This is a genomic window from Tahibacter amnicola (assembly GCF_025398735.1).
Taxonomy (GTDB): domain Bacteria; phylum Pseudomonadota; class Gammaproteobacteria; order Xanthomonadales; family Rhodanobacteraceae; genus Tahibacter; species Tahibacter amnicola.
Window position 1 is genome coordinate 3,797,743 of record NZ_CP104694.1, and the last position, 461,373, is coordinate 4,259,115.

Below are 461,373 nucleotides of genomic sequence, written 5' to 3' on the forward strand. Positions count from 1 at the left end.
CCCCGGCAGATTGTGCGACACGGGGATCTGTGCAGCACGGCTGGCGTTCGCATCGATGACCGTGCACGAGCGCCCAAACCGCGCTAAATACAGCGCCGCTGTGAGACCTGCCGGGCCGCCGCCTACGATCAGGCAATCGAGCATCGCACCCTCCCTGCGTGCCTCATGGGGCGGCCGGATCGGTGTCGACCCGCCAGATCACGTTGCCGACGTCGTCAGCCACCAGCAGGGCACCATCGCGGGCTAGGTGTACGCCGGCCGGACGCCCCCGCGCGTTGCCTTGGGCATCGAGAAATCCGTCCAGGACAACCGTGGGCGAGCCGCTCGGGCGGCCGTTGGCAAAAGGCACGAAAATGACGCGATAGCCGACCGGCGGTCTACGGTTCCAGGAGCCGTGCTGTCCGATGAAGGCGCCGGCGTGGTAGCGCGCTGGCAATGTGTGCGCCGTGGCGAACGCAAGTCCCAGCGAGGCGGTATGGGCGCCCAACGCGTAATCGGGGACGCGGGCGCTGGCGACGAGATCCGGGCGTTGCGGTTCGACGCGTGCATCGACGTGGTCGCCAAAATAGCTGTACGGCCAGCCGTAGAAGGCGTTTTCCACCACGTGCGTCAAATAGTCAGGAACCAGATCGTTGCCCAGTTCATCGCGCTCGTTGACCACAGTCCACAAGTCCCCGGTGACCGGCTCAAAGTCCAGTCCTACGGGATTGCGCAACCCGCTGGCAAATATCCGCACGTTGCGCTGCTCAGGATCGATCTGCAGCACCGCCGCGCGATTCACCTCCTTGTCCATTCCGCCTTCGGCGACGTTACTATTGGAACCGACACCCACGTAAAGACGCTTTCCGTCGGCGCTGGCCACCAAACTCTTGGTCCAATGGTGGTTGAGCGGGCCAGGCCCGTGGGGCAGCGGCACAACCATTTCCGCGGCGCTGACGGCGGTAACGTCGCCGTCGTGGTAGGGCACACGGACCAGTGCATCCGCGTTGGCGATGTACAACGTCTGGTCAATGAGCGCCATCCCGAACGGCGAGTTCAGGCCACGGGCGAAGGCGTGACGCTGCTCGGCCACGCCGTCGCCGTCGGCATCGCGCAGCAGCGTGATGCGATTGGGGCTGGGCACGCCCGCGCCCGCGCGCCTCATTACGGCTTTCATAACGGCACCTTTGATGCCTTTGGTGGCGCGCGAATCGGGCGGCGCATTGCTTTCCGCGACGAGCACATCGCCGTTGGGAAGCACGAGCAGCCAACGCGGATGATCGAGATCTCGCGCGTACGCGCGCACCCTCAGCCCGGTCGCTGCGATGGGGGTCTGGTCTGCTGCCCAGCCGGTGGCGGGCGCAATGTCGATGACCGGGATGACGGAGTGGGACGGCGGCGGCAGCTTCGGATGCGCCCCCGTGGACTCCGAGAGCGGTTGCGCCACGCGGCCACACGCCGCCAAGCTTGCCGCGGCGAGGATCACGGCAGACGCCAAACGTAGTGGGGCCGGCAGCGAATCCCCGCCGCACACGCCGCTTTTTTTACCAGCGAATGTCGGCCTCATTGCCGTTGCCGCTCAGCGGCGAGCAGCGCTTGCATCTGCTGAATTTCGGCGCGCTGGGAGCGTTGGATGTCACCGCACAGGCTGCGAATCTCCGTCGACGTAAGGGTTGCTTCTTCGCACATCAGGATCGCACCGGCATGGTGCGGAATCATCGAGCGCAGGAACTGCGAATCGCCGATGCCCCACTGGTAGCGAACACCAAACCAACTGACACCCACGACGATCCCGGCAATGGCGAGAAAGAGGCCGTTGAGCTTGGCGTTCGGGTACATCTTCCACATGAAGGCCAATTCGATGAGCACCATCGCACCGGCCATGAGCGCGGCCATGTAGACCTGATTGAGATTGCTCAAGACGTGCGCAAAGCGATCGACCATGACGTACATCAGCGCGAACATGGCGACGAACGACACGGCGATCATCGCGGCAAAACGGGGGTAGTGACTCATCGTATTTTGCGTGCTGTGTTCGGCGTGAGCGGTTGCTTTCGGCGGCGCTGCATGCGCGGTGTGCGAGGTTTTCATAAAACGCTCCTTGCGTGAGAATCGGGATGGCAGTGTCGGCGGTCAGTTATCGATGGTCGATTGCAGGGCGTATACCAAGCCCGCACTGGTGCGACACGCCAACGTTCATTGACGAACGTCGCGAGCGCTCATCGGGCGCAAGCGACTCACGCGCAAGGTTATTCACACGTCAGAAAACCCGCTCAAATTCCGGATGTTAGATTCAACTCCAGGGTTCGAACCGGCGCACGGGTCAAGCACGCTGCACGGTCGGGCACGCGAACGAGGCAAATTGCGACAGTGCGTCACGCGCCGCGCTAGTCGATTTTCATTGCCGGGCGCTGACGGTGTCGCGCCCCTGAGATGGTAGGTATGCCATACGGCTGCACCCTGGCTACACTTTCTCCTCCGCTTAAAGACTCCTGACGATGATTGCGACGCAGATACCCGCCGATGCCACGGACACGGATGCCTTGCGGACGTTGATCGCACGCTGGCGCGAAGACGCGGGCGGGACGTACCGCACGTGGTTTCTGTGGGAGGAGCGGCTCAAGAATTTCCGCGCGATTCGACGCGGCCTGCAGGCCGTGGTAGCCGAGATCGCCAGCGGCACGTTTGGATGCGCGTACCGCGGCTCGTCGCTAGAAACCGTCGTCGGCTCGATAGCCGAGCAGCGTCAAATTTTCAAGGGGGCCGATCACGCATTTTTATGGAAGCCCAAGCTGCGCATTCCTGATATTTACGAAGACGCTGAGCATCAGCGCGCGTTTGGGCAGTTCCTCGACACGTGCCTGTGCTGCAGCGGCGATAGCGCGATCCTCGAAGCGATCCATGCGTTGGACCGCCGGCGCATCAAGGGGCTAGGCCCCGCGGCCGCGAACCTGTTGTACTTCCTGCACCCCACTCACGTGCCGCCGTTCAACACGGCCATCGCCAATGGGTACAACGCCGTTGCGGGCGCGCGGGTGAAGCTCGGTCGCTGGGACGAGTACCTGGCAATGCGTCGCGGCATGCTCGCTCTCATGGCGCGGTACCGGGGGCAGTTTTCGAACGACTTCGGCGCTGTCGCGGGCTTCTTGTTCGACATCGGCAGTGGCCGCTATCCGGCACCGCCCCGCGCGGGCGACACGGCCGCTGTCGCGCGCTGGGCGGAGGACTTGGCGGGAGTGCGCGAGGAGAGTGCGGCCAGTCGCAAGGCGCTCGCGCTCGCCCACGAAGGCGATCACACGCACACGCAGATCCAGGCCTGGCTGCGCGATCTGGGCAAGGCCCTCGGATACGCTGTATGGATCGCGAGCAACGATCGCGGTCGTGTGTATGCCGACGCGCCATTGGGCACTGGCTGCATGACGCAGCTGCCGCCCGCCCTCGCCGCGCACGCCGCCGCTGACACGTTTGGCCTGATCGACGTGCTGTGGCTGGAGGCCGACAGCGGCCGCGTCGCGGCGGCATTCGAGGTCGAGCATTCCACCAGCATTTACTCGGGCATCGTGCGCATGCTCGATCTCGCGCTCGGGGTGCCCGAGCACGCTGACGGCGCGTATTTTCTGGTGGCGCCCGATGCGCGCGAGGCGGATGTGCGCGCGCAGTTCGCCCGCCCCGCCTTCAGCCGGGCGACGGACCTGAATTTGCATTTCTTGCCCTACAGCGAGCTCACGACGCATCGCGAAGCCGTCGGCCGCTTTGGGTCGGGCTTGAAGGGCGTACTCGCAATTGCGCGTGCGCTGCGCTAAAGCGGTCATCTGAATGAGGAGCGCGACATGAACGCCTGGACGACTTCAAAGCGCGCGCCATCAAAGCCCTGCCTCAGCTGTGTCGGGAATTTGGCATGGCGCAGTTCTATACCGACGCGATTGCCACGATGCCGCGGCCGACCAGTTGCCCTTAGTTGCCGTCGTCGTGACCGTGATCGTCCTGGCCTTGCCCCAGCTGCCAGTCCGCGCGGTTGTCGTGGTGATCGAGCTCAAACACCTGCTGCAGCAGCGGTTGACCATGGTGATCGCGCGCGTCGCAGCGCACACGCAGGGACTCGCCGCCATGCACATTGATGGACCGCACCTCGCCGGGCCGCAACATTACCGGCGTCTTGCCACTGCAGCTCACCGCGACGGTTTCGTTCAATCCGTTTTGTACGTCCACGTAGTATTCGTAATGACGGTGATTTTGCGCGCTGGCCGCATTCATCGACAGCAACAACACCGCCCACCCAGCACCTGCATACCTAATCCCCATGATCTGTCCCCTTGTGAACAATCGCGTGGCGCAGGCAGCCTAGCGCGGAAAGTACGGGTTGTCACACGATAGGGTTGTGTACGATGGAAGTTGGAGTTGAGATCCAAATTCAGTATCGAGCGACACGCAGACGGCGCGCACGATCGGATGTGTTCGGCAGTCTGATTCATGCCACGGAGCCATTCACGCCTGTGACGCGCCGCGCGTCGCGGGGGAGCCGACGAGCTCCACTGCGAGCTCAGTCTGCGCACTGCGCGCGGACGATGCGCCCGTCTTCGACCTCTGACAGGCAAGTACCGACGGTCAGGAATGAAGCGTAACAGTGGCCCTCGACAGCCGCCGCCGTATCGGCGTCGGCGCTCGCGACGCACAGGCTTTCGCACTGCGCACTGCGTTGACACGATTTACCGCCGTCGCGCGTGGGGACATCGCAGGCCTCGAGCTGTTGCACGCCGACCTTGCGCCAGGTGCCCTTGAGCGCTATGCATTGTTCGCGCGAGGTCACAACCGGTCCACTTTTACCCGCCCCCGCCGAAGTTGCGGAAGTCGCTGGCGGCGCCGTTTGCGCAACCGCGCACCCGGCCAAGCCGAGCCATATCATGCCCAACAGCGATCGCATCCGCGTTCCTCCGTGCTTGGCGAAAAGACCGCGGCGCCTTCCTGGCATGGCGCCGCGGTCGAGCTGCGCTTATTCCTCGATCAGATCCAGGTTTTCTGCTTCCGGTGCGAGGGTGATGTGGTGGATCCACAAGCCGCCTTTACCGTCGGGCGCCACATACGTTTCCGCGAAGCGCTCGCGCTTGACCAGATGCCCCAGCGGCACGCCGCCGACCATTTCCAAGCGGCCCATCGGCCCGTCCGTCAGGGCGATCTCCTGTGCACTGAGTGCCATGCTCGAACTGGCGCTGCTGTAACTGTCCAGGTGACCGTACAGACTGGTCAGCTCCGCATAATCATGCGCATTGGGCGCAGTGCTGCTGGCCGATTGCGAATAGTCCATGCACGTATTCTGCGACGTGCCGTTCGTGCTGGTGTGATCCAAACCCAGTACGTGGCCGATCTCCTGGCACATGACGTGGTAGCGCGCGTTGTTCGTGAAGCTGTAGCTGTCATTCATCTTCGCGGTGCCCTGCGAGATGTGGCCCCGCGAATCCAGGTTGATGGAAGCAAGCCCCGACCAGCCATTCTGGCCGTAGGTGTAGTTGCACACGCGCAGCTTCCCGGCGATCGGCGTGCAGGCGCTGCGTGCGCTCGCCGTCTCCGTGCCCTGCGAGGCTACGAGATTCAGCTTGGTCGACGAGGACCATTGCGACACCGAGGTGTTGAACATCGGCTGCCAGGTCGACGTGACGCTGTCGACGGTGGCGAGATTGAACGAGGACGTGGTGCGAGCCCAATGATAGTTGTTCCAATCGTGGCTGGCTGACGCGGTGCTGGCGATGATCGAGAAACCCATGCCCAAGGAAAGTGCAAGTAAGGAACGACGCATACGATCTACCCCTCCGAAGAATGACGATAAGCGCACGATCGCCGCGGCGCGGCGAACGGGATGTCCAGAGCTGAGTGCCCTGCACCACGCCCCTGTCGTGGGCCTGTCGATCCCCTCCCGGAGCGACAGGCGCAGGGACGCTACGCAGCCGCGCAAAAAAGCATTCTGCGCTGCAATACACGGTGTCACTTCGGCTGCAAATAGTGGGGGTATCGCTGCCGTGCGGATGCGGTGGTGTCACGGCCGCGCAATGCCCGGACCGGCAGTGCGAGCAGCATCCGATAATCGACACAGCGATGGCATTGGGTGCGAAATCAACGGGCTAGCGCGACCGCACCGCCCCCCGCATCGATCGCTATTCATGCGGCAAGGACGCACTGCTCCTTTGTACACAGGTGAAGTCTGGAGCAAACTCTAAACCTGTCGCCACACTGAACGCGGCAAACTGCCCGATCTCTTCTGTGCGTAAAACCCTCGACGGTGCACGGGGGCTGCGCGAGGTCAACCGGTACCCCCATGGTAGTGTCGTGCAGATTGCGGGTCTCGCGCGGCAAGGATGCGGCACGCTGCACGACGAGCCCCCAGCGACAAGCTTGGAGTTGACTCCTAAGTCCAATGAATTCAAGCGCCTAGCGCACTCGGGCAAACCACTGAAACGCGGCCAAATTGTTACGCGGACTGCGCGCCTGCCGCCGCCGGTGAACGATAGCCACTCGCCAACGCGCTTCATGGCACAGCGCGTGCTGCCTTGGAATCTCCCCTGGCACGGACGCTTTCGCCATGCTGCACCCTACTCCGCCTCACCGGCTCCGCTCGCGCGCGGCCCCCATAGTTCTGACCGGCCTGCTCGCGCTCAACGCGGGAACGCTCCAAGCGCAGCACGCGCCTTCGCATGCGCCCGAACCGACGCCGGCGATGCCGGATATGGCCGAGCACGACGATGCTAAGCCGATGCGTGGACTGTTAGGGCCTTACGCCATGAGCCGCGAGGCCTCTGGCACGAGTTGGCAGCCGCAAACAACCCCGATGGGCGGCAGCGCACCGTGGATGACGGGCGAGTGGATGTGGATGGCGCACGGTTCGGCCAATCTCGTGGCGACCGACAATTCCGGTCCACGCGGCGAACGCGACACGGTGATCCAGACCATGGGCATGCTGATGGGCATGCGCCCGCTCGGTCCCGGCACCCTGGGCGTCCGTGCCATGGTGTCGCTCGACCCCTGGGGCGTGGGCAAGACCGGCTATCCGCTTCTTTTCCAAACCGGCGAAACCGCCGACGGTCGCACGCCTCTGATCGATCGGCAGCATCCGCATGATCTTTTCATGGAATTGGCGGCCAGCTATTCCCAACCGGTGGGCGAGTCCAGTTCGGCCTTTTTGTACCTGGGGTTGCCCGGTGAGCCGGCCTTGGGCCCGCCGACTTATATGCACCGGTTCTCCGGCATGGACAACCCCGAAGCGCCCCTCGGCCACCACTGGCTCGATGCCACCCACATCACCTTCGGCGTCGCCACGCTCGGCTGGGTGTGGAAAGATTTCAAAGTGGAAGGTTCCGCATTCAATGCCCGCGAACCCGACCAGGTCCGGACCAACATTGAGTTGCGCGCGCTCGACTCCTGGTCCGGTCGCCTTTCCTACAATCCGAGCGACCGCTGGGCGCTGCAGGTCAGCCGCGGGCTCCTAAAGAGTCCTGAGCAATTGGAGCCTGACGTGGACATGCGCCGCACGACCGCGTCGGTCATCTACAACCGTCCGTTCGAGCGTGCGCGGTGGCAGACGACGCTCGCCTGGGGTCGCAACCAGAAGCTGCCCGGCCACGCCACCGAATCCTTCCTGCTCGAGAGCGCGCTCGTGGTCGATGAGATGCACACCCTGTACGGCCGCGTGGAGCGCGTGGACAAGGACGAGCTCTTTGGTGAGGACGAGCCGCTCGCGGGCGAGGTTTTCACTGTCGACAAGGCGACGCTCGGCGCCATTCACGATTTCCAGCCCACGCGCCTGGGGCGTTTTGGTCTGGGCCTGCAGTACAGCCGCTACGCGATTCCCGCGGCTCTGAAGCCCGTCTACGGCGGTCAGCCAGACGCATGGCTCGCGTTTGCCCGGTGGCGCCTCTGACGATTGCCGTTGTCCCTTCCCCTTGAGGAGAAACCCATGCCGCATCAAACCCACATGTCCAGTGCGATGAACGAGTGCATCCAGCAGTGCCTGGCCTGCTTCACCACGTGCCAGCAAACGGCGCTGACGCATTGCCTGGAGCTCGGCGGCGAACACGTCGAGCCGACGCATTTTCGGCTCATGATGGATTGCGCCGAGGTATGCCGCAGCGCGGCCGCATTAATGGCCAACGGCTCGGCTTTCCACGCAGCGCAATGCGTCGTGTGCGCCGACATCTGCCGCGCCTGCGCCGAGAGCTGCAAACGCCTGGGCGATATGGACGAGTGCGTTCAGGCGTGTGAGCGCTGCGCGGACGCCTGTGAAACGATGGCCAGCGGCAGCGGCCGCAGCGGGAGCGATCAGCGCACCGGCACGGCCGCCCACGCCTCATGAGCACGCCCATGACACCCCGTGCGAGACTGTTCGCCAATCTCGGTCGCGGCGCCCTCGCGCTCGGCTTTCTGGCCATGCTGGCCGCCTGGATCAGCGCGATGACCACCACCGGCGCGTGGCTGGGCTTCACGACGGCTCACTGGTTTGCCGATGCGACGGTGATGGCACTGCTGGGCATCGGTGGCTTGGTCGACGCCCTGGCGCACGCACGCGCCGGCGAGTAACGCCGCTGATCTGGTTGGCGCACGCCTTATCAGGTGTCCAGGAGCACGCTGCCGCTCGTCTCGTGGGCACAGGCATAAGCGTGCAAGGTGGCCAGAATCGGGCACGCCGCCAACGTTGGCGGCGGGCCTCGTCGGCACGTGTCCACGGCGACGGCGAGCGATTGCAGTGCGGCGCACCGGTCGGCGAGTTCCTGCTGTAGCGCCTTGGCGCAGGCGCGCACCGGTGCGGGCCGGGCACTCGGGAGCGCCATCACCAGTAAGGTGCGGATCGCCTCCAGGGTCAAGCCGAGCGCTTTGGCGCCCCGAATCGCCTGCAGGCGGTAAACGTCATCGGGTTCGTATTTTCGGTAGCCGCCGCCGCGTCGCGCCGGTGTGGGCAGCAGGCCGATGCGTTCGTAGTAGCGCACCGTGTCGACCGGCACCCCGCTGGCGCTGGCCAGCTCGCCGATGCGCATCGGGCCTTTGGTGGAGGGCGCGGCCGCAGCGCCCGAGGCGTCGAGCGACGCCGGTGTCTTGTCATCCATGGAAATGCTCCGCTGAGCGTGCGCGAAAACGCACCGACGGTCCGCCGCGGCAAGCGCCGGGCGGATCGCTCAAACTCTTCTCAGATCCCGCTGGGATTCGGCGGACGAAGGAGCGCGGTGGGACGCAGGTCCAGCCGCCACGGCGGTGCCTCCGTCGAGCGTGACAGTTCGGATTCGGGCGCATGGGTACACAGCGCCAGCACTGGCGCGGCGACGGGCAGGCAGCCGCAGTGACAGACGTGATCCGTGCAGCACGGGGCAGATGGCGCGGGCGACTTCGGTACTGCGTGCTCACCGCCACCGTGACAGGCGTGGGCAGACCGCGGCGCAGGGATTCCCTGGGCCGCAATCCGGCCACTGGCTCCCGTCGTACCGGTCAACACCAGCACCAAACCAAGCAGGCTCCGCCATAAAAGGCCTCGCCACGCTAAGGAAGTTCGTGCACGCCTCATGGCCCTAGCGTGCGGCAGGTCCGTGGCTGCTGCAAGCGTTCTGAGCGCCTTGCCGTCCGCCCAGGCTTCACTGCACACCGCCATATCAAGAATACGATCGAACGCGCCTGTGCCAAGCATGGCGCCGAACTCGACGCTACCTTGCGTGCCAGAGCCGCCAAGCACAGGAATCCCGCCCTACGGCAGCCTCGATCTTCTCCGATCAGCCGAGGACTGGAGGAGTTCCGGTCGTGAAGAGATCACCGGCGGCACGCCGCGCAAGATCAAAAGCCGAACGTCTTCTGCGTGGCCGGTAGTAGCTGATCCTTGTCGGTGATCGTCGAGGCCTTCAGGCGCCGGGCGCCATCCTGTCCGACAATATCGATCTCTTTATGCTGGACCAGGCGCTCCAGCGCCTCCTTGTAACGCACGCTGTCCGCTGGCGAGAGGTTGCAGGTCGTTGCGAACAATTCGCCGAACGACAGGCCGTCGTCGTGGGCGTAGATGAGCGGCGGCAACTGCTCCATCAGCGTCGTGACGCTCGATTCGCCGGCGAGGTCATCGAAGCAGAAACCGAACGCGCCCTGGCCGGTAAATGCCCGGTCACGATCGGCGCTGTAGCCCAGACCGCGAAACATATCGATGCCGGCACCGCCATAGTGGATGAAATAGTTGTTCTTGCTCCAATGCACGCGCGCCATGACATCCCGGGCACGCGGGTGCTGTGACAGGTGCACCAGCCAGTAGTCGCCGTGACCCTCGGTGCGAATGAAAAAAGCGTGTAATAGCGCGCACCGCAGGCCTCGACGAGTTCGCGGTACAGGCAGCTTTGGATGTAGAGCCGCCAGTCCTTTTCGCTGCGCTTGATGTCCTCGATCGTGCGGCCGCGCAATGCGTCGGGAATGCCGATATCGGCCAGCGTCTTCTTCGTCGTCTCCGAGTCGCTGGCGTAGGTCAGGAACGAATCGACGTTGAAGGTGAGAATGACCTCGGCCGCGGGCAACGTCTGGAAGATGCCGCGGATCTGGGCGGTGGGTACATCTGAATACCCGTACTGATCCAGCAGGAAGATCGAGCGGCCCGCCTTCGGGCTCTTCTTAGCGATGAACTGCAGAATCGGGTCGACCTGGCTCTCAAACGCACTGTTGAACAAACGGATGTCCTGGCCGATGCGCGGGCCGTATCCCTGCGCCACCAACGTGCGCTGCAGCGATGCGTAGGCGTTCGCATCGAGCTCGACGAAAAAATAGTCGATGTTCATCTGCAGCAGCTTCTGGCGGCCGCGGTTCAAGAGCTCAGCCGCCGCTTCAGCCGACTGAAGGAACGCAAACGGTGACCCGTAAACAGTCTGACGCGTGGTGTCGTGGACGTAGATGCCGCCGCCGGCGAAGCCGTCGACGACCGTCAGGCGAAGTTGGTCCTGCTGTGGAGAAACGACTAGTGTCTGGATGTAGTCGATTAGGTAGGCGCGTAGCACATCATGCTTGGCCACGCTGTGCTGCTGGATGACTGCGGGCTTGCCGTCAGCAGGCCATTGATACGGCTTTCGGGCCACCGTGCGCTCTCCCCCTAGAAGGCGTGAGCGGGCATTTCATCCCAAGTGCGGCCGTTGAGCAATCGTCCATTTTTTGACTTGGCGCGGCGCTTGCCATCAGCGCCCCAGCCACCCCACTGCTTGAAGAAGAATGCGACCTCTTGCTTGGCGCACTGGCGGCGGACCGATTCGGCCCATTCGGGTTTCATGGGCCGAGCCTTGGGGCCAGACTCTCCACCGACGATGACCCAGTGAATGTCGCGCAGATCCAAGTCGCCGACATCATCGAGCAGCGGCTCGACAGATAGGAACCGGATCCGCGCCGGCACAGTCCGCAGGTAGTCGATGCGAGGCACGCCGTGCTTGCGGTTTTCGACGGAAACGCCGAGCCAGACGTTGGGTGGGACCACGCGATCGCGGAAGTAGCGCGCCAGGCGTGCCGCGCGCTTGGTCAGGATTTGGTAGCTGTGCTGCGGCGTGGCCGCGATCACATCGAACACCTGCTGGATGTAGCTCTCGGGCACCTTCTCGTGGAAGAGGTCCGACATCGAGTTCACGAAGTACACGGTCGGCTTCTGGCGCTTGGCCGGGTCTGCAAGGCGCTCGGGCAGCAACCGCAGCGCGAACCCGTTCTCGTAGCCGGGCGTACCCATCGCCTGCAGGCGCTTGGCCATGGTCTCGGCGTAGCAGTGTTTGCACCCAGCAGAGATCTTGGTGCACCCGACGATCGGGTTCCAGGTCTGCTCGGTCCATTCGATTTTCGAGGTGGTCGTCATGACGGCCGCTCCAGGATACGCCCAACTACGCCGGCCGCGTCTCACCGGGTGCGACGGCGGGTGGCGCTCGGTTAGAAACTATGCGCATACTTATACCACTTTATGCGCATAAAAACCTCGCAGCTCAACGCTCCTGTAACGACCACCCAGGCACAGCTTCTGGGGCGGGCGATCGACCGCTGGCGGCGCGCAAACGGCCTTACCCAGACGCAGTTGTTGCGTACGGCGCAAGTTTCCCAGGGACAGCTCAGCCGCATCCTTTCGGGTCGCTTCAGCCGCGCCTCGGAGGCCGTCCTCCGGTTGTGCCGCGCCGCTGGCGTCGACGTCGTACAACACGTGGCGGACCCATCGCAGCGCGGCGATTGGGGGACGGTGCTGGAGCGTGCCGTGCATCGCAGTTGGGACGGCACCCCCGGCCATGCCCGCGAGCTGCTTCGCCTCCTGCGCGTGGCCAAAGCGCTGCGCACCCCCTGACGCGATCGGGTGTGCCTTTTCTCTCGGTGTGTAGGGCCGGCGCGGCGAAGCGGCGTGTCTGGGCGCTCGTTACTGCGGCGAGCGCACCGCTGCAGGCGCTGCAAGGACGGACGCCATGCGCCGATCGAAGAACCGGAAAGCCGGCTCGAATCCGTAGGTCACCAGACCGCGCTCGCCGGATTTGAGGTGGACAATGTCGAGGTCGTACGGCCCGTGGTAGGTGTCGCGGATCACCAGGCCGCTATCCCGCACGACGGGCTCGGGATCGCCGTCGATGTCGAGCCCGAGCAGTAGCGATTCGCGCGCATCGTCGTAGAACCCGCTCACCAACGCCAAGTACGCGCCCCGTACATGCGCGAGCTGGCTGTAGAGCAGCGTCAACGCGTCCAACAGGGGAACTGGCGGATTGACGACGCCGCGGAACGACACCTGCCGGTCCGATGCCAGGGTGAAGCTCTCGGGCACGACCAACGATCCGTCCCTCAGCATAGCGTCGACGTCGGACGGCATCACCTGCAGGTTGAATTCGCTGTACGGATTCAAATGGAGGATCGCGCCACGCGTCAGCTCAAGGAGCTGTCGCGTATCGAGCACCAGACACTTCGCTCCGTTCGGTACCGCTTCGAAGAACGTTCGCGCGGACGAGAAGAACGGGATGGCGGCCGTGCCGTCAACCCGCTTCCATTGCACGAAGTGGACGCGATCCGGCCGCGCGACGTTTTTGGCAGCCAACGCATCCGCAACGATCACAAGAACGCGGCTATCCAACAGCTGCCTATATAGCGCGGGACGCCACGCCGCGGCTTGGCACGCCTGTCTGAGCAGTCCCTCCAGCGTTGCGCCGTCGGGTACGTTGGGAGGAAGTGCAATCACAGACCGGTACACCCTTGGTGATCACGAAATACACCGCTGCGATGGCGGCACGTCGATCCCTACAGTGGAAAGCAGGCGCGAATCCGCGCCTTGTCGTTGCTTCCCAGTGCGCCGAGCAGCCCTTCGTAGCGGAACGCTTCACGGTCGAAGTATTCGTGAGGACCGCTCAACGTTGGCACGGAACGCAGCGCGCCGAGCAATCCGTGCAAGGTGGTCTTGAGGTAATACTCCAGGTTGGAACAAAGCAGCAGATGATTGGCGCCACGGCCGGCGCTGTGCACGATGTCGCAGCGGGTGCGCCAGATGCGCTGGAGGTGCCAACGCACGCGCTTGTCGCGCTTTTTCAGCCGATCCAGCAGCGCCGCGGGACTACCAAGATCAGCCAGTATCTGCTGGACTTGGACCTGCAGAAACGGCTCCGCCGAGAGGCCATTGAGTACCGCGGCTTGCTGCAGCGGATCTTCAATGGCTTCCCATAGGACCGTCATCGCACACCCGCGCAAGTCGACTGCTGCCCCCTGAGTGTCGCTTACGCCAATGCCCTGATCGCTCAGCACGGTGCGCAAGGACTGCAGCAGTTTCGGCACATAGCTCAAGCCGATCACCGGCGCGACACTGGTTTCGATCGACTTGCCGATGCCAGCGCTGGCTTGGCTGCCGCGCACCAGGTATTCCAGCGCAGTCCACCAGTGCACCAGTTTCGTTTCGATCGTGTCCTGATCGCGCCCTTGGCGATAAAGTCGGAACGCCGACGTGATGCGATCGCGTCCCTCTTCGGTGAAATGTGCCCCGGCCAACAGCTCATTGACGCTGGCGACGAACTGCGCCACGTCGACACCGTTGAGCGAGGTCGCCGGATTGGGAACGACACGCGGCAACGGATAGACGTGTCCGCCGGCGGGCTTGGCGACATCCAGTACCGCAAAATGGTCGGGAATCTGCAGGCGCGCCTGCTCGTATTCGAAGCGCAGCAGGTTGATGACATTGGCCACACGTTCGTAGGCGTATAGCCCAGCGGCCCGCCGGTCGGCGGCCATGATGCCGCGCACCGTCGCAAAACGCCGCTTGGGTTGGGCCATCAAATAGCTCGTTCTCGCATGCCCCGCGTGCAGGCCGAAGGGCGGTGCCTCGGCAATCTCCAGGTTGCCCAGCGCGGCGGGAAGTTCTTCCGGGCGCGTGATGAGGTCCAGCGCGAACGTCACGTCGTACTGCTGCGGTGGGCCTGTCAAAATCTGGCGGGTCAATCCGATTTTCCGATCGAAGTGATAGGCCGGCGTTGCCCGTCTCGGGACGAGGATTTCGGCATAGATCCGGAACAGCGATTCCAGGGAGAAATCGCGATCGAGCAGCGTGCTCAGAAGTGCGGCGGTGATCGCGTGAACGTGTGCAAAATCCGGCGCCGGCGCCGGCGGTTCGGCGGGCGCCACCAGCAGACGCTCGAGGGCATCAAAAGCCCGCACGACGTAATGCTTTTCTAGCTGTGGCGCCAGTTCCTGGAGCGTATAGCGCAACATCCGCTCTTCGGTTGTTCCTCTGGTCGCCGCCTTCGTTTTGTCCTTGAAGAGCCCCAGCAGGCGCGGCCGCAGCGGCGCGAACTCGTCACCCATGAGAATCGGGTCGGCCGTCAGCAATCCCTCGGCCTCTTCCAGGATCACGGCCTTGTCCTCCGGCTTGGCTTCACTGAAGGCCAGCGCCTGTTGGATCTCCCGCACCATGGTCGCGGGATTCATCACCCGGACACGGAAGGCGTCCAACGAGTAAGCGTGGACGAGGTTGAACCAACATCCCAGGAAGTAACGTTGCGCGGGTGTCGGGCCGACCAATGCCGTCAGGTGCTTGTCAGTCCGCATGGGTTCAGCCGGGTGGTGGTGGGCGGGACGGGGGCGAGGTATACTGGCTTCCTGGCCCCAGCGCCACTCACAAACTAAAGGGGAAAGGAGCGTAGGCCTGGGCGCAGCCCGCTACGAATTCCGCCCCGCCTCTTCCAAGGCCCGCGAAAGCGGGCCTTTTTTCCATCCCTGGCGTTGTCGCGCCACAGCGCCCAGGGAACCTTCGCGGCGAATCGGAGTCTCGTGGGTTGCCACCGTCGACACAGGGCGTACGCTGTCCCTGCCACCGCCGGTCTACTCGTCGTTCGCTCTGGACATCCGTCGTCGCCATGCCGTTTCGCTACCGCCGCCATCGTCGCTGGATCGCGCTGTTTGCGCTGATCGGGCTGCTGTTCCAGCAGTTCGCGATGGCTGCGTACCTGTGTCCGCAGGAAATGGCCGTCGCGACCGCACAGGCGACCGCCGACACACCGCCCTGCCACACGCCCGATACGGCCGATCAGGCACGTTGCCACGAGCACTGCCATCCCACCACGCCATCGTCGGATCATGCGCCAGCGCTGACCGTGCCGCCCGCGCTCCTGCCAGCGACCACCTGGTCGCGTGACTCCGTGCGTCCGGTGCTGCCGGACGAGACTACGCGGGACTACGCCCATCGCGCGCGCGGGCAACCGCCGCCGCTGAGCATCCAGCACTGCACCTTCCAGATTTGAGCACTCTTCGCGATTGATCGTGGCGCCGCGCCGTGCGCGGCCGTTTCGTCATTGCCGTGGAGTTTTCATGCGTTCCCTACATCGCTTTTCCCCGCGCGGCGCCCGCCAGCCGCGCGCGTTACTGCGTTTTCTTTTGGCCGTGCTGACCGCCCTTGGATCGGGTATGGCCGCGGCTGCGGATGTCACGCCCTTGTCGCTGATGGACGCCGTGCAGTTGGCCGAACGCCAAGCGCCTGAACTGCGTGCGCGAGCCGCCGGGGTCACGGCCGCCCAAGCGGCGGTCGGCCCCGCCGGTCAGCTGCCTGATCCTGAGCTCGTCGTGGGCCTGCAGAACCTGCCGGTGACCGGCGACGATGCCTTCAGCACGACGCGCGACTTCATGACCATGCGCACGGTCGGCATCGCGCAGCAATTTCCGCGGCGCGAGAAACGCCGCCTGCGCAGCGAACGCGCCGTGACCGACGTGGACCGCGAACGGGCGCTGTTGACCAACGAGCAACTCGTCGTCCACGAAGCGGTCGCGCGGGCCTGGATTGCCGCGGCATCCGCGGAGCGCCGTCTGGCGCTGCTGACGGCGCTGCAGCCGCGGGCGGAGGCGCAGCTGGCCGCAGCCACCGCTGCGCTGACCGCCGGCCGCGCAACGGCCGCCGAGGGCATTGCCGCCCGGTCGGCGATTGCGACGTTGCAGGACCGCCTCGATGCGGCCAGAGCCGAACGCGACACGGCCCGCGCCGATCTGGCGCGCTGGCTGCCAGACCTGGGCGATCGCCCGCTCGGCGAGCCGCCGGACTGGCGCGATCTGGGCGGCGATCCCGAAGCGTTAGTGACGAATATCGCGCACCATCGCGAACTGCTCTCCTACGACGCGGCCGAGCGCGCGGCGACCGCCGACGTGGCGCTCGCCCGGGCCGAGAAGCGGCCCGACTGGTCGCTCGAGCTGGCGTACGCCCAACGCGGACCGCAGTTCTCCAACATGGTGTCGGTGCAGTTCCGCGTGCCGCTGGCGGTGTTCGCAGCACGCCGGCAAGACCCGCTCATCGCATCGAAGCAGGCGCTGGTCGAACGCATCGACGCCGAGCGCGAAGCAGCGCAGCGCATGCACGGCGCCGAGCTGCGCAAGACGCTGACGACCTGGCGCAGCGCGGTCGATCGTCTGGTGCGCTACGAGCGGGAATTGCTGCCGCTGAGCGAGGACCGTGCCGATGCGGCGCTGGCGGCCTATCGCGGCGGTCGCGGCGAACTCACGGCATCGCTGCGCGCGCTGGACGAAGCCATCGAACAGCGACTGGCCTTCACCGACCTGCAGAACACCCTGGGCCAAGCCTGGGCGACGCTGTATTTCGCGTTTCCGACGGAGCGCACGCCATGAACCGTCTATCGTTGCTTCTCGCTCTGATCGTGGGCGTCCTCGTCGGCGTTGGCTCGACCTGGTGGCTCATCGATCGTGGACACCGCGACATGCCGGCAACGGCAGCGGCGCCGACCGAGAAAAAGGTGCTGTACTGGTACGACCCGATGGTGCCGGCCCAGCACTTCGACCAGCCCGGCAAATCGCCGTTCATGGACATGCAGCTCGTCCCGAAGTACGCGGGCGATGCGCCGGAGGACGCGGGGACCGTGCGCATCGAGCCGCGGCTCGTGCAGAACCTCGGCGTGCGTACCGCACTCGCGACGCGCGGCGCGCCGACGGCCTCGGTTCGCGCGACGGGGACGGTGACGTTCGACGAACGCGGTGCGGTGGTCGTGCAGGCCCGCGTCGCCGGCATCGTGGAGCACCTCGCCGTGCGTGCCCCGTTGACGACGGTCACGGCCGACCAGCCCTTGCTGACGCTGATCGCGCCAGAGTGGACCGCGGCGCAGGCCGAGTACCTGTCGCTGCGCGCGGCCCGTAGCGAAGGACTGGATACCGTGCGTGCGGCCGCACGCCAGCGGTTGCTGCTGCTCGGCATGAGCGAAGGCCAGATCCGCGCCGTCGAGCGCCTCGGACGCGCCGAGGATCGGATCACGATCGTCGCGCCGCGCGCCGGCGTCGTCAGCGAACTGCTCGTGCGCGACGGCGCGAGTGTGGCGGCCGGTACGCCGCTGCTGCGCATCAACGGTCTCGACACCGTGTGGGTCAATGCCGCGATTCCCGAAGCGCAGATCGGCCGCGTCGCACCGGGCAACGCCGTGACGCTGGATCTGCCGGCGTTCCCTGGCGACTCGCTCGCCGGCACCGTCGAAACGCTGCTGCCAGATCTCGACGTCACGACGCGCACGCAGACCGCCCGCATCGTCGTACCCAACCCGGCACGCCGCTTGGTGCCCGGCATGTTTGCGCGTGTCGCCATCACCGGCCGTGCCGGAGACGCAGAGGTCGTGCGAATACCAACCGAGGCCGTGATCGCTACCGGCGCCCGCCAGGTCGTTATCGTCGACGCCGGCGACGGCCGCTTTCGTGCGCAGGAGGTGCGCGTCGGTGACGAAAGCGACGGCCACACGAGCGTGCTCGAAGGTCTCGACGACGGCGATCGTGTGGTGCTGTCGGGGCAATTCCTGATCGATTCCGAAGCGAGTCTGGCCGGCACACTGGCCCGGCTCGATGTGCCGGATACGGGCGCATCGCCGGCGACGACCGCGCCGCCGCGGTACTCGGCCGAAGGCACCGTCAAGCGCATCGACGGCAACGCCTGGTTCGTCGCGACCGACGCCATCCCCGCGCTGGAGATGGGCGCGATGACCATGACGTTCGTGCGTCCCGACACGGTGCCGGTCGACGGCCTTGGGGTCGGACAACGCGTGCGTTTCACATTCGTGCGCAACGCCAACGGCGACTTTGAAATCGCGACGATCGCCGCGCTGCCGGCCGGAGGCACGCCATGATCGCGCGAATCATCCGTGGCTCGATCGCCAACCGGTTTCTCGTGTTGCTCGCGGCGGTGTTCCTGGCTGCCTGGGGCGTGTACGCCGTGCGGCAAACACCGGTCGATGCCTTGCCGGACCTGTCGGACGTGCAAGTGATCATCCGCACGACCTGGCCCGGGCAATCGCCGCAACTCATCGAGGACCAGATCACCTATCCGTTGACGACCACGATGCTCTCGGTGCCGGGCGCGAAGACGGTGCGCGGCTTCTCGTTCTTCGGCGACTCGTATGTCTACGTGCTGTTCGAGGACGGCACGGACCTCTACTGGGCGCGGTCGCGCGTGCTGGAGTACCTCAATCAGGTGCAGTCGCGGTTGCCACGCGGTGCGAGCGCGGCGCTCGGGCCGGACGCCACCGGCGTCGGCTGGATCTACGAATACGCGCTGGTCGATCGCAGCGGCGCTCACGATCTGTCGGAACTGCGCGCCCTGCAGGACTGGTTCCTGCGCTACGAACTGAAAAGCGTGCCGGGCGTCGCCGAGGTGGCCACCGTCGGCGGCATGGTGAAGCAGTACCAGATCGTGCTCGATCCCGACCGCTTGCGCGCCTACGGCATCACGCAGGCCACGGTGACCGAGGCTGTGCAGCGGGCCAACGGCGAAGCCGGCGGCTCGGTGCTGGAATTGGCCGAAGCCGAGTACATGGTGCGTGCGAGCGGCTATCTGAAAACGCTCGACGACTTCCGCGCGATCCCGCTCTCCGTCGGCGCCGGCGGCGTACCGGTGCGGCTGACCGACGTCGCGCGCATACAGCTCGGACCCGAGATGCGCCGCGGCGTGGCGGAACTCAATGGCGACGGCGAAGTCGTTGGCGGCGTGATCGTGATGCGGTCGGGCAAGAACGCGCAGGCGACCATCGCGGCGGTGAAAGCCAAGCTCGCGAGCGTGCGCGCGAGCCTGCCCGCCGGCGTGGAAATCGTCGAAACCTACGACCGCTCGCAACTCATCGGGCGTGCGATCGACAACCTGAGCGGCAAACTGCTCGAGGAGTTTCTCGTCGTCGCGCTGGTCTGCGCCGTGTTCCTGTTTCACCTGCGATCGGCGCTGGTCGCGATCGTTGCGTTGCCGCTGGGCGTGCTCGCCGCGTTCATCGTGATGCACTGGCAAGGCCTCAACGCGAACATCCTGTCGCTCGGCGGCATCGCGATCGCGATCGGTGCAATGGTCGATGCCGCAATCGTGATGATCGAGAACGCGCACAAGCACCTGGAGGCCTGGCAGCACGCGCACCCGGACGAGACGTTGACCGCTGACGCGCGCTGGCGACTGATCGGCGATGCGTCGGCCGAAGTGGGGCCGGCGCTGTTCTTCAGCCTCGTCATCATTACGCTGTCGTTCGTGCCGGTGTTTACGCTCGAAGCGCAGGAGGGCCGCTTGTTCGCGCCGCTCGCGTTTACCAAGACCTACGCGATGGCGGCGGCCGCCGGCTTGTCGATCACGCTGATTCCGGTGCTGATGGGCTACTGGATCCGCGGACGCATCCCGGAGGAACGCGCCAATCCGTTGTCGCGCGGCCTGATCGCGCTCTATCGTCCGATCCTCGAGGCCGTGCTGCGGTTTCCCAAAGTGACCTTGTTTACGGCGGCGCTGCTGCTCGCGGCAACGGCTTGGCCGATCAGCCGGCTCGGTGGCGAATTCCTGCCGCCGCTCGACGAAGGCGACGTGCTGTACATGCCGAGCGCGTTGCCCGGGTTGTCCGCCGGCAAGGCCGCGCAGGTGTTGCAGCAGACCGACAAGATGATCCGCTCGGTACCGGAAGTCGCGAGCGTGTTCGGCAAGATCGGCCGCGCCGAGACAGCGACCGATCCGGCGCCGATGGAGATGGTCGAAACAACCGTGCGCTTCAAGCCGCGCGACCAATGGCGCGCCGGCATGACGCCCGAAAAGCTCATCGCCGAACTCGATGCCGCGGTGCGGCTGCCCGGGCTGACAAACCTGTGGGTGCCGCCCATTCGCAATCGCCTGGACATGCTGGCGACCGGCATCAAGAGTCCGATCGGCATCAAGGTCAACGGCAGTGATCTCGCCGTCATCGACCAGGTGGCTACCGCGATCGAACAGGCGATCAAGACGGTGCCGGGCGTCACCTCGGCGCTGGCCGAGCGCCTGACCGGCGGCCGATACGTCGACGTCGATATCGACCGCGAAGCCGCGGCGCGCTACGGCCTCAATATTGCCGACGTGCAGAACGTGGTGAGTGCGGCGATCGGCGGTGAGACGATTGGCGAAACGGTCGAAGGGCGTCGGCGGTTTCCGATCAGCGTCCGTTATCCGCGCGAGTTGCGTGACAGTATGCAGAAGCTGCGCGACCTGCCGCTGCTCACGGCGGCGGGCGCTCAGATCACGCTCGGCAGCGTCTCACGCATCGCGATCAGCGACGGCCCACCGATGATCAAAAGTGAGAATGGGCGCTTGTCCGGCTGGATCTATGTGGACGCGCGCGGGCGTGACCTGGCCTCCGTTATGCACGACCTGCGCGAGCGCGTCGCGCGAGACGTCCTTTTGCCGGCCGGCACCTCGATCACGTGGTCGGGCCAGTTCGAATACTTCGAGCACGCGATGGCCAAGCTGCGCGTCGTGATCCCGGCGACGTTGCTGATCATCTTCGTGCTGCTGTACGTGACGTTCGGCCGCATCGACGAGGCAGTGCTGATCCTGGCCAGCGTGCCGTTCGCGCTGATCGGTGGATTCTGGCTGATGTATACCTTGGGGCACGCGTTCTCGATCGCGACGGCCGTCGGTTTCATCGCGCTCGCGGGCGTGTCGGCTGAGTTCGGCGTGATCATGTTGCTGTACCTGAAGCATGCGTGGGAACGGCGTCTAGCCGCCGGCGAGCCGGCGACGCCGGATACCTTGCTCGAGGCGATCCGCGAAGGCGCCGTGCAGCGCGTGCGCCCGAAAGCGATGACCGTGGCGGTGATCCTCGCCGGCCTGCTGCCGATCCTCATCGGTACGGGCACCGGCTCGGAAATCATGCAGCGCATCGCCGCGCCGATGGTGGGCGGGATGATCACCGCGCCGCTGCTGTCGATGCTCGTGATCCCCGTCGTCTTCCGGTTGTTGCGCGAGCGCTCGCTGCACGGGACTCGCCATCTTGATGGATCCGCTTCTTCCCAAGTGCCGGCGATGCCGGCGTGATCCTGCTCGCGCGCTGGACGCGCGGGTACTTCGCTTCCAAGACAGGAGAATTTCTCATGAAACGTTCAACGCTCTCATTCGTTGTCGGCCTGGTGTTTGCTACGCTGGTCGCGGCGTCGTCTGCGCAGGCGCAATCCTCGGCTCACTCCGGTGGCGGTTCGATCACGGCGATCGACGGTGACACGCTGACGCTGTGCTTTCGGCATGCGCCGGTGCCGGCGGTCGGCGACACGCTTTCGCTCGAGCGCGAGTGGATCCCGTTCTCGAAAGGCACACCGGCGAGCCCGCGCTATATCGTCGTGGGGCATGCGCGCGTGGTCGCGGTCGGCGCGCCGCCCTGCGTGCAGGCCGAGCGACTCGACGGCAAGCCGCGTCGCTACGACCACGCTCGGCCAGACGATGCCATCAGTGTGGCGCCGACACCTCAGTCTGCAGGAGACCATCGCGGCGGGTTGACTCCGTAGCGGCTCCAGCCCCTAGGCTGGTGGTTGGCGAACGACGGAGCGCCCGATGAGTCATGGCAAAGCCGCGCCCCGCATGCGGTGGATGAGGATGGCAGCCGGCCGTGTGCGGTGGCTGCTCGCGCTGAGTGTCGTCGTGCTCGCGGGGTGCGTTCACGCCGTGACACCGCCCAGAACGGAACGGCTGGGTTGGGTCAAAGCGGTCATCGACGGCACGGCCATCGGCGACCCGTCCGAGCATCGCTGTGCCGCCTTGCTGTCGCCGCAGGAGCGCGCCACCCGGCGCTGGGTCGTCGTGGGCGTTCCGCACGGGCGCTACCGGCGATTGCATACCATCGTGCTGCCGGATGGCCTGACCGTGCAGCGCGGTGACCGCGTGTAGATCGATCCGGCCGACTGCCAGGTGGCGCTCCGGCGAGACGAGTAAGAAGGCGCCTCGTCGCGCCCGAGCAATCCACGGTCGCCTAGCGGCGATCCGCGGTCGCCGGTTTGCCACTGCGCCGGTTCACCACGAATCCAAGGACCGCAACGATCAGGACTGCCAATTGCGCGAGCACCGGCTGGAGCGAGGGGTAGATGCCCAATAGCGCGAAACGGGGACCATCGATCGGCTGCACCGCGACCCATCCGGCCTCCTGCAACGCGGCGACTCCCTTGCCGGCGAGCACCACGGCGAGGACGGCGATCAACAACGAACTCCAGCTAAAGAACTGCGCGATGGGCAGGCGCTTGCTGTAGCGAAGCAGAACGACGGCAATGACGCCCAGCAGAACGATACCGGTCACGAGACCGGCCAGCAGCGCGAGGCCGTTGTTCTCGTTCCACAACGCGATGTAGAACAGGATCGTCTCGAACACCTCGCGATACACCGAAATGAACGCGAGGGCGAACAGGAACCAGGCGGAGCGCCGTGTCAGGGCGGCCGACAGTTTCTCGCGCACGTACTGCTGCCAGCGACCGGCAAGGCTCTTCTGGTGCATCCAGATCCCAACGCCCAACAAGACGGCCGCGGCGAACAACGAGGAAATGCCCTCCGTTACTTCGCGCCCGGCACCGCTGACGCTCACCACATAGGTGGCGATACCCCAGGTGAGCAGACCGGCCAGCAACGCGCCCATCCAACCGGCATGGACATACCGCAGGACGTCGGTCCGTTCGGCTTTGCGCAGGAACGCGATCATCGCAATCACGATCAGCAACGCCTCCAGTCCCTCACGCAGCAGAATGGTCAGGCTGCCGAGAAAGGCGGTGGTAGCATCGGCACTCGAGGTGCTGAGCGCGGTATCCGCACTGTCGATCAGCGTGCGCAGCACGTCGGCTTGCGCCGCAATGTCAGCGACGGGAGCGCCGCGCGCGATGCGGGCACGGTATTCGCCCATGGCGTGTTCGACGCGATCCAACAGCGCGCGATCGTGCAGGGCCAGCGACGGTTCCACCGGCTCGAAACCGTCCAGGTAGGCGGATAAGGCCAGCGCGGTGGCGCGCGCCGGATCGCCGGCGGTGTATGCGGTTTGGCTTTCCTCCAACCGCTGCCGCGCGAGCACGAGGCTTGCAGTCGTACGGCCTGCGGTGACAGCCTCCGGGTGCGCGCGCAGATAGGCTAGCGCCGCACGAGCCGGTTGCTCGCCCAGATTCGCGCTGAGTTCGGCCTCGGTGATGCGCGTGATCGCATCCAGGTTCGGGAAGCGCTCGCGCAGCGCCGGGGTTGCCTGCCACAACTGCTCGCCGTCGCGTTGCAGTATGGGCGGATACGCCAGCGTCCCCACGCGAAATGCCAGCGCCCAGCGATCTTCCTCAGAGAGCGTCGTAAAGGCCGGCATGGCCGTTCCGGCCACGCCCTGGCTGATGACCTGGTACAGGGCGAATGTGCTGCGCTCACGCGCGCGGGCCGCATCGGCAAAGGCCACGGGCGGTGGCGAGAGCACCGCGGCGGCGGGTCCGTCCGCGTGGCCGGTCAGCCCGTGACAACTGCTGCATTGGCTGACGTACAGCGCCTGAGCGCGCGACAGATCCGGCACGGTGCGAGGCGCCACGGCAATGCCGTAGGTGGCCAGCAATGCGTCGGCCAATCCGTGTGCCAGGCGCGCGACCTCGGCGGCATCGACCTTCGCCGCCACCGCACCGACCAGCTGGTCGGCTTGTGCCAGGTGCGTGTCGCGGTCGTTGCTCGCCGGGAGCGACGCCAAGCGCGTTCGGGCCGTCGCCACGAACTCCTGCATCTCCTGGTACTCGGCTGCACTCACGACGGCGTGGTTGGCCACCGCACCACCGTAGTCGACGCCCACATAGTCCAGCAGTTGCCAGACCTGACGCACGTCCGCCTCCACGGCCGGCGTCGTTGCGGCGTGCAAAGGCAGTACGGCTAGCAGCGCGCACAACGCACCCATCATCCCACGCGATAACCAAGACACAGGCAGTTTCCAGTGATAGAGAGAATTCATCGAGCGTGCGCGACGCCGGCTAACTCGGCCCGCCGCAATGTTGCGTGCCTCACGTCGCCATCGCCGCGGCGGTGGTGCGGCGGTTGCGTGTCGCATGGACGAGGCGATACAGCGCGGGTAGCACCAGCAGCGTCAGCAGGGTCGACGACACGATGCCACCGATGACGACCGTGGCCAACGGACGCTGCACCTCGGCGCCGGCGCCGACATTGAACGCCATCGGCACGAAACCTAGGGACGCGACAAGTGCGGTCATCAGGACGGGGCGCAAGCGCCCGAGCGCGCCGTCGAAGATCGCGTCCTCCAGCCGATCCCCTTCATCACGCAGTTTCCGGATGAACGCGATCATGACCAGGCCGTTCAAGACGGCAACGCCCGACAACGCGATGAAGCCAACGCCGGCGGAAATCGAGAACGGGATCCCGCGCAGCAACAGCGCGAACACGCCGCCGGTCAACGCCAGCGGCACGCCGCTGAAGACTACGAATGCATCGCGTGCCGAGCCGAACACCATGAACAGCAAACCGAAGATCACGAGCAACGTGACGGGGACGACGATCGACAAGCGCTGGCTCGCCGACTGCAGTTGCTCGAACGTGCCGCCGTAGCCGATCCAGTATCCCGCCGGCACCTTCACCTCCGCGTCGATGCGCTGCTGCAGGTCGGCGATGAAGCCACCGAGGTCGCGGCCGCGCACGTTGGCGGTGACGACAACGCGGCGCTTGCCGTTCTCACGGTTGATTTGGTTCGGGCCGATCTGGTCCTCGATCCGCGCGACCTCGCGCAGCGGGATGTACGCGGGTGCGCCGGCCTGCCAATCGGCGAGCCGGCTGGATTCATCGGCGTTGCCGTGCACCGGCATGGGCACCGGCAAGTCGCCCAGTGCCGCTGCATCCTGCCGCAAGGCCTCGGGCAGGCGCACGACCAGGTCGAAGCGGCGGTCGCCCTCGAACAGCTGGCCGGCCACGGTGCCGCCGATCGCGGTACCGACCACCGCCTGGACGTCGCTGGCATTGAGACCGAAGCGCGCGAGCGCGCTGCGATCGGGCACGATGGTCAGCATCGGCAAGCCCGTGATCGGCTCGCGCTTCACGTCCGCCGCGCCGGGTATTTTCTTCGCCACCGCCTCGATCTTGCCGGCGACGGCGGCGAGCGTGTCCAGGTCGTCGCCGTACACCTTGATCGCGACGTCCGCGCGCACGCCGGAAATCAGTTCGTTCGTGCGCATCTGGATCGGCTGGGTGAGCTCGTAGTTGCTGCCGGGCAACTCCTGCGCCGCGTGCTCGATCTCCTCGACCAGGTCAGCCTTCGGTTTGCGCGGGTTCGGCCACTGCTCGCGTGGTTTCAGCATGACGTAGGTGTCGGCGATCGACGGTGGCATGGGATCGCTTGCGATTTCGGCCGTGCCGATCTTGCTGAACACGCCGGCGACTTCGGGTACCTGCTGGAGGCGCTTCTCGAGTTGGATCTGCATCGCCAAGGATTGCGTGAGGCTGGTTCCAGGCGTGCGCAGCGGCTGGACCAGCACGTCGCCTTCGTCGAGGCTCGGGATGAACTCTGTCCCCAGGCGTTGCGCAGCAAGTCCAGTGACGACGACGAGGAGCGCGGCCGCGACGACGGTCAGCACCGGTGCGCGCAACACCGTGCGCAGCACCGGTTCGTAGAACCGGCGTGCGCCGCGCAGGATGGCATTCTCGTGGTCGGCCACGCGCCCGCCGAGCAAGAGTGCCACGACCGCTGGAATGAACGTCAGCGACAGCGCCATCGCGCTGCCCAGCGCGAGCACGACGGTGATCGCCATCGGGTGGAACATCTTTCCTTCGACACCCGAGAGCGCAAAGATCGGTACGTACACCGCGGTGATAATGCCGACGCCAAAGAGGCTCGGCCGGATGACTTCGGTCGTCGCCTGTGCGGTGACCTCGAAGCGTTCTTCGCGCGTGAGCACGCGGCCCAGGCGCTGCTGGGCTTCACCAAAGCGGCGCAGGCAGTTCTCGATGATGATGACGGCGCCGTCGACGATGAGGCCGAAGTCGAGCGCGCCCAAACTCATGAGGTTGCCCGACACGCCGCCGCGCACCATGCCGGTCAAAGTCATCAGCATCGCCAGCGGAATGACGGCGGCCGTGATGAGCGCCGCGCGCACGTTGCCGAGCAGCAGGAACAGCACGACGATGACGAGAAGCGCGCCTTCGATCAGATTCTTCGCCACGGTGGCGATCGTGCGATCCACCAGCGCGGTCCGGTCGTAGACGGTCTTGGCGGTGATGCCGTCCGGCAGGCTCTTTTGCACCTGCGCCAAGGCCTGCGCCGTGCGCTGTGACACCGCGCGGCTGTTCTCTCCGATCAGCATGAACGTCGTGCCGAGCACAACCTCACGGCCGTTCTCGGTGGCCGCACCGGTGCGCAGTTCCTGGCCTTCGCCGACGTTGGCCACGTCACGGATGCGGATCGGCACGCCATCGCGCCGGTCCAACACGATGTCGCGCAGCGCGTCGAGATCGGCGATCTGCCCGGGCACGCGCACCAGGTACTGACCGCCGTGGCGTTCGATGTAGCCGGCGCCGAGGTTTTCGTTGTTCTTGGCGATCGCCTCGACGACGTCGCGCAGTGCGATGCCGTAGGTGGTGAGCTTGGTCGGGTCTGGCGTGATGTGGATTTGTCGCTCGTAGCCACCGATCGTGTTCACGTCGGTAACACCGCGCACCGTGCGCAGCTGCGGACGCACGACCCAATCCTGAAGCGTGCGCAGGTCCATCGCGCTCCACGGCGTGCCGTCGGGCTTGCGCGCGTCGGGGGCGGCCTCGACCGAGTACATGAAGATCTCACCCAGGCCCGTCGCGACCGGTCCCAAATCCGGATCCAAACCCGCCGGTAGCCGCGAGCGCACCTGCTGGATCCGCTCACCGACCTGTTGCCGCGCGAAGTAGATGTCGGTGCCGTCCTCGAACACGGCCGTCACCTGCGACAGGCCGTATTTCGACAACGAACGCGTCGTCTCCAGGTGCGCGAGGCCCGCGAGCGCGGTCTCGATGGGAAACGTCACGCGCTGTTCGGCCTCGAGCGCCGAGTAGCCCGGCGCCGGCGTATTGATCTGCACCTGGACGTTGGTGATGTCCGGCGTCGCATCGATCGGCAAACGCGTGAAGCTCCATACCCCGAGCGCGCCAATGCCCAGGGTGAGCAACAGCATCAGCCAGCGATGGGTGATCGCGAACCGGACGATGCGTTCGAGCAACGACGTCGGGCTAGTCGTCATGTTCGACGCTCGACTTTTCGATGTCGGCCTTGATCAGGAAACTCTGCTCGATCACCACGGCGTCACCGGTCTCGATGCCGTCCAGCACTTCGACGTGCTGGGCATCACGCCGGCCGAGCTTGACCGGGCGGGCCTCGTAGTCCTCACCCTCCTGGACGAAGACGACGTCGCGGCCGCCGAGCGGTTGGATCGCACTCAAGGGCACGAGGAGTTCCACCGGCGACTCGCCGACGCTGACGCGGGCACGCACGGCCGCGCCGGGCCGCCAGTCGCCATCGGTGTTGCGCAAGGTGGCACGCGCGATCGTGCTCTGGCTCGCCGTTGCCGTACTGGGAAGAATCCGGTCGAGCGTGGTCGTCACGGTCGCGCCGTCGGCGAGTCGCGCCACGGTCACGGTATGACCCGGGCGGATGTGCTGGGCGTCGGCACCGAAGAGGTGTACGTCGACCCAGAGTGCGGAGAGATCGGCGATCTCGAAGAGCGGCTTGTCGCCGGCGAGATCCCCCACTGTGACGTTGCGCGCCAGCACCGTGCCGGCAATCGGCGCCGTCACGGCATACTCGGAAAGGCTGACGTTGCTCTCGACGACCGCCAGCGTCTGGCCCGCCTTCACCGTTTCGCCGATGCCGGCGCGCACGGCGCGCACTGGCCCCGGAAAGCGGGCCACGACGCGGGCGTAGCGCCCTTCGATCGGCACGAGCAGACCTTGTACGGCATGCTCGTCATGAATCACGCCGGCGCCGGCCGGCGCGGTGCGGATACCGGAGGACTGTGCCATCGCTGCGGCGATGCGCGTGCGTGTGGCTTCCCCGTGTTCTTCGTGCTCCTCGTGCTCGCCGTGAGCCTCGGCGGTTGCGGCCGCCGCCGCCGCGCTAGGCGCCTCGCGCTGACAACCGGCCAAGCCGATGACCAAGGCGGCGGCCGCGAGGCAGAATCGATGACGGACCATCATGGTGTCGCTTCCTTGTCGGGGTCGGCGGTCAGGGGTTCGCCGGTCAGGCGTTGGATTTCGATCAGGGCACGCTGCGCGTCGATCGCGGCGCTGAGCTGCTGCTGGCGGGCCGCGGTGGTCTCGCTTTGCACCTGCGCCCATTCCAGGTAGCTCAAGGCGCCGGCGCGGTAGGCGCGCTCGGCCGCCGCTTCCGCTCGCTGCAGGCGCGGCAGCAGATCGTCGCGGCTGCGCTCGACCTCGGCCTTGCCGGCGGCGAACTGGCCGTAGGCCTGGGCGAGCGTGGCGTACAGCGTCAGCTCGCTCGACTCGCGCTCGAGGGCGAGCGCTTCGCGTTCGGCGGTGGCCGCGCGGATATCCGGTTCGGCGCGCCGTGCGCTACCGAGCGGCATCGACACACTGCCGACCAGCCCCCAGTCAGCGCCGTCCTGCAGGCGCCGGACACCGACCTGCCATTCCAGATCCGGCGTGCGTGCGCTGCGCGCCAATTGCAGGCGCGCCTCGCGAATGCGGGTCTCGTCCGCGAAGCGCTGCAGTTCCGGCGTGCGCTCCAGTTGCGCGGCGATCGTGGCGAACGCGGGCAACGCCGGCAGCGCGCGCGGATCGCCACCGACCTCGATCGGGCTGTCCTCGCGTTCCCCCCAGAGCAGCACCAGGCGCCGGCGCGCCGCGGTGACATTCGCGCGGGCGCGATCGCGTTCCAGCTCGGCGCGCGCCTGCAGAGCCTCAGCGGTGAGTCGCGCCGACTCGGGTGAGGCACCGGCCTTCAGGCGCTGCGCCGCGGCCGTGACGGTGCGCGCACGCTGGGCGACGTCAGCATCGCCGATGGCGACCTGCGCCTGCGCCGCGACCACATCGAGGTAGCGCCGCGCCACCTCGGCCAAGAGGTCCAGGCGCTTGGCTTCCCGCGTCAGCGCCAACGCATCGATGCGGCTGGTGGCCAGCGCCTGGCGTGCCGCACGCTTGCCGCCGCGTTCGAGCACGGACGCGAGCGTCAGCGTGAATTCGGCACCGTGAACGCCCGAGGCGGCGCCGGTTCCAAACGCGTTCTCCAGCGTTGCGCCGACGGTCAACGCGGGGCGCTGCGCCGCGGTGTCGGCCGCCGCACGAAGACCGGTTTCGGTGTAGCGGAAGATCGCGAGATCCGGGTGCACGGCGACGACACGGCCGATCGCCTGATCGAGCGTCAATACCGTCTTTTCGGACACGGCGGAAGCTGGCGCCGAGCCCACGTCGGCCACGGCCGATGCCGTCGCCAGCAGGAGCCAGGCGCCCGCAACAACACGCCGCCAACGCCGGCGGTGGAGCAATGACGCATCCATCAGGAACGCTCCTCGGGCACCGCGTGCGTCCTGCCGGCGTCTCGCGCCTCGGACAAAATTTCCAGCGCTTCCTTGCACACGTACAGGCCGATCAGCGCGCCGACCACGAGGTCCGGGTAACGCCACCCGGTCGCGAGGATCAGCACGCCGGAAACGACTACACCGATATTCGCCACGACGTCGGCGCGGGTAAAAATCCAGGTTGCGCGCAAATGCACTTCGCCGGTGCGGAACGGCCGCAGCAGGCGTAGCACGGTGAGATTGACGGCCAGCGACACGAGCGCCGTGGCGACGATGGGCCAGCCGATCGGCTCGCTGCCGAACCACGCCCGGCGGCCGACCTCGACTAAAACGCCGATACCCAGCAGCAGCAACAGGCTGCCGCTGACACCCGCGGCGCGTTGTTTGAACCGCGCGCTGCGGCCGATCGCGGCGAGACCAATCGCATAGGCCGTGGCGTCCGAGAGCATGTCAAGTGCGTCGGCCAGCAGGCCCGTCGATTGCGCCCACCAACCGGCCAGCGAGCCGATGACGGCCATCGCGGCGTTGAGCGCCAGCGCAATCCATAGCACGCGGCGCTCGGCGGCCGTGTTCGCCTCGGCATGGCAGCCGCAATCACTCATCGGGAATTTCCTTCGGTCAATTTCGTGAGGTCGGTGGGAATCGGCATGCGCCGGAACGCGCTGACGCGAGCGCCGCCGGTATTGCCGCGCGGCATCCATAGCCAGGTAAAGAGTGCGGCCGCCGCGATGCGCAGCAGCTGGCCGACAATTTCCCGCGCATCCCGTTGCCGGATGGCCCACCGCAGGAACGCCACATGGCTGCGGACATGCGTTCGTGTGCGCGGTTGTCCCAGCACGTGAGCGCGCTCGAACGCGGCATAGGCTGTCGCGGCATCGCCGGCGTCGAGCGCCGCGTCGCCCTGCGCCAACGCGGCCTGGAATGCAGCATCCCGCGGAAGGATCGGTGTGGGTGCCGCTCGGAAGGGCCAGCGCAGCTGCGCGCCATAGGCCGCCGGAACGGCGTCCTCACGCAATCCCACGTCGCCGGCACCGACGTGGCCGGGACGATCGAGAAACGTGCCGAAAAGACGGTCCCAGACCAGCCAGAACTCGCCAAAATTGACCTGCGCGTCCTCGTACTCGCGCTTGTGGTGCCAGCGATGCAGTTCGGCCGTTCCGAGCCAGCGCCGCAGCGGCCCGACCGAGTAGTCGACGTTGGCGTGCTGGAACGCCAGGTGCACGCTCAACAGCGCTAGCCACGCGCTCACGACCAGCGCCGGTGCGCCCAGCGTTACGACTACGAGCAGGCCGGGGCCGGCCATCAGCAGCGCGCTCAGCGGATGCCGGCGTTCGCCGTTGAGCCAGTACAAGCGCTCGGCGCTGTGATGGATCGCGTGTAGGCGCCAGGCCCACGCGAAGCGGTGGCTCACGCGGTGCATCGCGTACAGGCCCAGATCGACGATCGCGCCGGCCAGAAGGCACTGTATCCACGCCGGCCAAGTGGTAGGCCATGCCACGCCTGCCGGGATGACCGTACGCAACGCGTGCAGCGCGTAGGCGGCGCCGGCCAGGAGTGCGAAGTTGACCAGGCCATGCAGCCGATCCGCGCGCGTGTCGCCGTGGTCGCGCTGCCAGGCGCGCTCGAACGGCTGCAGGCGCTCCAGCAGCGCCACCGCGCCAATGCCCGCGGCCGCGGCGACGAGCAGCGTCGGCCACGCCGGCACGACGCCGAGGAACACGAGCGTGGCGGCCATCGCCATCGCGCCTATGACGAGGGGATAGGCGCCGTAGCGCATGGCAATGACGAGCATGGATCGACCCCCGGACACCCCTGGTCAGGGGCTTCGAAGGGCGCTAGCCTAAAGTCCGTAGTCGCTCCGGAGTCAAGTCGATGAAGATCAGCGAAGCGGCCGCCGCCAGCGGCTGCCACCTCGAAACGATCCGCTACTACGAGCGCATCGGCCTCTTGTCCAAGGCCGCCCGCCGTGACAATGGCTACCGCGACTACACCCACGCCGAGGTCGAGCGGCTGCGTTTCATCACGCGCGGTCGCGAACTCGGTTTCAGTCTCGAGGAAATCCAGAGCCTGCTGGCCCTGGCCGAGCAGACCGATATGTCGTGCGCCGATGTCGACCGGCTGGCACGCGAGCACCTGGCCGACATCCAGGGACGCATCCAGGCCCTGCAACGCATGGCCCAGGAACTCGCGCGCACCATCGAAGGCTGCGCCGGCGGCGCCCGGGCGCGCTGCGCGATCCTGAGCGACCTGCAGGCGCCGGCGGACCGCACCGTGCCGAACGCCACGCCGGCATCGAAAGGGAGCCGCCGCCCCGCGGTGCACCGACCGGGTATCGATGCATGAATCGCGTCGAGCAGTACCTGGAAGCCGCCACGCGCGCGAATACGCGCCGCAGCTACGAGGCCGCGACACGCCATTTTGAAGTCGACTGGGGTGGCCATCTGCCGGCCACCGCCGATAGCGTCGCACGCTATCTCGCCGACTACGCCGGGACGCTCGCCATCAACACGCTCAAGCACCGTCTCGCGGCGCTTGCGCAATGGCACACCACGCACGGCTTCGCCGACCCCACGCGCACGCCGCACGTGCGCCAGGTCATGAAGGGCATCCAGGCGCTGCACCCAGCCCTGGAGAAGCGCGCCACGCCGCTACAGCTCGAGCAGCTCGCCGGCATCACCGATGGGCTCGACCACGCGGCTGCGCTGGCCGATCGGACCGCACGGCCGGCCGACGCGCTGCGCCATCGGCGCGACCGCGCCCTGATCCTGCTCGGGTTCTGGCGCGGCTTCCGGGGCGACGAACTGCTGCGTCTTCGCGTGGAGCATCTGCAGGTCGTTCCCGGCCAGGGCATGACGTGCTTTTTGGCACGCACCAAGGGCGATCGCCAGAACGCCGGCACGACCTACAAAGTGCCGGCGCTCACGCGTTGGTGTCCTGTCGCGGCCGTTACAACGTGGCTCGAGGTGTCCTCGCTCACGGCGGGGCCGGTGTTCCGGCGCATCGACCGCTGGGGACACCTGGCCGACGACGCGCTGCACCCCAACAGCCTGATTCGTGTGTTGCGCAGCGTGTTCGCGGCCGCCGGTGTCGCCGACACCGCGACCTACAGCAGCCATTCGCTGCGCCGCGGCTTCGCCGGCTGGGCCAACGACAACGGCTGGGACGTCAAGACGCTGATGGAATACGTCGGCTGGCGCGACATCCACTCGGCCATGCGCTACATCGACGGCGGTGCTGGCTTCGCGCAGCGGCGCATCGAAACCGCTTTGCCGGCCATCGGACAGGACCGGTAGGCCACGAAAACGGCGCGAGCCGTGCCTATGATCGAATTTTGCCCGGATGTTGGCTCGCCGCAATGGCGACCCGCCGCATTGACTACGCCGAGCGGCGCGATGTTGAGCGCGCTTGGATCAGCATCTCGCGATACCGGTCGATGCCGAAGCGAAACAGCCCGCGAAAGTTGATGTGGCTCGAGTGGGCCGGCCCCATCCGCGCAAGCCAGGTGTCCTCGACCGTCTGTCCGGCTTTGCGCCACCGATCGACGACGGCTTGCATGCGATGGGTGTTCCACGCCACGACCACATTCGTCAACAGCGTATGCGCGCCGGAGATCGCCACCAGCTCGTCGCGCCGCCGTCCGCGTTCGGGCGCGATCTTGCCGGTGTAAACCGTCCGCTGCAGCTGGTGGACCGACTCGCCGCGGTTAAGAACCGTGTGGATTTCGCGGCGAAAGGCAGGATTGGAAAAGTAGTCGCACAAATAGGCCGTGCGTAGCAAGCGACCCAACTGCTCGGCCGCACGGCGCACCGGATCGTCGTCGGCCGCGCTGCCCAGACGTTGCAGCATCACCGTGGCACTCACTCGGCCACTCAGGATGGACGCGGCTACACGCATCATCTCGTCCCAGCCCGTCCGAATCGCTTTGAGCGACACGTCGCGGATCACCACGCGCTCCAACCCTTCCGGCGTATCCATCCGACGCGGCAGGAACAGCTTGCGCTCGGCGAGGTTCTTCAGGCGCGGACACAGGTCAAAGCCGAGCAGCTTCGCGAAGGTCATGCCCGGGTACGTATAGCCGTGCGTATCGACCGCGAGTCGCTGCAACCGAGTTCCTTCGTTCGTCGCGTTGTGCTGCACCACGCCTTCGATTGCGGGCCCCGCCTGGCGTTCGTTCAACACCACGGGCTGGTTGTACACAATGCCGTGGTGGTCGAGCAGGTGTGTGTAGACACCAACCGCGTACGTGCGCCGGCGCGGATCCACGCGCGCGTTCCACAGGTTGCGCGACGCATCGATGCTCATCATGTCGCTTGAGCCCAGGCTCCCGGTGCCCCACAGCGCCGCGATCGCGTGCTGGCGCTGGAACTCCACCACCTGTCGGTTCGCCCGCTGCAGGCGGCCCGGCGACTCCAGGGCCCGCATCGCCCCGGCGACATGGCCCGGGTTCAGTTGCGGAATCATCGCGGCCACGCTCTTGGCATCGATTTCGGTGCCGTGCGCGAAGAGCGCCGCATAGACCGCCACAAGCTCGTGTTCGTCGACGGCGCGCCGGCCGAGCAGCACCTCGCTGAAATTCACCAACGCGTCGATGTCCAGGATCAGGTCCGGAAACTGGACGCTGCCGATCTGCCGGTACATCAGGTCGCGCAGTCGTTGCGGTTCGACTTCATCCGGCAGCGGATCCATCGCCGGTAGCCGGAGCATGCCCTGCGCATCGATCGATACGGCGCCATCGTTCTTGGCCTCGACGACCGCTGCCAGTCCCGCTTCGACCAGCTTCAAAATCGGGTTGACATAGGCGTCGGGATCGGCCGGCAGTGACAGCGCGCTCAGATACTGCGACTTCTCGCGTTCCCATTGGTCGCGAGGAATCAGCATCTGCTCGCGCTCGCGGAAGGTAAGGCTGTGGTCGATCCAGATCGAGCCGCGGCGCAGACCCTTGCGCAGCTCCAACGCGGTGCAGGCTTCCAGCGCCCGAAACGCGCGGCGGCGATCGCTAGCATTGACGAGCGGATCCCAAACCTTGGAGACGGCCATCTTCTGGTCCGCCGGTATCGCGTTCACACCGGCCGCGCCCCATTGCCGAAGTTGCTGCAAATGGTTCAACGACCGGTCGTTGGGTCGTCCTCGAAATTCCAGGTTCGAGACCGCCGACAGCAAGGAGTGCACGCGCACCGGATCATCCGACAGCGCCTCGCGGACGACTGCCGCATGGCTGTTGGGGGACAGATCGCCGAGTGCGTCCAGCACCTCGGTGATCGCGGCCAGTCGCTGCTCCGGGGTCCGGGTCGCATCACTCACCAGGTCTTTGATGCTGGCCAAGCCGGCGCGGTAGTCCCCGGAGCGCTGGGCTTGCCGCGACTGCGTCTTTCCGGAGGCCTGGCGCGAGAAATCGCCAATCCGCCGGCCGGTTTGGAACAATGCGCTGTCGGTGAGATCCAGCAGGGTCATTCGCAGGAAGCAGATCACTTCCAGCAACTGGGTATTGTCCTTGCGACGACGGGACTCGGACGGTGGCCGGCCGGCAATCGCTTGCGCGTAGGCGCGCTGCCGCGCGAGGGGGATAGCCAGCAAGTCCCACTCGTGGACGTGCAACGTCTTCAGAAAGTCGATCTTGGCCAACGTCTCGTTGAGCGTCGAAGGACTATGCCGGCGCGGCGGCGTCTTCAACCACTCGAGTACCGTCATGCCCGCATCGCCGCGGGTGGCGAAGAGGGCTTTTCGACAGGCTTGACGCTGATCGGCCGGGATGACCGTCGTGATGGTGCGGACCGCAGCACGTTCGATCCCTGCGAACGCGTCGCGCGCCAGATCCCGCAGCGCACGGTCGGCAGGGATGAGCACCTTCTGGTCATACAGCCAGTGCGCGCCCGCCGTCACCAATTCATCGATCGACGCGACATCGCCGGCATGCGTCGACAGGACGCTCGACAACTGCGCGAGCATGTCCTTGGAGACGTCAGCGATACCCAGGTGCCGACGTGCCCAACGTTGATGCTCGGAGGCGGTCTCGCGGCGCTTGTAGATCGAGCGCAGGGAGGCGATCGATGGCGGCTGCACCTGCAACGCGGCACCGAGTGCTCGAAGCAATGCGGGTGGGAGTAGCGGGGCGTTGTCGAGCGCACGCCCGGTGGTGCGCAGGAAGACAATCTGCGCCGCCATCGCCACCATTCGATTCTCGACGCCGGGCAAGCGGTCGGCGTGAAATCGGTCCCGAATAGCCTGGATGGTGTCTGCCGGCAGGCGGAAGTACACATCGATGTCAAACGCCGGCAGGTTGCGCGGCAAGCGATCCGCGCCGATGAATCGACTCAGGTAGCTCGACATCTGTGTCTCCGACCAGATCCGAGCAGCCAGAATACGAGCGCAGCGGGTTGGCAGGCAACGCGGGGGCTGGTGATAGCGACCGCTCCCAGGTCGCCACAAACTGCACGAAAAACAACGGGCCTCGGATCGCGCTCAAATCTAGTGAGCTGATTCGGCTAGCTTTTTTGGCTAGGTCGCCACAAATTGCACGGAAAACAAGATCACCCCTGATTCAGCACTTGGTTCGGCTATTCCGCACCGCGATTCGCCGGATCGGAGTGGATTCCCACACTATTTGCCACCGCCGTCGACATCTGTGGCGGTGGCCCCTTAGGGAAAGTCTGAACAAGCCTCGAAAACTGCTTGTCTGAAGACTCGGTCGCATGCCGGTGGTGATGAAAATCGGTTCAGAGCGAACGAGATTGCTTTGCAAAGGCTGCAAATAGCAGCCTTTTTAACGCGCTATGCCACCTTCGGACGCAACTCGCCCGTCATCGCCAGCAATCGCTTTCGCGCCATCCACAGATTCGATAGCGCGAACAGCGTCAGGATCTGCGCCGTGTTCTTCGCCAGTCCCTTGAAGCGCACCTTCACGTAGCCGAACTGACGCTTCACGACACGGAACGGGTGCTCCACGCGCGCGCGAATACTCGCCTTGCGCTTCTCCGCTTTCTCGATCGCACGCTTCTGGCGTCCTTCCGGCATTGCCTTCACGCTGCTGCGTCGACGAGCAATCTGCCAGTCCAATCCTCGGCGCGACGAATGCTTGTCCGCGCCCGTGTAACCGGCATCGGCATAGACCACGCTTTCCTTGCCGTGCAGCAGATACTCCGCTTCATTCACATCCGCTTCGTTCGCTGCGGTTGTCGTCACCGTGTGCACCAGTCCGGAGTCGACATCCACGCCAATGTGCGCCTTCATGCCGAAGAACCACTCATTCCCCTTCTTCGTCTGATGCATCTCCGGATCTCGTTCACCTCCGGCGTTCTTCGTCGAGCTCGGTGCTGCGATGATCGTGGCGTCCACCATCGTTCCGCGCTTGAGCATCAGCCCTTTGCGCGACAGATAGCCGTTCACTCGAGCCAGAATCTCGGCACCCAGCTCGTAGGTTTCCAGCAACCTCCGGAAATTGAGAATCGTCGTCTCGTCCGGGATCGGCTTCGTCAACGATAGGCTCGCGAACTGGCGCATCGACGCGATCTCGTACAGCGCTTCTTCCATCGCCGGGTCGCTCAGCCCGAACCAGTTCTGCATCAGATGAATCTTCAGCATCACCTTCAGCGGATACGGTCGCCGCCCATTGCCAGCCTTCGGATACACCGGCTCGATCAAGTTCAGCAGGATCGTCCAGGGAATAACCTGCTCCATCTCTGCCAGAAACACCTCGCGGCGGGTCCGTTTGCGCTTGCTCGCATACTCGGAGTCGCCGAAGCTCATCTGGTCCATGCGCGTGCCTTTGTGTGGGAGGGTACTATCTCAACACAATCGGGTCGGACTTGTTCAGACCTTCCTTAGTGCGCGGTGCCGTATAAGGAGCGGCGTCCACTGTCTTCCCGGCACGATGACGCTGATCTCGCTGGCCAGGCACATTCATCGCCCTGGCGGCGGAGGGGTTGCCCCGACACGCTCCCGACCTCCAGGTAACCGGCAGCAGCGCTGGCGACGGCTAGAGGCGTCCAGGCTGCCTTTCCAGGGCGGCGGCTCACGGCATGTGGTTGGCACCCTCGACGGTTCAGCAGGCCTACTGGGTCGTCGCGTGCCGTCGCCGCGTGGAATACACAGTCGCCTGCCAACGGGCGACATCGCGAGCACGCGCAAACGACCCGCGGCGCCCCGAAATATCGAACACTTCCACCTCGACGCGATTCTGCGACAGGGCTTTTCGGAACGACGCCGGAGTCGCGAAACCGAGCTCCTTCCAGAGCGAGGACGGCGGAACAAACTCCCCATAGCGGTCCGTCAAGCGCGACTCGAATTCGATTACAAGGTCACTCATCGCGAAATGCTCGGCTCTTCACAGATCGTGTCTACGTCGTCGCATCAACGGTAGACGCAATCGGCTCAGCCAGACAAGGCAATGCGCGGAAACTGCCGCTCACACGCCGGAATCACAAGCGTGAACTGACTTTCAGGATTTCCCGGTGATGGCCGTGAATTCGCGGCGGATCTTGGCGAGAAGATTGTCGAGTTCGCTAGCACTTTCGCCAGCATACGAAAGGGCCAGAAGCGTCATCGGATGAATCGACAGAACCTGGCTTATGGCCGTGAGTTTGCTGAGCGTCGGGCTCTTCATGCCGCGCTCCAACGTGCTCATGTACGTGCGGCTGGACACGTCCGCAAACGCCTCCTGGCTCAAGCCCCGTGCTTTGCGGGCAAGTTTGAGCGCAGCAGGAAGGGAGCGTTTGGTCGGCATCCGTGAACTCTCGGGAATTCGCGGATGACAACCGATTGAACCCTATAGGACTACAATCTATAGTGTTCATTTGAAAGGGATTTCCAATCTACAGAGGCTGTTGGGGGCCTAAGCCATGCCATTCCACCGAGCTGTGAAGTAACGCTGTGGGAGCGACGAATCTCACTGCCGATTTGTATTTCGCCTCTGCCATGCGGGCAGGTGCAGACCGGTCACGCACACGGCTATTGCCGCTGGCTGATTTGAAGGAGCCACTGGCGCCGCATGACCGTTTCGCACAACGGATGCTTCTGGCGTTGCAGAGCTTGGGTTACATCGAACCGGAGCTGTCCCTGTCCTGGGCGGAGGATTGGTTGTACTCCCGGGACTGGCTCTCGCAGGGGTTCGAAAATGTCAGCTGGCGGATTCTCCGATCGCCAGCCTCGACCGTCGCAGCTCTTCAGATTGGGGACGACGAAGTCGACGCGTGCTCTGGCACGTTAGAAACGTGGACTGCCGTTTGGGAAGGCTTGGCGCTAGCGGAAGTCGCCGAATATGCCCGCTGCGCGCTGGCGGACACGGGGTTCAATCCGAATTGGGCGAACGATGCGACGGACGCGCTGCAGGCCGGACTGGCAAAGTTCAGCGTCCAACAGATTATGTATCTTGTGCACATTGCGCTTCGATCGCTCGCCTTTGAACAACGGCGAGCGCTCCCAAGAGTCTGCAAGCCTGGGCACGCTTTCTCGGCCGCGATCCACAACTACGTACGACGCGCATCGACTGAAGGTTGGATGATCCGCGGGATGCCACGGCCTTGGGAATTGCCGCGAAGTGCGATTGCCGTGATCTTTTCCGAGACGGTAACGGGCCTCGGGGAGCAGTACTACACCGAACGCCCATCGCTTGAAGCGTTGACGCGCTCCGTCGCGGCGCGCTAGAGCAACACTGGCTTCATGCGCGCCCGTTGACAGGTGGAATTTCTGCCCAATGAAGATTGAGATGACGCAAGACTGCCCTGACAACTCGGCATTGGAAGCCTTGATGATGAAGGCTTGCGCGGAACCGGCCTGGCGGCCGGCATTTTATCGGCAGCTGTTGGAGAGCCGTGTGTTGGTCTTGGTGCCGGACAAACCGATCGTTCCCAACGCTCAGGGTAATGACGTTATTCGGTTCGTTCAGTGGCGGCGTGTCGACGGACAATCTGCGATCCCTTTCTTCACGTCTGCCAAGACACTATTCGATGCCATCCCGCAGGGTGCCAAGTGCCTAGTACTCGAAGTTCCGACCTTTCTCGCCCTCACACGGGGTGCGCTGCTACACCTGAATCCCCACAGTGAGTTCAACCTTGAACTGACGCCGGATGACGTGGGTGGCCTACTTACTACCGGAACGATCGGGAAGACAGAAGCGTTTCGGTTGGAAACCAAACGAGAAGTGGTGGTGAGCGCCGTCACCGAAACGCCGACCGCGATGCTGGAAGCATTGGGAAAGCTCTTCAGTCAGTTTCCCACTGTGGAGAAAGCGTACCTTACTCAGCTTAAAGGACTATACGAAGGCGGAGAGCCCTCGCTGCTTCTGGGGATTGAAATGGCGGGTGACGCTGAGCCGGTGGCTCAGGCAACTGGCATGGTCGTACGCGACACCTACTGTGGATCGCTGAAAATCGATGTCACCGTAATCCGAGAGGATCCGACAGCCATGCCCGCATCGACATTCAACGGTATAGCGCCGTTTTACGATTGCTGTACGGCCCCTCTGTGGGTGGTGTCGCCGCCAACACGAACGCCGCAATAACGTCACGTCTCTGGACCGCCTTGGATTTGCGGCGCGCAGTGCCACTACCGCGATAGGGAACTCGCCTTGCTGCTGTAGGGCCGGTTTCCGACGATGCCCGATCGGATGAATCAGTAGACGTATGGCATAGTGCGGCGGGTATCGCCAAGGGTGTTGGCCATGCGAATCCGGGTCAGCTCGCGGAACAATGCCGTCTATCCCGCTGACGTGCCGCGCTATGTTCGATTGCTTAAGGGGTTCTTAGGGCATCAGGCGTTGGCGAACTCGCAGCGACGGCTCGATGATGAGCTCTCTCACCATGGGCTTTGCTACCGGCACCTAGCGATGGAGCGTCGCCCTTGGCTTTTTGCAGTCAGGGAATACGACGCCGCCACACTGGGCGGGCTGCGCACGCTGCGCCAATACCCAATCGACTTTCAGTTGTTGGCGGGCGACGGCCTGCTGTTGTCGAGTCTCCATGGCCTGATGTCGCCCGCGGTTCGGGCCAAATACGCGCGAGATCTGCTGCTCGATACGCACTTGGATTACATGCACGAGTTGCGTACGGCCTGGCAGTACTACCTCCGCGGTTTCCACCTGATCTGGCCAGAGCCTGGGCAGATCCGAGGTCCGGAGTTTCGAGTAAGCGGCGGCGGCCAGGACTTTGACGTCGAATGTCGCCATTTCGGCACCGACTTTTCGCAAGTGGCCAAGTCGCCGGCGGTCACTTCTTTGTGCGACGTGGTGTACGAAGTACTCGCAGCCCAAAATCGGTGGGGAGAGGTCAATCTCGAAATCCGAGACGGGTACGTGTTCGATAGTTCGCAGGTCAAAGGATGGCGTCGGACGCTCCGCGAGGCCATTGAAGCGGGCACCGCCGATTTCGAATTGGGTCCAACGGTCGGCGTCCGCTGGCAGATCCAACCCTCGCCAAGTCCGGAGCTCACTGCCAAGGATGTGGCGGCGCTTCGTCGCGGGACCGAGCCGGGTCAGTTCACCTGCGTTTGCACCAAACAACGTAACGGAAGCGGGGTCGAGGCAGTCGCGATGCGTTGCAGTACTCCGCGACGGACCGGCTTTGACCTGCGGGATCACCTCTATTCAACGCTCAAGGCCAAAGTGAAGCTGCAGCTGGGTAGTGATCGCGCTGGCGTCTTGGTGGTCAAGTTTTCAGGAATTTCTGACCGCACCGTGTTTGAGGAATCGGAGGGCATGCGAAGCGTGCTGGGGCGTCTTTTCCAGCAACCACAACTATCCACGGTGATCTTCCGTTGCGCGGACGTCATCGAGAGTTCCGACCACCTAACGGTAAGCAGTGGGCCGGCAGTCGTGTACCACAATCCGCATGCCAGCTATCCGGCCGTCCAGCAGTTCCGGCACCTGAGTTGATTGCTGATTCGTAACGCATTTGGCGGTTCAGGGGCCAGTTGGATGGCCTAACACCGGATAACGTCCAATTATCCGATGTGAGAAATTCAGAGTTTTCGGGTGATTTGCCGACAGAAAAATACGTAATGTAGTGCAATGTAATGGCTTACGATAAACACCGAGCGAGGTGATCATGGCACGAGGCGGGGTGTACCGAACGGACGTCGAGAATGCTCGTAACCAACTGTTAGCAAAGGGAAAACAGCCGACGGTGGAGGCCATTCGGGGGGTAATCGGAAGCGGATCCAATACAACGATATTGAAGCACCTGCAGGCCATCCAAGCCGAGGCAACACCGCGGACGAAAGTAGCCATCAGCGACTCGTTGGCTGAAACAGTTCAGCGACTCGCTCAGCAGCTGGAGGACGAGGCGGCCGAGCGCGTCAAACAGGCTCAAGCCGCCTGCGATGCCGCATTGGCGGAAGCGCGAGATCAGGTCAACCAAGCGCTCGGAGAGCGGCAAACCTTCGCCGCCCAGCTGGAGCGGACCGACGTCACCCTTAAGGCGGAACAAGCAGCCCACGCGGCTGCGCAAAAGGCCTTGAGCGAATCAAGCACGCAGAACCGCCAGCTTGAGGAGCGTGTCGCCGGCTTGTCCGCACGATTAGCGGAGCGCGATAGTCACGTGGCGTCCCTTGAAGACAAGCATCGGAATGCGCGGGACGCCCTGGAACACTTCAGGACCGCCACGAAGGAACAGCGAGACCAGGAGCACCGGCGCCATGAACATCAGGTGCAAGAGCTGCAGCTGGCGTTGCGTCAGGCGTCGGACGCGGGGGTGGCCAAAAACCACGAAATTCTCAAACTCAATCGCGACAATGCCCGGCTGGCCGAATTGTCCGCGCAGAATGATCGTGAACTTCGCCAGCTGCGAGCCGACCTCCGGCAGCGGGACCGTGACCTGGCGGACGCGAAGACGGTCTCGGTGGAGCTGCAAACCGTAAAGAAGGCCTGGGAAACCGCAACAGAAGCAATCGAGGTGCTAAAGGCCGACCTCGCGGCGCGGGAGACTGTTTTGGCGGTCGAACGACGAGCGCGACAGGAGGCCGAGCAGTTGGCGGCGCGAGAAGCTGGCCGCGCCTTGGCCATTGGGGAAGTGGTGGCGTCGTTTCGGAAGGGTTCGGGCATAACCGCCGGGCCTTACGACGAAAGTTGTGACTAACCGCACTACCGTAATCTGCATATCTGCGGATATGCTAACCCGCCTAGTCGAGATCGTTATGGCCACGACCGAAACCTTTGGATCCGTGATTTCCGCCGCCCGGCGCGCCAAGGGGTACAGCCAGAAAGAGCTGGCTGAGCGAGTGAAGCTCGTGGAGGACTCCGGCATGCTGAAATCGATTTCGCCGCAGTATCTGAACGACATTGAGCACGACCGTCGCAGTCCGTCGTCGGAACAACTTGTTCAGCAATTCTCCAAGGTTTTGGAGCTAAACGCCGACTATTTGGCCTTCCTGGCCGATCGGTGGCCGGAAAGTCTGCGGCGACAAATTAAGTCGGAACAAGACTTCGCCACCTTGGTCACGGCGTTCCGAAAACAGGCAGGGAAGACCCGCTAGATCGTGAAGCTGATTCCTGATCCCACCGGCCGATTTGCACAGCGCCCGTTCTACGAGGGCAACGAACTCGACATCGAGTGCGAACGGACGATGGGCGGATTTCTTCGGTCCCTTTACGGGAAAGTGTCCTTTCCAGTTTCCACCGACGACCTTACGAAGCTGATCGAACAGCACGTTTCGGATTTCGATTCCTACGCCGACCTTACTGCCGCCTACGGCGATGGCGTGGAAGGCGTTACCGAATTTCTGCCCCGTCAACGCCCCACGGTTCGCATCCACCAGGACCTCACCAACGACGCCGCACGGGAAAATCGGCTTCGCACGACGCTGACGCATGAACTTGGACATGTCCTGTTTCATACTTGGCTGTTTGATCAGCGCGCCGGTGGCGGGTTGTTCCCAAGTGCTCCACGCAACGACGACAAACAAGTCTGCAAGCGGGAAAATATCCTCGATGCGCCCCAGGTGGATTGGATGGAATGGCAGGCGGGGCATGCGTGCGGTGCGTTGCTGATGCCGGCATCGCACGTTCGCCGTCTTGCCAAGGAGGTTGCCATCCAGACTCCGCCGCCGTCCTTCGGCGACCTCGTTGTTGATTCAACGTATGGTCGAGCGCTAGTGCAGGCGATGTGCGCTCGGTTCCAGGTGTCCTCCGATGCCGCACAGGTGCGTGCGCACCGCCTGAAGTTGCTGGCACGTATCGACTTCGCGCTGAGGATCTAAAACCTCCGCCCCCTTTTGCTTGCAATCGAGCCGAAACTGGCGTACCGTGCTCGGCAGATCCGCTAATCTGCGGATTTGCGGTAAACGAATTGAACGCGAGGATCAGGCAATGTCGAACCAAGAGCATGAACGACCGCCACACGACGTGCGGATTCACATCGACCATAACCAATACCAGTCGCCTACGCCGACCACTGGTAACGCGCTCTATGCGCTCGGCAACGTCGCTGCGAATCGCCAGCTGTTCCGGCAAGCGCACGGCAATCAGGATGACGTGCTGATCGAACGGTCGGACGATCCGGTGGACCTGAAACAGGGCGACCATTTCTACAGCCACAAGGAGTTTCGTATTGTGGTGAATGCGCAGGAGAAGCTGTGGAACGAAACGACGATTTCGTTCGAGCAAGTCACGCTCCTGGCCTTCCCGAATCCACCGCCCGGAATTGTTATCACCTACACCGTCGAGTACGAAGCGGGCCCGCGTCCCAATCCGGAAGGTTCCATGACTGCTGGGCAATCAGTGCGCATCAAGAACGGGATGATTTTCAGTGTCACAGAAACTGGTCGATCGTAGTCCGGACCTGAAGCGTCTGCGCGACGAAGGGTATGACGTACGGGTCGTTGGTACACATTTGGTCGTTGCCAACATCCCGTACGTCACGTCCGCGCGAACAATTCAGCGGGGGGCATTGGTTTGCGTGTTGGATCTTCAACAAGATCGAACGACAACGCCCGCCACGCATACAGTCTATTTCGTCGGTGAAGTACCCTGCGACAAGGACGGCAAGCCGCTGGACAAAATCATCCATGACAGCACGCGGCAGCTCCTGGCGGAAGGCTTGGAAATCCAGCACATGTTTTCCAGCAAGCCAAATGGCTCTTACCCGGATTTCTATCTCAAGATGGCAACCTACGCGAAGATGCTGGTGCACCAGGCGCAGGCGATCGATCCAAGCGTCACCGCGCGGATATTTCCACCTATTCCCACAGACGGCGAGGATGACACGCCGTTCCACTATTTTGATACTGCATCGAGCCGTGCAGGCATCGAAGCACTATCATCAAAACTCCGATTGGACAGGATCGCTATCGTCGGTCTCGGCGGTACAGGCGGATACGTTCTCGATCTCGTCGCCAAAACGCACGTACGGGAAATCTATCTCTTTGACGACGACGACTTCTGTCAGCACAACGCCTTCCGCTGCCCCGGCGCGTTGGGCATCGACGATCTCAAGCCGATGAAGAAGGTCGAGTACTACAGCGCGCTGTACGGAAAACTACGCAAAGGGATTCGTCCGCGCACATACCGCATTGACGAGCAGAATGTCAGCGAATTGTCGAGCATGAACTTCGTTTTTCTCTGCCTGGACAGCGGAGAGGTGAAAGAAGTGATCATGGCCGAACTCGAACGAGCCGGCGTGCCATTCATTGACGTTGGGATGGGAATCGAGCGTAGCGACGATGCATTGACCGGCATTCTCCGCGTCACCACGAGTACGCCAGAAAAACGCGACCATGTGAGAGACAACGGACGCGTCTCATTTGCCCCGGCCGTTGGCGAGAATTTTTACTCGCGCAACATACAGGTCGCCGACCTCAACGCGCTTAATGCGACGCTTGCGGTTATTAAGTGGAAGAAGTTGTTTGGGTTCTACCACGATTTGAAGCGCGAACATCACTCAACCTACGTCCTCGAAACCAACAAACTATCGAGCGAAGACCGCTCATGACCAAACTCCATTCGCTGACGCATGAGTTCGTCGACTTTGTGCCAGAGCAGCTGGAGCCAGGTACGTTGTACGTTTCTATCCGCTACAAGAGCGCGTCGCACCTGTGTTGCTGCGGTTGCGGCGAGAAGGTCGTAACGCCGCTATCGCCAACCGGATGGCGTCTCACCTATGACGGGAAAACCGTTTCGCTGAGTCCATCAATTGGAAACTGGAATCTGGCGTGCCGCTCGCACTATTGGATCGAACGCAATCGGGTGGAATGGGCGGAGACGTGGTCACGGCAGCGAGCTGCTTCGGGATTTGCCCGAGACATCGCGGACAAACAGGCCTACTTCGCGCCAACTCCAATCGAACCGAGCCTGCCTGAGGCGGGCAACGTCAAGAGGACGCCATTGCTGACGTTTGTTCGGCGGTTTCTCAAGCGAAGCGCGAAATAGCCGGCGGCCCGCGAGCGTACGCGGCTTTCGCATGGAAATTCACGTAATTGTTCAATCGCTTATGCGCCAAGTGAGCGTTTTGGGGCAAATGTCGGCCGTCCCTCATGTGCGCTACCGCACCGACAGGGACTGCACGCGCGCGCAGGCTCTTGTCATGCATATGCCTATGCCACTGACCGAGCAGCGCGTCTACGACGCTGCCGACAATGCCTATCTTTCGGAAGGCGGCTATCTGGCGCCGATCGGAGATGGCGCCGCGGTAGTCGCTCGCGATACCGCCGCAGTCAGCCAGTACCGCGGCAGCGAACGATTGCCGCCTGCAGGTCCCACCCCGGACGAGCGCGGCCTACTGGCGCGTTTCGGTATCACCCATTCCGGTCGTCTCTATTGCTACGCACAGCGCAGCTACGAGCACCTTTACGACGCCCTCGTTCGCGCCTGGGCCGCGGCCAGACGCCCGCACTGACGCCGTTTCCGACACGGCATGCCATTTCGGCATCGCGTACCCCCGCTACGGCGCGGGGCAGTCGGCAACGGACAGCAGCAATGGCGTCGCTACTTGCCATCGCCGTGACCGGATTCAGACACCAGCGTGCATCGGTTGATGATCTGGGCGGGGCGTCGACCAGGGAATCCACGATGCGCCACGCGATGGAACGCAACCAACACCGGGCGACTTGCTAACCATGGTGCCATTCATGAGGAAAGCCCTGGTTGAAATGGGCTTATGGTTACACGCGGCGCTACGCGCGCCGGCACGTGGTTTCCTGCCGGACGGCGACAGCGAGCCACCGCTGCGGGCTGAACTGTTCAGCGCCGACCAGATGGAAGAACACGGCAGCGTGCTGGCAGCGTTCCATCGCGTGCAGCATGGCCCCGCACCGAACCGGCTGCTGCCACGCCTGGCCGACAACGAGGCCGTGCTCGTAGATACCTGCGCGCTGATCACCGCGGCAATCCGCGAGGGACGCCGCGTGACGCCGGCCAGCGAGTGGCTGCTCGACAACTACTACCTGGTCGACGAGCATGTGCGCACGGCCAGGCGTCATTTCCCCAAGGAATACAACCGGCAATTGCCACGCCTGGTCAATGGCGTGTCAGCGGATCTGCCGCGCATCTACGACATCGCGCTCAACGCGATTTCCCACGGCGACGGCCGCTTCGATCCGGAAAGCCTGCACCGCTTTGTCGCCGCCTACCAGCGCGTAGTGCCGCTGACCCTCGGCGAACTGTGGGCCATCCCCATCATGCTGCGGCTTGCCCTGGTCGAGAACCTGCGCCGCGTCGCCACGCGCGTCGCGCAGGACCGACGCGACCGCAATCTTGCCGCCGACTGGGGCGAGCGCATGGCCGATATCGTCGCGCACGATCCCAAGAGCCTGATCCTCGCCGTCGCTGACATGGCCCGTTCCGATCCACCGGCGAGTGCATCGTTTGTGGCGGAACTGATGCAGCGTCTGCTCGGCCAGAGCGCTTCGCTCGCCCTGCCCGTCTCCTGGCTCGCCCAGCGTCTGGCGGAAGACGGCGTGACCATCGAACAGTTGGTGCAGTCCGAACATCAGCAGCAGGCTGCCGACCAGATGTCCGTCAGCAACAGCATCGGCAGCCTGCGCCTGCTGCTGTCGACCGACTGGCGTAGTTTCGTCGAGGGCCTGAGCGACATCGAGGCGATCCTGGCCACCGATCCGGCCCAGGTCTACGTCGGCATGGATTTCTCGACTCGCGATGACTATCGGCACGCGGTCGAACACCTCGCACGCAAGGCAGGTAGAACGGAATCCGATGTCGCTGGTGCTGCGATCGCACTCGCCGCCGCCGCGGCACCTGGCACACCGCAGGCACATGTCGGCTACTACCTCGTCGGCGACGGGCGTGCAGCGCTACAAGGGAACTGCGGCTTGCGCCCGACGCCGCGTCACCTGCCGGTGCGGACCTACGTCTGTGCGATTGTGCTGATCACGTTGATCCTGGTCGGCGTGGCGGCGACGTGGCTGCCGCTGCCTGAAACGTTCGTCGGCCGCTGCGGCGTCGTTGTGCTGCTTGCGTTGGTCGCGAGCCAGCTCAGTGTCACCCTGGTCAACTGGCTGGCCGCCCACCTGGCTTCGCCGCAGGCGCTGCCGCGCATGGACTATTCACTGGGCCTGCCACCGGAGGCGTCGACGCTGGTCGTCGTGCCGACGCTGCTGGCCAACGCTGAGTCGGCCCAGGGCGATGTCGACGACCTGGAAATCCGTTACCTCGCCAACCGCCAGGCGAATCTGTATTTCGCGCTGTTGACCGACTTTCCCGACGCCGCATCGGAGCACTGCCCGGACGACGCGAGCGTGCTCGCCGCCGCCGTCGCCGGCATCGAACGCCTCAACCGGCTCTATGCCGATGCCGACGGCGCGGTGTTTTACCTGCTGCACCGGCCGCGCCGCTGGAACCCGAGCGAAGCCGCGTGGATGGGCGAGGAACGCAAGCGCGGCAAGCTCGGCGATCTCAATGCATTGCTGCGGGGGCACGGCGCCGCACGCTTCTCGTGCATCGTCGGCCCGGCCGAGCGCCTGCGCGTCGTGCGCTATGTCATCACCCTCGATGCAGACACGCGATTGCCGCACGGTGCCGCGCAGGAGCTGGTTGCCACGCTGCATCATCCGCTCAACCAAGCGCGATTGGATCCGCACAGCGGTCGCGTGGTCGCCGGCTACGGCATTCTGCAGCCGCGCGTCGGCACGACCTTGCCGCCGGCCGGCGCCTCGGCCTACGCCGCGCTGTTCGGTGGCGACCTTGGTCTGGATCCGTACACGCGCGCCGTTTCCGACGCGTATCAGGATCTCTTCGGCGAGGGTTCCTTCACTGGCAAGGGCATCTACGACGTCGACGCGTTCGAGCGCTCCCTCGCTGGACGCATGCCGCACAATCGCATCCTGAGCCACGACCTGCTCGAAGGCTGCTATGCACGTTCCGGCCTCGCGAGCGACCTGGCCGTGTTCGAGAGTTTTCCGCAGAGCTATGCCGCGGACATGAAACGCCGGCAGCGCTGGATCCGCGGTGACTGGCAGCTGACGCCTTGGCTGTGGTCGCGCGTACCCCTGGCTGACGGAACCCGTCAACGCAATCCGCTGCCGGCCTTGGCGCGCTGGAAGATCTTCGACAACCTGCGCCGAAGCCTCGTTGCGCCGGCGCTGTTGGCGCTGCTGATCCTGGCCTGGACGGGGCTCGCCGCACCGGTGCGCTGGACTGCGTGCCTGATGTTCCTGACCCTGTTGCCCGTGGCACTGGAAACCCTGCTGGCGACGGCACGCAAGTCCACCGACGCGTCCTGGAGACAACACCTGCGGCTGGCATCGCACAACGGTGCACGCCGCTTCGGGCAGAGCGCGTTCACGTTACTGTGCCTGCCCTACGAGGCCGGCATCTCGCTCGACGCCATCCTGCGCACGCTATGGCGCAGCCACGTCTCGCGCCGCAAGCTGCTGGAGTGGGTGTCTTCCAGCGCTATCCAGCGCGGCGGCGATGATAGCTGCGGCAGTTTCCTGCAACGCATGGCGATCGCGCCGGCGACGTCCGTCGTGACCGGTGCCGCGATCGTGCTGCACCAGCCTGCCGCCGTGGCAGTAGCCCTGCCCTTCGTCGCGCTGTGGCTGATCGCGCCCCTCGCCGCGTGGCTGGCGAGCCGTGCGCCGCGACTGGCTGAGACGCGGCTGGATGCGCGCCATGTTCCCGTGCTGCGCGAGGTTGCGCGCCGCACCTGGCGCTACTTCGAACACTTCGCCGGCCCCGACGACCACTGGCTGGCACCAGACAATTTCCAGGAACAGCCTTGCGGCGTGGTGGCGCACCGCACCTCGCCGACCAACATCGGCCTTGGCCTGCTCGCGACGCTGGCCGCCTACGACTTCGGCTATCTCACCCGCCAGCACCTGATCGAGCGTCTGGAGGCGGCGTTCGATTCGCTGGACCGCCTTGAGCGCTACCGTGGCCATCTGTACAACTGGTACGACACGCGCACGCTGGCACCGTTGCAGCCGCGCTACGTTTCCACGGTCGACAGTGGCAATTTCGCTGGCCACCTGCTGACGCTGCGCCAGGGTCTGCTGGCGCTGGTCGCCACGGTGCAATCGCCACGCCAGCTATTGCAAGGCGCTGTCGACACGGCAACGGAGCTGCACGGCCAGCTGACGCCACCGGCCCGGGGCGCGCTGGAACGGTGCATCGCTGCGGCGAATGTTGCCGTCGACGATACGGCGGTGCACACGGCCCTGCGCGACCTGCACCTCCAGGCGCAATCGCTGGCTGCCGATGAGGCCGAGACAGTGCCGGCGGGCTGGGCGCGCAGCCTGGTCCTGCAGTGCGCTGGCGCCGAGACTGAGCTGGCCGCGGGTCCGACGGCAGATCAGGCGGAGCGGCTGCACCGGCTTGCCGCGCGCGCCGCGCAGTTCGCGGTGCTCGACTACGAGTTCCTCTACGACCGCACGCGCGACCTGTTCTGCATCGGCTTCAACGCCACGGATCACCGGCGCGACAGCGGCTACTACGACCTGCTCGCCTCTGAGGCACGGCTGGGAATCTTCGTCGCCATCGCCCAGGGCCGCATTCCGATCCGCGGCTGGTTTGCGCTCGGCCGCCTGCTGATGCAGGCCGGCGGCACGCCGGTGCTGCTGTCCTGGAGCGGCTCCATGTTCGAATACCTGATGCCGAACCTGGTGATGCCGGTGTATCCGGGTTCGCTGCTGGCGCATACGGCCCGCGCCGCGGTTGCACGCCAGATCGCCTACGGCCACGAGCGCGGTGTGCCCTGGGGCGTATCGGAGTGCGGCTACAACCTGACTGATGCGGCCAACAACTATCAGTACCGCGCTTTCGGCGTGCCGGGCCTGGGCCTGCAGCGCGGCCTGGCGCAGGAACTGGTGATCGCACCTTACGCTTCCGCCCTCGCCTTGCTCGCCGCACCCAACGCGGCGGCGGCCAACCTGCAGCGCCTTCGCGACCTTGGCTGGCTTGGCAACTACGGCTACTACGAGGCGATCGACTACACCGCCACACGGCTGCTGCCAGGGCAATCGCAGGCCGTGGTCCGTTCCTACATGGCACATCACCAGGGCATGACCTTGCTGGCGCTGGCCCATGTGCTGCTGGACCGCCCCATGCAACGCCGCTTCGAGGCTGATCCGCAGGTGCAATCCGCATTGCTGTTGCTGCAGGAGCGTGTGCCGCGTACGAGTGGCCAGTCGGCCAGCGACCCGCGCCTCGTGGACGTGCGCGAGCAGGCCGACACGCCCTCGATACCGCTGCGCGTCTTCGATCGGCCCGACCCGGATTCGCCGGCCGTGCAACTGCTGTCCAACGGCCGCTACCAGGTCATGCTGACCAGCGCCGGTGGCGGCTACAGCCGCTGGCACGACATCGCACTCACGCGCTGGCGCGAAGACCCTACGCGCGACGCCTGGGGCTGCTACGCCTATCTGCACGATGTGGACAGCGGGCAGGTGTGGTCCACCGCGTTCCAACCCACGCTGCGCCCCGACGAGACCTATGCGGCAATCTTTACCGAGGCTTGTGTCGAATACCGCCGCCGCCACGGCGATTGGGAGACACATACCGAAATCGTCGTGTCGCCCGAGGACGACATCGAGCTGCGCCGCACGCGCATCACCAACCTGTCCGCCACCGAACGCGTGCTCGAGTTCACCAGCTACGCGGAAGTCGTGCTGGCGCCCGCCGTCGCCGACAGCCTGCATCCGGCCTTCAGCAAGCTGTTCGTCCAGACGGAAATCGTGGCAGCGCGCAACGCGATCCTGTGCTCGCGCCGGCCGCGTGACCGGCGCGATACGCCGCCCTGGCTGATGCACCTGCTGGTCGTGCGCGAAGGCGAAAGTGTTGCCGTGTCCTATGAAACCGACCGCGCGCTTTTCATTGGCCGCCGCCGCGACACGACGTGCCCGGCGGCACTGGAGCGCGGCGCCGTGCTGTCGGGTACCGACGGCTCGGTGCTCGATCCCATCGTTGCGATCCGCCATCGCATTCGTGTGGCGCCCGAGGCAACAGCGCAGATAGACCTGGTCGTCGGCGTCGGCACCAACCGCGAACACTGCCTGCAACTGGCGGACAAATACCGCGACCGCCGCCTGGCGGACCGCGTCGTTGACCTTGCCTGGACGCACAGCCAGATGGCGCTGCGCCAGCTCAATATCAGCGAAGCCCAGGCGCAGACCTATGCACGCCTGGCCGGACGCCTGCTCTACAGCCACCCCTCGCTGCGTGCCGACGCGCAGCTGGTATTGCGCAACCGGCGCGGCCAGCCGGGCCTGTGGGCGCATGCGATCTCCGGCGATCTGCCGATACTGCTGGTGCAGATCAGCGACATTGCCAACCTGGCGCTGGCGCGCGAAGCCTTGCAGGCGCACGCCTATCTGCGCATGAAGGGATTGGTCGCGGATCTCGTCATCTGGAACGAAGAGCGTGCCGGCTACCGGCTGGACCTGCGCGACGCGCTGATGGGCATGGTCGCTGCGAGTGTGGAGTCGAGCCTGCTGGACCGGCCGGGCGGCGTCTTCGTACGTGCCGGCGAACAGATATCGCACGAGGACCGCCTGTTGCTGCTGGCTGTGGCGCGCATCGTGTTCGACGATCGCAAGGGTGGGCTGGGCGACCACCTGCGCCGCCGGCCGGCCGCCGAAGTCCTGGTGCCGCGCCTGGTGCCGAACGAGGCCGCGCGACCTGCGCCGCCCGCCTCCCCGCTTGCGACCGAACCCGCGCTCGTGCTCTACAACGGTCACGGTGGCTATTCCGCCGATGCGCGCGAATACATCATCGTCAGCCGGCCCGGCGAGGCCACGCCAATGCCCTGGGCCAACGTCATCGCCAATCCGGACTTCGGTTGCGTCGTGTCGGAAGCCGGTACCGGTTATACCTGGCGCAGCAATGCGCACGAATACCGCTTGACCCCCTGGCACAACGATCCGCTCAGCGACGTCGCCGGCGAAGCCTTCTACGTGCGCGACGAGGACAACGGCCGCTACTGGTCGCCGACGTTGCTGCCCGCGCGCGGCACGGGCAACTACGTCACGCGGCATGGCTTCGGCTACAGCGTGTTCGAGCACGCGGAAGACGGCATCCTGACCGAACTGCGCGTCTATGTCGCGGCCGACGCCGCGGTGAAGTTCTTCGTACTGCGCGTGCGCAACGCTTCGGGCCGGCACCGCGCGCTATCGGTTACCGGCTATGTCGAATGGGTGCTTGGCGATCTGCCGGCGAAATCGGCCATGCACGTGGTCACCGAACTCGACCCGCACAGCGGCGCGCTGTTCGCGCGCAATCCCTTCCATCCGGAATTCGGCGACTGGGTGTCGTTCTTTGACGTCGATGAACCCGCACGCACGCTCACCGGCGACCGCCTCGAATTCATCGGACGCAACGGCAATCTCGCCCGTCCCGCGGCGATGGAGCGCACCCGCCTGTCGGGTCGTGTCGGCGCGCTGATGGATCCCTGTGGTGCGATCCAGATTCCGTTGGATCTGGCCGACGGCCAGTCGCGTGAAGTCATCTTCCGTCTTGGCACGGCAATCAGCGCCGAAGCGGCCAATGCGCTGGTGCTGCGCCTGCGCAAGACCGGTGTCGCGCGCGTGGCGCTCGCCGCCGTCACTAGCCAATGGCGGCAGCTCCTCGGCGCAGTGGAAGTGCAGACACCGGACTCATCGCTCGACGCCCTGGTAAACGGCTGGCTGGTTTATCAGGTCATCGCCTGTCGCCTGTGGGGACGCAGTGGCTATTACCAATCGGGTGGTGCCTTCGGATTCCGCGACCAGCTGCAGGATGCAATGGCGCTGGTGCACGCCGCGCCGCAACTGCTGCGCGCGCAGCTGCTGCTGTGCGCCTCGCGCCAGTTCAAGGAAGGCGATGTGCAGCACTGGTGGCACCCGCCAGCGGGCCGCGGTGTGCGCACGCGCTGTTCCGACGACTATCTCTGGCTGCCGCTGGCAACCTGCCGCTACATCATCTGCAGCGGCGATACTGCCGTTCTCGACGCGACCGAAACCTTCCTCGACGGCCGCGCGCTCAACCACGACGAGGAGTCCTACTACGACCTGCCCCTGCGCTGGGACACGCCGCTGCCGCTGTACGACCACTGCGTGCGTGCGATCGAGCACGGACTGCGCCTGGGACCCCACGGACTGCCACTGATTGGCAGCGGCGACTGGAACGACGGCATGAACAATGTCGGTGCCGAGGGGCGCGGCGAAAGCGTGTGGCTGGGCTTTTTCCTGCACCGCGTGCTACTGGACTTCGCGCCGCTGGCGCTCGCCCGTGGCGATGCGGCGTTCGCCACACGCTGCCGCGACAGCGCTGCCCAGCTGCGCACGAGTCTGGAAACCAGCGGCTGGGACGGCGATTGGTACCGCCGCGCCTATTTCGACGACGGCACGCCGCTGGGTGCCGCCGCAAATGTCGAATGCCGCATCGATTCCATCGCGCAAAGCTGGGCTGTGCTGTCCGGCGCCGCACCCGACGAGCGTGTCGCGCAGGCGCTGGACGCGCTGCAGGCGCATCTGGTTCGTCCGGGTTCGCAGCTGATTCAACTGCTGGATCCGCCGTTCGACGGCGCGGGCGCCGACCCGGGATACATACGCGGCTATGTGCCCGGCGTACGAGAGAACGGCGGCCAGTACACGCATGCAGCGATCTGGGCGGCGATGGCGAATGCGCAAGCAGGTCGCACCGAAGCCGCCTGGCAGCTGTACGACATGATCAACCCGGTGCGCCACGCGCTCACGCGTACCGACGTGGACACTTACCAGGCAGAGCCCTACGTGATCGCAGCCGATGTCTATGCCGTGGCACCGCATACCGGTCGCGGCGGCTGGACCTGGTACACCGGCTCCGCCGGCTGGATGTATCGCCTGAGCGTGGAATCACTGCTCGGCATACGCCGCGAGGCCGACACCTTGCGCATCGATCCCCGCCTGCCGGCGCACTGGCCGGGATTCCGCTGCACCTACCGCTACGGCAGCAGCGTTTACCGCATTGCGGTAACGGCAGACGCCGAGGCCCGCTTCGTCGAAGGCGGCACCGTGCTGCGCCTGGTCGACGATGGTGCCGAGCATGTCGTTGATATCTCGGTCCGTAGCCGTGCGGCCTCCGACGTGGCGGACACCCGCGTCGACGCTACCCCATAGCGGCCCCGGTCACGGCCGCGCAGTTGGTATCCGCGCCTCTGCCCGATGCGCGGTAACGCCGTCAATTTCCTCTGCATCCGGCCCAAGCCCATCTTGCAAGCCATTGATTCAATAGGTGCTTGAGCCTGTGGCAACGTTTGCGCGCGACGTCGCGCCATCGCATTTCAGACTCAAAACGCCCGGACATTGCGCAGGAGATGTCGCCGAATGGGTTCGAACGCCGGATCGCCGTAGAGCCCTGGGAAACCCGCACATTCGAGAATCGCCGTGCGCAAATAGCCGACCAGGTCGATGGCTCCCGGCAAAACGCTCACCGGGCGCTCGCACCACGCGAAGTTCTGCCATGGCGCGAGCCATGCCTCGCCAATACCAATACCGTAAGGAACGCCGCCACTAATGTTGTCCTTGTGATAACCATCAGGCGACAGCGAGATCAGCGTCGGGCTGGCATCGCTTTCCTCCGCATCTACGATGTCGTCTACGCAGACATTCATCCATTCGCGCGTGCAAGCAGCGACCATGACGCCATCGCAATATTCGCGCGACACGCCAATGCGGTTCCAAAAATCGACGTGCGCATAGTTGTCGAGATCGACGAACATGAGCCCACCGACGGAGCGCCAGAATGTGACGAGTACCGACGGCACGACGATGCGCGTGCGGTCTTCAACCCCGCGCACGAGCACGTCGAGATCTGATGCCGACGGTACGACAACCTCGCGGACGGGGTAGCGCAGCGCGGCAAGTTCCCGCGCGATGGTGCGCGCGGCCACGGCACAGCCAGCGAACGCTTCTGTTGCCGCTGCATACGCTAAGTCGCCGCCTGTTTCCGCGTTAGCGCGCCATCGTCGCTGGCGTTCGAGGATATCATTCGGGTCGATTGTGCCCTCCCCTCAGCGTCGTGCCGAGTGCCGTGCCGTGAGCTTCATCGAAGCTGCTGCAAATCTCCAGGCAGCCATTGCCGCCGGGCAGTCCAGCGGCTTCGACGACTAAAGCCGAGTCACGCAGGTGAGCAGGCAAGCCGTTCTATCGAGGCGATGGCTGCGCGCATGCGCTCGCGCGCAGCCGGGTTCGCCGAATGCACATGGATCAGCGGCGGAACGAAGCCGTGTACGACCACTGCTTCCTCGATCCAGGCAATGACGTCATAGCCGGTCCCGCGGGCATCGTCGCCGAGGTCGTGATCGAGACTAAGCTCGACCACGCCGCCTTGCTGCAGCAGCGCAATGGCTTCGTCAGGCCAGTAGACGCGCGTCCAGCCAGAAGGCGTGGCGCGTTCGTCGTCCAGGTAGACGCGCATTCCAGCGGCGTCCGCAGCAGGTGTCGTGAGCTTGAGCATGGCACCAGCATGCGCGACGGCCGACGTGCGGGCAACTGCCAAGCGGCCGTCAAACGCTCGTCCGGCTGGCGCGCGGTTCGGTTGCCAGTTTGTGTGGGAATACTACTGACATTTCGCAAGCCATTGATTCATAGATGCCTGGCTCAGTGACAGCGTTTGCGCGCACCGACACTGTCGTTGCTCGCTTACCGCTAGAATCGTCCCCCGCCGCCGTCCAGTACGCCACGCTGCGTCTGTCGCATCGGCAGGCTCGCCACCCACACAGGACGCCGGCCCTCGATGGAAACCGTGTTATTGCTCGGAGTCATACAGGGCGCCATCACCGGCCTGGGATTGCTGTTCTATGCCGGCCGCAAGAATGGCTCGCACTGGCTGGCTTTGGGTGTGCTGGCGCTGTCGCTGACCCTGCTGCGGCTGTGGACGCACGCGGCCGGGCTTGAAGCGCATGGGTTGCTGCGGCGGCTGCCACTCAGTTTCGATCTGGCGATCTTTCCGCTGTTCTACCTGTACGCGCTGAGTCTCACGGCGGCCTCGGCCGCATCCATCCGTCGCGCGTTCGCCTGGTTGCTGCCGTGGACGATCTTCATCGGCTATTCCGTACTCGTCTACGCGGCGGCTATCGGGGAGTCGGGCGTCCCGCAGATGGATGCAGTCGCCGGGCGGTGGCACTACTGGCAGTTCAAGCGGATCGAGGATTACCTGACGATCGGCATCAACACCGTGCTGGCGGGGCTCATCTGGTCGCGGGTCAGTCGTTACTACGCCCGCATCGAGCACTGGTTGCCTGAGCGGTTCGCGGATCTGCTGCGCCTGCTGAAGACCGTCATGGCCCTGGCACTGGTCACGGCCGTCGTCAACCTGGTCAGCTTTTCAGCAGAGCACCTTCTTGGGCTCGGCGACCGTGGGGTGTTCAGCCATGCGGCCCAAGCGTTCTACGTCGTGCTGGTCTACACGGTCGGAATCGTCGGCTTCCGGCTGAAGGATCTGCCGCAGTTTCCGGAGGCGACGACCGAGCCCGCCCCGCCTGCCCTGCCTGCCCGGCCGGACCCGGGCACCGATGATGCCTTCCAGAAGCTGCAGGCCCTGATGCAGACCACGCAGTTGTTCGCCGATCCCGATCTGAATCTGAACACCGTCGCGCAACGCCTGGGTTTGACCGCGACCGAAACCTCCCGTGTGATCAAGGAAGGCTCGGGCAAGCACTTCCGTGCCTACGTCAATGAGTTCCGCGTCGAGGCCGTCAAGCGGAAGCTGCTCGATCCCGACTACCGCAGCGTGTCGGTACTGGCGATCTCGCTCGAATGCGGTTTCAACGCCGAATCGAGCTTCTATCGCGTCTTCAAGGCGGCGACAGGCCTGTCGCCAACCGATTTTCGCCAGCGGCCCTAGCCGGAGACGGCCTCTCATCGTTTTTTGAGAGCATCCACTTCGCTGGCGGGAGGCCCATCGGCCGTGGCTTGGGGGAGCCTGAGTGCTCCATTTCCCAGGAAGAGCCACCCGATGACACCCCGCCATTCCGGTTCGCACCTCGCCGCCGCCCTCTGTGCGGCGCTGCTGTCTCTCGTGTCCGGCTGCGCGTTGAACACGCGCTCGCCCGGCCTTGCCGATTTCCCGAGATCCCCGCACTGGAATGCGCCCGCCATCGCCCAGTTGACGAGAGACGCTCCCGAGCATCGCTCCGATGCCTTGATTATCGCCAAGGGAGATCAGCTGGTTTTCCGGCATGGCCAGACCGTCGAGAAGATCAATACGCATTCGGTCCGGAAGAGCATCGTTGCGGTGCTCTACGGCATTGCCATCGACAAGGGCATCCTGAAGCTCGACGACAGCCTCGAAGCGCTCGGCTACGACGACCGGGTAACGCCCCTGACCACCGGCGAGAAGCAGGCCACGATCCGCGACCTGCTGATGTCGCGGTCGGGCATTTACATCGATGCTTCCGGCCAGAACTGGCAACGCCCGGACCGCCACGCGTCCCGACCGGGCGAATCGTTCTTCTATAACAACTGGGGATTCAATGCGCTCGGCGAAATCCTCGAGCGCAAGACGGGCATGGGGCTGGGCGAGGTGATCGCCGAGTGGCTGGCCAAGCCGCTCGGAATGCAGCACTTCACCCCCGCGGATGTCGATTGGGACAGCATCGATGGATCGAGTGTCCGGCAGTACGTCATCTACATGAGCGCCGACGACCTGATGCGCCTCGCCGTCCTCGTGGCCGACGAAGGCAACTATCGCGGCAAGCGCCTGGTACCGGCGGAGTGGATCCGCGACATGACGGCCACGCACTCCTCGACCGCAACCGACCCGAAAGACGCCTTTGGCGGAGGCTTCTTCGACGGATACGGCTACCTGTGGTGGACGCGCCACCAGAACGGGCGGCGCCTGGTCTGCGCCGACGGCTGGGGCGGGCAGTACATCATCATCGATCCGGAAACCCGTCTCGTAATGATCAATCGCCGCAACACCGGCACGAACCTATTGGCCCAGGGCTGGTTCCTGTGGCGTGGTGTCGAGACCGATCGCCCGTACGTCTATGCCCTGTTCGAACAGGTCAACGGCTTGCTTCAGACAGATGGCGTGCAAGCGCTAACGAAGCAGGCCGACCAATGGAGCTATTGACCACGATCAGCTCGTTGGATGTCATGGAGCCTAGCGCCGTGTTAAGCGGCCGCGCACGCGCGGACCACCAGCTTGAATGAACATCGGCTGCGCGGTCCGCTTGAACACCCAGCTAGCGCGCATCCTCGCGGACGTTCCAAAGGAGATTCAGCGCCTCGGCAACCTCTTTGGCGTGCGGTGCATCGCACAACTTCGGGTTGCCGGCGTAGAACGCAAAGTAGGACCCGTCGTAGCGACCTTCGATGAGGTAGCCGGTCCCGTCGTGAACGCGACACGTAACAGATGAACCATTCAAGGCAGCGAATTCGGCGAACTGGCGAAGAATGCCACGGGCATCGCTTCTGCGCTGCGAATAGACCCGTCCATATGCGTCGCCAGGCCGGTGAACCCCATCAACAACGATTTCGTTTGAGTACACGCTGATACGGGTCGGGGTAACGATCCATCCTGTCCAAAGCCCGGTGACACCACCACCAGCCCAAACACGAAGTTCCCTCCCTGACGTGGCCTCGGGAAGAGGCTGTACACCCGCGGCCGTCCACAGGTCGTTAGCTTGCCCCGAGTAGTCATCGATCCGACGGAGCTCCTCGGCGTCGGGTACTGCAAGCAGCAGGCTGCACAAGAGAGCAAGCATGCGCGCTAACGTTCGACGTAAGGGGCTGGCCGCAGGCCAGTCCCCGTGACGGAGGGGTTAGGCGGCACTCTCACGCCCAACCCTTTTGACGCGCCGCGTCGGCTTGGCGACGCTTCTGCAACTTGGACTGATTGTCGGCAGCCAGCTTTTCGAAGTCGGGGTGACGTGCGAAGTACGGACCGTTCACGAGTCATCCGAATGCCGCCTAACTCAAAATAGACCGCCCCGACACTACCCCCTGACACCCCCTACGTCAATCGCAGCATATATTTATACCCAACATTTACAGTTACTTACCTGGCTTTATCGCGCTTGCATCGCCACGTAAGGCCACCTAAGGTTTCGCTGATGAAAGACATGCCGCCGGCCCCGCGAAAGCTACTGGATCTGGTCCGCGATCGGGTGCGGGTGTGCACTATTCGATACGCACAGAGCAGGTGTACGTCGATTAGGTGAAGCGCTTTGCGCTGTTTCATGGCAAACGCCATCCGCGCGAGATGGGAGCGGAAGAGGTCAGCGCATTCCGGTCGTATCTCGCGGTTGAGCGCAGCGTTTCGGCGTCGACGCAGAATCAGGCGAAGTCGGCGCTGCTGTTTCTGTACAAGGAAGTGCTGCAGCAGGATCTTCCCTGGCTGCAGAAGGTCGTCGCGGCGAAAGTCGCGCGACGGCTGCCGGTGGTGTTGACGCAACACGAAGTGCGCGCGTAGCCGCTCCGCACGCAGCGCCGGCCACATGCGGAACCCTTCCGGTTGCGGTGCGAGACGCAGCATCTGCATCTTGCACCCCGCGGATCGGGTTAAAGGCGCCAGTGGAGGCCCTGCAGGGGCTGTCGAACATCCATTCACTGCCAGCCCTCCGGCCTTTTGTCGGGGAGGTGGCGATGAGGCAACCGGTTCTGGTGCGCCGTCCCGTTTCCTATGTCGTTCGCTAGCCTGCAAGCAGCCGGACGGCCAGCCACGCGGGCAGACCCAGGTAGAACGCCACGCGGCTCAGCATCGTCAGCGCGCGGCGCACCGCGCGTGCGCGCGTCGGCCAGGGCAGCATCGCTACATGGACGGCCTCAACGACACTGCGCAGCGCAGCGGCGAACATCATAAGTCCGATGGACCAGGCACCCCACCACACCAGCAGTCCTGTGAGCCACGCCGCGAGTCCGTAGGTGTAGTACTCGCCGAAGGTGCCGCCGAACGCGACGTGCTGATGCAGCCGAAATGCCGGCAGTGCCAGCAGCAGCGGGAACGCGACGAACTTGACCAGCGGGTGATCGAGCCGTGGCCACCTCGCGACGGCACGCGTCGTCGCGTAGTCTGCCCTGCGTGCCGAGCCTGCGCTGGCCGGGCGCAGCGGTGATCCGGCGTCGCCCAGCAGGCGCTGCAGCGCTTCAACATCGGCAACAGCGATGCCGGGTGCGAAACGCGCGCCGGAAGCGAGCTGCAGATCCACGCCCGTGCCGGGCAATGGTATGCGCCACACGCGGACGTCGACGATGCGATCCAGCGGCACCTCGATACGCTGGTGACGTTGTTGCAACACGAGCATTCCGCCATCGATCCGCACGCGCGCCGCGAAGGCGCGCTGAATGCCCCATGCCGCGACCGCCGGCAGCAGTGTTGCGCCGATGAAGATCTGCAGCTGCACCAGCGAATTCACCTGCAGGCCGTCGCGCAGCAGCATGCGCAAGGCCAGCCAGAGCAGGCCGGTACCCGCGCAGATGCGCAGTAGTGCGGCGACGATGCGCCGACCCGGCGTGAGCAGGGCAACGGCGATGGCGCCCGCAGGCTTCGCGGCCGCGGCGGCCATGGCCGCAGTCGATTTGGCATTCCCGCTGTGCTTGCGCCACACACGCACGACGGATGCCATCGCGAGCAGCAGCAGGAACGCACCGGCTGCGGCGCCCACCCAATCGCCCCAGCGCGCCATCAGCGTTGCCGGTGGATCGCGCAACGGCACCTCGCCGGCGAGTACGGCGCGATCGCCGATTTTCGTGCTCGCCAGCACGGCCCCGGTGGGATCGACGAATGCGCTGAAGCCGTTGGTGGTGACGCGCAGCTGCGGCAGTCGGGTTTCGATGCTGCGGAATGTCGCCACGGCCAGGTGCAGGCGCGCACCGAGGGCGGACGCGGTGAACCAGGAATCGTTGGAAAGGCCGACGATGGCCTGGGCGCCCAGACGCGCGCCGTCCAGTGCGAGTCCCGGCTGCACGTCGTCGCGGCAGATCAGCGGCACCACATTGAGTTCGCGCCCGTCGGCGGCACGCAGCAGCATCACGCGCGCGCCGGAGCCGGGTTGCCAGCTGCCGGCCCAGGGTAACCCACTGCGCAGCCGCGGACCGTCCAGCCAGGCGGGAACGTGTTCGGTGAACGGAAATGGAAATGTCTTGCGGTAGGTGCCGATGACGCCGCTGCCGGGTGCGAGGAACGTGGCCGCGTTGTATTCGCCCGCGGCGTCGCGATCGTAGGTGCCGAATACCAGGGCAACGTTGGCGCTGGCAGCGAAGTCGAGTATCTCGCGATCCAGCGCCGCACCCTCTTCGCTGCGCGGCTGTCCGAAGGTGGTCGGATAGACCGTCTCCGACCAGAGCACGGCGTCGGCCGCGTGATGTTCGATGGCGGCGCGCGACAAGGCGAAATGCGTGTCCAGCACATCGCGGACCACAGCATAGGTGCCGCGTTCGCGCCGCTGGCCTTCGTAATCGACGATGCTCGCCTGGACCATGGCGACGCGCATCGCGTCGGCGGGCGCGCTCAGCGCCGTTTCGATCGTGGCAAGGCGCAACACACCGTATCCGGCCATCAGCAGCGGTAACGCGAGCGCCACCGCCAGCGGCCGCAGCAGATGGCGCAGGCCTTCGCGCCGCTGCGCCACGGCCTGGGCCAGCGCCTCGTTGACGAGGATCAGCACGACGCTGATGCCGGCGGCGCCGCCGAGATCTGCCACCTGTCGCATCCACGCCGCGGCCGCAAGGCCGTGGCCCAACGTGTCGCCGAGCAGTTTCGGCCAAAGCCATTCGACAGCGACCCAGGCGCAGGCGCCGGCAATCCCACTTACCCAAGCCTTGTGGTAGTGGCGCCGGGCGAGATGGCGCACCACCGCAAAGACCATCACCTGCGGTTGCAGCAACGGTGACAATAGACACAGCATCAACACGGCGGGAACCGTGCCGATGCCCGTATAGTCGGCCACCGCGGTGCCGAACCACAGGAACGCGGCCACGACGTACGCGACGCTCATCAACCATCCGCTCAGCAGCGTGCCGGTGAACGTACGCGTGGCATCCAGCGCGAGCAGCCACGGCAGCAGCAGCACGAAACCCAGCACCCAGGCGTTGCCGCCGCGTCCATACAGCGCCAGCAGCGACGCAGTCGCAATCACGCCGGCGAGCGCGCGCCCGAGCTCGCGATAGGTGCCAGAGGCGAACACTACCGGTTACCCATCCGTGCGAATGCACCAGAGCGAACACATCAGGGCGAACCCATCAGCGCAGGCGCTTCAAGGCCGGCGCTCCCCGGCAGGAGGAATGGTGATTTCGCGGATCGGCAGTCCCGGCGGCGCCATGTCGGCGGGGACGACCCGGTCGTCCGGAAGCGTGATTTGCCGGCCCGATGTATCCACAAATGCCCCGTCGGGCGAGAACATGAGGATGGGTTCCAGCACTTCACCCTCGTCGGTCACCTGGTGATGACGCACGTAGCCGGGCGGCAGCTCGAAATCGGCGGGTACCGCGAGGCCGACGAGTGGCGGACTCGTCCCGGGAGGATTGAAGGCGCCGATACCGGTGTGATCGCCGCTGTCGTGCAGGGCCTGGATCACCTCGGTCATGGTCGGCGCAGGCTCAGTCGGCGAGAGGTAGGTCGCAAGGTCGTTAGGATCGCCACTGGGCAGATGGTCGGGATCGGGGTCGGGGTCGGGCGCGACAGGCATGGTGTGCATGGAAGCATGGCGTTGGGGCATCCGCACCGGTGCTGTGGACGGGCGCAGCGGCGCGGCACGGGGTGCCTGGGCGGCGGTCGCGTCGGCTGGCGCCGTGCCGGCGTTGCCGGCCCGTGCCACCGCCGAGCGCTGCGCTGGCGGCGTTTGCGGCCAGAACACCAGGCTCGCGATGCCCGCCGCGATAACTACGGCGGCAAGCATGATCATGGCCGTTGCCCCCGACAACCACGAACGGCGTTCGCGCACGACGCGCACGCCATCGCCGCCCATTGCAGGCGGCGTGGCGTGCTCATGGCCGGATACGCTCACCGGCGCGGTCCCGGTCTATCAGGGCGTAGCCGGGCTATAGGTCGAAAGCGACCAGCCCATGCGTTCGTGCCCGAAATTGTTCCAGATCGGACTCTTGCCGCCGCTGAAGCTGGTGTAGCGTGGCGCCCCGCTCCCGGTCGATCCGCCGAACAGGCCGGCACTCACCGTGCCGCCGGTGTAGGTCGGGTGCACGTCGTCGGACTGGATGTAGTCGTAGCTGCTCGACGAACTCGCAAAATGCGTGTTCGCATCCCGCAGCGTGGAGCGAAGCGTGGTGGCGATGCGCGTCACGTAGCTCGCCTCGCTTTCTCCGGCCACGTAGCGCAGCGCGTCCGAGTCGACCTGGCCGTCGCCGTTGCTGTCGTAGTCCGCGCCCATGTATTGGGCGAAGCTGTCGGCGCATTTGAACCCCTTCTGGCGCGCGTAGTCGCACATCCAATAGTTCATCGTCACCAGCGCGGGCAGGAAGCGATCGCGCAGGTTTACCGTGGCGCCGGTAGTCGCATCGCGGCATGCGCTCTGCACGTTGTCCGCGTTGTAACCCGGGTAGTACAGGTTCGTGATGATCTTGAGCCGGGTATTGGCATGGGCGTTCGCGTTGATGTAGTCCATCGCCTGCGCGACGTAGCTCTTGCAGGTGTTCACCGCGTTGTTCAGCACGCTGTAGTCGCAGGTACCGGTCTGCGACTTGAACGCGGAACGCGCCTGCAGGCCGTCGTTGCCGCACATCTCGAAAGTCACGACGCGGGTAGAGGCGGCCTGCATGTACGAGCGGTCCGCCACGATCTTGTTCTGGAAAACATCCGATGCTATCGCGCCCGACTTGGCGCGACGGATGCTCTCGATGTCCGCGTTCCAAAGCGCAGAGAGGTATTCCGAGTCGACGGTCGGCGCTGAATAGCGGGCCGCATTGCTGATGGAGCCGTTGTAGCCCGCGTAGATCGAATCACCGTATGCCACGACGCGATATTTCGCGCTCGTTCCAGCCCGATCGACAGTCCAGGAGACGTTCTGATTGAGCGTATTGCCCATGGCCTGGGCGCTCAGTATCAGCAAGGCGACAGCCGGCAACCACCGGCGGGTAGCGCCGTGGAATCGGATAGACATGGTTATCCCCATGAGGTCAGTGTGCAGAACAGACGCGGAAACCGCACGGTTTCCACGATCCCGAACCAAACGCAACACGTGGCGCACGCCAGAACCAAGGCGCTCCCCTGGGCCGGGAAGAAGACTAAATGTGCGCGTTATAGAGGTCAATACAATCGTTTGAATGACTTGCGATGCACTGCAACATCCATTGATCGTCAACGCCGCGCCGTCCTCGCCCAGGATGGCTGCCTGATTGCGCAGGAATGTGCAGCGATTGAAGGTCGCCGATTGCCTGGCGTATGCGCCGTCGCCACCGTTGCTTTGGTTGTTCGCCAGCGTCGACGCGTTCGTCTTGTACCAGTCAGGCAAGTCATGCGATTCGTCAAAGCGTCGGCGGAGCCACGCCGAGAGTGCGGAAGCATCCGAACGCGCACACCAGACAGCAACACCTATGGTGAAATGCGCTCTCTTCCACCAACACGCCACCTGCAGGACGTCATGATCAGAACCTGCGTTCTTGCTGTACTACTTGCCGCCACACACCTGCCGGCCGCTGGCGCAGCCGAACTGGCGCATGAGCCAGGACGGGCCGCCATTGCCAGCGCACACGCGCTAGCAACGAAGGCAGGGATGACGGTACTCAACCAGGGCGGTAACGCGTTTGACGCTGCGGTCGCCGTTGCAGCGACGCTCTCGGTCGTCGAGCCGCAGAGCTCGGGTATTGGGGGCGGTGGCCTCTTCCTGCTGCACCGCGCCAGTGACAATTCCGATCGAATGATCGACGCACGCGAAACAGCACCCCGGGCGACCCGCCCGGCCGACTTTCTTGACGCTGACGGTGGGCTGGATCAGGAAAAGGCCTGGAATGGCGCTCTTGCTGCCGCGATTCCAGGGGAACCGGCCGCCCTGGTCTGGATCGCGAAGCACTACGGAAAGCTTCCCCTGAAGACGTCGCTGGCACCGGCGATTCGCATCGCGCGCAAGGGATTCGTACCCGATGCGCGCATGCTGGATGACATTGAAGAACGCCTCGAGGTCATCAAACGGTATCCGGCATCTGCCGCACTGTTTCTGCAACGGGGAGCACTACCAAAGCCCAATTGGGTCCATCGCAATCCGGACATCGCCAGGACCCTGACGCTCATTGCGGACAAAGGCCATGATGGCTTTTATGGAGGCGAGCTTGCGCGAACATTGGTCGAAGGCATCAATGCTGCTGGTGGAAACTGGACGCTGCAGGATCTCGCGGACTATCAGGTCAAAGAACGCGAGCCATTGGTCTTCCAGTACCGCGAGTGGCGCATAGTGACCGCACCCCCGCCCTCCTCTGGCGGCATTGCACTCAAGCAGATGCTCAACATCCTTGCCGGCTACGACCTGGCTTCGCTCGACCGAATTCATCGCGTGCATTTGACCGTGGAAGCCATGCGCCGCGCCTACCGCGATCGTGCGGAGTATCTCGGAGACCCCGACTACATCACCATGCCGCTGGAAGAGCTCGGTAGCCCGCTGTACGCGGCCGGACTCCGTGCGTCGATTCACCCGGAGCGCGCCACGCCCAGCGATTTGCTGCCGGGCTACACAAAGGCCAAAGAGCGGGAACACACATCGCATTTTTCCATTATTGATGCCGAAGGCAACAGGGTGTCGGCGACACAGACCATCAATCTCGCGCTGGGTAGTGCCCTGGTAATACCCGGCACCGGATTCGTGATGAACAACGAGATGGACGATTTCGCCCTGAAATCGGGAGCACCCAACGCATTTGGCCTTGTCGGCGCTGACGCAAACGCGCCACACCCAGGGCGCCGCCCGCTGTCGTCGATGTCGCCAAGTTTTCTTATCGGCCCCGACCGCATCGCTGTGATTGGATCACCCGGCGGCAGCACCATCATCACCCAGGTACTTGAGGCCATGCTGGCATTCATCGATGGCCAGCTCCCCGCCCAGATCGTCGCCAATCCACGCTATCACCACCAATATCTTCCCGACGTGATCGAAATGGAAAACGACACCTTCGATGCGGAAGAGGTGCAGCAACTGCAAGCGATGGGACACAGCGTCATCCGACGCGACAAACCGTGGGGGTTCATGAACATTGTCAGTTGGGATAGAAAGTCAGGGCAGCTGCACGCCGGTGCAGACAAGCGTCGCGCAAGCGGTAGTGCGGTTGTTCAATAGCCTGGCCAATGGCCCCGGCGCCACTCGCCGGTGACAGGACCGACGAGCATCTTCGCGTCCGCCACGCGCCCAGGCGCGTGAGCTCAGCGCGCCCTCCAGGGGGCGCGCCGGGACAATTTTGCGAACGCCCCAAGGAAAACGGCGTTCAATCCTCAAATCCATCCGCGAAGATGGCCTCTACCGAACAAGCACTGCTCGGACAGGGGCTGCCGAGGTACTCCCAGATGTAGGAAGACAGTGTGCGCGGCCCGCCGTAGAGGCCAAGGCCCGGTGCAGCGAATCCGCGCGCGCCGGGCAGCCCTCCGCCACTGTATGCCGCGAACTCGGCCTTGATCACCGCCTCGTTCGGAAACGGCCAGAGGCGGTCTTCTGGTCTGCCGTAGCCATTCTGAGGGCTACGTTCGACGTTCCAGCCGGGCTCTCCGTAGAGAGTGCCGTCAACACCAATCTTCCACAGCAGGCGCGCTCCGATCCTCCCGCCAGCGGTACCGGCGGTTGCGAGTGGCGAGGCGTCCTCGGGGCCGCGGGGAAGGAAACGAAGACTGCCTCCGGGGTTGGTGGGGGAATAGACGATGTTGTGGGTAGTGACATCGCCAGCACCGGGAGACGGCTGGGCTCCGCCGTACGGAGCACCATTGCCGAAGTAAGCGTTGTGGTTTCCGTGAACGAAGCCCGCAACACCGAACGACTGGTTGTTGACGAAGATCGAATCGACGACCTGGTTGGCCAGATTCTGGTTGATCGCGAAACCCGTCCCCCGCATGCAACCGCCGTTCGGTGGATCATAGATACCGGTATGCGCGCCCGAGGTGAGGTGGGTGACCACCGGCCACGACGCGGCCAGGCCATCCCCCTGCTCGCCACAGTAGCCGCCGTTGCTGTCCCACCAAAGGTTGTCTGTGAGGTGGCGCGTGCCGGACGTTACCCAGTCCAGATGGGCGCCGTAGATCGACTTGTAGTTGAGCACGATATTGCCGTGGAACTCCTGGCTGGTGTCCGGGGCGTGATCTGTCTTGTTCTCATTGAAGAAGGCGGCGTAGAGCCCCGAGTGTCCTGTGCAGCAGCCCACATTCGAATCGATGGCGATGTTGTTCTGCCAGACCGTGTCAGTTGAATCGTAGTTGGTGAATGCTGCCGCCTGGAGCGTGCCGTTCCAGTAGTCGTTTCGCGCGACGTTACGACGGAATACGGAATGAGTGGCCCAGTAATTCAGGAACATGTACCGGGCACCGCCAAAAGCAAAGTTCTCCTCGAACAGCACATAGTCGGTATCCGGCCCGGCGCCCGCTGCTGCCACATTGCCCGTAACGCCGGCGTATCCGAAGCCGTTGCGGATGATCTTGATGTGGGTTGAGGAGTCGAGCGACATGGGCCCGCTATTCTGGTGAGCCTGGGATGTGTAGAACCGGAAGCCACGTACTTCGATGAAGTGTTTGCCACTGAGTCGCAAGCCGAAGATGTAGGTATCGGGCCACTGTGACCCATCGATCAGTACGCCGAAATCGGATTCCGCACGCACCCTGGTGTAGACGTCATCGGGTGTGCGGGGAATGCCGTCCGGACCCGAATTGCCCGAGGGCACATGTCTGATGGCGTTGGGTTCCGTGTAGGTGCCATTCCCGACGATCAGTGTGTCGCCGCCGCTCATCTGCGAAATGCCGTAGGAGATCGTCCGGCAGGGTGCTGCGGCGCTGGTGCAACCCCCGACGTCCTGGCCGGTTGGCGAAACAAATCGTGTCGATGCGATGGTGGTCGTCGGCAAGCCAAGCAGCGCAATGGCAATGGCCGCCAGGTTGAAGACTTTTCGTGCCGGCCGAGCTGACGCAGGGCAGCCCGGTATTTTCACCGGCGGCAGTGCACCTCGTTGCGTGCGTCCCTGTGAGACCTGGCCTCGATCGCCCGTAAAGAGCCCTGGCTGGATCAGCCTGGCAGCAGGTGCTGTGCCTGCTGCAGCGGCGGCCGGAATCCGGCCAAACGATAGCGACATGGGGAGGGGCATTAGTGGCCTCACTACGGCGGTAAATTCGACGCATACGTGCGAACGGGGTGAATTCCGCCACGACGTGGCGTCGACGGGAGCACATCGGGAGTTCGTCGGCCACGGCCCGGGCAACGGGCCCTACCCGCCCCGCCCCCAAACCGCGGTCGTCGGGTACCGGCTAGTCGTAGCCGTGCTAGACCACCGGCACCAGACGCCTGAGCGAAGGACTTTGGCTACCCGGCGAGTGAAACCGTCGAGCTGTCCGCCGGAAAACGTCATCTCCTCCACCGTGTCGCACTACGTCCTCCGGTAGTGCGGTGATTTGTGTCCATGTGCGACCGCCATCTGGCCCGCGCTCCATTTCCCCGCGACGGCTGCACATCCCCGCAACGGCTGAGCCTGCCCACCCCGAATTCCCGCGCTGCGTGTCGCATTGTGCACACCCTTAGGAATATGCGGAATATCACGCGCCAATGCGCATTTTCGCCATAACGAAAGGCCACACAATCGGTCGCCTTCGATGGCAACGCTGGCGACGGGCGGCATTCGAAACGCACCGCGGCGGCGCCACACACGCATTGATCGGGAGGGAGCAATGAACTATCAGACTTCGGCAAAGCGTCTGCTTTGCCTTGCGTTAGCGTCGGCCGCGATGCCGGCGCTCGCGAACGAATCGCTGTGGCAGAACCCGGGTGCAGCGACGGCCGGCGAGCGGTCTACGCAGCTGCGCTCGGTGCAACTCGACACGGCCGCCCTGAAACAGTTTCTCGACACTGCCGCGCGCAGCGGCGAAGCGCTGTCGTTGCCGCGCCCGGACGGCGGCTTCGATGCGTTCGTCCTGGCCGATTCCGGCGTGCTGCCGGCGGAACTCGCCCGCAAGTATCCGGAGATCCGCAGCTATGTCGGCACCTCGGCCGACGGCCGCATGGCGCGCATCGATGTCTCGCCGCAGGGCCTGCAGGCGATGGTGTTCGATCGCGGCGAAGCCTGGGTGGTGCAGCCGAGCGCATCCGGCGGACGCGACGCGTACCAGTCGTTCGTGCGCAGCGCCTCGCCCCTGCCCCGCTCGGATTTCCGCTGTGCGGTGCACGATGCAGCCGGCGCACCGCGAAAGTTCGCGTTCGCGGCGACACCGGTCGTTCCACTCGGTGCAACCGGCGCGGTGCGGCGCAACTACCGCATTGCCGTTGCAGCCAGCTACGAATACACCAGCGCGGTCAGTCCGGGCGGCCAGGCGACGGTCAGTGCCGGCCTCGCCGCGATCACCACGTCAATCAACCGCGTCAACCAGGTCTACGAACAGGATCTGGGCGTTCACCTCACCCTGGTGGCGAACAACGATCGCGTGGTCTACGCCACGAGCAATGATCCGTATAGCAACACCAGCAGCGACATCAACGTCAACACCAGCAATCTCAATAGCGTGATCGGCTCGTCCAACTATGACATTGGCCACGTGTTCACGACCGGTAGCGGCGGCGTGGCGGGCCTGGGTGTCGTCTGCGGCAGCAGCAAGGGCAGCGGCACGACCGGCCGGGCGAATCCGGTCGGCGATCCCTTCGATATCGACTACGTGGCGCACGAAATCGGCCACCAGTTCCGCGCAAACCACACCTTCAACAGCAGCTCAGGCAGTTGCAACGGCAACCGCGCCAGCTCGGCGGCGTACGAGCCTGGCAGCGGCTCCACGATCATGGCCTACGCCGGCATCTGCGGCAGTGCCGATCTGCAGCCCAATTCCGACCCGTTCTTCCACGCCAAGAGCCTCGAAGAGATCACGAGCTTCATCAGCGGCAGCGGCGGCAGCTGCGCTTCGTCGACCACCAACCCCAACGGCGCACCGACGATTGCAGCACTCAGCAACATCGTCATTCCGGCGCGCACGCCGTTCACGCTGACCGGTTCGGCCACGGCCGCCGCCGGCGGCACGCTCAGCTACGACTGGGAGCAGTACGACCTCGGCGCGATCAACAACAACTTGAGCGCAGACCCGGGCAATGGCCCCATCATCCGTTCCTTGCCGGCGACAGCCAGCGGCGTGCGCACGATTCCGCGCCTGTCCAACCTGCTTGCCGGCACCACCTTGACTGGCGAGATCTTGCCGACCACGTCGCGCACGCTGAATTTCCGCCTCACCGTGCGCGAGGCCAAGCCCGACTTCGGCCGCAGCAACAGTGCCGACATGAGCGTGCAGGTCAATGCATCGGCCGGACCGTTCGCCGTGACGGCGCCGTCCACGGCCGTCAGCTGGAACGGCAACAGCACGCAGACCGTGACCTGGAGCGTTGCCAACACGAATGCGGCGCCCGTGTCGTGCAGCCAGGTCGGACTTGATCTCTCGACCGATGGCGGCCAGACGTTCACGCGCAACCTGGGCGTGTTCCCGAATTCCGGCAGCGCCAGCGTGACGGTGCCGAACGTTGCCACGACCAGCGCACGCATCCGCGCCAGCTGCGTGGGCAATATCTTTTTCAATATTTCCAGGCCGAACTTCACCATCGTGGCCACCAGCGGCAACGTGCCGCCCGTGGCGAATTTCAGCAGCGCCACCAATGGCCTGACCGCAACGTTCACCGACAGCTCCACCGATTCCGACGGCAGCATCGCCTCGCGCAGCTGGAACTTCGGCGATGGCACCACCTCCACCGCGACCAACCCGAGCAAGACCTACGCGGCGGCAGGAACCTATACCGTCACGCTAACCGTCACCGACAACGCCGGCGCAACCAACACCAAGACCGCTTCGGTCACCGTGACCAGCGGCCCGGGCAACGTGCCGCCGGTGGCCAACTTCACCGCCAGCACCAGCGGCCTCACCGCGACCTTCACCGACACGTCCACCGACAGCGACGGCACCATCGCCTCGCGCGCCTGGAACTTCGGTGACGGCACCACGTCGACGGCAACCAACCCGAGCAAGACCTACGCCGCGGCCGGTACCTATACCGTCACGCTGACCGTCACCGACAACGCGGGCGCGACCCACACCAAGACCGCCTCGGTCACCGTGTCGACCTCGGGCAACGTGCTGCAGAATGGCGTGCCGGTCACCGGCCTGTCGGGGGCCACCAACGCCGATACGGTCTACACACTCGTCGTCCCTGCCGGCGCCACCAACCTCAAGTTCGTCACCAGCGGCGGCAGCGGCGATGTCGACATCTACGCCCGCCTCGGCTCGCCGCCAACCACGACCTCGTACACCTGCCGCTCGGAGTCGTCGACCAACGCCGAAACCTGCAGCATCGCCAGCGCGCAAGCCGGCACCTACTACGTGCTGCTGCACGGGTACGCCGCCTACTCCGGCGTCACGCTGACCGGCAGCTACACCACCGGCGGCGGCACGCAGACCTACACCAACACCACCGATTTCGCGATCACCGACAACGCGACCATCAACAGCCCCATCGTCGTCTCCGGCCGCCCCGGCAACGCCCCGAGCAACGCCTCGGTCACCGTCGCCATCGATCACACCTACCAGGGTGATCTCAAAGTCGATCTCGTCGCCCCGGACGGCACGCTGTACAACATCCACAACCGCACCGGCAGCGGCACCGATGACGTGCGGAAGACCGTCACGTTGAACCTTTCCAGCGAAGCGCTCAATGGCACGTGGAACTTGCGCGTCAATGACAACGGGCCCGGCGACACAGGCACGTTGGAAAGTTGGTCGGTGACGTTCTGATCGAGCTGTGCACTAGCCTGCTGGTTATCGCAGGCCGGCAGTGCGATTCATATGGCGGGCCCTTCGGGGCCCCCATTCTTTGGCGTGAACGTGCCGCCGCGATGGCGCGGCTTGCTTCCGTACCGCGTGGCCCCCACAGGGAGCCACGCCATCTTTCTAGCGCTACGAAACCGGCAAACCAAACACCCGGGCGTCATCGTAGAACTGTGACTCGATCGTTCCGCCCGGCCGTGCCAGACACGTCGCAACGTAGTCGGCGAACGGCGCTGACGGCGCGAAACCCTCTGCACGCAGATGCGTGTCGTCGAAGGTCACGGCCTGTGCGACGAAGCGGTGGTACGTGCGTGCGGCCAATGCCATGGTGCGCCGCAGTACGTCGCGTTCTGGAAATGCCCGTGCAAATGCGTGGGTGAATGATGACCAGCCGCCGCGTGCTTGTGGATCGAACGTGGTGTAGGGGCGTGAGCCCGCATGCCCTGCACTGGCGAACGCGGCGGCCATGGCGTGCCACGACGTTGCACCAGCAGCGCCCGCGGCGACGTGATAGAGCGTATGCGCGAGCACAGGTTTCCACGTGAGATCGTGCAGCCGTTGCGCGACCCAGTCTGACGTGACGATATCGATCGCCTCGTCGGGTGAGCAGGGCAGCAATCCAGTCCGGTCCACCAGGCGCAGGAACCAGAAGATGCTGGAGCTCACCGCGCAACCGAGTTGCGAATCGCCGACGACGATCGACGGCCGCGCGACGACGATCGGCAAGTCAGCGAATTGTGCGGCAAGCGCGCGCTCCGCCGCCGCCTTGCTGCGGGTGTATTCCACGATGTGAGGCGCGTCGGTACCCGGCGGCGGTGCCTCGTGCACGAGGGTGTGCCTTGGCGATTCGCCGCAGCAGAATGCCGTACCGACGTGGAGAAAGCGTGCCAGCCGTGGCATGTGACGCGCGCGACGGGCGAGTGAAAGCGTGCCGTCGACATTGGTCGACCACACGCTGCGTCCGGCGGTGAACGAGGTATCGGCGGCAAGATGAACCACGCGTTCGATCAGGTCGAGCCGTGGGTCGGGGTGTGAGTCAAGGCTTTGGAGGTCACCGCGCAAGATCGCGCAGGACTGCGCCGCGGCGGCGGCGCGCTCGGGGCCCAGCGCGCGCTCGAGACTGCGCGCAAGCCGCGCGCGGCACGCTGCTTCATCGGCACCGCGTACGAGCAGCAGACAGTCGGCGGCATAGCCGAGCTGGAAGGCGTTTGCAAAGAATGCACTGCCAAGGAATCCGGTGGCGCCGGTCACCAACAGCTTTTGGGTCAATAGAGGTTCCTGAAGGGGTGTGTTGCGGTTGAGGGGGCGCGGAGTGTAGCGATGTGCGCCGCGGGCGCAAGATCTTTTTGTGCATGAGCGGCAATGCCATCCAGTGTTACTGGGTCCGGGTTCGGATCGCGCAGCGTGCAACGGCTGCGGGAGGGACGCCGATGCCGCACATCTGCGCGGTAGGCATGGCGCTGATCATGCAGTTCGAGCAGTTCTGCGCCACGGTGTACGAGTGCCCAGCCGGACTTCCTACAATCGGCTACGGCCACGTAGTGCGAGCGAGCGAGTGGGATGAGTTCCGCTTGGGTATCCGCCGACAGCGGGCGGAAGAATTGCTGCTGTAGCCAAGGCCGAAACTGCGCTGCAACGTCTGGTGCTCGTCAGATTGTCGCCAAACCCATTCGACGCGCTCGTGTCGTTCAGGTACAACGTCGGCAGCGGCGCGCTTCGGCGTTCCACATTGCGCCAGAAGCGACTTCGCGGTGACTACGCAGCGGTGCCGAGAGAACTGCAGCGATGGGTCTGGGCGAAAGGGAAGCGGCTGCGGGGGCTGGAAAAGCGGCGGGCGACGGAGGCGGCATTGTTTCTTGGAGTGCCGGTGAGTCAGGGGAATTTCAGCGCAGGGAAACGCGCGGCTTAGGACGCCGGGCAGCCTAGATCAGTACCAAGGGGATTCAAGAGAAACACCTGAATCTTCCAACCGTCGCCTCACGGCGATGCTGCGCTGAGCTCCGAACTCTAGCCGCGCTATCAACAGTTCGTCAACGTTTGCGCTCCCTTGCCGGGCCGCGTGGGCAAAAGGGCCCGACTGGCGGGCCCCGCGAAGCGACCTTGCTCAAAGAGTCGTAGGTCTAGCCACTTCCAGGTGGCGTAGCGCTTTGTGGTCCGCCAGTTTGGCGGCGTAGCTTCATCAATGACTATTCATAGACTTTGCCCGCCTCCAGTATGAGGCTGAACAACTCCCAACACGGCTTATCCGCCACACGGTCCTTCATGGCCGTCAGCCAGTGCATCATTCCATCGAGATAACGTTCCACAGTCCCGTTCTCCCATGTTTCGGGTTCGCGCCTAATGCTATCTAGTGTGGTGTTCCATTAATACGCTTAACTAATTGCGCGCCCCAGCCGACCGACACTCGCGATGATCTGGTCGGCAGTGCGTCGCCAAGTGAAAGGCTTTGGATCTTGGTTGTGTTGGTGCAGGTATTCGCGAATGGATCGTTCGAGGTCGGCGACGCTCACGTGTGCGCCACGCTTGAGCCAGCGCGTGGTCAACGTGGAGAAGAAGCGCTCCACGAGGTTGAGCCATGAAGCCGATGTCGGGGTGAAGTGCAGGTGGTAGCGCGGACGCTGAGCGAACCAGCTACGCACCGCCTCGGTCTTGTGCGTGCCGTAGTTGTCGAGGATGAGATGGATGTCGAGACCTTTCGGCGCATCGCGGTCGATGGCATTGAGGAACTCGAGAAACTCGGCACTGCGATGGCGGCGCTTGAGGCGGCCAATCACCTTGCCGGTAGCCACATCCAGGGCAGCGAAGAGCGAAGTGGTGCCGTGGCGCTGGTAGTCATGCGTATGCGTTGCCGGCTTGCCGAAAGTCATCGGCAGGCCAGGCTGCGTGCGGTTGAGCGCCTGAATCTGGCTCTTCTCATCCACACACAGCACCAAAGCCCGGTCAGGTGGCGCCAGATACAAACCCACAATGTCACGCACCTTGGCCACGAAGTGCGGATCGGTCGACAGCTTGAAGGTCTTGGTCAGATGTGGCTTCAAGCCGAACGCACGCCAGATCCGATGCACGGAAGTCGCCGATACGCCGCTGGCCTGGCTCATCGAACGCACGCTCCAATGCGTGGCTTTCGTGGGTTTGGCTTTGCGGGTGCGTTCGATCACTGCCTGCACGCACTCATCGTCGACCGAACGCGGACGACCAGGACGCGGGGCATCGGTAAGCCCGGCAAAACGATACGCCGCGTAGCGACGGCGCCACTTCGATACCGTCTGCTCCGAGACAGCGTACTTCTTCGCAATCGCTTCCCCACCAAGCCCATCTGCGCACGCCAGCACGATTCGAATCCGAAGCTTTTCGTCTTCGGGCGCTTTGCGTACTGCCAGCTGCGCCAGCAATTCGCGCCGCTCATCGGCAGAGATCTCGAGCTTGCTGATCGGTCGACCCATGCGCGCCATCTTCGCAGTCTCCGTCGGGGACTACGAGAGATTACTCCTTTGGCCAATTAATTCAATCTATTAACGGAACACCACACTAGTCTTCGACGTACTCAAGAATTGGTTTTTCTAGCGCTTTCACGTAGAGCTCGCAGTCCAACCTAAGTTCCTCTAGCGTTTCCCCTCTGGGGTTTGTCGGATTCTCGCTGTATCCAGCGACACGGCCGTTCTCGCCATAATAGACCTCGTAGATGGCGAGATCGCCATTTCGGTTCATTACTCGATATTCCCAAGACATGGCCTCTCCCTTAGCTAGTGATAGTCAACGATATCGTGAATCGTTACTTCGTCTTTGTTCTCGGTAAAGATGACGCGATCTTTCCCTCGTCCTTTGCCGCTTCCGGTCAGGTCAATAGCGCTTTTTCCCGCGTACTCTCCCTTCAGTTGGTGTTGATTTTTTCCCGGCGTGCCTCGAGATAGCATGTCCTTAATTTTCTCGTACGCGGTTGCCATCTGGCCTCTCAAGGAATTTGCCTTCTTTTCGGCAATCGGATCCTCGACGATCGTTCTCGCGGGTGACTGTCCTATGCATTTACAGTTATGTACTAGAACCTTGTGGTCGCCAGCAAAGTATGTGTGGAAATCAGCGACGGTGAAGTTGTACGTTTCTGCTGCTTGCTGCGGAATGGTTACCCGCTCTAGACGGAGCTCGTGCGTGTCGATGCCCGTGAACGCCATGCCAACTTCCAACGCTTCGACATTCACCCATCCATGACCGTTCACCCAGTATGGGTGGTCGCCCGTCGCCTGCATATGCGAGATATGGCCGTTGATGTCACGAATTGCCAGATCGTATAAGGCCTTTGGCTTGGTGTTGATCAGCTGCGTCACCGGCTTGAGCGCTGTCTCTCCCGTTTCCGGATCCCGCGCATAGACCAACTGCCCCACTTGGATCTGTTCGATCGGAACCGGGCCCGTCTCCGTCCAAACCGGCGTACCCGCCGGAAAGCAACAACACGCCGCACCAGCCAGCGCGCGGGCTACGCCCCCTTCCGCACCGCGGGCAGCTCCCTGGGCCATTCCACGTACCGCACCATAGGCGCGTGCCGATGGGAGAAGGGTGGACAAGATCTCGAAAGCGGCCGCGCCACTAACCTCCTTGTCGCTGATCTCGGTCTCCTGGAATCCGTAGCCCGCCAGGAACTGCATGGCAGAAATGGGGTTCATCAGGGAGGTCGTTGTGCCGGTGAGATTGTAGGCGGCACGTGTTGCGCCAGTGACTGTGTCACCCCATGTACCTTCCACACCGCGTTCGCCCATCTCCGTCGTGTACGGGAACATCATGTGCGACGCCTTTCCAGCTAACGTTCGCTCTGGTGTCTTGGAGTTCACGCCGCCCTTGTCGGCGATTGGGGTCGACGGCTTGGTCGTAGATTGGCGTTCGGCGCCATTTGACTGCATGCTGCCGCTGCCAGCGGCAGCGCTGACAGCGCTCATCTGATTGGCGTTGCCCAGCACTACTTTTTCGCTACCAATGGCATAGGTGACGGTAATGGTCTTCCCATTCTTCTCAACCGTGCAGCTGCCCGCGCCGCCCTGATCGATACTCACTTCGCCGCAGGACTGGTAGCCACTCGGATCGTGCCCGGCCAGCGGATTGTTCATGATGTAGCTGTAGGGATTGAGCGACTGCGAGTGCATGGCCGCCTGAATCACTGGGTCCACCGCCAAGAATCGTCCCAGGTTGTAGTCATACACACGCCCGCCCATATGGATCAGTGCAACGTCGTCGGCGTGTTCATGCTTGGTGAAGCCGTGGATGGTGTTGGGCAGATTGAGTGTTCCGCCGCGGTCGGTGAAGTCGGCGTTGCGGGCCTTGCCGAAGGCGTCGTAGGCGCGGCGATGGTTGTTGCTGGCGTCGATGCTGGCGATAGTGGAACCGAGGCGGTCGCGCAGGGCAACGGCAACGGTTTCGGTGGCGCCAGTCTTGGTAACAATGACGGGGCCGAGTTCGTGGATGTGCGTGGTGCCCATGCGCTCGTAGCCCGCGTCGCCGAAGTAGCGTGCCCCGCGGCTGGTGACGCTGTAGGTGCGCTCGCCGAGGGGGCTGTAGGCCCAGCTATCGGTGCCGCTGGGTGAACTGACCTCGGCGGGGCCTTCGAAGCCGTACTTGAAGATCACGTCCGGATTGGCACTGGTTCGGCTGATGGTCTTCGGACGGTTCTCCGCATCCACCAGCACGGTGAGATTCGTGCCACGGATGACGTTGCCGTTGGCGTCGCAGAAGTACTGCTGCGTGCCACCACCGGACAGGGCGACGCTGGAAGCACCGTGTGGTCCGCAACCGTTCTGGTTGTAGGTGTAAGCGGTGTCGCTGTCGGCGCTGAAGTCGGTCTTCTTGCGGATATTGCCGCTGGCAGAATAGGCATACTTCACCGGCAGGCCGTTGGCGGTGGCTTTGGTCAGTCGCTGCAGCTTGTCGTATTCATACAGCTCGGTGGCAACACTTGCGCCTTGCGGGGTACGGCCCTGGCTGGCGAGATTGCCGAAGCTGTCATAGGTGTAGCTGACCTTGTCGACGGCCGTCGCCCCCTGCTTCCAGGTTATGGTCTTGGATTGGCCGGTACTACCGTAGTCCTCGTGAGTGCCGGTGAGCACGAGCGAAGGGCTCGCCGTGACCATCTCCCCGGTAATGTGACCCCAGGAATTGGCCGCGGTCGCCTTCCAATAAGGCGTAGTGGCACCGACCTTCTTCAGCGTTTCGCGATGGCCGATCGGGTTATACGTCGTTTCAACAGCCAATCCGCTGGGATAGGTGTAGACACTGGGGCGGCTAAAGTCGTCGTACGTCGTGCTGTGCGTCAGCGTGACCGCCGCGCCTTCGGTAATGGTGGTCGTGGCGCCATTGGGACGCCCGAACGCGTCATAGGCATGGATAGTCTTCCAGACCACCGGATTGGCGCCTGGATTGTTCCGGTTGCTGCCGCGGCGACGGGTGACTTCGTGGACCATGCCGATGGCATTGGCCGGGTCGTACGTGTAGTCGTCCTGGAAAACGTCATTGCTGAGCCCCTGCGGTAGCGACGCCGGAGGGACGATGCGGCTCTGTTTGACACGGCCCAATGCGTCGCGCTGCGTTACAGTGTTGACGGCGCCGCGGGCGTCCGTCTGGCTCAGGAGCTCGCCGAAGGCGTTCATGCGAACTTGCCAGGTGCCTTGATCGGCGTCGGACATGCCGACCCGCCGGCCGAGGGCATCGTAGGTCGATGTGCTGACGATCAGCTCCGGATCCTGGATCGCCACGACCTTGCCGTTGGCATCGCTCCAGAACTTCGTGATGCCGCCGTTAGCGTCCTTGGTGTGGAGTATCTGGCCGCGGCTGTCGACCGTGCGTGTCATGTCCATGCACAGATTGGATGCTGTGGCAGGACAGTTGGATCCGACGTCTAGGCTGACGCTTGCTGCGTGCACCACGATGCGAGTCGTGCGGCTGGAATAGAAATACTCCGTGACGACATTGCCGTGTGTCGGATCCAGTTCGGCCCCTGGACCCACCTTGGTCGTGGGGCGACCAAGGCGGTCGTACATGGTCAGCGTTTCGTAGGGGACGCCACCGTCCATGTAGGGCGTACTCTGCGCCGATACCTTACCCATGTCGTCATAGGCCGTATGCGTCTGGATCAGCGTGCCACTGAATCCGCGCTGCGCTTGCTTGATGACCCGGCCCAGACGGTCGTGCCACGTGATCATCGTCGGGTAGCCGGGATGTACGGTCGTTACACGCCATGCCGCCGTAGTGGCGTTGGTGTTGTTACCGATGATGGCGCCGGTGCAGGTCGCGCCGTTACACGGCTGGATCGACGTATCGATCGCCGAGCCGATCAGCTGGCCCGTGCTGCTGCGGTGCTCAACATGCGTGGCGCGGCCGAAGGCGTCATACGTGGAATGCAGGACGTTGCCGTTGGCATCCGTCGCGGCGATCGGTTGGCCGTCCGCCGGGTTAACGGTTGTGGTAACCGTGCGATTGTTTGCGTTCGTGATTGAGTACGGAAAATAGCCGTCCGGCTCGGCCACCGTTCCACCCTTGGTGTAAGTGAATGTCGTGGTTCGGGTCGGGCTTTGTGCCGCTTCCAGGCCGACGGCCGTCATGGTCAACTGCGCCGGCGATCCGTAGTTGGTCAACGCCGTCGGCAGTTCGTCCGGATAGGTGAACTCGGTTTTCGCCGCTTGATCCGCTACGCCACTTTGTATCGTTTGCGTTTTCGGCAGGCGCGTTGTCGGACGCCACGTGTATTCGGTCTTGACTGAGTGCGATGGCGCCGATGCGCCGGCGGGCATCGGATGCGTTCCGGTGTAGGTGATGGACCCGGTGACGGTTTCTGACTTGATACGATCGACCCACCAGTTAGCGATGTCGGCGGATTCGAGCTCAACGTGCGTGGCAGTCGTCTGCTCTTGAACAAAAGCGCTGGGACCTTCGTCCTTGAGCGTTACCACGTGGTCAATCAGATTGCCGTAGACACTGGTGTCGGAACCATCGTCCCACCCGGATCGGGTTGCGCCGGCGGCTGCGTAATCGGTGGTGTTGGTGCTGATTTTCGTTCCCGCCTCGTAGGCTTCGTCGATCTGCCTGTCGACGAACGGCCGGTAGACCGTCGTGCCGGTCGGTACCGCCAGAGCGTCGCCCAGCGTGCAGGCGCCACGGTTGCTGCGGGTACAGGCCCAGGTCGTACTGGATTTGCCCAGGAGCGTGCCGGTTGGCGTCGTTGTCCGCACCGATTCGATACGGCCCGTCAGCGGAAACTTCTGATGGAAGATGGTTTCCGTTCGCGACTGGAGGTTGGTCCGATCAGCGGCATTGCCGGAGATGACCTTGCGGAATCCTTGGAATCCGCGGCCGCCGTTGTTGTACATCGCTTCGGAATAGGCGTAGACCGCGCTGCGGTGGGCGTCGATGCTGCCCGCCGCAAACGGCATCCCTTCCCGGCCCTGCAGGAAAGCGCTGACGACTGGCATGGAACTGCGAAAGTAGAAGTGCCGTTTATCGACGTAACCATGGGTCGACGGCAACGAATACAGCGGCGGAAAATCGTCCGATTCTCTCGTTGTCGAGAGCGGCAGGTAGAGCCACTGGGCGTGATCGCCAACGCCGTTGACGACCTTGGCGAGCAGCTCTGGAAGAATCACACCCGGCTCCGCTGAGGGCGCGCGCGCGCCGGGACCTGTGGGTGTCGTGGCGTTGCCGGTACCGGATTTCACGCCGAGATTGTGGTTAACGTACGGTACGAAGTGGTCCTTGAAGTAGCTTGTCGCCACCGTGCCGCTTTCGGTTTGTACCGTCGCAGGGCCCCAGTTGCCGTCACCGACGACCTTGCATCCGTCGTAGTTGCCGGCGTTGATCGTGCGCTTGACGCCCGAGCAGCCCATGCCGGTGACGAGGTCAGCCATCCCGTCGCCGTGCAAGTCTTCCGAGCGCGATACCCGATTGATCGAGGTCAGCTGTGACACGAGGTTGGTCGTAACCAGCCTGACCGCAACCGAGCTCGCACCTGTCTGCACGAACTTGAGCTGATCCATGTGGTAGGTGCTGGGATCAAAATCCGACAGATTGGGCTTGGCAGCGCTGGCGCCTAGCCCATACATGTCATAAACGGGAAACCCTTCCCATTCTGCGGGATAGATCGAGTTCGTTGCCGCTGGCGGCATCGTCAATCCGGAGCCGGGATCCGGTGGGCACGCATAGACGGCGCAGCGCTGGTTTAGTGCCGCCTCGTCAATCTGCAATCCGCGGCAGCCATCGGGCGACGCGGGGACATCGGCCACGATGCACATCTTCACCGCAAACTTTCGCTGGTGGGAGACGACGAGCAGGTCCGACTTGCCGTCGCTGTCCACATCCATGACGGGCGTGCGGTTGGCGTAGCGGAAAGTCAGTCCGTTACCTTGCAATTCCAGGCCAATGTTGGAGCCGGTATCGATGGCGCTCGCCAGGACTCCCCTTTGTTGAAGCGAACGACCCAGTTCTTCGTGCGACGCGCAAACACCAGGTCGTCCAATCCGTCCGCGTTCACATCCAGCCAGCGCGTGAGGTAACCACGGCTCCACTGGCATTCGTCGGTCATCTCGTCGTTGCTGCTGACGAGCCCGAGTTGCGTGCACGATTTGGTCGTTGCGCTGATCACGCTACCCGATCCCTGCGTCATTGCGATGCCATGAAAGGCGTGCTGGAGCGAACCTGCTGACCCTGTCTCGCGCTGGAGGAACAGGTCGGGAAGGCCGTTGCCATCGAAGTCGGCAACGTGGGTGACGGAATCGCGGGTGATCACACCGTTGGCAAGACTGTCGGTCAGGCAGACCAGCGGCGCGGCAGGCACCGCGAACGTCGCTTGCGTCGTCAGTGCGCCGGACGGCGTGTTATTAGTGAAGACGAAAAAACCCTTGCCACCACCGGAGCAGGTCGGCGCCGCCTTGGTGATGCCGATGTCAACGCGACCGTCACCGTTGTAGTCGGCGGCGAAAGAGCTGCTCTGGTTGTAGATTTCCGCGATGTTGCTCGGTACCGTCCTGAGCGCGTTCGTGGTCGCAATAGCCCCGCGGGGGAGATTCCACACGCGAAATACGACCTTTCCCCCCTCGTTGTCGATGATCTCGGAACGGCCGTCGTTATCTATGTCGGTGAAACCTTCGCCCAGCTTGCCGGTGAGCTCCACCGCGGTGCGTGTAACGCGGTCGTCCTTGAGCTGCACGAGATAGTTGCGCGTGCTCGTGCCGCTCTGCACGTCCGCCACCACTTCGCGCGTGCCGTCGCCATCCAGGTCGCCGATCGGGCGCATGTTGTAGGGCGACCGTTCGATGCCCGCAGCAAGGAGCTGGCTGGTGTCGATATTCCACGCCGCCAGCGAGCGGATCCGAAAATCCATATTGCCTTCGGTCATTGTGAACGTGGTCGCCGGATGGCAGACGGTGCCGGCGCATTCCTGCCACTGTGTCAGCAGCAGGCGACCGGAATAGGCGGACGCCTTGTAGCTCGGCGTGTAGGTCCGGATCGCCGTCGCCCCCACCTTCGTGGTGATCGATTGAATCACTCGGGTCTGCAGCGACAGCCCTTTGGCCTGGTAGCTCGAACCGATTTCCGGATTGATTCCTCCGCTGGCCTGTGAGCGCATCTGCCATTGAAAGACAACGGACCGATCGCCTTCGGTGGCGTCGAATCCCGTGTAGGTGACGCTTGCCAGCAGCACTTCGCCGTTGCCGACATCGGAGTAGGCGTAACTCTGGAAATTGCCGACGCGGTCCTGCGTGCGGGCGACCATCCACGTGAGGGGCGCAGGTGCGCCGGACGGGGTGACGCTGGCGCCGGTGTTCGTGCAGGTATTGGCGCTGACCTTGCCGCCCAAATGCAGGATGCGGCCGGATTTATCCTCGACGGTAAAACAACTGGCGCCGCTGGCAATCGAACCAAACTGCGTGATCCGGGCGAAACTGTCGACTTCCGTCCGATATTCGGCGCCGGTTTGGCCATACGTTCCGGCGACGGCTACAAGACGCTGACCATCCAGGCACAGTTTGTCGTTCGCGTCGAACTGCACGCCGCGCGTCTGGCCATCTTGTTCCGGCGTGTGGCCGCAGCGCGAGATCGCGCTCAATCCGGATAGCGACCAACCCAGACCCGCCACGCCCTCACCGGTACGGCTGCTGTAGCTCATCGACAGCGCTGGCTGCATGCCCAGACGGCCCGGTGGCACGACGATCGGGAACGTATACGCCGCCGCGCCGCCTTCTGTACGGGCCTCACCTGTCAGCGAGCCGACCGTCGCGTAATGCGTCCCCAGATCTTCCGTGGCCTCGTAGAACGGACTCATTCCGCCATTGGGAACGAAGACGTCAGGTCCGCTGGTGTCGACAGTAAAGGAGGTGACTTGCACGCTGGCCAGAACTGGCACAGCGAATCCGAACAAGGCGAGCCCCAGGGATCGCCAATGGCTGGGTTGCATGGGTTGTTCTTCCGTGTTGGTACGGTACGACGAAGGAGTTAGTTCTGCGAGGTCGCAGAGACGATCGAGGGATATGTCGGGCGGTGGGGCCCGCCGTCCGCAAAGCAATTCGTTGTTGCGTCAAACCTAGTGCCGATGGCGCAGCAGCGCTCGCCGGCAAATTTCAGCCAGTTCATGGAACCCTCGTAGATCAAGACTGCGGCGGCCGGCAGTTCACATTGAGCTGGGCGGCGATGGTCTGGTTCAACACTGGTCCCTGATTCCGGTGTCGAGCGTCAAGCATACACTCCATACTGCCAATTAATGATTGGATCACACATGTGTATCGCCGTGTGAGATTGCATAACGCGCCCGCCCGCAATGCGTGGAATAGCGCGTAAGGCGTGTCTGGAGAGGGGGAGATAGCCGTCGAGGAGCGGCAAACGGTAGCGAATGTTCTGCGTCGAAAACATCGGAAACGTGCCAGGGTTGAGAATACTCTGATTCCGTATCCGAGCAGTTCTGCCGCCAGACGCTGCACGTGCTGGAACAGAACCCGCAGATCGTACCGCCCAGCCTGGACGAGCCAGAGCTGCGCGCCGATCTCGTCGCCATCGACACCTTGCGCACTATCCTGGTCCGTTTGAGCCGGCTGGCTGAACGCGCCGACGACAGCGATTACGCCCTGGGCAGTGACGTATGTCCGCGGCGCTGGAAGGCTACGGCCTGCTGAAAGTCGTGGGTCGCAACCAGGGCCTGGATACCCTGCGCAAAGACCTCTCCGCCCGCTTCCGCAAATCCGGCCGGGTTGCCGAAGAGACCGAAACCACCGCCTGAGCCCTGCCCCGCGCCGCCCGCCGCTCCAGGCGCGGCGGCGCAACCGCCACCGGATACCAGGGAAGCGTCATTCGTGCTGCGAAAAGTCTCAAGCGTGAGCCTCAAGCGGTTTACGCGCGCTGCTTTTCGGGTCAACGCTGAGGCGATGCGGTTTCGTCGTTGAGCAAAAAAGCATCAACGCCGACGGAATGGCGGCAATGGAATCGTGGATTAGCGACAGCGGCGGCGCTTCGGGGGTGTCGCGTGCAGCAAATAGCAGCGTGCGTTAAGCGGAAAGTGTCGTCGATTCGGTGCGGGTGCTTCCGGCTTGAGTCGGAGTGCTGCGTTGATGAGGCTTTTCAGGGGGCGTCTGGGGCTTCCAGGGATGGTGATGGCGCTCGGAGGTTTAGATGGCGGCAGATTTGTGTCGGTGGTGATGCAGCGCCCTTGACGCTCGGCACAGATTGCCGGACTACCGCAGCCTCCCACTACACCCTCCACCCGAATCGCCCCGTGTCCGAACCTTTCCACACCTGAACCGCCCTGCAGCATCACCACGGCGCAAGCCGGCACCTACTACGTACTGCTTGTCACCGACCGCCCCAATGGAGCCATTCCGGGATCGCCGTAATGGAGCCAGGTGCTGATCGGGTTAATGGAGCCACGGGAAGATCGGGCTAATGGAGCCAGCCCAGGATCGCCGTAATGGAGCCACCCGCGGATCGGGTTAAAGGCGCCAGTGGAGGCCCTACCGGGGCTCTCGAACATCCATTCACCGCTAGCCTTCCGGCCTTTTGTCGGGGAGGCAGCGATGAGCAACCGGAGGTTCGAGATGTATGTGTACCGACAGGTCCTGGTGCGCTTGCGCCAGGGCGACTCCGATCGCGATGTCGCGCGGCTTAGGACGCCGGGCAGCCTAGATCAATACCAAGGGGATTCAAGAGAAACACCTGAATCTTCCAACCGGCGCCTCACGGCGGTGCTGCGCTGAGCTTGATAACCTAGCTAGACGAGATAAAGCCGTCAACCGATCAGACGGAACTCTCCCTTCCTCATAGGGAAAATGACGGATCCAAGGCTCGTGCTTTGGCATACAAATTACAGGCTCCCCGCGAGCTGAAGCTCTGCGGTGTTATGTAACCCCAGGTGAACCCGAAGAGTTCACCTGGGTTGAATTTCGCGGTGAGGTTGCACCTACTCTTCGTAGCTCAGAACCGGCTTTGTTAGCGCTTCCGCATATAGCTGAAGGTTTTCGCGCAGTTCTTCGATGGTAAGCCCACTCGGAAATGTCGGATCTGCCGAGGTACTGACAATTCGCCCACTTTCGTCATAGTACACTTCATAGATCGCCAGAACGTCATCGCGGGTCATTACCCGCCATTCCCAACTGCTCATGTGCCCTCAATTCTTGTGATAGTCGGTCTCTACTATTGGGCGGGCTCAGTAATGGCACGTGGAACTTGCGCGTCAATGACAACGGGCCCGGCGACACCGGTACGTTGGAAAGTTGGTCGGTTACGCTAGTGCATGGTTGTACTCGCTACTCGCGATCGCGGGAAATTGCTTGATTACATCTCGATGCGCCGCAATTTTGTAAGCCTCACTGTCATGGCATTGGCCACAGCTTAGCGGCCACATTCGCTAGCTCACGCGATCTTTTCTCAACCTGGTCAAAGCGAAAATTCTGCATCGTCGCTAGCGATGCGTTCATCTTGATGCCGGACTTCTTATATGCCGTCCGCTTGCGATGGAACGGGTTGTTCGAAGCGCTAATGTTCAGGTCACCAGCAAACAAGGTCAGGTTACCGATCCTGCCGACATAGCTTGCGTGGCGAACTTCAGCCTTCGGTCCAAGGTACGTTAGCCAGTCGCCGCTTTCCTCTTTCGCCCGCTTTGACTTGATCTTCTGCGGAATGATGTGCTCCACATGTACGGCGTCTGGACCTAGCAGGTCGAGCTCTTCGTGCTCTCCGTGCAGATTCAGCTCAATTCGCTCAAGGCAATATCTTGCACGATCCATGAGGTTGGGGTTATAGCTCGTAGAAGCAAACTCAGCCTCGAACTTCTCGTCACTGGGGCACGCTTCGCGGTACTTCAAGCGAGTTTCCTCGACAGGCTTCTGCGGATCGACGGTGCACAGCGACCCGAACAGCCAATCGTTCTCGTTCGATCGCTCCCGACAAACCTGGCGCCGCAACATGAGGGACTCTGTAAGTCGAAGGATCTCCAGAAAGTCCTTGTCGTTGCAGCCTCCCACACGCAAGTGCATGAGAAACCCGTATGTCTGATAGGCCCGAATCATGCGAAGACTTCGTAGCGCACGGTCCACCTTGATACTTCCTGTTCCGGCCAGTACAAGCTCCGCGTAGACTTTGGAGGACATGACCAGCTGACCGAGAAAGGCGGCGAAACTCACTTTGGAAGGATTTTGATCGAACTCTTTCGGAGTTGTCGTTACAACGCTTGCGCCCTGCCCGCCTTCCACCACTTGCTCCTCCTCCGAGGAGTCATCGTCCACGAATTGGTGTCGATCCGGAAGCTTCGCGGCTTCGTCGACTTCCGTCATGAAGAGTTCTTTGAAGCTATTGACGACGTGCGAGGCAGTTACGCGCCGTTTCTGCCTCGCCACCAAGTAGTAGCGCAGAAACGTATCGCTGTTAACCCCATCCAAGTACGCGACCAGCTCTGACCACCTCCGGCGTGCCGCTTCAAGATCGGCCTTTCCGAATCGCGCAGCGTTCCCCAGCAAGAAGTTCTTGACTATGTCCGTTGAACTCAGCTTTAGGCCACGGTTGTTGATGACCTCAAAAAGCTTGAATGCATCTTTTGCTTCCGCGACGTCGAGCCGGATGATTACAGCCTGGTTTTGTAGGCGATACGCAAATCGGCGAACCTCTCCGATGTCTGCATCAGCGACCCATTCACGCACCAGGCGAAAAGCCGTGGCCAGGTTGTCGTTCCTAAAGTCACGGTCCAGCTCATTTGCTGCGAGGCTGCGAAATTCATCCGCGTCGAGTGACTCGAGCAGCAGCTTTGGTGCGCTATTCCCGTCGACGCTTCGCGAAGAAAGGAGCCGATCCAGTTCATGAGCGGACGGATCCCCTTCGCGCTTCATCCGCTCTCGGATGCACTCCATCACGATCAGCAAGGTTGTGATGCGCTGCTGGCCGTCAACCAGTTCCAACTGGTTGATGCCAGCTTGGTGAAAGCCTGTAAGGCAGACGATACTTCCAAGAAGGTGCGTATCGCCCTCCTCAATGAGGTTGATATCGTCGTACAAGTCACCGATTTGTGGCTCACGCCACGAATAGCGTCTTTGATAGGGGGTATCACATACTGTTCGTTTGCCGTGCCGAGAAGATTGGCAACCGAAAGCTTGGTAGGCGTGATCTGCACGATTGGATCTCCCTATTGCACCACCGACCACGTCAGGGACATGGGTTGACCGGCACAATGCGTTCTTGATGAGGCTAGCGTAGCTGGCCGTACGGAAACGGTGGATCGATGAAGCCATGCGTCGATCCCCTGTAGGTCGTCTCATTGCGAACAACCCGCCGTGCTGTGCGGCGGTCGGTTTAGTATTAAACTGGAAAGGTGGCAATGCAAGGCGGTTTGTAGTTTGTTGCAAGCATGCGTGTTGCAGAACTAGAACCTGCCGGGTCGCGAGCAAGCTTCCAGAACCACGCAAACTCCGCTCCGCTGTCGTCAGATCGGGGGAGTTCGGTGCCGCGCCCCAGGGTAACCAACAATCGGCTCCGCAGCCTAAGCGACGACGATCGGTCAGCAATCTTCCCGCTTTACCTAAGGGTTTGGCCGATTCTTGGTTGTCCTGGAGTCGCGATGACGGCTACAGCGCTCGCCGCCTCGCGTAGTCCCAGCGTGATCTTGCGGTAGCCGTACACCGTGCAGCTGGCCAGCACGATCCGCAACAACACGCTGGCAACGTCGGTCAACGCGTCACTCCGGAATCTGCTTTTCCAAAATATCCCGTGAACTGACGGTTCGCGAGGAACAGGAGCAATACGAGAAGTACGGTTAGCGCAACCGGCGACGTAGCTGGCAAGCTCGGAATAACTTGCTCGAACACTACTGTGCCGCTGTTGTTCGCCGTGTCGTTCGGGTCAGGCTCAACGTAGTAGTCTGGAAGCGAGAACGAGAAAGGAAGCCGGATGGGAGCATTCCGCGACAGCGTCAACGTGAAGGCACACCGTGTCGTCTGCCCAACGGCAAGCGGGCGATCCGGAAGAAGCGCTGCGTACCAGACAATGTTGTAGTGGGGTCCGGGCAGTCCATCAGACACCTGAAGCACCACGCCCGCACAGTCTACGGAAGTGGCTCCGAATTCAAACTCATTCGTAAAGTCCGAGCTTGTAATCGCGAGGCCGTTCAGCGTTTGGGGGCCGAGATTTGTCGCCAGAACCTCAAACCGGATCTGGTCCCCCGAATTCAGTCCGGTGGTGGGCGACGCCGAAAAGGCGACCGCAACATTGGATGGCAACGGCTCGGTTTGGGACAACGCGGCGCCGCTGGTGCTTACTAGCAGCGCCAGAGTGACCCAGACAGTTTTTACCGACCTACGGGGAACCATCCGCGAGTATCCGTCCGAGGCTCGCCCTGCGCAGTAACCGGAGCGTGCTCAGCGATTATTGTCGCATTCTAACGCCTACCCGGCGACTTCTTCCGCGACTTCTTCGATTCGGTGCGCCGCAACGGGTCGCTCGTGGATGCGAGGTGATCGCATAACGCCACTTCGCCAGCTCACGCGATATCAGTGTCACGTTTACAGTCCACCTTGAGTTTCTGTAGAGCTTTTAGCGTGGCCGGCGATAGCTTCTTCGTGTCTTCTGTCGGGATGTAGTGCAGCGGAAAGAAGAAGTGAGAAACGCTAAACGGTAGTCCACCCGGCTCACAGGAGCATCGTCGACTGCCGTTGAATCCTTAAAATCCGGAGTTGCTTGCTGGGTTGGCCAGGCATCTCCAAGGTCGCCAGCTCACCCTGCGAGAGACCAAGAAGCGCCTGGGCCAGAGGCGTGCGCTCGTTAACGATGCCCATCTTCGCGTTGCTTTCGCTGTCCACGATGTGGACATTGCGGCGCTCGCTGGGATCGTCCATCAGGCAGTAGGTCACCAGGTCCCCGACCTCGACGAATAGGTCTTCAGCATCTCCCGAGAGGCCCGAGAGATTATCCGCAATCTCCTCCGCTTCATCTGCGCCGTGGACGGCCTCCGGTCCGCTCTGGTCTGGCACTTCCTTCCAGTCGTCCTCCTGCGGCGCCTCTGAGCTCAGGCGGCGCCTCTCATCCAAGAAGCTTCGAAGTCGCTCGATCTCGGCCCTTGGGTTGTAGAACCAATCGGTTGACCAGATTCGGTAGATGCGCCCTTTCCATCCGAGAGACTCGATGATCTCTTGTCGAATGCGATCGCGATCCCGAACCGAAGACTTGCTGTGATAGGTCGCGCCGTCACACTCAATGCCAGCAAGGAATTCTCCGGGTCGGTCTGGATTGCGAACCGCCATGTCGATGAAGAATCCCGCGACGCCTAGCTGGGGCTTGACCTCATAGCCCATTGAAGCGACCACCGTGGCGACCGATATCTCGAAGTCACTGTCAGGATCTCGCGGTCCGCTGTAGTCAGCGGACCCCAGTACCCCGCGCCTCGCGAAGTCCAGATAGTCCCTCAGCGCCTTGGTGCCCAAGGGAGACTTCTCGTCGATGACGATGTCTTCCGGCACCATCGAGGTGAACAGTTCCACTCGTCGCTTCGAGCGCGTGAACAGCACATTGAGACGGCGCCAGCCATCCGGTCGGCTGATAGGGCCGAAGTTCTGTCTAACACTTGCAGTGCCTTCTGCCTTGCCGAAAGTCGTGGATATGAAGATGACGTCGCGCTCGTCGCCCTGAACATTCTCAAGGTTCTTGATGAAGAACGGCCAGCCTTCCGACTCCCACAGTTCAATGAACTCTGCGCACTCCTTGAACGTGCGAAGCTTCTTCTCGAGCAACTCTTCGATCAGCTCCCTCTGCGTCTGATTGAGCGTGACAACGCCGAGCGATTCGTCTTGACGTTTGAGCATGTGTTCGACGATCGAATCTACAACACGCTGCGCTTCAGGCACATTCTGCCGGTCCTTGTACACGCCGTCCCGAACATACCTGTACTTCACTCCGAGCCTGGAATGCTTCGCGTACGGAGACGGAAACACGATCAGATTCTTGTAGAAGTGGTGGTTAGAGAACGCGATGAGCGACTCGTGATGGGACCGATAGTGCCAACGCAGGCTTCGCACAGGTGTAAAAAGCTGCTGGCATATGTCCAGGATGCTTTCCATCCCCGTAATCGCGGCAGGCGCCTCGTCCTCGTCTTCCTCGTCTCCCGAATCGAGCATCCGGTCGAAGAAGCTCGTCGGTGGCAACTGCTTCGGGTCGCCAACGACAACCAATTGTTTTCCTCGAGCAATGGCACCGACCGCTTCCTCCGGGCGAAGCTGCGATGCCTCATCCATCACGACCAGATCAAACTCGAGGGCGCCCATCTCGAGATATTGAGCAACGGAAAGGGGTCCCATCATGAAGCATGGCTTTAGCTCTTGCAGCGCACGACCTGCGCGCTTCACGAGTTGACGTATGGGGATATGTCGGCGTTGCTTATTGATCTCACGGTGCAGAAGCGCCATGTCCGTGTACTCGCCTACCGTCGCCCCCCTGTGCCCTTCGGGCACCTTCGCACGCTTGGCGATCTGACTCGCGAAGCTCTTGCCCGTGATCGCAATGATCTCCGCGTCGAGAGCACGAAAGTCGTTCCGAGTCTTCTCATGAGCCAACCCATTGAAGCGCGAGAGCTCGGGGAACGACTGGTGGATAGCTCGCCCGATCGATTGATACGTAGCAAACTCGAACGCGGACGCAAGCATTACAGATGGCACTGCGCCGCTTTCAAGCGCTACTACGAACGCACTGAGACCTTCCTCTTCCGCGAGTTGTCGCGACGACAAGTACTTCGCCCACTCCAGGACCGATATCGGCGACCGCGTGACGGCCTCCAATCGAGCTCTGATCTCCGACGGACGATCTCTATCGGCAATCGTCCGGGCCTGCTGCTGCCATTGGACCCAAGAGAACGATCCGAACTGACCGAGCATTTCGACCGACTCCCGCGCAAGCTGGCATCCGCGATGGACGTTACCGTATAGGCGCCTCGATTCATCGAGGGCCAGGCTCGCATCGCTCGCGAGCAACCGCCGGCGAACAGCGGCCGGGAGCCGCGCTGCAGATACGGACGCACCCCACGCATGCGTCTCGAATAGGCTTTGAAGGTCGGTATTGGCACCGTCGAATTTGTCACCAAGCATTCGTCGCACGTGTTCGGACTCGGAGAGCCTCCTGAGTGTTGCTGCGGCCTCCGACTCCTCCTCAAGCGCAATAAGGAAGTCCGCAACCGACACGCCAACGCGACAGTACGGGACCACGCTCTCAAGCGCGCTCCTCGCCGCAGACGCTGTCTCGATCGCGCCATCTGCCAGCTCGGTCCACGTTTCGAATTTGTTCCGAGCTGGGACGCTGGAAATGTGTTCCCACAATTCATCGAGCTCGCGCTTCGCCTCAGCGAAGGCGATAGCGCGACCCAACGACGCGCTCCCGTCGCAAAAGGCGAGAGCCTGCGATGCCATTCGCGCCACGGCTGCCGCATTCGCGCTGATTTCGCCAAGGGCCTCTGTCCAGTCTCGAAACCTCGGCCGTGTGAGCGGTCCGAGCACATCGCCGCCAGCCGCCATGAGCGCGTCGCGCCCTCTCATAAGGAGAGTCACATCAGACGAAGCAGTAGTGAGTTCAGCCCTCACTTGCAATAGTCGCGCAATGTCCGTTGGACGCAGCGATGCATCGGCGCGCGCTTTGAAGAACGCTGCTATCTCACTGATCTCGCTTGCCGTCTTCAAGAGGTTGGCTAGCGTAGTCTCCAGGTCGTCTAAGCTGTGCCCCTCGAGATCTGAGACGCCTGTCCCGAGCATCGCGTGGACGCGGGAGTCCAAACCGCAAAGCATTACCACGTCTGACTGGACGGAGTCCGCCTTCACCGCCAGCTCGGCGAGCCTTTCCTCAGCGATCATGGTGAGATTGAATCTATCCACGAGACCCGGATGGCCGAGCAAAGCATCGCGGCTCGCTCGGTACCACTGGTCCAGACAAGCGATGTCGTCCGCAATGGTGTTGAATCCGCGGAAGAGCCCGCCAAAAGCGTCCTTGAACTCTTGGCTCGCCTCGAACGCGGATCTGCGTTCCATCCATGTGGCGAGCTTGGCCAGCTCCTCAGCGCGCTGGATTCGCGTGGACTTGCGTTTCTGTCTGCAGATTGATGCGTAGAGCCTGTTCGCCGCACGCCTCTCGTGGTCAAGGAATGAGAATAGTCCTCCATCCCTCCGAAGGGCACTCACTGCCGCTTTCACCGCCTTGGCGTTGGGTAGCGCGTCAAGGTGGAACAACGCCTGCAGCGCGTCTCCATCAGCTTTGTCTTCCGCAATCGCTGATCGGACGCGCGCAATGAGGACACCTATGCGAGCATGCCCGTAGCCATGGCGGCGGAACTCAAGAAGTTCCCGAGGGGCCGATCGAGCGATCGACGCCACGGCCGCGATCTCCGCGACCGAAGTGGCGCTCCGGTCAAGGCCTATGCGTTGCGCAGCTGCCGTGCACCGCGCCAGCGCACGCCCACACTCCGAGGCCTGGTGAGACACATCATTCGCGATTCTTTCGAGTTCGGCGACAGACCTGTTGGCCAGAGGGTGCGCGGCGAGACGAAACGCCTCCGAAATTACCGGTTCGTCGACGACCACGCCAGAGCTCAATCCGCGGATGCCGTTGGCATCTGCGAACATGGCGACGGCGTCTGCCGATGCATCGAACGGAATGCCGCCGCGCTCCGCAATCCTTTTCAGGATTGCAAGGGACTGATCAAGCGTTCGCACAACCTCAAGAACGCGCGCTGCCCCGTCTGCGAGGGTGAATACTGGGCTTGCATGCAACTCGGCGAAGAGCCTCTCGCGCACTCCCGCGAGAAACTCATTCAGCTGGGCCTTTCCGATCGATCCGTACGGGGCTCTGGCCTCCGAAGCGCAAATCGCAAGCTGCTCGGCCGCTCGCCCTAGTTCGGAGACTTTTCCAAGGGAATCTCCGATTTCTGTCGAGAGGAACACGGTAGTCAATCGACACTCAACGATTCGTCGTCTCACCGTCTCGGCATCGTCGGCGCGCAGCCTCACCCCTTCGGCCAATCGGCCTGCTGCCGAATGAAGTAACCTTCTGGCGGCGGAAACCCCTGCTTTGATATCGACAAGGAGCCTCGAACTGCGAACACCCTTTGGATCGGTGTCGGGCTCGAACATTCTCGGGAAAAGCGACGGGTCCGCGCGCTGGGGAAGCAGGGGGAGCTCCATCAGCACCGCAAGCACCTCGGAGGCCGCGGCGGCGTCTGGTTGATCCTTGAATCCAAAATATGAAACCGCGGCCTCGGCCGCCGAATCTGCTGATAGCGCGTGCTCAAGAGCGACTTGAAGGGCTCGACTGACGGTCTCGTCGTCGGAGGGGGCAATTGCCTGTGGTCGGAAACCCCACCATGGGTGATTCGATCCAAATCCCCCGACCAGGTCGTGAAGTTCGGCGACGGTGACGAGCTTGGCGCGACGAGATTCCAGGTCGTCATGCGTCCACTTCGACGCAGTGGGAAAACCGATAGCGGTGACCGCCGCCACCCGATCCGCAAGCTCCTGCCGCCGTCGCTCCGCGGCCCAGAAGACCTCATTGATCGTGAGTCCAAGCGCGTTACCTACTCGACTGCCCATCAACGCAGCATAGCGTGCGAGCTCTGCCTTCTGTCGGGCGAGAATGGCTAGCTTTGGCTCGGCATGAGCCGGCGCGCGAAAGTGTGCCTCGATGCGCGCCTGAATGTCCTCCAGGAACTTCTTTTTCTGGGTTTTGTGAGAGTGTAGTTCGAGGCAGAAATGGCCCAGTCCGGCACCATTGAGACGGTGACGCACAACTTCGAGAGCCGCCAGCTTTTCTGACACAAAAAGCACCTTCCAGCCCTTTGCCAGGCCTGCGGCGATGATGTTTGTAATGGTCTGCGACTTTCCGGTCCCCGGGGGACCGTTCACGACGATGCTCTTGCCTGAAAGGACGTCGATAATCGCGCTGTGCTGGGATGTGTCGGCGGTGTAGATGAGCGCCTGATGCGCCTCCGGCCTCTCATCGATCGGGTATTCCTCGGCGTAGAGCTTCCCTTCGGTACCACCGCTACCAATCCCAGAAAACACGGACTTGACCAGATCGTGACGGAGGAGCGGGGCGTTCTTTCGAGTATCCAGGTCTGCCCAGATCGCAAGCTTTCCAAATGAAAGCATCCCGAGCGAAACCTGCCGACGCACCCTCCAGCGACGCTTCGTCGCGACCGCACGCTCGATCCGGGAGAAGTAGCTTTCCGGCTCTTCCTCATCGGAAAGCTCTGGCAGAGACAAGGTGAAATCCCGTCTCAACTTCTCCCGAAGCGTGTGATTCTCGGCCAAGTCTTCGCCATTATGCTGTACGGAGTAACGATACGTTCGGCTGTCCCGGTCCACCTCGCCGCGCGTTAGGGTCACGGGGAGCGCAAGGAGCGGCGCAAGCATCGGACGCTCGGAGTCGTCGCTATCGAAAAGCTCAAGGAAGCCGAACAACAGGAACAACATGTTCGTGCCCGTCTCCTCGATCGCCGTCTTCGCCTCACTGGCAATCTTTCGCAACTGGCGCTCGAGTTCCGCGGGATAGAAGAGTGTCTGCACACCATCGAGTCGCTGACGGCGGGTACTTGGCACTGCCTGGCGTGCCTCGACGGATTGAGAGATCCCAATCTTGGAAGCTGTCAAGCGCGCGTCCGGTCGCCTGCCCTCGTAGGAATCCGGTGATGGTTCGGGGACATACTTGAACGGAACCGCTTTTCCTTCGAGGAACAGCCGTTGAAAGATCAGATCGACGTCCGGCTCATCGACGAGTTGGACGCTCCGACCTTTCGGGTGGCGATAGTTCAGCAGACTGTTTCGTGCCGAGAGATCGAGTAGCCGCGTGCGAAGACGCTCGATAGCGTCTGCGACCGAAACCTTGCCCGAAAAAATGTCGACGACCTCGGCGCCCGGGTCGTCGCCAGACGTCTTCCGCTCTCGTTCCGCCACAAGCACCCCCTTGCCTTCGCACCTTCATCGACACAACGCTGGGCGCTCATGCCCCCAGATGCGGCTGTCTCTTCGCAGTCACCATCGCGACCAAGGTAGTCTGCCGGACTCACGGCGAAGTTTGGAGTGGTGCGGTGGGGCTTCCAGCGAACGGCTCGAGAGCTCGATGGCCGCCGACGGGCGGTGCCGTCAAGGTGCTTGTGACGGGTTCCCAGCTCGAAGGGCGTCCAAGTGGTCTGCGCCCATATCTGCACGAGCTCCCGCGATACTCACGATCGAACCGAGCGTGGACCGCGGTCTGACAGCACAGCTTCCAAGCCGGATTTTCGCGCAACGGATTCACCGCCCCAACGGGCTCATTTAGCCACTTGATCACCGCCCTGCCTTCCCGAAACCAGTGTCTGTTGATCTGCGCGACTGTGGTATCGCACACACGGTACTTCCAAAAACCATGAAAACAAGAACGGGGATGGGCTAGCCAGTACGGTGTCAATCTGACTGACCAATCCGGCGACTGCAATTCCATCCCACACCGTATCCCCATTCTGCACATTTCCCCTCACAGATCTAGCTCAATTCCACTTTCCCGAAATAGAAATCCCACACGCGTCAATTCCTTGACACACCCCAAAATCCCCACCCCCGCCCGGCACCGACGAGCAAAGGATCCTCGTCACCCCACAGTGCCGATAGGCGGGACTTTGCAGACCGGCGTCGGTGTCCATCCCTCCCGATGCCGCCTGCCCGATGAGGAGTGTTGTGTATGAGTCAGAATCTGTTGTCCATTTCCTTTACCCCTGAGCAGCTGGCCGCCGTGGAGACCCATCTGCAGGGTCTGGAGGTGGCGCTGGCCGGGTTGATTTCGTTGAATCCGGACGATCGCCGGACGCTGCGTCGCATGGGCGCGAAGTCGGAGCAGTTTTGCCGGCAGACCTTGAATGTGCTGGAGCAGAATCCGCAGATCGTTCCGCCGAGTTTGAGCGTGGCGGAGTTGCGGGCGGATCTGGCGGCGATTGATGCGCTGCGGCCGTTTCTGACGCGTCTGAGCCGGTTGGCGGAGCGCGCGGACGATACGGAAGTCGCGCTGGGGAGCGATGTGATGAGTGCGGCGCTGGAGGGGTACGGCCTGTTGAAGGTGGTCGGTCGTAACCAGGGTCTGGATACGCTGCGGAAGGATCTGGCGGTGCGGTTCCGTAAGTCCGCCCGCTCGACGGAGGACGCCGAGGCTTCGGCCTAGGCCCTGCTGCGCCGCCGCCCTGCCCCCGGGCGGCGGCGCTTCTCGCTTCTGGTGAGACTTTTTTCAATTCCTTTTCAGGAAATTCCTGCGTTCGAGCAGCGCGCCGCTGCTCCCTTCCAGCAAATAGTGGCGGCGTTGATGCGCGCCACCTGCATCGTTGAGCAAGAAAGCGTCAGACGCGACACTTTCCGCGGCGTCTTTTCCTGTCCGAACCTTCAGCGTTGCAGCTCGGAGCGATTCGCGATCAGGAATTAGCTGTATGCGCCCAGCGCGTGGGCTCTACGTTGCAGGTGCCGACGCATTCGCTTCCGTCGCCAAGCTGATGCGGAATCGCATTTACCGGCAACCGTGGCGCTTGCGGCCTCGCGCCTGCCGCGTCGTGCGTAAACGGTGATGGTCCTGCGCTTTGCGAGATCAGCCGGAAGCGCGTCCCAATCCCGACGTAAATAGTAACGCGCCCGGCCCTTTGGACATGGCCTAGAGAATTTGGCCGTTCGAGTCTGGGCCTCATGCCAGCACGCAGGTGTTCCGGCGCACGTTTGCCCCCTTGGAACCATCGAAGTTCGGGTTCAGTACCAGGCTGGTCGGCATCGCGCGCCTGTGGCAGACTCTGCAAGACTTGGCAATCCGATCTCAGCATCTACGTAGGAACGGCAATGGAAGAGCCTGATGGCGACATCCTGACCTTGGACGAGGTCGCCGCATATTTAAAGGCAGGCAAGCGCACGGTTTATCGGCTTGCCGCCGAAGGCAAGCTGCCCGCTTTCAAGCTAGGTGGTACGTGGCGCTTCCGTCACAGCGATCTGGACAAGTGGATTGTTGCCAATCTGACTAGTAAGGATTCGCGGGCGGACGGCTGATGGAACTGATCGACAACATCAGTCGTTTGCTGGGGGATGACCTCAAGCAAACCGTCCGGCCAGGGGCACGTCTGAAAATTGCGGCCTCGTGCTTTTCGATGTACGCCTTCGAGGCACTAAAAGCCGAGCTCGAGAAAATCGACGGGTTGGACTTCATCTTCACCTCGCCCACCTTCGTTGCCAACGAGGTCACCGACAAGATCCGCAAGGAGCGCAAGGAGTTCCACATCCCCAAACTCGACCGGGAGCGCAGCCTCTACGGCAGCGAGTTCGAAATCCAGCTGCGCAACAAGCTAACCCAGCGGGCGGTGGCTAAGGAGTGCGCCGACTGGATACAGCGCAAGGCCAAGTTCAGGAGCAATCGCACTAAAGCGCCCATGCAGCAGTTCGCCTGCGTGCAGGCTGGCGGCACCGATACGGCGTACATGCCACTCCACGGTTTCACCGCCGTCGATCTGGGCTACCAGCAAGGCAATGCCGTTTCCAACCTCGTCAACAAGATGGACGAGGCGCCCTTTGCGGCCACCTACCTGAGCCTGTTCGATCAGATCTGGAACGATCCCGAGAAGCTGGAAGACGTGACTGCGCAGCTCTGCGAGCACATCGCATCGGTCTACCAGGAGAACTCGCCGGAGAGTATCTACTTCCTGATGCTCTACAACATCTTCAACGAGTTCCTCGACGACATCAACGAAGACGTCCTGCCCAATGACCGCACCGGCTATCAGGACACGCTGATCTGGAACAAGCTCTTCAACTATCAGAAGGATGCAGCCACCGGCATCATCAACAAGCTGGAGACCTACAGCGGCTGCATCCTTGCCGATAGCGTCGGCCTCGGTAAGACCTTCACCGCGCTCGCGGTCATCAAGTATTACGAGCTGCGCAACAAGTCCATTCTGGTGCTGTGCCCCAAGAAGCTGGCGGACAACTGGCTCAACTACAACCGCAACCTCAAGACCAACATCTTCGCCCGCGACCGTTTCAGCTACGACGTGCTAGCGCACACCGATCTCTCCCGCACCAGCGGCGAATCGTTCGGCACCCCGCTCAACCGCATCAACTGGGGCAACTACGATCTCGTTGTCATCGACGAATCGCACAACTTCCGCAATAACGACGCCTACAAAGACAAGGAAACCCGCTACCAGAAGCTGATGAACAAGGTCATCCGCGAAGGCGTGAAGACAAAGGTGCTGATGCTCTCCGCCACGCCGGTCAACAACCGATTCACTGACCTGCGCAATCAGCTTGCACTCGCTTACGAAGGTGACTCCGAGAACCTCAGCAAGAAACTGCGCACTAGCAAGTCGGTCGAGGAAGTCTTCCGTAACGCGCAGACGGCCTTCAATGCTTGGTCGAAACTGCCGCCGGAGGAGCGCACGCCGCGCGCCATTCTGGATGCGCTGGAGTTCGACTTCTTCGAGCTGCTCGACAGTGTCACTATCGCGCGCTCGCGCAGGCACATCCAGACCTTCTACGACACCAAGGACATTGGCCACTTCCCGGAGCGCCGCAAGCCCTTGTCGTTTCATTGCGCCCTGACCACGCGCTCGGACGTCATGGGCTTCAACGGTATATTCGCGCAGCTAGCCAAGCTCAAGCTCGCGGTGTATGCCCCGGTCAGCTACATCCTGCCCAGCCGCCTGCGGAAGTACGAAGACCTTTACGACACCAAGATCGGTGGCAAGGGAACACTGCGCCAGGCCGACCGCGAAAAGAGCTTGCAGGCGCTGATGACGGTCAATCTGCTCAAACGGCTGGAAAGCTCCGTCCACTCATTCCGGCTCACGCTACAATCCCTGCAAGCGAACCACCAGGGCACGCTCGCAAAGATTGCCGCCTTCAACCAGGCTGGTAGTGCCACCAGCGTCGGCGACCTGACCGACGTGCTGGAAGACCTCGATGCCGAGGAGGATGATGACCTACTCGATGCGCTTGGCCAAGGTGGCGACATCGGCGGCAAGGTGAAGATTAATCTGGCCGACATGGATCTGCCTTCGTGGGAGCACGACCTCCAGGTCGACCTCGCCAACATCGAGACGTTGCTAGCCTCGATGGCCAAGATCACACCGGACGACGACGCCAAGCTCCAGCATCTCAAGGGTCAGGTGCTGAGCAAGATCACCAGTCCCATCAATCCCGGCAACAAGAAGATCCTCATCTTCACCGCCTTCGCCGACACCGCCGACTATCTGTATGCCAATCTGGCACCTACGCTGGAAGCCCTTAAGCTGCACTCCGGCAAGGTCACGGGCAGTGATCGACCGAAGTCCACCTTGCCCAAGGCGTATAGCTTTCAGGAACTTTTGACGCTGTTCTCGCCACGCTCGAAGGAAAAGACCATCGTGCTGCCGGGCGAACCGGCAGAGATCGACCTGCTCATTGGCACCGATTGCATCTCCGAAGGCCAGAACCTTCAGGACTGCGATTACCTCATCAACTACGACATCCACTGGAATCCGGTGCGCATCATCCAGCGCTTCGGGCGCGTTGATCGCATCGGTTCGCCCAACGCCAGCATCCAGTTGGTGAATTACTGGCCCGACATCTCGCTGGACGAGTACATCCACCTCAAAGAGCGGGTCGAGAACCGGATGATGATCGTCGACGTCACCGCCACCGGCGACGACAACGTCATCTCCGCGCAGGCCAACGACTTGTCCTACCGCAAGGAGCAGCTGCGTCGCCTGCAAGAGGAAGTCATCGAGCTGGAGGACCTGAAGACCGGTGTCTCCATCACCGACCTGGGCTTGAACGACTTCCGGATGGACTTGCTGAACTACGTGAAGACCCACGGCGACCTCGATAAATCGCCGAGCGGCCTGCACGCCGTCGTGCCTGCTGACCCCGAACTCGGCCTCACGCCCGGCGTGATCTTCACGCTACGCAACCGCAATACGGGCGTGAATCCGCCCTCCCATCTGCCGCAGCACAACCGTCTGCACCCGTACTACCTCATCTACATCAACCGCCAGGGTGAGGTCATCCACGATCACACCGAAGTCAAGCGCCTGCTCGATTTGGCTCGTACCTGCTGCAAGGGGCAGGACAAACCCATCGTGGAGGTCTGCCATCACTTCAATCAGGAAACGGCGGACGGCCGCAGGATGCAAGCCCACTCCGACCTGCTTGGCAAGGCCATCCGTTCGATGATCGAAGTGAAGGAAGAAAAAGATCTCGACAGCCTCTTCACCGGCGGCAAGACTACGGCACTGACCAACACCATCTCCGGGCTGGACGACTTCGAACTCATCAGCTTCCTCGTGATTCAGACGGCTGTATGAGCCACGGAGCGACCCCACACCACCCCGCGCTGATCACCTATCCCAAGCAGGCAGCCTTTGGGCGCGTTCTGCCGAAGAACAAGATCTACGCACACGCCGCTGCCAACACCCAGTTGAAAGACCTGTTCGTCAAGCAGGTGGAACAGATCGTCTGGGCGTTCAAGCTGGCCCCGGAAACGATCCATTTGCCCGAGCGGCCCGGCGTTCCGGAGATTCAGGTCTTCAGTCTCCAGCTCAAAACGCCGGAACTGCACCGGGACGTGCTACGCAGCATCGATGAGGCGATTGCCTTCCCCATCGTGTTCGAACTGGCCTTCGACGGGAGGACGCGGGTGATTGCCGCCTACAAGCGCCCGAACGAGGCCGACGCCAGCCGCTGGGTGCTCTCCGATTACTTTGCAACGGATTGGTTGCCGGTCACGTGCGAGCGCACCGCCATGCCCGTCGCCTTGCACATGGGCGGCTTGTACGAGCAGTTGCTGCACCGCCTGATTCCCTTGGTAGCACGCCCGCAGGAAACGCTGGCCGCGCTGGTTGCGCGGGTGGAGCGGGCGCACGCCAAGCAGCGCGAGCTGGAGAAGGCAATGGCACGGCTGGAAAGGGAAAAGCAATTCAACCGCAAGGTGGAGATCTACGCTACCGTGCGACAACTCAAATCAGAACTGGAAAGCCTGAGCCGGTAAGGACAAGAACGTGGACAAACTCAAAATGCACTCGCCCAACCTGACCGAAGACAACATCGCGCGTATCCGCGAGTTGTTTCCCGGCTGCGTGACGGAGGCGCGGGGCGAGGATGGCAGCCTGAAGCTGGCGGTGGATTTCGACCAGCTCAGGCAGGAGCTGTCTGGTTCAATCGTCGAAGGCCCGCAGGAACGCTATCACCTCAACTGGCCGGGCAAGCGCGAGGCGCTTTTGACGGCCAATGCGCCAATTGCCAAGACCTTGCGCCCGGTGCGCGAGGAGAGTGTGGACTTCGATACGACCAGGAACCTGTTCATCGAGGGCGACAACCTCGATGCGTTGAAGCTGTTGCAGGAGACGTATCTCGGGAAGATCAAGCTAATCTACATCGACCCTCCATACAACACGGGCCGTGACTTCATCTACGACGATGACTTCAGCGATGACGCCGAGACCTATTTGCAGCAATCGAATCAGGTCGATGCTGCGGGTGGACGGCTGGTGGCCAATACCGAAGCTAACGGGCGATTTCACTCGGTCTGGCTCAGCATGCTCTACGCGCGGTTGCGCCTGGCGAGGAATCTTCTGAAGGAAGACGGCGTCATCATTATCTCGATCGACGACAACGAGGTCGCCAACCTGCGGAAGCTTTGCAACGAGGTTTTCGGCGAGGCCAATTTCGTGGCGCAGATCATCTGGCAGAAGGTCTACTCGCCGAAGAACACGGCGGACTGGTTCTCCGAGGATCATGACTATTTGCTGGTCTACGCGCGCGAGAAGGCGCTATGGCGACCGCAGAAGCTCGCGCGAACCGAGGAGATGGAAGCGCGTTACAGAAACCCTGATAGCGATCCCCGCGGTCCCTGGAAGGCGTCCGACATGTCCGCCCGCAATCGCTATGACGCGGGTGTCTACTCCGTCACGAGCCCCTCTGGGCGTCAGCTTCCCGGGCCCCCTACAGGTCGATACTGGGTAATCGATGAGAACAAGTTCAAGGCGTTGGACGCCGACAAGCGCATCTGGTGGGGGGCTGACGGAAGCAATGTTCCTGCTATTAAAAAGTTCCTCAGCGAGGTGTCTGGTGGTCGTACTCCGCAGACACTTTGGTTCTACGAAGAGGTCGGGCATACGCAAGACGCCAAGAAGACCCTGCTCAAGTACGTGCAGTTCCAGCACACCGAAAACGTGCTGAACTCGGTCAAGCCGGTGGAACTGCTGCAACGGGTGTTGCAGCTGGCGGGTAGGCCGAACGACGGCGACATCGTGTTGGACTTCTTCAGCGGCAGTGCCGCCACGGCCCATGCGGTGCTGAAGCAGAATGCCGAGGATGGCGGCAACCGGCGTTACATCGGCGTGCAGATCGATGAGCCACTTCCCATACCTGAGCCTGAGATGGCGTCGATTTTTCAGATGGGGCTGAAGCGCATCCGCAACGTGGCGGCTGAATTACGCAATCAGGCGGACAGCGATGCTAGCGACCTCGGCTTCCGCGTTCTCAAGATCTACACCTCCAATATGGCCGATGTCTATTACGCCCCTGATGCGCTGGAGAAGGGGAAGCTCGACCTCTTCGTGGACAACATCAAGCCCGACCGCACGCCGGAAGACCTGCTGTTCCAGGTGATGCTGGACTGGGGCGTCGACCTCGCCCTGCCCATGGAGAAGAAGGCCATCCATGGCAAGGACGTGTACTTCGTTGACGGCAACGCGCTCGCTGCGTGCTTCGACGCCCACGGTGGCGTGGACGAAGCCTTTGTCAAGGAGCTGGCCACCCACAAGCCACTGCGCGTGGTGTTCCGCGACGCGGGATTCAAGGACAGCGCGGTCAAGATCAACGTGGAGCAGATTTTCAAGTCGCTGTCGCCCTCCACCGAAGTGAAGAGCATCTGAGGGGCGGCGATGAAACTGAAGTTCAAAACGCAGTCCTACCAGACCGCCGCCGTGCAGGCGGTGGTGGACTGCTTCAAGGGCCAACCGCCTGCCTCCAGCGTAGCCATCAGCTACCGAATCGACCCCGGCAAGGCCAAGAAGGGGACGGACGACCTATTCACCGAGGCCGGATTCAAGAACGCCGACATCGTGCTCTCGGACACGGCGCTGCTCGACAACATCCACGCCGGGCAGCGGGCGCAGAACCTGCCGCTGTCGGACACGCTGGCCAAGACCAAGGTCGCACGGGTGAATCTCGACATCGAGATGGAAACCGGCACAGGCAAGACCTACTGCTACATCAAGACGATCTTCGAGTTGAACAAGCGGTACGGCTGGAGCAAGTTCATCATCGTCGTACCCAGCATCGCCATCCGCGAGGGCGTGGCTAAGTCGCTGGAGATCACCGCCGAACACTTCCTGGAGAGCTACCAGAAGAAGGTGCGCTTCTTCATCTACAACTCCAAACAATTGCACCATCTGGAGAGCTTCTCGTCGGACGCGGGCATCAACGTGATGGTCATCAACGTGCAGGCGTTCAATGCCACGGGCAAGGACAACCGTCGCATCTATGAGGAGTTGGACGACTTCCAGTCCCGCAAGCCCATCGACGTGATCAGTGCCAATCGGCCCATCCTGATCCTGGATGAGCCGCAGAAGATGGAAGGTGGCAAGACGCTGGATTCGCTGGTCAACTTCAAGCCGCTGATGGTGTTGCGCTACTCGGCCACCCACAAGACCACGCACAACAAGATTCATCGGCTGGACGCGCTGGATGCCTACAACCAGAAGCTGGTGAAGAAGATCGCCGTACGTGGTATCGCGGTGAGGGGGCTGGCGGGCACGACAGGCTACCTGTATCTGCAATCCATCGACATCTCCACTAAGAAGCCGCCCGAGGCGCGAGTGGAGGTAGAGCAGAAGCTCGCCAATGGCGACATCAAGCGCGTGGTGCGCAAGCTCGGCAAGGGCGACAACCTGTTCGACCTGTCGGGGGGCTGGATCAGTACCGCGACGGCTACGTGGTGGCGGACATCAACGCCAACACCGACACCCTGAGCTTCACCAACGGCGTCGAGCTGACGGTGGGCGATGCCACCGGCGACGTTACCGAAGCGGCGCTGCGCCGCATCCAGATTCGCGAGGCTATCAAGGCACACTTTGACAAGGAGCAGACGCTGTTCCGGCATGGCGTGAAAGTGCTGACCCTGTTTTTCATCGACGAGGTAGCCAAGTACCGTGACTACGCGCAGGTGGACGAAAAGGGTGAATACGCCCGCATCTTCGAAGAGGAATACACGCAGTATCTGAACGAGGTGCTTGATCTGGACGAGACGGCCTACGTCAAATATCTAAAGGGCATTGCGGCAGACAAGACGCATAGCGGCTACTTCTCGATCGACAAGAAGAGCAAGCGGCAGGTGGATTCGGCTGTTGCGGTGCGCGGCGAGAATGCTGGCCTGTCCGATGACGTCGATGCCTATGACCTGATCCTGAAGGACAAGGAGCGGCTGCTGTCATTGGGCGAGCCGGTGCGCTTCATCTTTTCGCACTCGGCCCTGCGCGAAGGTTGGGACAACCCGAACGTGTTCGTCATCTGTGCGCTCAAACACAGCGACAACACCATCTCTCGTCGCCAGGAAGTCGGGCGCGGCCTGCGCTTGTCCGTCAATCAGCAAGGCGACCGGATGGATCACCCGGCCATCGTCCACGATGTGAACGTCCTGACCGTGGTGGCCAGCGAGAGCTACAAGGACTTCGTCGCAGCGCTGCAGAAGGACATCAGCGATTCCCTGTCCGCCCGGCCACAGGTGGCCAACGAGGAATACTTCACCGGCAAGGTGCTCAAGACGCCTACCGGCGACGTGCAGGTGACGCCGCATCTGGCGAAGCAAATCTACCGCTATCTGGTCAAGAACGACTACACCGACAATGCGGATCGGATCGCTGGCGTGTATCACGATGCGAAGAAGGCCGGGACGTTGGCCGACCTGCCACCGGAGCTAAAGGTGTACGCGGAGCAGGTGTTCCAGCTGATCGACAGCGTTTTCAGCGCCAGCCAGCTGCCAGACATCGGCGACGATCGCCGCCCGAAGAAGAATCCGCTCAACGCCAACTTCGACAAGCAGGAGTTCAAGGCGCTGTGGAACCGCATCAACCGGAAGGCGGCCTACAGCGTCGACTTCGACTCGGACGAGTTGGTGCAGAAGGCGGTCAAGGAGCTGGATGCGGCGCTGCGCGTGACCCCGCTGCAATACACCATTGAGAAAGGGGAGCAGAGAGACCAAGTCGACGCTGACGCCTTGGAGAAAGGTGATGGCTTCAAGGTGTTAGAGTCGCATGTCGAGTACAACAAGCAGTCAATCCACTCGGCCGCCAAGTACGACCTGATCGGCAAACTCGCAGAGGGCACTCAATTGACCCGCCGCACGGTGGCGGAAGTCCTCAAGGGGATCAACGTCGCGGTCTTTGCGCAGTTCAAGACCAACCCGGAGAGTTTCATTGCCGAGGCGACGCGGCTGATCAATGAGCAGAAGGCGACGGTCATCATCGAGCATCTGGCCTACGATCCGGTCGAGGACAAGTTCGATCTCGACATCTTCACCTCCGGGCAGACTAAGCAGGATTTCAGTAACGCGGTCAAAACGCCAAAGCGCCACATCTACGATTTCGTGTTGCCGGATTCCGGATCGAGGCCGGAGCGTGAATTCGCCGAGGCGTTGGAGGCCAGTGTCGAAGTCGTCGTGTACGCCAAGTTGCCACGCGGCTTTCTGATCCCGACGCCGGTAGGCGACTACAACCCCGACTGGGCCATCAGCTTCAAGGAAGGCGAGGTCAAGCACATCTACTTCGTTGCCGAGACCAAGGGCTCGATGTCATCGATGGATCTGCGCGAGATCGAGAAAACCAAGATCAGATGCGCTCGCAAATTCTTCGAGGAGATGAATCGCCGCTTCGCCCCGGAGAACGTCAAGTACGACGTGGTGGACAGCTTCGGCAAGTTGATGGAAATCGTGAAGTAGCGGAAAGAAGTCCATGCCATCCACCATTCGGAATATTCCGATCGCCTGCCGGGCAGGTTCTATGATTCGACATTTTGCCAAAAGTACCAGTCCGTGGCGACCACCCTGTTGAAAAGTGGGAGGTAAACACCTTTGGCGATACTTTCCGGCTGATTTCGTGATGGTGGGCGCCGAGATGCCCAGATCTTTGGCAATGGGGCCAAAGGATGGATTGGCGTCATGCTCGCGGTGGCATCCAATAGAAGCGGGTAACTTTCCATGCACATTCCTCGTCACCCCACAGCGCCAGTAGGCGGGACTTTTGCAGGCCCACGCCGGTGTCCATCCCTCCCGACGCCGCCTGCCTGATGCATGTACTGGAGCAGAACCCGCAGATCGTGCCGCCCAGTTTGAGCGTGGCGGAGTTGCGGGCGGATCTGGCGGCGATTGATGCGCTGCGGCCGTTTCTGACGCGTCTGAGCCGGTTGGCGGAGCGCGCGGACGATACGGAAGTCGCTCTGGGGAGTGATGTGATGAGTGCGGCGCTGGAGGGTTACGGCCTGTTGAAGGTGGTCGGGCGTAACCAGGGTCTGGATACGCTGCGGAAGGATCTGGCGGTGCGGTTCCGTAAGTCCGCCCGCTCGACGGAGGACGCCGAGGCTTCGGCCTAGGCCCTGCTGCGCCGCCGCCCTGCCCCCCGGGCGGCGGCGCTTCTCGCTTCTGGTGAGACTTTTTCCGATTCCTTTTCAGGAAATTCCTGCGTTCGAGCAGCGCGCCGCTGCTCGCGTCCAGGAAATAGTGGCGGCGTTGATGCGCGCCACCTGAATCGTTGAGCAAAAAAGCGTCAGACGCGACCCTTTCCGCGGCGTCTTTTCCTGTCGGAACCTTCAGCGTTGCAGCTCGGAGCGATTCGCGATCAGGAATTAGCTGTACGCACTCAGCGCGTCGGCTCTACGTTGCAGGTGCCGACGGATTCGCTTCCGTCGCCAAGCTGATGCGGAATCGCTTTTACCGGCAGCCGTGGCGCTTGCGGCCTCGCGCCTGCCGCGTCGTGCGCAAACGGCGATGGTCCTGCGCTTTGGGAGATCAGCCGGAAGCGCCAGCCACTCAGGAAATCGCCGCTATCGCGACGCAGCCAGCTTGGTCCCTGAGCGTGGTTGCCTTTCCATTGCGGCGCGACGCTGCAGGCGTTCAGCGTTCTGTTGCGCGATAGCAGCGTAGAGCCTCGGCGGCGCAGGTGAAACCTGGATCGAACCCGGTGGGCAGAGCCTGTCTTTGCGTTTGTCGGGGTGGCGGTTCGCCAATGCGACGCGTGGCTTATCCGGCTTCGCCGGAATCAGACCGCGTCGCGAGATTTCACCCGGGTGAACCCTTCGGGTTAACCCGGGCTACGGGTACGACGACCTGTTGCGCTTGTGGCATTTTGGTGCGGTGGCGCAGCGATATCCGTAGCGACTCGCGGACACGAAGTGCGCGGCGAAACATCAGGGTAGTCATCCATACCGCTCCGCCTGGATTTTCTGTCACCATACGGATTGACGCCGTCGCATTGCGTTCGCAGAATCATTCCGCTGCCGCCAAATCGGCAGCCCGGGATTGGTCTCCCGGTGATATCGGCGCATAAGGCGCCCATCCGACGATGACGGCGCTTTTTCTTACGCCCAGTCTTCGGCTGGGCGCCCTATTGCCCCCAGTTTATGGCGGGCGGCGCTTGGCAGCAGCAATGCTGGCCGGATCGATATCCCGGTAGACCAACCATGCGCCGTCCGTCACCGCCTCGGGTCCGGTGACGGGTTACTCCCCACTCGTCGAGGACACGCAATGTCTCTCCGCATGGAACGCCCGTTCGCCACTGGCGAACGTTTGCCGTCGAGTCGTACCCGCCGCCTGCATCCGGCCTCGCGCCGGTGCAGGCGGTTGCCCGCCCTCTCCGCTTCGCCACTCCCCCGCCCCCTAACTGGCGCTACACGCTACGGTGCGTGATGGTCGTCTTCCGCTGGAGGGCCTTCGCATGAATGACGCTCACCCAGACACCGCGCCAATCGAGTACAGCATTCACGACGTGCTGGTTTCCCCTTACGCCGTCAACCCGGCCGACTTCCCTCGCCTGCTCGGCACGGCGCGCCATGTTCGCGACCGCAGCCTGGCCGGTGTGCGCACCCTGGCAAAGATGCTACGTGTGATCACCGCCATCGACGATGGGCTGGATGCCGATCTTGTCCATGACGCGGGCATGCTGGTGGCGGATCTCACCGATTACATCGATGCGATGACGGTGCTGGAAAGCCATGCGGAGTATGCGTGGGAAAAGTCGGAGCCTAGCGTCGCGGCGAAGATGGAAGCGTAGGATTTCGCGGTGTAATGGCACGACGGGTGGTTGGGGCAGATGGATTGGCCCGATCGTGCGGTCACCGGTGGTCGCGAATGCGACCGCACGGTGGAGCGGTTCCGTGATGGGCGGCGCTCGACCGTGCGGTCCCTCTGGTGGCGATGGAACGTGCGAACGCCACAGGAAATGCCGTCGACCGCGCCGGAGCGGTCACTCACGCTATGCCTCGGTGTGGGCCTTTCCGGAAGGTCCGCAGCGTCGCAAACGGTGAGACGGTGTTTCCGGTGACGTTTGCCTGTCATAAACACGGGTAGTCATCTCCTGCCGATAGCCCAGGCGCGAATGGGGTGTCGGGCATGCGCGCGCTGACGAGTGCGGGTGTGTCAGCGGGGAGGGGCTGCCGGAGTCGTTAGTCCGTCGCCGCGGCCGCGGTTGACGCCCTGTTCTCTTGATCTGCGCAGAACGCTTCAACACCCCGTGCAGCTCCGGCGTTTCCTTCCAACGCCGGGGCTGCACGCGGGTTCGATCGCGCCCGGGCGATCAAGCACGGGCCAACAAGTCACCGTGCGGCGGACGCAACTCGCATGTATCGCGGGCCCCGCCGACCTCGCGCAAGGGGTTTGGTGGTGTCCTGGTTCAGGTTCCAGGGCGTGGCGCTGGCTATCCGGTCGGCAGTGTCGCCGCCGTGCGACAGATCTTCCCTCCAATCGGGATTTCTCATTCGATTGTCGGCACCAGCGGGGGGATGCCGGCCCTTCTTGCGTCTTCCCTTTCCGGATTCTGCGCGGTTTTCCCGTGCAGGTAGTTCTTCGCAAGGTCACTTCTGCAGGGCACGGATGGCCCGCCCTGCGATCGGGTGACCTTGAGAACTCCCCGGCCCCTTCACCGTCTTGGTCAGTGGAGAAGCCGTTCCATCCCGACCAACAACGGTCTGTGAGTAGTGCGGAGGTTGTTCTGTGATGTCTCCATTACACATGAGCGTTATCCGCTGGTCTGTCGCCCTGGCCGCGGCCGTGTCGTCATTCGCGGTTTTCGGGGCAACCATCGTGGTTCGCGATGATGCGAACGCGGTGGTTGCCGACGCAGAGGTCTGGGTCGATTCCGTGTTGCGGGGAAAGACGTCCAGTAACGGTGAATTCCAGACGGCGCTGGCGCCCGGCAACCACATCGTCGTGCGCAAGCTGATCGCCACGTCGCCCAGCTTCAAGGGCAATCACGACGGCAATTGGGCTTTTCGTATCTGGCATACCAATATTGTCCAGCACAACGACGGGACGTGGACCGACGCGGTTGTCTCCCATCCGTCAGCCACCTATGAGATTCCGATCCGGCGCAGCAACGCGATCATCGCGTTCAATTTCGTGGCCAGCCTGGAATACAACGCGACCCCGCGAAACATCACCCAGATCAGCAATGGATTCATCAACGCATCGCAGCATCTGTTCGATGTGACCGATGGCCAGATGATTATCGAAAATGTGGTGATCTACGAAGACTTCAGACACTTCGGCAGCGCCGATGCGCGGTTTCGCGTGGTTGAATGGCCTCATGCCAGCGGCGGCGGCAAAGACAGTGTGCAAGGGCCTGGCTATGGCATGAATTTGCCGGGGGCACGTCACCTGTGGAACTGGGACCATCCGGCTTCCGCCCGTGTGATCGGCCACGAGTTCGGTCACTATGTGATAGGCGCCTTTGACGAATACAGCAACGATGGTGGATCGGCGATGTGCACGGTCGATCGCAACGGGGTGCCCGAATCGCATCGGGCCAGCATGATGGACCATGAGCGCGACTCCACCGAGATCTGCCACGAAGGCAATCACAACCCCGCGACAGACCAGGGACGCGTGCTCAGGCAGTCCGTCTGGGAAACATTGGCTGCGTACTGGGATGACGACACGCTGGATCTGAAAACACCCCGGATACGCGGTGGGACAAACCCTGGCCCCACCACCGTGCCGCGCATGTTCGCGACGAAGGTCCGCATCGAGGAATCACCGGACTTCGCATGCCCTGTCTTTCCGATGGTTGTCGAGGCGAATGGCGTACGCGTTCCCGATGTGAACGTGACGATGACTCACAACGGGCGCGAGATTGCCCAAGGTGTTACCGACAAGGTTGGCGCGGTCCGTCTGTACGGTGCGGCGCCCGGCGACATCGTCGAATTCGGGAAAACCCTGCAGGGTGGGCCGATGTATTACTCCGGCCTGCACGGACAAACCGTCGTCACCGCGGATTGCGCCGGACAGGTCGTGCCCCTGAAGAAGACCGTCTCGATCGTCTATGTGGAGCGCCCGCGTTTCCGGATTCCGCACCATATGATCGAGATTTCCATTCCGATCTTCGACAACCCGGCCAACCTGCCGCCGATCGAAGTCCTGGCTGGCCATCCCGGGCTCCAGAGGCGCCCGGTCACATTGAAGTTCGATTCGGTCCAGGGCCACTATTTCGGCCGGATTCCCTTCGACGCCGCGCGCGGCCCGGAGCTGGACATCGTCGTCCGCACGACGACGCCGGATGGCCTGCGGATCAATCGCGTGAACACGGTCAGAGGGGCGCTGTTCCACCCGAATGGGCCGGGAACCGGCCCGGGGGCCGTGAATCCGATGATCGGCGGTGTGTATGGCAGCTGGAGCCTGTTCTCGCCGGATGCACCGATCGATCTGCGCGTGCGCAAGGACTCCATGGCAGAGGGCACGTCGGTCACCGTGACCAGGACGGTATCCCCGGGTGGGCTGCCGTCGGACTGGGTTTACGTCAGCCAGCCCACCGTCGTGGAGGGCGACCACCCTTTGCGTTCGGGGGCGACGCTGCGCCTGAAGTACGACACGACCGCGGTCTGCGCCGAGGACCCCTGCGTTGCCCGTCCGGATACGTTCCGCGTGGTGCGCTTCGACGGCAAGACCTGGATCGACCTGCCCGTCGCCGACATCGACAGCCTGCACCAGTCGGTTTCCGCCGACATCCGCGAGTGGGGCATCTACGCGGTCATCTCACCGGTTCAGCCGTGATCAGAAACAAGGGGCGACGAAGGTCGCCCCTTGTTCGTTCATCGCGCAATATCAGGCACGCAGTCGATGGCGACGTGCGGCCGCTGGGCGTAGGATGGCCGCCAGGCGATGACTGCTCAGGGGGGCTTGCCATGAAACGTCTGTGGGCATCTGCGGGATGGCTTTGCACCGCCCTGGCGCTCGCGCCTTCAACGGGCCTGGCCAGCGCGACCGCTACACTGGCCCCGGGTGGAAACCTCAATTTCAACACCGCCGCGTCGGGCGATCCGTCGCCGGACGCGACGAACGATGTTCAGGGGTATCTGGCGGGCGTCACCGCGATCCACTTGCTGAGCCCCTCCGGCTGGGCCTACAGCAGCGTCTCCGGCACATCCAACGCCTACGCGAACGCGACGCTGGCGGATGCGCAGGCGGCCAGCTACAACACCAACTATGCCCCGGGCACCGGCTTTATTCCGTCTGACTACGACGACACGTTGTCGGTCTACTACATGCGAACGGGCACCGGTGCGAGCATCAAGTATTTCAAGTTGCGCACGAACGGCACGAATACCGCTTCCAGCTTGCCGCTGCTATGGGACTACCTTGGCGGAGCACCGACACCGCCAAGCAGCCAGTTCACCTATACCAGCTACGACCTGATCACGAATTTCACCGACACCTCCACCGGCGGCGCGCCGACCACGTGGAGCTGGACGTTCGGTGACGGCAATACGAGCACGCAACAGAGCCCGCGCTATCGCTACAACACCGCGGGCTCGCGCTCGGCCTGCCTGACGGCGAGCAATACCAGTGGCAGCGGCGGCAACACCTGCCACACCGTGGTCGTGGCGCAGGTGCCATCGACGACGGTTGCCGTGGGCAGCTCGTTCAACCTGGATGGCGATGGCCTGAACGACATGCAGGTGCTCGGACCAGGCTGCCCGCCGATCACCAACCAGCTGCACATGCTAAATGGTGCAAAATACACAACCTTGAACAAGGATTACCGCACCATCACCGTGGCCGACATTGGCGGCGGCCCGATCAGCAGCGGCGATTTCTGCGTCAACGTCGACTACCTGGAAGGCTTTCTGGTCAAGGCCAGCAGCGGCGCCATCTACAAGGCGTGGACGGCGGCCAACAACGGAAGCGGCATTCGCCTGGAATTCGCCCTGCTGCAGGCGGCGCCGCCGGAAGTGCCGGTGAGCAGCTTCACGTTTTCCAGCTACGACCTGATTGTGCAGTTCAACGACACCTCCTCGAACACGCCCAACGGCTGGTCGTGGGTGCTCGGTGATGGTGGCACCAGCACCAATCAATCGCCGACGTACCGCTACAGCACCGCCGGGACGCGCAACGCCTGCCTGACCGCGAGTAACTCCGGCGGCGCGGGTAATCAGGCGTGCAACATGGTGACGGTCAGTCAGCGGCCGTCGACCACGGTGTTGCAGAATGCCGAGCTCGACTTGGAGGCCGATGCCAAGAACGACCTCCTCATCAGCCCTTCCGGTGGTTGCCCAGTACCGAACAAGCTGACGACCATCAACGGCACGCTGTACACGTTCCTGAGCAAGGACTATCGCTCGATCACCTCGGCCGATGTGCCGACCGCCACCTTCACGCATTCGGCCGGCGGCTTCTGCGTTGGCGTCGACTACCTGCAGCCGTTTCTGGTCATGTCGAGCTTCGGCGCCGTCTACCGCGCGTGGACCGCCGCCAACGACGCCGGCTCCGTGCGCATCGAATACAGCCTGCTGATCGGCAAGGAACGCTTGTTCGCGAACGGGTTCGAGTAAGGGGTATCGCCGCCCGGCAGCCCGCTTCGATGTCTCCCGACACATCCCCTTCCCGCCAGCGGAAGGGGTGGCGCTGAACGGCTCCGGCGTTCGTGGAGGCTGTCTGGTCCCAGTCCCGCCGTCGTGGCGATGCATGACGGCGTTCCACACCCTCTATTGTTTTCCACGGTGCCCGGCAATGACTGATCTGGGCCCGACTCGCCGCGCGTCTGCCAAGCGTGGTGAGCCTGCGGCCGGAACGGCGGCAATCACAAAGACCAAGCTGGAGACGATCCTCAGTAGCATCGCCGCGGCAGACCTAGCCGCCGAAGTCGTCCGCAAAGACCCCGTCCGCAATTTCGATAACGTACACATCATCAAAATGCGATGTCAGGGTCGTGCCGCTGGGGGCGAATACGCGCAGGTTCAGCTGGACCGATCGCTCCTGAGCTTCCGTTGTGACGCTCAGCTCAGTCGGCGTCCAGACATTGGTGGCCGTGACATTCGGCGCGACAATGTTCCGGGCCGAATTGCCATAGCAACCGGCATTCGTGTAGGTGTTGGCAAAGATGGTGGAAAAGGCTGTGGCCGGTGTTGTCTGGCCCGGCAGCAAGATCGTGGCGCCAATCGCATACGTCTTGTTCGGCTGTACCGTCACGCATTGCACCGCGTAGATCGGCATGCGGAATGTCCCATTGGCCGGTAGCGTCCCCTGGATCGATCCGGAATGCAGGTCGTTTGCCGAGTCAACGGGGCTCCACCGCTCGGTCACGTCGAAGGCCTGGAAAAGGTACCAGGCGCTGAGATCCTGGTCGAAGTGTGGGTTGATGACGAGATTCGCGGCACTCGTGATAGCGGTGCTGAACAGTCCTGCGCTGACGATCCCGAGCCGGGCCAATGACCTGAATGTGTTGCTCATCCACGATTCCTTCACTTTGACGAGGTAGTTGCAGGAGAACGCGATCCGACGGTGAATCACGCCACGCGTCACCAGAACGTTTCAGGATGGCGAACAGCGACAGGATGGCCCTGCCCGGAAGCACGAGTCCGACCACGCTCGACAAGCGGGAGAACCGTCGCTGACCTTCCAGGAAATGGCTTTCAAATGGTCGATCTGGTGACAACCGATCAGGCGTCCGGAGGCGTCGTGCGATAAGTCCCGCGCCACCTCGGCTCGCGCTCTAAGGGTTCTGGCCCCGCGCCTTTGAGCGTGACCTTCAGGGAAGATCGAAGAGCTGGATGCCGCGACCCCGGCGGTGGCCGCCGCCGAAGCACTGCATGCGCGAAGCGAGGCAGCACGACGCCGTGCCGAGGTGCTGGCAGCGCAGCAATTCGTCGCCGCCGACCCGGTGGACGGGATCCGTGCGCGCGCATACCCCATCAGATCCGACGCGCTCCGGTGGATATCCACCCGAATCTGGCGCGTGACGTAGCCCGCAGGCCACACGCGTCGACGAAAATATCCGGGTGCAAAATCAATCACCTGGGGTGACGTTCGGGATCACCGCGGCGGCAATCACGCCATGGCTGTGACGAACCCGGAACGTTTCGTCGGGACGGCCGCCTGCGCGACGGCGACAGTCGCCTTTTCCCTGCAGCGACTTCCCCATGACCGTGCGATCCCTGGCGTTTCTCGCGCCGGGCCTGGCCCTGGCGCTCTCCGCCGCCGCCGCGCCCGCGCCGTTCACTCTGCATTTCCGGCAGCAGTTCCCGCTCAGCGGCGGGATAGGCCTGCTCGTCTACAACGTGACGGGCGGTCTTGATCTCGACGGCGACCAGCGCCACGACGTGCTGATCGCCGCGCGCAACGCGCCGCTGATGTATTTCGCCAACGTGTCCGCGGGCCGGTTCGTCCAGCGCACGCTGCCCGGGTTCACCTGCGGCGGCTCGTGCGCGGTGGCCGGTGGCGATCTCAACCGTGATGGCCGCACAGACCTCGTCTATTCCAGCTCCCCCGACGCCCTCCAGGTGATTTACGGCCAGGTGGGCGGCATGTTCACCGCCGGGCCTACGCTGCCGTACCGCGCCGCGGCGCTGGCCATCACGGACGTCAACGGTGACGCCATACCCGACGTGGTCAGCACGGACTACGCCGGCACCAACAGGGTGAGCTTCGGCCGCGCCGCGGGCGGGTTCGACACCCCGGCGTCGGCGCCCACCGTACCGGGTTCGCAGTTTCTGGCGCTGGCCGATTTCGGCGGCGACGGCCGCGTGGACATCCTCACTGCCGGCGACCATGCCGCCGTCAGCGTCGGCGTGAACCAGCCCGGCGCCACGCCGTTCGCCCGCAGCGATCTGCCGCCCCTGAGCGCGGCGAGCGATGCGGACAGCTACGGCCTGGCTACGGGCGATGCGGACGGAGACGGCAAGGCCGACGCCGTATACGCACTGAACGACGCCGACCAATCGCGTTCGTTTCTGCGCGTGCTACTCAATCGCTCGGCGTCCGCTCCGTACCTCTCCGCCACGCCATCGCTCTACCCCCTGGAAGGCCTCTACGTCCGCAGCCCGGAACTGTTTCCCGTGGGCCTGCGGCTGGCCGACGTGACCGCCGATGGCCACCCGGACGCGGTGCTGGGGATTGCGGGCAGCGCATGCAGGACGCTCGATCCCGAAGGTCAACCTATCTGGGACGACACCTGTCCCTCGTTTGCTGTTTACCCGGGCACGGGCACGGGTGCGTTGGCCAGCCCGCTGACGTTTGCCGGCGCGCGCGCGCCACTGGGCTCCGTGGTCCTGGGCGATTACGACAGCGACGGCCAGCTCGACGTCGCGTTGTTCGGCTCCCGCATGAACGCGTTCGAGGTGTTCCGCTACGACGGCAACCGCGACCGCATCTTCGCCGACGGCTGGGGAATGCGTTGGCCCGATCAGCCGTGAGTCAGCCGCCGGGCGGAGAATGCGCCGGGCGGCTTTAGCGCCGTCGCGTGACGACAGTTGGCTGACCTCGGTCGCCCCTACTATCGGTGACGTTGAGCTCATGCCCGGAACATCCACGGATCGGGACGATTGGATCGATGTCGTCGACCTGCCCCGGGGATGTCGGGCGGCTCCAAATGTAAAGAAGTGCATCGACGATTGACGTTCACGGGGCACCGATAACGCAACGGGTGCATGGCGCTCGTCATCGCTCGACGAATCGTGACGATGTGGTGCCTACAATCGACCGGATCTGACTCGACAAGACGCCTAAGGCGTTGTCTGACGTCTTTCGAGCCTGCGTGCACGTCATGGACTTAACACGCCCGTATGGTCTCACTGGTAAGACGTTCACCACCTTATGCGGCGTGTCGCCCCCTACGCTCGTGCAACAATGGCGTTTTCGCGCGGGCCTGGCTCGGCCGAGCCGCCGTTGCCCTGAACGCCACAGGCGCACATTGCAGCGACACACCAAGATGACCCACGACGCCGACCGGCTACAGACACTGTTCGATGCAGTCCTCGATCTGCCCCCCGAGCAACGTGATGCGATGCTCGAACGCGAATGCGCGGGCGACACGGCGCTCCTCGCCGAGTTGCGGGAGTTGCTTGCCGCGGATGCGCTCTATCGCGACACGACGGCGCAGTTCGTCGCCGATGTATTCGGCACGCTGATCACGGGCGGGGCCGTGAAGGCGCCGCTGTTCGGCCTGCGCGTCGGCCCCTGGCAGCTGCACGAGGAACTGGGCAACGGCGGCATGGGTACGGTGTATCGTGCTGAGCGCGTCGACGGCAGCGTTAGCCAGACCGTTGCGATCAAGTTCGTGCGGCGCGAGCTGCTCGACGCGAGCACGCTCAAACGCTTTCAGTTGGAGCGCCAGGTCATGGCGGCGCTCGACCACCCGCACATCGCGCGACTGCTCGATGCCGCGCAGCTGCCCGACGGCACGCCCTACTACGTGATGGAGTATGTCGACGGCCTGCCGATCACGCAGTACTGCGATCGAGAACGCCTCGACGTGCGCCAGCGCGTCGAACTGGTGCGCAAGGTCTGCAGTGCCGTCGCCGAAGCGCATCGCGGACTGATCGTCCATCGCGACCTGAAGCCCGGCAACATCCTGATTGCTGCCGGCGGCGTGCCGAAGCTCCTCGATTTCGGCATCGCCAAGCTCTTGCAGGCAGCGCCGGCCCTCCCCGGCGCTGACGAGACGGCAACGGCGCAGCGCTACTTCTCGGCCAGCTACGCGGCGCCCGAGCAGATCAGCGGGAAGGCGGTGGGCGTCGCCTGCGACGTCTATGCCCTGGGACTGTTGTTGTACGAGCTGCTGGTCGGCGCGCGTCCCTTCGACTTCAACGGAATGACAGCGGGACAGATCGAGCGGCATATCCTGTCGGTACCGCCTCCCCAGCCGAGCAGTGCCGCGTTGCGTACGCCGGGCAATGGCGTGGCGCGCGCCCGCCAGCTCAAGGGTGATCTCGACGGCATCATCCAGCGCTGCCTGCGCAAGGATCCGCACGAGCGCTACGCCTCGGTCGAACAGCTTGACGCCGACCTGCGCAGGTACCTCGAAGGGCGGCCCGTGCAGGCGCGCGGCGGCCATGCCTGGTATCGCGTGCAGAAGTTCGTGCTGCGCAACAAGGTATCGGTCGCGACGGGTACTGCGGCGATCCTCGCGCTGGTGCTCGGCCTCATCGGATTTGCATGGCAGGCGCACATTGCACAGGCGCGCGCTGCGGAGCTGGAGCAGGTGTCACGCTTCCAGGCGCACATGCTCGAGCAGATCGATCCTGCGAATGCCGGTCGACTGCTGACGACCGATGTCACCGAACGCCTCGCCGCGGCACTGACCAAAGCCGGCGTTGACGAAAAAGAACGCGTCGCGCGACTGGCGGCATTTGAAGCGGAATGGCAAATGCTGAACGCTACCGATGCGGCGCTCGCGCTGATCGACGGCACGATCCTGAAGCCAGCGGTAAGCGCGATCGATACCACCTTCAAGGATCAGCCGCTCCTCGACGCGCGACTGACGGAGGTGCTTGCTGCGCGCTACATGAACCTGGGTTTGTGGGAAGCAGGTCAGCACCTGCAGGAGCGGGCCGTTGCGCTGCACGAGCGAACGCTCGGCGCAGAACATCCGCTCACGCTGGCGTCGAAAGATGCTCTCGGCGAGATCCTGCGGATGCGCGGCAAGCTGGACGAGTCCGAGCGCGTTCTGCGCCCGACGCTGGAGCAGCGCCAACGTGTGCTCGGACCCGATCATCTCGACACGCTGGAATCGATGGACAGCCTGGGCCGTTTGCTGCAGCAGCAGGGCAAACAGTCGGAAGCCGAACCGCTGCAGCGCGAACTGCTCGCCCGGCGCCGGCGCCTGCAGGGCCCGGACGACCGCGCGACGCTGACGGCGCTGCACGCGCTCACCATGACGCTCTACGACCAGGGCAAGGCAACGGAAGTCGAGCCGATGGCGCGCGAATTGTTCGAAGCGCGACGGCGGGTTATTGGCGTGGACGCCCCGGAAACGTTGAATTCCCTGTCGCTGCTGACGGCGAACTTGCTTGAGCAGCAACGCGCGGTCGAGGCCGAACCGCTCCTGCGCGATGAGCTGGAACGCCGGCTTCGCGTGCAAGGAGAAATGCATCCGGAGACCATCAAGACCTATAACCGAATGGCGATCCTGCTGGGTCAGCTGGGCCGGCATGCGGAGGCCGAACCGTATTACATCGAAGCGCTGGACAAGGCGCGTCGCGTTTATGGCCCCGCGCACCCGGCGACGCTGGCCTTCGAAATGAACCTGGGTACCGTATACACGAATTCCGGCAAGTTCGACGCAGCCGAGCCACTGCTCGTCAGCGCCGTCGAAAAGCGCAGAGCGCATTTCGGCGAGAGAGGCGCGGACACGATGCGCGCGACAATCCGTCTTGGCGAGTTGCGCGTGAAACAGGGGCGTCATGCCGACGCGGTAGCCCTGCTCGCGCCGATCGAGGACGCCAGCCGAAAGGCGTTCTCTGGCGCAAAGTTGTTCAACCTGTCGAAACTGCTCATAGCGCTCGGCGAGGCGCAAACCGGCCTGAAGGACTATGCCGCCGCCGAACGCAACCTGCGCGACGCCGAAAGAACTATCGAGAGCGATCCCATCGAGGACCCACGGATGCGCGCCGGATGCGCCGAGGCGTTGCGAGCGCTCTACAGCGCCTGGCCGGAGGCTGACCGGCCACGTGGGCACGACGCGAAGGAAATACCGTGAGCGCGAGCGTCGGGTATTCGCCGTGGCCCAGCCATTCCAGGAGCAGCCTGTAATGGCCGCGACATGCTTCCAGCCGAGCCAGGCAACCTGAACATCCAGGAACATGCCGAAAGAGTCCTACTTGATCTATGCGCTGATCGTCGCGTGTGAGATTGGCTTCTGGGTCGTCCTTCTGCTGGCCCTCGCAATCCGCTACCTGATCCGAAATGAGCGACTGAGCCGTGCGCTCCTCGTCTGTCTGCCGCTGATTGATTTTCTGCTCATTATTTTCACGGCAACCGATCTGCGCCGCGGCACCACGGCCACCTTTGCGCATGGGCTGGCAGCCGCCTACATCGGTTTCACGATCGCCTTTGGAGGAATAGCAGTGAAGTGGTCCGACGAGCACTTTGCCCACAGGTTCGCTGCTGGCCCAGCGCCCACAACAGCCCCCTCCCGCGGATGGGGGCTTGTGCGTTACGACTTCACGCTATGGACCCGATGCGTTGCCGCCTGCCTCATTACGATGACCCTGGTCGAAGTGCTCGTACAATTGGTTGGCAACACCGAATCCGCTCAGCCATTGCTTGCGTGGCACAGACACGCCTTCGGCTGCATCGTGCTCTGGTTCCTATTCGGTCCTGCATGGAGCCTGGCAACCGCGTGGCGGCGTGCGCACTGACCTTTCCTCGTATGCTCACGCATCACTGTCAGCCCGAGGGTAACCCAGCGCGAGAATCAGGTATTCGTGAAAGTGCTTCGCTCGACGCTGCCATTCGAGTATGAAATCTGGCCGCAAATTCATAATCGCCGCACACTCAACCACCCTACGCCCCATTCCACGCCTCAAACCCGTTGCCGTAGATGCGGTCGCTCAATCGCAGGATGTAGCAGTTGTCATCAATGCGGTTGCACACGACATACACGCCCGGTCGCGGCGCGCAACGGAAGCGCCCGAATGTCCCGCTGCTGACCGCCGCCGGACCGCCGGGAAAGCTCTGCGCCGTGCACGTTCCGCTATCCACATCCAGCAGCTGGACGGCGTTTCCACCACTCCAGGCCACGAAGCGATGGAGTGTGGGATCGTAGGCCCAGCCGGCTGTTCCACATTGAACTGCCCACGTAGCGCCGCCCGCACCTTTTCCGTCACCCGCTCAGGCTTCTGCCTCGGCCAAAACCACGCGGTTTCGCCCGCTGCGCTTGGCCTGGTAAAGAGCAGCGTCGGCATGCCGCATCAGGTCTTGCGGCGTGGAGCCGTTGAGCGGAAACACGCTGACGCCCACGGATACACTGAATGGGCCGAGCATTCGGCCGCGATGTTCCACCTCCATCTGCTCGACGGCCGCACGGATCGCTTCAGCGCGTCGCTGGGCGGCTTCCAGAGTCGCATCAGTCAGGACGATCGCGAATTCCTCGCCGCCATAGCGGCACACCACGTCCTCGCTCCGGCATGCGCTACGCAGCAAAGCACCCAACTGGGCCAGCACGGCATCGCCTGCCTCGTGACCATGGGTGTCGTTGACCTGTTTGAAGTGATCCATGTCGACCATCAGGACCGACAACGCCGAGCGCCGACGAATCGCGCCGTTTACCTCTCGCTCTAGCGACGCCTCCAGGTACCGGCGATTGAACAGGCCGGTCAGCGGATCTTTGATGGACTGCGTGCGCAAGGTTTGCTGCAGACGCAGATTGGCCAAGGCCAGGCCGACATGACTGGCCGCTGCCAGAGCCAGTTCGCGTTCAGCGGGCGTGATCAGTCGTGGGGCGTCGAGCGTCAGCACGCCCAACACCTCGCCTTGCGCGGCCAACGGGATGCATACGTAGGTCGCATCCGGCTCGTCCGGATTGGGGAAGTGGACATGGCGGCAAACAAAGCCTTCGGGATGCGAACCGGCCGGGAACGGCCGTCCGCGCCGGATCGCCCAACAGTCGTCGGGCAGGAAGATGGATTCCGCCAGCAACCCGTGCTGCCCCCAGTGCGCGCCGATCGCCACGGTGGACTGCGACGCATTGATCAGGGCCAGCCGTCCCCCTAGTCCCGGCAGCAAGGTGCTCAGCTTTCCGCGCAGGCCTTCGCGCGCCTCGTCGAGATTGAGGCAGCTCTGCAAGAGCTCCGACAGTTCGGTGAGCTGGTTGGCGTCGTGCGTAATCTGCCGCATCTCCGCGATCGAGCTCGCCAGCGTCTGGGCTGTATCCTGCAGCTCGGCCTCGGTCGTGATGCGTTGCTTCTGCTCCCGGAAAACCGTGAACAGCACAGCGCCGAGGAACAGCGTGCAGGCAAACAACGATGCCGGAATGGACAGGCGCAACTCCCGCGACACGTCGCTCATGCGCGCTGTGAGGGTTGTGAAGTCGGCGTCACTGCGGGCGACCAGTTCGGCGATCGTGTGATCCACCGCATCCATGGCCGCGGCACCACGGCCCGAAGCCACGAGGGCGGCAGCATCAGCGGGCCCGGCTGTCCGGTACACGGCCAGGACTTCCGCCAGGATGGCCAGGCGCTCATTGATCTGCCTTTCTAACGTCTGCAACAGCTCAGGCTGCGTCTCGCCCACCAACTGCAGCAACTCGTGGCGCGCCCGATGCAAATCCGGCTGCAGCGCGATGTATTTTTCCAGTTCCGAATAGTTGCCGGTGATCAGATAGGCCCGCTGGGCCGATTCGACGGCCTTGAGATCGGACTGCACGCGGACGGCGCGTTCCTTCTTCTCGATGGCCGCGGCAACGCGCAGCGCGGTTGTTGCGAATTCCCGGGCGCGATCATCCACCTGTACACCGATCAGCACGAACAGCAGCCCGGTGGCCAGGAACGCGATCAAGAGCCGTGCCTTGAAGGATTGCACCATGCCGTCTCCATTGCGTATGCCGCGCGGGGCTCGGTAGCACCGGCCAGTTCGACGACCACCGGAGCAGTGGTATCCATGGTATGCAGACAGCACTGCCAATGCCATCCGAGCGCTGCCGGCGATCGGCGCCGACCCGAACCGACCTCGCCCGGACCGGACCATGACGGCGCCGAGCTCTGCCGTGACAGAGTACGCCGTCCCGATCGACCTAGCCGTTCCGTTTCCTGGGCAGGTTCTTGTCCACGATCGCAAACAGAATCAGCGAATAGCTGAGCGTTCGCACAATGTATACAACACTGCTTTCCTCCTGCGGCAGCGCGACAGTGACCATGGCGCAACGACCGATGGTCTCCAGCACGAATGCGGAAGCAAAAAAGGAAGAAGCGGTCCCGGGTCGTCCGGTAGAAGCGAAAGAAGATGATCGCGATGATCAGTGACGTCGTCGCGATCGACCCCAGCATGAAATTGTTCATCGCACCCTCATTCGCGCGAGGACAGCAGTCCGTAGACGAGCAGCAACAGGGATATTTCCGTCAGCCAGAGACGATACGTCAACAGATCTACGTCCGGCAGGATGATCTTGTCGATGATCAGGACAAAATTGCTGACCGTCAGGCCCACAAAACAAAGGCCGCTCCAGCGCAGGACCGCATGCCGCGTGCGCCGGAAACTGCGCAATAGCAGGAATGCACACAGGAGCGAGGTCAATCCGCAGAGCGTGTATACGAGGTTCGTCATAGTCCTCGATCCTTGGAAAAGCGGAACGCCGCAGCAAATGTCTCCGCCACTACCGATGGTGTGCCGTGGATGAGGTGGGTAACGTCGATCAGATGTTTGGCATAGGTGTCCGCCAGGGCGTCCACCAGGTGCGTCAGCTCAGGCGTCGCGGGCAAATACCGGTAACAGGACGGGCCGGGTGCACATTGCTCGGCAATGCGCAGTTCGGCAAGGTCGCGGAGCAACTGGTCAGCACGCTTGTCGAGCAGGTACAGTCGTTGCGCCAACCGCGTCGAATCCCACGCGGTGGAAGGCTCCGCCCTGAGCAGCAAAATGGCTTCCACGTGAGGCACCGAGATTCCGCTCGTCAGCAAGAACCGGCGAAGTTCCTCGGGTATTGTGCCCCCTGTCATATTCGCCCCTGAATTGCCGGCATTCCGATCGCCTGCCGATCCTGCCCCAAGTGTCCGTTGCCAGCACGGATTGCGTGCGCTCCCGGCAACGATCGACCCGGCATTGTGAGCTACTCGCCCCACGGACCGCCGCACCCCCGCCCCGGACGCGGGTATAGCAGTCGTGGCGCGTATGCGCGGCGGTACGGGATCCCACGCCGCTCTGCAATCGTGACGAAGGAGGACCCCGCCCTGCGCTGCTACGGCCAACGCAGCATCCGGCGCAGCGAATCCGCTGGTACTGGCGTCACGGTCTATCCATTATCAGCGAGGAAACGTTGCGGTTTCGTCAACGGCGAAGCCGGCCACCGCGCCGACACGCCTGACGCCCGCCGGCTTGCCGAGCCCGACAAGACCCAACGGCTCCACCATTCCCAGTTGATGCACGTCAGCGACCCGAACCGTGGAATACGTAGGATGTGACTCACGCCCGGAGGAGAACGTCATGAGTCCCTTCGCGAAATCCGTATAGGTCACCTGGGCTTTGTCGCTGCTGCTGTCGGGATGTGTGACGGGCGGTGTCCGTCACGGCCACTTCATGCGAGACAAAGTGATGACCGTCGACGAGAGCACGACATTGCCTCCATATTGGCTGCACATTCCCCTGCGAAGGTGCGTGTCGTTCGCCCGGAGCGGCAGTCAACGAGGAGTTCACCATGGCACACCGCATCGCGGTGGGACTGGCCGTGCTGGCCGCCGCAGTCCCTGCCCTCGCCGGCAGCATCGGCGGGAGCACGATCACCGTTTCCACGACCACCGACGAGCTCACGCTCAACGGACAGTGCAGCCTGCGCGAGGCCATCACCAACGCGAACAACGACAACCAATCCGGCTCAGCCGATTGCGTCGCCGGCAGCGGCGCGGACACGATCGAAGTGCCGGCCGGCAGCTACGACCTTGCGATCGCGGGAACGGGTGACGACCAGAACGCAAGCGGTGACCTGGACATCCTGGCCGACCTTGTGCTGAGCGGCGCCGGGATGGAAACAACGGTCATTGACGGCCAGAATCTGGACCGGGTTTTCCACGTCAAGAGCGGGTCGGCCACATTTCGCCGCTTGACCGTCCAGGGCGGATCATCCTCCGACGGGGGCACGCCAAGCCAGGTCGCCGCCGGAATCCTGGGGACGTCAAGCGGCGTGCTCGTCCTGGACCGTACGCGTGTCGCCTACAACACCACGACGGCCACCGGCGCATTCTCCTTCGGGGCCGGCGGTGTGCTCGCCAACGATCTGACGCTACGGCAGTCGCAGATCGATCACAACACCGCGACGTTTTTGCGCGCTTCGGGTGCATTCGCCGGTGGTGTCGCCTGCGACGGCACGACCTGCGACATTAGCGACACTGTCATCAGCAACAACACCGCTCTGACCACGTTTACCGGCACCGGTCCGGGACCGCTCATGACCGGCGGACTGACGTTCTGTTCGCTGCACCTCACGCGAAGCCGCATCCACGCCAACGAAGCAACGGGTTCCACCTCTGCGGCGGGAGGCATGAGAAACAGTTGCGGCAGTACGACAATCACCATGAGCCACACGCTCGTGGACGGAAACTCGGCGACGGTGACCGCCGACATGTCCATCGTCAGCGGGGGTCTGGGCAACGGCGGCGGCGATGTCACTTTCCACCTGAGCAACATGACCTTCGCCGGAAATATCGCACACACGGGCAGTGTGCAGCGGACCGTTGCCGCCGGCGGCATCACCAGTGGCGCCAGCGCCACCTGGAACCTGCGCCAGTCCACGTTCAGCGGCAATCGCACCGACGGTTCGGCGGCAAACACCTTCGCGATCAACGGTGCTGGCGTCTATTTCACGGTGGCCAACACGTTGTTCGACGGCGACGCCTGTTCGGGTGCCGTGACGAGTCTCGGCGGCAACCTGGAAGGTCCGGACGCGACCTGCGGCTTGAGCCAGTCCAATGACCAATCCGCCGTCGCCGACCGCGGTGTCGAGGCATTGGCCGATAACGGCGGCGGCACCTTGACCCTTGCCCTGAAGGCGTCCAGCCCGGCCATCGACCGCGGCGACGACAGCCAGTGTGAAGCGCTCGATCAGCGGGGCGTCCCCCGTCCCTTCGATGGTGACGGCGATGGCACGGCCACCTGCGATGTCGGCGCCTACGAACTATTCGACCGGGTGTTTGCCGACGGGTTTGAGTAAGTACACCGTTCCACCAGAATACGCACGGCACTGCCGGGCGATACGACAGGGCGGTTGCCGGTTCTGACAGCGGAACAAGAGCGGCAAACGGGGACACCCGGCAACAGGTGTCCCCGACGACGCGCGGGAACGTCAGCAACGTGAAGACTAGAAGGCCGGCTGCTACGTGGCTCGTCCGTTTCGCCGTGGCAGCCTAGTCGCAACCGGCTCCCTCATCCCCCGGCCCACCGTAGTAGAACCAGTTTCTCCAGTTCGGATCGGCACTGTAGAACGGGCCGTCCGCGCTGTAGCATCTGGCGTCGGTGACCGAGATGGATCCGGCGTCGAACCACCAGGCGGTCGCCGGTGCCCACACATAGAGCAAATTGCGAAAATAGGCGGCACGCCGGAAATGCGTATTGGCGTAGGCGCCGCTGCCCATGTCCGTGGACGTTGCTGCCGGAGCCCGGCTGTCGAAGACTTCGCCGTACCAGTCCAGGCGGTCTGCAATATCGCGGATACCCTTCTCGGAGAACAACGTGCCGCGTTCACAAGGCGGTGCCGCACCGCCAATGCAGTGAGGGTAATACCCGACCCATTCACCGGCCGCACGCACCCACCAATTGCCCTCCCAGAGCCGCACCTCGACGTCGAGGCTGTATTGTTCGCCATCGGTTGCACTGGCCCACGGAATCAGCGACATGCCCGGCGCCACCGTCGGCGACACCTGCACCCAGCCTTGCACCAGCGTGTTGTATCCCCCTGCCCAATCTCCCGACGCGGATCCCGCCGTGCGGTAATAGGTGAAGAACACCGGCCGACGCGCAGGGCTGAATCCGCTGGTTTCAATCTTGCCGGCCTCGATGGCCTGCATCGGTGTACCGCGGATGACGGCAGTCTGCGCGATCGAGGTTTCATTGCCAACCGGGCCTTCCGTATCCCAGATATTGACCCGTCCGATGGTGCCAAACACGTCGCCAAAGCGATGCCAGACCGCGTAGTACCGATTGTTCGACGAAGGCGCCGGGGGCGGCAGTTTCGACACGATATCCAGCGGGTCGGCCGGCAGATAGCGCACTTCGTTCAGATAGCTGTCGATGTCGAAACGCACGATGGGCACAGTTCCGGGTGGCCCCATCGCCGCTCCATCCAGCTGCAACTCGGTGAGCGCTACCCCCTCCTTGCGAATCGGATGCTTCGCTGCGTCGAGATAGGGATTGCTGACGCTCTCCGCGTACGGATGCGGGTACATCTCCCGGGGAGGCGACGCAATCGCGCCACCCTCGGTTTGTGACTCGGGTTTGATCCAGTCGAGGATCTGACCGGACTTCGTCACCGTGGATGTGACCACCTCGTAGCGCGCACGCTGATCCTCGAAGAACTTGACGATGCGAATCTTACGTCGCTGGTACTCGTCCGGGTCGAGTTCGTCGTCCTGTACGGCAGGCGCTTCCTGCTTTTCCGACCCGGCCTGGGCATGAGAGATTGGCGCCGCCAACAGCAGCAGCAGCGCAGACACGCCGGCGTACCGGCGCATTACGTCGTTCATGAAGATCGCCTCTTGTTGTGAATCGTCGTGTTGTGAACCTTCTGGCAGGCGCTCCCGAGGTCCGCAAACGACGTCGGCGGATCAATCAGGAGCACTTTCCATCAAACGCCGATTGGGCAACCTTGTCCCAATAGGCATTGATGGAAACGTGCAAGACGCCAAGCCCCCCACCCCTGGAACGCCGGGTGGCGACAACTTGACAGCAGCGACTCACAGACGCCCGTTTGCCCCGTCCTGGCGTGGCGGGCTTCTCCAGGGAAAAGATTCCTGCTGCACCGGGCCACGTCGCGCAGACGCGCCCGGAACGGGCTGCGGAAGTCCGGGCCCTTAAAACCTGCAGGCGGCTACGGAGCAGCCTTCCGAAGGCGCGCCAGCAGAGCAGCGGCTTCACGGAGTTTCGGCTGCAGCTCAACGGCCCGGTCTAACGCCGCGATAGCCTCAGCCGGGCGACGGAGGCGTTCCAGCAATTGCCCGCGGCGCCAATGGACATTGGCTTCCGGTACATCGGATGCACTAGCACCAATGGCAATGTACCGATCCAGTTGAGCCAGACCTTGTTCGAAATCCGAGTTCATGTCCAGGCAAAGACGGCCTGTCATGTACAGGGCGAACGGTTGGTCCGGTGAGACGTCCAGGACGCTCCGCCACATCGCGCGAGCATCCGCGGCGCGCTTCTGCTCGAGCAACAAGGCATTGAGCGGCCTGAGGACCCGAAGATCGGTCGGCGCATCGATCAACGCGCCGCGCAAATGCCGCTCAGCCGCTTCCGGATCACCGTCGACGTGCCGCGCGATGATCGCCGCGCCAACCCGGCCCAACAAACGGTTGCGCGACGCCAACGCCACCTGCTCCGCCCGCGCCTTTTGCGCCCCACCACCCAGCGCGGCCGGCGTTTGCGCGTAGAACGCCATCAAATCCAGCTGGATTTCGGCATCCGCGGTGTCAAGTTGACGGGCGCGCTCCAGCGCTTCACGCGCCTGACCGGCCCAACGCAAACGGGTCAGTATGGAGGCGTCCTCGGCGCGCTTCCCCAGCGACAGGCCCAACCAGTGCCATGCGCTCGCGGATTGTGGTTCCCTGCCTGTCCACTCTTGCGCATTCGCTACGGCAGCGTCTGTATCGCCGTCAACAAGTGCATTCTCTACCGTATTCATCGGCGGCGATGCGCCGGGCGCCAAATGGTACAGGCCTCCACCCAGCAGAATCGAAAATCCGATGGCCTTTATCATGGGATTCTTCTTGTTTTCAGTGGGTTTAACTGCGCGATAGCAAAGATGTCGCCGGTTGGCATCGCTGCACGTATTGGTATTTTGAAATCACTAATACGACCTAAAACACGCCACTACATTAAAAGTAAATATCACATCCACGCGGCACCGCAACAAAATTTGCCGTTGATACGCAAATTTGTTCCATTCGCGAAATTAGCTGTCAGTTGTGAATTTAGGTTATTGACGTGAATATTTCACCGACGTATAACACCGCACATTCGGAGTCGGGGAAATAGATCACGGATTTTGATCTGCGAATAATGGCTAAGGAATTTGGCAGTGTGTCGCCGCGGGGAGCGGCGTGAGCAAAACAGGGCGGTCTGAGTCGCGCTAAACGTTTCATCCAAAGCGCGTCTACACATCGGCCATCGTCCACCTGCGACGAAACGGCCGAATCGACAAGCAGCAATTCGCTCACTCCCGTAATTCTTGGCGATTGCAGGCAAACCACCTGCATCAACCGGCGTGCATTCGTGCGAACGGCGCGAAGCGCTGGCAGAAAGATCTAAGGAATCCACGGTGTCGCACACAGCGCCGCTGCGGGCTGCCTTTGTCCAAATTTCGCAAGCCATTCCAGCGGCTCAATCCCCGGTGTTGCCGACAACGGCATGACGGCGTGCGCCCGTTTTCCTGCCGGGATCTCAAGGCGCCAAAGCCCGTGTCGATACACCGGCTACTACGAGGAATTTCGTCCATGAGTACAACTATTGCGATTGAGCAAATGATCAAGGACTACATGGTCGGTTCGGCCGGAGTTTCGCCGGACAAGCTCGATGATCCGGAGCGCAAACTCTCCGAGCTCGGCCTTGATTCGCTCAGCGTGATCGAAATGCTGTTCGAGGTCGAAGACAAATACGGCGTGCACGTCGACGACCCCATGCCACTGAAGGAACTCAATCTGCGGGAACTGTACGCATTCATCGCGGAACTGGTGGAAAACAAGCAAGATTCCTCGAAGAATGCCGGATCGGAACCGGTGCCTGCCCCTGCCGGCGCGACGGCCGATGCGTAAGGTCTTCATAACCGGCATGGGCGCCATCACGCCCCTTGGCCCGGATCTCCCCGCTTCGTTCAATCGCCTGATGACCGGCGAAGGTGCCATCGGCGAGGCGCCAGCGGCCGTCAAGCAGTGGCTGCCTGACGCCATTGCGGCCCGCATCGACGACAGCTTCGACGAGCGTTTGGGCCGGCAAGAGCGCACGCTGGATCGCGCTACAAAATTCGCCCTTCTGGCTGCGCGCGAAGCCATGGCCGATGCAACACTCTCCTTGACAGAAGAGGAGAAGGACCGCGCCGGCGTCTTCTCCGGCATCGGCATGGGTGGCGCCGCCACGCTGGATCAGATCTACGAACGCTTCTACAAGCGACTGCATCGTGTAGACGGCGAAACCGGCAATCCGACCGTAGTCCATCCCTTCACCGTGCCGACGGCAATGGCCAACGCATCCGTGGCGTGGCTGTCGATTCTGGGCGGTATGCGCGGTCCGACACAGACCTACAGTGTCGCCTGCTCATCGTCCGCCGTTGCCCTTGGTGAAGCCTATCGCGCCATCAAGCACGGCTATGCCGAAGTCATTGTCGTGGTGGGCACCGAGGCGATGCTTTTGCCCGGGCCGTTCGTGGCCTGGAATGCACTGCGAGTCATGGCGTCACGCGCCCAGGACAACATTGCTGCCAGCTGCCGGCCGTTTTCGCGCGACCGATGTGGATTCGTGCTGGGTGAAGGCGCCGCCGCACTCGTGCTGGAGTCGGAAGAGCGCGTACGACGCGATGGCCGCCGCTGCTACGCCGAATTCTCCGGCTACGGCATGTCCAGCGACGCGTCACATATCACAATGCCCTCGACCGATGGCCAGATACGGGCCATTCGCCGGGCGTTGGATGACGCGCGTTGTGCACCCGAGTCCATCGGCTACATCAATGCGCACGGCACGGCGACGGACGCCGGCGACATCAGCGAAACCAATGCGATCAAGCAGGTATTCGGCGATCACGCGCACCGGCTGGCGGTGAGTTCCACCAAGTCCATGCACGGGCATCTGATCGGCGGTGCCGGTGCTCTCGAGTTCGCCATCGCAGTCAAAGCGCTGGAGCGAGGCTGTGTCCCGCCGACGGCCTATCTGACCGATGTCGATCCCCGTTGCGACCTGGACTATGTCCCACAACACGGCCGCGAATGCGCCGGGTTGAGCGCCGTCATCTCCAACTCCTTCGCCTTCGGCGGAACCAACGTCAGCCTGGTCGCCCGAGCCCCTACTCACTGATCCCGCGGATATGCGCATGCACGCCGAGTTGCCGACATATGACTTTGCCACCATGACGGACGTGATCCTCGCGTTCCTCGATGGGAGCCGTAGCACGTCTGCGTCCCGCGTCATCCTGACGCGGGAGCGTGCCGAACGTGCGATGGACCACGTGGCCACCGCGCGCGCGGCACTGCGTGTCGCCGGCGGACTGCGTGAACGCGGCATCGGCGCCGGCGACATCGTGTTCATCGCCCTGCCTTCGCGCGAAGACTATCTCGTGCCGTTCTGCGGAGCAGTGCTGGCAGGATGCCTGCCCTGCTGCGTGCCGGCGCCGGGTGAAGACATGCCGGCACCGGAGTTGTCGAATCATGTCTTTGCGGCCATGGAATCGCTCACGCCAAAGGCATTGATCGCCGTACCAGCGCTGGCGGAAAGCCTGCAGCGGGACCCGGTGCTGGCGGCGATCGCGATGAGCGTTGATCAACTGTGCGAGGCAGCGCCGCTCGACCGGAATTCAGTCCACCGTGGCGAGCCCGACGACCTGCACCATCTGCAGCTGACTTCCGGTTCCACCGGGCGACCGAAGGCCGCGGCGCTGACGCATCGGAATGTCCTCAGCAATATCTACTTGACTGCCCAGGCCGGAAAGGCCGATCTCACCAAGGAATGCGGCGTCATCTGGTTGCCGCTGTTCCATGACATGGGATTGATTGCGCTGCTTTCGGCGTTTGTGCACGACGTGAGCATCGTGCTGCAGCCACCGGAAGACTTCATCCGCAATCCGCTCGGGTGGCTCAAGAACATCTCCCGATTCGGCGGTACGTCATCGGCGGCGCCGAATTTTGCGCTCGCCTACTGCGTGCGCCGCTTCCGCCCGGAGCTCATGCACGGCGTCGATCTGTCCGGATTCCGCGCCCTCGTCGTCGGCGCCGAACGGGTGCATTTCGAGACCGTCCGCGACTTCGTCGACACCTTCGGCCCCTACGGCTTTACCGGCGACATGATCTACCCATGCTACGGCTCGGCGGAACTCACCCTCGCCATCACTGTGCCCGACGGCCGGCACACTGGAACGATCGGGCAGCATGTGTATTGCGACACGGTCGACGCGACTGCCGTCGACGAGCACCGCGCGCCGACAGACCCAGTACTCAGTCTGGGGCCTCCACTGCCCTCCACGGTGATCGAAGTCCGCGATGAATATGGCAATGCGCTGCCCGAAGGCGGCGTAGGCCACATCCACGTCAAGAGCGTATGCCTGATGCGCGGCTACTACGGCGATCCGGAGCGAACTGCCCTCGTCATGCGCGACGGCTTCTATGCGACCGGCGACCTCGGGTACCTCCGTGATGGTGAGCTGTATGTGCTGGGACGCATCAAGGAACTGATCATTCTTCGCGGTCGCAACTACTACCCGCACGAATTCGAGGAATGTATTGCGCGTCATCCCCACGTGGACATCGGACGCGTTGCCGCCTTTGGCGTCGCCGACGCCAAGCTGGGCAGCGAGCGTCTGGTCGTCGCGGTCGAGCCCGAGGACTACCGCAATCTCGCCAGTCTTCGCCTGGAACTGCAGGAACTCCTGCGTACCGAGTTCGGGTTTGGCGCCAGTGAAATCTGTTTTGTTTCGCGCGGACTCATTCCGCGTACTACGTCGCGCAAGATCCAGCGAGTGGAGTGTGCACGTAGCTACACCGACGGCAGCTTGCCGCGGATAGAGGTCGCCCTGCCGGCCGAAACGCGCAACGCGCTCGTCTGAGCCACCGTCCAATCCCACCGCAGTCAATAAGAGAGCCCTCAACCATGACTACCACTGCTCCGAATACCCTGGAGTTGCTCGCGCGCGAAGTCGGCCGAATCACCGGGGCGGGCAACGCTCCCACTGACGTAAGCCTGTCTGAACTGGGTGTGGATTCGCTGAACATCATCGAGATGATCGTCTTCTGTGAGCAGCTCTATGGTGTTTTCGACCCCGAGAAGATCGAACTCTCCGCCTTCACGACGCTCGCCGATCTCGACCGGCAGCTCCACAGCCTCACGACAGCGGCTGCGGCCTGACCAGGAACCCGCACTGTCATGAATGCTGCCGATCACCGTGCGGCCCTACGCGTTGCTCGCCTGGACTACCGGATTCTGCCGACACCGTTGCGTTCCGCGACTGACAGTGCCGACGATACGGTGCAACGTTTCGCCACGGCGATCGGCAAGGCCGCAAAACCACTGCTGGACATGGCCCCTGTCGACGACTATGTCCTCGGCTCTACGCTCAATTCGCCCCTGTTGTCCGATCCGGAATCGCTGCGCGAATCGTTTCGTGCAGTGATTGCCGAACATAGTGGCCGACTGCCGCAGCTGTCGGTGAATGTCTACGAGTGCATCAACTGGGCGCTGCTGTTGAGAAATGCACTGATCAAAGCCCGTCATGAGGATCGGCCACGCCGGCTTCTCATGCAGATCGCAGATGCCGACATGCATGGCATTCGCGCCACCTGGCAGACGCGGACCTACGGCAACGCCCGCTTCGGCATCGCCACCGTTCTCGTCGATGTCGATCCCCGCGGCGACGATGGTCCCATCGAGATTGGCTGCGCTCCGGTCGACCGTTCGATGATGAAGTTCGGCGGCGTTCTTCGCCAGGCTTACCAGCGGGCAGGCGACGCCACGCTTGCCGTGCCGTTCTTTCCGGAACCCACGCGGGGCGCGTTCCGCAAGATGATTCCGAACCTGCGTGCCGTGCCGGATCGTCACGACAGCTACGGCCATTGTTTTGGTTGCGATCCGTGGATCGCCCTGGGCCACGATCACGCTGAACGCGGCGGCGAGATCCACTATGTTCTCGGCTCGCTGGCTCTCAACGGTTACTACGCTGTCGGGCGCGTGACCGTGGGTGCCGGCACGGTATGCACGGTGGACATGGCCGCATGAACACCTGGTCCCTGACCCTGCAGTTGCGCACGACGCCTTTCGCAACGCCATCGCCGGCCGATGCGCGCACACCACCGTTCCGCGCCATCGACGATTACGCCGCCATGAACGAGCTGGCGCACCCCTCGACGACGCCGATCCTCCTGGGCTACGGCCAGTTCTACCAACTGATCGAACGCCTGGTGGCACAGGCCCGGACGCTCCAGTTCGATGCGCCCGTGCTGCTGGAAGTGACCCGGCCGCTGGGGGTTCCAGTGCCGGAATCCCTGCTGCGCGCCGATGTACTCATCGCCGACCGCATAGATGACGAACTCGCCTACTGGCTCCGGACCGCCCGGCGAGGCGTGTTCGCCGCCCGTGTTCGTCTGCGCCGCGAACCACACGAATACGGCGGAAACCGACTGAGCCTGCTGGCGGGTTCACGCATTCACGAAAGCGACCCTTTACCGGCGTTTCTCCACGCACTCGGACGCGCGAGCGCGTGGCAAACACTGGACTGCGACGACGCTGCCGCTTCCTGGCACTCCACTTCCGAAAGCCGACTCTCCCCATGAACCACGCCGCCGCTTCCACTGTTTCGCTGATGTCTGGCGACGCGCCTGCCGCACGCCTGCACGCGTTCGATTCTGCGTACGCCAACGGACTTCGCATGCGACCGTTAGCGCCAGAAGAAATCCAGGCGCTGGAAACGCCAGCCTACGTCTTCGATGCGGCAGTGGTGCGTGCGCGCTACGCCGCATTGCGGCAGGCGCTCGGTACGCAACTGGTGGTTTCACTCAAGGCCAATAGCCTGGTCGACCTGTTGATGCGCTGCGCGCCGGCATTCGTCGATGGCGTGGAGCTGGCCAGCATCGGTGAACTGGGCCAGGCCGTCGGTCGGGTCAGCACGACCAAGTTCGTCAATAACCCCTCCATGGATCAGGAGTTCATGCAGGCCGCTTCGGTGTCGGGCTGCACCTTCATCGTTGACAGTGTCGACCAGGCGCAGCGTCTGTCCCGGTTGCCGCGGCCGCGCAATGGAACGCGCACTCTGCTGCGCTTGAACAGCGGTGCGCAGCGGGGACTGCCGCGCCACGACCATTTCGGCATGCAGGTGGACGACGCTGTTATCGCTGGTCGACTCCTGGCCGCGGCTGGCTGCACCGTCGACGGCGTTCACGCATTCAATGGCTCCCACAATTTCGTCAACGACGGTGTAGCGCACGTCGAAGTCGTGGCACAAATGCTGCCGGCGATTGAAGGTGGCCTGGGTCATCGTCTTCGCTACGTAAATCTGGGCGGCGGGTTCAGCGAAGACTGGGAGTCACAGACGGAAGCATTCGCGCGCTACCGCGCCTCGCTGTCCGCGCTGGCTGATCACTACACACTCGCGCACGAATCGGGCCGCGGCGTGTTCGCGCGAGCCGGCGTGTTTGTGACGCGCGTGGTGACGACCAAGACACTTGGTCAACGCCATATTGCCGTCTGTGACGGCGGAATGGGCCAGAACTTTCTGCTGGCCGCAACGGAGGGCATGCTGCGCAAACACCGCAGCCCCACTCTCTGGCCGACGCACGCCCCCGCCACGGACGCCACCGACGTGCAATTCGTCGGAAGTTCGTGCAGCCGCCAGGATGTGATTGGCCAGATACAGGCCACCACGCATCGGCCCAAGTCCGGCGACTACTGCCTGTTCGACGATTGCGGTGCGTACAACAGTTCTTACACGGTGTCGAAATTTCTGTCGCTGCCGCCGCCGCGGCTCTACGTGCGCGCCGAGGTCGACGCCGAATGAAGAGGGCTGGCGCAGTTGCCCGATCCTGCTCCGACGCCGTCCTGCACCTGGCGCACGCGAGCACGACGGCAGAAGGTTTCACGCTCGCGCTGGCCGGTATCACGGTCTCCCGCGGAGAGCGCCTGGGCGTCATCGGCCGCAACGGCTGCGGCAAGACCACGTTGCTTGAAGCGTTGGTCGGGCTGCGCGAGATGGATCGCCTGGAGGGCACCCTGCTGGGACAACCCCTGCAGGCGTTCCCCCGCGACCCGGCCCTGCGCGCGCAATGCGGCGTCGTGCTCCAGCAAAGCGAGCTGTCGCTGTACACCACGGTGCGGGAGGTGCTGGCCCTGCACCAGTCGCTGTACGCCTGCCCGTGGCCGGATCTCCACCGGCGGCTGGCGCTGGACGAACTACTGAGTCTGCGCGCACGCCTGCTGTCGCGTGGACAGCGCCAGCGTCTGTATTTGTACCTCGCCTTGGCGCACCGCCCGCGCCTGGTGTTGCTGGACGAGCCCATGACGGGGCTGGACCGACGATACGTCGATCTGGTTGCCGACTTGCTCCGGAATAGTCCGGAGCTGGCCGACACGGCGTTTCTGATCGTCGGACACACACCGGACGAACTGGCGTTGTGTGACGCGTTCGTGTGGATCCACGAGGGACGCGTCGTTGACCGCGGCAACCAGGCCATGCTGCTCGACCGGCACCTGGGCGCTTACCGCACGCGTATCCATTCCGCCGAGGCGGCGCAGATCGACTGCCTGCTGCTGGAACTGGACGCGTCCGGCATTCCGTTGCAGCGCGTCGAGCGCAGTCACCCCAATCACCTGCTGCTGTTCAGCAGTCGCCCCCTGGATGCGGAAATTGCCCAGCGCGCGCCAGAGCACGGCTGGGTGTCGTTTGAGTCTGGCCGCTCGCAGCTGGAAGACCTGGTCCGTACCGGGCCCCGGGCTGCCCACGCCGCGCCAATGCGCATCTCGCCAGGCGGCGTGACCGAACTGGCGGAGGTGATGCCATGAGCACCACCGTGGCCGCTCCCACACCGTCGCTGCTGGCGATGACGCGTCCCTCGCGCCTGAACCAGCTGCGCACTGTCATGGCCAACGAACTGCGCGCCTACCTGCGCAATCGGATGGCCATATTCTGGGTCTTCATCTTTCCGCTCCTGCTGTTTGTCATGTTGGGGTTTGCGATCGGGCGCGACCTGGGTGCGCTGCGGATCGCGATCGTGGCGGACGAGGACGCCGCCAGCCAGGCGCTCGCCGAACGAATTCAGTTTGGCCTGCGCGAAGCCACGCTCTATCGCGCGGAGTTTGTCCCATCGTCGAGCCCGCAGGAGTCCAACATCTCGCTTCGGATTCACGCGGGCCGGGATGCCGCTGCGCCGCCGCGCGTGGTGCTGGACTATCTCCCCGGCTACAGCTCGGCGCTGTACCTGGGCATCAAGTCGATAGAGCGCACCGCATTGGAATATGCGTTGGAGAGGACGCCATCGGCGGCGACTGTCGAGGTGGTGCGTCAGGCACGTCACGGTACCGCGGAGCCCTTGGGTTTTGATCGGTTCCTCTTCTCCGGAATCATTGTACTGATGCTGTTGTCCGGGGGCGTCCTGTCGCTGGCCTACGCGCTGACCGGGCAGCGCGAGCAGAACATTCTCAAACCCCTCGCCCTGTTTCCCTTGCGTCCGGCCATCTATCTCCTGGGCGTCATGGGCGCACGCCTGATCGTGATGGTCGTTGCGGCAGTGGCTTTTGCCAGCCTCGGCGCCACCGTGTTCGGCCTGCCGATGCAGGTCTCACCGCAGCGCATCTTCGCCGGCTTTCTGCTCGTCGTTGCCGGCGGCACGGTCTTCATGAGCATCGGCTTCGCCATCGCCTCACGCACGCATTCCTCCGCCGCCGCTGAACTCGTCGGCAATGCCGTCTACTACCCGCTGTTGCTGCTGGGCGACCTGACGATTCCCCTGCGTGAGCTGCCGCTGGGACTGGAACGCGTGCTGCACTGGATGCCGACCAACCAGCTGGCGGCTGGGATTCGCGATGCCCTCTACGTTGACACGCCCTTCCAGTGGCCGTGGACGCTGTTCGGCTACCTCGCGGCAACGAGCGCGCTGTTTCTCGTCATCGGCGCCCGCGCCTTTCGCTTTCGTGGGGAACACCGCTGATGACCGTGACATCGATGGGTGCGCGCGTTCTGTTCGCCGGCTTGCTGGGTGCGCTTCTGAGCTGTCTGCCCGTGCGGGCCGCACCGGACGCGCAGGCGCTGCTTCAGGCCAGCGACGCTATCCGGAATCCGCGCGAATCGTTCAAGTTATCGACGGAGCTCTTCGAGTACCGCGCCGGAAAACTCAAGAACAGCCTGCTGCTGACGGTCTACGCACGGCCCGACGGTGATGGTCGCTACGGCAACCTGATCCGCTTCGAAAAGCCCGCACGCGACGCCAACAAACTGATGCTCTTCCAGGGAAAAGACCTCTGGTTCTACGATCCGACGGCCCGCGCGAGCTTTCGCCTTTCACCGCGGCAACGCCTGATCGGCCAGGCCGCGAACGGTGATGTTGTCAATGCGGCGTTCGCCCGTGACTACCAGGCCGTGGTAGAGGCCGAAGAGGACGTCGCCGATGGCGATCGCGCAACGCGCCAGTCCTACAAGTTGCGCCTGACTGCGTCCACCCCCGACGCCACCTATGCCGCGATCGAATACTGGCAAGACCGCGCGACCGCGAACCCGATCAAGGCGCGCTTCTTCACCGCAAGCGGCCAGTTGCTCAAGACCGCCTTCTACCGGAAATTCGAACCTTGGCTCGGTAAAGAACGGCCTACCGAGGTCGTCATCATCGATGGCCTGAACGCGCAGTGGGTAACGATTCTGCGCTACGCGGGGTTCGCCGCCCAGGAGATTCCCGAAGCCTGGATGCAGCGCGACTACCTGCCGAGGTTCCAGAACTGATGGCCGCGCCGCGAATTCTCATGGCCGTCTGCATGGGCTGCCTCGCGCCGTCCGTGGCGTCTGCGCAAGCGCCGAGCGCCGATGAAACAGCGGCGCTGGACCTGGCACCTCCGGAATCGGCAATGCCCGACACGGATGCGCCTGAGCCGGCGAACATGGCGCTGCAGGGCATGCTGGAGTGGGCGCTGGGCCACGACAGCTGGCGGCCGCACACCTTCGCCGGACCGCCGCCTTCCCACGCGCGCGGGCGGTTCTCTGCCGCCATCTATGTGGACCGGCCGCTGACCGATCAGGTGCGCGGTGTGTTCGCCGATCGCATCGACATCGGCTGGCGCGCCGGCGAGGGGACGCCGGACGCTGATGCAATCACGCATACGTTGAAAGAGGCCTATCTGAGCATCGGTGCGAAGGATGCGTTTCTGGACGTGGGCCGCTTCAACGAACGGATCGGCGTCGCCTATGCCTACAATCCTACGGATATCGCACGTCGCTACGCCGTCGTGGCCCGCCCATCCGACGACCCGGCCCTGGTCCGCAGCGACCGGCTCGGCAAGGTCGGCATTCGCGCCCAACGCCTCTGGCCAGACGGCTCGGTCGTGGCGGTCGTGGCGCCGAGGCTGCGCCGTTCGCCCAGTGGCGCTGTTCTCTCGCCCTACATCGAGCGTAGCAACAGCGACACGCAGGCGTGGGTGCGCGCCAGCCGACGGTTTGGTGAAGCGACGCAGGCCGAAGCGCTTGTTCACTACGATCCGGCCAGCGGTGCGGCCTGGGGAATGAACCTTTCGACCTTGTCGGGCGAAAGCACCGTCATCTACGCTGAGGCGCTCGCCACGCGCGAAGGCAGCCTGGCGCAGCGTGCGCTCGCGCCAAGGGATCCAAATGCGCCATTTGCACTGCCCGACGTACACGACGCATACCGGCTGCGTGCATCGCTCGGCGCCAGCATCACGCTGACGGAGAAATTCTCCACGGCACTGGAATGGCACTACGACGGAACCGCCTATGACCGGCAGGCATGGGACACGCTCGCCAATCCACAATCCGTGGATCAGCTGCGACGCTACTTGCAGGTACGTGCCTACGCCGTGGAGGCACAGGACAACCTGACGCGCCAGTACGCCTTTGCGCGCGCTGCCTGGCGCGAACCCTTCGGCAAAGACACCGCACTGACCGCATTTACGCGCGCCAATCTCGCCGACCACAGCCGTTACACCTGGCTGCAGTTCGCCCGTGACCTGGAGCACTGCAGCCTGACCGTCACGTTCGCCCACGCCGCCGGCGATCGCCACACAGAGTTTGGCGACGTCCCGGCCCGTACGAGTTTGCAAGTCGCCCTCTCTATCGCCCTGTGAACGCCATGACACCCGACGCTTCCGCCATCGCAACCCCACGCCCCGCCGCCGCGCCCCCGATACCGCTGTATCCGTTCGAACTCGATCGCGCTCAGATCCAGCAGTTTCTCCCGCATCGCGGAGATATTCTTTTCGTTCGTCACCTGCGCGTACTGAGTCACGATCACTACATCGGCCAGGCGTGCTGGGACGCGGTTGGAGCGGGCATCGCGGGCCACTTTCCCGAGTGTCCCGTCGTTCCGGCGGTATTCCTGATCGAGGCTGCTGCGCAGATCGCCGGCGCCGGAATGTTGGCAGGCGATCCCATTGCCCGTCGCAATGCACCAGGACGGGTCGGCATGCTGGCTGGCACCCGTCGGTGTTCATTCACGCGCCCCGTTCGCCCCGGTGACGTGCTCACCTACGAACTCACGGCGCGCCAGGTCGGCGACGATTTCGCGCAAGTCAAAGGCACTGCACAGCTTGGGTCGCTTCCGGTCGCCCAGTTTGAATTGCTGGTGGCACAGGCACCGCTGGACAAGCTCGCCGAATTCCTTCCTGTCGACGACCTTCGGCGCGGCAGCGCCGGCGTATTCGGATTTCCACTGCAAGGCGATACGTCCACACAGCATCCATAAGCACGTCGTTTCATTTCTTACGGCCAATTCCTCCGACCTCTCCTCCTCTCCAAGGGATGTCACTCATGCGAATTCTTCTTCTGATTGCCGCAGTGCTCCTGCTGCTTGAGCGCCTCTATCCCGCGCACAAACAGCCCGCGTCCAGGCACTGGGTCGTACGCGCCCTCGCCCTCAACCTGATTGGCATTCCCCTGCTGATGATCGGACAGAAAACCTGGATTCCGTTCTTCAAGGCCCATCCTTTCATCGACCAGCTCCAGTCGATTCATCCTGTCCTCGGCGGTTTCGTTGCGTTTCTGACCTTCCAGTTCTTCCTGTACTGGTGGCACCGCCTCAAGCACACCAACAACTTTCTGTGGCGCACGCTGCACCAGATGCACCACAGCCCCCGCCGCATTGAAGTGCTGACGGCCTACTACGGCCATCCGCTCGACGGCCTTGGCAACCTCATTCTCAGCGCCTTCGTCTGCTGGTGCCTGCTTGGCCTGCACTGGACGTCCGTGGCCTGGTTCGCCCTGATCGAGGGCTTCTACGACTACTTCACCCACTCCAACCTGCGCACGCCGTACTGGATTGGCTACTTCATTCAGCGCCCGGAAATGCACCGGGTACACCACGAACACAACGTGCACGCCTCGAACTACTCGCTGCCCATCTGGGACATGCTGTTCGGAACCCACGTCAACCCGAAGAAGGGCGAAGAGATTCCCGCCTGCGGTTTCGACGAGGAGAAGGAAATGCGTCTGGGTGCCATGCTGCTGGGCCGCGACGTGCATCGCGATCCGTCACCGGCCACCGCTACTGTTCCGGCAGCAGCCGCCACCGAATCCGGCGACGCTGGCCGCTGAACGCTCTCCGATTGGACATGACGAGCCCGACCGTGACCGACACATCCAGCACCTATCGCATCAACAACCTGGCCTCGCTGTACGCGCTGCTGCGGTTTGTCGCGCCGCTGTTCGCCAGCCGCGCGGCGCTCGCCGACGAGCAAAGCACGCTCCGCTATTCCGAGCTGCTGGCCAACGTGAACCAGATCGCTTCCGCCTTGCGAGCGCGTGGCGTCGGCCCCGGCAGCCGCGTCGCCGTGATCGCTCACAAGAGCATCGCCCTGGTCGAAACCCTGATCGCCGTCAACGCCTGCAATGCGGCCTTCGTGCCCATCAATCCCCAGCTCAAGCCCGCCCAGGTCGAGCACATCCTGCGCGACAGCAATGCCGGGATCGTCGTCGCGACGCGCTATCGACTGAGCAGCCTGGACGAGTCGCGGCCTGTGGCCTGCCAGGGTGTCGCGCTGGAGGATCTGGTCGCTGAACCCGCGGCGGTCGATGCACCCGTGCTATCAGCCTGCGACGGCGATCCCGCCGCAATTCTGTATACGTCGGGTTCGACCGGCTTGCCCAAGGGCGTCGTGCTTACGCAACGCAATCTGCTCTCGGGCGCCTTCAGCATCGCGGACTACCTGGGCCTGGCACCCCATGACGTCGTGCTGGGAGTGTTGCCCTTGAGCTTCGATGCGGGCCTGAGTCAACTCACCACCGCGATTGCCGCCGGGGCGTGCTATGTGCCGTATGAATTCATGGCCGCCAACCAGCTTCCGCGCGTCTGCCAGAAACTGGGGGTCACGACCATCACCGCCGTGCCACCGTTGTGGCATTTGATCAGCGAAGCAACCTGGGGCGACGAGGCCCTTGGCGTCCGGCGCATCGCCAATACGGGCGGCCACATGGCGCCGGAATTGCTCTCCCGGCTGCGACAGTGCTTCCCCGCGGCGCGCCCGTTTCTCATGTACGGGCTGACCGAATCGTTTCGCTCCACCTACCTGGACCCGGCGCAGGTGGACACGCGTCCGGGGTCCATCGGCAAAGCCGTGCCCAATGCGCAGATCGCCGTGGTGCGCGCCGACGGTACCGAGTGCGCAGCGGACGAACCCGGCGAACTCGTCCATCGCGGCGCATTTGTGACCCTGGGGTATCTCAACGACCCCAAACGCACAGCAGAGCGGTTCAAACCCTGGCCGCATGCCATTCCCGGCATCGAGCGTCAGGAAATGGCCGTGTGGTCCGGCGACACGGTGCGGCGGGATGCCGAGGGATATCTGTACTTCATCGGTCGCACCGACGAGATGATCAAGACATCAGGACACCGGGTCAGTCCGACGGAGATCGAGACGGTCATCGGTGCCTGCCCCGGCGTTGCCCGCGTCGCCGTCATCGGCTTGCCGGACCCCCGACTCGGTCAACGCATCGTGGCTTGCATCGTCGCCGCGGATGACACCCTGGCCGACAGCGCCGTCGAAGCCCATTGCCGCGCCCGTTTGCCCAACTATCTGGTTCCCAGGCATCTCCTGCGTTTCCCCGAGTTTGCCCTGAACCCGAATGGCAAGGTCGACCGGCCGCGCCTGAAGTTGATCTGCGAGGAACGGCTTGGTGCGGAGCTCGCTGCGAAGGCGGGCACCGAGGTGACCACATGAATCACCTCGCCACCAGTCTCAGGGAATTGCGATTCCTGCTCTGGGAGTTCCTGCCAACGGAATCCGAACTGCTCAGCGTCCCGCCCTACGGTGGCCGTGACCGCGCCTACTACGACGACGTGCTTGAGAAGGCCCGCGGTTTTGCTCTGGAAATGGGCGAAGCCTATCGCGCCTCCGACATTGAAGAATGCCATCTGCGCGACGACGGCACTGTCGCACTGCCCACCGACTTCGAACGGCTATGGTCACGTTGGAGTGCCTGGGCTGAGCTGGGCGCAGCGGCAACCGGTCGTGCCGAAGCCAACGGCGATGCCGTCATGCCAGCGCCCGTGAAGCAGGCGATCATGGAACTGCTGATGGGGGCCAATCCGGCCTTCATGTGCTTCGGCGGATTCACCGCACCCGCCGCCCGCCTGATCCGATTGCACGGTACACCGCAACAAAAGGCGTTGCTGCTGGAACCGTTGGAATCGTTCCACTGGGACGCGTGCTACTGCGCGACGGAGAACGAGGCGGGTTCGGACCTGCTGGCCATTCGCACCGAGGCCGAGGAAGTCGGCCCTTCCCTGTGGTCCCTGACCGGCGACAAGCGCTACATCACTGCCGGGCGCCACGATCTCACCGACAACACGGTGTACGTCGTCCTGGCACGCCTGAAGGACGCGCCCGCGAACTCGATGTTCCTCAGTTGCTTCCTCGTGCCGCGCTACTGGATCGATACCGACACGGGCGAGCGGTCCGACAACCACGTCGAGTGCATTGGCGTTCCACGCAAGATGGGCCTGCGTGGCTGTCCCAACACGCACCTCACCTTTGGACGCAAGGGGCAGACCCGGGCATTCCTCCTGGGCGATCGGCGCAATGCCGGGCTGCTGCAATTCGTGTCATTGGCGCGCCAGGCCCGGGTCAATTCCGGCATTTTCGCAGTTGGTCTGGCGTCAACCGCGTATCTCAACAGTGTTCGGTACGCGCGCGGCCGGGTCCAGGGACGTCGGCTCAGTCAGGTTTCGTCTGCCGATGCGGCACGCGTTCCGATCATCGAGCATGCGGACGTCCAGCGCATGCTCATCGACATGAAAGCGCGCGTCGAAGCCTGCCGCGGACTGATCGGCAAGGTCAGCCTGCTCAGTGCGCGCCTCACCCGCGCGGAACACCGCGATCAGCCCGATGCGGACGAGATCGCCGCGGGACGCAAACTGGTTGAACTGCTCGTACCCATCGTCAAGACCTATTGCTCCGAGCAGGGCTGGCGCGTCTGCGAGGCCGCGATCCAGCTGCACGGCGGTATCGGCTACACCGACAGTGTGCCCGTCGAGCAGTACGCCCGCGACGCCCGCATCATGTCCATCTGGGAGGGAACCACTTACGTGCAGGCGTTGCTGCTGGTGCGCGACGCACTGGCGTTCGGACGCAACGCCTCGCTGATGGACAGGCTCGAGGGCATGATGCGCGACAGCTTTGCCGAACGGCCACTGGCACCATCCGTGGCGCCCCGCGCGGACGAACTGTGGAACGCCTTCGGCGAATGCCGCGCGGCGATGAACGGTGTGCACCGCGCACTGCAGGAGCGCCGCCTGGACCCGGCGAGTTTCCACTTCACGCGAATTGCCGAGATGTTCGGCACAACGCTCGCCGCCTGGTGCCTGCTGGAAGCGGCCAGCGTCGCCGAACACGCGGCGGCTCGCACGACGGATGCCCAGGAACACGCGTTCTACCGGGGAAAGACAAAGGCCATGCACTACTTCTTTGACCTGGTCTTGCCGGAGGTGGAACACGCACGGCACCTGGTCGAGAAAACCGTGGCGGACGACATCGCGCTGCAATCCGCCGAATTCGCTCTGATCGACTGATGGAGACGCCGTGAGCGCCGTACCGAAACCGACCCTGGCCGCCACTTCCGCCGCGCCGGCGACCGTGCTGATGCACGCCGCCGGTGTCAGCAAGTCCTATGCAATGGGCGATGTCGCCGTCCCTGCCCTCGCAGAGATCGACGTGTGCATCGAGGCCGATCGCCTGACTGTGCTGAGCGGCCCCTCGGGCAGCGGCAAGTCGACCTTGCTCAACGTGCTCGGCTGTCTGGATCGACCGAGCCAGGGCACGGTGCGCATCGGGGGCTTGGACACGAACAGGCTCACCGAGAACGCGCTCAGCGACCTGCGCGCACGCCGCATCGGATTCGTGTTCCAGCACTTCAACCTGCTCCAGGTGCTGACGGCATTGGAGAATGTCGAATATCCGCTGGTCGTTCTGGGGGTCACCCGGACGGAGCGCCGGCGCCGTGCGCGGGAAATGCTGGATGCGGTCGGACTGGCGGACTACGCCGGCCACCGGCCAGGACAACTCTCCGGCGGCCAGCGGCAGCGCGTCGCCATCGCCCGGGCTCTCGTCAAGAAGCCCGATATCGTGCTGGCGGATGAACCCACGGCCAATCTCGACAGCGGCAATGGCAGCGCCGTCATATCGCTGCTACGCCAGATGCAGCGTGACACACGCACTGCGGTCGTGATTTCCTCACACGACCCGCTCGTGGTGGGCCACGCCGACCGCGTCATTCGTATGCGCGACGGCCGCATCGTGGCAGAGGGCTGAACCCATGATCGATGTGCAGATCGCCCTGCGGAACCTGCTACGCAACTGGCGCCGGTCGCTGACGACCACCCTCGCGATCGTGATCGGCGTGCTGGCCCTGCTCCTGTTCGGCGGATTCACCAATGCCATCATGGCCACGCTGGAAACCGGCATCGTCGGCAGCACGGGCCATATCCACGTGCAGCGCCAGGGCTTTGCCCGCTACGGCTTCGGCAACCCGGCGCAGTACAGCATTGAGAACACCAACGAAGTCATTGCTGTCATGAACTCCGACCCGCTGGTCGCAAGCCATCTGCGTGTGGTGACGCCCCTGCTGCTGTTCAACGGCCTGGCAGGGCGCTACGACGCCGGCAGCTCGCACATGATGAGTGGCGAGGGTGTCGAAGTCAGCGGCCAGCAGGCCTTGCGCACGTGGGATGCCTACGGTCTCACCCATGCGGTAGGCGGACGTTTTACCCTGCCCGATTCGCCGGACAACGCCGCACTCGTTGGTGTCGGCCTGGGCCGCATGCTCGGTTTGTGCGATGCGCTCGGCATAGATGAGTGCCCCGCAGAGCCGGCGAGCGCACTGCCGGCGGATGCCGCGCCAATCCCCGACGATATCAGTGCCCTTGCGCAGACCGAGGCCCGCACGCCGGGCGCTGGCGAGGCCAAGATCGACCTGCTGACCTCGCAGCCCAACGGCGCGCCAAACGTGGTGAGTGCCCAGGTGATGCGGGCCGAGAACCAGGGGCTGAGCGCGCTCGATTCCACCTACGTGGCGGTCCACCTGGATCTGGCGCGCAAGCTCGTCTTCGGGAGCGATGCTGCAGAACAATCGACGCTACTCATTGCACAGCTGGACAGCACGCGGAACATGGCCATCGTCAAAGACCGGCTCAACACGGTCATTGCCGAGAAGGGCTGGCCCCTGGTCGCCGTCGACTTCCAGCAGTTTTTCGCCGAGTACCACCAGGTGCAACGCATGTTCCAGACGATTTTTGGATTCATCGCCATTCTCATGGGGGTGATCGTGCTGTTTACCGTAGCCAACACGATGAGCGCCGCCGTGCTCGAGCGGACCGCGGAAATCGGCACGATTCGCGCGCTGGGCGTTCGCCCGCGCGGCGTGCGTCGACTGTTCCTCATCGAAGGCTCCCTGCTCGGTCTTTTCGGTGTCGCTGTCGGTATCGCACTCGCGTTGTTGTGTGCATGGGCGGTCAATCATTCCGGCCTGACCTGGGTGCCGCCCAATCGCGTCGCCCGGGTGCCGCTCCTGGTCAGTCTCGCCGGGGACTGGCGCCTGATCGTCGGTGCCTCGTCGACCCTCCTTGTCGTCGCCATGCTTTCGGCGTGGGTGCCGGCCCGTCGCGGCTCACGCCGCTCCATTGTGGAAGCTCTGCGCTATGCCTGATCGTTCCCTGAGCGTCGATTCCATCGCGCCCGGCATCATCGATGCCGACTATTACCTGCCCGGCGAACCACTCGACATCGTGCAGTGGGGCGCCAAGGTCGGCCTGCCTGGCAGCCTGATCGACCGCCTGCTCGAAAACGGATGCCGCCATTTCCACCAGACACACACCGAAGGCGATGTCGACCTGATTGCCCAGGCAGTACGGCCGCTCCTGCAACGCCGATCGATCGACCCGGCGAAGATCACGTACCTGGTGCATGCCCACACCCAGCAATTCAGCATGCCCGCGCCGCCGCGTTCCATACTGAGCGAACTCAGCGCGCGCTTCGGATGGGCACCAAAGCTGGCGCTCTCAGTGGGCCACCTTGCCTGCGCCGCCGTCGTCAATGCCATTGACGTCGCACGCCGCCTGCTCGAGCACGATGAATCGGCGGAATACGCACTCGTCGTGACCGCCGACCGCGTATTCGGCGGGCCGAACCACCGCGTACGCCAGGATGCAGGGATCCAGAGCGATGGCGCCGCCGTCATCCTGCTCGGCCGTGACAACGTCCGTGCCCGATTCCGCGACGTTCTGGTCCGCAACTATCCGCGCCTGGCCGAAGGACCGAGTTCGCCGGCCATGGGCCAGCTGATCGGCACCCTGGCCTGGGCGCAGACCCGTCAAGTGCTCATCGAGGCGGAACAGCGCCTGGGTCATCCGCTGGGTGCACTGGGAGGCATCTTTCCCACCAATGCGGACGCACCCTATTGGAAATCACTCGCGGACAAGATGAAGCTCCCGCCGGATCTGGTTTTCCTCGACAACATGCGAGATCGCGGCCATTCCTGCTGTTCGGACCTGGCGATCAATCTGGTGGATGCCGGCTTTGCCCGCCTGGATCGGGGTGAATCGATTCTGTGCCTAAGCCAGTCCAATGTGGGCGCCTATGGCGTCGTGGCCCTGGAGCACGCCGCATGAAACTCGCGATCTACGCCGTCACCCTCGAGAAGCCGCCGCTGCGGGAAGTCCCCCCGTATCGCCGGCGCGCGTCTACCGGCATCTCGATACACCGGCCGGCGCGCTCTCGGTACCGCCTTCCACAGCGTCCCGTGCGGCACAGGGTTATGTGATCGATCGCCCGGTCAGCCCCCCTATCGCCGCCGAATCCCTGCGCAGCGCCGAACTGGCGGACGCGTGTTGCAAGCGTCTTGCCGAGTGCCTCACCCCGTCGACACAAGAGCGCGTCACCAACCTGGTGCACTGCCAGTGCACGCTCGACCAGCAGGTGCTCGGCTCGACCTGTCTGCGCATCGGGTTTGCACATTTCCCCAGCGTGACCCGGGCCATCACTGTCGGCCAGCTAGGAACCGGCGGCGTGCCCACGGCCCTGGTGTTGGCGCGCACGAACCTCCTGGGCGGACTCGGTGCGACCGTGGTGACGGCTGCGGACAAGTGGATGGACCCCTTCGAGCGCCGCTATGGCGATCTGGTGACCTTCGGCGATGGGGCCGGCGCCCTGTTCGTGGACGCCCACGACGAAACACGCGCGGCGCTGGCCGTCGTGCACGGCATCACCACGCATCTGGTACCCCAGGGCCGTCCGTTCTGGGATCGCCCGATCGATTCCGTCGCGGACGAAATCATCGTCAACGTGACAGGCGCCATTGGCACGGCACTGGCACAGGCCGGCTGGACTGTCGACACCACGGATCTGCTGGTAGGCGAAAACTACGGATGCGGCATCCCTGAGCGCATCGCTGCCATCGCGGGCTTTGCCGACAAATGCCTCCTGGCTGACCGCAGCGACGCGCACGCCTCGTCCAGCGCGTTTATCGACAACCTTATGCGCACGCTGGCGCTGTCGGCTGAACAGAATCGGTCCCTGCGCTGCGCGATCTGGTCCGCGTCCCTGAGTGGCGCCATCGCCCTCACGCTGGTCGAGTGCGACGGTCGTCATGCCACCGGTGATTATCGCGAACGGCTGAGCGTGCCGGCCGCCACTGCTTCCTGAGGAAATCATCCATGAGCTATTCGCTGATCATTGCAGGGCGCTACGCCAATTCGCGGGCGTTCTACGACATCCACCGCCAACCACTGCTCGCACGTCATCCCGGCAAGGTGCTGTTGTTCGTCGACGCGACGATGACCGAGCAATTTCCGGCCACGCCCAACTGCACGGTTGTCGGCATTCAATACATGGCCATCGACAAGATGCTGGAGGTCGCCCGTCGCTACCAGGCCGAAGCGGGGATTTCCTCGATCTCGACACTGGATGAGAAGTCCGTCGATATCGTCGCCACCTTGCGCGTGGCGCTGGGCGTACCCGGGCTGAGTCCTGAGGAATCCCGGCGCTTCCGGGACAAAGTGGTCATGAAGGAATACCTGGCCGCGCAGGGATTGCGCATTCCCGACTTTTGTCCGTTTACGGATGTCGACGCCACGCGCGGACTGCTCCAGCGCTACGGCAAGATCGTCGTGAAGCCGCGCGACGGGATGGGTTCCAAGGATGTCAGTTTCATCTGCAGCGAAGCGGAGCTGGACAAACTTCGTCCGCGCATCGTGAAACCCGAGGAATTCCAGGCAGAAGAGTTCATTGACGGCACGCTCTACCACACCAATTCCGTGGTTTCGAACGGTGAAGTGCTGTTCACGGCAGCCGCCCCCTACCTGCCGGGCATGGCCAATATCGACTTCACCGCCGGCACGCCATTCGTGTCGCTCATGGAAACCCAGGGTGATCTGTATGCCCGTCTGTGCGAATTCTCGCGCCAGGCGATCAGCGCTCTGGGCTTGAAGAATGGGGTTACGCACCTGGAAGCGTTCTGCACCGCAAGCGGTGAGATCGTGTTCTGTGAGGTCGGTGTCCGTCCGGGTGGCGGCGGCATCGTGCACATGATCGAAGCGCAGTACGGCGTCAATCTCTCGCTGGCAGCGCTTCTGGCGGAAGAAGGACTCGCTGCGCAGGCGCTGGCAGAGCAGCATGAGCTGGACACCCGGATCGGCCTGATCGGCGTACGCAACACCGGCATGGGCAAGATCGCCCTGAGCATCAACGACGACACGTTTGCGGATTCCTGGGTTCGCTATGTCGAAATCGAGGTGACGGAAGGGCAGTTTCGCGCCCCCAGCTCCCACTGCACCGACTTTCTCGGGCTTCTGATCGTGGAGGCCGCCAACGAAGCCCAGTTCCAGGACCGCATCGGCGACATCCATCGGCGCTTTGATTCCGCCGTTCGGCTGATGCCGCTTTAGAAGGGTCTCGGCGGCCCGCACACCCGCCACCGCAAGCGCACGCAGTGTGCTTTGTTCAGATCGTCACTGATCTTTCGATTACCAAGGAGAAACACCATGTCGACCGCCATTCCGCTTCGCAACAGCACCTACGCCGTCTCCGCCTACGACACGAATCTGACCGGCTCGACGTTCGAGGACACCTTGCTGGCCAACGCCACCTTCAAGTACGCCTCGATGGAACGTGCCAACTTCGAACTGGTGCGTTTCGATGGTGCCACGATGAGCAACGTGAGCTTCGAGAACGTCAGCATGGAGCGCGTCAGCTTCGTCAATTGCGCGATTCGCCACGGCCGCTATTCGGGCATGACGATCGATGGCATTCCGGTCGATGTGCTGCTGAAGAACTACTACAGCGCCAACGCCTGAGCCGTCACCGGTTCGCCACTCCTGTCACGAGGCCCTTGATGTCCGCCATCCTTTCAGAACCCGTTCTTCGCTGGCCGCTCAATGTCGACGCAGTCATGCAAAGCACCTATGCCACCGGCGACGACCAGTTGGACCGGCTGTACCAGAAAGCGAAGGCGCAGCAATGGAACGCCGACGACTACGACTGGAGCTATGAGCTCAACCCGGACAATCCGCTGGACATGCCCGACGGCACCCTGCTGATTTTCGGCAGTCCGTTGTGGCAGAAAATGGATGAACCGGCCCGGGCGGAGGTCCGCCATCACTTCCACGCCTGGACATTGTCGCAAATTCTGCATGGCGAACAGGGCGCCATGTTGTGCGCCATCAAACTGGCCCAGGGCGAGGAGCACTTGAGCGCGCGCCTGTGCGCCTGCGCCCAGGCCTTCGACGAGGCACGTCACATCGAGGTCTACTCGCGCCTGGTGAACGACAAGCTACGGGTGACTTATCCGATGTCGTCCTCGCTCAAGCGGCTGCTCGAAGACACGATTACCAGCCGCCAGCTGGATATCACCAACCTGGGCATGCAGGTGCTCGTGGAGGGTATCGCGCTTTCCATTTTCCAGAACATCGTGGCGTACAGCCGCGACAGCTTCATCAAGGAGGTGGTAACGCGCATTCAACGGGATGAAGCACGTCATTTCGCGGTTGGCCGTGTCACCTTGCGCCGTCTCTACAACGGCGAACTCAGTGCCGCGGAAATGCGCGAGCGCGAGGAATTCACCTGCGAAGGTATTCACGTGCTGTATGAACACCTGTGCGCGGATGACATCTGGGAGCAGCTTGGCCAGAACCGCAAGGAATGCGGTGAGCTGGTGCGCAACTCGAAAATGGCCAATGCACTTCGCCGAAACCTGTTCCGTCGGCTGGTGCCTTCGTTGAAAGACATGGGCCTGCTCAACGGCAAGGTCGTCACCCAGCTTGAGAAGATGGACATGCTCGACTATGCCGAGCTTCCTCTACGCGTCGAAGCCTAGAGACGTCACCACGCGCATCCGGCAGAGCCCGGCAGACCGATTCCCGCCCACCTGGTCCGGCGGGCCCGTCGCATCATCCACTTCTATTCGGAAGCCACCGTATGGCATTTTCGCGGGTTCTCTGGCTCAGTTTCCGGCGCCACGTGCGTACGCACGCCATCGGCCTGGCCATCAGCGTCATGGCCCTTGCGCTGTCATTGTGGATCCCTGTCCGTTTTCCAGCGTGGCGGGGAACGGCGCTGGTAGTCAGTGCCAGTGCCCTGTTGTACTTCGCCTATGTGCTGTCGGCGCTGGGCGGTACCTTATACGGCGTGTCGGTCGAGCTTCGGCGCAAGAGCGTACACCTGCTCGGCGGCCTTTCGGTCATCGGCGTGTTCGTGGCAACGCAATCGCCGTGGCCCGTGGTGGCGCTGTGCGGCGTTCTTCTGGGATGGATGGTCTACACGCGCCGCTCCACGCGTCTGCGACTCCTGCGGCAATTGTCCGTGGACCGTCGCGACGGCAGCCGGTCATCGGGGGACGTGCTGTTTCCGATCTGCGTGGCCGCGACGGCGGTGTTTGCCGGTACGCCGTCGCCCGCCTGGCTCTGCGGCACGACGATACTGGTATTCAGCGACACCGTCGCGGCGCTCGTCGGCGTGCATTACGGACGCTGGCGCTTTCGCAGTTTTGGCGGCGGAAAATCCCTGGAAGGCAGCGCTGCCTTTTTTGCCAGCGCGTTCCTGATCGCCCTTCTCTTCGGCGCTGGCCAAACCCCGGGCAGTGGGACGCTGCTGGCCTACGTCACAGCATTGACGGCGGTGGAAGCCATATCTTCACGCGGCACCGACAACCTGACCATTCCCGTCGTGTCACTCCTGGTCCTGGGCGGATACTCGACGGCGATTACCTCAGCGGTTCTTTTTGGCAGCGCAGGAGCACTCACCCTGGCGCTGGCCGTGCATAATGGCCTGCCGCGCCTCCGCGCCGCGCGCTCGAATGCCTAGCGCCGACTTCGCCGATGAACCACTGGGCCTTCTCACTCGTCCAATTTTTTCCTTTGTCGCTCTTTGCGACATATGCCTATTGGATGGGTGAACCAAGCCCGGACCGCTGGCTCGTGGCGTTTCAACTGGGCGCGCTGGCCGCCGCGGCGCAGCTGGCGGTGCTGGTGCGCCGAACCTCTCCCGCGAACCGGCTCATTCTGGGCGCAAACCTCTATCTGCTTCTCGGCGGTGCTGCCGTCTGCTTCCAGCAGTGGTGGTTCCTGCAGATGCTCGACACCCTGCATGAGTCTGCCATTTTGCTTTGCATGCTCGGCGTCGGCGTGGTGACGACCATTGCGACACCCGGCGGATTTGTCGCCGTGGCGGACGCCGGGCCATCTGCGATTCGTCGCGCCTCGCTCTGGCTGCTGGCAGCCACGGTCGCGGCTTGTGGGGTCGCCTTTCTGTTCCGGGGCAATCGCACGCTGGCCGCGGCAGTCCCCATCATTGCCTTGGCACTGGCCCAGCGATGGCTGTCTCATCGTGTTCGCCACGCACTCTAGCGACGATCGGATCGACGCGGGTGTCGTCCCGATCGCCGGAAGCAAGCAGACTGACGACAGCCGGCCCACAGCGAACCGGCATTTTGCGCCCACACGCCGCGACAACCCGGTACCCCGCGGCGTCGCAGATCCCTAGTTGATGACGAACTTCGCGATCTCGATCGTCCGGTTCACACCGAGAACGTTGTAGGTGAAGGTCGCCTGCGTCGCCGATGTGAAGGTGAGCGAAAACGTCCCGACCTGGGTCATCACGCGAGCGTCCGGATTATAGGTCGGTCCCCAGGGAGAACCTGTCCAGCTCAAGACGCGGCCGCTGGCCCGGTCGGGGGCACTCCATACGACGTCGAGGCTGTACCAGGTCGCCCTGCCCTGGTTGTCATAGACAAACCACAGCACGAACAGCACCTGATTGAACGCGAACATGCTCAGACCGCGGCCGCTTTCCGTCCGAAGATCCCATTGGCCGGTATAGTCACGTGTCGGGCCCGGAACAGAGACTGGCATCAGGTACTGTTGAACCGACGGAAATATCTGGTCGAGACGCGAGTAGAAATCCACATTTCCCTCGGCCTCCGGATCACCGCTGTTGGCGCAGGAAGAACTGCCTCCGGCCAGGCCGCCACGCAACTGATAGTTAGTGCCGGTAAACAGCCCGGCGCCGCTGCTGCCACCCTGGGTGGTTCCCTCGCTCCAGGACGCCCGGTTGCTGCTGTCCAGAAGCTGGCCATCGATATTGACGTTGGCCGTAGTACCGCTGTGATTCCCACGACTGACCTTCTTGTTGTCACCGCGCGGATGATGAATCGTCGTCACCGGCGTTGACGGCGACAGGGGGGCGGCGTCCCAGCCGGCCAGAACCGCACCTGCCGGCGGCTGGCTATTGAGCCGCAATAGCGCACCGTCAGTGTTGCTCTGGGAGTACAGCAGCTGCGCACCGCCCGTCACCTGGATACGGGCTCCGCTCTGAAGCGTGCCACAGTCTGGTGTTTCATAGCGCCAGAACGTCGTCAGCGACGACGCTTCGGTCTGGTTGCCTATGCAATGATGCGCGGTGAAAAAATAGGGGATCTGCGTAGCGGAATCCGCATCGTTCAGGAGCGTTCCGGTGCAGACAAAGCTGCCTCCGTTCGACTGGAACACCATGTGGGCAACTGCGTCTTTGACGGCAGCGAAAACGTCTCCGAGCGTATTGATGCGACAGACGACGTCGATGTTGCAGTCATCCGAGTCGCCCAGGGCCTTGTGCCATCCTTGTCCCTGCTGAGGCGGCACCACCAGATGCGAGACGGACTCGATACGAAGCACCACCGTGTCGGGATCAACACCATCAGGGATAAACAACTCCAGGTGCTGCCTGTCGCCGTCCGTCACGGCTGTCCAGAACAAACCCTCGGGGCTCGCCTGCGCCCGTGCCTGGCTGGCCGGAGTCGCGAAAATGTCCGCATTGAATCGACTGCCTGCCACACGTAGCTCAACGCCATCGGGCCATGCGGCGACATGGATGCCCACCCGCAAGGCTTCCGCTTCGGGCGAGACGACGTCCAGATCCAGCACCACACCGCCGTCAACGGCGTGTCGTGCTGGTCGCGGCAAGTCCTCTGTTGCTTCACTGGCAATGCTGCGACTGAGCCCAACCTGCAGACGGTGCCGGCGGGACTCGCTGTTTCGTCGCTGCATGCTGCTGATGCGTTCGGCCGCCAAGGGAGGCAGTCGCAACGTTGGCGAAACGGATTTGAGTGGGGTCTGCGCTCGCCACTGCTCCTGTCGGACCGCAGAGGCATCGGAACGCACAGGCTCGCTCACTACCTGCCGCATACCGGCGGCGCTCGCTCCGCAAACCAGAAGCGTGGTCAGCGCCACGCCGGCTGACAACCTGTTCATGGTGTCACTCCCCTGGCGCGGGTTCGGATGCACCGGTTCCGCACGCGGGAATCACTATACACCTGACCAAGGCAGGCAACCTCGACGTCGATCGTCGTTCAACCGGGCCCATCCGGCCGGTGAAGCGGTCCGCATCTGTTCGCGAAACTGGACTGACGAACCGGGCCCAGACAGCACGGAAGGCTTCACCAATGACACCTTCAATCGCCTCAGGGCAGTGGCCGTTACTGCACCAGACTCGTCGTGTCCGCGCACCCCTCGCAAAGATGCATCGATCCGGCTCGTCTGCTGAGAGGAGGAATACCCGAGCCCGACCGGGCTAAACCGGTCGGGTTGATACGCCCCGGCGCAGGAGCCCCGCTCTCGAGCGGGGCTCCTGCTAGAGCAAGGGGCGCCAAGGGAATGTCAGATAGCCGTCGGCGAAGGGTTTGTCACCTGAGACCACTCGACCGCTGGTGCTAAAAAATCAAGCACTTACGGGATCTGTACCTGAAACAGCCACCGTCATGCGCCGGCCGGATTGAGACATGGTCGTATACTTCACCGGCTACGCCAGTCTCAGGTCCCTGAATGATCCACGGCACACCCTCTCTCGATATCACCGGATTGCTGCAAGCCTGGAAGTCCGGCGACCGCGCCGCCGAGTCGCAACTGATGGATGTCATGTATCCGATGCTGCGGGACATCGCGCGCGCCAGGCTGCGGCGAAACCCCGGATCGATCACGCTCAGCGCCACCGAAGTCGCCAATGAGGCATACGCGCGTCTCGTGCAGCACGAAACGCCGGACTGGGCTGACCGCAGTCATTTCCTGGCTGTCGCAGCCCAGGCGATCCGCTACTTCGTCGTCGACTACGTCAGAGCGCGCGACAGCGAGAAGCGCGGCGGTGGCATCGCCCCGGTGTCGCTGTCGGACTCCGAAGAACTCGACATTCTCGGCGAGATTGACCTGAGCATCGACTGGCTGGGCATCGACAAAGTGCTGACTGAGCTCGAAGCGCTGGATCCGGCCTGTGCGCAGGTCGTGGAACTGAAATTCTTCTCGGGCCTGACCACCGACGAGATCGCGAGCGCGATCGGCATCTCGCGCGCGACCGTCGTACGGCATTGGCGTTTCGCGCGGGCCTGGCTGGCTGACCGCATTCATCGCTGAACAGGGCACGGCTAGTCTGTTCGCAGAGTGGAAAATTCCGGCGAAATGAACGCAGACGAATACCAGCGGGTTCGCATGCTCTTTGATGCGCTGGCCACGCTTTCATCCGACGACCGCGGTACCCAGCTGGGCGAGGCGTGCGTTACGCCGGCTGTTCGCGCCGAGGTGCTCCGATTGTTGGCCGCCAGCGATCGGGTGTCCGAAGAAACGACGCGACGCGCGATGACGTTTGCCGAAACCGGATCGGATCGATGGATAGGTCGGCAGATCGACGGATTCGTCATTGAGCGTGAGCTGGGGCGCGGCGGAATGGGACGCGTGTATCTGGCGCGACGCGTCGACAGCGACACACAGCAACACGTCGCCATCAAGCTGGATCTTCGTGCCAACGTACAGGACGACCGCTTCCGGCTGGAACGGCGGGTGCTCGCCACGCTGACGCATCCGGACATCGCCACCCTGCTGGACCTGGGCGAGACCGTCGACGGCACGCCCTATTTCGTCATGGAGTACGTCGACGGCGTATCGATCGCCCAATACGTGCGCAACCAGGCTTTGGACATTGCCACGCGATTGCGTCTGTTCCTTCGGGTCTGTGCGGCCATTGCCTACGCCCACCGCAACCTCGTGGTCCATCGCGACATCAAGGCTAGCAATATCCTGGTCGACGCCGATGGCCATCCGAAGCTGCTGGATTTCGGAATCGCAAAACCACTGGATCTCGCAGTGGGCGCGCACGAGGCATTCGCCACGGCGACCCGGCAACGCGTGTTTTCCTTTTGCAACGCCGCGCCGGAGCAGTTGCGCGGTGGCCCGATCACCGTCGCCTGCGACGTATATGGCCTGGGTACGCTGCTGTATGAGCTATTGACCGGCCTGCCGCTGTTCGACCTGGAGGGCACAACGCCCGGAGAAGCGGAGCGCCTCATCCTGGAGCGCGATCCCCCGCCCCCCAGTCAGCGAAGGAATCAGGACGGCAGTGCGCCCGGCCCTATCGATGCCGACCTGGACGCTGTCGTGTTGCGCTGCCTGCGCAAATCGCCGGAGCAACGCTACATCTCGGTCGACGCCCTGTCGGAGGACATCACGCGCTATCTCTCTGGCTATCCGGTTGCTGCACGTGCCGGCACCACGCTTTACCGCCTGCGTCGCTTTCTTCAACGGCACTCGCGCGCCGTCGCCGCGTCTGCGTTGATGGTCAGCATCGCCAGCGCCGCCGGCGGTGCCGTCTGGGTTCAGCGCCAGGAAGCGCGTCAGCAGGAGACGCGTGCCGACCGGATGACCGACCTGATCCTGCAGACGCTGGACGTTGCTTCGCCCGTAGACACCAGTGGCGTCGAGAATAACGCCCGGGACGTGTTCAACCGCCTCGCGCAGGGAACGCTGGACGACCCGACGATTGACGAATCGACGCGAGCGCGCCTACTCGCCGCCATCGCCGGCGTCCAGCTTCGGCTGACGTTGATTGCGCCAGCACTCGAGGTCTATTCCCGCATCGACTATGAACGCCTTAGCCCCAGGGAACGCGACGCCGCCATGCGCGGCCACGCCCAGGCGCTCAACACGGCGGGGAAATTCGACCAGGCGGCACGACTGGTGGAGCAAGGCTCCAAGGCAATGCCCGGCGAGCAGTGGGCTTATCTTGAGGCGTTGGTACTGTTCGGTCGTGGACGCTACGACGATTCTGCGCAGGCTATTCACCGGTATCGCGCGATGATCGCGCCTGAATCGCTGCCCGTTCGCTGGCGCGACCTGCTCGCGAACGACCACCTGATGCTGGGGCACATGCGCGAGGCCTATGCCGAGTACTCGTCGCTGGTGCCCGACCTGCGCGCCATGAAGCCACCGCCGACGAATTTGCTGCTTTCCGCGCTCAATGGACTGGCCGTAGCAGGCACCAACATTGACAAGATTGACGAAGCCCACAGCGCAGCGAACGAGGCCGGCAAATTGACCGAAGCCGCCTACGGACGCAATTCCGTCCGCTACGGCGTCGCGCTCAACGCCATGGCAGACGTCGCCATGGCGCAAAAAGACTACGCGGGCGCGCAGACCATGCTTACCGACATGCTGGCGATCCGCCGCAACGCGCTGGGCGACAAGCATCCCGGTGTTGCCCAGGCGTATTTCAAGCTCGGGCTTGCGCATATCCGCCAAGCTCAGCCCGACCTAGCGGAGGCCAGCCTCACCAAGGCTGTGGAAATTGCAGACGTGGCCATGGACGAGCAGAGCACTATCCGTCAGGCCTACCGCGACCAGCTGGCATTACACCTGGCTTTGCGCGGCGACCTCGTGAGGGCGAAGACGACGCTAGGCCCGCTAATGGCGCTCGCCCAAACGCACCCGAATCTCACAGCACACGATGAGTACGCCATTGCACTGTTGCTTGGCGCGCTGTGTGACTACGCGTCGGAGCGCACGCCAGCCAATGCCGGACGCGTGCAGGAACGCTTCACCGCTGCACGCGCCGTCGCCGAACGCCGCACGGCGCGTAACTCGCTCCGATCGCTCGAAACGCTCGCGACGGAACTGGGGTTGAAGGTCAATACCGAGACACCGTACGGCAGCGCTACGCGATAGCCTCTTCGACCATCGCTTCGGGATAGTCCGTATATCCCTCCTCTGCACCACCAAAATACGTGGAACGGTCACCCTGGGCCAGGGGAAGGCCATGGCGCAACCGATAAGGCAGATCGGGATTGGCGATGAAGGGTCGGCCGAAACTGATCAGGTCGGCCCAGCCCGCGCGCAGCGCATTTTCGGCGCGCTGGGCCGAGTAGCCGCCCACGTACATCAATGTGCCGCTGTAGAACTTGCGCACATTGCGGCGAAACGCTTCGGACAAGGGAGGGCGTAGTCCCTGATCGTCCTCGCAGACGTTCAAGTAGGCCAGTCCGAGCGCGTCCATCCGTGCGGCAAGTGCCAGGCCATCCGATTCGGGGCGCGTGTCCGACACGTCGTCAGCCGCGCGCCAGGGTGCGAAGCGCAGCCCGACCCGGTGCGGCCCGACGGCATCCACGACGGCCTCAGCCACCTCGCAGACAAACCGCAGACGTCCGTCGAGCGAGCCACCATAGCCATCCTGACGAAGGTTCGTCGCCGGATCCAGAAACTGCTGGATCAGGTACCCGTGCGCCCCGTGAAGCTCGACACCATCAAATCCCGCGTCGACTGCATTGCAGGCCGCGCGTGCGAAGTCGTCCACGATGGTCCGGATCTCATCGACCTCCAGGGCGCGCGGCATGGAAGCGCAAACCAGTTCGCCGTCGCGGCTGGGCGCACCGCGACCGCGCGGATCGATATAGACCTTTGCGAACGTGGCCCGCAGCGCCGATGGCGCAACCGGCGCGGCGCCGTCGCTTTGGAATGACACGTGCGAGATGCGCCCCGCGTGACACAGCTGCGCGAAGATGCGTCCACCGGCGCCATGCACCGCATCCACAACCCGTCGCCATCCGGCGATCTGCGCCGTGGTGTGGAGTCCTGGCGACCACGCATAGCCTTGTCCCTGCCGGCTAATCTGCGAACTTTCGCCAATCACCAGACCGGCAGAAGCGCGCTGCCGGTAATACTCGGCCATCAGCGCCGTGGCGCAATCGCCGGCGCCCGCCCGCGCCCGGCTCATCGGCGCCATGACGATGCGGTTGGGCATCATCATGCTTCCCAACCGATAGGGCGTGAACAACAAAGAGTTCGATTCTGCGCGCACGGGGTTATCCAGATAGGGTGGTCGACGCAGCGGAAAAGCCGGCAATATCAAGGTATCGTGGTAAGTAAGCGGCGGTGCCGCATGCGGCCTTCAACACCGGTTCGACCCACGATCGGAATATGTGGAAACAGGCCGATCGGGCAAGGTCATTGGTCCGGGACCGTGAAGATGCCACCTGCCAACAGCAAGCGAAGCGGTTTACCATTCGCGTTCGCAGCGACCGCGCGAAATCCGCACGATCCGCGACAGACAATCGACGGGAAACCGGGAAGGTACGGCGGGCACGCCCCCTCTTCCAGGCATCCGTGACCGACCTTGAGAGGCCCACTTGAGCACTAGCAAATGGTTTGTTCGCCCGTTCCCGCGCCAATCGCCGAAATTGCGACTGATCTGCCTGCCCTACGCCGGCGGTTCGGCGTCGACCTACCTGCCCTGGGCCACGCACCTGCCGGCAGACGTCGAGCTGGTCTGCGTACAGCCGCCCGGACGGGCCTCGCGAATGGGCGAGCGGCCGCACTCGGAAATGGACGATCTGGTCGCTGAACTGACGGCTGCTTTCTCCGGCATTGCCGACAAGCCGTACGCCCTCTTCGGACACAGCCTTGGCAGCCGCGTGGCCTACGCGTTCGCGCAGCAGTGCGAGCGCGCCGGTTTGCCAGGCCCCCGCCTGCTGATTGCCTCCGGCAGCCGGGCCCCGCACTTCCCGGGCGACAAGGACTGCGTTTACGACTTGCCGGAAGCGCAGTTCATCGACAAGCTGCGCGAATTGAACGGCACCCCCGAAGAAGTGTTGAACAATGCGGAACTCATCCAGTTCCTGATTCCACTGCTCCGGGCCGACTTCAAAATTGCCGACGTCTATCAGGCAGAGCCCTGCCGGCTCCATTGTCCGATCGTCGTGCTGGCAGGAACGGAAGATTGGGAGGTGACCGAAGCGGCGGCAGAGGGCTGGCGCGAGCTCTCCAATGGGCAATGCGATATCCACTGGATTCCGGGCGGGCACTTTTTTGTCGAGCACAGTCGCGCCGTGGTCCTGGAGAAGGTGAACGCCGCGATTGCGGGAATCACGAGACTGGACCGCGTTGCGTGACGCGCGGCAGCTAGCTGCCGCTTCCTTGTGGAGGGCTCGGTAGTGTGGGTGGAAAGCGAAGTGGCCGCCCAGCGGTGGCGACAACAGGGGGTTCACCCCTGGCGCGCTGCGCGTACCTGGGCTACGGGGGAACACCGCTTTCGTAGCTCGCGCTGACCGGCAGGGTTTACCCGGAACGGGGTCGCGATGGCGCTCATGAAAGACGATATGGTCGGCCGCGCTCGATGTCATTGGTACGCAACGCCTGCTCGATGGCCTCGTCAGCGCACGAAGAACGTGGTCCGTCCGACGCCCGCGTTGTTTGTCGCGGCGACCCAGGCCCGCACTTCCACCTCGTAGATACCGGGCTCCTGGGTTTTCAGCTCCGTGCCGAAGCGCCCGGCGGCCGCGTCGAAGGTCATTCGCTGGGCGGGCTGCGGCTTGCCGTTGATCGACACACTGACTTCCACTTCGGTATCACCAGCCCGCCAATGCCCATCGACGGATAGCGCGCAACCACACATCATGGTCACCGATGCCTGTAGGGGAACCGTCGATTGCTTGTCCACCCATTGGTAGGCGGCCGGCTCGACCAGGTCGACGATCAGGCCGGGCAACTCCAACAACCAGCCCTCGCCTGCCGTGATATGCCGGCCGGGCAATACCCACTGCGTACTGGTGACGGTCGTGGCGGCCTGAGGCTGACTGACAGGGCCGGTGACCGTGGCCGTGACACGGCGCGCGCCTGTCAGGTCAAGCGACGCCTTGAAGACGGCTGAGTCGTCCGTCGCCTTGCGGCCACCGTCCTTTGGCGGGCTTTTCATGATGCGATCGGTATCGCCCGTTGTGCCTTGGGTCATGCCCCGGGCCAAGACCTCGCCGGTGTCTGCGTCGGTCAGCGTCACCAGGGCAGACGCGGAATACCCACCAATGAACTTCGCGCCGCGCGCCAGGACGCGCACCTCGATCTGCGTGGGTTCAGCCGACGCCATCGCGCTGGCACCCAACAACGCGGCAAGCGCGCAAAAGACGCGTGGCAGTACACGGTGACAGGACAGGACAAATTTCATCGCGATGAGCACTCCTACTGCACCAAGGACATCCCCCGGCTGAGGGACCCCGTCAATGGGTCAAGCAACTTCACTGCGCCAGCCACAACGTCGGGCTAGCACGCCGCCTCGAACACGATGCGCTCCTCCGCCCCACGGGCGGAATTGATGACGCCGTCGTACTTGCCCTTCTCGCGCATCATGCGAATCCAGGAGCCGCCGAACTTCTCGCCGAACTGGAAGACGCCCCAGACAAAGTTGAAGACGTCGCACGAGGCGTCGGCGTGTCCGTAGAACTGCTTCGACTCGCAATACGCCTGGGCGATCCACAGTTCCGGCTGGCGCAGATTCCAGATCGTGTTCCGCCATTCCTGGTCAGACATGAACCGACCGACGTGAACATCGATCCCCTGCATGCCATTGCATTGCTTGACGACGTAGCGCTCCCTGTTCGCCAGCAGTTCGTCGCGAACGGCCGGAGAGAACAGGGGGCCGCCGAGGATGTACGTTTTCGGCACGTAGCGTTCCACCAGCGCCGCTTCGTGCGGCGAGAGCAGCTTCATCTGCGCCGCGTAGTGCAGCAACGCCATGTTGCGCTTGTCGGACAAGAGCACGTACGTGGGGAAGTCCGGGCTGGCGAGCTTGCGCGCGAAAATGCTGCGCAACAGTTCAAGCGGCGGGTCCGGCTCTCCGCTCAGGTCGCCGAAGGTGACCAGGTGGACTCGCCGCCCCCGGTGAAACGTACCTTCCGCGTTGACTTCAAGTTCATCGAACCCCGCGAAGAAGCCAATGTCACAGTCGACACCCGACTCGCCGATGGCCCGGGCGATGTACTGCTGCAGAAACGTACCGTAGACAGCCGGATCAAACCCGCGCTTGACCTTGACCAGAATGTTCGCCTTGCCGGTGCGGGCAATCTTGGCCGCCGAAGCGATCAGGAATTTGAAGAACGTCACCGGCGTGTTGCGGCAGTTGACGTTGTGCTGACCAAAGAAGTCCCGGTACCCGTCGTACTGGCGGAAGGTCTCGTCCATCCATTGGATCTGCCAGCCGCCAATTGCCGTACCGACGTTGACCTCGACCAATTTCAGTCCATCGTCCGTGAGAATGGCATCGGTCCGGAAGCAGATGTCGGAAAAGTCGACGCCATTGAAGAAGAACGAACAGCGGACCGGATCCATGTTCAGGGCGGCGGCCATTTTCATGGCATCTTCGTTGAATATCGCCCGCACTGCCTTGTAGGTCATCTTCAGGATGTTGGCGTTCATCTCCTGCATGCTGGAGACCATCTCCGGAGATACGAAGAACGGCCACGAGTTGATGGGGTACTCGTAATGCCGCATGAAGTCGGTGGTAGCCATTTCCCGGAAGGGAATCCGCTCCACCAGCCCCTTCGAGCGAACATAGCGATGGAATTCGCCATTGAGCAGGGAGATGTCGTTACCGTTTTTCTCGATAGCATCGATCATGGTTCGGCGTTCACGATGGCGTAGGCTTCCTGGGCGGGTGCAGGATGCCCGACGTGGTTGGAGGGTTGGTGAGGGAGCGTATTCCCGGCGCTTTCCAGAACAGGGGCCCGGCGAGTCCGATCAACGGATTCACGCACCCTGCCCTGGTCCATGTAGATAAGACGGTCCGCCTCGTCGAAAAACCGATCGTCGTGACTGATGACGATCACCGCTTTGCCGCGGGCCTTCAGCTCATGAACGATGCGGCGGTAGAACACTTCCTTGAACGAGGGGTCCTGGTCGGCAGCCCATTCGTCGAAAAGGTAGAGGTCCTTGTCCTCCAGCAGCGCGGCCAGCAGCGCCAATCGCTTGCGCTGGCCATCCGAGAGCGCTGTTGTCGAGAACTGTCGCGCTTCAATGACCAGCTTTCCCTCAAGCTTGAGCAGCGCCATGTACTCTTTGATGCGCGCCGCCTCGTCGGGCTTTGCCTCGCACAGCAGGCGATCGAAAAGATAGTAGTCCGAGTAGATCGAGCAGATCCGCTGGCGGTAGGCGGCGAAATTCTCGTCGGTCAGGCGTTGGTCGCCGAAAAGGATCTCGCCACTGGCCGCGGCGTAGTGCAACGTGAGCAGCTTGCTCAGTGTCGACTTTCCGGAACCATTGCCGCCGACGATGAACGTCACCTCGCCACGCCGGATCGTCAAGTCGATAGGGCCGACCTGGAAACCCGCTTCGTCCTTCGAGCCACGGTGCTGGTAACACAGGTTCCTCACCCGCAGCTCCGTCCACGCCGGAAGCTCGCCGCCGCGTCTGGCCGGATACGACTCCGCGGGAATGCTACGCATGATGCCATTGACCTTGTTGAGCGAAATCTTGGCCATGACCACCGAAGGTACGGTTCCAATCACCACCGCGATGGGTGTGGTGATGTATAGCATCGCCATTACCACGCCCGTCAGCTCCGAGGGCGTGATCGCGTGATAGTTGATGAAGACATACGCGATGACGCCGATGACGAAGAAGCTGATCATGTCGCCGTAGTTGGCGGCCAGGCGCATCACCGTGTTGCCGGTCTTGTCCGCCGCCAGCACGGCGTACTCGTTTTCCATCAGCACGTCCGCGAAGTAGCGCTCGCGCTTGTCGGCGTCGAGCTTCAGCTCCTTGGCACCGGCGATGAGGCCTTGAATGGCTTCCTGCAGCAGGTCGATGCGCTGCCGCGAGCGATGGAAGTACTTGTTGGCGATGAACACCGGTACCTGGTACGTGATGACGCCGAACACGATAGCCTGCATGACGACGACAAACACGGAGTAGTTCAGGTAGGCCATGAAGCCCAGCATGCCGACAATGGTGACCGCACTGATCAGGAGATCCGGAATGGCCCGGGCGCCGATCACGATCCGGCCAACGTCCGTGGTGATCGTGGCAATCAGTTTCGAGGAACCGATCCGCTCCAGGTCAGCGATGGGCGAGCGGGCAATCTGCTCGTAGAGCGTCTTGCGCAGGTCCGTCGTCACGTCCATCGCGACGCGCATCAGGCTGACCTGGGAAATGGAACGCGATACCAGAACGAACAGGCAGATGCCAAAGAACACCAGCGCCAGCTTGTACTGGTGAATCTCAAAGCCGAGAAACAGTGCGACGTCGGCACCGGAGCCGGCGCTGTCGGAGCTGTTGATACCCACCTGGACCAGCGGAATCAACAGGGAGTAGCTGATGCCCGACAGCGCGCCCAGCAGGATCGACAGGAAAATGCGGTTGGGGGCGCGCTGGATAAACAGATCGAACAGTTTCACTGTCGGCCCTCCTGGGTTGGCACGGCCGGGGTGAGGGTCAGGACCGATGTCGTCGCTGCGGCGACCGGTTCGCGTAGCGCAAAGAACGCCACCCGGTTGAATGGTTCGAGCATGTCGTCGAAATGCGGACTGAGTGGATTGCCGGACTGGCCCGTCGAGTTCATGTAGCTGTGTCGCGCGTCCTTCGGCGCAAGCGACATCACCTGCCGGAACACCGCACCGAAGGTCTGCTCAAACCCTTCCATCGGCTTGTAGCGGCTGGCCGCGACGTCGACGGAGTTCTCCGATCCGGCGCTGGCGATGCGGCGTGCGAAGAGGCGGTCCAGCAGATTGACATCACTGAATGGCAGATGCCGGAAACTCGCCTGGTGCACGGCGCCCCATTGCCAGTGCCTTTCATCACCCTGCCACTTGCGAAGCTCCTGCAGCGCGTCGTCCAGTGCAGCTCGCGCGAGGCCGGCACAACGCGGGATATCCGGTGCAACCGGACTGCCACACCATTCCGGGTTGCCGCTCATCATCATGTGCTTGATCTGCAGCGGCGTGACGCCTGCCACATAGCTGCGCAACACATCCACCTGTGCCCGGTTGTCACCGGCGTCCTTGAAGCGGTCCAGCAGCATGCGCTGCTTGAGGTTCTTCACCCAGAGATTGAAGACGGCCGCTGGCGCCTGCTCCTGCGCCATCGACCCGTCCCAGGCCTTGAGCGCCAACAGCGTATCGGACGCCGCAGAGGAATCGAGCAGGCCAAGCAGGTAGTCCTTCAGTTCAGCGGCTTCCATATCCTTGACATCGCCCTGCATCGTCTCGACGTCTTCCAGGCGGATTTTCCCCTTCCCTTTCAGCGTTTCCTCGATCAGCGTGGTGATCCGCTCGGCCCTGGCTGGCGGCGCCCAGTCCCGCGAAATGAAATGCGGATACGAGTCACCGGCTACCTTGTTGTTCGCACTGACCAGGAAGCCGCTGGCCGGATTGAAAGTCCGCGGCATTTCGGCGAACGGGATGTACCCCTTCCATTCGTAGCGCGTGTCGGCGGCGGGCACCGGCAAGGTTCCGTCGCCCGTGGCGCGTCGGGGGATTCGCCCTGCCGCGACATAACCGATGTTGTTGGCCGTGTCCGCATACACCACGTTGATGGCCGGGGCGATCACGGCGCCGAGAGCGCGATTGAAGTCGTCCCAGTTGGTGGCGTAGGCCAGACGGAAGATCCCTTCGTAGGAAGTATCACCCGTGTCCAGCCCCGGCCAGCGCAGACTCACGGGCTGATCCACCGCCAGCAGCGCGTCACTGACGACCGGCCCCCACTGGGAGCGCCGCACCTGGATGCGAACCGGGTCCAGTGGCTTGCGCAGCGTTGCCGGAAATTCGTTCTTGACGTGGATTTCTTCCTGCCGCACTTCCAGCGCTTGCCACTGGTCGCCCGCCTTGTAGTAATTCGGCCGGTCCGGATCGGTCTCAAGGACGTAGAGGTCCTGCGTGTCGGCCATCATATTGGTGCCGCCCCAGGCGATGTGCCCGTTCCGGCCGAAGACGACATTCGGCAATCCGACCACCGACATGCCGGATACCGAGAACGCCGGAGCCGACATGTGGGCCACGTACCACAGCGAGGGCATCTGCAGGCCCATGTGGGGGTCGTTGGCCAGCAGCGGACTGCCGTCGTCGGTATGCGCGCCGGAAACGACCCAGGCATTGCTGCCGACGAACTTGCCACCCAGCGCCAGATCGTCCTCCAGGATCATTCCCATCTGCGCAATCGCCCGCATCGCCGGCAAGGCATCCGCGGTAACGGGAGCATCGACCGGATAGTCGCGCTCCAGCAACGTCCATTGGGTCGAGGGAAGATACTTGCGGGCGACGTAGCGGCTGGCTTCCGTCCGCATGCTGTTGGATTGGCTGAGACTGAACACCTTGAACCACGCCAGCGAGTCGATCGGCTGCCAGGGCTGCGGTTCGACGCCGAGCAGCAGGAATTCCGCCGGCAACGTGCGCTTCTCGCCCAGGTAGGCATTGATGCCACTGGCGTAGGCCTCCAGCGACGCGCGCGCATCGTCACTCAATGCCGGCCAGGCAGTGTGCGCCGATCCGTACAGGTCCAGCGTGCGCATCCAGATGTCTTCCGGCAGCGCTCTTCTGCCCAGCACTTCACTCAGTCGCCCCTGCGCCAGCCGACGCGCAACTTCCAGTTGCCAGAGTCGATCCTGTGCATGCACGTAGCCCAGTGCGAAATAGGCGTCCATGTCGCTCGACGCACGTACATAGGGAACCCCATTGGCATCACGCGTGATGCTGACCTTGCCTTTGATTCCCTGCACGGCGATTTCGCCGCTGGTCCGGGGCAGACTGCCACGCAGGTGCGAATAGCCGAATCCCAATGCCACCGACAGCGGCAGGCAGATCCAGATGACAAAACGGATCAACAGCGGATGCTTCTTCTTGCGGCTCATCAATGACTCCTGGCACGCAATGCCACGGGACGAGGCATCGCGACCATTCCATCGCAGCGTGAAGCGGGTACTGCCTGCCATGTGGACAGAACCATCGCTCGTTTCATGCCGGCGGCGCTCACAGCGCGGCTACGGCATTCTTCAGTGTGTTCAGGTACGGCAAGTTCTCGAGCACGGTGTCAGTGTCGATACCGAAGTCCACGAGGCAGGCGATCTCGTCGACACCGATGGATTTGAGCTTTGCGGCGAACTCCAGCGCCGACTCCGGGGTACCCAGCAACGCACTGGTGCGGTGATAGCGGTGGAATGCGTGCTCGAGCAACGTATCCATATCGCTCGGGCTGATCCGGTCGGCATCGATGCCGACCTGCGTCGCAAGATTGCGGAGCAGATCGATGGACTGGGCCAGATAGCGCTTGAAGGGCTCTTTCGCTACCTTCATCACGCTTTCCTGGTCGCTCGAAATGAAGGTGTGGATCATCACGGTGACGCGTCCCGGCGTCGTGTAGCCCGCGGCCGCGCGCGTCTGCCGGTACAGTTTGATTTTCTCGGCCAACGACTCGGGCGTTTGACCGGTGAGATGAGACAGTACATTGGCGCCGATCTTTCCTGCTGACTCGAACGTCTGCGGACTCGTGGCCGCCGTGATCCACACGGGCAGCTCACGCTGGATCGGCCGCGGCAGGCAATTGACGGTGATGTCCTCGCCGACACCGTTCTTGCGTGTCACGGGAACACCGCGCCAGAGACCACGGATCTGTTCAATGCCGTCGTACATGAACTGGTGACGCGTCTGGTAATTGGCCGGCGCCAGTACGAAATCGTTCGGCTGCCAGCCCGACGCGAAGGCCAGTCCGACGCGTCCGTCGGACAGGTTGTCCACCACGGCCCATTCCTCCGCCACTCGCAGAGGATCATTCAGGGGCAACACCACGCTGCCCGCCCGCAGTGCGACGTTCTGCGTGATTGTTGCCAGCGCCGACGCCATCAGGGACGGGTTTGGATACAGGCCGCCAAACTGGGCAAAGTGCCGTTCCGGCGTCCACACGGCCTCGAAACCATTGCGGTCGGCGAATTTCGCACCTTCCAGGAGCAGCCGGTACTTGTTTCTGTCGGCGACGCCTTCGTCGCTGGAGAAATAGAACAGGCTCATCGACACACGGTTTTCATCGCCGCCGCGCTCGCCCGCACGCTGGCTGTGCAACAGCGCCCGCTCGATCTCGCTGCGCAGACGCTTGACGTCCAGCAGCAGGGACTTGTCCTTGGGCGGCGCCGTCACCTTGATGCTCAGTTCGCCGTTCTCGATGGTCAGCTCGATGCGCTCCTCGGCGCAGCGCTCAAGAATCTTGTCGACAGCCATTACGCAATCTCCGTTTCAGTTCGGGCTGACTGGTTCCTGCCGGGCGTCCCCGCCTGGATTGAACGTCTCATCCAGGGTCCGCACGCGTCGGCGATGCCGTGGGGTTTGCCGCGCAGCGCGCCTAACTCCGGCGCAGGAAAGCGGTCAATCCGGAAATAGTCTGGTGAACGTACAAATCCCTCAAACTCAAGCCCGGCAGCCCGCGCTCGCGTGCCTTCGTCGACAGCCGGATGGCAAACAGCGAATTGCCGCCAAGGTCAAAAAAGTTGTCGCCGACGCTGACCGGCTGGTCGAAGAGCTCCGACCAGATCTCGACCAGGTGGCGCTCGACGTCCGTCTCCGCATCCTCTGCCGGTGTGCTCGGCGCGGCCGCCCCCTTCGGCGCAACGGCGATACCGATCGAGCGCTCCGGCGATCCGGACCGCTCGATGATGTGACCCGCCAGTTTCTGCTGGTCGAGCTTTCCATTGGCCGTCAAGGGCATCGACGACACGCGCGCGATGGAGGTGGGCAACATGTAGTCGGGGAGTTGCTGGCTGGCGTGCAACCAGACATCCCGGACGCTGCCTTCGGCGAGAACAATGTAGGCATCAATACGCGCGGTCGCCGCGTCGAGCTTGTCCTTCTGGCTGAACACCGCGGCGGCCGCCTCGACGCCACGGCAGCGCAACAGCACATTGCGGATCTCGTCCAGCTCGATGCGAAACCCGCGCAGCTTGATCTGGTTGTCCAGGCGCCCCAGGTGCAGCATTTCCCCGCTGGGCAGCAGGCGGCCACGGTCGCCGCTGCGATACATGCGGCCGTTGCCCAGGAGATCAGGCATGAAACGCTGCTCGTTGAGTTCGGGCTTGTTGTGGTAGCCCAGGGCGACGCCACTGCCACCGACATAGATCTCGCCATCAATACCCGGCGGGAGCACAGTTCCGTCCGGACCGAGAACATAGGCGTGCCAACCGTTGATGGGCCGGCCGACGGAGCGGGAGCCCTCCAGGGCGTGACTGCGGCGAATTTCCTTGGCTGTCACATGGACGGTGGTTTCCGTGATGCCGAACATGTTGATCAGACGGCACTGGCTCTCGGGGTGCCGATCGAACCACGGCAGCAGCGCACGGGCATCCAGAGCCTCGCCGCCGAACACCACCAGGCGGAGCTGCGGGCCAACCGGATGTGCGCGGTCTGCGGCCATCAGCTGGCCGAACGCCGATGGTGTCTGGCTGAGCACCGTGATGCCCTGCCCGTTCATCTCGCGGATGAATGCTTCCGGATTGCGCGAGGTCTCGTGCGACACCACGTGCACGCGCGCACCGGTCAGCAGTGCGCCCCAGACCTCCCACACCGAGAAGTCGAAGGCAAAGGAATGAAAGAAACTCCAGACGTCGTCCCTGGTCAGTGCAAATTCGTCCTGCACCGCGCCCAGCAGCGCCTGCACGCTGCGGTGCGCGATCAGCACGCCCTTGGGGCGCCCCGTCGATCCCGAGGTGTAGATCATGTAGGCGGGATCGTCGATGGACCACTCCACGGGGTGGCCCTGGTCAACCGGCACTGATTCGGGCGACTGGCGCAGCCACTGCGACATCGTGATCGACGCGAATGCCCCGCCAGGGGCATGGCCATCGTCAAAAATCGCCAGTTTCAGGCCCGCGTCCTCGCAGGTGTAGGCGATGCGATCCGCCGGATAGTCCGGATCGATCGGCACGTAGACAGCGCCCGCCTTCATGATGGCCAGCGCGGCGACCACCATATGGCGGGAACGCGCCACGCACAGGCCCACGTGATCGGCACGGCCAATTCCGCGCTGCGTGAGATACGCTGCAAGACGGCCGGCCTCGCGCATCAGCTCAGCGTAGGACAGGCAACCTTCCGCATCGCTCACTGCAGGCGCGTCGGGCTGTTCAAGCGCCCGCTCCGCGATGCGTTGTTCGATGCGTTGCGGCGCCAGCAGCTGTTCGGTGCGCGAACGGTGCCCGAGCGCCAGAACAGCGCTCTGCTGGGTCGAATCGAGCAAGGGTATGTGCGCGACCGGTGTATCCGGCGCTGCGGCGACGGCCGTCGCCACGTTCGCCAGGCAACGCAGCAGCCACTGTGCATCCTCGGTGCCGATGGCAGATTGGTCATAGTGCACCGCGAGCGACACGTGTCCGTCCGCGGCATCCTCGACCAGCAGCGTGATCGGAAACGGAGGTCGCACGAATGCCTGATAGTGCAAGGCGCGTACACCGGGCATCAGCGATGGCAATGCACAGCCGGCGAACAGGCCAACCAGGAATGCCGGCTCGCCACTCCACAGGCCGGCAAGCGCAGTGACCCGTTCATCGGTCAGCCAGGCGTGCGCAACCCCGCCGCGCAGCGCGGGCGATGCGTCAAGCGGACACAGGGCCCACCCGCTGCCGGTGTCGAGACCGGGAATGTCGGCGTTGTCGATCATGACCGGCAGACTCGCAGCAGGCTGCTGATTGAACGCGCGGAAGACGCGCGACAACGCAACGGACAGCTGCGCCAGGTTTGCGGGAAACACGATGGACTCGGTCCGCGCACAACCACTCCCGGTACCCGCGGCTGCCCATGGGGTGATCGGCGGATAATCTGCCCAGTTGACCTCGATAGGCGGCGACGCCTGCGCCCCGGGCGTCGCTGATTCAAACGATTCACCGGTCGCCAGCTGCGTGAGAATGCGGATCAGCAGTGCCTTTCCGATGCAGACGCGGCCTGCGGTGACGATGAGCGCCGCCGAGCCGTCCTCAAAGCACAATTGGACCGCCCGCAACAGCGCTTCGGACTGCGGCGCCGGGCACCTCGCAGCCTCCCGTTCGCACTGGGCTCGCGCCGGCGCGCTGTCGTGGCGATGGGGTACGTCGTCCAGGAACAGGTGCATCGGAAGCGTGCCGAGCTCTGGTCGCAGCGCGCGCACCGAGGTGCTCATGCGATCGAACCGGGCTTGCAACACGGATCGCTCGACTGGCGCGTGCAATTCGGCGCACAGCACATGGGTTCGCGCACCGGTGTCGTCGTTGACCACGCGCGAGAACAGGCTGCCGACTCTGTCGTTTACCGTACCCGACGCAGCCAGGTGTTGCCGAAATGACATGAATTGCCCCTAGAACCAAATAATCGCTACGAACGGTGCTGTTTCGCGGTCAGCGTGCAGTGAAACCCGCATCGACCGTGACGACACTGCCAGTCACCCGGCGGGCCGCATCCGAGCCCAGCCAGATGGCAGCATCGGCGATGTCTGCCGGTTCAATCAGCTCATTCATGGGTTGAGACTGGACGAAGACGCTTTCGTGCTCGGCCACATCCACATCCAGCGAGCGCGCGATCTCCGAGAGCATCCGACCTTCCACGTGATCGGCGTCACGGACCGAACCGGGACAGATGGCATTCACCCGCACCTTGACCGGCCCGTAGTCGAGCGCGGCCGCCTTCGTGAGCCCGACAACGCCATGCTTGGCCGCAACGTAGCCGGAGAAATGACGGTAACCGACGGTGCCGGCAGTCGACGCGATATTGACGATGCTGCCCGCGCGCTGGGACGTCATGATCTTCCCGACGGCTTTGAGCATCCGCCAGGCGCCATTGAGATCGACATCTACCATGAGGTTCCACTCCTCCTCGGAAATGTCGTGGACGACTTTTCCGGAGGGCGCGGCAATACCGGCGTTGTTCAGCAGGATGTCGATCCGGCCGAACCGCGCCATGGCTTTGTCTACTACGCGCTCGATCTCATCGAGGCGGCGCACGTCGGCAAACTCCGACAGCACCGATGCGCCGTGCTCCCGGCACGCCGCTTCCGTGCAGGCCAGCTGGCTGGGCGTGCTCAGTGGGTATGGCACCCCGGCAATATCGCCGGACACGTCAATCAGGACGAGGTCCGCGCCCTCCCGGGCAAACGCCACGGCGCACTCGCGACCCAGGCCACGTCCCGCACCGGTCACGACGGCCACTTTCCCTTTCAGTCTCATGGCGCAATTTCCAGCGCCGTCGCCACGGCTTGACGCGCAAAGGTGGCAATCCGTCCGAGCAGAGGACCGGCGTTACCGATGAAGTACATGTGCCCGCCTTCGAGTTCGTCGTGGCTGACCGCTCCCGTCGACGCCTTGCGCCACAGGTCGACCTGCGCTCGCGAAACCAGCTGGTCGCCAGCACCGCGCACTGTCATTACCGGTACGGAAAGCGGTTCGCCGCTACGCGGAACGTAGTCCTCGTGCATCCGCACATCGGCACGCAGCGTCGGCAGCAGCAGCTCACGCATCATCGGGTCGCTCAGCGCCTCGTGGTTGTAGCCGGAGAACTCCGACACCTTCGCCAGGAACGCCTCGTCGTTGTTGAATCCGGTTGCCCGGTCGCTGCGCTGGGTCCATGGATCTGGCGACCCGCTGGCCACCAGGCCCAGCAACTTGCCGCGACCGGGGGACTCCAGCCGGCGCGCCAGCTCAAAGGCCAGAACTGCACCGAGGCTGTGGCCGAAAATGAGGGTGGGTGTATCCAGCGCATCGTCGGCGAGCAGTTCCTTCGTCAGCTCGTCCACCGCACGGTGCACGTCCACGTGCGGCGTTTCCAGGAATCGCTTCTCCCGTCCCGGCAGCTGCATTGCGCGAATCACCAACGACGGTTCGACACCTTTCCATTCGTTGAAGAAGGACGCACCGGCACCGGCGAAAGGCAGGCATATCAACTGAATCTTTTCCATTCATTCACCTTTGGTCTGTCCGGCGCCCGTCGGGCGCCTGGCCAGGGAAGAAAGTCGGCAAGCCTGCAGCGGGCACGACCAGGCACGCTGCCACTTCCAGGACTCGGATGTCTCAACCGAAGGTCTGGCCTCTGAACGGCCATCCGCCGGGACCACACGCCAATGCGCGTCGCACGTGATGCGGCGAGCCGCCCTGCTCGACGCGATGTGCGGAAGCCCGACCGACGCCATCGTCGCCGATCACCACGCACATCCCCCTTGCATATTCAGCCACCGGCGGCCGGCGCTGCCTGGGCGCGCCGGCCGCGTCATCACTCCATCCAGGTTCAGTCAGTACGCAAGGCGAAAATCGGCCAGCGCGTGATAATGGTGCGCAACGTCAGGTAGCAGGCCGCCGCCACTGACACCACGATCACAACGTAGCCACCCGCTCCAGCACTGAAAGACAACGGCAATTCATATCCGGCGTACTTCGCCAGCAAGCGGTCGGACACGACAAGAATGACCAGGCTCGCCAGCGCGCCGTACAGGAAGAGCACGCCGTTCTCCTGGTAGATCATCCCCGCGATGCGGCCGGGCCCCGCGCCGATCGACATCCTTACGCCGAGCTCGTATCGCCGCAGCAGAATGCCGTAGTTGAGTACGCCGTAGATGCCGATGCTGGCCAGCAGGACCGTCAGCAGGCCCAGACCTATAGCGACCCAGACGATGAACACATCCTTGAGGACCAGTGCGTCGTAGATATCCCGGACCCGTTCGTACTCGTACAGATTGAATTGCTTGTGCACGCTCGACAGCACATTCAGGAACTCCTGTCGCGAAAGCTCTGCACCCTCATTGAGCTGCACGATGAAACGCAGGCCGCTGAAACGGGTCGCGTACAGACGAGGTGTCGGCGCGGTGCGCGGAATCGCCACGTCACGCACGATGCCGATGACTTCGTGCGGCTTGAATTCCTGCTCACCGCCACTTTGCCAGTAGACGTACTTGCCGATTGCATCGCCGGACGGGGCGATCTTCCGGGCGAGTTCCTCATTGACCAGGACCTTCTTGGCCGAGTAGTTCACGTCATCGCGGCTGAAATTGTTACCGCGCACGATCTCCTCGCCCATGACGCCCAGGTAGGCGTCGTCGATGAGGTTGGTCGCCACCGACAGGGAGTCACTGCCCGCCGCATCCAGTTTCAGTGCGCTCGTCCAGCGATTACTCATCATCGGCACGAACAGCGCACTGCTCACCTGCTTCACCTGAGGCAGCTGCTTGAGTTTCCCGGTGATATCGTCGATGTAGCGGATCCGCTCTTCCCGGCTGGGCTGCATGGAACCGACGCTGAGGTTGGCGAATACCAGGTTGTCCACGCGGAACCCCGGATCGCGCGTCACCGTCGCGTAGGAAACCTTCAGCACGCTCGCGATCGCCACGAGCAGAAACGCGGCCAAAGCAATCTGACTGACCACCAGAAAGTTGCGGATCGCCGAAGACACTTGCAGACCCGAGCCCTTGCCACTGGCCTTCAGCTGGCCTGCAAGACGACGGTAGTCCAGCACATGCGACACGATGCCCGAGAAGGCCAGTGCCAACGCCGTCATCAGCACCAGTGCAACCGCGATGGTCGCCGGCGAGATCGTCAGCTCGGCAATTCGCGGCAACTGTCCGGCGACCTTCTCCTTCATCGCCCCGGTAACGACGGTGGCAAGCACCAGGGCCAGCACCATCGACGTGCAGACCAGCAGCAGGTGCTCGGCGAAGACCTGTCGAAAGATGTGGCTCTTCCTGGCGCCGAGCGTCGCCTTGATGGCCAGCTGGCGCAGTTGTTCCGCGGCCCGCGACAACAGCAGGTTGAAGACATTGATACAGGCAATCAAAGCCAACGCAAAACTGCTGCTCAGGAATAGCAGGGCCGATACCTTGCCGTCCTGCACCAGGTAGGATTTCAGGCCCTGGACCTGGAAGCGATAGTCGCCATTCTTGAGAAAGGACGACCCACGGCTTTCCTCGCGGAACCGCTCGCTGACCAGGCCGTTGAGCATCTGCTCGGCATCCATCATGCGCTGGCCCGGATTCAGCAGCGCGAGGACCTTGATCTGGTCGGTGAAGCCCACCCAGTTCTTGCGCGCATCCTCGGCCCAGGTATTGAATTCCCAGGGCAACCAGATCTGTGTCTTGAGGCCAGCCTGGAACAGCTCCGGTTCGATGAAGCTTTCCGCGGTGACGCCCACGATCCGATAGGACACGTCGTTGATGACGACCGTTTCCTCAAGGATGTTTTCGCGGCCATTGAAATACTTTTGCCAAGCCTCGTAGCTGAGGATCGCCACCGGATCCTTCGAACCCACGCCGTTGCCCGCTTCCAGCGGACCGCCCTTCGCAAAGCGCGTGCCCAGCATCGGGAAGTACTTCGGCGTGGCGTTCGTGACGCGCAGCTTTGGCCTGGCGTCGATATTGGTGACGATCTCCTCTGCATAGTTCACGGCCGCGACCGCAGCGACGTCGGCATGCTTCTCCACATGCTCGGCGATGGGGTAGGCCATCATGTCCGAGAAACGGGTCTCATGGTTCTCATAGACATTCGCGACACCGACGACCAGTCGGTCCTGGTCCGGGTACGGCAACGCCTTGAGCAGGAGAACCTGGTTGAGGTTCACCATGCAAAGCAGAATGCCGAGGGTGACGGCCAGCGTTGCGATAATGCTCAGGACAAACAGCGGTCGTTTCCGGAGCCCGACCCATGCGTCGGAAAGCTCATAGGCCAGGATCATGCGGCGACGCCTTGCAGGCCGCCACCCGCACCGTGTGCTCCCTCACCCGGCAGCTGGATCTTCCCGTCCAGCAGGTTGATCTGCGTGCGCGCGAAATTCGCGTAGCGCGGATCGTGCGTCACCATGCAGATGGTCGTTCCGGCGGCATTGAGCTGCCCCAGCAGTTCCATGATGGCGTCGCCGTTGCGCGAATCGAGGTTGCCGGTGGGCTCATCGACCAGCAGAACGGCCGGCTGCGCCACGAGAGCCCGGGCGATCGCAATACGCTGCTGCTGGCCACCGGACAACTGGTTCGGCTTGTGACCGGCCCGGTTCTGCATCCCTACCTTGCCGAGGCAGTCGTGCACGCGCGCCAGGATCTCGTCGCGGCTGTATTTCTTCCGGCTGTAGCGGAGCGGCAAGGCGATGTTGTCGGCGACAGAGAGCTCGTCGATGAGATTGAACTGCTGGAACACGAAGCCGATCTTCTCGCAGCGGATCTCCGCGCTCTGGCTCAGTCCGATCTTGCTCACGTCAATGCCGTCGAGCCAGTATTGTCCGGACGTCGGCGTGTCCAGCAGGCCGAGGATTGACAGCAGGGTCGATTTTCCACAACCGGAAGGCCCGGAGACGGACACGTAGTCGCCTTCGAGGATATTCAGGCTGACGTCCGCCAATGCATAGGTGTCGACTTCCTCGGTCGAAAACACCTTGCTGAGGTTCTCCACCTTGATCTTGGGATTGCTCACGACTCGCTCCGGAAGAATGTTAGATCCCTGCCACAGTCCAGCCGACCCCTTGCGCCGCTACTTCTGCCGACGCCCGGGGCGGTCCCGCGTTCCACTTCAGTCGACGATCGAGACCGACTTTTCCGCGGCGTACTTCGACACGTCCGTCAACACGACCTTCGCGCCACCGACAAGCCCTTTCTTGACCTGGATGAGCTTTCCTGACTCCTGCCCGAAGTCCACGGACACCCGTTCTGCGGAATCACCGCTCTTGTCGAGCACGAAGACGTTGACGGAGGAATTGGGCGACACATTGGCCGGGCGATCGACGAACAAGGCGTCGTCGTAGGAGCCCACTTCAATCACCGCGTTGACGTTCAGGTTCGGACGCGCGTTGTCGGGCAGGGTCTGCGTGGGCTGCAGCTCGACGGTGACGCTGCCGTCCACGACACCCGGGTTGATCTGCACCACCTTGGCCGGAACCATGTTCCCCCCGACCGAAATGCGGGCGCTCTGGTCGATACGGACGGAATCGCTCTTGGACTGGGGGATCTTGATCAGCGCATTGAGATCCTTGTCGCCGCCGACCAGCGCCAGCTCCTTCCCCGGTTCAATGCTCTGGCCCAGCTCGACGTACAGCAGCTGCAGCGTGCCTTCGTTCCCCGCCCGCACGGTGAGCTTGTTCTTCTGGTCGAGAATCTTCTCGTAGGCCAGTCGCTTCTGTTCGACCAGCTTGTTGCGGATCTCCACCTGCGCGCGGTTGATCTTCTGCAGAGTGGCATAGCGCTCGCGCTGGATCTTGAGGTTGCGCTGCTGCTGGGTGACCTTCAGGTTGATCTCGGCGTATTCGATGTTGCTGAGAATGCCCTGCTTTGCTACCTCTGCCAGCGCCTTCTGCCGCATCTCGACCAGTTCAAGCTGGGACTGCGCCTCGAGCAGCTTGGCGTCCTCGTCCTGGAGCTCGCGCTGCTTGGTCAGGGCGATTTCCTCCACCGAGATCTTCTCGGCCTCCAGCTGTTGCCTGGCAAGGTCCAGGTCCTGGTCGATCTGGGGGTTGGACATCCGCAGGATGACGCTGTCAGCCGTGACCTTTGCGCCCGGCTTGAGAACGACCTCTTCCACCGTCGCCTTGCTGACACTGGTAATCAGACGCTTGCTGCTCGACTTGAGTTCGCCGTAACCGTCGACGGTGATATCGAACCGCCCCTTCTTGACCAGACCAACAACCAGGGCATCCCGGCTGATATTCGTCGAGGACGTGCCGGTTCGCATCGCCATGCCGAAAACGACGACACCAATCGCTCCGAATATTGCCAGCCAGCGCCTTGATGCATACCACTTCTGGACGGATCCGGCATTTTTCGACTTAATAATATCCATTGCGTCCTTGTAATTTAGCCCAAGCGTGTATTTTCGCTCAAAATTCGTTCAAGCCCGTTACAGCGCAAGCCGACAGAATACGGCCATCCTGGATAAATGCCGGACCCGCCCCTGGCGGCATCGTTCAGATACCACCGGATCGGCAAAAAAATCCCGTCGGCTAGGATAGGCACAAAGTTGCCACTGGTAAAGGCGAACTTTGCGTGAATAGCGACGGGCAGCACCTCGCACTTACGCTACGCCCGGCGCCATCTCGTACTCCCTGCTGCCGAACAGTGGCTCGGCCTCCAAACCGATTTCGCGACACTGTTCCTTGAATAGCGCGACTTCTCGCATCTGGGTCGAATTTTCATTGTAGTCAATGCCCATGAAGTACTTGTACCAGGGCTCCATGCCCAGCGCGTACACAAACACGCGCTTTGGCCGGACCATGTCGATCACGTCAAACGCCTGTTTTGCGTCGGAACCGTTGAGCCGCCGGCTCTCCTTGACCGCCTTGCCGACCTTGCGCGTAGCCAGGGCGCCATACAGCCAGGTATAGGGCGCGCCGACGCACTCCATGCCGATGGCGTAGACGTCGAGGTCGGTGAGGTATTCCTTGAGGTTGGCGTACAGGGCGATATCCGGATTGGCCGAGTCGGCGCCGAAGAACATCTTTCGCCCCTCCAGCCGCACCAGCCAGGCCGACTTGCTGCGGATATCCAGGTCTCCGTGCTCGCCGAGGAACGGGATCGCGGTGATGCTGCCGCCGCCGACGGCGACCTCGTCGCACTCGTCCATCTCAACGACGTCGAACCCGAACTGCCTGAGCAAGAGGCGCAGGCTGGGGTCGGTGAGCTTGCCGCCATTGCTCTTGGGGACCAGCACCCGCTTGATCTTGTGGCGCAATTGCAAAAGGGTTTCGAAGTTGACGTGGTCCTGGTGGTTATGCGTCAGGCACACGTAATCGATGGTTTCGGGCAGGTCACTGAAGCCGATGATGGCATTCGGGTCGGCCGGGTCCCGGGTCGCGATAACCGGGTCGATCAGGATCGAGACCTCCGGCGACTGCACCAGAAAGCCCGCATGGCCGGTGTACTGGAGCCGCACGCCCGACTCGACCGGACGCGGCTGCCGGACGGGCTTGTCCGTGGTGAACAAGTCCCGGTAGTGCAGCCCGCCGGAACACGCATGCCCCGCGAACAGCGCATCGATTTCCCCCTCGGGGATCGGATGCTGGCGGGCCTTGAAGACCCGGTCGACGATCCCGGCGTTGAAGTCCGCCGAGACCTGCAGGTGGTTCTCGTCCGGCAACCGGGGCGTGCTCAGCACGAAGGGGCGGCTGCCGACGCGCGTCAGCGACCCGAACGACAACCCCTGCAGTTCCGGCTTGTAGAAACCACTGCGGTACAGCAGCGGCTCGATCAGCCGGAATGTCGCGCGGTGCTCGCGATCGAAGACCAGCTCCACGTAGCCGCGCAAGGGGGCCGGCACTTTCTCGTACAACGGCGTCAATGATTCGCCGCTGGTGTGCTTGAGCAGCAGGTCATCCAGCTCGCGCACGGCATTGGACAGCGCCAGCAGGTCGTGCTGGTCCGTCTCGACCCGGTCGACGAGGCGTTTGATGTCGTCGACCTGCTGCTCGGTACAGGACAGGAACTCCCCGCCGGTCAGCGTCGGCTCCTGCGCCGCAATGATATGCAGCTGATAGTTGTTCACGAACGACTTCATGATCCGCAGGTGCGTGTTTTCCACGTAGCGCGCGGCGGTGACCGGCGGAATCAGGTATGGCCAGGCATACCATTGATTGAACAATGGTTCGAAGTAGACGTCTTCTCGTAGATACAGCGCGCGCTCACTCATATCTGTCCGCTTTCAGTGGGTGGTGCATGAACATCCGTTTCTCATCCAGATCAGGGGCGCCGCCGGGTCACACGGCAGCGACAGGCACCTCGCCGCGGCGGTGCAGCTGGCGGCGAGCCCGGCCGCAGCCTGCTAGGCCTCGGTGGGGACCAGCGTTGCCCGGTCCACCGGGTCGGTCTGGGCCAGGTAGATCCGGCGCTCGCCCTTGAAGGGTTTCCGGGCGTGCGCGGTCAACAGGTTGTCCAGGACCATCAGATCGCCGGTTTCCCACTTGATCGGCACCGACTCCGCCAGGTACGCCTGCTGCAGCTCACCGATGACGGCCGGTTCGATCGGGCTGCCATCGCCGTAGTAGGTGTTGTGCGGCAGGGCGTCGTCGCCAAACATGTCGCACAGGGATTCCCGGAGGTCCTTGTCCAGCGTCTGGATGTTGAAGAACGTGGCATGGTTGAACCACGAGGGCTCACCACTGGCCGGGTGGCTGAGCAGCGGCTCGCGCACCTGCCAGGTCTTGAGCGAGTCTTCATCGTGCCAGGCGAAACGGATGTCCTGGTCACGGCAATAGGCCTCCACGTCCTCCCGGCGCGTGGTATTGAAGGCTTCCTGCCAGGACACGCCGATACCGGCGGTGAAGTTCCGGACATACATCCACTTCTTCTGCTGGAACTTCGCCTTGATGCCATCGCCAAGACGCTTGAGTACCCTGCGGCAATCGGCAATCGGCGTCTCGCCACCTTCCGCGCCCGGATGCACGCAGTAGAAAAACAACTTCATCGGGAACTCTTTTTTGTACGAATTCTCGTTGTGCGGAAATATCTCCATCTCCGAGCGGTAATTCGTCGATGTGTACACGTTTCCGACCACGTGATTTCGCGGGGAGCTTTCCTCGTCATTCTTGAATGAGACCGAGGACAACGAGCCGACCAGCCGGTCCAGCGCTTCGCCGGTCATCGGCGCGAAACCGCGATAGAGGACCGCGCCGTACTCGGCCAGGTCGGCCTCCATTCGTTCTTTTCGTCCAGCCAGGAAGTCTGGCAGCGAGGCGCCTTCGCTCGGCGCCCTCACGACCAGGGGAAATTCGTGCGTGTTCATCGTCACCTCCATTCAGGTGCCCGCGTGGCGACCTCGCCGTACCGACGTGCCCGGCAGCGAAAGGCTGCGGGCACGTCGGTGACGGTCACGGTCGTTACGCCGGCGCGTAGTCCGTCTTGCGGCTGTCCGCCACTGCCCTCGCCTCGAAGGCGTAGATGTGCCCGAACACGGGATAGATTTCCGCCATCGCGTGCTGGCGGATGTCCCGGCCAATCCGGGCCAGTTCAACCGTGCCGTTCAGTTGCGGCTTCGGCCAGGCGACTGAAACGTCGTTCACGCCCTTCTTCAGCAGTGCAGCCGACACGCTGACATCATGCGTCTGCCACTGGCCGGTCAGCGGCAGGCGCTGACACGGCTGACCGTTGATCCGGATTTCCGCGTGCCCACCGGATGCGCCATCAGACGACTTCAGCGTAATCCGCAGGAGGCGCCCCTGCCCTTCATCGGAAATGAAGCAGAAGTGGCTGACCGGCTCGTACGCCTTGAAGAAGTCGTTGTGCTGGTTGACGCCGCCGTCGATGAACTGCTGGTTGGAAAACGAAGTGCTGTGGTAGTACGGATCAAGAAGATCGACGCTGCCCAGCTTCGCCACGCAGTGCCCTTCCAGGCGCAGCGTCGACAGACGCGAGGCCAGGTCGATGCCATGCTCCGCGCAGCACGCTGCAAAGGCATCCAGCAGCAGGCGGTCGAGGCACTTGAACTCCATCGAAAACAGATACCGCTTGATCTGCGGCGACACGGTTTCCAGAAGTTCCGTCGCCCGCGCGTTCATCCACACCGGCAGCCGCTCGTTCTGGATCTCGACGATGATGCCCATCAGCTCGAGGATCGCCGGCGACTTCTCCGCCGCCCGCCGGCAATAGTGCAGGACGACCTCGTAGACCTGGCCCCAATGGGCATTGTGGATGGCGGCGAGCAGGTGCGCGTCGGCCTCGTCGGCATCGCTCGGCCACGTCGCGTGGGCCAGCAATGCCTCCTGCGGCACGGACTTGGCGAAGGACTGTTGCAGTACCTCACGTCCAACCGCGGCCATCGCCAGGCGGATTCCCTTGCTCGTCATGTGGCAGTAATCGAGGAAGATCTCCTTGCCGGCAATGGCGCTGCCTGTCGCCGCCTGGAATACCTCGTGCAGATCCACCACGCGATGACCGTGCTGGGCGGCCTTGCGGGCGATCAGCTGGCGAATCAGCGCCGTAATGCGCGGTGAGTAACTCCTGGTGAAGTCGACGATGGACGCGTCGCGCGCCATTTCCAGGTAGCGCCGGCGCGCATCCGGCTGCCCCAGCCCTTCGGCACACGCCGCCAGCAGGTACGCGGTGGTCGCACAGTCCCCCTTGTCCAGCGCCAGCATCGCCTCGGCGGCCTCGCGCGCACCGGCATGGTCACCCTTGGCCAGCAGCGTTTCCGCGGTGTCCAGCAGAGCCAGCCAGGAATCGTTGGCATCCTGGCCACCGAGCCAGTGCGCGTAGACTTTCGGGTCGCGCCAATCTTCCAGGTTGAACTCCGGCAGCACCCAGCAGACCGGCACCTGGCGCTGCACGTAGAGCGCGGCCAGGTCGTCCATCAGGGTCTCGATCTCAGCGGAGAGAATCGACTCCAGTCGCTGGCGCAGCCCGTTGATGCCGCTTTCGCGCAGGCTCGCCGCGAGCGCATAGGCGCGCTCCTCGCCCAGGTAGGAACGGTTGCCCGCCCAGTTGTTGCCGGCAAACACGACGACCTGGCCCGGTTCCAACTGCTCGGCCTGGGTGGCGATCCGGCGCAGCGTCGCCATCGACGCATTGGTTCTTGCCAGGTCGATCACCTCGGGGGCCGCGGCGCCCAGCTGGCCGGCGAGCACCTGCTCCAACACCTGCGCCGGGGTGTAGCCGGGATCGTAGAACATGCCGCGGGCCACCGATTCGCCGATGAACAATACCCGCGGCCGCGCACTTTTGGCCGCGATGCTCTGCACCTGTGCCCAGTACGCCCAGTCGGCCGTGACGGCGACATCGCGCACGAAGGTCTGGGAGGCCGGGTCGAGCTTCCACACGCCGATCTGCCCCTGGGTTTCCGGCTGCGCTTTCGCCGCGGGTGCCGGGGAAGAGCGGTCCACGAGATTTGCAAAACTCAACAGGCGCGCAAAATCGCCGCGCTGCTCGCGGTACACCTGGGCCGCGATTTCATCGGACAACTGCTTCATCGCATCATTGCTGGACATGGCAAAGCACTCTCAAAGGAAGGTGTAGACGGCGTGACCGATGGCGCGCGCGTCCTTTCGCGGTGGAACAACGGGCGTATTGCTGACGCCAACGCGCCACATCTCCGGAATGTCGGTCTGGCGGATGACGAAGTCTTCCAGGATCAGGAAGTCGATCCTCGCCCTGACGAAACAGATGATCGCGTCCAGCGGCGAGCAGATCACCGGCTCGCCGCGCACATTGAACGAGGTGTTCAGAAGGATCGGACAATCCGTCAGCCGCTCGAATTCGGACAACAGCGCATGGAAGCGTGGGTTGACGTCAGCCTCGACCGTCTGCACGCGCGCTGAATTGTCCACATGCGTAATTGCGGGCAGGTCCAGCAGTGACTCGACGTCGCAGGTCTGCAACATGAACGGCGAGGGCGAGGTCAGCGCGAAATGGTCGGTTGCCGCTTCCGCCTTCACGGCGGGCGCAAACGGCCGGAACGCCTCGCGCATCTTGACCAGCGCATTAATCTTCTCGCGCATGCCGCCGTCGCGCGGATCGGCCAGGATCGACCGGGCGCCGAGCGCACGCGGTCCGAACTCCATCCGCCCCTGGTACCAGCCGATCACCTTGCCATCGGCAATCTGGCCGGCCGTGAACTCGATCAGTTCCTTTTCCTTGCCGCGATAGTCGTCGAACTGCACGCCGGTGCTCTTGAGCAGGCGATAGACATCGTCAGCGGCATAGCGCGGTCCGAGGTAGGCATGTGGCATGTCGCGTTGCGCCGGGCGCTCGCCGAACAGGCGTACCCAGGCCACGGCAGCCGCGCCCAGTGAAGAACCGGCGTCACCGGCAGCGGGCTGAACGAACAGGTTCTCGAACGGCCCGTCGCGCAGGATCTTGCCGTTGGCGACGCAGTTGAGCGCCACGCCCCCGGCCATGCACAGGTTTTTGCTCGGCACGCGCGAGTGCAGGTAACGCACCTTGTCGAGCAGGATCTCTTCCAGAACCACCTGCAGGCTCTTGGCAATATCCATGTGGTGCTGCGCGATGTCCGATTCCGGCACCCGCGGCGCAATTCCCAGCAGCGCGATCAGCTCGTCGGAGTACATCCGGCTGGTCTTGAGGAAATCAAAGTAGCGCATGTTGAGCCGGTACTGGCCGTTCTCGCCAACCTGGATCAGCTGCCGCAGCTTGTCGCCGTAGATGTCGTTACCGTAGGGCGCCAGGCCCATCACCTTGTATTCACCGCTGTTGACCTTGAAGCCCAGGAACGCGGTGATGGTGCTGTAGAACAACCCGAGCGAGTCGGGAAAACCAACTTCCTCGAAGATGCTCAGGCTTTCGCCATAGCCGGCCGAGTAGCTGGTCGTCGCCCACTCGCCCACGCCGTCCACCGTCAGCACGGCCGCTTCATCGAAACCGGAAAAGTAATACGCACTGGCGGCGTGCGACAGATGGTGCTCGACGATCTCGATCCGGCCGTGATAGCCGAGTGTGTCGCGGATGGTCCGTTCCGGACTTTCAGCACAGATGTGCTGCACGACGTTGGCTTTGCGCACCGGATCGGCATTCTCGATGCTCCCCATCCAGATCTGCCGGGACAGCTTCTTCTCAGGCTCTTCGTAATAGGCAATGCAATCGACCTGGTCCAGCCCAACACCCGCTTCTTCCAGGCAGTAGCGCAGGCTCTTCCTCGGAAATGACTTGTCGTTCTTGACGCGACTGAAGCGCTCCTCCTGGACGGCGGCGACCAGCTTGCCGTCCTTGAGGATGCAGCAGGCGGCGTCGTGGTAGCCGAACGACATTCCGACGACGACTCTGGATGGATGGATGTCCTTATGCGTACTCATTCTTGATCCCGTTGTGTCAATGGTTTTCGGATTCGACCAGCGCCGCCTCGCGTTCACGCGAAGCCTCGACGATCGCCATCAATTCCGCACGGATGTGCGTTGCCAGTCGCAGCACTTCTTCGGCGCCGAAGTGGCGCGCGTCGTATTCGACGTTCATCGCCAGCTTTCCGCCGTACACCCCACCCTGGAAACCCATCGGCGTCGTCGCCGGCAGGCGGGGATCGACCGAGGCACCGATGTCTTCCTGGCGAAAGGTCAGCACGCCGGCGTCGCCGACCATCGCGTTGAACTGGCCCAGGTAGTTGAACAGCACCTGGAATACGGCAGCGCCGTCCGGCGGCATCAGCGCCGGATCGCGTTCGAGGAAGCGCAGTACGCCGTATCCAAGGCCCTGCCGGGGTACCGCCGCCAGCTTGCTGCTGACGTGCGCCACATCGTCCTCCACCGCACCGGGTTCAAAATCGAGCAGGAAGGGATAGGCCTGGGTGAACCACCCGACGGTCTGTGACAGATCAAGCCCGGCTTCCTCGCTGTGACGACCGTGGCTCTCGAGCAGGAACCGGAACCCGGCCGAAGACCTCCAGCGAGCCAGGCCCCGATACAAGGCCGCCAGCAGGACGGCATTGATGTCGGCACGCAGATGTGTTCGCGCGTTCTCGAGCAGGGCTTTCGTGGCATCTGCCTCCAGAACGACCGGCTGGTGGCGGCGATGCCCCATGCTGGCCGGCACGTCCTCGGCCAGCACTACTGGCGCAAGCCGATCCGTCCGCAGCTGTGCTTTCCAGTAGTCCCGTTCGCCGGAGAACGTCCCCGCCCTCGCGCTATCGACCAGATAGCCTGCCCAGGACTGGTAGGAGGACGACGTCTTTGCCGCCAGATGCACCGCCTCGCCGCGCAGGCATTGGCCCACGGCTTCGCCCAGGTCTGCCACCAGCACGTGCCACGACACGACGTCGACCACCGCGTGGTGCGCCAGCATCAGCAGGCGATCACCATCGGGCGCCCGAATCAGTACGAGCTTGAACAAGCCGCCCTCAGCCAGGCGCAGCGAGCTTTGGTGCTTCACGCAGATCGCCTTGATGGCGGCGGGAATGTCCGCTTCGCCCGCAGCGACCTCCTCGACGGATCTTGCGCGCGTGAATACCGCGGCATCCGCAGGTAGATACCTTGCCGAAGGCGCCTGCCCCGCAATGTCGAATGCCAGCCGCAACGCATCGTGCCGGTGCAGCAGGGCCGTGTAGACGGCCGCCAGGTGCGATTCCTCAAAACCCGCCGGCACACCGAACAGTGATCCACCATTGAAGTGGTCGAATACCGCTTCGCCGGCATGCCGCTGCTCGACGATGACTTCGTGGTGGATCGGCAGCAGCGGCTGCAGCCCCACGACCGGCTTGCCCGCATCAGCCAACGCCTTGGCACGGCAGACCTCGGCCAGGGCCCTGACGGTCGGATGCGTCGTGAGCTGCCGGATGCTGAACGTGACGTCGCGCCGGGCCGCCTTGGCGACCAGCCGGATGGCGAGAATCGAATCACCGCCCAGTTCGTAGAAATTGTCGTCCAGCCCGACGCTCTCGCGCCCGAGCACCGACGCAAACAGTTCGCGCAGCAGCCCGTGCAAGGGTGTTTCCGCGAAACCGTCGCTGCGGGCACTGCTTTCGCACAACGGCGCCAGCTCCCGCACCGTGGGATGCGTCGTCAGCTGCCGGATCGAAAACCTGAGGCCCTGCCTGGCCGCCTTCGCAACCAGCCGGATGGCAAGAATCGAATCACCACCGAGTTCGTAGAAGTTGTCGTCGACACCAACCCGTTCCCGGCCCAGCACCGACCCAAACAGTTCGGAAAGCACGTCCTGCACGGGTGTGCTCGCGCCACTGTCCGATGGCGAGTTCACGTTCTGGACCGGCATCGACAACAGATGGTCCCGATCGATCTTGCCGTTCGCCGTCATCGGCCAGCGCGCCGTCAGGACATAGCGTCGCGGCTGCATGTACGCCGGCAGCCGCTGCCGGAGCCAACCGTCCAGCTCACCCGCCAGGGGGCGCGCGTCGGCGGATTCGCTGTGCCGCACGCAGGCCACCAGCTGGGTGCGTCCGCTGTCGGCCCGGGCAGCCACCACCAGCGCCGATTCCACCGCCGGATGGCTGTCCAGCGCGGCAACGATCTCGTCAAGCTCGATGCGATAGCCGTTGATCTTCACCTGCTCGTCGAGGCGCCCCAGGTATTCGAAGGAGCCGTCGGGAAGCTGGCGCACCTGGTCGCCCGTGCGATACAGCAGCCCGTTTCGGCCGCTCAGCGTGTCGCGGACAAATCGCTGCGCTGTCAGCTCGGCATTGCCCAGATAGCCGCGCGAAACGCCAGGCCCGCCCAGGTAGAGTTCACCGGCCACGCCGACGGGGCACGGATTCATGGCGGAATCGAGCACCAGCCCGAAGCTGTCGCCCAGGCAGCGGCCGATATGCGGACGCTCGCCGTCAATCAGCGCCATGGTGGCATTGACCGTGCACTCGGTGGGGCCATAGGCATTGAAGTGGCGGACGCCAGGCCGGTTGCGCGCCGCGATCCGGCGCCACAGTGTTTCCGTAATGCCTTCGCCGCCGATCACGAGACTCGGCAGCACGTCGCCAGCCCCCTGCTCCAGCCAGCTTTCGAGCAAGGTCGGCGTGCAGTCGACGATATCGACGCCATGCTGCGCAATTCGCTGGCGCAGCTGCACGGCATCGACCTTCTCCTCGTCGGTGAGTACGACCAGGTGGCCGCCCTCCATCAAGTGGCAGAGCCCCTGCAGCGACGCATCAAACGAGAACGATGCGACTGCTGCCCAGCAGCCGCTGCCGTCAATGCCCAGCGCGCGCATCCCGTCGGCGAGGTGGCACAGATTGCGGTGCTCGACCATCACCCCCTTGGGCTTGCCGGTTGAGCCCGAGGTGTAGATCACATAGGCCAGGCTCGACGGCGCCAGCGGTCGTTCCGGCAGTGGATCCGCCGCATGGCCGGCCAGCGTCTGCGGCACATCCAGGCAATGCTGCTGCACCGCCGGTAGCGACGGGAGCTGGCTGCCCGCATCGCACAGCAACTGTGCGAGACCACTGTCACTGATCATGTGCCGCTTGCGCTCGTCCGGATACGCCGGGTCGATCGGCACGTACGCCGCGCCCGACTTGAGCACGCCCAGCACACCTGCCACGAACGACACGCCACGCCCCAGCATCAGGCCGACGGGCTCGCCGGCGCTGACGCCCTGTGCGATCAGCAACCGCGCAATCCGGTTCGCCTGTGCATCCAGCTCGGCGAACGTGAGCGTCTGCGACTCACAGCTAAGGGCGGTTCGTTGCGGTGCCGTTGCGACGACGCGCTCAAACCGCTGATGCATGAGCAGGACAGCGCCGGTTTCACCCGACGCCGCTTGCGGCGGCACCGACACTGTCGGTCCGATCGCCTCGACGGTGCTCCCCTGCGCCAATGTCACCAGCACCCGGGACAGGTATGCCAGCATCTGCGCCAGGTAAGCCGCCTCGTAGAGGTCGCTGCGGTAACTGCAGTTGAACAGGATGGTTTCGTACACGCCCACGATGAGTGAGATATCGAAGGCGTTGGTGCCGTAGCCATCCGGCGTTTCGACGACCAGGTCCTCGGTCCCACCCGCCACCGCATGCTCGTTTATGGGGTAATTCTTGAAATCGATGACGCTTTCGAACAACGGCGCGTCGGCACTGATGCCCGCCGTGCGCTTGATTTCGCTGTAGGCAAGAAAGGCGTGGCGATTGTTGTCGTGGAAGGTCTTCTGCAACGCGTTCAGCTGGGCACCGGGCAATCCGTCCTCGATCTTCACGCGGACAGGAATGGTGTTGATGAACAAGCCCACCATCCTGTCGACATTTTCCACTTCCTGCGGACGCCCGGACACTACCGCGCCGAAGGTCACGTCCGAATCACCGCAATAGGCCTTGAGCACCAGTGCCCACGCGAACTGCACCAGCGTGTTCAGTGTCACGCCCTGGCGGCGCGCGAACTCGCGGATGGCCTGGGTATCGGTCGCACCAATCTGTTCCTGCGCAAGGCCATGTGTCGGCCCGCCCTGCCCGCTCAGACGCGGCAGCCTCAGCGTGGCGGGGGGTCGGCCTGGCGAGGTAGTCGCGCCAGGCGGCAATCGCCTGCTCCGCGTCCTGTTGCAGCAGCCATGCAACGTAGCGGTCGTAGTCGGCTTCCGCCGCGACAACCAGCGCCTCGCCCTTGCCCAGCCGCTTGACATTGTGCAGCAGCTGGTTGAAGACCAGCGACATCGACCAGCCGTCGAAAACGCTGTGATGGCAGGTGAACAGCAGGCGGTGCAGGTCGGCGCCGAAGCGTACCAGCGTGATGCGATACAGTGCCGGCTCCGTTCCCGCAAAGCCCTGGGCCTTGTCCTGTTCGCAAAGCGCCTGGAAACGGGCTTGCTGCTCCGCCTCGCTGCCGTCGGACAGGTCCACGACGGCCATCGCGCCATCGACGTTCCTGCGCACCAGCTGATACTGCACATCGTCCTCGACAACGAAACGCGTACGCAGCGAGGCATATTTGTCCACAACGCCCTGCCAGGCCCTGGCCAGGGTCGTCGGTTCCAAGGTGCCTCGCAACATGGGATAGAACTGGGTGACGTAGGCGCTGCGATCCAGTTCGCTCACCGCGAGCATGCCGCGCTGCATCGGCGTGCTCGGATACAGGTCGGCGATCGCCTCTGCGGCCTGCAGGCGATCGAGCGCGTCCGTGCGGATGGTCGTGAGCGGAAAATCCGACGGCGTGAACACGCGCGATTGCTGCCGCGTGCAATGCGCGATGACGGCCTGCGCCGCGGAAACCATCGCCTGCAGCATCGCAGCCGCTGTTTCTTCGCTGTATTCAGCGTGGCTGTAGTCCAGCGAGAGCCGCAGGCGGCCGCCCATCGTGAAGGCCGTGATCGCCAGTCGATGCGCCCGGCGTGCCTGCGGTGCCACCTGGGCCCCGCCGTCTTCATTGGCCAGGGTGAACGCCGACGGGCCAGAGCCCCCCTGGTCCAGCTGGCCGAGGTAGTTGAACACGATGTGCGGCGCGTGCTCCTCCGCCTGCAGCTGCGGCTCGGCCGCGAGGTATTTCAGCAGACCAAAGCCAATGCCACCGCCCGGAATGGCGCGCAGGTCTTCCTTGATCGTACGCAGCGTGGCACCCGGGTCGCCCGGTGCGCCGCGCAGCACATGCGGGTACAGGCACGTGAACCAGCCCAGGGTCTCGGACAGGTCCAGGTCCGCTTCCAGCGCCTCGCGACCGTGCCCTTCCAGCTCTACGGCAAAGGCATCGCTCTTCGCCCAGGGAGCCAGACCCAGGAACACGGCGGCCAGGAGCAGGTCCAGCGTGCGCGTACCGTAGGACGCGTTGGCGTGGGTCAGCAGCGCGGCCGTTTCGTCGGTCGACAGCTCCTGGGAAACCTGGCGGCTGGTGGCGACAGTCGGGAGCTCGGCAGGTTCGAATTCACGGAACGGAAAATTTCCCGCTGACAGTTGCGTGGCCCAATAGGCGCGTTCCTGCCCATTGGCAATACGGCTGGCGTGGCGGCCGAGCAAACCGCTCCAATACTGGTAGGACGTTCCCTTTGCGCCAAGCGCGATGGCATCCCCGGTCGAAAGCTGCCGATAGGCCCGCTCGAAATCGTCCAGCAGGACACGCCAGGACACTCCGTCCACCACCATGTGGTGCGCAAGGATGAGTACCCGCGCACCACGCATCCCCTTGAACAGCACCACTTTGAACAGCGGTCCCGTCTCCAGATTCAGGCCCGCCTGATAGTGATTGCAGCGGCTGGCGATGAAGCGCCGGCTCTCGTCCACGCCATCGGGCAGCGATTCTTCCGCCAGACACCGGCTCAGCAGTGCGCTGTCGAAAGGCTGACCGACTGCTTTCCAGACACCGTCACGCTGGACGAATTTTGAACGCAACGCGTCGTGCCGACGCAGCAGCGCTTCGGCGATGCGTGCCAGCGTACCGGCGTCGATATCCGCCGGCGCTTCCAGGATGAGGCTTTGGTTGTAGTGATGCAGTGCGTGCGGCTGGCTGCGGACAAACCAGTGCTGGATAGGCGTGAGTTCAAACGGCTCATCGCCAGTTTCCACACCGACCGTCCGGGCACCCAGGGCGATCGCCACCTTGCTCAACTCCGCGATCGTCTGGTGTTCGAATATCTGCTGCGTCGTGATCCGCAGGCCCGCCTTCTTGGCCCGTGAAACGGCCTGGATCGCCAGGATCGAGTCACCGCCCAGTGCAAAGAAGTTGTCGTTGATCCCGACACGTTCGCGCTTGAGCAGCCCTGCGAACAGATCACTGAGTGCCTGCTGCATCGGCGTTTCCGGCGCCGCGTAAGAGGCAGCCGGTTGAATGTTCAGCGGCAGGGCCGCCAGTGCCCGCTTGTCGACCTTTCCGTTCGCTGTCGTCGGAAGCTGGTCGACGAATTTGAATGCCGAGGGCACATAGGGCGCCGGCAGGCCGGCCTTGCACCAATCGCGCAACTGCGCGGCCAGCGCGTCCTCCCGGTCGGCCGCGTCGGTGGCGACGACGTAGGCGACGAGTGCGGGCGTGGCCAGCTGGTCTGACAACAGCACGCACGCTTCGCGCACGTCGGTGCAGGCGCACAGGCAGGCTTCGATTTCCGCCGGTTCGATCCGGTAGCCACGCAGCTTGATCTGCTCGTCGTTGCGACCGACGAATACCAGCTGGCCATTGTCGCCGTATCGCACCTGGTCGCCGGTGCGATAGTACGGCCGTTGCACGCCACCCACTTCCCGCAGGACGAAGTGGCGCTCCTGCAGCGCTGGTTGATTCAGATAGCCCCGCGCCACGCCGGCACCGGCAATGAACAATTCGCCGGTGGCGCCCAGCGGACTGAGGCGGTGCCCGTGGAAGAGATGGAGTTGCGTATTCTGGATCGGGCGGCCAATCGGCACGACTGCGGAGTCGCCGGCCAGGTCCGCCTTGCTACGCACGGTGTAGACGCAGCACCCCACCACCGTTTCGGTTGGCCCGTACTCATTCACGAAGGCCGACCCCGCCGCCATGCGCTCCAGGAACGGCTCCAGCGTCTTCTTCAGCAACTGCTCGCCGCCGATCACCACCAGCACCGGTGCCTGGCCGCGTCGCGCCTCGCCCTGTTCCCGCCAGTAACGGACCAGCAGGTCAAGATGCGCCGGTGTCAGCTTGTACAGGCGTCGGGCGGCGTCACCGAGCATCAGCTCGCCCAGATCCTGCGCAAGGGCTTCCTGGCCGGCGCTGACGATGCGCAGGGTCTTTCCACAAAGGAACGGTGTGAACAGCGTGGTGATCGTCGCGTCGAACGTCAGCGGCGAGCTCATCACGGCTTCATCGAAGGGCTCGCGCGCATATTCACGCAGGCAATGGCCCAGGTAGTTGCACAGGCCGCTGCGGGTGATCGCCACACCCTTGGGCTGGCCGGTTGAACCGGAGGTGTAGAGGATGTACGCCAGGTCATCCGCTGCCAATTCCGGCGGGGACACCGGCGATGCCGAGCGCCAGTCGCCGCGATCGAGCGCTTCGTCGAGATAGCAGGCCTTCACCGCCGTGTTACGGGTGAAATCCGGCAGCGTGGACACCGTGAGCAGCAGCTTGATGGCACTGTCGGCGACAATGTGGTCAATCTTCTTCGCTGCCGAAGCAGGATCCATCGGCACGTACACCGCGCCGACGCGCAGGCACGCCAGCACGGCGACGACCATCGCCGGCGATGGCGGCAGCACAATGCCGACCCGGTCCTGCCGGGCAACACCGTTTGCATAGAGGACGCCCGCGAGGTGATCGACCTGCTGATCGAGTTCCGCGTAGCGGATGACCGCACGTCCATCAGCGACCGCAACGGCGTCGGGCGTCCGACGCGCCGTCGCCGCCAGCTGGCGGTCGGGGAGGCAATCGGCGTCAATCGCCACGGTCTCCCCGACGAGATCATGGGTCAGGAATGCGCGTTCCGGGATCGCAAGGGAGTCCAGCGCGGAGAGCGGACGATCGACATCGCCTGCCAGGTCCAGAAGAAGGACGCCCAGGTGCTCGTCGAGGCGACGAATCGTCTCGGCCCTGAACAGGGACGTGTCGTAAATCCAGCTCAGGGCCAGGCCGTCCGGTCCGGCGCTGGCATTTAGCGTGAGGTCGTACTTGGCCTGTGAGACGCCCACGTTCACCGGCTGCACCTCGAAGGCACCGTTGCTGGTTGCGCTCCGGACGGTGTTGTCCAGCGACAGCATGACCTGGAACAGCGGACTGTGCGCCGTGCTGCGCGGCACGTTCAATCTGTCGATCAGCATCTCGAACGGCACGTCCTGGTGCGTCTGCGCGCCCAGGTTCACCTCGCGTACCTGACGGTAGAAGTCGCGCACCGTCTGCGTCTCGTCACAGGAGACGCGCAGCACCAAGGTGTTGATGAAGAAGCCGATGAGTTCGTCGAGCTGGCTGTTGTGACGATTCGCCACCGGTGTCCCGACGATCACATCCGAATCCGCGCCATAGCGCGCGAGGACCACCGAAAGCGCGCCGTGCAGCACCATGAACAAGGTGACATCCAGCGCCTGCGCCAGCGTCTGCAGACGCGCAAGGTGCGCGGGCGCCACCACCCCCTGCACGACATCGCCCGCGTGGCGTTTGACCTTGGGCCGCTCAAAGTCCAGCGGCAACGGGTGTACCGCCGGCGCCCCCTGCAGCACACGCGTCCAGTAGCCGACCTGCTCACCCAGCCGCTCGGCGTTCAGTCGCTCGCGCTGCCACACGGCGTAGTCGGCGTATTGAATCGACAGGGGCATTGCCGCATCAGAATGCATGCGGGCCGGTGCCGTGTAGAAGGCGACGAATTCGCGCAGCAGGATGTCGACCGACCATCCGTCGAAGACGATATGGTGCAGGTTGAAATACAGCACGCCTTCGTCGGGCGACAGGGCCATCCATGCGGCGCGGATCAGCGGCGGCCGCGCCAGATCGAACGGCACGGCGGCGTCCTCGGCGATGAAGCGTTGCACGGCGGCGTCCTGATCCGCGTGCGCCACATCGTGCAGATCGCGGCGGATGATCGGCACCCGGACCTGTGAATGGCCGCGCTGGTAGATCCCCTCGTCATCCCGGTGGAAACTGGTGCGAAGCACTTCATGGCGGGCGACGACATTGTCGATCGCCGACTGCGCCCGCTCCAGCGAGAATCCGCCGCGAATACGGAACGCGAACGGCATGTTGTAGTCGGTGCTGCCCGGCTGCAGCTCGCTCAGCACCCACAGCCGCTGTTGCTGGAACGAGAGCGGAAGCCGTTCCCCCCGGCGCAACGCCGGCTTGATCGACTCGCTGCCGTCCTCGGCGCGAATACCGCCCACTGTTTCGAGCAGCGCCGTGATCTCTGCCTTGGCATCCAGAATCCGGCGCCGCAGATCGTCCGTCAGCGCCCCCTGGTTTGCCCGTACTTTCAACTTGCCGTTACTGAGGAAGAGACTGACCCCCAACGAACTGGCTTCCTTCAACAGTTCGATGGACATCTCAGATTTCCTCCTCGACAACGTCCGCCGCCAAGGCGTCCGGAGCACGGCTGACGGCCAGGAAGCCCTCGATGATGAAGGCCTGCGCCGCAATGCTGCGGTGAGCGAAGAGGGTCTTGACCGGCACGTTGACACCGCAGCTGCTCTTGATCCGGCTATGCAGGCGCGTCAGCAGGAGCGAGTTGCCGCCGAGGGCGAAGAAGTCCGCATCAACGCTGATTCGCTCACGCGCCAGCAACTGCTGCCAGATGTCCTGCAACTGACGCTCCAGCTCGCTGGACGGCGCCAGGTACGTCTTGGCGATCGTGGCGCTTTCGGGCGCCGGCAAAGCGGCGCGATCGATCTTGCCGTTGGGCGTCAGCGGCCATTCGCCCATGAGCACGATGGCGCCGGGAACCATGTACGCCGGCAACGCATGGGCCAGCGATTCGCGCAACGCCGTGACGAAGGCCTGTTCCACGCCCGCCGGCGGCATGTGCGCCGGTTTGACATACGCCACCAACTGCCGGGCCTCGTCCGAGCCACGCAGGACGACGATCGCGGCATCCACGCCAGTCTGGCGACCCAGTTGCAGTTCAATCTCGGCCAGTTCAATGCGGAAGCCATGGAGCTTCACCTGCGAATCGACGCGACCGATGAAGTACAGCAAGCCGTTCTCGTCAAGGCGAACCAGGTCGCCGGTGCGATAGAGCACCGGCCCCGAGTCCGGATTGGCCGCGTCGTAGTACGGATTGGCGATGAAGCGTTCTGCGGTGAGCGCCGGATTGTTGTAGTACCCCTTGGCCACGCCGGCACCGCACAGGTAGAGCTCGCCGACAACGCCCGGCGGCAGCAGGGCCAGCCCGGGCGACAGCACCAGCGCCTGGCTGTTGGGCAGTGCCCGGCCAATCGGCACGGAACCGTCTACCGGGGCTTCAAAGCGCATCCAGGTCGAATACGTCGTGTCTTCGGACGGTCCGTACAGGTTGTACACACTGCGGCAGGCGCGCCTGGCCAGCAGGTCATTGATGGTCTGCTTTGGCAGCGGCTCGCCCGCCAGGTTCACGACCTGCGTGCCGGCCGGAATCGCGTCGCTGTCGAGCAAGACCTTTATCGCCGAGGGGACCGTATTGATCAGCGTCACTGCGACGGGTTGCTCGATCAGTGCCAGCGCATCGCGCACCAGCACGCAGCAGTGGCCGAAGCACAGCGGCACAAACAGCTCAAACACCGACAGATCGAAATTCAGCGAGGTCGACGCCAGCACACGCGCCAGCTCCGCATCGCTATAGGTATTCCTGGCCCAGTACAGCATCGTGACCGTGTTGGCATGACGGATCGCAACCCCCTTGGGCTTGCCGGTCGAACCGGAGGTGTAGATCACGTAGGCCAGGTCCGATGGCGCGACGACCGGCAAGGCACTGTCGTCGTCCGTACCTGCCGCCGCGGCCACCACATCTCCATCGACCACGACCAGCTCGCAGCGCTGCCCTTCGAACTGGCCGCGCAGCGACTCCTGGGTCAACACCAGATCGATAGCCGCATCTTCCAGAATGTGACCCGTACGCGCCTTCGGATAGCTCGGATCAAGCGGCACATAGGCGCCACCGGCCTTCAGGATTCCCAGCACCGCCGCTACCAGATGGACCGAGCGCTCCAGACATACGCCAACCAGGCGACCCGGGCCCACCGCTTGGACGCTGCGCAGGTGTCGCGCGATCGCACTGGCCTGTTCGTGCAGTTCCCGGTACGTCAGACGCACACCGTCGCTTTCCAGCGCGATCGCGTCGGGTGTCTTTTCCGCCTGTGCATCGAACAGCTGATGGATGCAGCGGTCCTGTGGATACGTCACCGGCCGCCCATCGTGTCGATCGAGCAGGAAACGGATCTCGCGCTCGGCCAACATCGGCAACGGTGCGAGCGGCGTTTCGGGCGCGCGCCCGAGATCGGCCGCCAATGCTGCGAGCGACGCCATCACCCGTTCGAGGTGTGCGTTCAGGCGTTCCACGCTGCTGCGGTCGAAAATGGCGCTGTCGTAGGTCCAGCGGAGCGCCGTGGTTTCGAAGGTCTGGCTGATGTTGACTTCCAGGTCGAACTTCGCCGCGAACCCTTCGAACGGGTAGGTCCGGATGCGGGCGCCGGGCAGCATGAGCAGTGCGCGCTCCTCGCCGCGCTTGAGCCCGTAGTCGGCGTCGGACGTGAGCATGATCTGGAACAGCGGCGTGTGCTGCGTCGTACGCGGCACGTTCAGGCGATCAACGAGCAGTTCGAAGGGAACGTCCTGGTTCGACTGCGCGTCGAGGTGAACCTGCCGGACTTCGCGCAGGAAGTCGCCGAGCGTGCCGTGGCCGGTATTCAGGCGCAGCACCAGCGTATTGATGAAGAAGCCAATCAGATGCTCAGTCTGTGCCTGGTGCCGGTTGGCCACCGGCGTGCCGACCACCACATCGTCGCTGTTGCCGTTACGCGCCAGGACCAGCGCCAGTGCCGCGTGCATCAGCATGAAGGGGGTCAGCTGGAAGCGCTTGGCGAGCGTGTCGAGCGCTGCAGTCGTCGCTGCATCAACGCCACCAGCCACGCTGTCACCCACATACGCCTTGATCTCGGGACGCGGCCGGTCGAGTCGCAATGCGTGAACGGCTGGCACGTCCTCCAGCTGCTTCAGCCAGTAACCCAGCTGCTGATCGAAGGAACCGCTTCCCAGCCACTGGCGCTGCCAATAGGCGTAGTCGCCATACTGGATCGGCAGCTCCGGCAAGGCGGCGCTGTCGCCCGTGTCCAGCTGCCGGTACACGCTGACGAATTCATTCACCAGCAGGTCGAGCGACCAGCCATCGCATGCGATGTGATGGATATTGAACAGCAGGATGCCGCGTTGACCGCCGTCCTCGGTGTGGCCCAGCAAAAAGTACCCGGCACGCACCATCAGGTCTTTCGCCAGGTCGAACGGACGGACGACTTCCGCACGAATCAGACGCTCCAGTTCCTGCTGCGCGGCAGCTTCGGACAGCGTGCTCAGGTCGGCATAAGCAACACGGAAATCGGCGCCATCGATCACCCGCTGCACGGCGCCCGCATCGTCACTTTCATAGACCGTGCGCAGCACTTCGTGGCGCTGCACGATCGTCCGCATAGCCTCTTCGGCGCGAAGGTGATCGAACCGCCCTTCCAGCTGGAACAGCGCCGGCATGTTGTACTCCGGGCTGCCACCATTGAGCTGGTCGAGGAACCACAGGCGTTCCTGCGAGAACGACAAGGCCATGCGCTCGCCGTCCGGGCGCTTGCCGATACCCGGCTGGCGAACCAGCGAACGCGCCTCTACCTGGGCGGCATAGTCTGCCAGCACGGTGTACTCGAAGATGTCGCGGATCTGCATGTCCACCGAACACACTTCCGACACCTTGGAAGTGACGCGCATCGCCTTGATGGAATTGCCGCCCAGGTCGAAGAAGTCATCCGTAAGGCCGATCGCCTGGCATTCCAGGATTTCCTGCCACACCGCTGCGACCTGCCGTTGCACATCCGTTTCCAGCGCGAAGGCGACGGTCGGCAGCTTCTTCTTGTCCAGATGCCCTGCGGCCGCCAGGCATTCGCGGCCGACCAGGGACCATGCGTCAGGCTGCCAGTGGGCTCCGAGCTCCGATTGCAGTTGCGCCTGAGCGTCACGCTGGCGCTGCGCCAGCACCTCAGCGGCCAACGGGTCAGGCAGCAGCACATGCACCACGTGCCGCCCCGTCGCCGCACTGCCCTGGCGCACCCACGCCACGGGACTGCCGGGAAAATGCGCCTGGACAATCGCGCTGGCACGCGCGTTGTCATCGGCCAACACGTCTTCGCTGCCACGGCTGGCGATCGCGCTCAATCCGGAGAACACCAGGTCGGCGATATCGAGGGCATCGCCGGAACCGATCTGCCGGAGCAGCGCGCGATAGGCTTCCGCCAGCGTTTCAATGGTGTTCGCCGCGAACAGACGGTCGGCATATTTCCAGCTCAGTGTCAGCCCGTCCGTTCCCTGCAGCGCGACGACCTCCAGGTCGTACTTGATCAACGGCGCCTGCGGCAGCGGCGCCAGTTCGATGTCGCCCAGGGCGAGACTTTCCGCCGCAACGGTCTGCAGGTTGAACACGGCCTGGAACAACGGCGTATGGCTCAAGGCCTGTTCGACACCGAGCGCTTCCATGGCAATGCCCAGGGGAAGCGACTGCATCGCGAAGGCTTCGAGCAGGCGGGACTTGCTGTCGCGCAGATACTGCTCCAGCGGACCCTGCACAGGGCACCGCGTCCGCAACGGCAGCACGTTGACGAACAATCCGACGAGACCGTGCGTGGCCTCCAGGTCACGGCCGGCGATGGGCGAGCCGATGACCACGTCTTCCCTGCCGGTCCAGCGCCCGAGGAGCAGCGCCAGCGCCGATTCCAGGAGCATGAACAAGGTCATGTTGTGGCGCTTGGCCAGCGCACCGAGGCGACCGCTCTCCTCCGCATCCAGCCGGCATTCGACGGAGGCGCCGGACGACACAAACACCTTCGGGCGCGCGAAATCGGTCGGCAGCACGGGATCGGTCGCAGCGCCTGCCAGCTCGCGCAACCAATAGGCTTTCTCCCGTTCGAATCGTCCCTCCGACAGCGCCTTCTGCTGGCTGTAGGCGTAGTCGCCATACTGGAATGCAAGAGGTGCCAGCGCCGGCGCGCGGCCTTCGCTGAGGGCCCGGTACACCGCGGCGATCTCGCCCACCAGCAGTTCCTGCGACCAGCCGTCGGAGGCGATGTGGTGGATCGTGATCGACAGGACGCTACGCGATGGGGAGCAGCTGTAACACACCGCCCGAATCGGGAAATCCCTGCTCAGGTCAAAGGGTCTGGCCTGCTCGGCCGCGACCAGCGCGGCGACTTCGTTGCGCTGCTGCGCCTCGTCGATGGCAGACAGGTCGGTGAAGGTCACCGCGAACGCGGCGCTGCCCAACACACGCTGCCTCACCTCGCCGGCCGCGTCCGCCACGTAGACTGTACGCAGGATTTCATGGCGCTCCAGCACGTGCTGCAGCGTGCTGCTCAGCCGGGCCGGGTCCAGGTGCGCGCGAAACTCGAATGCATTGGCGATGTTGTACTGGCCCTGCTCGTTGATCTTCTGCGCCAGCCAGACCTGGTGCTGTTGCGACGACAACGGACGGTCGACCCCATCGGGGGCACGTTCGAGTCGAAAACCGCCGGTGTCGTCGGCGTCGCCGGACAACGCCTGCAGGTACGCAATGATTTCCGTCTTGTGCGCGGCGATCTCCGCGCGCAGTTCGTCTGACAAGCCACCGCCGGCAGCCGTGTAGGCCAGCTTTCCGTCCTTGAGGTACAGCGCGACCTGTGACTGCAGCGCGCGCTCGATGATGCGTTCCACCACTTTCATGCTTGCCCCCGCGATATGACGCGAAAAGAAAACCCAATAGCCCTATGTGCCGCACGGCCGCGCCACGTCGGCGCCGACCACGTCGGACGGTCTTACGTCACCGGTTTTCCGGTCTAGAACTCCCCTTCCTCGACAATCGCCTCGGCACTCAGCTCCTGGCGCTTCGACGCCAGTTTCTCGACCACGGAGTGGCCGTCCAGCCGCGCGGCGATATGCGAGATGGTCGGATTGGCGAAGAAGTCCGAGAGCGAAAACACCCGCTCCGCGACGTTGAAATGCGTACGCACCTTGGCGACCAGGCGCGTGGCGATCAGCGAATCGCCACCCAGCTCGAAGAAGCTGTCATTGACGCCAATCCGTTCGATACCCAGCACGTCTTGCCACATCCGTGCGACGACCTCTTCGGTCTTCGTGCCCGGCGCTGCGTACGGCTGGGCGATATCCGGCCGTTCGTGGACCTGTATCGCGCCCTCCCCGCTCTCGGCCAGACCGCCGACCCAGCGGGCGTAACGCGCATCCATGTCCGTCGTCGAATTGATCAGGCAAGGCTGGTCGCAGTGCTGCATGGCAACGGCGAAAGCGCGCATGCCGTCCGCCGGGCGCATGGCGTGCTCCATGCCGTGCGCGACCGCGCCATCGCCGGAAAAATTCCAGCCGTCCCAGTCGATGGCGCACCAGTGATGATGTCCTTCGTTGCGAAGGTGCTGGACGAAGGCGTCGGCATAGGCACTGGCGGCCGCATAGGCGGTGAATCCCAGCCCCCCCAGCTCGGCTGCCAGCGAAGACATCACCAGGCAGAAATCCACACGCCGGCCACGCAGCACGCGCTCGAGGTGGATCAGGCCTGCCACCTTGGGCGCGAACTGCCGTTCGCAGGCAGCTTCGTCGGTGGATGACAACGGCAGTACCGAATCCTCGACGTTGCCCGCCGCATGGAACACGCCGGCGATCGCGCCGCAGGCCCGTTCGGCGTCGGTCACGGCAACCTCCAGCGCAGCGTAGTCGGCCACGTCGGCGCGCAGCACGTGGACATCCGCGCCTGCTTCGCACAAAGCATTCAACCACCGCACTTGCTCGGCGACGGCTGCGGTGAAGAGGCCTTCGTCAACGCGTGCCCAATCCTGTCTTGCCGGGAATTCACGGCGGCTCACCAGGGTGATCCGGGCGTGGTAATCCTCCGCCAGCCACTTCGCCAACTGCAGGCCGATGCGGCCGAGCCCACCGGTGATCAGGTAGTGGCCGCGGTGGCGCAGAACCGGGCGTGGCGTAGCGAGGCGGCTGTCGGCCAGGGGCAGGAAGTGCTTCAGCCAGCGCCCGTTGCCGCGCAGCGCGACCTCGGGAGCGTCCTGCGCCGCGTTGAATTCGCGCCACAACTGCTCGGCAATCCGCCCGCGCTGAACGACGTTGCCGGCCTGCGTGGCATCGATGTCGATCAGGCGGCAGACGACCTGTGGATTCTCCTGCGCCGCTACCTTGCACAGACCTCGCAGCGTCGCCAGCCCCGCCTGGATCGTCTCGGTGCCGGTCACACGCAGCGCCCGGTCGGTAACAACATGCAGCCGCACTTCCAGACGGGGGCATTGCGCAAAAATGGCCTTCAGCAGCGCAAGCAACGGATAGAAACTGCGTCGCTGGAGACGTTCGAACTCCGCGTAGTCCGGCGACTCCACCGTCGTCGCCACCAGGGGCCACAGGCAGGCGATGGAAACCGACGTGCTGTCGGCAAGGCCCGCTACCAGTCGCTCAAGCTGTGCCGCATCATCCATCAGCGACGGCGCCAAAGCGCTGGGCGGAATGACCCGTGGTTCACCATGCGGACGAATACGCTCGGCCAGGGCCTCGGCAATGCCCAGCTCATCGGAAAGCACCAGCCAGGTTGAGGCAACGACGCTTTCACCGGTCGCGTCGACCGGCTGTGTGATCGCCGGCGCGAGCTGCCAGTTCGGGAGGTAGAACCACGCTTCCGGGTTTGTCGACGGGGCCGCATGTACCGGGGGAAGCGGCCGTTCTCCGGCTTTGGGCCGGTCGATCCAGAACCGCTTGCGATCGAAGGCATAGGTCGGCAACGCGACGCGACGGCGCGCGCCAACCCCATGGAGTTGGCGCCAGTCAAGCCCGACGCCCAGCGTCCAGAGCTTGCCGAGCGCATTGAGCCAGTAGACGACGTCGTCGCCTGACTCCTGCGGATGACGCAACGTCGGAGTCGCCAGCGACGGGGCGGCGCAGGGGTTGCGGCGGACCAGGTTCGAAAGCCCCTGCCCCGGCCCCACCTCGACGAACGCCAGATCCGCGCCGGTTGCGCCCAACACACGGCACAGCGTTTCCAGGCCCTGGGCGAATTGCACCGGGGCCAACAGGTGGCTCGCCCAGTAGTCCGGATCGCAGGCCTGCTCCGGCGTCATGAACGCGCCGGTGACGTTGGACAGCAGGCGCATCGTCGGTGGGTTCAGCGCGACACCCGCCAGGACTGTGCGCAACCCGTCCGCGGCCGCCGTCATCATCGGTGAATGGAAAGCGTGCGAGGTCTGCAAGGTGCGGCACTGGATACCCGCCTGGTTGAGCTGTGCCTCGACCTGGGCGATCACGGCCGTCGCGCCGGAAACCACGTAGTTCTCCGGACCGTTTATCGCCGCGAGTGCCACGCTACTCACGTCGTAGCAGGGTTCGGCTGCGCTGCGCGCTGCGCTGATGGCCAGCATCGCGCCCGGCTCGCCCGCCTGCATCAACCGGGCTCGCGCGCACACCACCCTGATGGCGTCCTCCAGCGTGAACACGCCCGCCAGGCAGGCAGCAACGAACTCGCCAAGACTATGTCCGATCATCGCGGCAGGTTCGACGCCCAGCCCCGTCAGCTCGGTGGCAAGGCTGTATTCCAGGGCGAACAGCGCCGGCTGGGCGACATCCGTCGGCAACAGCGCCGCATTGCCTTCGGCGAGTTTGTCGCGCAGATCAAAACCGCCGTGGCGGGCGATCAGCGCCCGGCACTGCTCAAACGCTTCCGTGTAGCGCAGCGCCACGCCGAGCAGCCCCTGTCCCATGGTGGCGTACTGCGCCCCTTGCCCCGGGAACAGGAACACCGTTGCCAGGCGTTTGCGGCCATCGTCGTGGTGCCGGGCCTTGCGTGAGCCCGCTTCCGCCAGCGCGGCAACCAGGGAATCGCGATCCCTGGCGACAACATGACGACGCCAGGGATGAGCCTCACGTCCCACCTGCAGCGTGTAGGCGATGTCCGACAGCCGCTGGCCGGGCGTGCTGGCCAGGTGTTCGCGCAGCGCGTCTGCCGCAGCCACCAGCGACGCTTCGGACCGGGCAGACAGTGGAAACAGCTGGTAGCCGTCATCTTCACTGTTGCTCTCTCCGCCGGCCACAGCCGGTGCCTGCTCGATGATTACATGGACATTGGTTCCGCCGATTCCGAACGCACTGACGCCGGCGCGGCGAGGTTCGCCTTCGGCGCAGGTCCAGGGCAGGGCCTGGCGTGGGAAATAGAACGGGCTGCCCGCCGTATCGATCAGCTCGTTCGGGCGATCCAGGTGCAGACACGATGGTATGACGCCGTGCCGAACAGCCTGCACGGCCTTGATCAGTCCGGCGACGCCCGCAGCCGCATCCAGGTGACCAATGTTGGGCTTGAGCGTGCCCAGCGCGCAGCGGGCTTCGCCGGCCGCGTGGAACACCTTGCGCAAGGCGCGGTACTCGATCGGATCGCCCAGCGGCGTGCCCGTGCCGTGCGTCTCGACGTACTGGATCTGCTGAGCGTCGAGCTGCGCGTCACGCAGCGCCTCCTCGATCACGCTGGTCTGTCCTACCACACTGGGCGCGGTATACCCGGCCTTTTGTGACCCATCGTTATTGAGCGCCGTGCCCCGGATCACGGCCAGCACGTTGTCACCGTCGCGCAGCGCATCGTCCAGGCGCTTGAGCACCACGATGCCGGCGCCGTTGCCACCGCGGGTACCGCGCGCATCCGCGTCGAAGGCGCGGCACCGCCCGTCCGGCGACTCGATGCCGCCTTCCCGGTACAGGTAGCCGCTCGGGCCGAATTCCGACACGCCCGCACCACCGGCCAGTGCCATGTCACATTCACCGTGCCGCAGGCTGTTGACCGCCTGGTGCACCGCGACGAGCGAGGTCGAGCAGGCCGTTGCGATGGTGATCGCAGGGCCAGTGAGATCCAGCTTGTAGGCGATGCGGGTAGCGAGGTAATGATTGCTGTTGGCGTGCAGGACGTTGAGCCCGAGGTCGCGCATCAGCGTCATCTGCGGCAGCAGGTGATGGGCCAGATAGGTGCTTTCGCCACACCCTAGGAACACCCCGCAGTGCCGCGGCTGCGCGCCATCGCCGTAGCCGGCGCTTTCCAGCGCGTGCACCGAGCATTCCAGCAGGAGTCGTTGCTGCGGGTCGAGGATCTCCGCTTCGCGCGGCGTCATGCGGAAATAGTCCGCGTCAAAGGACGCCACGTCCCGCAGCAAGGCGGCCGAACGCACGAACGCCGGATCAGCGACTACGGCAGGGCTGAATCCCCCGGCAATGAGTTCGGCGTCGGAGAATGTCTGCAGCGATTCCCGGCCTTCACGCAGGTTCTCCCACAGCGCATCCGGGCTATCCGCATCGGGGAAACGACCGGCCATCGCGATAATGGCGATCGGTGCCTGCGCCTGTGCGGCAGTCCGCGGCGCCAGGTCGCGGCCATCAACGATCGCCTCGGCAATCGACTGCCCCGTGTCGCGGATCGACTGCAGATGCCGGGCCAGCTCCGCGATCGTCGGAAATTCGAAAAATGCGGTGATGTCGAGCTTGCAGCCGAACTGGTTCTCGATGTCGGCCCTCAGCCGCACAAACATGAGCGAGTTGCCGCCGATATCGAGGAAATTGTCGTGGATGCCGACGCGGTCCAGGCCAATGGCTTCCTGCCAGAGCGTGCACAAGGCCCCTTCCAGGTCTGACTGGGGAGCGACATAGTTCAGGCCCAGTGAGGCGGCGACGTCGATGCGGGGCAACGCGCTCTTGTCGACCTTGCCGTTGACCGTCAACGGCAAGGCGGCGATCAACTCGAACGCAGCCGGTACCATGTACTCGGGCAGGGACCGCGCCAGCTCCTGGCGGACCCGTTGCTGGAACACTTTTGCGTCGGCAACGTCATCCGCCGGTTGCAGGAACGCCACCAGCAGGCGTTGCGACGGCTCGTCCTGGACCAGCACCGCCGCTTCCCGAACCCCGGTTACACCGCGCAATGCCGACTCGATTTCGCCGGTCTCGATGCGGTAGCCGCGGATCTTGACCTGGTCGTCGCAGCGCTTGATGAACTCGAAGTGCCCGTCGCTGCGCAAACGCACCAGGTCGCCGGTGCGGTAAAAGCGTTGCTGCGGGTCGACGTTCGGCAGCGTCACGAAACGCTGCGCGCTCACTTCGGGGAGATTCAGGTAACCCTCCGCCAATCCCGCGCCGGCGATATGCAGTTCGCCAACCGCGCCCAACGGCACGAGCTGACCGCCATTCACCGCGTACAGTCCAGTGTTGGCGATCGGTTTTCCGATCGGCACAGCACCGCTTACCGGAACGTTGACGGACTGCCCGTCGATGACGTAAACGGAACAGCCGACCACCGTTTCAGTGGGGCCGTATTCATTCACATACGTCGCCTCGGGCAGCCAGTGCGAACGCCACTGGTCAACGACGGCATGATCCAGCTGCTCGCCACCGATGATCAGCACGTGACGCGCCGGGGACCGGCCAAGACGGCCGCAGGCATGCCCCAACGCCGACAGATGCGCGGGCGTGATCTTGAACAGCCAGGTGTGCGGGTCTTCCAGCAGGTAGTGCTTCAGTCCGCCGAAAACAGCGTCCAGCGCGCTTCCGAGCAGAACAACCCGCTTTCCGATGAGTAGCGGCGTCAGCAGAGAGGTGATCGTCGCGTCGAAGCCGATCGAGGAGCTGACAATGGCGCCACGCAGGTCGTCGCGGAAATACGTCGCCGCGAAGTCGAGGTAGTTGCCCAGCGCGCTGTGAGGGATGATTGCACCCTTGGGCTTGCCGGTGGAACCGGAGGTGTACAGCACATAGGCGATCTGTGGTTCCTCACCCGACGGCCAGACGGGGGCTTCGTCGGGCTGGCTGGCAAACAGGGCGTCCTGGATCTCCAGGTCAACCGGAACTACTTTCTGGTCGCCGGGCAATCCCTCGTTCATGGCCTCGCGGCTGCACAGCACGATGCTGATTTGAGCATCGTCGAGGATGTATTCCACGCGATCTTCCGGATAGGCCGGGTCGATCGGCACATAGGCGCCACCGGCCTTGAGGACTGCCAGGATGGCAATCACCAGCTCCGGGCCGGGCTCAAGATACACAGCGGCACGCAGGCCGGCGCGCAGTCCCAGCTTGCGCAGGAAATGGGCGAGCTTGTTCGCGCGCGAATCGATCTCGGCGTAGCTGTAGGTTTGTCCGTCGAACTCCACCGCCACGGAGTCTGGCAACTCGCGTGCCACCGCAGCGACGCGTTCGGGAAATGTCAACGACGAAACCGGCACGCGGGGACCGAGTCCGGCCTGCGCGATGAATGCCGCTTCTTCTGCGGGCAGGAACGGCAAGGCCGCAATGCGCTCGTCGGGCGAGGCAACAAAGGCCGCCAGCAGGGCTTCGAAGGACTGCTGCAGGCGCCGGACCGTGGCCTCCCCGAACAGCTTCGCCGCATACACCCAGCGCAGGTGCGTGCGCGACGACAGTTCCGTGGCGGTGATCTCGATGTCGTACTTCGCGCCGGTGCTGCCGATCGGCAGCAGTTGGCAATCCAGGCCGTTCAGCGCCACCTGCCCGGTGCCATTGCTGGCACCCTGGTAGTCGAACATGAACTGGAAGAGCGGCGCATGGCTGGCCGAGCGCGTCGGCAATACCTCGTCAACGACGCGCTCAAACGCAACTTGCTGGTGCTCGAAGGCCTCCACCAGCAGACGACGCGCACTCGCCAGATACTCGGTCACCGTCGCCGTATCGGAAATCCGGTTGCGCAGAATCAGCGGATTGACGAAGAAGCCCACCAGGTTCTCAAGCTCGGGATAATTTCGGCCAGCCGTGGAAGTGCCGATCAGGATGTCCTTCTCGTTGCTCCAGCGCCCAAGCACCAGCGCGAGCACCGCCTGCAGCAGGCAGTACACTGTCACCCCCTGCCTGGCAGCGAAGGCGCGAACTGAAGCCGTCAGTTGCTCGGACAGCAGGTGCTCGCGTTCCGCGCCTTCATAGGACTGCACACGTGGACGTGGATGATCCAGCGCCAGGGCATGTACCGCCGGCACGTCGCGCAATTGTTCACGCCAGTAAGCCAGGTGGGCCTCTTCGGCGCGCTGCTGTTCCGGCGCCGCCAGCCACTGCGCATAGTCGGCGAACTGCACGGTCAGCGCGGGAAGTGACGCATCGCTGCCACCGGCGTTGTAGAGCGCTTCCAGTTCCTTGACCAGGACGGCGCACGACCACCCGTCAGCGACGATGTGGTGCATGCACAGGACCAGGATGTGTTCCTCCGGGCCTGCGCTGATCAGGTCAGCGCGAAACAGCAGGTCTTCCGAGAGGTCGAACGGCCGCGCGACGAGCTCCGCAACCAGGCGACGTGCCGGCGCAGGATCGCCGGCCTGCGCATCCACGCGATGCCGGCCTACCACCAGATCCGCGCCGCGGACACGCGCGACGACGTCGCCGCCCTGCTCCACGAATTGCGTCCGTAGGGCCTGATGGCGTTCCACCACCTTGTGCAGGGCCAGGTCGAGCGAGGCTTCGTCGAGCACGCCGGTCAGCTTGACCGCCAGCGGCACGTTGTAGATGGCCTTGGCATCGGACAGCTTCTGGCTCAGCCATAACCGGCGCTGGCTCGACGTGACGGCCGAGCCGGCATCGGCGTTGCCTTTGGGAATACCGGAAATGGCCACATTACCCGCTGCGAGCAGGGCGATGAGATCATCGCGACCAGCCTTGATCAGCGCGGCGACCTCGTCAGTGATGGCGCCCGGCGCCGCCCTGGTCTTGAGCTTGCCGCCGTCGAGGTAGACCTCGATGTGCCTGGAGCCCAGTAATGCCAGCAGTTTCTTCGCGGTTTCCATGACTACCACTCCAATTCTTCGTAAACGGCATTGCCGTTGGTGCCGTCAGATGCCGTTGCGGAGGTCGACATGCGCTTGACGTCGATATGCAGGGCCAGCTCGGCCAGGGTCTGAAGCTCGAAGATGTCCTTGAGCTGCACCGCGCCCGCGCAGCGTTGGTTGATCGCAAGAACCATGCGCGTAGCCAGCAGCGAGTGCCCGCCGAGCCGGAAGAAGTTGTCTTCCGCGCCGACCGGTTCGGAGCGTTCCAGCAGCTCCTGCCACAGCACCGCCAGCGTGCGTTCGGTTTCGGTCTCCGGCGCGCGGTACTGCGCGGCCGTCGCCGCCGACAGGTGCGGCAGCGCTGAGCGGTCGACCTTTCCGTTGGCCGTCAGCGGCAGGCTCGCCAGCACCTCGATCACCGTCGGGCGCATGTACTCGGCCAGGGTCTGGCGCAGCGCCTGTTGCAGCGACTCCACCAGGGCACCGCGCTCGGCGTCGGACACATTGCTCGCCACGAACGCCACGAGACGGCGATCACTGCCCACGCCCTGCACCACCGCCGCCGCATCGCTCACGCGTGCATCGTGCTTGAGCTGCGCCTCGATCTCGCCCAGCTCGATCCGGTAGCCGCGCAGCTTGACCTGCTCGTCGCGCCGGCCCAGGTATTCCAGTTCACCGTCCTGCGCCCAGCGCACGATGTCGCCGCTGTGATACAGCCGCGTCACCGTGCCATCGGCAAGACGGTGTTCGCGGAACCGGCTCGCCGTCAGCGAGTCGCGATTCTGGTAGCCCCGCGTCACGCCGTCGCCACCGATGCACAGCTCGCCCACCGCACCCGGCGGTACCCCTTCGTCCAGTTCGTTGAGCACGTACAACTGCGTGTTCTGGATCGGCCGGCCGATCGCCACGGCGTGACCGCAGCGCTGCAGATCTTCCGGACGACGCACCGTGTACACCGAACACCCCACCACCGTTTCGGTCGGGCCGTATTCGTTGACGTATTCCGCCTGCGGCAGACGATCGCGCTGCCACTTCACCACCGTCGCCGTCGACAGCTGCTCACCGCCGATCACCAGGCAATGTCGCAGAGCGATTGGTCCGGCCTGCGCCGCATCACTGGCATACAGGCCGTCCAGGTGCGCCGGCGTCAGCTTGAACAGCCATTCCTGCCCGTCCTCGAACAGGTAGCGGCCCAGGCCCGCAAACAGCGCGCCCGTCTCCGACGGCAGCACCACCAGGCACTTGCCCATCAGGAGCGGCGTGAACAGCGTCGTCACCGTCGCATCGAAGCTCAGCGGCGTGCCCATCACCGCGCCGCGGTGATACGGCTGCAGGTAACCCTGCGCGTGATCCAGGTAGTTCACCACGCCCTGGTGCGGTACCAGCACGCCCTTGGGCTGGCCGGTCGATCCCGAGGTGTAGATCACATACGCCAGTTGCTGCGGATCCAGCCCGTCCACCACCGGCGCCTGCACCGGGTATGCCGCCAGGGCCGCGGCATCGTCCAGGCACAGCGTCGACTCGCTCCAGCTCGCGCAGCGGCTGGCCAGTGCATGCACGCTCACGATGCAGCGCACGCGGCTGTCTTGGCACATGTACGACAGGCGCGCGTCCGGGTGTTCCGGTTCCAGCGGCAGGTAGGCACCACCGGCCTTCAGGATCGCCAGCACGCCGACCACCTGCTCCAGCGAGCGGCCCACGTGCAGGCCGACCACACTGCCCGGGCCCACGCCCTGGGCGCGCAGTGCCTGTGCCGCCCGGCTCGCCCAGGCGTCCAGGTCCGCGTAGCAGAGATTCCGCTCGCCGTCGGTCACCGCCAATGCCTGCGGCGTGCGCTGCACCTGCGCGTCGAACAGCTCGTGCACGCAGCGATCGCGCGGGTAATCCTTGGACGTCTGGTTCCAGGCCTGCCAGCGCGACTGGTCCTGCGCTGTCTGCATCGGCAGCTGGTAGACCGGCGATGCCGGCGCCGACAGCGCCGCACTCAGCAACGTCGCGTAGTGGGCCGACAGCTGCTCGATCGTCGCCGCATCGAACAGCGCCGTCGCGTACTGCCAGCTCAGCCGCAGCGCGCCCTCGTGTTCCCACGCCGTCAGCTCCAGGTCGTACTTGGTCGTCTGCGCCGCGTACGGCAGCGCGGTCACCGTCAGTTCCGGCAGCGCCAGGCGGCGCTGCGCCGTGTTCTGCAGGGTGAACAGAATCTGGAACAGCGGGCTGTGGCTCAGGCTGCGTTCCACCTGCAACCGTTCCACCACCTTGTCGAACGGTACGCCCTGATGACCGTAGGCATCCACCACGGTCGAACGCGTCGTCGCCAGCAGTTCGTCAAACCGCATCGACGGTGTCAGTTGCGTGCGCAGCGCCAGGTTGTTCACAAAGCAACCCACCAGCGGTTCCACCTCGCGCTGCAACCGTCCCGCCACCGGCGTGCCGATCACCACGTCGCGCTGGTCGCTGTAGCGGCTCACCAGCAAGGCCAGCACCGCCTCGAGCAGCATGAACGGCGTCACGTCGCGGGCCTGGCAGAACACACGGATGCGCTCCACCAGCGCGGCCGGCAACTCGCTGCGGTAATTGGCACCCGCTGGCACCATCTGCGCCGGACGCGGCCGGTCGCCCGGCAGCGTCGTCAGCTCCGGCGCTGCCGCCAGTTGCTGCGACCAGTAATCCAGCCCTTCGGCCAGCGTCTGCACCTGGGCCTGCTGCCACAGCGCGTAATCCGCATACTGCACCGGCAAGGCCGGCAGCGACGCCGGCTGGCCCTGGCTGTACGCCGCATACAATGCACCGAACTCCTCCACCAGCACGTCCATCGACCAGCCGTCCGAGGCGATGTGGTGCATCACCAGTATCAGCGCGTGCTCCTCGTCCGATAGCGCGACCAGCGTCGCACGCAGCATGCGGTCAAGACTCAGGTCAAAACCGGTATCGGCTGCCGCACGCACTTGCTCGGCGAGCAGAACCTGTCGCCCGGCGGGATCGTGTTCGCGCAAGTCCAGGTAGCCGCTCAGTGCCAGCTCATCCAGTGCCTGCACATGCTGCTGGACTGATCCGGTTTCGTCCTCGCGATACACCGTGCGAAGCACCTCATGGCGTTCCACGATGGTTTTCAGCGCCTCGGTGAGGGCATGCACATCCAGGCGGCCATGGATCGCGATCGGCAGTGCGATGTTGTACTGGCGACTGCCACCCGACAGCCGATCGATGAACCACAGCCGTTGCTGGGCAAAGGACAAGGGCGCCGGCGTCAGGCCGGCGCGCGCGCGAATGGCGCTGATCGACGGCGGCGCGCTGGCGCGCCGGATATCGACCAGTTCTGCCAATGCGGCGAGATCCTGCCGTTCGAACGCGTCCTTGACGCTCAGGTCGACGGCGAACCGGCTGTTGATCTGCACCACCATGCGCGTAGCCAGCAGCGAGTGCCCGCCGAGCCGGAAGAAGTTGTCTTCCGCGCCGACCGGTTCGGAGCGTTCCAGCAGCTCCTGCCACAGCACCGCCAGCGTGCGTTCGGTTTCGGTCTCCGGCGCGCGGTACTGCGCGGCCGTCGCCGCCGACAGGTGCGGCAGCGCTGAGCGGTCGACCTTTCCGTTGGCCGTCAGCGGCAGGCTCGCCAGCACCTCGATCACCGTCGGGCGCATGTACTCGGCCAGGGTCTGGCGCAGCGCCTGTTGCAGCGACTCCACCAGGGCACCGCGCTCGGCGTCGGACACATTGCTCGCCACGAACGCCACGAGACGGCGATCACTGCCCACGCCCTGCACCACCGCCGCCGCATCGCTCACGCGTGCATCGTGCTTGAGCTGCGCCTCGATCTCGCCCAGCTCGATCCGGTAGCCGCGCAGCTTGACCTGCTCGTCGCGCCGGCCCAGGTATTCCAGTTCACCGTCCTGCGCCCAGCGCACGATGTCGCCGCTGTGATACAGCCGCGTCACCGTGCCATCGGCAAGACGGTGTTCGCGGAACCGGCTCGCCGTCAGCGAGTCGCGATTCTGGTAGCCCCGCGTCACGCCGTCGCCACCGATGCACAGCTCGCCCACCGCACCCGGCGGTACCCCTTCGTCCAGTTCGTTGAGCACGTACAACTGCGTGTTCTGGATCGGCCGGCCGATCGCCACGGCGTGACCGCAGCGCTGCAGATCTTCCGGACGACGCACCGTGTACACCGAACACCCCACCACCGTTTCGGTCGGGCCGTATTCGTTGACGTATTCCGCCTGCGGCAGACGATCGCGCTGCCACTTCACCACCGTCGCCGTCGACAGCTGCTCACCGCCGATCACCAGGCAATGTCGCAGAGCGATTGGTCCGGCCTGCGCCGCATCACTGGCATACAGGCCGTCCAGGTGCGCCGGCGTCAGCTTGAACAGCCATTCCTGCCCGTCCTCGAACAGGTAGCGGCCCAGGCCCGCAAACAGCGCGCCCGTCTCCGACGGCAGCACCACCAGGCACTTGCCCATCAGGAGCGGCGTGAACAGCGTCGTCACCGTCGCATCGAAGCTCAGCGGCGTGCCCATCACCGCGCCGCGGTGATACGGCTGCAGGTAACCCTGCGCGTGATCCAGGTAGTTCACCACGCCCTGGTGCGGTACCAGCACGCCCTTGGGCTGGCCGGTCGATCCCGAGGTGTAGATCACATACGCCAGTTGCTGCGGATCCAGCCCGTCCACCACCGGCGCCTGCACCGGGTATGCCGCCAGGGCCGCGGCATCGTCCAGGCACAGCGTCGACTCGCTCCAGCTCGCGCAGCGGCTGGCCAGTGCATGCACGCTCACGATGCAGCGCACGCGGCTGTCTTGGCACATGTACGACAGGCGCGCGTCCGGGTGTTCCGGTTCCAGCGGCAGGTAGGCACCACCGGCCTTCAGGATCGCCAGCACGCCGACCACCTGCTCCAGCGAGCGGCCCACGTGCAGGCCGACCACACTGCCCGGGCCCACGCCCTGGGCGCGCAGTGCCTGTGCCGCCCGGCTCGCCCAGGCGTCCAGGTCCGCGTAGCAGAGATTCCGCTCGCCGTCGGTCACCGCCAATGCCTGCGGCGTGCGCTGCACCTGCGCGTCGAACAGCTCGTGCACGCAGCGATCGCGCGGGTAATCCTTGGACGTCTGGTTCCAGGCCTGCCAGCGCGACTGGTCCTGCGCTGTCTGCATCGGCAGCTGGTAGACCGGCGATGCCGGCGCCGACAGCGCCGCACTCAGCAACGTCGCGTAGTGGGCCGACAGCTGCTCGATCGTCGCCGCATCGAACAGCGCCGTCGCGTACTGCCAGCTCAGCCGCAGCGCGCCCTCGTGTTCCCACGCCGTCAGCTCCAGGTCGTACTTGGTCGTCTGCGCCGCGTACGGCAGCGCGGTCACCGTCAGTTCCGGCAGCGCCAGGCGGCGCTGCGCCGTGTTCTGCAGGGTGAACAGAATCTGGAACAGCGGGCTGTGGCTCAGGCTGCGTTCCACCTGCAACCGCTCCACCACCTTGTCGAACGGTACGCCCTGATGACCGTAGGCATCCACCACGGTCGAACGCGTCGTCGCCAGCAGTTCGTCAAACCGCATCGACGGTGTCAGTTGCGTGCGCAGCGCCAGGTTGTTCACAAAGCAACCCACCAGCGGTTCCACCTCGCGCTGCAACCGTCCCGCCACCGGCGTGCCGATCACCACGTCGCGCTGGTCGCTGTAGCGGCTCACCAGCAAGGCCAGCACCGCCTCGAGCAGCATGAACGGCGTCACGTCGCGGGCCTGGCAGAACACACGGATGCGCTCCACCAGCGCGGCCGGCAACTCGCTGCGGTAATTGGCACCCGCTGGCACCATCTGCGCCGGACGCGGCCGGTCGCCCGGCAGCGTCGTCAGCTCCGGCGCTGCCGCCAGTTGCTGCGACCAGTAATCCAGCCCTTCGGCCAGCGTCTGCACCTGGGCCTGCTGCCACAGCGCGTAATCCGCATACTGCACCGGCAAGGCCGGCAGCGACGCCGGCTGGCCCTGGCTGTACGCCGCATACAATGCACCGAACTCCTCCACCAGCACGTCCATCGACCAGCCGTCCGAGGCGATGTGGTGCATCACCAGTATCAGCGCGTGCTCCTCGTCCGATAGCGCGACCAGCGTCGCACGCAGCATGCGGTCAAGGCTCAGGTCAAACGCCCTGGCGCCTTCACTCGCCATCAGGCGTTCAAGGGCTGCACGTTGCTGCGCTACATCCTGTGACGACCAGTCCATTTCCGGAAGCGCGACGGCAGCGTCGGGATGGATCCGTTGCCACAGGCCATCCGCGTCCGCGTGATAGGTGGTGCGGAGTACCTCGTGACGCGCGAAAAGATCACGGACCGCGTGAAGCAGTGCCGCACGGTCCAGCCGGCCCGCCAGCGAAAGGCCAGTCACGATGTTGTAGCCCGCGTCGGACCGGCCATCGCCCGTCACGAACCAGATGCGCTGTTGCGCAAACGACAACGGCAGCTTTTCCGGGCGCCCGGTCGCACGAATACGCGGCGCGGCCGACATCGGCTTCGCCCCGATCAGCGCAGCCTGTTCCCGGATGGTGCGATGTTCAAAGATCTCGCGCAGCGACAGTTCGACCTCGAATTCGGCGCGAATACCCGAGACCAGGCGCGTGGCGAGGAGCGAATGCCCGCCCGCCTCGAAGAAGCCAACGGTCGCGCTGACCTGTTCGCGCCCGAGCAGGGAACGCCACAGCGCTTCCAGGCGGACTTCCAGCGGGGTTTCCGGCGCAACATGGGTCTGCCGGTAGAAATGCTGCGATTCGGGCGCCGGCAAGGCATTGCGATCGATCTTGCCATTGGGCGTCATCGGCAGGCGGTCGAGCACCAGGAACGCCGACGGCATCATGAAGCCGGTCAGCTCGCGTGCCAGCTGGCGCTTGCATTCGTGCAGCCATTCCGCCTCGTCAGCGGGTTCGGTGTCGGCCACCAGGTACGCTGCCAGGAAGGCTTCGCCACTCGCCGGCTCGTGCAGCGTCACCGCCGCCTCGCGCACACCGGCCAGCGTACACAGCTGCGCTTCGATCTCGCCCAGCTCCACGCGGTGACCGCGGATCTTCACCTGCGCGTCGCAACGGCCCACGTACAGCAGCTCGCCACTGCCCAGCCAGCGCACCAGGTCGCCGGTCCGGTACACGCGCTCACCGGAGGCCAGATAAACGAAGCGTTCCGCCGTCAGCGCATCGCGCCCCAGATACCCGCGGCTCACGCCGGCACCGCCGATCAGCAATTCGCCCTGCACGCCCACCGGCACCGGCTGCAGCGCTTCATCGACAACGTAGAACTGCGTGTTCGCAATCGGACGTCCGATCGTGACCGCCCGGCCACCGCCCAGCTGCGCACACGACGACCAGATCGCCGTTTCCGTCGGACCGTACAGATTGATCAACCGCGCCCGCGTGTGCCGCTCCAGCCGTTCCACCAGCGGCGCCGGACACGCCTCGCCGCCGACCATCAGCATGTCCAGCCCGGCCAGCGCTTCGCAGAAGGCCGGCAGTTCCATGTACATGCGCAGCAGCGATGGCGTGCACTGCAGATGCGTCACCGCATACCGCGTCATCAGCGCCGCGAACGAATGACCCGGCTCGGCATGACGCTGGTGGTCACCAATCACCACCGTGAAGCCCTGCGCCAACGGACACAGCAGTTCCAGGATCGAGATATCGAACGAATAGGCCGTCACCGCCAGCCATACGCCGCGCTCCAGGCCCAGGCACTCCTGCATCGCCGCACGGAAGTTGCCCAGCTGGCGGTGTTCCACCATCACGCCCTTCGGACGCCCGGTCGAGCCGGAGGTGTAGATCACATAGGCCAGGTCCGCGTCGTCGATGGCAAGATCCGGCGCATCCGGCACTTCGGCCACCGTCTCCAGCAGCACCGCTTCCACCGTCGCCGACAGCGCCGACAGGCCCGCCCGCAACTGACCGTCAGTCACGACCCACTGCAGCGCGCTGTCCTCGACGATGTAGGCCAGGCGCGCCGCCGGATAACCCGGATCCAGCGGCACATAGGCCGCACCGGCGCGGTGGATGCCCAGCAGGCCCACCACCATGTCCACGGTCCGCGGCAGGTACACGCCGACCAGGCTGCCCGGGCCCACGCCCCTGGCACGCAGCACCTGGGCCACGCCATCGGCGCGCGCCAGCAGGGTGCGGTAATCCAGGCGACGCTCACCGTCATCCAGCGCGATCGCAGCCGGCGTGCGCCGCGCCTGCGCGGCAATCTGCGCCGGCAGCGGCAGGTCGTCGTAGTGCCGCCCGGTCGCGTTCCACGCCGCCAATTGCCGGCGATCAACCTCCGGCAGCACATCCAGCGCCGACAGCGGGCGACGACTGTCGGCGATCACCGCCTGCGCCAACGCCAGGAAACTGCTCGCCAGCCGCTCGATCGTCGCGCGTTCGAACAGCGCCGTCGCATAACCCCACTGCAGTTCCAGGGCATCGCCCCGCGTCTGCACCGTCAGCTCCAGGTCGAAGCGGATGTTGTGCGTGCGCGACGACAGCGGCTCCACCCGCAGGCCATCCAGCACCAGGCTTTCCTGCTCGTAGTTCTGGAATGCCAGGAACACCTGGATCAGCGGGTGATGGCTCAGGTGACGTTCCACCTGCAACGTTTCCACCAGCAACTCGAACGGCACGTCCTGGTGGCGGAACACCGCCGCCGCCTGCGCCTTGTGCGCTTCCAGCAGCGTCGCGAAATCGGTCTCTCCCGCCAGCACGTGGCGGAACACCAGTGTGTTGGCGAAGAAGCCCACCAGCGACGCGGTACCCGGCTGGTTGCGTCCGGCAGCCGGCACACCGATCACCACGTCGTGACTGCCTGCGTACTTGCCCAGCAGCACCGCAAACAGCGCCTTGACCACCAGGAACAGCGTGCAACCGTGACGCTGCGCCAAGGCATTCAGGCCAGCCAGCAGCTCCCCCTCCAGGCGTTGCCGGTGCACGTGTCCCACATAGTCCGGCTGCGCCGGACGCGGCTTGTCCAGCGGCAGCCGATGCACCACCGGCACCCCGGCCAGTGCCTCACGCCAGTAACCCAGCTGTTCGGCCAGCACCGCTTCGCCCAGCGCACCCTGCTGCCAGGCGGCAAAGTCACCGTACTGGAACGGCAGCGCCGGCAGTGGATCCGGACGCCCCTGGCGCAGCGCGTCGTACAGCGCCATGAATTCCCGCGTCAGGATCGTCATCGACGTCCCGTCCGTGGCCAGGTGATGGATTGTCAGCAGCACGGCGTGGCGGTTCGCACCGAGCAGCGCCAACCGCGCCGCCACCACGCCCTCGGATGCCAGGTCGAAGTGCCGGCGCGCTTCCTGCGCCATCAATGCCTGCAACGCGGCTTCCTGTGGCGATGCCGCCAGGAAACTCAGATCGACGACGCCCAGCGTCAACGGCCGTGGCGGATTGACGCGCTGCTCCACGCCTTCGCCTTCGGCCACGTAGGTGGTGCGCAGAATCGCGTGCCGTTCCACCAGGGCGTTGAGCGCTGCCAGCAGCGCGTGCTGGTCGAGCGCGCCGTCCAGCTTGAGGGCCACGCGCAGGTTGTAGTGCGCGCTGCCCTCCTCCAGCTGCGTCAGGAAGTGCAAACGGCGCTGCGTATGCGATAGCGGGTAGCGATCGCGATTGAGCGGAACGATCGCGTCGGAGGGCGAACCGGCGGCACCGGACGCAGCGTCATCCAGCAGGCTCGCCTGTTCGGCAATCGTCTGGTGCAGGAAGATGTCGGCAAGACGCAGTTGGCAGCCGAACGCCGCGTTGATCGCCAGGACCAGACGCGTCGCTATCAGGGAATGGCCGCCCACGGCGAAGAAGTTCTGCCGCACGCTGATCTCGGTACGATCGAGCACCTGCTGCCAGATCGGCAGCAGCGCCGCTTCGGTCGGCGTACGTGGCGCGACGAAGGCTTCCGCGGCCGTGACTTCCGGCGCCGGCAAGGCATTGCGATCGATCTTGCCATTGGGCGTCATCGGCAGGCGGTCGAGCACCAGGAACGCCGACGGCATCATGAAGCCGGTCAGCTCGCGTGCCAGCTGGCGCTTGCATTCGTGCAGCCATTCCGCCTCGTCAGCGGGTTCGGTGTCGGCCACCAGGTACGCTGCCAGGAAGGCTTCGCCACTCGCCGGCTCGTGCAGCGTCACCGCCGCCTCGCGCACACCGGCCAGCGTACACAGCTGCGCTTCGATCTCGCCCAGCTCCACGCGGTGACCGCGGATCTTCACCTGCGCGTCGCAACGGCCCACGTACAGCAGCTCGCCACTGCCCAGCCAGCGCACCAGGTCGCCGGTCCGGTACACGCGCTCACCGGAGGCCAGATAAACGAAGCGTTCCGCCGTCAGCGCATCGCGCCCCAGATACCCGCGGCTCACGCCGGCACCGCCGATCAGCAATTCGCCCTGCACGCCCACCGGCACCGGCTGCAGCGCTTCATCGACAACGTAGAACTGCGTGTTCGCAATCGGACGTCCGATCGTGACCGCCCGGCCACCGCCCAGCTGCGCACACGACGACCAGATCGCCGTTTCCGTCGGACCGTACAGATTGATCAACCGCGCCCGCGTGTGCCGCTCCAGCCGTTCCACCAGCGGCGCCGGACACGCCTCGCCGCCGACCATCAGCATGTCCAGCCCGGCCAGCGCTTCGCAGAAGGCCGGCAGTTCCATGTACATGCGCAGCAGCGATGGCGTGCACTGCAGATGCGTCACCGCATACCGCGTCATCAGCGCCGCGAACGAATGACCCGGCTCGGCATGACGCTGGTGGTCACCAATCACCACCGTGAAGCCCTGCGCCAACGGACACAGCAGTTCCAGGATCGAGATATCGAACGAATAGGCCGTCACCGCCAGCCATACGCCGCGCTCCAGGCCCAGGCACTCCTGCATCGCCGCACGGAAGTTGCCCAGCTGGCGGTGTTCCACCATCACGCCCTTCGGACGCCCGGTCGAGCCGGAGGTGTAGATCACATAGGCCAGGTCCGCGTCGTCGATGGCAAGATCCGGCGCATCCGGCACTTCGGCCACCGTCTCCAGCAGCACCGCTTCCACCGTCGCCGACAGCGCCGACAGGCCCGCCCGCAACTGACCGTCAGTCACCACCCACTGCAGCGCGCTGTCCTCGACGATGTAGGCCAGGCGCGCCGCCGGATAACCCGGATCCAGCGGCACATAGGCCGCACCGGCGCGGTGGATGCCCAACAGGCCCACCACCATGTCCACGGTCCGCGGCAGGTACACGCCGACCAGGCTGCCCGGGCCCACGCCCCTGGCACGCAGCACCTGGGCCACGCCATCGGCGCGCGCCAGCAGGGTGCGGTAATCCAGGCGACGCTCACCGTCATCCAGCGCGATCGCAGCCGGCGTGCGCCGCGCCTGCGCGGCAATCTGCGCCGGCAGCGGCAGGTCGTCGTAGTGCCGCCCGGTCGCGTTCCACGCCGCCAATTGCCGGCGATCAACCTCCGGCAGCACATCCAGCGCCGACAGCGGGCGACGACTGTCGGCGATCACCGCCTGCGCCAACGCCAGGAAACTGCTCGCCAGCCGCTCGATCGTCGCGCGTTCGAACAGCGCCGTCGCATAACCCCACTGCAGTTCCAGGGCATCGCCCCGCGTCTGCACCGTCAGCTCCAGGTCGAAGCGGATGTTGTGCGTGCGCGACGACAGCGGCTCCACCCGCAGGCCATCCAGCACCAGGCTTTCCTGCTCGTAGTTCTGGAATGCCAGGAACACCTGGATCAGCGGGTGATGGCTCAGGTGACGTTCCACCTGCAACGTTTCCACCAGCAACTCGAACGGCACGTCCTGGTGGCGGAACACCGCCGCCGCCTGCGCCTTGTGCGCTTCCAGCAGCGTCGCGAAATCGGTCTCTCCCGCCAGCACGTGGCGGAACACCAGTGTGTTGGCGAAGAAGCCCACCAGCGACGCGGTACCCGGCTGGTTGCGTCCGGCAGCCGGCACACCGATCACCACGTCGTGGCTGCCTGCGTACTTGCCCAGCAGCACCGCAAACAGCGCCTTGACCACCAGGAACAGCGTGCAACCGTGACGCTGCGCCAAGGCATTCAGGCCAGCCAGCAGCTCCCCCTCCAGGCGTTGCCGGTGCACGTGTCCCACATAGTCCGGCTGCGCCGGACGCGGCTTGTCCAGCGGCAGCCGATGCACCACCGGCACCCCGGCCAGTGCCTCACGCCAGTAACCCAGCTGCTCGGCCAGCACCGCTTCGCCCAGCGCGCCCTGCTGCCAGGCGGCAAAGTCACCGTACTGGAACGGCAGCGCCGGCAGTGGATCCGGACGCCCCTGGCGCAGCGCGTCGTACAGCGCCATGAACTCCCGCGTCAGGATCGTCATCGACGTCCCGTCCGTGGCCAGGTGATGGATTGTCAGCAGCACGGCGTGGCGGTTCGCACCGAGCTTTACCAGGCGCACCGCCATCACACCGTCGGACGTCAGGTCGAAGTGCCGCCGCGCCTCCTGCGCCATCAGCGCCTGCAAGGCCTCGTCCTGCGCGTCACCGACCAGTCCGGTCAGGTCCACGTGCTCCAGCGCCAACGGCGTCGCCGGATTCACGCGCTGCTCGGCGCTGCCGTCTTCCACGCCGTAGGTCGTGCGCAGGATCGCATGCCGTTCTACCAGGGCATTGAGTGCGGCCAGCAGGGCCTTTTCATCGAGCGCGCCATCCAGCGTCAGCCCGACGCGCAGGTTGTAGTGCGCGCTGCCCTCCTCCAGCTGCGTCAGGAAGTGCAGGCGACGCTGCGTATGCGATAGCGGGTAGCGATCGCGATGCAAAGCTTCGATGACACCCGGCCGCGACCGGGCGGCCAGGTAGGTGACGATCGACTCCCGATTGTCGCGAACCAGTTCGCGCAGGGCCGCGGAAAACTGGCCCGGCTTGGCCTTGAACGCGAGCTGGCCTTTGTCGAGATAGAGGTGAACACCCGCTTCGAAGGCGGATCTGACGATCTGGGCGGCATCCATCACACCAACCCCGATTCGGCGTACTCGTCGCTGTCGACCAACTCTGCCGGCACGCGGCTTCCGGCGTCGGCGACCAGTCGTTCCACGATCGCAGCCACGCCTCTCACCGTCGCCGCCGAGAAGAAGTCGTTGAACTGGAAGTTCTCGCCACTGAGCTGGTACTTCTCGCGCAGCGCCGTGATGACGCGCACCGCGAGAATCGAGTTTCCGCCCAGTGCAAAGAAGTTGTCCGTGACGCCGATGGCTTCCTTCTGCAGCAACTGCTGCCAGACGGCAACGATCTCCTCTTCGAACGGCGTCTCCGGCGCGACGTAGGCAGCCCGCGCGGACGCGGCGAAATCGCGCGTCGGCAGGTTGCGGCGATCGACCTTGCCGTTGGCGGTAAGCGGAATATCCGAAAGCGCAATATAGATGTCCGGCACCATGTAGGCGGGCAGCGACTGGCGAAGCCCTGCGCCGAGCCGTTCGGCCAGCGGCGCATCCTGCCAGTCGGCGGCCGCGGCCATGCCCGGTGCATCGGGTACCACATAGGCGACCAGGCGCCGCTCGTTCTTCTCGCCCACGGTCACGACGACCGATTCCTTCACACCGTCGAGCTTGACCAGCTGGCTCTCGATTTCGCCCAGCTCGATGCGATAGCCGTTGATCTTGACCTGGCTGTCCTCGCGGCCGAGAAACTCGATATTGCCGTCGGCCATCCAGCGCGACAGGTCGCCGGTGCGATAGAGCCGTCCACCTGCTTCCTCATCGACAATGAAACTGGCTTCGGTCTTGCGCGCATCACCGTAGTAGCCGAGGGCGACACCGATACCGCCGATGTACAGGTCACCTCGGACCCAGACCGGACACGGCTGCCGCTCGGCGTTGAGAATCTTCATGCACTGGTTATCCAGCGGCTTGCCATAGGGCACGCTGCGCCATTCGGGGTCGATGGCCTCGACGTGGTAACCCACCGACCAGATGGACGCTTCGGTCGCGCCGCCAAGGCTGTAGATCGTGCCCTGTGGGAGGGCCGCGCGGATCTGACCCGGCAGCTCCAGCGGAATCCAGTCACCGCTCATCATCACCACGCGCAGCGGCAGCGTCGTGGTGTTCGACGCCATGTCGTCAAACAGCAGCTTTGCCAGTGCAGGAACGCTGTTCCAGATCGTCACCGAGTGCCTCTGGCACAGTTCGCGCCACACCTGCGGATCCCGCGTCTGGTTCGCGCCGGGAATTACCAGCGCAGCGCCGGCGGCCAGCGCACCGAAGATGTCATACACGGAAAGATCAAAGTTCAACTCGGAGATCGCAAAGATGCGGTCAGCAGGACCAACGGCGAATCGCCGGTTGATGTCCACGATGGTATTGACCGCGCCGGTGTGATCGATCATCACGCCCTTGGGCACACCGGTCGATCCGGAGGTGAAGATCGTGTAGGCGAGGTCAGATGCCTTTTGCACCACGGCACCCTTTGCCGCATCGCCGGCCAGCGCTTCTTCCGGATGCAGTACGACAGGCTCGACGAGCAATGCGGCATCCAGCCCGCTGACGTCCATGCCCTCCTGCACCAGCACCACGCGCGTCTGGGTCTGCTCCAGCAGGACATCGATGCGCTGCTGCGGCAGGCTGGCGTCAATCGGCAGGTACGCCCCACCCGCCTTGAGGATCGCGATCACTGCCACGACCTGCTGCCAGCCCTTGCGCATCAGCACGGCAACATGCTGGTTTGCACTGACCCCATGGGCCGAAAGGCGCGCAGCAAGTCGTGTGCTCTCGCGATCAAGCTGGCGGTAGGTCAGCGTGACGTCCGGCGAGATGACCGCCGGCGAGTCGCCAAATGCCGGCACGTTGTCGACAAACAATTCGTGCAGCAGTCGGGATTCGCGCGGTGCGTCCGTGGCATTGCTCGCATCGATCAGTGCCCGTTGCCAGGCCGGCAGCAACGAAATCACGCGCTGGTGGCGCGCCTGTGCATCGTCGGCCAGACGCTCCAGCCAGCCGACGTAGGCGGCGAACATGTCGTCGAGCACGCCGGGGAAAAACAGCGCGTCGACGCAGTTCCAGGTGATCGCCACGCTGTCGCCGTCGTCATAGACCTGGCAGTCCAGGTAGACCTGTGAAGTCTGCGTGGCACCGATCGCCGTGGTGCCGTTGTTCATCAGCTGCTGTGCGCGGCTCTCGCGCTCTTCGGCTTGACGGAAGCCGACCAGACCGGTGAACACCACCGGCATGAGCGCCGCACCGGCGGACTTGCCCCGTCCCATCAACTGGCGCAGCACGTCCACGCCGCTGAACAGGCGATGGTCGATGTCATTGAGCAGCTGGCGCTGCGTCTGCACGGCGCGCTCGACGAAACTCGAATGCGGCGTCACGTGGACTTCCAGCAAACTGGAAGACGTGAAGTCGCCGATGAGGCGTTCCACGTCCTGGTGCAGCGGCAGGCGGTTGAACAGGGTGAGATTGAGGGTGAAGTCGCGGCGTGCGCCCCAGTAGGCAAGCACATCGGCGAACGCGGTGACCAGCAGGTTGATTGGCGTCACCTGCAATTGGCTGGCACAGGCGCTGAGCTTTTCCCAGGTCTCACGCGCCAGCCGGTGATTGCGACGCACGAATTCGGGCTTGTCCAGCTGCGAGGGATCCAGCGCCAGCGGAAGCTCCGGCGCTTCCGGCAGTGTGTCGATGCGACTGAGCCAGTACTGGCTGGCCTCGCGCCAGGCCGCAGTCTGCTTGAGCCGCGACTCCGCCATCACGTAGTCGCGGAAAGAGATCTCCAGCGTCGGCAACGCCGTTTCCGGATCCAGGTACAGCTCCAGCAATTCGCGCACGAGAATGGCGCGGCTGCGGGCGTCCATGATGATGGCATCGGTACACACGTGCAGTCGCCCGACGCCACCGGGCAGCAAGGTCACCCGGAAATCGAAAATCGGCCAGCGATGCACGGAACGCACCTGGCTGCGCATTTCTTCGCGCAGTTCGTCCAGATGCCGGGCGAGCGCTTCCCCGGACTCCCGCGAGAAGTCAAAGGTCGCTATCGCGTAGTCCGGCACCTGTTCGAGGATGCGCTGGTCACCGGAGTCGCCGATCACCGCCCGCAACATGTCGTGGCGCGCGATGATCCGGCGCAAGGCGCCCACCATGCGCGAATGGTCGTAGTCGCCGATGTCGTGTTCGACATAGCCCTGGGTCGCCACATTGCCCAGATCGAAGGCGCTGTTGCGCCCCAGCCAATAGGCTTGCTGGATGCCCGTCAGCGGGAACGGTTCGTGCCGCTGCGTCGGATCGGCTTCGATCACAGCGACTTCGCGCCGGCCCGCGTCGGTCCCGCGCTTGGTCTGGATCAACTGTGCGCAGCCGGCGATGGTCGGCGCGTCAAAGAATTCGCGCAGCGACAACTCCGCATCGAACCGGCGCGCAACCGCGGTGATGATCTGCAGTGACTTGAAGGAATTGCCGCCCAGCGCGAAGAAGTTGTCCTCGACGCCGATGTCCGCCGCGCCGAGTACCTGGGTCCAGATCGCGGACAACTCCCGCTCCAGCTGCGAACGCGGTAGCACTGTGGCCGCCTTTTCCGAGCGGCTGGCTTCCCACTGGCGCATCCGGTTGCGGTCGATCTTTCCGCTTGCGGTGTAGAGCAACGCCTCCACCGGCGCGATGACGGCGGGCACCATGTACGGCGGCAGCACGGATGCCAGTCGCTGGCGGATCGCCTCTGCCAGAACCGTCCACGTCGGGGCGTTATCGTCCGTGGTCACGAACGCGGCGATGAAGGCATCGCCAGTGCTTTCGTCGACCTTCGGCACGACCACGCAGGAACGGACATGTGGGCAATTGACCAGTACCGCTTCGACTTCTTCCGGTTCAATGCGCTGGCCATTGAGCTTGAACTGGTTGTCACGACGGCCAAGAAAACGAATCGATCCGTCGGGCAACAGATAGCCCAGGTCGCCGGTGCGGTAGGCGCGGCGGCCATCCCCGGCCGCGCTGAAGCGTTCATCGGTCAGTGCCGGCAAGTTGATGTAACCCTCGGCCAGCGCCGCGCTTTCCACCACCAGTTCGCCCGGCTGGTAGACGGACGCCGCGCTACCGGATGCATCCACGATGCGCAGGCGCGAACCGGGCATCACGCCCGCGAGGTAGCGGCAGGCGTCAAGACCTTCATCCACGCGACGTGTCTGCATCGATACGAGCGTGGCTTCACTGCTGCCGTACAGGTTGATGACGGCGCAATGGCCCGGCAGCGACACCTCCGCCAGACGCAGGGTTGCCGCATCCGGTGCCTCGCCGCCGAACACGGCTGCCCGGAGCGCAGCGAACGCCCTCCCCTTGGCCTCCGCGAACAGATATTTGAAGACGCTGGCAGAGGAGTGGTAGACCGTGACGCCCTCGTCGATGGCCAAGAGCACCTCTTGCGGTGAACGCCTTTTCAGGTCCATCAGCTGCAGGCAGGCGCCGGTCGTCAGCGCGGCAAACATGTCGAGCACCGCAGCGTCGTGACTGAAGGAAGCCACCTGCAGCAGGCGATCGTCGGGCCCGATGTTCAGCGCGGAGGCGTAGCAGTCAACGTAGTAGGCCACGTGCCTATGGCGCTGCATCACGCCCTTGGGTTTTCCGGTGGAACCGGAGGTATAGAGAACGTACGCCAGCTCCGATGGCGCGGCTGGCACCGGCGCCAGGGCTTCGACACCTGCGGCGCCGATGTCGATGAGCGTGGCAGCCTGCAGATCAGCCACGACAGCGTCCGTACGGCTGTTCTTGACGATCCAGCCGATCGCCGCGTCTTCGACGATGTAGCGCAGCCGCTCCAGCGGGTATTCCGGATTGAGCGGCACATACACCTTGCCGGCCTTGATGCAGGCCCAGATCGCCACGACCACGTCGACGCCGTGATTGAGGCACAGGCCGATTCGCGACTGATCGCTGCCGGCCAGCACCGCGGCAAAACGGTCGCTCAGGGCATCCAGCTCGCGGTACGAAACCTCACGCCCTTCCGCGCGGATCGCCACGGCCCCCGGCCGCGTTGCGACCTGCTGCCTGAAGCGGGTCAGCACCGGTGTGGTATCCACGACCGATGTGGCGCGGTCCAGCACCGCGGCAGGCACCGCACTCTCGAACAGCGGGTACTCCCCAATCTTCCGGTCCGGATCCTCCACGATCGCGCCGAGCAAGCGTTCAAACTGCTGCGTCAGATAGGTGATGGTTTCCGGCTTGAAGAGCGCCTTGCGCGCGACCCAGGCGATGGAGAGCCCGTCGTCTGCTTCACTCGCGTACACATTCAGTTCGTACTTCGCGGTATCGACCTGTGCACTGTCATCCGGGCGGATCACGCAGCCCGGCAATTCCACCGTCACCTGTTCGTTGTTCTGAAGCACGAACCAGATCTGGAACAGGGGGTTGTAGGCGCTGCTGCGCGGCGGATTGAGCGCCTCCACGAGTTGCTCAAAAGGCAGGTACTGGTATTCGTGTACCGAGAGGTTGTTGTCCCGGTTGGTCTGCAGGTGTTCGGCAAAGGTGCGCCCGGCGTCGAACCGGTTCCGCAGTACGACCGTGTTGATGAACAGGCCGACCAGCGGCTCGAGCGCCGCATCGATACGGCCCGACATCGGCGTTCCGACCACAATGTCCTGCTCGTGGCTGAAACGGTGCAGGAGCAGCGAAAACGCGGTTTGCAACAGCATGAACAGCGTCGCGCCGCGCGCGCTGCAGGTGCTCTTGATGCGCGTCAACAATGCACGATCAATGCGTTGCTCGATGCGCACCGCAGCGACATCCGGCTCCGCCTGCCGCGCATGATCCAAGGGCAAGGCGTGGATCTCGGGAATGTCTTTCAGGTAGTTCGTCCAGAACGCGAGCGCGCTGGCCTTGAACGGCCCCTCCAGCAGTTCCCGCTGCCAGCCGGCGTAGTCCGCATACTGGATGGAAAGTTCCTGCGCCGGAATCTCTTCGCCGGCCACCGCCTCGGCGTAGAAGCGCTTGAGTTCCTTGACGAATACGCCGAGCGACCACCCGTCGGAGGCGATGTGGTGCATGCAAAATGTGATCGCGTGTTCGCGCTCGGACAGCCGCACGACCTGCATGCGCAGCATCAGGTCCTGCTCAAGATCGAAGGGGGCTTCGGCATCCTCGCGGATCAATGCGGCCAGCGCCTGCGCCTGTTCTCCGGCGGGCAGTGCGGAAAGGTCCGCGTGGCGGCAAGGCACTTCGAACTCGGCATTGGCGAACTGGAAGAACGCGCCGCCCAGCTCGACGATATTCGTGCGCAGAACCTCATGTCGCTGCGCAATACGGTGGACGGCGCGGCGCAGCGCAGCCAGGTCGAGCACGCCCTCTGCACGGAACACGCCCTGGATATTGAACTGCCGGCTGCCACCGCCGAGGCGATCGACGAGCATCAGCTGCTGCTGGCCGTAGGAAAGCGGCGTATCGCTTTCGCGTTCGCGACGCACGATCGACGGTAAGGTCTGCGTGGCGCGCCCCTGGATCTCCAGGTAGCGCAAGTACTCGACGATGGCCGCCTTGTTGGCGACGATCGCCTCACGCAGTTCCGCGGGAATGCCCGTGCCGGTCGGTGCCCGATACGACAATCCGCCGTCCTTCAGGAAAAGGACGACTTCCATGCCGAGCGCTTTCTCGATGATTGCTTCCGGTGACATTAAAAGCTTCCCTCTTCGATGCCGGCGCCCGATTCGAGCAGTAGTTTTTCCTTGGCCAGCAGCCGGCTGTAGCGCGACTTGGCGTCGATCAGTCGCGCCGTCGCTTCAATCGTCGGATGCTGGAAGAACTCTTTGACGCTCAGCGATGCCGCGTCGAGTGCGAATGTCTTGACGACCTTGCTGGTCAGCCGTGTCACCAGCAGCGAGTGGCCACCCAGCTCGAAGAAGTCGTCGTCGATACCGATGTCGTCGTGGCCGAGGAGCTCGCGCCAGATGCCAAGCAGCTGTGACTCGGTGTCGGTGTTGGGCGCGCGCATCTGGCGCGCGAAGCGCCACCCTGCATGACTGGCTGCCGCGTCCTGGAGTGCGCGCTTGTCGATTTTTCCGTTCGGAGTGAGCGGCATTGCGTCGAGCAGCACGAACTTTGCCGGAATCATGAATCCCGGGAGTCTGCCGAGCAGGGTTTGCCGCAGCTGCAGGAAAACCGCGTCGTTGGCGGCCGCTGCCTCGCCGGCCTTCAATACGATGAAAGCCACCAGCGACTTCTCGCCGTTCGCGTCTTCGCGCACGACGGTCACCGCCTGCTGGACACAGGCGTTTTCGGCGATGATTGCGTCGATTTCCGCTGTCTCTACACGGTAGCCGCGGATCTTCACCTGGTGGTCTGCCCGCGCGATGTAGTGGAAGATTCCATTCGCGTCGATCTTCACCAGATCGCCGGTCCGATAGAGACGCCCGGCGCCTTCCAGCACACCGTCGAGGAAACTCCTCGCATTCAGGTCGTCGAGGTTGATGTAGCCGTTGCTGACGCCCACGCCACCGATGTACAGCTCGCCCACCACGCCGCGCGGCTGCAGCTTCATCTGTTCGTTGAGTACGTATGCCGAACAGTTGTAGATGGGACGGCCGATCGGCACCGTGACTGCGTGGCTGGCCGCTTCTGTCTTGTCATAGTCGGCGGCGAGCGCAATGTCGGTGCACTCGCTCGGACCGTACATGTTCAACAGGCGCGCACGGCAAGCCGGACTCCCGAGCCAGGCACGAAGCTGGTTCAGGCGGATGGCCTCGCCCCCCAGGGCGAGAAGACGCAGCGACGACAGCGCCGGCCACCGCTCGGGCGACTCCACCAGTTGATAGGCCGCGCTCGGTGCGCAATTCACGACCGTGACCTGCTGTTCGGCAATCAAGGCTGAAATGGCTACCGGATCGAAGTACTCATCGGGAATCACCAGCGTTCCGCCCGCCAGCAGCGGCGCAAAGAGATTCTTCTGCGTCATGTCAAAGCCGATCGAACCGATGAGCAGACAGCGGTCTTCGGACGCGAACCCGTAGTCGTGCTGGTACCACAGCACCAGGTTCAGGAAGCTCTCCTGGCGCACGACGACGCCCTTGGGCTGGCCTGTCGAACCCGACGTATAGACGACGTAGGCGAGCCCCTTCCCGTTCAGCCGCCGGATCCCGTGCAACACCGCCGGATCGTCGGAACAGCACTGGAACTCACGGGCAAATCCATCGTCGTCCATGCAGCAGATGGCCAGCTGCCCGGGGCCACCATCGAGCTGGGCGACCGACTCACGGTCGCCCAGCAGCAGCGCGGCACGCGAATCCTGGAGGATGTAGCCCACCCGTTGCGCCGGGTACCCCAGGTCGATGGGCAGGTACGGGGAGCCGGACTTCATCACTGCCATGATCGCAACGACGAGGTCGATACCCCGTTTCATGTAGATCGCCACCGGCCGGTCGCCCGCATAGCCGCTGGTGATCAACCAGTTGGCCAGGCGGTTGGAACGCGACTCCAGCTGGGCATAGCTCAGTTGCTGCGCGCCGTGGACCACCGCCAGCGTATCGCCGCGTTGCTGTGCCACCCGTTCGAAGCGCTCGCCGACAAGGCCGCCGGCAGTCACAGCCGCCGGCAAGCGACGAGGGGGCGCCAGCAATTCCGCGCGTTCCGCGTTGCCGACAATGTCGATTTCCAGGATGCGGACATCGACGTCCTCGACGACCGCCTCCAGCAGGCAAACGAAGGAATCGAACAGCCGGCGAATCGTGCCGGCTGTGAACAGCGCCGTATCGAACTGCCACTGGCAGACCAATCCGTCGTCGCTCTCCGACACCATCAGTTCCAGGTCGAACTTGACCGGCCTTTCGCCGTCTTCGTCCAGCACGCGGAACGCCAGCGCCGGCAGATTGAGCCGACTGAGTTTGCGCGCCGGATCGTCCTGCAACGAGAACAGAATCTGGACCAATGGCGCATGGGCCGGATTGCGCGCCTGCGTGAGCGCATCGACGAGCACATCAAAGGGAACGTGCTGATGTTCGAAGGCACCAAGGAACGCATTACGCCCGCGCCGCAGCAGGTCGCCGAAGCGCAGGTTGTCCCGGCAATCCGTGCGCAATACCAGCGTGTTGACGAAGAAGCCGATCAGCGGTGCCGTGTCAGCCCGGTGACGATTGGCGACGGGCGTACCTACCAGCACGTCGCGATTTTCGCTCCAGCGCGCGATCAGCAGCGCAAACGCCGTCTGCAACGTGACGAACAGAGTCGTATCGTGTGTTCGACTCAACGCCTTGAGCCGTCCGGCCAGATCGCCGGAGAGGCGCGTCGTCCAGCTGGCGCCACGCAACGAGGGGACATCGCCGCGGGGATAGTCCAGCGGCAGCGAGTGGCACTGTGGCGCACCGTCCAGGTACTGCCGCCAGTATGTGATGCCTTCCGCGAGGGCACCCGCCTCGGCCATGCGCCGCTGCTGCGCCGCGTAGTCCTTGTACTGCAACGGTAGCGGTGGCAGCAGGCGTTCCTGGCCTTCGAGCAGCCCGGCGTAAAGCTCGCCGAATTCCGCGATGAGACGGTCCACCGACCAGCCGTCGGCAGCGATGTGATGCACGGTGAGGAAAAGTACGGCTTCATCCGGCGACACCCGCAGCAGGCTGGCGCGCAGCAGCAGATCGCGACGGAGGTCGAACACGGTGTTCTGCTCCAGCCGTCTCAGACGCTGCACCGCAGCGTCACGGTTTTCGTCGCCCAGCGGAAGCACTGAAAGCGTCAGCTGGCCATCCGCGTTGACGATTTGAACGGGATGATCGGCCGCATCGACGGCAAAGACGGTGCGCAGGCTTTCGTGGCGCGCCACGATGCGACGCAATGCCGTCTCGATGAGATGCGGAGCGATGGCACCTTTCAGTTCCAGCGCCACCGGCATGTTGTAGTGGCTGCTGCCCTGCTCCATCTGGTCGATAAACCAGATCCGCTGCTGTTCGAACGACAGCACCCCCGTCTGGCCCGTCCAGCGCGGATGCGCCTCAGCCGGCGCCGAGGGCATCTGCCGCTTCGCATCGATGAATGCCGCCAGTCCGGCGACGGTGGCGTGGTCAAAGAATTCCCGATAGGTCGGACGGACGCCAAATTGCGCTTCGACCGCACCAAGCACATCGGAAATCAGCAGTGAATAGCCGCCAGATTCGAAGAATCCCAGATCGGGATCGTCCACGCCGGCGCCGAGAAATGAGGTCCAGATATCGCGAACCGCCGCCTCGGTTTCCGTCAACGACCGGCGCACCGTGCGGGACGTCGGTCCCACCTCAAGGGACGCGAGCTGCTTCTTGTCGATCTTGCCGTTGCGATTCAGCGGCAAAGACTCCAGGGCGACAATCACCGTCGGGACCATGTAGGACGGCAACTGTGCATCCAGCTGGCGGCGCAGGTCTTCCACCAATGTCGCGTTGGCGCCGGTCGCATGCGGAGCGATGTAGGCGGCCAGGACGGCATCGTCGGCAGCCATTTTCCGCACGAAGACCGAGACTTCCTTGATCGCCGGATGCGCCGCAATGCATTTTTCCACCTCTGCGCATTCCACCCGGTGGCCGCGGATCTTCACTTGTTCGTCGATCCGGCCTTCGAAGATCAGGTCGCCATCGGCAAGCAGTCTTACCCGGTCGCCCGTCCGGTAGATCGGCAGCACAGCACCATTGTCCAGCGGCAGGTCGACAAAGGCGGCGCGGGTCTGGTCCGGTTTGTTCAGATAGCCCTTGGCGAGCGCAATGCCCGAAATGCACAGTTCGCCGACGGCACCGTGCGGCACGGGCCGCAGCCCCTTGTCGACGACGTGCACGACCAGCCCTTCCATGGCCTGGCCTATCGTCAGTTTTCCGTACGTTTCGTTGATCCCACCGATGGTCGCGCAGACTGTCGACTCGCTGGGCCCGTAGGCGTTGATAAAGCGGCAGTGCGCCGACCAGCGCCGCGCTTCTTCCAGCGAAACCGCCTCGCCGGCAGAAATAACGTGGGTCAATGTCGGCCAGGCGGCCGGTTGCAGACGCTTGAGCACGACCGGCGGCAGCGTCGCATGGGTGACGCGGTGCGCGGACGCCCATCGGGTCAAAGCCGCGGCGTCAGGGACGACGTCTTCCGGCACCAGGATCAGCTCGGCACCGGTGGCCAGTGCGGTGCTCCACTCGGACGTGGCCGCGTCAAAACTGAAGGACGCGAATTGCAGCACGCGGGAGCTGTCGTCGATACCGAATGCGCGTGCCTGCACGACCGCAAGGTTGATCAATCCACGATGCGCGATCAGAACGCCCTTGGGCTGTCCGGTGGAACCGGAGGTGTAGATGACGTAGGCGTCGCTGTCCGGCGACACGCCGACCTGCGCGGGCGCGATGTCATCGGGCGCCAGCCCGGCGAGCGTGACGTCCAGGGCTGGATCATCCAGCACGAGCTGCGCGCGCCCCGCAAAAACCGGCGCGCACTCACTGGCAAGCCGGACGGTGCTCAACACACAGACAGGATCGGCGTCGCTGAGAATGTAGGACTGGCGCGCAGCCGGATAGCCCGGATCGACAGGCACGTAGGCGCAGCCCGCCTTCAGCACGGCAATCGTCGCGACGATCAGGTCGATGCTGCGCGGCAAGCACAGCGCCACGCGCGAACCCGGTGCCACGTTGCGGGCCAGGAGCAACCGCGCGAGCCGGTTTGCCCGCTGGTTGAGCTGGCCATACGTCATCATCTGGTCGCCATGGCGAACAGCGACAGCATCGGCACACAAGGCCGTCCTGCGCTCCACCAGTTGATGCACGCCGGCGACGTCGGACACAGGCGCCCATTCTCCAGCCGGAGCCAGTGCCGGCCGCAGACCGATCTCACCGACGTGTTTCCCGGGCGCGTCCGCGACGCGCTCCAGCAGGTCCACGTAGGCCGAAGCCAGCGCCGCTACCGATTCGCGCTGAAACAGCCCGGGCGCAGAAATCCAGCGGCACAGCCAGCGGTCGTCCGAACGACAGACCAGCAGCTCCAGGTCGAACTTCGTGGCCACCGCCGGTTCCGGCAGGCGCTCGAACCGCAGTCCTCCCGCCGTCATGCGTTCCGGCAGGTCGTCCTGGAAGGCGAACAGGAGCTGGAAGACCGGATGCACGCCCGGATCCCGTTGCGGCCGAATGGCTTCGACGACCCGTTCAAACGGAATGTCCTGGTTCTCCAGGGCCTGGGCGGCGGTCCGCTGGAAATGCGTGAGGTAGTCCGCGAAGCGCTGGTCGGAGCGGAAGCGATGCACGTAGGCCAGCACATTGACGAACATGCCGACGGTCGACTCCAGTTCCGTCGACCCGCGTCCCAGCACCGGACTGCCGATCACGACCTCGTCGCTGTAACTCCATTTGCAAGCCAGCAGGGCGAAAACGCTCTGCAGCAGGCTGAACTCGGTAACAGCCAATCGCTGGGCAAGGTTTCGCAGCCTGGTCACCAGTGCCGGGCCGATCGCCAGCTCCACCGGTTGCGCGGCATGGTCGGAGGGCGCCGATCTCGGGCCGTCCAGCGGCAGCGCATGCTGCGGCGGTGCATCGCTCAATACACCTTCCCAGTACGTCAACTGGCCATCCCACGCGCCCTGCGCCAGCGCAGCGTGCTGCCATGCCGCAAAATCCACATATTGCCGGTGCGGCGCCGCCAGCGTCACGGACTGCCCGCTGGCCATCGCGGTATAGATGTCCAGGAACTGATCGACCAGCACACGGATCGACCAGCCGTCCACGGCGATATGGTGCAGGTTCAGAAGCAGCACGGACTCGGTGTCCGACAGCACGATCACCTGGGCGCGGAATGGCACGTCCACCGCCAGGTCGAACGGCGCCTGCGCGTGCCGCAACGAGGCTGCTTCGACGTTCCCGGCGCGTTCCCGCGGCGTCCACACGGTGCCGTCTATCGTTTCGAGCCGCCATGCGGGCGCGGCCAGCACGACCTGACGCAACCCGGCGTCCGTTTGCCGATAAACAGTGCGCAGTGATTCGTGGCGTTCCAGCAGTGCCGCCAAGGCCTGCTCAATCCGTGCGGGCACCATCGGCCCGTCAACGCGGTAGGCAACCGCCATGTTGTAACGGCTGGATGCGGGCTCCTGCGACTGCAGATGCCACAGCTGGCGCTGTACCACCGAAACGGGATAGTCCGGGGCGTCGCGCACGACACTGGGGATCTGCCCCGGCGCGTGCCACGGCGGCAGCGCGTCCAGGCGTGCGGCCAGCGCGGAAAGACGCGAGTGGCGAAACAGGTCGCCGACCTCGACCTTGCGCATCGTTGTGTTGCGCAGGCGGGCCACCATCCGGACCGCCAGCACGGAGTCGCCACCCAGGACAAAGAAGTCGCTATGCCCGCCCAGCCCGGCGAACGGTACGCCCAGCATCTCGGACCACACGCTGGCAACACGGTGTTCCTGCGGGGTTTGGAGCGGCGTCGGCGCGTCGGCATCGCTGTCGTCCACCTGTGGAAGACGCGACTTGTCGAGCTTTCCGTTGGTACTGACGGGCAAGGCGTCGATGGCAACAAACGCCGTCGGCACCATGTAGCCCGGCAAGGCTTCCGAAAGCGACCGCCGAACCCAGGCCAGCGCGTGCTCGCCGGCCGGCGCAGCGGAGCTGCCCGCATCGGCGCAAACGTAGGCGATCAACTGGGCCGGGCGGTCACCGTCCGCCTTGCGATATACAACGGCGGCATCGCGCACACCGGGTAGTTGCCGGATCGCCGCCTGGATTTCGCCCAGCTCGATCCGATAGCCGCGAAGCTTGATCTGGTCGTCATTGCGTCCCAGGTACTGGAAACACCCACCGCCCAGGTGCCGCACGACATCGCCGGTGCGGTAGAGCCGCGTTTCGGGCACCGCGCCGCTGGTGACGAACTGGCGTTCGGTCAGGTCATCCCGGTTTACATAGCCAACCGCGAGTCCGGCGCCGGCAATGACCAACTCCCCGGGCAAGCCCGGCGGCACAAGCCGCTGGTGCGTATTGAGCACATAGTGACGATAGCCGGGCAGCTGGGCCCCAATCGCGGTGCGGACCTGCGCGGGTTCATCGCTGCGAACCTGCTTGACCAGGGAATAGACCGTCGCCTCCGTCGGGCCGTAGCCGTTCCACAGCACGACGCCACACGCCAGCAGATTCTCGGCCAGTTCGGTGGGCAGCGGCTCGCCCGCGCTGACAACGCATTGGCCGGCGCGGGGCTTCCAGCCGGCGTTGTAGAGCTGCTTCAGGCGCGACGGCGTGGTCTGCACGAACGAGGCGTCCGCCGCATTCGTCATTACGGCGAGGTCGAAGGGATCGGCCAGTTGCGCCGCGGACGGAAGGACACAGGTATTGCCGAGCGCCAGGCAGCCGAGCCACTCCACGACAGAAATATCGAAGGCGACGCTCGACAGGAACAGCCAGCGGCCGCCGTCGCCGAGCTTCAACTGTCGCGCAAATCCGCCGAGCAGGTTCTCGGCTGCGCCACGATTGATCAATACGCCCTTGGGGACGCCGGTCGAGCCGGAGGTGTAGAGAATGTAGAACGGATCGTCTGGCTGCACGCGTGCGGATGGCAGCGGCAGCTCCCCGGTCGCTGCGGACGCGAGATGCCCGACGTCGACCCAGGAAAGGTCTGTTGCGCAATCTTCCGGTTCGCGCGCGAATTCGGCATGGGTGACGACCAGTCGCACCTGGCTGTCGGCCAGGATATGACGCGTACGAAGGGCTGGACTTTGCGGATCGATAGGAACGTACACCGCGCCCAGGCGGACCAAGGCCAGCAGCGCGACCACCAGTTCCGGCGAATGCGGCAGGAGCACCGCCACGCGATCGCCCTTGGTGATCGCATACTGATGATGGAGCGCGCCGGCAACCGCTGCAACGCGTCGATCGAGCGCTGCGTAGCTGACGCGACCGAACGCACCTTCCAGCGCCACGTGCTGCGGTCGTTCGGCGAACTGGCGGGCGAGTCGATCGGCAACGTCGAATTCAATGCTGTCGATGCCATCGCCGAGGGCCACGGCCAGCAGGTGCCGGCGTTCCTCCGCGGTGACGCAATCCAGTTCTGCCACCGGGCAATCGGCTTGTGCGACCAGTTGGTCGAGCAGGTGCACGAAGCGGCGCAGTACGGCGCCGATTTCCGCAGCCGGGAAATGTCCCAGGTTGTAGTCGAAGAACAAGGCACTGCCGGCGGCATCCTGCGCGTCCCAGTAGGTCACCAGCAAGGGCATCTGCTCGTGATGATGCGAGCAATAAACGAGCTGGCCCGGCTTGCCGTCGAACAACGGATCGTCACCGACGGGCAGATAGCTAAACGCAAAATCGAACGGCTGGTCCTTGGGCCTGGGATTGCCGGGGTCGTTGGCCACTTCCATGATGGGAAAGTTGCGGTGCCGCAGCAGTTCCCGTTGTCCGCGCCGGATCGCGCCGACCACGCCGGCCACGGAAGCCGTGGGATCCACCTCGACCAGCATCGGCAGCATCTGGGTCAGCAACCCGATCTTGGCCCGCTCCCCCTCGTCGTGCCGTCCGTGCAACGGGATTCCGATCACCACGGAATCGGAGCAATAGCTCTGGCTGAAATAGACAGCGAGCACCGCGAGCACCAGTTGGTGCCGCTCGACCTGCAACTTCGCGCCCAGTGTCGACAGCGTCGCCTGCAACGCCGGCGATATCGGCAGCACTTCACGGGCACTGCGCCGGCGCGTTTGCGCAGGGACGTCGCCTTGCAGCGCGGGAAACAGGCTGTCATTGAAGCCGCGGGTCTTCTGTGTCCAGAAGCGCCGATCCTTTACGTAGCGGTCGCTGCTCCGGTAGGCCTGGTCGCGTTCGACCAATGCCGCATTCGGTACCTCCAGGGGCAGATCCAGTGAACCTTCGGAGGGTGCGCCGTAGAAGCGCGCCAGTGCAGCGCCCCAGTTCACGAAGCCGATGCCGTCCAGGGCGATGTGATGCCCCATGCCGACGTAGAAATAGAGATGCTCCGTCAGCTTGAGCAGCGCCGCACGGTACAGCGGCGCGTCCTCAAGGGGTATACATGTCGTGAATAGCTCTTCCAGCCAGTCCGCGGCGGCACCCTGGGGATCGTCCTGCGCCGAGAGGTCGACCAGCGGAAGTTCCACAGTGCATGAAGCGGCATGCGTCTGGTGAACACCCGCCTCACCCACGACGATCCTGAGCCGGAATGCTTCGAAGGAGCCGACCAGGCGCGCGTGCGCGCGCGTAAGCCGATCGACGTCCGGATTTTCCAGGCGGATGTAGCCACCGACGTTGTAGAACGGGTTGCCTTCGTTGTGGCACTGGTGGTGGAAAATGCTCGATTGCGCCGATGTCAGTGGTAACAACGTCTGCACTGAAAAGCTCCCTGCTCTGTAGTCGTGGCGCCGCACCCTCAGCGGCGCCAGGGTTGATCGAGTTCACGAAACGGGACTACGTGATCAACCAGCGGGGCGGCGACCCGGGTGACTCATCTGGCCAACGCTCCCGGCCCTGTTGTCGCGAGGCAACGCCAGCGAATCGGTGATGCCCTGCGGCGTGATCAGAACAGTCGGGGTCGGCGCCGCTTCTGCGAACCAACCCGACACAGGAATCCACCACGCGGACGGCATTTTTAGCAGCACGCCCGCCGCTCAAGTACACAACATGACAAAAGCGCGAAATCACCGTAACGAGGGCGACCAACGGTAGGAATCGGATGATGAGGGGGTAATATCGAAGCACTCGCAATCCTTTGACATCGAAAAACCACGACGCTGTTTCGATTTGCGAACTACAGCCCATCACCCGGCTCTGCCTTTCGGCAGCCGGAGGATAGGTGGTGGGATTCGGTACCGACTGGGAGGCGACGTACCGCGCAGGGCGGCGTCAAGTCGTTGATACGACGGGACACATCTGCGGGCACACCTTCGCAGGCCACGCCGTCGCCCGGCGGGCCATTCCCTACTTCCGCGGACGAAGGTGTGCCGTCATTGCGTCGCCAGCCTCGCGGCGATACGGCATTCCCGCTCGAACGCCGCACAACGCTGGCTGCATGCAGTGATCACGGCGCCCTCTATCGGTATCGCAGCAGTTGCCCCCCGGGCCTGCGTGCCGAAACGCGGCATTACCGGCATACGTCCAACCTTCCTGCTACTTGCCGTCGCCTCTGGCGCTGGCTGCACACCTTTCGTCGTACAACCACACATTAGCAACGGGGCGGCAGATTATCCGACCTCCACTTGACCGTCAACGCCACTATTTAATTCCTATACGTTTACTGAGGCAGAAACGTGACCAGCGCGACATAGGGATTAGAAAACGTTTCCGCGAGATGGATTTGCGCATTTATTTAACAACCGCCGCGCAGCTTTGGTTAATTTTTAGACAACCCCACTGCGGTCCTGGGGTTTTGTCCATTCTGAAACTCCGGCGGAAATGCAGCGCTCCGGATGCAGCCAGTCCTGATAGTCATGTAACGGCAGCCACAAGGCCGGCCTATGACAACTGTGCTGGAATCGTGTTTCCGCACGCGCACCGGGCAGGCTGCCGCCCCACCGTGCGCGGCCGCGCGCCCCGTCCCCCTGCCCAATGGCGCCGACCGGACGCTGCAGAAGACCCGGAATCGGGCGGATCCATTGGCAAAAAGGGCAATATGGGAATCGGCTGGTCCGATTCCCGGGACTAGGAACGTCGTACTTTGCTATCTCCATTCGTCGCATGATCGGCGCCCGGGCCGTTATCAACAGGAAGCACGGAATTCCGGTCAGCGCCTATTGACGGATGAGGAGCTGCATCACCGACACGGACCGTTTTCGTACTTGGCGCCAAATGGTGGCACTTATACTGGTCGTGGATGGTGGTATAGGATGGACGACTGCCCCGGCCGCCGTTTCACTAGGGAATGTCTAAACAAAGAACAGAGTGAAGTTTTTGTCAACGCCGTCACTGCTCTCACCGACGCCGGCGATCCAGGCTGGGGGCATGACCCGGTGACGAAAGACCACGACAGCGCGCGGACCACCGCCACCGAACGCGTCACGGTGTTCCGATTGTCCTAGTGCAGCGCAGCGGAAAAAGGCGACGGATTGGCGCTGCGGCCGCGATCCTCCCGTACCAATGGCCGCCCAGGGAATGTAGCGGCGCAACAGCAGGGCCGCGAATGACTGCTCGGCATTGCGCTGCGGATCATGCAGCCGCCTCTGCTACACCGGCGAGTCCGGAGAAATCACGTCCCAGCTGCCGAAACGCGACAGTCCGGCGGACTTGGCCAGCGCGACCGACGGAAGGTTGTCCAACTGGCAGCGATACTGGGGTTCATAGCCTTGTTCCAGTGCGGCACCGCTGATGGCGCGCACGACTCTGCGGGCATGGCCGAGTCCGCGGAATTCGGCGAGTGTCAGCACGCCCATGTCCCCCATGGGGGCGTCGCCCCATGGATACAGGCTGGCGACACAGACAAGGTGGTCGTTCACAAACGCGCCACAGGCGATCCAGTGCTCAAGCGCTACGGAAGCGTCGTCCCTGTCCTGCTCTGACGCCCTGCCCTCAAACGCCCGGAAGGCGGGTTCGTCGGCGCCGCTCAGACGGCGCACTGCGTCGGCGGGATTGGCCGTGAGCTCCGCTTGAGCGGCCCTGTCGTAGTAGAACAGGTGGTCAGCGCCGTGCAACGCGCCGCCGACCGCCTCCAGTCGTTCGCGCAGGCCCGCCATCGACGTGGGCCGCCGCCGGGCCAGATGGAGCACCTCGGCCATTGCCGGCGTCGTCGTCGCCAGAACGCGACCGTCCGCCAGCGTCAGGACCATCAGCCGGCGTTCTTCCCTCAGCGCGGGATTCACGGACAGCAGGAAGTGCTCGTCCTGGAACAGCGTCTCGCCGGCGCAGAAGAGTTGCTGCCAGTACTGCTTGACGGGTTCTGGAAATTGCAGCATGGAGATCGGTCCATCCGTTGGTCGTCGTGCGTGCGTCCTGGCCACGCTCCGGTGGCACTGGGCCCCGGCAACGCCTGGAGCGGACAGCGCGATAGAATAGCAAGTCTCAACGCCGTTGCCCGCCACATTTCCTGTGCCGCCGTCACACGCGTGCGTCATTGCCGACGAACGGTCGTCGCACGTCGTTCCTGTCTCCCGACATCCGACGATGGATCGGATGCCAGACTAGCTCCCTCCCTGTGACGCCCCCGGTGTCAATCCCCGCCTGGGGCACTTTCGACCACGGCGTCTGCGAATGCGTCGACGACCGGACTTTTGTGAACGGGTTCTCCCTTGAATAGTTCACGACTCGCAGGGCATGCCCGGTGCGGCCAATCTGTCGCCGTTTTGCGTACGCGATAGCATGGGTGACCGGCGTCGGCCGGAATCGGAGAGGTGGAATGAAAGCTTGGCTTGTGACCGTCGTAGCGGGACTGGGCACCGCCGCGACACTGTCGGCGACCGCCGCGGACTTGCGCTGCGATCTGCTCATCGATCGCTCCGGCAAGGCCTGCAGCACGTTCATGTGCAACCCGGACGGTACGCGTCCCGAGAGCGTCGGCGCCAATGCCGACGGGTCCAAACCGGATTTCCGGTCGCGCGCCGATCTGGTTGCCGCGGTGAACGAGGAAATACGCCAACGCGTCAAGCGCGACGACTACCCCGAGGCACGCCTGGCCGAACGCCTGCCGGCGTGGCTGAAATCGAACGGCGGCGTTCCCGTTGGCCTGTGCTGGAACGGCGGCCTGGCGGTGACCTACGGCGATTACCGTACCGCCGAGCGCCGCCTGGACGAATGGCAGAATGACCCCGGGAGCGCCAGGCGGCCAGCGCCTGCCGCCGATGCGCTCAATCCCATGCACAGTCTGGGCAGCAGCCGGTAAGTCGTAGGGTCCGCCCCGGTTGCTACTGTTTTGCGACACGGATCGCCGACCGCACCGGTACGGCGATCCGCGTGCGCACAATCGGACCATGCCGAACCCTGTCGCCCCGAAACCTTCTCGTGCACGACCGCCCCTGCTCGCAACCGATCCGCAGCCATTCCAGAACCTGCCGATCCCGTTCAGTACGTATTGGCAAGGCATGGCCGCTACAGTTCAAGCACTCGCACGTGGCGGGCCGGTAGTACCCTCGCCAGGCAGCTGTTGCACCGGACGCCCACTCGCAAGGTCTGAGCGACGCACGCGTCAGCACTGTGTCAGGATCGATTCATCTCCTCACTCGTACCTGGTATTGCATGGCCACTGCCAATTCCGGTTCGCCCCGGCATTTCCGGCCGGGCTGGTTCGCCTGGTCCGCTTCCGCGTTGTGGCTGCTCTTTTGCGGGCTGCTTCTCAGCGATGCGCACGTTGGATTCGAGGCGTTTCTCGGCGCGTTAGTGTTCGGCCTGGTCTGGATCATCACCTGGCTGGCCCGCCTGGGATGGTCCGTCTACGCGCGTTGGAAAGGCATACACGGGGTCCGTCGCCCGATGCCAGGTGTCGCGAACTGGCTGCTTGAGCCACTGGTTGCCGGCATCGGGCTGCTGCTAGTGCACACCGACACGCTGGCCCTGGCGCGCTTTGGGCTCAGCGAGCCGGCGCTTTCGGCGTACGTCCGCGACGTCCGCCAGGGAACCATCCCCTTTGACCCGGATCGCGACCATCCCCCACGCTGGGTTGGCCTCTACCGCGTCTACCACACGGATCACCTGCCGGACAGCACGGTGCGGATCCTGACCTCCGGTGCGAATCTGCTGGACAACGGTGGATTGGCCTGCGCAAAGGCCGGAGAGCCCGGGGGTACCGGCGAAGATTTCTACGCCAAGCGCTTTCCAGGATGCTGGTACGGGTACGTGCAGAGCTGGTGAACGCCCCTGCCGCGCACGCCGGGCGCTATCGCCGCCTATTCCAGTGGATTTCCCATCAATCGCCGCGGACCGGGGCCGATCTTCCCCAGGGTGTCGGCCGGATTGCTCAACCGGCATCGCTTGAGCGAAAGACAGCCGCAGCCGATGCACCCGGTCAACTCGTCGCGCAGGCGGGTCAACTCGGTGATGCGCGCATCGAGCGCCTGGTGCCATACGGCAGAAAGTCGCGCCCAGTCGGCGCGGGTCGGCGTCCGTGACTGGGGCAGGCGCGACAGAGCCTCCCCGATGGCCTCCAGGGAGATTCCTACACGTTGTGCAACACGAATTACCGCAATCCGGCGCAGGACGTCGCGCGAATAGCGTCGCTGATTGCCCGCACTGCGCGCGCTTCTGATCAGGCCCTTGCTTTCATAGAAGTGCAGGGCCGACACCGATACCCCGCTGCGGCGTGCGACCTCGCCTACACCCAGGTCCGTCATTGGCTTGACCTCAAGTTAAGTTGAGATTCTATGCTCGGCCGCCTCGTACTGGAGGTCAAGCATGTCACCCGACACCCCACGCATCCGCCTCGCATTCCCCCGCTTCCCCGATGCGCATGCCACGGAGGCCTGCCGATGAGCGCGGTGATCACGCTGAAGGCACCGGGCCTGTTCAGCCCCGAGTACCGCGCGATCACCACGGGCATGGTGACGCTGGTATCCCTTATTGCCTTCGAATCGCTGGCTGTCGCCACGATCATGCCGGAGCTGGCCCGTGCGCTGGACGGCATGCGCTACTACGCGCTCGGGTTCAGCAGCGTGTTCGCCGCCAGCGTGATCGGCATGATTCTGGCCGGCCAATGGAGCGACCGGCGCGGTGCGGCTCTCCCGCTGGCCACCGGGATTGCCGCGTTCGCTGCAGGCCTTCTCATCGCCGGCCTCGCTGCCGGGATGGGAATGTTCCTGCTCGGCCGCGCGGTCCAGGGGCTGGGCTCCGGACTCGTCTCCGTCGCGCTGTACGTCGTGATCGGACAGATCTACCCGCTGCCGCTGCGTCCCCGCGTCTTCGCGGCACTGTCTGCCGCGTGGGTAATTCCCTCGCTCGTTGGTCCCGGCATCAGCGCGCTGGTGCTGCACTACGCCGGATGGCGCTGGGTGTTTCTCGGCGTGGCGCTGCTGGCGTTGCCCGCGAGCGGGTTGCTGCGTCCGGCCTTGGCCATCGCCCCGGATCCGGCCCGGCGGCCGCCGGCCAAGTGCGGCACCCGACCGCTCGTCCGGGCAGTCGGCGCCGCGCTCTGCATTGCTCTACTGCCCTATGCGAGCCAGCAGGCGGTCGCGCTCGCGCCGCTTGCCGTGGCCGCGGTCCTGATTGGCATCGGCACTTTCGCCCACCAGCTCCTGCCCGCTGGCACCTTTAGCGTGCAAGCGGGCGTGCCGGCAGTGATCGCGCTGCGCGCCATGGCCGCGGGCGCCTACTTCGGCACCGAGGTTTTCGTTCCCTTGCTACTGAGTCAGCAGCGTGGGCTGCAACCCCTGTGGGTCGGCATCGCCGTGACGGTCGGTGCGGTCAGCTATTCCGCCGGATCCTGGTTCCAGGGCGTAGTCGCCAGCGGTGCCGGCGACCGCACAGTCCGACTGCGCGTCGGCATGGGGCTGATCGCAGGCGGTATCGGACTGGTGGCCACAGCGGTGTCGCCCGATGTTCCGCTCGGCATCGGCATTGCCGGCTGGTCCGCGGCGGGATTCGGCATGGGCATGGTCTACCCCATCCTGGCGAGCGCCATCCTGGAACTGTCGCCCGAGAACGAACGCGGCACGAACAGTTCCGGTCTGCAGCTCGCCAATGCCCTGGCCATTGCCGGCATGATTGCCATTGGCGGCGTGCTTTACACGGCCGTCGTTGCACACTCGGCGCGCCTCGCGTTCATGTCCGTGTTCGCTGTGTGCGCCATGTTGCCGGTCTTCGGTGCCGCACTGGCACATCGAAGCGCGATCCGCCGGAACTGACGCGACCGCGCCGTCAACGCCGATGCCACTTAACCGGCCATGGCCACCGGGGCGGTTTCGACGTCCTCCTGCTGAACCTGCCCGACAAAGGAAAGCCAGTTCTCATCGCCGATAAAGTCGCTGGCAAGCACGGTCTGGCGGTGATCGGCAAAGAGATAGAACGGCGCGGCATTGCGTGGATTCAGCGCGCGGCGCGCTGAGGCACTGACCAGCACGACGTGATCCAGCAGCGGCGTTCCGTGGAGAAACGCCGTCATCCGCTTGCGCGAATTTGCGCTCACGATCCACAGCGCCACGCCAGCGTTCCGGATGGCCGGATACAGTTGCGTCAGCTGCCGCACCCGCATGCGGCAGTCATCGCACTCGGGCGACAGGAACAGCAGCACGGCGGACTGGCCCGCCAGCGCCGAGGAACTGACCGCACGCCCATTCGACAACCATCGGCCTGAGAACGATGGCAGCGATGTGCCTTCAGGCAACCGGGTAGGTGAACGCAGGTACTCCTGCGCTGCTATCACCGCGGCGAGGCGCAGTACCAGGAACACCAGGAACGCGACGACAACGGTCAGGATGGCAACGACGAATTCGATGACCAAGGCTCACTCCCCGGGAAGACGACCACCACGCACGCACGCGAGGTTCCAGGACGCATAACGCATGCCCCTGCCCTACACCTTGATCCGCAGCACCGCCACGATGTCCTGCAGCGCGGTGGAAATCAGAAAGAAGATGACAGCGACGCCGGCCAGCATCACGCGCAGGAACACATCGTCTGCAGGAAGGGACGGCGTTCCGAGCGCAAACCCCGCTGCGCCGATGAACAGCAGGTTCCGCACCAGGTCATAGGCCGAGATTCGGTGGCTCGATCCGCCAAAGCAACTGCACAGGACCGTCCGGTCCTGTGCCAGCGACACCGCAATCACCGTGGTGAAGACAATGAACAAGGCCAGCGTGGCGATGAGGCCGTAGCGCGCGAACGGTCCCCCCAGCACCACCAGGGCGGCACTACCCCACTCGGCGACGATGATCGCGGCACCGACCGGTACGACGTACGGTCGCAACCCGGGAAACGACTTGGCCAAGTCCCGGCGGAACTGCCCGAAATGAAATGATTTCCCCCACGCAGCCACAAGCAGCGCCACGAGCAGCCAAAGGCGCGCAATCTCTGCGACAGGCCCCATCAGGTCGTTCATGCAACCCCCACCGGTTCCCAGCATCCGTTCGGGCTGTCGACCGACCGACGCCGCTGCAGACCACCGGTGCTGGTCATGAACAGTGCGTCGCACCAATCACTCTCCATCGATGTGCGAGACCCGCCGCCGACACGTGTGCGGATTTCGCACGCGATCTCCCAGGAAAGGGATTCCACATCCGCCTGTCGCGCCATCGGAAGCCCCAGGCGGGCAAGGTCATCCCCCGTCAATGCGTAGGTGTGCGAATGGAAGCCGAACAACAAGGTGTCGGTAATCGCCGAGCGCTGTTCGGGCGAGCGATCCGGAAGCGCCAACGCCAGCAGCTCGTTGCTGATGTCCTGTACCTCGCGCGTGCACCGGTACAGTGATGTCAGCGTGGTCGGAAAGATGCTGTCGCACAGCTGGGGCAACGCGCGTTGTCGGGCATCGTGCTTTTCCATGCCGAACCAGTCGTGGCTCATCTGCCAGAACAGGCGGATGTCCTGGGAGGAGAGCGCCGAAGGACCGCTGCCGGCGTTTTCCGCGTTCAGATGCGGATCGGTCGGCGAGAACACGGCCAGTGGCCCGGCAACGATTTCGTCGGCGGACAACGCCATCACGGTTCCCGCGGATTCGCAAAAATGCGGAACCACGAACGTCACGTGAGTGGCGAATTCCCGAAACAGCAGGGCAATGCGTCGCGCCACGTTCACGGAACCGCCACGGCAGTTCACCACGACGCAAAGGCGCTCAACCGGCCCGATGCTCCGCAACGATTCGTATGCCGCGGGCAGCAGATCGATGTCCAGGCTGGTAGCCGCCAGCACGAGCACGCGCGTCTGCACGAGCGATTCAAGGCGCGCGATCGCGGTAAAGCCCGTCTTGGTGCTAGCGTCCATCCGCGGCCCCCTGGATCAGGCGCTCCGCCACCGCATCTGTGAGTTTCAGTTCCGGGACCAGCTGCTCGACAAAGAGGAATTGGCCGCCGGGATTGTTCTCCAGGAAGACATAGTCGCCCTGCGGTGTGACGATGAGGTCCAGCGCGCCGTAGGAAAGACCATAGCTGTGGACGAACGCGATGCAGCGCCGCTCCACATCCTCCGGCAGCGTGAACGCCTCGTAGGGAATGGCAACGGAGAATTCGCGAAAGTCGGTAACGGTGCGCGGGTCGCTCTGCGAGAGAATCTTCGCGGAATAGGCCCGGTCGCCAATCACCGTCACCCGCACTTCAAACTGCTTGGGTATGTGCGTCTGGAAAAAGCACGGCACTTCGCCGATTCCATCGATCATCGCGACGTACTCGTCAGTGATCCGCGTCGTGGCAATGCCGACGGCGACGCACTCATCCGGTGAAACCTTGTCGGCGCCCAGATACGGTGAGGCCAGCGTCTTGAAGATGATGTCTCCGCCCTCGGCGTGGCGAAACTGCAAAACCGGCTCCGGTCGGTTGGCGATCAGTGATCGAGGGACCTCAAATCCCATTGCCGCGGCACGCAGCAGCTGCTCGCCCTTCCATTGCGCAGCGCGGGCGGCAATCGGATGGCTCATCCAGAAGCATGACAGGGAGTGCAGCAGACTCAATAGCACATGCTCGGTTTCTTCCGAGGCGTAGGCTTTTTCCTGCGCGCCGAGATCTTCACTGTCGAAGGCGAACTCGGCAGGTTTTCGCGTCCAGACCGCGCCAATATCGCTCAACCACAGCGTGTCACCGGAAGGCTGGTGCAGCAGGCTGCCCGTCCAGGCGCCGTCGGCAAAGCGAAGATCCAGTGAGAACCGGGCCGGAAATTCGTCCAGGTTCAAGCGGAACGGTCGATGCCCCTTCGCGAGAATCCGGTCGGCGACCAGATCAGCGTGCACGTCTGCGCGTTCCGTAATGATCAATATGCGTTTTGTCATTGACAGCCTTCGGTGGGCGACACAGCGAAGTGCAGACGACCTTGAAGGGCGACCTGCCCAGGATCACGGTGGTGATAAGCCGCAGACGCTGCGGTCCATTCCGGACACGCCGGGGTAGCACACGTTTCCCGGCCGGATGGAGTGCGTGCAGCAGCGACGCAGACACCGCCGCAGCCTTCTCCAACGCAGTGGCCGCACGAATGCAAGAGGCCCCGAAGGACCTCTCGCACTCAATCACGCCGGGTGATCAGCAGTAGACGCCACGGTCCTTGCCCGTCACGCCCTGATAGCGCAAGTTGCCCTGCCAGATGTAGTCCGTGCAGCCGGCAACGGAAACGCCATCGCGGCCTTTCCACTGGGCATCGGCGGACTCTTTCTTCGCCACTTCTTTGGCAGCCAACTTGAACGCAAACAGCTTCTGCTTGGTTTCCATGTAAATCTCCTCACAATTGATGGAGTTTCATTTTTCCAGCGCACCAGGGATGCGCTGCGGTCTTACCGTCCGGAACACGAGCAGGGATGGGAGCGTGCCCGCACGATAATTTCTCCGACCGGGCTGGCCCGTTCCGGTCGATCGCAGGCCGATATCGCCTTCCGCGCTATGCGACGGGAAGCGATCAGCCTGGGAACGGGGTAATCAACGCGGCTGCCGCCGCTGCGTTGACAGCGAAAATGACGAAAATGCGAAATTTCCTGTGAAGCATTCTGCGTAAGCCAAATTGGCCAGACGAAGCGTCAACCATCTTGTTAACAAATGCGTTTTCCCCGCCATGTCCGAATCCCAGTCAGCCGCACCCATTGGTAGTCTCCGCACACTGTGGCCGTTTCTGCGCAAGCACCCCGGCCTTCTGGCCGGCTGGCTGATCGCCCTTGCCTGCGCCAACCTGGCCACACTAGGTATGCCGGTCACGTTTCGCGTCATGATCGACCAGGGCTTCGCCCAGGGCGGCGGCGAGGCCATCAACCAGACATTCCTGATGGTCCTGGCCGTCACCGGGACGCTGGCCTTGACCAGCTCGGCGCACTACTACTTCATCTCCATGCTGGGCGAGCGTGTCGTGGCAGACCTGCGCGAACGCCTCTACGCGCACCTGATCGGAATGGACGCCGCGTTCCACGACCGCAACCGCAGCGGCGACCTGGTATCGCGACTGATTGCCGACTCCGAGCTGCTGCGTGTGGTCATCGGATTGACCATGTCCAGTGCCTTGCGCGGCTCGTTGACGGTGCTGGGAAGCTTCGTGATGCTCTTCGTGACGAGCCCGCGCCTCGCTGCCTATGCCCTGCTGGGCATCCCGCTGACGGTCATCCCCATCGTCCTGAGCGGAGAGCGACTGGCGCAGGTGTCGCGTTCCACCCAGGACCGCATCGCCGATACGAACACACTCGCGGCCGAAACCCTGGGGGCTGTGCGGACGGTCCAGGCGCATTCGCGCGAGCCGTTTGAACGTGGCCGCTTTGTCGAGGCGCTCACGACGGCCATCTTCTCGGCCCGGCATCGCATCCGTCTGCAAGCAGTCGTCATGTTCCTGGGGATCAGCCTGATCTTCAGTGCGTTCACTATCGTGCTGTGGGTGGGCGCACACGATGTCGTGGCGGGACGCATGACCGGCGGAACGCTTGGCCAGTTCCTCTTCTACGCCGTCATCGGCGGCAGCTCTGTCGGATCGCTCGCCGAAGTCTGGAATGAAGTGCAGCGCGCGGCCGGCGGCATGGGACGCATCAGCGAACTGCTGGCCGAATCGCCCGCCATCAGAGCGCCGGCACACCCCACGGCGCTGCCCGCCCCTGTGCGCGGCGCACTCAATTTCGACAAGGTCACCTTCCATTATCCGCAGAACCCGGAACAGGCCGCCCTGTCTGATTTCACCCTGCACGTCCGTCCCGGCGAGACGGTCGCATTGGTCGGCCCTTCTGGCGCCGGCAAGAGCACGCTGTTCTCGCTGCTGCTGCGCTTCCACGACCCGACCTGCGGCACCGTCAGCATCGACGGCGTCGACATCCGCGCGCTCGATCCCCGGGCGCTGCGCGAGGCTATCGGCCTGGTTCCGCAGCAACCGACGATCTTCGCCGCCAGTGCGAAAGTGAACGTCCTCTACGGCCGGCTCGATGCCACCGACGCCGACGTGCACCAGGCGCTCGGTGCCGCGCACGCGGTCGAGTTTATCGACGCGTTGCCGAAGGGCCTGGATACGGAACTGGGTGAACGCGGCGCGCGACTGTCCGGCGGGCAGCAGCAGCGTATCGCGATCGCGCGCGCGTTGCTCAAGAATGCGCCCATCCTCTTGCTCGACGAAGCCACCAGCGCGCTCGATGCGCAGAGCGAACACGCCGTGCAGCAGGCGCTGGAGACGCTGATGCGCGGCCGGACGACACTGGTCATCGCTCATCGGCTCGCCACGGTCCTGAAGGCCGACCGCATCGTCGTCATGGATCACGGGCGCATCGTAGCGGAAGGCACGCACGCGCAGCTGCTGGCCGAGGGCGGACTCTACGCGGAACTGGCCAGACTGCAGTTCCTGGATTGATGCGGACCAGCAGCCGCATCGCCATCAGCAGCGGGAATCGATGGCGATGCGTTTTCTCAAGCCGGTGCGTCGGGATCCGGTGATCCCGACGCACGTGCCGTCACTTCGCCACCGTCACCCCGATGTTCTCGGCCGAACCACCCGACGGGACGTACACGCCCTGGATCTGCGACAGATCCACCACGCCTTCGATGGTCTTGCCGATACGCGAACGACCGTCGTCGCCGCCGAGCACGACATAGGCTGTCTGGATGGCCGTATCGACAATGAGCGCGTCGGCACGGCCGTCCTGGTTGAAATCAGCGGTGATCGACTGCGTTTCGCCCGCACCCGGTGCGAATCCGAGGTCCACCAGCGCCGGGTGTTCTGTCATCCTGGCCTTGGCACCACCCGTTAACACGGGGATGTGCAGGAAAGCCGTCGTGGTGCCACCAGCGCCCCAGCAGACAAAGACCTCGGTGGTCGTGTGATTGTATCCACGCATCCACGAACCGCTCGTCGGACCGACATTGCAGCCCGTGGCATAGGTGGACGACCAGCTAACGGTGACCACGCCAGGCGCGTGCAGGGCCGCCGGAAGTGCGGTCGCAAACACACGTGGTGCGGGCGGCGTCACTGTCAGCGTCGCGGTCTTTGAAGTCTTGTAGCTGCCGCGCACGCACGTCACGGTCACCGTCTGGTTGCTGGTCGGCTTGGTGACGGCGCTGCCGGAGGTACCGCTGACCGCAATGCCGCCGGTCGCGGAACAGCTGGTGGCGTATTTCGACGTCCAGGTAAAAGTCGAGGACTGGCCCAGCGTGATGCTGGCCGGCGAAAAGGCGATATTGACCACCGGCGCCGTATCCGCCGGCATCACCGTGACAACCGGTTCGGCGACGTCATAGGCGCCACCTTCTTCGCTGCACAGCACGCGTGCGGTCGTCGTCTGCGACGGACGCACCACGATGGAGCCGGTTTCGCCGCCGAACTGCAGCCCGCCGGGCAGGCCGGTGATACGGCAGCCGGTGATATCACCGCCGCGCGCCGTCCACGACAGCGTGGTGGACTGACCGGCCGCAATCGCACTGGGCGAGAAACGCGCCGACACGACGACGTTGACGGGGGTACCACCGCCCGACTCGGTCGCGGCCAGGGCGTGGGTCGACAGCAGCACGGCGGCTGCCAGTCCATTCATTACAACAATCGATTTCATAGGCTCAGGGATTCCAGATAGTGGATGACACCCGAGGCAGTCAGACACCAGGCAATACACCGCCACGCCAGCCGGGACCGGCGAGTCGGACCGCTTCGGGGTTGACACGACACGCCGCCGTGACCGGCAGCATGGATACTTCGGCAGACCTCCTTTTCCGCAGTGCGGCGATCGGATTGGCAACCCTTGCAGCTGCCTGTACTCCACGGCAGCGTTGTCCGTGTGATGCGCGGCTGCCGCTTCGGTTTGCACCTCGCGGGCCGGATTCACGAAACGGCTCTCACAGGCAGTGCTGCCGTTGCGGCAGTGCACAAAGGGAATGCCCCGGACTGCCAGAACTGCTAGTCGTGCCGGCACGACCAGCGAAGGCCGCAAAGTCCATTGCTTTCACAATGGACATCTGTATAACTGGCAGTTCGGTCCCGTATTCAAGGGATCCAGACACGGGGCTGAACCGCACGAACCATTCATCACTCACTGAAAGTCCGGCCGTTCCTGGGAGGGAATGCTGTGAAAACCGATCGCCTGACGTCGTCCATTCTTTTCTGCCTCGCCCTTGCCGCGCCGCTGGCGCAGGCCGCACCGGTACCCAAGCAGCTCGCGGGACCGCCTTCCGATTTCTCCACGTTGCGGGCGCCTGATCCTTCGGCCTCACCGATCTTCTCCAAGAGCGCCCTGGTACCCGTCGTATTCACGCGTGGCAAACAGGGGCAGTCCACGTTCCAGGTAACGCTGCCTGCCGCCAACGGCCGGCTGCGTTTCATCGCGTTTGCAGGAAACGAGGCCTGGCGCCTGGCGTTGACATCGCCATCGGGACGACGCGCACCGCCCGCCGATTTCGCCGCGACCATTCGCGAGGCGGATTTCGGCATGGAACTGGCCACGCACCGCGGCAGCTACTACGCCTTCGAAACATCGGAGAAGGGCGACTGGACCCTGACCGTCGACGCTGACGCTGGCGCGCGTGACGGGTACCTTCTGCTGGAAGGTGATCCATCCACTGAACTGGCCTCCTACCAGACGCACCGTCGCCAGACGGTCGGCTCGCGTATCGCAATCGTGGCGGCGCTGGCCACCGGCATGAAGCCGGTTGCAGGTCCGCTGGGCGGCCGACTGGATACCGCGCAGCTGCGCGTGACAACCCCCGCCGGTATCGTCCGGACCTACCCCATGGCAGACGATGGCGCGCACGATGACGGCGCCGCCGGGGATGGCCTGTTCGGCGCCGAGTTCCCGGCCGAGATGGCTGGTTCCTACATTGCCCAGGTGATTGGCCACGGCAAAGATGCCGGGGGCTCTTCTGTGCTACGCACCGCGGAGCACATCGTTGCAGTTGTGGAACCCAGCCTGCGCCTGGGCGACGTGCTCCAGGCGCGGGGCGAAACCAGCAAGGGCACACGGCTGGCTATCACCTTGCCGGTCGCCGCCGCACGCGCCGAACAGCACTACCGGGCTTATGCAGAAGTCTGGGGTACCGACGCACGCGGCAAACCGGTCGCGGTCGCGTGGGTCGGCGGCATGGTGACGCCAGCCAATGGCCAGCTCAGCCTGGGATTCGATACGCGTTGGATCAGCCGCTCCGGTGCCAAGGCGCCCTTTGAACTGCGTTCGCTGCGCATCGAAGATCCCGACCACTTCATCACGCTGGCAGGGGCTGCACGCGTACCGCTCACTTTGCCGACGATGCGCAACAGCGACGCGCCGGCCGGCGAGATCGATGAGCTGATGACGATGGGTCCGCGACCGGCATTGAGCGGCGATTCGCGCGGCGTCGGATCGCGTCTGCTGCTGGTCCATGGCTACTGTTCCGGTGGGGTGTGGCCGGCCTCTCACTTCACCAGCGCGTCGACTTTCCTCGACGCCAACCAGAGCCGCTCGCACGACCAGTTCGCGCGCCTGATCCAGAGTTTCGGCAGCACCTGGAACTCCTTCGGAACAGTCAACCACAGCCAGGGCGGCGCCGCGTCACTGCATCTGTATACCTACTACTGGAGCGGCCTGGACAACGCGACCGGCAGCCGCCTGATCCAGTCTGTCGGCACCCCCTACAAGGGCACCAATATCGCCGGCATCCTGGCGACGCTGGGTTCCTGGTTCGGTGTCGGTTGCGGCTCCAACGACAATCTCACCTACAGCGGCGCCAGCGCCTGGCTGGCGGGCATCCCGACTACCCGCCGCGCGAAAGTGAACTACTACACCACTGCCTTCCGCACCACCAACTGGTGGACGAACGACTACTGCAATGTCGCCACCGACCTCGTACTGAATGACCCCGAGGACGGCACCACGGAGCAGACCAACGGCCAGCTCAGCGGTGCGGTCAACCGCGGACACACCACCGGCCAATGCCACACCACCGGCATGCGCGATCCGGCGCAGTACCAGGACGCCTCCCGCAACGCAACGATGAACGCCAACGCGGCGCGTTGAAGCGGCCTCCGCCGCGGCGACCTGGTCGCCGCGGCACTGCCTTCATCAAGACCCTGATACGCCGTACCATGGCGCCCTGCGCGCGCCCGGCCGAACCGGCCGCAGGGAGGCGTGCGCGCCACGAACCCAGCCACGCAAACGGGGTATGTCGTGTTGCTATCGCAGTGGATCTGTCGGCTCGCCTTGCCCGTGTCCGGGATTGCCGTCCTCCTTTCATCCGGCGGCGCGCACGCCCAGGTGTCGTTGACCACAATGGGGGTGCCGTATACGCAGAGTTTCGACACCCTGCCCGCCAGCGGCTCGGCCACCTGGACGAACAACTCGACCGTCCCCGGCTGGTTTCATGCCCGGACGGGCACCGGCACCACGATCGTGGCGAACGACGGTTCCAGCAATGCCGGCAACCTCTATAGCTACGGCACTGGCACGGCCACCGATCGCGCGCTGGGGGCACTCGGATCGGGCAACGCGGCCATCGGCAATCTGTTCTGGGGTGTGCGCCTGCAGAACAATACCGGCGCCACGATCACGGCGCTGGACGTGTCCTTCGTCGGCGAGCAATGGCGCAACAGCGCTGCCGCCGCCCAGACTGTTGCCTTCTCCTATCTGGTCGGCAGCCCGACTGTCACCGGCAGCCTGGCCGAGTTCCAGTCCGCGGGAACGGCCGTCGCCGCGCTGGACTTCCCGTCCCCGATCACCGGCGGCGCCGCCGGTGCGCTCAACGGCAATCTCGCGGCCAACCAGGTCACCGTCACCTCGACCATTTCGGGGCTGAGCATCCCCAACGGGACCGAGGTGATGCTGCGCTGGTCGGATCCGGACCACACCGGCGCGGATCACGGCCTGTCGATCGACAGTTTCGCGGTCACGCCGCAGGGCGTGACCCTGCCGAACCTCACGATCAACGACGTGAGCCTCAACGAAGGTAACACGGGCACGACGTCCTTCACCTTCACCGTTTCCCTGTCGGCGCCGGCCGGTCCGGGTGGCGTCACCTTCGATATCGGAACGGCTGACGATTCGGCCGTCGCGCCGGGCGACTACGCCACCAACTCGCTGACATCCCAGACCATCCCCTCGGGCAGTTCGACCTACTCCTTCACCGTCAACGTCAATGGCGACCCGGATGTCGAGACGAACGAAGCCTTCTTCGTCAACGTCAGCACTGTCACCGGCGCGAACGTCACCGACGGCCAGGGCGTGGGTACCGTCCAGAACGACGACGTGCCCGCGAGCGCAGATCTCGCCGTCACGGTGGTGGATTCCCCCGACCCGGTACTGGCGGGCAACAACCTGACGTACACGGTCACCGTGACCAACAATGGTCCCGACGCGGCCTCGACGGTCAGTCTCTCCGATACGTTGCCCGGCACCCTGACGTTTGTCTCGTTCACCGCACCCGGTGGCTGGTCCTGCACGACGCCGGCCGTCGGCGCCGGTGGCACCGTTTCCTGCTCGATCGCATCGCTGGGCGTCGGCAGCGCGGTGTTCACGCTGGTCGGCAATGTGCCCGCCGACACGCCGGCCGGCACCATCTTTTCGAATACGGCAACGGCCAGCTCGACGACCAGTGATCCGTCCACTGGCAATGAGAGCGGCACCGCCACGACCACTACGGCAGTCGGCGTCGATCTCGCCGTAACCGTGGCCGACGCGCCCGACCCGGTGGTCGCCGGCGCCACGGTCACCTATACGGTCACCGTCGCCAACGCAGGCCCAAGCACAGCGGCGAATGTCTCCTTGTCAGATACCTTGCCAGCCGGCACGACCTTCGTGTCACTGACAGCCCCCGGCGGCTGGTCCTGCACGACGCCGGCCGTCGGCGCCACCGGCACCATCAGCTGCTCGATCGCGGCATTGCCGGCCGGTAGTGCACCGTTCACACTGGCGGCGAACGTCGACGCCGGCGTTGCTGCGGGCACGGTGCTTTCCAACACGGCCACGGGTATCACCTCGACGACCGATACCAACCCGGGCAACGAGTCGGGAACGGCAACGACGACCGTGACCACCTCGGCCGACCTCAGCGTCACCAACAGCCCGTCGACCAGCAACGCGATCAACGGGCAGCCGATCACCTACACCATCACGGTGACCAACGCCGGCACCAGCAATGCGGCCAATGTCACTTTGTCCAATCCGATACCCAGCGGCACGACCTTCACCTCACTCAGTTCGCCGGGTGGCTGGAGCTGCACGACGCCGGCTGCCGGCGCCACTGGCACCGTTTCCTGCACCCTGGCATCGCTGGCGCCGGGCATGGCGGTCTTCTCGCTCACGGTCACCGTCGACAACGGCTTGCCCCCCTCGACCATCGTGGACGTCGCTACCGTGACGTCGACCACCACCGACCCGAATACCGGCAACGAGTCAGCCACCGCCATGACCAGTACGCCGGTCTCGCTACAGTCGTTTGAAGTTGACTGAAAAACAGAAAGCGGGCGGGAGTGAATCCCGCCCGCTTCCAGCGGCCCTGTTCCCCCATGGGAAGGGGTTAGCAGGCCTCGTCCGGGAACCGGCGCGTCGCCGGCGCGTATCAGTCGAAATCGAAGATGTCGCCCAGCCACGACTTGCGGCGATGCTTGTCGTACCCATGCCCGTGGCGATGGTGGTCGTCATCATGGTGGCGATGGCCGCGGTGATGGTCGTCGCCATGGGAGCGGTACTGGCGCTCACGGTCATCATCACGGTGGCGGTAGTCGTCACGCCGCTCCGGCGGCGGTGGGGGCGGCGCGCTGCGCTGCGGCTCCTGCTGTGCCGCGGCGCGCTCGATAAGCCGGTCCAGTTCACCGCGATCCAGCCACACGCCGCGACATTGCGGGCAGTAGTCGATCTCGATCCCCTGGCGCTCGGTGATGTTCAGGTTGATCTCTTTGCAGACGGGGCACTTCATGGTGTCGCACTCCACACGGATGACAGGCGGGGACGTTCGAGGAGGCATCCTCTCCCCGTGCGACCTGCGTCCCACGGGGCGTCGTCAATCCGGCGCAGCCGAGCCTGCACCCACAGACTGACTGCACCGCGATCGACGACTATACCGCAGGCCCTGGCGAAGACAGCGCGAACGCGCGACTGCTGCGCCCGCCACTGCGACACACCGCCGCACCCTGCCCTGCGTCACTGGCATTGCGCGACGCTGCGCGCGGACTCACCCGTGCAGCAGCGAGCGCGTTGTCGGCACCAGGCGCAGAACTTCCAGGTCCGCCCGCAACCGGCGGCGCAGGTCGGGCAGGATTTCGCGCTGCCACCGCGCCGAGCCCTCAAGCCGTGCCAGATGCGTCTCGTAGTCCACCATGCTGTCATAGGTGGCAAACCACACGAACACCCATTCCCCCGCCCGGACCGGCAGCGCGGGAAAGGTATTTTCCGACGCCTCCGTCACCAGACGCGCCACGACACACGCCCCCTGCCGCTCCAGCTCCGGCAGTACGGATTGCGCCAACAGTGTCTTGAACGCCTCGTCGGGTGCTGCATCCAGGTAGGCGATCGTTGCTACCACCAGGCCCGGCGGCGAGGTACCGGCGTCCGGTGGCAAGCGGCTGCGACCGGACTCCTGGAAACCACTGCCGCTGTCGGCCGGCTTGAGCAACAGCACGTTGTCCGAATCGATCATCGTCGCGTTCGCCGCCGAGCGATGTGCCTTCCACGTCGGGCCGCTGTAGAAGGCGTTCAGGGCACGCGCCCGCGACGGCATGTCGGCAAATCCGCGCAGCCACACGAAGCGGTCGGGCCGGTCCAGGTCGCGGAACTGGCCGATCAGGCGCATGCCTTCGGCTTCCTGCGTTTCCACGAAATGGCGCTCGAACAGCGCGATCAACGTGTCGCGCTGGCCGGGATGCAGCGTGTACTGGCGCAGTTCGATGACGCCGCAGCAGCGTGCGGGGGCCGGCCGGTCGAGTCCCGCTACGTCGGCGGCAGCGCGGGACAGGCCCGCCGACGCCGACACACCCGAGCCGGCCACCGCCAAGCCCATGCCGGCGAGCAGAAACTCACGTCTGTCACTGCGAAAGGAAGCCACGGGGATCTGCGGCGACGTCACTGTCATGGGCGTTTCCTCTGGTAGGGAACCGTGTTCCCGGAAACGTGGACGCTAGCAGCCAAACAGGTCAGATTCCGCCCGCATTGATGCAAGGGTCCGCAACCTGCCGGACTGCCCTCCCCTTGCGCTGGCCGATATCTGGCGGCGCGATGCAACCGAAACCCCCTGCAAGCAGCACAAAGGGCGCCAGGCAACAATCCCCCGGCCAACCAAGGAACGCGTTCATGACAAAAGGGTTCTGCACTTTCCGAACAGCCGCTGCGCTCGTGCTGAGCGTGGCTGGCGCCGTCGCCCACGCCGAGGTAACACCCTGCGTAGCGAGACGACTACAGCGCCGTACCACCGAAATACAACGTCGACTTCCCTACGGACATCCAACCGATCCTGGATGTCGCCTGCGCCGGCTGCCACACCGGCGGCGGTACCTCGGGCGGCTTGAGCATGGATCCGGAGGTCTCCTTTGCCAATCTCGTCAACGTGGCGGCCAACAACGGCGCAGCCAACATGCCGCGCATCACACCGTCAAACCCGAACGCCAGCTTCCTCTTCAAGAAGGTCAACTGCACCAATCTCAACTCGATTGCCGGAACCCCCTACGGCCGTCGCATGCCACGTTCGGGCCCGCCCTACCTGAGTGTCGCCGAGCAGGCGCTGATCCTGGACTGGATCCAGCAGGGTGCCCGCGCCACGCGCGATCCGGACCGCGTCTTCGGTAACGGATACGACGGTAGAGGCGGCCTGTAATGCCCACCTGCGACAAGCGGCCACAGGCGACATCCCTGTGAAAACGCTACGCTTTTGATGGCGCTACGTATCGCAGCTCCCTGCGAGCCAGCTGTCGATAGGTAATTTTCCCGGTCCGGCGCGCGGCGCGGCGGACCGGGCTTTTTCAGCCGGCACTCTCACGGGCCGCACAGTCCTAGCGCGAACGGCGCTGATAGTAGGCCACTGCGGATTCTCCCCGTCTCACCGTCACACCGCGAACCGCACCGCGCCCGTCGCGGTGAAATTCGTAGCGCGTGCCAAACACGGTCGGCGCAAAGAAGCGCGACGGCGCCAGGGCGAGCAGAATGCCAGTTTCCTCTGGCGTCGTGACCGTCAATCCATCCTTTTCCTGTCGAAAGGTCAGTTGCGGAAAATTGAAGACATCGGTCAGCTCCCGCCGCAGGTCATTCGGCGTGTTCGTCGCCAGCACGTAGGTTCCCGCGAAGCCGGCGGATGCGTCCGGATCATCATCCAGCGTGTGCAACACCGGATTTACGCCCAACCCGATGGCGTCACTGAGCGCGTTGCGAATCTCGCCGCGCAGCAATTGCCCATTATCGCCGTTGGTCAGAATGACGAAGCCGTCGCCGGTCTCGAGGTAGCCCTCCATCCAGGCGTGATAGCCGACGTTCGAACCGCCGTGGTGAAAGATCCGGCGCGTGCCATCGCCGTCCAGACGCGGCCCGAGGCCATGCCAGCTGGGTGCAACCTCTGACATCATGTCCACCGCCAGTGCCTGCGGCAGAAATCCGCTATCGCTGCGATAGCTGGCCATCAGCGCGGCGGTGAGGCGCCCCAGGTCGTGCGCACTGGTCCACAACCCCTGGGCGCCTTCCTGCGGCAGCGACGGCCATCCCCGCGGGCCGAACAGCCCTTCGCCCATCTTTCCGTGTGCCTTGGCCACGCGTTCGGCCCACTCGTCCGGTGGCGTGGAAAAGCGCGAGTGCACCATTCCCAGTGGTTCGAAAATCCGCGCCCGGGCCGCGGCGTCGAGCGTCTTCCGGGTTTGATCCTCCACCACCATCTGCGCAACCACGATGCCCCCGCCCGAGTAGTCACCCAGGATGCCTGCATCGCGCCGCCGACGAACCGGCTCGGTGCGCGCCGGCGGCAGGCCTTCCAGCGTCTGCAGCAGCGTCGGCAGTGTCTCACCGGCCTGGTAGTCCGGGAATCCGTGCACCGTCAATCCTGACGTGTGCGACAGCAACATGCGCAGGCTGATCGGCGCATTGCGCAAGCCGCGCTGGTTCGGCACCTGCCACTGCGTGAGGTAGGTGTTGACGTCGCGGTCCAGTTGCAGCTGACCGGCGGCCACCATCTGCAGCACGGTCGAGGCAAGCGCCACCTTGCTGACCGAGCCGACATTGAAGACGGTTTCGCCGGTCACGATCGCCGTGCTGCTGCCAGCCTCCCGCACGCCAAACCCGCGTGCTTCCACCACCCCGCCATCGCGCACGATCGCAATCGCCACGCCCGGTACATGGTGAAAGGCCATGCGTTCCGACAGCGACCAGCGCGGCACCGCTTCGCCTGGTCGCGTGAACGAGGGCCGCAGCCCGTGATCCAGCGCGCTCCAGAGCGGCGACTGGATCACCGCACGCTCCGTACCAGGTGCTGCTCCCTCCGATTGCGCACTGGCCAATCCCGACGCCATGACCAATGACAGCAATGCCACCGAAGACACACTTGCCGCTTTCCCCACTTTCATACTTTTACGCTTCCCGATGAAGGAAGCTGCACTATAGGATTCGCCAGGATGCTGCGATGGCGCGTGCGACCAACCGTGTGTGGCGCGCTTCGTGCCGTGATCAGCCGGTAATCGTGCCGCTCTGACGCAGGCTGTCCATCAGCGCATCGATATAGGTCCGGCTGGCGCGTACCGGTGTGCCGTCCCGCAGGCGCAGCATCGCGTCGCGATTGACCAGTGGCTGCAGCTCGCAGACGCAATCGACCCGTACGATGATCGAACGGTGCACGCGCACGAAGCGCGCCGGGTCGAGCCGTTCGGCGAGACGGTGCAGGGGTTCGCGCAGCAGATGGGCACGGTCACCGACATGGAGACGGACATAGTCCCCGTCGGATTCGATCCATTCCACATCCGCCGCATCGACGAAGGTGACACGGCGCCCGACGCGAATCTCGAAGCGCACGCTACCGGCCGATACCGCTGGCGTACCCACGGGCGCCAACGCCGGATGGCCGCGCCAGCGTCGCACGCGATCCAGTGCCTCGTTGAAACGACGGTCGTCGATCGGCTTGAGCAGATAGTCCACGGCGTTGAGCTCAAAGGCGCGCACGCCAAAGCTGTCGAACGCAGTCAGCAGGATGGCCAGCGGCCGACGCGCCGGTGGCAGGCGCGCCAGCAAGGTCAGGCCATTCATGCGCGGCATCTGCACGTCGATAAACGCCACGTCCGGTGGCGAGGCCAGGAACGCCTCGTAGGCCGAATAGCCATCCGCGTACTCACCGGCCAGCGTGACATCGCCGTGCTCCGCCAGGCGCGCGATCACCGCGCGCCGTGCCAGGGGTTCATCGTCGACCACGGCGACCTGCATCATGCGGGCGTTCCCTCGAGCGTGGTGCCCACATCGAAACGCAGCGGCATGGCCATCCGCACTTCGTATCGGCCGTCATCCGACAGGCCCGCAGAGAATGAATGCGACGTCGGATGCAGCTGGATCAGGCGCTCCCGCACGTTGCGCAGCCCCACCGCGTCATCGCGCACGAAGCTGTCGTCGCCCGCGTGATCGGCGACGTCATTGCTGACACGGATCAACAGCTCCTGGCCATCGCGGTTCACGTGGATATCGAGCGTCCCTGGCGCGGTACGACGCGAAATTCCATGCCGAACGGCGTTCTCCACGAGCGGCTGCAACAGCAACGCCGGCACACGAGCGCCCATGAGATTCGCTCCCACATGCCAGCGGTACTGCAGGCGCTCACCTAGCCGCGCCCGCTCGATGTCCAGGTAGGCCTCGGTCAGGGCGATTTCCTCGGCGAGCGGAATCTCGTGCGTCTGCGGGCTGTCGAGCAGGGCGCGCAGGTAATCGGCCAGGCGCGCCAGCATGCCGCGCGCCTCGCGCCTGCGGCCTTCGTCGACCAGCGCGGAAATGGCGTTGAGCGTGTTGAACAGGAAATGCGGCTGGATCTGGTAACGCAGGGCGCGCAGCTGCGCATCGCGCGCCAATGCCGACCATTGTAATCGCCGCGCCTGCTCCACGCGCAGGGCGTCGTAGTGACGCACTACCGCATGGATAGCACTGAATGCCACCAGGGCCAGCCAGATGCTCTCGACGCCCAGCAGGCTGCGTGACCAGCTGACCGATTCCAGCGCGCGCCAGCCCAGTGCCACGGAACCAAATACCATGGCCACGCAGGTAATCACCGATGCGATATAGGTCGCCGCCAGCATCACCGCACCGGTTTTCCAGCCGGCCATGCCGCGCCGCCACAGCTGTCGCTGCAGAACGGTCAATGGAAAGGCCCAGGCCACGTAGGCCAGGACATAGCCCATGCGATACAGCGCCGCCGAACCCTTGCCGATCACCGGCAAGGCCATCACCAACAGGCACAGCACCACCGGCAGCCCCGCCAGTACGGGCAACCAATAGGACGATTCGTCGTCAACCGCGTCGGAAACCGGATTCATCGTATCCATTGTGCCCGATCAGCTGCCCGCAGGCCCCGCCGGCAGCTGGGTCGACCAGATGACCGCGATGATCCGCCAGCCGGCATCCGTGTGAACCAGTTGCCAGGCCTCGCGGCCACGATTGATCTCCACTCCGTCGCGCTGGAAGCTGAAATCAAACGTCACTGACGCGATATCGCCGTCGGTATCGATGCGGACGTCGCGGAAGACTTCGTCGATCCTGGCCGGACTCTCCACGATCTTGTCGATAAACGACTGCGGTGAATTACCCGGATTGAGCGCCAGTTTCGCCGCTCCCGGCTGCGTCTGCCGCACATGGCGCAGGCTGTCATCGCCGCGGACCGACTGCCATACGACAGTACCCGGCGCGAACAGGGCCAGAAAACGCGCCTTGTCCTTTTGCTGGATCGACGCGCGAAACGCCTCGATCACTGGCCGGATTCCCTCCTCCGTACGCGCGTTCTCGACAACCACGGGGCCCTTGATGGGCGCCGTGGCCAATCCAAGAACCGCAAGGAAAGTAATCGTGTTCATGGGGAGCGCCGAGCCGGAATGGCCCATTGGACCGCAGCCTCGCTGCCCGGAGCGCACAAGACCGCGACGGAACGACAGGACGTCACCGCGATGCGATGAGTCGTGAACCCGCAGGCCGGCAGATCGACGCTCGCTTGACCTGCGTCAGATCGGTCCAGGCCGCCCATCCGTAATCTGCCGCCGCCTACAAACACAAATCATTCTCATTTAGGGACTGGCTGCTCCAGCCCACCGATCATGGGATCACGCCGCATGTCTAAACGCCTCCTGCCGGTCCGCCGGGCCGCGCTGTCGCTCGCCATTGCCCTGTATGGAACGAGCCTTTCCGCCCTCGCCCAACCCGCGCTCGACGCTGCCACGACCTTGGATGAGGTCACCGTCCTGGGCATTCCGCCCTCGTACGGGGCCCCGGTCACCGCCACGGCCACCAAGACCGAAACGCCGGTGCAGGACGTCCCGCAGGCCGTCGCCATCGTCACCGAAGAGCTGATCGACGACCAGGCCATGAAAGGCATGGCCGATGTGGTGCGCTACGTGCCCGGCGTACAGATGGCGCAGGGCGAAGGACACCGCGATGCGCCAATCCTGCGCGGCAGCGCCAGCACCGCCGACTTCTTCGTCAACGGCGTTCGCGACGACGTGCAGTATTTCCGCGATCTCTACAACATCGAGCGGGTGGACGTCCTCAAGGGCCCCAGCGGCGTGATCTTCGGACGCGGCAACTCCGGCGGCCTGATCAACCGCATCACCAAGCAAGCCGATGGCACGGGCCGGCGCGAGCTGACGCTCACGCTGGGCGACCGGGACAACCGTCGCATGACCTTCGACCACGACCAGTCCCTGGGCGACGCCGCCGCCTTCCGCATCACCGGCCTCTACGAGAATTCGGAAAGCTACCGGGCTTTCAACCAGGTCGACCGCCGGGCGATCAACCCGACGGCGACCTTTGATGTCTCCGACCGTACCGCCGTTGCCGCCGGCTACGAGCACTTCGAGGACGAGCGCGTGGTGGACCGTGGCGTTCCCTCGTTGCACGGAAAGCCGCTGCGCACGGGTGCTTCCACCTACTTCGGCAAGCCAGACAGCAGCCATGCCACGACGCGCGTCGACGCGGTAACGACCACCGTCACTCACCAGCTGGGCAACGGCGCCAGGCTGGTCAACCAGACCCGCTATGCCGACTACGCGAAGTTCTACCAGAACCTCGTGCCCGGCGCAGTCAACACCACGACAAACCAGGTGGCGATCTCGGGCTATAGCAACCGCACTGCACGCGACAACCTGTTGAACCAGACCGACCTGATGTTCACGGTGCAAACCGGCCCGGTCGAGCATCACCTGCTGGCCGGCGTGGAACTCAACCGGCAAGTCACCGACAACCACCGGCGCACCGCCTATTTTCCGAATGCAGGTGCAAATGCGACTTCTGTATTTGTCGCACTGCCCGAAACGATCTACCAGGGCCCGGTCAAATTCCGCCAGAGCGCGAGCGACGCCGATAACCACAGCGTCGCAACGACCGCCGCCGTGTACCTGCAGGACCAGTTGACCATTTCGCCAAACTGGCAGGCGATTGTGGGCATGCGCCAGGATCGCTTCGCCGTGGATCTTTTCAATCGCCGCAATGGCAGCACGATCACCCGCACGGATCACCTGACCTCACCCCGCGCCGGGCTTATCTACAAGCCGGCAGAATCCGTGTCGCTGTACGCCAGCTATTCACTGGCCTACGTTCCCCGGGCCGGTGAGCAGCTGGCTTCGCTCACCCCGACCAATCGCACGCTCGATCCAGAGCAATTCGCCAATCGCGAGCTTGGCGCCAAGTGGGCCATCAGCGAACACCTCCTGACTACTGCCGCTGCGTATCAGCTGGATCGCACGAATGTGGCGGTAACTGATCCGAACCATCCCGGCCAGTTGATCCTTACCGACGGACAGCGCGTTCGCGGCCTGGAACTGTCCATCGCGGGCCACGTGACAGCAGCCTGGCAACTCATTGCGGGTTACGCGCACCAGGCAAGCCAGGTCCGCACGCCCGGCAACCAGAACGGCAATCAGCTCGGACAGGTTCCAGAGCACACATTTTCACTCTGGAACCGCTATGACATCTCTGAAAAATGGGGTTTGGGACTGGGCACGATCTACAGCGATCCAGTTTTTGTTGCCACCGATAACACGGTCAAACTGCCAGGCTTCGTCCGCTTCGATGCGGCGATCTACTGCACCCTCGACCCGCAGGTACGGTTGCAGGTGAATGTCGAAAACCTTTTCGACAGGCGCTACTACGCGTCCGCCCACAGCAACAACAACATCCTGCCGGGATCGCCACGCGCTATTCGCCTGGGCGCCACTTTTCGATTCTAGGGGAAGGTTGAACGTGCGGCGGGCTTCGCGCCTTCGGAGCCCGCTTGACGCTGGGTGAACACTGGAAAGCCTGCGCCTGGCAAAGCTTGCCAAATCTCAAATAGCGGACTCGGCAATTTCGGACGCAAGCGAGGGCAGCATCATCGGTTCCATCGCCAATGGAAGCTATGAAACTGCGACGTTTCATGCACGCTTGCCTTCCCACCGGGACAGACAGCCCGTCCTCTGCTGTAAAGCGCGTTCACAGCGATGAGAAACATCCTCTAACGAAATATTCCGGCAAGCCGTTTGTCGGACGGACAGCACAGATCACGTCTCAACAAAGTGTGCTAAGGCATTGTCTGCCTTCAAGTAGTGGTGCATGCCGCAAAATCCCCGCTCGGCCTGCCAGGAAAAGTGCCAGACATTTCTCAGTCTTACGGATGTTGACCTTCGTACGAGGGCGTCGGCATGATCGGTCCTATCGTCCAGCTCGGACGCTAGGGGCGAGCATATTCCACAAGGAACGAACCCCCCGATTTCCCGCCGTCGTTTCGCATCCATAGTAAGCAATCATTGTCCACGAGGTGGATTTATGCCTATTGCTGCACTTTTGCGTTGCCTTGGGCTTTTCTCGCTATCTGGCGCCGCCATCGCAGGAAACAATTTCTGCAATTCCAGCCAGGTTACCTTCAACGATAACGGCGTCGCCGACGTCTATCCCTCGGCCATCAACGTCGTGGGTGCACCTGGCAACATCACGACGCTCACCGTCACCATCAACTCGTTTTCCCACAGTTTCCCCGACGACGTCGGCTTCGTGCTGGTGGGCCCCGGTGGACAGGCCCTGCTGCTGCAAAGCGGCGCCGGCGACTCGGCTGGCGTGAGCGAACAGACCTACACCTTCGACGACGCGGCGGCCGCCACGCTGCCCGATCTGGCCGCCTGGTCCGGCGGCACCTACAAGCCCACCAATTTCTATCTCGCGAACGACAACTATCCCGCCCCCGGTCCGCTGACGACCTATTCCAACCCGGGCCCCGGCGGCGCTGGCACGGCAACGCTGGCCAGCGTCTTCGCCGGCACCTCTGCCAACGGCACATGGAATCTCTTCGCAGCCGATTTCGCCTCCGGCGACACCGGCGATTTCGCCGGCTGGTGCATCGCCTTCACCGGCGTGCCGGTCTCGCTGCAGAGCTTCAGCGTGGATTGAGCGGAACGTTTCGCCGGTAGCGCCAAGGGGCGACACCGGTGCAAGCACACTATTGATCGATCGGGAGATATCGATGCGCCCATCGCTAGTGATTTCGGCATTTTCCCTGGTACTCGTCTCATCGACCGGTGCGGCCAGGTCGCCGCAGGAAGCGGTCGCGGAGGTGATACCTGTCGTCCAGTCCAAGCGGACTACCGCTGCTGAACCGGTGCAGCGTCCGCCGCGTTTCCGGGGCGGGCCGACCTCCTTCACCAACAACACCGCCATCACGATCACCGACTGCCCGAACCCCTGCCCGGCTTCCGGCCAGGCGGCTTCGCTCTATCCTTCGCCGATCGCGGTATCCGGCCTGACCGGTGTCGTCGAGAACGTCTCCGTGACGATCAACGGCTACTCGCACGCCTTCCCCGCGGATACGGATTTCCTCCTCGTATCACCATCCGGCCGCAAGTCTGTTCTGATGTCGGACTTCGGCGCCGGTTCGCCGGGCGTCTCCAACATCAACATCACCATGGACGACTACGGCCCACGCCCGATTCCGTCCACCGTGACCGGCAACACCGGCGTACCCTTCGTCACCGGCACCTATCGTCCGGCGAACTCCGGTACCACCGACCAGTTCCCGGCGCCCGCGCCTGCGGCGCCGTACACGTATACCTTGTCGGCCTTCAACGGCGAGGATCCGAACGGCACCTGGAATCTCTACGTCATCGATGACGCCAATCTTGATGGTGGCTCGATCAGCGGCGGCTGGACGATCAGCTTTGACAACCGACCGACGCCGCCCGCTGCGGGCGACATCCTGATCACCGAGTTCCGCACGCGCGGTGCTGGCACCACACCGCCAGCCTCGGACGGCAGTGCCGACGAATTCATCGAGATCTACAACAACACCGACCAGAGCATCACCATCATCGACGCCATCCCGGGCGCCGACCCGACCAGCCCCACCGGCGCCGGCTGGCGCTTTGCCGGGGCCCAGGGCGCGACGGAAACCACCTTCCTGGTGCTACCGCAGACGCTTTCGACCGCCGGCCCCCTGGCGCTTCCGCCGCGCGGGCACTTCCTGATCTCGACCCAGCCGACCACACCCAGCCCCGCGGGAAATACCTACAGCCTCGCCACGTATCCGACCGGAACAGGCATCACCGCCAGCGGCTCGGCCAATGTCTCGCTCAACCCCGCCAGTGCGGCCGTCGGCTTCTTCCCGGACGATGTCGGCCTTGCCGTGTTCTCGACGGCGAATGCCTTGACGGCCAACCGTCTTGACTCCGTCGGCTACAGCTCGGTGACGAACGCGGACTACAAGGAAGGTACCGGCCTCGGCCCCGCCGCGGGTATCACGACCGCCGGCCAGCACAGCTGGGTACGCCGGCTCGCGGGCGGCGTGCCGCAGGATACCGGCAACAACCTCGCCGACTTCGTGCTGGTGGACACGACGGGCGGAACGCTCGACGGTGTCGCGGCGGTACTCGGCGCGCCGGGTCCGGAACGCGGTCCGACAATGACGGCCTACACGACGACCTCGGCGCCACTGGATCGCTTCACCACCATCCCGGCGGAACTGCTCGATCCCGGTGCCACGTCGATCTCGGCGCCGAACCTGGTCCGCGACATGACGCCGGTGACTAACGGGGCGCTCGGCACGGTGAAGATCCGTCGCAAGTTCACCAACAACACCGGCCTGCCGATCGTTGCGTTGCGCTACCGTGTGTACAAGATCCCGACCCGTACCGGCGGCACCGTGCCGGCGGGGCAGGCGGACCTGCGCGTACTCAACTCTCCGACCCAGACCATCACCCTGACCGACACCACCACGGTGACGGCGCAGGCCTTGACGCTGCAGACCCCGGCCGCTCAGGCCCTGGGTGGCGGTCTCAATTCCTCGCTCGCCGAGGGCGTCATCACGACGACTGCACCGCTGGCCAACGGCGCCAGCACCTACGTCGAGTTCAATCTCGGCGTCGAAACCGACGGCGCCTACCGCTTCCACGTGGTGGCCGAAGGGCTGACCGTTCCGCCGTGATCGCAGCCTGCGATCCCGTCACGTAGCCGTCACAAGGGCCCCGACCGGGGCCCTTGTCTTTTCCACGCCGCCCAGGCGCGCGCGAGGTCCATAGGAGTCGCCCGATGCAACACGCATCGGTTATCTTCGGGCTGATGCCCATGCAGCACCCAGGCATTCGACGATGACCGCGGTGATCGCGGACACCCCACGGAGGAAGATGGATGGACCACGGCGTACCGCTGATCGCAACACTGGCCACTGCTTTGGGTGCTGCGCTGCTGCTCGGGCTTCTCGCCGTAAGGGTTCGTCTACCGGCCATCGTCGGTTACCTGGTCGCCGGCATCCTGATTGGTCCGTATACGCCGGGCATGGTGGCCGACGCCGCAATTGCCGCCGAGCTCGCCGAAATCGGGGTGATGCTGCTGATGTTCGGCGTGGGCCTGCATTTTTCGCTCGGTGACCTGATCTCGGTCCGCAAGATTGCCCTGCCCGGCGCCATTCTTCAGATCGCAGCCGCCACCGCACTCGGCGCCGTCGTGGCGCATGGCTGGGGTTGGTCGTGGACCGCTTCCATCGTGTTCGGCCTCGCCCTGTCCGTCGCCAGCACCGTCGTGCTGCTGCGCGCCCTGGAATCCCACGGCACGCTCGACTCGATGAACGGCCGCATCGCCGTCGGTTGGCTGGTCGTCGAAGACCTCGCCATGGTGCTGGTGCTCGTGCTGCTGCCGCCCCTCGCCGGTTCCGTCGCGCCCGAGAACGAAGCCGCCGCGCGCAATGTCTGGACGGCCCTCGGCGTCACCCTGCTCTATGTCAGCGCCTTCATCACACTGATGCTGGTGGTCGGTCGGAAAGTCTTCCCGCGCCTGCTCTGGCAAGTGTCGCGCACAGGTTCACGCGAGCTGTTCACGCTGTGCGTCATCGCGGTGGCGGTCGGTATCGCGTTCGCCGCGGCCAAGCTGTTCGGCGTGTCGTTCGCCCTCGGCGCGTTCTTCGCCGGCACGGTGTTGCGCGAATCCAAGCTCAGTCACCGCGCTGCCGAAGAAACCCTGCCACTGCGCGATGCCTTTGCCGTCATCTTTTTTGTATCGGTCGGCATGCTCTTCGATCCGCATATCCTGGTGCAGGAGCCGCTGAAAGTCGTCACGGTCGCCGGCATCATCATGCTGGGGAAGTCCGTCGCTGCCGCATTGCTGGTGATCCTGCTGCGCTATCCCTTGAATACCGCGCTCACCGTATCGGCCAGCCTGGCGCAGATCGGCGAATTCTCCTTCATCCTGGCGGGACTGGGCGTCAGTCTCAAAGTGCTGCCGGTCGAGGGCCAAAACCTGATTCTCGCCGGGGCACTGATCTCCATCGCGCTCAATCCCGTCCTTTTCGCCGCGGTCGAGCCCTTCCAGCGCTGGATCCGTGAAAAGTCCGACGTTGCCCGGCGCCTGGAACAGCCAGCCGACCCGATGGCCGAGCTGCCGATGACGACCGACGCGAAATACCTCGGTGGCCACGTGGTCCTGATCGGCTATGGCCGCGTCGGCCGACGCATCGCCGATCGTCTGCTCGAAAACACCATTCCGTTCGTGGTCGCCGAACAGAACCGCGAACACGTCGAGCAACTGCGCGAGCGCGGGCTCGCGGCCGTCTCGGGCGACGCCGTCGAGCCGCTGGTGCTGGTCCAGGCGCATATCGCCCGCGCGCGCATGCTGGTAGTGGCCATCCCCGAGACCTTCGACGTGCGCCAGATCGTGGCCAACGCCAAACAGCTCAATCCGGATATCGTCACCCTGGTGCGCACACACAACGAGGAAGAAGCCGAACTGCTCACCCGGGAACAGGTCGGCGACATCTACCTTGCGGAAGCGGAACTGGCCAAGGCCATGGGCCACCAGGTCCTGGCGCACTATGGCGTGAGCCAGTAGCGGGGCGGCGGTGGGCTATTTACATTCGCCGGCGGCGGTAAGGCGGCTGGCGCGCTCCGGGTACAGCTGCGCGAAACGTTGCATCCAGCTGTCCCACGCCGCCTGTGCCTGCTGCTTCTGATCATCCGACAGCGTGTATTTCTTCCACTGCTCCCGGTCCACCACGCCGGCATTGATATCGCGCTTCACCCCGTTATAGAGCACGCCGTGGAACTGGCGGCCGGCGGCCGCACTGGCATCGCTCATGTCCAGGATGTTCTTCCAGCCGTCATCGACCAGCACCACGTCGGTGTACGGGCGCTGCGCTGACTTGAGCAGCGCCTCCAGGGCCTTGCCCTTGTCTGCGCCACGCGTCATCAGGATGCCGTTTGAATAGGTCATGGGCGTCTTGTTGAAGTACACCGTCAGCGCCGGTTCGGTGGTGATCGGCGCTGGAAACGGCACTTCGGAAAGCTTGAGTTCGCGCTCCGTGCCGCCGCGGTAGTCGGGGCTGCGCGACGTCAGGATGAGCTTATCCAGCGTCACGGACGCGACCGCCTTCGCCGCGTGCACCGTGGGCTCACCCACCTCCCCCTCGAAATTCATGCCCAGAAAGGCAAAGCGACAGGCCTGCTTGTGCGGGTCGCCATCGGGCAGGTCGCGCTGCCAGTTGTACCAGGCATCGCTGCCGAAGAACTCGCGCGACCCGGACTTCCCCGCCAGGTACGCCGTCGATAGCAGCGTGTCGTCAATATCAAAGACCACCAGCGTCGTTGCCGGCGGCAGCGGGCGGATGACATCCGCCACGTCCGTCAGGTTACGGGTCTCGATATACCGGCTGGACGGGCCCAGCGAGATCACGCCTTCAGCCGCCGGCGCGTCGTTGGCCGGAATAGCCATCGCGCGTAGCACCACCTCGTCCGCGGAGCGCTCCGGGGCGTGTTGACAGGCAGCGAGAACAAGAGGCAGCAGCAGGGCGATCCGACGCATGGTAGTTCCTCTGGATTGGCCGGCATCGCACAGGGGCGACACCCGCGTGGCAAGGTCCGACAATCGCCGCAGTATCCCACGACTGACCATCTTCACTGCCGTTTTTCGGTAAAGACCTCCAAACGCCCCTGAGCCTTCATCCATGTGCAACCTGGTCTACCTCAGTACCACCTCCCTCGAAGATCTCGCCCTGTGCAACACCGACAAGATGGTATTCACCCACGAGCTTCCCGGCCGGCCCGCCGAAGCCCAGCTACGGCATCCGTATCGGTGGTACGTCGGTTCCTCGGCAGGTTGCAGCTGCGAATTCCGCCATGTGATGGCCGAGAACGTCGAGGGTCTGGGCGGCTTCGGTACGCCGGAGCCCTGGTACGAGGAAGCCCCCGCCGTCCTGGAAGCCACGCAGCAGGTGATCCGCGTGATCCGGCGCCTGGTGGAAGCCGGTGAGTCCGTGGACTGCATCGACCTCTGGGACGACCAGCACAGCAACGGCATCACCCACGATCTGCCAGTTGACCTCGACGTCGTCGATGATCCTGCATTCCGGTTCTTCGAGGGGTATCGGTTCGAGTTTTGCCGGGGGCCGGGGGAGATGGCGTAGTCCGCATGGCGATAGCGCCTCCTTTTCCCATTTATATCCGGCCTTGGAGTGAGCACTGTCGATTGCCGATTCACCGATCAACGTTGCTTGGCAATCGTGGAGACGTACTACGGGTGAAGTGAGGAATTGTTCGGTCAGGCGCCGCATTTTTCGTCGCGTCCCGTCACTCGCGCCGCCAAATCCGCCGGCCGCGACAGCAGGCCATGTCATGGCTGGACTGCGCCACACAGAAACTCCCTCACTGGGAGATCACGGCCCTTGACGGCACTACTGCTATTACCGTCGCTGTCCCTGGCGCAGCTGTCCCTGGCTCCGAAACGGCGACGGCTTGTCACGGGGCACTGTCATGACCACGCACGAAACACCTTCCGTTCCGGCCGGTACCGCCGGCCAGGAACCACCCGAGCCTGAATCGACCACGGCGCAGTCGGCAGAAGTCGCCCGCCAGAAGAATCTCGACTATCGCCAGCGCGCCATTATTGGCGGCCTGCTGGGATTGCTGGTTCTCTTTTTCGTCGCCTACGCCGCAAACCAGCCGGCGCTGGTGCCGTTCTGCTGGCCGATGCTCGTTGTCGGCCTGGCGCTGCTGGCCGGTGCGGCCGGTTCGGTCGCCAGCGCCTCGCAACCGGGCTGGACGGCAACCGGCGCTGCCGCCATCGCCGTCATCTTCGCTTTCGTCTTCAAATCGCCCGCCACCAACTACGTACTGGGTGATATCAAAGACACCTCCCAGTTCCGCGACCTGCGCATCCACACCAACAACGCCTTGCTGGTGGGACGTCGTTCAGTGGCAGACCCTTTCCGCTTCGTGGCCTTCGAAGAGGATCTGCGCAGCCAGACGTTCTACATCGTCGTGGCGCCGCACGATGGGCAGGAGTTCTATATCGGCTGCCTGCCGACGGAACTGCTCAAGCGGTCCAGCAACGGTTCCACATTGGAATTCTCCCTGGTCCAGACCGACGACCGATGGCTGCTGAGGGATGGCCGGGCCGACAGCAAGGCCATCGGTGAATTCGGGCGCCAGAGCTGCGCGGGGCCCGTCGCCAGTACTGAGCCGCGCTTGCCGGTGGCGCTCTGGAATGCCGTGATCGGCAATGCCTATGCGCAGGCCTCGGCGCAGCTGGAACCGCGCAGCGCGGTGCGTAACCTCAGCTCCGCCAGCGCAGAGCTGCGTGACATCTCGCGAGCAACAATCGCCACGCGTACCGACGCGCGGTCGATCACTGAGCTGGTGCGCGACTGGGATGTGGACAACTCCACCGTGGAAACCGACTACGGCCTGATCTTCGGCTGGGTCAACGCCATCCAGCGCGACCGGAAGCTGGCAGGCGTACTGGCGAACACGCTTTCCACCGAGCAGCGCAACCGCATCGTGCTGCTGATGGGTCACAAGGATCTCACCGTGCGCTACAGCGCCACCGAGCTGACGCTTTGGCTGCTGCAGAGCACCGGTGCGCCCGATGCGAACCCCGAGGCCGCCGACGGCGTGATCCGTGACGTGCTGCGGGTGTACTCGGATGCATCCTTCCGCAGCGAAGTCGCGGCGAACGGCGCGTACGACTATCGGAAGCTTGTCGCCAATGTCACCACGGCCATTTCCGGCGCCGCGTGTGCAGTACCCGCGGACCGCCGTGACGAAGTCGCCGGCCTGCTGACAGACTCCGCGCGCTCGATGCAATCCCTGGAAGGCATGGCTGCGATGGCCGATCGCGTGCTCAGTACCGCGGCGCTGGTGAAAAACTGCCGGGACACCGGACGTACCGCGCGGCACGGCAGCTGACGCCATCCGCCGAGCTCGCTTGTGGCGTGCCGGCAGAGAACCGTACCGGGTTACCGAAGGTACACGCTATCTGTTCGAAGACGCCTCGTTCGATGCGATCCGGACGATCACCGTCTACGCGCATATCCCGCATTGGCAGGAGGCGATGCTGGAGATCAAGCGGCTGCTCAAACCCGGCGGCGTCGTGTACTTCGCGCCGGCCTGGCAGTGCCGGACCTGGGTAGCTATGCAGTAAGGCCCTATTCCGACTGATACGGATCACGCTTCCTGAACCGTGCGCGGCAGTTGACTCACTTGGCGCCACCGTCAAACGACTGCAGATACCCAAAATCGCTTCCACCCGGAATCCAGCCCACAGGGATCACTCCGTTTGCGCGCCGGAAGAACTGCTCGTCCGTGGGATCTCTTTTCGCCACTTCGTGGGCGACGCGCTTGAAGACGTACCTTGTGCCGGTATCCCCGCCCCTGTACCAAAAATGGAGATTTGGCCAACTCGACTCGATCCAGAGATTTTCCGCGCTCGGTGAAATCTTGTTGAGCTCCGCAACTAGCGCTCCAGGAGAAGTCACATACTTGTAGGTCCACACGTCCTTCGAGGTCGGCGACGGTGAGGGAAGAATGTAAGCCATGGCCGCGATGAACGCGGGAACGCAAGCCACGACACCTAAGACACCGAGAAAGACTCGGCCCTTGCCGTCCGCCTGCAGGAGAAGGCTCGAAAACGAGATCCTGCCAGTCGCTGCGAGTACCAGCATGCTTGCCCCTACGACAAGCAGAAATACCGCGACCGCCTGACTCCCGCTGAGCTGCGCGGAAATCGTTTCAAAAAAGGTAAGGTTTCCCATTACGCCACCTTCAATAAGTAAAGACATTGATTGCAGCAACTATCGCCATCAACGTACTCAGTGGGCTAGTGCCGTTAGTGAGTTGCTCCTCTCGCCCCGGCCGTTACCAGCCCCGCACTTCCTATGGCAGTCAAACGCACTCAAGCAACGCCATACCGTCCCGCCTGGTTTTCAAGCCGCACAACAGATTGACTCAAGCTTCGCCCCTCCCCACAATCCCCTCGCTGCCGCCAAATCGGCAGCCCAGGATTGGCCTCCTGGTGTAGTTGAGGCGCTGAAAGCGCCCATCCGACGATGACGGCGCTTTTTTCACGCCCAGTCGTCGGCTGGGCGCCATCTTGCCCCCTATTTTGCTTTCAATGGCGGGCGGCGCTTGGCAGCAGCAATGCTGGCCGGTCCTCAACTACCGGTAGGCCAACCAGGCGTCGTCCGTCACCGTTTCGGGTCCGGTGGCGGGTTAACCCTGCTCGTCGAGGACACCGCAATGTTTCTTCGCATGGAACGCCCGTTCGCGAACCGCGAACGTTTGCCGTCGAGTCGTACCCGTCGCGTGCACCGGCTGAACAGCCGGTGCACGCGGTTGCTCCACTCTTCCGTTGCACGGATGTCGCAACGCTCTGCCCACCTCGCCACGAGGATCGGCGCATGAGCGATATTCGCGATGACGATGATGCCCCTCCCGCGGCCGATACCGAATACGGCATTCACGATGTGATCGTATCTGCGCTGGCAGATGACCGCCTTGATTTCCCGCACCTGCTTCATGCCGCGCGGCATGTGCGCAATACCTCGCTGGAGGGCCTGCGCACGGTGACGCAGCTTTTGCGGCTAGCCGCCAACAGTGATGATCCACCCGGGTCGGATCTGATGCACGACGTCGGCGTGCTGGTATCGCAGTTCACCGATCACGTCGAGGCAATGATGACGCTGGAGAGTCACGCGGATTACCAGCGCCGGCGGTTGAAGCGTTGAACCGAAAACCGGGCCGCAATCCGTCGTTCACCCCGGGTGCGCTGTCGCTTACCCGGGCTACAAAGGCGATAGCGCTTCTGTAGCCCGGGTTACCCGAAGGGTCACCCGGGGTGAATCTGCGTCGATGCTGGACCTGTGCGACAGGACCGTCCCGGCGCGAATGCCACAGGAAACACCGTAGACCGCTCCGGAACGGTCGCGGTGGTGAACGATGGTGGCCGATCCCTTCCGGAGGGATCTGCCACCGCCGCCCCCACCAACGGTGTTTCCGGTGACATTTGCCATGAAAACAGCGGGCGCTGGCGCACTCCGGTCAAGGCCGGATGCTGCCCGCGAACAGAATCCGACCGGCCGCACCGCTGACGAGCGGTACGGCCACCGGGATTGCGCCATCGCCCGCTTCCCTCCCCCGCCGTGGCCAAGGCGGGCGGCCTGCGCAGGCTTCCTTCCTGAGGTTGACTATCGCCTGAGGGCATGACCGGCATCGATGAATCCGTGAGCGGCGGCGATGCCGTTGAAAAGCAAAAATGTAGGTTGGACCAAACACGCAGCGAAGCCCAAGCTACCCAATGCGCCACGACTTCCGTAGCGTGTTTTCGCGTATGTGACCGCACGGTGCGACGATCCGGACTCGGGATCCAGACTTCGCCTGGACGATGCCCCCAATGCGCCCCCCTGAGCCGATTCATCCCGATTTTCCGTGTACTCCCTCGCCCCGCCAACCGAAGGAACACCAATGTTCGGCACAGGATCCGCCGCGACTATCCTGCTTCTCGCCACGATGAGTGCAACGAGCGAGAAGTTGCCCACTGCATACCTGCTTCACTGCAACAACTGCGACCCGGCTGCCGAGCTGGCGAAGGCGCGACACTATCCGGCGACTGGCCTGGTCTATGTCTACAATTTGACGAATCACCGAATTCGTCGTTTTGACATCACGGCTCACACGCCGGATGCCCGGTCCACCGCACCTGTCGAGCAGTTCGGAGACACGAAGTACCAGCGGGAGTATGTCGAGGCACCGGTAGATCCGGATGTATTCCGGATCTTCACGGCCATGGATAGCCTGGCAACACGTTATCCGGAACCCAGGCCGTATTCGCATGAGATCGACATCACCGCGCTGGGATATGTCCACGACGAGACAGGTGGGACGCGTTTCTACGACCCGGTCCGCGTGGCATGGGAAGCCCCGGATGGCCCGCTACACCAGGAGTTCATGGCGCAGGTACGGCAAACCATGGCGGAGAGAAGCCTGACAGTGCTCGCCCATCCGATGATCGGAGCGCTGGTGCACGATATCGCCTTGCCGAGCCGGAACGTCACCATCGCGACGTCCAAAGGGCCCGTCAAAGCAACACTGGGGATCTACGGATTCTCGACGCAATTTGTACTGCGATTCTGCGACGCCATGAAGAACTGCGCAAACGTGGAAGCGGTGGCGCAGGAACATGCCTATGACTACCAATTCCGGGGTTCGGTGTCCGCAGACAGCCACGGATACCCTGCCCGATCCGATCACGCCATGAGCTGGCAGTTTGATCACCGCGACGAGGCGCAGAGGTTCGGCGAACGCATCGGGGACATTGGCGGCGGCGGATTGACGATGAAAGCTCCGCCGGGATGCCGCCAGACCTATCTGAGTTGCGAACGGCAACCTTCCCGTGACGACATTGCGTGTGTTGCCGAGTGCTAGTTAGAGGATACGTAGACTCCGCCAGATTTAGCGGCAACTCGTAATTCACTCCGGGTGCGCTGCGCATACCCGCGCTACGGAACGCGGAGCGCCATTGTAGCCCCGGGGCGTCCGGCATGGGTCACCCGGGGTCTGCCCGCATCGACGATGGAACATAGCCGTCTATTCCCATTTCAGACGACGTTGCCAGCGATAGCCGCGCCGCCGATTCACATCACTGCGCGTCGATCACCAACGCTGCACCGCAGCATCACGCGTCTTCTCTTTCGAAAGAAACGCCACCGCATTCCTTTCACTTCACGGCAATCGTGACGCGCGTTTCAAATTGCGTAGCAATCTGACGAAGATATACGCGTCAACAAACGCAATCGTCTATTCCTGGAATCGGTGGGGCGGTTACGGTCTGGGCCGCCTTGACACCGATGTGACGGTGGGCATCCCCCGCTCTCCGGCCCTGCCATCGGGTCAAGGCCCTACTGCATGCCAGCGCGCCGGTGGAGGACCGGCGCGCCGGCGCGTTGCCTTCCGATCAGCACAGGGATTACCACATGCATTCTCGTACGTTGGCGCGTTCGATCCAGCTTGTACTCGCCGGGATCGTCGCGGGCACCATCACGGCGCCGGTGGTGGCGCAGACGCAGACCCCGGACGGGGAGACGAACCGACTGGAACCCGTCGTGGTGACGGGCTCGCGCATCAAGCGCGTGGATATGGAAACCTCGCAGCCGGTGTTGACCCTCGAGCGCATTGATCTCGAGCGCACCGGCCTGACCTCCGTCTATGACGTGCTGAGCGAACTGACCACCAACGGAGCCTCATACGGTTTGCAGGTGAACAGCGCAAACACCAGTGGCTCAAGCACGGTAGACCTGCGCGGTTGCGGCGCCAATCGCACGCTGGTGCTGGTCAACGGCCGCCGCTGGGTGGCGGAACTGGATGGCAGCGTCGACCTGAGCACCGTGCCGTTCGCTGCGATCGAACGCGTGGAAGTGCTCAAGGACGGCGCCTCATCCATCTACGGTGCGGATGCGATCTGCGGCGTGGTCAACATCACGTTGCGCGACACCTTCGACGGCGCGCAGGCCACGGTCTATGTCGGCGAGTACGACAAGGGCGACGGTCGCCGCGAGTCCTACGATGCCACCTGGGGTGGCAGCAATGAAACCACGTCGCTCCTGATCAACCTGGCGCATACGCACCAGGAATCGGTGATGGACGGCGACCGCGAGATCTCCTTTGCACCGCTGTACGGATTCCCGCCGAACACTTCGTTCCCGGGCCGGGCCAGCCCCACGAACCCTTACGGTTCATTCAATGTGCCGGGCCGCGGGCTGTTGACACTCGATCGCTCGGCGACAGGCTGTCGACCGAACCAGCCCTGCGCGCCCTCCGTCGGCCTTTCCGATTTTCGCCCGTACGACAACCGCACCGACGGCTACAACTTCGCACCGGAAAACTACCTGCTGCAGCCCCAGGACACGCAGTCCGTGTTCGGTGCCGTGCGTCACCAGCTGACGGACAACATCCGCCTGCGCGCTGACATGCTCTACAACGAACGCACCAGCCAGGCGCGCCTGGCCGCGCAGCCGTTGACGGGCGTTCGCCTTGACGCCAACAGCATCTACAACCCGTTCGGCGTCACGCTGACGGGCGTGGCGTTCCGCCCGACGATCAATCCGCGTACCTATAACGTCGACCAGGATACGGTGCGCTACAGCGTCGGCCTCGACGGCCAGTTCGACCTCTGGGACCGGGGTTTCTACTGGGATGTGAACTATGGCTACGCCGACAACCAGCTGGTGCAGATCAAGCGCGGGTTCTTCCACAGCGCCCTGTTCGCCCAGGCGACCGGCCCCTCCTTCATCGAAGCGGGCGTGGCCCGTTGCGGTACGCCGGATGCGCCGATCGCCGGTTGCGTGCCCTTCAACCTCGCCGGCGGCCAGGCGGGGCTTACGCCCGAGATGTTCTCGGCTGTGACGGTGGCGCCACGCAATGTCACGTACCAGGAATCCAACAACGCGACCGCGAATATCAGCGGCGAAATCCTGGAATTGCCGGGCGGCATGCTTTCGTTCGCGGCCGGCCTCGAATATCGCAAGGAAGCCGGCTATTTCGACCCGGATCCGCTGACGCAATCGGGCCAGGTGCTGGGTGACGTGCCGGCCACGCCGACGCGGGGCAGTTACGACCTTACGGAAGCGTACCTGGAACTCGCCGTGCCGCTGCTGCGCGACGTGCCCTTTGCCAAGAGCCTGGAACTGTCACTGGCAACCCGCCATTCGGACTACTCCAACTTCGGCACCACGAACAATCCGAAGGCGGGACTGCGCTGGCAGGTCGTCGATGACCTGATGTTCCGCGGCAGCTATTCCGAAGGCTTCCGCGCTCCGTCGATCAGCGAGCTGTTCGCCGGCCAGGCCACCGGCTATCCGAATGCGATGGATCCCTGCTCTTCCGGCAGCAGCATCTTCCAGGAAAGCGCCGATGTGCGTGCGCGCTGTGCCGCCGCCGGCGTTCCGACGGACTACGACCAGTCGGCCGCGCAGGTGCGCTACACCTCGGGTGGCAACCCCAACCTGGAACCGGAAACGGCCCGCACGCGAACCTTGGGCTTTGTCTACAGCCCCGGTTACGTGGAAGGCCTGAGCGTGATGCTCGACTGGTACCGTCTGCAGATTGCCAACAACATCGGCTCGCTCGGCGCGCAGAGCATCCTGGATGATTGCTACATCGGCAACGTCACCGAGCGTTGTGCGCTGATCACGCGCGACCTCGCCGGCACGGAGTTCGGCAATCCGGGCGAAATCCGCCAGGTGCTGGGCATCAACCGCAATTTCGACGCGGGTCTGGAGGTCGAGGGCTACGATTTCACCATCGACTACCGCTTCGCCACCGGAGTCGGCGATTTCCAGCTCAACTGGGACAACGCCTACATCGCCTACTACGGTGACCTGAACCAGCCGGCGCGCGGTGAGCGCAATGGCGATGATGCGCCCTCCTCCGGCAACCAGGTCGGCACGCAGTTCAACAACTCGGCGGCCGGCTCGCTGTGGCGGCTGCAATCGCGCCTCTCCGCCACCTGGTCGCGCGACAGTTGGACCGCAACGCTCGGCGCCACCTACACCTCAGCCGTGCAGGAGAACTGCAACGGCGTGGCAAACACGGCGGCAAACCTGGGCCAACCCGAGCTGAGCCGCTTGTGCAGTAACCCGGATCGCGTGATCAATATCTACGAGGGCACCGGCGAGAGCATCAGCAGCCGTCCGTCCCGCCAGGCGGAGAACACCCTGGATGCCACGTGGTATTTCGATGCCCAGGGCAGCTGGAAGACGCCGTGGAACGGCCGCATCACTGCGGGTATCCGCAACCTCTTCGACAAGGATCCGCCGGTCTGCTTCTCGTGCTTTGCGAACAACTTCGAATCCAACTACCGGATTCCGGGGCGGTTCTACTACATGAGCTACCAGCAGACGTTCTGAGGTAGCTGTCAGGCCAGACGCTCGTGCGTGGCAAGACATCGCCACGCACGCGCTTCGTTTCCTGGCCGCGACGAAAGCCCGCGACGCCCCTGCCGGCCCCGCGGACAAATCCGAATGCAGCGCTTTCGATTTTGTAGCCGGGGTAAGCGCAGCGCACCCGGCGTGAATCACGAGTTGTCGCACAATCATTGCCGCCCTCGAGGGCCGGCGCTATTCCAACGTCGACGCGCGTTCTCCCGGGCAATGGAGAGCGTGACCACGACTGATCACGCCGTTACCATCACCCGAGCCTATTCCGGCTCAAACCCATTCTTGAAGATCTGCTCGGCGGACGGCAAGCGCATCGGACCGATGTAGCTGCGACCCCACACCAGGCCGGTGATAAAGATCGTGCGGTCGATGCTGTTCTTGGTCTTGCCGCCGTGGAACCAGTTGAACCACAGGTCGCGATGACCCAGTTCGCGGATCGCGCGGATCTTGGTTTCGTTCTGGGCGGAAGGGTGCAGCGGCAGCGTCCGCATCACCATCCCAGTGCGCTCGTACGCCATGCGGCCGTCGAGCCAGATACGAACCGCACCGTCGGGAACGTAGCCCGGCGCATCCATCATCACCGTGTTGAGATCCACTTCCATCTCGATGCAATACCACCGGCCCGGATAGATGACGCTGCCCAGGCCACCGCGATGGCCGAACATCGAATCGCGCTGCTTGTCGGTCAGACCGTAACGATGACCCGTCGGATTGTTGGTCTGGAAGTCGTAGGTGTGCAGGCCCAGCTGCAGGGCGTTCTCGTTCGGGCCGCCGCGTTCGGCATCGCAATCGAACCAGGACAGGCGCATCTGCCAGCCATAGCCGCCGCCGGACGTGCCGCTGACGCCACCCAGCGAGGTGTCATGTGCCGGGCAGATACCGATCTTGCCGCTGTAGTTGGTCCACGTCGCGGGCGTCTGCGCGTCGTGGTACACCTGGTAGCGCCTGGAGAACGGCGTTTCGTACGGCGTTCCGATACGCATGTAGTAGCGCACGAACAGCCGCTTCATGCGGCCGAAATCCGCCTCCGGCAGAAACAACTTGGCGTTGCTGGCGCCGGTGCCACTGTAGCCGACGGTACTGCCGTTCCCCAGGCCCGGTTCCGCCGGCATCACCACGCGCATGGCACCCATTCCCGCCGTCAGCGGCTGGAAGCCCTCGCCCGTGTAGTCCGAGCGCACGAGACTGAAGCCATTGATGGCATTGATCCACTTGCCAAGGCCGCGATGCGGCAGTTTGGTGGTATCGGTCGGGCCGTTGCCGTAGATCGCCGGATCGTATTCGCGCTCCGCACCGGTGTTGATCGCCGTGCCGACGGAGAAATCGGACCAGGCGGTGCCGTCCACATAGCGGTGCACTCCCAGCACGTTGGGATCACCGGCGACGCCCACATCGCGCAGGCCATACGCCCCGGCAATGCCGTTGGTACGCACCGGCTCGGTATTGACGGGCGGATCCAGCAGGAAGGCGTGCATCTGCGGATTACCGCCGCTCCAGTGCTCGACCATGGTGAAGCGCAGCTGCGCCGAAGCGACGGCGCGTTGCGGCTTTTCGAATTCGACGAAGGCTGGAAGGGCGTGTTTCGGCTTGGCGGACGCGCACAGCTGGGTGCCGGCACCGATGCTGCTGGTGTAGGTGCAGGCCAGGTCTTCGCTGCTGCCATCGACGTATTGCACGTGGATCACCGGTTCTGGCTCGGTCGCGTGGTGCGTGCCGGCAATCGAGCGCGGCGCGTTCACGGCGCGCCAGAGCCACGCATTCCAGCGCTGCTGTGCGAACACCTGCTGCATCGCTGCGGTGACGTCGGCGGCGTAGCTCGCCACCGCGGTGCTGCCGCTGGCCCCGTTGACCGGGACGCTGTACCAGGGTTGCGGGCCCTGGCGCACACCGTTGGCGTCGAGCCAGTCGCCGCCGGCGTTGTCCCAGGGCCAACCGGTGCCCAGGTCGACGTAGTCGTGGGTCGCACCGTTCAGTCGAAAATCGTAACCGGTGGTGCCAGGAATGTTGGGCGGCGTAATTTCATGCGGGATCGGCTGGAACAGCGGAGACTGCTGGTAGCGATAGGGAGGGATCGCTGCGGCGCCTTTGCCGACGACAAGGCCGCGCGTTCCTGCGCGCGCGCGCGCTTTGGGCAGTACCAGCGACAGCAGGCTCATGCCGCCCACGATCAGGGCACGGCGGCGGGTCATCTTGGGCAACATCCTTCCTCCTTCAGGCCATCCGGGTCACGGGAACGAAAGTCCATCTACGACGTTCGCCGTACCAGTGTACGCACCGGTCGGCAGGGGGCGCCACCGTGCTTTCGTACAGGCAAGCAAGGATGAGACACACCGAAAAATCGGGCGATTGCGCACGGAATTTCCGGATCACCCGCCGTAGAACGCCGCAGCGAAGTCAGGCGCGCAGAGGCGGGCCACAAACGGTGGACATCGACGCCCACCCCTTTCGGGTCTCCCTGCGACTCAGGTGCGACGCACGGTCAACGCGGGTACTTCGGGTGCAGTCAGGCGCGGCCCATCGAACCCGTGCACGGCGCCAAAACGCAGGCCGCTGTTCCAGTCATCGGTAGCCTGAGCGATTTCATCGCGACTGCGCGCGACGAAGTTCCACCACAACAGCACCGGTTCTTCGAAGGGCAATCCACCCAGCAGCAACAGGCGTGCAGGTGCGTTGCTGGTGATCGCGACGTACGCTGCGCCCGGCGGAAGGTACAGCAGTGTTCCCGGCAGCAATGGTTCGTCGTCGACCAGCACCGCGCCATCGAGCACCAGCAGGCCGTGCTCGAAGGACAAGTCCAACGGCAGCACCGTGTGTGCCGGCCCGGAAGCGGCGATGTCGAGCCCCAGCAGCGGCGAGAAAACGCCAACGGGCGACCGGGCGTCGAACGCCTCCCCGGCAAGTACCGTGATGCGAAAGGCATCGCGGCCAAGGACAGGCAACTGGGGATAGTGGGCGAACTGCGGCGGCATGTTGCGCTGCGCATCGGGTAGCGCGATCCATAGCTGTGCCAGGTGGAGGCGACCGGAGCGCGACGCGGGTGATTCTTCCGAATGGGCGATACCCTGCCCGGCCGTCATCAGGTTCACCTGTCCCGGCACGATCAGCTGCTCGGTGCCCAGGCTGTCACGGTGGAGAAGCTCGCCTTCCAGCGGCCAGGTGAACGTCTGCAGGCCGATGTGCGGGTGCGGCCCCACCCGCATGCCAGGCCCTGACGTCAGGGTCACCGGGCCGGCGTGATCGAGGAAGCACCAGGCGCCGATCATGCGGCGCCGCGGCTGCGGAATGGCACGGCGAATCGGCAGATTGTCACCGACGACGGCGTCGCGCGTGGTGAAGCGTTCGCTGGCCTCGTTCATCCGGTCCTCGCCGGGTACTGGCAGGAAAGACGTCATACCATGTCTAGCCGCGCGCCGGCCAGCTCGACGGGTCTGTCGGTCAGATTTCTTCGCGCACGACAGTGCTGAGGACGAACTCCTTCTTCAGATACAGCCGTTCTGCGGGCAGCTGACGCGCGCGACACTGTTCCAGAACGCGGTCGGATTCCACAATCGGGCGCGAGTCGTCGCTGTAGGAAATGCTGGAGATGTACCCGAGCCAGGGTTCCAGGCCCATCGCATACACGTACACCGCCTCCGGCGCCAGGCGGTCGATGATCTGCATGGCCGATTCGCTGTGCGAGGAATTGAGCCGGCGTGACTGGTCGACCGCGCGCTGGACGGGCCTGGTGTAGAGCGGCCCATAAAGCCACGACAGCGGCGCGCCATCGCATTCCAGCCCGATAAAGAGCGCATCAACGTCGCCCACGCGCCGCCGGATGTGCGCGTAGCAGCGCGGTTCCAGCGCATTGGAATCGGCCAGGAATACCAGCCCGCGGCCCGCGCTTCGAATGCCGTAGGCCAGCTTGGAACGGATATCCAGATCCGCATGCTCACCGAAGAAGGGCAAGCCGATGATCTCGCCCGCGCCCGCCGTCAGCGTCTCGAATTCGTCCAGTTCGATGACATTCGCAAACCCGATCGTCCGCAACATCAGCCGCAGGGAAGGATCCTGCAACGGCCCCGACGCCGAGCGCGGCACGACGACACAGCCGATCTTGTGGCGCAGCTGGAGCAAGGTTTCCAGCATGACGTGATCCTGGTGATTGTGGGTCAGCAGGACGTAATCGATGGCATCGGGAAGGTCGTAGAAGCTGTAACGGTCCAGTCCCGTTTCGGACGCCGTGCTGACCGCCGGATCGATCAGGATCGACAACCCGGCGTACTGCACCAGCACGGTTGCATGCCCGAAGTAGCGCACGCGGATGCCATCGCCGCTGTAGTGGCGCTGGGGATCCAGCGGTGGCGCAACGTCTGTCAGCAGGGAGAGAAAGCGTTGCTGCTGGGCCTCGTTCGCGCCCGCTTCCACCAGCCACTGGACGACCTGCCCGCGTGACGTCGGCCGGGTACGCAGCGCCGCCAGCGCGTCCACGAGCGGCGAGCGGAACGGCAGGTGAAGATCGACATCGTCCGCGCTCGCGAAACGCGGACTGCTCAGCACGAACGGACGGTCGTCGCAGGCGATATCAGAAAATCGCACCGACTGCAGCGATTCATCGTAGTTCGGACTGTCGTACAACATGCCCTCCACCAGGCGAAAACCGGGCCGGTTGTGCAGGTCATAGACGAGCTCGACATAGCCCTTGAGCGGCTGAGGAACGCTTTCGTACAAGCCGGCCAGCGACTGGCCATCTGTCTTGGTTGCGAGCAGTTCGTTGAGCTGCTTGACCGCGGCAGCAAAAGCCAGCTTGCCAGCCAGGTGCTCGCGTGTGCGGTCGAGCAACGCCTGCACGGGCGCGATGTCGCCGTCATAGTCCATGAACATGCCGCCCTTCATGGCCTGGTCCGCCACCGCGCGACGGTGCAGATCCGGGAATTGCAGGTATGACTCCAGCACCCGTACATGCAGATTGGCCGTGATCATCGCCGAGGTCGCCGGCGATACGAGCATGCCCCATGCATACCAGCTGTTGAACAGCGGTTCCATCTGGACGGAGGGCTTCAGGTACAGGGGGGCATCGGACACGACGGAACTCACTCTGTGGGATGTTTCCAGGGTTTTGTGCGCTTTCAGGCCGGTTCTGCGACCGCATTCTGCTGCTCGCCGGCCACCAGCAGTGCCAGCACTTCCTGCACGACCGCCTCACCGCCAATCCATTCGGTCAGGCGCAGCGCGAAGTCGGACAGGATCGGTGACTCCAGCACCAGGTGCACCGGAATCTCGATACCGGTCTGTACCCCGACCTTCCCCACCATCTGGATCGCCAGCAGGGAATGTCCGCCCAGGTCGAAAAAGCTATCCGAGCGACCGATCCCGCTCACGTTCAGCGCCTCGGACCACCAGCCGGCGATGAGACGCTCCAGGGGCGTGAGCGGACCGGTATCGGCATCACGCACCGGCAGCGGGCGCGCAGCCAGTGCGCGCCGGTCGATCTTGCCATTGGCCGTGAGCGGAAGTTCCGCCAGCGGAATCACGCAGGACGGCACCATGTACTCGGGCAGGTCCCGGCGCAACTGGGCGCGCAAGTCCGACACGATCTGTTCGCGCTGCGTGGTGCGTGCCGGCGTATTGCAGAGCGGACCTTCGGGGACCACCACGTCGGGCAGGGCCGGCCACGCGGCCGAACGGGTCGCCTGCAGTGCGAAACACCCTGCCCGCTGGCCGTTGGCGACGACCCGCGCGCGCCAGCCGGACTGTTCGAATTGACGCAGAATGCGTGCTGGCGACAGGCCCTGGCGCAGTATCGCGGGAGCCTGGTCTGACCAGAGCGCATCGGCCAGATCGATGTCGGCGACGACGTAGCGCAGTGGAATGCCTTCAATCAGCGCACCGATGGCCGGATACTGCAGCGCTTCATCCACCAGGGATTGCGCCGCGTCGATGTCCGCGCCCGCGTCCGCATGAAATACCTGGCCGTCGGCCAACATCGCCTCGTCACGCGCGGTCAGGACCACGTCGTAGCGGAAGCGCGTCATCTCCGTCGGCGCCTCGGTGCATTTGGGCAGAATCAGCACCTGCCAATGCCCGCCGCGACGCCGGGCCCAGCGGTGGAAGAAGGCCGGCGACGCCAGCAATTCGTTTTCGCGCACCAGGGCCGATTCCGCTGCCGCACGCCGTTGCGCGGGCGTGTCGAGGGGCTTGGCCTTCGCCGTCGCCACTGCCGCGTGGAAGGCGCGCGCCAGGGTCAGGTCACGCACGTCGCCGACAAACAGAGCGCCATCACGGTCAACACGATCGGCCATGTGCGTCAGCACGGCGTCGAAATAGTGTTCGTCGGGAAAGTACTGGCTGACCGAGTTCATCACCACGGTATCGCAGGGGCCCTCTGCCCCGATCGGCGCAGCATCGGCCGCCACCTGGGTCAGGTGTACCGGCCCCACGGCGTCACCGAGCACACCCTGGATCGCCGCGATAGCCTGCTGCGAAATATCGCACCCGCTGTAATGCTGCACGTCGGGTAGCAGGCGGTGCAGCAGGATGCCGGTGCCGACGCCGACCTCGTACACGTTCCGCGGCCCGAGCGCACGGATACGCGCTGTCGTTTCGCAGGCCCACTCTTCCATGTGCGCCGGCGCAATCGGCAAGCCGTCGAAGCTGCTCAGCCAGCCCACGAAGTTGGCACCGGGCGCGGTCGTCGCGGATCGTGCATAGGTGGCATCGTAGAGCGCGGACCAATCCGCGACGAAACCACCGTCGGGATTGGCACCGGCGCCGATCACGCAGTAAGCCGCAAGACAATCCTCGCGATCGTCGTGCTTGACCACCGCGACCGCCTCGATGCCGGGATACGCGGCGATCCGGCGTTCGATCTCCGCCGGTTCAATGCGAATGCCGCGAATTTTCACCTGCGCGTCGTTGCGTGCCACGAATCGCAGCTGCCCATCCGGGCGTAGCTGCACCAGATCGCCGGAGCGATAACGGCGCTGTCCGTGCGCGGCCGGGTCAGGCAGGAATGTCTGCGCCGTCTCACGCGGATTGTTGAGATAACCGCGGGCGAGCGACGCGCCACCCAGGTACAACTCACCGACCGTTCCCGCGGGAACGGGTGCACCCTGCGGGTCGACCACGGCCGCGGTGACACCGGCAATGGGAAATCCAATTGGCGGCACCGCTACACCCGGATCCACCGGACAGCCCGTCGAGACGACCGTCACTTCGCTCGGGCCGTAGTGGTTGTAGACACGGTACCGCGCAGATTCAGCCACACCGGATCGCAACACATCACCGCCGGTCAGCAGCACCTGGAGGGTCTGGCCGAAGGATGTCCCCAGCTGCATGACCGCTTCGGCCAGCGGCGTCGGCAGGAACGCGTGGGTGATGCGCTCAGCGTCCATCCAGCGCGCCAGGGCGCGCGGGTCGCGGCGTTCCGCCTCACCTGGCAGGTGCACGCTGGCGCCGCGGCACAGGTATGGAAACAACTCCCACACGTGCGCGTCAAATGCCAGCCCGGCCACGTGCGAGGCCCGCACAGGGCCGACCTGGGTGAGGTATTCGGCACAGTGCCAGGCCACCAGCGATGCCAGCGCGCCGTGATCGATCATGACCCCCTTTGGCACGCCGGTGCTGCCGGAAGTGAACACCACGTAGGCCAGCTGGCACGGATGCAGCGGCAGCACCGGCCGCACGGCATCGCCCTGCGCGACAAGATCGGCAACGCTCAGGGTGGGAATTGAAATCCCCTGGTCCGACACGGACTCACAGGTCGCCAGATCCGTGACAAGCACCTCGATGTCGCCGGCCCGGGAAAGCTGCACCAGCCGTTCGGCCGGCCAGGCGTCGTCCAGGGCCACGTAGACCGCGCCGCTCTTGAGAATGCCCAGCATGCAGGCAATGCGCTCGATGCCCCGCGGCAGGCATAGACCGATGCGAATTTCGCGGCCCGCCAGACGCTGGGCGAGCGCGCCTGCAATCTGGTCACTGCGCGCGCCCAGCTCGGAATAGGTCAGCGAACCCTGCGTACCGGCGAGCGCGAGTGCATCGCCCTGAGCCGCCACGATGCGATCAAAGGCCGCCACGACGTTGTCGCCGATGGTGTGGCGTGACCGGAGGCTTTCCAGCAGTTCCGCCTTGCGCCGGCGCAGGCCCGCCACATCGTCGGCCAGTACCGCGCCGCGCGGTGCCTCGATACGCAGTTCGCCGCCCTCTTCACTGAGGCGGATCTGGCGCAGGCGCAGGTCGTGCAGGAAATCAGCGAGCGGCAGGGTGGAATGCATCGGTACGGCTCCAGCGACAAGGCATGCCCAAAGACGGGGCGTTCAAGGACAGGGAAACGTTCACAGCGAAAACACTTCGGTCGACTCGCACGCCGACTCGGGGGGCGGCACAACCAGGCGATGGATGTATCCGCCGAGCGGCCGATCTGGTCCAGCAGCGCCCCCCACTGCGCCGCCAACGCGCTCATGTCAGAGCGGTCATACAGGTCGCTGTTGAAGCGCAGGTACCCCTCCAGGGCACCACTGCGCAGCGCCAGGCCGAGGTCAAGATCGTATTCGGAGTGGGTGTAGGCCGGTGCCAGCACCTGAACACGCCAGGGCGATGCCGCCTGTGCCTTCGGAGTATTGTGGAAAACCAGAAAATTCTGCACCACCGGGGCGAATGCCGCGGACGGTTGCACGCCCAACTGCTGAACGACCGCGGCGAACGGATACTCCTGGTGATCAAGCGCACCACTCACGACATCCGCCGCCTGTTCGAGCAAGGCGTGGAACGGGGCCTGGGGATCCAAGCCGATCCGCAGCGCCAGGACGTTGGAGAACTGCCCGACAATGTGCTCGGTACCCGCCAGGCGCCGGTTTGCCGCGGCCGTGCCGATCACGATGTCGCGCCGCCCACTGCCTGCGTGCAACAGCACCGCATAGGCCGCCGCGAGCACCGCGAAGAGACTGGTCGAATGCGCCTGTGCCAATGCCTGGAGCGCTCGCGTGGTTTCACCGCCTACCAGGACATCGATCGCTTCACCCCGGAATTGGCGCCGCACCGGCCGCGGCCGCGCTGCCGCCAGTTCCAGCAGCGGCGGGCTGCCGCGCAACGCATCTGCCCAGAATGCCGCCTGGCGCGTGAGCCAGTGCGCATCGCGCTCCCGTTCCAGTAGCACGGAATAGTCGACATAACCGGCCGGCGACACGTCCTGCGCCGCTGGCGCCTCAGCCACGTACAAGGCTTGCAGGCGCTCCAGCACCAGGCGCCAGGACCATTCGTCCGCAATCAGATGATGCAGCACGATACTCAACACATGGACATCGGCGCTGCGCCGGATCAGGCCGAACCGGCAATAGCCGGGCCGGCGCAGGTCAAACGCCTGCGCACGCCATTCGCGCAGCAGCGCGGCTTCATCCACGAGCACGTCTGTCGCATCCACTGCGATCCATTCGGGCTGCACATCCAGGGAGGTCTGTTGCGAAAGCGTACCGGCGGTTTCCACGATGACGCAGCGCAGTTGGTCCTGCTCGAGGTACAGCGCCGCGATCGCGCGCCGCAACCGCGCCACATCGAGCGCGCCCTGCAGCACCACGGCAGCGGAAATATGGTAGGTGGCGCCGGTATCGCCGCGGCGCTGCGCCAGCCAGATGCCCTCCTGGTACGGGGACAAGGGTCCTTCGCGGCGAAGCGTCGGCGTCACTGCCGGCAGTGGAACGGCCGGTGCACCGGATCGCTGCAGGCGCCGCGCGATACCAGCGACCGTGGCATCGCGGAACACGTCGCGCAGTGGCAGATCGGCGCCGCTGCTGCTGCCCAGTAACGCCACCAGTCTTGCGGCGAGCAGGGAGTTTCCGCCCGACAGGAAGAAGTCGTCATTGGCTTGTGTGACGGGTCGCCCCAGCAGAGTCGCGAATGCGTCGGCCACCACTCTTTCGAGCGGGGAAAACGGCACATCGGCTACTGTCTCTGTCGTGATCACGGGTACCGGCAAACGCCTGCGGTCCAGCTTGCCGGAAGCCGTGGTGGGCAAGGCTTCCACCACACTGATATGGGCCGGCACCATGTAGGCCGGCAACCGCTGCGCCACCGCCGCACGCACGGCCTCCGCCGGTACCGGCGAGGACGTCGCGGTCGGTACGATGCACGCAAAGAGCCGGTCGCCGACAACATGCGCCGCGGCATTGGCGACACCGTCCAGCGCACGCAGTGCGGCTTCGATATCGGCGAATTCGATGCGATAGCCGCGCAGCTTAACCATGCCGTCACGGCGCCCAAGGAAGCGCACCGCACCACTGGACAGACGCACGACGCGATCGCCGGTGAGGAATTGGCGCGCGCCGTTCTCGCCCGGGACGAATCGCTCGGCCGTCAGCCGCGGCAGCCCGTGGTAGCCCGTGGCTACCAACGGACCGGCGAGCACCAGTTCACCCGGCATACCGACGGGGCAATCGTGCCCATCCGCATCGACGACATGCCAGTACGTGCCCGCCAAGGGGCCGTCGATGTCTACTACGGCGCCGCCCCCTACCGTCGGCACTGCGTCGATAGCGGCCGCGGCAACCCAGATAGTCGCTTCCGTCGGACCGTACATGTTCCACACCGAATCAGCGACGGAATGCAGTGTCGCCGCCAGATCGCGCGGCACGGCCTCGCCGCCCACCAGGGCGTGGCGCAAGCGCAGGCCGTCCAGGTACGGTCGCAGCAGTTGCCAGGCCGACGGCGTAGCCTGCAGCACCGTTGCATCGGCCAGCGATCGGGCGAGCGACTCCGGATCCTGCCACGCCGAGTCGGGAGCGACGCGCACTACACCGCCACAGACCAGGGGCAGAATCAGTTCCAGCAGCGAAATATCGAAACCGACACTGGATGTGGCCAGCAGCACGTCAGATGGTGTCAGTGCCAAACGCGCCGACACGGTATCGAGAAATGCCGCAAACGCCATCCACGGCACCACGACCCCCTTCGGCCGGCCGGTGCTGCCGGATGTGTAGATGAGATAGGCCGGTTGTGCAGGCGCGGGAACCAGCCAGTGCGCCGGCAAGCGCTGCACGCCTTCCGCTTCCAGGCTGCGGACGGACAGGCACGCCGTGCCCTGGAATCCCCGCTCGTCGGCGGCGCCATCGTCAACCAGGACGCAGACCGGTTGCGCGTCCTGCACGATGGCTTCACGCCGCGCCGGTGGCAGCGTGGGATCGATCGGCACATACACCAACCCCGCCCGCCAGATCGCAAGCAAGGCGACTACCAGGTCCGCGCCGCGCGAGTGACACAGCGCCACGCGTTCGCCGATGCGGTGGCGGTCACCCAGTGCCGCAGCCACGGCATCGACGCGCTGTCCCAACCTGGTCCGGCTGAGCACGACGCCCTCGGACTGTACGGCGTCAGCCTCCGCGCATTGCGCTCGCCAATCGTCCAGACGTTTGAACAGGGGCGGTACCGCAGGCGCCGATCGACCGGCCAGAATCGGCGCCTCACCCAGACCGTGTGCACCCAGCAACGCCCCAGGGCGCTGCGACTGGTCGGCCACTACCGCCACCCACCAATCGACCAGACGCTGCGCGGTTGCCGCGCCGATACGGTCGCTGCGGTACTCCAGGATGCAGGTCGCTTTGGTCGGGCTAGTCTCGATCGCACAGAACCCGTCGTAGTGCCCTACCGCTTGGGTCGGACGCTCCACGTGTGCCACAACACCGGGCACCTGCAGCGTCGTGGACGAACCGTCCGCCGCGTCGCGCTGGGTAAAGACGATGTTGAACCAGGGTTGCAGGCGGTCGTCGCTGCGAGGTATGGCATCGGCCAGCGTATCGAAGGGAATATCGCGCAGGGCCCACAGTCGCGCGAGTTCGCCGTGCACCCGGCGCCACAGGTCGGCCGCCGGAATCGCGGCATTCATGCGCACGCGCAGCGGCAGCACATGGAAAAAGAGACCGATCACTTCTTCCAGCTCAGGGGCTGCGCGATCTGCCATCGGTGTGCCGATGACTATGTCGTCGCAGCCGGAAACCTTGCGCAGGACCGCCAGGAAACCGCCCAGCAATGCCGCGAACAGACTGACACCCGCAGCTGCAGCCTGCGAACGCAATCTGTCCAGAATTTCCCCTGGCAGTTCCGCGCGCACCACGGCGGCGCCGCGCTGAGCCGTCGCCCCGTCAAATGCCGGATCCAGCTCAATGCGCGGCTCGCTATCGGCGAGATAGCGTTGCCATTGTATCTGCAGCTGCCTCCCCTTTTCACCTTCCAGCAATGACCGCTGCCACGCGGCGTAGTCCACGTATTGCACGGGTAAGTCGGCGGACACCGCGGACGCGTCACGCAGGTGCGCGGCCAGTTCCTTGAAGAAGATTTCCAGTGACCAGGCATCGACCGCCACGTGGTGGAAGGCCAGGAGCAATTCCCATTGTCCGGGTCCCACCGCGCCCAGGCGGGCGCGCAGCGGCAGTTCGGTGGCGAGGTCGAACCCACGCGCAAAGAAGGCACTGCCGTCGAGGGCGTCGGCGCACTCCAGAAACGGTTGTGGTACCGACGCCACCTGTGCGAGTGGTAGGCCATCGACACTGACAATGTACGAGCGCAGCACTTCGTGGCGCCGCAGGATGGCCCGCAGGGCACCATCGATCGCAGGTGGATTGACGTCACCAGCCAGGCGGATCCGCAGCGGGATGGTCAACGCCTGCGGTTCGAGCAGTTGCGCGGCGATCCACAAGCGCTCCTGCGCCGGGGACAGACGCGTCAGGCCCGTCCGCTGGGCACGCGAAATCGGCGGCAGCGATGGCGCCTGATGCATAACGGCCTTTGCCAGTCCTGCCGGAGTCGGGTGTTCGAAAATCACTTCCGCCCGAAGCCGGCAACCCAGCTCCCGGTTCAGTGCACCAATGGCACGGATCGCCAGGATCGAATTGCCGCCCGCGGCGAAGAAGTCCGTGTTCGGGCCGAGATTGGCGCGACCCAGCAAGTTCCCCAGCAACGCACCGATGCGCCGCTGCGCCGGCGTTGCGTCGGGGTCGGCGTCCGCTTCCGGTGCACTGGCCGCCTGCGCTTCCAGTGCCTTGCGGTCGAGCTTTCCGTTGGTGAGCCGAGGCAGGAGTGCCAGGGCATCGATGAAGGCGGGGACCATCGCCGAAGGCAGCGCATCCCGGCAGCATGCCTCGGCAACACGTGTGTCCGCCGCCATCGGTGCGACGAACGCATGCAGACGCAGCACGGCACCGTCTGCGCCACGCACCGGCACGACGCACGCATCGGTCACGCCGGGCACCTTCCGCAGGCATTCCTCGATCTCGCCTGGTTCGATACGGAAACCGTTGAACTTGACCTGCCCATCGATTCGGCCCAGGAACTCCAGGCACCCATCGGGCAGCCAGCGCCCCAGGTCGCCGGTGCGGTAACAACGCGCGCCGGGCGTCTCGGCGTACGGATCGGGCAGGAAGCTCGCCGCGGTTTTCGCCGGTGCGTTGCGGTAACCATCGGCAATGCTGGCACCATGGATCACGATCTCGCCGGGAATCCCGATACCCGCCATTTCCCCGTTTGCATCGACTACCCGCATACCCACGTGCGGCAGTGGCCTGCCGATGACCGACGCCGCCACGCCACGACGGCGCAGATCATTCGCCAGGCGCGGATGGACGACGACGCCGATGGTGGTTTCCGTCGGGCCGTAGTGATTGACGATGGCGCAGCCGGATGCCGCTTCATACACCGCGTGCGCCAGGCCGGGCGGAACGGCCTCGCCGCCGACAAGAAGGCACCGTCGCGGCAGAAAGGCGCCGGAGGGATCCAGCGCCAGCAGGCTCGCCACCAGGCTGGGCACGGTCTTGAGCACGTCCACCGGAGCGATCCGCAGCGACTCCAGCAACCGCTGCGGATCGGCCAGCTGGTCGCGACCGATCAACCGCAGTTCACCGCCGGTGGCCAGGGCGCCGAACAGCGCGGTGTAGGTGAGGTCCGCGGCAAAGGTGCCGATGCCGGCCCATGCCAGCGGTTCTTCGAGGGCCAGGGTCCTCGTCAGGTTGGCAACGTAGTGCGCCAGGTGCCGGCGCGTCACCACCACGCCCTTGGGTGTTCCGGTGGAGCCCGACGTATAGACCAGGTAGGCCGGCAATGCTGTAGCGTCAATGGCGATCGTGTCATGTGTCGGTGAAAGACCTGACGAATCCGGCGCCGCCTCGACGCAGACGGCCGCCTGCGCGTCCGTGAGCACGGCATCACGTCGCGCAGCGGGCCATGCGGGATCCAGGGGCACGAATGCCGCGTCGCAGGCAAACGCACCAAGCATCGCAACAACCTGGACAAAGGGATCCGGCGTACAGATGGCAACGCGCGCACCCGGGCATGCGCCCTGCCGGCGAACTTCCGACGCCATCTGCGCAACCGCGTGCGCGAGCGCGGCATAGGTGAGCGTCCGGGCACCATCGCGCAGCGCGATGCGGTCTGGCGCCAGGGCGACCTGCCGTTGGAACAAGGCAAAAATGTCCGGTACGTCCGCCCGTGGCAACGAGGGCCGCACCCAGCGCCGGAGCATCGCCTGCTCTTCCGGACCCAATGCATCGGGCATACGGTCGCAGGCTTGCGGAGCGCCATGCGCGTTCACGCGCGCGGCGAAGCGGTCCACCAGCACGGCAATCGCTTCCCTATCGAAGTGCGCCGCGTCGAACCGCCATTCCAATGCAATGGCATTCCCCGGCCCGCTCATGCCTTGCAGGTGCAGCGCACTCTCCAGTGTTTCGTCGGCGCACCACGCCACGCGAACGGCCTGGCGCGGATCGCTGTTGCCGCGTAGGGCCAGGGAAAATGGCGAGCGCCGGCTGCCGCGACGGGCCAAGTGAACGGGAAGGTCAAAACGCAGCGCCCATTCGGCGGCATGGTCGATCGCGCGTTGGGCCAGCTGGGCTCGCCGCCGCACTGTTGCGGTGGCTGTCGTGGTCATTGCGATCGGGAAGGAAATGGCGAATCGTCCCGGACAGCGATCCAGTGCTTCCAGCGGGCGTGCGTCGATGCCCAGATCCAGGTGAACGGCACCGTCCGGCACAAAATCCTGCAGCACACTGGCCCACAGCGCGGCCAGCGTCGCGTCGAGCGAGGTCTGCGTCGCCATCGCGATCCGGCCGATCGCATCGCCCAGATCGGTACGGCGCAACGCGGCGGGCCGGCGCGCCGCAACCGGCGCGGCATAGGCAATGACCGTGGGTCCGTTATCGCGTTCGGGCGCGTCGTCCGGCAAGGCGACAGACAGCGGTTCCGCCGCGGCATCGGCCATCCAGGATGCGACGTCCGCGTACTGCATCGGCACTTCGCCCGGCGTTCCGGAAGCCAGTGCTTCGGCCAGCGTATCCGCGAACACAGCTACGCATTTCGTATCAAAGGATGCTGCGTTCACGACCATCACCAGGCGATGGCCTTCCGCGTGCGGTACCAGCGCGGACCAGAGCCCCGGTGCGCACTCGGCAAGCTGTGCCCAGACGGCCTCGGCCACGCCTTCCGGCTCATCCTGCGTCGCATCGGCACTCACCACCGGCAAGGGCACTGCCGCGACGACGGACGCGCGCTGCACGGTTTGACCTAGGTATTCCTCGTAGCGCGTCCGCAGCACCTCCCAGGAGGCGACGACCTGCGCAAAGGCGCGGTTGACCGCCTCCGCGCTGTAGCTTGCGTCGATGTCGAACACGCCGCGCACGCGTCGCTGGCCGTCGCCAGCAGCGAGCAGCGCTTTCTGCAATGGCGACAATTCGCAGGGATCTGCGTCGTCGGTGGGGAAAGGCGTCTCGTCTGCCAGTGCGTTCATACCGGAATCGTCATTCAATCGTGGGGGCGGCGGGCCAGCCCGACCCGGACCAGGACGCGCCATGCATACACGGCCACGCGCGCGGCGACGGTGCTGCGCAGGTGGCGCCGGCTCTCGTCCTGCCAGCGTGCGCGTGCGGGTTCGGCCAACAGACGCTCGACGCGCTTCCACATGGGCGCCTGAAGGGTCTGCACTGCACGCCCGACCCACCAGCGCGACGGAAACTGGTCGAGCGTATTGGCGAGTACCAGGTGCAGCAACGCGCGATGATCGACCCCGTCCAGCGCTTCAGCCGGCACATCGCGAAAGCGAATGGCCGAGGGAGTGGTCGCGTCAAACAGCGAGCGGTGCCTGACGCGACAGAACAGATACACCAGGCGCTCCACCGCGGGACCGACCGCCGCACGCACAGTGTCACGCTGAGCGAGCGTCGCCGCGCCGGCGAATGTGGCCGTGCCGTAGACGTTGTGGCACAACGCCGCCGCACGCAGGGCTTCGTCCAGCCCCCAGTCGAACAACAGGTCACGCGTGCCGATGACGTGGTCCCGCACGGTGCGATCCGAATGCGCGCTGTTGGCGCCGTCGAACTGGTCCAGCAATGCCAGCGCCGCCTGCTCCAGTGGCGTCATGGGGCGTCCTGCCCTGTCCCGGTCATTCCCGCCAGCACGCGACGCGCACCGGTGTAGCTGCGCCGGCCATGGCTGTACAGCTGATTGTCCAGTACGAGCAGGTCATTGCGCTGCCAGCCGAAGACGACTTCGTTTGCCGCATACGCACGGCGGATTGCCTCCAGATCGTCGGCGGCAATCGGACTGCCATCGCCGAAACAGGCGTTGCGCGGCAGCGACTGCTCGTCGAACAATTGGCGCAGATCGCGCTCCACCGCCGCCCCCAGCGACGACACATGGAACAGGTGCGCCTGGTTGAACCACACCCGTGCACCGGTCGGTGAATGGGTCCGGACCGCAGGCAAGGTCTGCCAGGTGCGCAGGACGTCGTTCTGCAGCCACTGCCACTGCATGGCGTGCGCGCGACAATACGATTCCACCTCGTCGCGCGCGGCTGTCTGGAACGTCTCCTGCCAGGACAGGCCGATGCCGCGGTGGTAGTTGCGTACATACATCACGCCACGCGCCTGGAAACGTTCCAGGGTCACATCAGGAATGGCAGCCAGCACACGACGATTGTCGGCAATCGGCGTTTCACCGCCGGTCGCGGCAACCTCGCGGCTCCAGAACATGATCCGTTCCGGCCAGCGCGCTGAATAGGCGTTCTCACTGTGCAGCGGGATCTGCGCATCAGCCGGGTATTCGGTCGATGTATAGACGTGGTTCCGCACCTGGGTACGCGGCGTGGAGCGATTTTCGTACGCCACCATCGCCCCTTGCCCGAGGAGCCCCACACAGGCCTCGAATTCCTCGATCGGCAGCTCGGCAAATCCGCGGAACAGGACGGCGCCGTGCTGCGAAATCCGTGCGTGGATAGCGGACGCGTGCTGCGTGATCCAGTCACGCAGCGATGTGGACAGCGACGGCGCAGACACGCAGTGAAGGCCATCCGGCGATGCCGGGTGCTCCGCCACGGAATTTGCACCAGTGACACTGCGGCGTCCCGCACCGGCCAGACGCGCCGCCAGCGACTGCGTACGCGCCTGTTGCTCAGCCTGGCGCTGCCCATGCAGCGCAGACCGGATCGACGCCATGTCGCGCGCCGGGTCTTCCGCGAGGAAAGTGAGCAGCGCCCGGCAATGATCCGTCCACTGTCGCACGTGCGCCTCTTCGTATACCGCTGTGTCGGCGTCCAGGTGAAGTTCCAGTCCGTCGGGCCCGGCCTGGGCCGAGATCAGCAGCGGAAACTTCACGCCCGCACGCTCGACCGGCACGTACTCCACCCGGCAGTCGCCGCCGAAATCCGGGGTCGGGAGCCACTCGCTGTAAACGAACCGCACATGCGAATGTGCTCCGCTGGCCATTGCCGGCGTTGCGGCGATCACCTGCTCGAAGGCGACATCCTTGTTTTCCAGCACACCGGTGCTGCGCGCGCCGACGTCGCGCACGATGTCGACCATCCGGCGCTGGCGCTCAACCGGAACCGTGTACAGCACGCTATTGAGAAAGTAGCCGCACACGCCGTGGAGCGCGTCATCGTCCCGTACCGCCATCGGCACGGCAATGCGTACCAAGGGCAGATCAGCGGCAATCCCCAGCGCCATGCCGATCGCAGCCAGCACCAGCGTGTGCATCGACACCTGTTGCGCGGCGGCCGCGGCGCGCAATGCCTCGGTCGATGCCGAGTCGAGCCGGGTACTGCGACGCAGCACGCCCGCCGTCCCGGTACCCGAGCGCCGCGGCAGCTCCGGCAAAGCCGGTGCGTCGGCGTGCACGCGGGCCCAGTAGTTCAGTTGCACGGCGTTGCGTTCGGCCGACACGGCGTGCTGGCGGGCGCTGAACGCCGCGTAGGCATCCCGCGGCGGCGGCGACGGCAAGGCCGCCACACCGTGCGTGTACGCCGTCGACAACTCGTCGATCAGCCGCGACGTCGACCACTCATCGATAAACAGGTGGTGCAATCGCAGCACCAGGCAGGTGCTGCCGGACGGCTCGCGCAGCGCGTGGACGGCAACGACAGGGCCCCGCTCCAGGTCCAGCGGCTCGGCCGCGATCTGTCGTATGCGCAGTGCCACGTCCAGCGGCGACTCCCGGTGCCACTCCCACAGCGGATCCTGTCCGACCCGCTGCCGGATCGCCTCGCCGTCCCACGCCAGCGTCGTGTGGAAAATGCCGTGGCGCGCAATGACACCGGCGAATGCGGCACGCAGGCGCTCCTCGTCAACCGAACCGTGCAGGCGCAGCGCCACGGGCACAAGGTATGGATCGGCCAGTCCACGACGGCGCGCATTCAGCGCAGCGCGCCACAGGGGCTGTTGCAGCGGCGACAAAGGCGCATCGGTTACTTCGCTGGCCGCCGCTGCCGGCGGCGTAGCAACATCCGCACCTGCCATCGCCGCATCAATCGCCCCCGCAATGCGGCGCGGCGTTGACAGCGCAATCAGCGTCGCCAGGGGAATGCTGGCGCCAAACTGCTTCCGGATCTGGCCACGAAGGCGAATAGCGAGCAGCGAATGGCCGCCGACCGCGTGGAAGTCGTCGTCCGGACCGAAATCGCCGTGCTGCAACAACGCCGACCACAACCGCAGGACCGTCGCCGTAGTGGCGTCCACGTCCACAGCTGGCACAGGAGCAGTATCCGCCAGGACTGCCAGGTGCGCGGTATCGAGCTTGCCATTTGCCGTCAGCGGCATCTGCGCCACCGCAAACCAGTGCGCCGGGCGCAGGGGCTCCGGCAGATGCTGTTGCGCGCTGGCGCGCAAACCGGCAAGCGTCGTGCCGGTCTCCAGCCGCACGTAGGCGCGCAGCTCGCGGTCGCCGTCGGGCAAGGCCACCGCCTCTACGGCGGCTTCGGCGACGCCGGCGAGTGCCTGCACCCGCGCGCGCACGTCGCCGAGTTCCACGCGATGTCCCCGGATCTTTACCTGTTCATCACGACGCCCGACATAGCGCAGGTATCCCTGCGCATCGACATAGCCGTAGTCGCCAGTGCGGTACGCGCGCGCGCCGGGCTGGCTCGCTGCCGGATCCGGCACGAAACCTTCCGCGGTGCGACGCGGCAGTCCGCGATAGCCCCGCGCCACACCGGCACCGGCGATCAGGATCTCGCCGGTTTCACCGTGCACCACCGGTCGAAGCCATGCATCGACGATGCGGATCGACGTCGCGTCGATCGGCGTACCGATCGGCAGCGAACCCTCATAGCGGGCCACGGACGCCGTGTAGATCGTGCTTCCGACCACGGTTTCGGTAGGACCGTATTCGTTGTGGATTCGGTATCGCGGGAACAGCGCCGCCGCGGCGCGCTGCACATCGCCCAGCAGTGCCTCTCCGCCCAGCACCAGTTCGCCCGAGGACTCGAACACAGACGCGCCGCGTTCCACGGCGATGGCCGCCACCTGGCTGGGCGTGAGCTTGACCAACCAGCGTCCGCGCAGGTAATCCAGTGATGCCACCAGCCCGGTGATTTCGCGACCCGGCGCGACGATGTGCACACAGCGACCGCGGACGATGGGGAGCAACAACTGCGTAATCGCCGCGTCGAAAGCCGGGTTGAGATGCGCCACAGCCCCCTCCAGCGCATCCATGTCGTAGTGGCGCGCGGCCCAGGCGAGGTAGTTACACAAGCCGTCACGGCGTACTTCCACGCCCTTGGGCGTGCCGGTCGAACCGGAGGTATAGAGCACGTACGCCAGGTCGCCATCGGACTCACGCCCCTGCAGCGGCTGCGCTGCGACTGGCGAAAGAGGCTCGATGCGCAGCAGCGCGGAAGTACCCGGATTGGCACGCAGGATGGCGCCGGCGTTTGCCATACGCGCACGGTCCAGCGCGTGCGTACCGCTGACGATCACGAAAGCCCGGCCCGCACGCAGACAGGCGCACAGGGCCAGCACCAGTTCCAGACTGCGTTCGATATCCACCGCCACGACCGCATCCGGCGGGTAATCCGCACGCAACGCCGCCGCGACACAATCCATGTGCCGGGCAAAGGTCGCAAAATCAACGCTACGCGTGCCGTCTTCCACCGCCAGGGCGTCGCCGTATTCACCCAGTCCCGCCAGCGCCGGTGCTAACTGCCAGCCAGACCGCTGCGCGCCCGTCAGCTCAGAATTCACGTGCGCGTTCATACGGAATCTCCTTCGGCGACATAGCGCCCCATGGCCACGTGCAATTCACGCGGGCCGGCATACGGATTGCGACCATGCGCCAGCAGCACGTTGTCGACGACCAGCACATCGCCGGCCGCCAGGGGCACACTCCATTCCAGTCGCTCATAGACCGTGTTGATGTGGTCCATGACGTCATCGTCGATGGCGCTGCCGTCGCCAAACCGGCAATCGCGCGGCAACGCCTCGTCGCCGAAGGCGTCACGCAGTTCCTGCCGCACGTCAGCGCCCAGAAACCAGGGATGCCAGTGCTGGGCCTGGTTGAACCAGCAATCCTCGCCCGTAACAGCGTGGCTTTCCACGGCCGGACGGATGCTGCGCGTCTGCAGAACGTCATCGTCCAACCAGCGGAACGCGATACCACGCGACCGGCAATGCTGTTCGGCCTGTGCGGCCGTCGACACCTGCAGTACCTGGCGCCAGTCCAGGCCAACGCCCAGGCCCATCGTACGCACATAGCACACGCCCTTGGCACGAAACTCGGCGACGACGTCAGGATCGATAGCGGCCAGTACCGCGCGGCTGTCGACCAGCAGTGTCTCGCCACCCCGGTCGGCCGGGCGCACGCTGCGGAACGCGATGATGTCGGGCCAATCGGCGTTGAAGGAGTTCTCGTTGTGCCAGACCAGCTTCTGTTCCGGCGCGTGCAGTACCGGTGTGTAGATATGCTCAGTCGCACCCAGCGCGACGTGCTCACCGTTTTCACGCATCAGCGCGGGTGCGAAGCATCGCACCAGCCGCGCAAACGCCTCGGGAGAATCGCAGCCGGACTGGCGAAACAGTAGCGCGCCGCTGACGTGCAGCTGCCGGCGCAGACCGTCGCGATGGGTGACCAGGTAGGCATCCAACGGCTCCGGCAAGGGTCCAATGACAGTGTGACGCTGCATCAGCCGACCACCTCTTCCGGGCGGCGAACCGCGACGGCATCCAGACCCGCCAGGCAGATGCTCCGCCAGCGTGCCGCCAATTCCTGCATCCGGGCGCGGCCGGTATGCGACGGCATGAACTGCACCGTTCCGGCAAGCGCGTCGCCGCTCGCGGCAAGCTGGAGATTGATCGCGCACTTGGCTTCGACCGCCTGGCCGCGTACGCGAGTGACCACCAGGTCACCCCAGTCGCCGGCGCTCATAGCCTGGCCGACGTAGGTGAAGTTGATCGGTACCGCAGCACCGCTTCCAGTGCGCGGCAGGAGACGCCGGACGTAGCTGTAGGGAACGTCCTGCCGGGAGAGTGCGGCGCGCAGGCGCTCGCGGGTCAGGGCCAGCGTTGCTATCGCCGGCGCAGCACGGCAGGCGTTGTTGCGAATGGGCAGCAGATTCACGAAATATCCGATCGTCGTCGCGTCTTCCGGACGCGTACGACCGCTGCACGTCGTGGTGATGACCAGGTCGTCACATTCGAACACTTCACTGCAGGCGCGGAACCAGCTCGCCAGCAACCATTCGAAGCGACTGCAGCCGGCAGCCGCGCTGACCCGATCCAGCTGCGCACATTCACCCGCCGTGAATACGACGGGCACGGCGCAAAGCGTGGTACCTGCTGCCGGGTCGTCCGGTGCGCCCAGGTGCGGCGGTGTGGCGTAGGAGGCCAGCTCCTCACGCCAGGCAGACAGCGCCGCCTCAAAGGCCGTACTGCCGACGAAGGCGCCCTGCCGGCGCGCATGTGCGAAATAGCCGGTGTCCGGGATCACTGGCGGCAGCGCATTTCCGGCGCAAAGGGCGACATAGTCGCTGCGCAGATCAGCCATCAGCGTCGGCAGTGACAAGGCATCGCAGGCAATATGGTGAATGATGAGCTGGATGGCGTGTCCGTCGCCGTCCTGCAGGACGCGGATCCGCAATGGGGTTTCGGTCTCCAGGTCGAACGACTGCGCCGTGCCCTGTCGCTCCCACGCCTCGCGCGAGAGATCGCCGCCGACGGCATCAAAACGTACCGGCACATCCGCGTTGCACAGGCGCTGGATGAATTCGCCATCTTCTTCGGCATAGGTGCAGCGCAAGGCCAGGTGCCGCTCCGCCAGACGCTGTCCGGCCCGGTGTAACGCATCACGTCGCAGCGGACCTTCGACATCGGCGATCAGGCTGATCGCGTAGGCGCTGCTATCGGGGGCAAGCAGCGCCTCGTAGAACAGATCCTGCTGCAGCGGTGACATCGGCCAGATTCCGTCGCCCACGGCCTCCTGGCGCTGCACGTCCACCGGTGAATCAACGCCGGACCGGATGGCGCGGGCTGTCGCACCCACGGTGGGCTCGACAAAGAATGCTTTGAGCGCCAGATGCGCGCCCCATCGCGCCTGCACCGCATGCCAGACAGCCATCGCGCGCAACGAATCACCGCCGGCAACGAAGAAGTCCGTGTCGGGTGTTTGCGCGTGCACGCCAGCGATATCGCGCCAGATCGCGGCGATCTCGCGCTCGGTCGTCGTCCACGTCTGGACGACACTCACCGGCACCGTCGCTGCCGACGGATCCGGCAGCTGGCTCCAGTCAACCTTGCCATTCGGATTGAGCGGCAATTCCGGCACCACCCATACGTGCTGCGGACGCATGTATCCGGGTAGCGCCGCAGCCGCACGGGAACGCACCGTCGCCGCATCGAGTGTGCTACCCGCCGCGGCCACCACGTATCCGCAGATGCAGCGGCTGCCCGACATATCCGGACGTACCGCTACACGGCACTGGACGACACCTTCCATCGTCCGGATGACCGATTCGATCTCCTCCAATTCGATGCGGTAGCCGTTGATCTTTACCTGGGCATCCTGCCGACCGATGAACTCCATCGCGCCATCTGCGAGACGCCGCACGAGGTCGCCGGTGCGATACAGGCGATCGCCGGGCTTGCCGGAGGGATCCGGCACGAAGGCCACAGCCGTACGCGCACCGCGGCCCAGGTAGCCCAGGGCAAGGCCAGGCCCGCCCACATGGAGCTCGCCGGTAGCCCCTACCGGCACGGGCTGGCCCTGTGCATCCAGGATGCGTGCCACATCGGTCCGCAGCACGCGACCGATGGGAATCGGGCGTACGCCAACGGCGTCAGCGCGGCTGACTTCATGGCCACTGCTGAAGGTGGTGTTTTCCGTCGGCCCGTACACATGCACGAACCGCGTCTGTGGACACGCCTGGACAGCCGTGGCCACACAGGCATTCGTGACGGCCTCGCCGCCAAACAGTACTGTTCCGAGTTTCGCAAACACACCAGGCGACGCAACAGCCAGCCGATTGAACAACGCAGTCGTGAAGAATGCCGCATCGATGCGTTCGTTGTGGATCAATGCCTCCAACGCTACCGGGTTGAGCAGGGTGTCGCGGCCGGCGACGACGACACAGGCGCCCTGCAACCAGGTGCTCCACAGTTCGTAGGTCGCGGCATCAAACGCCAGCGTGGCCGACTGCAGGCAATGCTGGCCGGGTGTCAGCCGCAGCCACGATTCCGCGCCGGCCAGCCGGGCGACGGCGGCGTGGCTGACGACGACGCCCTTGGGCTGCCCCGTCGATCCCGAGGTAAAAATAGCGTACGCCGGATGGGAGCAGGGCGCGGTCACCGGCACAGGCGTTGCGCCGCCGGATGTTCCCTTTTCCGCCTCGAACAATGCGTCGGCCGCATCCACCACGCGTATCGGCGTGGCCGGAAGGTGGGCACGCAGGGCCGCATCGGCCAGGATCAGCGCCGGCGAGGCATCGTCCAGCATGGAACCGATACGCTCGGCCGGGCTCGCCGGATCCAGCGGCACGTAGGCTGCGCCCGCTTTCACGATCGCAAGGAGGGCCACATACGTTTCCACTACAGGCGTTGTAGAAATAGCGACAAACGCACCCGGCGTCACGCCCTCCCCGCACAGCCATCGCGCCAGCAGCGCGGCACGGCGATCCAGTTCCGCGAAATCCAGGCGTGCTTCTCCGACGACGAGCGCGGGGAGCACCGGGTGCGCGGCAGCGACAGTCTCGAATTGCGTACCCAGCGGCAGGGTTTCGCGGATCGCGTCCGCAGCGGCGTCCGCACTGACGGCGACGTCACCGTAGAGCTGCGCCAGTACGCGCGTCGGCGCGGCCACCACCTCGCAAAGCAGCTGACCAAATTGATCGGCCCAACGTTCAATGGTGTCGCGCTCGAACAATCCCGCGTCGAATTCCCAACGGGCGCGCACCGTACCGGAATCACGCGTGATATCCAGCCCCAGGTCGAACTGGGACACCGCGCGGTCCAGCTCCCAGGGCTTGCCGACCTCGCCGCCGAGTGCCAACCGGGCGGCACCGGGTTGCAGTCCTAGGGTCAGCTGGAACAGCGGATGGTGGCTGGCGTCGCGTGGCGCTCCCAGGTGTTCGACAAGCCGCTCGAACGGCGTGGCCTGGAAACCGTGGATGTCCGTGTTGAATTCGCGCACCTTGCCCAGCAGCCCCAGGAAGGTGTCACCCAGCGTGACATCCAGGCGCAGTGGCAACAGATTGACGAAGGTACCGACGATGCGTTCGCTGCCGGGCAGGATGCGATTGGCAAACGGCACGCCGATCACGATCGCCGCGTCCTCGGAGTGGCGCCGCAGCAACAGGCCGTACACGGTCTGCAACGCCATGAACAACGTGGCACCACACTGCCCGGCCAGGTGCTCCAACGCCGCCAGCTGTGATTCCGGCAAGAACCGGATGACCCTGCCTGACCGGTGCCCACGTACCGCACCGCGCGGATGGTCCGTCGAAAGTGTATGCAGTGGCGGAACGGCACCCAGGCGCTGCACATAGGACTGGGCCTGCTCGCGCGCCTGCTCGGCATTGCGCGCCTGGCGCTGCCAGAGCGCGAAATCGCCGTAGTCACAGGCGACATCACTGCCGGGGAGCACAGTGCCCTGATAGGCCGCGGACAATTCAGCCAGGACGATGCCGACAGCTACCGCATCCGCGGCGGTGTGATGCACCACCAGGCACAGCACGGCGTCGGTGTCTCCCAGTACCAGGCGCGCACGCAGCGGCGGTGCACGCGTCAGGTCGAACGGAGCATCGACGAATGCGCCCAGATCCGCCACCAGCGGCGCATCGTCAACGGACAGCACGCCGCCGCGCGGCACGCACGCGAGCGAAAAGGACTCCACTGGCAGCGATTGCCGCACCCAGCCGGACGGCGATTCGACGAACACGGAACGCAACTCGGCGTGACGCTGCATCACCTGGCGCATCGCCGCTTCCAGCCGCGCCGCATCCGGCGCCCGCTCAAAGCGAACGACCATGGGCAGGTGCAGGGCGCGACAGCCGCCTTCGCGGCGCTCCGCGAACCAGAGCGCCTCCTGCTGCCAGGTCAATGGACGCGGCGCATGACGGTCGCTTCGCGCGACCAGCGCTGGCGACGCGGTCGCCGCGGAACCGTCGGCCATCAGCGACAGCAAGGCGGACTTGTTCGCCTTGAGTCCCGCCAGCAACGGGGCGTCCACGGCGCCCGGCGGCGCCTCGTAGCGGAGTTTCTCGCCATCGGCAATCAGCCGGATCCGGCGATCCCTGAGCGTCGCCAGCAGTGCGTTCAGATCCATCACAACTCCCCCTGCTCCAACGCCAGCGCGTCCAGTTCGCCGGACACATCCGTCGACCGGCGCACAGCTTCCAGCAAATGTTTGCGTTCCACCAATCCAGCCAGTTCCACCAGGGATTCGTGCCGATAGAACTCACCAATGCTCAACACGATGCCGTAGTGCTGGTTGATGCGATTGAGTACCCGCATCGCCGACAACGAGCTGCCGCCTCCCAGGAAAAAACCCGAGCGCGCGGTCAATACCGTCGCCGCCGGCAACACCTCTTTCCACATCGCCGCAATGTCTCGAATGTAGGGGTCCGCATCGGTCAGCGCCGGCACGTCCGTTTCGGGACGTACCGGTGCCCCTGGCACCAGCCTGGCCAGCGCGGCGCGATCCACCTTGCCGTTGCCCGACAGCGGCATTGCACCCAGCGCGATGACGTCGCGCGGCAACATGTAGGTCGGCAGATGGACAGCGAGCGCTTCGCGCAGCGCCTGCAGTTCGTCGCGCCCGAACGGACGCGGTGCCGCGTCGGCTGGCAGCGACGAATCAAGGACGAAGGCGACAAGTTGGCGCCCGCCGCCCTCCTCGTGCACGATGGCGATGGCCGAGTCGAATGCACCGGCCTGCCGCAAGGTCGATTCAATCTCTCCCAGCTCGACGCGGTGTCCGGCGATCTTGACCTGATGATCGCGACGACCCACCAGTTCCACCCTGCCCTGCGCGTCGACGCGCCCCAGGTCGCCCGTGCGGTACCGGCGTCGCGCGCTGCCCGGATAGACGACGAAACTCTGCGACGTTCGCGCACGATCACCGCAGTACTCCCGGGCCAGTCCCGCTCCACCGATATGGATCTCGCCCAGCACCAGCGGCGGACACGGCGAACCATCCTCGCGCAGGACTTCAATGGTCTGGTTCGGTAGCGGCTGGCCGTAGGGAATGCTGCGCCACTGCGGGTCGACGTGTTCGATGCGGTGGTAGATCGACCAGATCGCCGCCTCGGTGGCGCCTCCGAGGCTGATCGCCTCGACGCCCGGCTGGTCAACCAGGCGCTGCGCCAATGCCAACGGGATCCAGTCACCGGAGAGCATGACCAGACGCAGCGAAGGCGGCCAGCCATCCGTTGAACTGCCCAGACCGTCGAGCAGGATCTGGTTCAACGCCGGTACGGAGTTCCACACGCTCACGCTATGCGCACGCACCAGCTGCGGCCAGGTGCCCGGGCGCTGCACCTGGTCGTGCGTCGGCAGCACCAGCGCCGCGCCTGCGGCGAAGGTACCGAAGATGTCGTAGACAGAAAGGTCAAAACTCAGCGACGACAGCCCGAAGACCCGGTCCTTGGACGTCACCGCGAACAGCGAATTGATGGCCACCAGCGTATTGGTCACCGCCGCGTGCACCATCACGACGCCCTTGGGCGTTCCGGTCGAGCCGGAGGTGAAGATCACGTACGCCGGGTCGCCCGCGTCCGCAGCAAATGCCTCGGGGGCGAGCGTACTGGAGCAGGCCACATCGGCGATACACAACGGCGCCACGCCGTCGGGCAATGCCTGGTCCGACGAAGCGACGATTCCGATTCGCGCTGCCGCCTGGGTGAGCATCGACCTGACCCGCGCCGCCGGCAACGCCGGATCGACGGGAACATAGGCTCCTCCGGCCAACAGGACGGCGATGACGGCAACGATCTGCTCGACGCTCTTGGCCAGTACGACAGCCACGGTCTCGCCGCGCGCGAGGCCCGTTTGCCGCAGGCGCCACGCCACCGCGGCACTGCGTTGCAGCAGCTGTCCATACGTCACCTGCTCAGCGCCGCAGATCAGGGCCACGCGCTGGGGATGAGAAAGCGCCTGGTGGACGAATCCCGATTCAATCCGTGGCAGTGGGGACGCCGCCGCCGGGGACTCGCTCCGCGCGACAGTGGAAGCTGTGTCCCACGTCATCACAGGATCGACAAGGCGATCCATCAGTGCCGTGTAGGCGGCGAACAGGGTATCGACCAATCCCGGCGCGAATGCATCGTCGACGCTGTTCCAATGCAGGCATACGCCGTCCGCCGCGCGGGAGGTGGTGTGATCCAGGAAGACTTGCGAGGTCTGAGAGTGACGGAATCGCTCGCGCAACACGGTGTCTTCGGCCACGGCTTCGTGATCCAGCGTATCGGTGAAGACAAAGGGCACGAACACCGGCGCACCGCCGCCGCGGCGGCGCCCCAGCTCGCGCAACAGCGACACCGCTCCGTAGGCGCGGTGCTGCAGGTCGCAAGCCAGGCGACGCTGCACGTAGCGGACACGGTCGGCGAAGCTGACCGAAGGCAGTTCCAATTCCACCAGCAGCAGCGATGTGAAATCGCCGACCGTGCGCGCGGCATCCGGCGGCAGCTCGGAACGATCGTAGAGCGTCAGCATGATCGAGAAGCGGCGCTCCTCCGACCATTGCGCCAGCACCTGGGCATAGGCAGTGAGCAGAACAGCAGCCTTCGTCACGCCCAGCGCCCGGGCGCGGCCGTCCAGCCGGGCCCATGCGGAGTGATCCAGCGTGTGTGTCCGCCGACGATACTGCGCTGCGCGCGCGGGCGTTGCCGCCGCTGGCAGCACCGGCCCCAGCCGAAGATCGTCGACACGTGCCAGCCAGTAGCGGCGTGCCGCCTGGTAGGCGTCGCTGTCGCGACGCCGATCGAGGAAATCCACATAGTTCGCGAAGTGGAAGCGCGACGGCGGCGCCAGCGGCTGTTGTTGCAGCAGTTGCCGGAACTCATCGGCCAGGACGCGCCCGCTCCAGAAGTCGACCATGAGCATGTCGACGGCCATATGCACCGTGGCATACGCCTCATCGCGCGAAATCCGCACATCAAACAACGGCCACTGCGCCGGGTCGAACGTGTGCGCACACATGCGCTGCCGCCATTGCAGGCGCAGCGCCGCACTGGTGTCGGCATCGCAATGACGCAGGTCCTGCAGCGCAGGTTGATACTCGCCCACGGCCGAAAGCACGCGCTGTCGGCCGTCCGGCTGCACGATGGCCCGGAGCATCGGGTGCCGGGCAATCAGCATCGACACCGCCGGTGCCACGCGATCCACCAACGCGGCATCGATCTCCAGCTCGACATAGGCCGCCGTCGCCAGCCCGCCACCGGCGAGGCTGGCGGATCGTCCAATCCAGTACGCCTGCTGGACCTCGGTCAGGCCGAACGGCGCAGCCGGATCGGCTTGCGCACATTCGAACGACGGCGAGCCGGACGCCTGCACCATTTCCACCGCCGCGCCACCATCGCGCAACCGGGCGATACAGCCCCGCAGTGAGGGGTCGTCGAACAGTTCGAGCACCGGACAGGAAACGCCGAACACGTGGCCCAGGCGCTCGCACAGGCGTAGCGCCGACAGAGACGACCCGCCGAGCGCGAAGAAGTCCTGGTGCAAGTCCTGCACACGGACGCCGAGCACATCGGACCACAGCGCCGCGACCGCGGCATCGAACGGCGGCAGTGCAACGGTGTTTTCAGCTTCCGGCAGCGGACGCACCAGGCGCGCCGCGTCGATCTTGCCCGCCGCATTCAGCGGCATCGCCGGCAGCGGGACGACATGTGTGGGAACCATCGTCGCCGGCAGGCATTGCTGCAGACGCCGGCGCAGGACATCGGATGACAACGTCGCATCGGCCGCCGTCCAGTACAGGGTCAGGAACGCGTCGCCGTCGGCATCCCATTCCACCACGCAGCGGCACTGGGCCACGTCCGGCCAGCCGACTGCTACGGCCTCCACCTCGGCAGGCGCGAATCGCATACCGCCGATGTTGACCTGCTGGTCTGCACGCCCCAGGTACTGGATGCTGCCGTCGGGAAGGGTGCGGCCCCGGTCGCCGCTGCGCACCGCACGACGGCCGTCCGCAGCGGGAACGAAGCGCAGCGCCGTGGCGGCGGACGCATGGAGATAGCCCAGGGCCAGGTCCGGGCTCTCGATGGTGATATCCCCCGGTTCGCCGTAGCCGGCCACCTGTCCGTCCGCCGTGCGTACCACCAGGGCGGTACCGGCGCCACAGCTGCCCAACGGCACAACGCCGTCTGCGCACGCGCGCCAGGGCTCGCCCGGTTCCACGCACACATACTCGCTCAGGGCGCGTTGTGTCTCGGTCATGCCGTAGAGATTGACCACGCCGCACCGCGGCGCCAGCGTTCGAAGCGCTGCCACATCGCGCCAACGCAACTGGTCGCCACACAGAAACACCCAGCGCAGTGCCGCCGCGCACATGCCGTCCGGATTGTCCGTCGTCGCGTAACGAGCCAAGCCGGGCGTCAGGTTGGCGATCGTCACCTGCTGGGCCGCGAGCCACGGGCCGAGGCGGCCGGGAACCAGGGTCTCCGCGTCGGGAATGACCAGGCTTCCCCCCGTGCAGAGCGGCGTGAACACGTCGCGTTGCAACGGATCGGACATCAACCCGCCGAGCATGGCGAAACGGTCAGCGTCTGCGATGTTGAATCGGGCGCGCAGATGCGCCAGATGCCCCGTCAACGACGCATGCCGGCCCAGCACACCGCGCGGACGCCCGCTGCTGCCCGATGTAAAGGTCAGGCATGCCGGCTGGTCCGGATGCAGGATGGGCCACGCGCCATCACTGGCCTCTGCACATTCGCCCACCATCAGGCACGGGACCGACGCGTCCGGTACACGCGGCCGCAGTGTCTCGTCGGTACAGATCCATGCGGCCGTCGGCAAATCCGCCACGCGCCGCAAACCGCGACCGGAAATCTCATCGGCGTCGACGACGGTGTAAACCAGCCCGCTCTGCAGGCAGGCCAACATCGCCACGGGCAACCGGACGTCGCGACGCGCGAGAATGACGACGATCGCCGATGCCGAGGCATGCAGTGCGAGCAGCTGCACGGCCAGTGCATCCACCTGGTGCTGCAACTGGCGGTAGCTGACTATCCCGTCCGCGCTGACCAACGCAATGGCGTCCGGCCGCTGCGCAACGGTGCGACGGAACAACGACGGCACATCGGTCGGTTCCTGCGTCGGCGACGCATACCGGGGCGCTGTCGCGGCAGCCGCCGGCAATGCGATCTTTCCAATCGACACGGCAGGATCGGTGCAGACGGCCTCCAGCACCGCTGCAAGATTCCCGTGAAGGCGGGCAACGGCAGACTTTCCAAACTGATCGCTACGCGCGTGGTAGCTAACGTTCAGCGCGTCCTGCGCGCGCTGCACATAAATATTGAGCGCAAATTTCCCGTCGGACACCGGCACTGCCACGTCACTCACGGACAATCCCGAGAGCGTCAGCGGCTCTTGCGCAAAATCCAGATAGTTGAGCGCCACCTGCTGCAGCGGATGGTGGGATCCGTACGCCGGGAACGGCGCAACGTCGAGAATCTGCGCCAGCGAGAAGCCGGCATGCGCCGATGTGGCCACGACATCGTCCGCCACGCGCGCAACCAGTTGTGCAAACGTCGGGGCGTCGGCACTGCGGATGCGCAGGGGCAAGGCGTCCAGGAACAGGCCGACAACGCCTTCGTCGCCGGCGTGAATGCGATTGTTCTGGGGGCGGCAGATCACGCCGTCGCCCTGCCCGCTCATCCGGCATAGTACGACGCCCAGCGCTGCCAGCAGGAACTGGTAGGGCGTAACGCCCAGCGCAGCGGCGCAGCGGGCGATAGCCGCAGCCAGCGCCGTCGGCAGTGCGAACACCACTTCGTTCACACGGGCCGGACCGGCGTCGGGCGCATAGGCGCAGGGTGCCGGTACCAGTCCTTCGAAATAGCCGCGCCAGAAAGCCGCGTCGTCGGTTTCGCGTGCCCGGCGATGCCGCTCTACGCGCAGCGCCACGTCGATGAACCGCACCGCCGGTGCCGCTGCCGGTCGACGCTGGGCAACGCGGTCGTCGTAGGCGCGCACCAGATCCCGCTTGAGAATCTGCGCCGACCAACCGTCAGCCGCGATGTGGTGCACGACACACACCAGGATGTGATCGTCCACGCCGCAACGAACCAATCGCGCCCGGAAAACATTCGCCGCTGCCAGGTCGAACGGCTCGGCAACGATGCGTGCGACGGTCTGCTCGATGGCGGAGGCATCCGCGCCGTCCACCGTCTCGACGTCGAGCGGAACGGCAACGGGGTCGATCTCGCTCTGCACGAAAGCATCGCCATCGACGGCGTAGCGCATGCGCAGCGTCGAATGCGTGCGCAGCAAGTCCAGCAAGGCTTCGCGGAGCACCGCGACGCGCAGGTCACCACGCAGGCGGACGGCAAACGGCATGTGGTAGGCCGTGGACGCCGGCGCGGCCAGCTGGCTGCGCAGGATGCCCACCTGGTTTGGCGTCAACGGCGCCTCGCAGGGGCGCTGCGTTTCGTCCGTGGGCGACGACGACTGCTCTCCCAGCAGCGCAATCAGCGTTGCCTTGTGCGCCAGCAACGCCTCGCGCAGGGATGTGTCGACGCAGGTGGTATCGCCCAGGACGCGCAGCCGCCCTTCCACATGATCCAGCCGCAGGCCGCGTTCCTCCAGCGCATGCAGGAGTTCATCGAGGGTCATAGCTCAAGGATTCCTTCCGGTGTCGTGTCCGCGACGTCGCGTCGGATCCGCTCCACTGCGCGAAGGCGATCGATCATGCTGGCCTGCTGCTCCAGGGTACGGGCGCCGAACAACTGGGCGATGTCCAATTGGACGCTCCAGGTTTTCCCGATGGCGCGCCCCAGCTCCAGCACCATCAGGGAATGTCCGCCCACGCTGAAGAAGTCCGAGACGGCGTCAAAGTCGCGGTGCCCCAGCAGTCCTTCCCATACGCGGCCCAATTCCTGCACCGTCGGCGACAGCGTCTCCCACGTCACCGGCGCAGCAGCTGGATCCTCCAGGGACGCCAGCGCGCTACGGTCGATCTTGCCGTTCGGGCCCAGCGGCAGCTGGGGCATGACGGCGATCGTCTGCGGCACCATGTGGTCGGGCAGCTGTGCGGCGAGCGCGCGACGCAGCGCCATGCCCTGCGCCACGGCAGATTGTACAAATGCCGCAATGTGCGCACTCGCCCCGTCCCTGCCCTGGCGCAGCACAGCCGCCGCCACCTCGACGCCGGGCTGACGTTCCAGCGCGCTGACAATCTCGCCCAGCTCGATCCGGAAACCGCGCAATTTGATCTGGTGATCGTTGCGGCCGCGCAAATCGATGCGGCCGTCCGGCAGCAGGCGCGCCAGGTCGCCGGTGCGATACAGGCGATCGCCGGGCCGCCGCGCAAATGGATGCGGCACGAACCGCTCGGCTGTGCGCGACGGTGCGGCAAAGTATCCCCGCGCCAGGCCGCGCCCCGCCAGGTACAGCTCACCGACGCCGCCCCGCGGAACCGGCCGCAGCGACGCATCGAGGATCCAGGCCTCGCTTCCCGGCAGGACGTGGCCAACCGAGGGACTGCCTTCCACATCGTCCACGCGTGCCACAGTCGAATACGTGGTGTCTTCCGTCGGACCGTAGAGATTGAACAGGCACGTGCCGGGACGGGATTTGCGCATCAGCTCGACCAGCGAATCGCTCAGTGGCTCTCCCGCGACGTTGACGGTCTCGACGCCGGCCGGGAGGTTGCCCGACAGCAGCAGCTCACGCAGCGCCGACGGCACGGTGTTGATAAAGCGCAGTTCGTGCGCCGAGGCCGTGATGGCCAGCGCATGCGCCTGCAAGTGAATCGTTCCGCCGCAATACAACGTGCCGAACAGTTCGAAGGCGGAAAGATCAAAGCAGACCGATGTCGTGGCGGCCAGACCTTTCCACAGATTCTGCGGATAGTGCACCTGGGCCCACTGCAACAGGGCCTCCACGGCACCGTGCCGGATGCACACGCCCTTGGGAACGCCCGTGGAGCCCGAGGTGTAGATGACATAGGCCACCTGCTCGGCGGGCGGGCACATCACGACGCCCGCCGCGCTGTCCGACGATGGCGCGCTGCCGATTTCGAGCGTCGGCAACGATCCCGTCCCGCAGGGCACGCCACCTGCGTCGGTCAGCAGCAGCACCGGCCGCGCGTCGGCCACGATCCGCGCACTATGGTCCGGCGGATACGCCGGGTCGACCGGCACATAGGCCGCATCGGCCAGCATCACGCCCAGGAGCGCAGCGACCAGTGCGGGACTGCGCTGCATCCGCACACCGACGCGCTGTTCGCGTGCGACACCGCGGTTTCGCAGATCCGCCGCAATCGCCAGCGCCCAGCGGTACAGCGCAGCGTAGCTCAGGCGCGTGTCGCCAAAGACGATAGCCGTCGCGTCGGGTTGGCGCTCGACCTGTCGCGCAATGATGGTCAACCAGGTCGCATCGCCATGCGCTGGCAGTGCGTCGTCCGGTCGCTGCACGCTCCAGAGCGTTTCCGGAATCACGACAGCATCCCGAATGTCAGTGGCGTGGGTCGCGTCTCCGGCGAGCAGCCGGCACAGACTGTCCGTCAGCGCACGCGCGAGCGGCTCGGACATCGCATCGATGCGGTAATCCACGGCAAGCGTGATCCGGTCATCCGTCGCCACGACGGTGACGGCGTAGTGAGGCCGTCGCTGCGCCGCGAGCGGCTCGTACGCGTCGAAGCGCCACCCGGCCAATTCGTAGGTGTTTCTATCCGGGCGGAAACCACCACTGGGCAGGGCCGGCAGCACGTTGACGAGGATCTGCAGCGGATCCGCTGCGGACCCGCCAAGCGGTGGCGCGGCAGCAAAGGAATTGGCCTGCGCGCCTGCACACTGGGCGTGCACCTCGCTGACCAGTGTTTCCCACGACGCACCACCGGACAGGTCCACGATGATCGGTGCCGGTTCGACGCAGTAGCCCTGGGTGACGGAAAAGCGCGCAGCGCGGCCTGCCAGCGGAGCACAGACCGCTACCCGGGACTGGCCCGTCCAGCGCGCGACGACCGCCCCGACGGCAGCCACCGCCACGCTCAGCATCGAACCACTGCGACGTGCCGCCTGCAGCCATCGCGCGCCGCTCACGTCCGCGTCGAGACGGCAAGTCGGTCCGGCAGCGGAAATCAGGTCCGCCGCACCCGGCCACTGCGCGGGCGTCGGAAAATCGACCAGTCGTTCGTGCCAGTAGTGACGCATGGCTGCGCCGGCCGGCGACGCGAGCAGAGCCTGCTGCGCGCCGACGAACTCGGCGTACGGCGCCACATTTGAAACGTCGAAACCGTGATAACGCAGTGCCAATTCACGCACCGCATGGCATAGCGACGTGGCATCCGTAACCAGGTGATGCGCCTGCACGATCAGATGATCGCCCTGCAAACCGGGCAGGTAGTGCAGGCGGAACAACGCATCCGTCGCCGGATCCAGCGCCATTCCGGCAAGGATCGAGCCCTGTTCCGCGGCGTCGGCGTGCGGATGGACGAAGAACGCACGCGGGGCCGAGTCGGCGCGTTTCCAGGATGGGCCATCCGCGGTGCTGTGCACGTTCATCCGCAACAGGGGATGAGCCGCCAGGAAATCAGTAAACGCCTGCTCGATCCGCTCATGCGACAGGCTACTTGCCAGGCGCAGAACCACGCAGAGCGTCAATTCCGCCGAGTGCGGCCGGCGGAGCTGGTCGAACCACAGCGCCTGCTGATTGGCCGACAGCCGGCTGGAAGAATCTGCCGGTACAGCGGGTGCCTCCGCTGCTGACCGCACCGCGGCGGCGGCCTGCGCGAGGCAGACCGCACCGGCCAGCGACGTCGCATCCAGGTGCAGTCCGCGCTGTTCCAGCAGCCACGACTGCACCTGGTGCACGGCCAGCGAGTCCAATCCGTTTTCTGCCGCAGATGCCGCAAAATCCACCTGTTCCGCCGCGATGCCCACTGCTGCCATGGCATCGGCAAGCGCCCGCTCCGGCGTTGATTCGGCCGGTCGACGCGCAGCGGCGCGCGCTGTCGGCGCGTGCGCTGCCGTCCATTCGGCCGCGATACGTCCGCGCTGCAATTTGCCACTGGTCGTTCGCGGCAAGCTGCCGGCGCGGACGAGGCGCACCAGCGGCACTGCGACATCAAACGCCTCACCCACCGCGGCGCGAATCGCGCGAACGGCATCCACGGCGTCGCGCGTCGCTCCGCGTCGCCATTCGGCGACGACCGCAAGGCACTCCTGTCCATTGTCGGCAGCGGCCACCGCCGCGCACGCGGCCGGGTCGAGGCCGGGCACGGCGGCGCAGACCACCTGCTCAATATCGTGCGGATAGAGGTTACGGCCGCGAACGATGACCAGCTCCTTGCGCCGTCCGCATACGAAGAGTTCGCCGGCTTCCGTGAAGTAGCCCAGGTCACCCGTGGCCAGCCAATCGCCGACGCCATCGGCGGTGACCTGCGCAAAGCCCGTATCGCTGCGCGCCGCACCGGCGTATCCGTGGGCCACCGACGGGCCCCGCACCCAGATCTCGCCGACGCGGCGTGCTTCCAGGCGTGTTCCGGTTGCGTCCACGATCGCCACGGAGTCCTCACCGGTGACCTGGCCGCAACTCACCAGCGCCATGCCCTGCCCGTCGTCGGCGACAACAGCGCGGCCCTCGGCCAGCGCCTCCGCGCGAATCGACTCGGCCACGAACTGGCGCCCGGGCGGGCCACCGCTGACGAAAAGTGTCGCTTCCGCCAGGCCGTAGCACGGTACAAAGGCATCGCCCGGAAGGCCCTGCGCGGCAAAGCGTCGCGTGAACGCGGCCGCCACGGACGCATCGATGCGCTCTGCACCGCAGAAGGCCGTTACCCAACGGGAAAGATCCAGTTCTCCACATCGATCAGCGCGTTCCACGCACAGGCGATAGGCAAAGCTCGGCGCCCCGCTGACGCTCGCGCCGAACCGGGCAATCGCCTGCAGCCAGCATTCCGGCTGGCGCAGAAATGCGGCCGGCGCCATGAAGGTCATCGGAAATCCGGCATAGATCGGGTTCAGCACCGTGCCGATCAGCCCCATGTCATGGAACATCGGCAACCAGCTCACGCCGACGCTGTCCGGATGTGTCGCAAACGCGTCGGTGATCCGGCGCTGGTTAGCGAGGATGTTGGCGTGAGTGACGCGCACGCCACGCGGCTGCGACGTCGAGCCGGAGGTGAACTGGAGAAAAGCCAGGGTATCGCCTTCCGGTAACCTCCAGTCGATCACACCATCCTGCGCCGGCGGTGCAGACAGATCGACGTCGATCCGTGGCAGCGACGCCAGAGCAGACTGCCCAAACGCTGCGCGATCCCCATCGACACCGAGCAGGGCGTCGATCCGTGCGCTTCCCTGCAACGCCGCCAACCGCCGCCACTGCTCCGGCTTGCGCGGAACCGGCATCGGTACCGCAACGGCGCCGGCCATCAGGCAGCTCACGAATGCCACGACGAACTCCAGCCCGGGCGGGAACGCCAGCAGTACGTTCCTGCCGTACAGGTCCTGATCGCGCAATTGCTGCGCCAGCGCGACGCTGCGCTGCCACAGGTCGCGCCAGGACAGCTCGGTGTCGACAACCAGGCCATCGCGCAGAAACCGGAATGCCGTCTGATCCGGCGAACGGCGCACACTCGCTTCCAGGCAGGTGACCAATGTGGCGGCCTGCGCGACCGCGGCGCGGCGATCAGTCATGCAGGCAGAACAACCCTTCCTGGCCGGCGCGGCCGACATTGATGACGCCGTCGGTCAGCGAACGGGGCTTCATGCGGATCGTTCCCCCGGCCGGCGTGCCGCCCACGATGAACGCGCCCCATACCACGTCGTGGTCGGAATAGCCGGTCTCCGGATGATGGAACACATAGGGCTTGGACGACGCGCACTGCTGCAGCAGCCACTGGTGATCGCCCAGCGCAGCGTCGATGCGGGCCTGCCAGGTTGCGGCGTCCGAATAGCGTCCCAGCACGACACCGCGGCCACCGTAGTCGCGCGCCGGCTTCAGGACGAAGCGTTCACGCTGGCTCAGCGCGAGTTCGCGCAGATCGTGCTCGGCGTCTTCGAATCGGACCGGCCCCGGCAACATCAGGCTTGTCCACGGAATCAGCGCATCAATCACGCCGATTTCGTCGCGCGTGAACCAGGCATCGTCGCGCATGGCCGTCATCAGCGCGAAGGTGCGCTTGTCGCCGGAGAAGAAACTCGTGGGACCGTCGAAGGCGACCAGATGCCCCGCCGTGCAGGCAGCAAATGTCTGGCGCGACACGCCTTGCCCGTCATTCCGGACGAGCACGTGCACCGGCTGGCCATTGCAGGTCACGCCCGAGGGCCCGTAGGTCAGTTCAGATTCGTCGACGATCGTCGACGTGACACATTCCATGCCCAACCGCTGCGCCGCCTCGGCAAACCATCTCGCCACGTGCACGCTGGCGAACTCCCGGAACCGGGGATCGACGAGCATCGCCAGGCCAGCGCGACCACCAGCGGCAACATCGGGCTGTCGCCGGCAGATCTTCGCGACGTGGTCGAAGAGATAGCCAACGGTGTCCTTGCAACGCAGGGAAAGACCCTGGCGCTCCAGGTACTGCGCCGTGACCGGCGTGTCGAGATAGATCGGCAGCCAGGCCTGCGCGTAGAAGCCGCTGGCACCAGCGCCCATATTGGCTTCGAGAATCCTGAACCCGTCGTCCCCGTACATCAGGTCCAGCCGGTAGACCTCGTCGTCATAGCACGACGGCACGTCGAGCACCTTGACCGCCGTTTCGGCATCGGTCATACCCCAGAACCGCGCCGCCAGCGATGGCGCCGCCCGGACCAGGCGCAACGGCATGCCGACGATCAGGCGACCCGCCTGGCGCGTGACCTCTTCCAGGCGCTCCAGGAACGGCGTGCCGACCAGGAGCGGAACCGGCTGGTCCACGGACCAGTCGTGCAAATGGGGCATGCCGCGACCGGGCACCAGGGGGCCAGAGGCGAACGGCTGCTCCGCCAGATAGCGCGCGAACCGTTCGGATTCGGGCGACAGTTCGCGATGGCTGTCGAAGGCACTACTCATGGCGCGGTTCCTGGCAAAGGGAGAAAGCCTGTCGCGACGGTGTCGACGACAAGCACACGGTCCGGCAGATGCGACGAAGTGAATCCGGACGGGCGCGTCGCCGCGGTGTCCACATAGGACTCAACCGCGACGTACACGTCTTCCGGCAAGGCAGCGGCACCGACGAATTCCAGCGTCAGCGTGCGGCGCACATCCAGGCCATCGCGCAGGACGAAAAGCTGGTAACCGCCCGTCTTGATGAGACCCGTCGCGTCGATCCGCTGGCCATCGTCCAGCACGATTGCGCGCAGCTGCGCCGGTGAGGGAACGGCAATCGTCAGGGAATTGGCCCCCCTGTGGGATGCGAGCGTGAGACGCAGCGTGCGCGAACGCACTTCGAACTGTCCCAGCCGCTCGATCGCGCCACAGCACTCCACACGACGGAATACCTGAGACGACTCACCGCTCCAGGGAAACAGCGCGGCGTCGCGGCGTTCAAACCCATCGGGAATCGTCGCACTGTCACCGCGCACGGATTCATAGGCCTGGTTCGAATCACGCCGCACGATGCGATCGGTGTTGTATGTCGGCGTGTCGCGGCTATCCAGCTGACTGACGGCGAAGAACTGCACGGCGACAGCGGCAGCCAGCGCTCCCAACATCGCGAAGCCTCGGGTCGCCGGCATCGCGACGCGACCGGAACCGCTCCAGGGCAACCACACCACGAGCCAGAGCGCAGCGCCCAGGCCCGGAGCAGGAAGCCGGGAAACACCAGCCACCTGCACGATGGCATCCTGAAGCAAGGGCCAGCTGGCGACGAACGCCAACGCCGGCGCCACCAGCGGATACTGCGGCAGGTAGCGCCAGGCGAGCACGAAGAATACCGTTCCAGTCACGACCGGCAGAGCCAGTCCGGGCGCGAACCACGACAGCAGGAGTGCCACGAGCGACAGGACACAGGCGTTCGCCGGCGTGGCGTATTCCGACTGCCCGGCAAATCGCAGGGCAGCGGCCAGCGCCACGGCCGAAACAATCGGCCAGCCCATCCGAATGACAGGCGCACTGATACCGAGGGCTTGCGCTGCAGCGTCGAACGCCGCTCCCGCCACCAGCGCGACAGATACGACACCGAGCGTCCACAGTGTCCGCAGTCCCAGCGCGGCCAGCTGGTGCGGCTGCCAGCGACGAGCGGTGAATGCTATGACTGCGATAGCGACCAGCAGCAGCCCCCACATCACGGCTACCGGCATCCACAGGTGGATACCGGCAACGCGGGCGCCAATGACGGCGGGCAACCCCGCCGGGAGAGGCGCCGAATTCCAGTACGTGTGCGCGGACGCACGCAGCACTGCGGCCAGCCGTGTGAACTGCGCTTCGTCCAGGCGCTCCAGGCGATCGCCGGACAGGTGATAGCCACCGTCGCCCACGACGTGGCCCAGGGAAACACCCGCGATTCCCGCGCGGGAATAGACGGACAGGTCGGTCGTGTTCGGCATCAGCCGGTACAACGCGCCAATCGCCCCGCTGTAGGACAGGCCAGCCGCCGATTTCAATGCCACGGCAAACGTCGTCGCCGGGATGGCTCCCAGGTCGTAAGCCACCAGGGGGCCCGCCGCGCCGAGCGAGTCGAGGTTGACGACATAGCCCGCCCGATTCGCCAGCGGGTGCTGGTTGACGAAGGCCTTGGCGCCCCGCGCTCCCTGCTCTTCGGCATCGGTGAACAGAAGAATCAGGTTCTGCGTCACGTTCTCGCGCACAAAGCTGGACTGGGCAAATGCCATGACGGCCGCCACGCCCAGCCCGTTGTCGGCGGCGCCGGGGCCAGCCGGCGCGGAATCGTAGTGCGCACTGATAACCAGGGCCGGACGCGACGAGTCAGGCAGCCGGCTGGCGATGATGTTGCGCAGCGAGACACACTGGCGCGTGTCGCAATCGGTGGCGCGCTGATTCTCGACGGAGAAACCCGCCAGGCGCAGATCGTTCTCAAGCCGGTCTGCCATCGCGTCGTTGCGGAGGCTGCCGGTCGGGTGCGGTTGCTGCTCACCGAGCCACGTCGCCAGGTAGCGCTGGGCCGCGCGCCCGACCGCGACATCGTCCGTGCTTTCCACACCACGCGTGCCCAGGTTCGGGATCGCAGCCGCCAGTAGGACCAGGCCCATCGCCAGCACCGTTGCGACACGCCGGGAACCCGGCCGGCCCCGTAGCAGCGTCGGCAACGACGGTTCCTCCGTGGTGGAGGGAGAAGCGGCGCCCTCGGCGGGATCGATCGCAAGCGCTGCCGGAATCTGCCAGCGATCCCCTTCGGCAACCGGCGACGCCACGTCTTCCCGCGAGCGGCGGAACTGGCCGTCGGACAGTACGTACAGGTGATCGGCCGTCGCGAAGAAGGCCTCGTCGTGACTGACGACGATGACTGCCTTGTTCTCCCGCTTGAGGGCGGGAATCACCTGCGTGTACAGAAACCGTCGGAAGTGCGGGTCCTGGTCGGCCGCCGGTTCGTCGAAGAGATAGATGTCCTTGTCTTCGGCCAGCGTCGATATCAGCGCAAGCCGCCGGCGCTGGCCGGTGGAAAGACGCGTCTGGCTCCAGCGATTGCCCTGCAGTGCTGTCTTGCCGTCTAGTCCGAAATCGGCAAGCAGTGTCTCGATCGCCGCACGCCGTCCCGGAGTCAGGTGCTCCACGGACAACGGAAGCGTAGGGAACGGGAAATAGTCGAAAAACAACGCGGCAAACCGCTCCCTCAGGTGGAGTGCCGACGCGACGGGGTTGCCATCAGCCAGCAGCTGTCCCGACTCCGGTGCGTAGAGACCACAGATCAGCTTGCACAGCGTGGACTTGCCACTGCCGTTGCCTCCGGTAATGAACGTGACTTCGCCGCGACGCACGACCAGGTCGATCGGGCCGACCGAAAATAGCGGGCGTGCGCGTTCATCGCGGTAGCTGAAGCCCACGCCGCGCAGCTCGATGGACTCGGCGACCGGTACCGGCGTCTGCGGTGTGGTGTCATCGTCCAACACGAGTTCGTCGAGGCGTCGCAAGGCCACGCGCGCATAAGTGAAGCGCTGCATCACATTGATCAGACTTCCAACCGGCCCGCGCAGGTAAAAGGTGACAAGCAACGTCTGCGCAAGCACCGCCTTGTCCAGGCCCAGCAGCGCCGACGGCAGGCTGACCATCATCACCAGCAGCAGCAACAGGAAGATCTCGGTCCACTGCCCCGAAATTTCCCAGTGCAGATCAGACCGCACCACAGCACGCCGGATAGTTTCCAGCAGGCTCTCCATGTCGCGATGCAGGAAACGCGAGCGGCGACGCTCGCTGAGCATGAACTCCTTCTTGCCGTAGGCCAGCGCTTCGTAGGCCTCGATCAGGCTGTCCTGGGTGTGGCGCTCGTCATTGAGAATCCGCGCCGCACGGCGCTGGAACACCACCGAGACGGCTACGCCGATGCCAGCGACGCCGAGCACAAACAACACCAGTTTCCATGACAGATAGGCAACGTAGCCGATCCCGCACAGCAGCAGCAGGGTGCTGAACAGAGCGATCGGAATGCTCGCGAGCGCGTGCGCCACCTGGTACGCATCGACGGTCAACGCGGAATAGACACGCGGCGGACCGATTTCCTCGATGCGCCGCACCGAGGCCCCCATGAACCGCGTGATCAGGTCACGCCGAATCCGCAGCGTGGCGTCCTGGGCGAGTGTGCTGAGCAGGTAGCGCGCCGACGTATTGAGGACAAGCAATCCGAGCAGCAAGAGTGCAGCGGACCAAAATCCCATGCGCGGCGCGGATGCCGAAATCGAACGGCCGATCTCGGCGATGACGAAGATGCCAACTGCGGCCGCGACGGCGCTCAACGCCGCTGCGAACAGCATTGATGGCAGCATGTCGCGCAGCGCGAACCATTGTGCGCTGCTGCCGGGCATAGCTGGCGACGGCCGCCCGATGACCTCTTCGACGGTCGCACGCGACTCCCTCGCGTCAACCGCGCCCTCCCCCCGAATGACATGCGACTTACGCTTCGCCGAGCGCTTTTCGCAGGCTCAGCGGACGCATGTCTGTCCACACCTTCTCGATGTAGTCCAGGCACGCTTCGCGCGGCTGCGCCTCACCCACGGCGCTCCACCCTGACGGCAGCTCCCGGTCGGCCGGCCAGATGGAATACTGCTCTTCGTGATTGATGACGGCGAAATACAGCAAATCCGTGTTGGTATCCATCGTTTCTACTCCTGATCGAAACAGTATCTCGTGTGCTCAGCTGTCTTTGAGGTAGCGAACCGGGCTGGCCGCCGCTACCCGGGCGGTAAACGCCAGCAACAATAGAAAGGCGCAGCACAGGCTCAGCAGGGCGCCTCCGGCAAACCAGGACCACGACACCGGCACGCGCAGGTCGAAATTCTGCAGCCAGCGCAGGATCATCCAGTACGACAAGGGCAGGCTCAGCACCACGGCGACCAGGATGTGCCGCATCTGCTGCATCGACACCAGCTGCGCAATCTGCAACGGCGATGCGCCGACCACGCGGCGCACGGCCAGCTCCTTGGCGCGGCGGCGCATGACGAACGCCGCCAGGCCCAGCACACCCAGAACGGAAATCAGCAGCGCTGCCCCCGTGAACATCAGCACCATGCGGAACTGCTGCTGCTCGCCGCGCAACTGGCCGGTCAGGCGAGTCGTCATCGGCGTGGCATCGCTGACGAAGCCGGGCACCAGACGGATCCAGAGCTGGCGCACGTTCTCCTGCAACTGCGGGTTGCCCGGATCCGTCGACGACACCAGGAAGAAACGCGGCTCGTGCCGGTTGACGTTCCAGTCGACGCGCGCCCGGTAGACCATCGGCTGGACAGCCTCCTTCGGGCTGCCGTAGCGGATATTCTCCACTACGCCGACGATGCGCATGGCCAGGGCAGCCTGGTTCTTGTCGGCGGCACGGACAACCTGGTCCAGGGCCAAGTCGGGCGATGCAAAACCCAGTTCTGCCGCGGCGGCCTGGTTCACCACCACGTTCACCTCACGCTCCTCGTCAGCCTTGTCGGGAACGCGATAGCTGTCGGAGCCGAAGTTCGGATCGAACAGGCGTCCGGCAACCGACCTGACGCCCAATGCACTGAAGAATCCGAAGTCGATGTCGTTGATCACCACACCGCGCGCATCCGTAGGCGCCGCGCCCTGGCGCAGCAACTGCTGTGGCGAGGGCGTCTGCGTGGTGGGTAGCGCGTTGGCGATCGACACCCGCGTCACCGTGGGCAACGCCGCCAGCTGCGCGCTGATTTCGCCGAAGGCGTCGTGACTACCTTCGCCATTGACGACGAGCTTGTCGTCCATGACAAAGCCGCGCGGCAGGTGGCGCACATAGGCAATCTGCGAATAGATCGCGAGCGAGCCCACGATCAGCGCCGTGGACACCAGGATCTGCAGCATCACCATGATCTGGCGAAGGCGCCCGCCGGAGAGCAGGCGTCCATCGGACGTCGCACTCTCGCGCAGCAGCGCCACGGGCTCGGCGCGGGACAGCAGCAACGCCGGAACGCTGCCGGCCACCGCCGTTGCAAGCACAGCGGCAAGCACCACCTGGCCGATGACCATCGGCGCCAGAATCGTATCGACGGCAATGGGGCGCGCCACAAATGACGCAAATGGCGAGATCAGCAAGGCCGCGACGCCAAAGCTGAGAACGAGCGCGACGGTCGCAAATGCCAGGGCTTCACCGATCAGCTGTCCGTTCACGTCGGTGCGCGTGGCGCCCAGAATCCGGCGCATTCCGACTTCCTTGGCGCGGCGGGTAGCCTCGGCCACGCTGAGGTTGGCGAAATTCACGCCCGATATCAGTAGCAATACGAAGGCGATTGCGAGGAATACGAGCAGCTGTACGCGATCGCCCTTCTTCGCGTGGTCCAGATAGGTGCGGTACTTGTTCGAGTCCAGGTACGCGTCGGTCACGTGCTGCAGAAAAAGCGGCAGTCGCGCGGCATAGTCCTCGCCCTGGTGGCGCACCAGGGTATCGCGCAGCGCGGCATCGGCTGCGGCGAACCGGTCGGCCCGGTCAAACAGCAGATACGTCGGATAGCACTGGCAATTGTCCCAGCCAGTGATGCGTTCGCGGTCGACGTTGCCGTTCTCCTTGGCCATCTGGAAGAACGATTCCAACGGCAGGAGCACATCCGGCGACAGGTGCGAGTCCGCGCGCCAGTTCGGCATAACGGCCGTGACCGTCACTTCCTGCTTGCCCCCCAGCAGCAAGCGGCTGCCCACGACATCGGTACGGCCGAAATACTTGAACGCGGCACGCCGCGACAGCACCGCCGAATAGGGGTTCTCCAGCGGATTGCTGGCACCCGCGTCGATCGTGACGTCAAACACCTGCAGAAACGCAGGGTCGACAAACAGGGCGACTTCATTGAAGCGCGCCTGTCCCTGCTGAAGCATGATGCGCAACGGCTGCATCCGCGCCGTCGCGACGACGCCGGGGATGTCCGTGCGCGCGGCGTCGGCGAAGGGGTACGGCGGGCTGACCGAGCGCTGGCCCGTTTTCACATCGCGAATCTGGATGACGCGCGCAATCCGGTCGCCCTGGCTCAGCCAGGCGTCGTAGTGCGATTCGTAGTTGACGAAGGCAAGGATCAGGATGCAACCGACAAAGCCGATCACGAACCCCACCAGTTTCAGCAGCGCGGTCCAGGGCTGCTGCAACGAAGCGCGCAGCGCCATCATGACCGGGGCCATCAATGCGGACATGTCCGGCTCCTCAGCTCGACGCGTGCAGCTGCCCGTCGCGCAGACGGACGATCCGCCCTGCCCGGCTGGCATCATCGTCAGAATGCGTGACCATCACGATGGTGGAACCCTGCGCGTTCAGCGTGGACAGGATCTCCAGCACTTCTTCGCGATTGCGCGAGTCCAGGTTGCCGGTTGGTTCGTCTGCCAGCAGGAGTTTCGGACGATTGACGATTGCGCGCGCAATGGCGGCGCGCTGTTGCTGGCCACCGGAGAGCTGTGAGGGCATGTGATCGCCGCGCGCGCTCAGGCCGAGCTTTTCGAGCGCCTCATCGGCCATGCGCGAGGCCTCCTTGCCACGGATGCCGTGGTAGTACACGCCCAGCTCGACGTTGGCGCGAACCGTCAGTTCGTCGATCAGGTTGAAACTCTGGAAAATAAAACCAATGTACTTTTTACGCAAACCAGTGCGATGGTCTTCGCTGCCACCGACGGTTTCATTGCCCTCCAGCTGGTAGCTGCCACCGTCGGCGCGGTCGAGCAGGCCCAGGACATTGAGCAGGGTCGACTTGCCGCAACCGGAAGGCCCCATCACCGCGACGAACTCGCCTCGTTGGATCTCGAAAGAAACGCCTTCGAGCGCCGTTGTTTCGAGCCGGTCGGTACGGTAGCGCTTGTGCAGCGACGTGACGCGAATGATGGGATCGGACATGGAGAGTTCGCCGTGAGAGGAGTTTCAGTTCAGCACGCGGATTTCCGCGGCCTCGCCAAAGGTTTCGTAGGAGGAAGTGATGACGTACTCGCCAGCCTTGAGACCGGAAAGTACCTCGATGGCCGATTCACTCTGCCGGCCGAGCTTGAGGTCGCGGCGTTGTGCCGTGCCGCGGCTCTCGTCGTAGACGTAGACGTAGCGACCGCCGGTCTGCGCCACGTAGGGCCCCGACGCAACCTGCAACGCAGAAGCCCCATTGGACAACTGCAGTTGCAGCGACAAACTCTGGCCCATGCGCAGGTCAGCCGGCTTCTCGCCGACGAAATCCAGGTCAATGCGAAACTGGCCGTTGGTCACCTGGGGGTAAATACGCTTGACGGCCAGCGGGAACGACTTTCCGCCGTAGAGAACAGTCGCGTGCTGCGCCACCTGCAGCCGCGGGATATAGAACTCATCGACGTTGGCCTGGACCTTCAGCTGCGATTCGTCGTCGATCTGACCGATCACGTCGCCTTCGCGCAGGGTCGATCCGACTTCGGCCTTGAGCGAAGTCAGGCGGCCGTCGATGGGCGAGCGCACGGCCAGGCGATCAAGCACTTGTTGGGCGATATCGATGTTCTTGTGCAGCATGGACACAGTCGACTGCAGCTCCCGCTCCTGGCGTGAACGCAAGGCCAGGTTCTCGGCCAGCGAATGCTCGACGAGCTTCTTGAGCTGCTCCTGTTGCTCGACATTGCGTTGCGCGTCTTCCAGCGTTTCCACCGATACCGCGCCGGTCTTGCGCAGTTCGGTCAAGCGTTTGAGCTGCCGCCGGTGTTTGTCGAGCTGAGTCTGCGCGGCGAGCAGTTCGCGTCCCAGTTCCAGGCGTCGCTGCTCGGAGGAGATCTGGTTTCCGAGCAGGAGGTTGGTCTGCTCGGCCAGGTCGGCCTGGCCGCGCACCACGGCCAGTTGCAGCGAGGTATTGCTGATTTCCAGCAGCAGGTCGCCCTTCTTGACCGCCGTGCCTTCCTTGATGTGGATCTTCTCCACGCGGCCGCCTTCGCTGGCACCCAGCACGACCGAGGTCTCCGGCATGATGGCGCCGCGCAGATTGACGGCGTCCTCGAAATTGGCCTGGCGCACCTGGGCGACACTGATGGAATCTTTCTGGACGCCCGGCAAACTGCGGCTGCGGATTTCGCGTACCAGCAGCAACGCCGCGAACACGCCACCGACAACCATGGCAATGCGACGCCAACGACGCGCCGGGCTCACTTCAATCGGTCTATCCATGGCAGATGGCCGGAACAGTGGTCATACGAAATGCAACTCCGGGAGTTCCTGCGCAGCGCCAGCCAGTGGCGGACGATATTCCGCGACATGCTGGACAACCCAACGCAGGAGTTCATCGCGATGCGTGTTGATGAAGAAGTGTCCGCCGTCGAAGGCATGCTGCCGGAATGACAGGGAGGTCAGCTCGGCCCAGCGTGCAATGTCGCTTTCGGGAAAATCGCCGTCCTGCCGGCCGGCAAAGGTGACAAACGGCACCGCCAGTGGCGGTTCGATGACGTGCTGGTAGGTGTCGTTGATCGCCAGATCCGCCCGCAGCGTCGGTTCGACGAACTCCAGCAGTTCGGGCAATGCCAGCATTTCTTCGGGCATCCCCCCCATCGCCACGAGTTGCGCGAAGAACGCCGTGCGCGGCAAGTTGAAGACAGGTTCGCGCCGCATCGGCACGTGCGCCGCCGAGCGGCCCGACAGCATCAGCAGGTACGGCAATTGACCGCCTCGCCGACGCAGTTCACGCACCGTCTCATAGGCCATCAGCGCGCCGAGGCTGTGCCCGAAACACGCAACCGGACGCCGATCGGATGAGACCAGCGTATCGGCGATGTGGGAAGCCGCCCGTTGCGAATCGCGAAATGGCGCCGTATCCACGAGCGATTCGCGACCCGGCAGACGGACGATACTCAGCTCGATGTCCAGCGGCAGACGATCGAGCCAGTGATAGAACACCGCGGCGCCACCGCCGGCATAAGGAAACACGACCAGGCGGCTACGGGCTGTCGGGTTGGGTCGCGGCGTCACCAGGAATGGCGAGGAGGTCATGGGCTTTCCGGCCTCGCGCCGCGGACTTTGCCGCCATAGTGGTGAACCGGCACGGTCACTGGACCAGCGCCTGCTGCTGCGCACGCTTGGCGTAGGACGCGTGCAGGACGCGCTTGGCGATCTTGCCGCCATGGCGTCGATAGAGGCGATGCGTCAACCAGGCCACCCAGGCCGGTACCGGCCGGTAAAAATCCACAATCAGCACAATGCGCTCAGCCTCGGCTTCCTTGGTCACGCCATGCTCGTAGGTGGCATCCATCACGAACGCCTCGCCTTTGCGCCAGTGCGCCCTTCCGTCGCCCACATCGATGTAGCACGCCCCCTCGGCAGGTACGACCAGGCCCAGGTGCATGCGCAGGGTGCCGTTCTCCGCATCGCGATGTCGCGGAATGTGCTTCCGCTCGGGCGGAAGCCGCGAAAACATAATGCTGCACATGCCCGGTGCAATCGACTCCGCCAGCTTGACGGTTTCGGGAAAATGTTCCGCTACGTTGGGCATGCGCTCGCCGTAGACCAGCAGATGCAGCAGCTCCCAGCGATCAGTTCCGTACTGCGACGTACGGCCAGGATCGAGGTCTTCCTTGTCCGGCATGCTCATGCCGTTGCGAAGGTAGCGCTGGAATTCCGCCAGCACCGTTTCATGGGCTTCCTCGAATTTCGACAGCCAGGGCAATGCGTCGCGACGCCACAACGGGCCGCGTCCGATCAGCGAAAATCGCTTGAGAAGCGGGTCGACACGCCGGAAATAGGTTTGCCACAAACGAGTCGTCACGCGTCGCGTCCTGTCAGTGGTGGAGGGAACCGCCTGCAGGGCAAACCTGTCAGGTTGTGTATCCGTGTTGAACTCTGCTGCCGGCAGGCGGGCGACTCGTGAAGTGTCGGACCAGTACTGGCAGTCGATCCATTCATCGGCATGTTCAAGCCTTCCTGGATCATGCCTTGGACGCCTGGCACAGACGCGCGTAGGCCGATTGCATCATGGCCTTCGCCTGCAGGCCGACATGCACGGCATAAAAGCGGCGCTGCAGCCACGCGACCCACGAAGGCAACGGATGCAGGAAATCGACGATCAGGATGATGCGTTCCTCGTCGGCGTCCTTGCGTACTTCGTGCTCATTGGCGCCCACGTCCATCACAAACGCCTCGCCCACTTTCCACGCCAGCGGCTGGCCGGCAATCTCGATCTGGCACACGCCCGACGCCGGCACTTTCAGTCCCAGATGCATCCGCAGCGTGCCGGATTCGCCATCCCGGTGACGCGGAATGTGCTTGCGCTCCGGTGGAAGCCGCGAAAACATCACGGTGCGGATATCGGGAATTACCGCCAGCGCGGCCAGCGTGGCCGGAAAATGGGGAGCGACCGGTGCGATGCGCTCGCCGCACAGCATCAGGTGCAGCAGTTCCCAGCGCTCGGGACCATAGTGGGACGTGGTGCCGGGAGCGAGGTCTTCCTTGTCCGGAACGCGATGGCCGCCATCGAGCCAGCGCGCGAACTCATCGCTGATCGCACCGTGGGCCTGTTCGATACGGGCCAGCCATGCCAGCGAGTCGCGGCGCCAGACGGGCCCTGAGCCGATCGGTGAAAACCGTTTCAACCAGGGGCTGGCGTAGCTGAAATAAAGCGACGCTATACGCTGCAGCATCGACTACTTTCCCGTCTTTCGTCGAACGATGTTCCACTCAGCCGCTAGCGGCGTGAGCCAACGAACTATAGTACACGACTTCGTAAACATGATGCAGGTTGTCCTCTGCGGCAGTTTGTACCCGCGGCCCGCCGCTGCCGGCGCGATAGGGGAGCGCTTCAGCGTCATGCGGGCTGACCCGAAACGAATACGGCGTCGGAAATTCCGTCCATCGCCGGCACCACGTGTTGCACGTGCGCCACGATGGGCGCGATGTGTTCCGCGTCAAACAGCGTGTTGTGTTCGCCGGCCAGCCAGTGAACGCTGACCGGTCTGGCGCAGAATGCCTGCCAGCCCAGGTCGGGCACCACGTTGCTGTCGCGGTGAAAACCCGCATCGTCGATGCGAAGCAAATCGACCTTGCACTGCAACATGGCGGACGGGCGGTAGGCATTCTTCGCGACGTTGGTCAGTATCACCTCCAGTACGGCGCGCCGCATCATCGCTTCGGTACCCGGCTCCGCGCGCGACCAGTCGATGCGTTCCGCCACGGCTGCCGCCTGTTCCTCGGGGCTCAGCGCAGCAACGGTTTCGAGCCAGTCGCTGCCGACCGTCTGCAAGCTGACCATCGACAATTGCGTTTCGATAAAATGACGCTGGTCCACAAAGCCGTCATCCACGCCCGGCGGATGACCGTCGATGATGACCAGGCGCTCCACGCGCCGGCCGGCGGCTTCCAGCTGTGTGGCCACTTCGAACGCGATCATGCCGCCGAAACAGTAGCCCAGCAGCGTCAGCGGTGCGCCCTCGTCCGCCGCACGAATGGCCGCGCAGTATTCCATGGCCATCGCTTCGACGGAGCGGTGCGGTGGCAATGCGTCAGGCGCAAAGCGGCGTGACTGCACCGCATGGATCGTGCGTCCGCCGCCCAGCGCATCCGCAAGCGAGCGATAGCACTGGATTCCCCCACCACCCGGATGGATGCAGGCCAACACAGCCCCCCCATCGTTGCGCGCCAACGTGACCAACGGCGTCCACGAAGCGGGCCGCGCCTCCACCAGCGACACCAGATGAGCAACGGTCGGTGCGCGCACGAATTCGGCGAGGCTGACATGTCTGCCAAACCGGCTGCGCACCAGACTGACCAGCTGCACCGCCTGCAGCGAATCCCCCCAGAGCGCGGAAATCCGACGATGCCTCCACTGGTGATCCACGTCCCAGCAGTTCGCGCCACAGCGCGATCATTTGTTGCAAGATGGATTCGTTGCCACCCGGAGCGGCGGCCGCATCACGGTCAGTCGACGGACCGGACGTTGCTGCCCGGCCCAGCCACTGGTCCATGCGCTCGTCGAGTGAATGCCGCGATACCAGCCATTGGCCCGGTTGGCAGCGAAGTGCCGAACACAGCGCGCGCACCGCTTCGTCGCTGCCCATGCCATGCCGCGCGACGGAGGCACCAAAGGTTTTGTCCGCATCGCCCCAGGCATCCCAGTTCACCGCGAACCACCGGGTACCGGTATGCGTGGCTCGGTTGCGGCACCAAGCGTCCTGGAATCCGTTAGCCGTCGCATAGCCAAAATGGCCAATGCCGCCCAGGATCGACGACATCGACGACATCACTGCAACAAATGCGGGCCTGAGCGCCGCACACAGCGAGTCCAGATGCACCAGGCCATCGGCCTTGATCGCCAGCTCGGCCCCCACGTGGCGCTGGTCGATGTCGTCGAGCAGCGCCATGGCCCGCATACCGGTTGTCGCCGCGTATACGACACCGTCGAGCGCGCCGAAACGGTGCAAGAGCGCATCCTGCAGACGCCGCACGTCCTCCGGATCACTGGCATCGCCGCGGTAGTACACGACCGTCGAACCGGCATTCACCAGACGGCGCAGGTGCGCGCCGCGCTGTGCCGCCGCCTCGCTCGAGGACAGAATTGCCGCACATCGATCCGGCGGTGGAACCGCGGCGAGGACAAGACCGTCCGCAGCTCCCTGTCGGGCAACAACACGAGAAACGGCAAACCCCATCTTTTCGAACACGTGCTGCCAGGCCGATGCCTCCAGCAGAGGACCATCGCTACGCAGCTCGAGATCCTCGTAGCGCCACCAGTCGTCCGTCAGCCCCCAGACCAGCTCGGTCCAAGGCATCCACTGCATGGTTTCGACCAGTGCGAAGGTTCCGCCAGCGGACAACAGGGTGGACAGATTGTCGATCGCGCGCTCCAGCCGCGCCGCGATGTGTAGCACGTTGAAGCCGATGATGACGTCGAACTCACCCGGCGAAAAACCCTGCGATGCAGGTTCACCCTCGATATCGAACACGCGCGCTGAAATCCATTCGTAGCCATTTTCCGCCGCCAGCCGTCGCCCTCCCTGCACGAAGCTCGGACCGATGTCGGTGAAACAGTAGCTGACGTTCAAGGTGTTCAGCAGCGGCGCCAGCTGGCGCGTCAGCGAGCCATTGCCGCCGCCGATCTCCAGAATGCGTAACGGCCGGCCACCGGTCGACGCCGCCAGTTCCGTGAGCGTGCGACGCAGACGATCGACCGCATCGCGAAAATCACGTTGCGCCAGGTGGCCCGGCGCGGTTGCGCGCAGGAATCGGGCTGACCCGTCCGGATAGAGCACCGAGACGCCACTCCGGCGTCCATGGAGGACGTCGTCGAAATGCGCGGCGCAATGCAGCAATCGCCTCGCTGGCCCCGCAAAATCCGGATGCGCGAGCGCCAGTTCCCGTTCGATCTGTGCGGGCGGATGGCCGTCGACGGTCGCGACCACGACCGTGTCCTCGTCGCGGATGAAGACGCCGCCATCCACGAGTACGCGCACCATCACCTGGGCGATGCGGCGCAACGGTGTCGCCGGGCACAGCGTGGCGGCGACCTCGGCAACGCGATAGCGCGCGCCCGGCGCAAACCGGGGCAGGTGTCGTGCAACATAGGCCTGTACGATGGCGACTGATAGCCGCGCGAGCGCATCATGTGCTGCCGCGATCGCCGTGTCGTCCGCTGCCGGTGCCCTCACGAACCCGGCCGCGGCCAGGACGATACGGCGCGCATCCACGCGGGGTCGCGTCAAGTCGATCTCTTCCACGCCGCTGCCGGCCGGCAAGGGATGACGTCCGAGCAGCGCCAGCTGCAACGGCATCTGCGCACTCAGCGCGGTGGTGAGAATCTGGCCAACCTTACCTTGCCCGCCCACCACGAGGTATTTGCCGTCAGGCCTGAACGCCTGGGCGGCGGCGGTTTCCTCCGGTCGTGCCGGGATGTAGTCCCGCGCCATCCACTGCGCCGACAACCACAACTCCCGGAATGACTCGGTGCCGCCAACAGCCGCCGGAACGCAGGACAGCTCGGATGAGTTGTCCACAACGATAAACCGCGTCCGGACGCCGGACACTTCCTGCGCGATGACGCGCAGCGCCCCCGCCAAGGCCGCGCGCGTCGGCTCGACCTCTCCGTCCTGTCCCGAACTGAGGGCGATCACGGCCAGTACGTCGCCCGCCGGACGGTCGCCGCTTCGCAGCACGTGCCGCGACAGCCCGAGCAGGAAGGATAAGTCGCCTGCACCGCCGCGATTTTGGGCGAGGCTCCAGCCATAAAGAATGCGGTGGTTTCCGCTACCCGTTGCTGCCAGATACGTAGCAAGCCGGATGAGGTCGTCACCGCCACCTCTCATGGTGACCTTCTGGGCCAGGACGGCGAACTGGCTGCCGGGCGCAATGCGGACGACGCCATGGCCCTGGCCACGCAGGATCTCGCACAGGCCGGCAAGGCCATCCACGCTGCCGTCGTCGAAGACCAGCCAGGAGGCCGTGTCCCCACCCGGCGAGAGGCGCAGATCGCACGGCCGCCACACAGGCCGGTAGAGCCATCCCGCGCACTCATCCTGCGGTGTCGCACACGGCGCGGCAGCCCGCTCAATCCAGTAACGGCGGCGCTCGAAGGCATACCCCGGCAGATGTATCCGTCGGCGCGACTCGCCTGAATAGAATGCTCTCCAGTTGACCTCGCCTCCGGCGCACCAGAAGCCCGCCAGGCGCCGATAGGCGACCACCGTCGTGTCGTGTGCCGCCCCCGGGATGTCGGCGATACGCAGTGGCAGATTCGCAGCCGTGGCGTGTGCCTGCGCCAGCCGCGTCAGCGTCGTTCCGGGCCCGATTTCCAGCACTGTCCGGATGCCCCGCGCTGCGAGCGTCTGAAGACTGTCGGCAAATCGCACGGCCTGCCGCGCATGCGCAACCCAGCAGGCAACATCCGCAAGCTCACGCCCTGTGTTCCACGCGGCATCGAGGTTACCCACCAGGGGGACCTTCAATGCACCGAAGCGCACCATCGACAGCGAGGACCGCAGCGCATCGAGTGCCGGTTCGATCAGGTGCGAATGGAAGGCCCGGGTGACGCGCAGCCGTCGCGACTGCCATCCATCTTCCAGGGCCCACCGCTCCACATCGGCGATCTGCGTGGCGCTACCTGCCAGAACCTGATTCATGGCGCCGTTGCAGGCGGCAATGTCGGCGCCGCTGCGCGTGGCAAATCCGATGGCGGCCGCCTCCGGACAGAACACCGCGAGCATCTCGCCCGGCGGAGTCGCCTGCATCGCGATGCCGCGCGCATGGACCAGGCGCAAGGCATCGTCCAGCGAGAACAGTCCCGCCAGGCACGCAGCGACATATTCACCCAGGCTGTGGCCCATCACGCAAGCCGGCCGGACGCCCCAGGACTCCAGCAATCGCGCCTGGGCATAGGCGAATACGAACAACAGGGGTTGCTGGTAGTCGGTATCGTCGAACCGCGGCGGCAAGGGATCCGGCGATTGGAGCACGTCGTTCCAGAAGACGGTCTGATGGACGGCATCGATGGCCACCAGATACTCCCGGCACTGATCCACACTTCGCCGGAACGCCTCTTCCCACTGGTAGAGCGCACGCAGGCCCGCCACGCAATTCTCACCCTGGCCCGCAATCAGAAAAGCAACCGGACCGATGCCTTCCTCTGCACACGCCGGCGCCTGCACGGCGTCGCGCAAGGACCTGCCCACCGCCGTGGCGTCCGCGCCCACAGCCGCGGACCGCCACGCATGCGTCTTCCGCCCCACCGCCAGCGTGTAGGCGATATCCGCCAATGCCCCTTGATTCCGCGTGACTTCCGGCACCAGGCGCTCGACCGTATCGCGCAGGGACGGCGCCGTGCGCGCCGACGCGACCAGTACCTGCGGACGCGCACTGGCGCGCAGCACGTGCGCTGGCGGTGCCTCTTCGACGATGACGTGGGCGTTGGTGCCGCCGATGCCGAACGAGCTGACACCCGCCAGCCGGGGTCCCGCTTCTGCCGGCCATGGCAGGGCCCTACGCGGTGCACGAAGCGGCCCCTGATCCAGGTCCACCTGCGCCGGCGAGCGAGCGAAGTTGGCCAGTGGCGGAACACACTGGTGAACGAGCGCCAATACCGTCTTGATCAGCGCCGATGCGCCGGCCGCCGCATTCAGGTGTCCGGTACTGGCCTTGAGAGCGCCCAGCATCAACGGGCGATCAGCGTGGCGCGTACCGAAAACCGCCTGAAGCGCATCCAGTTCCAGAGCGTCCCCCAGAGCGGTGCCGGTACCGTGCGTCTCCAGAAAACCAAGCTGGTCCGGCTCGACATCCGCGACGGCCAGGGCTTCCCGGATGACTTCGACCTGGCCGTCACGACTGGGCGCAGTGAAACCAACCTTGCCCGCGCCGTCGTTGTTCACGGCCGTGCCGCGAATCACCGCGTGGATCGGATCGCCATCGCGCAGTGCGTCGTCCAGGCGCTTGAGCAGCACGACCGCCGCACCGCTGCCAGGAATCGTACCGTCCGCATCAGCGTCGAACGGCCGGCAACGTCCCTGCCGGGAATTGATGCCACCGGTTTTGTGGACATAGCCAAAACGCTGCGCGAGGACCAGGGACGCACCGCCAGCCACGGCAAGGTCGCATTCGTGGCTGAGCAAGGCGTTGACGGCGGAATGAACGGCCACCAGCGAGCCGGAACACGCCGTGTTGATGTTGAGCGCCGGGCCGCGCAAGTCGAACTTGTAGGCCAGATGCGTGGCCGGGAAGTCCTGTCCATTCATCGTGCCTAGCAACATGCCGCCCAGCACATCGAAGAGATCCGGGCGTGATGCCAGGTTGAGCAGGAAGTATTCGCTCTGGTTGACGGCGACATAAGTGCCGGTCCGCGCAGCACCCGGCACCTGGCCGGCGTCCTCGAACGCCGCCCAGGCGGTTTCAAACAGCATCCGGCGCTGCGGATCCATCACTTCGGCCTCGCGTTCGCCGAAGCCGAAGAAGGCTGCGTCAAACCGATCGAAATCGACAACCGGATTGGACAGCGGAACGAAATCCTCGCGCCCGGCCAGCGGCGCGGGTACCTCCGTTTCGCGCGGCCGTGCCAGTCGCGCCGACTGGCGTCCTTCCAGCACCAGTTGCCAGAACTGGTCACGATCCGCCGCGCCGCTGCAGCGCACGGCCATTCCGATGATGGCGATACGGTCGGTGCTCATCGATGTCCTCCCCTGCCCTGCACGCGTGACTGCCGGCGCAGTGCGGCGCGTTCCCGCGTCGGGTCGGCCACATCGGCGTTGGCCGCGGCTGGCATTTCGAACGAAGCGAGGTGTGCGGCCAGCGAACGCACGGTCGGAAAACGGAACAGGTCGGTAATTTCCAGCGATCGACCACATCGTTCCTCGACACGCGATTTCACCTGCATCAGACGCAGCGAGCTGCCGCCGGACTCGAAGAAGTTCCGGTCGATGTCCTGTAGCGGCGCACCGATGACGTCTTGCCAGATGTCGCGCAACACCTGCTGATAGGCCAGCTGCCGCTCGGATTCCACGCCATCTTCAACCGCCCGCAGCAGCGAAATGTACGCGGCGTAGCGATTGCCAAAGGGGTCGCTGAATGCCTGGGCGGGCGCCCCCGCCTGCGGCTGCGCGACGGTCAGCTCCGCGCGAACCTGCGGATCATGCAGCGGGCCCACGAGCGTGCGCAGGACACGCAGGTGACCTGCGTCAAGCCCGATCAACAGCGAACGGCAGGTACTCGACAAGGCGCGGTGCAGAGACTGCATGGCCGCCTCGGCGTCCATCGACAGAAAGCCCCTGTTTGCACTCAGTTCCGCCAGCGCATTGCGGCGGCTGAGCCCCAGCCCCTTCCATTGCGACCAGCCCAGGTAGCGCACATCCACCGCGGAGTCGGCGCCGAGCCGGTCAGCGATCGCCGCCTGGGATGCGCACGCGGCCGCATAGGCCGCCGCGCCGGCGGCGCCGAAATGACTGTTGACGGAACCGAACAAGACCAGGACGCTGCGCGCATCGCAGCGACCGTGGCGCCGCAACAGCGCCAGCAGGTTCAGCGTCCCCTCGCGCTTGGCGCGCGTCAGGCTGCAGTAATGCGATTCGTCCAGTTCAGCCAGCGCAGCGGTACTGAATTCGCCTGCCAGATGGAACACACCGTCGACCGGTTCATCGTCTTCCAGGACCGGCGCCATCGCGTCGGCGAAATCCGGGCTTGCCACGTCGGCCACGATGAAACGGCAGGATTCGCTCGCCGCCCAGCTGGCAGGAATGGAACGGCCGACACCGACCACATGCGCATTCCACTCGGAGCGCAACCACTCGCAAACCAGGCGCCCCAGGTCACCGCCGGCCCCCGTAACGATGTAGCGTCCGTGCTGGCGCAGCGGCGACGGTGCCGCATTGGTGGCGAATGCCTCGACGCCCAGCCGCTGAACCGCGCGGCGCCTGTCGTGCAGGCGCACGACAGGTTCGTCGGCGCGGCTGGAAAACTCAGCGAACACCGCAGCCAGCTGCTGCTCGATGTCCGCACCTGTTGGCACATCGGTCCAGCAGACGGGCGCCTGCGGTCGTTCCTGCCGCACCGAGCGCACGATGCCAGCGATTGCACCGCATGCGGCGGTTGTATCGAGGCAGGCATTCCCGTCCCACAGGCCGCTGCTCACGAGCAGGAGCGGCGTGTTTGCAGCCGGATCCAGCCAACCCAGCCCACGCAAGGCGTGGCGGTCCGCCGCACGCGCCGCGTCGTCGGACGGGCCAGGCAGGATGACCAGCACACCGTCCCCTGCCGAAGGCGACGCAGCCGCATCCGTCACGCAGGCACTATCACCGCGCGCCACCAGCCAGCGGCAGGCGCGATCCGCCACGTCATTGCTCGGCGCAACGACGATCCACCGGCGGGAAGGCAACGGCAAGGTGGGACGCCCCTGCTGCGCCACCCACCGCGACGCGAAGAACCAGGGCGGCAGTGCACGAAGTGCACTTTGCGCACTATTGGCCTCCACCATCGCACCGGAAAATTCGCCCGCAGCCAGTCGCTTCTGCAACGCACCGCGCTGCGCCTTGCCGATCTGGGTCCGCGGAATATCCTGCGCCTGGACCGGAACGACCAGCGCATCCACCTGCAAAGCGTCGCGCAGGCGTTCCCGCACGGCACGGCTCAGCGCGTCCACACTGGCGGTACCGGTCGGAACGACGAACACCGCCACCTGGTCGGATACGGCGCCAGGCGGACGGTACGTTGTCGCCGTGGTCTGTGGCGTATCGACACCGGCGATGTCACCGACGGCGTGTTCCACCGCCTGGCAGGAGATATTGCGACCGTTGACGATGACCACGTCCTTGTCGCGCCCCACGATCGTCAGCCCGCGATCACCCCACTGCGCGAGGTCTCCGGTGCGGAACCAACCGTCCGTCGTGAACGATTCGCCGGCGTCCTCTCCCAGGTATCCCTGCAGCACGAATACGCCGCGTACTTGCAGAGCACCGGCCGTTCCCCTCGGAACCGGCACGTCGTTGACGTCAACGATTCGAACCGCCAGGCCCGGAATCGGCGTACCGACCGCCGTCATCGCCGATTCGCGGAACTGGCCGGCGTGCGTGGCGCGATGGATGACGGTCAGAGAACAAGTCTCGGACATGCCCCAGGCCGGCTTCATCACGTCGGGCGCCAGACGGAACGGCGCGCACAGGGCCAACAGCCGCTCGGTCACGTCCGGCATGACTGCTTCGCCGGCATTGATGAGGAACCGCAGGGAAGACAGGTCCCAGCGTCGTCCGGCCTGCGTGGCGAGCCGCGCATTGATCTGCGCGAAAGCGAAATTGGGCGCCCAGCTGACGCTGACGCGGTAACGCTCGATCAAGTCCAGCCATCGCAGCGGATCGGAAAGAACATGCTCCTTCGCCACGTGTATCTGCCGGCACATCAGCTGCACGTCGCGCAGGTGGAACATCACCAGCGCGCCGACATGGTCCAGCGGCATCCAGTTGAGACTGACGTCGGCGACCCCCAGTCCGAATCCGGTTCCCGATGCATAGCCATGGCTGACCAACGCACGATGCGATTGCGGTACCAGCTTCGGCAGGCGTGTGCTGCCCGACGTCAACATGATAAGGGCGACGGCATCGGCATCCGTTGCAACCTCTTCGTGCACGGCGGCGAAGGGCGTCGGCGTGCCGTCCTCCAAAGCCAGCACCAGGGCCGGCCCGACCAACGCCGGATTCTGCGGCGCTGGCGCGGTAATCACCAGGTGAGCACTCAGGCGTTGAACCAGTCCCAGCACGCGGGACTGCTCCGATTCCTCCGCGAGCACCTGCTGCGCGGCGCCCATGCAGGGAACCGCGCGTGCGTAAACGCAAGCCCAGAACGCCCGGATGATTTCCAGCGGCTCGCGGCAGTGCACCACGACGCGCTGACCGGGGCGTATCCCAGCCTGGCACAACAACGTGGCATCACGGCTGGCCTGCGCGTCCAGCGCGACGTAGCTCAACGCGGACTCGCCCAGCGTACTGATACACAGAAGTCCCTGTTCGGGCGCAATGGCGGCCGCGCGCTGCAACAACGCACGTAGATCCATCGGTACGGCATCGGGAACGACCAGCGTGCCCCCGTCGATCAGCGACGGCGGCGCATCCGGGCCGGGTCGCGCGATCGCGGCTTCCGCCGCCACGGGCGGCGGTGCGAGCAGTACCGGGCGCGTCGACGCCGCCGCGGGGATCACCGTCAGCGAAGCCGTACTGGCATTGCAGCGTTCCCGCAGTATCGACTGCGTACGCGAAATTTCGTGTTCATCCAGGACGGGATATTCCGAGAGGCGGTCGATATCGACTTCGCCGGCGTCGTCGCGCGGCAACCGCGGCAAGCTCACCTGCGACAGTGACAGGCCGCGTGTCTGGGCGAGGCGATCCATGGCGATTCTTACCGCAACGGTATCAACACCTTCACCCACGGCGTAATAGACGACCAGCCGGTAGATGCCCTGGCTGTCCGCACGAGCCACTACCTGGAGTTCCCGCACGGTTGCGGCCTGGGACAGGCCAATGATCAACGCGTCGATATCGACCAGGCCGCCATTGATGCGAGTCATCCCGCCGTGACGGGCCAGGATTTCGATACGCCCGTCCGGCAACCGGCGCGCGCGAACCGGTATCGTGGAAGTGCCGAGGACGATCAATCCCGTGACGCCGTCCGCAACCGCGGCGCCGTCCGATCCCGCCACGGCATACGGCCGCAATTCGCGGAAGCCCGCAACGGCTGGTTCATTGCCGCGCCGTTGAACGGCAAAAAGATCGACGTCCACACCGTCACTTTCTTCAATCAGCCACCACGTGCAGGCGTCACTGCCACCGGGTAAACGTATTCCGCCCACCGCGCCGAATACCAGCACGTGCTGCGTTTGTAGAGAAGTAGCGTTCGGTACTGTACACAGAAGCACTTCCGCGTCTGTGGCAGACTCCACGAAGCAGCCACCGCACAGCAGGCTCAGTGCCACTGCCAGGTCGGCCAGGGAGGCTGCATCGGTCGAGATGCCGAATCGGCGGCCGGGGCGAACGCCGATCAATGGCAGCAAGGCCCTGGCGCGGCGCAACGTGGCGCTGCCATCACGCTCCAGCGCCTGCTGCAAGGCAGCAGAAGCCCGCCCAGCCTTCACCGCATCGACGAGATCGCCATACAGCACTTCGCCGGTCTCGGTGGAACAGGCGCGCAATTGCGGTACGGCACGGGCGAGCGCCTCGGCGAGCGCACGCATATCGCCCGGAGCGGCATCCGTCGTCGCCATCATTACGGCTTTCTGCAAACGGGCGCGCTCGATCAGGTCGGCCGTCATCGGCAGTTCACGGCTTGTCATGCGGATGCTTCCTCTTGACCATCCAGCAGCTTCTGCAACTCGTCCAACGTCAGGAAATCCAGGTCTTCCGGATTAGCGTCGGCGTCCGCGGTCGGGTGCGGAGCCGGTGACGACGCGACGACGTCCACCATTGGCGAGTCACCAGCGCCGCACAGCTGCGTGACGCCGTCGCGCAATGCATCCGCGAACCGTTCGACCGTCCGTGTCGCCAGTCGCCGGCGATCGAACTCGATCTCGCCAACGTACCCGTCGGGTGTCTCACGCAGCGATACGGTCAGGTCGAATTTCACGGCCGGACGCACGCTGTCCTGCTTCACCACCGTAATGCCGGGCAATTGGGCCGGCTGCGATTCGGTGTTCTGCAGCGTCAGCACGGCCTGGAACAGCGGCGTGCGTCCCAGGGGGCGCTCGATATCCAGCGACTCGACAATATCGGCCAGCGGCGCCTGCGCATGTTCGATAGCAGAAAGCAGGTCTTCCCGCAGCCGATCCAGTAGCGCATTCCGCGGCTCGGCAGCATCCAGTCGTACGCGGAGGGGCACAGTCTGGGCGAAGAATCCGATCAGCGGTTCGATATCCGGATGGGGTCTTTGGGCAACAGCGGCACCGATGACGATGTCGGTATCGCCACTGAAGCGCTGCAGAACCATCGCATAGGCCGCCAGTACGAGGACAAATGGCGTGACGGCACGCTCGCGTGCCGTCTGTGCAATCCCTGCGGCCAGCGCGGATGACCAGCGCAGGGCCACCACGCCGGCGGCTTCGCCCGCCGCAAGGCCCACATCCCCATCGGCACGCAAAGCCAGCACACCGCGGTGCCCCTGCAGCTGGGCGCGCCAGTAGGCCAGGTCACGAAGACGAGCTGCGCGCTGGGCCGGCTCATCCAACCACGCTGCCACGTCGGCTACCTGGACCGGCAACGGCGACAGCACCGCCGACCGGTCACCCAGCCCAGCCCGATACTGGGTGCAGATCTCGCGAATCAGCAGGCCGATCGACCAGGCGTCACTCGCGATGTGATGGATATCGATCTGCAGCACATGCACCTCATGCGCCTGCACACACAGCCGTGCGCGGAAAGGCGGCTCGCGGCGCAGATCAAATGGCTGATGCAGCGCTGTCCCCGGTTCGCGCAAATCCTGGTACACGACCTGCGACGCCTGTCGGTCCACCAACACCTGGCGTGGCTGTCCGTCGATGACCTCATACAGGCTGCGCAAGGATTCGTGCCGGTCGATGGTCGCCCGCAGAGCGCCCAGGAAGGCATCCACGTCCAGTGCGCCTCGCAGCTGCAGCGAGAAGTGCGTTCCGTAGGCGCGATTCTGTTCCGGGTCCTGGCACAGGTACCACAGGCGCAGCTGATCCGGCGTCAGCACCACACCTGCCCGGCGCTGCGCCTCGGAAAGCACGGAGATACTGCTCTGGACGGCCCGCGCGGGCAGCGCCCGGACAAGCGCCGCCTGCCGTGCAACATTGGCATTCTTGTACAACTGCGCAAACGACAGAGAGGCGCCGTAGCGTTGCCGCAGCCGCGTTGCCACCTGCCCCAACTTGAGCGAATGCCCGCCCAGATCGAAGAAATCCACATCGGGATCGGTCACCGGCCGCCCGAGCACGTCACTCCAGACGGAGAGAATTTCCTGCTCCAGAGCATCCGTGGCGCGCATCGGCCTGGCCGACGAAGTGCTGCCAATCTCCGGCAATGCCGCCACATCCAGCTTGCCGTTGTGGTTGCGCGGAAAATCTGCGACGAAGCCGATTGACGTCGGCACCATGTGATCCGGTAGCCGTTCGGCTAGACGACGCCGCATTTCCAGCGCAAGCGCATCCTCGCCCGTCGTCCCGTGGCTGGTGATGACGTACGCCACGATCTGGCGATCTTCGCCCTGGCCGCGGATCAGCACCACGGCTTTCTCGACCGATGCCAGCGCGCACAGTTGCGCTTCGATTTCGCCCAGCTCGATGCGGAATCCCCGCAACTTGACCTGGCGATCGGTCCGTCCCAGGCACTCCAGTTCGCCATCCTCGCGGTAGCGCCCCAGGTCACCGCTGCGGTAGTACCGCACCGGCTGCCCTTCCCACGGCCGCGTGACGAAGCGCTGCGCCGTCAACTCGGGCCGATCGTGGTAGCCCATCGCAACGCCGTCTCCGGCCACCCAGATCTCACCCGGCACGCCAACCGGCAGGTCGCGTCCAAGCGGGTCGAGGATGCGGACCTGGAGATCCCGGATCGGACGGCCGACGCGACGGCAGTCCGCGCGGATGTCATCGGCAACGACGCGATACAGCGTCGTGTGCACGGTGGTTTCGGTAATGCCGTAGAGATTCCACAGCGCGGGTGCGTCCAAACCATGGCGATCGCGCCAGGTTGCCAGCGCCGCGAAATCCAGCGCTTCGCCGGCAAAAAGGACGTGCCGGAGCGCCAGCGGCGTCACGTCGGCGCGCTGTGCCTCGGCCCGCATCAAGGCTTCGAACGCCGTCGGCGTCTGGTTGAGAACCGTTGCGCCGGTAGCGACGAGGAGATCCACGCACGCGGCAGGATCACGCGTCGTCGTCGCTGGAACCATCACGAGGCAGCCGCCGTGCAACCAGGCACCCCACACTTCCCAGACCGATACGTCGAATGCGTAAGAGTGGAAAAGCGGCCAGATGTCGCGTTCGTCAAACCCGAACGCGTCCCGCGTTGCGGCGAACAGGCGCAACACGGAGCGATGCTGCACGGCAACGCCCTTGGGAACACCTGTCGTTCCCGAGGTGTAGATGAGGTAGGCCGCCTCGGCCCGTTCGGTGCAAACCGGGGGCGCGTCTGCTTCGTCCGCCGCATCGGTGCTGTCCATCCGTACGCAGGACACATCGGCCCCCAGGGCCTCGATGTGGGCGCCCTCGGAAATGACGCACCGGCACTGCGCATCAGCAACGATCAGGCGTCGGCGCTCCGGCGGTGTCGCAGGATCCAGCGGCACGTACGTTGCCCCAGCCTTCACGGTGCCCAGCAGCGCAATCGCGAGCGACACGGTACGGTCCAGGCAGATGGCGACGCGCTGCCCGCTGGCACCCACGGCGCACAGGCGATGAGCCAGCGCATTGGCGCGGCGGTCAATCTGGGCATAGGTGTAAAACTTGTCGCCACACCGGACTGCCGGGCGCCCGGCGTGGCGCGCGACCGTCGCCGAGAAGGCGTCGGAAAGATGATTCACCGCCAATGGAATGGGATCGAAACGCAGACGTTCGTGCAGGTCAGCCAGTTCCGTTCTCGTCAGCAGATCAATGTCCGACTGGCGCTGCCGCGGCAACGCTGCGATGCATTCGAGAACCTGGCGCCAATGCCTGGCAATCCGCTCGACGTCGGCCGGAAGAAAACGGTCCGCACGGCCCCGCACGCGCAGTCGCAGCGACTGGCCAGGAATGGCCAGCGCCGTCAGTGGGTAGTGTGTTCCTTCATCGCTGGAGACGCTCTCAACCTGCCACGCCGAGGTTTCCGGGGCACTGACGCCGTCGACGCGGTAGTTCTCGAATACGACAACGGAATCAAACAGCGACGTGCCCGGGCCGAAAGGACTCTCCGCCTGGATCTGCGCCAGCGGCACGTAGGCGTGATCGACGCTGCGAGCCTGCTGCGCGAACAGGCTGGCTGCCAGCTCAATCGCCGGCCGCTCGTGCGCGATACGAACACGGACCGGTATCGTGTTAATGAACAACCCCACCATGCGCTCGCTGCCCGGCAACTCTGGCGGACGCCCCGCCTGCGTGGCACCAAACACGACCTCATCGCAACCGGTGTAGCGGTGCAGGACATAGGCCCAGGCCGCCTGCACCAGGGCGTTCACCGTGACATGGGACCCGCCGGCAACAGTCTTTAACATCGTCGTCGCCGCTTCATCCAACGCCACGGTCACCGTTGACGTGGCGTCCTCCGGCACCGACGGCGTACGCAGCGGCAGGCGCGTCGGTTCGTCCAGCCCGGCCAGGAGGTCGCGCCAGTAGGTACGCGACGCCTCGTGGTCGCGCGACTGCAACCACCTCGCGTACGTTGCAATTTGTGGCGGCGCATCGAGGTTTTCGTGCGGCGATGCATAGCTGCGCAGCACATCGCCCAGCACCAGCGGAAGGCTCCACCCGTCGAGCAGAACGTGGTGATAGGTCCAGACCAACTCCACCGTCTGCGCGGGCAACTGCACGACCGTCAACCGCATCAGTGGCGATGCCGCGAGGTCAAAACCGGCGACGCGACCCGCCTCTCGCACAGCTTGCAGGCGCGACTCCGTCGTCCCGGCCGGCTCGCCGCGGAGGTCAATCCGATGCCACGGCAACGTCACGTCGGCGTATGCGACGCACAGGGGCTGGTCTTGGTCGAGGTCGGAAAATGCCGTGCGCAACGCATCGTGCCGCAGCAGCGTCCGCTGCCACGCCAGACGCATGGCCTCCAGGTCGACATCACCCTTCAGGCGTAGAATGAGCTGGTTGACATAGACACCACGCCGCGTCTCGAGCTGGCTGTGCAGCAGCATGCCGCGCTGTGTGGGCGTCGCCGGCCACGCCGCTTCCACCCGGTGTGACGGCACCTGCGCGATCGCATCCAGCAGGTCTTCGAGCAGGGCGACGATGTCGTCGGCCATCGCCGCGGCCGCGGGTTCGTCCATGACGCCCGTCGCGTAGTCGAGTCCGAGTTGCAGACCCTCGCGCGTACCGGCGGCGCTGATCAGCACGTCGCAGTCGCGCGCGTTGAGCGGATCCACTTTCACGCCACTGGAACCCGGACACACACGCAGCAGCCCGGCCGCGGCATCCTGGCGTCCGAATTCGCCGAAGTAGTTGAATGCAATACGCGGTTCGGCCGCACACAGCTCCGGCCTGCCGGCCAAGTAGCGCAGCACGCCGTACCCGACGCCGCCATGCGGCACGTTGCGCCACTGCGTCGCGATCGCCCGGGCGACCGCGATCGCGTCGTCCCCCACCGCGTCAAGACGAAGGGGAAACAAGGCCGTGAACCATCCTGGCGCGGACGCCAGATCGATCGATTCGACGTCTCGTCCGTGGGATTCCATCCGCAAAGTGACTTCCTGGCACCCGGTCCTGCGCCGCTGCGCGAGGTAGATGGCGGCAAGCAGGACCTCGTGACGACTCAGGTCCGCAGCGACGAACGACGCGTCGTCCGCCTGGACCCAACGCACGCAGGTGACACTGCGGTGCGCCGAGTCGCGGCGCAGGGGACTCGTGCTCGCAGCGGCCGCTGGTAGCCCTTCCAACTGCGCGCGCCAATAGCCCAGCTCGGAAAGATGGCGGCCATCGGCTGCCGCCGCATGCAGCTGTTGAGCCCTCGCCTTGACCAGACCAGCAGAGCCGCTCACCGGTGCCGGAAGGCCCGCGCCAGTGGCTCGGAAGGACGCTTCCAGATCCCGCAGCAAGCCCTCCCACGACACCGCATCAATGACCAGGTGATGAGCCACCAGGACGAGGCGGCCGGGCGCCGTACCGCAATCCAGATAACCCGAGCGGAACGTCACGCCGCGCGCGAGATCCAGCGAGGTGTGCAGACGAAGCGCCAGCTCCGCCAGCGCTTCGTCCCGCCCGTCGGCATTCGCGGCCTGGACGACAAGCATGCGCTCGTCCGGCGCGACGATTTCCGCTTCATAGTACGCAGCCGGCGCGTCGCTGCGGGTGTCGAAACGCAGGCGGAACACGTCGTGCGCGGCCAGTACGGATACCAGCGTCTTCTGCCAGACCGCCGCATCGAAGCCGGCGGGAACCTCCAGCAACAACGACTGATTGTAGTGCTGCGGATTGTGCAGCGCCTGGGCGAACAGCCAGGCCTGTGCCGGCAGCAGGGGCTGCGTGCCATCCGCGCGACGCAGGGTTTGCAGCTTGCCGGTTTGCTGCGCCATCTCGGCAATGGTGGGCCCGCGATAGAAATCCCGCAGCGTGGCCGCAAATCCCGCCTGCCCGCTCTGCGCAATGACGCGCAGGGCCAGGATCGAATCCCCACCCAGTTCGAAGAAGTTATCGTTGACGCCGATGCCCTCGCGCCGAAGTGCAGTCTCCCAGATCGACGTCAACACCTGCTCGGCCGCCGTGCGCGGCGCGACGAACGCCATGCGTGCAAAGTCGTTCTCACCGGGTGCCGGCAACCGGGCTCGATCGAGCTTGCCGTTGGATCCGGTCGGCATCCGCTCCAGGTGCACATAAGCCTGCGGAACCATGTAGGCAGGAACCAGGAGGCTCACGTGCTGCCGCAGGGCGGCCGGCGAGAGATCCGTCGCCGCGACGTAGTACGCCACCAGGCGCGGTTCACCACCGTCCGGGGGGCTGCAGAACGACGACGCAATCGGTCACGCCGGCATGCGCGGCAACAGCGGCTTCAATATCACCCAGTTCGACGCGGTAACCCCGGATCTTCACCTGGTTGTCGATGCGTCCCAGGATCTCGATAGTGCCGTCGGGAAGGAACCTTGCTGCATCGCCCGTGCGGTAGAGGCGCGTATCCAGGCCGGCGTGATGGAAAAACTGTCGCGCGGTTCGTTCCGGATCACCGCGATATCCCCGCGACAGGCCAACGCCGCCGATGTGCAGCTGTCCCGTGACGCCGGGCGGCACCAGGCGATCGGACGCATCCAGTATGTACATCGTCTGGTTGGCCATGGGACGGCCGTACGGCACGCCACGCCAGCCGGACGTATCGACGCTGACCGGATGCAGGACGGACCAGATCGCCGCCTCCGTGGCGCCGCCCAGGCTGGTCACTGCAGCGCCCGCAAACCGCTGTTTCAGGCGTTCCGGCAAGACCGGAGGAATCCGGTCGCCCGAGAGCAGGAAATGACGCACCGGAAGGATGTCATCCGCGTCGTTTCCAGCAGCGTCGAGCAGGATCTGCGCGGCCATCGGCACACCGTTCCAGATCGTTACGCCGTGCCTGCGGATGCAGTCCAGCCACTGGGCAGGATCACCCGACGACGCATCGGACAACATGACGACACACGCACCCGCCGCCAGCGCTCCGAAGATGTCGTACACGGACAGATCGAAGGTCAGCGACGACACCGAAAGAACGCGATCCGCGGGGCACAGACCAATCCGCGCGTTGATGTCGATCAACGTGTTCACGACCGCGGCGTGGGTCATCTCCACACCCTTCGGGCGGCCGGTCGATCCGGATGTGTAGATCACGTACGCCAGCTGGTCGGGGCCCTGGCGCCGCTGGGCGAGGACCGCTTCGGCATTGACGCTCGCGACTTCCTGCGACGCTCGACTTACCCGGAAGACCTGCGGCACATCCGGGAGCAGAGCAGGGTCGCCTATGGCATAGCGTATCTGCGCCTCGTCCACGACAGCATCACGCCGTGCTGCCGGCCAAGCCGGTTCCATCGGCACGTACGCACCGCCGGCCAGCAGAATCGCCAGCGCCGCGATGACCTGGTCACGTCCGCGCGGCAGACACACCGCAACCAACACCTCGGGACCAACGCCGGCCGCCACCAGCGCCTCGGCCAGTGTGCTGGACTGTGCCAGGAGACCGGCATAGTCGAGCGTACCGCGTTCATCAATGACGGCGGGCGCGCCGGGCGTGGCTGCCGCCTGACGCAGGAAGGAATCCTGCATGCAGCAATGGAAGTCCCACGCTTGCGCCGTGGCGTTCCATTCATCGACGATGCGCGCGCGCAACGCATCGCGGACGAGGTCGACCGGTGCATCGAGGCTGAGCATGCCGTGCAATGCCAGCTGCATCAGTTCACCGACGGAAGCCGCCTGCTCGGCCGCAAAACGCGACGGATCGTATGCCAGGTGCAAGCTCGCACCACGGCCGGGACGATCCAGCAACACGTTGACGGTCAATGCGAATTCGTTGAGGTTGTACAAGGTCGGCCGGCTGCCCGGAATCGCGTCACCGACAGCACCGACCGCGTCAGTAAAATCGTTGAAATTGAAAAAATGATCAAAAAGCGACGCGCCTTCCGCCAACCGTTGCACCTGGACCAGGGGCGTGTGCCGGTGCGGCCAGAGGGTCAATTCCACGGAATGGGCAGCGTCGATCAACGCGCCCCAGTTGGACACCGCAGTATCGATGCAGACAGGAAGCGTCGTGACATACAGCCCCAGCGCCTGCGTCGCGACAGTTTGCGCATCACGACGGTGCGTACAGTAGCCGGTATGGAGTACCTCGCGACCGCACAGCCTGGCGAGGACGATCGCGTAGGCTGCGAAGAAGATGGCCTTGGCCGGCACCCGCCGGATGCTCGCGACGCTGCGCACGCTATCGATCAACGCCGCGTCCAGATCGATGCGCAGCATCGGCACAGATGCGATACCAGCCTCTCGACGAACACCGCCATCCGGCAAGGTCGGCAGGTGGCACGCGACATGGTCGGCAACGTAGGCAGCCCAGTAGCGCTGCGTGTGGGGATTTTCCAGCGCGGAGCGCTCGGTCATCACCAGTGGCGCCATGTTCGGCGTGGGCTGCGTGCTGGCGTGCGCAGAATCGGAAGCAACGGCGCCGCCACTGGAAATTCCGGCCTGCGCGAACAGTGTCGCTACGCTCCATCCGTCGAGAATGGCGTGGTGGGCGGTCCAGATGATTTCCGTCAGCGCCTCATCGAGACGCACGATATCGATGCGAAACAGCGGCGCCGTATCCAGCACCAGGGGCGTGCGACGCCGTGAGGCCAGCAGACTGTCGCGCTGCCGCTCACGTTCCTCGCGCGTCCGATCGCGCCAGTCGTGACGGATCACGGGCGCGTCGATGCGCGAATGGACGACCTGGTGCTTGGCCAGTGGGCCATCCCAGTGCAGGCTGGTGCGCAATACCGGGTGGCGGGCGATCAGACGATCGATGACCTCGCGCAGCCGTGTTTCGTCAAATTCACCGGGAATCTGCCGCGAGCGGACGATCAGGTAGCGCGGCATCCCGCTATCCAGCAGGGAGCTGGCAATCATCGCCTCCTGCATGGCCGTTAGCGGATAGGCATCTTCCGCGCCGGCCGGCCAGCCCCCGGTTGGCGCGATCGTGGCGAGGGCGAAGGGGGCAGGCATTTCCAGGGTGCTGTCGCCCGTCAACGCGCCACCGTCGATGGCCGCGGCCAGGTCGGCCAGGCGCGGCGTCTTCATCAGTTGCGCGGCCCCCAGTGACAGCCCCTGCTTCGTCGCCGCGGCCGCCACGACGATCGTACGCAGGGAATTTCCGCCGAGCGCGAAGAAGTCAGCGTCACGGCCAACGGACGCTACCCCCAGTACATCACCCCAGATCGCCGCGAGAGCCGATTCTGTGGCGGTACGCGGCGGATCGTGCGCAGCGATGGCCCTATCGCTGGGCCAGGGCAACGCGCCTCGGTCGACCTTGCCGTTGGGTTTGAGTGGAATCGCATCGACGCGGACAACGCGAAACGGAACCATGTGTTGCGGAAGTTTGTCGCGGAGCGCGCGAAGGATCGTCGATTCGTCAATCAGCTGTGTATCGGTGACGACAAATGCACACAGCTGAGTGTCACCGGACGGCCGGTCCATCGCGCGGACGGCGGCCTGGCTCACGCCGGGAACACAGCGCAGCGCGACATCGATCTCGGCCAGCTCGACGCGATAGCCCAGCACCTTGACCTGGTCGTCGATGCGGCCGAGAAATTCCAGCAAACCATCGACACGCCGGCGCACACGGTCGCCCGTGCGATAGGCGCGCGTGCCGCCTGATACGTATCCCCCCTGTCCGACATCACCGCAGTAGCCGTGACCTACAGTCGGTCCTTCGATCACCAGCTCGCCGACAGCACCCGGCGGTTGCTCAACTCCCCCTGCCCCATCACGCGCAGCCGTACCCCGGGCAACGCCATGCCAATGGGAACGCGCGCACCGGCAACCGGTGCGTCGATCTCGTGCACGCAGCACGACACGCTGCATTCGCTCGGACCGTAGGAGTTGACGATGCGGCATTTTCCAAAATGATCAGCCAGCGAGCTGATGATTGCCGGCGCCAGCGCTTCGCCGGCAAGAATCACCATCTGGCGCGGCTGCGCCGTGCCGAATGTTCCGGGCTGGTACAGCGAGAGGTAGTGACTAGGCGTGAACTTCGCCACGTCAATCGGATTCTCCTGCACGTAACGGGCGTATTTTGCCGCGTCGCGGCTGGTTTCGCGGTCGATCAGGTGCAGTGTGCCGCCCGTGGCCAGTGCGAGAAACACATTGCCCAGTCCGATGTCGGTGGACGGATGGGTTGCAATGCCATACGTCCAGCCCGGCGCCAAGGGGAATCGACGCGTCATGGCGTCAATAAAGAACGCCAGGTTGGCGTGGCCGATCATGACGCCCTTGGGGACGCCGGTTGATCCCGACGTGTGCACGATGTACGCGACGTCGTCACCGGTCACGATGGTCGCAGACGCGGGCTCACGCAGCTGCGCGAATCCGCCGGCGCGGATGTCGACAGTCGCACAGCCGTCGGGAACGCCCGTGGTATCGACTCCATCCGTCACGACGCAAAGGGCAGCACATCCGCGGATGATCTGCTGCAGACGGGAAACCGGCACTTCCGGATCCACCGGCACGAATACCGCGCCTCGGCGCCATATCGCCAGCATGGTTGCGACGAGCGGCGCGCCACTGCGCAACGCCACCACGACGCATGCACCGGCTGCCACGCCATGCAGCGCCAGCACCTGCGCCGTGTGCGCGGACTGCCTGTGCAGCTCCGCGTACGTCCACCGGTGTGTGCTATCAACGACCGCCAGGCAATCCGGCCTCGACGCTACGTGCCGTGCAACCAGGTCATGCAGGAAATGCGGAAGGCCCTTGGCCAACGGCTGGACTTCCGTGCGCTCGGCCGGCAGCAGTGCAACCGTGGCTGTCGGCAAGGCCGGATCACCGATGGTAGCAAGCTGCATTATTGCGTCGGCGATGGTTTCGACGGACGACGCATCGAACAGGCGCACGTCGTAATCCCAGCACAATTCGATGCCGTGCTCGTCGCGGCGTGCGACCAGGGAGAGGTCGAACTTCGGCGCACGCCGCGGCAGCAGGTCCGCCGGCAGTGGCGACAGCTTCGCCTGCGCCAGCTGCAAGACCTGCGCGCCGCCTTCCTGGTACGAGAAAAACAATTGGAACAAAGGATGGATCTGAGGTGCCCTGGCGATTCCGAGGCGATCGACGATGACGTCAAGCGGCACATCCTGGTTCGCCATCGCCCCTACAACGACCGATCGAACCTGCGCAATTGTGTCGTGGAGGGTGGCGCGGTCGGACAGGGCAATACGCGCCGGCAAGGCGGTGACCAGGTAACCGATCAGTCCCTGCAGTTCTGGCCGTTGACGGTTTGCGCTGGCAAAACCGATCGTCACATCATCCGTATCACCGAAGCGCGCCACGGCAGTGGCGTAGAGCGCCAACAGCGCGTGGAACACCGTTGCATTGGCTGCCCGTGCGATCTCCTGCAGACGCAGCACCGGCGCCGTGGGGAGCCGGCGGATAACACGCCCCGTCTCGGCGGGAATAGCCGACTGTCGCGGCCGGTCGGTCGGTAGTCCGTGAAGCAGTGGCAATCGGTCAAGCGCCTGGCGCCAGTAAGCCACCTGGCGTTCCCCTTCAGCCCCCCGCAGGATGGCCTGCTGCCACCGGCTGAAGTCCGAATACTGAACGGGAAGCGGCGGCACATCGGACGAATCACCGCGCAGCGCGCGCGCGTAGGCGGCGCCGAGTTCCGTTGCGACGACATTTTGCGACCATGCATCCCCCATGGCGTGATGCATTACCGCCAGCGCGACGTGGGATTCCGCATGGAGTTTCACGACGATTGCCCGCGCCAGCGGCGCGCAGGCGAGGTCAAACGCGCGACCGCATTCGTCGGCGACCAGTGCGCGGAGCGCGCCGTCGCTGTCATCCGACTGCGACAGATCGGCGACAAGCAGCGGTATTTCAACCGTTGGGAGGATGCGCTGCACAAGTGCGCCGGCCTCTTCGACCAGCTGCGTTCGCACAATCTCGTGCCGGTCAGCCAGGAAGGCCAGTGCAGACTGGAATGCGGGGACCGAAAACGCACCGTCGATGCGAAATCCGGTCACGATGTTGTATGCCGGCGTCTGCGCGACCGCCTGGGCAAACCACAACGCGCGCTGACCTTCAGAGGCCGGACACTCGCTGACCGGATCGCGCACAAGACGCTCACCCGCGACACTGCGCTGGCGCAGCAGTGCTTGAATCTGTTGTCTGGTATCAGTCGACACGGCAGTCACTCGCAGGGCGCCCGCGTAGCGGCGCTACGTCCGAAATGGAGTTACTTCCGGACGCACGAGAATCAGATCGGCTGACGCCGAAATACGCGAGAACGTGCTGCAATGCACCAGAAGCCTGGACGCGCTGGCGCACCGATGGGTGCCTGCGCCAGGTCGTGTCCACACCTGCAGAACGCCGGAAAGGCCGACGTCGCTGCTACTGGATCAGGTGGCCATCGGCCACTATGCACTGCGGAATGCGGGGCAGATTCCAGGAACTGCCTTCGACGCGCTCTCGCCTCCTGCTACGCGATTTCACCAGCCATTCCCCTGAAAATCGCCGGGTTACGTACTGGCGTAATACGCGTCACATCGATTTCCGTTACCCCCGAACGACCTACTATACCATCGGCATCCGGGGATTATCTAACGTCGTACCCATATGCCGGGGTACGCGCTTGCGACTATGGGAAGACCTGGACATGTGGCGGCACGCAATACCTTTTCATGTCAATTCGTTGCCGAATTTCCGTTGTATTCCGGCCGCTTGCGGCATTCCGGCCGGTGCTGGCCCGCGGTTCGCCGGCAGTCCGTGGTCGATTCGACGGCAGCAGCTCCATCCAGTCGGATTATTCCTGGCGCAGAGACTTTAAAGAACGATTTTCCGGGCGCCCGCCCATAATCGCCATGAGTGCTATCTATCCGTCGCAGTCTGGTGCTCTGCCGAAAACACGCCATGACGGTAATCCGCGACGTATTTTCCATACGCCACCGAAATGGTTTTCCGGATTCAGGAAACCGTTGCAGGTAATTCCCGACCGATCAGAACTCGGCCGCGCTGGCGCGGAGCACCGTCACCTGCGGCGGGCTGTCGAACGGAGAACCGGGCTGCGCGTCGTACGAGGCAGCCACGGTTGTTCACAGTGCCGCTTTGTGTAGCGGCACCGTCCGCGCCGTTGCAGCGCGGACGGGTGTTGCAGGGCCTCCGGATCAGGCCTCCGCCGGTTCCTTGTAGGCATCCACCGGAATGCACGCACACATGACGTTCTTGTCGCCGTAGACGTTGTCGACGCGGGCGACCGGCGGCCAGTATTTCTGCAGGCGCAGGGTGGGCAGCGGGAAAGCGGCCAGCTCGCGCGTGTAGGCGTGGGTCCACTCGCTGGCGGAAACGGTCGTCGCCGTGTGCGGGGCATTCTTGAGCGGATTGTCCTCGCGATCGAGCTTGCCTTCCTCGATTGCGCGGATTTCTTCGCGAATCTCGATCATTGCGTCGATGAAACGATCGAGCTCGTGCTGCGACTCGCTTTCGGTCGGCTCGACCATCAGCGTGCCCGCCACCGGGAAGCTGAGCGTCGGCGCGTGGAAGCCGAAGTCGATCAGGCGCTTGGCGACGTCTTCGGCGCTGATGCCGGTGGAATCCTTGAGCGGACGCAGGTCCAGGATGCACTCGTGCGCGACGAGGTCGTTGCGGCCGGTGTAGAGCGTGGCGTAGTGCGATTCGAGGCGCTTGGCGATGTAATTGGCGTTGAGCAGGGCGACCTGGGTCGCCTTGCGCAGGCCGGCCGCGCCCATCATCGTGACGTACATCCAGCTGATCGGCAGGATGCTGGCGCTGCCGAAGCTGGCAGCACTGACCATGCCCACGTCGCCTTCACCGCCCAGCGTGCGCGGGAGGAACGGTGCCAGGTGCGACTTCACCGCACAGGGGCCGACACCCGGGCCACCACCGCCGTGCGGGATGCAGAAGGTCTTGTGCAGGTTGAGGTGCGAGACGTCGGATCCCCACTTGCCCGGCTTGGCGACGCCGACCAGCGCATTCATGTTGGCGCCGTCGGTGTAAACCTGGCCGCCGTGCTGGTGAATGATGTTGCAGATTTCCACCACGTCTTCCTCGAAGACGCCGTGGGTGGACGGGTACGTCATCATGATCGCGGCGAGGCGGTCGCTGTACTTCTCGGCGGCGCGACGGATGTCTTCCACATCAACGTTGCCGTTGCTGTCACACTTGGTGACCACCACCGTCATGCCGCACATCTGCGCCGAAGCCGGGTTGGTGCCGTGCGCCGACTCTGGAATCAGGCAGATGTCGCGCTTTTCGTCACCGCGCGAACGGTGGTAGGCGCGAATGGCCAGGAGACCGGCGTATTCGCCCTGCGCGCCGGAGTTGGGCTGCAGGCTGACGGCGTCGTAGCCGGTGCACTCGACCAGCATGGCTTCCAGGCCGTCGATGAGTTCCTTGTAGCCAGTTACCTGGTCGGCCGGAGCGAGCGGGTGGATCGCGCCGAATTCGGGCCAGGTCACCGGAATCATCTCGGCGGTGGCATTGAGCTTCATGGTGCAGCTGCCCAGCGGGATCATGGTGCGATCCATCGCCAGGTCCTTGTCGGCCAAGGACCGCATGTAGCGCAGCAGCTCGTGTTCGCTGTGGTGCGTGTTGAAGACCGGATGGGTCAGGAAGGACGACGTGCGCGAAAGACCGGCCGGCAGGGCGTCGGCCGTGACGGCATCGAGCGCGTCGACATCGGCGATGGTCGCGCCGAAGAGCGAGGCCAATGTGCGGATGTCGTCGCGCGTGGTGGTTTCGTCGAGACTGATCGAGAGGCTGCTGGCGTCGATCGCACGCAGATTGATGCGCGCGGCCTTCGCCTTGGCATGGACGGCGTTGGCGTCGATGCCGACGACATGCAGCGTATCGAAGAAATCCGTACCGACAGTGATACCGGCGCTGCGCAGCGACGTCGCCAGGATCGCCGCCAGGCGATGCGTGCGGCGCGCGATGCGGACCAGGCCGTCCGCGCCGTGATAGACGGCGTACATGCTCGCCATCACGGCCAGCAACACCTGCGCGGTGCAGATGTTCGAGGTGGCTTTTTCACGGCGGATGTGCTGTTCGCGCGTCTGCAGCGTGAGGCGGTAGGCCGGCTTGCCTTCGGCGTCGATCGAGACACCGATCAGGCGGCCCGGCATCGAACGCTTGTAGGCATCGCGGCAGGCCATGAAGGCCGCGTGCGGACCGCCGAAGCCGAACGGCACGCCGAAGCGCTGCGAATTGCCCACCACGATATCGGCGCCCCACTCGCCCGGCGCAGCGAGGAGGGTCAGCGCGAGCAGGTCGGTTGCCACGGCGACCAGGCCGCCGCGCGCGTGCACGGCGTCGGCCAGCGCCTTGTAATCGTTGATCTGGCCGAAGGTGTTGGGGTACTGCAGCAGCACGCCGAAGGCGTCGAGGTTCATCGCCTCGGCATCATCGGCGACAACCACTTCGATACCCAGGGGCTCCGCGCGCGTGCGGATCACTTCCAGCGACTGCGGATGCACGCCGTTGGAAACGAAGAACGTGTTCGACTTCGACTTGCACGAGCGCTTGGCCAGCGTCATCGCCTCGGCGGCGGCGGTGGCTTCGTCCAGCAGCGAGGCGTTGGCGATCTCCATGCCGGTGAGATCGGCACAGAGTGTCTGGAAATTGATCAGGGCTTCCATGCGGCCCTGGGAGATCTCGGCCTGGTACGGGGTATACGCCGTGTACCACGCCGGATTTTCGAGAATATTGCGCAGGATGACGTTGGGCGTGTGGGTGCCGTAGTAGCCCTGGCCGATGAAGCTCTTGAAGACCTGGTTCTTGTCGGCCACCGCGCGGATCTTGGCGATGGCGTCCACTTCGCTCATCGGCGCCGGCAGGTTGAGCGGCTGGGCCGATTTGATCGACGCCGGCACGATGGCGTCGGTCAGGCTTTCCAGGGAGTCGTAGCCGACAACGCGCAGCATGTGGGCGATCTCGGCGTCATTGGGACCGATGTGACGCTCGAGGAAACCGTCGGAATGTTCGAGATCGCGCAGGGTACGCGTCGTGTTCTGGCTCATGGTGGGGACGTCCGAAAATGACGCGCAGGCCGCACGTCGGGCGCCCCTCTGTCCTTTTGCCTGAGAGTTTGGAAGCACGGGTTGACCATGACTTCGTGCCCCTTCGGCGCCGGATTGAACCGGTCTCTCCAGAGTGTTTCGCAGGCGGTGGTATGGGGGCCTGAGCGATTACGGGCGTTGCGCCTTCGGCAGCGGGTTTCCCCGCTTCTCCCACCGTTTGCGTAGCCCGACATTATACCGACAGGATTGGCCGGCGGGAGTACCGCGAAGTCATATCGGAACTGGCCGCCCGGCTTTGCCCTGCGCCCGTCGAGGGAACTTCCCTCGCGACGCGTGCTCGATCACACCCGGCCGATGGCGGCCAGGACTACTGGGAGTTTTCCGATGCGACGGTCGTTCCGCGGGTGGTTGGGGTTGGCAGTGCTGGTGCTGGCCGTCGCCGGCATCGCGCCGGCGAAGAACCCGCCACCGCCAAACTCACAGACGGTTTCCGACGCGGCCCTCCACCGACTGGCCGAGCTTGCCGCCCGCCATCCGCTGCTGGTGATCGGGGAAATCCACGGAACGACGGAAGCCCCGGCGGTGGTGCAGCAACTGGCCGCGCGCCTCAGTGCACGCCAGCCGCTGCTCGTGGCGCTGGAATGGCCCGAGACCGAGCAGGAGCGCGTCGATCACTTTCTCGCCAGTGCCGGCGATGCGGACGCCGTCCAGCAACTCACCCGCTCCTGGTTCTGGCAGGAAAGCACGCGCGACGGCCGCACCAGCCAGGCCATGCTCGCCCTCCTCGACGACCTGCGCCGGCGGGCGCAACAGGGCGCCAAGGTGCGGGTCGTGTGTTTCGACTGGAACTGGCAGGCACAGCCCGAGGGCGACCGCGACGCCGCGCTCGCCGAACGGTTGCGCAAGGCCTTCGCCGATCGCGGCAAGGCCACCATGCTGGTGCTGACCGGCAACTACCACGCGCGGATGAGCCGTGGCGCACCCTGGAATCCGGAACAGGAATTTGCCGCCTACCACCTGCGCGACCTTTCACCGTACAACGTCGATATCCGGGCGCGGAGCGGCAGCGCCTGGGTCTGCCTTGCGGGCGAGCCGTGCGGCGCACGCGCGTTGGGCGGCACGCCGGACGCCCCGCTGGGCCTGACCGAATCGGCAGAACTCGACGCTGACGGGTATCGCGCCCGCTTGACGCTCCCCGTCTTCACGGCATCTGCGCCAGCCGTGCCCGCACCGGGTGCGCCGTGACATCACGCACCGTCTCATGCCATGCGACACCGGATGACAACGATTCCGGCGCATGGCGACCTCTCCACATCTTCCGCTGATCATCGCGCTGTGCCGGGTCATGGGCGTACTGGCGCTGCGCCTGATCGAGATCCGCATGACACGGCACGAAATGGGCACCATCAGCGACCTGCCGCAACGGCATGAACTGCTGGAAGGGTTGCCGACCAATACGTCGGCATCCGGCGCACTGATCCGTGTCCTCACCGTACAACGCCGCCTGCTGCAACTGGCCAATGCGGACGGGCCGCTCGATCACCTGCAGGTCTGCGTGGCCCTGCAGGAGCTGGCCGGCGGTCCGCACCTGCTGGACTGGTCACGGATCGTCGTGCGCCTGGCCGCGAAGCTCGAATGTCCGTTGCCCGAATCGCCACGCCACATCTGTGGCCCCGGACTGATGGGCGGGCGGCACTCCCGTGGCTGAAGGCCGTCGACTTTCTACGACCGGGTCGGCATGCGCGCCTCCAGAAAGTCCACCGGACGATGCGCGGCCGGTGGATCCAGGTTGGCCAGCACGATAACGACGGTGTCCAGGGCCGGATAGACGCGAAACTCGGTACTCATGCCCTCGGCGCCACCGCTGTGGCCAAAAAAGCGCAGCGAGGCTTCGCCCCGCACCATGAATCCGAGGCCATACCAGGGGTTGTGCTGGCGCGTGGCCTCGGCCAGCAGCGCCTTGGAAACCAGCTTTCCGGCCTGCAGGGCACGTGCGAAGCGCAGGAGGTCGTCGGCCGTCGCATAGCCGCCGCCGGCGGCCATTCCGCGGTACGGCAGCAGCGCCGTGTTGGGAACCCACTGGCCATTCTGCCAGGTGTAGCCGATCGCATACCTGGCGGATGCCTCGGTCTTCAGCGGGAATCCGCTGGAAGCCATTCCGGCCGGCGCGAAAACATGCTGCTGGATGTAGTCGTAGTACGACAGCCCGCTCACCTTCTCGATCAGCGCACCGAGCAGGACATAGCCGTAGTTCGAATACTGGTACTCCGCGCCCGGCTCGTGCACCGGATCACGTGCGCCAAACGCCGCCACGTAATCGCCCTGCTCCTTGATCCTCGCACGATTGCCGGCCGCTTCCGGGCCGAAGATGTCGATATCGCCGGTACCGCCGGCATGCGTGAGCAGGTGCCGCACCGTGACTTTGCGCGCGATCGCCGTGTTCGGGTAGTCCGTCAGGTGCTTGCCGACGGTATCGTCCAAGGACATCTTGCCGGCCTCGATCAACTGCAGCGCAGCGATCGCCGTGAACATCTTTCCCTGCGACGCCAGGTCAAATTGTATCGTCGGATCGACCGCCCGTTTCGCATCGCGGTCGGCCATGCCCCAGCTCTTGCGATACAGCACCTGGTCGCCCTGGGCCACGAGCATCACGCCGGAGAACTTGCCGGCTTTCGCCAGGTCGTCCACACGTGCCGTCAGCGCTTTGAGCGCCTGCGGCATCGGCATACGCGCCGGAGCGAGATCAGGCGGCAACGACACCGGTTCAAATTGGACGTTCACGATTTCCGCCGGCGTCCCCTCGCGCACGGTGATCGCCATGCGCGCCGCGGCATCGGACTCCTTTTCCTTGAGCAGCACGCCGATCTCCAGCGGCTCGTTCTTCTCGATGCGCAGCAGCGAATAGCCACCTGTTTCCTGCTGCAGCGCGAGGTATTCCTCCACGGTCGTCTCGCGCTTGTAGGTGTCCTTGAAGGCCTTGAGCTTCGCCGGGTCAGCGGTGTTCAGCGACACCAGCCATTCGCCGAAGACCCGGCCCGCGGGTGTCGCGGGAACATTCGGCTCAGCGGCGGAAACAGCCGCGGCGGCACACCACAAACCACTGAAAAACCATGCACGTATCATTCGCTCCCTCCAATGGTGTCGGGCGGGCACGTCGGCCCGACGGAATACCAATCTATAGCGCGGCCGTAGAACGCATGCCGCACGCCGCCCCTCCGGGCCGCGGAAAACCGACAGCGCCCGGCCCCAAAACCAGGGATTCGGAATCGGATCGCCAGAATGATCACGCGACCAGGTCCCGTGCCGGAATTGCCGCCGGCGTCGTCATTTTCCGTTACAGACTGTCAACCGGGCCCTCGAAATAAACCCGGTGTCTGTCTGTGCTGGCCCGCGGGCTCTATCCTGCGCGCCCAACCGAAACCCCGATCTGGTGGAGTTCCGCATGCATCGTCGCCTCGTCGCCCTCGCGCTTCTGCCCCTTTCCGGCCTGGCTCTGGCCGACGGAGGGCTGGATCCCAATTTCGGCATCCAGGGTCGATTCGCCATCAGTGATGGCAACTTCTACGTTCCCGGCGGCCTGGTGGTCCAGCCAGACGGAAGGCCTGTGATCTGGGCGAGCGTCGGTGTCGGCGACGACTGCCGCGGTATCGGGGGCCGTCGGCTGACTGCGAACGGCACCGCCGTGGATCCGACTTTCGGCAATGGCGGCACGGCCCAGGCCTGTTTCAAGCCGCTGCTGCCGCCAACGGCGACTTCTGCGCTGACGTACAACATCACCGCGGTCAACGTACCCGGCGGCATCGTGGCCGTCGGCTACGGCGGCGGTAGCGGGAACGCCTATCACCTCCAACTGGCCAAGTTCACCACCAACGGCATGCTGGATCCCGGCTTCGGCACGGGCGGGCTGGTGTGCCGCAACTGCAACCCCGCATCCAGCGTAACCGAGTACGCCGCCGAGGCGGTTTATCACGCCGCCGCTGATGCCATCGTCATGGCCGGCCACTCCTACAGCTCCGTCAGCGGCCCCAAATCCGCACGCATGTGGGTCTATTCGGCAAATGGCACCCCGATCACCCAGTTCCTGGACGGCGGGCTCGGCGACGCCTCTCTCAGTGCCGTGGCGATCCAACCGGACGGCAAGATACTCGCCGCCGGTTATGCGGTGAATCCGACGAGTGGCAATGAGGATTGCGTCGTCGAGCGGTTCATTCTCCAGGGCAATCTCATGGCGCTGGACACGACCTTCAATGGCACCGGCCGTCTGCTGATTCCCTACGACACGGGCGGCACGAACATGGACCGCTGCGAATCGTTGCTGGTCGGCCAGGACGGTCTGATCTTCGCGGGCGGCTGGGCCGAAATCTCCGGCTACTTCCACACGTATGCCACCCTCTCACGCATCACGCCATCCGGTGTGCTGGATACGCAGTTCTCCGGCGACGGCAAGCACACGACCTACTTCGAGACATCGGCGAAGATCAACGTCATCACGGATATGGCTTTCCATGATGACGGCAAGATCCTGCTGGCCGGCTACGGTGGTGCGCCTGACAACAGTGGTCGTGGTGATGAGTTCGGCGTGATGCGCATTTCCCCGGCGGGCGCTTTCGACGCCACCTTCACCGCCACCACACCGGGCTCCGGGTTTGCGACTGTGATGGTCGGATTTGAGCCTGTCACCGGTTCCGGCAGTTTCGACCGGCTGCGGAGCATGGCGCTGCAGGCCGGCAACATCGTCCTGTACGGCACGGGCGCCGTCGACATGCCGGCCGTGGCTCGCCTGATCGGCGACAAGCTCTTCAAGAACGGATTCCAGTAATCCCGCAGCATTCACGGGCCTGCATCGGCGGCCCTTTCCATCGGTTTGTTGCCGCGCCTGCGCGCGCGGCTGACGGTAATTGCCCACCTGTGCGAACCCCGGCACTGAAGGCCGGGGTTCACCGAGGAGCACGAAGACGACGCACTGCCTGGGGAAATGGCGGCGCGCCGCAGCAGCACTTCGTGCATCTCTCGGGAGGAATTCATGCGATTGCCGTTGATCATCCTGTTTCTCGTACTGGGGTACGGCTCCGGCTGGCCCCCTGCCGCCGTCGCAGACGCGCCGGCTGCCTGGCGCGATGCGCCACAGGTGCGCCGCGATCAGCACCTCGCGGCGCTACGCCGGGGTCCTGCCGGCTCGCCACTGGTTCCGGCTGCCGCGCGGGTGCACGCGCTGGAGGCCACCCGCGCCGCACGCGCGGTGCGTCCCCCTTGCGCGCGCTGGCGCGCACGGAACGCTGGGAACCCGTCGGCCCGGCGCCGGTGCTCAATGGCCAGACGCCCCAGGCGTTCACCCTGCCCAGTCCCGTCTCGGGGCGCGTATCAGCGCTGGCCTTCGATCCCATCGACAACGCTGCCTACGTCGGCGCGGCCCTCGGCGGACTGTGGCGCTCGACCGATGGCGGCGCGAGCTGGCGGCCACTCACGGACGGCCTCGCATCACTGGCGATCGGCTCGATCGCGGTGGCGCCGGGCCCGCATGCCGTCAATCACGGCACGATCTACATCGGCACCGGCGAGGGCAATGTCTCCGGCGATTCCTATGGCGGTGTCGGCGTATACAAATCAACGGACTCCGGCCGCACCTGGCAAGGTCCGTTCGGACAGGAGCACTTTCTGGCCAGCGCGATCAGCGCCATCGTGATCGATCGGGCAAATCCACAGCACCTCATCGCCGGCACGACCTTCGGACAGTTCGGCGGGCTGGCCACCTTTTCGCCCTATTTCCTGGCCCCCGGCCTGTTTGCCTCGCACGACGGCGGCATCACCTGGCAACGCCTGCCGACACAGGCGCCGTTTGATGACGTCTCCACGCTGATCCAGGATCCGGTCACACCGACCACCTGGTGGATCGCCAACATGGGATTCGGCCAGCCAGACACGGGCGGCCTGCAACGCTCCACGGACAACGGCGTCACCTGGCACCAGGTCTTCGGCAAGGCGCAGGGGCTGCCGACACTGGCCGAGGTGTCGCCGGGGCGGATCTGGATCACCGGCAGCGATCCGGGCAACGCCCAACCTTCCGTGCTCTACGTGGCCACCTCCGAATTCAATGACGATCCGGAGAACCTCGGTCCATTCGGCCGCGTGTACCGTTCGGCCGACGGCGGTACCACCTGGCAGGAGCTGCCCGGCGCACGCCGCTTCTGCCAGTTCAGCTGTTTCTACGACATGCCGATCCTGGCCGAGCCGGGCAGCGCCTCCGTGCTTTACACGGGCGGGCAGCAACGGGTGACCCAACCGGAAACGACACCCAGTCTCTTCATGCGGTCCACGGACGGCGGTGCGACCTTTGTCAGCCGTGTGCGCAGCGAATCAACGCACACCGCGCTTCACGCCTATGTGCACACCATCGCAAGCGTGCCGGGGCGCCCCAACGAGATATGGGTCGGCACCGATGGCGGCGTGTGGAAATCCGTCGATCGCGGCGATAGCTGGATCAACGTCAACACGAACCTGCAGATCACGCCGATGGTCAACTGCGACCTGCATCCGACGGATCCCGCCAAGGCATACGGTGCCAGCCAGGCCGTCGGAACCCTGGGCTGGACCGGTGGCGCGGAATGGCTGCACCTGGACTCCGGCGACGGCGGCTGGGGCCTGATCGACCCGTCACATCCACAAAACCTGGTGCATACCAACTTCAACCAGAACGCCTACGTGGTGGGACTGGCCTACACGACGGCCGGGTTTGCCGCCGGTCCCGGCGATTACCAGTACTCGCTGGCACATACGGATCCGACGATAGGCAACGGCATCAATCCCTTCGACCGCCAGCTGTATTACGTACCAATCCATCTCGACCGCGGCGTATCCGACACCATCTACTACGGCAGTGACCACCTGTATCGCGCCAACACGTTCTTTGCCCACCCTCCGCAGACAGCCGGCATTTTCACGGCGCTCGGCGCAGGCGCGGGTGGCCAGCTGCTGGCATCACCCGATGTGTTCGATGGCTTGAGCGCTATCGAAACTGTGGCAAACAGCGTGCCCGGCCTCGACGCGCAAATGCTCTTTACCGGATCGCGTGCAGGCTACGTATACCGGTCAACCAACGGTGGCGCGAGCTTCCAGCAGGTCGATGCGTTTCCGACGGTCATCGCCCAGCCGGTGTCGGATATCCGTGTCGACCCGCGCGATCCTCGTGTCGTCTACCAGTCGCGTGCGGGATTCACCGCAGCGCTGCCCGCACACAATGTGCGCAAGTCCACCGACGCCGGTCTGACCTGGGCGGACGCATCGACCGGCCTGCCGGATGTGCCGGTCAATGCGCTGGTCCTGGATCCCGTCATCGCGAACACCGTGTGGATCGGTACCGACGCCGGGGTGTTCGTCAGCACGGATGGCGCGGCCAGCTGGCAACCCTACACCGACGGCATGCCCGCCGCCCCGGTGTTCGACATGGCCGCCAGCCGTGCGACGGGCCAGATCCTGGCCTGCACGCATGGCCGTGGCGTCTTCCGGCTCACCCTCGACGCCATTTTCGTGGACGGATTCGGACAGCCCGACTGATCCGGAGGCAGGACGGTTGCTCCGGCGCCTGTCCTGCTTCGCCGGAATTGGACCGTTCGTCGCCCACGCAGCGCACCACTGGCCCTCAAGCGATCGTTTCGACGAAAGGAGGCTGAAACGGGCACCGGCTCGCCACGTCCGGCCGGTGCCCACTGACCTCCCCTTGCCGGAGCTTGCCATGGTTCTGCGCCTGTCGTGCCTTGCTGTTGTGCTGTTCTGTGGCGCCGCGTCCGCGGCGCGCCCGGATGCCTCTGTCGTCGCCGGTGCACGTGCCCTGCCCGACCTGCGCTTCCTGCAACACGAAGCGCAAGCGTGTACGCACTTCGTCGCCACGAATGGCAACGACACCGCCGACGGGCTCGCGGGCCGTCCGTGGAAGACCATCGGAAAGGCATTGCGCACGCTGTCCGCCGGACAGGTGGGCTGCGTCGCCTCCGGCACCTATCTGGAAAATGCCGCCCAACCGACCCATTCGGGCCAGCTCACCGCACCCATCGTGCTCAAGCGCCAGCCGGGATCAGCGACGCGCCCGATCGTTCGTCCAAACGGCAACGTCGCGGTGTTTCACATGGACAAGGACTACTGGATCGTCGATGGTTTCGAAGTCGACGTGGCGCAACAGACGGTGACCGGGTTCCGCTGGTGGAGCAGCGCAGACTTCGGCGTACTGCGCAACAGCGTTCTGCACGGGACACGCGCAGGTGCCAACGTCTACGTCAGCGGCCGCGACTTCCTGCTCGAAGACAGCGAGATCTACGACAACTACCGCGCCGACGGCGAAGACAGCCATGGTGTGCTGGTTCCGGCCGAGTCCACCAACGCCGCGCGCATCCTGATTCGTCGCAATACGATCCACGACAACGGCGGTGACAGCTTCCAGTGCGAGCATGCCAGCAGCGGTAACGATCCCACGACACCGCGCGATATCACGCTGGAAGACAACCGCTATTACAACTCGCCGCAAAATTACGGACGCGGCGAACAGGGCATCGACATCAAGAGCTGCCGCCAGATCACCATCCGCGGAAGCGTTCCGCCCGACACGGACCACCCGAACGTTGCAGGCAGCAAGTTCTATGGGTTCCGCGAAGTCGATGGCAGCACGGGGCGAGGCGGCGGCGCGATCGTGGTGCATTTCGGCGCGAAGGAAATCCTGATCGAGAATTCCCGCTTCTGGGAGAGCTGCAATGCGCTGGGCGTCGGCCGCGGCGATGATTCCAGTTATCTGACTGCCAATGTCGTGTTCCGCCGCAACGTCGTGTTCAACCTGTGGAAGAACAGCGTGTCCGGCACCCGGTGCAAGGGGTACGGCATCCAGCTCAATCGCGTGGACAACGTCGACGTCTACCACAATACCTTCGACAATCTGCCGGGAACCGCCTTCTACGCCACGGACTACAACGTGCTGGGCGTACCCAACCGCAATATCGACTTCTGGAACAACATCGTGCGCAACGCCGAGGCTTTCCTCAGCACGCCGACCAGCACCTCGCAGATCGAGGCCTTCGTCAGCGATCGCAATCTGTTCTGGAACGGATCGTCCACCACCGCGGGCATACGCGTGGGTGGCTCGATGAAGACGCTGGCGCAGTGGCGCGGCTATGGCGGCAGTGGCGCCATTGCGATGGCGGACCCGACGGGCAATGTGACCGACCCCCAGTTCGTTGCCGACCCGGTCAATGCCGACTACCACCTGCTGGAAACATCGCCCGGACGCGACGCAGCAATTGCCAACACGGGCTCCGCCTATGCGGATGGCGGCCCGGATATCGGCTTCCTCGAAAACTATCCAACGGATCGGTTGTTCCAGGACGGCTTCGAGTAGCCCGATACCGCGCTGCGCAACCGCGAGAGCACTGCGCATGCCGTACTGCCGGCTACATCGGACTGATGGCCCGCGGACGTGACGGTGTCTGCGCTGCCAGCACCGGCAGCCGTAGCTGCAACTGGTCGTAGTCGATCGGCTTGACGGCGTGGAGATCGAAGCCCGCCTCAAGGGCGGTGCGGCGATCCTCCTCGGTGCCATAGCCGGTAATGGCCACGAGCGTGACGCCTTCGAGCTCCGGAATTCGCCGGACCTGCCGGGCCAGCTCATAGCCATTCATGCGTGGCAGACCGATGTCCAGAATGATCACGTCGGGCAGATGATTGCGCGCCATCGCCAAGCCCGTCTCGCCATCGTACGCGGCGATCACGCGGTGACCGCTACTTTCCAGCATCGCCTTGGCCACCTGGGCGGCGTCGATATTATCGTCGACGACCAGCACCGTGAGCTGATCGGCGAACGGACTTTCCGTCTCGGTTTCCCCCGGACAGGCAAATACCGGCAGGGTCACGACAAATTCGCTGCCGCAACCCGGGCCGGCGCTACGCACCGCCAGGTGGCCACCGTGCATGTCAACCAGCCGCTTGGCGATCGCAAGCCCCAGGCCAAGCCCGCCCGCCTTGCGGTCGAGCCCCCTGTCACCTTGTGTAAAAATATCGAATATTCGCGGCAGCAGATCCGGTGCGATGCCAATGCCGGTATCGCAGATCGACAGCCGGGCCTGCTCGTTCTCGACCGTCAGCGTGACGGAGATCCGGCCACCATCCGGCGTGTACTTGCTCGCGTTCACCAGCAGGTTGGTGATGATCTGGGTCAGGCGAACACCATCGCCACGCACCAGAACCCGGGAATCGATGTTGACGTCCAGCTGGTGGCCACGCTGCTCGCAATCGGGACGGACCGCCTCCACGGCACGTTCGATCGCCTCGCGGAAAATCAGCCGACGACGCTCCAGACGCACCTGGCCGCGGCTGATACGGCTCATGTCGAGCAGGTCATCCACCAGCCGTGTCATGTGCGCGGCCTGCCTGCCGATGACGCCCAACGCCCAGCTCACGCGTTCGCCGTCGCCAAGACTGCGCTGCGCCAGGGTGACGGCACTGGTAATGGGCGCCAGAGGGTTACGCAGCTCGTGGCCGAGCATCGCCAGGAATTCGCTCATCTGGCGGGCATCGGCCTCCAGGCGCTCGGCGCGCCGGCGCTCGGTAAGGTCGCGGGTGACCTTGGCGAATCCGCGCAGGGTGCCATCTTCCCGGTACAGGGCCGTAATGATGACGTTCGCCCAGAACCGGGTACCGTCCTTGCGCAGCCGCCAGCCTTCGTCTTCGAACCGTCCGTCGCGCCGTGCCGAATCCAGCTCGGTCTGCGGCCAACCGGAGCGGATCGCTTCTTCCGGATAGAAGCGCGAAAAGTGATGACCGATGATCTCCCCGGCCTTGTAGCCCTTGATACGTTCCGCGCCGGCATTCCAGCTGATCACGATGCCGTTGGTATCGAGCACGAAGATGGCGTAGTCCCTGACCTGCCCTACCAGCAGCCGGAACAGATCGGCCGCTTCCGCCGGGGAAACGACATTTTCAGCCACTTGTGGGTAAACCGCCATCCGTCCTGCCTTTCACCTGCGTCGACCACGATCCGGAAATTCCTGGCGGAATGTGAAATCCGGCAGGGGCCGCGTGAACCGCCTGGACGAATGCCATGCCACGGCAAGGCACGTTAGCGCGTACCGGTGTGAAGAAACCGTCACGTGACAGATTGCGAAGGCGCCACGACACCTGACGCGCCACCCCGCACTATCCCCAGATTTCGCGCATGACCCGCGCGAAATTGCCGCCGAGTATCTTTGCAATACGCGAGTCCGGATGACCACGCCGGGAGAGCATAGCCGCCAGCACTTCAAAGCGGTTGGCCATGTTGAGATCGGGAATGAACGTATACAGGTCCGCCGGTCGACCGCGTTCGAAGATGCCATCCTCGACCATGGCTTTCATGAATTCGCGGTTCTCCTTTTCGAAATCCGGCGTGCGGTCCACCGGGCGGACGGAAATGTCCGTGCCGATGCCGACGTGATCCTCGCCGCAGACTTTCAGCGCGTGCTCGATATGCGCGATGACGTCGACCGCCATGGGCTGTGTGTCCTTGCGCAGGTATGGCCAGAAGATGATGCCGGCGACGCCGCCGCGCCCGGCCATGGCGCGCAACTGCGCATCGCTCACGTTTCGCGGCAGGTCGGCCAGGGCGCGGCACCCCGTATGACTGATCAGCATCGGCGCCTTCGCGGCACGGATCGCGTCCTCGATGGTGCGCGGCGCGCCGTGCGCCAGATCCATCACGACACGCTCGGCATTGAGACGTTCGACCACCTCGTGCCCAAATCGGCTCAATCCCGCATTGCCGGGTTCCATGCAGCCGTCACCGACCAGGTTGCGCCGGTTATGGGTGAGCTGGATCACGCGGACGCCGGCCTTGCGATAGCTGGCTATGCGGTCCGGGTTCTCACCGAGCGGCTCCGTACCCTGGAAACCCAGGATAATGCCGGTCCGCCCGCGGCGGCCGTCGGGCGTCAGGTCCGCACCTTTCTCTACAATGAAAATATGCTCCGGATGGCGCGCCGCGATGGCGTGCCACTGGTCTACCGTCTTGCCGGCCCGGGCAATGGCCTCGTCGTCGAGCCAGTAGCGCCCGTTGGGACCTGCCGTGGTCAACACGGCGCCCATGCCTGCCGCGCGCACGATTTCCAGTTCCTTGCGGATTTCCGCCTCCGTTTCAAGAAACAGGAAATCAAAGCCGGAAGCGCCATCGATGGGAAGAGACTGCTTGTACCCCGTCCATGTGGCAGCACCATCGGCTGCCGGTTCCGCCGCGCGCACCGCACCTCCCAGCGCTGCGTGGAGTGTCGCCATTCCCGCTCCCACCAGCCACTCCCGTCGATTAAGCACGCCGCATCTCCCTGTCCGTTGGATTGCCAAAAGCACACCCGGGTCCAGCGCCCGGTAGTCGCCGCGCGCTAAAATACGAAGCGTGACGTAGATTGGCAAGCCACCCTTCGTCGAAGACCCGCCGTCGGGCCGCACACGATTCCTTCGCGACCGGCACGTCACGATGCATCCAGCCTCGGCCAAAAGACACGGAGTCGTCGATGCCCCTCACACGCCTGCCATTGGAAGTCGAACGCCGTCTCGCACTGCGCCTGCCGTTGCCAGGACACGGCGCGCCGCTCCTGCCGGACGTCCTGGTGGAAAGTTATACCGTCGCGTTCCAGCAGAAGGGCCGGTTCATCGGTGATCAGGCGGCACGCCGCGTCTTTTTCGAGCGGATTGACGCCTGGCGCGCGACAGTCCGTCGTCGCGGCGACGATCCGTTCGGAGATACACCGACCGAATCGCTGTCGAAGAAGAACCTCGACAAGGTGCTGCGCCGCGGCGACCCCGCCGCGGCAGGCATCATCCAGGCCGCCATTGACGACTTTGCCCGCGCCCTGGTCACGGTGATCCGGGTCTTTCACCGCCGCGCCTGGAAGCGCGTCACCCACATTGTCGTGGGCGGCGGATTCCGCGGATCGCGTATCGGCGAGCTGGCCATCGGCCGGGCCCAGGTGATGCTGCACGATGCGGGAATGCCGATTGCGCTCGAGCCTATCCGCCACGATCCGGACGAAGCCGGGCTTGTCGGCGCCGCCTACCTGATGCCACGCTGGATGTTTGGCAATTTCGATGCGCTGCTGGCGATCGACATCGGCGGCACGAATGTGCGCTGCGGCATCGTGTGCTGGGAGGAGAACACGGAATCCCCGAGTGTGGACGCCAGCTTGCTGTGGCGACACAGCGACGACGATGCCACCCGCGAGAGTGTTCTGGACGAAACCATCGGCATGCTCAAGCGCCTGATCCGCACGGCAGCACGTCGCCATCGACGCCTGGCGCCCTTCGTCGGCATCGGCTGCCCTGGCCGGATTCGACTCGACGGCAGTATCGAGCGCGGCACCGGCAACCTTCCCGGAAACTGGCAATCCAGCCGTTTCCACCTGCCGACGGCAATTCACAAGGCCCTGCCGGCCATACACGGCTTTGCGCCGGTCGTCGTGCTTCACAACGACGCCGTGGTGCAGGGACTGAGCATGGTGCCCGCCATGCGCGAGGTCGAGCGCTGGGCGGTGCTGACGATCGGTACGGGGCTGGGAAACGCGCAATTCTGCAACACTATAACGTCGCCATCGCGTAAACATCGGTAGAAACACCGCGACTACGCTATTCGTAGCGCGTGGAAGGGTGGAAATTCCCGCCACGTCCGCTAGCATTCCGCCCCTCGAAACAGGCGGAGTCGATCATGCCGGCAGGCCAACGACGCAAGGCCGCAGTGGCGGCGGAACTGGCCGCTGCACGACAGGCAATCGCGCAGGCGCGCCACCAGGACGCATTCCGGCACCTGGAACGCGCGCACGTGCTGGGACAATCGCGAACCGGCACCCACGTGGCCTCGCACTGGGCGATGCTGCAGTGGGCCTGGCGCAACCGGGATCTTCGCGAAGGCGTGGGTCAGGTGATGCGGCTCATTGCCGCAGTGCTGATCACCCGGGTATGGGTTCCCCTGGGAAATACCGGTGGTGCGAATGTCTCGGCGATACGGCCGATGCCGGTTCCCGTGGACCTTCAGGCCTTGCTTGTCACGTTCGACGACTAGGGCCTGATCACCTGCCGGGCGAGCCGGGCCGCACGCTGCGGTTTCTCGGATCGCAGGCCTCGCATACACTTCTCCGATGCCTCCACGCCCCTGCCATCGCCGACTCCTCCGAACACTGCACCTGGCACTGGTGCTGTTGTTCGCCATCGGCCTGGTCGTGCAGCCGGTGCTGGATGCGCTGAGCGAGTACCACGAGCTCACGGCGCACGCCGCTTCTCCCCATGGCCATGCCGACGACCATCACGACGAAGATGCCTCATCCCTGCGGGGCGAAGAGCCGGAAGATCACGACGGACCCGTTCACGGGCTGCTCCATCATTCGCATTGCTGCGGCCACACCGTCGGGCTGAACAATGCCGACCTGCCGCTGCCCGACTTTCACTGGCCTGCCCACGTCCCTGTCGATGCGGCGCCAACGCCAGTAGCTGCCTCGCACGCGGCAACCCCTTTCCGTCCTCCGATTTCGGCCTGAGTTCACGCCGGCTCGCGTGCCGGCCTGCTGACCAGTTCCCGAACCCCTCGGAGTATCTCCATGCATGTGCATTTCGCGGCCGTGGCCGCGTGGATCACGGCGTTTGCCCTGCCCTTGGCAGCCGCCGCCGTCGAACCTGTTGACGCTGTACAACCCTTGACCCTGGATGACGCGATCGCCCGGGTCGTCGAGAAACACCCGGACCTGCGCCTGATTGACAGCCGGGCCGAGTCGCTCGCCGCCGAACGCGACCGTGTGTCCCTGCGCCCGCCGCTGGTGGCCGGTGCGCAGGTCGAAAACACACCCGGCACGGGCGAGTACGCCGGCGTGGGCGGCGCCGAAGTCACCCTCACCCTGGCCTCGGTGCTGGAACGTGGCGGCAAGCGGGACGCACGCCACGCGCTGGCGCAGCGCCGTATTGACGCCCTGATACTGGAACGCGAAGCGCGCCGCCTGGATCTGCTTGCAGAGGTGGCGCGACGCTTCCTGGCGGTGAATGCGGCGCGCCACCAGCGCGACATCGCCGCGTTCGACATCGACCAGCGGCAGCGGGCGGTTGCCGGCGCACGCCGGCGGCTGGCGGCCGGTGCGTCACCGGAGTCGGTCGTGCTGACTGCCGAGGCGGCGCTGGCGCGCGCCGAACTGGCGCGCGATCGTGCCGGCGAACAGGAACGCGCGGCACGCCAGCATCTGGCCGCCCTCTGGGGTGAGAAGGCGCCGGCCTTCGACGTCGCCGCGGTGGACCCGCTGCGCCTGCCAGAACTGGACGATGCGGCGACGTTGGCCGCGTTGCTGGAAAACACGCCGGAACTGGCTCAGTTCGCCGACGAGCGGCGTATCCGCGAAGCACGGCTGCACCTGGCACGAACCGCGGGAACCGCTGACCTGGAGTGGCAGGTCGGCGCCCGGCGCCTGCAGGCCAGCCGTGACACGGCCCTGGTCGCCAGCCTGTCTCTGCCACTGGGGGCACGTCCCCGCGCAACTGCGGAAATCCGTGCCGCCGAGTCGGAACTGGCTGCGCTGGAGATCGAACGCGAGGCGAAGGATCTCTCGCTGTACTCGACGCTGACCGAAGCCCATGGCCGCTACCGCGTGGCACAACAGGAGGTCCGACGTCTGCGCGAGGAAGTGCTGCCCCGCCTGGCGCGTGCCGAAACGGCAGCCGGACGCGCGTACGCCGCAGGCGCCATCAGTTACATGGAATGGGCGCAACTGCAATCCGAGCACACGGCGATGCGTCAGCAGCAGCTCGACACCGCCTTCGACGCGCTGCGCGCCCTGATCGAAATACAGCGTCTCACCGGCCAGGCGTTCGTCGCGGGCCCCGCAACGACACACGGTGAATCCCCATGAATCTGCGTGCATTGATCCCGGCGCCTGCTGTTCTCTGCGCCCTCTTCCTGGCCGCCTGCACGGGTTCTTCCGATCAGGACTCGCACGCACACGGCGACGAGCACCATGGCCACGAGGAGGCCGAATCCGTGCGCAAAGGCGAGCACGGTGGTCGTCTGCTGGAACTGGATGGCTACACCGTCGAGCTGGGCATCGCCGAAAAGGGTACGCCGCCCAAGTTCCAGTCCTGGTTGTATCGCAACGGCAAGCCGCTGCCGCCAACGGCCGGCGACGTCACGGTCAATCTGACCCGGCTGGGCGGCGTCGCGGAAAGCCACCGGCTCGCCGCGCAGACCGACGGCAGCCTGCTGGCCGGAAGCGTTGTGGGCGAACCGCATTCATTCGATGTGGAAGTTGTTGCAAAAGTGGGTGACGCCACCCTGCGCTGGGCGTATCCCAGCTACGAAGGCCGCACCACGATCGCCGACGCCATCGCGCAGGATGCCGGCATCCGCGTTGCACCGGCTGCCGCCGGCGTGATCAACGACGAACACGAGGTGCAAGGTCTCCTGACCCCGATCGAGGGCCGCGTTGCCAAAGTGACGGCACGTTTTCCGGGGCCGGTGTTGCGACTCACCGCAAATGTGGGAGACACGGTCCGCGCCGGTCAGCCGCTGGCGTCGATCGAAAGCAACCTGAGCCTGACAGCCTACTCGGTGAACTCGCCGATCGCCGGCGTCGTGCTCGCCCGCAACGCGGCCCTGGGCAGCATCGCCAGTGAATCCTCGCCGCTGTTCGAGGTGGCCGACCTGTCATCGCTCTGGGTAGACCTGCACGTGTTCGGTGCGGATGCACAGCACATCCAGGCGGGTGTTCCCGTCGAGGTGACGCGCCTGAGCGACGGAAAGGTCACCCGGACCACACTGGAGCGCGTGTTGCCGGGAACGGCCACGGCCAGCCAGAGCACCGTGGCCCGCGCGACGATCGCCAATGCCGATGGCCTCTGGCGCCCCGGTTCGGCCGTGAAGGCGCGCATCACGGTCGAACAGCAGCCAGCCAGCCTCGTGGTACCGCAGGCTGCGCTGCAGACGTTCCGCGACTGGGACGTCGTGTTCGTGCGGGTGGGCGACACGTACGAGGTGCGCCCGGTGGAACTGGGCAAGCGCGACGCGCAGCAGGTCGAGGTGCTCTCGGGCATAAACCCCGGCGACGCGGTAGTGGTCGCCCAAAGTTATCTGGTGAAGGCGGACATCGAAAAGTCCGGCGCTTCACACGATCACTGAGGACGCCGCGATGCTGGAAAAACTCATTCGATTCGCCATCGCGCGGCGCTGGCTGATGCTGGCATTGACACTCGCGCTGGTGGGCGTCGGCTCCTTCAGCTTCACCCGGCTGCCCATCGACGCCACCCCTGATATCACCAACGTCCAGGTCCAGGTCAACACCGAGGCGCCAGGTTATTCGCCGCTGGAGGCCGAGCAACGGGTGACCTTCGTGATCGAGACCGTCATGGCCGGCATGCCCCGGCTGGACTACACGCGTTCACTCTCCCGCTATGGCCTGTCGCAGGTCACGATCGTGTTCAAGGACGGCACGGACCTCTATTTCGCGCGGCAGCAGGTCGCCGAACGATTGCAGCAGGTGAAGTCCAAACTGCCCGCGGGTCTGGACCCGCAGATGGGGCCGATCGCCACGGGCATGGGCGAGATCTTCATGTACACCGTCGATGCCCACGCCGACGCACGCAAGCCGGACGGCACGCCCTACACCGCGACGGATCTGCGCACCTTGCAGGACTGGGTGATCCGGCCGCAGCTGCGCGGCACCCCGGGCGTCACCGAGGTCAACACCGTCGGTGGATTCGCGCGGCAGATCCACATCACGCCGGATCCGGCCCGCCTGGTCGCACTGGGATTCACCCTTCACGACGTGGTCAACGCCGTGGCGGCCAACAACCGCAATATCGGCGCGGGCTACATCGAGCGGAACGGCCAGCAGTTTCTCGTCCGCACGCCCGGCCAGGTGCCCGATCTGGACGCCATCCGGGACATCATCCTGGATCGACGCGACGGCGTGCCGATCCGGGTGCGCGACGTGGCCGAAGTTGGTGAAGGCGCGGAACTGCGAACGGGTGCGGCGACGCTGGACGGACGCGAAGTCGTGCTGGGTACCGTTTTCATGCTGATCGGTGCCAACAGCCGCGAGGTCGCCCAGGCCACGGCGGCGCGACTGGCGGATGCCAGCAAGAGCCTTCCGCCCGGCGTCTCGGCCAATCCCGTCTACGACCGGACCACCCTCGTCGACCGCACGATCGGAACCGTCGCGAAGAATCTCATCGAAGGCGCGTTGCTGGTGATCGCGGTGCTTTTCGTGCTGCTGGGCAACTTCCGGGCGGCCCTGATCACGGCGGCCGTCATTCCTCTGGCGATGCTGTTCACCATGACCGGAATGGTACGCGGCGGCGTGTCAGGCAATCTGATGAGCCTGGGTGCGCTCGATTTCGGCCTGATCGTCGACGGCGCGGTGATCATCATCGAAAACTGCCTGCGCCGGTTCGGCGAACGGCAGCACAAGCTCGGTCGACTGCTACGCGAAGAGGAGCACCTGGACGTCGCGGCGACGGCGACCGCCGAAGTCATCCGGCCCAGCCTGTTCGGCCTGGGGATCATTACAGCCGTCTACGTCCCGATCTTTGCCCTCACCGGCGTCGAGGGAAAGATGTTCCAGCCCATGGCCGTCACCGTGGTACTGGCACTGACCGGTGCGATGGTGCTGTCCCTGACCTTCGTGCCGGCCGCCGTGGCGCTGTTCCTGCGCGGACGCATCCACGAACAGGAAACGCGTGTCGTGCAATGGGTGCGCCGCCACTACGCACCGACGCTGGCCTGGTCGGTCCGGCGGCGCGGCGGCGTCATTGCGGCCGCGCTGGCTCTCGTTGCCGTGTGCGGTGCGCTCACCACGCGACTGGGTTCCGAGTTCATTCCCAGCCTCGACGAAGGCGACGTGGCGCTGCATGCCATGCGCATTCCCGGCACCAGCCTTGACCAGGCCATCACCATGCAGGCGACGCTTGAACGCCGTATCAAGCAGTTCCCGGAAGTGGAGCGCGTTTTCGGCAAGCTGGGCACCGCGGAAGTCGCCACGGATCCGATGCCGCCTTCGGTCGCCGACACATTCATCATGCTCAAGCCACGTGAGCAGTGGCCCGATCCGCGCAAGCCGAAGGCAACCCTGGTTGCCGAAATCGAAACCTCGGTGAAGCAACTGCCAGGCAATAACTACGAATTCACCCAGCCGATCCAGATGCGCATGAACGAACTGATCTCGGGCGTGCGCGCCGACGTTGCCATCAAGCTCTACGGTGACGACGTCGACACCCTGGTGGCCGTGGGTCGCCGCATCGAAGCCGTGGCCCGGACAGTCCCGGGCGCTGCCGACGTGGCACTGGAGCAGGCCACCGGCCTGCCAATGCTGACGGTGACACCTGACCGGCAGGCGCTGTCGCGCTACGGCCTGAATCCCAGTGCGGTCCAGGACACCGTCGCCACGGCGATCGGCGGAGAAGTGGCGGGACAGTACTTCGAGGGCGACCGCCGGTTCGACATCGTCGTGCGGCTGCCCGAACAGCTGCGCCAGAGCCCCGCCGCGCTGGCGGACATGCCCATTCCCCTGGGCGGCAGTGAGAATCTCGACGAATCCAGTCGCGCCGCGGCGTGGATGTCGGGCGCACCGCAGACAGTACCGCTGCGGGAGGTCGCGACGATTGAAACCACCCAGGGCCCCAACCAGATCAATCGCGAAAGCGGCAAGCGCCGCGTGGTCGTCACAGCGAATGTGCGTGGACGCGACCTGGGGGGATTCGTCGCCCAGCTGCGGCAACAGATCGACGCCGAAGTCGAGGTACCGCCGGGCTACTGGGTCGACTATGGCGGCACGTTCCAGCAGTTGATCTCTGCCAGCCAGCGGCTGTCGGTGGTCGTTCCGGTGACGCTCGCGATCATCGTCGCGCTGTTGTTCTGGGCGTTCGGTTCCGCCAAAGACACGGTCATTGTCGCCTCCAGCGTGCCGCTGGCCCTGACCGGTGGCGTGGTAGCCCTGGTGCTGCGCGATATCCCGCTGTCCATCTCCGCCGGTATTGGCTTCATCGCACTGTCGGGTGTGGCCGTGCTCAACGGATTGGTGATGATCGCCTCGATCCGCGCGTTGAGGGACCAGGGCGTTTCACTCGATGCGGCGGTCGTCGACGGCGCACTCGGCCGTCTGCGTCCTGTCCTGATGACCGCTCTGGTGGCCTCGCTCGGCTTCCTGCCGATGGCACTCAATGTCGGCGCGGGCTCGGAGGTTCAGCGTCCGCTCGCCACGGTGGTGATCGGCGGCATCGTGTCCTCCACCCTGCTCACCCTGCTGGTGCTGCCGGCGCTGTATCGGGTGCTGCACGGGAAAACAGCTGCACCTGCCGATTCGGCAGCGTGACAGTCAGCCGCCGGCGTATGTAGCGCCGGCGGCGTACAGCGCTAGCGCCGCCAGGCCAGTTCGACAGACCAGATGCGGTATCCGTAGTCGAGCACCAGCGGTGTTTGTGGCGGCGCCCGATTGACGACATACGTGATGTCGGCGTCTGTCGCATTGCGCACGGCCAGGCGCAGGCTCAAGCCCGGCACCCGCGAAAAAGCATGTTCGGCAGACAGGTTCAGCGCGCTGTAGCCGCGCGCGCTCGACGCCGGCGAAAGGCTGCGCGCGCCGACCCGGTGCCAGTTCGCGCCCAGTGTCCATTGGTCATTCGGCTGCGCAATCAAGCCCAGGTTGGCCAGGATCTCGGGCGTACCGAATGCGCGTCCCGGCGTCGGATTGATGTTTGCCGGCGAAGGCACTTGCCGACGCGTGTAGATCTTGGAGACGTTGCCGTTGAGCCGCAGGTGGTCGGTCAGGCGGACATTGGCCTCCAGCTCGACGCCGCGGGAACGCACCTGGCCGGCATTGCGGAAGCCGGCACCGGGCGGCCCGGCCGGGCCGAGCACATCGTCCACCACCTGGTGGTAGAGCGTGGCGCGGTAAACGCTGTCGTGGCTGCGGTGAATCCACGCCAGCTCGCTGGTGTGGACGGTTTCGAAGTCCAGCCGGGTGTTGCGCTGGCCCGAGTCATAGAGCTCCACGCCGACCGGCGTGCGGAAGCCCTCACCGTATTGCGCCTTGAGCGTGTCGTTGCTGCCGGCCCGCCAGACCGCCGCCAACCGCGGCGTCACGCGCGATGTCACGTTGGAGAACACGTCGTAGCGCAGGCCCGCGGTCAGGCTGAGGCGCTCGTTGGCGTCGAATTGGTCCTGTACCAGTACCGAGTGCGAGGTCAGGCTGTCGCTCACACGGGCTGGCCGGTTGGTCGGCATCGGCGGTGCATTCGGCGGCGGCGGCGGTGCCGGTGGCAGGTTCGCCCGGTCGATATCCAGGGTGCCGGCAGCGACTTCGGCGAGGAAGCGATGGCGCCCCCACTGCCAATTCACGTCGGAGCCGACCTGCCGGCGGTCGCCGATGAATCCGGCAGGCGCGGCGGCGTAGTGCGCGTCGGAGTATCGCGTCCAGACGCCAACGCGGTTGTCGTTGCCGAAGCGCCAGTCGTAGCGCGCGTCGAACGCCTTGATGTGTTCGTCCACATCGCGCACCGTCGCCGGATTGGCGCCCTGGCCCGGTACAAGGCGCTGGTGATTGCGCGCAATGCTGGCCGCCTTGATGGTGAGGCCGCCGTGCACCACGCGAACGTCGGCGTAGGTCCGGTCTTCGTCGGCCGGCGTGCTCGCCGGAACATCGTAGCGATCGCTCGTTTCGCGACCGACATTCAATTGCCATTCCCACGCGCCTTTGGCAGACAGCGTCGCGCCGCCCAGGCGTTCGCCACCGGCCCCGAATCCGGCAAAGGCGCCGTTCCGGTCCTGGTGCGTGACGATGTTGACCAGGCCGTTCAGCGCGAAATCGCCAAAGACAACCGAGCCGGGCCCACGAATCACTTCGATCCGGTTGACCAGCGCCAGCGGCATCAGCATGGCGGAGGAATTCTGCGCGGCGACGGTATAGGAGGTGTCCATCCCGTCGACCAGGACTTTCACATTGCCCGAATTGAAAAAGGCGTCAATGCCACGCACACGCAGCGTGGCATAACCGTTCGGATCGCGATTGACCTCGATGCCCGGCAGCAGGGCTATCGCATCCAGGACGGAACGCGCGCCGAGGGCCCGGGCCTGATCCGCGGTCAACACGCTCACAATGCCGGGCACGAAGTCCGCATTCTCGCGCGTGCGGGTGGCCACTTCGGTTTCTTCGGCCAACAGCTGCAGCAGGGCCTCGCGCTCGGCCTCGTCAGTGGTTTCCTCGGTGCCAGTCGGGCTCTGCGCCAACGCGGACGCGGCCACGACCACACCACTGCAGAGTATGCAGCGCCGGATCATGGTGTCTCCTCCCCCTGCAGTACCCGGGTTGCCGTGATGTCGGCCCCCGCCAGGACGCACCGATTGCGCCCCCTGCGCTTGGCTTCATACAGCAATCGATCGGCGTTTTCCAAGAGGTCGCGGCCATCGCCCAGGTCAGGGACGCGCTCGACCGCGCCAATGCTGATGCTGACCCGCGGTCCGGTGCTGGATTTCACGTGCGGCAGGTCAAGCCGCCGCACGGCCTGCAGCAGCTGGCTGGCATGGCTATCCATCTCACCGGTGCTGCCGGCTGCACGGACGATGACAAATTCCTCGCCGCCGTAGCGGGCGGCCAGGTCGCCCGCGCGCTGACAGGATTCCTGCAGGGCCGTCGCCACCCGGCGCAGGCAGTCGTCGCCCGGTCCATGGCCGTAGTGGTCGTTGTATTGCTTGAAGTGATCGATATCGACCAGGAGCACGCCCACTGGCAGGCGCTGTTCGAAGGCCGCGGCGGCGCGCCGCGCCCACTCCTCGTCGAACCGGCGACGGTTGGCGATGCCCGTCAGCCCGTCGATCAGCGCGCGTTGTTCCAGCAGATCGCGCTGCCGCTTGAGCTCCAGGTGCGTGCGCACCCGCGCCCGCACGATGGGCGGGCTGATCGGCTTGGTAATGTAGTCGACCGCGCCAGCGGCAAAACCGCGCTCCTCCTCGCCGACTTCGCTGAGCGCGGTGACGAAGATGACGGGCACATCGCGCGTGGCCGGCTGCGCCTTGAGCCGGCGCAGCAGCTCAAAGCCATCCAGCCCCGGCATCACGACATCAAGCAGGATCAGGTCGGCCGGCAACGCCATGGCAAGACCAAGAGCACGCTCGCCGTCGGTCGCAAAACGCAGGTCGTAAGCCCCCTGCAGCGCTTCCGCCAGCACCCGCACATTCGCCGGTTCGTCGTCGACGATGAGGACTCGCGGAACGCTGCCCGGATTCACGACCCGACTCCGGCGGGCGCCACGGATTTCCACGCGCGCAGCGCGGCGGCGTAATCGAGTTGATCGATGGCAGACTGCAGCGGCGCCAGCTGCACGCGCTCGGCCGCATCGAGGTGCTGCAGCAGCCGCGCGAGCGTGGTGCCCGCCTCCAGGCTGCTGCCCTCCAGCTCGCCGGCGAGCTGCTGCCAGAGCAGCGCGGTCGTCGCCATATCGCCGGTGGATATCGGTGCGGCCTGCTCCGGTCCCGGCAAGGTGGCAGCAGCCAGCTCGGCCAGCGCGCTGCCCAGTTCGCGCAGCGAGGATTCACTGGGGGTGGCGTGACGCAGCGCCGCTTCCACGCTGGCCGCCGCCGACGCCACCCGCTGCGCACACAGGGTGGCCGCGGCGCCCTTTACCGTGTGCGCCAGGTCCTGTGCGACGGTGAGATGCCCCTGGGCCAGCGCCTGGCCGATCTTGTCGGCGGTGTCGGCGTGGCGCGCACGAAAATCTGCCAGCAGCCGCCAGAGCAGGTCGCGCTTGCCATTGACCCTGTCCAGCGCCGCCGCCAGGTCGACGCCGGCCACGGCCGTCAGCGGTGCCGCATCGTCTGCCGGGCGTGCCGCGGAGGCGACTGACATCTCGTGCGGCAACCAGCGCGCCAGCGTGCGCAGGAGACGCGACTCTTCGATTGGCTTGGAGAGATAGTCATCCATGCCGGCGTCGAGGAATCGCTTACGGTCGCTGGCCAGCGCGTGGGCCGTCAGCGCAATGACGGGAATCGTGGCAAGCCGCGCGTCGCGCTTGAGTCGTCGTGTGGTTTCCATGCCGTCCATCTCGGGCATCTGCACGTCCATCAACACGACGTCATACGGGGAAAGCTCAAGCCGTTGCAAGGCCTCCAGGCCGTTGCCGGCGCAGTCGACGGCGAGTCCTGCATCGCGCAGCAGCTCCTGCGCGACCTGGCGATTGATCGGGTTGTCTTCCACGAGCAGCACGCGGCCGCCCTGTGGAAAACGATACGTCGCGCCCGGCGCCTCGCCGGAGGCACTCATGCGCAAGCCACCGGCGGTGCCCAGCGCCTGGAGCGCGGCGTCGTGCAGCGTGGAGGGGCTGATGGGTTTGTGCAGGAAAACATCCACGCCGGCGCGCTCCGCCGCCTGCATCAACGTGGTATCGCCGTACGCAGTGGCCATCACCACGCCCGGCCGCGGCAAGCCGCGACGGTTGATTTCCGCGACGGCGGCCAGGCCATCCATTCCGGGCAGTTTCCAGTCCAGCAGCAGGAGGTCGAAGGGCGGATCGGCACTGCTCATCCGCGCGAGGGCGGTCTCGGCCGATTCGGCCAGCGAGACATCGAAGCGCAACGCCTCGAGCATGGTGCCGAAGACTTCCCGCGTGGTCGCATTGTCGTCCACCACCAGGGCACGCAGACCGACCGGCGCGTCGCTGTGGGCAATGGCTGGTGCCTTCGCATCCGCCACTTCCAGCGGCACTTCAAACCAGAAGGTGCTGCCGCGCCCCCGCTCGCTGTCACAGCCCATCTGGCCACCCATCGCCTCGACCAGACGTTTGCAGATGGCCAGTCCCAGCCCCGCTCCGCCATGCTTTCGCGTGTCCGAGGCATCCAGCTGCGAGAACGGCTGGAACAGCCGGCCCAGGTCTTCGCGGGCGATTCCCGGTCCGCTGTCGTGCACCGAGCAGCGCAGCAGCGCCCGGGCCCGTTCCTGGCTCGGCGCGCAGCCGATGTCCACGATCACTTCGCCGCGCGGGGTGAACTTGATAGCGTTGGTGACCAGGTTGATGAGCACCTGCTGCAGGCGAAGGGAATCGCCGATCAGGCTGCGGGGTACTTCCGGCGCGATGGAGAACAGCACTTCCAGGTGCTTGTCCCGCGCGCGCTCGCCGACCAGGGCCGACAGGTCGGTGACGATCTGGTCCAGGTTGAACGCATCACTCGTCAGGTCGAGCCTGCCGGCTTCGATGCGGGACAAATCCAGCACGTCGTCGATGATTCCCAACAGCAGGCGCGCGGACGACTGCAGCTGGCCGAGCAGGCCGCGCTGGCGCGGATCGAGGATGGTCTTTCCGAGCAGCGTCGCCATGCCGATCACGGCGTTCATCGGCGTGCGTATCTCGTGACTCATATTGGCCAGGAACTGGCTCTTGGCCCGGTTGGCCGACTCGGCCTGTTCCTTGGCGTCTTCCAGCTCGCGCTCGAAGCGACGCTGCGCGGTCACGTCCCGGGCAATACCGTCGGTGCCGACGACATTCCCATCCGCATCGTGCAAGGGCACTTCTGATAGCTCGATCCGGTGCACCTCGTCATCCGCGTCGCGCACTTCGATTTCCAGGCTGCGCGCACCGCGGGCGGGACCGGCAGCCATGCGTTCGCGCGCCTGCCGGTTCACCGCGGCATCGGTGAGGAGTGACTCTTCCCGGGCGGCAAAGGTTTGCGGATCAAAACCGAGCACCCTCCGCACGGAATCACTGACGGACGTGAGGCGGCCCGTGCCATCGCGGCCATATACAAAGTAGGTGTCGAGCTGGTCCAGCAGGCGGCGGAACTTCTGCTCGTGCTCGGCCAGCGCCTGCTCCGCCTGGCGGCTGCGCTCGCGCTGGCGCTCGAGCATTGCCGTGACCCAGGAAAGCACCGCCCCGAGCACGGCCAGCAGCACGGCCACGAACGCTCCCTGGGCATACAGCTGCCGGCGCACGTCGGTGGTGAACGAGCGGAACAACGCCGGACTTACCGCGAAATGCGCCACGCCCAGCAGCTCCGCGGAACTGGGGTGATACAAGGCGATATCCGCGCGAAAGGCGTCTTCTGGCGGACGTTCCAGGCTGCGGTCGAGGCTGCCCCTGGCGGCGTCGATGACGTCGTAGTCCAGCTCCAGTCCGATCCCCGCAAAGAAGGCTTCGCCGGTCTGGCCGTCGCGCAGGAGGAACAGTTGGTCCAGGGCCTCAGCCACGCGACGCTGCCGGTCGGCCGCGTCGCCTCGCGCGAGTGCATCGGCCAGAAGCCCGGACTGGGATTGGGCCAGCACCTGCGCCTGCTCGGTCGCCGCCAGGTGCAGTCGCGGTTGCAGCAGCAGGTTCCAGTAGGCGACCAGTGCCCCTTCCAGGATGACCGCCAGCAGCAGGAAGGCCACCCCGATGACGACCGGGATGCGGCGAGGCATTCCGTTCGTCCGCGCGCTCATCGATGCACCTTCGCCACCTGCACAAAGAAGGGTTTCAGCTCGATGCCGGCGGCCTCCAGTGTCGTGAGGTTGAGGAAGGGCTGCACCTTGGCCTCGACGGCAAGGCCGGCTGGAATACCGCGCTCCACATCCCCTTCGAAGGGCGAGTAGACGATGACGTGATGGGCGATGCTCCAGTCCACCAGGGCCTGCACATCCGCCGATTTCAGGCGCGTCGCCAGGAATACGGCGGCAGGCGGCGTTGCCGTGCCGGTCGGCAGGTCGCTGCTGACGACCATTTCCACGGGCATGTCGCGGATCCGCGCGGCGTCCGGTGCGCCGGAATTGCTGAGCACGGCCTCCACTTCGGCCTTGCGCTGCATGTCGGCCAGGTATACCAGCACGGTCAGGCGGCCCTCGGCCGCCTTGCGTTCAAGGCTGACATCGGCGGCCATCAGGGATCGGAACAGGCGGGCGCCGGCGCGCAGGCGGCGATCATCGGTGCCGTCGGCGCTGACGCCGACCGTCGCACAGGCCAGGCCGACCGCCAGCAACCAGGGCAAGGCCCGCACCAGCGAACGCCAGAATTGCCGCTGCCAACCGGTAACATTCCGGGTCGGACCCCGGCCGGGCGACAAGCTTGGCAGTGGCGAACGATCCGGCATTGAATTCCAGTCTGGCGGCGATTGGCCGCCCAGCATCGTGTCATTGGGGATGGTGGATGACAATCGTGGAGAAATTAAGGAAGGTCACTTCCGCCGGATCGCGTACATTCCGCCCCCCACCGGCGCCCTTCGCAGCCGGTGCACCGACAAATGTGCAGATTCCTGCCGGCTCTTGACTCGGTCCGCGTCCGGACGCAAAAGCAGGCAGCGCCACCGCACCACAGGGAGATCACTGCGTGAAAGCAACGGCCGCCCCACCAACGCGCGAACCGACGCGTCGCGTGCTGATCATCGAAGACGAACCCAGCCTCGCGGCCCTGCTGGCCGAAACGCTCGCGGCCGAGAGCTACGACGTGAGCGTGCTGGCCGAAGGCGGCGGTGCTGCGGACTGGGTACGCCGCAATTCGCCAGCCCTGGTGCTGCTGGATCTCAACCTTCCCGACCGCGACGGCTTCACGGTGTGCCGCGAGATTCGCGCGTTCTCCAGCGTGCCCCTGATCATGATCACCGCCCGGGTCGAGGAGATTGACCGCCTGCTCGGCCTGGAGATGGGTGCCGACGACTACATCTGCAAACCCTTTCTGCCGCGCGAGGTGGTCGCACGCGTCCGCGCCCTGCTCCGGCGCGTGCTGGAATGGCGCGACGCCAAGCCCGACAGCGTGCTGAGTCTGGACGAATCGCGTTTCGAGGCGCATTGGCGCGGGGTGATGCTGGACCTGACGCCGGTCGAGTTCCGTCTGCTGCGCGCCCTGGGCCAGCACCCCGGGCGCGTGCTGTCGCGGGCGCAACTCCTGGATGCCATCTACGTGGATGACCGGGCCGTCAGCGACCGCACCATTGACAGCCATATCAAGAACCTGCGTCGCAAGATCAGCGACGTGAGCGGTGGCGACGATCCGCTCGAGTCGGTCTACGGCGTCGGGTACAAACTCGACCCCTCCGCCGCCAGGGGCCGCTGAGCGGACACCGGCAAATTTCGACCGCCGGCACAAACCGGCCTGGACCTCGCCAGCTGCGCTACCGTAAAAGCCGGGTATGCCCACTGATATCTCGTTCCTGGTGCCGGGCGGCGCGCTGGCCGGACCGCTCTTCGCCTCGCTGATGAGCGAGGCGCGGCACCGGCATCGGCTTGAACCGGGAACCGTGGTCGACAAATACCGGGTCGTGGACGAGATCGGTTGCGGCGGATCGAGCGTGGTCTATCGTGCCGAGCGCTGTGACGGCATCTACCAGCAGACCGTCGCCCTCAAGGTCATTGGCGCCAGCGCCGCGGCGAACGTGCTGGGCGAGCGCGACCACCTGGCCCTGCTCAGTCATCACGCGATCGCACGACTGTTTGACGCCGGTGCCTTGCCCAGCGGGGATGTGTGGCTGGCAATCGAATACATCGAAGGCCAGCCGCTGGACGCCTGGGCGCAATCCACTCAGGCAGCCTGGCGCGCGCGGCTGGAGATGTTGCTGATCATCTGCGATGCCGTGCAGTACGCCCACAGCCGGCTGATCGTGCACCGGGACATCAAGCCGGCCAATATCCTGGTCGATGCCAATGCCATGCCGCGCATCCTTGATTTCGGCATCGCCGCTCGGCTGGACCAGGTGGAAGCAAACTCACCCGTCGCATTCACGCCCAGCTACGCCAGCCCTGAGCAGATTCGCGGCGAGCTGGCGACAACCGCGACCGACATCTTCCAGCTCGGCCGGCTGCTGCAGAAGCTAACCCACCTGCCGGCCGTCGACGCGGGGCCACCCACGCAGCGATTGCCACGACTTCTCGAACGGAACCTGGCGGCCGTGGCAGACAAGGCGACGGCACCCCGCGCTGACGCGCGTTACGCCTCCGTCACCGAGTTTGCGGCGGATCTTCGTCGCGCGCTCAAGGGACATCCGGTCCAGGCCCGGCCCTGGTCACTGCGCCGGCGGCTGGAATATTTCGTCGCCCGCCACTGGCTGCCGCTGGGCGCCGGTGTCGGTGTCGCTGCACTGCTCGCGGTCATCGCCGCCGTGTCAGCGCACCGCGTCGCCCTCGAACGCGACTTCGCCTGGCGCGAGGCCCGGTCGAGCTACGAAACCAGCCGTTTCTTCGTCGAACTGTTCAGCGAAGCGGCCCGCCAGACGACCGGCCCAGCCAAGGACGTGCTCGCGGAAGCCCCGGCGCGGGCCGAGCGGCACGCGGCGACACGGCCGGTCGTCATGTCGGGACTCCTGCACAGCCTCGGCGCCGCCTATGTCCAGGCCGGGCGTTTCGCAGATGCCCGCGGCGCTCTGGAGAAAGCCGTCGCCCTGCGCCGCGAAGGAGGCCCCGAATCCCGCCTGCTGTTGGCCCAATCGCTGGCACAGCTGGCCTATGTGCTCCACTTCGACGGGGAATTTGCCCGCACCCGCGCGCTGGCCAACGAGGCCGCCGCACTGGTGGACGAAGGGGGCCAACCTCAGGACCACGTCCGCGCGCTCAACACGCTCAACCTGCTGCTCGTCACCCTTGGTCGCTATGCCGAGGCCAGTCGGTACACCGAGCAGGCCGTCGCGCTCAGCCGCGCCCTTTCCGGACTGGAAGGCACCGAGCATCTCGATGCCCTGCGCAACCGCGCGCACCTGTCGATGTCGCTGTCGTACGTCGACGCGGCGCAAAAGCAACTGCACGACATTGTGGATCGCATGGAAGCCATCTTCGGCGCCGACGCGCCGAATACGCTGGATGAGCGCATCCAGCTGCACAGCGCCTACGCCATGCGCGGTGACCTGCAGCCGGCCGGGCAATTCTTCGCGTCACTGCTGTCTGGTGACCGCCCGCTTTCGGGCGATGCGGCGTACCACCGGCATTCCGCCCAGTACCACCTGGCCATGGTGAAGCATTACCAGGGTCGCTGGGCCGAATCGGCCGGCCTGTATGACGCGGCACTCAAAGCCCTCCTGACCCTGGAGAACGGCACGGGCGGACCGCATTGGGCTGCCGACTCCATCAACGTGGCGGGAGCACACGCCGATCGCGGCGATGTCGCCAAGGCAACGCGGCATCTGCGAGACGCACTGGCCAGTGCCGAGCGATCGCTGCCCGAAGGGGTGGCGCTGGCGATCAACCGCTATGCCCTCGGGCACCACCTGCTCAGCCTGGGACCGGATCCCGAAGGCGCGCACCTGCTGCAACGGGGCTGTACGGTCATCCTGGCCAGCTTTGTCGCCGGATCGCTGCGTGCAAGCCAGTGTCACGCTGCCCTGGCGCAGATGCTGCTGCACCAGGGACGGCACGCGGAAGCAGCTGCCGAGCTGGACGCTGCCGAGCGCCTGGTCGACCACGGTGCGCGGCTTGATCAGGCTCGCGTTCTCGCCGACGTCGCCCTCCTCCGCGCCAGCCTGGCGAAATCGCTCGGGCACGAGCCTCGCACCCTGCAGTCGTCCTACGAAACCGCGCGGGACCGGCTGACGAGTGCGTACGGTTCAGCCCATCCGCTCGTCGCCGATGTCGAGGTCCTGCTGGCCGAACACCTGGCCACCACCGATCCGGCGAGCGCCAGCCGCCATCTTGCCCACGCGCTTCCGGTGATGCTCCAGGCACACGCCGAGTCATCGGCCCGCCGACGTGCGGCCGTGGCCCTGGCCGCCGAACTCGGCGTTGCCGTCCCCGATGACGTGGCATCGCACCGCTGATGGTCAGTGCCATGCGCGGGGGATGCGCAACAGCATGCGTAGCGCGTCCGGTTCCGCCAACCGCACATTCCGGCGCGCCACCTGGATGAGGCCCAGCGCATGCAGACGGGACAGCACACGCGTCACCGTTTCCAGCTGCAGTGCCAGATAGTTCCCGATATCCGCGCGCGTCATGCGCAACAGCAGGGTATCGGCGCTGCAGCCCTGGGCTCGCTGGCACTCGGACAGTTCCAGCAGGAATGCGGCGACGCGCTGCTCGGCGTTGTAATGGCCCAGCTGCAGCCGCCAGCGGTTGTCGTGCTGAATCTGCCCAGCCATCAGCACCGCCATCCGCTGCCAGAACCCCGGCAACTGCGCCTCGACGGTATCGAAACGGTCAGCCGGCAACTCCCAGAGATACGACATGTCCAGCGCCTGCGCGTCGCAGCCGTAGCTGGCGCCGGAAAGACCGTCCGCCCCCAGCAAGTCGCCGCGCTCGGCAAAACCCGTGATGGACTCGCACCCGTCTTCGTTCACGACGACGGTCTTGAACAGGCCGCAGTGAACCAGGAACAGGGCATGGAGCGGCTGTCCGCTGCGGAACACATACTGCCGGCGCCGTACACGCCTACGCTCCAGACCCAACGCTTCGCACAGCGCCAGCACCTGCTGGCCGGACGGCATGGCACGGACCGCCGCGGGCCCTTCGGCCAGCCACTGGCGCGAGGAAGTGTGAGCCGCTGTCGGCCGCATACCGGCGCCTCCGTCCCGTGTGTGCAGGTCTGTCCGGGTAGTAACGGCGCTGCCGGACACAGGCGGGGCCCGGCGGCGCTGCCGCGCGTCGGGTGAGTGTACGCCTCCCTTTCGCGCCTGCGCCTGCGTCGCCCGGCTGCGTTCTTCCCACAGGCGCGCCGGCCGGCGTCAGTGCCGGACCGACAGCCGGCCCGGCGATCGCCGCACGCGGCGTGGCGTGACGTCATCATCGACGGATGTCTCCGCCAGCCATCGGCCGAACCAGGCAGCGGCGAGGTGGGCAACCCGGTCCAGGGCGCCGGGCTCTTCGAACAGATGGCCGGCACCGGGGACGATCGTCAGGTCCTGCGGGCCCGCGAGGTAGGTCAATGCGGCGCGGTTGAGCGCCAGCACCTCGGTGTCGGCACTACCGGCAATGAGCAATGTAGGTGCCACCACGCGCGCCAGGGCAAGGCTGCCGGCAAGGTCCACGCGGCCGCCACGCGACACCACGGCGGCGACGCGGCCGGGGCGCTCCGCGGCCAGCACCAGCGCTGCGGCCGCCCCGGTACTGGCGCCAAACAGGCCGATCGGAAGATGCGCCACTTCCCCGTCATGGCCGGCCCAGGTCATTGCCGCACCCAGACGCCGCCCCAGCGTTGCAATATCAAAACGGGCGGAACGCCGTTTGTCTTCAGCCTCGGTCAGCAGGTCCAGCAGCAAGGTCGCCAGCCCTTCGCGGTTAAGCAGGGCCGACACGAAACGGTTGCGCGGACTGTGCCGGCCGCTGCCGCTGCCGTGGGCGAAAATCACCAGGCCGATCGCGTGCGCCGGGATGTCCAGGTCGCCCTGCAGCGTGACGCCATCCACCTCGACCGCGATGCTGCGCGAGACATTGTCGTGATCCGGGTCATCCGACGTCACGGCGGACTGAGCCAGGATGCCCATCACCGTCGCATCGTCGACCGCCGAGAAATCGTCGTAAAACTGCCCGACCGCGTAGAACTCATCCGGCGACCGCAGGCACACCACCTCGTCCGCCAGCCGCGCGATGGCCGCAAGGCTGTCCGGAGCCGCCACCGGCACGGCGCAGACCAGGCGCGAGGGTTTCTGCTTGCGCGCCATGCGAAGCGCTGCGGCCATGGTGGCGCCGGTCGCCAATCCATCGTCAACGACGATGACGCAACGCCCCGCCAATGACAGCGGCGGCACACCCGGCCGATATTCGCGGCGGCGCGCGCGGATCACCGTCATCTGCTGCTCGATCTCGCGCGCCAGGTACTCCGGACTCGCCAGCGCCACGCCCGTGTCCTCGTTCAACTGCACGCCGCCGTGCTCGTCCACCGCGCCGATCGCAAACTCCGGGTTGTGCGGCGCCCCGAGCTTGCGCACCAGCACGACGTCAAGGTCACCACCGAGGTGGTCGGCAACGATGCGGCCGATCGGCACGCCGCCGCGCGGAATGGCCAGCACGAGCGGATGGCGCCCCTGAAAAGCTCCAAGGGCGCTGGCCAGCAGGCGCGCGGCTTCCGCTCGGTCGGCAAACGCGTGACGGGAATGCAGCGGCATGACACCACCTCCGCAACGCGGGCGGCAGTGCCGATGCGGGATGCTGGCCGCGCCGTGGCACGGCACCGCAGGACGGCTGCCGGAACTCGCGTTGATCGCTGGAAAAGTGCGCTGGCGTCATCGCCCTGTGCGCATCTTGCGCCTTGTGCAAAGAAGAATATTGACGCCCATCAAACATTCGGGCATTTGTCGACGGTGGCGTCAGGTTGCGCCATGCCTCCGCAACGTCCCGCGCTGCCCGCGCTGCACCGTCGCGGCCTGCGACCGGCTGTGCGCCCCCGTATTTCGATCCGGCAAAAGGCAGAGCCATGGATTCACGCCGACGTACGATGAGCGGGAAGAGCCGGATGGCTGTCGCGATGGGCGTCGCCCTGCCCATGGCGACGTCCTTGTATTCCCAGTACCAGGATCGGCTTTCGCAGAGCCGCCAGGAGGCCGAGCGGGAGCAGGCCGCCCTGATTGCCGCCAATGAGCGCGACCGCAGCCAGGCCATCGAGCTGCACGCCCGGCTGCGGGAATCCTGGCTGCAGCTGCAATCGGCGGGCGCTGCCCGCCTTGACGCGCTGTGTGGCGAGATAGAACGCGAACTGGATTTCGTCGACGGCGGCAGCTATGGGCGCTTTGCCACGGGCGTGATCGTTGCGACGTTAGGGGCCGACGCGTCCGCCATGACCCCCGCGGCGCCCCTGCCGCTGGCCTGCGCCTGCGCGTCACAGACCGCATCCCTGCTCGATCGCCTGCAGAAACCCTCGTCCGCGATCGCACGGCGCATGGCACGCCGCGACCGCCTGCCGCTGGTGACCCAACTGACGGACGCGCGCGACGAATGCAGCGGCAGTCCCATCGCAGTCAGCACGGCCGGCTCACCAGCCCCGCCGTGGGGTATCGACTGGAAAAAGACCGGCCTGGACCACCTCGCCAGCGCGGAGAAGCGCTTCGTCGGCCCACTGGCATGGCCTGCTTCGGGCAGGCGCAATGGCGGCGCCTCGGCCGGTGCAGCTTCAGCACCCGCCGTCGAGGCAACAGATCCCGGCGCGGTCGCCACGCGGCGCCCCGGCGTCGCCGAACGCCGGATGCGCGTGTACATCCAGATTCCCGCCACGCCGGACGCGTCCATTCGCTGCCTGCAAGCCGCGCTGCGGCAGCGCGGCTACATCGTTCCGGATGTCGAAGTCGTCGGAAAACGCTCGCCGACGACGACGCAGCTGCGCTTCGTCCAGGCACAGGAAAGCGACGCCGCCGGCGACCTTCTTTCGGATCTGCGCCAGGCCCTGCCCGGCTGCCGAGGCGAGGGTGCCCAGGCTGCCGCACTGACTCTTCCGGGCGAGCCGTCGGATTTCACACGGTTTCGCGGCACTGCCCGTCCCTATCACTTCGAACTTTGGATCGGTCGCGCGGACGCGCCGCCGGATACGTCCCAGGAACCGACCTCATGATGATCCAGCTTATCGACATACTGATCGGCCTGTCGGTCGTGTATCTGATCTTCAGTACCGTTGCTTCGTCCGCGGTCGAGCTGGTCGAAACCATGGCGCGTCGCCGTGCGCGATTTCTGCTCAACGGCATCGAGGAAATCTTCAAGCTCGCCCGCACCCGTGACGGCGACGGCAACGCGATCAGGGACGTCAGCGACCTGGTCAAGGCATTTTATGAATCGGCCCCCGTCGCGGCGCTCTATATTGGCGATGTCGAGAAGGCCGGCAAGCGGATCCGCGTCGCCCATGGCGAACTGCCCTCCTACATTCCCGCCGTCCGTTTCGCCGGCGCAGTGATCGAACTCGCGCAGGCCCTGCCCGGAAACGTCGCGGACGACACGGCCAAGGCCCTGCAGTCGCGCTTTGCCCAGGTACTGGCCCTGGCGCTGCGTCTCTACGCGCGACCGCAGGAGCAGGGCGTCAACGCCACGCTGGAAGTGCAGCGTGATGCGCTGGTGCAATTCTTCAACGACAACACCGAGCGCATGTCGAGCTGGTACCGGCGTCATGTGCAATGGATTCTGCTGGCAACCGGCTTTGTCTTCGCCGTGACATTCAACGTCGACACCTTCCACATCGTCCGCGTGCTGTCCCAGGACAGCGCCCTGCGGACACGCATCGTTACGCAGGCGCTGGCGGACATGAACGTCGACGCGCCACCCGGCTACCAGCTCAGCTGCAGCGCCACCGGTGATGCCGACAATGCGTCCGACACCGGTTCGGATCGCACGCCCGGTACGGCATCGACCGACCCGGACGAACAGGAAGCGCTCGCGGAACAGTGCGAGAAGGAGCTGCGCGAAGGGATCGACCGCCGTCTTAGCTACGCCGCGAGCCTGGGGCTGCCCATCGGATGGCATTCGGTCACGCCACCGGATGACGGCAGCGGCTGGTGGGGATGGCTGGTGATCATCGGCAAGCTGCTGCCGGGCTGGCTGGTGACGGCTCTGGCGATCTGCGTCGGTGCACCGTTCTGGTTCGACCTGATCAACCGCCTGGCCAATATTCGCACCGCCATGAAGCCAGATCCCGAGCAAGAGGCCGCGGCGGGCTGATCGTCACCTCAAGCCGGCGGTACTATGGCCTCCCCGGCCGCGGTTACTCGCGGAACGCATCGGCACCGGGGCTGTTTCGCGAGGTGATTCCATGAATGCACTTTCAGTGGCCGGCATTTTTGCCGGAGCCGGCCTCGGCGCCCTGCTGCGCTGGGCGCTGAACCTTGCGCTCAACCCGGTTTTCCCGACCCTGCCTCTGGGAACGCTCGCCGCCAACACCCTGGGCGGGCTGCTGACCGGCCTGATCATGGGTTTCGTGGTCCAGTTCGACACCTTGCCCGCCGCAGTGCGGCTGGCTCTGACCACCGGATTCCTGGGTGGCCTTACCACCTTTTCCGCGTTCTCGGCCGAAACCTCGGCATTGTTGCTGCGCGCCGAATACCGGTGGGTCTGCGCCATCATCACCGCGCATGTCGGGATGTCATTGCTGGCAACCCTGACCGGCGTCGGGCTGGTCCGCTGGCTGCTCCGCAGCTGATCAAACCTGTCCGGGCGCCAAAACGACGAACGGCCCGTGCGGGCCGCTCGTCTGGAAGCAATGGCGGTGAACGAGTGGCCTGTAGACGAAGAATCGCGAGTGACCGGCGAAGGGTGGGTCGTGCTGGGCGCCCGCTTCGGCGTGAGGGCTGTAGCCGCGCTACAGCCCGAATGAGAAGCAAGTCCTGCGCGGCCAGAACGAGTCAGTCACTTCCGATTCGAGGGTGACAGGCCACTAGACGCTGGCCGCCTGGGCCAGGCGCATGTTTCCGGTTTCCATATAGTTGCCGTAACGGCGAATGCGCTCATAGCGCCGTTCCAGCAAGGTCTGCGGGCTTTCGCGCTGGAGCCGGTCCAGCTCGTTCAACAGGACCGCCTTCAGACGGGCCGCCATGTTGTCCGGATCGCGGTGGGCGCCACCAAAGGGTTCGCGGACGATCTTGTCAATCAGGCCCAGGCGCAACAGGTTCGGTGCCGTCAGACCCAGCGCTTCCGCGGCGTCCTTGGCACGATCGGCGCTCTTCCAGAGGATCGATGAGCACGACTCCGGGGCGATCACGGAATAGATCGAGTACTGCAGCAACACGGTGCAATCGCCGACACCGATCGCCAGCGCACCACCCGAGCCGCCTTCGCCGATGACCGTGCAAATTACCGGAACGCGCAATTGCGCCATTTCCAGCAAATTCCGCGCGATCGCCTCGGACTGGCCGCGCGCCTCGGCGCTGACGCCGGCGTGCGCACCCGGCGTATCGATGAAGGTGAAGATCGGCAGCTGGAAGCGTTCGGCCGTCTGCATCAGGCGCAGGGCCTTGCGGTAGCCCTCGGGCCGCGGCATGCCGAAGTTGCAACGCACGCGGGTTTTGGTGTCGCGGCCTTTCTGATGGCCGATCACCACGCACGGGCGGCCACCGATGCGCGCCAGACCGCCGATGATGGCCTGGTCGTCCGCGAACGCGCGGTCACCGGCGAGTTCGTGGAACTCGTCGCACATGCGCTGGATGTAATCCGGAGTTTGCGGCCGCGCCGGATGGCGGGCGATCTGGACAGTCTGCCACGACGTCAGGTTGCGGAAGACGTCGTGCGTCTTGCGCTTGAGCTTTCGCTTGAGCTGAACCAGATCCTGGCCGATGTTGAATGCCTGGCGGTCGCTGGAATGGCTCAGTTCCTGGATCTTCGCCTCGAGCTCCGCGATCGGCTGCTCAAAATCGAGAAAATAGCGCGTCATCAGTGGGATACCGGCAAACTATAGCGAGCGGAGCAGCATATCATGGAGCAGTCAACCTTGTCGCCCGAGAGCGCCCGGCCCGCTGTGAGAGGGAGCAGACCCCGGCGTTGAAGGCGAGAGTCTACGTCGATTACGGCGATTCAAACTGCCGTTTGTCTCCAACAAACGACGATCAATAGCCAAATAGTACGAAGTGTAAATAACACGCTTTCCGCATTTCGGAATAATCCGCTCCGCGCGAACGCACTGCAAGTATTCCAAGCTCCTGCAAGTACACCGCGCAAGTCCTTGGCGTTACTCCAGTCCTTGGGGCTGTCGGCACGGTTGCAAGCCGCCAGCGAGCCCGGCTTTGAACGCCCAGGCAGAAAGCCCCTGTGGCAATCGTCCTGCCGCACCCGCGAAGGCCAAGTGCGTCATCGAGTGGCCATGCGGCAATTCACCTCATTTTCATGCAATGCCAATTTTCTACGTACAATCAAATACATAAACAATATATCTAATGTAAATTCACCTGCCGGTGCCGAACGAAGGAACCTGTGCGGCACCAGCGTTGCGGCAATCGGCCGTACACTCGGCCCGTGAAGAGGCTCCGTCGCTGCCGCTGGCTCGCACTGGTTGCCTTGCTGGGTCTGTTCTTCCAGCAATTGGCAATGGCGTCCTATGTCTGCCCGCTCCAGCAAGCGGAAGCGATGGCCGCGCCGCAACCGGCCTGCCACGACAGCGACGAAGGCGATGACCCCGCCCGCTGTCACCAGCACTGCCATCCGGCCGATGCGACCGCGGACGCCCCCACGCATTTCAGCGTTCCACCTGCCGCGGGATCGGAGGCGCTCCGCCTGCGATTGGCGGCAACCCGTCCAGCCCCCGTCGATGAAGCGTACCGGCTGCACCCGCCACCGATTAAAATAACTGATTTTACAATCGGTTATTGCATATATCTCATCTAGATTCTTACGCCGGATCTGTCCGATCGCCGCGTCAGCGGCCCGTCGATCCCTGGTCGTGGAGTCCACATGAGACCACCTATCTGTACCACTGCGTCCACCTCGCCGCTGCGAGGTGGCTGGCTGACCTGCCTGAGTGCCACGCTCCTGCTGCTGGGATGCCGCACGGGCCTGGCCGACGCGCAGCCCATCACCTTCTTCCAGGCGTTGGAGTCAGCTGCAAAAGACTCCGCCCAGCTCGCTGCACAGGAATCGGCGCTCGCCGCGGCCGAGGCCACCATCGGCCCGGCGGGCCAGTTGCCGGACCCGGAGTTGATTCTCGGGATCGAGAATCTCCCCGTGGAGGGCGAGGACGCGTTTCGCCCAGGGGCCGATTTCATGACGATGCGCCGCGTCGGCCTGATGCAGGCGTTACCCGCGCGCGCCAAGCGCGACGGCCGCGCGGCCCTTGCCCGGGCAACCGCCGAACAGGAGTCGCGGCGCCTGGCCGCCGCGAGGCTCGCCCTGCAGGAAGCGGTCGCGCATCGCTTCATTGCCGCCCGAGTGGCCCAGGACCGCCTCGAACTGCTGCTCGAACTCCGCCCGCGTACCCGGTTGCAGCTCGACAGCGCCACCGCTGCGTTGTCGGCCGGCGGCGTTTCCGCCGCCGATGCCGTCGCGGCCCGCAGCGCCGTCGCCCTGCTGGAAGACCGGATTGACGAGGCCGCTCAGGCCGTGGCGCTCGCGCGAGCGGACCTCGCCCGCTGGCTGCCCGATATCGGGGAACAAGCGCTTGGCCCGCTGCCGGACATCGACAGCCTGCCCACGCCGCCGGAACGGTTGCTTGAACGCATCACCCACCATCGGGAACTGCTGGCCTGGCAGGCGACGGAATCCGTCGCCGAGGCGGAGCTGTCGCTGGCCCGCCTCGACAAGCGTGCCGACTGGTCCGTGGAGCTGGCCTGGTCACGACGCGGATCCGCCTTCGACGACATGGTTTCCGTCCAGCTGCGCGTCGGGCTGCCCCTGTTTGCCCACCAGCGACAGGACCCGACTATCCAGGCGCGGCGTCATGGCGTGGAGAAAGTCCAGGCCGAGCGCCGCGACCGGGAGCAGGTTCATCGCGCCGAGCTTCAGAAAGCGGCCAGCACCTGGCAACGAACGGGTCAACGGCTGCAGCGCTACACCGCCGAACTGCTGCCGCTGGCGGACGACCGCTTCGACAGCGCGCTGGCGGCCTATCGCGGTGGCCGGGCAGACCTCCGCAGTGCCCTGGTCGCCCACGAGGCTGCGATCGAACTACGACTGGCCTATGTGGACCTCCGGGCGCAGCGCGCCACGGCCTGGGCCACGCTGCGCTTTGCCGAAGGCGGGGAGCACTGACATGTCACCCAGACCCTGGCTCCTGTTTGCCGCCGGCCTCCTGGTCGGCACGCTGGCAACGGCGTGGTGGACGTCGACGCGACCGTCCACCCCCACCACGCCTCCGGTGCCGGAACGCAAAGTGCTGTACTGGTACGACCCCATGGTGCCCAACCAGCATTTTCCGCAGCCGGGCAAATCGCCGTTCATGGATATGGCGCTGGTACCTAAATACGCCGACGAGCCGGCCGCACCGGGAAGCGTCGCCATCGATCCCCGCCTGGTGCAGAACAGCGGCCTACGCACCGGGCGCGCCACCCGGGCGTCCCTGCGCAGCCCCGTCTACGCGCCGGCAACCATCGAGGCGGACGAGCGCCTTGTCAGTGCGGTGCAGGCGCGAGTGCCGGGCATTGTCGAAACACTGCACCTGCGTACGCCATTCTCCGCCGTTCGCGCCGGCCAGCCGTTGCTGACCATCCTCGCACCCGAATGGACGGCCGCCCAGGAGGAATACCTGGCCCTGCGCCGCGCCACGGCCCCTGGGCTCGACGCGCTGCAGGCGGCAGCGCGCCGCCGCCTGGTGCTGCTGGGAATGGACGACGTCGCGATCCGGCAGGTCGAGCGTTCCGGTACGGCGCAGACCCGGCACGTCGTGCGGTCGCCGCGTGACGGCGTGCTGCGCGAACTGGCAGTGCGGGAAGGCGCCTCGGTGTCGCCCGGCGCCGCCATGGGCCAGGTCGCCGGACTCGATACGGTCTGGGTCCAGGCGTCCGTCGCCGAAACGCAGATCGCGCATGTCACGGTCGGCACCCGCGCGGACATCACCGTGCCCACATGGCCCGGCGAGCGCCGGTCGGGTGTCGTCGACACAGTACTACCGCTGCTGGATCCCGCAACGCGCACCCGAACGATCCGGATCACGCTGGACAACGAAGGACATCGCCTGGTCCCCGGCATGACCGCCCAGGTTCACTTCGCCCGGGAAGGCGACGTCGCCGTCCAGGTGCCCAGCGAGGCAGTCATAGCGACCGGACGACGCCACGTCGTGATCGTCCGCGACGATGGCGGTTTCCGGGCGCAGGAAGTGCGCATCGGTGAGGAAAGCGGCGATCGGACAGCCATCCTGGAGGGCATCGCCGAGAACGAAGAAGTGGTGCTCTCAGGCCAGTTCCTGATCGATTCGGAAGCCAGTCTCCGCGGCACGCTCGCGCGGCTGGAAAACCCCCAGGCGGAGGTCACGCCGGCGTTCGACGCCACCGGTATCGTCGAGGCCATCGATGGCACGCAGTGGACGATTGCGACCGACTCGATCGACGCCCTGGATATGCCGGCCATGCGCATGGGCTTCACCGCGCCACCCTCGGCCGGTATCGCGCCGCAGCCCGTCGGCGACCGCGTACAGCTTCGATTCCGGCGCAATGCGGAGGCCTGGGAGCTTGTCGCCGTCACCCCCGTCTCCGCCGACACACAGGACCGCCGCCCATGATCGAGCGAGTGATCCGCTGGTCGATTCACAACCGGCTGCTCGTCATCCTGGCAACGGCACTTCTGACCATCATCGGCTGGCAGGCACTTCGCCAGACCCCGGTCGACGCCCTGCCGGATCTGTCCGATGTCCAGGTGATCGTGCGGACTACCTGGCCCGGACAGGCACCGCAGATCGTCGAGGACCAGATCACCTATCCCTTGTCTGCCACGTTGCTGTCGGTGCCAGCGGCACGCACGGTGCGCGGCTATTCCTTTTTTGGCGAGTCCTACGTCTACGTGCTGTTTGACGACCGCACGGATCTCTACTGGGCACGCTCGCGCGTCCTTGAGTATCTCAACCAGGTGCAGTCACGCCTGCCCGGGGGCGCGGTCACCGCGCTGGGGCCGGACGCCACGGGCGTAGGCTGGATCTACGAATACGCCCTGCGCGACACCAGCGGAAAACACGATCTGTCGGAACTGCGCGCCGTGCAGGACTGGTTTCTCCGCTATGAGCTCAAGAGCGTGGCAGGTGTGGCCGAAGTCGCCAGCGTCGGCGGCATGGTGCGCCAGTACCAGATCATCGTGGACCCGGACCGGCTGCGCGCCCGCGGCCTCTCCCATTCGCGCATCATCGACGCCGTGCAACGCGCCAATGGCGAAGCCGGCGGCTCCGTGCTCGAGCTGGCGGAAGCCGAGTACATGGTCCGCGCCAGCGGCTACCTGCGAACGCTGGACGACCTGCGCGCCATCCCCCTGGCGGCCGACTCGCGCGGAGTACCGGTTCAGCTGGGCGATGTGGCGCGCGTCCAGTGGGGCCCGGCGATGCGGCGCGGGATCGCCGAACTCAACGGCGAAGGGGAAGTCGCCGGCGGCATCATCGTCATGCGGTCCGGCGAGAACGCGCGCCAGACCATCGCCGCGGTGAAGACGAGGCTTGCTGAGCTGCGTGCGTCGCTTCCGCCGGGGATCGAGATCGTGGAGACCTATGACCGGTCGGACCTGATTGACCGCGCCATCGACCATCTGCGCGGCAAGCTGATCGAGGAATTCCTCGTGGTGGCGCTGGCCTGCGCGCTGTTCCTGTTCCATGTCCGCTCGGCCATCGTTGCCATCGTCGCCCTGCCACTGGGCGTCCTTGCTGCCTTTGGCATCATGCGATTGCAGGGCATCAACGCCAACATCATGTCGCTGGGCGGGATTGCCATTGCCATCGGCGCCATGGTCGATGCCGCGGTCGTCATGATCGAGAACGCGCACAAGCGACTCGAAGCGTGGCACCACGCCCATCCGGGACGCACGCCCGCCCCCGCCGAACGCTGGCAGCTGGTGGCTGACGCGGCGAGCCAGGTCGGCCCGGCGCTCTTCTTCAGCCTGCTGATCATCACCCTCTCCTTCGTCCCGGTGTTCGCGCTGCAGGCCCAGGAAGGACGACTCTTCGCACCATTGGCCTACACCAAAACCTATGCGATGGCTGCGGCCGCAGCCATCTCCATCACGATCGTTCCGGTGCTCATGGGTTACTGGATCCGCGGCCGTATCCCCGAAGAATCCGCCAACCCGGTCAACCGCCTGCTCGTCGCGATGTATCGGCCGGCACTGCAGGCGGTGATGGCACACCCCCGGCTGACAGTGGTATCTGCGCTGGTGATCCTAGCCGCCACCCTCATACCGCTGCAGCGCCTGGGAAGCGAATTCCTGCCGCCGTTGGACGAAGGCGACCTTTTATATATGCCGACCGCCCTGCCGGGCCTGTCCGCCGGCAAGGCCGCACAGGTGCTGCAGCAGACCGATCGCATGATCCGGAGCGTGCCCGAGGTCGCCAGCGTGTTCGGCAAGATCGGCAAGGCCGATACCGCCACGGATACGGCGCCTATGGAGATGATCGAGACCACCGTGCGGCTCAAGCCACGTGCCCAGTGGCGTCCCGGCATGACACCCGAGCGCGTGGTCGCCGAGCTGGATACGGCAGTGCAGATGCCCGGCCTGACCAACCTCTGGGTGCAGCCGATCCGCAATCGCCTGGACATGCTGGCAACCGGCATCAAGAGCCCGATAGGCATCAAGGTCAACGGCAATGATCTGGCGCAGATCGACCAGGTCGCCAAGGCCATCGAGGCCGCGGTGAAAACGGTACCCGGCGTCCACTCGGTACTGGCCGAGCGCCTGACCGGTGGCCGCTACGTCGACATTGACATTGATCGCGCCGCCGCCGCACGCCGCGGCCTCAACATCGCCGACGTGCAGAGTGTCGTGCGGTCCCTGATCGGCGGCGAAGATATCGGCGAATCCATCGACGGCCGGCGCCGCTTCCCGATCTCCCTGCGCTACCCCCGTGAATGGCGCGATTCGGTGCAGAAGCTGCGCGAGCTGCCCATCATCACCGATGCCGGGCTGTGGCTGACTCTGGCCGATGTCGCGCGCGTGTCCCTGGCCGACGGGCCGCCCATGATCCGCAGCGAAAACGGACGTCTGACGGGCTGGATCTACGTCGACGCCAGCGGGCGCGACCTGGCCGCGCTCGTCCACGCGTTGCAGCGGCGCATCCAGGAAACCGTCACGCTGCCGCCGGGCTATTCGATCAGTTGGTCAGGCCAGTTCGAATACCTGGAACGGGCGGCGGCAAGACTGCGCGTCGTGGTTCCAGCCGCCATCGCCTGCATCTTCCTTTTGTTGTTTCTCACCTTCCGCCGTATCGACGACGCACTGCTCATCCTGCTCAGCCTGCCCCTGGCCCTTGTCGGCGGACTTTGGCTCATCTTCCTGCTCGACCACTCGGTATCGGTCGCCAGCGTCATCGGCTTCATTGCACTGGCAGGCGTCTCCGCCGAGTTCGGCGTACTGATGCTGCTTTACCTGAAACAGGCCTGGGAGCGGCGACTGGCGGCCGGCGAACCCGCCAACGCCCATACCCTCGATGGCGCCATCTACGAGGGTGCACTGCAACGCGTGCGTCCAAAGGCCATGACAGTGACCGTCATCCTGGCTGGCCTGATGCCAATTCTCTTCGGCGACGGCACCGGCGCGCAGATCATGCAACGGATCGCGGCGCCCATGGTGGGCGGGATGGTGACGGCACCCGTCTTGTCGATGCTCGTCACACCCGTGTTGTTCCGATGGTTGCGCCGGCGCGAGCTAGCACGCGATTCACTTCATACCCAACCGCATGGCCGCGAGGTCGACTCCACCAAGCCGCGCACCGAAGACATCGGCGGCGAATAACTTTTCCTATTTTTCCACCTATACACAACCGATACGTTTGGGTACTCAGACATTCATTGCGGAAATCGACGCCCGCACGATCTCTTCTCGCGCCTTGTTCCGACCATGACACAGGGGAATATTCACCGCGACGAGCGGGTTCGCCAGCAGTGCTAGGCTCCGACGCCATCGATAGGGATATCGGAGTCATCGTGCAGACGGGAGCGGCATCGCGCGCCACCGGGCAGGCCCGTGCGGCAGGGTTCACGCTGGTTGAGCTGGTCATCGTTGTTCTGGTCGTCACCCTGCTGACGGCCCTTGCGCTACCTTCCTACGTCAACGTGACGCGTGCCAATCGCGCAACGACACAAGCTGCCGAGTTCCTGACGGCGATCAACCTGGCACGCACCGAAGCCATCACGCGCGGCATGCGGATTTCGCTCTGCCCGAGCGCCGACGGTGCCACCTGCGCTGCAGGCACCGACTGGTCCGGCGGCTGGCTGGTATTCGCCGACCGCGCGGACGTCGGCATTCTTGGCAGTACCGACACCGTGCTTCGCGTGTGGCCCGCACTCGCCGGCGCCGACGCGCTGAGCGGCGACATCGCCGTAGTCAGTTTCACCCGCGACGGCGCCGTCACCTCCGATACCGATGTGCAATGGACGCTGCGTCCCCAGGGTTGCCAGCAGGACCAGCAGCGCCGCATTCGCCTTGGCCCGTACGGCCGATCCAACGTCAGCAAGGAGACGTGTTCGTGATGCCCCCCGCTATCCCGGTGCGCGCGGTGCAGTCGAGCCCCCGGTTGACCCGTCGCGCCGCAGGCTTTTCGATGATCGAGGTGCTGGTGGCCATCGCGGTGATCGGCATCGGACTGCTCGGCCTGGCCGCGCTGCAGATCTTTTCCGTCAAAGCCAATCAGAGCGCTAACTACCGCACCCAGGCCACCGCGCTCGCCTATGACCTGATGGACCGCATGCGGGCCAATCGTCCGGGCGTCGTGGCCGGACAGTACTACGCCGCGTTCAGTGGCGGTACCGGCCGCTGCACGGGTGCGGCGCCGACGACCGGGCCGCTTGCCGCCCGCGACCTGCACGAGTGGAAATGTGCCGTTCGTGATCAGTTGCCATCCGGTGACGGACGCGTGCAGATGCCGGGCGGGCGAATCATCGTCTCCATACGCTGGGCGGACGCACGCTGGTCGGCCGGCGACCCGACGGCCGAATTCACCTTGACGTCATCCCTCTGAGGCCCGGCATGCGCCACTACCGCTTTCCGGCACGCGCCGGTGGAATGTCGCTGATCGAAGTCATGGTCGCCATCGCATTGTCGGCCCTGATCCTGCTGGGCATCACCCAGATCTTCGGCGCGAACAAGGCCAGCCATCAGCTGCAGAACGCCCTGTCGCGCATCCAGGAAAACGCCCGGTTCGCCCTGATCGCGCTGGAACGGGATGTGCGCATGGCGGGCTACCTGGGTGGCGGCAACGATCTCAACCGCACCGCGGCCGGCAACGGCAACTTCACCAACCACCTGGCTGCCAACGGGATCGACACCGACGCTTTTCCCTATCGCTTTCATCGAGCGCTGGAGGTGTTCAACGCCAATGCACTGGTGACCGCGGCCAATCCGCCGGTCGGTGGTGCCAATGACTGGACACCGGCCCTGCCCGCTGCGCTGGGCAACGCGCGGCCGTTGCAGGGGTCAGACATCCTGGTGCTGCGCTTCTTCAGCGAAGAGAGCATCCCCCTGACCGGATTCAACCCGGCCGATGACACCTTCACTGTGCTCAAGGACTCATTCCCCGACGGCAAACCGTTCACCGCCAGTGGCATCTACGGCGTGGGCAACTATCGCTTCGCCGATGTGTTCCAGGCCACCCACGTCGAGGGGCATCGCATTGCAGCGGGTTACACCGCGGGCGAGCCCGGCAATCGCTACCAGTACGACCCGCAGAATTCCCCCGGCCGCACCTGGCGCGGGGATCGCGAAGTGGAATACGGCGTACAGGGCACCGGTCAGCGCTGGTGGAATGCGGAGCTGCACCGCGCCAACTACGTCGCCTACTACGTCGGACAGGGAGCCGGCGGACAGCCGGCGCTCATGATGCAGACACTGACGTCGACGGGCTCGGTGGAATCGCGCGAGTTGCTGGAGGGCGTGGAGAGCATCCAGGTGCTGATCGGCCGCGACACGGCGGTTCCGCCCGATGACACGGCAGACACCTACGTCACCGCTGCCGCATTGATCGAAGGCAGCAGCGGCGAAGCCCAGCGCGACGAACGGTGGCGCCAGGCTCGTTCGCTGCAGCTGGCCTTGCTGATCCGGAGCGTGGACACCTTCAACAGTCCGCAGCCGACCGATCGCCAGTACGTCCTCCTCGACCAATCCCTGACACGTCCCGATGACCGGCGCCTGCGCCAGATCTACCGGACGACCGTTTCGCTGCGCAACCGCATCAGCAACGCCCAATGACCGCGTCCATGCACTCACGCCACCTCGCTCCGATCGCTCCGGTGCGCCGCCAGTCCGGCGCCGTTCTTTTCGTCAGTCTCATGATCCTGATCCTGATGATGCTGCTCACGCTCGCGGCCGCACGCATGACCGCTATCCAGGAACGGCTCGCCGGCAGCTTCAAGAATCACCATGACGCCTTTGAATCGGCCGAGCTGCAGTTGGTCAGCGGCGAAGGCGTCGTGGTCGATCCGCTCCGGCAGCCGGATGTCGCCTTCGCCACCATCGCCGACGACACCACCACTCCCTGGTACGGCTGGTATGCCGAAGGGCCGGAAACCCCCGTCGAATCGGTCCACCGCGTGCGCATCGGGCAATCGTTGAAGTTCGGCACGGATCCGCTGCGCGAACCGAAGTTCTTCGTCGTCTCCGCCGGCGCTCCTGGAAAGGACACCACCGCGACTGCCGCGGTGCAATCGACCTATGTGTACTAGGCGATCGCCGCCCGTCGCGCATCGTACCTGCCGTGGCCCTGCGTCATGGGGTCCGCACCCGATTCAGCTACCTGCCCTCTCCTGACTGCCTGACCAGATCATTCACCCTCTCATCCGTAAGGGACTACCGGAATGACGCACACTCACTGGCGGTGCACCGCCGGCGCATGCCTGCTGACCATTGGTGCCGGCCTTCTCAGCCCCATCGCCATGGCTGACATCCCGATCGCCGACGATCCGCTGTTTACCAGTAGCGGACAACCGCCGCTCATGATGATGGTGATGTCCCGCGACGAGCAGCTTTTCATCAAAGCGTATACGGACTACACCGACCTTGACGGGGACGGTCTGCTCGACACCACCTATCAGAACCGGTTCGAGTACGCCGGCTATTTCGATCCCCGCCTGTGCTACGCCTACATCGGGGAACGCTTCAAAGCCGCCGGTGCAGCGGCTGACCACCAGTGCAGCAATGCCTGGAGCGGCAATTTCCTGAACTGGCTCACCATGAGCCGCCTGGACATGCTGCGCTTTGTCTTCTACGGCGGATACCGCTCAACGGATGACACGAACACGGTGCTGGAACGTGCTCACATTCCCTCGGATCTGCACGCCTGGGTGAAAACCTACAGCGGCAGCGACATTGCGCGGTACACGCCTTTCACCTCGCCGATGTCGTTCTGCAATGCCTCGTTCAGTGACGCGGGCGCGCCAAAGCTGCGCGTTGCCACCGGCATCTGGACCGAGTGGGCATCTACCGCGCTCAACCAGTGCAACTGGCGCGAAGACGCCAACAGCGAAGCCCAGTCCGACAGCCCGCCACGGGCAACTACCGAGTTCGTCGTGCGCGTGGAGGTCTGTGCGGCGGGCGCCAGCGCGTCGCGCGAATCCTTCTGCCGCCCCTACGGCGCCAACGGTGCCACGTTCAAGCCGGCGGGTCTGCTCCAGGAGTACGGCGAGAACGGCGCGATGCGGTTTGGTCTGCTGACGGGCAGCTATGCGGCGCCGCGCAGCGGCGGCGTCATCCGTCGCAATATCGGCAAGATCGCCGGCAACAGCGATAACCGCGGCTGCAGTACCGGCGATGAGATCGACAAGGCGACTGGCCGCTTCTGCAATCAGCGCCCCAACGACGAGGGAATCATCAACACGATGAATCGCCTCAAATTGACCACCTGGGATTACAGCAGCCGCTGGACCGACTGCAATACCTACAGCATTCTCAATCGCCAGGGCTATGGAACGATCAACCTCAACAACCCCGGCTCCGTCACCCGCTCGCAGAACTGCAGTGCGTGGGGTAACCCGGTATCCGAAATGTACGCGGAGGCGCTGCGCTACATTGCGGCCGCCCCGCGCACGGAGGCATTCGCGACGGGTACTGACCTCGCGGGCCTGCCCCGTCCCACCTGGCAGGACCCCTACCGCCTGCCGCGTGACGGCGGCAATGCCTATTGTGCCAATTGCAGCATTCTGGTTCTTTCCACCGGACTGAACTCCTTCGATAGCGACGAAATCCCGGATGTGCCGGAACTGGGCAGCGCTGCAACGGCCACCAACACCGTCGGAGGCCACGAGCAGATCACCGGCGACTACCTCGTCGGCCGGGTTGGTGCAACGCCCAAGGGCGAATCCATCGCCACGCACGAAGACCTCTGCACCAGCAAACCCGTCGCAGCACTGGGCGAAGTCCGCGGCATCTGCCCGGACATTCCTTCAATGGAAGGCAGCTACCTGCTCAGCGGCCATGCGCACAAGGCATTCACCACCGACCTGCGCCCACGCCTGACCACGCCGTCCGGGCAGCCCAAGCCCGCCAGCCACAAGAACCGCGTACAGACCTACGCCGTCTCGGTGGCAGAAAACCTGCCGACGTTCCGGGTGCCGGTCGGCAACGGCCATGTCTCGCTCGCACCCTTGTGCCAGGCCAACAACACCGGTGCCGCGACCGCGGAATCCAGCGGATGGCGCAGCTGCTATCTGGGCGCGGTCGGGGTTGGGCCCAAGGTGTCGCGTGTACAGCCCGGCCACACCTACGGTCGTCCTCTCGAGCCCGACGGCACGGCGGGAAGCTTTTCACTCGTCTGGGAAGATTCCCAATGGGGAAATGACCACGACAATGACGTGGTCTCGCTGATGACCTACTGCGTCGGAAGCCGGTGCACCCGGAAAGGCACTCCCGGCCAGACGTACTACGACATCTGCTGGCGGTCCACCTCGCCGGCCTGCGGCCCGAACGGAATGCCCGTCGTCGGCGAGGACGAAGTACTCGTACGCATCGAGAACCTGTCCGCCTATGCCGGCAATGCCATGCTCACCGGATTCGCAGTAACCGGTTCCGGCGCGACCGATGGCGTCAAGCGGCTGGCCCTGCGTCCCGGCGGGGCCAACGGCAGCGTGCTGACCTCCACCGCGGCGCCCCCCGTGACCTGGGCGCCACCGCAGGTCCTGAAATTCCGGGCCGCCAGCGGCGGCGCGCGAACGCTGGAAAACCCGCTGTTCTATGCGGCGAAGTTCGGCAGCTTCCGCGACGCGGACAACGACAATCTGCCGGATCCGGGCGAATGGGATATCCAGGTACCCGGAAAACCCGATGCGTTCTTCCCGGTGCGGGATCCGGCGCGACTGAAGACCGAGCTGCGCAAGGTGTTCGAAGCCATCATCTCCGATGCACGCCCTGCAGCCAGCCTTGCCACCAGTTCGCCGCGCTTCGTGCCGGGCAGCACGCTCACCTACCAGGTCTCGTACAAGCCCGGTGAGTGGTCCGGCGACGTGCAGGCGTTCCGGCTGAACCCCAACGGCACGCTTGGCAACAAGGTCTGGAGTGCGGACGAAAAGATGCCTGACGCCGCGTCCCGCCACCTGGTCACCGCTGTTCCGAATGGCGCAGGAGGGCGTTTTGTCGGCGCACCGTTCAGCGCCGCCACCTATGCGACGGAACCGCTGCGCAGCGAACTGATGGGTGACCTGCCCGTCGACCAGTTTGCACTCGATGACGTCGTCGCGTACCTGCGCGGCGACGCCTCGAAGGAAGTTCCCGCCGGCCCGTTCCGTCGGCGCACGCACCGGATCGGCGACATTCTCAGCTCCACCCCGGCAGTCGTCAGCCGGCGCAGCCTGGGCTACGCCGTGCTTCCGGAACGGGTTGGAGGCGTTGCGACAGGCGCGTCGTCCTATCGCGCCTTTGTGGAGAGCAAGAGCACACAGCCGGTCCTGTTTGTCGGCGCGAACGACGGCATGATGCACGGCTTCAGCGGTCACGATGGCGGTGGCGTGGAGCTCTTCGGCTATGTGCCGGCGGGCATCACCGGCCAACTGCACCATCTGGCGCGTCCCGCCTACTCGCATCGCTACTACGCCGACGCATCGCCCCTGGTCGGCGATGCCTTCCTGGGCGGACAGTGGATGGAAGTGCTGCTCAGCAGCATCGGTATCGGCGGACGCGGCGTGTACGCACTCAATGTCAGCGGACTCGGGCAAACCGGGCAGTTCGGACCAGGCAATGTGCTGTGGGAGTTCAACAGCCAGGTCGATCCGGACATGGGGCGCCTTCAGGAACGGCCGCAGATCGCGCTCCTGCCGGATGGTCGATGGGCGGCCATCTTCGGCAACGGATACAACAGTGAAAATCACCGCTCGGTGCTCTTCATCCGCGATCTCGCCAGCGGCGATCCGATCGCCAAACTCGACACGGGCCAGGGCTCGCCCACCGACCCGAATGGCATGAGCGGCGTCGCAGCGGCCGATACCGATGGTGACCGCGTGGCGGATACCCTCTACGCCGGCGATTACCACGGCAATCTGTGGAAATTTATCCTTGACAGCAACAACGGCTGGCACAATCCGCTCGGATCCAGTCCGCTGTTCAAGGCAGTGGACAAATACGGGCACCGCCAGTCCATCACCGGCGGCATGGATGTGGTGGCCAATCCCATCGGCGGCACCGTGGTGCTCTTTGGCACCGGCCGCTACCTCAATACAGACGATGCCAATCCGGGACAACATGAGCCGGACGGCAATCCGCTGGTCAACTCGATCTACGGCATCTGGGACAGCGGACCGGCTGCGCAAAGCATCCAGCCCAGCGCCCAGTCCCGCTGGGAATTGCTGCGGCAGCAACGCGTCACCGACTACCGCAACGGCTATCGGGTATCGACGCAGGAGCCGGTCGGCTATCGGACCGCCGCCAATCCGCAGGGCCGGTTCGGCTGGTTCCTGGACCTGGAGTACATCGACAACGGTGTGGACCGCATGGCCGCCGAGCGCGTTCTTGCCGCGCCGGCCGTAATCCTGGGTACCGCGTTGTTCAATACGTTCCGGCCCCAGGGCGATTCCTGCCAACCCGGCGGACTCAACGGACTGATGGAACTGGACGCGCTCAGTGGTGGTGCAAGCTACGCGGAGATCCCCGCGGGCGGAACGAATCCGCCACCACCCCGGACCGGCGGAACCGATATTGGCAACGGCCCCCCGCAGGGCGAACCCGTGCCGGTGGTATCCATCCAGCCGCCGCCGGCAGTGCCTGAACTCGGCTGCGATCCCAACGACCCGGCCTGCTCGTTCACGCCGCCTACGATCAGCACGACCCGCTGCCTGTGGACCTATCCCAACACGGCCAACAAGGCGATCCAGGCCCCGATTCCCTGCGGACGCGTCTCGTGGCGGCAGGTGCACTGATGGAAGTCGCTCATCCCCGTGGAAACCCGAGACGCATCATGCACTCATCGTCCCACCGCCCCGGCGCGATGCGCGGATTCACCCTGATCGAACTGGTCATCGTGCTTGCGATCGTTGCCGTCCTGGCAACGGTGGCGATACCGGCCTATCGGGGCTACGTCCTGCGCAGCCATCGAACCAAGGCCCAGGCTGACCTGATGGAAGTGGCGCAGCTGCTGGAGCGGCAGTTCACGATCGACCGCAGCTATCTGAACTTTGCCCTCGCACCACCGATGGACCAGTCGCCCCGCACCGGGGATGCAACCTACCAGATCAGTTTCGCGCAACGCAGCGCAACAGCGTACGTGTTGCAGGCGACACCCGTCGAACGGCAAAGGGAAGACACCTGCGGCACCCTCACCCTGGCCCAGACCGGCGCCCGTACGCCGGTCGCCGATTGCTGGCGTTGATGGCATGAACCGGTCGCGGCCCGGCACCCCAAGCGCCGGCCGCGACAACAACGGTCAGGCCTCGTTCTGCGGCGGCTTCTCCGCCGATCCGTGACGCATGAGCAGCCACAGGTTCCGGGCGTACACGAAGGGCAGGAACATGCTGCCCAGGATAATGGGCAACTTGTCGATATGAATGGCATAGAGCAGTGTCATGGCGCTGCCCCAGAAGCTCAGGTGCCAGAAGATCGGAGGTACGACCACGCGCTTTTTTTCTCCGAGTACAGCCACTGGATCAGGAAGCGCATGCTGAAAAGCACGTTCCCGAAGATGCCGAATGCCGTCCAGTACAGGGAGTCGACGTAGACCCACGGAACATAGGGGCCAAGCAGGGGCTCAAGAAAGCCAGTGGGTTCGGCCATGGCGGCATGTTCTCCTCGGCGACCCGCGCGGCCTGGTCGGGCCCGCGGCGCGCTACTGCAAAGAAACGGTGTACGGCGGGCGTGCCATCGGGTCGGCGACGCGCACCCGACGGGCGACTCTGCCGGCCGAACCCTTGCCGGGTTCAGTCGCCCAACTGCGGGTGGCCAGCGACTGGAACCACCGACTGGGGCGTACGGCAGCCGGTAATTATGGCACCTGCGGCGCTGCCGAAAAACCCGCCGGACGCTGGCGGGCACAGCGGCCTGGCGCACGGACCGGTGACGGTCAGGCAGGTCCCGATCGCTGCAACCGAACCTCGAAGCAGGCCCCGGGGTGTGCATCGACCACGCATACCTCACCGCCCATGGCCTGTACCAGTTCGCGCACCAGTGCCAGCCCAATACCAGTGCCGGTGGTTTGCCGGGTCATCTCGTCTTCGGCGCGATAGAACAGCTCGAAAATTCGCGTCGCCTGGGAGCGTGGCACCCCCGGTCCAAAGTCACGCACTCGCCAGACAACCCGCTCGGGCCCGTCGCACCCGCCACTCACAACGAGCCGTCGCTGCTCCCCTCCGGCTGCAAACTTCAGGGCGTTCTCCACCAGGTTGAGCATGACCTGCACGAACGCGTCGGGGTCGGCGGCCATTTCCACCCGGTCGCACTCCTCCTCAAGATGGAACTCCGCCTGGAAACCCGCCTGAGCGATCGCCACAGACACGCGCTCCTCGACCATGGCCAGAGCAGAGGTCATCGCCACCGGCTCGATCCGCAGCCTCTCGTCGTGGCGCTCCATCCGCGCCAGCTGCAGCACGCTCGCAATCAACCGCGACAGGCGCTCGCTTTCGGAAAAAATGTAGCCGCAATACTCCCGTTGCTTGGCCTCGCTGGCCCAACCCTCGCGCAGAATCTCGGCATACATCCGGATGGACGTCAGCGGCGTTTTCAGCTCGTGGCTGACGGCTGCCACGAAATCCTGCTGCTGACGTGCCAACGCAAGCTGCCGTCTGCCGAGTCGATAGAGGCCCGCAAAGCCGGCGACCATCACGACAACCAGTACGACCGAGGTTCCGATTACGACGCGCGCGCCCGGTCCAGCGGGCAGCTCGCGGACTTTCCAGAGCAGCGAAAACCGGTCAAACGGTGCAGACAGTTTGAGCTGGTAGAGCAGCTCGCCGCCCTCGCTGGCGCGCTCCGACGCCCCTTGCGCCGCGGGCGTGACATGGACGACGTCGTCGCCGAACGCCACGACCAGGTCGCTGTACTGACCCAGCGCCGATTCCTGGAACGGTGCGGTCATCGTGGCAGCCACAAAGGCCTGAACATCCAGCAGAGCGCCCTGCAAATGCCGCCGCCCTCCCTGCCATACTTTGCGCACGAGCAGCCCATGGCCCGGAGGAACGGCGACGTAGTCGAACGGATCCAGCTCGCTTTCCTGCACGGGCGAGGCGCTACGGGCCGAGCCGGTCGCGACGACGACGTTCTGTTCGGTCCGCTTGGTCCGCGGCGCCGCGAAGGCCTTCAGCCGCTGCTGGTACGGCAATGCCTGCTGCGACTGCATGGGCGAGGCACCCTGCGCAAAGGTGTTGCCAATATTGAGATCAGCCACTTGCACCTTCGACGCCGGCTTGGTGATGCCGGGATGTTTCAGGCCGGGGGCATCGTCGTTGGTGGCGACATTGGCAATCCCTTCACCAGAAGGCAGTGCCACGGCGCGGCCACTGCCCTGGACGATACCGAACAGGCGACTGCGCAGCCGCAGGCGTTGCGCCAGTTCGGCCGTCGCGATGCCCCAGCGCTGCGCCTCGGTTGTGGAGTCCGGGAGGAATGGCACCCGGAAAACACCGTCGCCGTCCACTTCGAAATAGCCCTGGACACCCGGCAGCGCAGTGCGCGGCGGTACGTCACTCAATTCCGCCCGCGAGGCGAAATTCGACAGGTTCTGCGTATCCGTCAGCACGGTGAATCGGTAGGCCGAGGAGGAACGCGCTTCTTCGGCCGCTACCAGTCCCTGCAGACCGGTATCGATGCGAAGCCCGAGTTCCTCGGCCAGCGTCCGGTACTGCGAAATCGTTTCCCAGCGCAGCTGCAGCACGCTGTGCCGCACCAGCACCAGGATTGGTACCAACAGTGCCGCGAACAGCAGGCCGAGCAGGGCCGCCAGGCGACGCGGACTGGCCGGCACAGGGCGTCGGCTCATGAGGGTTTCGCCAGCAGCCGGTATCCGCCCCCGCGAACCGTCACCAGGTAGCGCGGCTGGCGCTGGTCCGCCTCGAGCTTTCGGCGCAATTTCGCAATGTGGATATCAACCGTCCGCGTTTCGATGTCCATCTGCCGGGCGTAGCCCCACACCCGATGCAGCAACTCCTCGCGCGGCACCGGCCGCTCGGCATGGGCATGCAGGTACTGCATGACATCCATTTCGCGGCGCGTGAAGCGCACCTGACGGCCACGAACATCCGCACACAGGTTGGCGATATCCACGCACACGTCATTGTCGAGCACGATCTGCGAAACCTCGGCCATCACCGGCCGCGTACGGCGCAGTACCGCCTGTATGCGCAGGACCAGCTGGGTGACCGAGAAGGGCTTGGTGACATAGTCATCGGCGCCAAGCGTCAGGCCCTGGATGATGTCTTCGTCTCCGCCGCGGGCGGTCAACAGGATGATCGCCTGCTCCGGATCGGCGCGACGCACAGACTCGCAGATCTCAAACCCGCTGCAGCCCGGCAGCATGACATCCAGCAGCAGCAGGTCGAACTGCCCCGACAGGGCCATTGCCAGGCCGCGCGCGCCATCGCCTGCGCATTCGACCTCGAAGCCGCGGTACACCAGGACATCCACCAGCCCGGTGCGAATCGCAGCTTCGTCTTCGACGACCAGGATGCGGTGTTTGGATTGCACGGGGGTCCTTGTCGCCAGATCCATCGGGAAACCACGCGGGCCTCGCGCGCCTGCGCCGCTCCCTGGAGACAGCGTAGCAACGGGCGCGCTGCGAATCATGTAAATCGTTTGTAAACCAGAGCCGCCGGAATTTGCCGAATCCGGCCTACGATGGCTGCGGACGACCACCTAGCCTGAATACGAGCCGGCGCCGCCGGTTCCTGATTCCCAAGGCCGAGGTGTCCCATGAACGTACACACGATGCTTGTCTCGCTGGGCCTGCTGCTGGGCGCCGCCATGGCGACGGCGGGCGAACCGGCAAAATCGCTGCACAATCCTGCGATCGACATGGACGGGTACCTGGCCGTCTCGGCCGAGGCGGCGAAGCACCGCGCCAGTCGCCGCGTCAGCGAAGCAGACTTCCTGCGCATGAGCCGGGAACCTGGCACGATCGTGCTGGATGCGCGCAGCCGCGAGAAGTACGACATGCTGCACGTCCGTGGCGCGATCAATCTGAGCTTTCCGGATATCGACGTCGCCAGCCTGGAACAGGCGCTGCCGGACAAGAACGCGCGCATCCTCGTGTATTGCAACAACAACTTCACGCCGGTCGACGCCTTTCCACGCAAGATGGCCACGGCATCGCTCAACCTCTCCACGTATATTTCGCTATACACATACGGTTATCGCAATGTGTACGAACTGGCGCCGCTGATCGACCTGGATCAGTCGATCCTGCCCTTCGAATCGGCATCCGGCGCCGCGCGGTCTGCCCGCGCCGGCGGCGGGGAGCCGCGCAAGATCGCCAAGGTTTTGCCGGAACCGTCACGCTAGACGGCAGTGGCGCCCACGGGGCGCCACTGCCGGCAGACTACAGGTCGGTCAGGTGCGCACCAAAATTGATGTGCAGGGGCAGACCACCGATCACCAGGGCCGGCACGGACGCCACCCCGGCCGCAGCGGCTTCGCCGATACGCTCGCGTTGCTGCCCCAGGTGGACGATTTCGACCTGATAACGCGCCGGATCGAGCGCGCCGGCCAGTTGCTGCTCGGCATCGACACAGACCGGACAACCGGCGTGATAGAAGACCGCGTTCGTGTTCATAATAGGTAACTCCTTGACGGTGAGAGCCATTGAGGGGTCGGGTGCCTTGGTCGGTCCGCTAACTTCCCAAGGCCCCCGTCTTACTCGACGCGCCCGGGCAGGCTCAGGTCGCCCGAGGCCACGTCGTTGACCGCCACGACGCACAGCAGAGGCGCGTGCATGCTGGCGTTGATCCGAAGTCCCGCCGTCACGCCGTCAAACGCCGTGTCATGCAGGGTGCGGGCGTTGGCAAACGGCACGCGGACCGTGATCCGGTTGCCGGCGAACACCGGTGTATAGCCCGGGGAATCCAGCAGCAGCGGCACACCGGGCCAGGTCGCGGGCACACGCGGCGTAGCACCAGGCGGAATGTCCTTTACCTTGAGCATGCCCTTGCCGCACTGGTCGTCATTCACCAGGACGACCCAGTGGCTGTGCCAGACATCGCCGTCGTCGTCCGAATTGGCGTTGCCGTTTTCGTCGAACCAGGGCGTGTCGTCGAAGTCCGGGTGGGCCGTCGCCGCGAGCGCCAGGATGCCCTGCTCCTTGTCGAATCCCACCACCGCCGAGTCGAGCTTGGTGGGCCAGACGTAGGAGAAGACATCCGACCCCGCCATCTTTCCGCTCCGGGACGGACGGCTGTTGCCCGCCTTTCCGCTGACCGTCATTTCAAATTGCAGATACCGGTCGGCAGCGCTGACGCGGGTGCTCACGATGTCGAAATCCGGATTCGTCGCCGGCGTTGGTTTGGCGTCGATGCCGTGGGCAGCAGCCAGCGCGCTGGCGAGCAACAGGGCACTGCCGGGAACAATCGTTCGTAGTCGCATAAGTCCTCGTGGAATGGTTCAAGGGGAAAACCGTCGCACCGAGCCGGTGTGTCACACCGGAACCGGTTCGGCGGGCTGGTGTTCGGGACAGTCGATCCGCAGATGACGATCACCGAAGGGGGCATCGACCAGGGCGCAGTGATGCGGCGTGCCGGGATCGTCCCGGTGCACGTTCGGTCGGAAATGGGTGCAGGTCACGCACATGCGGTCGACACGGATGCGGCCGGCTTTCTGCAATTGCTGGATGACCTGGATGAGCGCGGCGAACACCACGCTCTGGGTGGCCGGGTCCAGGTGAGCTACGGCATCCACGATGGACAAGGCCGGCATTTCGGCTTGCTGCGCCAGTTCGCGGCCACGCACGGTCAGGCGCACCAGTCGGCGACGCGCGTCGGCTGCATCCGCAATGCGCTCGACGGCCCCTTTGCGCTCAAGCGCAGCCACCGCATCGCTGACGGTCGGCGGCGTCAATGCCAGCAGGCCAGCGATGGTGCCGGGCGAAAGCCCGTTATCGCTCCGCGGCGCCAAAAGGCCCAGAACCTGCGCCTGGGTCGGTGTCAACTCCGAATGCTGCCCGCGCTCCCAGGCGTCCTGGCGCATCACGAGCGACAGTCGCGCCAGAGCCTGCGCCAGACGCACCGGCAGGGGTTGGGAAATCGCGTCGAAGGTGTTCATGGCGACAATTAATTAGGAGTCCTAAATATAATCGCCGAATTACCCTGCAATGACAAGCGCCCCGTCGTCGCCTGGACCATCCAGGAAGGCGAACACGCAGGCGAATCGAATTTTAGGCGCGGCGAACCTGCGAGATACGCGCTTTGCGGTTGGCAGCCCTTGACTCGAGGGGCTCCAGAAGCCACAAACGGTCCCCCTGCCCACCCGCGACAAAGGCCAATCCATTGATCATTCCACCAGCGGTCCGCGAATCCCTGCTTGCCGGCGAGCGAGTGTTATGGGTGGGAAAACCGCAGACCGGGCTGCTTATTCGCCCTTCCGACGCCCTGCTGATTCCTTTCAGCCTCATGTGGGGAGGCTTCGCCATCTTCTGGGAATGGATGGTTATCCAGTCCAATGCGCCACTGGTGATGCGTCTGTGGGGAATACCGTTTGTCCTGATCGGGCTCTACCTCATGGTCGGCCGATTCTTCTTCGACAGCTACCGCCGCGCACGCACGCAGTACGCGGTGACTGATCGTCGCGTTCTCATCATCGAACACGTGTTTGGCCAACATCTGCGCAGCTTGCCGCTCGAACGGCTCTCGGCAATCACGCTGAGCCGGCATGGCGACGGCAGCGGAACCATCCAGTTCCCCGGAACGGAGGAGAGAACCGGGCGTGGCCGCCAACTGCCTCCGCAGTTTGATCACATTCCGGATGCGGAAAAGACGCACCGGCTGATCGAGGAAGCCAGCACGGACGCCAGGCGGGATGCGGGACGCGCCATGATGCGCTAGGGGATCGACTCACAGTCGGTGTCGCCGGGGCCGGCCAGGCCCCGGGCCAGCGGGCAATACCTTCGCCCAAGAGAACGGGAACACCCCTGCCCCGCTGGCCCTGCGGCGGCCGTCCGGCCGCCGCTGTCTCGAAGTACTACGATGTGCCTTTACTGCGGAAGCGCTGCCGGCGGCAGCTGCACGATGTACGCATCCACGTCCGTCGACGAATTCACGCCCCAGTTGGAGGTGAACAGGACGCGGGTGAAGTCGCGACTCACCGAGGCATGCGGCTCGGTCCAATAGCCGTTGGCCACGCTATGGTGATGAGCGATGTTCAGGATGCGCGGCATCGCCGACAGCTCGACCGCCATGATGCGTTCGTGCAACCACTTCTCGGCACCCACCCGTGCATAGGTCGACAGGAGGAACCAACCCGGTTTCGCGAAGTTCTTGCCGGAAACATGGTAGGCCGTCGCTGTGCCGTTGATATACGTGGGCAGCAGGGCCGTACGCGCGCCGGTGTCGATATTCACCATGACCAGGTCGCCGGTATTGCTCTGGTAATCGACGAAGACGAAATAGTCTTCACCGCCGGTTCCCAGGGCCAGGTCCGAATGCTCGGACGTGGTATGCAGCTGGCGCGAACTGGTAAACGTCCGGTTCCAGGCCTTCGTACCGCCCGCGTCGCTCAGGTGCGACACCACACACCAGCGGCCTGACGCCGACATGCTGACGTGGTCGGGCCGTGCCGTCAGTGCTTTCGTACCGAGGATCGTGTTGGTCTGCAGGTCGTAGGTGAAGACGCCACGAATACCAAAGCTCGCGTTCTCCGCCTGGAAGCACCAATAGCGACCATCAGCCGACGGGCTGCCCTCGGACTTGGTCCAGATATGGGCCACGTCGTTCCACGGCAGGCGTCCGGCGAAATCGGCAGCGACCGTGGACTGGTTGGTTTCCACATTCAGCGACATCAGGCGGGTACCGCCGTTGGTCGGCACGTAGTACAGCGTATTGGCGCTGGTCGGATGCCATTGCGGCTCGGCATCGCCGGCCGGACCAGTGAGCGCCCGCAGATGCGTCAATGTACGCGCGTCATACAGATGCCAGAAGCCGTTCTCGGAGTACACGATGAAACGCGTGTTATCCGCATTGAAGGCCTGGCGCCGGGAATAGTCATTGCGCGCGAAACCCTGCGGCGGCTCAGCCGCGTGGTTGGTGGCACGCACCACACAGGTGTGGAAATTCGGATCGGTCGTGATCTGGCCCTTGGCCGGCTTGCCCGACGATGGCGACGCCACCGCGACCTGCCCCATCACGGCCGAAAATCCGGCCTCGTAAAACGTTCCGCATGGACCTGTCACCACCGGTTCGAACCCCGCCTTGAACACCGGATCTTCGGCTGTCAGGGGTTCCTCACCCGTCGCCGCCACAGCGCGCGACACCGGCATCACCATCATTGCGCTGACGGCAGCCAATCCCAGAGTGCAAGAAACCAGAAAACCGTACCGGGAAATCACCATCACTTTACTCCTACCACGCAACATCGCGATGGCTGAAACAGTAGGAAATTTCATCCGGCGATTTTGCGAAGAAAGTCACACAACTTCGCAGCGAAGATAAAAAATCCACGAAGTGTCGATTGTGCACGTTTATATTTTCAGCGACGTTTTTTCGACACTCCGCCACTGTTTTGACGCGATTTTCTTCGCGGCGGTGGAGAAACAAATTCGATGACTGCCGCCCTTGCCAGCGATCGGCAACAACTTGCGCACGCAAATAACTGATATTTAGGAAACGAAAGTCCGCCAATTAAAAATTGGTTATGTTCAAATCGCGCGATCGATTTTTCGGGCGGCGCATATCGCCCGACAGACACCGGTCGAGCAGCGTCAATTTGCTGTCGTCGCGTCCGTCAGGGCGAGATGAACGTCAGCGTAGCAGACGCGACCGTACCATGCGGAAGAGCCAAGTGACATCCGGCTGGCGGAGGCCCCGGGCGAGCGCCAGGGTAGCGAGGCCAACCGCTGCGGCGGTGGCGATGGCGACCGTGGCAGGAAGCCAACGGCTGCCGCCGGCGGGCGGCCACAGCCAGCGCGCTACGGCAAGAGAAGTGACTAGCATGGCTAGCGTCAGCGCGGCCAGGCGCACCAGTTCGCGCCCCAGGGCAGCAGCGCTACGCAGCCGCAGCACCCACGCGGCGGCAAAAGCAGACAGGATCGCCGATTGGCACATCGACGCTGCCGTGGCCACCGCTACACCCTGCGCGCCCCATTTGCCGCCGAGGACGCCACACAGCATCCAGTGCGTGGCCACTCCGAGCAATCCGATCGACACCTGGAGCCACGGCCGCAGACTCGCATGCAGTACCCGGTAGTTGAAGAACGCGAAGGCACGGAATACCAGGCCCAGCACCAGGATGGAGGTGAGCTGGGCCGTCAGCGCCGTATCGTCCGGCGTGAATGATCCCCGCTCCAGCAGCAGCACCATCAACGGTTCGGAGAACACGCCCAGCAACACGGCACAGGGCAAGGTCAGGAACAGCACAAAGCGAACGCCCTCGGCAAAACTCTCGGCGGCCGCGGCATGGTCACCCTTGGCGAAGGCACGCCCGAGGGCAGGATAGAACGTCGTGATCACGGCCTGCGCGAAGACCTCGACCGGCAGGAAGGCAAACATGCTGGCGTAGGCCATGGCCGAGATCGCGCCCTCCCCGCCATGGGACAGGAAGTACTGGTTCACCAGCCCGGTCGCCACCGAGCCCGCTGCACCGACGAACAAGGGCAGCAGATGCGCTGCGGGTGCGACGAAGTCCGGATGCCGAAGCGCCAGCGCCGGCCGCACGTTCTCCCGCAGCATCGTCCAATTGCCGCGAACGAGCACCACGGCCTGCAACAGGAAGCCTGCCAGTACGCCGAAGATCAGCGCCGTCACACCCCAGCGCGAAGCGAGCAGCACGGCACACGCCATCACCGCGATATTGGTGAGCACGCCTTCCAGCGCGGGCAGGATGAAGCGTTCGCGGGCATTGCTGATCGCCGAGAGGATCGACGACATGGTCAGGATCGGGATCGAGGGCATCAGCACGCGGGTCAGGTCCACGGCTCTGGCGTGTGTCTGCGGCGCAAGGCCCGGTGCCAGGCCGGCCACCAGCGACGAGGCATAGACACTCATCAGCACCGCTGCCGTCACCGACACCAGGAAGATCAGCGTGAAAAGCGTGTTGGCGCCCTGCCACGCCTGCGGCCCACTGCGGCCCTCCAGGCTGGTCATGAAACGCGGAACGAAGGCTACGGTGATGACCGTCGTCAGCAACGCCGGCAGGAGCAAGGGCAGCGAGTACGCAACCCAGAAGGCATCGAGTGTCGCGCCGGCGCCGAACAGCCCGGCGATCAGCATGGTCTTGCCTACTGCCAGTGCCTTGCTCACCAGGTTCAGGGCCGACAGGCTCAGCGCATGGCCATGCGCCTGCCGCGTCATGCGTGCACCGCTCGGGCGCCCGCCCTGGCCGGTTCCGCTACCGGAGCGGACACCGCCTCGTGACGCAGATAGGCATAGCGCTCCAACACGCCTGCCAGCGCCCAGAAAATGCCCATCACCGCCCCCTCCGTAAATGGACTTCCATAGATGTTGCCCAGGGCCATGCCCAGGGCGGCCACGCGAAACCCTTGCCCGAGCGCCATCGCCTCGTCATCCACTGCGGCGCGGATCAGGCTGCCCCCCAGCCGCCAGACTGCGAACATCAGGAACAGCAGGCTGGCCAATCCCTGCAGCCCCGACTCGGCCAGCGTCAGCACATAGAAGTTGTGCGCATCCTTGCCGACGTAGATGCAGTAATTGCCGATCATGCTCTTGAAGCGGTTGAGGCCGATACCCAGCGGGTTCTCGGACCACATCTGTACGGCGCCCGTCCAGATTTCCCAACGGCTCTCCGTGCTTTCGTCGAAGCGCTCCTCGCCGTGCTGGCCTACTTGCTGGGTTTCCTCCACGCGCTGCGTGGCGCCTTCGGGAAGATAGGGCAACGCGACCAGGAAGCCCGCCAGCGCAAGCACCGCCACGGCGGCACTGCGCCGGACCGTGAGAAGTGCCAGCCCCAGCAAGGTAATGAAGTACGACTGACGCGAGTACGTGAACAGCACGGCCCCCGCCAGCACCAGTGCACCACCAGCACTGGCCAGACGCCACAGCCAGCGCTTGCGCAGAAACAGAAATGGCGCCGCGAGCAACGGAATGAACATGGAGTAGAACACACCAGCCCGGTTGGCGGAGCGGAAGTCGGGGCCGAAGGGTCCGGCAGCGCGATGACTCTCCACGTAGCTGCCGATGCCGTAGGCCATCGCCTCCGACCAGGCCTCCAGTCCCGCAATCACCGCCACTGCGAAGATGCCGATGACAAACTGGCGCGCCATGCGCAGGTCGCGCACCGCGTAGTAGAAAAGGAAGTAGTACAGCGGATAGAACAGCACCGTCTTGAAGTAGGTGATGTCTTCCATCGGCACGCGCGGCCGGACGATCAATGCCAGGATGGTGCCCAGCGCCATCATCGCGAAATAGGTCCGCAGTGCGGGCCCCAGCTGCGGCGGAGCCAGCCCGCCCCAACGCCCTGCCGTCACCAGGAACAGCAGCGCGAACAGGAACAGCAGGTTGACCACGTTGAGGCCCGGCAGCCCCAGGTCAGACGGGAAATGGATCTGGTTCGGCGTGTAGACGACCAGCACGGCGAGCAAGATCCGCAGCACGACGATCAGGCCCTCGCAGCATCCACGAAGCGGCGTGCCCACAACTCCATACACAGCACCTGCCAGAGCGTCTCGCCGTGGTCGGCGGTCCCGGCACGGTGCGCCTGGAGCAGCCCGTCCACATTGCCGGGCTGCAGCCAGCCACGTTCCCGGAAAGCGCGGCTGCCGAACAGGTCGGCCGCCATCTGGCCGAGCGGACCGCGCAGCCATTCGGAGAGCGGAATCGCAAAACCCTGCTTGGGTTTGTCGAGGATGTCCGATGGCAGCCACCGTCGGGCAACCTCGCGCAGCAGATGCTTGCCGCGTCCACCGCGCACGCGCATCGACGGCGGCAGCCGAACGGCGAATTCCACCACACGGTGATCCAGCAACGGCGCCCTGCCCTCGATCGAGGCAGCCATGCTCATGCGGTCGAGCTTTACCAGGATGTCGTCGAGCAGATAGCTGCGGATATCCGCATCGACGATGCGATCGAGCACCGGCCGCCGGTCGTCGGCAGCGAACAGGCCATGCAACGCCGTGTACGGATGCGTGCTGGCGGCATCGTCCGCGAGGATCTGGCGGATCTGCTCTGGACGCGATAGCGCCACGCCGGAAAGATAACTGTCGGGAAACGGTACGCGCAGACGCTGGGCAATGCGGCGCAAGCGGAAACCACGCATGCCCGGCAGCAGCCGTCCGACTCCGTCAAGCCCCAGCGCCAGCACGCTGCGCAAGGGGCCCAGGCGATCCAGTGCGAGGAAGCGCAGGTAGCGGTCGTAGCCGGCAAAGGCCTCGTCGCCGCCGTCGCCGGACAACACCATCTTCACCTGGCGCGCGGCCAGCTGCGACACCAGGAAGGTTGGCAGGGCCGACGAATCCGCGAAGGGTTCGTCCAGGTGCCACACCAGTTGCTCGACCAGGGTTGTCGCATCCGGCTCGACCACTTGTTCGTGGTGATCAGTACCCAGGTGCTGCGCCACACGGCGCGCATCGGACAATTCGCTGTAGCGCGCTTCGCGAAAGCCGATGGAGAACGTGCGCACGGGCTGTGACAAATGCCTGGCCATCAGTGCGACCACGACGCTCGAATCCAGACCGCCACTCAGGAACGCGCCGAAAGGCACGTCGGCGACGAGGCGATCGGATACGGCCTTGTCCAGCACCGCGGCGAGCTCCTCCCGCGCATCGGATTCACTGCCACGAAAAGCCGGCTGGAAGTCCAGGTCCCAGTATTTCTGATAGCGCAGCCGCCCGGATTCGAACACCGCATAGTGGCCCGGCGGCAGTTTCACCACATCCTGGAAGATGGAACGCGGTGTGGGGACATAGCCAAAGGCGAAGAACGCGCCGAAGACGGATGTATCGATGCGACGCGAAAATCCGGGGATGGCCAGCAACGACTTCATTTCGCTGGCGAATGCCAGGTAGTGGGGCGTCTGCCACAGGAACAGCGGCTTCTTCCCCAGGCGGTCGCGCGCCAGCACGAGCCTGTGGTGGCGCCCGTCCCAGATGGCGAGGCCGAACATGCCTTCCAGCCGCGCGATCGCGCCCTCGCCCCACTGCAGGTAGGCACGCAGGATCACCTCGGTGTCCGATGCGCTCCTGAACGTGTGGCCGAGCGCCGACAGCTCCGCGCGCAGCGTCCGGTAATTGTAGATTTCGCCGTTGAAGACCAGCTGCACCCGGCCGTCGTCCGAACCAACGGGTTGCTGGCCACCGGCCACGTCGATGATGGCAAGGCGGCGCATGCCCAGGAGCGCATCGTCCGAACGGAAGATGCCGCCATCGTCCGGACCACGGTGCACGATCGCGTCGTTCATCGCCAGGCCGACGTCGCGGCCGGGCACCGGCATGTCGCTGGCCCGCACGATGCCAATGATTCCGCACATCAGGGCTCTCCTTGCGCGCCGGCATAGAGGCCGAGAAGCCGCGTCACCACCGCATCGATCGAGGCGCGCGCAAGAACGTCCTGCCGCGCCGCCACTCCCATCGCCAGCCGATCTTCGCGCGCGGCAGTCGCCATCTCGGCCAGCGCAGCGGCGAGCCCCGCCACGTCATCCGGCTCGAACAGCCAGCCGCTGCGGCGGGCGATGATGAAATCCTCGCTGCCGCTGATGCGCGACACGATGCCCGGCAAGCCGGCCGCCATGTACTCCAGCAGCGTATTGGACAAGCCTTCGAAGCGCGACGGCAGCAGGCCGACATCCGCTTCGGCAAGGTGTTGCTCCACCGCGTCGCTGGGTCCGACAAAATCCACGGCGCCCCCGATACCCAGGGTATCGGCCAGTTGGCGCAGTTCGCGTTCCTGCACGCCGCCGCCAACCAGGCGAAGCCGCCAGCCGGCCAGACTGGAACCGGCCTGCGCCCACGCGCGCAGCAAGGTATCCAGCCCCTTCTCGCTGACCAGACGCCCCACAAAGACCGCCGTTGATGCGCCGTCACGGTTGTCGGTGCGGGCCATGCCGGCAAATCGCGACATGTCCACGCCATTGGGTACCCAGTGGATCGTGTCCTGCGCAAATCCGCGGCGGCGTAGTTCCGAGGCAAAACGCTGGCTGATCGCCTGCACGGCACTGGCCCGGCGCAACATGCGTCGGGCCAGCCAGGCGCCCACGCCACCCCGCGGGCGCAGGCAACCGCGCTCCAGTTCCCACCAGCCGGAGAATTTCACCACGACGGGCTTGCCCAGCCAGCGACCGAGCACCGCAGCCACGGCCCCCATATTGTGTGCAATGTGCACATGGATAGCGTCATAGCGGTGGCGCCACCGCCACAGCACCAGGGCCAGGCGCACCAACAGCATCAGGCTGCCGAGCACGCGCCAGCGCGGATATGCCAGGCGATAGAGCGGCAGCTTGCCATGACGCCCCGGGCCAGGACGCGTTTTCGGGTCGAGCCGCGGAATCACGACGCGGACGCGGTGTCCCCGCTCGCGCAGCGCGCGGGCGAGTGTGTCGAGCTGACGCTCAGCGCCGCCGACTGCCGGGAAATGGCCTTCCAGCAGCATCAGCACGCGCAGCGATGATCCGGCGCTAGCCATCAAGATGCTGCCTCATCCACAGTTCCAGGACTGCCAGTTGCCACAGCGAGGCCGAGAAATCCCATTCTCCCGCCACGTGCCGGTCGAACAGTCGCTGCACGAAATCCGGCTCGAACCAGCCGCGCTCGCGTGAGCGCTGCGAGAGCAGCAGGTCACGCATCCATTCGCGAAAGGCCGGACGTTCGGCGATCCACACGCTGATCGGCAGGCCAAACCCCTGCTTGGGCTTGCGCAGGATTGCCGGCGGAAGAATCGGCTCCATCGCCTGCTTGAACAGGTGGCGTTTGTCCAGGCGGCGAACTTTCCAGTGCGCTTTCAGGCGCCCGGTGTAATTCACTAGATCCGGATCCAGGAACGGAAACCGCGCTCCGACACCCACGTGGCGGCACGCCCCGTCGACCTTGACCAGGTCGTTCTGGGCAATCGCCATGTTCAGGTCTAGCGCCATCAGTCGATGCAGCTCGGCCCGGGCATCGCATCCGGCGTACAGCTCGCGCATGAAGGCCAGCGACAGGCTGGGCGTGAGCGAGGTGCGCAGCGCCGGGCTCAGGAAGTGGTCGAAATGCTCCGACGCGAACGCATCGTCCATGTAGAAGCGGTCCGGATTGGGCAGGCTGGCACGCCGCGCAAAATTGTCGATGCGATTGAACAGGCGCACGCGACCGCCGCCCAGTCCACGCCCGATCCAGCGCCCCAGCGCCTTGATCGGCCGTGGCAGCCGATAGAACGCATGCATGATCTGGTCTTTGGCGTAGCGCTCGTTGCCCCCGAAGATCTCATCGCCACCGTCACCGGCAAGCAGGACGTTGCGTCCGTCCTCGGCGGCCATGCCGGCGCAAGCCAGCGTCGGAACAGCGGAGGCATTGCCGAACGGCTGGTCGAAAAGCTCGGTCAGGCGCGGTAGCACGGACAAGGTTTCCACCTCGTCGACGCTGCCGAAATGACCGCGCGCACCACATGCGCCAGCCGCGATCCGTGCAAAGCCCAGCTCGTCATAACCCGGCTCGGCAAAGCCGATGGAATAGCTGTGCACGGTGTCGCGCGGTGCCTGCTGCGCCAGGATGCTCACGACGCTGGAGCTGTCGGTGCCACCACTGAGAAAGGCGCCCCAGTTCGTATCGCTACCCGGTCGGTAGCGCTGCACGGTCGCCACGATGCGCTCGCGCAGCTGGCCGGCCAGCGCCGCCGGTGTGCCATCCAGGTCTTCGGCGTAGCGCGGTTGCCACCACGTTTCCACGCGACCGGCCTGGCTGCCGCGCCGCCAGAGACTGCCAGGTGGAAGACGCTTCACCTCCGGCACCACGGTCAGGGGCGCGGGAATGCAGGCGAAATTCAGATAGTGAAAAATGGCCGAGGCGTCCGCGCGCCGTTGGCACCAGGGAGCGCGCAGCAGCGGCGCCAACCGGTTGCCTATCAGGAACTGGTCTTCGTACTCGGTGTAGTACAGCGGCAAGGTGCCGAAATGGTCGGTCACCGCGATCCATTCGCCGCTGCGAAGGTCGACGCGAACGAAGCAGAAGCGGCCGCGCCAGCCTTCCCAGGGCGCCGGCGCGTCGGTCAGCAGTTCTTCCGGCGTGCCGACAGCCAGGTCGAATACACCGACCACGACGCGCTGGCTGCTTTCCAGTACCAGCGCGGCACCCGACCGGCGCAGCGGCACCGCGCACAAGGCTGCCCCCAGTTCCGGCGCAAGCTCGAACAGCGGGCTATCCGGCGTCAGGCCGGTGACAAACTGCCCGACGGATGCCGCGGGTGCGGTCCGCCGCGACAGGATCTCCCGTAGTGCGCGTGTCGTTTCCATTCAGGCCCTCGCCGCTTCTGAGCGGACACAACGGTCGTAGATGGCCAGCGTCGCGCCGACCATCGCATCAATGCTGAACTGCTCGGTGACACGCTGGCGCGCCGCGCGCCCGAGTCGCTGCCGCGACACATGGTCTACGGCGAGTCGTTCCAAAGCGGCAGCCAGTGCCGCAGCGTCATCGTCCGGAACCAGGTGTCCGCAGACACCGTCCTCGATCAGTTCCGGCGTACCCCCGACGGCCGTGGCGACAACCGGAAGTCCGCTGCCCATCGCTTCCAGGATGACGTTCGAGAGCCCCTCTTCGCGCGAGCTGAGGACGAAAACGTCCGCCGCGCTCATCAGCGCTGGCACGTCGTCGCGCTCGCCGAGCAGGTGCACGGCATCCTGCAGGCCACGTTCGGCGATTTCCTGTTCGATCCGGGCACGTTCCGGGCCATCACCCGCCAGGCGCAGGCAGGGACGTTCCGTCGGCACGATCAGGGCCATCGCACGGAGCAACAGGCTGATGTTCTTCAGAGCTACCAGGCGACCGACGAACAACACCAGCAGCCGGCCATCGGGCACGCCCAGCGCGACGCGCGTCGTTTCACGAAGCGATTCGCCGCGCTCGGCGGGAACTTCAATCCCGTTGTTCACAATGGAAAACCGCCGCACTGCCACGCCAGCCCGTTCGGCCACCCATTCGGCGGCCAGCAGGCTATTGGCAATGACGGCGGCCGATCCGTCCACGATCCAGCGCTTGGCGCGCCAATGCCAATCGGCGCTGTCCTTGCTCATGCCGCGCACCGACGACACCAGCCGCGTCGTGCGCGGCACCGCATAGAGCGCCAGGCGCACCCACATTTCCGCCGTGATCGAAAAGCAATGCACCACGTCAAAACGGCCGCGTCGCAGGAAGCGCACCAGACGCAGCACGAAGGCCAGGTCGACGCGGCCACGCTTGTCGATTCGCTGTACGCTGACGCCGGCGGCCTGTATCCGGTCGAGCAGAAACGACGGCTTGCGGAAATACAGCAGCGAGACGTCGCGCCCACTGGCCTTCACCCCCTGCAGCAGGTGAACGATCTGCCGCTGGCTGCCGCCGACTTCCATTTCATCGGTGACCACGAGAATCCGCTCAGCGCGCATCGGCGGCTCCCTGCGGGTGCAGTGCCCGGCCGAACAGGCTGAGCAGGCGTCGCGTTTCGGCAGCGACGTTGAAATCCTGCCGCACCCGTTCACGCGCCACCGCGCCGAGCCGCTGGCGCAGGGCTGCATCGCTGAGCAGGCGCTCGATGGCACCCGCCAGCGCCTGGCTGTCACCCGGCTCGACCAGGATGCCGCTGACGTCATGCTCTATCAGCTCGGGGATACCCGAGACACGCGTGCCGACCACCGCCATGCCGCAGGCCATGGCTTCCATCAGTGCGACGGGAATGCCATCCTGGTTACCTTCGGGGGTCACGACGCTGGGCATGACGAAGATCGATGCCTCCACCAGCGCGCTGCGCACTTTTTCCTGCGGCTGCGCGCCGGGCAGGCTCAGCACGGGCTCAAGCTGCAGGCTGCGCCGCTGCGCTTCCAGGCGGGGCCGCAGCGGCCCTTCGCCGATCAGATGGCAGTCAAACGGCACGCCGCGCTCGCGCAGGGTGCCCAGTGCGGCAATCAGGACGTCGAAGCCCTTGATCGGATCCAGGCGGCCGACGCTGACGATGGCACCATCGCGACGCGCGCTTTCCTGAGCCGGCAACTCGGCAAAATCAACACCGCAGTGCACGACCTGCAGACGCTCTCCCGCCTCCGCTGCGCCCCAGCGCGCCAGATGACGACGGTTGAAGCCGGAAATGGTGACCGCCAGCGCCGCATCGCTCAACTTGCGACGAAGCAGCTGGTCTTCGATGAAGATGTCATGCGCGTGGCAGGTAAAGGAGAACGGCGTATCGGCGAGGCGTCCCAGCGCCCAGGCCACCGTCGAGGGATAGGTTGCCCAGTGCGCATGAATCAGCTGCGGATCCTGGCGGCGGATCGCCGGCAAGGCCCCGATTCCCCGCCAGAGCGCCACCAGCGACTTGGCAAGTGACACCGGACTGCGCCACAACTGCGCCACCAGCGTTCCCAGCACACCCGCCATTCTCAGCGGACGCCGCAGCACCTGCATCGTCACTGCCACCAGTGCGGCCGGAAACGACGGCGGGCCGACGACCCGGTCCATCAACGCGGCCGCGCGCGCCTGCACCAGGGTTTCGCTCGGTCGTTTCAGCGACAGGATGCGCACGTCGACGCCGTGCGCCAGCAATTGTTCGATCTCGCGGACGATGAAGGTTTCCGACCAGCACGGAAACAGCGACACGATGTAGAGCACGCGTTGGGGCTGCGAGGTCATGGCGGGCTTCCTGCCGAATCCGGGACGGGCGTGGACTTCCACAAATGGGCGTCGCGCTGGCGCAGGAAGTCCAGCCAGCCCGCCCAGGCGTACAGATTCATTTCCAGAAACGCTGCCGCCAGCTTCACGGGCAACCAGCGGCGCCATTGCGGCCTGAACATTCCGGCCAGCGCGACGCCGTAGGCCGATACCTGCGCCAGAAACAGCGCAAAGTACCCAAAGCCAGTCAGCGATAAAGCAACATTGCAGATAAATGCCACGCCAAGCAGCACCGGCACAAGCAGACGCGACACTTTGTGACTGACGTAGCGCCACCACAGCGGATGCGCACCCGGCAGCAACAGGCGCGGCCACATGGCCAGGAGCTGCCAGTTGCCGGCCAGCGTGCGCCGCTTTCGTGCCGATTCCGCCGCGGCATTCGACGAAGGCTGGTCCCAGGCGATAGCGCGCGGTTCGATACCGACGCGGCCGCCGCGCGCAGCGATCTGCATCGGCACCCACACGTCGTCCAGCACCAGGTTTGGCGGCGGCAGCGGCATGTCGGCGCGGCGCACCGCGTACAGCGCACCGGTAACGCCCACAACCGAACCGCTGGCTGCTTCCGCACGACGCAACCACGATTCGTAGCGCCAATACGCATCGACCGATGCGGCGTAGCCATCGGCCGATTCAAACGCGAGCGCACCGCTGACGGCGGCCAGTTCGCCCGAACCGAGCGCGGCGCACAGCGCCCGGACGCTGCCCGGCTCCAGCCGCTGCCGGATATCGGTAAATACGAGCACTTCGCCGGTCGCCTGCCCGATGGCCAGTCGCAGGCAGGCTGTCTTGCCACGCCGTTGCGGTTCGACGATGACCGTGACGCGATCACTCGCCCGGGCGCGCAAGCGCTCGGCGCTGCCATCGTCCGATCCGTCGGAAACGACCACGATGTTCAAGCGGTCCGGGGGGTAGTCGTGCGCCAGCAGGTTGTCCAGCTTGGCGTCGAGCCAGCGGTACCCGTTGTGCATCGCAATGCACACGGTGACGGTCGGCTGCCATTGCGACGATTCAATCGGCCGCGGCCGCCAGCGCGCCAGCACGCCCACCAGCAGTGGATAACCAATAAACGTGTAGAACACGCCCGCCAGCGAAAGCCAGAACAGCCATTGCGCCAACGGAGTCATGGCTGCACCGGCGCGGCCTGGCCCAGCATCGCGCTGCGCAGGCGCTCATAGCCGCGGTCGCCCATCAGGCGCTTCGCGGTGTGCAGGATGCGGTAGCGCCAGCGCAGGCCACGCAGCGCGGAGTTGCCGCCGAGCGCCCAACGGCACACCGCCTCGGCCGGCGTGTTTGCCGTGACCGCCACGCGCGGCAGGACGACCACGTCATTGGCCGTTGCCCGCCGGATGATGCCTGGCGCGGACCCGAGTACACCCGCATAACCGACCTCGCGCGCCAGTTCGCCCAGGCGCGGTGGGCAGCGCCCACCCGGCGGCGCCAGCCAGTCAACCGGCGTTCCCAGGTGATCGGCAATGCGTTCGCGTGACTGCACCAGCTCATCACGCAGTGCCTGCGGCGTCAGGCGGGTGAAATAGCGGTGCGTCATGCCGTGCGACTGGATGCTCATCCCACCGGCGTGCATCTCGCGCAGCTGCGCCCAGCTGCAATAGCCAGGCTGTCCGACACGGGCCGGATTGACGAAGAAGTCGGCGCGCAGGCCACGTCGTCGCAGGATCGGCCAGGCTTCCGCGAAGTTGCTGATGTCGCCGTCATCGAACGTGATGATCACGTCCGCACGCCCATGCACCAGGGTGTCGGTCGCACAGCCGGGGCGGATCCCGCGTGCGATCAGCGCGTCCAGGTGCGCGGCAAATTGAGGCGTCGGCAGGGTGTAATGGGCATCGGCCACCACCGGCGCCGGCGTGTCGCCCGAAAGCCCGTGATACATCAGGGCGAGGACAGAATCGGCATTCATGGCAGTGTTCACCGCACGTAGCTCAGGCTGAAAAGGACGCGACGGTCCGTGTACGACTGCGCCGGATCGCTACTGTCACGTTCAGTCCGGCTCAGTTCCAGGGTGATTCCGAGACGTCGCGTCCAGCGCCACTGCAGGTTCAGCCCCACTTGCCCGTCACGGTCGGTGCGCCCACCGGCCAGGTAGCGCCGCTCCTCGCCAGAGGCGAAGGCGCCAAGGCCCAGGCGTGCATTGGCCTGACGGCTCACGGCCAGGCGCCAGCCGTCGGTGTTCTGGTCCTGCGCCTGCTCGCGCTGGTAGTCGAGCTCACGCGACAGCACATCCGCACGCACGTAATAGGACTGCGTGCGGTGGGCAATTCCGGCACCGGCGAGGCGCTCCCGGTAGACATCCGCACTGACGACGCCCGGGCGCAGATCCGGCAGTCCGATCGGCAGCGCGTAGTCCTCGACGCGCGGCGCACTGTCGATGAGATCCTGCGCCGCATCGGACGCCTGCCGGGTGGCGCGCAGTTCCAGCCGCGTGGAATCGGTCAGGTCCAGATTGGCGCGCACGCGCAGGGCCGGAACCGAGAGGTTGCTGTCGCGCGCGGAGTCGGCGTAGCGCAACCAGCTGCGACCGGCATCGACGACGCCCTCCAGGCGCGATCCACGCTGACTGAAACGGAGAAATGCGTCGTAGCGCCGGTAGTCGCGCGTCCCGGTCGCTGACTGATCAAAATGAAGATCCGTGCTTTCCATGTTCGCCGACAATTCCCGATCCGGCCTGAGCTGCCACAAGCTGCGAACGTTGAGACCGAAACGGTCCCCATTGAATTCGGTCGACTTCTCGGCATGCGTGTTCACATAGCGCAATTCACCCAGCAGACGCATCGTCGGTGACGGCCGCAACGCCAATGTCGGGCCGGTCACCAGCACATTGGCGAGCTGACGGTTGCCCGGCTGGTCCGCCGCAAAGCTGTTCACCGGCTGGTCGCTCAGCACATCCTCGAATGACCACGACAGTCGCTGTGGCACCCATTGCCAGGCCGCGCGCACGCCCACGCGTCCCCGCGTTTCGCTGTCGAAATGTCCGCCACTGTAGCGACGATGCTCCAGGTCTCCGGTCGCCTGCACGCTCCAGCGATCAGTCAGCTCGGTCAGTGCAAAGCCCACCCAGGGTGCCAACACGGTTGCAGCGACGGGCGTCGTCGGCGAGCGCGCGATATTGTCGCTGTGCCCGACCGACATCCCTACCCGATAGTTCAGTCGCGAAGCTGACGCCCACGCGGGAAACAGCAGCCCGGCCAGGGCCACTGCAAGCATCCGCATGGCAGGGGCATCCGTCGGCCTAGGGAACACGGTTGAATACCACGCCGGCCAGGTGTGCCGGGTCAAGCACCGCGGCCGTCTCGCGCACCGCACTGCCGCTATCCCGACCGTAGCGCGCCACCAGCACGGAGAGTTCGGCCAGCTCGGACACAATACGGCCGTCCGGCGCAGACGACACGGCAGCAGCGTCGAGCACGATCGGTGCACCATTTCCGATGGTGCGCAAGGCGTGCAGCAGCTGTCGCATGCGCTGCGAGCCGAGCAGGTCGCCGCTGGCTTCACGCCGCCCGCCCGCGGGCACCAGCATCAGGCGCGGAACGCCCGTGCCATAAAGAATGGTCTCGGGCGTGGTGATGCGCCCTTCCAGGTAATCGACGAGCCCGCCGCGATCGGCCGTCACGCCGAGACGATCATGCAGCACCGGCGAACGCAGGTTGCAGTCCACCAGGATGGCTGTGCGCGTTTCGTCGAAGACCATCGCTGCAGCCAGGTTGACCGCCACATAGCTGCCGCCGCTGCCGCGACTGACGGGCGCCACCAGGGTCACGACGCCGGCGCCGTTCGCACGCGCCAGCAGCTGTGTCCGCAGGTCGCGGAAGGCATCAGCCTGGCGCGGGTCGGCCATGTCATGGCGAACAATGCGTCGCTCTTCCAATTGCGCCGGTGTGAACGGCGCAACTGCCGAGTCGGCAACCACCGGTAATGTCTCGCGCCGGGCCAATGCGTCTTTCACGAACCAAAACTCCCGCGGCTGAGCGCCACGACGCCGTACACGGCTACTACAGCCAGGACCACCACGCAGGCGGCGCCGATCCGCAACCACTCCGCACGCCGCTCGCGCAGCGTCTGCTGCTCTGGAATTGATACCAGTACCGGTAGTCCAGCCGCGCCCGCCAGCACCGCGGCCGTGCGTGCACGTGGATCAAATTTCAGGACGGCGATCAGCAAGGCCAAGGGCAGCAAAGCACCGAGCGCAATTCCGCCCAGTGCAAAATGCAGCAGCCGCAATCCGCTGGGCTGCAATGGCATGGCAGCGGGCTCCTGCACGCGGAACGTCAGGCCGCGCTTCTCCGCATCCAGGTTCATCGAGACACGCGCGTTTTCGCGTCGCCGCAGGAGATCCTGGTAGATATCGCGATTGACGTCGTGGTCGCGCGTGAGTTCTACCAGGGCCGTTTCCGAATCAGCGACACGCCGGCCGCGATCCAGTTCGGCCTCGAGCAGGGCTTCGTTCTCGGTGATCCGCGCGCGCAACGCCGCCATGTCGCCGCCGACCTTGGCAAGGTCCGCGCGCAGCTGCTGGTACAGCGGATTGGCAGACGCCGCCGACTCACCATCCGCGCGTCGCGTGGCCTCGGCCCTCTCTTCGCGATCAAGCCCCGCCTGCAGGTCTTCGATCTGATGCCGCACGCGCACCACATCGGGGTATTCGTCGGTGTAGTCCAGGCGAAGCCGGTCCAGCTCCGCCGTCAGGTCCGCCAGACGCGAACGGTATTGCGACGACCGGCTGCGGGCGTCGGAAATTTCCGCCTCCCCGCTCAACTGTCCCTGCAGGGTGTTCTGGCGCATCTGGAGTTCGGCCAGTTCGGTCCGCGTCTTCTCGATGCGGGAACGGATCTCGGACACGCGCGTACGCACATCCGCGTCGCTGCCGGGCCGCGCCTCAAGATTCTCGCTGCGGTAGCGCTTGAGCTTGTCTTCCACGTCGGTGAGTTTCTTGTGGTACTCATCGACGCGTGCGGCGATAAATTCGTAGGCTTCGCGGCTCTCACGTTCCTTCGCGGCCAGGCTTTCTTCGATGAAAAGCTCCGCGTATCGCCTGGCGACCGCGAACGTCCGCTCGGCGCGCGAATCGGAATAGCTGATCTTGATCAGATTGGCACCGGGACTGCTGACCGCCGTGCGCTGCTTGATCTCCTGGATGGCGCGCTCCTGCTCGATGGGCTGCGTGTAGCGCTCCGCCCAGCCGCCGGCTTTAAGGATCTCGCCCATCAGACGGCGGCTGAAGATCACCTCGCGGGCGATCTTGGCGCGGTCTGCCACACTGGTCGGAACGGCGCGTCCTTCCATCAGTGGCGCGATGATGTTCTCTTCGCTGACCAGGATGGTCGTGCTCGATACAAACTTCTTTGGCCAGACCAGGCCCAGCGCCAGGACCGCAAGCGCAATCGCCGCGAAACATACCGACAGGCCCAGGGCGCGGCGACGCAACTCGGCGCCCAGCACCGGCACCAGGCCGAGCAACTCGGCCGTCGGATCACGCGCAGGGCCGGTCAGCGCCGAAAGACTCACAGCACGCGCTCGGGAATCGTGATGACGTCGCCGGGCTTCACGTCCACGTTGGTCTCCAGGTCACCGTTGCGGAGAATGGCGCCCAATCGAACCGGGACGGTTTCCGCCTTGCCCTGTTCCTTGCGATACAGCCGCGTGCGATCCGGCGCGGCAAACTCGGTGATGCCGCCAGCCTGCAGCACGGCATCGAGCACGGTCATGCCCTGCCGATACGGAATCGAGACCGGTTGCCGCACAGCGCCCGTGACGCGGACGCGCGAAATGAATTCGTGACTGCGCAATTCGGTCAGGATCACGGCGACTTTCGGATCGCGCACGTAGGTCGCGAGCTGCTTTTCAATATCGGCCGCCACTTCATGCGGCGCGCGGCCGCCGGCGACGACATCGCCCACCAGGGGTACCGAGATGCGCCCGTCGGGACGCACCGGCACCGTGACGCTCAGTTCCGGATTGCGCCACACCGATACCTGCACGCGATCATCCACTCCGATGCGGTACAGCGCATCGTCGCTGGTGGGCGCGGCGGCGCTCGACGCAACGCCAGGTGTCTGGGCAGACACAGCCGCCATCGTTGCGAGCAAAAGAAGTGAGACACAGCGCATCAACCAGGACACGGAACACTCCTGTGGACCCAAAACCAAGGTATGGTGCGGCCGGATTGCGACCGTGCAGGAAGCGCGGAGTCGCCATCGACGACACGGCGCGGGCTGCGATCATAGTGCAGCCTCGCGCATAATGAGAAGTTCGTCACACTTCTGGACGGGCTTTTGGGGGGATATCGACGTGCGCTATGCACAACCGACGGAATACCTGGCGGACTACGCCAGCCTGGGCGTTCGCCCGGGTTGCACGCCGGACGAGCTGAAAGGCGCCTGGCGCCGCATCGTGGGGCAATCCCACCCGGACCGCACGGGCGATTGCCGCGAGGCTGCCGATCGTTTGCACGAAGCCACCGCGGCATACCGGCGCCTGCAGGCGTTCCACCGACGGCATGGCCACCTGCCAGGACGACCTGTCGAAACAGTCGCGCCCCCGGCCGAAGCGCCGGCCGCGCCGCCTTCGCCGCTTCATGTCGCCGCGCGGGTGATGTCGACGCAGCTGTTCCGGCGCGCCGCGCTGGCAGTTGCCGCCGTGGCGATCCTGGTGCCGACCGCCATTGCCCTGCGCCCGGCGAACACCGAAAGCGTCGTGCTTCGACCCCAGGCGCCGGCAGCGGCGTTCGGGCCGCCCGTTGCGCTGCGTCCGCCGGTGGCGCCGGAGCCGAAGCGACAGCTGCGGCTGGGCGATACGGTGAAATCGGTGCGCGCCATGTTGGGCAAGCCGACCAGGGAAAAGGGCGAGACGTGGTACTACGGCAATTCCAGCGTGCGTTTTTCCAAAGGCCGCGTCGTGGACTGGTACAGCACCAAGCGCATTCCGTTGGCCGGCTCGCCGGAACGGCCGCCGGGCGTGAAGAAATAGCCACACGCATCAGCGCGCGCCTTTTCCGAACAGCACGACCTCCACGGTCTGCAGCAACACCAGCAGGTCGAACATGAAGCTGTGGTTCTTGACGTAGTACAGGTCGTACTTGAGCTTTTCCTCGGCATCCTCGACCGAGGCGCCATAGGCATAGCGCAGCTGCGCCCAGCCGGTAATGCCCGGCTTCACGGCGTGGCGTAGCGCGTAATAGGGAATCGCATCCGACAACTGCTCGACGAATGGCGGACGTTCGGGGCGCGGCCCGACAAAACTCATCGACCCGCTCAGCACGTTGATCACCTGGGGTAATTCGTCGATACGCAGCTTTCGGATAACACGGCCCACGCGTGTCACGCGGTCATCGTTGGTGGTTGCCCAGCGCGCCACGCCATCCTTCTCGGCATCCGTGCGCATGCTGCGGAACTTGAGCACCCAGAATGACCGCCCGCCCTGCCCGACACGCTCCTGGCGATAGAAGATCGGACCGCGGAAGCCCGCTTCGAGCAGGATCAGGAAGGCTGTCACCAGCATGATCGGAAGGGTCAGGATCAACAATGTCGTGGCGGCGGCCACGTCGAAGGCGCGCTTGCTCGCCGCTCGCACGGCACCCGTGTCGAATCCTTCGGCAAACACCACCCAGGAGGGATTGACCACGCCGACCTGGATGCGGCCCGTCTCGTTCTCCAGAAAAGTACCGACGTCATTGAGGGCAATCCCCTCCAGGCGGCACTGCATCAGGTCGTCCATCGGCAGCGATCCGCGACGATCGTCCGGCGCGACGACGATCTCATCGACCTCCAGCTCGCGCGCCAGCGCGAGAATGCCGTCGGAAGCGGCGAGTTTCTGCGCCTGGGGAACGGCTGTTTCGTCGTCACCCTGCAACGGCACGAATCCGACGATCATCATGCTGCGCCAGTCACTCATGTCGGCGAGCTTGGTCTTGATCAGCGCGGCCTTGCTACCCGCGCCGACCACGAGAACGCGACGCTTCAGCAGGTCTGCACGAACACCCCAGACCGCAATGACGCGGGTAAGGACAACGGCGAAAAAGCCGATGAACAGGGCCAGCAGCATGACGCCGCGCCCGATCGGTGTGATCGGCATCAGGTATTGCGCCGCGATCAGCACCAGGCCACCGCCGACAAAGGCGACCAGGGCCCGCACGATGTGGCCATTGATCCCCTCGCGACTGTGCGCCACGTACATGCCCATGGCGGTCATCGCCAGCACCTGGATCGTTGCAAACAGCAGTCCGCGCCGGTATACGTCGCCGAACGCGGCCGCAATCAGATCGCTGTTCCCGAGGAAGCGCAACCATGCGGCAACCTGGAAAACACCATTCAACACGCCCCACTCCACCACGGCAAGCAGCACAATCCAGCGGCGAGTGGGATGCCATGCATCACTGAGCGAACGCATCTGACAGTTCCTTTGTTTGGCCGAGCGCCGTCGTCCGCTAGCGCGGATCCTGTGGACGCAAACCCTTTCGCAGAATGAAGCGAGAAACCCCGCACCCCACTATCATGATGCGTCGCCGCCGGATTTTTCGCTACTGGTATGGGGACCGGTAGGGTCCGCTGCTAGACTTCGGCGCCTTCTAAGGGAGTGGAACAGGGTATGACTGCACAGTTGGGCGAGCGGGTCGGAGACGCCCGGATCGGGATCATTGGCCTGGGGTACGTCGGTCTTCCGCTGGCGGTGGAATTCGGCAGGCACCTGCCGACCGTCGGCTTCGATATCAACGTGAAACGCATCGAGGAACTGGCCGCCGGCGAGGATCACACGCTGGAAGTGGAACCGGCCGAACTGGCCGAAGCCCGGCATCTTCGCTTCTCCGCCGATGCGGAGGCGCTGCGGGATTGCAACGTCTACATCGTCACCGTTCCCACCCCGATCGATGCGTCCAAGCGACCGGATTTCGCCCCGCTCCTGGCCGCCAGCCGCACCGTCGGCGCCACTCTCCAGCGCGGCGACGTGGTGATCTTCGAGTCCACCGTGTATCCAGGCGCTACCGAAGAAGTCTGCGTCCCGACGATCGAAAAGGTGTCCGGACTTCGCTACAACGTCGACTTCTACGCCGGTTACAGCCCCGAGCGCATCAACCCGGGCGACCGCGAGCACCGACTGCCAGACATCGTCAAGGTCACCTCCGGCTCCACCCCCGAGATCGCGGATTTCGTCGATACCCTGTACCGGCGCATCATCCGGGCCGGCACGCACAAGGCTTCCAGCATCCGCGTCGCCGAGGCCGCAAAGGTCATCGAGAATACCCAGCGCGACCTCAACATCGCGCTGATCAACGAGCTGGCGCAAATCTTCTCGCGCCTGGGCATCGACACCGTCGAAGTGCTCGAGGCCGCCGGCACAAAGTGGAATTTTCTACCATTCCGCCCCGGCCTCGTTGGCGGCCACTGTATTGGCGTCGACCCGTACTACCTGACGCACAAGGCCCAGGAAATCGGTTACCACCCGGATGTCATCCTGGCCGGCCGGCGTATCAACGACGGCATGGGCGAACATGTCGCCCTGCGCCTGGTACGCCTGATGACCAACAAGCGCATCCATGTGGTGGATTCACGCGTTCTCGTGCTGGGCCTCACCTTCAAGGAAAACTGCCCGGACCTGCGCAACACGCGCGTGGTCGACGTGATTGCCGCACTGCGTGACTTCGGTGTGAGCGTCGATGTCTACGATCCATGGGGCAACCGCGAGCAGGCGCACGACGAGTACGGGCTGGACCTCCTCGACTCCCTGGCCGAAGGGGTCTACGACGCCATCGTGCTGGCCGTCGCGCACCGCGACTTCGTCGAGATGGGCGGTGCGGCGATCCGCCGCCTGGGCAAGCCCGGTGCCGTCCTGTTCGACGTCAAGAACATCCTGCCGCGTCATGAGGTGGACGAACGCCTCTAGGCGAACGTGCCGGGCGGCGTGGTCAGACGTTTCGATCATGCCGTCAAAAAGCGTGATCTGTTGCACATTTTCCGGGTATCCATCGATAATTGCCGATTGTGAGCAAGACGCTGAGACGGCGCGGGAGGTGCTGCCGGCGTTCCAGGTCATGACGCCCGGGCCCTCGCCCACGAATGCAACAAGGGATTTCTGCCATGCGCGTGTTGATCACCGGAGCCGCCGGATTCATCGGCTCCACCCTGGCTCATCGGCTGCTTGATCGCGGCGACGAAGTACTGGGCTACGACAATCTCAACAACTACTACGATGTCCGTCTCAAGCAGGCGCGCCTGGATCGCCTGACCCCACGGGACGGCTTCCGCTTCGTCCAGGCCAGCCTTGAAGACCGCGACGCACTCGACGCCGCATTCGCCGATTTCGCACCACAGCGCGTAGTCAACCTGGCCGCCCAGGCCGGCGTGCGCTACTCGCTGGAGAATCCGCGCGCCTACATCGACGCCAACATCGTCGGATTCCTCAACATCCTGGAATGCTGCCGGCATCGCGGCGTCGAACACCTGGTCTACGCCTCGTCCAGTTCGGTCTATGGCGCCAACCGCAAGCTGCCATTTGCCGTCGAGGACAGCGTCGATCACCCGGTCAGCCTGTATGCCGCCAGCAAGAAATCCAACGAGCTGATGGCGCATACCTACAGCCATCTCTTCCAGCTGCCGACGACCGGCCTGCGCTTCTTCACCGTGTACGGCCCCTGGGGTCGCCCGGATATGGCGCTGTTCCTGTTCACGCGCAAGATCCTCGCCGGCGAGCCCATCGACGTGTTCAATTTCGGCAAGCACACGCGTGATTTCACCTACATCGACGATATCGTCGAAGGCGTCATCCGTACGCTGGACCGCGTGCCGGCCGCCGACGCCACGTTCGACCCGCTCAAGCCCTCGCCGGCCAGCAGCCTGGCGCCCTACCGCCTCTACAACATCGGCAACCACACGCCGGTGCAATTGTCGCGCTATATCGAGTTGATCGAAGAGGCGATTGGAAAGACCGCCGAAAAGCGCTTGCTTCCCCTGCAACCGGGGGACGTGCCGGACACGGAAGCCGATGTTGACGCCCTGATGCGCGACACCGGCTACAGCCCGAGCACGCCAGTTGACGTGGGCGTCAAGCGTTTCGTCGCCTGGTACCGCGACTTCTACCAGGTCTAGCGACAGGTTCTTCCGCGACGTCCGGCGACGGGAAGGGGAGCCCGCCGCCGTGACGCTGTCCGGGGCGGAATCGCTCGCCCCGGCGAGTGGATTTGACGACCTTTTGCGCTATTGTTTTTGAGGACTTTGCAAGTCGTGTAATTGTTCGCAACAAGGGAATGCAGCGGTCCTGGCCGCTGTCGGGGGAATGGACAAAATGACTAGCGCGCTCTGCGGCAATGCAGTTGATCTGCCTGCCCTGTCGTCCTGGTTGCAACGCGCCTGCCTGAACTGGCCGGAACGTCCGGCATTGCTGGCGGGCGGCGAGGTCGTGCACTACGCCGCACTGGGTCGCGCTGTCGAATCGATGGCGCAGGCACTTCGCGCTGCGGGTTTCATGCCGGGCGACCGACTGGGCATCGCCGCCGTGCGCGGTATCGACACGGTGATCGCCATCCTTGCCGCAATCGATGCCGGCATTGCCTACGTTCCCTTTGACCTGAGCTATCCGCCGGAGCGGCTCCGCGCGATGTACACGGCCAGCCACCCGCGTGCCGTGGCCGGCGAGCAATCCGCCGTCGACCAGCTGGCCGCTGTACTGGGCCCGCTGCCGACGCTGTCTCGCCCGGCACCGCCGGAAGCCGGCCTGTTCGGCGCCGGGACCGACCTGTGCTACGTGTTGTTCACCTCCGGATCCACCGGCCATCCCAAAGGTGTGGCAATGGGTTCGCTGCCCTTGCAGCACCTGACGGCGTGGCACGCAGCGCACGCCCGGCTGGGTGAGCCGGCGGTCACGCTGCAGTTCGCTCCGCTGTCGTTCGATGTTCATGCGCAGGAGATCCTGTCGACAGTGGCCTGTGGCGGATGCCTCCTGCTCATCGAGGAATCGCAGCGCCGTGACCCTGCCCAGCTGTTGCAGTCGCTCGTTGCGCATCACGTCGAGCGCATCTTCCTGCCGTACGTCGCGCTGCAGCTACTGGCGGACGCCGCCGAGGATGCTCCAGCGCTGCCGCCGCTGCGCGATGTCGTCAGCGCTGGCGAAACCCTGCAGATCACGCCGTCGATCCGCCGTCTGTTCCAGCGTCTGCCGGGAGCGGTACTGCACAATCACTATGGACCCACCGAAACACACGTCGTCACCGCCCATGAACTGAGCGGCGATGCAAGCCAGTGGCCCGCGGTCGCCAGCATCGGCACGGCCCTGCCGCATGTGCGCATCGAATGGCTGCGGGAGGCCGACGGCGACGCCACACTTCTCCTCGGCGGCGAAACGCTGGCGCACGGCTACCTCGGCCGGGAAGACCTGACCCGGGAACGCTTCGGCGAATGGCTGGGTGCCGGTAACGGACGCTGGTACCGGACCGGCGATCGCGCCATGGTCGATGCCCAAGGGCTGCTGCACTACCAGGGGCGCGCCGACGACCAGCTCAAGATTGACGGATTCCGCGTGGAGCCCGCCGAAATCGAGGCGGTGCTGCTCGCCTCGTCCCTGGTGCGCGAGTGCGTCGTGGGGTTGTCCGACTCCGCACTCGCCGGCAAACAACTGACGGCCTGGATAGTTGCGGCCGACCCGGCATCACCGGCCTCGCTCGTCAGCGAGCTGCGCCGTCATGCACGCGAGCACCTGCCCGAAGCCATGCAGCCGCTGCGTTATGAAAGGCGCGATCGGCTGCCGCAGACCGCCAGCGGCAAGATCGACCGACGTGCGTTGGCGACATCGCCCGCCAACACCGGCACTGCGCCGCCGGCAGGCGGCGCGTCCATCGACGTGATCCGCGATACCTGGCAGGCGCTGCTGGGCCGCGACGACCTGGCTGACGATACGAATCTGTTTGAGGCCGGCGCACGGTCCCTGCTCGTGCTGCGTTTCCTTTCCCAGCTCAAGGCGCGCGGCCACACCGGCCTGAGCGTTGCCGACGTCTACGACCGGCCGACGATTCGCGGACTGGCCCGCCAGCTGCAGCGTCCCGCTGCGCGGCGCACTGTCGCCGAACCGGCAGGGACGGATGCGCGCATTGCCGTGATCGGCATGGCGTTGCGCGCGCCGCAGGCTGACACGTTGGAAGCGTTCTGGGAAAACCTTGTCGCCGGTCGCGATTGCATCCGGCATTTCACCGCCGGCGAACTCGACCCGGCGATTCCACCATCCGTTGCGCAGCATGCCAATTTCGTCGCCGCACGCGGCGTAGTACCCGACGAGGACCGCTTCGACGCGGCGTTCTTCGGTATTGGCGAGCGCGAAGCCACACTCATCGATCCACAGCAGCGATGGCTGCTGGAACTGGCCTGGCAGGCGCTGGAGCACGCGGGCATCGATACCGCACAGCACACCAGCCGCATCGGCGTGTTTGCGGGAACGGGCAACAATGCGTACTTCCCCGCACTGCGCGCCGCGGCGCCGGAACTGGTTGCCGGCAGCGGCGAATTCGCGGCCATGCTGGCCAACGAAAAGGATTACGTCGCCACCCGCATCGCCCATCGGCTGGATCTCACCGGCCCGGCGATCAGCGTGCACACGGCCTGCTCCACCGGCCTGGTCGCCATCGCACAGGCCGTACAGGCGCTCGTTACCGGACAGTGCGACATCGCGATCGCCGGCGCAGCCAGCCTCGTACTGCCGCAACACGGTGGCTATCTCCATGTCGAAGGTGGCATGGAGTCGTCGGATGGTCGTTGCCGGCCCTTTGACGCGGCGGCAAGCGGCACGGTGTTTTCCAGCGGCGCGGGCATCGTCGTGCTACGCCGATTGGAGCAGGCACGCGCCAGCGGCAACACCATCCACGCCATCATCCGCGGTATCGGCCTCAACAATGACGGCGGCGGCAAGGCCAGCTTTACGGCACCGAGCGCCGCCGGCCAGTCTGCCGCGATACGCGCCGCGCTCGACGCCGCCGGTGTGCGCAGTGAAGATGTCGGCTATGTCGAAGCCCACGGCACCGGAACGGCGCTGGGTGATCCCGTCGAGGTCAGCGCGCTGACACACGCCTACGCCGATGACTCACCGCTGCCCGGCGTCTGCGTGCTCGGTTCGCTCAAGGGAAACATCGGCCACACCACGGCAGCCGCCGGCATCCTGGGTGTCATCAAGACGGTGCTGTGCTTCCGCCACGAGCTCATTCCTCCGACGGCACATTTCACGACGGCCAATCCGCATATCGGCCTTGACGCCACGCCATTCCGCATCACGTCCGTCGCCGAGCCCTGGCCCCGATCCGCCCGTCCGCGCCTGGCGGGCGTCAGCTCCTTCGGCGTCGGCGGCACAAATGCGCATATCGTGATGGAAGAAGGCGATTGCGCCGCGCCCCTGCCAGTCACCGATCGCCATTGCCTGATCCCCCTCTCCGCCGCTACGCCGGACGCGTTGCAGCGCCGGGCACGCGATCTCGCCGATGCCCTCGAGCGGCAGGGCGCCGAGGCTAACCTCGGCGCCATTGAGGCCACGCTGTTGGCCGGCCGCACGGCGTTGGCCTGGCGCGCGGCCATCACCGCCGCCACTGCGCCGGAAGCCGTCGCGGCCCTGCGCGCGCTGCCAGCCGGTGTTCGTGCCGGCAACCCGCGCATCGTGTTCGTCTATCCGGGACAGGGTGTCGACCTCGCCGGCAGCGCTGCAGCACCCTACGCGGCGTTTGCCGTCTTTCGCGAAGCCCTCGACACCGCGGCGGCGTGCTGCCAGCCCCATTGCGGAGCCGACCTGCGGCCCCTGCTGCTCGAGTCGGCTGCGGCCAATTCCGCCGCTCTGAGCACCACCCGTCTGGCGCAACCCGCCCTGCTTTGCCTCGGTTACGCCTGGGCAGCATTGATGGACACGTTCGGTGTTCAGCCCGATGCGCTGATCGGGCACAGTGTCGGCGAGTACGGCGCCGCTGTGCGGGCCGGCGTATTCACGCTGGAAGATGCCTGCGCCGTCGTGTGCGCCCGCGCCGCGGCCATGGCTGCGCAGGCCCATGGCGCCATGCTGGCCGTCCGGGCCGGCGAAGCGGAAATCGCCCCTTACCTGCACGACCCGATCGAACTGGCCGCCGTGAACGCTGCCGACGCCACGGTCCTGGCAGGCCCTGCGGATGCCATCGCGGCGCTGGCACAGACGCTCGGCGCCGCCGGCACGGCGGCAACGGTGCTTACGGTGCGCCACGCGTTTCATAGCGCGGCCATGCAAGCTGCGATGCCACTGCTGGCCGAAGCGGTCGCCCGGGTGCCACGCAAGGCGCCACAGGTTCCCGTGTATTCCAATGTCAGCGGTACCGAGTTGAACGGCCGTGACGCGACGAGCCCCGAATACTGGGCCCAGCAGATGCGCCGCCCCGTGCAGTTCGCCGCGGCTATCGCCACGGAAGCGGCAAAGGGCGACACATTGTTCCTCGAGCTCGGCCCGCCGGCGGCACTGGCAGGAGCCCTGCGCGCCTTGCCGGCGTCGGACGCAGCGTATCTGCCGCTGATGCCACGACAGTCAACGGACCGCACCCTGCGTACCACGCTGACGGCGATCGGACAGCTATGGTCCCGCGGGGTCCGCCTGCGCACCGACATGTGGCGCGGCGCCGCGCGCGTGTCGTTGCCGGCCTATCCGTTTGCCGATTCCCGATTCTGGTTCAGCTCCCGGGCCGCTACCACCGGCGTAGCGATTCGATCATCCGCACCGGCGACCGGCGCGGGAAAGGAAGTCTGCATGTCTGACCGTCTGCCCCAGCTGGAACAGTCGCTACGCCATACGCTCGCAGCGGTTTCCGGCATTGCCGCCACAGCGCTGGAAGCGCATCTGCCGCTGGTTGAACAGGGCTTCGACTCCCTGACGCTGACCCAGGCCTGCCTGGAGATCGACCGGGTGTTCGGCGTACGCCTTCGTTTGCGCCAGCTCATGGACGAGCTGGATACGATTGCGCGGCTGGCAACCCATTTCGACGCCACGCTCCCGGCGGATCGGTTCCGTCCTGCCGCCCACACGCCCGCTCCGCCAACAGAACCGACGATAGTGGCGACGCCCGCCTTGCCTGGCACCGGCGATCCCCTGCTGGCCCTGATCCGGCAGCAGACGGCGCTGATGGCCGAGCATCTGGCACTGTTGCGCGGACGTCCGGCGGCGCCCGACGCACAGCCGGCCGCGGCCCCTGTTTCCGCCGCGCCATTGCCGGCCAGGGCCGAGGCGGCGGATCTGCGCGAGCGCCCCTTCGGCGCCTCGGCACGCATTGCCACGCGTGCCGCATCGCGGCTCAACGACAGTCAGGAAACCTGGCTGCAGCAATTCATCGCCCAGTACACCACACGCACCGGAAAATCGCGCGCCTTCAGCCAGCAGCACCGCCGGCGAATGTCCGACCCGCGTGTCGTGACCGGTTTCCATCCGCAGTGGAAGTCGCTGGTCTACCCCATCGTGGTCGACCGCTCCGCCGGCGCACGCCTGTGGGACCTGGACGGCAACGAGTACATCGACCTGCTGTCGAGCTTTGGCGCCAACGTGCTGGGCTATCAGCCGCCCGAGGTGATTGCCGCCATGCACGCCCAGCTCGACAAGGGGCTGGAAGTCGGGCCACAGCATCCGCTGGCGCCGGTCGTCGCCAACCTCATCGCCGAGATGACCGGCTGCGAGCGCGTCGCCTTCTGCAATACCGGCTCCGAGGCCGTCATGGGCGCCTTGCGGCTCGCGCGCACCGTGACCGGGCGCAACACTGTCGCCGTATTCACTGATTCCTATCACGGGATCTTCGACGAAGTGATCGTGCGCGCCTCGCCCGACGGGCGCTCGCGCGCCGCCGCACCGGGCATTCCGGCCAGCGCGGTCGAGAACATCCTCGTGCTCGACTACGCCAGCGATGCGGCGTTGCAACGCCTGCGCGAATGCGCCCACACGCTCGCCGCAATCATGATCGAGCCGGTGCAGAACAAGCATCCGACCCTGCAGCCCGGCGCCTTCGTGAAGGCGTTGCGCCAGATCTGCGACGAGGCCGGTTGCGCCTTGATCTTCGATGAGGTCGTCACGGGCTTCCGCCTGGCGCCCGGCGGAGCGCAGGCGTTCTACGGCGTGCGCGCGGACATCTGCACCTACGGCAAGATCATCGGCGGCGGACTGCCGCTGGCCGCTATCGCCGGCGCAGCGCGCTGGCTGGATGCGTTCGACGGCGGTTTCTGGCAGTACGGCGATGATTCCGTGCCGGAAGCCGGCGTTACGTACTTCGCCGGCACCTTCGTGCGGCATCCGCTCGCGCTCGCCGCGGCCGAGGCCACCCTGCGTACCCTGCGCGAACGGGGCGAGGCGTTCTACACCGGGCTCAATGCACGGACACAGCGTCTGATCGATCAGCTAAACGAGGCCTTCGCCGCGCGTGGCGCGCCGGTGACGGCTGTTCATTGCGCCTCGCTGTGGCGTCTGCGTTGGGACACCGACCAGTCCCACGTCAGCCTGTTCTACTACCTGCTGCGCTTCCATGGCCTGCATGTGTACGAGCAGTTCGGGCATTTCGTCACCGCCGCGATGACCGATGCCGACATCGAACGCATCCGTACGATCTTCCTGCAGGTTCTCGATGAGCTTCTGCGCAGGGGCTTCCTGACGCGGCGCGACGGGTTGCCTGCCACAGATACTGCGCTGGTCGCTGCCGCGGCGACGGCGGGCCCCTTGTCGCCGGGCCAGACCGAGCGCTGGCTGGCCGCCTGCTACGACGACGCCGCACTGCTCGCATTGAACGAAACGTTCTGCCTGCACCTGCATGGCGTCATCAATGTGGATGCGCTCGACCAGGCCATCGTCGACGTCACGACCCGCCATCCGGCTTTCCGCATCCAGTTTGATCGCGAGGAGCCACTGCAGCGCGTGGTCGAAGCCATGCCCCGCCACACCGTGCACGACTGGAGCGGCGAAACCGACCCGCACAAGGCTCTGCAAGCCTATTGCCACTCGGCGGGACGCCAGGCTTTCGCCCTCGACAAGGCGCCCCTGGTCGCACTCTCACGGCACCGGATGGCCACCGATCACCAGGTGGTACACCTGGTCGCCAGCCATCTGGTCTTCGATGGCTGGGCTACAGGTATTCTCGTTGCTGACCTCGCCCGCGCCTATCACGCGCGCTGCGCCGGACAGGCGCCATCCACGCGCGCCGCCGACTCGCCGTTGGCGCTGGCGACGGCTTTGCAGGAGCAAATGGGCGGGGACGACGGCCGGCGCGCCCTGGACTACTGGCGTCGCGTGCTGAATGCACCGCCCCTGCCGCTCGCGCTGGGCGACAGGACGCCTCATGGCCCACGCCGTTTCGCCGCCGCGACGCATCGACTGCATTTCGGCGCGCAGACCTTGCTACGGTGGCAGCAGCAGGCGCGTGCGCACCGTGCAACGCTGTTCCACGCCCTGTTCGCCGCCGTCGCTTCCATCATCGAGCGCCTGTCCGGGCGGACGGATTTCATTCTCGGCGTACCGTTCGCCGGCCAGTGCCTGGTGCCGCATACCGCCGTGCTGGGCGATGGCGTGCTGGACCTGCCGGTGCGCGTGCGCGACCTCGCGGGCCAGTCACTGGACGCCCGTATTGCGGCGGCGCGCAGCCAGTTGCTCGATGCCTTCGATCATCCGCAGGTCACCCAGAGCCAGCTCGCACGCGAACTGGGAATCGTGGCGCAGGGTGATCGCCCGCCGCTGACGGGCACCTATTTCAATCTGAATCCGGCAGTGGATCTTTCCGCATTCGCGCCGCTGTCCGCACGTCTGGAAGAAACTCCGAAGGCAGGCCTGCTGGGCGAGATCGTCTTCAATTTCTATGAATTCGGCGACGCGTTGAGCCTGGACCTCCACTACAGCACGGACTATTTCAGCACCGAACGTATTGCCGAAATCGCGGCGGCGATCCGCAGCGTACTGGACGGCGGCAGCGATGCACCGCGTGGTACGCACGACGACGCAACCCGCATCGCGCAGTGGAACGCCACACGCGTCGACTTCGACCCGTCCCTGCGCCTGGGTGACCTGGTACAGCGCCAGTTGCACCCGCATGCCAACGCCGTCGCGGTGCGCTTCGATGGGCGCGATGTCACCTACACCGAACTGGCGCAGCGGGCCTGGTCATTGGCGGATCACCTGCGTGAGCTGGGCGTCGGGCCTGGTGTGATGGTCGGCGTGTGCCTGGACCGCAGTGTCGATCTCGTGGCCGCATTGCTGGGCGTCGTTTTCAGCGGCGGTGCGTATGTGCCGCTGGATCCGGGCTATCCCGTCGCGCGACTGGCGGATATGTGTCAGGACGCTGCCCTGCGTGTCGTCGTCACCGGCGCGACCGAGCGCGCGCGTGTCGGTGACGCCTTCCCGCAGGACGCCTGGCTGGTCAGCATGGATTCGCTCGAGCCCGTGCCGGCCGATGACGCGCTCGCCCGTACGATCACCGGCGGACCGGACGACATCGCCTACGTCATCTTCACCTCCGGCTCGACCGGCCGCCCGAAGGGCGCCATCAACACGCACCGCGGCGTGGTCAACCGGCTGCTATGGATGCAGCAGCAATACGGCCTGGCCGCCGGTGACCGCGTGCTGCAGAAGACACCTTACAGCTTCGACGTCTCGGTGTGGGAGTTCTTCTGGCCGCTGATGAGCGGCGCGACCCTCGTGCTAGCACGTCCGGATGGGCACCGCGACGCCGCCTATCTGGTCGACCTCATCGCGCGCGAAGGCATACAGACGCTGCACTTCGTGCCCTCGATGCTGCGCATTTTCCTGGACGAAGCGGATGTCGAACGCTGCCAGGCGTTGCGCCACGTGGTGTGCTCCGGCGAAGCGCTTCCTGCGGATCTCGTGGACCGGTTGTTCCGCCGGCTGCCACAGCTGCTGCTCTCCAACCTGTACGGCCCGACCGAAGCCGCCGTGGACGTGTCGTACTGGGACTGCCGCGCGTCGACCCCGCGGACCCTCATTCCGATCGGGCGCCCCGTTGCCAACACGACGCTCCACCTGCTCGACCAATCACACCACCCCGTCGCCATCGGAGAGCCGGGCGAGATCTTCATCGGCGGCGTACAGGTCGGCCTGGGTTACGTTGGCCGGCCGGACCTGACCGCCGAGCGTTTCCTGCCCGATCCCGCGCGCGAGGGCGGCCTGCTCTACCGGACCGGCGACCTCGGTCGCTGGCGCGACGACGGTACCATCGAGTACCTCGGCCGCGCCGACCAGCAGGTCAAGATCCGCGGCAATCGCATCGAGCTGGGCGAGATCGAGGCCCGATTGCTTCAGCACGCCCGGGTGTCCCGCTGCGTCGTCAATCCAGTGGCGCTCGATCACGACGATATTCGCCTGGTCGCCTACGTGGTGCCGCAGGGGCCCCTGCCCGCGATCAGCGAGGTGCGGGAATTTCTGGCCGCGTCGCTGCCCGAGTACATGCTGCCCCAGCACGTCGTGGGACTCGCCGACATTCCCCTGCTTGCCAATGGCAAGACCGACCGCAAACGCTTGCCGGCCCTGGATAGCGGTGCCGTCAGCGCAACCGCGCCTGACACCGCCGAAGTTGCCGTCGCCACGATTGCCCAGGCAATGGCGGCCGTACTGCGACGGGACGCCGTTTCGCCCGATGACCACTTCTTTGAACTGGGCGGACACTCGCTGCTGGCGGCAAAACTCGCCGCGCGGTTGCAGCAGCACTTCGGCGTTCGTCCTTCCCTGCGTACCCTGTTCGAGGCACCGACGCCCGGCGCGCTGGCAAAGGTGCTGGCGGCGACCGCCCCCGCACTCGCCGAAACGGAGGTGATCAGCCGTCGTAGCGACGAGGGCCGCGCGCCGCTATCGCTGATGCAGCAGCGCCTGTGGTTCATTGAACAGCTGCAGCCAGGGACCCTGATCCACAATGTCCCGTCGGCGCACCGCTTGCGCGGACCGTTCCAGCGCGCCGCCTTTGAAGCCGCGTTGCGGGATGTGATCGAACGGCAGGAAAGCCTGCGTACGGTCATCGGTTCGGATGCCAACGGCGACTTCCAGCGCATCCTGCCTTCGATGCCGGTGGATTGCCCCTTCCTCGACTACGCCCACCTGGACCGCGCCGCCGCGGAGGCCAGCCTGCAGGCCTGCGTGGCGGAACAGCTGCAGAAGCCGTTCGACCTGGTCAACGGCCCGCTGTTCCGCACGGCCCTGCTGCGCCTGGCAGCGGACGAGCACGTTTTCGTATTCGTCGCCCACCACCTCATCTGGGACGGCTGGTCCTTCGACCTGCTGTACCGCGACATGGCCGAGCTGTATGCGGCGCATTGCGAAGACCGCCCGACCCGGCTGGCGCCACTGGCCGTGCGCTATGGCGATTTCGCCCAATGGCATGCGCAGTGGATGGCGGGCAGCGAGCTGGCGCGGCAGATGGCCCACTGGCGCGACGTCCTCAGTCCCCTGCCACCGGTACTGAGCCTGCCTGCCGACCGTCCACGCCCGGCGACCCCGAGCGGACGCGGCGCCTCGCATTACACCTACGTGGACCGCGCCACGCTCGATCGCCTGCAGCGCCTGAGCCAGCGCCAGGGCGGCACGCTGTTCTCGACATTGCTATCGGCCTTCGCGCTCCTGCTGCATCGCCTCAGCGCACAGGACGACATCGTCATCGCGATGCCGGTGCGGGCCCGCGAACGGCCGGAACTGGAACCGGTGATGGGCTTCTTCGTCAACGCGCTGCCATTGCGCTCGCGCTACACCAGCGACAGCACGATCGGCGACTGGGTGACTGGCACCCGGCGTCGCGTGGTCGACGCCTTCGCCTGTCCCGACGTCCCGATGGAACACCTCGTGCGCGAGTTGAAAGTGCCGCGCGACGCCAGCCGTCCCCCCTGGCCCAGTCCTTGTTCTCCTTCCAGGACGTGCGCGAGCGTCCCACCCATTGGGGCGACCTGCGCCACGAGCGCGTCACCATTCCCCTGCACGCCGCGGCCTACGACCTGTCGCTCTGGTGCGTGGAGACCAACGAACGGCTGATCTGTGTCCTCAATTTCAACACCGACATCCTCGATGCATCGACCGCTCAGCTGATTGCCGCGCGTTACCAGCACCTGCTCCAGACCTTCCTCGCGCTGGCGGACACCGACGAGCGTATCGATCGTCTCCCTCTGATGCCGACGGACGAATACCAGCGCTTGATGAGCCTGAGCCGTCCGGCGCACTGCGTCCCGCGCCAGCAGGAGTGCGTCGATGCCCTGGTCAGCGCCGGGTGGAGCCGCCAGGCCACGCAGATCGCCGTCTCGCAGTCGCAGACACAGCTCACCTACGCCGAATTGGAACAGCACGTGGCCCGGCTGTGCGGCCGCCTGCGTGCGCTGGGCGCCGGCCGCGGACGGCGCGTCGGCATCTGCCTGGAACGGACACCGCACCTTCCCGTCGCCGTGCTGGCCACGCTGCGCGCCGGCGCGGCCTATGTACCGCTGGACCCGAACTACCCGTCCGACCGCCTGGCCTACATGGCCGAACAGTCGGATCTGTGCGTCCTGCTGACCGAATCAGCCCTGGTGACCGTACTGCCGGCGCACGACGGATGCACCCGGCTGGTCCTGGACGATCCGGCGGAACAGCCGGCATTGGCAGCGGTCACGCCGGTGCCGGCGGATGCGGGCCTGGCCCAGGCCGACGACGCGGCCTACCTCATCTTTACCTCCGGTTCGACCGGACGTCCCAAGGGAGTCAGCGTGCCCCACCGGGCAGTCGCCAACTTCCTGCGCAGCATGGCGCAGGAACCGGGCATGGCAGCCTCCGACACGCTGGTGGCCGTCACCACGCTGTCCTTCGATATCGCGGTACTGGAACTGCTGCTGCCGTTGTATTCGGGCGCACGGCTGGAAATCGCGCCCACCCGCGTCGCCGCCGACGGAACCGCGCTGCGCAGCCTGCTCGAATCCACCCGCGCCACGGTCATGCAGGCCACGCCGACCACCTGGCGACTCCTGCTGGAGGCAGGCTGGCGCGGATCGCCTCAATTCCGCGTGCTCGTGGGCGGCGAGCCGCTGCCGGCCGACCTCGCAACGGCGTTGGCATTGCGCAGCGAGGGTGTATGGAATCTCTACGGGCCGACGGAAACCACCGTCTGGTCGACGCTATGGAAGGTGCAGCGCGATTCCACGACGATCCGCATCGGCAGACCGATCCGCAATACCCAGGTACATGTGCTGGACGCGCAGGGTCTGCCCTGTCCGTTCGGCGTGCCGGGCGAAATCTGCATCGGTGGCGACGGGCTGAGCGACGGTTATCCCTTCGACGCGGCGCAGACGGCCGAGCGGTTTATCGCCGATCCGTTCGCGACCGAGCCCGGCAGCCGCCTGTACCGCACCGGCGACCTCGGTCGCTGGATGAGCGACGGGCAGCTCGAACACCTGGGGCGCCGCGATCACCAGGTGAAGCTGCGGGGTTATCGCATCGAACCCGGTGAGATCGAACATTGCCTGCGGGACCTGCCGGACGTGGCAGACGCGCTCGTTACGGTTCAGACAGTGAGTTCCGGCGAGCCTGCCCTGGTGGCCTACATCGTTGCACGTGGTGCGGACACGCCCAGCCCCACGGCATTGCGCGCGGCACTTCGGCAGAAGTTGCCCGCTTACCTGATTCCCCAGCACATCGTTCCGCTGACGGCCCTGCCGCGCCTTCCGAACGGCAAGGTCGACCGGGGCTCGCTACCGGTTCCAGAGCATGCGGCCATGCGTGTTTGCACACCGTCATTCACCGATCCGCGCGAGCAACGACTGGTCGCACTCTGCCGCGAGCTGATCGGCCAGGACACGATCACCGGCGAAGACAACTTCTTCGATGCTGGCGGACATTCGCTGCTGGCGCTGCGGCTGCTGACGCGCCTGGAGGCCGAAACCGGCGTACGGCTGAACCTGTTGCGCCTGGCCAACAGCTCCCTGCGCGCAATTGCCGAAGAATTGCCGGACGGTATCACGCCTGACACACCGGAAACACCGGCGCGATCCGGATTCCGCCAGAAGCTCGGTCGCTGGCTCGGCTTGCCGGGAGGTGCTCCGTGATGCGGCTGGAACCGGAATTCGTCAACGCCGGCGGTCACCGCATCTTCGCCGTCACGCACTATCCGGACACACCGGCGCGTCTGGCGCTGCTGTTCTGCCCGCCGCTGTTGCACGAGCATGTCCGCAGCTACCGGCTGTTCGCAATGCTCGGCGCGGCGCTGGCCCAGCACGGCATCGCCACGACGCGCTTTGATTACGTGGGCAGCGGCGATGCCGAAGGCGACGGCAGCGTGCTGGACCTGGATAGTGCCGAGACCGACACGCACTATCTGCTGGCCCACCTGCGCACCCGACTGCCTGACACACCGGTCGCGGTCATGGGTATCCGCGCCGGTGCGCTGGTGGCGCATGCGCTCGCGACCCGGCATGCCTTGCCGCTGTGGCTATGGCAACCGGCCCAGAGCGGCCGCGAATGGCTCGCCGAAACCCGGCAACGCGAGCAGGAAGAACGCATCAATACGCGGCGCTTTCCCTTCCTGCGCAATGGTCGGAGCGTGCCGGTGGATACCGACAGCCTGATGGGATTCCGGGTCGGACCGCGGCTGGTCAGCACACTGGATGCGCGCACCCTGCCCGCATCGCTCGATGATTTCGTACTACTGGATACGGCCGAGCGCCGTGCGCGCCACGGTGGCCGGGGCCTGACCCTGCCGCCGGCGCTGTCCGACTGGCTGCAGCAGATCGACCTGCGCGCTCCGACCTGCGCAGCCACGCTCGCCGGGGTCGCCGCCGATATGGCGAGCCTGGCAGGAGCGCGTGCATGACCGAGCACGTCCTCCCGCTCGACGATGGCCAGTTCGGCATCGTCACGCTGCCGACGCAGACACCGCGCCGGTGCGGCGTGGTGTTGCTCAATGCGGGAATGATCCATCGCATCGGCCCGTTCCGGCTGCACGTGGAGCTGGCGCGCCAACTGGCGCTGGCCGGCTATCCGACCCTACGGTTTGATGCACCGGGTATCGGCGATGCCCTTGTGCGTTCGGACAGCGCTGCAACAACGGCCGTAGCACGTGCGCTCGACCGCTTCGCCGAACGCACCGGAACGCCCCGCTTCGTCGTGGGCGGTATCTGCAGCGCGGCAGACCTGGCCTGGAAACTGGCGCTGACCGACGCCCGCGTCAACGGCGTGCTGATGCTCGACGGGCTCGCGCGAACCGGCCCGTGGTTCCGCCTGGGGCAATTGCTGCTCGCGCTGCAACGTCCGCCGTCGCGGTGGTGGGCGATGCTGCGCAACCGGATGCAGCGGCAAGGTGTTCCCGCCGCCACCGTCGCAGACTACCGCCATTGGCCAGCGCCCGGTGCGGAGCAGGCCCAGCTCGCGGCACTGCTCGATCGCGGCGTGCGTCTGTTGGCGTTGTACACCGGCGGAGCCGCGAATTATTTCCTGCACCAGCGCCAGTTTCGCCACACCTTCGGCGATGCCGCGCGCAATCCCCTGGTGACCCTGGCGCACTGGCGTGAATGCGACCACCTCTTTTTCGATCCGGCGCAGCGCCAGCGACTGGCACGGACCGTCCTCGAATGGCTGACACCGATCGATGCGAGGCCTGCCCATGGCTGACGGTGCGCATCGGCTGAAGCGTTCGCGTCTGCACCGGGAACCGGTTGGTCCGGCGCTTCGCGTCGTGGTGCTCCTGGGTGCGCGGCGTGGTCCACGCTGGCTCGCCGAATCCCTGGCGGCATTGCAGGAGTGCCCGTTCCTGGATGTCACCGTGCTGCGCACGGGCGAATCCGTCGCACAACTGAGGCATCGCACGTTCGATACCTACCTGGCGCTCGACGCGCGCCTGGCCGGCCCGATGCGCACGATCCTGGAAGAAACCCCCCTGCTGGGCGAGTGCGTCGACGCTCCTGCGCTGGACGGCGTCGCTGGTGCGACCGGCTGCTGCGTGGCATCTGATGACGCCCGGGCAGCGATCCGGCAGCACCAACCCGACGTGTTGCTGATCATCGGCCATGCACCGCCGCACCCGGACCTGGCCGCACTGGCAACCACGACCTGGACGCTCGATGCGGACGCCACCTCGTCCCTGCGCTGCGGCGCGTGGATGCTGCCGGCATTCCGCGCCGGCCACGTGAGCGCCACGGTCGGACTGCGCGTCCACGATGCGGGCCGCGACGCGTGGATCCTGCTCGAACCGGGCGTCATCAGCGTGGCGCAGATCAGTTTCACGCGCCACCGCGCCTACCAGCTGCAGAAGGCGCCGGCGCAACTGACCCGCGCGCTGCGGCGACTGGCATGCGGACAGCCACCGCGCGCGGCCGTCGCCGAGCCCGGGGCTGCGCTGCCCGGTCCGTTGCAGACCGGCTGGCTCGGCATGTGTCTGCTTGCGCGCGGGTTGCGCCGGCACTTCTACCGTCCGCTGCGTCGCGAATCCTGGAGTATCGCGCTGCGACGCAGCCAGACCGGAATTGATCCGGCAGATCCCCACTTCTCGCCCGACCGGGTGCTCCACCCGCCGCGAGGCTGGTTCTGGGCAGATCCGGCTCCCGTGCATCACGAAGGCCGGTTCTACATCCTGGTCGAGGCCTACCACCACCGCACGCGCCGCGGCGAAATCCATACGCTGGAACTGGACGATGCGCTCAATGTCGTGCGCATCGAGCGGACGCTGCAACGCCCGTATCACCTTTCCTATCCGCACCTGCTGGAATGGCAGGGCCGCTCCTGCCTGGTGATGGAATCGGCACTGGCCGAGCGCGTGGAATTGCTCGGAGCCGTCACCTTCCCCAGCCAGTGGCAATCGCTCGGCCAACTGCTCAACGGATGGCGCGTCGTCGACGCCACCCTGATTGCGCACGACGGCCGCTGGTGGATGTTTGCCTGCGTGGCCGAAACCGTCTTCAACGACGATGGCCGCGAATGGAACGAGCTGTTCCTGTTCCATGCGCCATCGCCGGAAGGCCCATGGACCCCGCATGCACAAAATCCCGTCTGCAGCGATGTCCACCGGGCACGCCCCGCCGGGCCCCTGTTCGTGCGCGACGGCCGCCTGATCCGGCCCGGCCAGGACTGCGCCGCCGAATACGGCCGCGCCATCGTCTTTCACGAGATCCGCGTCCTCGATCCCGAACGCTACGAAGAGTGCGTGCTCGGAACACTGGAGCCCACCTGGGCTGGCGGATTGCGCGGCTGCCACACCTATGCCCGCCACGGCGATATCGACGTGGTCGACGTCAAGCACCTGACGGCACGCGTCCCGGTCGGCGCGGCGCCTTTCCCTGCGGAGACCAAGCCATGAGCAAAGCAAAGATCCTGGTCACCGGCGGTGCCGGCTACATCGGCAGCCATGTGGTCGCCCAGCTGCTGGAGGCCGGCGAAGAAGTCGTCGTGCTGGACAACCTGAGCACCGGCTTTCGCGAAGCCGTGCTGGGCGGCGAACTGATCATCGGTGATGTCGGCGATACGGAACTGGTATCCAACCTGCTGCGCCAGTACCCGATTGACACGGTGATGCATTTCGCGGCCCGCACCATCGTGCCCGAATCGGTCAGCGATCCACTGCGCTACTACGCGACCAATACCGGCGCGACGCGCAACCTGCTCGCCTGTTGTGCGCGGGCGGACATCCGGCACATCGTGTTTTCCTCGACCGCAGCAGTGTACGGCGTTCCCCAGGGCGGCCATGCCTGCGAGGAGACGCCGACCAATCCGATCAACCCCTACGGCACGTCCAAACTCATGAGCGAGTGGATGCTGCGCGATCTGGCGGCCAGCTGCGCCATGCGCTATGTCGCGCTGCGCTACTTCAACGTCGCCGGCTGCGACGGCCGCGGACGCATCGGCCAATCCACGGCGAAGGCGACCCTGCTGATGAAGGTCGCTGCGGAAGCCGCGATCGGCGTGCGGCCGCATGTGGCGATCTACGGCACGGACTACCCCACCGCCGACGGCACCGGCGTGCGCGACTACATCCACGTTGACGACCTCGCCGCCGCACACCTGGCCGCCCTGGCTTATCTGCGCGACGGCGGCGCCTCGGCGGTGCTCAACGCCGGCTACGGGCACGGCTACAGCGTGCGCGAAGTGCTCTCGGCCATGAGCCGGGCCCACGGCCAGTCCATCCCGGTGCTTGAGCAGGATCGCCGCGCCGGTGACCCACCCGAGCTGATCGCCCGCTGCGCCCGGATCCGCGATACGCTCGGCTGGATTCCGCGCCTGGACGACCTGGACCTGATCGCCCGCAGCGCGCTGGCCTGGGAAAAGCGGCTTGCCGCACGACGCGCCTCGTGACGCTTTGCCATACTGCGGCAGCGGGCCGCCCCCGGACCGCCGCATCGCACGCTTTGGAAAGCCCGTCCGTGAAATCGCTGTTCCTCAGGTTGTCTGCCGTTCGTATCCGCCCGTGGGTAATGGCCGCGGTTGTCTCGCTGGCGGGCCTGGCCTCCCTGCTGGTGCCACTCGGCGAGCATCCCGAATGGCAGCCGGTGTTCAATTTCCTGCATGTGCCCCTGTTCGCAGGTATGGCCTGGCTGTGGACGGGCCTGCTGCGACGGCAGGGCAGCTCGCGCATCAGCGCATCCCTGCGTGTCGCCGCCGCGGGGATTGCCATCGGGATCGCGACAGAGCTGGTGCAGTTCGTCATTCCGGGCCGCTACGGCGATCTGGATGACCTCGTGCGCGACATCGCCGGTCTCCTCATCGGCATCCTGCTGGGCTGGATGACGCCGGTCACCGCAACGGATCCGGCACCCACCACCTGAGGAGGGATCCGGATACGCGGACAGCCGGGCCGGCGGTCTTCACAGCGGCAACCCCGTTGCCCTTCAGTCCTGCTGATCCTGCGGCGGGTCCAGGCTGTAGTCGAAATCGTAGTAATGCTTGCCGTCAGCGATCCGGATACCCATCCTGCCGCGCAGCCCGACCAGCTCGTCCGTCCCCGAATCCGGGATCACGATGATCTGCAGCGCGTGGTCGCCGCGCGACATCGTGCCGCTGTGCTGCAGATAGAACGAACCGCGCCGGCCGCCGAGAGTTCCGGTCACTTTTTCGATCGCGACATAGCCGGCCGATCCGGTCTGCGGCGAACCGGCACTGAGCATCTCGCCGCGGCTGGTAGCATCCAGCTCGCCGTGATAACGCTTATCGATACTGCGCCGACCGAGGATAGCGCCACTGGCGTCCTCTGCGGTTGGCTGGGCAACCAGGGAAACGTCGAACAGACCTTGGATAGTGTGATTCATGGCGGAGGATGTAAGCGCCTGTGTCGATAAAGACGATGGATCAGTGCCGTGTCCGGAAGAAGGTCCGGCCACAGCGGCCGTAATCACTGCAAGCCGCAGGAAACTAACGTAGTGCATGTCGCCATTCCGTGGGGAAAATCTGCGCCGGTGCGCAGGCCGCCAGTTGACCGCAATCCCGGCGGATCAGATTGGAAAAACGCGACGGCAGCCCCGCCCACACACAACCGGAGCGCGCGGTGACCGGCGTTGGCAAAGCCCGCGGCATCCTGCGCCGGCAGCTGCCGCCCGAACAGATGATGCATTGGCGCGTGGCGCCCGACCCGGCACTGGCATTTTTCGTGGAACATTTCTGGATGGTGCGCTGGGACTTGCCGGACCATCCGCCACAGCTGCAGGAAACCTTGCCGCATCCCAACGTGCACCTGGTGGTCGAAGCGGGCCAGTCCGGGATCTACGGCGTCCACACCCGACGCTACTCACGCCTGTTGGAGGGACGCGGCCGTGCCTTCGGCGTGAAGTTCCGACCCGCTGGATTCCAGTCGTTCCTGCGTAAACCGCTCAGCAACCTGGCCAATTGCCACGTCGCGATTGACGCCGTGTTCGGCGACGCTGGCCGCGCCATCGAGCGCGCCCTGCTCGACAGCGAGGACACCGCGCTCGTGCCACTTGCCGAGGCGTTCTTCCAGGCGCGCCGCCCCACGCCCGATACGGTGGCCGAATCGATCAACGACCTGGTCGCGCGGATCGCCCGGACCCCGTCAATGACAACCGTGGCGTCCGTGCTCGGTCACACCATGTTCCCGCTCCGGCAATTGCAGCGTCACTTCCGCCACTATGTCGGCGTAAGCCCGAAATGGGTCATCAACCGCTACCGGCTGCATGAAGCCGTGGAAAGACTGGCCAACGCATCAGCGGCCGACTGGACGCGCCTGGCACACGACCTGGGCTATTTCGATCAGGCCCACTTCATTCGCGACTTCAAGCGCTTGACCGGGCGCACTCCCGGCGCATTCGTCCGCGCGGAAGGCAAGCGTCGCTAGCCAGGCCAGTCAGGCGTCGTTGGCACTGCTGGTATCGCCGGAGGCGACCGGCGAGGTGACACCCGGCGCCGCTTCCGCCAGTCGCTGTTCGATCGCCCGGATCAGATGCTTGAGCGACTCATTGCCCGGATCGCTCGCCAGCTCGGCCTTGGCAATCGCGATGAATTCGGTGACCCGCGATCGAGTCCAGCCGGCAAGGTGCGCCGGCGTCAGTTCTGCTTGCATATCGGCCCCCGTCACCGATGAAACACCGCCACCCCGCGCCACGTTTCCGGCACCGGAGCACGCACACTCGGAAGTCATGCCACGAGCGTGCCACCGGCGAGCAATCCTATTCAGGGTATGTGACGCGCCAGCGGCAACACGAGACTGATCTGGGGCCGGCAAGCCCACCCCCTGGGCGGCAATTTCCCGAAAGTGAAAAACGCCGCATTGCGCGACGGAAGGGCTTACGGACGGCGCGGGCTCTGGCTGAACCCGATGCGAAAAAAGCAGAGGCGACGATGAATCGTCGCCTCCGTGGGTTGCCGGGCTGTTGGCAAGGTCGATCGCCGCCGGTCAACCGTATTGCGTAACGGCGATACTCAGCCGTTGACTTCTTTCTTGAGCGCAGCGCCCGGCTTGAACGCCGGCACCTTGCTGGCGGCGATTTCGATCGTGGCACCGGTCTGCGGATTGCGGCCGCTGCGGGCAGCGCGCGAACGCACTTCGAACGTGCCAAAACCGGCCAGAACCACCGATTCGTTGTTCTTGAGGGTCTTCGAGACCTGGGCGATGAAGCTGTTCAGGGCGGCTTCGGCGGCAGCCTTGGTGGTGCCGGTGTCCTCGGCGATGGCGTTGACCAGTTCTTGCTTGTTCATCCGGTGCTCCTTTCTGTTTTAGCTTGCGCGTCTGGGATGACGCGAAGGGGGCGTACGGTAGCGATACGCGAGCGCAGATTCCATAGACCAAGCCACATCAGTCGCGTACTCGTACTTGTCAAGAGGGGCGCGATGACCGCCGGCGACACTTGGTCGACTGCAGGAACACCCCTATATTCACGGTGTTATGTCATCTTTACGGTGGTACCAGGCAGGTCCGGCGCCGCACGGAGTGGCAAACCCGCCACGGCCGTTGCAACCGGTGAAACCCGGGATTTTCCCCCATGACGCCGCGAATACAACGTGACGATGCGCGTCCGCGCGCCGTCAGCCGGGGCCGCGCCTACGTGTACGTGGCGCCCTGCCGTTTCGAGGACATCCTCAAGCTGGGGTTCTCCCGCGACCCGCTGGACCGTTTCCAGACACTGCACCGCCGATACTACGAGTTCTTCGACCTCGATCGCGCCCTGCTCATCGAACTGGATTCGGTCAAGGAAGCCCGGGGTATCGAACAGCGCCTGGGATCCGGGATTATCGCCCAT

General features: G+C 64.8%; 276 protein-coding genes, 8 pseudogenes and 1 riboswitch (2 of these 285 cut by a window edge). Of the genes and pseudogenes, 135 read left to right on the forward strand and 149 right to left on the reverse strand.

Going from position 1 to position 461,373, the window contains the following annotated elements; genetic code table 11:
• The 3 genes in view from N4264_RS15150 to N4264_RS15160 are tightly spaced (at most 19 nt apart) and all read right to left on the reverse strand, a layout consistent with a single transcriptional unit that may run on beyond the window.
• A protein-coding gene (locus N4264_RS15150; RefSeq protein ID WP_261693075.1) for an NAD(P)/FAD-dependent oxidoreductase crosses the window boundary here: on the reverse strand, positions 1–144 show its beginning. 759 nt of this gene lie to the left of the window's left edge; only the first 144 of its 903 coding nucleotides appear in the window; its start codon is at positions 142–144; its stop codon lies off the left edge, out of view.
• A gap of 19 nt (positions 145–163) precedes the next feature.
• Complete coding sequence (locus tag N4264_RS15155; protein WP_425508276.1) at positions 164–1,546, reverse strand: PQQ-dependent sugar dehydrogenase; 1,383 nt, start codon at positions 1,544–1,546, stop codon at positions 164–166.
• On the reverse strand, positions 1,543–2,070 hold the full coding sequence (locus N4264_RS15160) for a DUF305 domain-containing protein (RefSeq protein WP_261693076.1): 528 nt from the start codon (positions 2,068–2,070) through the stop codon (positions 1,543–1,545). The genes N4264_RS15155 and N4264_RS15160 overlap by 4 nt, the downstream gene beginning before the upstream one ends.
• Before the next feature lie 461 nt (positions 2,071–2,531).
• Here N4264_RS15160 and N4264_RS15165 point away from each other — a divergent pair, with 461 nt between their 5' ends.
• Positions 2,532–3,782: a type II restriction enzyme NmeDI-related protein gene (locus N4264_RS15165; protein WP_261693077.1), complete on the forward strand. Its 1,251-nt coding sequence runs from the start codon at positions 2,532–2,534 to the stop codon at positions 3,780–3,782.
• A gap of 151 nt (positions 3,783–3,933) precedes the next feature.
• On the opposite strand, the gene N4264_RS15170 is transcribed toward N4264_RS15165, so the two are convergent.
• From N4264_RS15170 to N4264_RS15180, 3 genes are all read right to left on the reverse strand, one after another.
• Positions 3,934–4,281 carry a hypothetical protein gene (locus N4264_RS15170; RefSeq protein ID WP_261693078.1) on the reverse strand — a complete coding sequence of 116 codons (348 nt, stop codon included), beginning with the start codon at positions 4,279–4,281 and terminating at the stop codon, positions 3,934–3,936.
• Positions 4,282–4,519: 238 nt separating this feature from the next.
• On the reverse strand, positions 4,520–4,786 hold the full coding sequence (locus N4264_RS15175; protein WP_261693079.1) for a hypothetical protein: 267 nt from the start codon (positions 4,784–4,786) through the stop codon (positions 4,520–4,522).
• A gap of 183 nt (positions 4,787–4,969) precedes the next feature.
• On the reverse strand, positions 4,970–5,770 hold the full coding sequence (locus N4264_RS15180) for a zinc metalloprotease (protein WP_261693080.1): 801 nt from the start codon (positions 5,768–5,770) through the stop codon (positions 4,970–4,972).
• Between the two features lie 780 nt (positions 5,771–6,550).
• Between N4264_RS15180 and N4264_RS15185 the strand changes: the two genes are divergently transcribed.
• Genes N4264_RS15185 through N4264_RS15195 form a run of 3 tightly spaced genes read left to right on the forward strand, consistent with a single transcriptional unit; the run spans position 6,551 to position 8,541 of the window.
• Complete coding sequence (locus N4264_RS15185; protein WP_261693081.1) at positions 6,551–7,885, forward strand: hypothetical protein; 1,335 nt, start codon at positions 6,551–6,553, stop codon at positions 7,883–7,885.
• 36 nt (positions 7,886–7,921) lie between these two features.
• On the forward strand, positions 7,922–8,317 hold the full coding sequence (locus N4264_RS15190; protein WP_261693082.1) for a four-helix bundle copper-binding protein: 396 nt from the start codon (positions 7,922–7,924) through the stop codon (positions 8,315–8,317).
• An 8-nt stretch (positions 8,318–8,325) separates the two neighbouring features.
• Positions 8,326–8,541 carry a hypothetical protein gene (locus tag N4264_RS15195; RefSeq protein ID WP_261693083.1) on the forward strand — a complete coding sequence of 72 codons (216 nt, stop codon included), beginning with the start codon at positions 8,326–8,328 and terminating at the stop codon, positions 8,539–8,541.
• Positions 8,542–8,570: 29 nt separating this feature from the next.
• Here N4264_RS15195 and N4264_RS15200 read toward each other — a convergent pair whose 3' ends face one another.
• The 4 genes from N4264_RS15200 to N4264_RS15215 all read right to left on the reverse strand — a co-directional run bounded on the left by N4264_RS15200 (position 8,571) and on the right by N4264_RS15215 (position 11,806).
• The gene (locus N4264_RS15200; protein ID WP_261693084.1) at positions 8,571–9,065 is read right to left on the reverse strand and encodes a MerR family transcriptional regulator; all 495 of its coding nucleotides are present in this window, start codon (positions 9,063–9,065) and stop codon (positions 8,571–8,573) included.
• A 715-nt stretch (positions 9,066–9,780) separates the two neighbouring features.
• Complete coding sequence (locus tag N4264_RS15205; protein WP_425508277.1) at positions 9,781–10,134, reverse strand: hypothetical protein; 354 nt, start codon at positions 10,132–10,134, stop codon at positions 9,781–9,783.
• The gene (locus N4264_RS15210; protein ID WP_261693086.1) at positions 10,023–11,051 is read right to left on the reverse strand and encodes a three-Cys-motif partner protein TcmP; all 1,029 of its coding nucleotides are present in this window, start codon (positions 11,049–11,051) and stop codon (positions 10,023–10,025) included. Before N4264_RS15210 ends, N4264_RS15205 begins: the two co-directional genes overlap by 112 nt.
• 14 nt (positions 11,052–11,065) lie before the next feature.
• Positions 11,066–11,806: a DUF5131 family protein gene (locus N4264_RS15215; protein WP_261693087.1), complete on the reverse strand. Its 741-nt coding sequence runs from the start codon at positions 11,804–11,806 to the stop codon at positions 11,066–11,068.
• A gap of 102 nt (positions 11,807–11,908) precedes the next feature.
• On the opposite strand from N4264_RS15215, the gene N4264_RS15220 reads away from it, so the two are divergent.
• On the forward strand, positions 11,909–12,280 hold the full coding sequence (locus N4264_RS15220; protein ID WP_261693088.1) for a helix-turn-helix domain-containing protein: 372 nt from the start codon (positions 11,909–11,911) through the stop codon (positions 12,278–12,280).
• 69 nt (positions 12,281–12,349) lie between these two features.
• Here N4264_RS15220 and N4264_RS15225 read toward each other — a convergent pair whose 3' ends face one another.
• Together N4264_RS15225 and N4264_RS15230 are read right to left on the reverse strand one after the other, a co-directional pair.
• Positions 12,350–13,165 (reverse strand): enhanced serine sensitivity protein SseB C-terminal domain-containing protein, encoded by an 816-nt coding sequence (locus N4264_RS15225; RefSeq protein WP_343231962.1) that lies wholly within the window; start codon positions 13,163–13,165, stop codon positions 12,350–12,352.
• 47 nt (positions 13,166–13,212) lie between these two features.
• On the reverse strand, positions 13,213–15,003 hold the full coding sequence (locus N4264_RS15230) for a hypothetical protein (protein WP_261693090.1): 1,791 nt from the start codon (positions 15,001–15,003) through the stop codon (positions 13,213–13,215).
• Between the two features lie 308 nt (positions 15,004–15,311).
• Here N4264_RS15230 and N4264_RS15235 point away from each other — a divergent pair, with 308 nt between their 5' ends.
• From N4264_RS15235 to N4264_RS15260, 6 genes are all read left to right on the forward strand, one after another.
• Positions 15,312–15,695: a hypothetical protein gene (locus N4264_RS15235; protein WP_261693091.1), complete on the forward strand. Its 384-nt coding sequence runs from the start codon at positions 15,312–15,314 to the stop codon at positions 15,693–15,695.
• Between the two features lie 67 nt (positions 15,696–15,762).
• Positions 15,763–17,064: a TolC family protein gene (locus tag N4264_RS15240; protein WP_261693092.1), complete on the forward strand. Its 1,302-nt coding sequence runs from the start codon at positions 15,763–15,765 to the stop codon at positions 17,062–17,064.
• A complete protein-coding gene (locus tag N4264_RS15245) occupies positions 17,061–18,557 on the forward strand; it encodes an efflux RND transporter periplasmic adaptor subunit (RefSeq protein ID WP_261693093.1) in 1,497 nt (498 codons plus the stop codon). Before N4264_RS15240 ends, N4264_RS15245 begins: the two co-directional genes overlap by 4 nt.
• Positions 18,554–21,736, forward strand: a complete 3,183-nt coding sequence (locus tag N4264_RS15250; protein WP_261693094.1) for an efflux RND transporter permease subunit — start codon at positions 18,554–18,556, stop codon at positions 21,734–21,736. Before N4264_RS15245 ends, N4264_RS15250 begins: the two co-directional genes overlap by 4 nt.
• Positions 21,733–22,200 carry a hypothetical protein gene (locus N4264_RS15255; RefSeq protein ID WP_261693095.1) on the forward strand — a complete coding sequence of 156 codons (468 nt, stop codon included), beginning with the start codon at positions 21,733–21,735 and terminating at the stop codon, positions 22,198–22,200. The genes N4264_RS15250 and N4264_RS15255 overlap by 4 nt, the downstream gene beginning before the upstream one ends.
• 88 nt (positions 22,201–22,288) lie before the next feature.
• Positions 22,289–22,579 (forward strand): hypothetical protein, encoded by a 291-nt coding sequence (locus N4264_RS15260; RefSeq protein WP_261693096.1) that lies wholly within the window; start codon positions 22,289–22,291, stop codon positions 22,577–22,579.
• A gap of 82 nt (positions 22,580–22,661) precedes the next feature.
• Here the strand turns inward: N4264_RS15260 and N4264_RS15265 are convergent, their stop codons facing one another.
• From N4264_RS15265 to N4264_RS15290, 6 genes are all read right to left on the reverse strand, one after another.
• Positions 22,662–24,512, reverse strand: coding sequence for a cytochrome c/FTR1 family iron permease (locus tag N4264_RS15265; RefSeq protein ID WP_261693097.1), 1,851 nt, complete (start codon positions 24,510–24,512; stop codon positions 22,662–22,664).
• 175 nt (positions 24,513–24,687) lie between these two features.
• Entirely contained in the window at positions 24,688–27,876 is a 3,189-nt protein-coding gene (locus N4264_RS15270; protein ID WP_261693098.1) for an efflux RND transporter permease subunit, read from the reverse strand.
• Between the two features lie 10 nt (positions 27,877–27,886).
• Positions 27,887–28,849 (reverse strand): efflux RND transporter periplasmic adaptor subunit, encoded by a 963-nt coding sequence (locus N4264_RS15275; RefSeq protein ID WP_261693099.1) that lies wholly within the window; start codon positions 28,847–28,849, stop codon positions 27,887–27,889.
• Positions 28,846–30,168, reverse strand: coding sequence for a TolC family protein (locus N4264_RS15280; RefSeq protein ID WP_261693100.1), 1,323 nt, complete (start codon positions 30,166–30,168; stop codon positions 28,846–28,848). Before N4264_RS15280 ends, N4264_RS15275 begins: the two co-directional genes overlap by 4 nt.
• Positions 30,168–30,791, reverse strand: coding sequence for a cation diffusion facilitator family transporter (locus N4264_RS15285; protein WP_261693101.1), 624 nt, complete (start codon positions 30,789–30,791; stop codon positions 30,168–30,170). The genes N4264_RS15280 and N4264_RS15285 overlap by 1 nt, the downstream gene beginning before the upstream one ends.
• Positions 30,788–31,981, reverse strand: a complete 1,194-nt coding sequence (locus N4264_RS15290) for a DUF3703 domain-containing protein (RefSeq protein WP_261693102.1) — start codon at positions 31,979–31,981, stop codon at positions 30,788–30,790. The genes N4264_RS15285 and N4264_RS15290 overlap by 4 nt, the downstream gene beginning before the upstream one ends.
• 80 nt (positions 31,982–32,061) lie before the next feature.
• Here N4264_RS15290 and N4264_RS15295 point away from each other — a divergent pair, with 80 nt between their 5' ends.
• A complete protein-coding gene (locus N4264_RS15295; RefSeq protein ID WP_261693103.1) occupies positions 32,062–32,532 on the forward strand; it encodes a MerR family transcriptional regulator in 471 nt (156 codons plus the stop codon).
• A pseudogene (locus tag N4264_RS15300) lies at positions 32,529–33,464 on the forward strand (site-specific integrase); the annotation flags it as partial. The gene N4264_RS15295 and the pseudogene N4264_RS15300, both read left to right, overlap by 4 nt.
• A 100-nt stretch (positions 33,465–33,564) precedes the next feature.
• Here the strand turns inward: N4264_RS15300 and N4264_RS15305 are convergent.
• From N4264_RS15305 to N4264_RS15320, 4 genes are all read right to left on the reverse strand, one after another.
• On the reverse strand, positions 33,565–36,516 hold the full coding sequence (locus N4264_RS15305; RefSeq protein WP_261693104.1) for a Tn3 family transposase: 2,952 nt from the start codon (positions 36,514–36,516) through the stop codon (positions 33,565–33,567).
• Positions 36,517–36,957: 441 nt separating this feature from the next.
• Positions 36,958–37,941, reverse strand: a complete 984-nt coding sequence (locus N4264_RS15310; protein WP_261692799.1) for an IS5 family transposase — start codon at positions 37,939–37,941, stop codon at positions 36,958–36,960.
• Between the two features lie 295 nt (positions 37,942–38,236).
• Positions 38,237–38,491, reverse strand: coding sequence for a hypothetical protein (locus N4264_RS15315; RefSeq protein WP_261693105.1), 255 nt, complete (start codon positions 38,489–38,491; stop codon positions 38,237–38,239).
• Between the two features lie 132 nt (positions 38,492–38,623).
• Positions 38,624–38,908, reverse strand: a complete 285-nt coding sequence (locus N4264_RS15320) for a helix-turn-helix domain-containing protein (protein WP_261693106.1) — start codon at positions 38,906–38,908, stop codon at positions 38,624–38,626.
• Between the two features lie 146 nt (positions 38,909–39,054).
• Here N4264_RS15320 and N4264_RS15325 point away from each other — a divergent pair, with 146 nt between their 5' ends.
• From N4264_RS15325 to N4264_RS15375, 11 genes are all read left to right on the forward strand, one after another.
• A complete protein-coding gene (locus N4264_RS15325; protein ID WP_261693107.1) occupies positions 39,055–39,828 on the forward strand; it encodes a hypothetical protein in 774 nt (257 codons plus the stop codon).
• 49 nt (positions 39,829–39,877) lie between these two features.
• Positions 39,878–40,684 (forward strand): enhanced serine sensitivity protein SseB C-terminal domain-containing protein, encoded by an 807-nt coding sequence (locus N4264_RS15330; protein ID WP_261693108.1) that lies wholly within the window; start codon positions 39,878–39,880, stop codon positions 40,682–40,684.
• 159 nt (positions 40,685–40,843) lie between these two features.
• Positions 40,844–42,052, forward strand: a complete 1,209-nt coding sequence (locus N4264_RS15335; protein ID WP_261693109.1) for a hypothetical protein — start codon at positions 40,844–40,846, stop codon at positions 42,050–42,052.
• Between the two features lie 187 nt (positions 42,053–42,239).
• Positions 42,240–43,253 carry a DNA-binding protein gene (locus N4264_RS15340; RefSeq protein WP_261693110.1) on the forward strand — a complete coding sequence of 338 codons (1,014 nt, stop codon included), beginning with the start codon at positions 42,240–42,242 and terminating at the stop codon, positions 43,251–43,253.
• Between the two features lie 58 nt (positions 43,254–43,311).
• Positions 43,312–43,650, forward strand: a complete 339-nt coding sequence (locus tag N4264_RS15345) for a helix-turn-helix domain-containing protein (RefSeq protein ID WP_261693111.1) — start codon at positions 43,312–43,314, stop codon at positions 43,648–43,650.
• A gap of 3 nt (positions 43,651–43,653) precedes the next feature.
• The gene (locus tag N4264_RS15350) at positions 43,654–44,373 is read left to right on the forward strand and encodes an ImmA/IrrE family metallo-endopeptidase (protein WP_261693112.1); all 720 of its coding nucleotides are present in this window, start codon (positions 43,654–43,656) and stop codon (positions 44,371–44,373) included.
• A 109-nt stretch (positions 44,374–44,482) separates the two neighbouring features.
• A complete protein-coding gene (locus N4264_RS15355; protein ID WP_261693113.1) occupies positions 44,483–44,947 on the forward strand; it encodes a multiubiquitin domain-containing protein in 465 nt (154 codons plus the stop codon).
• Complete coding sequence (locus tag N4264_RS15360) at positions 44,922–46,103, forward strand: ThiF family adenylyltransferase (protein WP_261693114.1); 1,182 nt, start codon at positions 44,922–44,924, stop codon at positions 46,101–46,103. Before N4264_RS15355 ends, N4264_RS15360 begins: the two co-directional genes overlap by 26 nt.
• On the forward strand, positions 46,100–46,540 hold the full coding sequence (locus tag N4264_RS15365; protein WP_261693115.1) for a ubiquitination-like system serine protease family protein: 441 nt from the start codon (positions 46,100–46,102) through the stop codon (positions 46,538–46,540). Before N4264_RS15360 ends, N4264_RS15365 begins: the two co-directional genes overlap by 4 nt.
• A gap of 154 nt (positions 46,541–46,694) precedes the next feature.
• Entirely contained in the window at positions 46,695–47,006 is a 312-nt protein-coding gene (locus N4264_RS15370; RefSeq protein ID WP_261693116.1) for a hypothetical protein, read from the forward strand.
• Positions 47,007–47,238: 232 nt separating this feature from the next.
• A complete protein-coding gene (locus tag N4264_RS15375; RefSeq protein ID WP_261693117.1) occupies positions 47,239–55,698 on the forward strand; it encodes a glycoside hydrolase family 94 protein in 8,460 nt (2,819 codons plus the stop codon).
• 170 nt (positions 55,699–55,868) lie between these two features.
• On the opposite strand, the gene N4264_RS15380 is transcribed toward N4264_RS15375, so the two are convergent.
• Complete coding sequence (locus N4264_RS15380) at positions 55,869–56,471, reverse strand: hypothetical protein (RefSeq protein ID WP_261693118.1); 603 nt, start codon at positions 56,469–56,471, stop codon at positions 55,869–55,871.
• A gap of 227 nt (positions 56,472–56,698) precedes the next feature.
• The gene (locus N4264_RS15385; RefSeq protein WP_261693119.1) at positions 56,699–57,037 is read right to left on the reverse strand and encodes a cyclic-phosphate processing receiver domain-containing protein; all 339 of its coding nucleotides are present in this window, start codon (positions 57,035–57,037) and stop codon (positions 56,699–56,701) included.
• Between the two features lie 279 nt (positions 57,038–57,316).
• On the opposite strand from N4264_RS15385, the gene N4264_RS15390 reads away from it, so the two are divergent.
• Positions 57,317–58,426, forward strand: coding sequence for a helix-turn-helix domain-containing protein (locus tag N4264_RS15390; RefSeq protein WP_261693120.1), 1,110 nt, complete (start codon positions 57,317–57,319; stop codon positions 58,424–58,426).
• A gap of 111 nt (positions 58,427–58,537) precedes the next feature.
• The gene (locus N4264_RS15395; protein WP_261693121.1) at positions 58,538–59,656 is read left to right on the forward strand and encodes a serine hydrolase domain-containing protein; all 1,119 of its coding nucleotides are present in this window, start codon (positions 58,538–58,540) and stop codon (positions 59,654–59,656) included.
• A gap of 112 nt (positions 59,657–59,768) precedes the next feature.
• On the opposite strand, the gene N4264_RS15400 is transcribed toward N4264_RS15395, so the two are convergent.
• On the reverse strand, positions 59,769–60,290 hold the full coding sequence (locus tag N4264_RS15400; RefSeq protein ID WP_261693122.1) for a hypothetical protein: 522 nt from the start codon (positions 60,288–60,290) through the stop codon (positions 59,769–59,771).
• Positions 60,291–60,742: 452 nt separating this feature from the next.
• On the opposite strand from N4264_RS15400, the gene N4264_RS15405 reads away from it, so the two are divergent.
• A complete protein-coding gene (locus N4264_RS15405) occupies positions 60,743–60,997 on the forward strand; it encodes a phage integrase N-terminal SAM-like domain-containing protein (protein ID WP_261693123.1) in 255 nt (84 codons plus the stop codon).
• A 220-nt stretch (positions 60,998–61,217) separates the two neighbouring features.
• Here the strand turns inward: N4264_RS15405 and lnt are convergent, their stop codons facing one another.
• The 3 genes from lnt to N4264_RS15420 form a co-directional block, all read right to left on the reverse strand.
• Complete coding sequence (gene lnt / locus N4264_RS15410; protein ID WP_261693124.1) at positions 61,218–63,710, reverse strand: apolipoprotein N-acyltransferase; 2,493 nt, start codon at positions 63,708–63,710, stop codon at positions 61,218–61,220.
• 69 nt (positions 63,711–63,779) lie between these two features.
• Positions 63,780–64,427: a hypothetical protein gene (locus N4264_RS15415; RefSeq protein ID WP_261693125.1), complete on the reverse strand. Its 648-nt coding sequence runs from the start codon at positions 64,425–64,427 to the stop codon at positions 63,780–63,782.
• Positions 64,428–64,547: 120 nt separating this feature from the next.
• Positions 64,548–65,636 carry an SGNH/GDSL hydrolase family protein gene (locus N4264_RS15420; RefSeq protein ID WP_261693126.1) on the reverse strand — a complete coding sequence of 363 codons (1,089 nt, stop codon included), beginning with the start codon at positions 65,634–65,636 and terminating at the stop codon, positions 64,548–64,550.
• A 480-nt stretch (positions 65,637–66,116) separates the two neighbouring features.
• On the opposite strand from N4264_RS15420, the gene ggt reads away from it, so the two are divergent.
• Positions 66,117–67,799 (forward strand): gamma-glutamyltransferase, encoded by a 1,683-nt coding sequence (gene ggt, locus N4264_RS15425; RefSeq protein WP_261693127.1) that lies wholly within the window; start codon positions 66,117–66,119, stop codon positions 67,797–67,799.
• A 145-nt stretch (positions 67,800–67,944) separates the two neighbouring features.
• Here the strand turns inward: ggt and N4264_RS15430 are convergent, their stop codons facing one another.
• Positions 67,945–69,786: a hypothetical protein gene (locus N4264_RS15430; RefSeq protein WP_261693128.1), complete on the reverse strand. Its 1,842-nt coding sequence runs from the start codon at positions 69,784–69,786 to the stop codon at positions 67,945–67,947.
• A gap of 589 nt (positions 69,787–70,375) precedes the next feature.
• Between N4264_RS15430 and N4264_RS15435 the strand changes: the two genes are divergently transcribed.
• Positions 70,376–73,462 carry a PKD domain-containing protein gene (locus tag N4264_RS15435; protein WP_261693129.1) on the forward strand — a complete coding sequence of 1,029 codons (3,087 nt, stop codon included), beginning with the start codon at positions 70,376–70,378 and terminating at the stop codon, positions 73,460–73,462.
• Between the two features lie 162 nt (positions 73,463–73,624).
• On the opposite strand, the gene N4264_RS15440 is transcribed toward N4264_RS15435, so the two are convergent.
• Positions 73,625–74,764 carry an SDR family oxidoreductase gene (locus tag N4264_RS15440; protein ID WP_261693130.1) on the reverse strand — a complete coding sequence of 380 codons (1,140 nt, stop codon included), beginning with the start codon at positions 74,762–74,764 and terminating at the stop codon, positions 73,625–73,627.
• A gap of 161 nt (positions 74,765–74,925) precedes the next feature.
• Between N4264_RS15440 and N4264_RS15445 the strand changes: the two genes are divergently transcribed.
• Positions 74,926–75,108, forward strand: coding sequence for a glycoside hydrolase family protein (locus N4264_RS15445; RefSeq protein WP_261693131.1), 183 nt, complete (start codon positions 74,926–74,928; stop codon positions 75,106–75,108).
• 29 nt (positions 75,109–75,137) lie between these two features.
• Positions 75,138–75,404, forward strand: a complete 267-nt coding sequence (locus N4264_RS25850; RefSeq protein WP_425508278.1) for a lysozyme — start codon at positions 75,138–75,140, stop codon at positions 75,402–75,404.
• Positions 75,405–75,681: 277 nt separating this feature from the next.
• Here the strand turns inward: N4264_RS25850 and N4264_RS25855 are convergent, their stop codons facing one another.
• From N4264_RS25855 to N4264_RS15465, 5 genes are all read right to left on the reverse strand, one after another.
• The gene (locus N4264_RS25855; RefSeq protein WP_425508348.1) at positions 75,682–75,837 is read right to left on the reverse strand and encodes a DUF7660 family protein; all 156 of its coding nucleotides are present in this window, start codon (positions 75,835–75,837) and stop codon (positions 75,682–75,684) included.
• 30 nt (positions 75,838–75,867) lie between these two features.
• Positions 75,868–76,938, reverse strand: a complete 1,071-nt coding sequence (locus N4264_RS15450; RefSeq protein ID WP_261692906.1) for an IS630 family transposase — start codon at positions 76,936–76,938, stop codon at positions 75,868–75,870.
• 85 nt (positions 76,939–77,023) lie between these two features.
• Positions 77,024–77,224, reverse strand: coding sequence for a hypothetical protein (locus N4264_RS15455; RefSeq protein WP_261693132.1), 201 nt, complete (start codon positions 77,222–77,224; stop codon positions 77,024–77,026).
• Positions 77,225–77,238: 14 nt separating this feature from the next.
• Positions 77,239–82,875 (reverse strand): polymorphic toxin-type HINT domain-containing protein, encoded by a 5,637-nt coding sequence (locus N4264_RS15460; protein ID WP_261693133.1) that lies wholly within the window; start codon positions 82,873–82,875, stop codon positions 77,239–77,241.
• On the reverse strand, positions 82,857–84,920 hold the full coding sequence (locus tag N4264_RS15465; protein ID WP_261693134.1) for a SpvB/TcaC N-terminal domain-containing protein: 2,064 nt from the start codon (positions 84,918–84,920) through the stop codon (positions 82,857–82,859). The genes N4264_RS15460 and N4264_RS15465 overlap by 19 nt, the downstream gene beginning before the upstream one ends.
• 520 nt (positions 84,921–85,440) lie before the next feature.
• On the opposite strand from N4264_RS15465, the gene N4264_RS15470 reads away from it, so the two are divergent.
• Positions 85,441–85,632 carry a hypothetical protein gene (locus N4264_RS15470; protein ID WP_261693135.1) on the forward strand — a complete coding sequence of 64 codons (192 nt, stop codon included), beginning with the start codon at positions 85,441–85,443 and terminating at the stop codon, positions 85,630–85,632.
• Positions 85,599–85,736 carry a hypothetical protein gene (locus N4264_RS15475; RefSeq protein ID WP_261693136.1) on the forward strand — a complete coding sequence of 46 codons (138 nt, stop codon included), beginning with the start codon at positions 85,599–85,601 and terminating at the stop codon, positions 85,734–85,736. The genes N4264_RS15470 and N4264_RS15475 overlap by 34 nt, the downstream gene beginning before the upstream one ends.
• A 1,173-nt stretch (positions 85,737–86,909) precedes the next feature.
• Here N4264_RS15475 and N4264_RS15480 read toward each other — a convergent pair.
• Positions 86,910–87,110, reverse strand: a complete 201-nt coding sequence (locus N4264_RS15480) for a hypothetical protein (RefSeq protein WP_261693137.1) — start codon at positions 87,108–87,110, stop codon at positions 86,910–86,912.
• A 35-nt stretch (positions 87,111–87,145) separates the two neighbouring features.
• On the opposite strand from N4264_RS15480, the gene N4264_RS25860 reads away from it, so the two are divergent.
• On the forward strand, positions 87,146–87,283 hold the full coding sequence (locus tag N4264_RS25860; protein ID WP_425508279.1) for a proprotein convertase P-domain-containing protein: 138 nt from the start codon (positions 87,146–87,148) through the stop codon (positions 87,281–87,283).
• Positions 87,284–87,321: 38 nt separating this feature from the next.
• Here the strand turns inward: N4264_RS25860 and N4264_RS15485 are convergent, their stop codons facing one another.
• The 3 genes from N4264_RS15485 to N4264_RS15495 form a co-directional block, all read right to left on the reverse strand.
• Positions 87,322–89,229: a DUF262 domain-containing protein gene (locus N4264_RS15485; protein WP_261693138.1), complete on the reverse strand. Its 1,908-nt coding sequence runs from the start codon at positions 89,227–89,229 to the stop codon at positions 87,322–87,324.
• A 435-nt stretch (positions 89,230–89,664) separates the two neighbouring features.
• Positions 89,665–90,231: a hypothetical protein gene (locus N4264_RS15490; protein ID WP_261693139.1), complete on the reverse strand. Its 567-nt coding sequence runs from the start codon at positions 90,229–90,231 to the stop codon at positions 89,665–89,667.
• A gap of 390 nt (positions 90,232–90,621) precedes the next feature.
• Entirely contained in the window at positions 90,622–96,912 is a 6,291-nt protein-coding gene (locus tag N4264_RS15495; RefSeq protein ID WP_261693140.1) for a DUF4011 domain-containing protein, read from the reverse strand.
• Between the two features lie 763 nt (positions 96,913–97,675).
• On the opposite strand from N4264_RS15495, the gene N4264_RS15500 reads away from it, so the two are divergent.
• From N4264_RS15500 to N4264_RS15550, 10 genes and pseudogenes are all read left to right on the forward strand, one after another.
• Positions 97,676–98,149, forward strand: a complete 474-nt coding sequence (locus N4264_RS15500) for a hypothetical protein (protein WP_261693141.1) — start codon at positions 97,676–97,678, stop codon at positions 98,147–98,149.
• A 656-nt stretch (positions 98,150–98,805) separates the two neighbouring features.
• Positions 98,806–99,009, forward strand: a complete 204-nt coding sequence (locus N4264_RS15505) for a helix-turn-helix domain-containing protein (RefSeq protein ID WP_261693142.1) — start codon at positions 98,806–98,808, stop codon at positions 99,007–99,009.
• A complete protein-coding gene (locus N4264_RS15510; protein ID WP_261693143.1) occupies positions 99,009–102,296 on the forward strand; it encodes a helicase-related protein in 3,288 nt (1,095 codons plus the stop codon). The genes N4264_RS15505 and N4264_RS15510 overlap by 1 nt, the downstream gene beginning before the upstream one ends.
• A complete protein-coding gene (locus tag N4264_RS15515; RefSeq protein WP_261693144.1) occupies positions 102,293–102,979 on the forward strand; it encodes a DUF4391 domain-containing protein in 687 nt (228 codons plus the stop codon). The genes N4264_RS15510 and N4264_RS15515 overlap by 4 nt, the downstream gene beginning before the upstream one ends.
• Before the next feature lie 10 nt (positions 102,980–102,989).
• On the forward strand, positions 102,990–104,867 hold the full coding sequence (locus tag N4264_RS15520; RefSeq protein WP_261693145.1) for a site-specific DNA-methyltransferase: 1,878 nt from the start codon (positions 102,990–102,992) through the stop codon (positions 104,865–104,867).
• 9 nt (positions 104,868–104,876) lie between these two features.
• A pseudogene (locus tag N4264_RS15530) lies at positions 104,877–107,929 on the forward strand (type III restriction-modification system endonuclease).
• A 317-nt stretch (positions 107,930–108,246) separates the two neighbouring features.
• Entirely contained in the window at positions 108,247–108,579 is a 333-nt protein-coding gene (locus tag N4264_RS15535) for a hypothetical protein (RefSeq protein WP_261693148.1), read from the forward strand.
• A 1,340-nt stretch (positions 108,580–109,919) separates the two neighbouring features.
• Positions 109,920–110,255, forward strand: a complete 336-nt coding sequence (locus tag N4264_RS15540; RefSeq protein ID WP_261693149.1) for a hypothetical protein — start codon at positions 109,920–109,922, stop codon at positions 110,253–110,255.
• A 956-nt stretch (positions 110,256–111,211) separates the two neighbouring features.
• A complete protein-coding gene (locus tag N4264_RS15545; RefSeq protein WP_261693150.1) occupies positions 111,212–113,248 on the forward strand; it encodes a hypothetical protein in 2,037 nt (678 codons plus the stop codon).
• Positions 113,249–113,379: 131 nt separating this feature from the next.
• Positions 113,380–115,026: a PKD domain-containing protein gene (locus N4264_RS15550; protein ID WP_261693151.1), complete on the forward strand. Its 1,647-nt coding sequence runs from the start codon at positions 113,380–113,382 to the stop codon at positions 115,024–115,026.
• A 298-nt stretch (positions 115,027–115,324) separates the two neighbouring features.
• Here N4264_RS15550 and N4264_RS15555 read toward each other — a convergent pair whose 3' ends face one another.
• Positions 115,325–115,924 carry a hypothetical protein gene (locus N4264_RS15555; protein WP_261693152.1) on the reverse strand — a complete coding sequence of 200 codons (600 nt, stop codon included), beginning with the start codon at positions 115,922–115,924 and terminating at the stop codon, positions 115,325–115,327.
• Between the two features lie 689 nt (positions 115,925–116,613).
• Here N4264_RS15555 and N4264_RS15560 point away from each other — a divergent pair.
• The 3 genes from N4264_RS15560 (at position 116,614) to N4264_RS15570 (ending at position 121,830) form a co-directional block, all read left to right on the forward strand.
• Positions 116,614–117,885, forward strand: a complete 1,272-nt coding sequence (locus N4264_RS15560; RefSeq protein ID WP_261693153.1) for an FG-GAP repeat domain-containing protein — start codon at positions 116,614–116,616, stop codon at positions 117,883–117,885.
• Between the two features lie 515 nt (positions 117,886–118,400).
• Positions 118,401–121,169, forward strand: a complete 2,769-nt coding sequence (locus N4264_RS15565; RefSeq protein WP_261693154.1) for a serine/threonine-protein kinase — start codon at positions 118,401–118,403, stop codon at positions 121,167–121,169.
• 121 nt (positions 121,170–121,290) lie between these two features.
• Positions 121,291–121,830 carry a hypothetical protein gene (locus N4264_RS15570; RefSeq protein ID WP_261693155.1) on the forward strand — a complete coding sequence of 180 codons (540 nt, stop codon included), beginning with the start codon at positions 121,291–121,293 and terminating at the stop codon, positions 121,828–121,830.
• A gap of 145 nt (positions 121,831–121,975) precedes the next feature.
• Here the strand turns inward: N4264_RS15570 and N4264_RS15575 are convergent, their stop codons facing one another.
• The 3 genes from N4264_RS15575 to N4264_RS25865 all read right to left on the reverse strand — a co-directional run bounded on the left by N4264_RS15575 (position 121,976) and on the right by N4264_RS25865 (position 124,325).
• A complete protein-coding gene (locus tag N4264_RS15575; RefSeq protein ID WP_261693156.1) occupies positions 121,976–122,212 on the reverse strand; it encodes a hypothetical protein in 237 nt (78 codons plus the stop codon).
• A 90-nt stretch (positions 122,213–122,302) separates the two neighbouring features.
• The gene (locus tag N4264_RS15580) at positions 122,303–123,994 is read right to left on the reverse strand and encodes a diguanylate cyclase (RefSeq protein ID WP_261693157.1); all 1,692 of its coding nucleotides are present in this window, start codon (positions 123,992–123,994) and stop codon (positions 122,303–122,305) included.
• A 208-nt stretch (positions 123,995–124,202) separates the two neighbouring features.
• Positions 124,203–124,325 carry a hypothetical protein gene (locus N4264_RS25865; RefSeq protein WP_425508280.1) on the reverse strand — a complete coding sequence of 41 codons (123 nt, stop codon included), beginning with the start codon at positions 124,323–124,325 and terminating at the stop codon, positions 124,203–124,205.
• Here N4264_RS25865 and N4264_RS15585 point away from each other — a divergent pair.
• Positions 124,279–124,431, forward strand: coding sequence for a hypothetical protein (locus tag N4264_RS15585; RefSeq protein ID WP_261693158.1), 153 nt, complete (start codon positions 124,279–124,281; stop codon positions 124,429–124,431). The genes N4264_RS25865 and N4264_RS15585 overlap by 47 nt on opposite strands.
• Here the strand turns inward: N4264_RS15585 and N4264_RS25870 are convergent.
• From N4264_RS25870 to N4264_RS15595, 3 genes and pseudogenes are all read right to left on the reverse strand, one after another.
• A pseudogene (locus N4264_RS25870) lies at positions 124,411–124,467 on the reverse strand (hypothetical protein); the annotation flags it as partial. The gene N4264_RS15585 and the pseudogene N4264_RS25870 sit on opposite strands and share 21 nt — an antisense overlap.
• Before the next feature lie 7 nt (positions 124,468–124,474).
• Positions 124,475–124,732 carry a DUF5985 family protein gene (locus tag N4264_RS15590; RefSeq protein WP_261693159.1) on the reverse strand — a complete coding sequence of 86 codons (258 nt, stop codon included), beginning with the start codon at positions 124,730–124,732 and terminating at the stop codon, positions 124,475–124,477.
• Positions 124,729–125,055, reverse strand: coding sequence for a hypothetical protein (locus N4264_RS15595; protein ID WP_261693160.1), 327 nt, complete (start codon positions 125,053–125,055; stop codon positions 124,729–124,731). Before N4264_RS15595 ends, N4264_RS15590 begins: the two co-directional genes overlap by 4 nt.
• A 764-nt stretch (positions 125,056–125,819) precedes the next feature.
• Between N4264_RS15595 and N4264_RS15600 the strand changes: the two genes are divergently transcribed.
• Positions 125,820–127,328 (forward strand): choice-of-anchor Q domain-containing protein, encoded by a 1,509-nt coding sequence (locus N4264_RS15600; protein ID WP_261693161.1) that lies wholly within the window; start codon positions 125,820–125,822, stop codon positions 127,326–127,328.
• Positions 127,329–127,521: 193 nt separating this feature from the next.
• Here N4264_RS15600 and N4264_RS15605 read toward each other — a convergent pair whose 3' ends face one another.
• Both N4264_RS15605 and N4264_RS15610 read right to left on the reverse strand, forming a co-directional pair.
• Positions 127,522–128,856, reverse strand: a complete 1,335-nt coding sequence (locus N4264_RS15605) for a neprosin family prolyl endopeptidase (protein ID WP_261693162.1) — start codon at positions 128,854–128,856, stop codon at positions 127,522–127,524.
• Positions 128,857–129,200: 344 nt separating this feature from the next.
• A complete protein-coding gene (locus N4264_RS15610; RefSeq protein ID WP_261693163.1) occupies positions 129,201–130,085 on the reverse strand; it encodes a tetratricopeptide repeat protein in 885 nt (294 codons plus the stop codon).
• 736 nt (positions 130,086–130,821) lie between these two features.
• On the opposite strand from N4264_RS15610, the gene N4264_RS15615 reads away from it, so the two are divergent.
• From N4264_RS15615 to N4264_RS15730, 24 genes are all read left to right on the forward strand, one after another.
• A complete protein-coding gene (locus tag N4264_RS15615; RefSeq protein WP_261693164.1) occupies positions 130,822–131,139 on the forward strand; it encodes an acyl carrier protein in 318 nt (105 codons plus the stop codon).
• The gene (locus N4264_RS15620) at positions 131,132–132,391 is read left to right on the forward strand and encodes a beta-ketoacyl-[acyl-carrier-protein] synthase family protein (RefSeq protein ID WP_261693165.1); all 1,260 of its coding nucleotides are present in this window, start codon (positions 131,132–131,134) and stop codon (positions 132,389–132,391) included. The genes N4264_RS15615 and N4264_RS15620 overlap by 8 nt, the downstream gene beginning before the upstream one ends.
• 16 nt (positions 132,392–132,407) lie before the next feature.
• Positions 132,408–134,132, forward strand: coding sequence for an AMP-binding protein (locus N4264_RS15625; RefSeq protein ID WP_261693166.1), 1,725 nt, complete (start codon positions 132,408–132,410; stop codon positions 134,130–134,132).
• Positions 134,133–134,176: 44 nt separating this feature from the next.
• Entirely contained in the window at positions 134,177–134,431 is a 255-nt protein-coding gene (locus N4264_RS15630; protein ID WP_261693167.1) for a phosphopantetheine-binding protein, read from the forward strand.
• Between the two features lie 18 nt (positions 134,432–134,449).
• Complete coding sequence (locus tag N4264_RS15635; RefSeq protein ID WP_261693168.1) at positions 134,450–135,298, forward strand: hypothetical protein; 849 nt, start codon at positions 134,450–134,452, stop codon at positions 135,296–135,298.
• The gene (locus N4264_RS15640; RefSeq protein WP_261693169.1) at positions 135,295–135,852 is read left to right on the forward strand and encodes a hypothetical protein; all 558 of its coding nucleotides are present in this window, start codon (positions 135,295–135,297) and stop codon (positions 135,850–135,852) included. Before N4264_RS15635 ends, N4264_RS15640 begins: the two co-directional genes overlap by 4 nt.
• Positions 135,849–137,072 carry a type III PLP-dependent enzyme domain-containing protein gene (locus N4264_RS15645; RefSeq protein WP_261693170.1) on the forward strand — a complete coding sequence of 408 codons (1,224 nt, stop codon included), beginning with the start codon at positions 135,849–135,851 and terminating at the stop codon, positions 137,070–137,072. Before N4264_RS15640 ends, N4264_RS15645 begins: the two co-directional genes overlap by 4 nt.
• On the forward strand, positions 137,069–138,073 hold the full coding sequence (locus N4264_RS15650; RefSeq protein ID WP_261693171.1) for an ATP-binding cassette domain-containing protein: 1,005 nt from the start codon (positions 137,069–137,071) through the stop codon (positions 138,071–138,073). The genes N4264_RS15645 and N4264_RS15650 overlap by 4 nt, the downstream gene beginning before the upstream one ends.
• Positions 138,070–139,218 (forward strand): ABC transporter permease, encoded by a 1,149-nt coding sequence (locus N4264_RS15655; protein ID WP_261693172.1) that lies wholly within the window; start codon positions 138,070–138,072, stop codon positions 139,216–139,218. The genes N4264_RS15650 and N4264_RS15655 overlap by 4 nt, the downstream gene beginning before the upstream one ends.
• Positions 139,218–140,003 carry an outer membrane lipoprotein-sorting protein gene (locus N4264_RS15660; RefSeq protein ID WP_261693173.1) on the forward strand — a complete coding sequence of 262 codons (786 nt, stop codon included), beginning with the start codon at positions 139,218–139,220 and terminating at the stop codon, positions 140,001–140,003. Before N4264_RS15655 ends, N4264_RS15660 begins: the two co-directional genes overlap by 1 nt.
• Positions 140,003–141,355, forward strand: coding sequence for a hypothetical protein (locus tag N4264_RS15665; RefSeq protein ID WP_261693174.1), 1,353 nt, complete (start codon positions 140,003–140,005; stop codon positions 141,353–141,355). Before N4264_RS15660 ends, N4264_RS15665 begins: the two co-directional genes overlap by 1 nt.
• Before the next feature lie 5 nt (positions 141,356–141,360).
• The gene (locus N4264_RS15670) at positions 141,361–141,972 is read left to right on the forward strand and encodes a 3-hydroxyacyl-ACP dehydratase FabZ family protein (protein ID WP_261693175.1); all 612 of its coding nucleotides are present in this window, start codon (positions 141,361–141,363) and stop codon (positions 141,970–141,972) included.
• Between the two features lie 65 nt (positions 141,973–142,037).
• Positions 142,038–142,820, forward strand: coding sequence for a sterol desaturase family protein (locus tag N4264_RS15675; protein WP_261693176.1), 783 nt, complete (start codon positions 142,038–142,040; stop codon positions 142,818–142,820).
• Positions 142,821–142,852: 32 nt separating this feature from the next.
• On the forward strand, positions 142,853–144,442 hold the full coding sequence (locus tag N4264_RS15680) for an AMP-binding protein (protein ID WP_261693177.1): 1,590 nt from the start codon (positions 142,853–142,855) through the stop codon (positions 144,440–144,442).
• Positions 144,439–146,292 carry an acyl-CoA dehydrogenase family protein gene (locus N4264_RS15685; protein WP_261693178.1) on the forward strand — a complete coding sequence of 618 codons (1,854 nt, stop codon included), beginning with the start codon at positions 144,439–144,441 and terminating at the stop codon, positions 146,290–146,292. Before N4264_RS15680 ends, N4264_RS15685 begins: the two co-directional genes overlap by 4 nt.
• A 10-nt stretch (positions 146,293–146,302) precedes the next feature.
• Complete coding sequence (locus N4264_RS15690; protein WP_261693179.1) at positions 146,303–147,031, forward strand: ABC transporter ATP-binding protein; 729 nt, start codon at positions 146,303–146,305, stop codon at positions 147,029–147,031.
• Positions 147,032–147,035: 4 nt separating this feature from the next.
• Complete coding sequence (locus N4264_RS15695; protein ID WP_261693180.1) at positions 147,036–148,424, forward strand: ABC transporter permease; 1,389 nt, start codon at positions 147,036–147,038, stop codon at positions 148,422–148,424.
• Positions 148,417–149,385 (forward strand): beta-ketoacyl-[acyl-carrier-protein] synthase family protein, encoded by a 969-nt coding sequence (locus N4264_RS15700; protein WP_261693181.1) that lies wholly within the window; start codon positions 148,417–148,419, stop codon positions 149,383–149,385. The genes N4264_RS15695 and N4264_RS15700 overlap by 8 nt, the downstream gene beginning before the upstream one ends.
• A 148-nt stretch (positions 149,386–149,533) precedes the next feature.
• A complete protein-coding gene (locus N4264_RS15705; protein ID WP_261693182.1) occupies positions 149,534–150,418 on the forward strand; it encodes a hypothetical protein in 885 nt (294 codons plus the stop codon).
• Positions 150,419–150,429: 11 nt separating this feature from the next.
• On the forward strand, positions 150,430–151,659 hold the full coding sequence (locus tag N4264_RS15710; RefSeq protein ID WP_261693183.1) for an ATP-grasp domain-containing protein: 1,230 nt from the start codon (positions 150,430–150,432) through the stop codon (positions 151,657–151,659).
• Positions 151,660–151,755: 96 nt separating this feature from the next.
• The gene (locus N4264_RS15715) at positions 151,756–152,067 is read left to right on the forward strand and encodes a pentapeptide repeat-containing protein (RefSeq protein ID WP_261693184.1); all 312 of its coding nucleotides are present in this window, start codon (positions 151,756–151,758) and stop codon (positions 152,065–152,067) included.
• Positions 152,068–152,105: 38 nt separating this feature from the next.
• Positions 152,106–153,086, forward strand: coding sequence for a ferritin-like domain-containing protein (locus N4264_RS15720; protein WP_261693185.1), 981 nt, complete (start codon positions 152,106–152,108; stop codon positions 153,084–153,086).
• Between the two features lie 101 nt (positions 153,087–153,187).
• A complete protein-coding gene (locus N4264_RS15725) occupies positions 153,188–154,072 on the forward strand; it encodes a diacylglycerol/polyprenol kinase family protein (protein WP_261693186.1) in 885 nt (294 codons plus the stop codon).
• Between the two features lie 14 nt (positions 154,073–154,086).
• Positions 154,087–154,614: a hypothetical protein gene (locus N4264_RS15730; protein WP_261693187.1), complete on the forward strand. Its 528-nt coding sequence runs from the start codon at positions 154,087–154,089 to the stop codon at positions 154,612–154,614.
• Positions 154,615–154,746: 132 nt separating this feature from the next.
• On the opposite strand, the gene N4264_RS15735 is transcribed toward N4264_RS15730, so the two are convergent.
• Positions 154,747–156,495, reverse strand: coding sequence for a trypsin-like serine peptidase (locus tag N4264_RS15735; RefSeq protein ID WP_261693188.1), 1,749 nt, complete (start codon positions 156,493–156,495; stop codon positions 154,747–154,749).
• Positions 156,496–157,065: 570 nt separating this feature from the next.
• On the opposite strand from N4264_RS15735, the gene N4264_RS15740 reads away from it, so the two are divergent.
• Positions 157,066–157,647 carry an ECF-type sigma factor gene (locus N4264_RS15740; protein WP_261693189.1) on the forward strand — a complete coding sequence of 194 codons (582 nt, stop codon included), beginning with the start codon at positions 157,066–157,068 and terminating at the stop codon, positions 157,645–157,647.
• Positions 157,648–157,692: 45 nt separating this feature from the next.
• Positions 157,693–160,227 carry a serine/threonine-protein kinase gene (locus N4264_RS15745; RefSeq protein ID WP_261693190.1) on the forward strand — a complete coding sequence of 845 codons (2,535 nt, stop codon included), beginning with the start codon at positions 157,693–157,695 and terminating at the stop codon, positions 160,225–160,227.
• On the opposite strand, the gene N4264_RS15750 is transcribed toward N4264_RS15745, so the two are convergent.
• A complete protein-coding gene (locus N4264_RS15750; RefSeq protein ID WP_261697639.1) occupies positions 160,217–161,335 on the reverse strand; it encodes an alkene reductase in 1,119 nt (372 codons plus the stop codon). The genes N4264_RS15745 and N4264_RS15750 overlap by 11 nt on opposite strands.
• 400 nt (positions 161,336–161,735) lie before the next feature.
• Here N4264_RS15750 and N4264_RS15755 point away from each other — a divergent pair, with 400 nt between their 5' ends.
• Positions 161,736–162,446 carry a thioesterase II family protein gene (locus tag N4264_RS15755; RefSeq protein ID WP_261697640.1) on the forward strand — a complete coding sequence of 237 codons (711 nt, stop codon included), beginning with the start codon at positions 161,736–161,738 and terminating at the stop codon, positions 162,444–162,446.
• Between the two features lie 260 nt (positions 162,447–162,706).
• Here N4264_RS15755 and N4264_RS15760 read toward each other — a convergent pair whose 3' ends face one another.
• The 23 genes from N4264_RS15760 to N4264_RS15870 form a co-directional block, all read right to left on the reverse strand.
• Positions 162,707–163,495, reverse strand: a complete 789-nt coding sequence (locus N4264_RS15760; RefSeq protein ID WP_261693191.1) for a hypothetical protein — start codon at positions 163,493–163,495, stop codon at positions 162,707–162,709.
• Positions 163,496–163,590: 95 nt separating this feature from the next.
• A complete protein-coding gene (locus N4264_RS15765; protein ID WP_261693192.1) occupies positions 163,591–164,943 on the reverse strand; it encodes a hypothetical protein in 1,353 nt (450 codons plus the stop codon).
• Complete coding sequence (locus N4264_RS15770) at positions 164,940–166,718, reverse strand: cyclic peptide export ABC transporter (protein ID WP_261693193.1); 1,779 nt, start codon at positions 166,716–166,718, stop codon at positions 164,940–164,942. The genes N4264_RS15765 and N4264_RS15770 overlap by 4 nt, the downstream gene beginning before the upstream one ends.
• Positions 166,715–169,165 carry a penicillin acylase family protein gene (locus N4264_RS15775; RefSeq protein WP_261693194.1) on the reverse strand — a complete coding sequence of 817 codons (2,451 nt, stop codon included), beginning with the start codon at positions 169,163–169,165 and terminating at the stop codon, positions 166,715–166,717. The genes N4264_RS15770 and N4264_RS15775 overlap by 4 nt, the downstream gene beginning before the upstream one ends.
• 118 nt (positions 169,166–169,283) lie before the next feature.
• On the reverse strand, positions 169,284–170,525 hold the full coding sequence (locus tag N4264_RS15780) for an LLM class flavin-dependent oxidoreductase (RefSeq protein WP_261693195.1): 1,242 nt from the start codon (positions 170,523–170,525) through the stop codon (positions 169,284–169,286).
• A 121-nt stretch (positions 170,526–170,646) separates the two neighbouring features.
• A complete protein-coding gene (locus N4264_RS15785; RefSeq protein ID WP_261693196.1) occupies positions 170,647–173,610 on the reverse strand; it encodes a non-ribosomal peptide synthetase in 2,964 nt (987 codons plus the stop codon).
• 49 nt (positions 173,611–173,659) lie between these two features.
• On the reverse strand, positions 173,660–174,484 hold the full coding sequence (locus N4264_RS15790) for an SDR family oxidoreductase (RefSeq protein ID WP_261693197.1): 825 nt from the start codon (positions 174,482–174,484) through the stop codon (positions 173,660–173,662).
• Entirely contained in the window at positions 174,481–175,212 is a 732-nt protein-coding gene (locus tag N4264_RS15795) for a thioesterase II family protein (RefSeq protein ID WP_261693198.1), read from the reverse strand. The genes N4264_RS15790 and N4264_RS15795 overlap by 4 nt, the downstream gene beginning before the upstream one ends.
• Positions 175,213–175,538: 326 nt before the next feature.
• Positions 175,539–177,971, reverse strand: a complete 2,433-nt coding sequence (locus N4264_RS15800) for an ABC transporter permease (RefSeq protein WP_261693199.1) — start codon at positions 177,969–177,971, stop codon at positions 175,539–175,541.
• Positions 177,968–178,699, reverse strand: a complete 732-nt coding sequence (locus N4264_RS15805; RefSeq protein ID WP_261693200.1) for an ABC transporter ATP-binding protein — start codon at positions 178,697–178,699, stop codon at positions 177,968–177,970. Before N4264_RS15805 ends, N4264_RS15800 begins: the two co-directional genes overlap by 4 nt.
• Positions 178,700–178,795: 96 nt before the next feature.
• Positions 178,796–180,058, reverse strand: a complete 1,263-nt coding sequence (locus N4264_RS15810) for an HlyD family secretion protein (protein WP_261693201.1) — start codon at positions 180,056–180,058, stop codon at positions 178,796–178,798.
• A 231-nt stretch (positions 180,059–180,289) separates the two neighbouring features.
• On the reverse strand, positions 180,290–181,900 hold the full coding sequence (locus N4264_RS15815; RefSeq protein ID WP_261693202.1) for an MBL fold metallo-hydrolase: 1,611 nt from the start codon (positions 181,898–181,900) through the stop codon (positions 180,290–180,292).
• 132 nt (positions 181,901–182,032) lie between these two features.
• Complete coding sequence (locus N4264_RS15820; protein WP_261693203.1) at positions 182,033–182,992, reverse strand: TauD/TfdA family dioxygenase; 960 nt, start codon at positions 182,990–182,992, stop codon at positions 182,033–182,035.
• Positions 182,993–183,086: 94 nt separating this feature from the next.
• On the reverse strand, positions 183,087–185,189 hold the full coding sequence (locus N4264_RS15825) for a hypothetical protein (protein WP_261693204.1): 2,103 nt from the start codon (positions 185,187–185,189) through the stop codon (positions 183,087–183,089).
• A gap of 12 nt (positions 185,190–185,201) precedes the next feature.
• Positions 185,202–187,010: a carbamoyltransferase family protein gene (locus N4264_RS15830; RefSeq protein WP_261693205.1), complete on the reverse strand. Its 1,809-nt coding sequence runs from the start codon at positions 187,008–187,010 to the stop codon at positions 185,202–185,204.
• Between the two features lie 16 nt (positions 187,011–187,026).
• Complete coding sequence (locus tag N4264_RS15835) at positions 187,027–191,001, reverse strand: non-ribosomal peptide synthetase (RefSeq protein WP_261693206.1); 3,975 nt, start codon at positions 190,999–191,001, stop codon at positions 187,027–187,029.
• Positions 190,940–196,531, reverse strand: a complete 5,592-nt coding sequence (locus tag N4264_RS15840; RefSeq protein WP_261693207.1) for a non-ribosomal peptide synthetase — start codon at positions 196,529–196,531, stop codon at positions 190,940–190,942. Before N4264_RS15840 ends, N4264_RS15835 begins: the two co-directional genes overlap by 62 nt.
• A gap of 1 nt (position 196,532) precedes the next feature.
• Complete coding sequence (locus N4264_RS15845; RefSeq protein ID WP_261693208.1) at positions 196,533–201,908, reverse strand: non-ribosomal peptide synthetase; 5,376 nt, start codon at positions 201,906–201,908, stop codon at positions 196,533–196,535.
• 113 nt (positions 201,909–202,021) lie between these two features.
• Positions 202,022–209,995, reverse strand: coding sequence for a non-ribosomal peptide synthetase/type I polyketide synthase (locus N4264_RS15850; RefSeq protein ID WP_261693209.1), 7,974 nt, complete (start codon positions 209,993–209,995; stop codon positions 202,022–202,024).
• Between the two features lie 2 nt (positions 209,996–209,997).
• On the reverse strand, positions 209,998–222,927 hold the full coding sequence (locus N4264_RS15855) for a non-ribosomal peptide synthetase (RefSeq protein WP_261693210.1): 12,930 nt from the start codon (positions 222,925–222,927) through the stop codon (positions 209,998–210,000).
• Positions 222,927–229,559 carry a non-ribosomal peptide synthetase gene (locus tag N4264_RS15860; protein WP_261693211.1) on the reverse strand — a complete coding sequence of 2,211 codons (6,633 nt, stop codon included), beginning with the start codon at positions 229,557–229,559 and terminating at the stop codon, positions 222,927–222,929. The genes N4264_RS15855 and N4264_RS15860 overlap by 1 nt, the downstream gene beginning before the upstream one ends.
• Positions 229,559–239,176 carry a non-ribosomal peptide synthetase gene (locus N4264_RS15865; protein ID WP_261693212.1) on the reverse strand — a complete coding sequence of 3,206 codons (9,618 nt, stop codon included), beginning with the start codon at positions 239,174–239,176 and terminating at the stop codon, positions 229,559–229,561. Before N4264_RS15865 ends, N4264_RS15860 begins: the two co-directional genes overlap by 1 nt.
• Positions 239,177–241,003: 1,827 nt before the next feature.
• Positions 241,004–241,729: a GNAT family N-acetyltransferase gene (locus N4264_RS15870; RefSeq protein ID WP_261693213.1), complete on the reverse strand. Its 726-nt coding sequence runs from the start codon at positions 241,727–241,729 to the stop codon at positions 241,004–241,006.
• A 440-nt stretch (positions 241,730–242,169) separates the two neighbouring features.
• Here N4264_RS15870 and N4264_RS15875 point away from each other — a divergent pair, with 440 nt between their 5' ends.
• Both N4264_RS15875 and N4264_RS15880 read left to right on the forward strand, forming a co-directional pair.
• The gene (locus N4264_RS15875; protein ID WP_261693214.1) at positions 242,170–242,652 is read left to right on the forward strand and encodes a hypothetical protein; all 483 of its coding nucleotides are present in this window, start codon (positions 242,170–242,172) and stop codon (positions 242,650–242,652) included.
• A gap of 353 nt (positions 242,653–243,005) precedes the next feature.
• Positions 243,006–243,617 (forward strand): hypothetical protein, encoded by a 612-nt coding sequence (locus N4264_RS15880; RefSeq protein WP_261693215.1) that lies wholly within the window; start codon positions 243,006–243,008, stop codon positions 243,615–243,617.
• A gap of 35 nt (positions 243,618–243,652) precedes the next feature.
• Here the strand turns inward: N4264_RS15880 and soxR are convergent, their stop codons facing one another.
• On the reverse strand, positions 243,653–244,096 hold the full coding sequence (soxR, locus tag N4264_RS15885; RefSeq protein WP_261693216.1) for a redox-sensitive transcriptional activator SoxR: 444 nt from the start codon (positions 244,094–244,096) through the stop codon (positions 243,653–243,655).
• Positions 244,097–244,231: 135 nt separating this feature from the next.
• Between soxR and N4264_RS15890 the strand changes: the two genes are divergently transcribed.
• Positions 244,232–245,602 (forward strand): MFS transporter, encoded by a 1,371-nt coding sequence (locus tag N4264_RS15890; RefSeq protein ID WP_261693217.1) that lies wholly within the window; start codon positions 244,232–244,234, stop codon positions 245,600–245,602.
• 29 nt (positions 245,603–245,631) lie between these two features.
• Here the strand turns inward: N4264_RS15890 and N4264_RS15895 are convergent, their stop codons facing one another.
• The 5 genes from N4264_RS15895 to N4264_RS15915 form a co-directional block, all read right to left on the reverse strand.
• Entirely contained in the window at positions 245,632–246,198 is a 567-nt protein-coding gene (locus tag N4264_RS15895) for a peroxiredoxin family protein (RefSeq protein WP_261693218.1), read from the reverse strand.
• A 72-nt stretch (positions 246,199–246,270) separates the two neighbouring features.
• Positions 246,271–246,795, reverse strand: a complete 525-nt coding sequence (locus N4264_RS15900; RefSeq protein ID WP_261693219.1) for a MauE/DoxX family redox-associated membrane protein — start codon at positions 246,793–246,795, stop codon at positions 246,271–246,273.
• Complete coding sequence (locus N4264_RS15905; RefSeq protein WP_261693220.1) at positions 246,792–247,673, reverse strand: SDH family Clp fold serine proteinase; 882 nt, start codon at positions 247,671–247,673, stop codon at positions 246,792–246,794. Before N4264_RS15905 ends, N4264_RS15900 begins: the two co-directional genes overlap by 4 nt.
• A complete protein-coding gene (locus tag N4264_RS15910) occupies positions 247,663–248,670 on the reverse strand; it encodes an MvdC/MvdD family ATP grasp protein (RefSeq protein WP_261693221.1) in 1,008 nt (335 codons plus the stop codon). Before N4264_RS15910 ends, N4264_RS15905 begins: the two co-directional genes overlap by 11 nt.
• 247 nt (positions 248,671–248,917) lie before the next feature.
• Positions 248,918–249,103 (reverse strand): hypothetical protein, encoded by a 186-nt coding sequence (locus N4264_RS15915; protein ID WP_261693222.1) that lies wholly within the window; start codon positions 249,101–249,103, stop codon positions 248,918–248,920.
• Positions 249,104–249,440: 337 nt separating this feature from the next.
• Here N4264_RS15915 and N4264_RS15920 point away from each other — a divergent pair, with 337 nt between their 5' ends.
• Positions 249,441–251,198, forward strand: a complete 1,758-nt coding sequence (locus N4264_RS15920) for an ABC transporter transmembrane domain-containing protein (protein ID WP_261693223.1) — start codon at positions 249,441–249,443, stop codon at positions 251,196–251,198.
• Positions 251,199–251,298: 100 nt separating this feature from the next.
• On the opposite strand, the gene N4264_RS15925 is transcribed toward N4264_RS15920, so the two are convergent.
• Positions 251,299–252,390, reverse strand: a complete 1,092-nt coding sequence (locus tag N4264_RS15925) for a hypothetical protein (RefSeq protein WP_261693224.1) — start codon at positions 252,388–252,390, stop codon at positions 251,299–251,301.
• 510 nt (positions 252,391–252,900) lie between these two features.
• Here N4264_RS15925 and N4264_RS15930 point away from each other — a divergent pair.
• From N4264_RS15930 to N4264_RS25885, 4 genes and pseudogenes are all read left to right on the forward strand, one after another.
• The gene (locus tag N4264_RS15930) at positions 252,901–254,820 is read left to right on the forward strand and encodes a choice-of-anchor X domain-containing protein (RefSeq protein ID WP_261693225.1); all 1,920 of its coding nucleotides are present in this window, start codon (positions 252,901–252,903) and stop codon (positions 254,818–254,820) included.
• An 885-nt stretch (positions 254,821–255,705) separates the two neighbouring features.
• Positions 255,706–256,416 (forward strand): annotated as a pseudogene (locus tag N4264_RS25875) (putative Ig domain-containing protein); the annotation flags it as partial.
• 45 nt (positions 256,417–256,461) lie between these two features.
• Positions 256,462–256,806, forward strand: a pseudogene (locus N4264_RS25880) (hypothetical protein); the annotation flags it as partial.
• Positions 256,807–256,824: 18 nt separating this feature from the next.
• Complete coding sequence (locus tag N4264_RS25885; protein ID WP_425508349.1) at positions 256,825–257,247, forward strand: DUF11 domain-containing protein; 423 nt, start codon at positions 256,825–256,827, stop codon at positions 257,245–257,247.
• 109 nt (positions 257,248–257,356) lie between these two features.
• Here N4264_RS25885 and N4264_RS15940 read toward each other — a convergent pair whose 3' ends face one another.
• Both N4264_RS15940 and N4264_RS15945 read right to left on the reverse strand, forming a co-directional pair.
• Complete coding sequence (locus N4264_RS15940) at positions 257,357–257,713, reverse strand: TFIIB-type zinc ribbon-containing protein (protein ID WP_261693227.1); 357 nt, start codon at positions 257,711–257,713, stop codon at positions 257,357–257,359.
• 255 nt (positions 257,714–257,968) lie between these two features.
• Positions 257,969–258,865 (reverse strand): NIPSNAP family protein, encoded by an 897-nt coding sequence (locus tag N4264_RS15945; RefSeq protein ID WP_261693228.1) that lies wholly within the window; start codon positions 258,863–258,865, stop codon positions 257,969–257,971.
• A 435-nt stretch (positions 258,866–259,300) separates the two neighbouring features.
• Here N4264_RS15945 and N4264_RS15950 point away from each other — a divergent pair, with 435 nt between their 5' ends.
• Positions 259,301–259,603, forward strand: a complete 303-nt coding sequence (locus tag N4264_RS15950) for a hypothetical protein (protein ID WP_261693229.1) — start codon at positions 259,301–259,303, stop codon at positions 259,601–259,603.
• 175 nt (positions 259,604–259,778) lie between these two features.
• Here N4264_RS15950 and N4264_RS15955 read toward each other — a convergent pair whose 3' ends face one another.
• From N4264_RS15955 to N4264_RS15970, 4 genes are all read right to left on the reverse strand, one after another.
• The gene (locus tag N4264_RS15955) at positions 259,779–261,218 is read right to left on the reverse strand and encodes a serine hydrolase domain-containing protein (RefSeq protein WP_261693230.1); all 1,440 of its coding nucleotides are present in this window, start codon (positions 261,216–261,218) and stop codon (positions 259,779–259,781) included.
• A 214-nt stretch (positions 261,219–261,432) separates the two neighbouring features.
• Complete coding sequence (locus N4264_RS15960; RefSeq protein WP_261693231.1) at positions 261,433–262,182, reverse strand: LytR/AlgR family response regulator transcription factor; 750 nt, start codon at positions 262,180–262,182, stop codon at positions 261,433–261,435.
• On the reverse strand, positions 262,179–263,273 hold the full coding sequence (locus N4264_RS15965) for a sensor histidine kinase (protein ID WP_261693232.1): 1,095 nt from the start codon (positions 263,271–263,273) through the stop codon (positions 262,179–262,181). The genes N4264_RS15960 and N4264_RS15965 overlap by 4 nt, the downstream gene beginning before the upstream one ends.
• An 18-nt stretch (positions 263,274–263,291) precedes the next feature.
• Positions 263,292–263,807: a Cif family virulence factor gene (locus N4264_RS15970; RefSeq protein WP_261693233.1), complete on the reverse strand. Its 516-nt coding sequence runs from the start codon at positions 263,805–263,807 to the stop codon at positions 263,292–263,294.
• A gap of 252 nt (positions 263,808–264,059) precedes the next feature.
• Between N4264_RS15970 and N4264_RS15975 the strand changes: the two genes are divergently transcribed.
• The 4 genes from N4264_RS15975 (at position 264,060) to N4264_RS15990 (ending at position 271,284) form a co-directional block, all read left to right on the forward strand.
• Positions 264,060–266,171, forward strand: a complete 2,112-nt coding sequence (locus tag N4264_RS15975) for a TonB-dependent receptor (RefSeq protein WP_261693234.1) — start codon at positions 264,060–264,062, stop codon at positions 266,169–266,171.
• A gap of 574 nt (positions 266,172–266,745) precedes the next feature.
• Positions 266,746–267,363 (forward strand): hypothetical protein, encoded by a 618-nt coding sequence (locus N4264_RS15980; RefSeq protein ID WP_261693235.1) that lies wholly within the window; start codon positions 266,746–266,748, stop codon positions 267,361–267,363.
• Positions 267,364–267,436: 73 nt separating this feature from the next.
• A complete protein-coding gene (locus N4264_RS15985) occupies positions 267,437–269,389 on the forward strand; it encodes a hypothetical protein (RefSeq protein WP_261693236.1) in 1,953 nt (650 codons plus the stop codon).
• A 203-nt stretch (positions 269,390–269,592) separates the two neighbouring features.
• Positions 269,593–271,284, forward strand: a complete 1,692-nt coding sequence (locus N4264_RS15990; RefSeq protein ID WP_261693237.1) for a cation:proton antiporter domain-containing protein — start codon at positions 269,593–269,595, stop codon at positions 271,282–271,284.
• Between the two features lie 15 nt (positions 271,285–271,299).
• Here N4264_RS15990 and N4264_RS15995 read toward each other — a convergent pair whose 3' ends face one another.
• Positions 271,300–272,253 (reverse strand): DUF2608 domain-containing protein, encoded by a 954-nt coding sequence (locus tag N4264_RS15995; protein WP_261693238.1) that lies wholly within the window; start codon positions 272,251–272,253, stop codon positions 271,300–271,302.
• A 142-nt stretch (positions 272,254–272,395) separates the two neighbouring features.
• On the opposite strand from N4264_RS15995, the gene N4264_RS16000 reads away from it, so the two are divergent.
• From N4264_RS16000 to N4264_RS16010, 3 genes are all read left to right on the forward strand, one after another.
• Positions 272,396–272,854 (forward strand): hypothetical protein, encoded by a 459-nt coding sequence (locus N4264_RS16000; RefSeq protein WP_261693239.1) that lies wholly within the window; start codon positions 272,396–272,398, stop codon positions 272,852–272,854.
• A 346-nt stretch (positions 272,855–273,200) separates the two neighbouring features.
• Positions 273,201–274,634 (forward strand): hypothetical protein, encoded by a 1,434-nt coding sequence (locus N4264_RS16005; RefSeq protein WP_261693240.1) that lies wholly within the window; start codon positions 273,201–273,203, stop codon positions 274,632–274,634.
• A gap of 19 nt (positions 274,635–274,653) precedes the next feature.
• Complete coding sequence (locus tag N4264_RS16010) at positions 274,654–274,869, forward strand: class I SAM-dependent methyltransferase (protein WP_343231963.1); 216 nt, start codon at positions 274,654–274,656, stop codon at positions 274,867–274,869.
• A 55-nt stretch (positions 274,870–274,924) separates the two neighbouring features.
• Here the strand turns inward: N4264_RS16010 and N4264_RS16015 are convergent, their stop codons facing one another.
• The gene (locus tag N4264_RS16015) at positions 274,925–275,479 is read right to left on the reverse strand and encodes a hypothetical protein (protein ID WP_261693241.1); all 555 of its coding nucleotides are present in this window, start codon (positions 275,477–275,479) and stop codon (positions 274,925–274,927) included.
• 645 nt (positions 275,480–276,124) lie between these two features.
• Between N4264_RS16015 and N4264_RS16020 the strand changes: the two genes are divergently transcribed.
• The 3 genes from N4264_RS16020 to N4264_RS16030 all read left to right on the forward strand — a co-directional run bounded on the left by N4264_RS16020 (position 276,125) and on the right by N4264_RS16030 (position 281,626).
• Complete coding sequence (locus tag N4264_RS16020) at positions 276,125–276,451, forward strand: hypothetical protein (protein WP_261693242.1); 327 nt, start codon at positions 276,125–276,127, stop codon at positions 276,449–276,451.
• Between the two features lie 736 nt (positions 276,452–277,187).
• Positions 277,188–278,147 carry a hypothetical protein gene (locus N4264_RS16025; protein ID WP_261693243.1) on the forward strand — a complete coding sequence of 320 codons (960 nt, stop codon included), beginning with the start codon at positions 277,188–277,190 and terminating at the stop codon, positions 278,145–278,147.
• Positions 278,148–278,695: 548 nt separating this feature from the next.
• Complete coding sequence (locus N4264_RS16030; protein WP_261693244.1) at positions 278,696–281,626, forward strand: TonB-dependent receptor domain-containing protein; 2,931 nt, start codon at positions 278,696–278,698, stop codon at positions 281,624–281,626.
• Between the two features lie 290 nt (positions 281,627–281,916).
• Here the strand turns inward: N4264_RS16030 and N4264_RS16035 are convergent, their stop codons facing one another.
• The 27 genes and pseudogenes from N4264_RS16035 to gcvP form a co-directional block, all read right to left on the reverse strand.
• Positions 281,917–283,845 (reverse strand): hypothetical protein, encoded by a 1,929-nt coding sequence (locus N4264_RS16035; protein ID WP_261693245.1) that lies wholly within the window; start codon positions 283,843–283,845, stop codon positions 281,917–281,919.
• A 273-nt stretch (positions 283,846–284,118) separates the two neighbouring features.
• Positions 284,119–285,012: a pirin family protein gene (locus N4264_RS16040; RefSeq protein ID WP_261693246.1), complete on the reverse strand. Its 894-nt coding sequence runs from the start codon at positions 285,010–285,012 to the stop codon at positions 284,119–284,121.
• A 79-nt stretch (positions 285,013–285,091) separates the two neighbouring features.
• A complete protein-coding gene (locus N4264_RS16045) occupies positions 285,092–286,717 on the reverse strand; it encodes an MBL fold metallo-hydrolase (protein ID WP_261693247.1) in 1,626 nt (541 codons plus the stop codon).
• A 44-nt stretch (positions 286,718–286,761) separates the two neighbouring features.
• Positions 286,762–289,905: an amino acid adenylation domain-containing protein gene (locus tag N4264_RS16050; protein WP_261693248.1), complete on the reverse strand. Its 3,144-nt coding sequence runs from the start codon at positions 289,903–289,905 to the stop codon at positions 286,762–286,764.
• Between the two features lie 140 nt (positions 289,906–290,045).
• A pseudogene (locus N4264_RS16055) lies at positions 290,046–297,455 on the reverse strand (amino acid adenylation domain-containing protein); the annotation flags it as partial.
• Entirely contained in the window at positions 297,407–298,021 is a 615-nt protein-coding gene (locus N4264_RS16060; RefSeq protein ID WP_261693249.1) for a DUF6817 domain-containing protein, read from the reverse strand. The gene N4264_RS16060 and the pseudogene N4264_RS16055, both read right to left, overlap by 49 nt.
• Positions 298,018–302,127, reverse strand: a complete 4,110-nt coding sequence (locus tag N4264_RS16065) for a non-ribosomal peptide synthetase (protein ID WP_261693250.1) — start codon at positions 302,125–302,127, stop codon at positions 298,018–298,020. Before N4264_RS16065 ends, N4264_RS16060 begins: the two co-directional genes overlap by 4 nt.
• The gene (locus tag N4264_RS16070) at positions 302,124–303,053 is read right to left on the reverse strand and encodes a TauD/TfdA family dioxygenase (RefSeq protein ID WP_261693251.1); all 930 of its coding nucleotides are present in this window, start codon (positions 303,051–303,053) and stop codon (positions 302,124–302,126) included. The genes N4264_RS16065 and N4264_RS16070 overlap by 4 nt, the downstream gene beginning before the upstream one ends.
• Positions 303,053–307,684, reverse strand: a complete 4,632-nt coding sequence (locus tag N4264_RS16075) for a non-ribosomal peptide synthetase (RefSeq protein ID WP_261693252.1) — start codon at positions 307,682–307,684, stop codon at positions 303,053–303,055. The genes N4264_RS16070 and N4264_RS16075 overlap by 1 nt, the downstream gene beginning before the upstream one ends.
• Positions 307,684–314,193 carry a non-ribosomal peptide synthetase gene (locus N4264_RS16080; protein WP_261693253.1) on the reverse strand — a complete coding sequence of 2,170 codons (6,510 nt, stop codon included), beginning with the start codon at positions 314,191–314,193 and terminating at the stop codon, positions 307,684–307,686. The genes N4264_RS16075 and N4264_RS16080 overlap by 1 nt, the downstream gene beginning before the upstream one ends.
• Positions 314,190–319,217 carry a non-ribosomal peptide synthetase gene (locus N4264_RS16085; protein WP_261693254.1) on the reverse strand — a complete coding sequence of 1,676 codons (5,028 nt, stop codon included), beginning with the start codon at positions 319,215–319,217 and terminating at the stop codon, positions 314,190–314,192. The genes N4264_RS16080 and N4264_RS16085 overlap by 4 nt, the downstream gene beginning before the upstream one ends.
• Positions 319,210–320,574, reverse strand: coding sequence for an ATP-grasp domain-containing protein (locus N4264_RS16090; RefSeq protein WP_261693255.1), 1,365 nt, complete (start codon positions 320,572–320,574; stop codon positions 319,210–319,212). The genes N4264_RS16085 and N4264_RS16090 overlap by 8 nt, the downstream gene beginning before the upstream one ends.
• On the reverse strand, positions 320,571–324,479 hold the full coding sequence (locus N4264_RS16095) for a cyclic peptide export ABC transporter (protein ID WP_261693256.1): 3,909 nt from the start codon (positions 324,477–324,479) through the stop codon (positions 320,571–320,573). The genes N4264_RS16090 and N4264_RS16095 overlap by 4 nt, the downstream gene beginning before the upstream one ends.
• 88 nt (positions 324,480–324,567) lie before the next feature.
• A complete protein-coding gene (locus N4264_RS16100; protein ID WP_261693257.1) occupies positions 324,568–324,771 on the reverse strand; it encodes an MbtH family protein in 204 nt (67 codons plus the stop codon).
• Positions 324,772–324,807: 36 nt separating this feature from the next.
• Entirely contained in the window at positions 324,808–327,288 is a 2,481-nt protein-coding gene (locus N4264_RS16105) for an ABC transporter permease (protein ID WP_261693258.1), read from the reverse strand.
• 10 nt (positions 327,289–327,298) lie between these two features.
• The gene (locus tag N4264_RS16110) at positions 327,299–327,979 is read right to left on the reverse strand and encodes an ABC transporter ATP-binding protein (RefSeq protein ID WP_261693259.1); all 681 of its coding nucleotides are present in this window, start codon (positions 327,977–327,979) and stop codon (positions 327,299–327,301) included.
• 24 nt (positions 327,980–328,003) lie between these two features.
• Complete coding sequence (locus tag N4264_RS16115) at positions 328,004–329,251, reverse strand: efflux RND transporter periplasmic adaptor subunit (protein WP_261693260.1); 1,248 nt, start codon at positions 329,249–329,251, stop codon at positions 328,004–328,006.
• Positions 329,252–329,272: 21 nt separating this feature from the next.
• A complete protein-coding gene (locus tag N4264_RS16120) occupies positions 329,273–330,067 on the reverse strand; it encodes a thioesterase II family protein (protein ID WP_261693261.1) in 795 nt (264 codons plus the stop codon).
• 55 nt (positions 330,068–330,122) lie between these two features.
• On the reverse strand, positions 330,123–330,839 hold the full coding sequence (locus N4264_RS16125) for an aspartyl/asparaginyl beta-hydroxylase domain-containing protein (RefSeq protein WP_261693262.1): 717 nt from the start codon (positions 330,837–330,839) through the stop codon (positions 330,123–330,125).
• Between the two features lie 160 nt (positions 330,840–330,999).
• A complete protein-coding gene (locus N4264_RS16130) occupies positions 331,000–331,710 on the reverse strand; it encodes an aspartyl/asparaginyl beta-hydroxylase domain-containing protein (RefSeq protein WP_261693263.1) in 711 nt (236 codons plus the stop codon).
• A 164-nt stretch (positions 331,711–331,874) separates the two neighbouring features.
• On the reverse strand, positions 331,875–332,903 hold the full coding sequence (locus N4264_RS16135) for a thioesterase domain-containing protein (RefSeq protein ID WP_425508281.1): 1,029 nt from the start codon (positions 332,901–332,903) through the stop codon (positions 331,875–331,877).
• Positions 332,904–333,177: 274 nt separating this feature from the next.
• Positions 333,178–338,211, reverse strand: a pseudogene (locus N4264_RS16140) (beta-ketoacyl synthase N-terminal-like domain-containing protein); the annotation flags it as partial.
• Complete coding sequence (locus N4264_RS16145) at positions 338,208–342,851, reverse strand: AMP-binding protein (RefSeq protein WP_261693266.1); 4,644 nt, start codon at positions 342,849–342,851, stop codon at positions 338,208–338,210. The gene N4264_RS16145 and the pseudogene N4264_RS16140, both read right to left, overlap by 4 nt.
• Entirely contained in the window at positions 342,848–349,126 is a 6,279-nt protein-coding gene (locus tag N4264_RS16150) for a non-ribosomal peptide synthetase (RefSeq protein WP_261693267.1), read from the reverse strand. Before N4264_RS16150 ends, N4264_RS16145 begins: the two co-directional genes overlap by 4 nt.
• 10 nt (positions 349,127–349,136) lie before the next feature.
• Positions 349,137–352,586, reverse strand: coding sequence for a non-ribosomal peptide synthetase (locus N4264_RS16155; protein WP_261693268.1), 3,450 nt, complete (start codon positions 352,584–352,586; stop codon positions 349,137–349,139).
• On the reverse strand, positions 352,583–355,045 hold the full coding sequence (locus tag N4264_RS16160) for a condensation domain-containing protein (protein WP_261693269.1): 2,463 nt from the start codon (positions 355,043–355,045) through the stop codon (positions 352,583–352,585). Before N4264_RS16160 ends, N4264_RS16155 begins: the two co-directional genes overlap by 4 nt.
• A gap of 978 nt (positions 355,046–356,023) precedes the next feature.
• Entirely contained in the window at positions 356,024–358,894 is a 2,871-nt protein-coding gene (gene gcvP, locus N4264_RS16165; RefSeq protein ID WP_261693270.1) for an aminomethyl-transferring glycine dehydrogenase, read from the reverse strand.
• Between the two features lie 38 nt (positions 358,895–358,932).
• Positions 358,933–359,036: riboswitch (glycine riboswitch) on the reverse strand.
• Positions 359,037–359,278: 242 nt separating this feature from the next.
• Here gcvP and N4264_RS16170 point away from each other — a divergent pair.
• Positions 359,279–360,139 (forward strand): TraB/GumN family protein, encoded by an 861-nt coding sequence (locus tag N4264_RS16170; protein WP_261693271.1) that lies wholly within the window; start codon positions 359,279–359,281, stop codon positions 360,137–360,139.
• A 52-nt stretch (positions 360,140–360,191) separates the two neighbouring features.
• Positions 360,192–360,602 carry a hypothetical protein gene (locus N4264_RS16175; RefSeq protein ID WP_261693272.1) on the forward strand — a complete coding sequence of 137 codons (411 nt, stop codon included), beginning with the start codon at positions 360,192–360,194 and terminating at the stop codon, positions 360,600–360,602.
• 14 nt (positions 360,603–360,616) lie between these two features.
• On the opposite strand, the gene N4264_RS16180 is transcribed toward N4264_RS16175, so the two are convergent.
• On the reverse strand, positions 360,617–362,017 hold the full coding sequence (locus N4264_RS16180; RefSeq protein WP_261693273.1) for a serine hydrolase domain-containing protein: 1,401 nt from the start codon (positions 362,015–362,017) through the stop codon (positions 360,617–360,619).
• A 319-nt stretch (positions 362,018–362,336) separates the two neighbouring features.
• Here N4264_RS16180 and N4264_RS16185 point away from each other — a divergent pair, with 319 nt between their 5' ends.
• The 3 genes from N4264_RS16185 (at position 362,337) to N4264_RS16195 (ending at position 368,270) form a co-directional block, all read left to right on the forward strand.
• Positions 362,337–363,713, forward strand: a complete 1,377-nt coding sequence (locus N4264_RS16185) for a delta-60 repeat-containing protein (protein WP_261693274.1) — start codon at positions 362,337–362,339, stop codon at positions 363,711–363,713.
• A gap of 431 nt (positions 363,714–364,144) precedes the next feature.
• Positions 364,145–366,445, forward strand: a complete 2,301-nt coding sequence (locus tag N4264_RS16190; protein ID WP_261693275.1) for a beta propeller repeat protein — start codon at positions 364,145–364,147, stop codon at positions 366,443–366,445.
• A gap of 178 nt (positions 366,446–366,623) precedes the next feature.
• The gene (locus tag N4264_RS16195) at positions 366,624–368,270 is read left to right on the forward strand and encodes a DUF1565 domain-containing protein (RefSeq protein WP_261693276.1); all 1,647 of its coding nucleotides are present in this window, start codon (positions 366,624–366,626) and stop codon (positions 368,268–368,270) included.
• 52 nt (positions 368,271–368,322) lie between these two features.
• Here N4264_RS16195 and N4264_RS16200 read toward each other — a convergent pair whose 3' ends face one another.
• Together N4264_RS16200 and N4264_RS16205 are read right to left on the reverse strand one after the other, a co-directional pair.
• Positions 368,323–369,873 (reverse strand): hybrid sensor histidine kinase/response regulator, encoded by a 1,551-nt coding sequence (locus N4264_RS16200; protein ID WP_261693277.1) that lies wholly within the window; start codon positions 369,871–369,873, stop codon positions 368,323–368,325.
• A 190-nt stretch (positions 369,874–370,063) separates the two neighbouring features.
• Positions 370,064–371,308: a dipeptidase gene (locus N4264_RS16205; protein WP_261693278.1), complete on the reverse strand. Its 1,245-nt coding sequence runs from the start codon at positions 371,306–371,308 to the stop codon at positions 370,064–370,066.
• A 101-nt stretch (positions 371,309–371,409) separates the two neighbouring features.
• Here N4264_RS16205 and N4264_RS16210 point away from each other — a divergent pair, with 101 nt between their 5' ends.
• From N4264_RS16210 to N4264_RS16235, 6 genes are all read left to right on the forward strand, one after another.
• Positions 371,410–372,501, forward strand: a complete 1,092-nt coding sequence (locus N4264_RS16210) for an ROK family protein (protein ID WP_261693279.1) — start codon at positions 371,410–371,412, stop codon at positions 372,499–372,501.
• Between the two features lie 95 nt (positions 372,502–372,596).
• Positions 372,597–372,950 carry a DUF3703 domain-containing protein gene (locus N4264_RS16215; RefSeq protein WP_261693280.1) on the forward strand — a complete coding sequence of 118 codons (354 nt, stop codon included), beginning with the start codon at positions 372,597–372,599 and terminating at the stop codon, positions 372,948–372,950.
• A 76-nt stretch (positions 372,951–373,026) separates the two neighbouring features.
• The gene (locus tag N4264_RS16220) at positions 373,027–373,422 is read left to right on the forward strand and encodes a hypothetical protein (RefSeq protein ID WP_261693281.1); all 396 of its coding nucleotides are present in this window, start codon (positions 373,027–373,029) and stop codon (positions 373,420–373,422) included.
• A gap of 60 nt (positions 373,423–373,482) precedes the next feature.
• Positions 373,483–374,775 carry a TolC family protein gene (locus tag N4264_RS16225; RefSeq protein ID WP_261693282.1) on the forward strand — a complete coding sequence of 431 codons (1,293 nt, stop codon included), beginning with the start codon at positions 373,483–373,485 and terminating at the stop codon, positions 374,773–374,775.
• Positions 374,772–376,037, forward strand: a complete 1,266-nt coding sequence (locus N4264_RS16230) for an efflux RND transporter periplasmic adaptor subunit (protein WP_261693283.1) — start codon at positions 374,772–374,774, stop codon at positions 376,035–376,037. The genes N4264_RS16225 and N4264_RS16230 overlap by 4 nt, the downstream gene beginning before the upstream one ends.
• Before the next feature lie 10 nt (positions 376,038–376,047).
• On the forward strand, positions 376,048–379,227 hold the full coding sequence (locus N4264_RS16235; protein WP_261693284.1) for an efflux RND transporter permease subunit: 3,180 nt from the start codon (positions 376,048–376,050) through the stop codon (positions 379,225–379,227).
• Between the two features lie 41 nt (positions 379,228–379,268).
• Here the strand turns inward: N4264_RS16235 and N4264_RS16240 are convergent, their stop codons facing one another.
• From N4264_RS16240 to N4264_RS16255, 4 genes are read right to left on the reverse strand one after another with little or no spacing between them, the layout of a single operon-like run.
• A complete protein-coding gene (locus tag N4264_RS16240) occupies positions 379,269–381,191 on the reverse strand; it encodes a TonB-dependent receptor (RefSeq protein ID WP_261693285.1) in 1,923 nt (640 codons plus the stop codon).
• On the reverse strand, positions 381,188–382,138 hold the full coding sequence (locus N4264_RS16245; protein ID WP_261693286.1) for a diguanylate cyclase: 951 nt from the start codon (positions 382,136–382,138) through the stop codon (positions 381,188–381,190). Before N4264_RS16245 ends, N4264_RS16240 begins: the two co-directional genes overlap by 4 nt.
• A complete protein-coding gene (locus tag N4264_RS16250) occupies positions 382,135–385,296 on the reverse strand; it encodes a hybrid sensor histidine kinase/response regulator (RefSeq protein WP_261693287.1) in 3,162 nt (1,053 codons plus the stop codon). Before N4264_RS16250 ends, N4264_RS16245 begins: the two co-directional genes overlap by 4 nt.
• A gap of 17 nt (positions 385,297–385,313) precedes the next feature.
• Entirely contained in the window at positions 385,314–385,859 is a 546-nt protein-coding gene (locus tag N4264_RS16255; RefSeq protein WP_261693288.1) for a hypothetical protein, read from the reverse strand.
• Between the two features lie 338 nt (positions 385,860–386,197).
• Between N4264_RS16255 and N4264_RS16260 the strand changes: the two genes are divergently transcribed.
• Complete coding sequence (locus N4264_RS16260; protein ID WP_261693289.1) at positions 386,198–386,920, forward strand: response regulator; 723 nt, start codon at positions 386,198–386,200, stop codon at positions 386,918–386,920.
• Between the two features lie 76 nt (positions 386,921–386,996).
• Positions 386,997–389,606, forward strand: coding sequence for a serine/threonine-protein kinase (locus N4264_RS16265; protein ID WP_261693290.1), 2,610 nt, complete (start codon positions 386,997–386,999; stop codon positions 389,604–389,606).
• Positions 389,607–389,609: 3 nt separating this feature from the next.
• Here N4264_RS16265 and N4264_RS16270 read toward each other — a convergent pair whose 3' ends face one another.
• Positions 389,610–390,338: a helix-turn-helix domain-containing protein gene (locus tag N4264_RS16270; RefSeq protein ID WP_261693291.1), complete on the reverse strand. Its 729-nt coding sequence runs from the start codon at positions 390,336–390,338 to the stop codon at positions 389,610–389,612.
• Positions 390,339–390,506: 168 nt separating this feature from the next.
• Complete coding sequence (locus N4264_RS16275; RefSeq protein WP_261693292.1) at positions 390,507–391,886, reverse strand: phosphoribosyltransferase family protein; 1,380 nt, start codon at positions 391,884–391,886, stop codon at positions 390,507–390,509.
• 347 nt (positions 391,887–392,233) lie between these two features.
• On the opposite strand from N4264_RS16275, the gene N4264_RS16280 reads away from it, so the two are divergent.
• From N4264_RS16280 to N4264_RS16290, 3 genes are all read left to right on the forward strand, one after another.
• On the forward strand, positions 392,234–393,322 hold the full coding sequence (locus N4264_RS16280) for a hypothetical protein (protein WP_261693293.1): 1,089 nt from the start codon (positions 392,234–392,236) through the stop codon (positions 393,320–393,322).
• Entirely contained in the window at positions 393,319–394,416 is a 1,098-nt protein-coding gene (locus N4264_RS16285) for a hypothetical protein (RefSeq protein WP_261693294.1), read from the forward strand. Before N4264_RS16280 ends, N4264_RS16285 begins: the two co-directional genes overlap by 4 nt.
• A gap of 91 nt (positions 394,417–394,507) precedes the next feature.
• Positions 394,508–394,894 carry a CrcB family protein gene (locus N4264_RS16290; protein ID WP_261693295.1) on the forward strand — a complete coding sequence of 129 codons (387 nt, stop codon included), beginning with the start codon at positions 394,508–394,510 and terminating at the stop codon, positions 394,892–394,894.
• Positions 394,895–395,128: 234 nt separating this feature from the next.
• On the opposite strand, the gene N4264_RS16295 is transcribed toward N4264_RS16290, so the two are convergent.
• Entirely contained in the window at positions 395,129–396,121 is a 993-nt protein-coding gene (locus tag N4264_RS16295) for an acetyl-CoA carboxylase carboxyltransferase subunit alpha (protein ID WP_261693296.1), read from the reverse strand.
• A 578-nt stretch (positions 396,122–396,699) separates the two neighbouring features.
• Between N4264_RS16295 and N4264_RS16300 the strand changes: the two genes are divergently transcribed.
• The 10 genes from N4264_RS16300 to N4264_RS16350 all read left to right on the forward strand — a co-directional run bounded on the left by N4264_RS16300 (position 396,700) and on the right by N4264_RS16350 (position 411,145).
• Positions 396,700–397,068 carry a hypothetical protein gene (locus N4264_RS16300; RefSeq protein ID WP_261693297.1) on the forward strand — a complete coding sequence of 123 codons (369 nt, stop codon included), beginning with the start codon at positions 396,700–396,702 and terminating at the stop codon, positions 397,066–397,068.
• Between the two features lie 66 nt (positions 397,069–397,134).
• Complete coding sequence (locus N4264_RS16305) at positions 397,135–398,427, forward strand: TolC family protein (protein ID WP_261693298.1); 1,293 nt, start codon at positions 397,135–397,137, stop codon at positions 398,425–398,427.
• A 1-nt stretch (position 398,428) separates the two neighbouring features.
• On the forward strand, positions 398,429–399,892 hold the full coding sequence (locus N4264_RS16310; RefSeq protein WP_261693299.1) for an efflux RND transporter periplasmic adaptor subunit: 1,464 nt from the start codon (positions 398,429–398,431) through the stop codon (positions 399,890–399,892).
• Complete coding sequence (locus tag N4264_RS16315) at positions 399,889–403,095, forward strand: efflux RND transporter permease subunit (RefSeq protein ID WP_261693300.1); 3,207 nt, start codon at positions 399,889–399,891, stop codon at positions 403,093–403,095. Before N4264_RS16310 ends, N4264_RS16315 begins: the two co-directional genes overlap by 4 nt.
• 149 nt (positions 403,096–403,244) lie before the next feature.
• The gene (locus tag N4264_RS16320) at positions 403,245–403,832 is read left to right on the forward strand and encodes a GspH/FimT family protein (protein WP_261693301.1); all 588 of its coding nucleotides are present in this window, start codon (positions 403,245–403,247) and stop codon (positions 403,830–403,832) included.
• 17 nt (positions 403,833–403,849) lie between these two features.
• The gene (gene pilV / locus N4264_RS16325) at positions 403,850–404,320 is read left to right on the forward strand and encodes a type IV pilus modification protein PilV (RefSeq protein WP_261693302.1); all 471 of its coding nucleotides are present in this window, start codon (positions 403,850–403,852) and stop codon (positions 404,318–404,320) included.
• 8 nt (positions 404,321–404,328) lie between these two features.
• Positions 404,329–405,546 carry a PilW family protein gene (locus N4264_RS16330; RefSeq protein ID WP_261693303.1) on the forward strand — a complete coding sequence of 406 codons (1,218 nt, stop codon included), beginning with the start codon at positions 404,329–404,331 and terminating at the stop codon, positions 405,544–405,546.
• Positions 405,547–405,554: 8 nt separating this feature from the next.
• Complete coding sequence (locus N4264_RS16335) at positions 405,555–406,019, forward strand: pilus assembly PilX family protein (protein WP_261693304.1); 465 nt, start codon at positions 405,555–405,557, stop codon at positions 406,017–406,019.
• 132 nt (positions 406,020–406,151) lie between these two features.
• Positions 406,152–410,696 carry a pilus assembly protein gene (locus tag N4264_RS16340; RefSeq protein ID WP_261693305.1) on the forward strand — a complete coding sequence of 1,515 codons (4,545 nt, stop codon included), beginning with the start codon at positions 406,152–406,154 and terminating at the stop codon, positions 410,694–410,696.
• A gap of 38 nt (positions 410,697–410,734) precedes the next feature.
• Entirely contained in the window at positions 410,735–411,145 is a 411-nt protein-coding gene (locus N4264_RS16350) for a type IV pilin protein (protein WP_282563015.1), read from the forward strand.
• A gap of 54 nt (positions 411,146–411,199) precedes the next feature.
• Here the strand turns inward: N4264_RS16350 and N4264_RS25890 are convergent.
• From N4264_RS25890 to N4264_RS16370, 3 genes and pseudogenes are all read right to left on the reverse strand, one after another.
• Positions 411,200–411,888: pseudogene (locus N4264_RS25890) on the reverse strand (lipid-A-disaccharide synthase N-terminal domain-containing protein).
• Positions 411,833–413,743, reverse strand: a complete 1,911-nt coding sequence (locus N4264_RS16365; protein ID WP_261693308.1) for an ATP-binding protein — start codon at positions 413,741–413,743, stop codon at positions 411,833–411,835. The pseudogene N4264_RS25890 and the gene N4264_RS16365 overlap by 56 nt, the downstream one beginning before the upstream one ends.
• Positions 413,740–414,447, reverse strand: coding sequence for a response regulator transcription factor (locus N4264_RS16370; protein ID WP_261693309.1), 708 nt, complete (start codon positions 414,445–414,447; stop codon positions 413,740–413,742). The genes N4264_RS16365 and N4264_RS16370 overlap by 4 nt, the downstream gene beginning before the upstream one ends.
• A 225-nt stretch (positions 414,448–414,672) precedes the next feature.
• Between N4264_RS16370 and N4264_RS16375 the strand changes: the two genes are divergently transcribed.
• On the forward strand, positions 414,673–415,260 hold the full coding sequence (locus N4264_RS16375; protein ID WP_261693310.1) for a rhodanese-like domain-containing protein: 588 nt from the start codon (positions 414,673–414,675) through the stop codon (positions 415,258–415,260).
• A 37-nt stretch (positions 415,261–415,297) separates the two neighbouring features.
• Here N4264_RS16375 and N4264_RS16380 read toward each other — a convergent pair whose 3' ends face one another.
• The 3 genes from N4264_RS16380 to N4264_RS16390 form a co-directional block, all read right to left on the reverse strand.
• Positions 415,298–415,531 carry a thioredoxin domain-containing protein gene (locus N4264_RS16380; protein ID WP_261693311.1) on the reverse strand — a complete coding sequence of 78 codons (234 nt, stop codon included), beginning with the start codon at positions 415,529–415,531 and terminating at the stop codon, positions 415,298–415,300.
• 80 nt (positions 415,532–415,611) lie between these two features.
• Positions 415,612–416,337 (reverse strand): hypothetical protein, encoded by a 726-nt coding sequence (locus N4264_RS16385; protein ID WP_261693312.1) that lies wholly within the window; start codon positions 416,335–416,337, stop codon positions 415,612–415,614.
• A gap of 51 nt (positions 416,338–416,388) precedes the next feature.
• The gene (locus N4264_RS16390) at positions 416,389–417,012 is read right to left on the reverse strand and encodes a MarR family winged helix-turn-helix transcriptional regulator (protein WP_261693313.1); all 624 of its coding nucleotides are present in this window, start codon (positions 417,010–417,012) and stop codon (positions 416,389–416,391) included.
• A 224-nt stretch (positions 417,013–417,236) separates the two neighbouring features.
• Here N4264_RS16390 and N4264_RS16395 point away from each other — a divergent pair, with 224 nt between their 5' ends.
• Positions 417,237–417,791 (forward strand): PH domain-containing protein, encoded by a 555-nt coding sequence (locus tag N4264_RS16395; protein ID WP_261693314.1) that lies wholly within the window; start codon positions 417,237–417,239, stop codon positions 417,789–417,791.
• Between the two features lie 149 nt (positions 417,792–417,940).
• On the opposite strand, the gene N4264_RS16400 is transcribed toward N4264_RS16395, so the two are convergent.
• From N4264_RS16400 to N4264_RS16465, 14 genes are all read right to left on the reverse strand, one after another.
• The gene (locus N4264_RS16400; RefSeq protein ID WP_261693315.1) at positions 417,941–419,293 is read right to left on the reverse strand and encodes a TolB-like translocation protein; all 1,353 of its coding nucleotides are present in this window, start codon (positions 419,291–419,293) and stop codon (positions 417,941–417,943) included.
• 409 nt (positions 419,294–419,702) lie between these two features.
• Positions 419,703–421,250 (reverse strand): murein biosynthesis integral membrane protein MurJ, encoded by a 1,548-nt coding sequence (gene murJ / locus N4264_RS16405; RefSeq protein WP_261693316.1) that lies wholly within the window; start codon positions 421,248–421,250, stop codon positions 419,703–419,705.
• Entirely contained in the window at positions 421,247–422,509 is a 1,263-nt protein-coding gene (locus N4264_RS16410; RefSeq protein ID WP_261693317.1) for an O-antigen ligase family protein, read from the reverse strand. The genes murJ and N4264_RS16410 overlap by 4 nt, the downstream gene beginning before the upstream one ends.
• Positions 422,510–422,514: 5 nt before the next feature.
• Entirely contained in the window at positions 422,515–424,380 is a 1,866-nt protein-coding gene (gene asnB / locus N4264_RS16415) for an asparagine synthase (glutamine-hydrolyzing) (RefSeq protein ID WP_261693318.1), read from the reverse strand.
• Positions 424,380–425,531: a glycosyltransferase family 4 protein gene (locus tag N4264_RS16420; RefSeq protein ID WP_261693319.1), complete on the reverse strand. Its 1,152-nt coding sequence runs from the start codon at positions 425,529–425,531 to the stop codon at positions 424,380–424,382. The genes asnB and N4264_RS16420 overlap by 1 nt, the downstream gene beginning before the upstream one ends.
• Positions 425,524–427,332, reverse strand: coding sequence for an asparagine synthetase B family protein (locus tag N4264_RS16425; protein ID WP_261693320.1), 1,809 nt, complete (start codon positions 427,330–427,332; stop codon positions 425,524–425,526). The genes N4264_RS16420 and N4264_RS16425 overlap by 8 nt, the downstream gene beginning before the upstream one ends.
• Complete coding sequence (locus N4264_RS16430) at positions 427,333–428,460, reverse strand: glycosyltransferase (RefSeq protein WP_261693321.1); 1,128 nt, start codon at positions 428,458–428,460, stop codon at positions 427,333–427,335.
• Positions 428,450–429,694, reverse strand: coding sequence for a glycosyltransferase family 4 protein (locus tag N4264_RS16435; protein ID WP_261693322.1), 1,245 nt, complete (start codon positions 429,692–429,694; stop codon positions 428,450–428,452). The genes N4264_RS16430 and N4264_RS16435 overlap by 11 nt, the downstream gene beginning before the upstream one ends.
• Complete coding sequence (locus N4264_RS16440) at positions 429,691–430,857, reverse strand: glycosyltransferase family 2 protein (protein ID WP_261693323.1); 1,167 nt, start codon at positions 430,855–430,857, stop codon at positions 429,691–429,693. Before N4264_RS16440 ends, N4264_RS16435 begins: the two co-directional genes overlap by 4 nt.
• Complete coding sequence (locus N4264_RS16445) at positions 430,854–431,648, reverse strand: polysaccharide deacetylase family protein (RefSeq protein WP_261693324.1); 795 nt, start codon at positions 431,646–431,648, stop codon at positions 430,854–430,856. Before N4264_RS16445 ends, N4264_RS16440 begins: the two co-directional genes overlap by 4 nt.
• An 8-nt stretch (positions 431,649–431,656) precedes the next feature.
• Complete coding sequence (locus N4264_RS16450) at positions 431,657–432,958, reverse strand: outer membrane beta-barrel protein (protein WP_261693325.1); 1,302 nt, start codon at positions 432,956–432,958, stop codon at positions 431,657–431,659.
• 19 nt (positions 432,959–432,977) lie between these two features.
• Positions 432,978–433,691: a CpsD/CapB family tyrosine-protein kinase gene (locus N4264_RS16455; protein WP_261693326.1), complete on the reverse strand. Its 714-nt coding sequence runs from the start codon at positions 433,689–433,691 to the stop codon at positions 432,978–432,980.
• On the reverse strand, positions 433,688–435,250 hold the full coding sequence (locus N4264_RS16460) for an XrtA system polysaccharide chain length determinant (RefSeq protein WP_261693327.1): 1,563 nt from the start codon (positions 435,248–435,250) through the stop codon (positions 433,688–433,690). Before N4264_RS16460 ends, N4264_RS16455 begins: the two co-directional genes overlap by 4 nt.
• Positions 435,247–435,864 (reverse strand): XrtA/PEP-CTERM system exopolysaccharide export protein, encoded by a 618-nt coding sequence (locus N4264_RS16465; protein WP_261693328.1) that lies wholly within the window; start codon positions 435,862–435,864, stop codon positions 435,247–435,249. The genes N4264_RS16460 and N4264_RS16465 overlap by 4 nt, the downstream gene beginning before the upstream one ends.
• A 169-nt stretch (positions 435,865–436,033) precedes the next feature.
• Between N4264_RS16465 and N4264_RS16470 the strand changes: the two genes are divergently transcribed.
• A complete protein-coding gene (locus N4264_RS16470; protein ID WP_261693329.1) occupies positions 436,034–436,711 on the forward strand; it encodes a J domain-containing protein in 678 nt (225 codons plus the stop codon).
• 9 nt (positions 436,712–436,720) lie between these two features.
• On the opposite strand, the gene N4264_RS16475 is transcribed toward N4264_RS16470, so the two are convergent.
• Positions 436,721–438,130 (reverse strand): TIGR03013 family XrtA/PEP-CTERM system glycosyltransferase, encoded by a 1,410-nt coding sequence (locus N4264_RS16475; RefSeq protein ID WP_261693330.1) that lies wholly within the window; start codon positions 438,128–438,130, stop codon positions 436,721–436,723.
• A 198-nt stretch (positions 438,131–438,328) separates the two neighbouring features.
• Here N4264_RS16475 and N4264_RS16480 point away from each other — a divergent pair, with 198 nt between their 5' ends.
• The 9 genes from N4264_RS16480 (at position 438,329) to N4264_RS16520 (ending at position 458,451) form a co-directional block, all read left to right on the forward strand.
• A complete protein-coding gene (locus N4264_RS16480) occupies positions 438,329–439,621 on the forward strand; it encodes a nucleotide sugar dehydrogenase (RefSeq protein WP_261693331.1) in 1,293 nt (430 codons plus the stop codon).
• 194 nt (positions 439,622–439,815) lie between these two features.
• A complete protein-coding gene (locus N4264_RS16485; RefSeq protein WP_261693332.1) occupies positions 439,816–440,823 on the forward strand; it encodes an NAD-dependent epimerase in 1,008 nt (335 codons plus the stop codon).
• 196 nt (positions 440,824–441,019) lie between these two features.
• Positions 441,020–451,711, forward strand: a complete 10,692-nt coding sequence (locus N4264_RS16490; RefSeq protein WP_261693333.1) for a non-ribosomal peptide synthetase/type I polyketide synthase — start codon at positions 441,020–441,022, stop codon at positions 451,709–451,711.
• A 161-nt stretch (positions 451,712–451,872) separates the two neighbouring features.
• Positions 451,873–453,747 carry a non-ribosomal peptide synthetase gene (locus N4264_RS16495; protein ID WP_261697642.1) on the forward strand — a complete coding sequence of 625 codons (1,875 nt, stop codon included), beginning with the start codon at positions 451,873–451,875 and terminating at the stop codon, positions 453,745–453,747.
• On the forward strand, positions 453,747–454,511 hold the full coding sequence (locus N4264_RS16500) for a serine aminopeptidase domain-containing protein (RefSeq protein ID WP_261697643.1): 765 nt from the start codon (positions 453,747–453,749) through the stop codon (positions 454,509–454,511). Before N4264_RS16495 ends, N4264_RS16500 begins: the two co-directional genes overlap by 1 nt.
• Positions 454,508–455,308: an alpha/beta fold hydrolase gene (locus N4264_RS16505; protein WP_261693334.1), complete on the forward strand. Its 801-nt coding sequence runs from the start codon at positions 454,508–454,510 to the stop codon at positions 455,306–455,308. The genes N4264_RS16500 and N4264_RS16505 overlap by 4 nt, the downstream gene beginning before the upstream one ends.
• Positions 455,301–456,989: a glucosamine inositolphosphorylceramide transferase family protein gene (locus N4264_RS16510; RefSeq protein ID WP_261693335.1), complete on the forward strand. Its 1,689-nt coding sequence runs from the start codon at positions 455,301–455,303 to the stop codon at positions 456,987–456,989. The genes N4264_RS16505 and N4264_RS16510 overlap by 8 nt, the downstream gene beginning before the upstream one ends.
• Positions 456,986–457,981, forward strand: a complete 996-nt coding sequence (galE, locus tag N4264_RS16515) for a UDP-glucose 4-epimerase GalE (RefSeq protein WP_261693336.1) — start codon at positions 456,986–456,988, stop codon at positions 457,979–457,981. The genes N4264_RS16510 and galE overlap by 4 nt, the downstream gene beginning before the upstream one ends.
• 68 nt (positions 457,982–458,049) lie before the next feature.
• Positions 458,050–458,451: a VanZ family protein gene (locus tag N4264_RS16520; protein ID WP_261693337.1), complete on the forward strand. Its 402-nt coding sequence runs from the start codon at positions 458,050–458,052 to the stop codon at positions 458,449–458,451.
• A 63-nt stretch (positions 458,452–458,514) separates the two neighbouring features.
• Here the strand turns inward: N4264_RS16520 and N4264_RS16525 are convergent, their stop codons facing one another.
• Positions 458,515–458,931 carry a DUF3224 domain-containing protein gene (locus N4264_RS16525; RefSeq protein WP_261693338.1) on the reverse strand — a complete coding sequence of 139 codons (417 nt, stop codon included), beginning with the start codon at positions 458,929–458,931 and terminating at the stop codon, positions 458,515–458,517.
• Between the two features lie 236 nt (positions 458,932–459,167).
• On the opposite strand from N4264_RS16525, the gene N4264_RS16530 reads away from it, so the two are divergent.
• Entirely contained in the window at positions 459,168–459,971 is an 804-nt protein-coding gene (locus N4264_RS16530; RefSeq protein WP_261693339.1) for an AraC family transcriptional regulator, read from the forward strand.
• 9 nt (positions 459,972–459,980) lie between these two features.
• On the opposite strand, the gene N4264_RS16535 is transcribed toward N4264_RS16530, so the two are convergent.
• Together N4264_RS16535 and N4264_RS16540 are read right to left on the reverse strand one after the other, a co-directional pair.
• On the reverse strand, positions 459,981–460,196 hold the full coding sequence (locus tag N4264_RS16535; protein ID WP_261693340.1) for a hypothetical protein: 216 nt from the start codon (positions 460,194–460,196) through the stop codon (positions 459,981–459,983).
• 359 nt (positions 460,197–460,555) lie between these two features.
• Positions 460,556–460,831, reverse strand: a complete 276-nt coding sequence (locus N4264_RS16540; protein ID WP_261693341.1) for an HU family DNA-binding protein — start codon at positions 460,829–460,831, stop codon at positions 460,556–460,558.
• A 284-nt stretch (positions 460,832–461,115) separates the two neighbouring features.
• Here N4264_RS16540 and N4264_RS16545 point away from each other — a divergent pair, with 284 nt between their 5' ends.
• Positions 461,116–461,373, forward strand: partial view of a GIY-YIG nuclease family protein gene (locus N4264_RS16545; RefSeq protein WP_261693342.1) — the 5' portion only. Its footprint extends 381 nt past the window's final position; the window shows 258 of its 639 coding nt (coding positions 1–258); it begins with the start codon at positions 461,116–461,118; its stop codon lies off the right edge, out of view.

Bases quoted from the DNA above. Each gene is read 5' to 3' on its own strand.
- N4264_RS16385 (WP_261693312.1), bottom strand. From the start codon at position 416,337: ATGCGACTACGAACGATTGTTCCCGGCAGTGCCCTGTTGCTCGCCAGC.
- N4264_RS15830 (WP_261693205.1), bottom strand. From the start codon at position 187,010: ATGAGTACGCATAAGGACATCCATCCATCCAGAGTCGTCGTCGGAATG.
- N4264_RS16440 (WP_261693323.1), bottom strand. From the start codon at position 430,857: ATGACTCCGTTGGCGCAATGGCTGTTCTGGCTTTCGCTGGCGGGCGTG.
- N4264_RS15725 (WP_261693186.1), top strand. From the start codon at position 153,188: ATGGCATTTTCGCGGGTTCTCTGGCTCAGTTTCCGGCGCCACGTGCGT.
- N4264_RS16285 (WP_261693294.1), top strand. From the start codon at position 393,319: ATGATGATCCAGCTTATCGACATACTGATCGGCCTGTCGGTCGTGTAT.
- N4264_RS15730 (WP_261693187.1), top strand. From the start codon at position 154,087: ATGAACCACTGGGCCTTCTCACTCGTCCAATTTTTTCCTTTGTCGCTC.
- N4264_RS16015 (WP_261693241.1), bottom strand. From the start codon at position 275,479: ATGGGAAACCTTACCTTTTTTGAAACGATTTCCGCGCAGCTCAGCGGG.
- N4264_RS15995 (WP_261693238.1), bottom strand. From the start codon at position 272,253: ATGCGTCGGATCGCCCTGCTGCTGCCTCTTGTTCTCGCTGCCTGTCAA.
- N4264_RS15765 (WP_261693192.1), bottom strand. From the start codon at position 164,943: ATGATCGATGCTATCGAGAAAAACGGTAACGACATCTCCCTGCTCAAT.
- N4264_RS16430 (WP_261693321.1), bottom strand. From the start codon at position 428,460: ATGCGCGCTGAGCGGATTCTCGTGGTCACCGATGAAATGGAAGTCGGC.
- N4264_RS15840 (WP_261693207.1), bottom strand. From the start codon at position 196,531: ATGTCCATCGAACTGTTGAAGGAAGCCAGTTCGTTGGGGGTCAGTCTC.
- N4264_RS15235 (WP_261693091.1), top strand. From the start codon at position 15,312: ATGCCGTTTCGCTACCGCCGCCATCGTCGCTGGATCGCGCTGTTTGCG.
- N4264_RS15330 (WP_261693108.1), top strand. From the start codon at position 39,878: ATGAAGATTGAGATGACGCAAGACTGCCCTGACAACTCGGCATTGGAA.
- N4264_RS15510 (WP_261693143.1), top strand. From the start codon at position 99,009: ATGGAACTGATCGACAACATCAGTCGTTTGCTGGGGGATGACCTCAAG.
- N4264_RS15675 (WP_261693176.1), top strand. From the start codon at position 142,038: ATGCGAATTCTTCTTCTGATTGCCGCAGTGCTCCTGCTGCTTGAGCGC.
- N4264_RS25865 (WP_425508280.1), bottom strand. From the start codon at position 124,325: ATGGTCACTGTCGCGCTGCCGCAGGAGGAAAGCAGTGTTGTATACATT.
- N4264_RS15700 (WP_261693181.1), top strand. From the start codon at position 148,417: ATGCCTGATCGTTCCCTGAGCGTCGATTCCATCGCGCCCGGCATCATC.
- N4264_RS15640 (WP_261693169.1), top strand. From the start codon at position 135,295: ATGAACACCTGGTCCCTGACCCTGCAGTTGCGCACGACGCCTTTCGCA.
- soxR (WP_261693216.1), bottom strand. From the start codon at position 244,096: ATGACGGACCTGGGTGTAGGCGAGGTCGCACGCCGCAGCGGGGTATCG.
- gcvP (WP_261693270.1), bottom strand. From the start codon at position 358,894: ATGAGCCAGAACACGACGCGTACCCTGCGCGATCTCGAACATTCCGAC.
- N4264_RS15720 (WP_261693185.1), top strand. From the start codon at position 152,106: ATGTCCGCCATCCTTTCAGAACCCGTTCTTCGCTGGCCGCTCAATGTC.
- N4264_RS15305 (WP_261693104.1), bottom strand. From the start codon at position 36,516: ATGTCGAGCTACCTGAGTCGATTCATCGGCGCGGATCGCTTGCCGCGC.
- N4264_RS15505 (WP_261693142.1), top strand. From the start codon at position 98,806: ATGGAAGAGCCTGATGGCGACATCCTGACCTTGGACGAGGTCGCCGCA.
- N4264_RS15200 (WP_261693084.1), bottom strand. From the start codon at position 9,065: ATGGATGACAAGACACCGGCGTCGCTCGACGCCTCGGGCGCTGCGGCC.
- N4264_RS16270 (WP_261693291.1), bottom strand. From the start codon at position 390,338: ATGCGGCCGACAGCGGCTCACACTTCCTCGCGCCAGTGGCTGGCCGAA.
- N4264_RS16100 (WP_261693257.1), bottom strand. From the start codon at position 324,771: ATGGATACCAACACGGATTTGCTGTATTTCGCCGTCATCAATCACGAA.
- N4264_RS16490 (WP_261693333.1), top strand. From the start codon at position 441,020: ATGACTAGCGCGCTCTGCGGCAATGCAGTTGATCTGCCTGCCCTGTCG.
- N4264_RS15975 (WP_261693234.1), top strand. From the start codon at position 264,060: ATGTCTAAACGCCTCCTGCCGGTCCGCCGGGCCGCGCTGTCGCTCGCC.
- N4264_RS15475 (WP_261693136.1), top strand. From the start codon at position 85,599: ATGTCCGCGGCGCTGGAAGGCTACGGCCTGCTGAAAGTCGTGGGTCGC.
- N4264_RS16540 (WP_261693341.1), bottom strand. From the start codon at position 460,831: ATGAACAAGCAAGAACTGGTCAACGCCATCGCCGAGGACACCGGCACC.
- N4264_RS15810 (WP_261693201.1), bottom strand. From the start codon at position 180,058: ATGGATATTATTAAGTCGAAAAATGCCGGATCCGTCCAGAAGTGGTAT.
- N4264_RS15320 (WP_261693106.1), bottom strand. From the start codon at position 38,908: ATGCCGACCAAACGCTCCCTTCCTGCTGCGCTCAAACTTGCCCGCAAA.
- N4264_RS15170 (WP_261693078.1), bottom strand. From the start codon at position 4,281: ATGGGGATTAGGTATGCAGGTGCTGGGTGGGCGGTGTTGTTGCTGTCG.
- N4264_RS15435 (WP_261693129.1), top strand. From the start codon at position 70,376: ATGAACTATCAGACTTCGGCAAAGCGTCTGCTTTGCCTTGCGTTAGCG.
- N4264_RS16400 (WP_261693315.1), bottom strand. From the start codon at position 419,293: ATGGTGATTTCCCGGTACGGTTTTCTGGTTTCTTGCACTCTGGGATTG.
- N4264_RS15220 (WP_261693088.1), top strand. From the start codon at position 11,909: ATGCGCATAAAAACCTCGCAGCTCAACGCTCCTGTAACGACCACCCAG.
- N4264_RS16480 (WP_261693331.1), top strand. From the start codon at position 438,329: ATGACTGCACAGTTGGGCGAGCGGGTCGGAGACGCCCGGATCGGGATC.
- N4264_RS16435 (WP_261693322.1), bottom strand. From the start codon at position 429,694: ATGACCTCGCAGCCCCAACGCGTGCTCTACATCGTGTCGCTGTTTCCG.
- N4264_RS15900 (WP_261693219.1), bottom strand. From the start codon at position 246,795: ATGAACGACCTGATGGGGCCTGTCGCAGAGATTGCGCGCCTTTGGCTG.
- N4264_RS16290 (WP_261693295.1), top strand. From the start codon at position 394,508: ATGAATGCACTTTCAGTGGCCGGCATTTTTGCCGGAGCCGGCCTCGGC.
- N4264_RS15965 (WP_261693232.1), bottom strand. From the start codon at position 263,273: ATGAATCCGGTTTCCGACGCGGTTGACGACGAATCGTCCTATTGGTTG.
- N4264_RS16225 (WP_261693282.1), top strand. From the start codon at position 373,483: ATGCATGTGCATTTCGCGGCCGTGGCCGCGTGGATCACGGCGTTTGCC.
- N4264_RS16265 (WP_261693290.1), top strand. From the start codon at position 386,997: ATGCCCACTGATATCTCGTTCCTGGTGCCGGGCGGCGCGCTGGCCGGA.
- N4264_RS15545 (WP_261693150.1), top strand. From the start codon at position 111,212: ATGAGCGTTATCCGCTGGTCTGTCGCCCTGGCCGCGGCCGTGTCGTCA.
- N4264_RS16505 (WP_261693334.1), top strand. From the start codon at position 454,508: ATGACCGAGCACGTCCTCCCGCTCGACGATGGCCAGTTCGGCATCGTC.
- N4264_RS16220 (WP_261693281.1), top strand. From the start codon at position 373,027: ATGCCTCCACGCCCCTGCCATCGCCGACTCCTCCGAACACTGCACCTG.
- N4264_RS16230 (WP_261693283.1), top strand. From the start codon at position 374,772: ATGAATCTGCGTGCATTGATCCCGGCGCCTGCTGTTCTCTGCGCCCTC.
- N4264_RS15555 (WP_261693152.1), bottom strand. From the start codon at position 115,924: ATGAGCAACACATTCAGGTCATTGGCCCGGCTCGGGATCGTCAGCGCA.
- N4264_RS16130 (WP_261693263.1), bottom strand. From the start codon at position 331,710: ATGCTGCAGCGTATAGCGTCGCTTTATTTCAGCTACGCCAGCCCCTGG.
- N4264_RS16065 (WP_261693250.1), bottom strand. From the start codon at position 302,127: ATGAACGCGCACGTGAATTCTGAGCTGACGGGCGCGCAGCGGTCTGGC.
- N4264_RS15745 (WP_261693190.1), top strand. From the start codon at position 157,693: ATGAACGCAGACGAATACCAGCGGGTTCGCATGCTCTTTGATGCGCTG.
- N4264_RS16365 (WP_261693308.1), bottom strand. From the start codon at position 413,743: ATGAGCCGACGCCCTGTGCCGGCCAGTCCGCGTCGCCTGGCGGCCCTG.
- N4264_RS16200 (WP_261693277.1), bottom strand. From the start codon at position 369,873: ATGGCGGTTTACCCACAAGTGGCTGAAAATGTCGTTTCCCCGGCGGAA.
- N4264_RS15310 (WP_261692799.1), bottom strand. From the start codon at position 37,941: ATGGACCAGATGAGCTTCGGCGACTCCGAGTATGCGAGCAAGCGCAAA.
- N4264_RS15980 (WP_261693235.1), top strand. From the start codon at position 266,746: ATGCCTATTGCTGCACTTTTGCGTTGCCTTGGGCTTTTCTCGCTATCT.
- N4264_RS15795 (WP_261693198.1), bottom strand. From the start codon at position 175,212: ATGGAAAAGATTCAGTTGATATGCCTGCCTTTCGCCGGTGCCGGTGCG.
- N4264_RS15635 (WP_261693168.1), top strand. From the start codon at position 134,450: ATGAATGCTGCCGATCACCGTGCGGCCCTACGCGTTGCTCGCCTGGAC.
- N4264_RS16020 (WP_261693242.1), top strand. From the start codon at position 276,125: ATGAGCGATATTCGCGATGACGATGATGCCCCTCCCGCGGCCGATACC.
- N4264_RS16375 (WP_261693310.1), top strand. From the start codon at position 414,673: ATGAACGTACACACGATGCTTGTCTCGCTGGGCCTGCTGCTGGGCGCC.
- N4264_RS15630 (WP_261693167.1), top strand. From the start codon at position 134,177: ATGACTACCACTGCTCCGAATACCCTGGAGTTGCTCGCGCGCGAAGTC.
- N4264_RS15815 (WP_261693202.1), bottom strand. From the start codon at position 181,900: ATGAGTGAGCGCGCGCTGTATCTACGAGAAGACGTCTACTTCGAACCA.
- N4264_RS15585 (WP_261693158.1), top strand. From the start codon at position 124,279: ATGTATACAACACTGCTTTCCTCCTGCGGCAGCGCGACAGTGACCATG.
- N4264_RS16210 (WP_261693279.1), top strand. From the start codon at position 371,410: ATGCCCCTCACACGCCTGCCATTGGAAGTCGAACGCCGTCTCGCACTG.
- N4264_RS16450 (WP_261693325.1), bottom strand. From the start codon at position 432,958: ATGCGGATGCTTGCAGTGGCCCTGGCCGGGCTGCTGTTTCCCGCGTGG.
- N4264_RS15785 (WP_261693196.1), bottom strand. From the start codon at position 173,610: ATGTCATTTCGGCAACACCTGGCTGCGTCGGGTACGGTAAACGACAGA.
- N4264_RS15970 (WP_261693233.1), bottom strand. From the start codon at position 263,807: ATGAACACGATTACTTTCCTTGCGGTTCTTGGATTGGCCACGGCGCCC.
- N4264_RS16275 (WP_261693292.1), bottom strand. From the start codon at position 391,886: ATGCCGCTGCATTCCCGTCACGCGTTTGCCGACCGAGCGGAAGCCGCG.
- N4264_RS16295 (WP_261693296.1), bottom strand. From the start codon at position 396,121: ATGACGCGCTATTTTCTCGATTTTGAGCAGCCGATCGCGGAGCTCGAG.
- N4264_RS15685 (WP_261693178.1), top strand. From the start codon at position 144,439: ATGAATCACCTCGCCACCAGTCTCAGGGAATTGCGATTCCTGCTCTGG.
- N4264_RS16070 (WP_261693251.1), bottom strand. From the start codon at position 303,053: ATGCAGCGTCACACTGTCATTGGACCCTTGCCGGAGCCGTTGGATGCC.
- N4264_RS15180 (WP_261693080.1), bottom strand. From the start codon at position 5,770: ATGCGTCGTTCCTTACTTGCACTTTCCTTGGGCATGGGTTTCTCGATC.
- N4264_RS16315 (WP_261693300.1), top strand. From the start codon at position 399,889: ATGATCGAGCGAGTGATCCGCTGGTCGATTCACAACCGGCTGCTCGTC.
- N4264_RS15925 (WP_261693224.1), bottom strand. From the start codon at position 252,390: ATGAAATCGATTGTTGTAATGAATGGACTGGCAGCCGCCGTGCTGCTG.
- N4264_RS16195 (WP_261693276.1), top strand. From the start codon at position 366,624: ATGGTTCTGCGCCTGTCGTGCCTTGCTGTTGTGCTGTTCTGTGGCGCC.
- N4264_RS15365 (WP_261693115.1), top strand. From the start codon at position 46,100: ATGACCAAACTCCATTCGCTGACGCATGAGTTCGTCGACTTTGTGCCA.
- N4264_RS15245 (WP_261693093.1), top strand. From the start codon at position 17,061: ATGAACCGTCTATCGTTGCTTCTCGCTCTGATCGTGGGCGTCCTCGTC.
- N4264_RS15280 (WP_261693100.1), bottom strand. From the start codon at position 30,168: ATGGATGCGTCATTGCTCCACCGCCGGCGTTGGCGGCGTGTTGTTGCG.
- N4264_RS15550 (WP_261693151.1), top strand. From the start codon at position 113,380: ATGAAACGTCTGTGGGCATCTGCGGGATGGCTTTGCACCGCCCTGGCG.
- N4264_RS15500 (WP_261693141.1), top strand. From the start codon at position 97,676: ATGAGTCAGAATCTGTTGTCCATTTCCTTTACCCCTGAGCAGCTGGCC.
- N4264_RS15875 (WP_261693214.1), top strand. From the start codon at position 242,170: ATGAAAGCTTGGCTTGTGACCGTCGTAGCGGGACTGGGCACCGCCGCG.
- N4264_RS15160 (WP_261693076.1), bottom strand. From the start codon at position 2,070: ATGAAAACCTCGCACACCGCGCATGCAGCGCCGCCGAAAGCAACCGCT.
- N4264_RS15945 (WP_261693228.1), bottom strand. From the start codon at position 258,865: ATGACAGTGACGTCGCCGCAGATCCCCGTGGCTTCCTTTCGCAGTGAC.
- N4264_RS15395 (WP_261693121.1), top strand. From the start codon at position 58,538: ATGACACCCCGCCATTCCGGTTCGCACCTCGCCGCCGCCCTCTGTGCG.
- N4264_RS15390 (WP_261693120.1), top strand. From the start codon at position 57,317: ATGGAAACCGTGTTATTGCTCGGAGTCATACAGGGCGCCATCACCGGC.
- N4264_RS16095 (WP_261693256.1), bottom strand. From the start codon at position 324,479: ATGCCCGGCAGCAGCGCACAATGGTTCGCGCTGCGCGACATGCTGCCA.
- N4264_RS15790 (WP_261693197.1), bottom strand. From the start codon at position 174,484: ATGAGACTGAAAGGGAAAGTGGCCGTCGTGACCGGTGCGGGACGTGGC.
- N4264_RS16390 (WP_261693313.1), bottom strand. From the start codon at position 417,012: ATGAACACCTTCGACGCGATTTCCCAACCCCTGCCGGTGCGTCTGGCG.
- N4264_RS15780 (WP_261693195.1), bottom strand. From the start codon at position 170,525: ATGGCTGTCGACAAGATTCTTGAGCGCTGCGCCGAGGAGCGCATCGAG.
- N4264_RS16145 (WP_261693266.1), bottom strand. From the start codon at position 342,851: ATGACAAGCCGTGAACTGCCGATGACGGCCGACCTGATCGAGCGCGCC.
- N4264_RS15915 (WP_261693222.1), bottom strand. From the start codon at position 249,103: ATGGAAACCAAGCAGAAGCTGTTTGCGTTCAAGTTGGCTGCCAAAGAA.
- N4264_RS15990 (WP_261693237.1), top strand. From the start codon at position 269,593: ATGGACCACGGCGTACCGCTGATCGCAACACTGGCCACTGCTTTGGGT.
- N4264_RS15610 (WP_261693163.1), bottom strand. From the start codon at position 130,085: ATGATAAAGGCCATCGGATTTTCGATTCTGCTGGGTGGAGGCCTGTAC.
- N4264_RS15485 (WP_261693138.1), bottom strand. From the start codon at position 89,229: ATGGCTTCATCGATCCACCGTTTCCGTACGGCCAGCTACGCTAGCCTC.
- N4264_RS16340 (WP_261693305.1), top strand. From the start codon at position 406,152: ATGACGCACACTCACTGGCGGTGCACCGCCGGCGCATGCCTGCTGACC.
- murJ (WP_261693316.1), bottom strand. From the start codon at position 421,250: ATGACGCGGCAGGCGCATGGCCATGCGCTGAGCCTGTCGGCCCTGAAC.
- N4264_RS15430 (WP_261693128.1), bottom strand. From the start codon at position 69,786: ATGTCGCTATCGTTTGGCCGGATTCCGGCCGCCGCTGCAGCAGGCACA.
- N4264_RS15400 (WP_261693122.1), bottom strand. From the start codon at position 60,290: ATGCTTGCTCTCTTGTGCAGCCTGCTGCTTGCAGTACCCGACGCCGAG.
- N4264_RS16170 (WP_261693271.1), top strand. From the start codon at position 359,279: ATGCGACGGTCGTTCCGCGGGTGGTTGGGGTTGGCAGTGCTGGTGCTG.
- asnB (WP_261693318.1), bottom strand. From the start codon at position 424,380: ATGTGCGGAATCATTGGCATCGTGCGGGCCAGCGACATGCCGGTGCCC.
- N4264_RS15890 (WP_261693217.1), top strand. From the start codon at position 244,232: ATGAGCGCGGTGATCACGCTGAAGGCACCGGGCCTGTTCAGCCCCGAG.
- N4264_RS15910 (WP_261693221.1), bottom strand. From the start codon at position 248,670: ATGACAAAACGCATATTGATCATTACGGAACGCGCAGACGTGCACGCT.
- N4264_RS15845 (WP_261693208.1), bottom strand. From the start codon at position 201,908: ATGAAAGTGGTGGAACGCATCATCGAGCGCGCGCTGCAGTCACAGGTC.
- N4264_RS16510 (WP_261693335.1), top strand. From the start codon at position 455,301: ATGGCTGACGGTGCGCATCGGCTGAAGCGTTCGCGTCTGCACCGGGAA.
- N4264_RS16425 (WP_261693320.1), bottom strand. From the start codon at position 427,332: ATGGAAACGACACGCGCACTACGGGAGATCCTGTCGCGGCGGACCGCA.
- N4264_RS15715 (WP_261693184.1), top strand. From the start codon at position 151,756: ATGTCGACCGCCATTCCGCTTCGCAACAGCACCTACGCCGTCTCCGCC.
- galE (WP_261693336.1), top strand. From the start codon at position 456,986: ATGAGCAAAGCAAAGATCCTGGTCACCGGCGGTGCCGGCTACATCGGC.
- N4264_RS16495 (WP_261697642.1), top strand. From the start codon at position 451,873: ATGAGCCTGAGCCGTCCGGCGCACTGCGTCCCGCGCCAGCAGGAGTGC.
- N4264_RS15240 (WP_261693092.1), top strand. From the start codon at position 15,763: ATGCGTTCCCTACATCGCTTTTCCCCGCGCGGCGCCCGCCAGCCGCGC.
- N4264_RS16075 (WP_261693252.1), bottom strand. From the start codon at position 307,684: ATGGATCTGAACGCACTGCTGGCGACGCTCAGGGATCGCCGGATCCGG.
- N4264_RS15800 (WP_261693199.1), bottom strand. From the start codon at position 177,971: ATGATCCTGGCCTATGAGCTTTCCGACGCATGGGTCGGGCTCCGGAAA.
- N4264_RS16445 (WP_261693324.1), bottom strand. From the start codon at position 431,648: ATGAATGCCGATTCTGTCCTCGCCCTGATGTATCACGGGCTTTCGGGC.
- N4264_RS16180 (WP_261693273.1), bottom strand. From the start codon at position 362,017: ATGATACGTGCATGGTTTTTCAGTGGTTTGTGGTGTGCCGCCGCGGCT.
- N4264_RS16240 (WP_261693285.1), bottom strand. From the start codon at position 381,191: ATGATCCGGCGCTGCATACTCTGCAGTGGTGTGGTCGTGGCCGCGTCC.
- N4264_RS15665 (WP_261693174.1), top strand. From the start codon at position 140,003: ATGGCCGCGCCGCGAATTCTCATGGCCGTCTGCATGGGCTGCCTCGCG.
- N4264_RS16000 (WP_261693239.1), top strand. From the start codon at position 272,396: ATGTGCAACCTGGTCTACCTCAGTACCACCTCCCTCGAAGATCTCGCC.
- N4264_RS16060 (WP_261693249.1), bottom strand. From the start codon at position 298,021: ATGACGCCACTGGAGCAGGCGGCGCTGGCATTGCTGGACCAGTTCGAC.
- N4264_RS15375 (WP_261693117.1), top strand. From the start codon at position 47,239: ATGAGGAAAGCCCTGGTTGAAATGGGCTTATGGTTACACGCGGCGCTA.
- N4264_RS15285 (WP_261693101.1), bottom strand. From the start codon at position 30,791: ATGAGTGATTGCGGCTGCCATGCCGAGGCGAACACGGCCGCCGAGCGC.
- N4264_RS15560 (WP_261693153.1), top strand. From the start codon at position 116,614: ATGACCGTGCGATCCCTGGCGTTTCTCGCGCCGGGCCTGGCCCTGGCG.
- N4264_RS15565 (WP_261693154.1), top strand. From the start codon at position 118,401: ATGACCCACGACGCCGACCGGCTACAGACACTGTTCGATGCAGTCCTC.
- N4264_RS15290 (WP_261693102.1), bottom strand. From the start codon at position 31,981: ATGCTCGTCATTGCCATGCGCTACGGCGCCTATCCCCTCGTCATAGGC.
- N4264_RS15660 (WP_261693173.1), top strand. From the start codon at position 139,218: ATGACCGTGACATCGATGGGTGCGCGCGTTCTGTTCGCCGGCTTGCTG.
- N4264_RS15650 (WP_261693171.1), top strand. From the start codon at position 137,069: ATGAAGAGGGCTGGCGCAGTTGCCCGATCCTGCTCCGACGCCGTCCTG.
- N4264_RS15260 (WP_261693096.1), top strand. From the start codon at position 22,289: ATGGCAGCCGGCCGTGTGCGGTGGCTGCTCGCGCTGAGTGTCGTCGTG.
- N4264_RS15370 (WP_261693116.1), top strand. From the start codon at position 46,695: ATGCATATGCCTATGCCACTGACCGAGCAGCGCGTCTACGACGCTGCC.
- N4264_RS16350 (WP_282563015.1), top strand. From the start codon at position 410,735: ATGCACTCATCGTCCCACCGCCCCGGCGCGATGCGCGGATTCACCCTG.
- N4264_RS15590 (WP_261693159.1), bottom strand. From the start codon at position 124,732: ATGACGAACCTCGTATACACGCTCTGCGGATTGACCTCGCTCCTGTGT.
- ggt (WP_261693127.1), top strand. From the start codon at position 66,117: ATGATCAGAACCTGCGTTCTTGCTGTACTACTTGCCGCCACACACCTG.
- N4264_RS15455 (WP_261693132.1), bottom strand. From the start codon at position 77,224: ATGTCTTGGGAATATCGAGTAATGAACCGAAATGGCGATCTCGCCATC.
- N4264_RS15355 (WP_261693113.1), top strand. From the start codon at position 44,483: ATGTCGAACCAAGAGCATGAACGACCGCCACACGACGTGCGGATTCAC.
- N4264_RS15465 (WP_261693134.1), bottom strand. From the start codon at position 84,920: ATGCAACCCAGCCATTGGCGATCCCTGGGGCTCGCCTTGTTCGGATTC.
- N4264_RS16025 (WP_261693243.1), top strand. From the start codon at position 277,188: ATGTTCGGCACAGGATCCGCCGCGACTATCCTGCTTCTCGCCACGATG.
- N4264_RS15230 (WP_261693090.1), bottom strand. From the start codon at position 15,003: ATGCGGACTGACAAGCACCTGACGGCATTGGTCGGCCCGACACCCGCG.
- N4264_RS15625 (WP_261693166.1), top strand. From the start codon at position 132,408: ATGCACGCCGAGTTGCCGACATATGACTTTGCCACCATGACGGACGTG.
- N4264_RS15605 (WP_261693162.1), bottom strand. From the start codon at position 128,856: ATGAACGACGTAATGCGCCGGTACGCCGGCGTGTCTGCGCTGCTGCTG.
- N4264_RS16080 (WP_261693253.1), bottom strand. From the start codon at position 314,193: ATGACCCTCGATGAACTCCTGCATGCGCTGGAGGAACGCGGCCTGCGG.
- N4264_RS15950 (WP_261693229.1), top strand. From the start codon at position 259,301: ATGGATCCGGAGGTCTCCTTTGCCAATCTCGTCAACGTGGCGGCCAAC.
- N4264_RS15645 (WP_261693170.1), top strand. From the start codon at position 135,849: ATGAACCACGCCGCCGCTTCCACTGTTTCGCTGATGTCTGGCGACGCG.
- N4264_RS15600 (WP_261693161.1), top strand. From the start codon at position 125,820: ATGGCACACCGCATCGCGGTGGGACTGGCCGTGCTGGCCGCCGCAGTC.
- N4264_RS16535 (WP_261693340.1), bottom strand. From the start codon at position 460,196: ATGCAAGCAGAACTGACGCCGGCGCACCTTGCCGGCTGGACTCGATCG.
- N4264_RS16215 (WP_261693280.1), top strand. From the start codon at position 372,597: ATGCCGGCAGGCCAACGACGCAAGGCCGCAGTGGCGGCGGAACTGGCC.
- N4264_RS15880 (WP_261693215.1), top strand. From the start codon at position 243,006: ATGGCCACTGCCAATTCCGGTTCGCCCCGGCATTTCCGGCCGGGCTGG.
- N4264_RS15415 (WP_261693125.1), bottom strand. From the start codon at position 64,427: ATGATCATGCTTGCCGCCGTAGTTATCGCGGCGGGCATCGCGAGCCTG.
- N4264_RS15580 (WP_261693157.1), bottom strand. From the start codon at position 123,994: ATGGTGCAATCCTTCAAGGCACGGCTCTTGATCGCGTTCCTGGCCACC.
- N4264_RS16120 (WP_261693261.1), bottom strand. From the start codon at position 330,067: ATGACCTCCTCGCCATTCCTGGTGACGCCGCGACCCAACCCGACAGCC.
- N4264_RS16035 (WP_261693245.1), bottom strand. From the start codon at position 283,845: ATGACCCGCCGCCGTGCCCTGATCGTGGGCGGCATGAGCCTGCTGTCG.
- N4264_RS16250 (WP_261693287.1), bottom strand. From the start codon at position 385,296: ATGCCTCGCCGCATCCCGGTCGTCATCGGGGTGGCCTTCCTGCTGCTG.
- N4264_RS15870 (WP_261693213.1), bottom strand. From the start codon at position 241,729: ATGCTGCAATTTCCAGAACCCGTCAAGCAGTACTGGCAGCAACTCTTC.
- N4264_RS15710 (WP_261693183.1), top strand. From the start codon at position 150,430: ATGAGCTATTCGCTGATCATTGCAGGGCGCTACGCCAATTCGCGGGCG.
- N4264_RS16110 (WP_261693259.1), bottom strand. From the start codon at position 327,979: ATGTCCGATCCCATCATTCGCGTCACGTCGCTGCACAAGCGCTACCGT.
- N4264_RS15385 (WP_261693119.1), bottom strand. From the start codon at position 57,037: ATGCTCAAGCTCACGACACCTGCTGCGGACGCCGCTGGAATGCGCGTC.
- N4264_RS15670 (WP_261693175.1), top strand. From the start codon at position 141,361: ATGACACCCGACGCTTCCGCCATCGCAACCCCACGCCCCGCCGCCGCG.
- N4264_RS15540 (WP_261693149.1), top strand. From the start codon at position 109,920: ATGAATGACGCTCACCCAGACACCGCGCCAATCGAGTACAGCATTCAC.
- N4264_RS15920 (WP_261693223.1), top strand. From the start codon at position 249,441: ATGTCCGAATCCCAGTCAGCCGCACCCATTGGTAGTCTCCGCACACTG.
- N4264_RS16050 (WP_261693248.1), bottom strand. From the start codon at position 289,905: ATGCATTCCACCCTGCCGCTCGCTGATTTCCTGCACGACCTGCGCCTG.
- N4264_RS15860 (WP_261693211.1), bottom strand. From the start codon at position 229,559: ATGTCACCGGAAGCAATCATCGAGAAAGCGCTCGGCATGGAAGTCGTC.
- N4264_RS16235 (WP_261693284.1), top strand. From the start codon at position 376,048: ATGCTGGAAAAACTCATTCGATTCGCCATCGCGCGGCGCTGGCTGATG.
- N4264_RS15820 (WP_261693203.1), bottom strand. From the start codon at position 182,992: ATGAACACGCACGAATTTCCCCTGGTCGTGAGGGCGCCGAGCGAAGGC.
- N4264_RS15205 (WP_425508277.1), bottom strand. From the start codon at position 10,134: ATGTTTCGCGGTCTGGGCTACAGCGCCGATCGTGACCGGGCATTTACC.
- N4264_RS15450 (WP_261692906.1), bottom strand. From the start codon at position 76,938: ATGGGTCGACCGATCAGCAAGCTCGAGATCTCTGCCGATGAGCGGCGC.
- N4264_RS16420 (WP_261693319.1), bottom strand. From the start codon at position 425,531: ATGGCTAGCGCCGGATCATCGCTGCGCGTGCTGATGCTGCTGGAAGGC.
- N4264_RS15515 (WP_261693144.1), top strand. From the start codon at position 102,293: ATGAGCCACGGAGCGACCCCACACCACCCCGCGCTGATCACCTATCCC.
- N4264_RS15295 (WP_261693103.1), top strand. From the start codon at position 32,062: ATGAAGATCAGCGAAGCGGCCGCCGCCAGCGGCTGCCACCTCGAAACG.
- N4264_RS15615 (WP_261693164.1), top strand. From the start codon at position 130,822: ATGAGTACAACTATTGCGATTGAGCAAATGATCAAGGACTACATGGTC.
- N4264_RS15695 (WP_261693180.1), top strand. From the start codon at position 147,036: ATGATCGATGTGCAGATCGCCCTGCGGAACCTGCTACGCAACTGGCGC.
- N4264_RS15735 (WP_261693188.1), bottom strand. From the start codon at position 156,495: ATGAACAGGTTGTCAGCCGGCGTGGCGCTGACCACGCTTCTGGTTTGC.
- N4264_RS15335 (WP_261693109.1), top strand. From the start codon at position 40,844: ATGCGAATCCGGGTCAGCTCGCGGAACAATGCCGTCTATCCCGCTGAC.
- N4264_RS16090 (WP_261693255.1), bottom strand. From the start codon at position 320,574: ATGAGTAGTGCCTTCGACAGCCATCGCGAACTGTCGCCCGAATCCGAA.
- N4264_RS16185 (WP_261693274.1), top strand. From the start codon at position 362,337: ATGCATCGTCGCCTCGTCGCCCTCGCGCTTCTGCCCCTTTCCGGCCTG.
- N4264_RS15275 (WP_261693099.1), bottom strand. From the start codon at position 28,849: ATGATGGTCCGTCATCGATTCTGCCTCGCGGCCGCCGCCTTGGTCATC.
- N4264_RS15905 (WP_261693220.1), bottom strand. From the start codon at position 247,673: ATGGACGCTAGCACCAAGACGGGCTTTACCGCGATCGCGCGCCTTGAA.
- N4264_RS15315 (WP_261693105.1), bottom strand. From the start codon at position 38,491: ATGAGTGACCTTGTAATCGAATTCGAGTCGCGCTTGACGGACCGCTAT.
- N4264_RS16525 (WP_261693338.1), bottom strand. From the start codon at position 458,931: ATGAATCACACTATCCAAGGTCTGTTCGACGTTTCCCTGGTTGCCCAG.
- N4264_RS16040 (WP_261693246.1), bottom strand. From the start codon at position 285,012: ATGAACGAGGCCAGCGAACGCTTCACCACGCGCGACGCCGTCGTCGGT.
- N4264_RS16305 (WP_261693298.1), top strand. From the start codon at position 397,135: ATGAGACCACCTATCTGTACCACTGCGTCCACCTCGCCGCTGCGAGGT.
- N4264_RS15855 (WP_261693210.1), bottom strand. From the start codon at position 222,927: ATGGATGCCGCCCAGATCGTCAGATCCGCCTTCGAAGCGGGTGTTCAC.
- N4264_RS16330 (WP_261693303.1), top strand. From the start codon at position 404,329: ATGCGCCACTACCGCTTTCCGGCACGCGCCGGTGGAATGTCGCTGATC.
- N4264_RS15620 (WP_261693165.1), top strand. From the start codon at position 131,132: ATGCGTAAGGTCTTCATAACCGGCATGGGCGCCATCACGCCCCTTGGC.
- N4264_RS16030 (WP_261693244.1), top strand. From the start codon at position 278,696: ATGCATTCTCGTACGTTGGCGCGTTCGATCCAGCTTGTACTCGCCGGG.
- N4264_RS15985 (WP_261693236.1), top strand. From the start codon at position 267,437: ATGCGCCCATCGCTAGTGATTTCGGCATTTTCCCTGGTACTCGTCTCA.
- N4264_RS15445 (WP_261693131.1), top strand. From the start codon at position 74,926: ATGCCGCACATCTGCGCGGTAGGCATGGCGCTGATCATGCAGTTCGAG.
- N4264_RS16280 (WP_261693293.1), top strand. From the start codon at position 392,234: ATGGCTGTCGCGATGGGCGTCGCCCTGCCCATGGCGACGTCCTTGTAT.
- N4264_RS16380 (WP_261693311.1), bottom strand. From the start codon at position 415,531: ATGAACACGAACGCGGTCTTCTATCACGCCGGTTGTCCGGTCTGTGTC.
- N4264_RS15155 (WP_425508276.1), bottom strand. From the start codon at position 1,546: ATGAGGCCGACATTCGCTGGTAAAAAAAGCGGCGTGTGCGGCGGGGAT.
- N4264_RS15345 (WP_261693111.1), top strand. From the start codon at position 43,312: ATGGCCACGACCGAAACCTTTGGATCCGTGATTTCCGCCGCCCGGCGC.
- N4264_RS15740 (WP_261693189.1), top strand. From the start codon at position 157,066: ATGATCCACGGCACACCCTCTCTCGATATCACCGGATTGCTGCAAGCC.
- N4264_RS15250 (WP_261693094.1), top strand. From the start codon at position 18,554: ATGATCGCGCGAATCATCCGTGGCTCGATCGCCAACCGGTTTCTCGTG.
- N4264_RS16475 (WP_261693330.1), bottom strand. From the start codon at position 438,130: ATGCGTTCGCTCAGTGATGCATGGCATCCCACTCGCCGCTGGATTGTG.
- N4264_RS15825 (WP_261693204.1), bottom strand. From the start codon at position 185,189: ATGTCCAGCAATGATGCGATGAAGCAGTTGTCCGATGAAATCGCGGCC.
- N4264_RS15190 (WP_261693082.1), top strand. From the start codon at position 7,922: ATGCCGCATCAAACCCACATGTCCAGTGCGATGAACGAGTGCATCCAG.
- N4264_RS15760 (WP_261693191.1), bottom strand. From the start codon at position 163,495: ATGAAATTTGTCCTGTCCTGTCACCGTGTACTGCCACGCGTCTTTTGC.
- N4264_RS16335 (WP_261693304.1), top strand. From the start codon at position 405,555: ATGCACTCACGCCACCTCGCTCCGATCGCTCCGGTGCGCCGCCAGTCC.
- N4264_RS16485 (WP_261693332.1), top strand. From the start codon at position 439,816: ATGCGCGTGTTGATCACCGGAGCCGCCGGATTCATCGGCTCCACCCTG.
- N4264_RS15185 (WP_261693081.1), top strand. From the start codon at position 6,551: ATGCTGCACCCTACTCCGCCTCACCGGCTCCGCTCGCGCGCGGCCCCC.
- N4264_RS16310 (WP_261693299.1), top strand. From the start codon at position 398,429: ATGTCACCCAGACCCTGGCTCCTGTTTGCCGCCGGCCTCCTGGTCGGC.
- N4264_RS15215 (WP_261693087.1), bottom strand. From the start codon at position 11,806: ATGACGACCACCTCGAAAATCGAATGGACCGAGCAGACCTGGAACCCG.
- N4264_RS15195 (WP_261693083.1), top strand. From the start codon at position 8,326: ATGACACCCCGTGCGAGACTGTTCGCCAATCTCGGTCGCGGCGCCCTC.
- N4264_RS16175 (WP_261693272.1), top strand. From the start codon at position 360,192: ATGGCGACCTCTCCACATCTTCCGCTGATCATCGCGCTGTGCCGGGTC.
- N4264_RS16500 (WP_261697643.1), top strand. From the start codon at position 453,747: ATGCGGCTGGAACCGGAATTCGTCAACGCCGGCGGTCACCGCATCTTC.
- N4264_RS15420 (WP_261693126.1), bottom strand. From the start codon at position 65,636: ATGTCTATCCGATTCCACGGCGCTACCCGCCGGTGGTTGCCGGCTGTC.
- N4264_RS16115 (WP_261693260.1), bottom strand. From the start codon at position 329,251: ATGGATAGACCGATTGAAGTGAGCCCGGCGCGTCGTTGGCGTCGCATT.
- N4264_RS15940 (WP_261693227.1), bottom strand. From the start codon at position 257,713: ATGAAGTGCCCCGTCTGCAAAGAGATCAACCTGAACATCACCGAGCGC.
- N4264_RS15775 (WP_261693194.1), bottom strand. From the start codon at position 169,165: ATGAGCCGCAAGAAGAAGCATCCGCTGTTGATCCGTTTTGTCATCTGG.
- N4264_RS15480 (WP_261693137.1), bottom strand. From the start codon at position 87,110: ATGAGCAGTTGGGAATGGCGGGTAATGACCCGCGATGACGTTCTGGCG.
- N4264_RS15850 (WP_261693209.1), bottom strand. From the start codon at position 209,995: ATGGAAACCGCGAAGAAACTGCTGGCATTACTGGGCTCCAGGCACATC.
- N4264_RS16085 (WP_261693254.1), bottom strand. From the start codon at position 319,217: ATGACTGATCGCCGCGCCGCGGTCGCGCAGGCCGCCACATTGGTCACC.
- N4264_RS16005 (WP_261693240.1), top strand. From the start codon at position 273,201: ATGACCACGCACGAAACACCTTCCGTTCCGGCCGGTACCGCCGGCCAG.
- N4264_RS16105 (WP_261693258.1), bottom strand. From the start codon at position 327,288: ATGTCCGCATTGATGGCCCCGGTCATGATGGCGCTGCGCGCTTCGTTG.
- N4264_RS15960 (WP_261693231.1), bottom strand. From the start codon at position 262,182: ATGATGCAGGTCGCCGTGGTCGACGATGAACCCCTGGCACGGCGCGCG.
- N4264_RS15655 (WP_261693172.1), top strand. From the start codon at position 138,070: ATGAGCACCACCGTGGCCGCTCCCACACCGTCGCTGCTGGCGATGACG.